The sequence below is a fragment of the Bradyrhizobium sp. USDA 4506 genome (assembly GCF_054058795.1).
In genome coordinates this window covers 115344-573067 of the sequence record NZ_JBSSBM010000001.1, presented here as the reverse complement: position 1 = coordinate 573067, position 457724 = coordinate 115344, and the positions used below count along the sequence as shown (strand labels likewise).

The following is a 457724-nucleotide window of genomic DNA, read 5'->3' as shown; positions in this document are numbered from 1 at the left end:
TCGGCAAGCCGATCAACACAGGTTCGCACCAGGAAATGCGTTCCGACCTCCTCGGCCAGGCAAAACAGCTCATAGATGTCGCTCTCGCGATCACCAATATGAACGCATCGTCCAGGAGCAGCGAGAAGGTCGGTCGATTGCCGTAAATTCTCGAGCCAGCGGATGCTCTCCTTCTGCTCGATCGGCACCCGTGTCGGATTGATCTTTCGCTTCAGCGCCGTCGTCCCCTTGAACTTCTTGCGGGTCCAGAACTTGATTGCCGACAGTCCGAGCGGAAGCCCCTCGGTCGTCACGGCGAGACTAGAATGCATCAGGATGCCGCACTGTGTGCGTCCTGCCGTCTTGCCCGTAAAGCCGATCAGATCCGGCTTCTCGCGCTTGAAGCTGAATTCCGTCGTGTCATGGAGGACGAGGATCGGTCCCTCCGTCGCCGCTACGCGCCCGCGCGTCGCCTCGAAATGACCGCAAAGAATATCCGCCTCATTGACCCGCTCGTTGGAGAAGAAGCGATAGACGGCCTTCGTGTTGGCCCAGTCCTGACAAACCAACGGGATGCTTTGACCCATGTCGCTTCCGACTTGTGCGAGCAATTTGCAGAACCGGCGACCAAGCCGCTCATCCTTAAACTTGCATCCCGCAGTTTCTCGATCAACCCACGTCTCGATACCGGTCGTCAATCGCTGAGCACGCGTCTCCGCGCGTTCCTTCAACAGACCCATCGAGCACCCCACTTCCGAATCAGGTGCTCAACAATGAATCACAACAGATTCTGCCGATTCAAGATTTCGCCCGCCGCGCCTCGCTCAAATCCGACGTCAAATGTGGGTAATTGAAAGCTATTGGGGTGGTGCCACTCATCAAGGTAGATCTACGGACTTTACGTGTTCTGAAGCCCGCGGATCATTGCCGAGGTTGCGACATGCGCACGTTAATGATCGTACTGGGAATATGGCTGTTGCTGAACGTCCTTGTCGTGGTGATCATGACGCCACCCCGCAAACCGCGACGGACTGAACCCGCAAACCGACGCGGCTGAGATCGTCGATCGACAACAACGCACACGTGCGTCGCATCCGTGATGGAGCTGCCGATGCCGTCCTCGGATTGGGTGGCGGTTCAGGACTGCGTACATAGCACATCTCCTCAGGCGCTTCGTAACGAGTATCTCGGCGTCGCTAGCTCCTGGCTTGATAATCGCAACGCCGAACGACTATATCCGATCGAGCAGATCAGTGAGTCTGAAAGACGCGGTATAAGAGAAGATGTGAGATATGCCGCACGCGGTGCTGGTTTCATCTCACCATTCGGGCCCAAGTACGGCCGCCACTTCTGCGAGAAGATTTGTCCGGGCGCCTGCCCCGGTGATCGCAAAACTTGATCTTCCCTTGCCGTACTACCGCCAGGCGGCGATGAACGCGGCGCGAGGGATTGCAGTCGACCGCTCGACGCTGCCCGGTTGGGTTAACTAGACGGCACCGCTGTTCGATCCCATTGTTACCTGCTCATCACGAGGTCACCATAACAGCTACTCGATCGAATAATAACGCTAAAAGCGAAGATCATTTCTCAAGGAGCGGTCGGCACATTCCGAGCGAATGATCGCGGTGCATGGAAGAACGTCTTCGATGAGCGCGTTGGCGCTGGCCGCACAGCTCATGTTGACGATAGGCCGTTCGTGCGCAACGTAGAGACGTCGAGAACGCATTTACCACGCGGATCGAGTAGCGCAAAAACGACCGACTTCAAATGATCCCGGCCGATCATCAAATCAGTCCTGATCGGGATGTACTTCACGTAACGCGATGCAGGATAAATCATCCATAGATCGTTGTTGGTCGAGCGCCCTCTGGCACCATTCGGAAGTACACCTCAACGACGGAACGCCGGGCCCTCTGATCCTTAACGTCAAGAACGTGCAGTCGTCAGAGCTCTCGGCCGTACGCCATCCCGGCAGCTCGGCCGACTGCACAACGCAAGACGACGTGCTGTTCTCGAGTCCTGGACCGGGCAGGGTGTACAAAGCAGCATTATGGATCGCACTTGTGCCGAGCGCGATTGCAGGAGCTCAGCCAATTTGCCGCTGGCCGGTTGATACCCTTGCGCGGTTCTGACGCGTCATGTCTTTAACCAACTTAGCCGGCAGGGTTGGAAGGACGTTCTGCCAACAGGAGAACTCAAGAATGTTCATCGCAATAAACCGCTTTCAGGTGAATAAGGGCTTGGAGCAGGCGTTCGAGACAGTTTGGAAAACAGGCGAATCCCATCTCGGCGACGTCGAGGGCTTCATCGAGTTTCATCTGGTGAAGGGGCCGGAAGCCGAAGACCACACGCTCTACGCCACACATACGGTGTGGGCCGACTACGCCGCGTTTGACGCCTGGACGCGCTCGGAAGCGTTCAGCCGCGCGCATTCCAGTGCTGGCAACGAGACCGGCGGCAGCCTCTTCCTCGACCACCCCAAGTTCGAAGGCTTTGAGGTCCTGATCACCGAGCGCGCTTCCAGTACGGCGGCGTGACGGAAGCGTTTATGCCGCGCCGATTACATCATCCGCTTCAGCATCCTCGCGGACTTGGATTGAGCGAAGGGACGCGGCACGGACAGTGCGTCAACGCCGGGGAGGCGATCATGGGGGACAATTGGTTCAATACCGTCCGTCGGCACCTCGCGGTCACGGGCGATCTGGCTGCAGTAAAGGAGACGAGCCGTGATAGCGACGACGCACTCGCCAGATCATCCAGTTGGCGGCGCGCGGGATCAGCCTTCTCGGCGGCACCATCGAAGACGGCTTCGAGGGGCGCACCGTGTTCTAGTCGCAGCGAGCTTGGGCCACGTATTGCGCAGGATCCAGCTCGCCCGCAACCGCACTGAATGACCAGCGCAAAGCTTGGCCCGCGAGTGGAGCTGCCACCATCCGGGCGGATGGAGAATTAACTTGGTTCGAGTGTCGTGACATACCCTATCACAAGAATTGACGGGCTCGGTGCCTATGTCGCTTCCAAGCTAAAGGCTCAGAAGATTCGAACAACCGCTGCGCTGCTGGAGCACGCTAGGACAGTGAGGGCTCGAAAGGCGCTTTCGGCGAAAACCGGGATCAGCGAACGGCAACTGCTCGAGTGGGCAAATATCGCCGATTGCATGCGCATCAAAGGAATGGGCAGGGCTACGGTGGAACTACTGCGTGCCGCTGGTGTCTTCACCGTCAGGGACTTGGCTCATCGCAACCCCGCACGCCTAGCGCAGGCGATGAAGGAAGCCAATGAAACGCGAAAGGTCGTCATTGTCATGCCCTCGGAGAAGTCCATTGCTCACCTAGTCCAGCGTGCCCGCAACTTGCCCCTGAAGATCACTTACTAGATGCCGTAATGGGCCCTGCTCCGAGCAAGGGTGATGATGGTGGCTGTCCTCCGATAGATGATGAAACGGGGTCACAACGTTGAGTCGGCCCCAAGCATCTGGAGACGGAGGACAGCCGTGGAGAACTATGCCGGAATTGCGTGTCATTGGAACTGTCGAGCGTATGCGTTGTGGATGTCCAGGGTAAGACCCTGAAAGAGGTCGCGAGCGAACCCGACGCCTTCGTCCGCGCTGCCCCACAGCGACCCAGTACGTGGCATCGCAGTATGCCGCCGTCTGCCTTCCGGGCCTTCTGGATGTCCTCCTGGTCCGCCGCGCTGGCTTCAAAATACGCGCGAACGAGTCACGCTTCCTGTGCCCCCTTCTGAGCACATTGCCATCGGCCGGTATGGAGGCTGCCCGCCGAAAGCCCATTCCGTGGACCGTCGGAATGGGCCAGGCCCTCTACCGTGCCGGCCCGCGGATGGACGCCCGCTGGCCCGGCAGCTTCAGCTTCGGACCCGACATCAGGACGTCGCACGCGGGATAGAGCAAGCCCGCCGGGTCGTTCGAAGGACGACAAACAAGAGCGAACATGAACAGCCTGACACCGTCTTTCTCCTCGCCGCGATTCGCGCGTCACAAAAACGATCATTTTTAAAAGATGCAGGTGATTTTCAAGAGTCCAAGGCAGCGGAGCTGCTTGTATCCGGCTTGGCTAAATCGTAGTTCGACACGCTGTTCAGTTTGAATCGTGGGTGCGACGACGGGATGTTTTGGCGGTTGACGAGATCGAAACGGATGTTGTCGGGGCGACGATCGCTCTCGTTTACCTGTTCTGCGTGCTTGCGCCGGGTACAACCCTCGCCGTTGGGGCCGGACCGGCACCTTGCCTGGATGAGTTACAGGTTGTGGACGTCATCCATGTCTATGATCATGCGTAAGAATGTGCGTCCCCTGGACTCGCATCGTTATGCCAGTACTCAACACCAACACGTGGGCAAGAGTGCCGACGCAGCGGCGCGGCACGCCAACCACCATCATCCTCCGAAGAGCGCGCTGGGGCCTTGCTGTCCAATGCCGTGCGTCTCGGCTATTTGGGCGGATTTACCTTCTGTCGCGATCCCCTCCCAATCTCCGTCTACTTGCATCTCCGTTTCTTACCGGGGTCTGCACAGCGAGGCGTTCTCGCGCCTCTATCGTCCGCCCATCGTCTGATCTCGATGTCACCAACTGGCGCGCGTTCGATTTGGCGCGTGCATTCCTGCACAATCGACGCATCGGGAGTACGCATGTATTTGGGAGTTCTGGCGAAGTTCGCCACCATTGGGACGTTGGGCGAACGACGTCGCTTGTCTATCTTCGGCATGACCATTTTGGGCGCCGCTCTCGGCGGATGCCAGACTGTGGCGCCGCTTGTCGCATCCGCGGATCCGGGTGTCCAGGTGCGCCGCGTTGCCTATCGCTCAACCGTAGCGCCCTATTTTAGCTTGCGGCCATCGACACCCGCTCTTTGGCGCGAGCGCAACGAGGCCGTCACTCCGAAACGGAAAGGCGAGGGTGACGAACGATGAAGACATCCAGCACGAAATCGATCGCTCTCATCTGCACAGTCCTGTCGGCGGCGCTCCTCTCCGGATGCGCGTCCTTCTCGTCCGATAGCGGCTTCGCTGTCGTTTCAAACGCCACGGCCTCGATCGAAGGGAAGCAGGCTGCTTTCGTGCGCTCCCCGGACGACGCAGAACGCGCCACGATAGCGGTGCGCGGGTTGCTTGCGCGGACGCTTACGGAAGATTCAGCCGTGCAGGTCGCGCTCCTGAACAACAAGGGTCTTCAAGCGGCTTACAATGAGCTCGCACTCGCAGAGACGGACATGGTCGAGCAGAGCTTGCCGCCGAACCCGACGTTCTCCGTTTCCCGAATATCTGGCAACGGGGCGAGCGAGATCGAACGGCAGGTGGTGGGAGACATCCTGGCACTTGCGACGCTGCCGTTGCGCAGCGAGATCGCACGTGAACGCTTTCGGCAAGCGCAGCTCAGGGCAGCGCTTGCGACACTGCAGCTGGCCGCCGAGGTGCGTCGCGCTTACTTCCGGGCGGTGGTAGCAAACGAGATGGCAGTTCTGTTGAATGACGCCAAGTCTACCGCAGACTCCACGGCGCAGCTCGCCAAGAAGCTCGGCGAGACCGGTGCGATCAACAAGCTCGACCAAGCCAGAGAGCAGGTGTTTTACGCGGAGACCGCGGCGGATTTAGCGACCGTCCGGCAGGAGGCGATCAGTGGGCGCGAGCGGCTGGCGCGCCTTATGGGTCTGTGGGGTGCCGCGCTGTCGTACCGGATTCCAGACAAGCTACCGCCGTTGCCACGCCGTCCCCGGACACTACCGTACATCGAGATGGATGCTGTCGCGCATCGGCTCGACTTGCAGATCGCGCGGATGGAAGTCGTCGCGCTGGCGAAGGCGCTCGATCTCACCGAGGCGACCCGCTTCGTCACGCTGCTCGACGTCGCCGGTATCGACCGGCGCACCCGCGATCCGGAGGGCCCACCGTTCAGGGAGCGCGGGTTCGACGTCCAGTTCCAGATCCCGATCTTCGATGGCGGGGAGGTGCGGGTTCGCCAGGCGGCCGAGAACTATCACCTTGCGTTCAACCGGTTGACCGAGAAGGCGATCAACGTCCGCTCGGAGGCGCGCGACGCCTACCGCGTCTATCGCTCCACCTACGACATCGCCAGCCACTACCAGCGCGAGGTGCTGCCGCTGCGCCAGATCATCACCGAGGAGATGCAGCTTCGCTTTTCGAGCATGCAGGTCGACGTGTTCGCCCTGCTGACCGAGGCACGGCAGCGCATCGCCGCCTTGCGCGCGGCGATCGACGCCAAGCGCGACTTCTGGCTCGCGCAGTCCGACTTGCAGACCGCCGTGAATGGCGGCGGATCGGAGGGCGCCGCGGCGATGACTTCCGCTGTTGCCTCGACCGCGCAGCCGGCGGCCGGCGGCGGCGATTGAACGGAGACGGCAGATGTTTTCACGCAGAGGATTCTTGGGAACCGCCGCACTGGTCACCGCGGGCGCAGTCAGCGGCCGCGTGCAGGCCGCCGCTATTCCGGAGGCGCCGACGATGGACAAGGTGGTGATGCAGCCGCCGCTGCATCCGACCAGCGGGCCCGACTACCGGCCCGTCGTCACGCTGAACGGCTGGTCGCTGCCGTGGCGGATGAACGGCGACTGGAAGGAATTCCATCTCGTCGCCGAACCTGTTGTGCGCGAATTCGCCGACGGCATGAAGGCCAATCTCTGGGGCTATAACGGTCAGGCGCCGGGTCCGACCATCGAGGCGGTCGAGGGCGACAAGGTCCGCATCTTCGTCACCAACCAGCTGCCGGAGCACACCACGGTGCACTGGCACGGTATGATCATCCCAAGCGGCATGGACGGTGTCGGCGGGCTCAACCAGCCGCACATCCCGCCCGGCAAGACCTTCGTCTACGAGTTCGAGATGAAGAAGAGCGGGACGTTCATGTACCACCCGCATTCCGACGAGATGGTGCAGATGGCGATGGGCATGATGGGCATGTTCATCGTGCACCCGCGCGATCCGTCGTTCCGCCCCGTCGACCGCGACTTCGTTTTCTTGATGAGCACCTACCTCATCGACCCCGGCACTTACCTGCCGAAGGTCAACGAGATGACAGACTTTAACATGTGGACGTGGAACAGCCGCGTCTATCCCGGCATCGATCCGCTGGCGGTCAGACTCGGCGACAGGGTGCGCGTACGGATCGGTAACCTCAGCATGACCAACCATCCCATCCACCTGCATGGCCACAGCTTCGCGGTGACCTGCACCGACGGCGGTTGGGTGCCGGAGAGTGCGCAATATCCGGAGACCACGACCGACGTGCCGGTCGGCGCCGTCAGGGCCTTCGACATGCTCGCCGACAATCCCGGCGACTGGGCGTTCCACTGCCACAAGTCGCATCACACCATGAACGCGATGGGCCACGACATGCGCAACTTCATCGGCGTGTCGCGCAAGGACCTGGCGAAGGCGGTCGGCAAGCTCGCGCCAGACGCGATGGTGATGGGATCGACCGGCATGGCGATGGGCAACATGGAGATGCCGGCGCCCAACAACACGCTGCCGATGATGACCGGAACGGGGCAGTTCGGCCCGATCGAGATGGGCGGCATGTTCACGGTGATGAAGATCCGCGAGGGAATGGCGCACGACGACTATCGCGATCCAGGTACTTACAAGTATCCTGCGGGCAGCGTCGCCTACGAAGTCGCCGCACCGTCAGCTCAGCCAGCGCGTAAGGAAGCTCCGGTGACCTTTCCGAATGAGGGCAGCATGAAACAGATGAAAGGCATGCAGGGAATGAAGGGCATGTAGTCTGTCACACACTACTATGCAATAACACCGCAAGCCAACGGACCGACGGGAACGAGAAATATCACCATCACTGCATTTGCGGTCGCGACGGCGACGCTGATCTCCGCCGTCCCATGGCCAGGAGCCGGATCGACCGGCCATAGCCACGACGGCACCTTTACGCAGGTGAGCCCGGAGCTCCTAAGGACCCCTCACGGATGGTCCAGATCACCATGAGCGAGGAGGACGGAAAGATGATGTTTACGCCGACCACGATCGATGTGAAAAGCAAGGGGAACAGATCGCATTCGTTTTGCCCAACAATGGTGGACTGGACCACGAATTCGTTCTCGCTACAACAGCGGAGAACATCAGGCACGCCGAGGCCATGAAGAAGACCCTCGACATAGGGGCATGACGAGCCGATCGACAAGCGGCTTGCACCGAAGACACCCGACGAAATCGTCGCTACGGACAGTCGGATCTTCTCACCGTTTCACGGCTGATCAGACGGTGATCGAAACACTCGCGCAACAGCAGACCCATGGCTGGATCTTCAAACCCAAACACCGAAACGACCGCAAAGGCTCTTGGGCGCGCAACGATCACCCGGCTTATAGCGCTTGACGCTACCATCGTGTCAACAATCAATGCGCGACGCCCGATCGGCGTGGATCGATCACCTCTCGCCGACGTTACGCAGCGTGGAGGGAGATCTCCCTAAGCGATCGATCTCGGGTGCTTGTCCAACGCATTAGGCATAGCAATACAGTCCCGCCAGAAGGCAAGCACGCTCAACTGCGCGAAGCGGTTTCTCGGAGCAGCGCTTAGTGTTTGAGATCGTCGAGAGCGAGCAGATGGTTCTGAGGAATCAAACGCAGATGCGACGCGACGGAGCATAGTATATTGCGCGGATACGCAGCGTACTTCTGAAGGATCTTGCGAAGCTGGTAGGAGTCAGCCGCACGCTTTTTATCAAGCGATTTAGGGCATCGTTTCATCAGACGCCGCATCGATACCTGATGGAGACGCGTATTCGTCGTTGCCAAGAATTGTTGGCAACGACCAGCCTGCCCCTGACGCACATTGCACTGATCTGCGGTTTCGCTGATCAATCGCATTTGAGCATGTCCTTCAGGCGCGCCGTTGGCAAGTCGCCATCACAATATCGAAAACTCGCCTCCTAAGAGAACGCTTTAGAACGGATTACCTGGACGCGTCATCTGTGATCGCGCTATGCTATGCATGTGGACACGAGAGACGCGAGATCGCATTGCGGCGATCGAACAGACGACCTGACGCTATCCGACAGATCTCACGGATGAGACGTGGGAAAGGATTACCTAGTTCTTACCCAGGCCGAGAAGGCGGAGCCGCAAGCCAGGTGCGGACTTGCGCGAGGCGCTGAACGCGATCCTCCACATGACACCCTGGCGGAGGCTGGCGCATGCTGCCAAAGGATCTACCGCCCTCACCGTGTACCGGTGGCTTCGCCGTTTGGTACGAAACCCGCGTCTGGCGGCGGCGGACGCAATGCGGTTGACGCTGTTTCGTACCATCCATGGCGTCGCTTGCGGTTCGTTGGGTGGCGTTTGCAAGCGTAACAGCCTGCCGAACAGCCCTTGCGACGCAAACACCACCACCGCATTGCCTCACGCATCCATACTCCCGAGTACGGTCCGTTGTCTCATTTATTTTGCTCTCGACATTGGTTTTGAAGCCTGCCTCGCAAGCAGGCCCTTGCTCACCCCATCTGGCCTCCTATATTGCCATGTTTGACCATTCTCGATGCTGAGCATTTGTCACTGAGCGTTGAATGGCATCTGGCCTCTGAGTTTGACGGTCCAGGTCTGGAAGTTGGCGCCGATGCCGCCGTATTCGGCGCCTGCACCAACCATCACCCCATTTTCGAATCTGGCGTTGATGCCGGCGGCCGCCCGCGCTGACCAGCCCTGAAGCAGCGGTGTCGAGGCGAGCGGCAGGCCGCCTGCCTGCAGGATCGCGGCAGCATCGTCCAGGTTGAAATAGTAGTCGCCGTAAACACCGGCATAGGGAGCCAGCAGGATGCTGTCGGCCCAGGTGAAGGGATAGACCAACTTGACGCCGCCGGAGGCACGGCCGGTCGAGAAGTCATAGTTCGCCTGGCGGGTGCCGAGCGAGTCGACGTAAGCGCCCTGCTTCTCCCAAAGTGCGTAGACCTTGGCTGACGGTTCGATGGTGAAACCCAGCGCCTGGTAGGTGCCGGTCAGGCCGGTCGAGAGCATCCAGCGGTTGCCGCTGAAATTGCCCTGGGCGGTGCCGGCGACACCGTTGTAGCCGATGCCGGAATAGGCCACGGCTGCATCGTAGCGCAGCGAAGGCGTGATCTTCCAGCCCAGATATGAACCCACGGTCCAGCCGTTGCCGGTCAATTTGCCGTTGATGTCCTGCTCGGTGTAATTGAAGGTCTCATAGCCGCCGACCACACCGACAAGGAAGTTAGGCAACATCCTGTACGTCAGTCCCGCCAGCGCATTGACTTGTAGGCCGTAGAGCGGCGCAGCGGTCGTGGTCATGCCGGCCGCAGTGGTCGTCGAGGTCAGGCGATCTAGACCGGTGCCGCGAACGTCGACCCAGAACAGCCAGTCCTTGTTCTCCCGGATCCTCTTTGGCGACACCTTGCGCGGCGTCTGCGGATCGATCGCGGCGAAGGTGTCATTGATCCGCGACGCGGGATTGCGTCGGCTGCCGCCAGACGCGGGGGCCGCGCCATATGCGTTGCCTGCTCCGCTGTCGAAGATGTTGCTGCGGGGTCCGGTGCCGGACGTGGACGCCGCATCGCCCTGATCGTCGCGGCTCTCGTAAGGGTCCGCGGCGAAATTGAAACGGACGCCCAACTGGCCCGGGGTCGCGAAGATCCAGTCCTGGGCGAATCCCTCGCTGATCGCATCGTCGATCGCACCCGAGATCGCCTGTCCGGAGTTTTGCGCCACGATCCTGGAGAGGTTGACCTGCAGCTGACGCAGCTTGACACTGTCGGCCGGGATATTGACGGTCTGGCTGAGGACGGGTGAGGTGCTCGCGGCGAATACGGTGTTGCCACCATAGCTGGCCGTAATCGAATGAGTTCCGACCGCGAGCGTCGTGGTGGCGAAGGAGGCAATGCCTGCGGACAGCGTGGCGGAGCCGATCACCGCGCCGGCATCCTTGAAGACCACGGTCCCGGCCGGCGTTCCACCGGATCCGGTGACGGTCGCGGTGAGGGTGACGGGCTGACCGTAACTGCTGGGATTGAGCGACGACGCCAGCGTCACGCTCGTAATTGCCTGATAGCTGAATTTGTCGGCCGCGGACGTCGCGCTGGTGCCGCCCGGCGTGGTCACGGTGACGTCAACCGTGCCGGTCCCCGCCGGCGCCGTCGCGCTGATCGACGTCGCCGAATTGACCGTGAAGCTGGTGGCCGCGCTGGCGCCGAACTTCACCGCGCTCGCGCCAGTCAAGCCCGTGCCGGTGATCGTCACCGACGTGCCGCCGGACGCGGGTCCGGAGGCCGGCGACAGCGAGGTCACCGTCGCCGTCGGCGCCGGCGCATAGGTGAAGCGGCCCGGCGACACCGTGCCGCCCGGCGTCGTCACGGTGACATCGACCACACCGCTGCCGGCTGGCGAGGTCACCGTGAGCGACGTCGCCGAGTTCGCCGTGATCCGCGCCGCACTGGTGCCGAACGTCACCGCGCTGGCATTGGCCAGGTTGGTGCCGGCGATCGTCACCACCGTGCCGCCGGCCTCCGGACCGGAGGTCGGCGACAGCGACGTCGCCGTCGGCGCCCCGACATAGCTGAAGCGGCCCGGCGACACCGTGCCGCCCGGCGTCGTCACCGTGACATCGACCACACCGGTCCCCGCCGGCGAGGTCACCGTGAGCGAGGTCGCCGAGTTCGCCGTGATCCGCGCCGCGCTGGCCCCGAACGTCACCGCGCTGGCATTGGCCAGGTTGCTGCCGCTGATCGTCACCACCGTGCCGCCCGCTTCAGGACCCGACGTCGGCGACAGCGACGTCGCCGTCGGCGCCCCGACATAGCTGAAGCGGCCCGGCGACACCCTGCCGCCCGGGTTGTTCACCACCACGTCGACCGTCCCGGTCCCCCTCGGCGTGATCGTGGTGATCGAGGTCGCCGACTTGGCCGTGATCCGCGCCATGTTGGGGCCGAACCACACCGATATCGTATTGGCCAGGTTGGTGCCGGTGATGGTCACGCTGGTGCCGCCCGCCTCGGGGCCCGAGGTCGGCGACAGCGACGTCGCCGTCGGCGCCGGCGCATAGGTGTACTGGTCGGCCGCAGACGTCGCGCTGGTGCCGCCCGGGGTGGTCACCACCACGTCGACCACACCGGTCCCCGCCGGCGCGGTCGCGATGAGCGACGTCGCCGAATTGACCGTGAAGCTGGTGGCCGCACTGGCCCCGAACTTCACCGCGCTGGCATTGGCCAGGTTGGTGCCGCTGATCGTCACCACCGTGCCGCCGGCCTCCGGACCGGACGTCGGCGACAGCGACGTCACCGTCGGCGCCCCGACATAGCTGAAGCGGCCCGGCGACACCGTGCCGCCCGGCGTCGTCACGGTGACATCGACCACACCGCTGCCGGCTGGCGAGGTCACCGTGAGCGACGTCGCCGAGTTCGCCGTGATCCGCGCCGCACTGGTGCCGAACGTCACCGCGCTGGCATTGGCCAGGTTGGTGCCGGCGATCGTCACCACCGTGCCGCCGGCCTCCGGACCGGAGGTCGGCGACAGCGACGTCGCCGTCGGCGCCGCGACATAGCTGAAGCGGCCCGGCGACACCGTGCCGCCCGGCGTCGTCACCGTGACATCGACCACACCGGTCCCCGCCGGCGAGGTCACCGTGAGCGAGGTCGCCGAGTTCGCCGTGATCCGCGCCGCGCTGGCCCCGAACGTCACCGCGCTGGCATTGGCCAGGTTGCTGCCGCTGATCGTCACCACCGTGCCGCCGGCCTCCGGACCGGACGTCGGCGACAGCGACGTCGCCGTCGGCGCCGGCGCATAGGTGAAGCGGCCCGGCGACACCGTGCCGCCCGGCGTCGTCACCGTGACATCGACCACACCGCTGCCGGCTGGCGAGGTCACCGTGAGCGACGTCGCCGAGTTCGCCGTGATCCGCGCCGCACTGGCCCCGAACGTCACCGCGCTGGCATTGGCCAGGTTGGTGCCGGCGATCGTCACCACCGTGCCGCCGGCCTCCGGACCGGAGGTCGGCGACAGCGACGTCGCCGTCGGCGCCGCGACATAGCTGAAGCGGCCCGGCGACACCGTGCCGCCCGGCGTCGTCACCGTGACATCGACCACACCGGTCCCCGCCGGCGAGGTCACCGTGAGCGAGGTCGCCGAGTTCGCCGTGATCCGCGCCGCGCTGGCCCCGAACGTCACCGCGCTGGCATTGGCCAGGTTGCTGCCGCTGATCGTCACCACCGTGCCGCCGGCCTCCGGACCGGACGTCGGCGACAGCGACGTCGCCGTCGGCGCCGGCGCATAGGTGAAGCGGCCCGGCGACACCGTGCCGCCCGGCGTCGTCACCGTGACATCGACCACACCGCTGCCGGCTGGCGAGGTCACCGTGAGCGACGTCGCCGAGTTCGCCGTGATCCGCGCCGCACTGGCCCCGAACGTCACCGCGCTGGCATTGGCCAGGTTGCTGCCGCTGATCGTCACCACCGTGCCGCCGGCCTCCGGACCGGACGTCGGCGACAGCGACGTCACCGTCGGCGCCGGCGCATAGGTGAAGCGGCCCGGCGACACCGTGCCGCCCGGCGTCGTCACCGTGACATCGACCACACCGCTGCCGGCCGGCGAGGTCACCGTGAGCGAGGTCGCCGAGTTCGCCGTGATCCGCGCCGCGCTGGCCCCGAACGTCACCGCGCTGGCATTGGCCAGATTGCTGCCGGTGATCGTCACCACCGTGCCGCCCGCTTCAGGACCAGACGTCGGCGACAGCGACGTCACCGTCGGCGCGCCGACATAGCTGAAGCGATCCGCAGCAGAGGTGGCCGAGGTCCCATAGTTTGTCACCACGGTAATATCTACCGTGCCGGTTCCGGCCGGCGACACCGCCTGGATCCAAATGTGACGATTAAAGGCAGAGCCTCCCTGCTCAGATCTCACTTCGAAGCTTTGCGCATCGGCATTACCGAATTTTACCGCACTCACATGTATGTTTGGTACGCCCGTCGCAAGAAAATATGCGCCCTCAATCTTCACTTTGGTGCCGCCCGCCTCCGAGCCCCATGTTGGCGAGATCGACGTCACCGTGGGCGTCTTGTCATTCCCTAGGGCGCTCGCAGCGGTCATGGAGCCAGCGAGCACGACGGCGGCCAGAAAGATCAAGCGGATTGCACGGCCGAGAACGGCATAAAACGAATAAAGCACCACTTAACCCCCAAACGGCGTACGGATAGCCGTGGGGCGCGCATAAAATGTTTTGAACACCAGTTATCGGAATAACGGTCAGAATATTTGAAAAAAGAAATCTTCTAATCAGATGCCGCGAGCGCCCGCGGCGCTCGACCTGCCAGCTTCGCATGTCATGCCGCGCCCGCGCCGCCTGACGCCGGTTGTGCGCCGCTCGGCGCACTGCAGGATTTTGTGCCTTGCGCGCGCGTGATGGCCTGTCCTGTCTGGTCTCGGCAATCGTCAGAACCAGCCGGCAGGAGGCAGCGCCGCCATGTGCCAACCAGATCGCATCATTCGTCTCAAGATAGTGCTTTCCCGAACCGGTTATCTCGCTGCACCATCTGCATTGATCGGTGCAGACCGCAATCTCCGCCTTGCGAACGACAAGACGCAGGACGTGACGATCAAGAAGCTGACCCGAGGCAATCCGACGATGGCGGCGAAATTTGCTGAGCTCAAGAGCCCGCCCGCTGAAGCTGCGGAGTGAGGCAGGCAGGAGCCAAGCGAAACAAACGGTGATGTGAAACGATTGGCGATTTTGCGGCGCGCATAATGCTACCAACGAAGATAGTCGCCGCGCAAGTTCAAGATTTCCGATAATAGGAATATATTCCATAACGAAGATTATGCGAATTACAACAACAACGTCACGTCCGAACTGCTGTTAGGTTCTGTATCGCAACTGTCCTCTTAGAGTCTTAGGTCCGTCATGGGAATCGACGACCTTAACGGGGCATTTCGGGCAAGGCACACAGGCGTCCGGGTCAAGCGTTCCCGCAGCGTAAGCGAGGACAACGCTTGACCCGGTGGCGACACCACAAACTATTCAATGGGGTGCAGGCGAAGTCCTGCTAGAAACCAGTGCCGATCACTCGCGGGCCAAAATCCTAACGTCGTCTACGATTGCCGGTTTGTGTCGGTGCGGTCGAAGGACAATCGTCGCCCATCTATTGCCTGCGACAATCATGCACGGCATGATCTGCAGCATGCTTGACCCATTCGATCCGGACAGCTTCATTGTGCGCGCCGAGGTTCATATCCTCGGCATCGAGCCCAAGATCAGCCGCACTCTCGAACTGCCAATCACTCTCAACCTAGCCCAACTCCACGAGGTGCTGCAGGCCGCCTTTGGCTGGAGCGACAGCCATCTGCATCAGTTCAATATTGGCGGTCTCATCTACGGAGCTCCAGAGTTCGATGACGACGGTCTGTCCGACAGCAGGATCTTCGAGGCGACCGAGGTCAGGATGATCGACCTTCACTTCCCCCACGATCCCGGCGAAAACTCTCTCACGATCCTCTACGAATACGACTTCGGCGATAATTGGCGTCATCTGCTGCGCTTGGAGCGCGTCGCGCGCGAGGAGAGCGCCCAATATCCTCGCTGTATCGCCGCCGCACGCTCAGGCCCCCCCGAAGACGCTGGTGGGCCTTCAGGCTATGCCGACTTCCTTGAGGCCTGGCTCGACCCCGACCATGAAGAACATAAAGCGATGCACCGATGGGCTGGCCGCAAGTTCCACCCGGAGTCCTGCAATCTCGACGACATCAACGAGGCTATCGCCAAAGCACTGCGCGCATCAAAGGACGACTATCGCTTCCGTCGAGAAAAGCCATCGTGATTGACACCAACTGGCTGCGCTTCAGTGCCAAGGCTGACCAGCATGCCGGGCGCCGGCTTCGGGGCACGCCAGAGACTTGTGCAGTTCTATTGCGTGGAACCGATCTGCGGTTGACGAACCTGCGGTTGACGAAGTTTGACAAAGTTGCCTCCATATCCAGGGGGCGGAGTTGAGATCATGTCCAAGGCACAGTCAAAGGCCACCGGTAACAAGGATCTGTCCTCCGTCCACGAGGACGGAGTGATGATGGTACTTAAGCAGAAGCCCTCCGCTTTGAAGAGCCTGGCTCTTCCCGCAGACGCTCAGGTCGCGATTGTTTCCAAGAGTGCGACGGCGCTGCGGAAGATTCGTGAGCGCAATAAGCAACTGGCGGGTCAAGCGTTTCGGTTCTTCTCTGGAGCAGCGAAGAAGACCCGTGTCGTTAACAAGGAGGCATTTGCGCCCGACGCCCGTGCTCTCGCTGTCCTCGAGGGCGTCCGCATTGCGCAAGAGGATCTTCGGCGATCAGGAGGCGCGTACGATCTGGACCAGGTCAGAACCCTGCTGCGGGGAATCTCCCGGCAGGCTGTCGACAAGCGCGTGCAGGAAGGTAGTCTCCTTGCCGTTCCCGGTCCCAGCAACCACCGGAGCTTTCCGACCCTTCAGTTCAACGCGGACGGCACTGTCGTCGAGGGTCTTAAGTCCGTCCAGGAAGCGCTGCCGACCGACAATCCCTGGACCATTCTGAATTTCCTGGTTCAGCCAGATGATCGGCTGGGTGGCCGCAAGCCCATCGACCTGCTCAAGGAAGGCAAGGTTGAAGTTGTGATCGAGGCCGCTCAGCGAATGGCCCAGCAAGGCGCGTGACCGCTCCGCTGCCGCCGGACGCTTGATCGCCGCCGTCCCCGCCCGGTCCAGCTGCGGCGGGGTACGGTGGTTCATCGGCTCTACACCGCCGAGTACGATCCGATCTTTTTCGACACGTCGCGTCTCGGCCGGCTGAACGCCCCTGATGGAAGCTACGGCGTTCTCTATGCAGCCCGGGAGCCCTTCGGCGCATTTGCAGAGACATTCCTTCGCGTGCCGGGACGGACCCTGATAGATGCCGGCCTGCTGCGTCGCAAAGCCTACGCTCGTCTCGAGATCACCGCAGATCTTTCGCTCATCAGACGGGCTGGCCCCTCGCTCGCTATTCTCGGTGCGACCGCCGAGGTGGTGCATGGCGGACTGCCTTACGACGTGCCGCAGGCCTGGTCGAGGGCGCTATTGGGCCATCCGCTTAGTCCCGACGGCATCGCCTATTACGCTCGCCACGACGACGATGGCCTTTGCTATGCGCTGTTTGATCGCACTCGCAGCTCAATCCGGGAGATCGATCGACAGACCAACCTGGACCAAGACTGGTTCTGGCGGCTTGCGCAACGATATAAGGTCGGACTAGCGCCTGGCTGACTCTCGTTGAAGCCGGCAGCCCGGACACTGCCCGTCGTCGCTGAAGGAGTCGAGGCAAATGAGCAGTTTGACTTCCTGGCCTGCCATGACGTTCAAGGCTCCTTCATGGCCGACCGGGTCCGAGATCGGGGTCGTCGCCCTCCAGGGATTGGTTGATGGCCGCGTCTATACTCCCGTGCCTTGGCCCGCGAGCTCGATCCTTCCGGCGCATTCTGCGGCCTGAGTTCCTGGCTCCGTGCTCCGTGCTGGAGGCAAGATTATCCGCCCAGCGCCGAGACGTGCTCCAGATCCTGCCGTCGCTGCCTGGCGCGGCGTTCGTAGCTGGCCTGGTTCTTGGTAGCGACCAGCGTGTGGGGACTGCCGCGTCTTTCCGTCGCGAGGTCAAGGTCGCACGTCGCGCTCCGGACCCTTTGCTCGACATGGGTCCTCCGGTCCTGGACCGCCTTCAGGCGCCATTGCTGTTGATCCGGCGCAGTCAGGAACGCGCCCAGCCCGCGGCAGTCGCCGCACGTGCATTTGAGCGGGTTGGTCCTGGTCCAGTCCCGTGGCGCCTCCAGCGGCAGGGCGATGCGCCTGTGCAGGTGGTTGAGCGCGGCCTCCCGGAGCCGCGCGACCACCGGCCACGCCCTGCTCTCCTCCAGCTTGGCAATCGCCAGAGCAGCGGGGACCAGCACATCGTCCGGCTTGTATGTCTTCGGCCAGGCCATTAGGTGCTGGATCGCGCGCGCTGCGAGCCCCGCATCGATCCGACTTGTCGCTGTCAGGAGGTCGACGACAAAGCCTGGCTTCACCGGCGCTGGCCGGGTCCAGACATCGACCTGCTGCTGCGTGGTGGGGTCGCCCGGCATCGCATCTATTAAGGCTTGGCCGATCTGTTCGAGGGGCAGACCTGCCGGCGCCGCAACGCAGCGCGACAGCAGATCGCCGCAGGCGCTGAGATGGGCCGAAGCGTTACGGCTGACAATCCGGATCAGCAATTCCGTTGCGCGCGAGGCAGGCAGAAGCGCGACAGCGCGCACGATCGACCCGTTGTCGGGCGCAGCGTAATGGCCTTCGGCGGACAGTTCAGCGAGAAGCGCATCGATGCGCCCGACGTTCCCAAGCCGGATCTGCAAATCGAGCATCCGGCCAGCTGCCACGTCGTCGTCTGCCCGCGAGGTGCGCGGCCAGGAGCGCAGCATGTGCCCCGAGAGCTCATCGGCCTCATGCCACAACGGCGACGAGATCGATGCGTCGCTCGCCTCCCAGCGCGCCGTCAGATCTTCGAGATAGGGCAACGTTGTGCCGAGGCCGGCCTGGTTCAGCACTGCGAGCCTTCGGGCTGCCGGCCACAACACGAGACCAGCGCGGCGATAGGCGCGCTCGAAGGACGCGCCTTCGTTACCCGTGGCTTCGTGAAAATGCTGCTCGTCCGGCATCAGATTCTCGAAAGCATCTGCCGGGCACAACTCGTCCTCGGCGAATGGAAAATCGCCGAACCCGGCCTCGCCGCCGTCTGGGCGCCGCCACTCGGATAGGATCAGCGCCCGGTCGAAGATTTCGGCAACCTCGAACTCCTCATCGTCTCGACTCAAGCGGTTGCGACGGCCGAAATAGGGGCTATGTTCGGCGCTGCCGCCCTCCTCGATCGACACGAGAGCGAGGTGGAGATCGCAATTCGCGTCAGCAGCGGCCTTCGCCAGCACGGACGCCACGCCCGCATCGGCCCCCTTGAGTGCACCGAACGACAACTCGGCTGGCGTGTAAACGTGCTCTAACGGCAGAATCAGCTTGTCAGGCTCGTCCTCAGCGCCCGCCCAGGTCCGCAGCAACTCCACCACTTGCCCGTGTTCCGCCCGATAATCGGGTGCCTTCAGCGCGCGGCTCGTGCCGGCGAAACGCAAATTGTAGACGAGGGTCAGACGCCATCCCGTCTTAACGGGGCGCACCTCATGCACGCAGTCAGCGTAGAAGGCCGCAAATCCGATCTCCGACGGCTCCTCCGGCCGCAGCTCGAGCACCACCTCCCGGCCGAGATGCTTGACAATCAGCTCGCCACCGCTATGGGCCGAGGGCAGTATGAGCACCAACGTCGCGAACATGCCGGCGACCTTTTCGGTATCTCGGTGATCAACGAAAAAGCTGCCGGTGTCGTAGACAAGAAGCTTATAGAAGTCGGCCGCAACCGGCTCGCCCACGCCGAGCCGGCGGGCTATGTCGGCGACAAGGCCGGCCAGGGTCTTGTCCCAGTGACGTCCTGCGATCCGAACGTTGGCCGAATCGACCTGCCAGGTTCTCCGGACTTCGCGATCGACCAATGTCTCCTCGCCGCGCCCAAAGGGAGCAGCCTCTGCGATTGCGACGAGCCGCTCCGCTTGGGCCGGCAGAACCGGAAAGGCGAGCCTGCCCACGCCGTCGACGTCGATCGTTGGCATGAAAATCTCGCGAATTCCACCGACACAGAAGTCACCCGGGCGCTCAACGGATCGCAGACTGTTGAGCAACCTGGTACCGATCGACGACATGCTAATCCTCCGGCAAGTTGGACGGTGTTTCGTGGATGACCGTCAAGTCGACGCGATCCCACACGGTCGGGGGACAGACCTGTCTGGCCACTTGGCTCGACACCCCGAACAGGTGCGTGAAGTTAATTTTTACCTAGACCGATCTCGGTGGAATCCGCGCGAACGACGTCCCCTTTCTATCACGCGTCATTGCAGCACGTGAACCTGTCGCTCTCCCTTCTAAAGGTACCAGCGTCTCGCGGTGCGATCCTTCACCACACGGACTGTACGGATGTCGTCTTGGGGGCACGAGACGGGGCCGCTGCGCCCGGCAAGGCCGCGGGACAATGACAATTCTTAAGCTTGGTCTGATAGCCTTCGAGCGCGCATCGTGCAGCTTCGATCGCGACCGCCTTGCGGTTCTCAGAAACCTCCGATCCAAGACCTCACGTATAGCGCGACAATCTGGGTGGGAAGCCGCTGTCACCCCGATTGCCGCGCGGCACTCGCGACCGAGAAATGCATCTCCGTCATTTCGAAGAAGCCGGGCGCATATCGCTCAAGGCAGGCGTCACATGGCGGTGGCAAGAGAATCGCGTCAGTTGCACGCTGTGGCCGCGACGTGACGTTCGGCCACAAGATTCACGACAGCTTCCACGCGCTGCAGGTGATGCAGATTCAACACCGCGCCTGCATATTCAAAGAGCTGGAGTATGCGCTTAGATACGTCCGCGCTCGGCGGCCATCCGGCGAGCCCCGATCTCGAGATAGAGTCGAGCGGCGCGGGTACGCTTAACATTGTTCGGGTCGCATTCCTTGAGGAGACGCACAAATCTGGTCATGCGCCACATTTCAATGCGCTGCAATCGTTGCAGTAAGGATATGATAGCTCGATGCCAGACTCTACGGCCTTAGCCTGCTCTCTGGTCAATCGCCCCTCCCCTAGCTGTGCGAGCAGGCTAGCACAGCCTCGCGAGATTTGAAGGTTCATTGGCGGTATCTACGTCTAGTCCTCGCAAAAGGATTGACCAATGCGGGAGTCAGATTGGCCACATGGCTAGTATTGTGGCGCCTGCGCAGGCGTCTGTTCCACTTAGGATGCGGATGTTTACCACCATCGGAATGACGAAGGGCCCCCCCCCCGTCATTCAAGCGGCTGGTGTCGACCATCGCTTTTCTTGATCGAGCAGAGCGAAGATGTCGTCGGCCGCGACCGGCCGACCGATGAGGTATCCTTGCACTTCGTCACAATTGGCTTTTCGCAAATAGTCGAGCTGCTCGGCGGTTTCGACGCCTTCGGCGACCACGCCGATCCGCAGGTCCTGCGTCAGTGTGATGATTGATTTCACGATCGCCGCGCTCTCCGGTCGGCTCAACATGTCTCGTATGAAGGACTGATCGATCTTGATGCGAGTGTAAGGCAGTTTCAGCAAATAGGTCAGCGACGAATATCCCGTCCCGAAATCGTCAAGTGCCACCGTCACTCCCAATTGTAGGAGTGAGTTCAGGATCGATGATGCCGGCGCGTACTTCGAGATCAGCATCGACTCGGTTATTTCGATTTCGAGACGGTGAGGAGCAACTCTGGCTTGCGAAAGGGCCTGCACGATGGTCTCAAGGATGCTGACGTTATGGAATTGAGCTGCCGAAAAATTCACCGCGATCCTGAGGTCCGACGGCCAGTTCGATAGGGTCGCGCAGGCGCGTCGCACCACCCACTCACCGATTCCGTGGATCAGTCCGGTTTCTTCGGCGATTGGGATGAACTCGGTCGGGGAAATTACCCCACGGACGGGGTGGCGCCAGCGCAGCAACGCCTCAAAGCCAGTGATTCGGTTCGCGTGAATATCAAAGAACGGTTGGTAGAGGAGGAACAGTTCATCTCTATCGATCGCGAGCTCCAGATCCCGCTGCAACGCCCTGCGCTCGTGCGCAGATTTGTCGTCGTTGATCTCAAAGAAGCAGATCGTTCCCGGCCCCGTTTGCTTGGCACGATAGAGCGCAATGTCGGCATTCCTCAGGAGCTCATGAGGCACGTCGCCGTCGCGCGGGGCCACTGCGATTCCGACGCTGGCCGCCCCCGCGATCTCGCATTTTTCGATGGCGAATGGTTGGGCGAAGGCGCCGACGAACCGCTCGGCGACTTCGAAGGCATCCTCAACCTTTGTCAGATTGGTCATAACAAGCGCAAATTCATCGCCGCCGATGCGCGCAACAGTATCAGTCTGCCGTACGCATCGCTGTAGTCTTGCCGCAGCCTGCACGAGAAATTCATCGCCAGCGGGGTGGCCGAATTTGTCGTTCACGTCCTTGAAGCGATCGAGGTCGAGAAGAAGAACCGCGAACTCCTCGCCCGTGCGAGCGAGCCTGTTGAGGGCACCTTCGAGGCACTCATTGAAGGCGAAACGGTTCGGCAGTTGGGTCAGCGGATCCCGTCGCCCCCTCCTTTCGGCCTCCAGTTGAGCAATGGCGCGTCTGGTAAACGCGAACGAATTGGCGAAAACGCCGCGCAGGAGCACGAAGCCATAGGCCACGACCAGGATAGCGACGAGCAGATAGGCTAAATCGTCGTTTCTGCCGAGGCAAATTGCCGTACCCACAAAGATCGGAGCCGTGAACGCAACTGCCGCCACCGGAATCGTGGCGAAGGCAAACGCACCACCTGCAAGCATCCCAGAGCAGAGACATGTTATGACGAGCTGCCCGCCATTGGAGGCGTTCGCGAAGAAAGCCACCGGCACAATTGCCCAGGCGGTTCCGAGAACCAGCGCATTCCGTACCAACCGGTGCATGGCCTGGCGCGACACGAACTGGGGCTTCGTCAACTGTCGTGATGAACGCGCTCTCAGGCCTATCGATAGCGCGCCGCAGACGACAGTCGCCGCCCAGATCAGGGCAAAGTTTCTGTCTGGCGAATGCCAAAGCGCAATTGCGAGCACGGCCGCATTGCAGGCGTTGGCCAGCATGATGCCCAGCGAATAGCCAAGCACGAGGGAGATCTGCTCGGCACGAATGTATCCTGCAGCCGCTTCATCGGTGGCCGGCCCGCCAAATGCCGCCAAATCTCCGGCTAGGAGCTTCGAGAGCCAGGAGTTCAGATATGCCCTCATTCCGGGACCCTGCAGGACTGGTTATGGCGGTGGCGCCAGCTCTGGAAGGTCGCGGCAAATCTTTGACAAAGGATAAACTCTTGATTGTACCAGCCGCCTCGCGACACCTCACGGCGCGCTGGATTCATTGTTGAGGCGTGGACCGGTTAAAATTGAAGACGAACTCTGTTCGTTTCGTACAGACGACCTATTGCTTTGATAGATCGCAAATTTGAGTTAACTCGCGCGCGGACAGCCTCAGCGCCAACGAGATGAAACGGCGGGGTGCGAGATCGATCGGGCTCGACGAAGGTGTGGCGACGGCGCATTCCGTAGTTGAGTCGCTTGCTCCGACGACTTTCTCTCTTTACGTGGGCCTCATGGTTCGCTTTCTTGCTGCACGGCACGCCAGCCAATAAAACGGCCGGTCTTTCGGTAGAGGTGCCGATTATCCTTTTTGTTCGATCGAGCCAGCCTTCATTGCCGTCGGCGAAACCGTTGTGGCGCGCGAAACCCTCGCGAGTGCGCTAGATAGCGCCACCAACAACCACAAGGACGAAACCATCTTCGTCCGCGCCGACAAGTCGCTGAGCTATGGCGAGCTGATGGAGGTGATGAACACCTCGCGCGACGGCGGCTATCTCAAGCTCGCGCTGGTCGGGCTGGAAGCGCCGGCGGCGAAGCCATGAACGCCCGCGCCCTGCATCTGCCTGACAATCGCGGCGTATCACGTTGGACGCTGGCCGCGCTGTCAATCCTGCTGGCGCATGCCGCAATCGTGGCCGCCATTGCACTGTGGTATTCCCGCAGGCCCGTCGAGCCCAACATCATTCCTGCGATCAGCGTGACGCTCGCCCCAGTCGAAGCCAGCTCGCCCGAAATCCAGAACCAGGACATCAGCGCGCGATAGCTATCTCGCGCCGGTCGCTTTCGCGCGCTGACGTCTGCCGTGAGATCAATAGTTTCGTCGCGATGAGGATTTTCCATGCCGGGGACTGGAGATCTGGAGCAATAGACCGCACGGTCAGAGCAGCAGACCAACCCATTTGCCTCGGTCGAAGCGCTTCACCGGCGCGGCATTTCCATATCGGCCGATCGCCCGGACTTGAACCCTATACCCCATATGGGAGATGAGTGGCGTTGTCGCATTCGCTTTATCTGTGTCAGCCTCACAGTGGAGCAGCTCGATTTGAGCAAGCAGACATACTTCGGTCCTAAATTCGATATTTTCACCTGCAGTCCGCCTTCATTCGCCGCGTTAGGCGCTGTATGCATTCTAGTGGGCGCCGCACTCGCTCTGAGGGTGGACGTGCATAAGTCGCGCGCCGCACTTGTGGAAACCTGTGCAGGGGCGTTCTTTATCCTCGGCCTCGGTTTGCTGGGACACGCATTGCCACACATTCCCTGATTGTTGGCGGTCGGTTAAGTCTAATCAAAAAGAGCCGACCGCCTGACAGATTGAGTCGGATGGGAACGGATTGAGTAGCATTTTCTTGCCTTCCAGTCAGTGATGGCCACACCCGAGTGAATGCCGCCGGCAGGGCCACTTTCGAAAAGTGCTCTCAAGAGCACCAATTCGTCTTCGCGCTTGAGTGCGTCCGTCCTTATCCCGAATGGGAGATGCTCCGGGTCATCGTCTGCGGCTTAAAGAGGAAAGTTAGATTGTCACGCCCTCTGGCATGAGTCATGTCCGATCCGAACAAATATTTCTGTTGCCCCAAGCTTCTTGGTTTGACTGACCGTGAAAGTTCGCGAGTTTGCGCAAATTGATGCACTACCACCCGTGGACACTGAAGGAAAAATCGCGTGGACCTTCGAAGGCGTTCCACTCACTGCGCGAGAGCATCGCTGGCTCACCTGTATGACAAGCACCGGAGGACGGTACGCGCCCAAGGTCATACCGAGGGCGGGTCGAGCTTGACGGCGCTGCCAATTCGGCTGTTAGGCGATTCATCATCTCAATGGCGAAGTTCTGGAGATATACCTGGGAGCGCTCGATGATTACGAAAATGGCGACCCTGCTCTCGTGTTGGTTGGTGATCTTTGCCTCAACATTTGCAGGCGCGCGGGCGCAGAATTTGTCAAGTGCGGAGGCGCGCTTGAGAGAGAAGAACATCACGCTGCCGGCTGATGCCATACCAGCCGGAAACTATGTCAACGCGGTGCAAGTTGGAAATCTCCTGTTCCTGGCCGGCAACGCGTCAGGCGGGGTGAAGGGTAAGGTCGGACGGGATTTGACAGTCGAACAAGGCTATGACGCCGCCCGGCAGGCCGGCTTGATCATGCTGGCAAAAGTGCGGGCGGCGCTGGGTGGTCTCGATCGGGTGAAACGTGTGGTCAAAGTGGTCGGCATGGTGAACTCGGCCGACGACTTCACTGACCAGCCTAAGGTGGTCAATGGATTTTCCGACCTGATGGTCGAGGTATTCGGCGCATCGGTTGGTAAGCACGCTCGCTCCTCGTTGGGCGTGGCGGCACTTCCTAACAATGCCCCGGTCGAAGTGGAAATGATCCTTGAGATCGATCCAGTCGAAGCAGGATGGGTTCTCGAGGTAGAGTAGCCTTGTCGCTGGTCGCAATCAGTTACACACAATGCTCTTGCCGAAGGAGATTCTAATGCGGGCGTTGACGACAATCGCTGCGTCGACATGCTTGACCGGATTTCTCATGGCGGCACAAAGCGCCGAGGCTCGCATTACGCGCATCGAGATAACCAAGATCGAGGCCGCTTTTGCCGGTCAAAGCTTTGGCAAGGTTGGTTCCTATGAGAGAGTGGTCGGCAACGCTTACGGGGAGGTTGATCCGACGGCCGAGAGCAACGTAATCATCCAGGATATCAACCTGGCGCCACGCAATCAGCGGGGCATGGTCGAGTATGTCACGGACATCGACATTCTAAGGCCAGCCGACCTTGGCAAGAGCAACGGCGTGCTGTTCTTCAATATCGTCAACCGCGGCAACAAGGGTGGCCTCTCCCTGTTCAACGTGGACATGCCGTTCGAAACCACCGCCAACAACAACCTCGCCAGTGCAGGGGACGGCTTCCTGCAACGGCAGGGGTACGTTATCGTCTGGTTCGGTTGGCAAGCCGACGTGGCGCCCGGAAGCGATCGGCTGACCATGCACGTGCCGATTGCCCGTAATCCGGATCAATCATCGATCACGGGTCTTGTGCGAAGTGAACTGACGACCAGTCCACTGATCGTTCCGCCAGCGGCAACAACGACGCTAGACCTGTCGAGTGGTTGGTTCACAAAGCTGGCCACTCACCCTTATCCTACTGTCAGTCTCGCGAACCGCACTTCGCTCCCTGATGGTTTTCTGCCTCGGCTCACTGTCCGCCGGCATGAATTCGAGCCGCGGACTCCGATCCCGAACACCGAGTGGGCGTTCGGTGCCTGCGGGTCCGGCGAGCCCGCGACCAGCGACACGCAGATCTGTTATCCTGCGGGATTCAGGCCGGGCTTCCTCTATGAATTGACATATCGCGCAAAGGACCCGCTGGTGCTCGGGCTCGGTTTTGCGGCAGCTTGCAACCCTTTCACCTATCGCTTGCCAAACGCACCAAAGCACCGTGCACCGACGTGACAACGAGAGCGCTGCCCTTCAAAGAATTGATTGCCACCGAACTGGCGCGCATCGAGGCCCGCCTTGCGAATACGCCACACGGGCCGGAGCGCGAACTGCTTGACCGCAAACTGCGTCGGCTCAGGACTGCGTTCAACGTCGATAATTGGGCGTGTCCGACCGAGTCGAAACCTTCTGATTAGGCGACGCCAATGGGAGCCGCCTGGCGCTGACAGAGTTTGCTTCAGATCGGAACGGCCAAGTCCAATTTTTCTGCTACAGACCCTTGCTCCAGAAAAACACTGTCCTATTTCAGCTGCGCCCGCGTTGGCACTCGCGGGCGAGGATTGCTAGCAATCCAGAAATTGTCAACTCATGCAGATGTTTAGGAGGTCCGTATGAATTTCCGTCCGCTTCACGACCGCGTCGTGGTCAGGCGCATCGACGCTGAAGAGAAGACCGCTGGCGGTATCATCATTCCCGACACAGCCAAGGAAAAGCCCTCGCAAGGCGAAGTCATCGCCGTTGGGCCGGGCGGCCGCGATGAGACCGGCAAGCTGATTCCGATCGACGTCCAGGTCGGCGACCGCGTGCTGTTTGGCAAGTGGTCGGGCACCGAGGTCAAGATCGACGGCCAGGAGCTCTTGATCATGAAGGAGAGCGACATCATGGGCGTTCTCACCAACGTGTCTTCCAGCAAGAAGGCCGCCTAATCCACCGCTCGCACCGCTCACCCCTGAGGAGCGCCTGCCGGGCGCCCGCCAAGGGTGAGAAAAAACGAAACTCAGGGAAATCAACTATGTCAGCCAAAGAAGTCAAATTCGGCGTGGACGCACGCGACCGCATGCTGCGCGGTGTCGACATCCTTGCCAACGCGGTGAAGGTCACCCTCGGTCCGAAGGGCCGCAACGTGGTGCTCGACAAGTCGTTCGGCGCGCCCCGCATCACCAAGGACGGCGTCACCGTCGCCAAGGAGATCGAGCTCGACGACAAGTTCGAGAACATGGGCGCCCAGATGGTGCGCGAAGTCGCCTCCAAGTCCGCTGACGCGGCCGGCGACGGCACCACCACGGCGACCGTGCTTGCGGCTGCGATCGTCCGCGAGGGCGCCAAGTCGGTCGCCGCCGGCATGAACCCGATGGATCTGAAGCGCGGTATCGACCTCGCGGTCGAAGCCGTCGTGGCCGACCTCCAGAAGAACTCGAAGAAGGTCACCTCGAACGAGGAGATCGCCCAGGTCGGCACCATTTCGGCCAACGGCGATGCCGAGATCGGCAAGTTCCTCGCCGACGCCATGAAGAAGGTCGGCAACGAGGGCGTGATCACGGTCGAGGAAGCCAAGTCGCTCGAGACCGAACTCGACGTCGTCGAGGGCATGCAGTTCGACCGCGGCTACATCTCGCCCTACTTCGTCACCAACGCCGACAAGATGCGCGTTGAGATGGACGACGCCTACATCCTCATCAACGAGAAGAAGCTCTCCTCGCTGAACGAGCTGCTGCCGCTGCTCGAGGCCGTGGTGCAGAGCGGCAAGCCGCTGGTGATCGTTGCTGAAGACGTCGAAGGCGAAGCGCTCGCCACCCTCGTCGTCAACCGCCTGCGCGGCGGCCTGAAGGTCGCGGCCGTCAAGGCTCCGGGCTTCGGCGATCGCCGCAAGGCCATGCTGCAGGACATCGCGATCCTGACCGGCGGCCAGGCGATCTCGGAAGATCTCGGCATCAAGCTCGAGAACGTCACGCTCAACATGCTCGGTCGCGCCAAGAAGGTGATGATCGACAAGGAGAACACCACGATCGTCAACGGCGCCGGCAAGAAGGCCGACATCGAGGCGCGCGTGAGCCAGATCAAGGCGCAGATCGAGGAGACCACCTCGGACTACGACCGTGAGAAGTTGCAGGAGCGTCTCGCCAAGCTCGCGGGCGGCGTCGCGGTGATCCGCGTCGGCGGCGCGACCGAGGTCGAGGTGAAGGAACGCAAGGATCGCGTGGATGACGCGATGCATGCGACCCGTGCGGCTGTCGAGGAAGGCATCCTGCCGGGCGGCGGCGTCGCCTTGCTCCGAGCCACCGAAGCGCTCAAAGGCCTGCGCACCAAAAACGACGACCAGAAGACCGGCGTCGAGATCGTGCGCAAGGCGCTGTCCTGGCCGGCTCGGCAGATCGCGATCAACGCCGGTGAAGACGGCTCGGTCGTGGTTGGCAAAGTCCTGGAGAAGGATCAGTACTCTTACGGCTTCGATGCGCAGACGGGCGAGTACAGCAACCTGGTCTCCAAGGGCATCATCGACCCCACAAAGGTCGTGCGAGCCGCAGTCCAGAACGCGTCCTCCGTGGCAGCTCTTTTGATCACCACCGAGGCCATGGTCGCCGAGTTGCCGAAGAAGCCGGCTGCCGGGCCTGCAATGCCTCCGGGCGGTGGCATGGGCGGCATGGGTGGAATGGACTTCTGATTGATCCAGCCTCTCTAAAAGACATGCAGAACCTCAGCCGTCGTGCTGAGGTTCTTGCACTCGCTGGTGTTGACAAGGTGTCTTTGGCTATTGGCCCGCTTTTGCCTGTCGATCGGTAGCGAGCTGTGAGCCGGTGTCAAAATATGTTTCGGGTGCCCCCATTAGAACCGCGCCGACTGGGCCGGTCCCGCATGTGCTGTTGCGGCTGTCACATTGGACCGTACTCTAGATCAGGCCCCGCATGGCTTCGGCCCCGTGCATGCAACCCACGTGCGGCGGGGTTGGTCGATCTCTCCCTTCGACACCGCGAAAGGCCCCGACGCCGGGGCTGATTGCGTCGAGTGCCAGACTGGCCTGACCGAACAATGTTGTTCCCCGCAACGGCAGATCCTCGTCGCTAGCAAGCGGCCGAACCCGGGCCCGCGGTTCGCCATTATTAGGAAGCGTGGCGGCCACACTCACATCCTTCGATCCACCCGCACAGCCGCTCCCGATATCCGCCGGTCTGTTCCGTGCATCACCCAGTTCCATGGTAAGGTCCGTTGGCGCCCCGCAAGGTCGAGGCCCGCTATAACCGAGGGTCACTTTCCTCATCAAGGGCCGCTTTCTTCGCCTTGATTGGGGTTTTCTTGAATAGTCCGCAGACAACGTCTGCGGTCCTCCAACGGCAACTGATCGCGCGAACGCTGCGCAGCCAGATCGAAACGGCGCCAGGGCTGGCGGATGGCATCGGCCAAACTAGAGATGCCTCGTTCAACATGTCAGCTGACCTCGGCGCGAGGCATTTCAATTTCTGAGAAATTTTCTAAAGTTACCCGCAACCATCGATTTCGTTGCGCGTCATTATTCTGTCTGCGGAGCGTGTCATGGACGACAACGAGGAACTGCGAAGCCTTCAAGACTGCATCATGCGTTACCGCCTGATGCAGCGCGATGTGACCGATCCGCTCGCCCTCGGCCTACTGCACGATATCGTTGCAGAATTAGAGGCGGCTCTGCCGCAACGAGTGCCCGGTTGCGCCGCCGTGTTCTCCAGCCGTGAGCGCTGAGGCGGACGAGCGTGATGATCATCGGCACCGACACGCAGCGCGTACCATCAGGGGGATCGCATGCCCGGTGCGAACGTCCTCCCGCCAAGCCGCCCCGCAAGAGCCCAGCCTCGAAGTTCATGGGTGAATTCTGCGATAACTCGACTCTACAGTGGCCGAGTTGCTTCCGAATCATCGCGGTGACTTCGACCATCTTCCGAACGAAGGACTATGGCACCACCATACCGCAGCTGCCGTACGGGTTCGTTTGTAGTGCCTTGACGTTCAAAATTGCAGCGCAATGCCCTGGAGCCGGCAGTGATCGTCGCCTTGCGGGGCGCCATGCAAGCAGAAGCGCCGGTCCGCAACAAAAGCAAGAAGCATGACGAACGCCAGCGAATACTTCGATGTCGTGACGTCGCCAACGGCATTGAGTTCAGTGTCGTCAGTGAGGATCAACGACAATGAGCGAAGAGCTTTCCGACGATCGTCACCGGAAAGGATGGCTATTTTCCCTCGTCCATCCGAGTTGAGTTGCGAGGTCGCGGCGAATCGCGGGCCGCACAGTGCATACCCTTGGTGAGCGCTCTACGGCCGATCTTTGCGAGCGTCTCCATTCTTCGGCAATTGTCCCCCAGCGTGCAGCGCGGTCGAGTTGTGTAGGAGCTAGCTAGAACTGTATCGGGCTGATACGTCGGACGCGTCGCCACTTCTCCATAACTGCGTGATGGTACCGTATGGCCAGTTTTGTTGCAGGCATGTGATATGCTTTGGTTTGTAGGCATCTTGTATGCGCGATACCTTTATGGAATATTCGTACGCGACGATTGTGCCACTAACGTGACTCCACCCCACACTCGAAGTTTTGCCCCTTCCGGACGCTGCGGTTCTCCCGCTAATCTCGCTATTGAGAAGCAAGCCTAAGCTAGTCGCCGATCTGTGCCCGAAACCAACGGCCGCTGACTGAAGAAGAAGGGACATAATCTCGATGTTTATTGAATGAGCACGCTAGGCGCAGGTTGCGCGTCAGGTCACCGGGTGGGCCACGATGGCGCACTCGCGTTTCGCCTCGATGAGATGGCTCCGACTTAGTCCGCTACCGAAGCGCGCTTGAACAAGAATCGGCCTGGTGAAATCCGCTGGCAGGCGGCGCTGGATCGCTGGATCTAATCGTCAGAGCGAACGAAATTGAGTAAAATAACAGGCTTGCGGGCAGATAATGTCGGAGATAGACGCATCATCATCGGGGCATTGGCAGGAGCGGGACATGGCCATCCATTTCTACCGAGCCCTCTACCGCTTCCGCATGCGCTTGTATGTATAGACGTTGTTTCGTCGCAGCGGGCGCGAGAGGCAAGAAACGATCTGGCTGACGTGTAGCCTGATGCGGCTCGGGAATGAACTGCGGCAATCTGAGCACTGGTCCTGCGCTGCGGGTCGGCTAGGTCGGCACGAAGATGAGGCGACCAAAGCGCTCGCCAACGTCAGCCTCCGCTGATCGTGGCAAGACAGGCGCGATCGGTATCGCGGAGTAGGGCGGTCGCGGAGATCGTACGCCGCCCGACATAAAATCAGCCAGCCGTGCCGGCAGCAAGTCCAGTCAAGGCGCTACATTCTGTGTCCGCGCCATGAAAGAAGACGCGCGTGCCGGGAGGCCAAATCCGATGTTTTCCGGTCGGGCTTGCTCCAATTTCCCAACCAGCGCCTCCCCATACGGCGTCAACCACACCAAGATCACCGACATCATCACGAATAAAGAATATGTTGGGAGCGGCGTTTGTCTGCAGCGCCCCGCCTTCACCATTGGCTTGGCGGCTTAAGAGGCGCCAGATATCCGCCAGTTTGCTCTCGCCCGGAATGCCTAGTTCTCCGATGATCTCATCGTCATTCGAGAGAGTCTTCAAGATACATGTTTGCAGACATCTATTAACCGCGGTTTCGACTTTGACTGCAAATCGGCGCACAAACGTCGCGCCAAGCCACGAAATCCTGACGGGGGCCGATGACGTGATGTCTTCCTTAAAGTGGTCTCGCGCGGCGAATGTTTCAACCTCTCCCGGCTCGCCAGCACTTCCCTTCAGGGAGCATTCGATTCTGACATTGGTAGCAACGGGGCCATTATCAGGCCTGTTCTCCTCCGCAGTCGCGCTGAAACCAAATATTGCCAGAACAGAGATGAGCGGAATAAGCGCCAAACGGCGCGTTATTAACGTCGCTGGCAACCGGCACAAAATTACTTCCATTGATTAGTCTGCGATCGCTTCTGCGCTGGCTGGCTCGCGACGCTTACCAGGAGTCAGCGGGAGGGCTAATCGTTCAGACGGATCGCGCCCCACCTTTAGCTTCAACTCCGCTAGGTCGATAAACTCATCTGCCTGCCGCCGAAGTTCGTCGGCGATCATCGCCGGCTGGATCGCGAAAGTGGAAACCACTGTGACGCGGACGCCACGACGTTGCACGGCCTCGACCAGGCGACGGAAGTCACCGTCGCCGGAGAACAGAATGATCTGGTCGACGCGCTCAGCGAGTTCCATGGCATCGACGGCGAGCTCGATGTCGATATTACCTTTGACTTTTCGCCGGCCACAGGCATCCACGAATTCCTTGGTCGCCTTAGTGACAACTGCGTAGCCATTGTAGTCGAGCCAATCGAGGAGCGGCCGGACCGATGAATATTCCTGATCCTCAATAATCGGCGTGTAATAGAACGCTCGTAGCAGGGTGCCACGGCGCTGAAACTCCCCGAGCAGGCGCTTGTAGTCGAGCTCAAAACCGAGCGTCCTGGCAGTTGCGTGGAGATTGGGGCCGTCGATAAAGAGCGCAATCTTGTGGTCGGGTGACATGCTTGAATTCACGCTTGGGCGGGTGCTACTGGCAGTCTGCTGTGATCGGCGCGTCTATACCTTGGTTCCGCTGGTTGCGCTCCAACGAATACAGTACGCCGCGAACTAAGAATCTAATTTCTCGCCTTTGTGCCATCTGAGTTTCCCAACCTAGATGTCGGGGTTGGGCAATACTGATTGGATTACCTCGCGTGACGCCGGTTCGGCGCGCCTGACTCTTTGTACGAATCGTTCAAATCTGAGACCGGGATGACACACTCTGCTGAGCGCGAGATTGTCTGTACCTCGCGTACCGTTTTCGTCGAAGCATTGTTCGACGAACAGGCCTTACATGTACCATCGCAGTCGCGTAACGGACTCTCTGCGCGGGCATCGGCAATGACAAACGAGCGCTGTGCGCTGGAGCGTTGTAAGCAAGAGAATGCGCGCCTCAGAGAGCTGGTTGTGCAGCTCTCTGAAATTGTCTTCCGCGACGTTGTAAACCGCGCCGAAGGAGCCCCTCAGAACGGTCACCAGCCTGCAGCATCGAGGCTTACGCTTTCAGGACAGATGGCGGGCGCCGTTCCAGTCTCCTTGGAAACTCCGCACGTATCTTCGTCGGGAACTAAGCAGGGCACAAATAATCGCACTCGAGGAGAGGGACAATGACCGACCGCGTGCCCACCGCACCCGAAGCGCTTGACTGCTCAAAAGATGCAGCTCCCGCACAGCAGATGTTTCAACAGCCTTTTGCGGTGCGCCCTAAGACGCGGTCTTTTATGAAGAACGCGATCCTGGCGGGTCTTTCTCCGCAGGACCTCGCGGCAATAGGGAAGTTCCTTGAGCCGATTGTGCTGAAAAAGCGTATGGCTCTGCAAGAGCCGAATAAGCGTGTCGAGCACGTCTATTTCATAGAATCAGGCCTTGTCTCGCTGAGGCTTGTCGCTGAGGGAAGCATCCTTGAAACAGCGGTGATAGGACATCAGGGCGCGGTCGGCGCTTTGCTGTTGGCGGGAGGGCATCTTTCAACGCATCAAGCTGTTGTGCTCTTTCCCGGAAGCGCGCACAGGATCCGTGTCGAGGAGTTGCGCCGGGTGATGAACGAGCGCCCAGAGATCCGAGAGCATCTCTTTGCATACGTTCAAGCGCTACACTTGCATTGCGCTATGACAGGATTGTGTGGAGTTCGGCGCGATCGCGATCAGCGGCTCGCCAGTTGGCTGTGCCTGGCGAGTGATGCCGCTGACGCTCGCGTGCTGCCCGTTACGCATGATTACCTTTCCTCGGTCCTAGGATTGCGCCGCGCCGGGGTAACCGAGACGCTCATCCAATTCGAAGAACAAGGGCTCATTCGCAAGATGCGTGGCGTCTTGCAGATCGATGAACGCAAGGGCCTCGAGCAAAAGGCATGTTGTTGTTACAGGCTTGTCTCACGCGCCTATGCCTCGGCTCAGTCCGCAGTCCCAGCAAAAGATTCGACGAGTTAGACAAAAATTGCTCAACTATTAGCCGACCTCCGAGATCGCCCATAGGTCGGTTCTTCGGCGGAGCAGTCCGTTCCGTAAGCCGCGCATCCTGCGCAAGACCCTCGCCACCTATTTGCTCCAGATCGTCATGCTCGGCGGCTACTCGCCTACCCGCACCTGCGTAGGGCACTACCGACCCCACACGGTCCACGCTGTTTCATCAGGGCAACGCACAACTTGTTAGGATGAACGTCTGTCTGATCGAGGGTCTGCTGACGCCAATCGGTATGTACGCAACGTACAGAGCGCGCCATGGGTCCCTGCAATCGTAACGCCTTCTCTTCCATATTCATTGGCGCTGTCTAAATCAAACCACTCCTTTCATCAAATAGAACGAGTAGATTTCATCTAGATTTTACAGCTTGCACCCTAATAGGACCTCGCTGCCCTGTGCTGCCCTCGGGGTAGCCTTTGACTGCGACGGCCCTGTCGTACTCCCCGCACGACAGGGCCGTTTGCCTGAGTGCTCGCGGCGCCTGCATGACCTTTAGCGTTGGCCGGAAGCTTGAGAGCCAATAATTTCTCAAAACCTACGCCGGCCGCGGTAAGAAGCGCCCGAAGCAGATGTTTAAGCGGCTCGGCACGACGCCGATGTTCCGGATCGCCGGGCACTTCGATCATCGGTGCCGGCAGTTGATGGGGGATGTTAGTGTCCTGCCGTACGTAACGTATGGTTCGAGTTCAAGATTTCGAAATCAATCTGGATTAGTTGGCGGTCGTCTCCGACGAAGCAGGTCAGCTCTCGTTGAGCGCAATATGGCAATCGCCCATCGGTCCCCGTGCTAATCAGCAGCCGTGCCATGGGGATACAATCATTCAAGGGGAATCATGAGTGACATCACGATCGAGATCGGAGGCCGACCAAGGGTTCACCGGAGCTTTCGCATTGGATTGCGCGGTCAAATAGCGCTGCTCGGACTTTCCGGGGTCCTTGTCACAGGTGCAATCTGCGTCGCCGCTATTAATTACGCGAGCCGGGTCCAGAGCGCTTCGAACGATAGCAAGGGATTCAAAGCCCATGTCACGTCATTGGCGCAAAGCTTCCTAGAGTCGCGACAAATCGCAATCAACTTCCTGCGCAAACCAAGCGAGATGTTGATCAAGACGCATACCGAGAGTTATGAGCGGCAGCTCGCAGACCTAAGTCGCGTCGAAGCATTTGTGACGGGTTTGCCCGAGGATGATCCGCTGAAGCAAGGGAGCGTGTTGCGGCCGGCAGTCAATCTCTATGCAACGCGCTTTCAGAACGTGGTCTCGGCCCAGCGCAACCTTGGCTTTAATGAAGACGACGGATTTCAGGGCAAGCTGCGCAATGCCGTGCACGTGGTCGAACAGCGGCTGTCAGAGCTGAACCAACCACGCCTCATGATCTTGATGCTGATGATGCGCCGGCATGAGAAAGATTTCATCTTGCGCGGCGAAGACAAATATGGCGATCAACTGGCGGATCGGGAGGTGGAATTCGAGACCTCGCTCGCTCAAGCGAACCTACCCGCTGATGTGAAATCCCAGATCCTCGAACTAATCCGGGCGTACAAGGCGACTTTTGTGTCGTTCATGGTGACACAACAGGCGTTGAGCGATCAGGTCGACGACCTCGGACAGATCTACGACCGCATTCGCCCGGCGCTCGTAAAGATCATGGCTGCCGCGGACGCTCATTCGCAGGCTGCCGCAATGCGAGCCGAAGAAATTCGGCGGAATCTTGTCTGGGTGATTGGGCTTGCAACGATGCTCGTTGGCCTGATCGCGTTACTGTTCGGCCGGCGCATTGCCCAGACAGTCGCTTCGATGACGGCGGCCATGCGTCAGCTCGGCGACGGTCGGTTCGACGTCGTTCTGCCGGGACTCGGCCGAAAAGACGAGCTTGGCGAGATGGCAGAAGCTGTCGAACTGTTCAAGTTGAAAGCTCGCGAGAAGGCGCAGGCCGAGCTCGATGCCAAGGCCGTACAGGATCGTACCGTCGCCGAGCTACGTCAGGCCGATATGGCTCGGCTCGCCAGCGAATTCGAAACCGCCGTAGGCAGGGTCATCGAGAGCGTTTCGTCCGCCTCCTCGCAACTTGAAGCCTCCGCACGCAGTCTGACCGGCACGGCCGATCACAGCCGGCAACTCTCCATTGCGGTCGCTTCGTCGTCGGAGGACGCATCCACCAACGTTAGGCGTGTCGCGGCCGCGGCGGGTGAACTGGCGAAAACCATCACCAACATCGGCCGACAAGTCCAAGAAGCGGCCAGTATAGCGGGCGACGCCGTTCTCAAGGCCGAACTCAGTGACCAGCGTATGGCCAGTCTGGCGGCCGCCGCGGAGCGGATCGGCAGCGTGGTCCAGTTGATCGCAACGATCGCACGGCAATCCAATTTGCTCGCTCTCAACGCGACGATTGAAGCCGCGCGCGCCGGCGACCGCGGCAGAGGTTTTGCGATTGTCGCTCAAGAGGTAAAATTGCTCGCAGCGCAAACCGCGGATGCGACCGTTGAGATCAGCCAGCAGATTAGCGGCATTCAGGCGGCGACGACTGAGTCGGTCGGCGCGATTACCGAAATTGGCGTCATCATCGGCCGCATCGCGGAGATTGCCCGGACTGTGGTCGACTCCATTGGAGAGCATGAGGCAACAAGCAAAAGCATCGCGTTCAATGTACAGGAAGCGGCGGTCAGGACTACCCAGGTGGCGGCAAGTGCCGGTGAAGTCACCAGCCACGCGAAAGAAACCGGTGGGGCATCCTTGCAGGTGCTGACGTCTGCTGAACTGCTGTCTGAGGAAAGCTCTCGACTGAAGCACGAACTGGACAGCTTCCTAGTCAGGATTCAAGCGGCTTAGGTTGACGAGTCAAGTCGCTGAGTACCCGCCAAGCGAGCTCAAGAAGATCACTTCTAACCGATTGCTTCCGATTTTCGCGTGAAGTACGGCATGGACGAACGAGCCCCCCTCTGCAAGGAGCGGAACGGTACGTTTCGTACGGGAGCGCTGACACCACTGCCGTATTCATAGTTCCGACGCACCAGGCGCCGTGCCACGAGCGGCGGCGCGCCGCATAGACTTGCCAGTGTCCTTCGAATCCGATGTTCGCTAACGTGCCCACCGCAGAATAACTCGAATTTCGGATAATGGCACACTGGTCCAGTCCAACCATGGCACTCGCACCGCTGATCGCCTACGCTCATATCGGGAAGCGCTTTGCCGACGGTCATGACGGCGAACGCATCACAGCCGTCGACGATGTCTCGCTCGATATTGCCGCGGGCGAATTCCTGGCGATCGTCGGCGCCTCTGGCTCCGGCAAATCCACCTTGCTGCGGCTCGCCAACCGCCTGCTCGACCCCGATAGTGGTCGCGTCACCGTGGAGGGCGAGGACGTGCGCGACGTCGATCCGGTGCGCTTGCGCCGGCGCATGGGCTACGTGTTCCAGAGCGGCGGGCTGTTTCCGCATATGCGCGTCGCCGACAACATAGCCGTCACGCCAAGACTGCTCGGCTGGCCCACCACCGAGATCGCCGCGCGGGTCGATGAGCTGCTCGACCTGGTGCGGCTCGATCGCTCCCTCCATCGCGACCGCTACCCGCATGAACTGTCGGGCGGGCAGCAGCAGCGTGTAGGCGTGGCGCGGGCGCTTGCCGCCCGCCCCCACATCATGCTGATGGATGAACCCTTCGGCGCCCTCGATCCGCTGACCCGCGATACCCTCGGCGAGGAGTACCGCGCCCTGCATCGCAGGCTCGTCTTGACTACAGTAATGGTCACCCACGACATGACAGAGGCCTTGCTGCTTGCCGATCGCATCGCGGTAATGCGGACCGGACGGGTTGTGGCGCAAGGCCAGCCGGCTGAGCTCGCAAACAACAACGACCCCTATGTGGCGGAGCTGTTGAGCACGCCCAGACGGCAGGCTGAGCGGCTGAACGCCCTGCTCCCGGGAGCAAGCGCACAATGAGTTTCCTGACCGACCCTCGCTGGCGTGACGCGGCGGCGCACTTGCCGGACTATCTTGGCAGCCATGTTCAGGTCAGCCTGGCAGCCCTGGCGCTCGGACTCGTGATCAGCCTGCCGCTGGCGATCCTCACGCGCAACCATGCCGTGATCCGCGGTATCCTGCTCGGCCTCGCCAGCGTCGTCCAGACCGTGCCGGGACTGGCGCTGCTCGCGCTGTTTTACCCGCTCCTGCTCGCCATTGCGTCGTTGACGCTTCGCTGGTTCGGCTTCGACTTTTCCGCGTTTGGATTCTTGCCCGCCATGCTGGCGCTGGCGCTCTATTCCATGCTGCCGGTGCTGCGCAACACCATCACAGGGCTGAACGGCGTCGATCCCACGTTGCTTGAGGCGGCGCAAGGGGTCGGTATGACGGGGCGGCAATCGCTGTTCACGGTGGAATTGCCGTTGGCGCTGCCGGTGATCATGGCCGGCATCCGCACCTCGGCGGTATGGGTGATCGGGACCGCGACATTATCGACCCCGATCGGACAGACCAGCCTCGGCAATTACATCTTCGCCGGATTACAGACCCAGAACTGGGTGCTCGTGCTGTTCGGCTGCGCCGCCTCGGCGCTGCTGGCGCTCGCGGTCGATCAACTATTAACGCTCATCGAGCGCGGATTGCGCGAGCGCAAACGCCTCCGCACCATGCTCGGCGGCGTCGGCATCGCCGCACTGGTCGCGGCGACGCTGATCCCTTCGATGGCACGGACCCCATCGACCTACGTCGTCGGCGCCAAAACGTTTGCCGAGCAATATGTGCTCTCCGCGCTAATCGAGCAGCGGCTGCAAGCGGCGGGATTGCAGGCCTCGACGCGCGAGGCCCTCGGCTCCAGCGTGATTTTCCAGGCGCTCGCGGCCAACAACATCGACGTCTATGTGGATTATTCCGGCACGCTGTGGGTCAACCAGTTTCACCGCACCGAGATGCCGTCGCGTGAAGCATTGCTCGCCGAGCTGAAGAAAATCCTGGCAAAGCAGGACATCGCCCTGCTCGGCGCGCTCGGTTTCGAGAACGCCTACGCGCTGGTGATGCCGCGGCAGCGCGCCGAAGCACTCGGTATTCATTCGATCACCGACCTGGCTGCGCACGCGCCGACGCTGTCGATTGCGGGCGATTACGAGTTCTTCTCGCGCCCGGAATGGACTGCCCTGCACAAGGCCTACGGGCTCTCATTCCGTACGCAACGACAGATGCAGCCTGATTTCATGTATGCGGCCGTGGCGAGCGGCAACGTCGACGTCATCGCGGGTTATACCAGCGAGGGGCGGATCAAGGAATACGACCTGGTGACGCTGGCCGATCCCAAGCACGCGATCCCGCCTTATGATGCGGTCCTGCTGCTGGCACCGCGGCGGGCGCATGATGCGGCGTTGCAGGCGGCGCTGAAGCCGCTGCTTGGCCGGATCGACATCGCGACGATGCGCGAAGCTAATTTGCGTGCCAGCGGCAGCGATGCGAGCTCCTCGCCCGCCGCGGTGGCGCGTTGGCTGTGGCAGAGGATTGGCGGGCGGTAGGCGCAGGTCCAGCGTGCAAAACCGGTCAGGGCACAGCACCGTGGATACGGTGCAGTCGCTCTTTGCTCACCCGACCGGCTTACGCACTCATGCCCTGAGCTCCTGCCGCTGAAGCACCACTCGCCAGCAACGAAGAGCACGATAGTGCCGTCGGTCGGGCCGACGGTCCGCGGCCAGGCAATCATGAGGCTTTCGGACAGCGGCAGCGGCGCGCCCATCGAGAAACACCGCGCCAGGCGCGCGTATCGTCGCCACGGCCGCCGCCAGCATCGCCTCCTCGAACGGGCCGTTGGACGATATGGTGACAGGTATTGCGTCCACGAACCGTGTCCCGACGTCTCCAGCCACTATCGACAGAGCCGCAGGCGAATGCCCTGAGGGTGATCATTCCGACGTGCCATGATCGCCAAGCTTCCGAAGAAGCTATCCGCCGCTGTCCGTCTGGCTTTCATTGAGTAGAGCAGGATGTTCGTCGGATTTAATCGCTAATTGGCGCTCATTTGCATAAATCAAGCTTAAATTAAGTCTATACCGCCAATGTTGACGAAGCACTCCGAGTTTGGGGGATTTTCGTCAAGGAAATGCAACTAGAGGCGAACTCGTGCGCCGGTCTGATGCCGAGTAGTCTCGACCGCATTGTGTGCGGGTGTGGCTCTTTAGCCGAAGTCGTGACATCCCAGGTTAGTCGACCGGAGGCGAGGAATGCGCAGAAGCTCGCATAGTTCCCACCGTCATCCAGTAAGGTGCTGCGCGATTTGCGGCGGACGATTCGGGCTAATCCGTCATTACTGCTGGCAAACGGCTCTTTGCTCAAAGAAATGCGTCGACCGTTACAAGGCGCGTCGGGCGGCCTACCATAAATGGCTTCGCTGGTTGCACGCCGTTTAGAAGAGCCCGAGATAATGATCTGCTTTGTCGCAGGCGTCGCCTGCCCAGGATCTCTTCGCTCTGAGAGGCAGCGATGTTACGGCGATGTATTGCAGATCGTCGAAGGCATCGATGAAGCCGCTTGCCATATTCACCGAGGAATTCGTCCCATCCACTCATTTCTTACGGATCGGATAAAGGGGTTGCGTGCGAAAAGAACGAAGCGGTCAAAAGAAGTGAACTATAGCGTTTGGTCGTTACGTGCACCTCGCGCCGGCCATCGCTGTTGACGCCGACCGCGATGATCACCGCGACCGAGACAATGCGCCCATTCTGGCGCACCTTCACGTAGGTGGCGTCGATCCACAGACAGGGCCAGTCGCCCTCGATCGGGCGATTGAGGAAGGCCTTCACCTTGTCGTCGATCTCGCCGCACAGCCGCGACACCTGGCTCTTGGATATCCCCGTCATGCCCATCGCCTGTACCAGATCATCGACCGAGCGGGTGGAGACGCCCTGCACGTAGGCTTCCTGCACCACGGCGGTGAGCGCCTTCTCGGCCATCCGCCGCGGCTCGAGGAAGCACGGGAAGTAGGAGCCCTTGCGCAGTTTGAGGATACGCAGCTCGACCGTGCCGGCGCGGGTCTCCCAGCTCCGATCGCGGTAGCCGTTGCGCTGGACCTGGCGCTCCTGGCTCTTCTCGCCGTAACCGGCCCCGGTAAGGCCCTCGACCTCCAGCTCCATCAGCCGGCGGGCAGCAAAGCCGATCATCTCGCGCAACAGATCGGCATCTGGGGTCTTCTCTGCGAGCGCGCGCAGGTTCATCATGTCGTCGGTCATCGGTGGTTCCTCGAATCAGGTTGGCGTCGCAACCCAAACCTTACCGACGAATCATCGGTGACCACCCGCAAGGCCGCTCGCTCGCTACGGCGCCATGTGGGGCGCGCGTCGCGAGCGGCTTAGCTAATCAGCTACACCACTCCTTGGGACACGACCGACGCCAATGCGCGGCATCATCTGCTCGAAATCCTCGAAGACCGTTACGGCCGTCGATCGACACTCGTCACCAGCCAGCTTCCAATTGCCAAATGGCATGAGCTCATAACTGAACCGATGCCTTCATGATGCCTCCTTCTTCGACCGCTTAGTGCGTCGTACCCGATTGCGAAGCTGACTGATTTGTTCATCTGAGAGCTCGATCTGCCATGGCTGGCCTTTGGTTAACTGATGACCGGCCAGCAATCCGCGCGCGAGATAATCGAACACCGTTTGCGGGGTTACTCCAAGCTCAGCCGCAGCGCCCTGAATCGAGAAGCTACCGTCGGGCCAGCGCATCGGATTCTTGTCCGTGCCGTTGAGTTTGACGGTTGGAATGCCCCAGCGGGTACGCAACAGCCAGACGTTCTCGCCTTTGAAGGCGCAGCCTCGAGCCGCGACGAAGCCTTCCCGATTGAGTGTTGCGGCGATCTCGCCATCCATTTTGTGTTCGGCATTCAGCTCGGCGATCCGTTGCCGTAACCGATCAATGTCGATGTAATCGCGGTAGGTGTGAACGCGCCGCTGCACATGATGCTCGCTGGTTGCGCCGGTGTGCCAGATGATCTTGAGCCACACTTGACCTCGGGTCCGCTTCTGATCAAGAACGACTTCGCTGATGACAAATTGCAGAATGCGCTTGCGATCGGCCGCCGACGTGGTGGCCGCATTCCAAATCCGCGGCAGATTCTCGCCGAGCGCTTGTAGCCCCGCGCGTTCCGCCGAGCCGATCAGAAGCGGCTCTTGCGCGCGCCAGCGCGCATGCTCCTGCTCAACCGCCTCGACAACACGAAGCTTATCTTCCCAAACCCGCTCAAGCGAGCGCGCCACAAGACGGTTCTCGGGCTCGACGGCGTCATACTGACGCCGAGCGCGCTCGGCCTCGTAGCGAGCGCGCTCCACGCGAAGCGCCCACTGGCGCTCGAGCTGACGGCTCTCCTGCTCCAGTTGGCCCGCCGCCGCGAGTGCGATTGCAATCTGATCCGGCATCAGGGCGTCGAGGACCACCCTCTCGACCAGAGCATCAACCGCCAAGGCCCGGACTTCCTGGCACAGTGCACTGCCTTGCTGGTCCCGATCCGAGCGGCAGCAATACACCGGATAGTCGCCATTCGGCCCCGAGTAGCGCAAGCTCATGCGCCGTCCGCAACGGCCGCAGACCGCAATCCCTTGTAGCAGGGCCGCCCCTTTGCGCGGCACGCCAGCGTGCCCTGCCTCAAAGTGGGCGACGTTATCTGCCAGTCGGCGCTGGTTGGCCATGAACTCCTCCCAGCTGATATAACCCGTGTGAGCGGCGCGGAGGCAAACCGGCCAATCGGCGATCGCTACCTTGACCGTTCCCGTCAACGATCCAGGCTGGCATCGGCTCAGATCCTTTTGCCGGCGACCATAAACATACGCCCCAGCATAGGCTGGACAGGATACTAAGGACGCGTCCACTCTCTGACGCACGCCAGACGACCTCGTGTGGAGATGGCCCAAGTAGCGGTCGAACCGGCAAGGACAATCCGTTCCTGCCCAGGTAACGCATCACACGGCGAGCGCTTTGCAGTTCCCGGAATTTGGCAAATACAAGATGAAGACGGGCCTGCACCTCCTCGTCGGGATTGAGAACAATCGTACCCGCCCGATCGTAGGCGAGCCCGGCCGGCAGGGGCAGCCGCAGTTCGCCCCGTGCCGCCTTCTGACGCTCCCCTTGGTGAAGACGCATCCGAAGCTGATGCAACTCCGCCTCGCTCATGATACCGGACAATCCCAACAGCAGGCGGTCGTGGTAGGCTCGCGGATCGTAAAGCCGCTCACCATCCGCAATGAGGACGCCGAACACCGAGCACAGTTCGAGAAGCTGATGCCAGTCCCGGTTATTGCGGGCCAGGCGAGAAGCGTCGAGGCTCACCACAAGACCGGCGTTGCCAAGGCCGATCTCGGCAATGAGCTTCTGGAAACCATGACGATCCATGCCGCCAGCACCGGATTTGCCCAAGTCCTCGTCAATCACCTGGACGCGCTCGGGCGGCCAGCCCAGACCGATGGCACGATCGACAAGGCGGTACTGCAGCTCGGTGCTCTCCTGATGCTGGCGCACCTGGTGCACGGACGATTGCCGCACGTAGACATAGGCCAACTTGGCGCGGTGTGCGGTCGTAAGCCGCTCGTCAGCGATGTTCGATCTGATCAGCACGACCCAGTCCCCTTCCGGGCGTGCCGGGGATCGCTTGCATTCGCCGCATCAGCGCGGCGATGGTTTGAGCAATCTGCGTTTGTGTCGCGGTCGATAGATTCGGCCAGAGACGCGGAATGTCGGCTGTTGGACGGCCGGGTGGATTTGCCAACGTCGGCAGGGGTCGCTACGCAACGCGACCTGGAAGTGGTCGGTGGGTCATCGCGAATCACCTTCTCGTCGAGAAGGCTCAGACTCGCGCTCAAATGTTGCATCAATGGGATCAGCGTCCGTGCACTGATGCGCGGCAGATCGGCTGCGTTCGGGCGGGAAGTGATCGCCGTCTTGGCAAGATTCGTCGATGCGATCCGAACCGCTCGCCGCCGTCCGTCTGCCAGCGCGACGACGACGTAGGCGGAACCGCGCCCCGGCCGCTCCTTCAGGACGGCAAGCCGCTGTCCAAACAGAAAATGATGCGGGTCGGTAATCGTGACATGAGACACGACCCGGTCAAGAATAGGGGTACCCTGCCGTGTTCGGCGAGCCAACCATCGCAGATGCTATCCTCGACCGGATCATCCACAACTCCCACCGTATCGCCCTCGAAGGCGACAGCATGCGAAGGAAAAAAGCCGCGCGCCCCTTGACCGACGTCGAAAACAGCGAAACGAATATCAACTGACTTCAACAACCAGGCAACCAAAAGCCAGCGCCGCCACGCTGTCCGCGATTTAGCGAAACTGCTGTCCGTCAGTTAGCGAAACCGCTGTCCCGTTTTTGCGAAATACGCAAGAATAGGGGTACCCTGCCGTGTTCGGCGACCCAACCTACGCCGATGCCATACTCGATCGCCTGCTTCACAACGCTCACAGGCTCGCACTGAACGGTGACTCCATGCGTCGTCCGCTTCTTCTTCCGCGGCCTTGATTGCATCGTCGGCCCGATGAAGACCGAGACTGCAGCCCGCGAAGCTGACCGGCCGCTACGGCAAAGTTGGGGGTGCGCGTCCGGTCAGCTTCGCTCCGTCGAGCGACACCAGACGTGATCTCTTCGGCCAACGCTTGACCACGGGCTAACGATAGTGCCAATTGCCTTTAACGATCGGGGGCTTCACCTGCGCGCGATCAGATTGGAACGCTGCGCGGCATCAGATTGGAATAGCCGCGCGCGATCATCGGAATCCGCATACCTGAACGCGAGGCGTGAGTTTCTGGTGGTCACGCAGGGATCGCCATTACCGGTGAGCGGCGCGCTCAGGAAATGGCGAAAGCGAAAACGACGGGTTATAAAGGTGAGCGACGAGATCAGGTCGGCTCTTCAGAAGCAGGGCTACTACATCCGAAGGCTCAGCGATTTTCGGAAGCAATCACGCAAGGCCGCTCTCCCATTGGTCGCCAATGCCATTCGGGAGAGCAGTCTCAGGAAACCGGAAGGTCGCCCTTGCCGTCTGTAACGCTCTCTCATCGACCTTCAACGACGGACAATGCCGTAGGTGCTGCCTTGATGTCAGTTCTATCCGGACTCCCTTTGGGCTCTAGTTGACCGCCGATGATCGCGACGGCGATAACGTAGAGCCATCCCTGGTAGAAATCGAACAAATGCGAGTTGAGCACCGAGCTTACGAAATTCTGCGCGACGGCCAGGAGGCCGATCCATGCAAGCAGGCTGCCCTTGCGCCGGCTGAACCCTTCTTTGAACAAGAGAAGATGAGCGCCCCACATGGCGTAGAGAACGATGCATCCGATGGCTCCCCACTGGATCGCTACCGCAAGCGTCTGATTGTGTGGATTGTCAACGATTTTCGCCCTTATGCCGGTTTGGCCGGCCGCTTCGTTTGCAAACAGCTCCTTCGTCGAACCGGTACCGTGACCAACAATCGGCGCCGAGCGAATGACCCCAATAGACTTGCGCCAGAACTCGAGGCGCTCCGCGCCACCGGTCTCCAATCCGCCGACAACCATGGTGTTGGTCTGATAGGCATCAACTTCTCCTAACAGACGCGCCATCTTGAACTGAAGATTGGGAGACACTCCCCACGCGCCGACGCCAAGCACACAAACTGTAGCCAAGACGGCGAGCGACGGCCATCCGCGTGCATAGCGGATGGTGACGAGCGCAAGCATGACCGGCAGGTAAATGAACGCGGTTCGGGCAATATTGACGAAGGCGAGGTTCGCGAAAAATGCGACGGCTATAGCGGCAAGCGCAATCGCCTGGCGTCGCCGTTGGTGGCGAAGGGCTTCGATTGCAAGTGCCACGCAAATGACCGCGATGAACGCGAAGCCCTGGGTCTGGTCCAAATAATTCTTCAGCGGAACCCCTGGTGACTTGGCCCCGATAAAGCTGGAGATGTCCGGAGAACAGAACACGACGAACGAGAGCAGAAGGAGGAGAAGATTCGATATCAGATAAGCCGCGAATATCAATCGTGCGCGAGACGTGTTCTGAAAATGCACGAAGAACGGCAAGAAGCAGACTAGCTTTGATGCTTTTCCGAACGCGTGCAACCGGTCAGTCCAGGGGACCCCATCAGCCCAAGCTGTACCGACGGCCGCTAGTCCGACGAGCAGGACAGGGAGCGCACAGGCCGGGCGCTTGAGCCCGTCGATGATCTCATCCGGCCGATAGGTGAAAACTATAAAGATAAGCGACAGGAGCACCAGACCGGTTGCTACGGTGGTCGACCATGGAAATGCGAGCGCCAGCGCGACGAAGCAAACGTCTGTTCTTCCGACACGGACATCCCTCGGACATCGCTCATTCGGCGCGCCCCACACCGATCGGACCAAGTTGGTCGGCTCAATCACGGCATTCGAGAAGGCACGCCTCCAACTCGAGAGGGAGAGTGCCTGCGCTCGCATTTTCTCCATTTCACGAGTTCCATTGGTTTTGTCATGCCAGGCGCGTTCCCACTATAGGGGCCTGGTTCCTGGCTCGGCTGAAGTATGGGAGGAGTCAAGCGCGAGTTCTGCGCGATCGAATTGCCCGATCGCGCCGCACAGCCTTGTGCACCGGCTAAGCGATTTTCAAGATGTGGCAATTCTCGCATGGCAGGCTTACGGGACAACTTCCGGCGCACCGTCAATGAAGAGGGCCACAACAAGCGACAGTAGCAGACCTGCTTGACTGAACGGCGGCGCAAACATGAATGGACTGCCGCGGCGGAACTCCCAAGGCTCACCATCCCATCAGAGAACGAGCTAAGTAGCAGCGCAGCGGATTCTTCGCTTGTCCCATTTGGGATAGTGTCGACGTTCTGCCCCTCCAAATGGTAGGTGACCTGCATCAGCAGGAGTTGCCCCCGGCGATCATGATAAATCGGGGAAAGCTCGCTTCACCGGGTCGTCAGTCATCCCGTCGGGCCGCCTCCCCTGTCAACGTAAGACCCTCGAAAAAAAAGGTGAGCGACCGACGATCCGAGTCGCCCAGATCACGCGGGCGCATCAGAGGGCGATCGTCGCCTTTAAGGCGGATGGACCAGACTCGGTCGTCCAGGGCGGCCGCGGGGACATTTACCTCGTAGTCGCGACGTGACATATCGATCGCTATCTTACCCGCTTCGAGACCGTTGATGTAGACCGTGACGTTGCGCGGTTCGAAGGCCGAGATCAAGCGAACCCGGAGGGTTTGCGCCGGTTGCTTCGGGCGCACGCGCAACGCTACTTCGTTGGTCCGTGCCCAGCGACCACGCGGTTCTGGAGACCACCATCCAGCTGTGTAGTCGATCTTGGACGAACCTGTGCCGCCTGCGGCGAATTCCTCGAGATCCAAATGAACGATCGTTGGCTCCAGCGCCTCCGCGCGCGTGAGCTCGATTTGAACAATCTCTTTGCTCATCGTGTCGATCAGATTTTCAGGCGGCGCGCCGGCAACCGGCTTCAGTCCTGTGTCCCGAAGAAGGCCTATGAGCCGGCGCGTAATGATCGCACGACCGCGCTGGGTCACATGGTAGAACGAGTTGTCGGCCAGGCTCATCGGCATCCAAAAGTCGGCCGGATTTCCGATGACTTCGAGTCCTGCTTGGGATGCCAGATCACGAACCTGTTCGGCTCGCTGAGCCACGCGCGCTTCATCTGCGTAGCAATCGTCACCAACGACCGTTGGCCATGTGATTATGACTCTGACGCCGTTCTCTTTGGCTGCGCGCAACAGCTTGAATGCCTCCCGAACCCGCCCCGATCGCGTTTCCTTTCGGCTTCCGACTGTGGTCCTGAAGCATTCCGCCCTCAATGGCCTCTTTGGCCACGCCCTGGCTTACTCCGTTGGCCCAACCACCCGTACCGTCCGAATAGAGCATCGCCTCGACATGGCGGAGGGCCATCGCGTGCACTGCCTCGGAGGTCGGGCGCGGAGGTTCCCATGATCCGCGCTTCCTGATGTTGCGCCAAAAGGCGCGCGCGACGATCGGAAAGGGAGTCGTGAGAATCCTGCGCGCTCGCTCAGTTGGCGTCTGCGCCCAGAAATACTCGGTAGTCAGCTCAAGAGAAAGCCGTGCATAGCCCGCGTCCCCGTCGGGGTCGGAATAGCCCTGCCACTCGATGGGCATGATGACAACATCGCCGGGCTTGGCAAATTCAAGAATTCTCCTTGATCGATCGACCAGCGAATAGCCGGCATTGTCGGCCACATTAATGGCCCTGATGTTGAACGCTTTGCTGCGCTCTGCCGCATCAATACCGTGATGACCGTTCGAGCCGGAGTCGATGATGATACGCGGCCCCGGAGCGTGCTCAAGCAGTAGCCATTTGTAGGTGCTCGCGATGCTGTTCTCCGGAATGGTCAGCGTCACCAATCCGACATAAGTAACGCTGACAAGAGCAAAGCTGGCCAGACTGCTCGCAACAAGGGCGACCAGTCTCGTGGGCTTCGGCCGCTGAACGTCAGAAGTTGAAATAAAGAAAGGGCGATTCATGCATACTCGCCTTCGAAACGATTATGATAAGAACGAGTGAACCAAACGCCGCCCCCACCACGCGCGGATCGAGGTGCTCTGCCTGCAGTGCCTCGGTCAGTTGGCGAGCGTTCGGCGCGAACAGGGCGGTGGCGACTGCAAGGGCGAGTAGCGACAGAAATTCGAGATCGAAAAAACTCGGGCCTGTTGCGGTCTCTCCGCCGAAAAACATGGCTTTCAACATCGCCAGCGCGCCGCCAATCGTTGTGGCACGGAAGAATACCCAGCCGCTGATGGTAGCGGCAAACGTCAGGGTCCAGGCGACAGCACGCCAGGGCAGAGCCCGCGAGACGCCGAAGCGCTCCCGAAAGCCATGATTGATCAACAGCAAGGCACCGTGCCAAGCACCCCAGATAATGAAGGTCCATGCTGCGCCGTGCCAGAAGCCCCCGATTGCCATTGTCAGGAAGAGATTGAGATAGTGCCTACGCTTGCCACGCCGATTGCCGCCAAGCGGAATGTAGAGATAGTCTCTCAAAAATTGGGAAAGCGTCATGTGCCATCGGCGCCAGAAATCCACGATCGACAACGACTTGTAGGGAGAGTCGAAGTTCCAGGGAAACTTCAGGCTGAACATACGAGCAAGTCCGACTGCCATGTCGCTGTAGCCGGAGAAGTCAAAATACAGCTGGAATGTATAGGCCAGCGCGCCGAGCCACGCCGCCGTTGTGGTGAGGATTCCTCCGCCCTCCGCTGTGGCGAAGACCGCGTCGGCCACAGGGCCGAGATGGTCGGCAAAAATCGACTTCTTTGCCAAGCCGATCAGAAAAATCACTAGGACCGATCGACATTCATTGCATCCAGATCATTGCGGCAGCGAGATGGATGAAGCCGGTAAAGTTGTCAGATCGCCTGTCATAACGGGTTGCCAAGCGTCGGAAGTGTTTGAGCTGGCAAAAGCAGCGCTCGATGCGGTTGCGCTGTTTGTATGCGTCGGCGTCGTGCGGAATGATGATCCTGCGGGTGCGGTTTGACGGGATCACCGCCGTTGCGCCGATTTCCGCGATGATCGCACGCAGGGCGTTGCCGTCATAGGCCTTGTCGGCGAGCACGGCATCGCAGCTTTGGCCGTGGAGCAGTGCCGGCGCCTGGGTGATGTCATTAACTTGCCCAGCCGTGACGATGAAGCGGAGCGGACGGCCGAGCGCATCAGCCAGCATGTGGATCTTGGTGGTCAGTCCACCTCGGGAACGCCCCAGCGCCTGATCTTTGGCCCCCCTTTTCCGCTCGTCGCCTGCTGGTGGGCGCGAACGATGGTGCTGTCGATCATCAGATACTGGTTGTCGCGATCGGCGGTCAGAGCAGCGAACACGCGCTCCCAGACGCCGGCATGGCACCAGCGGCTGAAGCGCTGATGCACCGTTTTCCACTTGCCGTACCGTTCCGGCAGGTCGCTCCAGTGTGCGCCCGATCGCAAAACCCACAAACATCCGTTGACGAACAGTCGATTGTCCGCAGCCGTACGTCCCGGGTCGCCAGCTTTCCCCGGCAGCAGTGGCGCAATCCTCGCCCATTGCGCCTCCGTCAGCTCATATCGTTTCGCCGCCACCATCTGCTCCGTGTCTCGAATCACGGAACTCTATGAATCAGCGATCAAACCGCTTGGGAATCCTGAATGTCGATCGGTCCTAGGCCGAACACCATGTCGTTGGCGCGCCGCGAAAGGCTCGGCCGTAATTGGAACTGTGGAATCATCGCCGAGTGGTGGACGATGGGGCCGGCGAGCAGGTGTGGAAAGAAGGTTACGAACAGAGCGTACTCGATGAAACCGCGACGGCCCCGCCTCCCTTTGGACGCGTCCACCAGATAGGCGATCTGGACGAAGGTAAAGAACGATATGCCGAGCGGCAACACCAGCTCGAGGAGCGGCATCGACGTGCCGAGGACAGCGTTCGCATTCGTTATGAAGAAGTCGGCATACTTGAAGAGACTGAGCAGCGCCAGATTGACCACAATGCCCGAGTTCGTGAGAACCTTGGCATTTGTAGGCGCGGCAACGATGATGAGGCCGAGCCCATGGTTAAACACGACCGAGCCTAGAAGGACAGGAACGAGGTCCAGGCGCCACCATCCGTAGAAGAAGATCGAGGCACACAGCAAAAGGATAAACGAGAGCCGCGGCAGCCGAATAGCCTGAAGAAGCGTGTAGCTGATCAATGCGATCGGCAAAAAAAGAAAAATGAATTCGCTGGAGTTGAATAGCACCTTGGCGCACCTGCTGGTAAATGATCGCGGCCTAAAAATCATCAATTGCGGGGCCGCTCGAATTCGACGCTGGCAGCGCCAATATATATCTATCTTAGGTTGCAACACGCAGGTGGCAATATCCCATTCGGGACTTGTCGCACTCTCACCAACGAAGCTATCTACGCCTAAAGAGCGGATCGGAACTCGTCCGATCAGTTGAGTTGTAAACGTTGGCAGTTGGCTCCGGAAAGAGCGATTGTCGAATATGACTGATCTGCCGCTGAGTTGGGGCGCCGCCGAGGCCAAGCGACTGAAGGCCTTGGAAGAGGAGAACGCGGAGCTGAAGACGCTTTTCGCTGAGAAGCAGCTCGAGGCGGCTGCCCGTCGCGCGCGTCCTTCACAAAAATGATAGAGCTTGCGGCAAAGCGCGCTACGTGGCGCGTTTTCGAGCCTTCATTTCCTCGTGCTGTTAGCGAGGGAGGGACCTCTTTAGTGACCAAATCGAAATCGAAAGCCGCGGCCGTGAATGATGTGACGCTCTCATACGGCCTGATTGGCGCTGGCGCAGTCTTGGTCGTGATCGGGCTCTTGGGTCTACTTGCTTTGCGGAGGATCGATGCGAAAGCAAAGAAAACGCGAGAGCTGACTTAGTTGGTCTTCAGCAGGCTGGCCAGAATGACCTCGGGCGCGCATCGGAGGAAGCCCTCCGGCTTGTCGATTGGCGAGGCGTCTATATGGATGTTCTTTCAGAAGACTACCGCTCCTTAAACGCTTGAGAGGTTATTTCGACCAGCGGCGAAAAGACATAGTCGAGCACGCGCCGGCTTCCGGTTTTTATTTCAACCTTGACGGCCATGCCGGGCGAGAGCGGCACGGGCGCTCCATCCGCAATCACTCTCGTAACCTCGGGGCGAAGAGTGGCGGGAAAGACGAGGTTCTGCGTACGCTGAGCGCCGGCAAAGCCGCGGTTGTCGAGCGACCGGATCGGATTGCCTTCCGCCTGCGTTGCATCGGGTTCGGGGATCGCGTCGTGCTGAATGCTCAAAAGCGTTGCATCTATCGTGCCGTACCTGGTGAATGGCAGGGACTCGATCTTGATGGCGGCCGCTTGTCCGGGATGAACAAAACCGATATCGCGATTGGCAATGTAACACTCGATTTCCAGGCTGCCGGCGTCCGGGACGATCCGCATGAGTTCTTCGCCGGTACTCACAACTTGGCCGAACGTTGTCACGGACATCGCGCTGACCCGCCCGGCAATTGGGCTCTTCAGCACCATACGTTGCTGCCGCACGCGGGCCTTGGCGATTCTCTGCGTGATGCCATCGATTTCGCGCTCGGCTTCCGCGAGCTTTTGCAGATTATCGGCTGTAAAATCGCTGTATCCGCTCTCAATACGCTGACTTAGAACATGGATAGCGGCCTCGGTTTCAGAGAACTGACCGCGCGCCGTCGCGAGCTTCGCCTTCTGATCCTGCAGCCGCTCCAATGAATCGATGAGATCGGCCTTCGATCCGGAGCCGGTCCGCGCGAGGCTCGCGCGCATATCGACGCGCTCTTGAAGAGTGGCAGCGAGCGTCTCCAAGGCATCGCTGGTTGCGGCGTAAAGATCTCGCTCCAATTGCTTTTGGCGTTTTTCCGCCTCAAGTTCTGCTGTTTTCGCCTTGAGCTGGTTGAGGACTGCCTCCAGAACGAGCGCTTCGCGCTCCCGGACCTCGCGCGGAATAACCTCGTCCCAGTCTATGGCAGGACTTGCCAACCGCCGCGCTTCAACGGCGCGGAGAGCGGCGTTTCGGCGGATCGCCTCCCCGCGGAGCGCTTGCAGGCGAGCTCTGAGTTCGTTCACATCAGCATCGGCCTCACCGCTCTCAAGTCCGATCAGTTCCTGGCCTTCGGTCACAAGCTGCCCGTTCTGGACATGGATTGCGACGATCCGTCCAGGCTCGCTCGGCTGGATGATTTTGACGTGTCCGACGGGCTGGATCTTGCCTTGTGCGGTGGCGATTACGTCGATACGGCTTACATAGGACCAGACCAACACGCAGGTCGCCAATGTGCATATGATCCACATCAGCGCGACTCCAACCGGAGACGGCGCTATTTCGAGAATCTCGAGCGCCGCCGGCAGGAACTCCTGGTCGGACCGGGTCGGCTTCGGCAAGCGAGGCGTGCGTTTTCCTGGCAAAGACATGAGGCGCTTCCTAGGCGGCCGTCTGGTCTTTAGCCGTGTTGTTCTGCAACGCCCATAAACGCGCATAGAGGCCTTGCGGGCGCTGCACGAGGGTGTCGTGCGTTCCCGTCTCAACGAGCCGCCCATCGACGATGCCGAAAATGCGGTCGCAGTGCCGCACCGTCACGAGTCGGTGAGCGATAATGATTACGGTCCTTCCCCTTGCGATATGACGCATATTGGCCTGAATGATCTGCTCGCTCTCATAGTCCAGAGCCGAGGTGGCTTCGTCGAAAACCAGGATCGGCGGGTCCGTCGCCAAGGCCCTCGCGATGGCAAGACGTTGACGCTGGCCTCCCGAGAGATTGGCGCCGCGCTCCTCGATCATGGTGTCGTAGCCCTGACGCAGCTTCGAGATGAACTCGTCGGCGCCCGAAAGGCGGGCCACGGCGATGACCTGGGATCGGGACATCGCCGGGTTGGCGAGCGCGATATTCTCGTGGATCGTGCGGTGAAAGAGCGTGCTTTCCTGAAGCACCACGCCGATATGCCGCCGAAGCCAGACAGGATCGATATGGGTGAGATTGCGCCCGTCGAGGAGCACCTCCCCCTCGCTCGGGACGTAGAGCCGCTGGATGAGCTTGGCCAAGGTTGATTTGCCCGAACCGGAGGGGCCAACGATCCCGATAACTTCCCCGGGATTGATCGTGAACGAAACATCCTTGAGCGCCTCCTGCTCTCCGGGCGCATAGCGGAAGGTCACATGCTTGAACACGACCTGCCCTTTTGGAATCGTCATTCCCTCAAAGGCGGCGGGAGCATGCTCGGGCGATGCATTCAGAATGTCCCCCAGCCGTTCGACAGACACCTGCACCTGCTGGAAATCCTGCCAAAACTGCGAGAGCCGTAAAATCGGCTGTGCGACCTGGCCGGCGATCATGTTGAAGGCGACCAGGCCGCCAATGGTCAGCTCCTCGTTGATGACGGCTTCTGCACCGAAGAGGAGCAGAAGGGCTGAAGAAAGTTTTGAGACGTATTGGATTGTGTTCTGACCGCCGGCGCCGAGCTTGGTCGCCGCGAAGGCGGACTGGACATAGGCGGCCAGTCGTTCTTCCCATTGAGTCCTGATAATTGGCTCGACCGCAGACGTCTTTATGGTCTGGATTCCGACGACGGATTCCACCAGGAACTGCTGGCTCGCAGCGCCCAAATTGAACTTCTGGTTGATCTTCTCTTTGAGCGTAGGCCGCACAGCGAACGCTATCAGCAGGTAGACGGGAATTGCTACGAGAACGGTCCAGGTCAGCTTGACCGAGTACGCCTCGAGCACGGCGATGTAGACGAACGTAAAGAGCAGGTCGATCAGCGAAAACAGCCCTTGGCCGGTCAGGAAGCTCCGAATAGTCTCGAGCTCGCGAACGCGCGCAATCGTCTGTCCCGCCGAACGGCTTTCAAAGTAACTGATCGGCAGTCGCAAGAGATGAGTGAAAAGCCGATGGCTCAATTCGACGTCGATCCGGTTGCTCGTGTGTGCGAGCGCGTAGGTGCGCAAATATTGCAGCACGACGTCGAAAAGCCCGATGGCCGCGATGCCGCCGACCAGCACAAGCAATGTCGAATAGGATTTATGTGGAAGGACCTTGTCGACGACAACCTGAAAGAACAGGGGCGTTACAAGCGCGAATACTTGCACAAATAGAGAGGCGACAAGAACGTGGAGCAGGGGACGGCGATAGCGCCATATCGAGGACAAAAACCATTGAAAGCCGAAGTGCCTTGGATCGACCCCTGAGCCGCCGACCTGGCGCTGAACCAGCAGGATGAATTTATCCATCATTCGATGGATTTCATCGATCGGCAATTCACGGGAGATCCGGGTGATGGGATCGACAATCCGGATGAGACCAGATGGAGTGCGGCCGCCAAGAACGACAAACTTTCCGTCCTGCAGGCGCGTGATAGCCGGAAGTGGCACACTGGCTATCCGGCGGATGGAGGGCTTGCTCACCAGTCGGGCCTTCAGACCGGTAAGCTTGGCCGCCCTGATCACGTCGCGCGGTTCGGCGCGGCCATGTAGCGCCAGCTCCCGTGCAAGGCTCGCTGGGTTGGCGGCGATTCTGTAATAAGCCGCGATTCCGCAAAGCGCGGCCAAGCCGGTATCGACGCGGACGTTATCGTGCAAGAAGCGGCTCCCTCAGACGCCCATGGTCAACAAAGCCCGTAGCGACCGTGCGGGTCTAGTCTGACTGAGTCACAAAACCGCAGGCTCTAGCCGGCCAGAATCAGCGATGGTTGCAGCATGGACCATTAGCCGATGAGGCCGACATGAGCGGGCGTGGCACCAGGACGAGCGAGAAGCGATTTGCGGCGTATTTGGAAGGGCTTGCCAGTGTCATCGGTCATGCTGATCGGAAGGCGCCGCTGCGCGACTATTGCGTCGGCCTGATGGCCTGCGGCGGTCGCAAGAGCGTGGAGCCGATGGCGGCGGTGACGGCTCCGGAGCGGACGGCGGCCCAGCATCAATCGCTGCTGCATTTCGTCGGCAGCGGCGCCTGGTCGGATGAGAAGGTGCTGAGCAAGGTACGCGAGATGGTCCTGCCGGCGATTGAACGCCAGGGCCCCATCGAAGGCTGGATCATCGACGATACCGGATTTCCCAAGCAGGGGCGACATTCGGTTGGAGTTGCGCGGCAATATTGCGGGCAGCTCGGCAAGCAGGATAATTGCCAGGTGGCGGTGTCGCTGTCGATTGCCAACCACCACGCCAGCCTGCCTGTCGCCTACTGCCTTTATCTTCCGAAGGAATGGACTGAGGATTGCGATCGGCGGCGTAAAGTGGGCATTCCCGCCGAAGTCGGCTTCCGGACCAAGCCGGAGATCGCGCTGGAGCAGTTGCGGTGGGCCTGTGCGAGCAACCTTCCACGTGGTGTCGTGCTGATGGACGCGGGCTATGGCAACAACAGCGACCTGCGCACGGAGATCACGGCGCTGGGATTGACCTATGTGGCGGGTCTTCTGTCGAGCACAACGGTATGGGCGCCCGGCACCGGTCCCTTGCCGCCGAAGCCATGGTCGGGCCGCGGCCGTCCACCGAAACTGATGCGCCGCAACCGTCAGCATCAGCCAGCCGCCGTGAAGGCGCTCGCGATCGGCCTGCCGGCCCAAGCTTGGCGCACCATCACGTGGCGGCAAGGAACGAACGAAGAGCTGACCTCGCGCTTTGCCCGCGTGCGGGTTCGTGCCGCGCATCGTGATTATTGGCAAACCACCCGGCGATTGGAGGAATGGTTGCTGATCGAATGGCCGAAAGGCGAGGACGAGCCTACCAAATACTGGCTCTCGACAATGCCGGAGGATGTGGCATTCCGGACGCTCGTTGAGACGGCTAAATTGCGCTGGCGCATCGAACGCGACTATCAGGACCTCAAGCAGGAGGTCGGGCTCGGCCACTTCCAGGGACGCGGCTGGCGCGGCTTTCATCATCACGCAACGATGTGCATTGTGGCCTACGGATTCCTGATCTCCGAGCGGGAGACGATTCCCCCCTCAGGCGCGCGGCGCGCCCAGCCGATCCCGCTCGCTCGCCTTCCCGCAGATTATAGACCCCGCGGATCTGCCGCTGCGGACCCAACGTCACATTCCAAACTCGATCGCGACGATGCGACGGCGGCTCGAGCATGGGCTCGTCCGAACGCTGTCGAGATGTCCTTGTTGTGCGATCAAGTTCGACCACTACACAGATCGTCGTTTGTGACGCAGTAAGACTAGCAGGCTGTTGAAAAAAGGCGGTCGCCGCCGACCGAGGATCATGATTCATTAGCTCCGACGAGATTCGGAGAGGTGCGTGCGCGGCGGCGACAATCGAACGGGCGAGCTGTTCAGCTACGTCGACCTGGAAGCAAGGGTGCGGCGTGATCATCCGCTGCGAGGGATCCGGACGATCGTGAACAAGGCGCTGGCGGCGCTGGAGCACGAGTTCGCCGCCCTTTATTCGCCGATTGGACGGCCGTCGATCCCGCCGGAGAAGCTGCTGCGGGCGATGCTGTTGCAGGCGTTTTATTCGATCCGCTCGGAGCGACTTCTGATGGAGCGGTTGGAATATGATTGCTGTTCCGCTGGTTCGTCGGAATCGGCGTCGACGATGCAGCCTGGGACCATTCGGTATTCTCGAAGAACCGCGACCGGCTGCTGGAAGGCGACATCGCGGCGAAGTTCCTGGCGGCGGTGCTGGCGCAGCCCAGGGTGAAGAAGCTTCTGTCGAGCGATCACTTCTCGGTCGACGGCACGCTGATCGAGGCCTGGGCCTCGATGAAGAGCGTCAAACCGAAGGATAGCTCCGGCGAGCCGCCGGCCCAAGGCGGCGGGCGCAATGCTGAAGCGAACTTCCATGGCCAGAAGCGCTCCAACGACACCCATGCTTCGACCACCGATCCAGAGGCCAGGCTCTACCGCAAGGGGAAAGGCAAGGAGACGAAGCTGTGCTTCATCGGGCACGGGCTGATGGAGAACCGCCACGGCTTGCTGGTCGACGCCTGCCTGACGCAGGCCGGTGGGCATGCCGAACGGGTGGCCGCGCTGCACATGATCGAGCCTCGTGCCGATCGACCGATAGCGATCACGCTTGGTGCCGACAAAGCCTACGATGCAGAAGACTTCGTCAACGAGCTGCGCTAGATGAACGTGACGCCGCATGTTGCGCAGAACACCGGCGGCCGTAGCTCTGCGATCGACGGGCGTACGACCCGGCACGGCGGTTATGCTGTCAGCCAGCGCATCCGCAAGCGGATTGAGGAGGCATTCGGCTGGATCAAGACGGTCGCCGGGCAAGAGAAGACCAGATTCCGTGGCCGTGATCGGGTCGGATGGGCCTTTACCTTCGCTGCGGCCGCCTACAATCTGGTGCGGCTGCCCAAGCTGATCGCGGAGACCGGTTGATGGCCAAGGTGCCCGGCTTTGCCAAGGCCTTTGCCGGCCGCTGGCGCATCGTCGAAATGGACAACTGGGACAGCGACTTCCTCGATCTTGTCGGAGAGGCGCATCTCACCTTCCGTGGCAAGTCCGATGGCGAAATAGCGTTTGGGGCTCTCAAGGGCTTCCTGGATGCTCGCTACGGCACCCGCGACGGATCGGCCTGCGCCGAGTTCTCATGGGAGAGGCACGACGAGAATGATCCGTCCTGTGGTCGCGGATGGGCCATGATCGGCACTGCGGGCAGGCTCGTTGGCCACTTCTACATCCACAATGGCGACGATTCAGCCTTCGTTTGCGAACGCGGCTGAGTTCTTCAACGGCCTGCTAGGGAGGGGACATCTGCATTGAACCCAGCGCTGTCCGCGATGACATCGGAGGATTGCATTCTGCCGTCCCTAACCTTGTGACAAGTGCGGGCCCGTAGGCAGCCCTGAGAGTTAGGGATCATCCCTCGTGGATCATGTCAGGCCCAATTGGTCCCGCCGACGACGGTATAACTGGCAGAGGAGCCGCCGAGCGGTTGCCAAGTCGGATTACCCGTATGATCGAAGAGAGCAGCACCGAAATCACCCGTGCTGTTGTTGCGGAAGAGAACATCGGCAATCCCGTCACCGTTGAAGTCGCCGATCTCGGCGACGCTATATGCCGCCGCGGTGGGATTCAAAGCGTGCCAGGTGCCGCCGCCGGAGCCATTGAGCGCCTCATAGCCCCAATCGCCCGTGCTGTTGTTTCGGAAGAGGATATCGGAGATGCCATCCCCGTTAAAATCGCCGGTTCCAACCACGCTATAAGCGGGCGATGAGCCTCCAAGCGGCTGCCAAGTTGGATTGCCGTTATGATCGAAGAGAGCCGCACCAATATCACCGGTGCCGTTGTTGCGGTACAAGACATCGGAGACTCCATCGCCATTGAAGTCCCCCACGCCGACCACGCTGTAGGCGGTGTTATTTGTGCCGAGTGAATGCCACGTACCCCCGCCGGAGCCATTGAGCGCATCATAGCCCCAATCACCCGTCGCACTGTTTCGGAAAAGAATATCCGAGATGCCGTTGCCGTTGAAATCGCCCGTGCCGACCACGCTGTAGGCCGGCGACGACCCGCCCAGCGGCTGCCAGGTCGTATTGCCACTGTTATTAAACAGAGCCGCGCCAAAATCGCCGGTGCTGTTGTTCCGATAGAGCACGTCGGCGATGCCGTCGCCGTTGAAGTCCCCCACCCCTACGACGCTATAGGCCGTATTGTTGACCCCTAGCCCATGTCAGATGCCGCCGCCGGACCCATTGAGTGCGTCGAAGCCCCAATCGCCTGTCGTATTGTTACGGAAGAGAACGTCCGAAATGCCATCGCCATTGAAGTCCTTCGGGGAGCGGCTTTGCACGCCCCACCCGAGGGCTTGCATGATCTGGATATCCTCGGATGACAGGAGTCCCGGACCACCGACGCCCGGTCCGCCCGGTCCAAATGGGTCGTAGTCGTTCGAATCCGCCAGAACACCGTCCCAGTCGGCGAGATCGAAGCCGTCATTCGTGCCGTTGGAATAGGATGCATGAAATTGCAGCTGAGTGAGGATGTTGAGGCCATCGACCGAAAAGTATGTGTTATTGCCGTCCGAGCCGCCCGTATAGTCATGCTGCCCGCTCGCCGTATAGCGAAAGAAATCCATGGGCGCCCAACTGTTCCCGGACTTTCCGAGGCCACCGACGCGCCCCATGATCCCTTCCGTCAATTCGTGGAGGATCACGGCCTTCGCATCGTTTGGGCTGCTCTGCAGCGCGGAGGCAGTCCAATAAGCGTCATTCAGATAGATCGTGTCGTCGGTGCTGCTTCCAGCGCTGGCCAGTCCGAGGATTCGCGCTTCGCCGATCGAAACGTTAAGTCCGGCTCCGCTCGTGGGATCGGCTAGTTTCGCCAGAGCAGCGGCAGCGGAGCGGCCTGTTGCGGTTTGCGCATGCTGTTGGAGCGCGCTCACAAAGGAGGCATACGAGACGTGAACCGGATTGTAAAAGTTCTCGCCTGAATAGGCCGGGTTTAACGACTGGAGATCGAAGGTGCAGTGGACGGTGCACGCATTGGGAAACAACTGTGAGAGATATTGCTCCGCACCGATGACGATATTCTCGAATTGTGCGCTCGCACCGGATCCCCACGTGTTCACAAAAACAAGGCCGCTCCCCTGAAATGAAACGGTCTGGCTGTCGGAAGTGCCCGACTGGCCACTTTGATCCGGGACCTGACTTGCCTGGGACTGCGGAAAGGGCGTCCCGATGTAATCGAAGCTCGTATCGTCAAACAACTCGCCGAGATTGCGATTTCTACCAACGGCCATGAACGACCCCAGTTTTGTAATGTTTGGACGTAAAGTTCCGCTACTTAAAATAATGAGCGTCCTGCCTCGCAACGTCGCATAACCGCCGCACGCCCTCTCATCGGAGAGTTATCAAGGCAAGACTCTGGATCTCATCCTATCCATGATTGCGACAAATTCGACCAGTCCCATTTGAGATAGATTCAGAGCAAAACAGACACACACTGTTCTTTACGCAACAATCTCGATTGACGATCGCGATCCTCCGCAATTAAGGAGCTTACGGTCCGTTCAGACGGGCAACGGCTCGTGACGATCTTCTCGCCGAAGCACACCTCTTCGTTGATGCTGTCGTCGGTTATGCCCCATCTTCGACAAATCATTCTATGGCTTGTCATCGCAGTCGCGGTCCTATTGGGCTCCTTCTTCGGTACTTTACGCGTGATCGATCGCTTTTTTCCGGGCGTGGGATATGACGTCGCCCGTTTCCCGCGCGTGCAACGTGGGCAGTCCCTGGACTTTCAAAACAATAATCGAGGTGCTCTCATCGACGGCTGGGCGAATTCTGAGCCCTGGGGCGTGTGGTCGGAGGGTGATCGGGCTCAGTTGGGGTTTTTGCTCGTGAGCGTTCTGCCTGAGCGTACAAAACTCCTGATAGGCTGCCGGGCGTTCATTACCCCGGCAAACCCTGAGCAACGGATCGAGTTCTGGGCGCAGAACATCAAGCTGGCCGATGTGACACTCCGAGAGAATATAAGCACCATTGCTGTCCCGCTTGGGGAGCTTCGATTCCGAGCAGGGTCTCCGCTCATTATCGAATTGCGCATGCCATCAGCCAGATCGCCGAAACAGCTCGCTCTCTCCCAAGATCCCCGCAAGCTTGCGATTGGACTCGAAAGAGCTCGATTCGAGGAAGAAGGCGTGTCTCGCTGACCACCTGCCGCACGGAAACACCCCCCTTCAGCTCTGTCGTCTGCAATTGGCTGGGGTGCCAGTCTTAATTTATCGGTTCTGTGCCGCTGGTACGCACCGAAGCAGATCGATCAGCGCCTCGCGCCACTCGCGGTTGCGAGATGACGATGCGGCAGATCTTGGGCTTCAGCTCGGCAAGGTCGATGAAGGCGTCAGCCTGACGCCGCAATCGCCGAGAGACCATGGCCGGCGCCGTAGCTGCAGTCGAGACCACCGTCACATGCACCCCTCGCCGCTGAACGGCCTGCACGAGCCTGCATAAATTGGCGTCACTGGAAAACAGCACGATCCGGTCCACCCGGCCCGCGAACTCCATGGCATCGACGGCAAGATCGACATCCATACTCCATTTCAGTCCGCGTTCTCCGCTCGCACCAATGCACCCTGCCGTCGGTTTGCTGACCACGGTAAAGCCATTATAGCCGAGCCATTCCATGAAAGGACGCGTGGCACCTAGCTCCCGGTTCTCGGTCGTTCTGGTGTAGTAGAAGGCACGAAGCAGCTTCCCGCAGCTCTCGAAGTGTTTGAGCAACCGTCTGTGATCCACTTCGAATCCGAGCGCTTTGGACGTGGTGTAAAGATTTAGGCCATCAATGAAGAGAGCTATCCTGTCGACCGGACATTCTGCCACGAGTGATCCTCCGAAGAAAACAGGCTGTTTCGGGTTTAGCTGCCAATCGGACGTGATCGCTCGGCACAAACAAAGGAGGGCTGGTCTTTGAATGACGCTGGGTGCACAGACAGTTCGCACCACTTGGGCATGGTGCGTCGATTGGACGGATTGCTGCGCGATACGAGACGCCGCTCAGATCGTGCTCCGGAACTCGCGCGTTATAAAGTCTGCATAAGCATTGCGGATACCATCTTTGAGGCTCGTTCGGGCGTACCATCCTATTTCTCGCATGCGATCAACGTTGAGCAGCTTCCGCGGCGTGCCATCCGGCTTGGTCGGATCGAAGACAATAGAGCCCTTGAACCCGATCACGTCGTTGATGGTCGTTGCGAGCTCGCCGATCGTACTGTCTTCACCAGTGCCAACATTAAACAGCCCGTCCCGTATATCGTCGCGCTCCATCAGGAACACGCAGGCGTCAGCCAAATCGTCCACATAGAGAAATTCCCGTCTTGGACGTCCGGATCCCCAGACCGGGTAAGTCGCCTCGTTTCGCTGTTTCGCCTCGTGGGCCTTACGGATGAGAGCTGGCAGCACATGGCTATTGTTCAAGTCATAATTGTCGTTGGGCCCATAGAGATTTGTCGGCATCGCGGAAACATACCGAGTTCCGTACCGCCGATTGTAGCTCTCGCACAGCTTGATTCCGGCGATTTTTGCGATGGCATAAGGTTCATTCGTGGGCTCCAGAGGCCCGCCAAGCAGGTATTCTTCCTTGATGGGTTGGGGACACGCCCGAGGATAAATGCAGCTCGACCCGAGAAACAACATACGCGGCACGCCAGCTAGCCAGGCCGCATGAACGACGTTCGCCTCAATCATGAGATTTTGATAAATGAACTCTGCGCGACACTGGTCATTCGCCTGTATGCCACCGACCTTGGCTGCCGCGAGAAAGATGTACTCGGGCTTTTCTTCCGCAAGAAACTGTGAAACCGCTGCCTGATTGGTCAGATCCAAGGAGGAACGTGCGCGGGTTAGCAGGTTCTCGTAACCGGCTCTTTGCAGCCGTCGGACAATGGCGGAGCCGACCATGCCACGATGGCCGGCGATATAGATCTTGCTGGATTTTTTCATCGCGCTACTCGTGATAATCGAATGCGCTAAACCCGTGCCGTCTGATCAGTGCATCCCGCTGCGCCGCCTTCAAGTCCTGTTCGATCATTTCCTTCACGAGCTCCTTGAAGGTGATCTTTGGCTCCCAGCCCAGCTTTTCTTTTGCCTTCGTGGGGTCGCCCAACAATGTTTCCACTTCGGTGGGCCGGAAATAGCGAGGGTCCACCGCGACAATGCAGTTACCGGCGGCATCGTAGCCTCGCTCATTCACACCTTCACCCTTCCAATGGACCGGCAAGTCGATGTGGTGCGCTGCGGTCTCGACGAACTGACGCACGCTGTATTGAACGCCCGTCGCAATGACGAAGTCTTCCGGCTTGTCCTGCTGAAGCATCATCCACTGCATTTCGACGTAGTCTTTCGCATGCCCCCAATCGCGCTTGGCATCGAGGTTGCCCAGATAGAGGCAATCCTGCAGACCGAGCTTGATGCGAGCCAGACCGCGCGTGATCTTGCGCGTGACGAATGTCTCGCCCCGGATCGGACTCTCATGATTAAAAAGAATGCCGTTGCAGGCATACACCCCATAAGCTTCGCGATAGTTCACCGTAATCCAGTAAGCATAGAGCTTCGCCACGGCATAAGGGCTGCGCGGATAGAAGGGGGTCGTTTCCCGCTGCGGGATCTCCTGAACAAGCCCATAGAGCTCGGAGGTACTGGCCTGATAAAAGCGCGTCTTTTTTTCCAGCCCCAGAATCCGGATGGCCTCGAGCACGCGCAGCGTTCCCAGCGCGTCGGAGTTTGCCGTGTATTCCGGCTCCTCGAAGCTCACGGCGACATGACTTTGGGCGGCCAAATTGTAGATTTCATCGGGCTGCACCTGCTGAACGATACGCACGAGAGAAGACGAGTCGGTCATATCGCCATGGTGGAGAATGAAGTGGCGATTCTTCTCGTGGGGATCCTGATAGAGGTGGTCGATGCGATCAGTGTTGAACAGCGAAGTCCGGCGCTTGATGCCATGGACTTCGTAGCCCTTCGAGAGCAGCAGCTCGGCGAGGTACGCGCCATCCTGGCCAGTGACGCCCGTGATCAGTGCCTTTTTCATGCGGTTAGCAGTCCTTTTTTACTTTAACTTCGACTCTTACGCCCGTGCGGCTTCTACCTGCGCGACGGCCCCGACCTTGCCTCTTCGTTTCCCATAAGACGCGAGCGCCACTCGCGGCCGAGATGCCGCATTACATAAGGGAGCACGGCAAGTCTCAGCTGTCCTTGGGACGGTACATAGCCCAGACAACGCTCGCGAATTCTGTTCATCTCGGCCACGCCAAGATCCTCCTGAGCCGTTGTCTTTTGGGCGGAATGCGCGCGAAAGGCGCCGATAAACCTTGGCAGATGGCAGAAGCGCGCTCCGCATTCGCGGAAACGGACGAGCAAGTCCCAGTCCATCGCAAAGTCAAATGTTTCGTCCAGATGCGAACCAACGCGCTCCCATAAACTTCGCCGCCAGAAGACCGTCTCTTGGGGAATGTAATCGACCCAGGAGAGAATCCGGCCTGAATGACGTGGAAGCATCCAGCGGCCGATCTCTCTGCCGCCAGCGTCGACGACAATGCGGTCGCCATAGATCACGTCTATGTCGGGATGCGCGGCGAAGAAGCGAGCGACGAACCGGAGCGCGCCTGGAAGAAGAAAATCGTCGCCGTTGATCCAGCCCAGGATGTCGCCGGATGTGAGGGCGAATCCTCGATTGAGAGCGTCCGACTGCCCGTTATCCTTTTCGCTTTCGAAATGGCTCAAATACTTGCGATAGAGGGCGACGGTTTCGGTGGTACCGTCCGTCGAGCCTCCATCCATGACGATGTATTCCAGCGGCGTGACATTCTGGCTGAGCACGCTCTCGATGGTCTGGGCGATAAACGACGCCTGGTTCAATACCGGCGTGACGATGGAGATGGAGAGCGGGCTTATATAGTCGAGCCCCGCCTCAGGTGCCGTGATGGGTCGCGGCGGATAGGCGTGGAGCTGACCAAGCCGAAATCCGCTCACCTGACGAAGGATCGTCTTCAACTCTGATACCATGGGCATTGGACTGAAACTCTCGATAGCGCGCGCGAAGCCTCGTGCTAGAGCTCGAGAGTTCCGACAAGCTGACCCGCTTCAAGCAACTCGGAAAAGCGGTAGCCGAGCGACAGATACAATTTGTGGGCTGCAATATTGTCGGGATAGACCTTCAGGCGAATCTGCTTTGCGCCCGAAAGTCGCGCAACCAGTTGGAGATGTTTCATCAAAAGCCTTGATGCTCCGCGCCCTCGGAGTTCGGGCGCGACGTAAATGCCGAGGCTCGGCACGGCGAAGCCTTCGTCCCACCCGCGCAGTAACCCATAGCCCAAGAAGCGGTCGTCAACACGAAGCACAATATACCGGTCGTTCCCGTGATAGCTGCAGATGCGGGCGGCCTCCGCTTGCGTAAACGGATGCGGATGGAAACGTCGGCTGCTCGGATCGGCGGCGATGATCGCGAACAGCTCCGCCAGCAGCGTGACATGGCCCGGGCGCGGATCGAGAATTTCAACGCTTACGCTCATGCCACGACCTTGGACGAGCCGACCGCCTTGCGCAGACCACGCCAGCAATCAGAATATGTCAGCCTGTCTCCAACAAGAGGGCCCGATTTTGCAATCGTCTCCTTGAAGAGGCCACGGAGGCAGTGAGCCGGTTGGCGTATGTTAAACCAGAGCCAAACCGATTTGAAATAAAGCAGGCGATACATCACATGGTGCCTATCGCCGTGCTGATTGCCGTGCAGTGTCTGGTAGAGATTGTCACTGATCGCCTGCACGAAATACGGCGAGACCCGGCCGAAATGCTTGACCTGCACTGCCGCGACTTCCGCCAGAAGTTCGAGCGTCTGCCCCGCTGACTTGGTCGTCGCATACCAGCGGTTTCCGGAAATGTCGACATCGCACGCAGCAAAGCGACAGCCTGCGAGCGCAAAACGCGTCCACAAATCGTAATCCATGCAGAACCGCAGCGCACGGTTTATTCCACCAATCTTCGTGTAAGCCGACTTGCGGAAAAAACTCGAGGGCTGCGCAAGATAGCCCTTCTCGAACATCTGGCGCGCCACATCGACCTTCGGACCGACCTCAATCGTCGGGTAAGGCCGCGGATTGCTGCCGTCCTCGTCCATATAGTGGCCTTGCCCAACCACGACCTCGGCGTCTGGATCGCGCGCCACAACCTCATTGACCGCCCAAAGCGCGCGATTGCTTTGGACATCGTCGGAGTTGAGCCAGGTGATCCAGCCATCGGGCGCTCGCGCAAACCCCTTGGCAATCGCGTCAGACTGACCGAAATCCCGCTCGCTGATCCAGCTGATCCGCTCGCCATAGCGCTTCAGGCGATCGACGGTGTCGTCCGTCGATCCGCCATCCATCACGAGGATAGTCAGATCCGGATATTCCTGATCGAGGAGACTGGCTATTGTCTCATCGATGAAGCGGCCCTGATTGTATGATGGGACAACGACCGTAATGGGGATCTCTGCCTTTGCCATCGCCACATCTCCTTAAGCGGCTATGCGGCGACCCTGCGCCGCCCACGTCCTGAAGCTGCGCAGGGACCGCCACGCAAGGCGGGGGGCCCAGCGCATATTCATGCTCATCCAGTACCAGCGGGCCATCAGCTGAACCTTGCGCCCGGCAGGAGGTGCTGCGCCCCGCGCCCACGCCGCGCCATGTTCGAGGGTGTATGCGTATTTGAACGCCCAGCTAAACGGCACGACGCCGTAATATTGATGGACGGCCTCGCAAATCCCGCTCAAGAGCCTTCGATCTGCATTGGCGGTGATGGCGTCATCATGCAGACGCGACAAAGAAAAGTAGTCGTCGCAAAAGTAGAACGGCACATTCTCCTGCCATCGCATCCAGAGTTCATAGTCGAGAATTTTGGAGTTGAGAGCGCCACAGAGCGTGGTGGCTATTCGTTTGAAGAACAGCGATGGCTGCGGCACGAGGCAAAAATGCATCATGCGCCGGCGTTGCTCGGAGATCAGCGGACTCCAATCGACTGGATAATCGATGACGGGCTTAAGCTCTCGGTCCGCGTACCGATTGCGGCCGTATACGACCATCGCCATTTGATTATAGTGAAAGAAGGTAGCTACCTTCCAGAACGTGTCGGCCAGATAGACATCATCCGAGTTGATCCAGGCGATTATTTCACCTTTCGTATTCGCAATGCCTTTGTTGACCCCGTGGTGATGTCCCCCATCCGGTCGGCTGTCATACCTGAGAACGCCGGGTCGAGATTGCGCGTATTCTTCGAGGATAGCGACGGATCCGTCAGTTGATCCACCATCGGCCACAAAGATTTCGAGATTCGGATAATCTTGCGCGAGCACGGAGTCGATCGTCTCGCGCAGGAAGTTCGCCTGATTGAAGGAGGGGACGACCACCGCAAAGCTCGGCAGCTCGGCGCGCGGCAAGTTCCGGACATGCGCGATCTGTTCTGGTTTCGGGGTGAATGCGAGGCTGCGCTCGAGATCATTCATTGTTGTGGTCCGATATCATACATGTCAGGCCGTGCCGCGCACGACATGCGTGATCGCCGTGCAAATCTCGTCAATCTCGTCGTCGCGAAGCCCGGTGTAGGTCGGAAAATTGATCCCGTGCGCTGCCAGGAATTCCGTATTCGGAAACGACTGTCCGGACGCATACATGGGCAAGCGATGCATGGGCACGAAGAACGGGCGCGTCTCGATGCCGTAATCCCGGGCGAGCTGGCGCATGATGGCCTCCCGGCGCTCTTCGCCGCCGCCCCTCAGCACTGCCGAGAATAGCCAGTATGTCCCCTCATAGCCTTTGAGCTGCGCTGGCAACTGCACCAAGCCATCGGACGCGAGCGGACGAAGCCGTTCCCGGTATCGCCCCGCAATCCGGCGGCGTTCGGCCAGATGAAAGTCGAGCATCTCGATCTGCCCGAGACCGATTGCGCCCGCAATGTTGGTCATGCGATAGTTGTAGCCTATGATGGGGTGCCAGTACCTGCGCTCAAGATCCATGCCTTGGCCGCGCAAGATCCTCGCGTGGCGCCGACGTGCAGGATCGCGGACATAGAGGGCGCCGCCCTCGCCGGTCGAAATGGTCTTGTTGCCATAGAAGCTGAACGTCGAGGCGTCGCCAAAATTGCCGGTCGGTTTTCCGAACACTTTTGCGCCCAGGCTTTCGGCGCAATCCTCAATCAGCCAGACACCGCGGTCGCGGCATAGTTCCGCAATTTGCGCGATGTCTGTCGGCATTCCATACAGATGCACGGCCATGACGCCCACGGAGCGCGGCGTCCATGCTTTCTTGATGAATTCGGCCGTCGCATTCCAGGTTGTCAGATCGCAATCCGCAAATACCGGGGTTGCGCCGCAGTACCGAACAGCGTTTGCCGAAGCGACATAAGTAAGTGAGGGAACGATAACCTCTTCACCGGCGCGCAATCCAAGAGCAAGACAGGCCAGGTGCAGCGCTGTCGTTCCGTTACTGGCCGAAAGGCACTCATCGACCTCCAGCGTTTTTGCGATCGCGTGCTCAAACTTCTGGAGATACGAGCCGGTGCTGGAAATCCAGCCGGAATCGATGGCGTCGATGACGTAACGGCGCTCGTTTCCGCACAACACCGGCTTGGAGACTTGGTATCGTATGTTCATACAATCTGCTTCTAAAGTCATTGTTCAACGAAAAACCGCGCGCACAACTCGCCCAAAACGCCACGAGCTCATCCGGGCATAGCTGCCGCGCTGTTGTTGGTTCGCTTGCTTGGGTCCCGGCGGGCATAGTCGTACGCCTCCGCCAGACCCGTCACATATTGTTGGATGCCATGATCCCGGCCAGCTTTCGCTTGCGCCCGCTCGGCATGAGCCCGGCCATCGTCGGGATCATCGAGCCACTGCAGCATCTTTGCCGCGATATCCTCGACATCGAACGGATCGAACAGTAAGCCCGCGCCGCCCTGCATCAGTTCGGGCAGTGAGGTTACGTTCGAGCACATCGCAGGCACGCCGAGCACCTGAGCCTCGATGACGGGATAGCTCGAGGCTTCGAATGTCGAGGGCATTACGCAATAGAGAGCGCCCTTATAAATCGCGGCAAGATGATCGACAGGGACGTGGTCGAGACACATGACATGCGGGCCAAGGCCGAGCTTTTCGATCGTGGCTTTCACGGCCGGCCAGCCGGAATGCCCGCGGTAGCCCGTGAAGACCAGCTTCAAATCGGCATTCGGGCGCTTGTCACGCACGATGCGCAACGCTTGCACGAGTCTGGCGTGATTTTTGTGCGGCCAGAACTGAGCTGGATAGACCACGTAACGAGATGGCAGCTTATACTGCGCTATAGCATCCTCAACGCTGAAGGCGCTAAGCCCGGCGATCACGCGGGGATCCCAGGTGACGGGCACGGTGAACACCTTGGCGGGCGGCACCTGCATCTGGGTCACGAGATCATTCCGAACGAAGTCGGACGATACAACGATTGCATCCGCTAACGATGCAGACCGCCTATACAGCCTATTGCGGGCTTCAATATCGCTAGGCAGGAAGTTCTCGGGAAAATGCAGGTGCTGAAGATCGTGAAGGTTCAGGACCGATGGAATGCGGAAATCAAGCAGTGAGAAGATCTGAACCGGACTATGGAGCACGTCCACACCGATATCCTCTCGAAGCCGGGAGAACGTTGCCATCGAGGACCCGGCACTCAATCGGCGGCGATGACCGAAAAGGCGATTGGGCACATCGATCGCTAGGCCGACGGCGAGACTTCGGCGCATGACGAAGTAGCTGACTCTGGTCCCAAACAGCTTGCGCAATGCCGGCAACTGATCCGGCAAGCAAATCAAGGTGACCCGCCGGCCGCTCTCCAACAGAGCGCTGGTCAGCATCTTCATGTAGGTCTCGACGCCGCCGGAGACGCCAAAGACAATCTCAAGCGTGTCGACCGCCACATGCAAGCCGCCCCCCGGCGCCTCGGAGGGAAAGTAGTCGCCATAACCTGGAGGACCGGGTTTGCGGCGCAACTGCAGGTCGGCGAGGCCTCTCAGCACCGCCTTTCCTCTGAGTTCCCGAAGAGCCGCGAGTTCGAGCACCTGGTCCTTGGCGACCAGCTTATGGGACTGAATGGCGTTCTCGACGGAGGCAAGCTCGAGATCGGTGCTCAGGCGATCGATAGCTTGCGACTTTTCCGCCCGATCCGCCTCGGCGGCGTCCAGATCGGCCTGGACGGTGTCGCGGGCCTCCAGAAGGGCCTGCCGGTCGGCCGTGACCTCAGCAAGTTCGGCAACAAGGCGCTCGAGGGCGCCTTTCTTTTCGGTCCGGTCCGCGTCAACGACGCGCAACTCACTTGCCAGATGTGCATTGGCGCTCACGAGGTTATCGCGTTCTTGGGCCAGAACCTCTTGCTCGCCCGTCAGTTCGGTAACATGCCGCGCGAGCCTTGCGATCACATCGGCCTTGTTGGCTTGATCCGCCTCGACCGATCGGAGGTTGCTTTCGAGATCCTTGTTGACGTTGAGCACATTCTCGCGCTCTTCAAGCAATTGCTCGCGGCTTTTTCTAAGCTCGGACATTTCTGCAGTGATCGACGCGAGACTGGCAGCCTTAGCGGCGCGGTCTTCTTCAACCGCCCGCAATTCGCGCACCAGCCGTTCATTCACCGCCAAAACGTCTTCACGTTCCTTCGTCAGCGCCAATTCGTTGCTCTTAAGCTCGGCAAGCTCTCCTTCGATCTGCTCAAGAACCCGCGCCTTTTCGGCCCGATCGCCTTCCACGGCACGAAGCTCATCTTCAAGACGTCGATTGGCGCTCAGTACGTCTTCGCGTTCCTTGGTCAGCGCCAGCTGGCTGCTTTTCAGTTCGGCAAGCTCGCGTTCGACTTGTTCAAGAACGCGGGTCTTTGCGGTCCGATCGCTTTCGACCGCATGCAGCTCATGCTCAAGGCGCCGGTTGGCGTCGAGCACGTCCTCCCGCTCCTTCAGCAGCACCTGATGGGTACGTTTGAGATCGTGAACTTCCGCGAGCTCGAACCCGTCGTGAACGCAAGGGGGGAGGAACAGCCGTTTTCGGAGACTTGCATCCTCTTTCCTGACATAGAAGCGGCTGAGTCCGTCATACCAAGCAAGCTCGTAGTCAGCTGCAAGCACAGCTGGCTCCCAGTCGTCCCAGTTCCGAATGCTATCGGCCTCGTCCCAATTCTTGATCTGGACCGACGGCAGCGTCGCTTCAATGACAAGCACTCGAGGCCGACGCTTCCTCAAGTCAATGCCGCGCAGCACCGCTGCTTCAAACCCTTCGACATCGATCTTGAGGAAATCGATAATCCGATCCCCGCAATCGGCGATCACCTCCTGCAGCGTCACCACGGGCACTTCGTAGTCGACGACGGTGTATCCGGAGCGGCGGAGCTCTTCGGCCTGGGTTTCATTTGCGGTCGAGAGAGACGTGAGCTCGCTGCACTCGTAAAACCGCACCCGTCCGGCGGAGTCGGCCACCGCAACGTTGAGATTTTTGTCTCGCGCTCGTTCTCCAACGAACAGTTGGAACTGCCGCTGAACAGGCTCGATGTTTACGCCTGTCCAGCCCTGGTCGTAGAAATGCCTCGTTACCGAATGACGTGTCGGATCCCAGGCTCCCACATCGATGTAGAATCCAATCGACTGCCCCTGGAACAGTCTGGCAAGCAGCACGTCTTCGAAGTTTTGGCTGTAGGAGATCATTCGGTGCGCGCAGCCTCGGGCAGGAGAGACAGCTGCTGTTCGCTCGGAAGGTCGGCAACGCCATAATGGCTGAACAGGCAAGGATCGCCCTGATGGCGATGGATCACAGATATGGCTGCCAGCCGGCTGACATGAGACAGCAGCTGGATGTGAGGCGCTATCTCCGAGGGAGCACTGGTCTGGCGCCTGCTGAACAGCGCCTTCGGCAACTCGGCAAGCCCGGCTTCGAGCGTATATTCGCCGACATCGATATCGAGCTTGATGTCGTGGACGCAGCGAAGGATCGTACCCACACGGTCAATCGCGGGCGGAGGCGCGTCGAACTGCAATGAATTGCGGCCGTGCACCAGGACGCCCTTGACGTTGATCAGCTGCACACCGACCAGAGGAAACTCAACCGGCTGCTGCACGAGAAACTCGATATAGACCCGCAACCACTCGCCTTGTTGAAAGACACGGCGCGCCTTGCCCTCGCGGTCCGCGATAAGCGCCTTGACCGCCTTTGCCGATGGCACTCCGAATTGCTCGGTCAGGCTAAGATCGAGGATTTCCTTCGGATTGGCCTCAAACGGGTCCCACTCTTGCTTGGGACCGGAGGCTGCGACAGGACTGCCCGAAAGGCTCTGCTCGTGCACTTCAGGCGACCGCTCTGTCCCTCGGCCGGTGGGCGTTCCGAATTCGTGATGGAAATAGTACTCGACTGCTTCCTTGCCTCGGCCTTCGAAGACCTTGCGTCCCTGCGAAAGAACCATACCCCGATTGCAGAACTCCGCGGCGTCCGCCATCGAGTGCGTAACCAGCAGAACCGTCATCCCGCGCTTGCGCAGTTCGTTCAGTCGCGCATAGCATTTCTGTTGAAAGAACACGTCCCCAACAGCAAGCGCCTCGTCGACCAGCAGAAGATCCGGCTCTGCATGGATCGCGACGCTAAAGGCCAGGCGCAAGAACATCCCGCTCGAGTAGGTCTTGACCGGCCGATCAATGTAATCGCCGATCTCGGCGAACGTGATGATGTCGTCAATTCGACCGCGAATCTGGCGTTCCGTCAGGCCGAGGATAGCGCCGTTGATGAACACGTTCTCCCGTCCGGAAAATTCCGGATTGAAGCCGCTACCAAGCTCAAGCAAGCCGGCGATACGGCCCGATGTCAGCGCCGAACCGCTGGTCGGCTTGAGCACGCCTGCGAGAATCTGCAGTAGCGTGCTCTTGCCGGCGCCATTGCGTCCGATGACAGCCAACGCATCGCCGGGCAAAAGATCGAAGCTTACATTCTCGAGCGCCACATAGGCTGGCGGCTCCTTCAGCAACGACCCGAACACGGCGTGCGCCAATAGATGTCCGGGCCCGCGATGCAGATGATATCGTTTACCGAGCGCCTGTGCGCGCACGATGGGCAGCCGCGCGCCGTCCTTAGCGGCGCTGACGTCAGCGAGGATGTTCATTCCAGCCCCCCATGCGCTGCCAACAGAGAGCGAAACCTCGGCGCAAGCTCAGCGGCTTCGGCGTCTCGGCAGCGCAGCAAGCAAGCCATCGCCATATCCGAAGCGCCGTAGACCACCTCCATGGTCCAGGCGAGGCGCGCGAGCCCTCGATCCGATAGCTGATCGAGCCGTTGCAGAGACGGGACAAAGACGGCATCTGCCCATAGCGTTTGCGATGGGGCGCGCCCGACGGCGTATCTGCCGTGGGTCATGCGTCGGCCTTCGAGGTTATGGAAATGATGGAACATGAACTCGTGCTGGCGCAGAAAAGTCTCGCATTCGGAGAACAAGGGCTGATCGCGGTAGATCTGGACAAACTCGGTCTCGGCATGCACCACGAGAGCTCGCTCAAGCAGCCGCCCCGCATTTTGGAGCGCGAGAAGCGTTCCGCCCTGGATGTCAATCTTCAGAAAGTCGGCTGACGCGACTTCCTCGATATCGTCGAGGCGGACCGTCGAAATCCACCTTTCCTCCGTCACCTCACACATCTCCGCCAGCCCCTCGAACTGGCCAATCAGTTCGGTATTGGGGAGCAGCAGGGATGATGTGAGGGGGGCCCGGCAGGCATGAAACGTCGCCTGGGCGCCGTCGGCGACCGCATACGGATAAAACCGGCGCTTGCCCGACCAGGCCTCGTTAAGCCGGGCGCACTCCTGACCATCGGGCTCGAAGCCGATAGCCATCGCGCCCTTCCGGGCAAGCAAAGGCGCGTAAACATCCGCCTCTCCGGCTCCGTGCGCGCCGACATCCACGACCGTGTAGTCGTCAATGAAGCGTCCGAACAGCGCGGCGAGCGCAGCCAGATAATCCTGTCTCAGATCGGACACGGCGTTGCTCATAGCAGGTCGGCGAATGAGCGTCGGGTGCGCTGGAAAAAGGCGAAGGTCGCGAGCGCGAACAGGATGCAGCCTGCGGAGTGGATCGCCCACTCGCCCGCCGCCATCATCTCACCATCAAGAACGAGATTTCTGAACGCCGTCACAAACCACGTGACTGGATTAAGCTCGACCGCAGTGGTGAACGCCGCCGGAACTGCGGAAGCTGGATAACAGACTGGCGCCAGAAACATGAGCAGTTGCGCGAGCAGGGGACTTAACTGCGACAGGTCTCTAAAGAACACGCCCAAGGTCGCGAAAAGGAACGCGAGACCCAGTCCGATCGCGGCCAAGGGCAGGAATATCAGCGGCAACGCCAAAGCAGTCGGAGGCACAGCGCCCCAGATCACGCCGACGGCGGCAACGAGAATAAGCGCGTTGATCGCGGCCAGTACGAGCGCGCTGTTGACGGCGACCACTGGAAGCAGGGCAAGAGGAAAGCGAACTCTCTTCACAAAGTTCGTTGCCGATGTGATGCACGACGCAGAGCGAGTCATCACCTCCGCTATAAAGAGGTACGGGACCAGCCCGGCAAAGATCATCAGCGCGCCCTCGTTGGGGCGCCCATCCGTGCCCGCCGACCACCGCACGTTGAGCACGAGCGAAAAGACGAACGTAAACATCGATAGGAGAAGGCCCGCGTAGAGAAACGGCCATAAGGCGCCAAGGACCGTGCCACGATAGCGCTGCGACAGGTCCCGTCGCGTCAGCATGAAGCCAAGCCACAACGTCTGCGCCATATCCCTATTCCTTCGTCTGGATACTGAGCAGGCGCTCCGCGAGCATCGCGGTCGTCAGTGGCGTGCGGGATGCAACGAACACGCTGCGATACAGCCTGGTCGCATTGGCTGGCGCAGGCTCGAGCCAATTAGTCGGGAATTCCTCGTGCCAAGGCTGCGTGCGCGGCACGTACACACAAGGAAAGAGGCGCTTCAGAGAATTGAATATCAAGTCGCGGGTTGGCCGGCAGCCGACGCCGTTCGCGGCCTGAGTTGGATCGTTCTCGTCCTCGACGACCTCGTTGATCGACTCTTCGGTCCCGAAGGAGACGCAGGTTTCGAGCAAAAGCATCTCTTTGGTCAAAGATGCAATTCGCTTCAATGCGGAGAGCGGTTCTGAGAGATGGTATAAGACCCCATAGGCATAGACGATATCGTGCGCGATCAAATCGGCCGGGAAGTCGCGTTCGACATCCACCACGCGGGCCGAAACCGTCGGGAATCGCGTGCGAAGATGAACCAGATTCTCCTCCCGCGCGTCGGTTGCAGTAATTTTGCAACCGCGATCGATAAAGAAGCTCGTGTGATCGCCCACGCCCGCGCCGAGCTCAAGGACCGTCCGGCCGGCAATCGGCAGCAACAGGCTGGCAAGATGCTCTTGCCGCCTCCTGTTGTGCCGCTGATAGGCATCATGAGTAAAGAATTCTATGGACATCAAGAGCGCGCGCGTAACGATCGTCGTTCAGCAGATAATCCTGCCGGCCGTTCGTGTGCCGAAGGTGCTCTTCACCTACCCAAAGAAAATCCGCTCAGCCATATCCCAAATGGGACTGTTCGTTCGTTTCCTTGCCGCTAAAGGTTGGCGCAAGGTTTGCTGTCGGCAGAACGGGTACAGCTGGGGACGTGTGTCTTCTGGCTGCGAGCATTTCAGAACGATATGGTCGCGCGAGCTCCCGTTCGCGACAGCGTCCTTTTGGTTGTGGAAGTCACTTGCTCGGTTCCAGCGCCGACGCGAGGCCTTATCCGTGCGCGAGGCGCGCCTTGGATCTCAGGAGGCGCGTTCGTCCGCGAAGGATTCTGCGGGGAGCAATACATCGTTGCCCTGCCGATCGACGAAACGATCGTGGGCGACACGACCGGCAACGCTAGTGACTGTTGAACGACAAATTGTTTGGACGGAGGCATTGAAGCGGGAAATGAGCGGATTGATTGTGCCCTTGGTTCTGTGCGGTGGTGCAGGAACACGTCTATGGCCCGCATCGCGTGATAGTCGGCCGAAGCAGTTCCTCAACCTTTTCGGTTCGCATTCGTCATTCCAAGAGACGATAAAGCGAGTTGTCGATCCTTCGCTGTTTGATAAGCCTATTATTATCACCAACGCAGCCTATCGGTTCATCGTACGCGAGCAGCTTTCAGCACTTGGCGTTGACGCCGACGTGCTGCTCGAGCCTGCGCGTCGCGATTCCGGGCCGGCCATGCTTGCGGGTTCGGCCTTTGCCCGTATGCGAAATGAGAGGTCCGTCGTTCTGGCGCTTGCCGCCGATCACGCTGTGCAAGATCCTTCCGCTTTCGCCCTCTCCTGCCGCAGCGCGCTTGACGCGGCACGGGACGAGTTTATTCTCACATTCGGCGTTACGCCGGAGGGGCCCTCGACTGAATACGGGTACATCCAGCCCGGCGAGAGGATCGCGGCCGACATCAGAAAAGCCGCCAAGTTCGTGGAGAAACCCGACGCAGAGCTTGCCGCCAAATACGTTTCGGCGGGCTATCTTTGGAACTCTGGAAACTTCATGTTTCGGGCCGATGCACTGCTTACCGAATATGCGCAGTTCGATGCCGACACGGTGGCGGCAGTTACGTCAGCAGTCACGAACGTTACGGCCGATCTCGGTTTCCTTGCTCTTGATGCGGCCTCGTTCAAGGGCGCGCGGGCTATTTCCATCGACTATGCCGTCATGGAGAAGACTTCCCGCGCCGCCGTTGTTGAGGTGGACTGGGGCTGGTCGGATGTCGGTTCGTGGCGAGCGGTCTGGGAGTTATCGTCCAAAGACGGCGACGGCAACGTCGCAAAAGGCAAAGCAATCTTCGAAGACTCAAGGAACTGCACGGTTAGCGCCGAGAACGCCTTGGTGGCCCTCGAAGGGGTTGAAGATCTCGTCGTTGTGGCGACGGAGGACGCCGTTCTGGTGTCGCGCAATCGACAGCCGGGTGCGATGAAACGCCTTGTCGGCTCGGTTCGAAAGGCTGCACCGCAGCTCGCCGAAAACCACCTCAGAGTCGACCGGCCCTGGGGATCATATCAGTCGCTTGATATCGGTGATCGCCATCAGGTCAAGCGCATCGTGGTGACGCCCGGAGGCCGGTTGTCGTTGCAGCAGCATCATCACCGCGCCGAGCATTGGGTTGTTGTGCGGGGCATTGCGCTCGTGACGATCGATGATAGGGAGACGCTCGTTCATGAAAATGAATCGATCTATGTCCCGATGGGCGCCGTCCACCGCATGGCCAACCCGGGCAAGATCCTGCTCGAGCTGATCGAGGTCCAGACCGGAAGCTATCTTGGCGAGGACGACATCATCCGCCTCGAGGACGATTACAAGCGCTCGTGAGATGACGGTCGCACCAGGACATTCCGCCAACCAGATGATGGGAAAGGCACCACCGGAAGTCACGGTGGTGGTTCCCTCGCTCAATCAAGGCTGCTATCTGGAGGACGCCCTGCAATCTATCGCTATTCAGGATGTCCCGACCGAGATCATTGTCATGGATGGCGGTTCGACCGACATCTCACTTGCGATCCTTCGCCGCTGGAGCGGACGTCTGGCATTTTGGCGTAGTGCACCCGACGGCGGCCAAGCCGCAGCAATTAATGAGGGTATGCAACACGGCACGGCGCCATATGTCAGCTGGCTGAACAGTGACGACAAGCTTGAGCCTGGTAGCCTGCGCGCGCTCATCAACGCGTTGGATGAAAATCCCATCGCCCCCGCCGCTTATGGAGAGGCCCTGAACCTCGATGCACGAGGCGCCAAACGCCCCGTATGGGTGCAGCCGTTTAGCGAGCGCTATTTAAGGCTGCGTTGCATTATCTCCCAGCCGGGAACACTCATCCGACGTTCCGCCTGGGACGCGCTGGGAGGGCTCGATCCAACCCTCCACTTCGCGCTGGATTACGATCTCTGGTGGCGGCTCTACCGCCGTTTTGGGCCGCTCGTTCATGTGCCGCGGGTCTTAGCTGTGAACCGTCTTCATGCGGATACCAAGACGCGCAACAACCGCGCGGCTCATTATGCTGAAGCGATGCGCGTTGTCCGCCGGCATCATGGCAGCCTGCCCGTGAAATGGTGGCTCGCACGACCTTATGCGGTGTGGTGGAAGGCGCTGCTGGCGACGTTCGGCAATCGCCGGTAATTCACGCAAGTTGGCGCCGCAGACAGTCTATCCGCTTTACGCCTGAGCGCGGCCTTCGCCTTCATTTCTTTCGCAAAGCATCTCGTCGTAGAGGTCGAGATATCGCTGCACCATGAGATCCGCTGTAAAAAGCGTCTCATATCGCCGACGAGCATTTTGCCCCATACGCTTGCCCGCTAGTGGGTTCTCAGCAAGGTATGTCATCGCCCCCCTTAGGGCATTTGCATCCGATGGGCGGACGACGAGTCCCGTCTGTCGGTCGATATTAACGAAGCTCGTTCCAGTGCCGATCTCTGCCGAGATCATCGGCTTGCCGTACATGGCTCCCTCCAGAAGCGAGATCCCAAACGCTTCCGATCGCAGATGGGACGGGAAAACGAAGGCGTGGCACAGCGTCAGGAGAGCGGCCTTGTCCTCATCCGACACCTCACCGAGCAGTTTGACATTCGAGAGGTCGTGCCTTTTGGCTTGCTCATGCAATCTGCGCTCGACGGGCCCTGTCCCCACGATGACGACTGGAATATCCGTCCCCTTGACGGCTTCCAACAGGATGTGAAGCCCCTTGTAGTATCGCAAACCGCCAACGAAGAGGAAGAATTGATCGCCGACGCGAGCGCGCCATTTCTCAATTACATCGGCAGTCGGCTGCGGATAAGTTGACTGGTCGACCCCGATCGGGATCGAGCGCGTCTTCGAAGCGTAATTCCGCAAGGTTTCGCTTGTAGCACAATAGTTAGGCGATGTGGCAACGATACGATCGACGCTGTCGAGAAAGCGCTTCATCAGCGGACGATAGAGCCATAGCCCCGCACGTTGGCGAACGACATCCGAATGATAGGTAACGATTGAAGGCTTGGATGCGAGGGCCGTCAGATGCACGAGATCCATAAGCGGCCAAGGGAAATGATAGTGAATGATGTCCGCATGGCCAGCTAGTTCCGTGAACTTCTTGAATAGAGAAAGCGAAATCGTGGTCGACGCTAGTTCAAGGTGCAAGGGCACCGGATGGCTCATGTAATTGGCGAGCTTGGAGGCGTGCAATGGTCGCTGGCGGCTTGGAAAAAGAACATCGACGGTGTGACCGCGCCGGGCAACGCCTCGCGCGAGCTGGTCGATGAACTGGGGTATCCCGCCATATGTATCTGGAAGATGGGTCTTATAGAGATGGAGAATCCTCATACTTTTTCATGCTTGCTCGAGCTCGCGCTCGTATAAGAAGAACACACTCGAAATGACAGGCGATCGGTTCGGTCTGCCGTGCTCATGCAGCCCAACGAACAGCCGACGCGCGCACCGATAAGGCGCGCCAAGGTCGCCCGATTGGAAACGGCCTAGACGCACCCGGATTGCAATTGCATGGATGCCGTTGCGAGCCGACGCTCGTGACATTTGCGTGGCGCCGCTTGATGACAATCGATGGGCGGAGTTGTCTATTTCTGGTCAAGTCCGATCAGCAGCGGCTCCTGAAAACGAGCGTCGCCTTGATCGACGAATAGCGAACTCGAGCCAGCCCCAGCTAGTCCCATTTGAGATAGAACACGCAAAATGTGCGTATTTTCCCCACGCACACCATGGCGCGACATGCCGTTCCTGGAGATTGGCATCGGGCGGCATTCACGTAACGCTCGTCAGAGTGCCGCGACGCCTTAAGTGAAGAGGCCGCGCTTGTGACTCTATGCGATCGGTGAACTCTTGGAGTAACCGGCGGAAGGCCCTTTGCGGCCGATAGCACCAGCGAGGACGAACGGGACGCGCACTTTTGAACAGCCGACAGGCGCTTCTTTGGATGCAGCATCCCGTTACGTCGAGAACGGACTGTGGGTGTTCGTTTCTGCGATGTCTGGCGTTGTTGCTGACCCGACCTCTTGCCGTCTTCTTTGTACATGACGTACGAAACTGGTGCGCCTTCAATTGACATTGGGAGATGATTTTGCAGAAGAAATGTCCGTCAGTATGCCGGAACACCTCGGACATACAGCCTGGCGCTCGGTCAACGAGCAGAAATATGACTTTGAATGCCGCGTGACAGAGATGATCGGCGAAACTCTCGCGCCCATGCGCCCCCACCGCAACCGCATTCACCGTTACCGCCGTTTTCTTGAAACACCAATCGTCGGGCTTCAGCGCGAAGATGTCGAAAGACGTCTGTCTGAGGAGGCGTTACGCCATGGATGCGCTCGTTTCGGCTATGTTGTCGTTCGTTTTGAATATGCCGGACGGATCGGCTCCTCCGATCCAAATTTGAGCGGCGTGGCACTGAAGCGCAGCAATCGCGCGGGGGTTCACTTACCTTGAGGGGCTTTACGGCTTGAGCGAGCAGCCTGCCCCATAAATGAACCATACGACGATGAAATTCAGCGCGAAAGCGAGGAACTACGCGTGATGTGTGCAGATGCCAGACTGTAAACTGAATGACTCTCTTCTTGCTGATGAGTTCGGTTTTCACTTGCGTATGAATTGCCATCGCAATGTGCGCTCAAATCGAACGTCAGAGGAAGGGCGTTTTCCATCGCGCCAAAAAAACTCCGTGGCGCAATCATGCAGCCGGACACTTTTAGAAATTGATGTGAAACCTATCCCAAATGGGACTGTCCACTTTGACGCACGCAGCTATAAGTTGATGCATAGTTGGCTGGTTTTTAGCGAGATGCATTTCTTGAACTATTGCCATGCTTGAGATTGACGAGGGAACGGGGGCCGGTCTGAAGGGAGCATTGTTTTGCCCGAGTGAACTGCGCATCGCTCGTGGGGAACCACCCGGTATGTTTGGTGCGCTTGATCTGTTGGGGCGGCCTGCGATTCTAATCGATCGGAACGGCTTTGTGACCGCCGTCAACGACAACGCCTCCAAGCTCTTGGATGACGACCTCTCGGTGAAGGGAACGCGTCTGTTTGCAGCGGACGCTCAGTCGCGGTTGAGGCTGGACCGACTGATCACACAGATCCGGATTCTATCCAGCAAACCGGGCCGCACCACCCTTCAAGCAGTGGTCGCTCGGAGTCAGCGCTGGCCGATCGTCATCGACGCCATCGTGCAAGGCTGGGACGGCGCAAGTGATCTTCCCTTCCAGGATGTGGGTGCTCTTCTGATCTTGACCGATCTGAACGAAATACCCCGTGTCTCGCAGACTTCCGTGATGGCGATCTTTGGATTGACGCCCGCTCAGGCTCGACTCGCATCGCTGTTGGTGGCGGGAAAGTCTCTGGAAGAAATCGCCCTTGATATGAACATTTCGTCCGGGACCGCGCGCAACCATCTCAAGGCGGTCTTTTTACGGACAGGGACCAGGCGGCAGGCTGAGCTGGTCTCTCTGTTGTCTCGATTGTTACCGCCTTGGCAAACTTAAAGCTGCCGCCGCGGTACACTAGAGCATTTTCCACATGATGTGGATCATCTGGTGTATCCAGCATGCCTAAAGTAGTTGGCACACATCTGCGGCGCAAACGACTTGACGAGTTTGCCGATGAGTTTGAGCAGGGCTTGGACCGTGCGGGTGGCGCCTTTGCGCAGCGCAGCTTTCAACCGGGAGAAGGCCTGTTCGATTGGATTGAGGTCGGGCGAGTAGGCCGGCAGATAACGCACGCGGGCGCCGACAGCCTCGATCGCCTCGCGGACACCGGCGATCTTGTGAGTGCGCAAGTTGTCCATGAAGACGATGTCGCCCTTGCGCAAGGTCGGCGCCAGGACTTGCTCGACATAAGCCAGGAACGAGGGCCCATCCATTGCACCGTCGATGACATAGGGCGCCGTGAGGCCATCGATGCGCAGCGCGGCGACAAGCGTCAGCGTCTTCCAGTGACCATGGGGCACGCCAGAGACGAGGCGCTCACCGCGAGGAGAGCGCCCATAGTGCCGGACCATCTTCGTCGTGACCGCAGTCTCGTCGATAAAGATGAGGCGCGGTGCACGCAGCTTGGGCTGCTCGGCTTTCAGCGCGGCACGCTCGGCAGCGACGTCAGGTCGATCCTGCTCGGCGGCGTGCAGTGTTTTTTTTGAAGGTGATGCTGTGACGGTCGAAGAAACGCCAGATCGAACCGATGCCGGCCTTTTGCTTTCTCTGAGAGCGCAGACGCGCGCGGATCTCCTCGAGCGTCAGGTCCGGCTCCGCGGCGATCAGCTCGATCAGCCACTGCTTGTGCTGCTCCAACGGCGAGCGGCTGTGCCCGGTGCCGGGCTTGGCCTCAACGTTTCCGGTCTTCCTCCAACGATCCATCCATCGGATCGTAGTCGAAGCGCCGAGATTGAGAATGCGCGCAGCCTCACGTGCGCTTTCGCCGGACTCAACAAGCTCAACCGCACGCACCCTGAGGTCCTTGGAGTATCCCTTCGCCATCGCATGCCCCGCATGTTGTCGCGGGCAACACCGAATCTGATTTGCGTGCCCGTGGGAATCCCCTTTGACTGTTCCGATTCACCTCAACTGGAAACCGCTCTAGCTCGCCCCACGCGGGATCGTCGGTTTCCACGTTTTTGAAGATGGAAAGCCGCGGGCTGGGCCTATGAAGCTTTATCTTATTACATGATGCTGACGAGCCATCGGGCAAAGCATTCGCAATCACCCCCGGCAATTCTTGGCCTTTAACGAGACCGTCTCAATGTTTCCCAAGCCAAAATCCGTCTTGTTGCCCAACACCTACGGCTTCGAATCCGAGCCGATGGTGAAGCCGACCGGCGTTCGCGAATACGACGCGCGGTGGTTGTTCCAGAAGGAAATCAACCTGATGGGGGTACAGGCGCTCGGCATGGGACTGGGCGCGCTGATCGCCGAGCTCGGCGTCAAGCAAGAGATCGTCACCGGCCATGATTTCCGCGGCTATTCGGCCTCGATCAAATATGCGCTGATCTCCGGCCTGATGGCGGCCGGCTGCAAGGTGCACGACATCGGCCTTGCGGTGACGCCGATGGCCTATTTCGCGCAGTTCGATCTCGACGTGCCCGCTGTTGCCATGGTCACGGCCTCGCACAATGATAATGGCTGGACCGGCGTGAAGATGGGCGCCAACCGTCCGCTGACCTTCGGCCCCGACGAGATGACGCGGCTGAAGGAGATCGTGCTCAATGCCGATTTCAAGAACAAGGCCGGCGGCTCCTACCGGTTCCACGAGAATTATCCGGCGCGCTATATCGCCGACCTCACGAACCGCCCGAAGCTCAAACGCAAGCTCAACGTCGTCGCGGCCTGCGGCAACGGCACGGCCGGCGCTTTCGCGCCGCAGGTGCTGGAGGCGATCGGGTGCGAGGTGATTCCGCTCGACACCGAGCTCGACCACACCTTCCCGAAATGCAATCCGAATCCAGAAGACATGGAGATGCTGCACGCGATCCGCGACGCGGTGCTGCATCACAAGGCCGATGTCGGCCTCGGTTTCGACGGCGACGGCGACCGCTGCGGCGTCGTCGACAACACCGGTGAGGAGATCTTCGCCGACAAGGTCGGCGTGATGCTGGCACGCGACATGTCGGCGATCCACAAGGACGCGCGGTTCATCGTCGATGTGAAGTCCACTGGCCTGTTCATCACCGATCCCGTCTTGCAGAAGCAAGGCGCCAAGACCGCCTATTGGAAGACCGGCCATTCCTACATGAAGCGCCGCACCAACGAGACCGGTGCGCTCGCCGGCTTCGAGAAGTCTGGCCACTTCTTCTTCAACAAGCCCTATGGCCGCGGCTACGACGACGGCCTGGTCTCGGCGATCGCGATTTGCGACATGCTCGATCGCGCCCCCGGCAAGTCGATGGCCGACCTGAAGAACGCGCTGCCCAAGACCTGGTCGTCGCCGACCATGTCGCCGCATTGTGCCGACGAGACCAAGTATGGCGTCATCGACGCCGTGGTGAAGCATTTTGAGGGCTTGCAGGCCAAGGGCGCCAAGATCGGCGGCCAGGCCATCCGGGACCTCGTCACCGTCAACGGCGTGCGCGTCACGGTCGAGGACGGCAGCTGGGGACTGGTGCGCGCATCCTCGAACAAGCCCGAGCTCGTCGTCGTGGTCGAGAGTCCGGTCTCCCAACAGCGCATGCGCGACATGTTCGAGATGGTGGACGGTGTGCTGCGCACGCATCCGGAAGTCGGCGAGTACAATCAGACGATCTAAAGCCCTTCTTCCCGCCGCGCAGGTCTGTCGGCTTATACCTAGGCCTTCGGAGGAAACGCTGCTTCTTTAACGCGACAAAGCTGTCCAAAGCCGCGCCTACTTTGGTTAGAAATCTCCGCACTTCCAGGTTCAGACGATTGCTATCTTCAGATAAGGACTTAGCGGCGGCCTGCGTAGATACCGCGCCAGTCTCGGCCGCACCGCGGCCACTCAGGCTCGCTCAAGTCCTGCGGAGGCCGCCCGACCCGCCGGAACAGAGCCCGCTGCAACGCCGCCTCGCTCGCGTAAATCGGCGGTAACGGCCAGCTTAAGCCCGCCTCGCGTGCTCGCAGCAGGTAGGAGGCAACCGAGCTCTTGCTGATCTGCAGCCGTTCCGAGATCTCCCGAACCGACAGGTCCTGCTCGTACACCGCCAGGAGAATGCGCCGGAGCAATCGTTCGAATGCCAATCGAATTGTGATCCGCACGTCGCTTTCTACCTTCGCTTACTCCCTTCTGATCCCGAATCTCCAAGCATTCTCCGCTGAAATGGGCGGCGTGACCGTGGATGTGGTTAGTTCACTGTCGCAGCCCGCATCCTCGGACGATTTCGACATTCTTGATTACTCGCGACCTCTCCCCGAACGAACCGGCCGACGATTGGGAAATCCATAACGAGCAACTGGTCTGCGTGGGCTCTCCAATTCACGTAGGCGGCAAAGGCCTCTCGATCGTTCGCTCGATGCCAGTTCTGAATGTTATATCCCGGCCAGACATACTGCCTACATGGCTAAGAGCCATGAACTTGACCTCGAACGACATAAAGTCGGGGGCGCGATATGATCACAATTACCTGGCACTGCCAGCGGTCATGACGGGAAAATGCCTTCTCGTGGCGCCCGAGATTGTTGTCAGTGATCTGGTCCGCGGAGGCGCGCTGCATATGATACCGGGATCGCGCGCTCCGAGCGGTATGCGATATCGGGCCTATGCGGTGGATCGCAGTGACAATCCCGAAATCGCTCGCGCCTTTTGCCGGTGGCTGGTTCGGCTCTGTAAGAGGTCCATGATTCCGGGAGTCGCCTAACATCGCCTACGAGAGCGACACAGATCGAAACTTCGCCTATCCGATTGCACACGCCATCGGCAGGACGCGTGGCTTTGTCCGGTTCGTACACACTTTTCGCGCAAATGAGAACGGCAATCTGTCAATATAGAGTTACCTTTGAGCCGCGGCGTACCCGCGCCGCTTTACGTGCTATCGTGATCGTTCGAGCTTTTGCGGCTGGTGAGATTGGCATGGCCGGGGTGCGTATTTCGCGAACCGTTCGATTTGATGCGTAAGCCCCGATATTTGACGCACGAATGTGGAACGATGCCGCTGACGAGTGGAAAGCCCATCGGTTATGACCCGGAATCGATGGTTTATAGATTCACGATGTTCGATGGCAACAGGAGCATCGAGTGCGAGATCAGTAACGCGGCGCTGTGCGCCTTGGGAGGAATGTGGGCGGATCCGAGGCTCACGCACGACTCTGTCTTTAAAACCTGTCGCAAACTGATCGAGAGAGTCGCGTCAAATCAATACAGAGGCGATGTGGGACCGGTCCGGATTTTCGCGAAACATCTTCCTTCGGTGAGGGCGGGAGATGGCCAATCAGCGAAGCGCCCTCGTCGCCCTCGTCTTTCGAGTTCTTGATCGTTTCAAGAAACGCCGATTTAGAGAGCGTGTTGTTGTAGACGTTGACGACCGCCGGCCAAGGCCACTGCCGTCTAATCGGAATCTATGACCTTGTGCAACTCCATCCGAACCTCAAAGATGGCGAGCGAAAGCAATTTCGCAGTCTCATAGCTGCCACGACCAAGCAGAAATGAGTGATACTCTTCCAGGGGTGCAAGCAGCGACAGCAATCGTTCTTCAAGATTAGCGGCCTGCATATGTTCAAAACACACGATCGGGTCGCGCCGAGGCGTTCCATTCCTCTCGCTCCATACGCCGTTCCACCAATAGTGTGCGGATTGTGGTCAGGCGCAGGGATGTTTCCGATGATTCACGGCCTTTCGGCATTTGTCCAGCAACAATGCGAAAGCTCAACCCACACCATCATCGAGGTTTCGCCAACCGACCGGGCGGCGCCAAACAGCCCTGCTTTAACCATCCCACCAACACTAGCACCGGTTGTACTGACGATAACGCACTTAACATGTTGAAGGTCCCGTAGGAATACGGGACATGAAGCTGTGCTGCGCGGTAAGCACGAACATCAAAATCTGCGATGACTAAACTCGTACTAGTTGTGTTGCGGCCATTATTCTGCCAAATGTGGCGGGCGGAGTGTCGACAGGCCCCCTGGCGCGATCGGCTGCACGTAATCGGGCGGCGTCAGTATAAAGGTGCTTTCGATGCTTTAAATGAGTTTGGACACCGATCCGGCGCCCTTATCGGGTTTTCGGAATTCTCACGACCAACTGGGCGATCCAAGCGGATTTGACGCGGTACATCATGGACGGCCCCTTGACCTTGGAGGGCAAGGGATTCTCGATTTGAAGGACGGGTCACTAGAATGAGATCAGCAGCAAAGAAGATGAAGCAGCGCAGTGCCGGCAAGTCGGACATTGAGTTGGGCAAGCGGATTCGCCTGCGACGTGTCGAGCAGAAGATCTCGCAGGCTGAGCTCGGCGACAAACTCGGCGTCAGCTTCCAGCAGGTCCAGAAGTACGAAAAGGGCGTCAACCGCGTCGGCGCCGCTCGCCTTCAGCAGATCGCGACCGCGCTCGATGTCCCGGTCACCTTCTTCTACGACGGTGACAACAAGGCCCGGGAAGTCGAGAGCCTCCTGTTCCTCGACAGTGCCTTCAGCCTTCGGTTGCTGCGCGCCTACAGCAAGATCAAGGATCAGACTGTCCAGCGCCAGCTGGTATCGCTGATGGAATCGATCGCTGCCGAGGAAGACTGAACGGCGGCCCCATATCGCGGGTCGCGATCGACTAGACTAGATCGAGCGGCTCGGCTGGCGGGGTACCGGAACACACAATTTGCTGGTCCGACCGGGAGACCATCGAGGCGCTGTCAATGTGGAAGCCGCGCCTCAGAATTGTCGTCGCAAGCATGCGGGTACGGGGTGCCATACGAATGGTCGTTCCGCTAGACCCACGGTGCGGACGGTTACGATCCAGTGCCACCGCAGTACGCGCCGTTCATTTTGTGCAAAGTTTGCGTGTACGCTTCAACGAACAGCGTGGCGACTTCAAGTGCGGTCAGCACTAAACTCATGCGTCGTTCGTCGCATCGTAGGTTTGCGTTTTGATAAGCCATCAAGGGAGCATGAGCACCACCTCCCGGCCTCTTTCCATCGTCCAACCGAGTCTGCTGACCGGGTTGCTTAGCGGCATCAACAGACTCACAGCCCGAACGAACGTGTTTGAGCTTGGCTATGGGAACAGTCCACGCGTCTCCTTTGCGTCCCGTACCCGCTCCACTCCGATGGCCATGGCGGCGGTTCGGTTCAACACCTTATCCCGCTTACTTCGCAACAATACCTGTTCAAACGCTCGATTCAGAATCTGATACTCGCGCCGCATGACCTCTTCCTCCTCCCAGAACAATCGTTGAAGGTCCTGCACCCATTCGAAGTAGCTAACTACGACACCTCCTGAGTTGCACAGGATGTCCGGGATCAGGAAGATCTCATCCTGACGTTTTTCTAGCACTCGATCAGCCTCTGGCGTAGTCGGTCCATTCGCGCCTTCGGCAAGTATGCGGCAGCGCAGATTACCGGCGATTTTTCCGTTGATGACCCGTTCCACCGCGGCCGGAACAAGTATGTCGCACGGCAACGTCAGCATCTCCATTGAATCCAAAGCGAGCTCGCTGGAATAGCCGTTCAAGCTGCCTCGCGAGGCTGCATGTCTGACCAGCTCGGGGATGTCGAGGCCCGCAGGCCGGTAGAGCGCGCCGGTGTGATCGCTTACCGCGATCACGTTGACTCCCATATTGTGCAGCTCGAGTGCGGCGATCGAACCGACATTGCCGAATCCTTGTACAACTGCGGTTGCGCCATCGAGACGGATATTGCGTTCATCTGCAGAACGACGGACCAAATGAGCGACACCTCGCCCTGTGGCTTCGCGACGTCCCAATGTCCCGCCGGCGCTGACGGGTTTTCCCGTCACGATTTCCGTGACTGTTTGCCCCTGATACATCGAGTACGTGTCCATGAACCAGGCCATGATCTGCTCGTTGGTCCCCATGTCGGGCGCCATCACATCTGTATGCGGACTAACGAATGGAATCATTTCCTGCATGTAACGGCGCGAAAGCGCTTCAAGTTCGTGCTTGGACAGACTTGACGGGTCGACGCTAATTCCTCCCTTCGCGCCGCCATATGGCAATCCGACTAGCGCGCACTTCCAGCTCATCCAGATGGCCAGTGCCGCGACTTCACCGAGATCAACGCTCTTGGCGAACCGCGTGCCACCTTTCGTGGGGCCCAGCGTTAGGTGATGCTGCACACGATAGCCCTCGAAGACCGCCGTCGTGCCGTCGTCGCGATGTATCGGACATGAGACCGTCACCGCTCGCTTCGGCATCAATAGCCGAGCTCTCGCGTCCTGCGGTATAGATAGATAATCTGCGATGACTTCAAATTGCTTCGCGGCCATGTCAAAGACCGGCCCACCGTATACGGTCACGTTCGCTCCTTAGCGTGAAGTTACATACATGTTGGGGGAAGACGCGGCGTCTGCGTTGTAGTTTCCGAACAACCTCATTCGGCGATGCGATGGACCCACTCTCTATTGCGATCGCAGCCGTCGGTCACGCGCGCGACAGCGCGCCAGCTGCAACGCTCCAACAGCCAGCAGATGCGTCTGAGACCACCGGTTGGCGCCTGTGTGTCAACTTGCACCCGCCTTGCGCTTTCAATGGAATTCCTTCGCAGGCCATTCGACGCTCGAGAATTGAGATAGAGGCAAAGCGTTAGCAGACTGACACCAAACTGCTCGATAGGCGACAACAATCTGCGTCAGCGACGCCTCAGACTTGTGTGAGTTTTACATTGTTCACGTTCGTCATTTGGGGGCGCACTGAGAATGCCACCGCGTAGGCTATTCCGCCTCCGCGTTTGCACGTTAGCTTGATCGATTGCGCTCATGCAAACTTCGTACGGAACGGACCAATCTGTGCTCTTCAAGTCTCTGACGGCGCCAATTTTGCCCGTGGACCAAGCTTCGTCAGTCTCAATGGCGAAGTCTTACAATCATACCTAGACGTTTGATGCTCTTGCAATCGACGAGAGATTTTGCAAACAGAGTTTTGTCTTGTCGGGAATGACGATTCTTGATTCTTGCCGTCGCCGTTGTTTTCAGGTTGACGATGCATCTGAAAGCGGTTCCAGCAATTAAATTCGTCGAACGGCTTGAAGCGCAGTTGCCTCGCAACAGAGCTACGCGCGTTGCTGGCTCGAGCCGAGCTTGGTTTGTAGACGACAGAGGCCATAGCCAATCCGGCTCGACGTTTGTCCCCTCGATGCACAACAGGCGTAATAGTATCTCCTCTTGTCTGCGGTGCCGGAACATGATGACGCTTGCTTCGCAGGGAACGAACAAAAAGCCGCCGCTGCTTCAAATGCGAAACATCCCAGTAACGTCTCCCTCGCTACCCTCCCCGGCATTCTCTATGAATCTGGGCGGCGGGTGAATAAGCTTCGCCACGTAAGATGTACGCACACTCAGTGAAATGGCCCACTTCGAGACCTCGGTGTCGACGATGATCTCCGCGCGATTGAGATGCGCGCCGTGGTTCTTGCTACGACGCGCGCTTTGGCTTGCGCTTGTCGCCGGCCTTCGCCAATCCGACGTTACCCGCCCGTCGAATACAAAGGCTGGCGGAGAACGATCATGACTGCAGGGGGCGCTGAGAGCGACAATTGCTGCCTTGCTGTCCGGCTGGCTACCCTGCCAATCTTGAGCGCATTATTCCTGCGGTTTCTTGGGAATGGCGCAGTTTTTGGCAGGTCAGCCGATTACGTAGTCTTGCGGCAAGCCATGTAGCTTGCGAAACTCTGTGAGATTGAGGAGTAGGCCTTCCGCGTTTGCTCGCGGACCGATGCCTTAGAAGAAAACATCCCCCCGGCACGCGAGCCACTTCAAAATTGCAGTACAATTTTTTGGATTGAAATGCGTGGACTCCTAATCCTTTTTGCGACCGTAGTAATTGTGTTGGCGACACGCGGCCAGCACCAATCCGGCTTCGTGCCGCGTCCGACCGCAGCCCTGCCCCCGGTGAACGTGCCATAACGAAGGCTCAGCTCAAGCTGTAGCTGACGCTGTGGATGTTTTTCAAACGTGTGGCAGCTGCCACCGTTTCCCGCGGGGTCAGTTCGCTAAGCGCTGGAGCAGCTCCGCGCCAGCTAATGCCACGGAACGATCAACAGCTATGCCTCCTCCAGCCGTTGAGATGTTGCAGAACTGGGCCGGCTATTCGGAGGATCCTATGCGATAGGAGCGCGCAGAAATCACGTCGGCGATGAGGACCATTTCGTGGTCCGCTCACTGCGACGTCATGACTGCCATGCAGCAGGGTCATCGCTCGGATTAAAGGCGATCGAGGCATCGCAGTTGCCGCCCACGCCGATGTTTGAACGCGATATCGCGCCGGGAACATGCTTGTGATTCGTACCAGACTCGATTTATGGTAGATCACACCGAGCCGATATGATCGATTCAGCTAAAGTCCTGACGCGTAGCGCCGATGGCATCACAACGCCGCTGAGGCACGCGACCTTCCGGCGCATCTGGTTCGCGAGCCTCCTCTCCAATCTCGGCATCTTGATTCAAGGTGTTGGCGCAGCCTGGGCGATGACGCAGATGGCGCCCGCGGCCGACAAAGTTGCGCTGGTGCAGACCGCGCTGTTGCTTCCAGTGATGCTGATTTCGATGCCAGCCGGTGCGATCGCTGATATGTATGATCGCCGGATCGTCGCGCTGTTCTCGCTCGGTATTGCGTTTGCCGGCGCAACCGCCCTCACGGTAGTTGCCTGGCTGGGGCTGGTCACACCAAATCTCCTCCTTGCGCTCTGCTTCGTCGTCGGCAGCGGCATGGCGCTGATGGGGCCGGCCTGGTAATCGTCGGTCAGCGAACAGGTGCCCTCTGACGCCTTGGTGCCTGCAGCCGTCGCGCTAAACAGCGTCAGTTACAATATCGCGCGCAGCGTGGGTCCGGCGATTGGCGGGGTCGTGGTAGCAACCGCGGGCGCAGTCGCAGCATTCTCGCTAAACACGTTGCTTTATCTGCCGCTGATGGTCGCGTTGTTCCTATGGAAACGCATCAGCGCGCCCTCGCGGCTGCCGCCTGAAGGGCTGAACCGCGCCATGGTGTCCGGTGTGCGCTACATCACCAATTCGCCGTCGATCAAGATCGTGCTGGCCCGCGCCATGGTGACCGGCGTCGTCGGCGGCGCGATCACTGCTTTAATGCCGCTCGTAGTGCGCGACCTTTTGCATGGCGACGCCCAAACGTACGGCATCATGCTTGGCGCCTTTGGCGTGGGAGCGGTCGTTGGCGCGCTGAGCATCACCGAACTCCGAAAGCGCATGAGCGGTGAGGCTGCGATCCGCACCTGCGCGCTGTCCATGAGCGCGGCGGTCGCGGCGGTCGCGCTCAGCCGTCAACCGGTGTTGACGGCGGCAGCACTGGTCCTGGCGGGAGCCGTGTGGATGGTGGCGTGGGCCGTATTCAACATTGGCGTGCAGCTGTCGGCACCGCGCTGGGTGGCCGGACGCTCACTTGCCGCCTATCAGGCGGCGGGTTCAGGCGGGATTGCCGTCGGCAGCTGGGGTTGGGGCCATCTGACCGACGCGGCCGGGGTCGAAACCGCGCTGCTGGTGTCGGCCACCATGATGCTCGCCTCACCACTCATCGGCCATTGGCTGCCCATGCCTCGCATCGGCGCGCGGGGCGAGGAGTCTGAGCCGCTCGCCGATCCCGAGGTACGGCTCGCCTTGACCGGTCGCAGCGGGCCGCTCGTCGTTGAGATCGAATACCGGGTTGCACAGGAGAATGCACGGGCGTTTCATCATGTCATGCAGGACGTGCAGTTGTCCCGCCAGCGCAACGGCGCCTATGGCTGGTCGATTGCGCGCGACATTGCCGATCCTGAATTGTGGACCGAGCGCTATCACTGTCCGACCTGGTTCGACTACTTGCGCTGGCGTAACCGCTCGACCCAGTCGGAGCGCGCACTGGATCAGCAGGCCATCCGCTTTCACATCGGCCCCGCCCCGGTTCGTGTCCGCCGCATGCTGGAGAGGCCATTCGGCTCGGTACGCTGGAAGGACGACACGCCAGACAACGCGACCGCCGAAATGCTGCCGGAGGTCCCAAGTACCAAGGGCAGTAGGGAGCCGGCTGCCCAGATGACCCAGCGTGCGGGGACGTACCGGAAAGCCGCAAGCGGTTCGAAATGACAGATGCCCAAATTAGCCGCGGGTTTGACGTCGATCGGTGCACCATACGACAGCTGATTCAACCCTAATGTCGCCGATGCCAATGGCGGGAAGCAGGGACTGACTGATGTCAGTCGTCGGCATGATCTGCTACCGCTATCGCGCTGGCTAATGTTCGACGCGACATGTCATAAGGATTTGCCAACCATGCAGGCTTACCGATCTGGTCGCTAACCAATCGAAAATTGTTCTGGCACACTTTCCCGCCGGGATCGAATGGGGAGATTCGAACATGTCCGGGTTGGCCGTTATGGAAAACGTGCGCCGCTACCGCGCAATAGCTTCGCTGTGCCGTCAGGCGGCGACATTTCGACCGATTCAACGAATCTCGTTGCTAACGCAGGCCGAGGAATGGGAGCGACGAGCGGTTGTCGAGATCGAAGGATATTTTGGCGCTTTAAACGGATGTGGATCTGAGATGGGAGGGCCCAGCCAGCTCTCGTCAGACTTCCCTGGCCCGATTTAGGGTCGCTCGGGATCGCCAATCTCGAGCACGTCCGCGTACGTCCCTAACCAGCGGCCCAAGGCACATGGGTAATGCTTGAGAAATGGCGGAAACACCAGCAATACAAAGCAATGCTTTGGTGTTCCGGAAACCCGAACGCGGCGTCCATCAGGTCGCAAGTGATGCTCATGAAGTCAAGTCGGACCATAAACGAGCAGGTCGTCGGAATCCTGTAGGGAAGCAGGAGGCGGGCCCGAGCACGGCCATCCTGATCAGCTTGGGTGCGCTTGGCCGATCGCGCGAGGCCCACAAGCGGCGCATCGAGTGCCAGTGCAACGGCGAGACGCGTCCGTCATGCGCGGGCCACCTTCGAGCTGAGCGAACGGGGAGATACGAAATTCGCGCGTGAGTTGGCCGGCCATTCAGGCGTCGCTATGAAAAAGGCAAGCCCGCTGCTCAGGTGGGAGCCCCTTGCACAGTCAAACGTTTAGGAAAATCTTTGCTTCGCCGACGCTTCAGCTGCGGCCCTCATGATGCGGTCAAACGCTTCCAACGGTGTGCGACCTTTTTCAAACTCGTCTCGACAATGCTCTGGATGGAGCTCGAATTGCGAATACACTTGCTCGATCTCGAAACGGAGCTGGCGTAGCCATTCTTTGAAGGCTTCTTCAGACATACAGCTTCGGCTCTACGGTATTTCACTGCTCAACCCGGGCTTAGCGCACAGTCTAACTGCTCGCAACCCTTGAAGATAGAACGGTATCCTGATGCAACCGTGCTGGTTTTCAGCAGCGGCGTGCTTAAAGGATCAAGTTGCAGATCGACGAATCGCGACCATCGGACTGCACATGAAGTTCAAGGCACCCACCGATGCGCTGGCTCCGAGTTGCCGGACGGCAGACGTGACATGGATTCAGCGACCGCCTAACGCTGCTTCGATCTCGTCTTGGTTGCCGTCCCATCGAGCCAATTCAATGTGGCGTTTATCCTTATGAGCAGGCGGGCAATTTCGTCTTGCTCATGCAAACCGGGCTCCATTTGCAGCCGCTCCAATAGCTGCTGCTTTTGCGCAAGGAGTTCAGCAAGTGTCCGCGTCATTACGATCTCTCGTTTAGGGACAAATGGCCACTTCTACAACTAGCGGGCTCATTGTCAGTTCCGGCTCCGCACGACCAGATTGACCGCCTCTCGCGTCCGGTGAGGCCAGCGATAAAAGCTGTCCCTTTCGGTGGCTGCGGGCAGCATAATTTTCGCATTCTTCGGCGCTTGCGCTGCGAGTCGCGCGTTGATTCGCCTCCCTTCCCGCCAATTCGCCCAACTGCCTGTTGAAAGGAGGTGTCCATTTATCTGCGGCAACTGCTTATGAAGAACACTTGATCTGCGAGCGGCGCGAATAAGAGATGGCTATTTTATTGACCATCAACACCACCTATCAGATAGTTGAATAGAGGACGGGAATTGCAACAATGAGCACCGACGATACGTTGGCAGCTGCACGTTTCACTATGTGGTGGTTCACGCCCGATAGGCAACGCGCGGGCCGAACGCATCAGACGTTAGGATTGATCAGCGGATCAGCTTGCTTCACCGTCATCTGATGAACGGCATGCTGTGAATACTACGGTAGTTGCCGCTCTGAAGTAGCTTGCGCTAAGGACTTGGATAAAGTTCGCGGCTCTTTTTCTACGTGATCACCATGAGATTCGAATGACTGCTCTTACCCCTTGGTCGAGATGGATTACTGCCACACTGATCGGTGCACTCATTCTCGTGTCGCCGGCCGCGTCTGCCGGTCCAACGCTCGACAGAATCAAATCACATGGCGTCATCAAAGTCGGTGTGGGCACCACGCCCGGCTTTTTTGCACCGGACGACAATGGCAGGTGGCAAGGGTTCTTCATTGACTATGGGCGCGCGTTGGCAATTGCGGTCTTCGGTGATGCCAATAAGGTCGAGTTCACGAGTTCGTCGCCGCAGCAACGGCTTCCGGCGCTTCAATCCGGCGAGTTCGATATCCTGCTATCCGGCGTGACCGTTACGATCACACGCGCATTCAAGCTCGGATTCCATTTCGGGCCGACTATCTTCTATGATGGACAGGGGATTCTGGTTCGCAAGGATAGTGGGGTGACATCGGCATCTCAGCTGGACGGCGCGACCATCGGTATCCAGAGCGGCACGACGGGCGAGTTGAATATTGCCGATTTTTTCCGCAAGAACGGGCACAAGTTTACCCCCGTCACTGTCGAGGATACCAGTGAGTTTGTCGCGGCACTCGAGTCCGGCCGCGTTGACGCCATCACACAGGATTCGTCGGCTCTTGCTGGACAGCTCGCGCAGCTGAAAAAGCCGAACGACTACGTCCTGTTGCCGGAGCGACTTTCGAAGGAGCCGTTGGCGCCAGCAGTAGCAAGTGGCGACGACCGTTGGCTTGAGATCGTCAACTGGACGGTGAATGCGACGATTCAGGCCGAAGAATGGGGGATCACCTCGCAGAATATCGACAGCTTCTTAAAGTCAGAGGATCCTGCGGTCCAGCGCTTCCTCGGCGTCGATCCGTCGCTTGCGCAGGCGATTGGCCTTGATCCGAAATGGGCCTACAACATCATCAAGGCGGTCGGCAATTACGGCGAGATCTTCGATCGTCATCTCAAGCCACTTGGTTGGGAGCGTGGCCACAACAAGCTCTGGACCAACGGAGGCCTGTTGTACTCCCCGCCGTTTCGCTGATATGCGTCCGTGATGATCGTCGCGCCGAAGACCGCGAGCGTGGCGAGGACGCGCTCCCTCCGGCGCCAGGTCTTTGGCTGGCTGGGTCCGAGTCCCTGGTTGCAGCTTGTGATCTTGGTTGGCGTGGCCGCAATCCTGATTGTGCTCGGATCCAACATCGCGACCACCATGGCGCGGACCGGGGTAACGCCGGGCTTCGGATTCCTGGAAAACGCCGCCAATTTTGAGATCGGTGAGGGGATGATCGCCTTCCACGCCGGCGATAGCTATGCGCGGGCGATTTTAGTTGGCCTTTTGAATACGGCCAAGATTGCGTTGCTGGGATGTGGCTTCGCCACGGTCCTTGGTGTCGCGCTCGGGGTGATGCGGCTTTCGGGCAATCTGATGCTGTCTGGTCTCGTACGTTGGTATGTCGAGATCGTTCGCAACACTCCATTGTTATTGCAGCTGTTCTTCTGGATCGCGCTTGCCCATGCCCTGCCCTCGCCGCGTCGCGCTGTCACATTGCTCGACGCGGTCTTCCTGACCAACCGCGGCGTATATGTGCCGGGAATCGTCATACGAGAGTTCTCGCTCTTAGCGATGCTGGTTTTGGCCGCCGTGGCCGGGATCTGGATCTGGCTGGTATGGCGCGGTTGGCGCAACAAGCGCACAGGGCTGCTGGCGCCGCTGCCGGTATCCCTGGTGGGTATTCTTGTGCTTGGCGCAACGTTCACTGCCAGCGGCACGCGGATCGGCCTCGAAGTGCCGGCGATCAGCGGGTTCAACATTCGGGGCGGCGTCAGCCTGACGCCCGAGTTTGCGGCACTCCTGGTTGGATTGACCGTGAAGTTTTCAGCGATCATCGCGGAGATCGTCCGCGCCGGCATCCTGTCGGTGCGTCAAGAACAATGGGACGCCGCGCGTGCGTTGGGACTGCACCGCGGCAAGATCATGCGGCTGGTCGTCCTGCCGCAAGCCCTGCGCGTCATCACGCCATTGGCCACCTCGAGCTATCTGGACCTCATCAAGGATTCCAGCCTTGCCGTTGCGATCGGCTATCCGGATGTCATGAACATCGTCAACACCACCGCCAATACCACCGGGCAGGCATTCGAAGCGCTGCTGATCGTCGTTCTCCTCTATCTCACCTTGAACCTCGCGGTGTCGGCATTGATGAGTGTCTACAACACCAGAGTGGCGTTGCGCGGAGAGACGTCAAAATGACTGCACTCGAGGCTGCCAAAAAGCCTCAGAACTCTCGTCCACGGCTCTGGAGGAGGCTACGAACAGGCTTGTTCGGCACCTGGCTGAACTCGATCATCACGGTCATCGTGACTCTGGGGGTCGTCAGGATTGTCACACCGCTATTGCGCTGGCTGGTGCTTGATGCAACTTGGCACGGGACTTCCGCCGACTGCCTGGCGCAGGACGGCGCCTGCTGGGCATTCATCACAGCTAAGTTCCGCTTCATCGTTTTTGCATTTTATCCGGCTGACCTCGATTGGCGTCCGGGCGTTGCGTGCCTCTTGATCGCGTCCTTGCTAGCCGTCACGGCCGTGCCGCGCTTCTGGCGGCGCGAACTCGCAGTTGGCTGGCCGGCGGTAATCCTACTCTGCTGGCTATTGATGAGCGGTATACCGGGTGAGGCGCGGATTTCCTCCAACCAGTGGGGCGGGCTGCCGGTGACGTTGCTGGTCTGGATGGCCTGCTTTGCCGTATCGCTGCCGTTGGCAATCCTGCTGGCACTCGGCCGGCGATCCAGGCTGCGCGCTCTGCGGCTGCTCACGATCGGCTATATCGAGTTCATGCGGGCTATTCCGATGGTGGCGATACTCTATTTCGCGACGCTGATCTTGCCCATGGCGCTACCAGCTGGTCTTTCGACCGACAAGCTGCCGCGAGCGATGATCATGGTTACGCTATTCTGGACGGCCTATACCGCGGAGGTCATACGCGGCGGTCTGCAGGCCGTTCCGACCGGACAGGAAGAGGCCGCAGCTTCACTCGGACTGAGTTATTGGCGGTCGATGCGGCTGGTGATCTTGCCGCAGGCGTTGCGGATGGTGATCCCCGGGCTGGTCAACCAGGCCATCGGCTTCCTGCTCGCGACGTCCCTTCTTGCCGTTATCGGCATCGTCGACATTCTCAACGCCGCCAAGGCGGCGGCGGCCGACCCCAACTGGCTTGGGTTTTACAAGGAGGCGTTTCTTCTGGTGGCCGTGATCTATTTCGTGATCGGCTATGGCGGCTCGCGCTACAGCCTGTGGCTCGAGCAGCGCCTTGGTCGCGTCCGTTCGCCTTGAAGGCAGCGCGGTTCGGCCTGCCGCCGGTCCGAACGATCTTCTCCGGACAAAAGATCCGCCGATGTCTTTGCCCTGGCGCTGATTGCAGTCGAGCTCGTGCTTGGCGAGCCGCCTCAGTGGGGTGGCCGTGGCCAATCACGTTGCACAGCCGGAATAGACTACCGTGCGGCGCATGCCACGCTCAGCGTCGACGACGTCTTATACAAGGTCTTTCAGCGGAAGCAGCGTCCAAAAACCTCAAAGCGCCGTTCTACCCTCTCCCCTTCCTGACCAGAGCTAGCTAGCCATCCCGAGCGGGCTTAGACGTGGCAGCGACGCGGCGCTGTCCGGGCGCCGTAGGAGATTGAGCACGTGACGCTTCAGATGCACGAACTCGCTCTCGGTAACAAGCTCTGAGTTCCGTGGCCGGCCAAATGGCAAGCGGATATCATCGATCACGCGTCCCGGCCTTGCACTCATGACGATGATCCGATCAGCCAGGAACAGCGCTTCCTCGATATCGTGCGTGACGAACATGGTCGTCGTCGGGATCTTGGTCCAGATGTCCAGCAGCACCTCCTGCATCAGGATGCGCGTTTGGGCATCCAGCGCACCGAATGGCTCATCCATCAGCAGGACTCGCGGCTGATTGATGAGCGCCCGGGCAATCTCGACCCGCTGCTGCATGCCACCGGAAAGCTGTGAGGGATAGAAGCTTTCGAAGCCCTCAAGACCGACCAGTTTCAGAAATTCATCCGCAGTACGCCGCCGCTCGGCCTTGGCGATGCCGCGCATCTTCAGCCCGAACGCGACGTTGTCGCGCACCCGTTTCCAGGGAAACAGCGTGTGCTGCTGGAAGACCATTCCCCGATCGGGACTTGGACCGAGGATCGGCCGCTCGTCGACCGCTAATCGTCCCCGCGTCACCTGCAAATGTCCCGCAAGCGCTCCGAGCAGGGTCGACTTGCCGCAGCCGGACGGACCGAGGACGCAGACGAGTTCGCCCGGTGCAACTGTGATGTCGAGATCGCGGACTGCCTCGAAGGTCTCCGCCCCCTCGCCGAGTGAGATCGAGACTTGGCGGACGTCGATCCGGCCCACCATCTGTGCTGTGATGTCGGACAGGCGCACGTTCATCTCGTCGCCGCCGGACGCCGCCATGGCATCAAATATTGCCCAAGTGTCGTCAGGAGCCAGCTGCTACCCATGCCGAGCAGACCAATGACCAGCATGCCGACGATAATGTCGGCATAATTCTGCAGCGTGTAGGCCTCCCATGTGTAGTAGCCGATTCCAAACTGGCCTGAGATCATCTCCGCGGTGACGAGACAGAACCAGGAGGTGCCCATACCGATGGCAAGGCCAGTCACGATGCTCGGCGCCGCACCCGGCAGCACGATTTCGCACAGGATTGCGGCTGGCGAACCACCGAGACTTTGAGCGGAGGCAATCAACCTGCGATCGATGTTGACGACGCCATGCACGGTGTTCAGGATGATCGGAAACAGCGCGCCGATAAAGGTGATGAAGATCATCGACAATTCGGACGACGGGAAGATCAGGATCGACAGCGGTATCCATGCGACCGCTGGAATCGGCCGCAACAGCTCGAGCGGCGGTAGCAGGAGATCGCTGGCGGCGCGCGACCGGCCGATCGCGAAGCCAAGGGCTATTCCGGTCACCGCCGCGGCCAGATAGCCCGCGAACACCCGCCACAGGCTGCTCGTGACATGCGCCAGGAGTTTTGGCGATTTCAAGAAAACGATCGCCGCCTGTACGACCTCGGTCGGTGGCGGCACGTTGCGAAACGTCACGACGCCAAAATTCACATGCTCCGCCGAGGCAAGCTGCCAAAGCGCGATGCAGGCAAGGATCGAGAAGCTGCCCACGAGCCAGCGCAATGCCTGCCGCCTTTTCGCGCTGCGCCGCGGTACCATGGCTTACCGGCTCGCGACGAGCGAATCGCGCGCGCCGGCGTAATCGACCACCTGGCCGCCGTGCGCTTTCACCCACTTCTCCGCACCTTCCTTGAGCAAGAAAGCGCTGAGTTCCCCCTTGGGGGTACGCACGAACCAGGCCTGATTTGCGAACAGCTTGATGCCGCTCGCGCGGTCCTGCACATAGACGACACGGATCGCCTTACCCTCCTTCTCCAATGCCGCCAGCGCCTGCAGGGCATTCTCCGGCGCGCTATAGTGCCGCACCTGAGGCTCGTCCTTGATCCAGATCTGCGCCACCCGGGTGAAATCGGTGATTTCTGCTCCGGTCGCAGCATCCTTGGCCTTTAGGGGAAGCTGGGCGTAGTTCTTCAACTCAGCATCGTCGTCGCGACCAGCCTGCGCGAGTGCGATGCGGATGAACTTGTCGGTCACGAACTGAGTGATGTCGAGGTCGCTGTCGGCGCGCTTCAGGTGTTTCAGCGTCTTGATCGATGTCGCGACTGCCTGTCGGTATTCGGGCTTCCAGGTCACGTCGCGGGTCTGCAGGCCGAGCGGCCCATGAAACAAATAGACCACCTCCGCTTCGATTCCTGTCACATTCGCGATCAGCTCGCTGTATTTCTCCGGCTCTTGCGCGATCAGCCGATCTGCTTCAAGGGCTGCGAGGAGATAGGCGACGACGATCTCAGGGTACTTTTCCGCATATTCGGCATCGACGAGAGAACCATGGAAGGTCGGCGCATTCGCCTGCGAGCCGTCAAAAATCTTGCGCGCGAAACCGCGCCAAGGAAATAGCTCAGCAAATGGCACAAAGTCCGCGTGGGCCTCGATCTTGTTCGCCTGCAAGGCGGGACCGGCCACTTCCGGCGCTTGGGTGATGATATTGACGTCAGTTTCAGGACTCCACCCTTGGGCCTCGATGGCGCGAAGCAGCATGCCGTGGGAGGTCGATGCGAAGGGAACGGAGATCGTTTTGCCCTTCAGATCAGCAATCGACTGTGCTGACGAGCTTGCCGGCACCACGATGCCATTGCCGCTGCCTTTGGTGCTGCCCGACAAGACGCTGATGAACAGGCTGCGGCGACCGGCCTTCTGGAAGGCGACGCCGTTGAGCGATCCAGGAAAATCCGCCATCGCCCCGAAATCGAGCTTGCCGGCGACCATCTCGTTGGTCAGCGGCGCGCCACTGGTGAAATTCTTCCACTGGATATCGTAGGTGACGTCTTTGTACTTGCCGTCATGGGGCAGGAATTTCTCAAGGAGCTTTAGCTCGCGGATCAGAAGGCCGCCGGTTGCGCAATTGATCGTCGTATCCTGCGTCCCAACCGCAACCCGAATAGTTTCGGCGCGCGATACGCCCATCATGCCAATCGCCGCAACGGCGACAGCAGCGGTCATCCTCAGAGTCTGACTCATAAATCACCCAACCTTAGCTGCAGCCGCGAGTCTGCGGGTCAGGAGCCTGATGTGTGCAATCAGCAGCCAGGCAGCTTCGGTTGCCACCGTCGCCTCGAAGTCCTTGGCGAGGCGGCGGCATCTGCCGAACCAAGCGAATGTGCGTTCAATCACCCACCGCCTCGGCAGAAGCTGGAAGCCTTTGACGCCTTGAGGCCGCTCGACGATCTCGACAGTCCATGGACCGCAGTCTGAGAGCGCGTCGAGGAGTTGATTTCCGCGGTAGATCCGGTCGGCAAAGACGTGGCGCAGCCGGGGGAAGTTCATCCGCACGTTCTTCAGCAGCGGTACGGCGCCATGGCAGTCCTGAACGTTGGCCGGATGAACATGAACCCCAAGGAGGAGGCCATTGGTATCCGTCACAATGTGCCGCTTGCGGCCGTAGATGCGCTTGCCTGCATCGTAGCCGCGCGGTCCACCAGCTTGGGTGGTTGGCGCACTTTGACTGTCGATCACGGCTGCCGTCGGCTTCGGTGTCCGTCCAAGCTTTTTTCGCGCCCGGCGGACAAGCACGCTGACAATCCTCTGCCACCGGCCTGTATCCCGCCATCTATAAAAATAGCCCTGCACCGTCGAATAGGGCGGGAACTCCTGCGGCAACGCCCGCCACTGGCAGCCGGTCGAAACGATATAGAGGATCGCTTCGATCACACGACGCAGCTCCGTCTTACGCGGCCGGCCGCGCCGGTTCGCTCGCGGCAACAGGCGTCTGATCACCGCCCACTCCGCATCGGTCATATCGCTTGCATAACGCAGATCGTCCCGCCGATATTGCTCCCGAGTGATCTTGGTCCAGGGCATCGTGCTCTCCCTCGAATCTTTGCAAATCCGATGGAATCACACCCCACTGAGATCACTCACCCATTTTTCAGTCAGGCTCTCAGGAGTTTGGACGAGATCATTGGCCCTCTCTTTCGATTGCGCGCGGCCGGTAGCCTGCCCCCGGCACCTCAGGAGCGAACCCTGGAACTGATGCGGCGGCCTATGAAGCAATTAGTTGCGTTGCGGCCTGCTCGGCTCGCGATGTCTCTATTTGGTCTCAGTGCGCGAATGGGGTGCGTTGAATTTCTTTCTCGTTGCATCGCGATGGGAAGATGAATCATTTCCTCGGCAACGCATTTTTCGGATCAGTTTGCTAAGTGCATTTCAGCACCATCAAAGATGTGGACTTTGCGTTTTCGTCCGCCTTAGCTACGCGCGCACCGCAGGGCGAACCGATAGCAATGACCGCATTCAAGGACGCTTTTGACTCCAAGACTGAAAACCCGATTGCGCGAAGTCGCGCTACGGCTCAGCTGGACTGGCCCGCCAAGCTGAGCGCTGCCGCGACATCTGCCCCTCGCCTGGCAGACAATGAAATTGCGCTGTTCATGAGCGAAAGCATCGATGGCCTTAACCTGGGAGCGCATTTTCTTGACCGCCTGTCGAGCGAGGAAAAAGCACAGGTGCTGGCCACGGGGCGCGCCGTTTTCGTCCCGCAGGGCGAGATGGTGTTCAGCCAAGGCGAATACCATGATGGGATTTTCATCATCAGGCGCGGGCAGGTCCGGGTCTACTACACGGCCCCTTCAGGCCGGGAGATCACCCTCGCCTACTGGACGGCTGGACATTTTATCGGAGGGCCAGAGATCTCGGGCTTCGGTGCGCACATGTGGTCCGGCGTGGCTATTGAGGACTGCGAGATCACCGCATTGTCCCGCCGCACATTGCAAACGCTCCTTCTGCAGATCCCATCTTTCGCACTGGCCATGATCGATGGGCTGATCGCGAAGGGAAAATGCTACTCCTCAATGGCGCAGATGCTGGGGACGCGCTCCGTGATCGAGAGGCTGGCGCAATATCTGTTGAACCTGGCTGCACTCTACGGAACTGCAGATGGCAATACAGTTCTGATAGCCCGCAAGGTGACGCATGACCAGATCGCCGCAATGGTCGGCTCCACGCGGCAATGGGTCACGATGATGCTCAAGCGCTTTCAGAACAAGAACATCATCTGCATCGACGGCAGCAGCATCCGTATCAATCGGCTCGATCTGCTCAAGAAGATCCTGTTCAAGGATTAAGGCGCGCCTCGATCTGTTGGAGCGCCCAGTTCACCGTTTTCCTCACGTCCGGATCATAATCCCGGGCGCGCGCAACCAGCGCGTCGCGGGCGCAGGGATCGGCGATTTCACCAAGCGCGGCGGCGGCATCCTTGCGGAGCGACGGCAACTCGTCATCGAGGAAGGGAGCGATGGCGCCCACCGCCCCCCGGAACCGGAGCTTGCCCAGGCTTTGCAACGCCTTCTGACGGACCTGCCAATAGCTGTCGTTCAACGCGACGGTGAGCGCGGCCGCGCCCGGGCCCTGACCGATCCGCCCGATCGTCTCGGCGGCGACCGCCCTCACCTGCCATTCGCTATCCGAAAGCGCGGCGGCGGCCGCCGCCTGAGCGGCGGCCTCGTTCCGGGCAAAGGATAGGGCGTCAACCGCGGCAAGCCTTACATCGGGATGTCCGTCCTTGGTCGCATGGATCAGCGAGGGCAGTGCCTCGATGAGTTTGAGATAGCCGATTACGCCGACCGCCTGGACGCGCACCCCAGGATCATGGTCATCGAGTGCCGCAATGGCCGGTCCGAGCGATGCGCCGACCTGGAGCGCTTTCAAAGCGCGAAGAATCGCCGCCCGCACGAAGCTGGACGAATGGTCCAACAGCGGCAGCAGGGTGGCGCTGGCCGCGGGGGTGCGGAGCTCAGCAAGGCTGCCCGCAGCCGCCTTTGCGACTTCGACATCAGCATCGACCAGGACGCGGACCAGAGCCTCGGCGACCTTGACCCCATCGAAGTCTCCCAACGCACGCGCGGCCTGGAGCCTGACCCTCGAATCGGTGTCGGCCGCCGCTCGTGCCAGCAGAGGCACGGTTGCATCCGTGGACGTCTCCACGAGGTCGATGACCGCGAGTCGACGGACCGCCGGGTCAGGGCTTTGCAGTCGGTCCGAGATTTCGTCGAGATCGCCGAAAGACTCGAATGGATCGAATGCCGTCATGTCAGCGCAACAGATAGGGAATGTTGACGGTCACGGCGCCGGTCGGACAATCGGCCTCGCAGGGCATGCAGTACCAGCATTCGTCATACTTCATGTAGGCTTTGCCGGTGAGATCGCTGATCCTGAGCACGTCGAGCGGGCAGACGTCGACGCAAACTGTGCAGCCCTTGTCGGCGATGCACTTGGTCTCATCGATGACAACCGGAACGGTTGTGGGCGTGTAAGCAATCGGCATATGGAATCCATCTTTTAGGCGTGCTGGCGGATGCGCTGGCGGTCGTAAGCCGACCGCTCGGATTCGTCGATCGGGACGATATAAGGTGCAATTGCCCGCTTCTCCGCGGTCATGCGCCCGTTCTGCTTGCGCAGGATCGCATGGCAGAACCATTCGTCGTCGTTCTTCCCGGGATAGTCGACGCGGTGGTGGTAGAGGCCCCAGCGGCTCTCGGTGCGGAACAACGAGGCGAACGCCGCCATCTCGGCGCAATCGAGAATCGAGGCAACCTCCAGCGAGCGCATCAGCTCGTGCGCATCGCGGACCACCATCGCATGTTCCATGTCGTCGCGGATTTCGGCGAAGCGCGCTTGGGCGAGCTTCATCTTCGCGGTCACCTTTGGCGGCTGAAGATAGTCGTTCACGAAGCGGCGCGTCTTGTATTCGAGCTGGTTCGGCGGAATTCCGTCCTCCCGCTTCGTCGGCGCCAGCACACGGTCGCGCTCCTGTGAGACATCGCCGGAATCATAGTCGGGAAGATCGATATTGGCCGCGAATTCGGCAGCGTACTCCCCGGCAACCGCACCGTTGGTAAAGGCGCCGAGCATGTAATTGTGCGGCACACTCGCCATGTCGCCGGCCGCATAGAGGCCAGGCACCGTGGTGCGCGCGAACTCGTCGACATAGACGCCGGATGCGCTATGGCCCGAGCAGAACCCAATTTCGGAGATATGCATTTCGATCATACGCTCGCGGTAATTGGTACCGCGATTGTCATGAAAGCGCCCGCGCGACGGCCGCTCGACATTGTGCAGCACGGCCTCGATCTTGCCGATAGTGTCGCTATGCAGATGATTGAGCTTCAGGAACACTGGGCCCTTGCCGGATTGCAGCTCATTGTAGAACTCCTGCATCATCTGGCCGGACCAGTAGTCGCACTCGATGAAGCGGTTGCCCTCGCTGTTGGTGGTGTAGGCTCCGAACGGACCGGCCACGTAGGCGCAAGCGGGGCCGTTGTAGTCCTTGATCAGTGGATTGATCTGGTAGCATTCGAGATTCGCCAGGCCTGCCCCGGCGTGGTAGGCCATCGCGTAGCCGTCGCCGGAATTGGTGGCATTCTCGTAAGTACCCCAGAGATAGCCTGACTGTGGCAGGCCAAGCCGCCCCGCCGCACCTGCGCAGAGAATCACGGTCTTTGCGCGCAACACGAGGAATTCGGCGCTGCGCGTATTGACCGCGATCGCGCCCGCAATCTCGCCGTCGCGCCCGGTTAGCAGACGCGTTGCCATATAGCGGTTGGAGATCAGTACCTTTTCGCGGCGCAACTGCCGGTACAGTGCTTTCTTGACGGTATCGCCATTCGGCATCGGCAGCACATAGGAGCCGAGATGATGCACCTTCTTGACGTCGAAATCGCCATTCTCGTTCTTCTGGAACTTGATGCCGAAACGATCGAGCTCCTGGATGATGTCGAAGCAGCGTGAGGCGTACTTGTAGACCGGCGCCTGGTCGCAGATGCCGTCGTTGGCGATCGTGATTTCCTTGGTGTATTGCTCGGGCGTGGCGTAACCGGGAATGACCGCATTGTTGAGGCCGTCCATGCCCATCGCGATCGCGCCGGAGCGCTTGACGTTCGCCTTTTCCAACAGGACGACGCGCGCCGCGGGATTTTTTCGCTTGGCCTTGTACGCCGCCATCGGCCCGGCCGTCCCGCCGCCGATCACCAGGACGTCGCAGGCAATTTCCATCAGTCCGTCTTTGATCTCGTCCATGTCGCGACCTCAGGCTGGCTGCTGTTCTGCGAGTTCCCGCAGATAGGACCAGGGGTAGATGCCTCGGTCGTGCCCGTCGGAGAACGACAGCCGCAAGGCGTAATTGCCGACTGGCTCGATGCCGGCGACATGAAGGCCCGGCGCAATCACGAGCTCGATGCCGTCCACCTGCCGGCGGATTTCGCTGGCCGCGCGGCTCGCCCGGCGTAGCGTCTCCACGCCGAGCAGGTGGGTTCCGCGGTCCGGCCAGGTCAACGCCAGCGCAGTTGAATTGTCCCGCAACTCGACCTGAATTGGTTGCACGTTTTACCTCACATTCTCACGCTTACGGCTTTTACGCTGGCTTGGCCGGCCGCCGCCCGCAATAAATTGCTTTCGCCTTCCGTCAGCGCAGGACCCGACCGGCCCTGTTCGACTGATCCACCCTTCGTTCGGCCTCCCCGGCACCGTACCAAGGCAGCAGGCGACGTACGCTGCGTTCGAGCAGGAGATCGGCCGTGAACCCCATCGCGCCGTGCACGATCAAGCCGACGACTATCTGATCGACTCGAAATGGCTGTTGCGACATTTGGGCTCACGAGCGGAAATGAGCCGACGAACCTTCATCCGGCGTTTCGAAGATGGGACGGGCAGTTCACCGGCCATGGTAGGTCGCGCAGGCGCGCGCGGCGATGGCTCGCGGCCTTCTGGAGGTAACGCAGCCGGCGCCGCGCACTACCGGGCGTCCTTGCGTGCATCCGGCACCTAAGGCCGGAGTAGAGTCGCGACATCGCCCCAGCACCTAGAAACCAAAGATATCCAAGATAACGGACATTTATCCGCTATAGCGCCCAATTCGCTGGTTTTGGCTCCCGCCGATTCCAGTTTCTTGGAGAAAAGAGAAGGAGATAAAAGTTTCATTATTTGTGAATTGTACAGATCATTCTATCCCCTAGACCGAAGCAACTAAGTTCTTTCCTACTCTGGAATTGGGAGTCCGAAGATGAATGCCGCGATGCAGATGATGCCGATGCCCATGATGATGGGCGGCATGATGAACCCGATGATGTCCGGCGGCATGATGCCGATGGGCATGTCGATGATGGGTATGCCGATGATGATGGGCTGCCAGGTGAAGTGCACCATGACGCCCGCCGGTATGGCCTGCGAAATGACGCCGACCGACCCATCAATGAAGGACATGTTCATGAAGTGCTGTGAAAGCATGACGAACATGATGCAGATGGGAATGCCCATGATGGTGTGCTGCGGCGGCATGATGATGATGTGCATGCCGATGAAGACAGCGGCCTGACCCGACAGACCTGTTCAGAAGCTCTGGGCCGGACACTGTCCGGCCCTTTTTGTTGCGCCGGCGCAACGGTTTGACACCAAGGCGTCCGCGCGAATTCTTGTAAACGTGCGGAACGTCTGCATCGAACAGGATCGCATCTCCTTCGGTGAGCGTCATTGGCTTGTCGAGGCCGACCGTAATCTCCACCACCCCTTGCGCGACGAAAAGATTTTCGCGCGTGCCCGTAGCGCGGGGCTCTGCTGTCTCACGGTGGAGGGGCGCGATTCGCAGCTCGTAGAACTCGACCTTCCTGTTGTCGTCGAACGGAAACAGCGCCCGCGACGTGAATTGGCCTTGGCTCGAGGAAAGAAGCTTCGCATCGCTCCGCCTGAGAACCACCGGACCACGCGAGATCTCCGCCTGCAAGAGATTGGCAAAGGGAACGCGAAGCGCGTTGGCAACCTTCCATAACAGGGCGATGGTCGGTACGCTCTTTCCGGTCTCAATTTGCCCGAGCATCGCGCGGCTGACGCCGGACTGTTTGGCAAGCCGCTCCAGCGAATGGCCTCGACTGGTTCGCAGGCGCCGCAGATTGCGGCCGACGACGGCCGGCAGATCCATATCGGTCAGCGATGGAGCATCCGCGTCCGACGATGGCGCGACACTGCTACCGGTCACGAAGCGTCCCATTGCGAGGCCGCGCCCGTGGCTGGCCCAACCGGCACCCAGAACCAGATCGGCCAGAACCAGAACTGCTGAAGCGCGATGCCCCCGACGGCGACCGGGCTCGCCGCGGTGTGCCGAGCGAATTCCCTTGGGTCAGCCTGCCGCTCACGACGGCGCGCCCTGTAGGTGTTCAGATCGATAATGTTCGCCGAATTGCCGCTATCCATAACCTATCGCGTCCACTTCCTTGAAATGTCATGCATGGTAGCCGCAGTCCCTGGCCCGGCAAGCTGCCGCGAAATAAAACAACAAATGTTCCGTAGAAACGACCTGACGGAGCAAAGCGTTCTCACATGCCCCGTCGATGCATCCTTTCCAATATCGGTCGTTATCGATCAGGATCTCGGCAGAGCGAGACGGCGCGTGGCTTGCCGCGGATGGCGCCGATATAGATGAACCGGCCCAGTGATTCCGCGGTTACGACCCGCATTATGCACCGCGAGCGCTCCATTGACAGCAGCAAGCAGATAGGTTTGCAGAAGCTGCACCACGCCCTCTGAACCCGCGCCGCGATACCACGCTCATCTCTGATCTCCGGTGCATCCGTCGAAAGCGTACAAACTACATGCCAACGGTTGAGCCAAGCGGACCGGGCCGGTAAGCAGACAATCGCGTGGGACGCACAACCGTAACCGCCATTCGGCCGTGCGCCCACGCGATCATCCGTTCCGAACGTCTGGCCGGCGCTACCCGACTTGCGCGTTCAGCACTCTCCCGCCGCCTCGGGAGTCGGAATTCAAAATCCAACGCTTGGCGCCTCCACCATCAGCGCCTCGCATCTGGCACCTATTTAACGGCCGCTCACCGGTGAACGTAGGGAAACGCATATCGATCGGCCAAGTATCGGAGGATGCGCTCGGACGAGTCGATAAAGCGCCATCCATTGGCGATGCTAGCGTCCTCGGGCACCGGCTGGCTCTGGTCGAAGACCAGAACCGGAAGCGATTGATGCTGCTCTCCCACAATATCGATGATCACGTTCCGTGGCTTCGGAAACGGCAAGCGATGGATTTCAATCTGCGTGGCTAAACCTGGAAACGACGCGAGAAGCCCCTCAATTGCGTTGCAGTGCGGACAGATGAAAAATCGACCAGGCCGCGCCGGATCTGTGAATCCGGGCTTGAGGAGGAAGAGCCGGTCGCCACTCATGTCTGTTCACCTGTGATTGTAAGGCGGCTGCTTAGGCTCTGCTTCATGTCGACGGCTCGATGATTCATCGCTCCAGCGTTAGCATTCTGCATTTTCAACGTCGCACGATCGTAAGGCCGAACACTTGCTAGTCAATGAAATGAAATCTGCGTTGTTGGTCGACAGGCGTAACGTTCGCTTCGGCGGCAATGTTTGCGCTAGAATGAACGCGATTAGACCCGCGGTCCGCCGCCTGCCCTTCGTACGAAGAGGTCGCGTTGGGGCATAATGCGGAGGCGTTGCCGCCGCGGACCCTAACAGGGGGCGAAGCACAACGGGCAGCGTTGACGCGCGCATCCGCGATTGCTTCTGAACGAGTCGTTCGGCGCGCTGCATGCGCTGGGCCGAATTCATGTGCACGGGCCCGTGGGCGTCTTTGCCTTCGCCACTCCGCCGCCGTGCTGCTGGTTACGCACGACGGCGATGAGGCGATCTCCCTCGCCAGTCCGATCATCGTTCTCATCGGACGGATGCGCCGCAACCGGGTTTGACCTCGGTGCATCGTCTGTGAAGAGCATGCCGCTCCGCCGGAATTGAAGTCGCGCCCAGTTTTGTGTCCCGGTTCAGGATGCCGGCAACAGCGCTTGGTGGTCAGCTCTTTTGGATTGGCAAGCCGCCACCGCTGATCGCCGCGGGCACAACCGGGGCGTCAATGTCATGCTCACCTGGAAAGCCCGGCTTGACGATCGCGCAAACACCTGTCGCCAAGATCCGTTCCGCAACCCTCGTTCGTGTAACCGTCTAAAAAGGCAAAGACCTCGCCGAACAGAACACGGCGAGGCCCCTCTTTGCGCGATTGGACCCGGGGAGCTACCGAGCATCCGAATATTAACACGACGCCAGGTCACGTCTAGCAGGCCGTTGAAGAACTCAGCCGCGTTCGCAAACGAAGGCTGAATCGTCGCCATTGTGGATGTAGAAGTGGCCAACGAGCCTGCCCGCAGTGCCGATCATGGCCCATCCGCGACCACAGGACGGATCATTCTCGTCGTGCCTCTCCCATGAGAACTCGGCGCAGGCCGATCCGTCGCGGGTGCCGTAGCGAGCATCCAGGAAGCCCTTGAGAGCCCCAAACGCTATTTCGCCATCGGACTTGCCACGGAAGGTGAGATGCGCCTCTCCGACAAGATCGAGGAAGTCGCTGTCCCAGTTGTCCATTTCGACGATGCGCCAGCGGCCGGCAAAGGCCTTGGCAAAGCCGGGCACCTTGGCCATCAACCGGTCTCCGCGATCAACTTGGGCAGCCGCACCAGATTGTAGGCGGCCGCAGCGAAGGTAAAGGCCCATCCGACCCGATCACGGCCACGGAATCTGGTCTTCTCTTGCCCGGCGACCGTCTTGATCCAGCCGAATGCCTCCTCAATCCGCTTGCGGATGCGCTGGCTGACAGCATAACCGCCGTGCCGGGTCGTACGCCCGTCGATCGCAGAGCTACGGCCGCCGGTATTCTGCGCAACATGCGGCGTCACGTTCATCGAGCGCAGCTCGTTGACGAAGTCTTCTGCATCGTAGGCTTTGTCGGCACCAAGCGTGATCGCTGTCGGTCGATCGGCACGAGGCTCGATCATGTGCAGCGCGGCCACCCGTTCGGCATGCCCACCGGCCTGCGTCAGGCAGGCGTCGACCAGCAAGCCGTGGCGGTTCTCCATCAGCCCGTGCCCGATGAAGCACAGCTTCGTCTCCTTGCCTTTCCCCTTGCGGTAGAGCCTGGCCTCCGGATCGGTGGTCGAAGCATGGGTGTCGTTGGAGCGCTTCTGGCCATGGAAGTTCGCTTCAGCATTGCGCCCGCCGCCTTGGGCCGGCGGCTCGCCGGAGCTATCCTTCGGTTTGACGCTCTTCATCGAGGCCCAGGCCTCGATCAGCGTGCCGTCGACCGAGAAGTGATCGCTCGACAGAAGCTTCTTCACCCTGGGCTGCGCCAGCACCGCCGCCAGGAACTTCGCCGCGATGTCGCCTTCCAGCAGCCGGTCGCGGTTCTTCGAGAATACCGAATGGTCCCAGGCTGCATCGTCGACGCCGATTCCGACGAACCAGCGGAACAGCAAATCATATTCCAACCGCTCCATCAGAAGTCGCTCCGAGCGGATCGAATAAAACGCCTGCAACAGCATCGCCCGCAGCAGCTTCTCCGGCGGGATCGACGGCCGTCCAATCGGCGAATAAAGGGCGGCGAACTCGTGCTCCAGCGCCGCCAGCGCCTCGTTCACGATCGTCCGGATCCCTCGCAGCGGATGATCACGCCGCACCCTTGCTTCCAGGTCGACGTAGCTGAACAGCTCGCCCGTTCGATTGTCGCCGCCGCGCACGCACCATCTCCGAATCTCGTCGGAGCCAATGAATCATGATCCTCGGTCGGCGGCGACCGCCTTTTTTCAACAGCCTGCTAGAAGTCGCACCGGGAGAAGACCGGGTGAAGGAAGAAACGCGCGCGCGCGGGCAATCATCCAGCTTGACCTCTCTGAACGGTCCGCCGATCGCCATTCTCGTTGATGTTCCCCGATCCCGCATTTTGTATAAGTACACTCGATAACCATTGCGGTTCTCCATCAGCGCATGGCCTATGTAGCTCAGCTTGGCCGGCTGGCCGTCAGCCTTCGATACCATCAATGCGCATGCCATCAATGAATTCATGATGCGCTTGCAGTGCGTCGCCAAGGCTCTTGGCAGCGGACACAACCTTGCTAGCACTGCTACATAATCCTTTCGGCGCTGTTCGTTGGCCACTTTGCTGTAGGTGGCACGCTCCTTTTCTATCTCAACCAGCAGCAGCTTGCGCGCGCCTCTATCTGCGCGCCCACTTCGCGCATCTCGGCAGCACCATACCAATTCCCTGGCGGCATAGGCGGGCCGGCTCTTCTGGCGATTGCTCGGGTAACAGCGAACCCAGCAGATCGGCTGCGCCCTGATGGCGCAACTTCGGCTGCGGTTTATGGCGCGGCTGCTGAGCCTGCCACGTTGCGATATGTTTGTTTTGCTCTACGGTCAGTTCTCGGCCGCGTTGACCGATCTCCTCGATCTGCGCAACTAGCTCGCGGTCCTTCCGCAGTCGATCCGCATAGCGCTTGTGAGTCTTGCTAATAACTTCGATAACGTCAGGCAATTGTATTCTCCAATAATACGCGTGGCGCGTTATGCAGCATGAGCCGCGATACGAGTTCCGAGAAGGCGGCCGATTTCCGTGTCGGCCTCCCTCGGCGTGTAGTTCCGAAACTCAAGCGCTATAGCTGCGAGCACAGATCCGGGCACGCTGATAGATTTAGCCGAGGAGTCTTCGGGCATTCGCGCGCCAAACGTCATGTCGTTCATGATTATCCCTCGCGCCGACATCAACCTGACAACTCAACCGCACGACGGGCCAGGGTCTGCAGTCGCTTCCACCAACTCTAAATCAATTAGCGGTACGACGCTGTCATGAGCAACAGAGAGACCGAGAATTCCCCACCAGCGATCCATGCAGGCCTTGGCGCGTGGCTGGTGCGCGGCAACCGGGTGCAGGAGCCCAGTAGATCGCACGAACCGGTGCGAGAATATCTACCGAGCCGGACTTCCGAGCCTCCCCGGCGACCGCTACCTGTTCGCAGTCAAAAGGCCGGTTGAGAGTGAAGTCGTGGCCGCCGTCACGGATTGCGTCCAACAACTGCCGGCTCAATCGTTCCAAATACGATCGCCACAAGACCTCGGTAACGCGCCGACCGCACGCAATGAACCAAACCGCTGCAGAGAAGACACACCCCGGTCGGTAGCTGGCTCTTTGTACGGCTTGTATATTTGCAGCGAGCAAATGCTCGCCGAATCTCATAGCCATCACGCAAGTCGCGTTCGCCTTTTGTTGAAAGGTGTAGGCGGTACAGTATCGGTTCGACTCGAACGTGAACTCGGTATGCCACCCGCCCAGCGTTTTCCGTAGTTAAGCGGCAGAGGGCTCGGACAATCCGAGAGAACGATGGTGGGCGATTCATCTCTTACATTGAGCGCTGATAACCGGCTTTATGTAATCGGCGATATCCACGGTCGCTCGGATCTACTCGATAAGATCGCTGATCTCATCAGACAGGACCTCGCCGATCGCCCGGTCGCCGATGCGTTCACGATAACGCTGGGAGACTACGTTGACCGTGGCCCAGACTCGCGGGGCGTCCTCGACCGGCTTACGCGAAACACGTTTCCTACGCCGTACGTCCCGCTGAAAGGCAACCATGAAGAGATGCTCCAGCTGTTCCTGGTGGACCCGGAGATCGGCGCCGACTGGAGACGCTGGGGTGGGCTCGAGACCATTCAGTCCTATGGCGTGTCAGCCAGCACGCTCATGATCGGAAAGGGATTCGAGCAGACATCCAGGGCGTTTCGCGCCGCGGTACCGGACGAGCATCTTGCGTTTATCTCATCGTTGAAGCTCTCGATCTCCGTTGGCAAATACTTTCTATGCCACGCTGGCGTGCGGCCAGGTATCCCGCTCGACCAACAGCGGCCGACCGATCTGCTCTGGATTCGAGACGAATTCCTGAGCAGTAAGACGGATTTTGGCAAGATCGTCGTTCATGGGCACGCACCTGTCGAGGAGCCTGAGGTACGTCCCAATCGAATCAACGTGGACACAGGTGCATTTACGACCGGTTGCTTGAGCTGCCTTGTGTTGGAACGTGACGCTCAGAGGTATCTGCAGGCGAGGTAGGGAGGAGCGGTACAGGGAGTCCCAATGGTATCTTCCGGAGCAGTGGATGCGTTTGATGACTGGGCCGGACCAGACCACCACTTAGGCAGTATCTGCAGCAATTGACCCCACGGGCACGCGCCCGCCTGCTTGCCGAACTGGAGAGGCTGCATCAGTTGGGCGAAGAAATTCCATATTCGAAGCCGCTGATCGCGGCGCTGCGCGCCGAGTTCGACGACACCGGGGAGCCCTACCGGACTGATAAACGGTCGATGCCGAAATCAACAGCATCGCCACCGACCATCCTTGCCATTGCCGTAAAGTATGCGCTTGGCCCTTGCCGCCCAGAAAGGTGGCGCTGAAAACGTCATTGAGTCCACGAATGCGGCGCAACGTTGCGGCGGTGACGATGCTATCAGTCCCCCGTGGCGGGCCTACCTAGTTGATGCTTGGTACGCATGATGCGAACACTCGCCGTCATCATTCGTAAATCGCAAAGTATCGCCGCGCTAATTGCGATGTCGATTTGGCCGGAATGCTCGTCCTTTTGCGAAATGAAAAGCGGGCTGGCCGCCTAGCGCGACGCCTGCAAGCAATCATCCAGCCGCAATGGTTGCTGCAATCTGTGCTCCAAAGAAATTGTCCGTGCGCAAACAGCGCTGTGAGTACATATCAACCCCACCCGTCAAGTACGAACCTGTGGGCGGCCGCTCGCCGCAATTCTACACTTTCAGCCATGCCGAGCGCCGCAATTTGGTCTTAACGATTTCGGCATCGGTTCCAATCATGATGAGGGCAGCGACGTCATCGCCCTGATCCGCGGACCACAACTTGATACAGCCGAAAGCGCCATGATGAGTGCCGTTATCGATCGCGTAGCCAACCGGGTAAAGGATAGCTACGCCGCGTTTCGATTCGCTACCGGCTGGTTTTCCCGCCTCGCGCTAACGAAGGGTACGATTCGTACGCAAATTCTCATTTTCTGTCTTGCAATGAGCGCCATTGCGGCAGCCCTCGGAGGTTACGCCACACTTAGAGTCCGTCAAGCGGGCACCCTGGTTGAGAGAACCTTCGACGAATCGTTGATGTCGATCAACTATGCGCGTGCAGCGGCGGCGGACTTCGCGGCAATGCGCGTGACGTCTTTGCAGCGCCTCACCACGACGGATCCAGCCGACCGTGCAAGACTTGACGCCCATATCAACGCACTGGCGAAAACGCTCTCAGAAGATCTCGCAATAGCAACTGAGCGGTCGCAATCGGCACAAGCCGCAGGAGCAGCCGCCAAGGTCCAAGCGGCAGCCGACGCCTGGGTCGCGCTGCGTCGACGCGCACTCGAAGCATCCGCCGAGGACGGCGCAAAGTCCGAAACGAGCGCGACGAACGCTCCGCTAGTCGGCGACATCGATCAGTACTCTAAAACCGTGAACCAGCAGGTTGAACTGCTTGTCAACTACACCGCTGGCGACGGCTTTCTCTTCCGGCAGCGGGCCCTCGCCGCGGTCAATCGGGATGTGCAGCTAAACGTGGCGGGGTTGACGATTGCGCTCATCTTGTCTGGGTTATTCGCCTGGCTGTTGATGCGCCGGATCATCGGTCCTGTCGCCGTTGCTTCTAAATCGGCGAGGAGTATCGCCAGCGGTGATTTGAACGCAGTCATTCCCGAGGGCGGAAGCGATGAGCTAGGAACGCTGCTCACCGCGATAAAAGTCATGCGGGATAATATCAAGGCAATGGTTGATCGAGAGGTGGCGCAACGGCGTTCTGCACAGGCGCGGCTTACGGCCGCCCTTGAAAGCTCCCGGGAGGGCGTCGTGCTGTTGGATGGGAATGGTCAGCTCGCCTTGGCCAACTCTCGAGCGAACGAATTTATCCGCAGCTCGCCGGAGCTTCTGCAATCCAATTCCCTACGTCCCCGGATCGTGGCGGGCGGCGGCTCGGCGATGGCCGAATCGATCTCGGAAGCTGAAGATATCAGCCTCGATGGGTCAGCAGGGGAAGCCCAGCTTGCGGATGGACGATGGCTACGTGTCAGCCGCAGTCTCACGCAAGAGGGCGGCGTCATCGTTATCTACAGCGACATTACTGCCCTAAAAAGCCAGGAAGCAGCGCTGCATGCGACGAACCTACGGCTCGATGCGGCGCTGAAGAACATGTCACAGGGCCTGTGCCTTTACGATGGCGAATCCCGGTTGCAAGTCGTCAACCCGCGTTTTTGCGAAATCTATGACATTTCGCCGGAGCTCGTTCAACCGGGGACTACCTTCGAGAACATTCTCGCTTTGAGCGGTGCGGCAGGAACTCAAGGTGACCAAGCCGCTGCCGATTTGGATGCAGAACGCGCACGAGTTTTGGTCCAGCATGAGGCCGGCAAGTGTCTCCAGCAGCTCCGTGATGGACGTATCATCTCTATCGTTCGCCGCCCCACCTCTGACGGAGGCTGGCTCATGACTTGCGAAGATGTGACCGAGCAGCGGAGAGCCGCATCTCAGGTTGCGTTCATGGCGCGCCACGATGCGCTGACTAAGCTGCCCAATCGAATATTGTTCGGCGAACGAATTGAACAGGCTATTGCGCAGGCCGGTCGAGGTTCGAACTTTGCCGTGTTCTGCCTGGATCTCGATGGTTTCAAGCAGGTCAACGATACTTTGGGGCACCCGGTGGGTGACAAACTGCTCTGCGCGGTTGCCGACCGACTAAGTGCCTGCGTCCGGGAGATCGATACCGTTGCGCGTTTGGGCGGCGATGAGTTTGCGATCATACAATGCGGCATCCACGATTCGGGGGACGCCGAACGCCTCGCTCGCCGCGTGATAGATTGTGTCGGTGCGCCTTATGAACTGAGCGGGCATCGAGCCGTCATTGGATGCAGCGCGGGAATTTCGCTGGCGCCGTGTGATGGCGCGAGCGGCGAAAAGCTTTTGAAGAATGCCGATGTGGCGCTGTACCGCGCCAAGGCGGACGGACGGGGCACTTGGCGGTTTTTCGAGCCGGCCATGGACACACATTTGCAAAGACGCAGGGCCCTCGAACTCGATCTTCGCGAGGCAATGAATAACCATGAATTCGAGTTGCACTATCAGCCGCAATATGACTTGCGTCTCGACCGCATCGGCGGCTTCGAGGCATTGCTCCGCTGGCGTCACCCGACGAGGGGCCTCGTGCCACCCGACCAGTTCATTCCCATCGCGGAGGACATTGGCCTCATTACGCCGCTCGGAGAATGGGTCCTTCGTCGCGCCTGCAAGCAAGCATCCACGTGGCCAAAGGAACTCAAGATCGCGGTCAACGTCTCTGCGGCCCAGTTTCGTGGGCAAGGCCTCGTCGAGGTCGTTGCAAACGCACTCGCTGCTTCAAAACTCCCGGCGTACCGGCTTGAACTCGAAATAACCGAATCCGTTCTGCTAGCAAACAACGCCGAGACATTGGCCGCGCTGCACAAGCTCAAGACATTGCGTTTGCGAATCGCGTTGGACGATTTTGGTACCGGATATTCCTCGCTGAGTTATCTGCGCAGCTTCCCTTTTGACAAGCTCAAGATCGATCGGTCATTCATACGGGAAGCGACTACGGCTGAAGAATCGAGGTTGATCGTCCGAGCGGTCATCAGCCTTGGGAAAAGCCTCGGCATGCGGACTATCGCCGAGGGAGTCGAAACGTTCGAGCAGCTCAACCTGGTTAAGGCGGAGGGCTGCAACGAGGCACAAGGGTTCCTGATTAGCCGTCCGGTGCCCGCGATTGAGGTTGCGCCAATGATCATCGGGTGGAGAAACGGCCTCGGGCAAAACGGCCACACCGCAAGAGCCAGCTAGCTGGTCGCGGCATCACAGGCTCTGCCGCCGCTCAATCGTCCCAAATACAAATACGATTGCCGCACGCACTCGAACATGTAAATGATGTTTCCGCTTCACAAGTTCAATGCTGCAACGCGCGCGGACATGCGGCGCAATGGTACCAACGCCATCCAACTTGTGAGACCCCTGTCGTCAGCCCGGGAACCAACTCGAAACTGGAAGAGACATGCGCCCGGAACGGCGCGACTGCCCGAGGACGCGGCGCGGCCGACCGCGCTTGACACCCTCAAAGGGTGGGCGGAACATTTCTCCATGTTTTCATGCCCTTGATCGATTTTCTTCGCATGGAATCGGGCGACGAATTCACGACGAGGCTGGAGCTGCTGTGCAATGCAGTACGATCGGATAGACGCGCGCATCCTCGAGATCGTGCAGAAGAACAACCGTCTGACGTCCGAGGTGATCGGCGAAATCGCGGGGCTTTCTGCTACTGCGTGCCAGCGGCGGTTGAAGAGGCTTCGCGCGGAAAAGATCATAGAGGCCGATATCTCAATCGTCTCGCCGAAAGCCGTGGGAAGACCAATCCAAATGCTCGTGTTGGTTACAATGGAGCGAGAGCGTTCGGACATAATCGATCAATTTAAGAAGGACATCAAATTGTCAGCTGATGTCGTCAACGGCTTCTATGTCACCGGCGAGGCTGATTTTATCTTATACGTCACCGCACCTACCATGGAGGACTATGAGCAGTTCACCAGGTGCTTCTTCTATAAGAACCCTGACATCAAATCTTTCAAGACAATGGTCGTCTTGGATCGGGTAACAGCTGGGTTTGCTATTCCGGTTGAGACTCCTCCCTGCGATAGACCAACCAATCGTTGATCGATTGGCAAACGGCTGCCGCCCTTGAAGTCAGTATCGCTGACATCAATACGATGATCAGCTCCTCTTTTGCCACACGCTACGTCAACGACTTTCTTGATCGCGGCCACGGATCACTTTGCTCTGTAGCGGAGCCTTGCTCGCAGCAGCCGACTGATGCCACAGCTCAATGTCCACGAGGTCCGCTTCGATGCGAAGCGCTGCTTCACTGGATGTCGAATCGGACGCTGCCAAGATAGCGGTCGTCTTACTCGTTTAACTTCACTCGCATGTGACCGAACAGTCGCTTCAAGAGCCGACGCCGCCGGAGAGGATTACGTCCGCGAGTTGATGAAGCGGATGAGTAAGGACGTGCAGATTTCAAGGACGGCCGATTACACACTTTCTTGATTCCGTGTCGGAGCGCCCGTGTTCGTCACCACCGCCTGACGGCGCCGAGGCGTAGGGAAAGGCGCGATGCTTGCCAGAACGCGAGACCGCCGCGGCTGTCACGTTGCGGACGATGGTACAGATAGTTCGAACGTTGCCGCTGAGGAGCACGCAAGAGAAAGTAAATTGCACCTGATCGTGTTCGAGGACAACAGTATCGACCATCTGCTTCCATGCGCCCTCGACAGTTCATTTCGCAACATCCGCGTGTTCGAACGGAGACTGATCAATCAGACGCGCTCGCGTGAGATCAGAAGTAAGTACAATTCGTGGCAGACAATTGCACTATGGTCTTAGTCGTCTCGCATGTCTCCTATGTCGTGCGGCGACTTTCTTGCCCAGCCGACGCGGGTTACCCGCGTCGCTGCTAATGCGAATCGCATGTGCACTATGTCGGTGACGCAGCGGTTTTGGTCGAAAGGCTTTCATGTTGACGAGCAAACGCAATTTGACGGCGCCGTTAGGGACTTCATCTGGGTCACTGTCGCGACTCGAGCCCGACTCTTGTTCGCATGTCTTGTCTGTGATGACACCCGTCCCGCAGATCACGCATCCATCCCGCAGCGCAGCTCATACGAGGGTTCGGTTTCTGCGCGATATCCTGTTCGCTGGCCTTCTGGCCATTACCTCTGTTGTGATGGCGGACCCATGTCTCGCACGTACACACATGGATCATGAAGGCGCAGATGGACAGCCCGCATCGGATCGATATTGCCTGCAAGGACCACCAAGGGGCTGGCCCGGCGAGTGCGAATATTCGACCTATCAGCAATGCAAAGCGAGCGCATCTGGCGTCGGAGGGCTTTGCGCAGAGAACCCGGAATACCTGTTTCGAGAGCAGCGACACAGCTACTAGGTGTCGTCAGTACCTGCTCGCACGCGCCTATTCTGAAACGAGAAAGTGAAAGTCCGTTTCGTACGGATTTCTTCAGCCCATCGTCGTGCCGCGATCGGCTCGGCGGTGGGGTCGCTTAAGAATCGCTACCGCGCGAGGTTCCAGACGGTCGCAACGTCAGTCTCAGAGGAAATGATGAGCGTCAATTTCAAGAACACGTTCCGGGAACGTGTATTCCGCGCCGATCCCAAGCAAGCGCACTCGTCATTGCGGACGCGGCATACAGAGATGCCGCGATCCGTCAATTCAGGCTCGATAGAGATGAAACGCGATGGGAGAGCTAAACTGAGGCGAACCTTACTGCTGGAAAGCGTCCTGATAAATCTAGGCCTCTGCCACGAGATCAGTTATCGTCGTTATGCCGACATACTCGGAGTCTCGCTGAACGACGTCTTGGTCCGGTACACGCGCCCACGTGACCCGAGCAGTTGCTTCGATTTCCGCAAGGGGGTGTGGTCCGGCAACGACCCGATCGAAATGGAGGTAATCCTGGACAGCCCGGCTTCGGAAGCTCAGCTTGCGCGGCTCAATGATATGGTTGATCGCTATTGTCCAGGCTTGGGCGAGCTTCGCAAGCTCGCGCCGATGGTGTCCTCGGTTCGCTTGGGGTCATTGAGCCTCGTTACCGCAGGGGCCATAGCCGAGTTAGAGGGTAAGTTCCGTCACGTGCATTGACCACATGAACGTATATCCGTCGCGCGTCGAGCGCAGACGTTGTAGTTATGTCTGATGTGCAGTTTGCCCTCCGGGCACGAATGATTCGAAGCAGTGGGAGGTTCTTGCAAACTGCGCCTCCGCCATCACAGAATCTGGTCGGCCCCAACGATTTCCGACCTACTCTCCCCTTCATAGAACAGCTCCAGGGACAACCAACCAAAGATTTGCCGATTTAGTCGCGCGCGATCACGTTCGATGGTCCGAATGGCGATGGCGTCGCGGAAGGTACGCTCGATCGGCTCGTTCGGATAGGCGTTTGGGAGATTCCTGCTTCGGTTGCGCGTTGTCGTGAATCTCAGAGCTGCGGTGGCCTTTTCGGCGGACCAATCACGATTCTCCCGCGCGAGCGGTTCACTAGCGTCAAGGCTCGTTTCCGTCCGCGTGGTGGTTCTTTTTAGTGGCGTTCAATAAGGAGCTATTTGCGGAAGACAGCGAAACTCGGAAGCTCGTTAGATCGCAAGAATATGGTACGGCGGGGACCATTGTGTTGTCGCGAGAAGGCATCCGCCAAGCGTGGACCCCGGGATTGTCCGTTCTGTACAAAAGTTGTGCGCCAATTTTGACTGCAATCGCTTATACCTCATCAAGCGATCGGTGCATTCACTCTCCCTGGTTTTTGGCCCCCCGCTTCGGCGGGGGTGTTTTTTTTGCGCCTATACTCCGCAACAATGTAGAGCTGCCAGTTCTTGAGCGAGGTTGATACCCGCTTCCATGGTGTCGACCGCTCCTTCCTTGATCGAGTTGTCGCGCGTGATTTAAGCGATCGACGAGCCCAAATGACCTCCAGCGCGCGTCGACCAAAACGAGCGGCCCCGTCTCGCGGGAGGCTTGGCGGGGTCGCCTGCTCCATGGGCTTCAAAGGGGTCCGCAAGCGAACGTAGTGCTTCTGTAATGGGCCTTTGTTCGTCAGGTCCCTCTCAACAAATATCATCACCAGGATCATGCTTCTGTCCGTGGTCGGCACGAAGACCGCCACACCATGCCATCAGATCCAGAGCCGGCAGGTCAATCTAGGACGCGTGATCTGCCGCAGCATTCACAGCACTACTCACGACCTTGCCAAGCCCTCGTCCCGGCGGCGGGACCTCAGGAGAACGTACCGTTTCCGGCTCGTTCCGAATCTTCTCTATCTCCTACGCAGCCGCAGCGGTTTTGCTCCAGCGGAGCTCGGTCGCGTCCACCCACATGCGATGCAGCACAACGCCCAACTTGCGAGCAAGGGCCACTTTGGCGCGCTTCATGCCGCGCCGTCGCGCAACCTCGAGTGCCCAGCACTTCAGGCTCGAGAAGCGTGTCGCACGCGTCAGCATGATGTGCGCCACTTCAAAGAGCGCGGTCCGCACCATGGCGTCGCCGACCTTGCTGACGCCTCCGTCCCGGTCGGTCTCACCGGACTGACATTTTTTAGGCGTGAGCCCGAACTAGCAGGCTGTTGAAAAAAGGCGGTCGCCGCCGACCGAGGATCATGATTCATTGGCTCCGACGAGATTCGGAGATGGTGCGTGCGCGGCGGCGACAATCGAACGGGCGAGCTGTTCAGCTACGTCGACCTGGAAGCAAGGGTGCGGCGTGATCATCCGCTGCGAGGGATCCGGACGATCGTGAACGAGGCGCTGGCGGCGCTGGAGCACGAGTTCGCCGCCCTTTATTCGCCGATTGGACGGCCGTCGATCCCGCCGGAGAAGCTGCTGCGGGCGATGCTGTTGCAGGCGTTTTATTCGATCCGCTCGGAGCGACTTCTGATGGAGCGGTTGGAATATGATTTGCTGTTCCGCTGGTTCGTCGGAATCGGCGTCGACGATGCAGCCTGGGACCATTCGGTATTCTCGAAGAACCGCGACCGGCTGCTGGAAGGCGACATCGCGGCGAAGTTCCTGGCGGCGGTGCTGGCGCAGCCCAGGGTGAAGAAGCTTCTGTCGAGCGATCACTTCTCGGTCGACGGCACGCTGATCGAGGCCTGGGCCTCGATGAAGAGCGTCAAACCGAAGGATAGCTCCGGCGAGCCGCCGGCCCAAGGCGGCGGGCGCAATGCTGAAGCGAACTTCCATGGCCAGAAGCGCTCCAACGACACCCATGCTTCGACCACCGATCCGGAGGCCAGGCTCTACCGCAAGGGGAAAGGCAAGGAGACGAAGCTGTGCTTCATCGGGCACGGGCTGATGGAGAACCGCCACGGCTTGCTGGTCGACGCCTGCCTGACGCAGGCCGGTGGGCATGCCGAACGGGTGGCCGCGCTGCACATGATCGAGCCTCGTGCCGATCGACCGACAGCGATCACGCTTGGTGCCGACAAAGCCTACGATGCAGAAGACTTCGTCAACGAGCTGCGCTCGATGAACGTGACGCCGCATGTTGCGCAGAATACCGGCGGCCGTAGCTCTGCGATCGACGGGCGTACGACCCGGCACGGCGGTTATGCTGTCAGCCAGCGCATCCGCAAGCGGATTGAGGAGGCATTCGGCTGGATCAAGACGGTCGCCGGGCAAGAGAAGACCAGATTCCGTGGCCGTGATCGGGTCGGATGGGCCTTTACCTTCGCTGCGGCCGCCTACAATCTGGTGCGGCTGCCCAAGTTGATCGCGGAGACCGGTTGATGGCCAAGGTGCCCGGCTTTGCCAAGGCCTTTGCCGGCCGCTGGCGCATCGTCGAAATGGACAACTGGGACAGCGACTTCCTCGATCTTGTCGGAGAGGCGCATCTCACCTTCCGTGGCAAGTCCGATGGCGAAATAGCGTTTGGGGCTCTCAAGGGCTTCCTGGATGCTCGCTACGGCACCCGCGACGGATCGGCCTGCGCCGAGTTCTCATGGGAGAGGCACGACGAGAATGATCCGTCCTGTGGTCGCGGATGGGCCATGATCGGCACTGCGGGCAGGCTCGTTGGCCACTTCTACATCCACAATGGCGACGATTCAGCCTTCGTTTGCGAACGCGGCTGAGTTCTTCAACGGCCTGCTAGGCGCCGATCGTACTGGATTTTCCAAACCGCGTCGGGTCATCCACCGCCGAGCGATATGTCAGGGCGACCAAAGCGCCGACGCCAGGCGTGCTCATCAATCGCCGGCAAACCTTGTCGGCCCGCGCGATCCTCAGCATCTCACGATGCAACCTGGTGAACTCGTTCCACAACGCCGTCCTCGCGGCGAGCATCGCGCCTATCACCATTTCCAGGGTCACATGCTCCGCTGTCAATTCCCGAATGCGCGCTTCAAACCGTCCACGGCTCACTTCGCCGACCTTCAGCCCGTAGCCACGCAAGATACCGCGGATGCTCAGCTCGACGTCGAGAAGCTTGCCCTGCAGAAGTTTTCGTCCAACAAGAAGAGCCCGGGTATCCTTGCAAGGCACCGATTTCGCGTGAACCGGACGATACCAGCCCATCCGCAGCAACTGAGCGATCCCGCGGGCATCCTTCCGGTCGGTCTTGGCGGTCATGGCCGAGAGTGCTGCTTTCAGATGCCGTGTCTCGAGCAACACTGCATCGCGGCCGGCGGCCACAAGTGCGGCATGCAGCCACTGTGACAACGGCCCGGCCTCGAGCCCAATGCGGCTGACAGGTAATCCCAATTCGTCGAAATAGCCAATAAGCACCTCAGGCTCGCTGGCGACCTTGACCTCGCGGACGACCTTGCCAGTCCCGTCAACAACGCAGATGCTGCTCTCTTTCAAAGAAACGTCGATCCCCGCATAATATAGTCCATGGCTGTTCCTCACTTGATGCCTGGAGCCGATCACTTGGAGTCCGTTTCAACATCATCATTCTGAGGGACAGCCACCAACCTGGCTAGGCTCGCGAAGGCCGGCCATTACGGCATCTAGATTGCCACCTGTCGTCCGATCTCCACCACCTGGTCGTTGGGAAGACTGAAGAAATCGCTGACATGTTGCGCGTTCCGCTCCATTGTTGCGAATAGACGCTCCTGCCAGCCGGGCAGGCCCATGCCGTCCTCACGTCGGATCACGGTCTCGTGGCCCACATAGTACGTCACGTCGGCAATCTCGATGGCGCATCCCAGCGATTTGCTTTGGGCGAGCAGCCCCGGGATATGGGGACGCTCCATGAAGCCGAACCGCGCCTCTGCACGCCAGAAGTTATGCGCAACCTCTTCAAGCGTTATCCGATTGTTGGGCTGAACCCACGGCACCGAGAGGATCTCCACGCGTACCACGAAGAGTTGTTCGTGCAGAGCGCGGTTATGCTTGACATGCCAAACCATGACCGGCGGCGTGCCGTGCTCGGTTCGGGTTAGGAATACTGCGGTGCCAGGCACCCGAGGCACGTTCCTTTCGGCAACCTCTGCCATAAATTGCGGGACCGGGATCAGCGCCTCGCGCAGCCGCGCAGAGACGGCGGCCGCCCCGCGATGCCATATCCACATGACACCATAGACTGACACGGCCAGGACGAGCGGCACATATCCCCCCTCTGCCACCTTTGTCAGATTGGCCAGAAAGAAGGCCGCTCAAGGAGCCTAAGCGGCGGATGCACGCAGCTGCCTTCGCTATCCCTCGACGCAGCCTGAAATTGCGCTAATCTCGCAACTCACGGGCAAGGAGCAACGATGCCGAGGAAGCTTCAACAGACCCATGCGGTAAGGCAAGCGGTTCTGCCGCGCCTACGTCGTGTGCAGGCTTGGCGCCAAAAACGACTGCAGCGCCTTCTCGCAGATCCTGATATCGCCGAGAATGATCGGATCGGCACAAGTCCATCAAGGCCGCGCGGCATTACATGGCCGTCTCTATGCGCGCGGAAGCCGTCCTACGCGGACTATCGAAGGTTAAGTCCAGCCGCTCCGCAAGAGGTGCCGGTAACCGTGTCTGCTCATCCACTTGGCGCGGGAGAGATGGCTCTCATAGGCGCGGCGGGCGCGCTCCGGCTCGCGTTTGGAATTGATGTGCAGCACGACCTCCGCGACTTCCCGCCAGTCGGCACCGTCCGCATCCGCATCCAACAGACGCATGTAGGTAACGACGTACTCGCGGTCATACGGGGTCAGGGTCGGATCGCTCGGTGCAGCGTCGAATGGAATAGTAGTCTCCCGGCTTAAGCTCGCAAGGATCGCTGGAGATTGTGGGCTTTTTATAGTGTTCCAGCTTCCCCATCGAGATTCTAACCTCTTTTAAAGCACTTGCTCGATCGCGTTGCGAGCGTTCCGATATGTCGACCATGCGGTGTGCTGATGGATCGTGTGTCGACTCAAATAGTTGGATTATAGCCAGTGGTTTAAATATCCGGGCGCAGACATGATCGGCACATGAAAGCTCGTGCTCTTATGGCCCTAAATGTGCGTCGAATCCGCGTGGAGCGCGGTATTTCGCAACAGAAGCTGGCACATGAGGCTGGGATTGACCGCTCCTACTTGGCGAGCCTCGAGCGGCAATCCAAAAACCCGACAATTGATATCCTTGATCGCATCGCCGACGCGCTGGGTGTTCATCCATTCGAATTAGTTGTTCAGCATTCCAAACGCGCCAAAGCTCCAAATACGTTGCATGAAGGTCGTAAGCGCGCGCCTCTTAAACCACCGAGGAGAGTTAAACCGCCGAGGACAGGATAGTTGATCGACACTTGGTCGCGTTCAGTTTCCGGCGAATGCCGCCTTGCGCGGTGTGATGGAGAATGCCAAAGGTCTCTGGGCCGGAAGTTGTCTCATAGGTTCCGCAGCCGTGCCTTGCTGACATGCTCGGCCGTATCGCCGCTCCTGCGGCTCATCGGATAAGCGCCGCGTGGGTGCGCTTTTGAGTTTGCCGCGCTCTCCCGTTTGGTTGGCCTATATGCAGATCATCCCTTTTTTACATTTTGCAGTCGTCTCAGGCAGGCTCTGGCTCGTGGGTTCGGTTGGCTTTGGCTGGGTTCAACAGCGGAATCACCTCTCTGCCGAACGCCGGCAATTCGTCAGTGAAATTCAGGAAGGCGCAGAGGATCATGTCGACGCCGATCGCCTCATAGGCCCGGATACGCTCCGCGATCAGCTCGGGAGGACCGAACAGACGGGTCTTGAAGCCGTCGTTGGGCTGAACCAGGTTGGCGTGGCTCGAATCTGCCCACATCCCGACCCTCTCCGCTGTCGACGCGCCAGCCTGCTTCACCTGGTCGGCGAAGGCCTGCACGATCTCGGGGTCGGCGCCGGCGATGATCGCTTCGAGCTGCTCGAGCGCTTCCCGCTCGGTCGGCCGCTGGATGATGAAGCCGTTGAGCCCGAACTTGACGGTGCGGCCTTCCGCCTTGGCGAGCGCGCGGACCTCGTCGATCTGGTGCTTGGCGCCCTCCACCGTGGTGCCATTGAGAAAATACCAATCCGAATATTTCGCGGCCATCCGGCGCGCGGCCTTGGAATTGCCGCCCTGGAAAATCTCCGGATGCGGTTGCGAGATCGGCCTCGGCTTCAACCAGGCGTCGTTGATGCTATAGAAGTCGCCCTTGAAGGTGAAACGGTCCTGTGTCCAGAGACCCTTGAGCACCTGGATGAACTCTTCCGAGCGGCGGTACCGTTCGTCATGTTCCAGCCAGGGCTCGCCGAAGGCGCGAAACTCGTCCTTGAACCAGCCAGTGAGGATGTTGATCGCAAACCGCCCCTTGGAATAGACGTCGATCGTGGCCCCCACCTTCGCGATCATGGCCGGGTGCCAGAAGCCGGTGTGAATCGCGCTGATGAGCTTCAGCCGCTCGGTCTGGGCGGAGAGCACTGCCGTGCAGGTGATGGCTTCCTGCTGCAACTCCCAGCCATGGCTCGCGATGAAGCGCGCTGGCGCCAGGCCATATTCGAAGCCGAGCTCTTCGGCCTCGCGCGCGAGGGAAGCATTGTAGTCGAGCGTCCAGTCGGTGCGCTGCGGAACGTCGCTGATGACGAAGCCGCCGCTGCCGAGCGGCATCCAATATCCAAAACGAATCGCCATGGCGCGCAGCCCCTGCTCATACAGTCGTGGTCTGGACCGGTTCCGCCGCCGTTCCGGCCGCTGCGGCACCGAGATAGAATTCGGCAACGTCGTCCCGCTCGGCCAGATCGGCCGCCGTGCCTGACGCAGCGACCTTGCCGTTCTCGAGAACGTAGCCGTGATCGGCAAATTGAAGAACAAGATGGGCGTTCTGCTCGGCCAGCAGAAAGCTGACACCCTCGTTCCTATTGAGATCACGGATGATGTGGAAGATCTCCTCCACGATGATCGGCGCCAAGCCCATCGAGGGCTCGTCAAGCAGCACGAGGGTCGGACGCGTCATCATCGCACGCCCGATCGCAACCATCTGCTGCTCACCGCCCGACGTCAGGCCGCAACGCACGCTGCGGCGCTGCCTGAGCCGCGGAAACCAGGTGTAGACACGCTCGAGATCGTCGGCGAGTTCACGGCGGCTGGGCCGGCGCACAAACCCGCCGCTGAGAAGGTTCTCCTCGACCGTGAGTTGAGGAAAGACGTGACGACCTTCGAGAACCTGGACCACTCCCCTGGCAACGAGGTCGGCCGGGCCGAGCGTTCCGGTGACCTCGCCGCGCCACGTGATTGCGCCGCGGCTCAAGTGACCGCGCTCGGACGCGAGCAGGTTCGAGATTGCCTTCAGCGTGGTGGTCTTCCCGGCGCCATTGGCGCCGAGAAGAGCAACGATTGATCCTTCTTCGACCCTGAGCGATACGCCGCGCAAGGCCAGGATCGCCTGACTGTAGAGGACCTCGATGTTATCGACTTCGAGAAACGGCGACATGGTCATGACGGTCCTTTTGGCGATCCTTCCGGGCAACATCAGTTGGTTGCATCGCGCGGCGTGATGCCCTTTTCCTTGGCGTAGGCGGCAGCGCGCTCATAGATCAGCGGCAGCAGCAGGTCCCGGTCGGATTTCACCCAACCGTTGGACACCACGTTCCACTTCTCACCGTCCCACTGCAGCACCTTGCCCGCACCACCGCCCTCGTGGTCCTTGGCCGAGAGCTTCAGCGGCTGCTGGAGACCGGTGGCGCCGATTTCCGCAAGGCGCTTCTCGGAGAGGTCGAGGTGTTCGAGGCCCCACTGCGCTTCCTCGCCGTTGATCGGCCGCACGCCGAAATGCGCCTGTGCGGTCCGGATCGCCTCCACCGCGACGATCGCCTCGTCCACGCCGGAATTGTAGTAGACCGAGCCGAAGCTCTTCGGGTCCTTGAGATCGCTGAGACCCTTGTCGAGAATGTACTTCTTGAGCTTCTGGTGGATCTCGAAATTCGCGCCGGCGGGGAATGGCGTGATCGCGAGATAGCCTTTGCCTACCGCGCCGGCGGGGCGAACGTCCTCCTCGGAGCCCGACCAGATGCCACCGATGATATGATCGACCGGAAAGCCCACCTTGGCGGCGGTCTTGATCGCAACCGGCGTCATGACGCCCCAACCTCGCAAGAACACCCAGTCAGGCTTGAGCTGGCGAATCTTGGCCCATTGCGCCGATTGTTCATTGCCCGGATGCGGCACCGGAATCTGGATGTCCTCGAAGCCATACGTCTTGGCAAGGTGGGCAAGCGGGACCTGGGTTTCCTTGCCGTAGGGCGAATCGTGATACACGGTCGCGATCTTGAGGCCCTTCAGCTTGTCCTTGCCGCCGACCTTCTCCGCGATGAAATTGACCGCCGAAGAAGCTTCGCTCCAGAAGCTGAAGACAACCGGGAAGCTGTACGGGAACACCCGCCCGTCGATCGCCTCGGTGCGGCCATAGGCGATCGTGACCAGCGGAATCTTGTCAGCCACCGATTTCTCGGTCAGCGCCTTCGAAATCGGATCGCCATGCGGCAGGAAGATCGGCACCGGCGAACCATTCTTGCCTGCCTTCACCCGTTCATAGCACTCGACGCCCTTCTCGACTTCCCAATTGGTCTCGCACTCGTCCCAGACCAGCTTGATGCCGTTGATGCCGCCTTCGACCTCGTTGATATAGCGAAAATAATCGATCTCGCCGGCCCAGACCGGAATGCCGCTCGACGCGTAGGCCCCGACGCGAAATGTCGCGAGCGGGAAGTATTGTGTTTTTGCGTCCTCCGCCGACGCAGTGGCACCGATGGCCGCCGACAGAACGAGGGCTGTCAGCCCGATCGCCCTGCTCATGATCCGCTTCTGCTTCCGTAAAGACATCTGCTTACCCTCCATTTGATGCAGAATTCTCGCTTGGCCGTGCGTGCGGCTCACACCCACGGATGATGTTTCGTTGCTTGCTAGCGGCCCAGCCGAGAAGCCAGCTGCGTCCAGGCTCGCGACAGCAAGGCAGCGAGCCCTCTCGGCTCCTTGATCAGGAACCAGACGATCAGCGCGCCGAACAACGCCTTCTGAAGATTTTCAAGCTGCCCGGGATCGATCGCGCCACCGAACACGGTGCCTCCGACATGATCGAGCAGGATCGGCAGCAAGATCATGAAGGCGGCGCCCAGATAGTTGCCGCTGATGCTGCCCATACCGCCGATGATGATCGCAAACATCACCTGGAACGAACGATCCAGGTTGAAGCTGCGCGCATCGACCGTGCCGAGATAAGCAAAGGCCCAGAGCGCACCTGCGATCCCGATCACCAGCGAGCTCACGAAGAACGCCTTCAGCTTTCCGGCGGATACCGGAATGCCGATCACCGCAGCCGCGGTATCCATGTCGCGGATCGCCATCCAGGTCCGGCCGGTCTGGCTGCGGACCAGCCGTGTTGCGACGGCCGTCACGACGACGACGGTGGCGAGAGTCAGGAAATAGCGACCGGTCGGGCTCGAGAGATCATGACCGAAGATCGCAAGCCGTGGCGCCGAGATCGAGCTTGAGGTCGAATAGTTCGAGAACCAGCCATACTGATTGAACAACCATTCGAGCAGAAACTGCGTCGCCAGCGTCGATGCGACGAGGTAGAAACCCTTGATCCGCAGGCTTGGCAGCCCGGCGACGATGCCCACGAGCCCGGAGATGACGCCCCCGAGCAGCAGGCTGACCGGCAGCGGCAGCTCCGGCAGGCGCAGCAGCAGATTGTATGTCGCATAGGCACCGACCGACATGAACCCGCCGGTGCCGAGCGACGCCTGCCCGGCGTAGCCCATCAGCAGGTTCAGCCCCAGCGCGGTGAGCGACATGATCAGGAACGGAATCAGGACGGCATTGAGCCAGTAATCGTTGGCCACCAAGGGAATACCGACCAGTGCGGCAAGCAGCAGCACCGCCGAGCCGACGCGCAGCCGATCGCGCGTAACCCGGGCGGTGTCACCAGTGGCGCTGAACCCTTCGATGGCATCGGTGCCGATCGCAGACATGCATCAAATCCTTTCGATCGGCGCTTCGCCGAACAGGCCAGCCGGGCGGACCAGAAGGAAAGCGACCGCCAGCACATAGGCGAACCAGGTCGATACGCTGCCTCCCAGCAGGCTTCCGAGATAGATTTCAGCGAGGCTGTCGCCTGCGCCGACGATCAGCCCGCCGATAATCGCGCCCGCGATCGACGTAAATCCGCCGATGATGAGCACCGGCAACGCCTTGAGCACGACGAGGGTGAGTGCGAACTGCACGCCCTGGCGCGCGCCCCACAGCAGACCTGCAACCAGCGAGACGAAGCCCGCGACGCCCCACACGATCTGCCACAGCGTCTGGAGCCGGATCCCGATCGAGAGTGCGGCCTGAGGATCGTCGGCGATCGCACGCAGCGCGATCCCGACGCGCGTCTTGTTGAAGAAGATCGAGAGCGCGACCACGAGAATGCCGGCCGTGCCCGCCGCCGCGAGGTCGAACTGGCTGACCTGGACTCCGCCGATCTCGATCGGGGTATCGACGATGCCGAGATCGAGCTCGTGAACGCTCGCCCCCATCGCGATCTGCGCGACGCCCTCGATCACGAAGGATACGCCCAGCGTCGCCATGAACAGCGTGATCTGCGGCCGGTTGACCAACGGCCGCAACACGACGCGTTCCACCGCGATCCCGAGCACCACCATGACCGAAAGCGTGATCAGCGCGGCCAGCCAGAAATCGAGGCCCTTGTCGCGCAGGGTCACGAAGGTGAGCGCCGCACACAGCACCATCGAGCCTTGTGCGAAATTGAAAACGCCGGACGCCTTGAAGACCAGCACAAAGCCAATCGCAACCAGCGAGTACATGACGCCCGCAAGCAGGCCGCCGACCAGCGTTTCGACGAAGAAGCTCATCTGGACCTCAATGTGCCGTGCCGAGATAGGCGGCGACCACGTCCGGGTTCCGACGCACCTCCTCTGGCGAGCCATCGCCGACCTTGCGGCCATAATCGAGCACGACCACGTGATGCGAGAGCCCCATCACGACGCTCATGTCGTGCTCGATCAGCACGATGCTGGTGCCAAGGCTCGCGTTGGTCTCCAGGATGAAGCGGCTCATCTCGTGCTTTTCGTCCTGGTTCATCCCCGCCATCGGTTCGTCCAGCAGCAGCAGGCTCGGGCCACCGACCAGTGCCCGCGCGAGATCGACCCGCTTCTGAACGCCATAAGGAAGCGTCGCGACCACCCGGTCACGATGCTTGGTCAGGTCGAGAAAGGCGACGATCTCGTCGACCCGACGGTTGAACTCGCGCGACTCGCGCCGGTCGCGGCCTATGCCGAAGGCGTGCTCGACAATGCTGGCGCGGCAATGCCGGATCAGTCCGGCCAGTACGTTGTCGAGGACGCTGAGATGCCGGAACAGGGCATTGTGCTGGAAGGTCCGGCCAATGCCCAAATGCGCGGCTTGTGCCGGGCGAATCCGGACGAACTGCTCACCATTGAAGGTGATGCTGCCACCGTCGGCCCGATAGACCCCGTTAATGATGTTGAGCAGCGAGCTCTTGCCGGCCCCGTTCGGACCGATCAGCGCGCAGATCTCGCCTCGCTCCACATTGAAGCTCAGCGCATTCAGCGCCTTGATCCCCTTGAACGACAGCGAGACGTCATGCAGCTGTAGAATCGGTTCGGCCATTGCCCGTCACGCCTCGACGGGCTGACGCGCGGCCGAACCGGCCGCCTCGCGCTCGCGGCGCTTGACCGCCTGGATGTCGCGATAGCTTGCTGCCGGATGGCTCGCCGGCAGGTACGGGCCGTCTCCGAACAGCTTCTCCCGCAGAGTGCCAGGACGATAGCCGGTCGGATAGACGCCACGCTTCTGCAGCTCCGGAACCAGCAGATTGACGACGTCCTCGAAAGTCTCGGGCGTCACCGCATAGGCGAGATTGAATCCGTCGACGTCGGTCTCCTCCACCCACTGTTGCAGGATATCGGCCACCGTCGACGGCGAACCGACGAACACCGGACCGAGCCCGCCGATGCCGCCCCAGCGCGCCAGTTCCTCGATGGTCCAGGACTTGCTGCCGCTGGCGAGATGGTCGACCACGGAAACGATCGCATTCGTTTCGACCTTCCTGACCAGATCGGTCGGCGCGTACTGTCCGAAATCGATGCCGCTCCATCCCGACATGAACACCAGCGCGCCGTCATAGGAGGCGTATTGCTGATACTCCCTGAACTTTGCCTCCGCCTTCGCGTCGGTCTCGTCGACGATCACCGTGACCAGATTGTAGGTCAGGATCTTGCGCGGATCGCGACCGGCCTCAGCCGCGATCCGGCGCACCTCGGTGACGTAAGATTTCAGAACCGGCTTGATCGGGGCGGCGACGAAGACGCATTCGGCGTGCTGGGCCGCAAACGCTTTGCCGGCTCCCGACGCGCCGGCCTGGTAGAGCACCGGCGTCCGCTGCGGCGACGGCTCACAGAGATGATAGCCAGGCACATCAAAGTATCGTCCCTTGTGCGCGATCTCGTGCACCTTCGAAGGGTCGGTGAATATCCTCTTCCCGGCGTCGCGCAGGACGGCCCCCTCCTCCCAGCTCCCCTCCAGCAACTTGTAGAGCACCTCGGCATACTCGGCCGCCACCTCGTACCGATTATCGTGACGGCGTAGCCCGCCCTGGCCGATATTCTTCGCTCCGCTCTCCAGATACGAAGTCACGATGTTCCAGCCGACGCGGCCCTTGCTGTGATGATCCGCAGTCGAGAGCCTGCGCGCGAAAGTGTAGGGATGCTCAAATGAAGTCGACGCCGTGATGCCGATGCCGAGATGCTCGGTTGCGAGCGCAATGGGCGCGACCAGTTGCAAGGGATCGTTGACGGGAATCTGCGCTGCCTGCTCGAGCGCATGGAACAGAGAATTTTTGTAGACGTCATAGTAGCCGATCACGTCGGCGATGAAGATGCCGTCAAATATCCCTCGCTCCAGCGTTCGCCCGAGATCCTGCCAATAGTCGAGATCCTTGTACTTGTATGAGCGGTCTCGCGGGTGCGCCCAGACACCGGGAGACTGATGGCCGACACAATTCATGTCGAACGCATTGAACCGAATCTGTCGCGCCATTCACACATCTCCGTCGCGTCGCTCAGCACGACACCGTTGGCTCGTTCGCGCGACATCTCGCCACAACACGCGATCAATCGTCCATCGCGTTTATCGATCTTTTTCGACACGCATCTTTCGTCGCATCTCGTTGCGGGATGAAAAACTCGCTCCTGGCTGCTTCCTGCTTGGCGTCACCAGGCTCGGCCCATGCGACGCACTCGATGCAAGACGCGACAACAACTTGCTTCGATTCGATCGCGTTTCGACACGATCTACCGCGCAGATCGCACGGCACGGAGAAGACTCCTTTCGCGCTAGCTGTGCTCGCGAGCATCGCAATCTTTTTCACCGATCCTTGCGTCACTTCAGACGACGTCGATAGACGACATCGATCGGCGGCTCACGCAGCAGATTTTTCTTCGCGCGACGTGCGGCTCCAAACGATCGTGTTGCATCCGAACGGAAATTCAGTCTGGCTCTCGCAAGCGCGTGGATTATTCTTCAAGACAACAAATCCATCCAAGGACCCACGGAACGAGCGGACGCAGCACGATGACCATTCATCCCGGCAGACCGAGCATCAGCGACGATGCCCTTCACGAGCGCTTCGCTCCGATCTTTGAGACGATCGCAGCAGGTGCGGTAGCCCGCGAACGAAGCCGCACGCTGCCGATCGAGGAAATCAGACTGTTGAAAGAGGCCGGCTTCGGCGCATTGCGTGTGCCGATCGAGTTCGGAGGGCTCGGCGCGACGCTCCGCCAGACCTTCGAGCTACTGATCGCGCTCGCGGCCGCCGATTCCAACCTGCCGCAGGCGTTACGGGCACACTTCAACCTGGTCGAGGACCTGCAGCTGAACAAGGATGAGGCCGTCAAGGCACGATGGCTCGGAGCCATCGCGAACGGCGCGCTGGTCGGGGTCGCCGTCACCGAGCCGGGCCTGGGTGCGGTTGATCGCTACCGGACCGCCGTCACATCGGAAGGAACCGCGCTGCGGCTCAACGGACTGAAATATTACACGACCGGCACACTTTACGCCGATCATCTGCTTGTCGCGGCCGACCAGGACGGCAAACGAGTGACCGTCCTGGTCGACACCAGCCAGCCTGGCGTCAGCGTCGAGGACGACTGGGATGGCTTCGGCCAGCGGCTCACGGCAAGCGGCACGGCGGAATTCAAGAATGTCACGGTCAGCCCGGATCGGATCATCGGTCCCGGCTATGGAACGGAAGGCAGGGTGTTTGGAACCGCCCACGTTCAGCTGATCCTGCTCGCCACGCTCGCAGGGATTGCGAAACGCGCCGCGGCGGATACGACCGACTGGATTAAGGCACGAACGCGCACGTTCACCCATGCCGTCGCCGACCTGCCCCGCAATGATCCCCTGGTGCAGCAGGTGATCGGCCAGCTCCTCAGCGCCGCCTTTGGCGCGCGGGCAACGGTCCTCGCCGCGGTCGACGAGCTCGCGCGGACGCTTGATGGCCGCCACCAGGATCCTCAACAGCTCGATGCCTCCGAGCTTGCTGCAGCGCAGGCACAGGTAACCGTCATCAAGCTCGTGCTCGACGCCGTGACCACCCTTTTCGAGGTCGGCGGCGCTTCCCTCAGTTCGGAGAAGCTCGCCATCGACCGGCACTGGCGCAACGCACGGACCATCGCTTCCCACAACCCTGTAATCTTCAAGCTCCGCGCAGTTGGCGGGTACGAGTTGAATGGCGAGACGCTTCCATATGCCTGGAGTGCCGGCGTTCGTTCCACACGACAACAGGGTAACTAGCACCCCGCCTTCTCGCGAGCTTCACGCGTCGAGACGATGACGCACGTCGAGATCCCGCCTTCGGCGCCGAGAACTTTTCCTTCAGGAGAACCACGTGTCCAACACCAACCGCAAAGTCGCGATCATTGGAGCAGGTCTTGCCGGGACGACGGCCGGACTTGGCCTCGTCAACGCGGGATTTGATGTCACCATTTACGGCGACCGAGACCGGTTATCGCTACGCAACGATGTGCCTCCCACGGGGACGGCTGTCTACTTTGGCAAATCCCTCGAATACGATGCCGAGGTCATCGAGGATCTCTATGACATCGGGACCAGCACCGGCATGAGCGTTCGGATCTTCTCCGGCATCGGCGAGGCTCGAACTCCCGTTATCGAGTTCGACCGTCCCTTTAACTATCGGGCGCAGGCCGTTGATACGCGGCTCCGTGCCGACGATCGCCTCGGTCGTTTCCTGGCGCGAGGCGGAAAATTCGTCGTGCGCCCGGTCACGCCCGAAGATCTGGATGCGATTGCGGCGGACGCCGACCTCACCCTCGTGGCGACAGGGAAGGGCGGCTTGTCGTCCCTATTCCCGGTTGATCCGGATCGCACCGTCTACACCGAGCCGCAGCGGCACCTGCTGCTCGCAACATTCAAGGAGCTGGATCGCGCCGATCATCAGTTTGCCTATCGCAGCTCGGACGGCGCCCGGCACAACTGGTTCAACATCCATGCCGATTTTGGCGAGACGTTCTTCGGCCCTTATCTGCACAAGGACCTCGGCGCCACGCGGGCGTTCATTGGGTTCGCCAAGCCCAGTAGCCCGTGGATCGACATCTTCAACACTGTAAAAGACGCTCAGAGCGCGCGTGACGCCGTGGTGAACCTGTTCGCGACCTATTTCCCGGAAGATGCGGGGCTGATCGATCAGCTGAAGCCCTTGCACGAGGATCCACACTCCTGGCTTCTCGGCGCGGTCTCACCGACGGCTCGACGCGCCGTCGCCCGCACCAAAAATGGACACGCTGTTGCAGCAATCGGAGATGCCGCAGTCTCCTTTGATCCGCTCGGCGGTCAGGGCGCGCAAAATGCAGTTGTCCAATCCGTGCTACTGATCCGCGCGCTCAAGGAGCACAAGGACAGGATCACCTACGAATGGCTGCAGGATCAATTCAACAAGCATTGGGACCATCGCGCCGAGGCCGCGACGGAAGTTACCCGGCTGCTTCTTGGCGATGAAAAATACGCAACGCATGCGGAGTTGCTGTTCCCGGCCGCTGCTGTCAACGCGACGGTCGGAAGCGCGTTCTTCGATTTTCTCTCGGAGCCGCAGCCGTTACTCGGTATTCAGAGCCGAGAGCAGATAATCAAGTTCATTTCGGATCTCGCGGGTGAGACAGCGGACAATGTCTTGGCACGGTTCAATCCACCGGAGCAACTTGCGCGCGCGCAAGCGGCCGAGCGTGCGTTCGTCTCATCATAAGCAACGGAGTTCACTACTTCGGCGATGATCGAAGCCTATGCCGAAGCCGAAAAGTCGGCAGCCTGCTTGATGCGTACGGGAGCAGACCGAAGGCCGTGCTCGACATCGAATTCAGCCGTCGGAACGACATTTTCGATAGCGTCAAGGCCCACGTCCTGGCACGGAAATGGACGGCAGCCGAGCTCGATGGACGGTTTCGTGCGTCAGCACTTGCCGAACGACGATCCTGACTGCCGCGCACCGCAATTTCGCAGAGAAATTGTTGCTCCTGATGGTGTAGTTGGCGAAACCGACCGGGCCGAGCGCGTTGTTCAGATTGTGATTGCCGAAGCGTCCGCCGCCCGAACACGCCGACATAGAAGCCGGACCGTCGTAGGCCGGTACCGCGACCGTGGGCGCCTTGGTGTAGACGGGACGATCTGCGCTCACGGCCGGCGCAGCGAGCAGCAACGCTCCGAGCGCCGCGGCAGTGAAGAGAATCTGCTTCATTGCGTGCCCCAAATTCCGATGAGGGAGCCGCGCGATCTTGTCGGCGCGGCGCCGCCTGTGGATCAGAAATGAATGATGATGTCTGCCGAACCGATCAGAGCGTCCTTCTTGGTGGGCGCAATGCCGAGGTTCGCGTTACCGTTGAATGCCGTGGCGTCGAGCCTGGTCGAGCTGGACCGTGTTCGGGTTGTAGTCGTAGGCCGCCGGCGAATTGCCGCCGCGCACGCTGTTGTTGCTGAGGTTGCCGCCGGCATTGATCCAACCGCAGAGGTTGTGGGCATCGTTCGTTCATCCACTGTCCCGCTGGCGTATTGCCGAGCGCCGCCATCAGCGGGCTGTCGACCGAGCCCGACCTCGTCACGCCGAAGCTCGTCGTGCCGCCATAGGGCCATTCGCTGAACGGCATTGGCGGCGTGCTCTGCGGCGTCGCCGGCCAGTCGGCACGCCGCGGCGCCGACGCTTTCGGATCGGACGGCGCGGTGTCGTGTCCCCACTCGAGCCGGTAGTAGTTAATGAAACGACTGAAGAAGTCGCTGGCCAGATAGCTGTCGAGGCAGGAGTAGTTCTTTGTACGCATCGCACATAGAGGTCGGCATCGTCAGCAATGGCGGATCGGCGTCAGCTGCGTGTGCTGCGCACGTGCACAAGGAGTCTGCGGAAGACTCCTCGTTTCGAGACATCGGCGCGTTGCAATACGAGAGATTTGCAGAAGGCAATGTCATTTCCGCCATAGCCGGGCCGGCATCATGCTCACGATCGATGCGCTGCTATCTTATTGCTATGCCGATCGTGGTGAACCGAGTCGACGATTTCTGCAGCTAGTCGTAAGCTTGCTGCATCGGGCGGAATAGTTCGCTTCGATCGAGATGGAGCGCTGCGATTCGTGGTAAGCGGTACGAAACGTACAAATGATATCGCTCTCAACAACACAGTTGACGACATCGACCTGAATTTCCTGCCGGCCGATCTCACGGCACAATGCCGCAATCTGATCGAGAGCTATCACGACATTCACGGCTACGCCTGCCTGCCCGACATGCTGTGGCGTGCCCGGCTCGGTCCGTTCATCGAACGCCATCATGAATTCCGGCAGCGGTTGCGCAAGGCATCGACCACGCGCAGCGCCAAGAAATCCAACCAGGGTTTTGTTGGGATCGCGACCGCGATCCTGTCGCTCGAGATATTAGCGAGCAGCTTCGCCGGCTGGAGCGCCCTCTATCCGGAGGCTGGCGCGAGGGCGCTCGCGGTCCTGAAGCGGCAATCCGGGGCTTCGCTGACCCCACTGATGGACTTCTATCTCTATCCACCCAAATACATCAGCTCAGCGGCCATCACCAAGTTGGCGCCGCCACGGGCCGGCCGGACAAGCGGGTCCGATCCTTACCGAACGTCGGAGCCGGATGTTTCGGGCGAGCAGCTCGCTCTCAGCCATGCCGACATAATGCTGCAGAATTCGGTTGGTGCAGCACTACTGCTTCAACGGCGCTGAACCCGCCTGCCAGCGTGATCCTGCGCCAGCGTCCGGCAAGTACCCGGTGGTCGTGGTCGGGCCGCTGTCGGTCGATCTTGCCAGCCAGACCGTCTCGCTCGACGATACCAGGGTCAAGCTGACGCGAAGGAATACCGACTGCTCCACGTGCTTGCGATGCATGTCGGATGGTGGTGACGCACAATCAGCTGCTGAAAGAGATCTGGACCGGCAACCAGCGCGACAACATCCAGTACCTGCGCATCCTCGTGCGCAAGCTGCGACAGAAGATCAAGGCCGATCCCAACCAGCCGCGCCTGCTGGTAACCGAATCCGGGGTTGGCTACTGGCTGGAGACCAGCGTGGCCGACTGATCGGCTCGGTGCCGGTCCCTCGGGGGCATATATAGAAAAACAATATGTCTCCGGCGTGGATGGCTCTGACTCGCGCACAAAAAGGGGCACGCGGAGGAATTCCTGATACAGCCTTTTCACATCCCGGGCCTTGTGGGTCGGTACTGGATGCTGATCGTTCGCGCTGTAGCCACCTTCGCGCTGATCGCCTGCAGAACCCGGGACCGGGCCTAACCGCCTCCCGCATAGCAGTCCCAGGGGCAAGGGACCTGTGTTCCGGGTTGGAGACCCGGTTTCACCGAGCGGCCTCTCGGTTTCCGCGGCGGTTGCTTGTGTCGGCACTGCTGAGGCGGCCAGCGCCGCCGCGCTTTTGATGACGCTGCGACGATTGAACGCTCGGTTGTGGGAATCGGTCTTCCAAGCGTGTGCGGAGACTGGTGACCTTAATGACGCGTTCGACGCCTGTAGACTAATCAGAACGCGCGCGCTGATATCCATCATGACCCGGAGCACCAACGCACGGCCGGAACCTACATAAGGTCACACGCCTACCACGCGTCGCGCAAGACGGCGCCCGTCGGGCCCGTCGGATGCGTACGATCATTCTGCAATGGACGAGGAACATATGGCGGATCGAAGTGCTATGAGCGCCCCGTCATTCGAACGTTTCCTTTCGAGGGAGCGGGTTCTTTCAGTCCGGTTGCATCACCGTTGCCGGCTCGGTCATGCGGTCGCTCACCGACCGCATCGGTCGGTGGAAAGATGCTGTCATATATCGCGCGAGCTTCGCGAATGAGGCGAAGCCGCTCGAGCTCGGATTTCGGAACGAATCCTGCGATCTCGGTCATTTTCGCTCCCCTTTAGGCGCAGCAAGCCTCAAAGCCTTGCCTGAGCAGGTCCTTTGGCAAGTCGCGCCCGATGAAAACGAGCCGTGTCTGGCGCGCCTCTTGGTCCTTCCAGGGACGCCGACTTCCGCCTTCAATGAGCATGTGCACGCTCTGAACGACAAATTGCCGATCGTCATCCTCGATCGATGCGATGCCCTTCATGCGAAGGATGTCCGGACCAAAGCGCTGTGTGACATCCTGAATCCAGGACACGAACCTGCCGGGCTTCATCGGTCGATCGGCGACCAGGGACAGGCTGCCGATCCCGTCGTCGTGTTCGTGCTTGTGTTCTTCGGTGAGGAATCCGGGCTCGACTTCGAGGATGCGCTCGAGATTGAAGGCGTCTTGCCCCAGTATCTGGGCGAGATCGATACCACAGCGCTCCGTTCTGTGAATCTTCGCATATGGGTTGATGTTTCGGATACGACGTTCGACTATTGCGAGCCCGTCCGCATCGAGAAGATCAACCTTGTTGATGAGAACGACGTCGGCGAACGCGAGTTGCTCCTGCGCTTCTGGTGCGCGGTCGATCTGTTCGAGGAGATGCCTGGCGTCCGCGACAGTGATGATGGCGTCGAGCTTCGTCTTGCGGCGGACGTCCTCGTCGACAAAGAACGTTTGCGCCACCGGCGCCGGATCTGCGAGCCCTGTCGTCTCGACGACAATGCCGTCGAAGGCTCGGCTGCGCCGCATCAGCCCTGCGATGATCCGGATGAGGTCACCGCGCACCGTGCAGCAGATGCAGCCGTTGTTCATCTCGAAAATCTCCTCGTCCGCGTCGACGATGAGATCGTTGTCGATACCGACCTCTCCGAATTCGTTCACGATCACCGCAAACCGCCTGCCGTGCGTCTCGGAGAGGATGCGGTTCAGAAGCGTCGTCTTGCCGGAGCCGAGATAGCCGGTCAGAACCGTGACGGGAATCCGAGGTGCAGCATCGGTCATGGGTTGTTATGTCCTTGCTCCTGTCATATGCAACGTTATAACATTACATCCAATCAGGGCGGATGCAAGGCAAAGATGTGCGGTCAGCCCCCGTCAGATGCGGGCGGTTCGGGGCTGAAGCACAAAAAAGAGAAAAAGACCGTCCGGGTTTCCATGAACTAAGCAATGCGGTGAGGCTCTGTTGTTCCAGCTGTGTCGTGACACCATGATCCATGCCGACGCTCGACGCCGGCTTCGATTCGATTTGGCCGGTCGACCGGCACACGACATCTCCGTGTGGCAGAAGGCCCGCTTTCGACAGCTTCGACGATTGACCTTGGTTGGCGTGGCAATGGCCTCGGCGATCTTGCCGGCTTCCGCGGAACAGCAAGCAACGAAACTAAAGGTGGTGGCGACATTTTCGATCCTCGGCGACTTCGCCAGGAACGTTGGCGGCGATTGGGTCGAGGTCACGACGCTGGTCGGTCCCAACGGCGACGTCCACGTCTATTCGCCCACGACCGCCGATGCGGAGGCGATCAGGAATGCCAGACTGGTGATCGTCAATGACCTCGGCCTGGAGGGCTGGCTACCGAGGCTCGTCAAATCATCCGGCAGCAGTGCGACCATCGTCGCCGCAACCGACGGCATCGTTCCGCGCAAGATGGCTACCGGCGAGATACCGAGTCGTGATCGTGGCGCAGGGTCAACCGACCCGCACGCCTGGCAATCCGTTGCGAACGCTGAGATCTATGTCACCAATATCCGCGATGCCATGGTAGCCGCCGATCCCGCCAATGCTGCAACGTACAGGGCCAATGCATCGACCTATCTGACCAAGCTGGAAGCGCTCGACCGCGACGTTCGCGAGGTGCTCGCGGCGTTCCCTGTCGAGCGGCGCAGGGTGATTTCAACTCACGATGCCTTTGGTTATTTCGCCGACGCCTACGACATCACGTTCGTGGCGCCCCAGGGCGTTTCGACCGAAACCGAGCCGAGCGCACGGGATATCGCAACCATCATCACGCAGATCAAGAAAGAGAAGATTCCAGCGGTCTTCCTGGAAAACATCAGCGATCCCAGACTGATGCGCCAGATTGCCTCCGAGACTGGAGCCGCGATCGGCGGAACGCTTTATTCGGATAGCCTGACGGCGAAGGATGGCGAGGCTCCGAGCTATATCGAGATGGTCAGGCACAATATCAGAACGATTGCGAGCGCCGTTGCGGACTAACGCGCTTGCCTCGCCGCGAGGTCCGGCGCTAACGGCTGAACACGCCGCGACGCTTGAACTAGCATGCAGACGCTTCGGCAGGAGAATTGAACCGGTGCGGTCAAGATCCGTCCTTCTGATCATCAATATCTTCAGCCTCGTCATCATCGTCATCGCCTTACTGGCGTCGCCACGGTCTTTTGCCGCGCAGCAATCATCGGATATTCCGGCTTGGCTGAGGGGACATGTCGGCGAAGGCGAAGGTCAAATCGCACAACTGGTCTTGCAGAGGGCACGCGCGCTTTACCAGCAAAAAGTGAGCCAAGGCGCGGTTAAGAATCCTTGCTATTTCGCGATGGACGCGACGCGTCCCAACGATTTAGGCGACGGCAAATTGGGGCGTCGGTTCTACGTTGTCTGCGAATCCGAGCGATCGTTTCGTGCAATTTCGGCGGGGCATGGCGGCGGTCGCGATTTGAAAGGCGTCGCGGATTTCGCAAACGGAAGACGCTGCGCGAAGAACTTCGGCAATGCGATGGATTCGAATCTAACGGCTGGCGGGGCCTACGTGACCGGCGAGACGAAGACGTCTTTCAAAGGCTACTACCGTGTTTCGGCGAAACAAGACGCGGTTCTGATACGCTCGTTCGTTCAATTTGATGGCGAGGGTGAAACCGCAAATGCCCGACAGCGCGAGATCGGCGGGCATCCGGCCGAGCTGTTGAGGAACGTCTGTCTTCGAAAAGATCCACGCAGTCCGTATGCAAATCACGAGGGGTACGTTCCTTTTGGAACACTGGAGGATTACGCTGGCGGCCGCAGCAACGGGTGTACCAGTTGGTCGCCATCGGACGCCGGCCAGATTATCGCGATGGTGAAGGATAACCCGACGACGCTTTACATTTATCCTGAGTCTGCCGACATCGAGGTCGTCGCGCGAGCAGTGGCGGCCGGCCGGTCGCTATCCGGCGTGGGACTATATTGGAACGCTTCCTGTTTGAACGAAATCCGCGCTCCGAAATTTTGGCGGAAGGAATCCCTCGAGCCTATCCTGGCTCAATACAAGAAGGATCATCCGGCACCGGCGCAACTGCCAACGCCGATATGCAAGGGGCGGTGAACTTGATGACTCGCCTCATCTGTTGGAGCTACCGCTCATCCCTTGCAACTCACCAGCGACATATTGCAACGCGAGCATCTCAGGATCACGGATTTGCAATTGTCGGTCTCAATCCCGATCGGATCATTTTCGACCACGCGCCCCTTCTTCCCTTCTTATTTCTCAATGCTGCCAAGGCGCAGCAATCGCCCCACCAGCGCTTACGGGCACAGGCCGCTTCCGGCTCACACCGCCCGGATGTCGCCTTTCGCGACCTTCAGGTCGACCTCGCGCAGCGCCGCGACACCGCCAAATGCCAGCGAGATTCCCAGCGGGCGCATAGTTTGTTACCGACGGGATAACAAGCGTCGTTCACTCGTCACCCGATAACATCGGGCCTCTTCCGGCGGCGATGTGCGCGATCTTCACATTCCTTGAATGATAGTTGTCTCCGTGGTGCCCCAATAGCATCGCTGGCTCCATCGTGCCGTTACAACGACTTTCTCGACGCTTATTCGGCTGGCGTGTCGCTACATCGCCAATCGTTTGATTTGGAGCACATGCCGCTCCGGGTTCATTCTTTGTTGCAATGTTCATTTAACTTGAATCATGTCGGCAACGCGCAGACCTGACCCAATTCGACCGCCTCGTAACTCCTCCCTCAGACGGCTCACCGCAAACTTCGTCGCGATTAGCGATCTCGATCGCTGTGGCAGCCGTTCGAATGCAGTGGGTTTCCGCTATTCCTTAGCAATGGTGCGGCGGGTTCGCCAAATTGTCAGATCGGAATAGCCTTATCCTATTTGACGAGCTATCCGGACAAGGGACGAACTATCGTGGGCGCGAATTGTGCAACACCAGGCTCGCAGACGCGACGAGCATGCCAATCCAGAAAGTTCCCCACCAGTACTTCACGATAGACCCTGGATGCTCGCCTCGACACAGTGAACGGGCGAGGTCGCATATGTCTGAACGACCAACGAGACAAAGCCCCGCCTCCGGGATCGAAAGATAGGCATACAGGACGACATCCCGGTAGGTGATCCACCACCAGACGATAGCGAACACCAAGACAACGATCCCGACCGACAGGAGATTCGCCGCCCTCCTCGCCACCTTTTGCCTCAGGTCGGAAGGCCGAGGGTTGCGAGAATGCTTCGGCGCAGCGTTACCAAATCCGGATCATCGCGATGTCTTGGATACGGCTTGTCGAACCGAAATTCGGCCTTGATGCGTGCCGGGCGATCACTAAGGACGATGATGCGTGACGAGAGCACCAGCGCCTCTTCGACATCGTGCGTGACCAGGAGTGCGGTGAAGCCGTTGTGCTGCCACAAACCCACTAGCTCCGCCTGCAATGTCAACCGGGTCAGCGAATCGAGCTTGCCTAGCGGTTCGTCAAGCAAGAGCAGCGCCGGGTCGTTGACAAGTGCGCGCGCCAGCGACGCTCGCTGTGCCATGCCGCCAGATAGCTGGTGAGGATAGGCACCGGCGAACCCCTCGAGCCCGACGAGTGCCAGCGCACTGTCGACACGTTTGTGCGCCTGTTTTAGCCGCCCGCGCGCTTCCAACCCGGTCGCCACGTTTTTCCATACGGAAGCCCATGGAAACAGCGTCGGATCCTGAAAGACCAGACCGCGCGATGGATCGGGATGTGTGATCGGGCGGCCATCTGCCAGGATGCTGCCGCTGGTCGGCTTCTCCAAGCCCGCGATCAACCGCAGCAATGTCGACTTTCCGCAGCCTGATGGTCCAAGCAGTGCGACGAAGTCGCCGGGCGCAATATTGAGATCGAGCGCCTCGATTACCGGAAGCTGCGCGCCGGCCAGGCTGAACTGATGGCTGACGGCATGGACGTCGATGGACATGCTGACGGACCTGACAACATCAGCCTGTGGCGAGGCGAGCGCTGCGATGGACATCAGATAAATCCCTCCTGCCAACTCAGCAGACGGTCCCGCACCACAAACAGCAGCCGGATGAGACCGGCGCACAATATCGCCATGATGATCAAGGCGGCATAGACATTCGCATAGCCGGAATAGGCGGTCTGAAACTGGATATACCAGCCGAGCCCGTATTTAGCGCCGAGCATTTCGGCCACGACCAGAACGGCAAATGAATAATACAGCGCCATGAACAGGCCGACAAAAACGTGCGGGGTCGAGGCTGGGATTGCCACCCTGCGGATCAGGTACCAGTCATCCGCACCAAGGATGCGGCCGACGTCGTAGAAGGTACGATTCACGGAATTGACCCCTGAAGCAGTCAGGATTGCGACCGGAATACCGGAAGCCAGCGCAACGATGAAGACGCTCGCGCCAAACGTGGTCGGGAAGAAATAAAAGGTACAGGGTATCCAGGCAGTCGCCGGAACCGGCCCGATCAGCTTCAGGAACGGCATGCCCCAATAACTGAAGCGCTTCGACCAGCCGAGCGCTACACCGGTTGCATAACCAACGAGGATGCCGGAGAGGAAGCCAAGCGTCCACAGGCGCATCGTATAGCCGATGCAGATCAAAAGGCGTTGGCCGTCGGTCACGTAAACGTTGAGCAGCCCGTGCGGCGGGGAGAAGAACGGCTTGGGGAGCCAACCGAACTTCGCGGTGGTCAACTCCCAGAGGGCGAGCCACACACCAACAGCGACAAACCAAGGCCCGTAATGCACGAGCAAGTCACGGGCGCCTCTGAGACGAGGTACAATCGGTGATAGAATGAGGAACATCGCCGCGATCCCACCGGTAATCGCAGCGAACAGGCCCGTGCTGCCCCATGGCACAACATCGGGAATCCCTATGGTGATCACCGCCGCCGTCGCCCATGCCAGCGCCGCCAGAAGACCCTCGCGCCACAGACCTGCAAAAAACGTCGCCGGCGCCAACAATAGTCGGCGGCCTATCTGGATCGTGTCAGTCACCGCAAGCCTCACGCCAACAGGTTGACCGTGACCCGCTCCGCAAAGGCCTTTGGGTCGGTCGTTGAATCTAGCACTTTAACGAGCTTCAGATCCTCTGCGGTGATGCGGATCTGATCGACCAGCGGCTGGCCGATCGGATGATCGTGATACACCAGCGAGCCGAGGATCTCGGTCAAGTCGGCGAGAGACAGACCAGCCGGTTTCAGGGTCTCGAAATACCACTTCGCCACTTCATCGGGATGATTGGCAGTGTATTCGTGCACCTCAATGTTAGCCTCAGCGAGCCGCCGAAGAGCGTCCTTGTTCGCGGCCAGAAATGGCCCGTTGGCACCGAGGACACAGCATGTATGCCCCTCGTATGCGCCGGTCTGAGTGTCCGCGAGCTTGATGAAATTGAACTTCTTCTCGATCGAATACGCCCACGGATCGAGATGCGCGGCAACGTCCGCCTCTCCCCTGTGGACTGCCTCGCCAACCAGATCGAAGGGGACGACCTTCCACGTGACCTCCGTTTCTGGATCGATGCCGGCCTTCGCTAGCGTGACCTGGAACGCGACCTTCGGGGGCGATACAACATCGTAGCTTGCGATGGTTTTCCCCTTGATCCCTGCAATGTCCCTGATGCCGGACGCCTGCGAGGCCAGCAACCGCTGGCATCCGCCGTGCGACCCCACGAACAGCTTGACATCGAAACCCTGCTCCAGCGGCTTGAGCCAGTCTCCAACAAGGCCGGCGCCCGCATCGGCCTTGCCTGTCGCCAGCGCTTGGATCAGAGTCTGGCCACTGGCGCCCTGATAAAACAATTCGACATCAAGATTGTGCTTGGCATACAGGCCCTTTGCTACTCCGAAACCTAGCGGAGAATGACACGCGGCCACCTCGGTCCAAGCGAGCCGAATCTTGGGTGCCGGCCCGGCCACTGCAGGTGAATAGATATTGTTTCCTACGAAGCCAGCCGATGCCGCCAGCCCTGCCATGCCGGTCGCCTTCAGAACTGTTCGGCGCGAAACATTGAGAGTCCTCAATCTGCTCATACCAACACTCCAATGCCTTACGGCCAATGGGCTTGCTCGGACCGAAGCGCTTCTTGCGCTGCGGGCGCAGAGAATGCGATCGATGTGGAATGATGCGTTCTTATCTCTTGAGTGTCGAGCCACGGTCAGAAATAACGATGCACGCTCTGCCGAGCGATGGCTCGGCATTCCGTTTGTTTCCGAGCTATTCTTGATAACAGTCCATTTTTTCCGCTTGCTTCGTGACTGTTCGCATTCAGCCCTGGCTTCGGCTCGCATCTCCCTGACGATGCATGTTTCGGGTCCGCCGAACCGGATAATGGATTTTCCAGGTGGACCAGCGGTCATCAACCCTCTCGGACGGATTGGCTCGCCTACGCGAGTTGGCGCCTCAACTGTCCATCGGCAAACAGCTGGCCCCTAGCCGCCGATATACGTAGAACTCCATTGTCCACGACTTGGAATGCGCTGTGCGATCGTTAGCCGCCACGGTATCGAACCGAACTACACGTACTTATTTTGCGAACGTTCTTGACCCGCGTCCAAGGAGGATGGCTCTATCAGCCGATCTGATTATTCGGCTTCAAGCAGCCTTTGCCTTGCATAAGGCACGCCAGGCCGCAGTCATGCCGCCCGTCAGACGACTTCTGTCCCGCCCGGACACCCCAACAGATCCACCGGATCGAGAGCTGAATGGAGAGTTGCCATGACCGATCAAGCCGAAGCGGGTTCTTCGTTGGACAACGAAATCGGAATTCTTGAACGGCGACAGATTGAGGCGGGCGTTATTGCGCCCATCTACGCCGTCATGTGCGAGCGCTTCGGTGAGGATCAGGCCAAAGCCGTTCTCGAGCTGGCGATCCGGCGCGCCGCCATCGCCGGCGGCAAGCATTTTGCCGCGCGCACCCCCGGCGGCACCAATATGCAGTCGTTTCGGGAGCTCCAGCCTCTCTGGACGAAGGACGATGCTCTGACGATCGAGGTCATCACGGCCACGGACGATCAATTCGACTTCAACGTCCATCGCTGTCGCTACGCCGAGACCTACCGTGAGATGGGCCTCGGTTCCATCGGCCATCTCCTATCGTGCAATCGGGACGGCTCGTTCTGCGAAGGTTACGACACGCGGCTCAAGTTGACGCGTACCCAGACGATCATGGCCGGCGCCGACCACTGCAACTTCCGTTATCGTCTTGAAGAGGACGAAGAGGCACCTGCCCCGGAGCAGCGCTAGTTCAGCACGACGGGCGTGACGCGCGCAAGTCGCGTCAGTCGATGCCCGATCGGAGCGTCTGAGCCAGATCATTCCGTGTAATTGCTAGACCCAGTTGTGAAGTGGAGGGTTCTTGCCATTGAGGCCATAGTTGCCGATCAGATGGTATTTCCAACGTACAGGATCGTGCAGCATGTGGGTACAGGCATTGCGCCGGTGGCGATCGAGGCTGAGGTTCGTACGGGCACTGCTCGCTCCACCGAACTACTGGATTCCGCGTTCGAAAGTGCCACTTTCCAGCTTGGAATATCGAAGTTCCCAAACCTATACTATCCCGAGATTATAGGAATGCCCCTCTGTTGGAGTGGACGGCTCTGAAATTGCATCGCGCTGCGTCAATCCCGGAGAACGTTGGCCTCAGCGCACAATTCCATCGGCTGCATATTGCAATCGACAATGCTGAGGGTGGAGCGGGCCACTCCAGTCTCGCGGAGGGAGCTCGGATTAGCTACGAACTAAAGAGCGGCCGTTCGGGCAAAAGTCTCCGCGGAAGAGCTCCGAGTTGGTAGACTCGTCGGTACGGACTCAATTCAACCAGCGTTGCTTGGGCAAATAGCCAAGAGGTTGCCAGGAGAACGGTGCCAGCGCTCTCCCTTCGTGAGATGAGATAAGATAGACTTCGTCAACAACGTCGAAATTCACAGCTCCATGTGTATGACCTCAATAGGCATGCCGCCGAGACCGTGAGAGAACGAGCCTCGGCCCACGCTTCGAAAGCCGCATTTTCGGTAGAAGCTTTCGGCGTTGATCGTCGCCTCAAGCCTGATTGGCCCACTATGGCCCAAGCGCGCTTGCGCTATACCCATCTCGAGCAACCGTCGGCTGAGTCCGACGCCTGCTAAATCGGGCAATATGAACAATCTGGTTACCTCGCTAGGCTCGACGTCGACAAATGCAACCACGACGTCTCCGCGCTGACACACGGTCATCCGTCCCTTGGCAATAAGGCCTTCGTAAAATACCGGCGTACGCTCACCCATCCAATTCTCGATTTGAGCCCGCGAGTAGGATGCGCCCGCAAGGCCAGCGATCGACGCCTTGGTGATGTTGAAAACCGTTTCCGCATCTTCCCGACGTGCGGGCCGAAAGGAAAAGTTGCCGTCGGCCATCATGAAAACCCGAATTCCGAATCGCTTCGTCTGCCTTTCAATCTGCGAAATCGCCGGGGCGCCAGTCAACAGTGCGCCTTAGCCGGTGGTGATGTTCCGATCCGCTGAGAGCGCGAAGTACCAGAGGCGCTAACGGCCCGACCAGCGAAGTTGAAACGATTGCCGACATCGGAACCGTCCGCCGAAGATCGACGTAAAATTCTTGAACGGCGACGCGTCGACGCGAGCATCATAGCGTCCATTTTTGCCGTTAACCGCGAGGCGTTCCGGCTCCGTCGCAAGATCACTGTGAGCTTCTTGCCTCAGGAAGTTGACATGACCTGATCGATGTAGAAGCTGCGCACGTTGGTGATGCCCTGCCCGCCTTACGCCAACGGCAACCGTGCTCCCACGGCTGTTCCAGTCCCGCCCGCACAATATCCCTGTTCGTTAGCTTGCTGTTCTAGCGCAGATTTTCGTCGTATTATTCTATATTGGGATGATTTTCTGCTTCTTGGCAAGTTTTCAGAGCTAAATCCACCTTAGGCTGGAGCGGATTATGCCCTACGACCGAACAGATGCCCGTATTCTCCAGATCGTGCAAAGGAATAACCGTCTAACCTCCGAGGCGATCGGCGAGATGGCGGGGCTTTCAGCCACCGCGTGTCAACGACGACTGAAGAGACTTCGTTCCGAAGGTATCATCGAGGCAGACGTCTCAATCGTTTCGCCGAAGGCAGCGGGAAGACCTATTCAAATGCTTGTGCTGGTGACCCTTGAGCGCGAGCGTTCAGACATCATCGACAGGTTGAAGAAGGCGATCAAAACGAACGATGAAATCGTCAATGGGTTTTATGTCACCGGCGATGCCGACTTTGTCCTGTACATGACCGCCCGCTCCATGGAAGATTATGAGCAGTTCACCCAGCAATTCTTTTACAAGAACCCAGACATTAAGGGTTTCAAGACGATGGTTATCCTGGACCGCGTAAAGGCCGGCTTTGCCATTCCAATCGAAGCTCCAGCCCAGGATTGATCAACCCCCCCCGCGACCACGAGAGTTGGGCATCTCACTGTCGGACCAATCGCGAGCGACGTCTCGAGACTACGTCCTCGTCGACTGCAACGCTCGTCATCCAGCCGACGGACGTCGGCGTTCGCGGCGAGTTCGAGAGGCCACCGTCGCAAAACAGCCACGGCATGGTTATCTGACGCCGCGAAGTCAGGACCTGTTAGCGAAGCCGACAGCCTTCCCGGTAAACCCAACTCCGACCGGCATCAACATCAGACCAAGATGACCACGGCAACATTTCCGATTGGATCGCCGCACAGCCAGCTCCCTGAAGCGCGCATCCTCGTGCTGCGTTCCAGCTCGCGCAGTTCGTCTGTCGCCGGTGATGCTCCATGCAGACTCGCATTCCGCCGCCATATCCATGTTGAATGTGTTAGCCGATCAGGACCCATAAGGCGGCTGCAGGATGCGGCCATCTTCGGCGGTCATCCGCCATCAGCGCCACCACCGAGACATTCCCCATAGGCTTCTCCTATGACCGACCCAAAAGTGCCTATTTGTCTGTCCGGGCAGCGCGCGTTACTCGTTAACAGTGTTCGGAGATCAGGGTCGGTGCGCGACGAAGAGCTTCAGCACGAAATGGTCGCGTGGTGTTGGCACCCGGCTCGTCTGCACGACGCAAGGCGCTATAGCCTTCACGCCGAGGACCAACGCAGAACTGAGCGTCCGATTCGCGGCAACCGACATTGAACCCTTGGGTTGAGGAGCGCGGTTTCGCCTGCGGCCGGATCGAACGCCTTAGAGGACGCAGGACACACCGATTGGATAGAGATCAATAGGTAAGCAACAGGGAGGTCGAATTCCGTCGAGTCACTCAAAAACGGTCATCAAATCAGAACAATGACAGAACCGTGACGCTCATCCGACGAGCAAGGTCGCCATCGCGCGGACGCTCGGAAGATGAAGACTGGGAGGAACTTAAATTGGATGGACAATTGCAGGCGTTGATGGACGCCATCGATCTCGCACGCGACGAGCGTTCCATTCGCAACGCGATCAAAAAGTTCACTGTCTCATCCGGCTTCGATCGCTATGCCTACATTCATATCAACGCCGATGATGTGGTCGCTTTGAGCGATTATCCCGCGGAATGGCAGAACCTCTATCTTGCAAAGCATTACACGATCATTGACCCTGTCGTAACGACCGCCAAACGCAGCATGCGGATGTTCGCCTGGTCGGCTGAGGAACGCGACGTGCGCAAAAGTTCGCGCGAGGTCAGGCAATTCTATTCCGAGGCGACTGACTTCGGCATTCGCTCCGGCGTTTCAATTCCGATCAAGACAAGCTATGGCCGCACCGCGATGATCACGCTCGCATCAGATCGTCGGCGGGTCGAGGTTCCGCCATGGGACCCGATGCAGGCGGCATTGGCGCTCGCCTACATTCATGTTCATCTCAGCCTGGCGTCTGCGTCGTCGTTCAAAACGGGGGATGTGACGTTGTCGACGCAGGAAGCGATTTCACTCAGCTGGTCATCATATGGCAAGTCGATGAACGTGATCGCCGACTTGCTTGGGATCAAGCCACGAACGGTCCAATTCTATCTGGATAACGCGCGCGACAAACTCGGCGCCAGCAACCTCCAGCACGCCGTCCGCATCGCCATGGAGAAAGAGTTGATCTAGATCCGGCGTGAGCGCCCCGGGGCAGCACTCACTCTCATGTTGGGTAATGCCCCGAGCGAGACAAAGACGGAAACCACGACGCCCACACCGGTGCGCGCTGATTCACGAAGTCTGCGAGTTTGCCGATTATCCGGCCGGTACCTTTGGAACGTAGCCGAGCCGATCGATCAGGTTGTTCAAAATAAGCTGGCGCGCCCGATGGTCGGCTTCCGCGTGTTCATGAATTCGTCGGAGTTCCGCCCGGCGTTCTGGGCCACAGTTTGTGTCAGTCTCTGCGGTTGCCCAGTCCAGTCGGGCCGTCTCGGCGAGCGCGACGCTAACCCGGTATTCGCGAATGGCGCCGACGGTTAAGTGTTCAATCTCCGGTTGCGTCATTCCGCCAAAGATGCGATCGAGATCGCAATTGAGCCCAATGCCGGGCGATTCATCATCCTTGATTGATACCACAACTCTCACACGGGCCTGGTCCGCGGTGCGCCCCCGCCGACGATAATCCTTTGATCCCTAGCCGGGGGTTGGAAACTGTGTCTAGACAGTCCTGCGACCTTTAGCACCGAGGCACCTGGACATACGTCACAGGCCCCCGGCCAATAGGTCAGAGGATCCTGATGCCGTCTCGGCCGGCACCAACCGCTAGACAGAGGTTTCCACACCTCCGGGCAGTGCGTACTGCCCTGTGATTCCTTATAGATCGATCGGGGGCCTGACGCCAGCCGTAGAGAATATGGCGAATTCAATCAAACCGGCTCAGTCTGAGCCGGCCAACAGCCGACCGAGATGAAAGGCGAGCCGGATGATTGACGGCGTGCGACACATGCAGATGAGCATCGGAAAAGAGTCCCCCGCGCCGGAACAGAGTTGGCTGGATCGCCGAGCGCCTGCATCTGAGCATTACGGAGCTGACGGGCGATAACGCTGCTTTGCAGCTCCCCTACACCGGGCCTGGCTGTCCAGCCCCCGATCGTCGCGTCCGGAGGTCGGCCTATTTCGGTTTGCTGACACCAATGCCGCTCAGATCGATCCGGATGCCCGCCTTGTTTGGATTGTCCGGCTCCTGCGGGGTCCCATTGACCGGACCGCTCGCGGACCTCGCCGCGTCATTCCCGTCCACGGGCTCGTCCCCAGAGTCGGGCTGAGGCTTGCGGGCTGGCAGGCTGCCGGGATCGGGCTCGTCGAATATATACCGCCCGTCGAAATAACCGGTCTTCCAGGCGTCGATGGCATCGCCGAACGCCTCGTCGACCGGTCCGCCATACCACTTCGTAACGATGCGATAGACTTTGCCGAAGAGTGCGGTTCCCATCCTGAGATTGGCACAGGCATCGACCAGATCTGGTTTGAGTTCGGCGACATCGTTGATGCCGAGTCCGGCCGGATATTGGGTTACGCCGACCCGGACCATAGCCTGACCGACGTAACGGCGGACCAACTCCATGGCGTCATCTGGCGTCTTGGGCGGTGCCACGAGGATGACGCGGTTTCCGGCGCGGATGGTGACGGCGAGCGGATCGGGCGATCCGACCGCGCCGATGAACTTCTCGATGATCGCAGGCTTCAGACCCGGATCGGCACATTGATGAATGGTGGCGGCATCGATCATGATGAACCCCTTCAGGTGTTGAACGAGAGCACGAGCGGCAGGGCGAACAGGCGCGCCCAGGCCTGTGTGCTCGCTCTCTGAATCGCGAGGACGTTGGTGCCGGCGGTCCACCAATCGTTACCGATCGCGACAAGCAGGTCGGGCGAATGGAGCATCGACTGCAGGACGGGCCAGACGAGTAACTGCTCGTAGCAGATCAGCGGCGCGACGCGCCGGCCGGCCGACTCCACGATGGGGCTGCCGAAGAACGTGGCTCTGGCGCCTCCGCCCTGCCCCGTCCATGCGAGCCAAGGTTGCCACATCGAGACCGGCACCGGCATTCGTTCGCCATAGAGCTGGCGTGCGCGGCCGGCGGCGATCTCCACCATGGCGTTCTCATAGCCTTCACGATCGACGATCGCCGCGCCGGCGATCACCGCGACGTCGGTGCCGCGAAGGCCGTCCGTCCAGAAGCCGCTCGTGGTCGGCGTCCACGGCCCGGCCGCGCTCTCGGGAAGCACGACAACGCGCGCTCCGGCGGCGCCAGCCTCGCGCACGCGCTGGAGAAGCGCCTTGGATTGATCGAGGTCGGGAGCCCGGCCGAGCGCACTCCCAAGCCTCGTATCGAGGCCAGCCCATCCGTCTGGTTGCGACGGCCGGGTCCAGTGCGCGGCCGACCAGGCCCAGAAGCTGGCCGCGACGATCGCCGCGATGGGCCACTTGCCGGTCGTCATGGTGAGCAGGATGGCTGCGGTCGCGCCCAGTCCCCACCATCCCCATCCGGGAAACAAAATGCCGGCCGCCGTGATCGGCTGCGCCCATCCGACGACCCCGAAAGGCGGCAGGCTCATCAAGATCGCCCCGAGCCCGAACCAAAGCGCCCTCTCCCAACCCGGCCGCCTTTGCCACAGCCCGGCGTGGACCAGGGTGAAGATCGCCGCCGCGCCGATCCACAAGGCGATGCCGACACCGAAATCTGTATCGTAGAAATTGACGACGCCGAGCGGCAGCCCGCGCGAAGCCGCAAGGAAATAGGCCGCGCTCACTGCCGCTGAGATCAACCGCGACGGCGCGAGCGCCCAAAGCGTCGGGAAGGCGCAGGCGAGCGGCAGAGCGAGTGGGTGACCGCACCAGGCAGCAGCCCCGACTGCAGCCGCGGCGCCGGCCATCGCCGCGCCGCGCCAGGGGCTATGGGCCGATGGCGAGGACCGGCCGGGCGAGGCCGAGAATGCCCGATGACGGGATCGGGCCAAAGTAGCGGGAATCATAGGAGCCTGCGAAGTCGGAGTGGAGATAGAGCTCGCCGGCGGGAATGACGCCACCGGCAAACGGCGCGAGAGGACGGCCGGCGGCGTCGGTATGCCGGACATCGGAATCGGGGAGCGGACGGCCGTCGATCGAGACGTGATCAGCCACATCGAGGCGTTGGCCGCCGATAGCGGCGACGGTCTTGATGAGGGGGCTTAAGCCCCCGGCGCAAAGTCCGCGCCGGAGGTAGCCGCGCGCAAAGGCGCGCTCGAACTCGGCCGTGTCCGGCGGACAGATGAAGACGAGATCGCCGACGGCGGCCTCACGATCCAGCGGCTCGATCCGCCAGAGCCCCCGCGGATAGCTCGGCGTCATGTTGATGCGCAGTCCGGCGCACCAGCCAGCGCCCGTGAAGGCAGCGACGAGTCCGGCGCCCGCCGCCAGGATCAGCAAGGGGAGGTGCCGAATGCTCATTTCAGGGTCTGCCCCGGGCTTTCGGTCAGACGCTGTGCCTCGGCCTGCTTGAGGGCCTGCGCGGCACGCTCCTGGGCGGCGAGTTGCTGTGCCGCACGCATCGCAGGCCAGGCTTCCGTGAGCTGGTCGCGACGCGCTGGATCCATGCCGGCCGCCGCCTTCTCGAAGGCCTGCCCCTTCGCCTCTCCGGCCGCGTTCGGCAGGAATGTGCGATCGCCAAAACGCTCTGCGACAGCCTTGTTGAAGCCGTCGATTTCCGCTTTCACCATCCGATCTGCGAGCGCGAATTCGAGCGCGCTGGGCAGGTCGTTGCGGTCGATGGCATCGCGCACGCGCTCGAGTACGCGACGCGCGTCGCGTGACAAGGCGGGGATGTCGATCCCAACACGCTGCCGGGTCGCGCGTTCCTCGGCTTCATGCTTGTGCTCGGCCTCGGCCCGAAGACGCAAGTAACGCTCGATGTCGCGCTTGAGCGCCGGCACATTGGCCTCGGCGCGCTGGCGCTCCTGTTTGTCGGCCTTGCCCGCCAGCAGGCCGGTCTTGCCGCGCAGCGCCCCGAATGAGTCCGGGCTCGAGGCGAGCAGGGCGAGCGTCGAAGTCGCCGCGGCGGAGTCCTTCAGCACGGCGTCGAAGTTCGTCGCGCGGAACGCGCGCTCGGGATTGACAAAGACCAGGCGGAAGCGAGTGGAGACTTGCTCCCACTGCTGCTTGATGGCGGGATCGGCGAGGATCCTGTCCTCGACGGTGTCGATGAGGGATTTCGGGAACGTCGTCACGGCGGCGACCATGGGCTTCTCCTCCTTGTGTGCGGTGCTGATGATGGGTTTGCGGCTGTCGATGAGGCCTAGTTTTTCGCCGAGCGCGCGCAATCGACGGCCGACGTCGGCAAGGCGCAGCTTCTGACGAACCGTCCAGCGCAGGCGGTCGTTCAAGAGCGTGCGCGCCACCTTGACGATGTGCAGTCCGCGGTTCGCGGCGAAACGCAGCGCATCGCGATAGAGACTGCCGCGTTCGTAATCGAGCGTAGTTTCCTTCGCCCGGCGCTGCGACAGGATCGGGATCAGGCCGCCTGCCCTCTGGAACGAACGCCGGCCGTAGTAGAGCGCCACATCCTCGCGATGGCGGGTTAGCGCGACATAAGTCAGGTGCTTGTCGAGGGACAGCGTTGCCAGCGCCTTGACCCGGTCGACCGTCGCTCCTTGCGCCTTATGCACGGTCGTCGCATAGCCGTGGTCGACATTGCGATAGAAGCGCTGATCGACCTCGACGCGGCGGCGGCCCTCGCCCTCACCGATCTCGGCGACCAGGCGCTCCGGCTCGGCGTCCACGACCTTGCCGATCATGCCGTTCTTGACGCCGAGCGAGCCCTCGTTCTTCAGGAAGACGATCTGGTCGCCCGGCGCAAACCTGCGCTCGCCATCCTCGGTCCGGAAGGCATATCCTGCTTCGACCAGACCGCGCTCGACGAGTTTAGCCCGCGCCATTTCGTTCAGCCCGCGGACGTCGCGGCGCAGATGCGCCAGGATCAATGTCGACTTGGACGGATCGTAGTCGCGATTCCAATCGGCGATCAGATTGTCGATCGCCTGTGCCTTCAACTCCGAGCCGAACAGACGTCCATGGTGACCATAGGCGGACAAGGCCTGCGCCGTCCGGCCACGGGCAAGATCGAGCGAGGCGTCACGCATCCATTGCTGGCGCTGGCGATAGATCGTTTCGAGTTCGGCATAGCCGATGCGCTCGACGATCGCGCGGAACGCCGCCCCCGCTTCGATCGGCTGGAGCTGCTCGGGATCGCCGACCAGGACGAGCTTCGCTCCTGCCTTTGATGCTGTTTCGACGAACAGCGCCATCTGCCGGGACGCGACCATGCCGGCCTCGTCCAGAACAAAAACCGTTCTATCATCGAGGCCATCGCGCCCGTTCTTCCAACGCAACTCCCACGAGGCCAGCGTGCGGGATTCGATGCCCGCCTCCTTCTCCAATCCCTCGGCCGCCTTGCCGGCCAAGGCGGCGCCAACGACCCGGTAGCCTGCGGCCTCCCACACCTCGCGCGCGCCCCGCATCATCGTGGTCTTGCCCGCCCCAGCACGGCCGACAACCGCCGCGATCCTCCCTCCGGACGCCAGATGCTCGATGGCGGTGCGCTGCTCGGCCGAGAGGTTGGCGTGCCGCGCGGACACGGCGGCGATGATTGGTGCATTCACCGCGAAATCCGCCCTGCCAGAGAGGTGAATCGCGCGCCGCGCCATCTCCGCTTCGAGCCGGATCAGCTCGCGTGTCGCGTATTTCGCCGGTACCCGCGCGCCGGTGGCGAAGTCGATGGTCTCGCTTTCCAGCCGCAGCGCATCCGGGCTTTGCAGCACCCGCGCCATCAACTGCTGGAAGGTTCCAACATCGTCGACATAGCGATGCAGGAGCTTGCCGACATCCCGCTCATCGAACACGCTCTTTTCCCGCGAAATCATGTCGAGCACGATCTCCGGACGGCGCTGGATTCGCCTGAGAGTTTCGGCGCGGTTCTCCTCGAAGACGCGCAGCCGTTCGAGGTCGGGATCGCGCCCCTCGCGCTCCGCCCGGCGCTGGATGGCCTTCGCCGCAACGCCGATATGGGTGGTCGGCGCGATATCGATCCCGCGCTCGGCGTAGGACCGCCCATCGACCCGAATCTCGTGACCGTTCAGGGCGAGATGCTGGTTCTGCAACTCGAGCCAGCCGTTGCGTTGCTCGAGGAACTCCTGTTTCTCGCCGGCCCAAAGCCGGTAGACGATCTTGCCGGACTTCATACGCAGCGGCTGCCCGTCCTCACCGATAACCGCGACCCGCTTTGGCCCGAATCCATCCTCAGTGAGAGGCCGCAGCGTCGTCATGAGGTGGACATGCGGATTGCCCGGCTCGTCATGATAGACCCAGTCCGCGACCTGTCCGCGCGACAGCACCTGTTCCGCCACGAACTGGCGCATCAGCGCGATGTTCTGCTCGGTCGTCAGTTCGACAGGAAGCGCGATGATGAACTCCTTGGCGAACTGCGCATCCGCGCGCTTTTCGAAGGCCTCGACCTTGTTCCAGAAGGCCTCCGACGCACCCGCGATGGAGCGATCGGCGATCATCGTCCGAAGCCAGGCGGGCGCGTTCGGCGGAACCTGAAATTCCTCGTGGATCATCCCGCCCTTGTTGGAATAGTCGACGGTTCGGCCCTCGGCCTCGAATTCCATCTTCGCGCAATGCCGGTAGGCGGCAGCCAGCACGGCGCTGCGGCCATCGCCGCGTCCGATGAGCTGGGGCGTGAAATGGGTGATGGCCACGGCTGGAGCGATCCCGAAACGAGTGAACATGCTGTTCGTCGGAACCGGCCGCCTACTCGAGGCGGGAAGCAGGACGTCGCGTCAGCGACGTATTACTGCGCCCTTGGAAGCCGCTCCTTCGGAACGGCGGGATGATCTTCCAAAGCGTCGGCTTCGCCGACCCCGTTAATTACCCGGGTCGCGCTTCGCGCTCTCCCTGGCTTTCTTGTCACGCGCTTCGCGCAGTTCGATGGGAAAGGTCTTCCGGAATGAAAAAGCCCTCGCGGCAAATCAGGGACGAAATCGCACGGCTCCAGGACCAGCTGAAGCAGGCTGAGACGCGGGAGGCCGAGCGCATCGGCCGCATCGCGCTCAAGGCCGGGATGGGAGAGATCGAAATCGAGGAAGGCGCGTTGCTGTCTGCGTTCGAGGAGATCGCGGGCCGGTTTCGCAAAGGCGGGAGCCGACCCGCCGAGGCGGCCACGGCCGTCCCGCCTGGCGCGTTTTCGGGCTTGGCTGAACAGGGCTGAACGCATGCGCCGCTCCGATGCCAATAACGCCCGCAAGAAGGACACACGGGAGAAGATCGAGCTCGGCGGCCTAATCGTGAAGGCCGGGCTGCGCTACGAGAAGCGCGCGCTGTTGCTCGGCATGCTGGTCGACGCCGCGGGCCGGGTGCGCGCGAGCGACGTCGAGCGAGAGCGCCTGAGCGCGATCGGAGCAAAGGCATTCGGCAATGAACGCAAATAGGGTCGCCCTCGCCATCGTCCCGTTCGCGCTCATGATCGGTGCGCTGATCGCACTGCGCGGGCACGAGCAATGGCTCGCGGATTTCGGTCGGACGCCGGCAGCGACGCTGATGCTGGGCAGGTGCGGGATCGCCCTGCCCTATCTCGGGGCTGCGGCCATCGGCATCATCGTCCTGTTCGCCAGCGCCGGCGCGCTCACCGTGCGGGCCGCCGGCTGGAGTGCCACAACGGCCGCAGCGGCGATTATCGCATTCGCGGTGTGGTTGGAAGCGAGCCGCCTGTTCGTTCTCTCAGCTCGTGTGCGGGACGGGTCGGTCCTTGCCTATGTCGACCCCGCCACGCTCATCGGCGGGCTCGCCGTTGCCGGATGCGGACTGTTCGCCCTGCGTGTGGCTTTGATGGGTAATGCCGCGTTCGCCGCGGCTGCGCCGCGCCGGGTCTTGGGCCAGCGGGCGATCCACGGCGATGCGCAATGGATGACCCTCGTCGAAGCGGCACGATTGTTTCCGGAGGCCGGCGGCATCGTTGTCGGCGAACGTTATCGCGTCGACAATGACGCCGTTGGGGACCAGGCCTTCAGTGCCCCAGCGCGCGCCAGCTGGGGCGCAGGTGGGCGCGCCCCGCTTCTGTGCTTCGAGGCCACCTGGGGCTCGACGCATGGCATCGTCTTCGCCGGATCGGGCGGCTTCAAGACGACCTCGGTGACCATTCCGACCGCGCTGAAATGGGGCGGCGCGCTCGTCGCGCTCGACCCTTCCAACGAGGTGGCGCCAATGGTGATCGAGCATCGCCGGCGGGCCGGGCGCGACGTCTTCGTGCTGGACTCCCATGTGGCTGAGGTCGGGTTCAACGCGCTGGATTGGATCGGCCGGTTCGGCGGCACCAAGGAGGAAGACATCGCGTCAGTCGCGTCGTGGATCACGACCGACGCGCCGCGCGCCCACTCGGTGCGCGACGATTTCTTCCGCGCCTCGGCCTTGCAATTGCTGACGGCGCTGATCGCGGATGTGTGCCTGTCTGGTCATACGGAAAAGAAGGATCAGCATCTGCGCCAGGTGCGCGCAAACCTGTCGGAGCCGGAGCCGAAGCTGCGCGAACGGCTGCAGGCGATCTACGACAACTCGCAGTCGAAATTCGTGAAGGAGAACGTCGCCGCCTTCGTCAACATGACGCCAGAAACCTTCAGCGGCGTCTATGCCAATGCGGTGAAGGAGACGCACTGGCTGTCCTATGAAAACTACGCGGCGCTGGTCTCGGGAAGCAGTTTCTCGACCGACGAGCTCGCGGCGGGAATGATGGATGTGTTCATCAATCTCGACCTGAAGACGCTGGAGAACCATCCCGGCCTGGCGCGGTTGATCATTGGGGCGCTGATGAATGCGATCTACAATCGCGGCGGCGAGGTATCGGGACGGACCCTGTTCCTGCTGGACGAGGTCGCGCGGCTTGGCTTCATGCGCATCCTCGAAACCGCGCGCGACGCCGGACGCAAATACGGCATCACCCTGCTCCTGCTGTTCCAATCGATCGGACAGATGCGGGAAGCCTATGGCGGACGCGATGCCGCCTCGAAATGGTTTGAGTCGGCGTCATGGATGTCGTTCAGTGCGATCAACGATCCGGAGACGGCCGACTACATCTCGCGCCGCTGCGGTGACACCACGGTCGAGGTGAGCCAGATCAGCCACAGTTCGCAAGCGTCGGGGTCGTCGCGCACCCGATCGCGCCAATTGTCACGACGTCCGCTGATCCTGCCGCACGAGATCACGCAAATGCGCAGCGATGAGCAGATCGTCTTCACACCCGGCAATGCGCCGCTGCGCTGCGGCCGGGCAATCTGGTTCCGACGCGCCGACATGAGCGCCTGCGTCGGGACGAACCGCTTCCAGGGTCAACGTGATGCGCGATGACCGACGTCGTGGACAGGTCGGCAAGGTGCGCGAGGACCATTCCTCGAGACGGCCGATCGATCCGGCAAGGCTCGGCCTGCGTGAGGATCGTCACCCGAATGGGCGGAGACCGCCTGCGGGCTCCGGGAGCGCCGCCTTGGCGGCGCGACTAGAGCCGTCCCCCGAAGGGGGCTCGCCCAAGTGTTTTTCCTAGACAGAAGCACCGCGGGCTAGCCAAGCGACCGTGACCCATCGATCGGCATATCCGCTCAAGACGACCGTCAGGGTAGACGTCCGCATTGAACGGAAGCGACAGCTCGCAGCTGAAGCGGTTCCCAAAAAGGAGGCAGAGTCACCGTCGAGGGCGACCCATGAGATCTGTGCTCGCTGGGGCCGTCTCATTCAGGGGGTTGGGTGCGTGCCCGGCTTTTGCCCACAACGGACTATCCGATCGGCTGATGTTCGCGATCACCGTGCTGCACAGGGACATGCTGGCGGAGACATTCCCCGTGTGCGGTAATGGGTGTCGTGTAATCTGCGTGGTCGGGGAGCATTCTCGCTCGTGACTGGCGTCAGGGACGAAGACCGGTACGGTCGCGAGCTGCGCACCGTGACGCGCGAGGGATCCTCTATCGGTGAGACCCGGCGACGGTAGGGTTCACGCGACCATGGGATCGAGCGCGGCGTCCCTTCGAGGTGATTGATGTATTAAGAAAATGAATCGAACCCCTTGATCGATTCATAGAAGTCATTGGACGTCACTTCCGAAGGAAGCCAGAATCCGTCCATGCTGAAACCCGAGCCAGGGCCGGTTCATCTTCGCCGCATCGATGCCGCGCGCAATATGCGGCGGTTCTATGTGCTGTCCATTCAGCCGACCTTGTTCGGGGGAATATCGTTGATCCGGAACTGGGGCCGGATCGGCACGAATGGCCAGACGATGGTGCAGACGTTTGATGGCAGCGACGAAGCGGGAGACGCATTCGAACGGCTGGAGCGCGCCAAGCGCAGGCGCGGATACGCTGCTGTGGAGGAGAAGGTCCGATAGTTCGTCAGTTTTCCGGGGATTGTGGCTCTGCCCGCGATATCGGCCCTACCCGTCCGGCGCCCTTCATGTCAGACGGGAGAAAATCACAGCAAGATGGAGCCGGTTCCATGGCCACCGCGAATGAAATCGCCGATAAAATCGCCGCCGAGAACAGCCTGACAAAGACACAGGGGAAAGCCATCGTCGACAGCGTATTCAAGGCTATCGCCGATGCAGCCGCGGGCGGGGCGGAGACGAGTATCGCCGGCTTTGGCAAGTTCAAGATCAAGGATACCCCTGCCCGCGAGGGCCGTAATCCGTCGACCGGCGCAACGATCGCGATCGCAGCGTCCAGGAAGCTGACCTTCACGCCAGCCAAGGCCATCAAGGACGCGCTCAACGGAGGATCGCGGCCCTAGCGGCGGTTGCACCGTCAGTCGGTAGATGAGGGGGCTTAAGCCCCCTCATCCTCAAGCGCGAGCGCTTCGTTGCGTTGCCGGATGAGGTCGGCCAGTTCGGCTTCGAGCGCCTTGCGCTCAGCGGGAGTGAATAGGCATTGCCGCAACTCGGCGCGCAGTTCCTCGATGACGTCGACGGTCATGAGCATGTCTCCGATTGATAAGGAAGAAGGCCCCGCCTTGCGGCGGAGCCCTCTGGCGTGAGCCTCAGTCCCGGTTCGGCCGGGACCAGATCAGCTGCAGGCCATCCTCGCCCTCCACCTCGATCAGGGTGGCGTAGATCGGAGCGGGGAAGCTCGGGTCGTCCAGCTTGATCGAGAGGTAGTCGCGGCCCTCGTTGGAGACCTTCTGCCAGGCGGCGCCCAGCTCGACATTGCCCGAGTAGATGCGGAAGTGGGGTCCCTTGTCGGAGGGGTTCTCGACGCGGGCCAGCTTGGCCTTGACGTTGAGGTTCAGGGTCTTGATGGCGCCGGAGAAACCGTTGCCCGTGGAGGTGAAGGTGCCGATGGTAGCCATTGTCTCATTCCTTTTGGTGTTCTCGGGCCGCGCCTATCGCGACCTCGATGGCGGTCGTGAGACCGGAGGCGATCGACCTGCACCCGAAGGGCCGAAACAAAGTGGAGGGCGGCCGGGAGCGACTTTCTTGAACCGCGAGGAATGGCGCGCAGCGCCAGGGGAAGAAAGTCGACGACGGACGTTGCGGGGACAAGATCGAGAGCCCGCGAAGCGGGATCGGCCTTCGGTCAGACCAGCCTCTATCGAGGACGCAGATGGGCGTGCCCGTCGTGAACGCACATGGAATGAAGACAGGCGCCTTTGGCCCACCGCATCACGAGGCAACGAGCGCAGCACATCGAGACGCAACCGTTCTCAACCAGGTCGGCGTTATAGCGTGTTCCCCGAGGCAACGAGACCGCTGATCTCTGCAATCTCGGGACTCCTGTCGAGGTCGCCGCCGCAAAGATCGACAACGAGACGCCGACGTTCCCGTGTGCTGGACGCCGCTTTCGCCGCGCCGAATCCATCCGCATGATCGTCGGCGGGTGCGGCAAGGCCGGCAATCAGGTCCGACCGCAAGCGCAAATGACATCCGCCAGAGGGATTCGCCGCAAGGCGGGTCTTCACCTTGGCGATCGGACGGGGCAGAGCGGCGTGCGCACCGCATCATCAGGTGATCAAGCAGGCCGCGGATTGCGGGAGAGAACGTACTGCGCTCCCACTCAACGGGTAGAGCATGGAGCATGAGGCGACGTTTCGTTCCGCGGATGCTGCCGCATGAAAGCGGCGATCGATGCCCGACGGCGTCCTTCCCTGCAAGTATCGTATTTGGGCGAAGGTCGGCGCCCGAAACGCTGTGGGAGGGGAACGGCAGGACGTGCGGGGCCATCGCGCAGAGGCTCGTAAACGGCGCTAGGATCCCAGCGCGCATTGGCGAACACGGGTCGGGGAGGGCTGAGTGCCCTCCCCTCAACGAGTCAAGCGCGCGACATCAGGCTGCATCCTGCTTGCGATCGTTCTGGGGCTGCAAGCTGTGGAGATAGGCAACGGCCCGCTGCGCATGGGCGGCGGCGGTGAAGATAGCTCGCCTGTCGTTGGAAAGAACGGTCAACCAGCTTGCCAAGTAAGCGGCGTGATCGGGCCTTGGCTCAAGCTCGGGAACGATGCCGAGATCGGCGCAGACCAGCGCGGAGCCTATTTCCGCGACGAGTTCTTCCCTCGCCCTGTCGCTGCGATCCTTCGCGTAGCGGTTGAGATCGCGACCAACGCGACGAGAATCCGCAGTCCAGTGAATATGCTCATGACTCAGGACCGCCACGTATGACGCTGCATCGCGGAAGCTCTCGAATATCGGCATCTGCACGTGATCGGTCGACGGCGAATAGAACGCCCGCGATCCGCCATGCCGGACCACGGAGCCGGTGTTGGCAAAGAAGCGATCGGCCTGCTCGATCCGAGCGACTGGATCGAGTACTGGCGTCGGCCGGTGATAATAGTGTTCCGGCAGACCGTCGACCTGCTCGACGTTGAACACGTTGTAGGCCTTGAGAAAAGGGATGTCCCGTTCGACCTCGCCGCCGTGATCGTCCGTCTCAGTTTTGGTGAACCGGCTTGCATAGATCACCGTCGAGCTCGTCTCGCCCTTGCGGACATGGCCGCCGAGTTCGATCGACTGCTTGAACGTCATCCAGATCGGCGACGTGAAGCCGCGCGCCAACCCCTCCGACCACAACAACAGGACGTTCATCCCCGTGTACGGCTCGCCGTTATGGCGCAGCGGACGGGTGATCCTGCCCTTGGCATTGCCGCTGCACCAGGGCTGCACCCAGGGCCGCACACCCTTTTGCAGATCGGCGACGATACGTTCAGTAATTCGCGCATAGACGTCAGCGCGTCCGTTTTCCTTATTCCTATTCATTTTCCAGAGCCTCCGTTTCAGAGGCCGCGCCCTTCGCGGCCGTCACGGCGGTCCGTTGCCGGGGAATTCAGGAGGACGGCGCACCCTCGGGCCGGAACGAAGTGGAGGGCGGCGAAGCCGCTGCGCCGGGCGCCGGCCCCGGCAGGACTGAGAGCCGGGACGGCCGCGAAGGGCGCAGAGACTTCCCTTCCTGTCCGCCTCTGGCCTTGCTTCCTTCCCCCATCAGAGACGGTCTCTATCTTGTTGCGTGTGGAGGACACGAAGCCGGCGGCGCGATGGCTGTTCGATTCGTCGAACGACAACGCAGGAGCTGTTTCCGCTGAGCCTACGTTCCGGGCGGTGCCGATAAACCTTCGCAATTCTGCGATTCGGCTCATCACAAGCGATTCTTTCCGGGGCGCCAAAGATTTGGCGTGTCGCTTCCTGGTGCGAACGACGGGGACAAAAGATAGCCTTGCGCGGCGGCACGCGCGATTCGGATGTGTCGCTGATTTCGATTGGCGCAGGGATCCATGGCTCAAGCGGCACACAGACTCGAACTGGCGGAGATCGAGCAATATCGCGCGATGCCGCACAACATCGAGGCCGAACAGGCGTTGCTCGGAGCAATCCTGATCAACAATGCCGCATTTTATCATGTGTCCGACTTCCTGAGGCCGGACCACTTCTTCGAGCCGCTTCACGGCACGATTTACGAGATCGCAAGCGGGTTGATCAGTGTGAACAAGACGGTCACCCCGATCACTATCAAGACCTTTCTTCCCGCCGATCTGGATATCGCCGGGTTGTCGCCATCCCAATATCTCGCCCGTCTCGCTGCGGAAGCGACCACGATCGTCAACGCAGCCGACTACGGGCGCACGATTTATGATCTCGCGCTACGGCGCGAGATCATAAATGTCGTAGACGACATGCGCAGTGCAGCCTTCGGCGTGGCCATCGATTCCCCGCCGGCGGAGCTCATCGAACGGGCCGAGCAATATGACGTCGCCGAGACCGGACGGTTCGGCGGAGGATTCGAGACCTTCGATTCGGCGCTCTCCCATGCCATCGACCGCGCGGCGCAAGCGTATCAGAGCGCCGGTAAACTCTCGGGCTTGCCGACCGGACTCAGGGACCTCGATGCGAGGATGGGCGGCTTGCAGCCATCCGATCTCATCATCCTCGCTGGTCGCCCGGGTATGGGTAAGACGGCGCTTGCGACCATTGTCACCTACAATGTCGCAAGTTCATATCAGCCTGCTGCGGCAGACGACGGCTCCCGGAAGGCTGCTGCCGGCGGGATCGTGGCGTTTTTCTCGCTCGAGATGTCGTCGGAGCAACTCGCCACGCGCGTCATATCCGAGCAAGCGGAGGTATCGTCATCAAGCATTCGTCGCGGCGTCATCGATGAACGGCAGTTCGAGCGGCTTGTCGACCGCCGCGATGGGATGCGGCGCACCCCGCTCTATATCGACCAGACCGGCGGCTTGAGCATTGGCCAGGTGGCGGCGCGCGCAAGGCGTTTGAAGCGGCAGCGCGGGCTCGATCTGATCGTGATCGACTATCTTCAACTGATGCAAGGCCGGACACAGCGCGCTGCGCAGAACCGCGTCCAAGAGCTCACCGAGATCACGACGGGCCTGAAGGCGCTGGCCAAGGAACTCAACGTGCCTATCATCGCACTCTCGCAACTCTCCCGTCTGGTCGAGAACCGGGAGGAGAAGCGGCCGCAGCTGTCGGACCTGCGAGAATCGGGTTCGATCGAGCAGGATGCGGACGTCGTGTTGTTTGTGTTTCGTGAAGAGTATTACCTGAAGAACAAGGAGCCGAGGCCGGGCACTGAGGAGCATCTGACATGGGAGGCCGATCTAGCGGCGGCACACGGCAAGGCGGAGATCATTATCGGCAAATAGCGTCACGGGCCCACTGGCACGGTGATGTTGTCGTTCCAGGGCGAGTTCACGCGCTTCGCCGATCTGGCGGATGATCGGGGATGAACAATTCGGTGCAAGAGCACGCGACATGACAAAGGCCGCTCGTTCGGAGCGGCCTTTGTCATGTCGGCGACGAGAGATAATTGGCGGGGCCGAAGCCCCGCCTGGGTAGTCAGCCGAACGCTGCCATCTGGAGCGTGGCCGCTTTGCGGTCGACGGTCTGACCGAGGTTCTCAACCGGGCGTTCAAAGGGCTTCCAGGCCTCGCCGACGACCTGCTCGTAGGCTGCAACGGCGCCTTCGGCCGCCATCCGCAGCGCGTGCGACTGCAGCGCCATGTCGGCGGCGAATTCCCGCTTGCGCTGCGCGGTGCTGTCGAAGCCGACCGGACCGTCGAGGTCCTCGTCGCGGGCGTCATTGGCGGCCTTGGCCGTGGCGTCGCGGGCTTCCGTCACCGCGCGGGAATAGAACTGGCCGGCCCCATGTGCGGAGCCGACATAGGCGCCGACGATGCGCTGAAGGTGGATCTGCATCGCCCGCTCGCCGAGGCCTCCGTTGAGGGCATCGGCGGTCTCGACGATCAGGCGCTCGTGGAGATGGCGGATGCCATCGCTGTCGAGGATGGGAAGGCCGAAGCTCTCGGAGATGAGGGTGGCCTGGGTGGCGTCCGGGCAGGCGAGCCGGACCATTTCGAGGTTGGCGCTCTTGCGGAGCTGGACGACCTTGGCGGGCTGGCGGGGAGTGCGAGCGGTCTTGGTCATGGGAACGTCCTTTCCTTCGGTTCTCCCGGAAGGCTTGGGCCGGCTCCTGCCGGTCCTCCCTTCGGGTGCGATCGGAAAAAACCGGCGGGATGACGGGCGCTTCCGGGTCCGGACCGCCAGATCGAGCGGAGCGGGTTTGCGCGCCAGCGGGGCCTTCAGGCCCTCGCGCAGCAAGCGGACCCGCTTTGCCGAGATCGGCGGTGACCCCGGCCGCAACGCGGCGCGACAGCGACCTGGAAGTGACCGGACGCCGGTTTACGAGCGCAACAAACCCGAGGGGAGATCCGGCGGACTGGAACGATGAAGAGGAGAACAGGAGGTAGGGACCTCCATGACCTGGCGCGATCCCATTCGTCGCCCCAGGTCGAGAGCGACGCGCGCGGCCACCTCGATGGACCTTTGCCCAGACCTCCGGCCGTCAGAGCTTGATGAGCTTCGCTATCTCGGCGCGGAAGGCCTTTTGGACATTCCTGACTAAAAATTCGACGAGACCACCGATGATCGTTGCCATGTCGCGGGCGATATCATGATCCACGGCGAAGATTCGGACAGGTCGAATCCGCCGAGTCTCCAGGACCCCCAGGATGAAGTTCGCGACATGACGCAACCGGCCGATGTCGCACCTCGCGATGTGGAGCAGGCGTTCGAACGCCGCGCGCGTGGCGTCATTCATGGTCGCACCACCTACGGCCCGCGCGATCGCAGCACAAGACGGCCGCGATGGCACGGGTCGACAGCATGTCCGCCCAAATCGTCGAGCCGGTCAGTGGAAAGTCCGCTACGTGTGCAGAACGCCGCGATGGCCGCATCCTGCCGCGCGAGCTTGCGGGACAGTGCGTCGATCTCCAGTTGGCGTTCCGCCGTGATTGCCGAAAGATGCGAGCGATACCGCTCGAGGAAGGCACTCGGGTCCGGCGCCCTGCCCGACCGATAACTGGCGCGTGTCGGCTTCAGCTGCGGGATCAGCGCCGTCATCCGCCGCGTGATCTGCCGGTTGATCAAGTCGAGCTGGCGCTGAATCTCCCGCCGCGCCTCCTGCATGCGGTGAAGGGGCGCCAGCCGATCCGCGGATGGGCTCATGTTGCCCTCCCGGGCTGCCAGCCGACGAAGTCCGATGGCCCGCCATAGACCTGGTGCCGGTTCGGATCGATGACGAAGCCAAAGCGTCTGACCTCATATTCGGCGGATGGAACCAGGAAGCGCCGCTCCTCCGTTCCAGCACCGCGCCTGCCGCCGGGCGTTGCAACGCACTCCACGAAGCCTTCGCAGCGACTTGAAGTGACCGCCGAGATCACGATCCAGTCGTTGGCATGTGCCAGCTCGAAGCTGCGGCGATCCTTCTCGTAGGACTCTCCCGGTACGAGCACGGTGCCGAAGATCGTCTCCCAGGCATCAGGCCATGAATCCTTGATCGTGCGTTCGGCGCAGCGGCGCTCGAACGTGGTGAAGAGATGCGGAAAGGTGATCGCGACGATCGCCCATTCTGAATCCTCCTCATACCAACCGCCCGTCGATCGCAGCGCGGGATGGACCTTGCGGTTTTCCTCGGCCGAGAGCTTGAAGCCTCCATGTCCGGCCGTCGAGTGTCGTTCAACGCCTTCGGCATAGACGGTCGCGCCCTGCGAGGCTCCCCAGGGCGTGTGGACACGCGAATACACCTCGACGCGGCCAAGCATCTTGTGCTCGCGCTGATGCTTGGCGTTCTCGAGCACGGCGGCGCGGAATGCCGCCTCGTCGGCGAGCTCGCCGGAATGGCCGTAGAAATCGCTACGCTTCCATTTGTCCATTGATCGAGGAATGCGCCAGGCGGTGGCGAGATAATGCCGGTCGTCGCGGCCGGGCGCCATCGCGAAAGCCGTCTCGCCGACAAGTGCGACGAGAAGGCCGTCAGCGCCGCGGCCGAAAGCGACTTCAGGAAATTCAGGCACGGTTTGGTTCTGGCGTGTGGGAGATGACGCATTCATGCTGCGGTCCTGTCCCTCGGTGACATGCGCGGACATCGTGTCCTCCGGTTTTTCGGATGTGCGGACCGCCGCCGGCTTGGCCGGCGGCGGCAGACGGTTCGGAACAAGGCGGCCGGCTGTTATTCAGCCGCCTCCCTGACCGCCTCGGCGTCATCCTCGGTCGGGTCATCGGCGATGCCCGCATTGTCCTCATGCACCTCGTCAGCGTCATCCGCGACCGTCGTGCTGGACGACAGCCATTCCGAAAGCTTCGTCGGGTCCGGTGCGAAGAGCGCCGCGGAGTGGACGAAGCGTCCGTCCTTGAAGTGCTCGGCGAGCGCGGCGCGGGTGTCCTTCGCACGCTGGCGCGGAAGGACCGGCGTGTCCTTGCACGATGCGTCCAACGCGGGGCGCGACAGGCACGAGAAAAAGTCCTCGGTGCCCATATTCGGCAGGAACTCGTCCGCGCCGATCGTCGCGCCGGCAATACGAGCAACGATGCCGCTGTTGGTGGCGTTCTCGCGGCACGAGAGCACGTCGATGAGCATGGCGCGCGCTGCAACGCGCAGCGTGTCCAGGTCGAAGGCGAGCTTGCCGTCGCTGTCGAACAACACCGCCGTGTGCATCGCCAGACGGCTATGACCGTTATGGAAACCGCCGCCTCCCAACGTGACGGAGACGTTCTGGCCGGCGAAGGCAAGGAGTAGCAGCGCCATCAACGTGTCGTCCTCGATCGGTGCGCGGTCGAGCGCTTCGCGCAGCGCGTCGGTCCGGTAATCGCCGATCATCTCGATACCCTTGCGCGTCACATCGGGACGGGATTTCGGCATCGCACCGGTGTCGTCCGATTCGATGTCCGAACCGGATGCGGCCCTGCTCTTCGGCTTCTTCGCTTCGGGCATGCGGTAATGCACCGTCTGCACACGACCCTCGCGGTCGAGATACATGGCAGCGCAATCGGACTTGGTCGGCTTACCGTGGACCCGCTCGGCCTTCGGCGGGAGCTTCACCTCGCCCCAGTTCGTGGTCTCGGCGATGACGCCCTTCTTTGGCAGGTTATTCGCCATCCACTCGTGCTGCGCGCCGAGAAAGGCTTCGACATCAGTGGTGTAGCGGCTGTCCTCGTCGGCCGGAGCAAACAGGTCCTCGACCCACTGGATTCCGTAAGCTTGCGCGAGCTCGTCGCCGAAGCTGGCGTGGCGGGCATACATGCGCGTCTTCTGCAGGCTCTGGGCGACACTCCACCAAGCCACCTGTGGGTCCGCCTTCGATGGCTTGTGCTTCTTCCAGACCTCCTTCTGTTCGTCGAGCGACGCGGCGGCGATGGTGCGAAGCTGCTGCTCGTTCGGCATATCGCCCTTGGCCATGTGGTCGAGCATGGCCGGCAGGACATTGGCGAGCAGGCGCAACTTCCTGATCTGACGAACCGAAAGCGCCAGCGCGACGCCGATCGCCTCCTCGGTCCAACCAAGCGCGACAAGGCGTTCGATCGAGCGCCATTGGTCAACCGGGTTGAGCGGCTCGACAGCGATGCTCTCGACCATCGAACGCATGGCGCCGTTATCGTTTGCCGGCTCGTCAACGAGCACATCGATTTCGGTGAGTCCCGCCGCGATCGCCTGCTTCACGCGACGATGCCCGGCATTGATGACAAAGCCATTGCCGCCGGCGCCTTCCGGCGTGATGAGGGGCGGCTGCACGATGCCGACGGCCTTGATCGTGGCCAGCAGCAGCGCGTCGGCCTGCGGGGTGGATTTGGTCTGGCGCAGACGGTCGCGGTTCTCCTTCAGCGCGCGCGGATCGATCTTCATGAGCTGCATGGGAATGACTCCTTTTGGGGTTGCGGACCGGCTCGACCGGCCCTTCTCGTCTTCTTTCCGAAGACATCCCCTCGACCCGCGGAGCGGACGGGCCGGTGCAACTGCGGCCGAGCATCCCCGCCCGGCAGGACCAGCAGGGCCAAAGCCCTGCGCAGGACGACGGGCTGGGATCGCGCAGGCGGCGGTTGAGCTTTAGCGCCGGCGGCCCGCCCGATCCGCGAGCGGGCCTTTCCTTTTTTCTCCTCTCAACCCCCTACCAGTTCGGCAGCGCGCACAGGACGATCGTGGGTGCCGGGTGTCTAAGCCGCGACGGCCCTCGCCTCGCCTGCGCCCTCGATGTCCGCGGCGAGCGTCTTCTCGATCTCGGCGAGTTGCTGGCGCTTGTCGGCGAGTTCACCGGCAAAGGCGAAGTTGCCGCCCTCGCGCGACTGATAGGCCGCAAGGCGCCGCTGTGCATCAGAAAGACGCTGCCGAAAGCGCTCCCGCTCCCCCTCGAAATCATCAAGCGCGTGCTCGAGGCGGGCGACCGCGCCAAGCGGCGTCACCGTGACCGGCAGCTCGATCTCGTATTCGGCGGCGGTGCGCAATAGCACGGTGGTGTAGCGATAGCCGTCGCGGCCAAAACGCTCGCCAGCATATACGAGATCAAAGCCCCCGATCGAGGCGATAACGGACTCGCCTTCCTGCTGAAGCTGGACGATGCTCAGAATCTCCTTCATCAGCGCGCGACCGGCCTCCTTACGTTCGGAATAGGGCCTGCCATTCACGCTCATCGCAAAGGCCTCGCCCGCCGTCGGCACAAGGCGCTCAATGTCCTGTCCGATCTCCGTGATGCGCCGGGTCGAGAACTCGATCTCGCACTCGGCGTCGCGAATCTGGCGGCAAACCGCATGCTGATCATCGACATGGGCGGCGCGAAGTCGTTCGAGCCGGGCGATGTCGGCCTCCAGCCCCGCCTTCTGCATCAGGCGCGGATCGCCCGAGGCGATCGCTTTGGCCATGGCAAACTGGTTCGCCTGTCCCTCGCCGAGATCTTCCAGCCGCCGAATCGAGGTGTCGCCCGAGAGCGCGGCCGCGATGAAGCGGGCCTTGCGCTCGTTGTTCTGCCACATCGTGGCATCGAGCGAGCCCTCGGTCGCGTAGGCGAAGATATCCACCTGGTCATGTTGATTGCCCTGCCGGACAATACGGCCCTCGCGCTGTTCGATCTGCGACGGCAACCAGGGCACGTCGAGGTGATGCAGCGCCTTCAGGCGCAACTGCGCATTGACCCCGGTGCCCATCGTGTCGGAGGAGCCGATCAGGAAGCGAACTTTCCCGGCGCGCACGTCGCTGAACAGACGCTGCTTCGCTTCGGACTTCTTATAGTCCTGCATGAAGGCGATTTCCGATGGCGGCACGCCCATGCGGATCAGTTCATCCCTGATCCAGCGATAGGCAGAGAAACCGCGGCTTTTCTCGACGCTGATCGTGCCGAGATCGGAGAAGATCATCTGCGCGGCGCCGGGACGCTCGAACGGCTTGCCGTCCGGGCGTACATAGGTGTTTTCCGCGGTCTCCCTCCAGATGCGGAAGGCGTTTGCGATCAGATTGTTGAGCTTGTTGTCGGGCTCATTATCATTGCCGGGTTCGACAAGCCGCAGGTCGATCGCCGCATGGCGACCGTCGGTGATGACGGAGAGCAGGATGTCGTCGCCGGGCTCCGGCGGCCGATCGCGCATCTCGATCGCCTTGATCCGCTGGTCGAGCAGCACCTGATAGCTCCTGAAGGCCGGCGATGGCTTGGAGGTCAGCATCTGGCGCCGGCCGGTCGAGAGTGCCGGCACCTTCACATATCGACGTAAGTCTTCCGGTACCACCACGTCCGCGAAGGAGCGGAACATGGCGATCAGCTCCGGCACGTTGACGAAGGTGGCGAAACGGGTGACCGGCTTGTATTTGCCGGAGGGCTGGAGCTCGAGCTCGGTCGAGACGTCGCCGAAGGTTGAGGCCCAGGCGTCGAACTCGTGTAGGCCGCGCTCGAGAAGCGCGGCGTAGCCGAGATAGCGCTGCACCGAGAACATCTCGCCCAACGTGTTGGTGATTGGCGTGCCGGAGGCGAGCACCAATGCCCGGCCGGGGTTCTTCGTCTCGATGAAGCGCGCCTTCACATAGAGGTCCCAGGCGCGCTGCGAGCCATTCGGATCGACACCCTTCAAGGTGCTCATATTGGTCGCGAAAGAGAGCTTCCTGAACTCCTGCGCCTCGTCGACGATGATCTGGTCGACGCCGATCTCGGAGATGGTCAGAAGTTCGTCTTTGCTGGTCGACAGCGATTCCAGCCGCTCCTTCAGGCCTTCCTTCAACCGTTCGAGCCGCTTGCGCGAGACACGGTCGTCGCTTTCGACCTTGGTCAGCAAGGTCTCGTACAGCTCCAGCTCGTCCTGGATCATCTGCTGCTCGAACGCCGAGGGTACAGCAATGAAACGGAATGCTGAGTGCGTGATGATGATTGCGTCCCATGTCGCCGTCGCTGCACGCGACAGGAAACGATGCCGCTTGTCCTTGGTAAAATTGGTCTCGTCGGCCACGAGGATGCGCGCGTTCGGATAGAGCGCGAGGAACTCGCGTGCCGCCTGCGCCAGGCAGTGACCCGGCACCACCAGCATCGCCTTGGCGATCAGGCCGAGCCGGCGCTGCTCCACGATAGCGGCTGCCATGGTCATGGTCTTGCCGGCGCCGACGGCGTGGGCGAGATAGGTCGACCCGGCCGACACGATGCGCCAGATGCCGCGCTTCTGATGCCCATAAAGAGTAAAGGCGCCAGAGGCGCCCGGGAGCTTCAGATGGGAGCCGTCGAAGGCTCTGGGCGCGATGTTGTTGAAGCGGTCGTTATAGAGGCGCGCCAGCCTGTTGGTCCGATCGGGATCGGACCAGATCCAGCGCTGGAAAGCGTCCTTGATCTTTTGCAGCTTCGTCTTCGCGGCCTCCGTGTCGACGACATTGAGCACGCGCCGCTCACTGTCGCCGTCCTTGATGATGTCGAAAATCTGCGGAACCCGGCTGTTCAGTGCATCCGCGAGCAGCTCCCCGGCATGCCGGCGATCCGTCCCCCATTCCGACGTGCCGGCCGCCATCCATGCGAGCTGGCGCGCCTCCACCGTCCAGGAGGCCAGTTCCGGCATGTGATGGATCTTGATCTCGGCATCCATCGTCTCCTTGACGAAAGCGACGATGTCGGCGGCCGGAATCCAGGGCGCGCCGAGCCGCGCGGTGATGTCGGAGGGGCTGAGATCTGCAGGCTGCACGGCCCGCAGCGCCGTGACGTTGCGCTCATAGGACGGATCGAGCGCGGTCGCCGCTTCCGCCACCTTCAGCTTGTCGCGGACATGGCCAGACAGATAACCGTCCGCCGTCTGCCACGATCCGTCCGCGGGATCGCGAAAGATGGCGCTGCCGAGTTCGGCGACGACGTCCTGGGCGCCACGATGCAAGAGCTCTGCGATGTGCTCGACGTCGACCCGGCCACGCTCATTGAGCACCACAGCCAGCGCATCCGCCGCGCTGGTGATCACCGGCGGCGCCGGCGGCGAGATCACGCGATCGGTGAAGATCGGGCCGGGTTTTGCGGTATTGGTCTCGAGGTCATAGTCCTCGATTGACGCCACCAGCCAGCAATCGGGATCGTCGAGGAAAGGCTGGATGTTGGGGCGGCGGTGCGTCTCGCGGACTTCGCCGGTCTCCTCGTCCTCGACCATGGAGACCGTGGTGAAATTGATCGGGCCGAAGTCGCGCACGAAGTTCGACCAGGCGATGCGCAGCCTGACCTGGGCCTCCTTCCAGGGCCGGTCGAACTCCTGCGCTTTCAGCACCTCGCGTACGGCATCGCGGATCGGGATCAGCTTCCTGATGATGCGGACATGTTTCTCCGGTACGCCGTCGCTACTGCGGCCCTGGCGGACCTTCACAGCGACAGGTCTGCCGTCAAGGATCTGCATCAGGCCGAGCGCTTTGTCGAAGAAATAGCTGCCCTCGCGCACATGCCGGTCGGACGGCAGATCGGCGCCGGCCGGATCGCCAGCGTCCTCCAGATCCAAGTCGATCAGATCCGGTTCGCCGTCGTAGATCGCTTCCGGAAGGAGAGCGATGACGGCCGTCAGCGCGATGTCGAGGTCCTCGCCATCGCGCTGACGGCATGTGTAGGTCTCGCCAAAGGGGCCGGAGGCGAGAGCGTGGGTGCCGAGCACATAGTCCGGATGGCCAGCGAACCAGCGGTTCACCCGAATGGAGCCTTCATCCTCGGTCGCGGGCCGGACGTCATCGACATCGAGCCAGGACCGGTCACCTTCCGCATCACCGATCTTGCGCTTTCGGAAGAACAGGATGTCGACGACGACGTCGGTACCTGCGCTGGCGCGGAAGCTGCCCTCGGGCAACCGGATCGCGGCGATCAGGTCGGCCGATTTGGCGATATGCTCGCGCGCCGACGCATCCGCCTTGTCCATCGTCCCCGAACTGGTCACGAAGGCGGCGAGCGCGCCGGGCTTCAGCAAATCGATCGCCCGCGCGATGAAGTAGTCGTGCAAGCGAAGGCCGAGAGACCGGTACGCACGATCCGATCGCACGGTGCGATCGGAAAACGGCGGATTGCCGATGGCGAGATCGAAGCTCGCCGGCAGCTCGGTGCGGGCGAAATCGGCGGCGATGATCCAGGCGCGCGGCTGCAACAGACGCACGATGCGGGCGGTGACCGGATCGAGCTCGATCCCGGTGACGTGCGAAATCTCGCGAAGTCCCTCCGGCATCAGCGCCGGAAACAGCCCCGTGCCGATGCCGGGCTCGAGTACGCGGCCGCCGTGCCAGCCGAGGCGCTGCAGTCCCGCCCAGATTGCGCGCACGATGAACTCGGGGGTGAAATGCGCGTACTGGGTGCAACGTGCGAGCGAGGCATGGTCGAGATCGGCGACCGCATCCTGCAGATCCTCGCCGATCGCCTCCCAGCCCTTGCGAAACTCGGCCTCGCCCGGACGTCGGAATACCGAGTTGGCGAGCTCGGACGCGCCGAACCCTGTGAAGCGGATTAGCTGCTCCTGCTCCGCAGGGGTCGCCGGCCGCTCATCGGCCTCGATGGCGGCGGCAAGCCGGATCGCCGCGATATTGTCGCGCGCGCGATCCTTCCAGCCCTTCGCCAGGCCGCGGTCGCTGGCGAGATGGAAGTTCGCGCCGCGTGTGCGGCGAGCAGATGACATAGAGACCGCGGCTGCCGCGACCCGCGTCGCGGGCGCCGGCGTCGATGGATCGGGATCGTCGTCGTCGTCCGGCTCGGCGGTAACGACGCCGGCGAATGCGGTGACGCCGAGGCCAAGGCCGGATGACAGCGCCGTGTTGCCGAAGAGGTCGAGGGTGAAGGGATCGTCTTGCGCCATGAGAATTTCTCCTTGTGATGAGGGCGCGTGCCGTCGTCCCGCCGAGTTGCCTCGGCGGGTGGTGCGGACGGTCACGTTGGATGGGGGACGGGAGGGGCTAGCGCACGATGCGCGACAGCGAGATGTCCGTCTCGCTCAGTTGCATGCGCAGATGCGTGTATCGAAAATCGCGATTGATGAGAGGGATGAGCCGCTCGGCCTCGATGAACTCGATGCCGTCATCGCCGCCGAAATGGCGGCGCTTGTAGTCGAACCAGTCCGGATTGCCGATCGGATGGCATTCCTCGGAATAGACCACAAGCGGGCGAGCGCCCTCACTGAGCTTGCCGTTCGACATAATGTAGACGCCGTTGTCCCCGACAAGCCAGAGGCCGGGCTTCTCGCCCTCACCAGGCTTGAGGCCGTAATAGGGATTGCGGAAACCGCCACTGGCAGCGGCGTCGGATTTTCCGCGCTCGATGACCGTGCGGACGGCGGGGATGGGAAACGTGAACATTACCACCTCCCTCACGCTGCGATCGCGTCAGGCAGGTGGCGCAGATGCACCGGCAGCTTCACGGCGATCTCCGCGTCGGTCAGCTGGTCGAGCAGCTTCAGCACGGTGCGGTGTTCGCCGCCGTAGATCAGTATCGTGCGCTCGCCGCGCAGATGCTCGGCCCAGCGTTCTCCGGCATAGCCGCGATAGTCGTCATGCGTGCTCGACCAGATGTGCTCGAGCCGCTCTTCGCGCGTCATTGCCTTCAGGGGCCGCGCTTCCCGTTCGATGATCGCTGCGCGCATCCGGTCCGGCGAGTTCTTGTCGCTAAGATCGCAATAACCGTGGAAGTAGCGTGGCTGGCCCTCGATCCTCAGCGCGAAGAACACGCCGGTGATGCTGCCGGTGAGGAATTCGCGCAACGCGAACATCTCAGCCTTCATCCAGAGTGGCGGCAGGATCTCGAACATATGGTCATGGTCGGCCTGGCCGATCTCGAACCATTCGCCGCAATAGAGAGCGCTGTCGTCATTCTCGGAGCGGTTCGGCCGCTGCGCGTGGCGATCAAACATGCGGAACATTTGCCGGCGGTCGGCGATGCCCTGATAGATCTTGCGGAACGGTGAGAGGGTCATGAGCGGGCTCCTTTCAGCCTCGTCGGGCTGAAGCGCGGCTCATCCTTCCGATTCCGCCATCGTCTTCAGCCCTTCCTGACCTCTCCTCCGCGGCCGCCTCTCCGACCGGCCGGGTCAAGGGCCGCGGTACGCGGGCGAAGCTTCACCCTTGACGCGGTCGGCGGGCATGCGGCAGCAGGGTTTTCGTTTCCCTCCTCTCCATCTTCATCTTGTTGCCGGGATGTACTTGTTCGTCCCAATCCTCGGCGGCAGGCCGTTGCCCGTCGACATGCACCGCCCACATGCTGCCATGCGTTCCTTCGCAATTCGTCATTACCGGATCACGGCACGGATAATGTCCGGCCGAAGCTTGTGATCACCTGATCAGTTCATCTACCGCTCGACCCCATCCATATCCACTGGCGAGAAACCGCCTGCCTTGTCACCCTCCGCTCTAACCCGATCCTGCGCAGTGCATCTCCTGGATTATCTCGATGTAGCTTCTTGAACTGGCTTGATGGGCCGATGTGTCGGTCGATCAGGCGTCGAAGTTCTTGCCTGAAGACCACGTTCAGCTCCCATCAGCACACCTGACGCGAAGCGTCTGCGGTGAATCGTGATTGTCAACGCGGCAATTTGCAGGCCACGTTTGCGGAACGTGAGTCGCAGGCTGGTCATCACCAGCCCGTATGATATGTGGACGGGCGGCGGCCTTGGCCAAAGCTCAGACACTTCGGGGCCGCTCTTTCGTCCATTCATTAGGGATTCTATGCCAAACTCCAAACAGAAGAAGCCACTCATTTCGACGGGAATACACCAAGGATGATCTGAAGGCGCTCAAGGCTCACTCGAAGGCCAAGACGCCGATCGCCAAGATCTCGAAGCAGATGAAGCGTACGGTGCCGGCGCTTCGGGCCAAGGCCCACCAGCTCGGCATCGGGCTCGGCCACCAGCGCTGAGCCCTCGGCAGCAGGGAGTAGCTGAAGATCGACACGAAGCGCTGGCTACAATTCGCAGGCGTCGACCTCCTCGTCCGGGAACTTCTCGGACTCGAGGTCGAGCCTATCCAGCGCCTCTTCAAGCTCTTCGGTGATCAGGACATAGTCTTCGAACGTGCTCGACGAGCTGATGTGCTTTTCGATCAGCCGCCGCAGCTCGACCCTGAACTGATGTTTACTGAAGGTCATTCGTCGCCTCCGTGCCGCCCAACGCCGGGCCTGGTCCCTTAATAGCGCGAAGCGCTCGTCTCCGGTTGGCGTGGACGGAAGCGGACCGCCACCCACCATATGGCACCGATGAGCACCAGCGGCGGCGCAATCACGATCGCAATAGTGATCTGTCTACGGGTGGTCTCCCTACCGCTTGACTGGCCTTTCTCGCAGCCTATTGAAAAGTGGCAAACGATTCCCCAAACGATTTGCCGGAGAATGGACAAAACCGGTTAAGGAGTGGAGTCCTTGGAAGCAATCCGTTCACAACCATTTTGGGGCCTATTGCACCGACTGGACAAGCCCGCCGCGTCCAAAACAGCCGTAGCGGGCTAATATAGAGGCCCAGCCTCCGGTGTCTCCGAAAGCGCCTATCGAAATGCGGACGTGAGCAGGCACATCGTCGCGATCGATGGTGCGCCAAGCCCACCGGCGTCCTCTCCTGCAGAAGTCCGGGACGGGTGAAAGACCGCAAACGCAGGATTCCGTCATGTATCGCTCTTTAGGCGATATTCGTACAGCGTCGGCTCGCCGTAAATAAAGGTGACTTCGCAGCGCTCGATATAGCGCTTGCACTCACCGCGTTTGCCCATCCGGACGTAGAATCGGCCACCCTTTTCCATCCGCCGAACGAAGTGCCTGCTACGGTTTCCGCGGAAAACGTCGCCGCTGTGCACCATGACCCTGTTGTGAAAGTGGATGTGCTTGTCCACCAGTGGGTGGTCCAAGGCCATCGTCACCGTCCGCATAGCCTTCGCAAGCTCGTCCAGTTCAACCATCGGCGTCCTCATACGACCAAATTTGCCGGATACTCTATTTTTGCAGCTGGTCATTCCAGTCCTCCGTCGCCGGCCGCAGGCGGTCATAGTCGCAGCCCACCTGCTGCGCGATGGCCGCGAGGCGATCGGCATAGACCTCTCCCTGCCGATTGTTATCGGTCGCCGCGACGAGCCGCGCACCAGGCCGCGCGCTCAGCGCTCGAATGGCGGCGGCCGTGGCCGGCGCCCAGCCGCCGCCGGTGCTCAGATAATGAGTATCCGGCCGCTGGTCTTCGATCGCCGCCAGGCTCATGGCGTCGATCGCGGCCTCGGTGATGCAGAGCCGGGTCGTGTCCGCCGGTCCGAAGCGGAACAGCACCTTGTCGCCGCCGCTGGCGAAGCCGCGCCATTGCGGACCGCGCTCTTCCCAGCCGGTGACCATGCCGTCATTGTCGAGATGCGCCGCCCACATGCTGCCGTGAGGGCCTTCGCGCAACCGGTCATGCCTAATTACAGCGTGGATGATGGCTTCCGGAATGCCGCGCTCGTCGCGCAGATATCGCCAGGTCAGCGACCCTCGCCGAGGCTTGCGCCGCGCGCGCCAGCGATCAGCAGCAGCAGCAGGATCGTGCACGCGGGATTCTCGGGACCAAATGGGCTCCGTTGGCACAAAGCCGACCAGGTCGGACACTCGCCGCAGCACTTCGGGAAACGCGATGCGGTCGAGATGCTCCACCAGCGAGAACACGTCGCCTCTGGCGTCGGACAGTGCGTCGAACCAGCCTCTTCCTTCATGGATCACGATGATGATGTCGCCGCCACGACGATATTTGACAGCTTTGCGCGTGCTCTCCTTCAGATCGATCGCAAATCCGGCCTTCTCGAGCACGGCGGCGCAAGCCACGCGATTCTTCAGCTCTTCGATATCCTTCTTTTCCATCTCCGATTCCCGGCGCTGCTGCACTGGGCCTTTCCCGCTTGAATTTCTCATTTCCCGCACTTTGCGGGACCCGCTCGCCCCTGCCGCGAAGAGCGAAGGGGGCAAGGGCGCGGCTGGCAATTGATGAATCTTACGGGGCACACGACGTCGTCGCGGCCGCCAGCCGCGGCGCAGCCTCCCTTGCGGCCGCCCGCTCGCGAGCGGCACCCAAGGGAAAACCCGGCTCAATGAGCCGGGCTGAACTGGTAGGGATCGTATTCGTGCATCACGAGGACATCGGCATCGTCGAGTTCGTCGCTCGGCATCACGCCGTATTCGCCGTCGACCTTGAAGAGCGTGACCGGGACCATCAGGGTGCGGGCGAGCTCGAAGGCGTTGGACTGGGCGAGGGAAAGATCGTGCGACATGTGAGGGCTCCATCGTGAGCGAGGCCGATCCCCGCTCGATGGCGTCCGTCAGTGTCCTCAACCGGCCGCGATCACCGCGCAGCCGAAGGCGCAGCGGCGGCATGCTCGCATAGCCGACCCCTTGCGGGTTGATCGTGGAAGGCCGGACGGAGGACCAGGAAAGCCATCCATGGAGAGCGGGGTCGGGGCTTGCTCCGAATGGTCAGCGCCCTCTCGCGCGTTTTTCCCCGGCCGCAATTCAGCGGCATCGCCCTCGGCTGTTGGTCCCGCATCACGGATCAGGTCAAAGCGAGGAAATGGGTTGGCGACGGCAAGTGATATCGGCGCTGCCGTTCAATTCGCCGGCGCCGCGGACATCCATTCAGCATCGGAAGCAGTAAGCGGCAACGATCGTCACCCGAAAGGCGGAGACGCTTTGCGGCTCCGGCCGCAAGCGCATGCTTGCGGGTAGAGCGTGACCGACCGGCAGGGAGGGGCCGCCCAACAATACTTCCCCGCCCGCTTCATCCGCTGGAATTGGTTTGGCAACGGGTGCTTTCGGGAGGAAATGAGAGCTATCGGACGCCACTGACCAAAGTTTGGATATAAATTTAGGCCAGAGCCGCGACTGGAGATCCTGACGGCCTTCACTCGCTTCCCATCAACGGTGTCCCGCAACGAGGCCCCTGCGTCAGGGACGGACGGCCCGGATGGGGAAGACCCATCAGGGGCTTCGGCGTAGCCAACAGCTCGGCCCGAAAGGGGGACATCTTTCCTAACTTTGAGAGAAATACGTTTCGACAACTAATAATTGACAAATATCGAGATATATAAAGTTTCCACTCACGTAAAATTTGAATTTATGCCATAATGTCCAGCATGAATGGACAAAAAACAAAAAAGCTAAAGTTGCTTCTGCAGGCGGTTCCCCCGGGGTTCCTCGTGGATACGGGCTGGATGAGCCGTCACGCCATCTCGCGGCAGTCCGTCTCCGGTTACGTCAAACAGGGTTGGCTCGAACCCGTGATGACGGGCCTGTACCGCCGTCCATTCATGCCGGACACGCCTCCGGAAGCGAGCATCGGATGGAAGATCCCTCTGCTCTCGGCCCTCTGGCTCATGCGGCACAGATTTCATGTCGGTGGGGCCAGTGCTCTCTCCCTGCGCGGCCATACGCACTATCTTTCGTTCGGCGGCGAATTCGCGCTCTATCTTTATGGCGCCGACGTTCCCGCATGGCTGTCGAAACTGCACACCGACGCACGCGTGGTGGTCAGGAGCAACGCCCTATTTGGTGATGATACCGTCGGCATCGAGAATTCCGATTTCAGCCTCTCGAATGACGATGACCCGGGGCTCGCGCAGAACCCGTGGCGCTGGCCGATACCGATGTCGTCCCCCGAACGTGCAATCCTCGAGATGCTCGACGAGCTCCCGAAAGGCGAGAGCTTCCACACGATCGACATGGTGTTCGAAAGCCTCGCCAATCTGCGCCCAAAACTGCTGAGGACGCTGCTGGCCCAGTGCCGAAGCGTGAAAACCAAGCGCCTCTTCTTCGTCTATGCCGACAAGCACAATCATGCCTGGCGCAGGCACATCGACAGCTCGGCGGTCGATCTCGGCAAGGGTGACCGGGCGTTAAGCCCAGGCGGCCGGCTCCACCCCGTGTACCGCGTCACGATTCCAAACGATCTCATGCCGAAGGAGCCCCCGCATGGCGCGTGAGCAATATATGCGGCAGGTCGAACTGCTGGTGCGGACCCTTCCCTTCATCGCCCGTCACAACGCCTTCGCGCTCAAGGGTGGGACGGCGATCAACCTCTTCTACCGGGACATGCCGCGGCTGTCGGTCGATATCGATCTCGTCTATCTCCCGATCGAGGATCGCGAGACGACGTTGAAAGGCATCGACGCGACGCTCGAACGCATTCGCGAGGATCTGCAGCGCAGTCTCCGCGGCGTCACAGTCCAGAGGATTGCGGGCGGCGGCAACAACGACACGCGTGTCCTCGTCCGGCAAGGCAACGCCGAGATCAAGATCGAGACGTCGCCCGTCGCGCGAGGAACGGTCCACACGCCGGAGATACGGCGTGTCAGTCAGTTGGTCGAAGAGACCTTCGGTTTTGCCGAGATGCAAGTCGTCTCGTTCGAAGATCTGTTCGGCGGAAAGCTGCATGCGGCGGTTGACCGCCAACATCCGCGCGATCTGTTTGACGTGAAGCTGCTCTACGAGAACGAAGGTCTGACTGACGCGCTGTTTCGCACGTTCCTCATTTACGTCGCCAGCTCCGGCCGGCCGCCGCACGAACTGGTCAAGCCTTCCTTAGCGATGCTCGACGAAGCCTTCGTGAAGGAGTTCCAAGGGATGACGATCGAAACCGTCCGCCTGGATGAATTGAAGGCAGTAAGACTGAAGCTGACGGCCAATCTCCTCGCGCGGCTAGACGAGAAGGCGATGCGCTTCTTGCTGTCGTTGCACGATGGCGAGCCGGACTTCGAGGCGATCGGCCTACCTCAGGCCGCAAAGCTCCCGGCCGTTCGCTGGAAGCTGCTCAACATCGCGAAGCTGAAGGAGCAGAACCCGGCGAAACATGTCGACCAGCGGCGAGAGATCGAGGACATACTCTCATAGCCTCGCATCCATTCGCGCCAGCCCATTTCGGACGGGAGTCCCCGATCATCGTTCAGCAAAGATAGTCAGGTCATTTACATGCCCCATCGTTCGGACCTATCGAAGCGAAAAGAGAACATCCCACGAGCGGTTTTGCCCGACATCGAACCGCGACGATGGTTGTTTTGGATGTGGGATAGATATGTGTATTGTGATGGTATTAGCTTTGTTGGCCAGCAACCGGACCGAAAACGACTAAAACCATCAGATGTAGAGATAGGTGACGTTCTGCTCTGTGTGGGGAAGCGTGGACTAATCTCGCACCTAATTCAAACAGCCACTCACGGCCCATTCACTCACGCCGCCATCGTGGGTAACTATAATTTAGCTCATGAGTCTATGCCCAGCGGCATCGGAACGCGTCCAATCCGAAAATACGTCGAGAACTATGAATATGTCGTCGTTCTCAGTCATCATTTTCTTCGAGAGAAAAGCTCACAGAAGAATCTAATCTTGTTCCTCGAAGGTCAGAAGGGCTCGTATGGTCTTCTCGCCGCTCTGCGCGCAACGATACAGGGCGGAATGTTGGCACGCAAAGCCGGCCGGCAACGTTCGTCCTATCGCCCAGTTACTCCTACATGCTCAGGATTTGTCCGCCGAGCGCTTGTCGCTTGTGGTGTTTGGGCCCTTGATCAAAATGCCGACCTCGCGACGCCGACTGATATCGCCAATGCGGCATGTTTTGCTGTGCGCGGTATTCTATCTGATCACTGGCCGATAGTGCCTCATCTCAAGGATTCGACTTTCTCACTCTATGATGTACGAGAGTGCCCAGCCCATAAGATTGACAAGACTACGAAGAGAAAGGGCCAAGTACAGGATGTTAACCCGACGTCCGACACCCTCGACCGCATCCCGTGACCCGGATCTAGCCCCCAAACAGTTCCGGGGCACCGGGTGTTCTCGAGGGAGAAGGCCTATGTCCGAAAATTGCTTCATATTTCGGACATCCTTCGGCTGTGACTGGATCGTACGCACTCATACCGACCGCGGCAATGATCGACGAGCTGGTGCGGAACTATGCGAACGTGACGTCAATGATCTTCGGCAACGCCCCTCGGTTCGAGCACGTCCTGACGTCAATGAAAGAGATCGAACGCACCCCTAATAGGGCACGATGATAGGATCAAGAAATTGTCTATGCGCATTGGGCGCTCGACATTTACGACTACGACGATAACGGCACACATGAGGTCGGGTTCGTGCCGCGTCCGCTGCGTCTGCCGGAAGAAAGGCTCAACGCCGACGAGGCCTCGGTCCATATCCTGAAGGACCGTCGGATCGACGCGATTGCCGTGCGTCATTAGAAAAAACCAGCCGAATGGAAGGCCGACTTCGCGGTCAATCGCAGCGACATTCCCACCTGCCAGCCTCCAATTGACCAAGCCGCGATGGTGAGACTGTAGGCCCATCTCGCATCCGCGCGCATAGGGCCAAACGTGGATTCAGGTTGCCCGCGCTGTAGAGTGAGTCCTTCAGAACCGAGGCGGCGAAGGCTGTCGGCGCGCCACGCTGCATGGGACCAGGCTTTGCCGGAAAGACGAACTTCAGCCCGTAGGTGATGAAGTCGCGCAGGTTCCTGCGATTGGGATCCGGGCGGCCGGTCATCCGGTCCTTGATTGCCATGGCTGATGCAAGGCTGCGCTTGATCGAGGCGGCGATTTCCGTTTTGCTGATTCCGAGGGAGGCCTCGAGGCCCCGCACCGAGTACGGGTCTTCGCCGTCCTTGCGGAAGGGATCTATCCCGGCTGCGCGCTCATAATCCTGCAAGCACACGAGCTTCAGCAGGACGACAATATCTTGGCTCTTCATGGTTCCGTGAGTGTCCTCCGTCCTAGGACTGAGGACAGTAAGCACGCTCATGGGCCCACATGTCAATTTATCCGGGCCATATCAACCCGTTACGACCTCGACGGGTCCAGTTCAAATCATGAGTTCTGCGGAAAGGAACCACACGTCCGAAGAATGCCGCATGGTTCGGACATGGACATCCTTGCTCTGACCGAACTTTGCATCATATTTCGGACATGCTTAATCGAGCGACCACAGACATCCGGCCGCGACTTGTTGCCCGCATCGAGATGACACCGACAGAGTATGGACACCCGGCGACTTCGCGGATCTCGGCAGCCGCGCGGCCGTCGACAAGACGTTGCAGCGCCTGGTCGCGGCTGGTGAGTTGCGCCGCATCGACCGCGGACTTTACGACCGGCCGCGAAGGAGCAACATCACAGGCAAGCTGACGGTCCCCGACTATCGCGCGGTCATCAGAGCTGTGGCGCGCCGCGACCAGGCCCGTGTCGTGGTCGATGGGATGACTGCCGCGAATGATCTCGGCCTCACCACGGCCGTGCCGGCACGCATCGAGGTTCTGGTCGACGCTCGCCTAAAGCCGATCAGGCTTGGAAAGCAGGTGATCCATTTCAAGTCGGCGGCACCCAGCCGTCTTTATTGGGCGGGACGTCCAGGCATGCGCGTCGTTCAGGCGCTCTATTGGATGCAGGACAAGATGGGCGGGGGATGACGATCGACGCGCGATAAAGAACAGCCTCAACAGGCTGTTCACCAACCCGCAGCATGGAAAGAAGATTCGCGACGATCTCCGTGCGGGTCTTTCAGCTATGCCGATCTGGATGCAGGACTTTCTCAGGCCCTTGCTCGAGCCTAACGACGCAGTGGAGGATCACTCGTGAGGAGCGCAACCTACAAGGAGCTCATCGCCGGCGCACCCGGCGAAATCTCGATCTGTTCTTGACGATCGCGAACCGGCTCGGACGAAAAACCAGCAAGACTCGACAGGCCACAATGATAGGATCAAGGCATGGCTGAGGCTCCAGAGAACATCCCGGTGCGACTGCCCGATCCCGCTTCGATCGAGACGGTTCTCGCACGTCTTCCGGCCGGTGCTGACGAAGCGGCGCTGGCCGCCGCGCTAACTGCCGCGTTCCCTGGTTTCTCATTTTCGACGGCGAACATCGACGATCAGTATTGGCGCGACAAGCGCTCGGTGATCGCCGCGGACGGAACACGGATCGCAGAATACCGGCCGTGGATGGAAGCCGAGCTTGCCAAGGACAACGGCGACATTCGCGCACTTTGGACTCGATTGCGCGAGAGCGGCCTTCAGATTTCGGAATGGCACGGCAACACCGTGTACGCCTTCGCGCCGACTGGATCGGGCGCGGCGGACTATGTGCAAATCCGTCTCGGCCGGGAAGTTGAATGGCGCGCCGGGCCGATCGCCAATCCGAAATACTGCCCTTGGAGCAAGGACGAACTACTCGATGCGTCGTGGATCACGCACGACGATATGCCCGACGACAGGGTTATCGCCGGCCCGCTTTTTCGGATGCTGGGGCACGCGGGCAGCAGCGTCGTCCATGTCCGGAGTTTCCTGACGCGGCGCGCGCGCCTCGAGCGCGAGAAGCGCGACGCGCAGCGGACGGAGATGGAGCGCCGCGTGGTGCGGGAAGTGACGCGGGAGGGCACGACCGAGACGCCGTTCCTGGAGTTGGTGCCGGACTGGTTCGACTACGTGCCACGGGAGATTCGTTTCTTCCAGGATTGGGAAGAATCCAGCGCTTCGGCCGAGCGTGTCTACGCGCACTGGGCGCTCGACATTTACGACTACGACGATAAATGCACGCGCGAAATCGGATTCGTGCCGCGCCCGTTGCATCTGCCGGAAGAAAGGTTCATCGCTGGCGACGCCTCGGTCCATATCCTGATGGATCGCGTCGAAGCCATCGACCGTGAGGCCGGGGTCCCATTTGGCTGGTTCTTCCTGATGACCCATGGTAACCGGGTTGAGCCAGAGGTTGGTCAAGCAATCGCCAAGGGCCTGCGTGACCAGCGCGTGGTCTTACCCGATCGGGACGCGCGCGTACTGCTGCGCTGGGCTGAACGATCTTACGGCTTCTGATAGGACCTCGGCACCGGTCAGAACCCGGTCGCACTCCAAGAATTTTCGCTGGTATCGATATCGCCGTGTTCGAGAGAGAATATGGGATGAAGGACGATCGCGCGCGCTTCGCACGGCACGCTAACCGACATCGCGGGGCCGCTTATGCCAAAATCACAATAGGTTAGTTTGCCACAGGCTAGCCGTGCCTCAGCAGTAGCTTGTAACCGCGTTTGCTCATCCACTTGGCTCTTGCAAGGTGCGTTTCGTACGCAAGCCTGGCACGATCAGGTTCGCCTTTGGGGTCGATGCGCAGCACGATTTCCACGACTTCTCGCCAGTCAGCGCCTTCAGCGTCAGCGTCCAGCATGCGCAGGTACGTTACCGCATGGTCGTGGTCATAGGGCGTGAGCATCTCCTCCGCCGGTGCGGTGGCAGCGACTTTTGGATCAGACGGAATCTCGCACATCGTGCTTTCCTCAACGGTTGCACCAACCGTCTATTGCACGGCATTTGGACCGATTGATGTCTCGGTGATCGGTGCTGAGGTACCACGCAATGGGGCATCGATTATTCCGCAGTGGAAACCGCTGTACGAAACGGACAATCGGTTCGACGAACCGCGGAAGAGCGCGGCATGCGCGAGCGCAATTCATTGATTTGGCGATCTTTCGCGTTGCGCCTCGCGGCCCCTTCTGTCCGGCCTGGCGCAGCATCGGTCTTCCATGTACGTTCTTGCTGACGGGCCGAGCCTAAGCTCACTGCTTGCCGCCAGGGATCACGATCGGCTTCCATGGCTGGGTCTCCCTAATCGAAGCAATCATGGCGTCGACGCTGTCAGCGAGCAGGGGAGACAACTTCGCCGTTGCGGCGTCACTGTTGGCGGCTACGTCCTCCAGAAACCGGATGATGAGGTCCTTGCTGACTATTTCCTTGTGATCGAGGAGCTTGATCAATCCTACGAGGGTGAGTTTCTGCACGAGCAGTCGCGCGAATATTTCGCTGTCCATCTTCAACTCCGATCTTGAGCGCGACAGGACAGTATCAGTCAGCACGACGGTTTAGCTATCGGCGTCGTTCGCGAGGACCACTTCCCGCGTCCGTCTCAAATAACGAGAAGAAAAAGGGGCCGTTCGAGCGGCCTTCCTCCTATAACCACGAGTGCGATGGCAATATTGTGAGTCGTTTGGACACGCCCGTTAACCGTACTTATGCTATTGAAAGGGCTTTAGACGCGTACTGGGAGTCGGGAGATCGCTTGCTCTGGCGCTAAAACACCGGAGGCTTGCATTATATGAATGGCTACTGCCTTTTACGATGCAGATGTGCTGGCTTAGGTCGCTTGGGTGATGTCTTCAGAGTGTCCGCATGGTTAGACGGCTCGGCAAAAAGCTCGGACGGCTGGACGCCGAGCTTTTCGGCGATGCTGTCAAGAACATCAATCGTCGGGTTTTTCGATTGCCGCTCAAGACCGGCCAAGTAGGAGCGGTCGATCCCGGCCGCGCGAGCCAATTTCTCTTGCGAAATACCGCGTTTCAGGCGGATCCGACGGACGTTCCAGGCCAGCAGCGCGCGAGGTTTCATGCGTCAGAGCATGCCATTCGTCCGGCCGGTTAAAACACTGGCTATAGTCCACCATTTAAAATCTAAATCCTCGTTGTCGCCGCTCAATGCCGCCGGCAGGACAGCAACCTGCAGAACAAGTTCGATATGGCGTGCCGGAAACATGATCGAACGTTGGGCGGCGAGGACCTCCTGCAACTGCACCCGGGCCGAGCGATCTAACGGAAAAAGACCAACAGCGCTCTTCAAATACGCGGCGGGTCACCCACTCCACATTCGCAAGGTACGCTTCGTACGATCGCCCAGGCGCAGTCAAGTTCGCGCAGCCGATCGATAATCGCAGCACGGCTTCCATCAGGTCGCGCTATTCAGTTTCTTCGTGTCCGCTACGCTGCGCGATCTTCCGAACATCCGGAACGTTTATGGCCCCATCAATTCGCGATGAGAACAGACCGAGCAAGTGCGAACGGAACGACTCCATGGCGTTCAACCCGAACGGTAGCCCGCTTTCTGTGACGGCAACGGCTGCAGTCATCCCATTATATCCTTCCAAAAATATTCTCCCGCAGCTTCCCTTTCGTCAACAAGCGACGGAAAGAACTTTGGGGGGCGGCGATCATCAATCGCCAAGAGCGCAAGATTCTGGCAGGGCGTGTATCGTTACTCTTCCAATACAGCCGTTAGCGCGCCTTGGCGGCGGTATTCACCACTTGCAGGTTATCGAACGCCTGGAAGAGGCGCGTATCCGGCATGAGGAGACCAAGAATGGGAGCATCATCTAGCGAGAAGCCCGAACTATTACGGTCAATGTTCCTGCGGCGCGTCAGGCCGTCATACAGATCCGCTACGTTCTTGACGAATTGGATCGAGAACGCATGCATCGCTTTCAGCGAGCGAAAGGATTCCCAAATATAAGAAGGGTGGTATTTGTCCGTGATATTGATGATTTCCACTCATGTCGTTCCGCACGCTGCTGCTTCGACTCGGTTAGAGACACCCCGACGGCTGTTCGACGACTCTCGAACAAGCCGAGTTGATTGGGGGCCTGAGGGTAAGTCGGCTCACGGCCGACCAGAAAGACGCGCTTCGCTTTTATCTCCGCGACTTCAGCGCGCTTTTCGGCGGCTAGAACTTCGAGGTCGGCGGCAATGGCGAGATAGTCATCCCGGGAGCTTCCGCGGTGGGCTCATCGGCTGTCTTGAGCGCGTCATTCCGCGCCTCCTCCAGTTGCCTAAGCTCGACCTCGAGCGCCAGCAGCTCCGCGTTGAGATCGTCCAGCGACATCAAGAGTGAGGGTTTTCTTTAGATTGCTCAGGAATGCGGTCTGGACGACGGTCACAAGGCGTAGCAAACGTTCTAGCTCCGCACGCTGCGGCGTCGCTGGTCGCGGCAGCGAGGCGAGTCCGGACGCTGTCTTCCTTCGCCGCGTACGTCGCGAATTTCTGCTCGACTTCATTGCGGGTCATTCCCCCGATGAGGCCGATGGCGGGGCAACGTCAACGTCAGCAGCACCTTGATTGCGCACTGCGCAGGCGGCTTCAATAGTCCCTAGAATACTGCAACGAAAGGTTTGCCGGAGCGCAACAGCGCTCGCGAGATAACCCAATACGATATATTCTGACCACCTCTAATCGCCCACCGGAACACGAAATCAACTTCCATGCCACTCATCCTGCTAACAGGCGCCGGCTTTAGCCGCAATTGGGGCGGCTGGCTCGCCAACGAGGTGTTCGAATATTTGCTTGGACAAGACGGCCTCCACCTGCGCACGCGTGAACTGCTTTGGGATCACAAGGAGCGCGGAACCGGATTTGAAGGCGTCTACCAAGCTCTCCCACCCGGATTGTACAGGCCGATCGATGGTTCTTTCTCGGTGACCGACCGCCATCAACCTTATTTCAAACTGCACGGATCGAGCAACTGGACGTTGCCGGATCGATCCGATCTGATGCTGATCATCGGCGGTAACAAGGTTACCGGGATCAACAGTTCTCCTCTGCTGTCGTGGTATCGTGAGCAGTTCAGAAAGCTGTTGCATGGCGCGAGGGTCGTCATCATCGGATACAGCTTCCAAGACGAGCACATCAACGATGACCTTATGAACGCAGCAAAGACCGGCGCGCGTTTCTTCGTTGTCGATCCGTCGGGTGTCGACATCATCGACAAGCGCAAGCTGGCACAAATTCCCCAACCGCGAGAGCCTCTGATGGAGACACTCATGAGGAATATCGATGGCGCCTCGCGACGTCCGCTTCGCTCGACCTTTGACGGCGATGAAATCGAGTGGCGCAAGCTGGATCATTTTATGACGGCGGATTCGCGGGGGTTGAGGCCCTGATCGAGGGTGATTTCTTTCGTGAATCCAAGGAAGCCGCTGCGCGACCTCTTCAAGCCTCTAATCTACTCAGGCAACGCGTCAACCAAGCGAGAAAGCGCCCTCTCCCCGGAAGCGGAAAGGGCTGTCGTGGTTCAGACGGCGGATTGCCGTTGCTTCGCTTCGAACAGTTCAACGATCGCGGTGTTGTCGGCACGCTGCTACGCATCGCCCCAGCACACAAGGTCATATTGCTGATGGTTTCGTGGGTATCGGTCGTCTGGGCTGTCCCCTCGACCAAGAGACCGTGAATCATAATTAGAAGATCTATGCAGTTAATTGAATCTGCGCTCAACGCTCACACGATGCAACAGATTTTTGTCGCTCATGCGGGCACTTGATCGATATCACGATTGGGCTCAAATCAACTGAAGCCGAGCAGGACGGTCCAATCTGAAATCGGATCTCGCCTGGTTCTGAGTGTGTTGATGGGATCTTCGTCTGCAAAGCCCAAGGCCATCCCGCAGAAGACCAATTCCTCGGCGGATAAGTCGAGCAATTCCGTTAGGGTTTTTGGGTAGCGTGACCAGTACTCCTGTGCACAGGTCGCCAGTCCTTCTTCGACCGCCAGGAGCATCATCGTCTGGATAAAGATACCGAGGTCCGCCCACTGCGGTGGGCCGAACCTTCGGTCGAGACAGAAAAACAGCCCGACAGGTGCGCCGAATAGCTGCCCGTTTCGAGCCAGATGCTGCAGCCGACCTGCCCGATCTTCCCTCGGAATGCCGATCACAGCATAGAGATCCTCGCCGTACTCCCAGCGTCGGCGCCGATAGGGGTCCCACAGCGAGTCTGGATAAATTTGATATTCCGGGGGCTCCCCAAGCGGATTTGCGCTCGCGCGCCTCTTGAGTTCATCGAGCGGGCTACCGGTGAGCGCGTAGACGCGCCATGGCTGGAGATTGCCTCCCGAAGGGGAGCGACGGGCCCTCTCCAGCAGCGAGCGCACCCGCTCTTTGGAAACTGGATCGGGCTTGAAGGAGCGGACCGACATGCGCCGCTCGAGGGCCTCGGAGACATTCATACGACCACCCATATTTCGGGCGCAAGAAAACTGTACCAGGCGCGCCACAATTTTCATGAAAGTTGTACCAGGCCTGTCCGCAGGGTCCTTCGTCGATGTAGGGCAACGAAAGGCGAATTTGCCAGCCACTTGACCGTCACGAGGCAGGACTTGCGGCAGTATCGCGCGGATCTTCTGACTTGCGCGAACGGATCATTTTGATCTTCTCTCCTGTGCCTTTCGCTTTTCTCAGAATCACCAGGAGCATTGATGCTGCCAACAGCGCAGCCAATTGGAACGCGCCGACCACGGCTGTCTTTGGGCTGATTTCCAGATGAATATCCTGCCACATCAACATTGCGAGTGGCGTTTTGGACGGCGAGCTCAAGAACATGCTCAAGACGAGATCGTCGAACCCGGCGAGGACGGCGAAGAGGAAAGCGCTGGACAATGCGGGAATGAGAAGTGGCAGCGTAACGGTCAAGAATGCTGCCATCGGGGTGGCTCCCAAACCGACTGCCGCTCGCTCGACATCGATGTCGCTGTTTTGCAGGGCAGCGGTCATGATAATGACCACGTAGGGAAATCCTAGCACGGTAAAGCCGAGCCAGAAACCAACGATGGTGCCGTTGAGATTTAGCGCAACGGCGAGGAAGAACAACCCGATACCAAGCACGATTTGCGGAAGAATCATCGGGACAATCGCAGCCAGCCACATGATCCTGCGTGCACGCAAGGCGCCTCTGGTTACCGAAATGCTATAAGCTGTCCCGACCAGCGATGCCGTGGAAGCGGAAAGTACGGCCATACTGAAGCTGAACACTGCGGCGTCGCGCCAGCGCTGGTCGCCGAGCAGGGAGTTAAACCAACGTGTAGAAAAGCCCGGAGGCGGGAAGACGAGATAGGGCGCATTGCTGAACGCAATCATGACGACGACGATCATTGGTGCCAGCAGGAACAGTAGTACCAAGGCGGAGAGGATCAGAAGACAAGGACTGGCGAGAAAAGCCATCGCGTCGCACAAATCGACGAGCGCCACCGCCACCTGATCGATACCCGTTCGCCGATACCAGGCAGCACCGCGCAGGCCGCTCCCGGTTCCTGCGGACCGCCATCGATCGTTCGCGGCCGGCCCCAGAGGAACGACGTTTCGGCGAAACAGGACCAAAAACCCGCTGACCCCAAAAAACAGTATGCACGCCAGGGCGGCGGCGAAATCGAAATCCGCCAACGTCGAGACGCGGACTTCAATCGCCTGGGCCACCAGGTAGTCGCCGGGGGCCCCGAGCATGGCTGGCGTGATGTAAAAGCCAAGGGCACACAAAAAGACCAGTGCGCAGCCCGCTGCCAATCCCGGACGCGAGAGCGGAAAGACGACCGTCCAGAAGACGGTCGCTGGGCCACCGCCAAGGCTCTGCGCAGCTTTGATCAACGCCGGATCAAGTCTCCGCAGGGCACCGTAGAGCGGCAGGATCATCATCGGCAGAAGGATGTGAACCATGCCGACATAGCTGCCAAAGCTGCTGAAGACCAGCGGCAGCGGCTCGCTCGTCAGCCCGATGGAAATGAGAAGCCGGTTTACAATGCCGGAGCTGCCGAGGATCGCGATCCAGCTATAGGACCGGATCAGGACGCTGGTCAGATAGGGAATCACCACCAGCATCATGATCGGAGCGGCATACCGACGGATCCGGGTCGCGACGAAATAGGCATAGGGATATCCCAACAACGCACACAGCCCGGTGACGGAAAACGCCATCCAGAGGGTCTTGAGGAAAATTCCAAAAAAGACCGGGGCACGAACGATCTGTGCGTATGCTTGAGTGCTCCAATGCCCTTGATGCCGCAGGCTCATCCAGACGACGATTGCCATTGGCAAGGCGTAGCCCGCCGCGAGAAGCGCAACGCCCGGCAGAGGGAGAGCTAGCCGTTTCACTTGTCTGCATCCCCTGCCGGAGAAATTGGCGATGCTAGCCTCCGGCGACCCACCGTTCCCACTCTACGATGGCACGTCGCAGGCCGGTTTCTCCGGTGGCATCCACCGCATTCCAGAAGGCATAATCCTGCACAATCTGCCGCTCTTTGAGCCCAGGCGCGGTAGGCATCAACTCTGCCCGCTGTTTCGAGAGGTGTTCGAAAGCGCGAGCGTTGGTGGGTCCATAGGTGATCAGCTCGGAGAATCTCGCCTGAGGCTCCGGGCGGCTCATATAGGCGATGTATTTCTGTGCGTTCTCGCTGCTCTCGGCTCCTTTTGGAACAGCCCAGGCGGCCCATTGCAGAATGCCCTGGTCCCAGCTCTTGCCAATCCTTGCCCCCTGATCGTTCGCGCCATCGATGCGCCCATTCCAGGCGCTACCAACCGTTGCCTGTCGATCGACCTGGAGCTGCACCGATTCAGCACCACTGGCCCACCACTTGACGACGTTGCTTCGCAGATTGTCGAGGCTGCGGAAGGCTCGCTTCCAGTCCAGCGGATAAAGCTTTTCGGGCGGAACGCCGTCGGCCAGCAGCGCGATCTCATAGGTTGCGCCATCTGCGGCATTGGTCCCGGCGGCAAGTGTCCGCCGTCCGGGAAAATCCCGCGAATTCCATAGATCGGCCCAAGTCGAAGGAGTCCGGCTCCCCAACTTCTCGGCTTCATACGCAATCAGCATCGAGTAGATCATCGCCGGTGCGTAGTTCGTCTCGGCCGCAACGACGTCATAACCCTCTCTGTCCTTGCCCGCCCAGAGGTCGTAGTCAATGGGAAGCAGCAGCTTGTCCTTCTCGAAGTTAGCGATCGCGCCTCCGGAGAGCAGAGCGACGTCGTGTTTTGGGGCCCCCGCCAGGACTGTCGCCAACTGCACGCCGGAGGCAACGCCTGGCTGATGAATGACCTTGATTCCGGTTTCCGCTTGGAAAGGTTCAGAGTAGGCCTTCAGCTGAGCGATCCCCATCGACCCGCCGCCGTCATGGACGACCACGGTGCCGCTGCCTTTCAACGTTGACCCCGCAATGGCTGGTGCCGGAAAGGTGAACCGCCCGCCGCCGGCCAGCGCCGCGCCGCCTAGAAATGTCCGTCGGGAGAGCTTAAGCGGCATGGGACTTCTCCTGATTTGCGACCGGCGATTGGTCAAATAGACGAACGGTGCCCGTACGGAAGCGTAGCGCGGCCACCTCGCCCGGCCGCCAGGCACGCTCGCGCGCGGGCTGTTCGGCGATCAACCGATGTCCGCCCGCCTCCACCAGCACTGTCTGGGTCGAGCCGCTGAAGGCTGTCTCGATGATGCGGCACGCTTGGCCACCCTCGCGCTCGAGGCCGAGCAGGACGTCCTCCGGACGAACTCCGGCCCTTGCGCCTGTTCTCGGACTGTCCGTGGCAAGCGCATGGGCCAGTTCCGTTGCGAATCCATCGACGCGCAGACTGCTGCCGGCAAGCGGCAGGAAATTCGTGCGGCCGATGAAGTCGGCAACAAATGCATCGGCCGGCTGATGATAAAGAGCTGCCGGCGTACCCACCTGACGAAGGCGGCCTTGATCAAGCAGCGCAATCCGATCTGCCATCGACATCGCCTCTTCCTGATCATGGGTGACGAGAATAACGGTGGTCCCGAGCTCTCTTTGAAGCAGCTTGAGTTCGAGCTGCATATGCTGCCGCAGCTTCCTGTCCAACGCACTCATCGGCTCGTCCATCAGAAGCACCGTCGGCCTTGAGATCGTCGCTCGCGCGATCGCGACGCGTTGCTGCTGGCCGCCGGACAGTTCGCCAATCGACCGCGCGCCAAGACCGGTCAGCTTGACGAGATCGAGTGCCGCCGCAACCCGCTGCCGGATTTCGAGGTCGGAACAGCCCCGTCGCCGCAGCGAATAGGCAAGATTCTCTGCGACGGTGAGATGGGGGAATAGCGCATAGCGTTGAAACACCATACCGATGCCGCGCCTGTGGGCCGGCACACGGTCGATGGCTTGTCTGCCGATCAGGATCTGGCCGCGGTCTGCAGATTCGAACCCGGCGATCGTCATCAGAGCGGTGGATTTCCCCGATCCGCTCGGACCAAGAATTGCGAGAAACTCTCCTGCCCGCACGGTAAGGGACAGATCATCGAGCGCGACCGTGGAGCCGTAGGTCTTGCTCAGCGAGCGAACCTCGACGCTTTGCCCATTGATGATGCTCATATCAGGCTCTCACGCGATGAGCGGAAGTGAATGATCAAGCGTCGAAAGACGCTCGGGTGCTTCATCGGTCACGATGAACGTCTCGCCCAGGCTCATCGCAAGGCCAGCTTCGCTGTCGAGAAGGATCATGTGCAGGAAGATCACCATACCCGGCGCAATGGATACTGGATTGCCTGCATAGGCCATTGGCCACTCCTTCCAGGTTGGTGGATAGGAATTTCCGAGGCTATAGCCGCATGCATTGAGTCTCGCGTGCTGGAATCCGTGGCGATCGAGTACCTCGGCGTGAGCATCGAACAAATCACCGAAAGTAGATCCCGGCTTCAGGCGCTGCTGGCAGGCGGAAAGCGCCTCAACCGCTGCGGCATACATGCGATGTTGCGTGGTGCTCGCCTGCCCGACCAACGCTGTTCGCATGAGGGCCACATGGTAGTGACGATATGCCGCCGCGAACTCCACCGTCACCTGATCGATCGCACCGATCGTTCCTTTGCCGGTGAAATAGCGACACTGCAGGGCGTTATCGCCGGCCCCGCAGACGAAACGTCCCGCCGCCGGATCGCCTCCCGCTTTGAGAACCGTGCCGTACAGTTCGGTCAGGATGTCGGACTCGGAATTTCCGGGTGCGCACTTGGCCCGTCCGTTTCGCCATGCCACATCGGCAATGCGGCCGGCCTCGCGAACATAGACTAGTTCGGCGGGAGACTTGATGAGACGCAGAGCCGAGATCAACTCCGACGCATCCTCCAGCTTTGCGTCCTTGGCAAAGGCGGCGTCCACCAACTTGCCGCGCTGCGCATTGAGCGTCGTGGCGCCATATTCAACACCTATCCGGCTGCCGAAGGCGAAGCGATCACGGATCTCGCCAAATAGCGTTTCTGCCGGATTTGCGCCATGCCGATCCACCCAGAGGCGCACATCGTCGATTGTCGACGTCAGCCGGGCCTGTCGGATGTCGGCAGAACGCGTCAGCAACACCATATCGCCGGCAGCACCGAACCATAGACACTGAAACTGAGAGTAACCGGATGTGTCATAGCCGGTGAGCCAATACATGCTCTCCTGTCGGAATATCAAAAGCCCCGACAGGCCAAGTCGGCTCAGCTCATTTTGCAGCCGCCGCTGTCGTGCCTCGTACTCGGAGCGCGTGAAGTGAAGCGCCATTTGATCCCCGCAATATGCCCGCCATTGTGAACTCCTCCCGATTCGTCTTGCCTGTCCGATTTCAGGCAAATCAAATCCGACTACTTACGCCCCGAAGCTCATCCCATCGATGGTATTTGGCCCGGATCGAAATCGACTAGGAGCACGAATGACAATTTTCGTGAACATCATGCCAAGCATGAGCGTCTCGTTTTTGCTTTGGTTGCTCGTATCCCACAAATCCTCCCATCGTCAGACCTACGACGCATCCGACCTCTGGCTGATGGCCCAACCCCGCTGATCATCTCGTGGTCCCCATTCTCAAGCCCAGTTATGAAGGGGCGGATTTCGTTCGTTCAGCACATAATTTCCGATCAAATGGTACTTCCAACGCACCGGATCATGCAGCGTATGCGTGCGCGCGTTGCGCCAATGCCGATCGAGGTTGAGGCTTGTGCGAGCACTGCTTGCGCCGCCAAATTCGAATAGCTTGGATGAAGCAAACAGCGCCGTGTCATTTGCCAGCACCTTTGCCTCGGCAACCGCCACGGAGGCGCGCGCAACATCCGCCTCGTCATGATGCTCCCTCATACTATCCGTGATGCGAGCTGCCCGCTCCACCATCGCGCCGGCCGCGTGCACCCTGATTTGCAGATCCCCGAGCGCGGCGATCGTATGAGGGTCATCCTGCGGTCGCTCCACTCCACTGTCGATCCAGGGACGCGACGCCGCGCGCGCAAGCCGTACCGCCTCCGCAAAGGAAGCGCGCGCAATTCCGAGGTCGATCGCGGCATGCAACAGTTGAGCAAAGGGACCGCTCAAGCTTGGGCTGGAAAACGATTTGTGACGCTCCACGACATGCGCTGGATTGACCGCAACATCCTCGGCAATCACCGTGCCGCTTGCCGACGTTCGTTGTCCGAATCCGTTCCAGTCGTCGACGACGGATAAACCGACGGCATCGCGCTCGACATAGGCATAAACGATATTGCCGTCATCGTCGACGCCGGAGATGGGTATCCAGTCCGCAAACAAGGCGTTGGTGCAATAGACCTTATGGGCGTTCAGCCTGAGGCCCTTCGCCGTTCGGCTGATGCGGCTGCGGATATCCTGCACATCCCTTCCGCCGGCTTCGGCGAATGCATTGCCGATCACCTTACCTCGTAACACTTCAGCGAAGAAAAAGCGCTTCTGCTCCTCGGTGCCGATGCGATTGAGGTTCTCGAGCAACAGGTAGTTGTTCTGCGGAAGCTGCCCAATCGACGGATCAGCCTCCGAAATGGTCACCACCACCTCGACGATGGTTTCGAACGAAACCCCGGCTCCCCCGAATTCGGGCCGGATGCCGATGCCCCACAATCCGCTTTGTACAAATTGCCTGACCTCCTCGTGCGGCAGGCGGCGTTCACTGTCGCGTTCGGACGCGCCGGCGGCCAACGCCGGGGCAAGCTCCCGCGCAACGGTCAGCGCTTCCTCGGACGTACGGATTACGCGAGCCGCAGCGTACGAGGAGGCACGATCCAAATGCATGACGGAAGACGCTATATTCATGGCGGTTGCTACCTTTCAAACGGCCGCGCCGACGTCGCCAGGCCAACGAGAAACTCAAAGATCACGTGAGCGCAGAGAAACGCGGCAAGACCTGCGGCGTCGTGGGGCGGGCTGACGCAATTGATGTCGATTGCGACAATGTTCAGGCGGCGGAGCAGCCGTACGATCTGCAAGCCCTCACGCACAGTCACGCCATCCCAACTGGGTGTGATGACGCCAGGCGCCGCCGACGGATCGAAGAAATCCATATCCCAGCAAACATAGACGGGACGACCGGCGAGCCGACGGCTCACTTCGTCGAATACCGCCGTAATACCCCGATCCAGGAGCTCCGCGACCGTTATGAGCTGATAGCCAAGTTGGCGAGCATGCGCATAAAGCCCCTTTGAGGAGACCGGACCGCGCAGCCCGATATGGAACGATGCCGTCGGGTCAAGCAGCCGCGCCTCAACGGCCCGATGGAAGGCTGCCGGTCCAATATTTCCGGTCAGCGGATAGGCATCAGTGTGTGCATCCAAATGCACGACCGCGAGCTCCGGATAGCGGCGTGACACCGCGCGGAGCAGAGGCAGCGTGACGCTGCCGTCCCCTCCAATCATCACTGGAACCGCATTCGTGTTGACGAGAGTGCCGGCGAACACGGCGATAGCCCGCTGGGAGGCGTCGAGGTCACCGTGCTGCACGCGTACGTCCCCGACGTCGACCAGTCCGAGCGCGGCCACGACGTCACAATCGGTGTCGGGATCTACCGCGCGCAACTGGATCGACTGTTCGCGAACGCTCTGGGGGCCAAGCCGCGAGCCCAGGCGCGAGGCGTGCTGTCCGGCATCGAACGGAAGTCCGGCGATGACGGCTCGCGATGACCGCGGTACGCGAGTGACGAACGGCGCGCCCATGAAGGTGAGCGGCGCTGCGGCGTCAATTGGAGCCTCGTCCGCCATGCTCATGACGCGAGCGCGTCGAGATAGCGGTTCTGGACTTCGAAATAGTTTCTGGCGTACCACTCGGCATCGGTCGCCACCTGACGTGCGAGGTTTTCGGGCGAACCGGGATTTTGCTGCTGCAGTTCGGCTGGAACAAGCTTGTTCGCGGCCGGATTGATCGGTCCCCAGCCCAGCCGCGCGAGCAGCGCCACCTGAAGCGCCGGATCTTGCGACAGCGCCACCCAGCGCCATGCATCCTTGGCGTTCTTCGTCCCTTTCAGAACGTTCCACGCAGCAATCAAGAGAATGGCCTCATTGAAGTGATAATTAACCCGCCCCTTCGTGTCCTCCTTCACGCCTTGCGCCCGCGTATTCCAGAGGCTGCCGACCGAGACCTCGCCCGATCGGAGCAACTGCTGGGCCTCGGACGTGTTGCTGTAGAAGATCGTGTCCTTCTTGATCGCGCGGATCTTCTCCAGTCCGCGATCGACATCCAGCGGGTACAGCTTGTCCCGTTCAACGCCGTCCGCCAGCAGGGCCGATTCCAGCACACCCTCGACATTGTTGCGCAACGCACGCCGTCCCTTGAACTTCTGGATGTCCCAGAAATCTTTCCAGGTTCGCGGCGGTGCCGAACTACACTGCGCGCTATCGTAAGTGATGACGAAAGAGAAGAAGTACGAGCCGACGCCCCATTCGGTACGAAACTGGCTTGGCACCGCGTTGAGGTCCACAATGGAATCATCGACTTTTTCCAACAGGCCTTGGCGACCGAGCTCAAGCGCGGACAGGAGGTTGCGGTCGGCCACGTCCCAGGCAATATTGCCTGACTCGACCATTGCCTTGATCTTTCCAGGCGTGGGGCCCGTCGTGTCAAATGCGACACGGTTGCCCGGATAGCGCTTGACGAACTCTGCCGCGAGGACGTCGCGCTGGGCGGGCAGCGCGTCGCCACCCCAATTGGCAACCACAAGCTCGTTCTGCTGCGCAATCGCAGAAGATGAGAAGGTCAGCGAGCCTGCACCGATGCCCAGTGCTGACAAGAGCTGGAGAAAGTGGCGGCGATGGACAGTCTTGCCTTGTGTCACCATCCGGAGCGACCGTTCGAGGTTCTGCATATAATCGGCATCTTGCGAAAAATCAGGCATCACATCTCCTTTCAATTCAAGCGGACCTCTTGGCATCTGACAGCAAAAGGACGGGCGCGGCGTAACGACAGGGCTAAAAGCACCAGCAATGTTGCGGCCAACGCCAGAGTGCCCAACGCTGCAACGATGGGACCAACATTGAGGAAGAGGCTCTGCCAGATTTGCTTCGGCAACGTGTTGACGTTGCGGCTCGTGATAAACAGCGTCACAACGATCTCGTCCCAGGACGTAACAAACGCGAGCACAAAGCCTGCCGCAGTGCCATAACGAATCTGCGGCAACAGCGCCTTCAAGAGCGCTTGGATCGGCGAAGCCCCAAAGCTGCGGGCGAGTTGCATCGTTGCCGGATTCACCGAGGATAACGCGGCGGAAATCGAGAGTATGGCAAACGGCAGGCCCTTGATCGCATGAACGAGTATCGTTCCCGTGAAGCTGTCGAACAGCCCCACGATCGACAGGGCGCGATGGTAGGCAACGGCGTGAACGATCCCGGGCACGATCAGTGGTCCGAGCATCAGTACCCGCAGGAAGCGAACCGCCCCGCCCTGTCGCTGCCATGCACCGAGGCAGAATGCGAGACCGAGCAGGACGGCAAGGCTTGCAGCCGGAAACGCAATGCTGAGGCTATGCAGTAGGCTATCGCGCCATGTCGGGTCGCCGAATAGGCGCTGATAGTGCAGCGTGGACAAGCCATTGTGCGGTAGCGACAGGAAGCGCGTGGCGCTGAACGACATCGGCACGATCGCGAGCAGCGGTAGCACGAGGAATGCTGCCACCAGAAGGGCCATGTACCGCGCGGGCCCGAACGGAACCGCGATTACGGGTGATCGCGCGCTCATGTCTTCGGCTTGGCCGTGGCCAGGTCTAGCAGGTAGCTAAAACGCCATACCAGCCCGCCTGTGACGAGGAGGAGCAATGTGCTCAGCGTCGTTGCGATATCCCAGCGCAGTGTTTCCGTCACCTGGACGGATATGAATTCCGCCACCATGACGGTCTTGCCACCGCCCAGAATGGCGGGCGTCAAATAGAAGCCCAGCGACATGATCGAAGTAATGAACGCCGCGGCTGCCAGCCCGGGACGCGAAAGTGGCAAAAAGATGCGAACGAAAGCTTGGAGGCGACTTGCACCCAGCGACCGCGCCACTCCCGGCAGAGCTCCCTCGATCTGCGCCATCTGGGCGTAGATCGGCAGGATCGCGTAAGGCAACATGTAGTGCACCATGCCCAGCACGACGCCGAATGTATTGCGCACCATCGACAAGGGGTGATGCAGCCAGCCCCAGTGCAGCAGGATGTTGTTGGCGATTCCGCCGGGCGCAAGCAAGGCTATCCATGCGTAGTTTCGGACAAGCACGGAGATCCATAAAGGCAGCAGCACACTGGTAAGCATGAGTCTTCGCGCCGCCGGACTGGCCTGTACCAACCCGTAGGCAGTCACGTATGCCAGGAGCAGCGTAATGCCGACAGTCAGGCAACTGATCCAAAGAGTGTTTCCGACGACCGAACGAACCGTTGGGTTCGCAAGGACAGCCAGATAATTTCCAAATCCAGGCTTCGGCACCAGAAGGCTCAAGCCGACCACCCACGCCAACGGAACGAGGTAAGACACCACAAGCACACAAGCGGAGCCGACCAGCATCCAATCTTGGATGGACCGATCGCGCACGGATGCCACCGGAAGGCAGGGGCGCGGCAGCCCCTTCAGTACCGTCAGCGCAGAGCTCATGCCGCCAGCTCCGACGAAATCGCGGCGAGTTGGGACGGACGCGCATCGCCGTTAGGCAAACACCAGAGCCGTTCGCTGTCGAAGACCAGCCAAACGTCTTCGCCGGCCCCTGTGGGCAATGTGGCGGTAGCAGGCAACGTGACCGACAAGGTGTCATCACCGACAGCAACGACAACGTCAGTCGACGATCCCAGAAAAGTCCGGCTGACGACTTTCCCACGAATTCGGTCGTCGGAATGCGAGGCTCCGCTTCGAACCGCGTCAAGGGTGATGTTCTCGGGACGAACCGCAAGAATGCAGGGACCGGCGGGCGGCGGAACCGCTCCAGGCCTCGCCGCAATCCTGTGGCCGTGCCAGTAAAACTGGATCCGGCCGTCGGCCCCGACGAGCACGGTCGCTTTCAGCAAATTATTCTTGCCGAGAAAGCTCGCAACAAAACGGCTGGCTGGGCGGTCGTAAATCGCGCGGGGCGAACCAATCTGCTCGGCCCGGCCTCGATTCAAAACAACGATGCGGTCGGACAGGGCGAGCGCTTCCTGCTGGTCGTGCGTGACATGGATGAACGTTGTCCCCACCTGCCGATGAAGCCGAACAAGTTCAGCTTGTAAGTCGCGCCGCAACGACGCGTCGAGCGCGCTCATCGGCTCGTCCAGCAACAACAGATCTGGCTCGAAGGACAGTGCGCGTGCCAACGCGACGCGTTGCTGCTGCCCGCCGGAAAGATGCATTGGAAGGCGGTTGCCCACGCCTTCAATTTGCAGGAGCTCCATTACCTCCTGAACACGGTTGTCGATGCGTGTTCCGAGGGTACGGCGGACCCGCAATGGGAAGGCGATGTTTTCATAGGCCGTCAAATGAGGAAAAAGGCCGTAGCCTTGTGGCACGACGCCAAACTTGCGCTTTTCCGGCGGGAGACGCGTGATATCGGCCCCGTTCAGATGGACACAGCCGCGGTCCGGCGCGGTGAAGCCAGCGAGAACTGCAAGCAGCGTCGACTTGCCTGATCCGGATGGTCCCAGCAATGTCAAGAACTCGCCCCGAGCAACGTCGAGCGAAATCGCCTCCAACGCATTCAGCTCGCCGTAGCGCTTGCTGACGCCATCAAGTTTGAGGCAATTCGGTGACATCACGACTCGCTCGCCTTCGTGCGCGGGTCCGACCGAAAGCATGACCGAGGCGACATTCGGATGATCTCGAAATGAATAGGGTTGGCTCAAGAAGCGCCAATGATGTTGTCGCCGATGCGTAATGTCGAGGGCTGCAAGGAAAAAGCGATGAACCCACCACGCTCAGGCTGCGAACACGTTTTCTGTTTCGCGTTTAATCCATTCTTGGAAATGCCGTTGCGTATCGTGCCGCGACAAATGCTGAGTTCAGCGGACCCGACGTAGCAATCGTGTCGACGGAAGGCTGCTCTCGCCGCCACGTGCACGACTACGTTCACGAGCTCGGTCGTTGCATGCCGCCCGTTATGATGACGCCTCATCGCGATCAGCCAAACAGAATGGCATGATATTCACGACAAATGTCATCCCTGCCACTGGCCAGCGCGTATGCGCGCGAACGATCATTCATTACTGTAGGCACACCATTGTCTTTCGATGCTGGCGTCGCCTGAGCCGCAACCTCGAAATCAAGCTCACGAGGAGTACATCTATGAAACTGAGGCTTTTGCGCAATGCCACCCTAAAACTAGAAGTGGCCGGTCGCACGGTCTTGATCGATCCTTTCTTTGCGCCGAGGCACAGTCGGCCTGCAAATGCTGGGCGATCGCGGAATCCGCTGGTCGATCTCCCGACCAGCACCGATGACATTCTCGACGGCGTCGAGCTTGTTATCGTTTCCCATCTACACTCGGATCATTTCGATTCCGTCGCTCAGTCCCTGGTGCCGAAGCAACTGCCGCTGATCAGCCAGCCGGGCGACGAGGACAAGATTCGCTCCTTCGGCTTCGAGAACGTGACGCCACTGACCGACACTATTGATTGGCAAGGCATCAGGCTGACGCGGCGCGACGGACAGCACGGTTTCGGCCCCGTTATCAAGAAGATGGGCCCCGTGATTGGCTTCAGCATCGAAGCTTCGCGCGAACCGACGCTCTACTGGTCGGGCGATACGGTTTTTTATCCGCCCGTCGAAGCGACGATACGCGACACCCGGCCCGACATCATTGTCATCCATCCCTGTGGCGCTCTGTGGGAGGGCGAGCAGATCGCAATGGACGCCGAGCAGGCTGTTGCGGTGTGTAACGCCGCGCCTGAAGCCATTGTCGTCGCAACTCATCTCGATTCGCTGGACCATGCAACGGTCGGCCGCGCCGATCTGCGACAGCATGCGCTCACCCGCGGAATATCTGCCGCGCAACTCCGTATCCCCGACGACGGGCAGACCCTGGAATTCGGCGCCACCATCGGGGCCCGCCATGCCGCAGCAAGCTAACTGGAGCTTGCGGTCGCGCCGATAGTTTCGCAGGCGTACTGCGGGCGTCGGCTTTTGCGGGGAGCCGCCGTACTTCAAACCGCTTCGAGAGGCCCACGTTCTTCGAGCGAAGGTTCAAATGCCTCCCATGCCTTTATGGCCGCATCGCGCTTGCCGCACACATAGGCCATCGCGGTAGCTCCCTCGACAAGAAGCATGATCTGGGTTGCCAATCGCTTGGATGACGCAATTCCCTGGTCGGTCAGGACAGACGCAATATATCGTTCCATGTCACGCTTGTAACGAAGCACGACGCGACGGACTGCAGAATTCCCGTCGTGAATTTCGCCCGCAACGTTGTTGAACACGCAACCTTCAAAATTGGCACGGCGAAACCATTGATCATGCCAAAGGAATATCGCCCTCACCTTGCCGCGCGGGGAGCGGCTCTTGTCAACAAACGCCTTTAGGGACTGCATCGAGCGTCGAGCGCACTCCTCGAGCGCTTCAACGATCAGAGACTCCTTGGATCCGAACTGATTGTACATCGTCATCTTCGTGACGCCGGATTCCGCGATGATGCGCTCGATGCCGATGGCTTGAATGCCTTCGAGCTCGAACAGGCGGATGGCCGTCTCCAGGATTTTTTGTCTCTTCGACTGCATTAGACAAGAACGGATGAGTTTCACTAGCTCAAGACTAGAGTAAGAATGCGCCGGACGCCATAGCAGGCCAGGTCCGTCTTTTAGTATCCTGCGTCGGGGTTTCGCATGCGCCCCGCAGGCAGCGGGACACGCTAGGGCGAGGCACTCTTAAGGCTATGCGGTTCTCGCGGTCGGTAGCTACGGCGCTTTTCCGGGACGGCCTTCTGAAAGCAGGCCCGATAGCGCGTTGGGCTCGTCGCAAGGTGCGCACGAAAATGGTGGCGCAGCGTATCGACCGAGCCAAATCCTGACATCTCGGCAACCTGTTCGATAGAGACCCGCGTATCCTCGAGCAGCGTCTTCGCATGGTTCATCCGCTCGAGCGTGATCCACTCTCCCGGCATAGTGCCTGTTGCATCCATGAACCGCCGGATGAAAGTCCGGCGCGACATGCGCGCCCGCTCTGCCAGCCTCTCGATCGTCAGGTCTTCTTCGAGATTCTGCGTGATCCAGACCAGAAGCTCACCCATAGCATTGCGCACCGGCCGGGTGCGACGCGGAATGTACTGGGCCTGGCCTCCCTCCCGATGCGCCGGAACGACCAATCGGCGCGCAACATCGTTGGCGACGCGGGTCCCGAAATCACGCTCGACGATGTGAATACAAAGATCCAATCCGGCGGCACGGCCCGCAGAACTCAGGATGTCCCCATCGTCCACGTATAGGACGCGGGAATCGACTTCAATATCCGGATACTTTCGCTTGAGCGCTTCGGCCTGAGCCCAATGCACCGCTGCGCGACGTCCCGACAACAGGCCCGTTGCCGCCAGCACGAACACACCCGCACAGATCGTCGCAATCCTCGTGCCGCGGGCATGCGCCGCCTTCAGGCGCTGAAGAATGTTGCGCGGAGGCAGCGCGTCGATATCCTGCCATCCGGGCACGATCACGGTCCCTGCGTCGTTCAGCGCGTCCAGCCCTCTGCTGGCTTTGATTTGAACGCTGCACGAACTCGATGTCGCGCCGCGCTTTTGATCGCCGCAGACCGCCACATCGTACCAGCCGGGCCCCATGTTGGGCAGACCAAACACCTCCATGGCGATTCCTAACTCGAAGGTATTGACCCCGTCATAGGTCAGAATGGCAATCTTCGGAGAGTTCATGCCCGGCACTCCGGTTGACACGATGTTCATGATATTCGGCATTTGTGCCAGTGGTCAACCAAGCAACGCCGCGTCAGGATCGTCCGCAGATGTGTTGCTCAACGCTGAACGCGTAGCGCCGTGATGCGGCGCACATTTACGCGTGACCAACGCTCGGCGCTACGCATAACGCCCGCTGATGAACTGCAAAATCCGCCACACATCCGGCGTCGTCCCTAATCGAAAGTATTCGCAGACGCCATACGAGCAGCAATCTGACGAACACCGCATCCAGGGGAGCTCCCAATGACACTCGCGTCGACCGACCAGAATGCAGCCCAGGGACAGCTCGTCGCTGTTGGGCTTGTCGAAGCTCAAGGCGAGCCTCGACGTGACCGCTGGTTCTCGCTGGCAGTGCTGGTGTCAGGGATATTCATGACGACCCTCGACCTGTTCATCGTCAACGTCGCGCTGGAGCGCATCCGGCAGAACCTGCATGCGAGTCCCGCTGATTTGCAGTTGGTGATGGTTGCTTACAGCGCGGCCTACGGCGTGTTTCTCATGAACTGCGCACGCCTCGGCGATCTGTTTGGCCGAAAGCGGCTGTTTCTGATCGGAACTTGCGTATTCACGGTCGCATCGGCCCTGTGCGGCGCGGCACCATCAGCTGCATTCCTCGTCACAGCGAGGGTCCTGCAAGGGATCGGCGCAGCGCTCCTGATGCCGCAGGTCCTGGCGACCATCCGCGTGTTGTTCGAGGGCGAAGCGCGGCCAAAAGCCTTTAGCATCATGGGTATCGTCCAGGGCCTCGCTTCGCCGATCGCCCAGATCGGCGGAGGCCTGCTCGTCACCTACGATCTGTTTGGCCTCGGCTGGCGCCTGGTCTTCCTGATCAACGTGCCAGTTGGTCTCGCAATGCTCCTGCTCGGCTCGATGTGGATCATCGAAACCCGTGCCCCGGTTCCTGCTCGATTGGACATCAAGGGAGCAATCATCCTTGCCTCGGGTCTGCTAGCCCTGTTCGTGCCGTTCCTCGAAGGCCAGGATCGCGGCTGGCCATGGTGGTCGATCGTCCTTCCCCTCAGTTCGGTGGCCATCTTCTATCTGTTTGCACGCTTCGAGGCCGCACTCGTCCGTCGGGGTCAAGTACCGATATTCGATATCACCATGCTGTCCAATCACCGGCTGCTCGCCGGCGTGATCGGAGTATTCTTGTTCTTTGCTTCTATCAGCTCGTTTTTCCTGTCGCTGACGCTGCTCTTGCAAGCAGGTCTCGGCTACACCCCGCTTGTCGCTGGACTGATCTTCACTCCGACCGCGCTCGCATTCATCACCGCCGCGCGTCTCAGTCCCGCTATCGTGCGGCAAATGGGCGGCCGATCCCTGCTACTCGGTGTCGGCGCCTTTTTCATCGGTCTCACTCTATCCGTGCTCGTCGCTTTCTTCGTTCCGACCAGCGCGCCGTTGTTGGTGGCTTCATTGATCTTCAATGGCTTCGGCCAAGGCCTGACCATTCCACTCGCGCTCAACGCCAATCTCTCCACGGTTCCCGACGCGCAGGCCGGCATGGCCTCCGGTATGGTCGGTACCATGCAGACACTGGGAGCAGCATTTGGCGTAGCGATCGTCGGCGTGATTTTCTTCGCCGATTTGTCGGAACCGCTTGCGCTCACGCTGGAGGCAAGGGCCCACCACTACGGACACGCTCTGGGCACGGCGACCTATTTCAATTTATTCGCCACGGCGCTGAGCGCGCTTTGCTTTCTCTATCTCATCCGTACGAAGCGTACCTAAGCGCAAGCCAGCGGCAAGCGCGCAAGAGCCGTTGTCATCGCAATCGGCGATGTGAGCGCGCGACCTATGTGACATTCATCATTTGAAATTGCGTCACCTACTTTTGTCGCGCAGCTGATTCACGACAATGCAGCAATACGCTGTCCGATTGGACCTCGGCGCTGTTCACCCGCGTGAGCGACAAAGAACATTCATGCTCTACCAGCATAGGCTTGCAGCATTAGAGGCGCAGCGAAGCACGGCATGATTGAAGCAATATTGCAATCTTCCTTTGATTGACTATCGTGCCTTGACTCTGAGCATCGCTCTCAGCAGATTAGACTGACCGGTCTATCTAGATCACTTCAGAACGGCCGAGCGGGGCCGCAAACATATCTCTCATCAACTCGAACTACGGATGGGCCGGCGGCACCGCTTTGGCCGCCGCCCGGCTTGCTATGCAACGATAGGATGGCCGATGCAAAGTTGGTTGGCTCAAACAATCCAAGCCCGACGCCCGGCGCGCGGTGCGCAACGCCGAGCAATCAGGCTCATGCCCGCCGGATGATCGGCGAAACCTTCTGCCGCGCCGTCCACTAGCACCGGACATCTCACCACAATCACGTTCGACTCCCCTGGAAACAGCGAAAGGGACTATTAATGAATCGTCTCAATGACGCCTTCCCTGCCGTCGACAATGTCGCGACCGCGCCTCCGATTCTCGAGGCAGACCGGCTGGATGCGATTGACAGGCTTCGGGACTATCTGCGCTCCGAGCGAACCGCGGTCCTGGACATCTTGACCGAAACGGCAACGTTCCAAGCGGCTGAAGCCGAGATCCAGGCCTCTGAACGCGCGTTGTCGGGCGCTGCGGATGAAGTGATCAACAATCGCCCGAAGACTCTGAATCATCTCGCCGCGTTTATGCCGTCCAATGTTCTGCTCTACTCCTACGTGCTGTACGCTGTCGTGCCATCACTCTACATCCGCAAGATCTCGCTGCGGCCGTCGAGCTATGTAAAAGAGCCGATGGAGCGTCTGCACCGACTGCTCGCGCCGCGGCACCGACTGCCGATTGATGTTGTGAACTACGAGCAGAAAGTCTTCGTCGAACGGGTTGCGCGGGACGCGGATGTCGTGGTGTTCACCGGAACGTTCGGAAATTCGGAGAAACTGCGAAAGTCGCTGCCACGCGAGCAGCTCTTCGTCTTCTTTGGCCAAGGAGTTAACCCATTCATCGTTGGCCCCAAGGCGGACTTCGACAAGGCGATCCGCGATCTGATCCAAGTCCGGCTGTTCAACTCGGGGCAGGACTGCATGGGTCCCGACGCGATTTTCGTGCCGAGAACCCACAGCACCCTCTTTCTTGAACGGCTTCAACTTGCCCTGGAGAAGCTGAAATTCGGATCGCGCAAACATGCCGATGCCGATTATGGGCCGCTGTTCTACGGTTCGGCGCTGGACGAAATCTCCAAATACCTGCTGGAGAACGAGCGGCGGATCGTCCACGGCGGTGCCGTGAGATACTCCACGCGGCACGTGGAGCCCACGGTTATTTTCAGTTCGTTGCACAATCGTGCCGACATTGTCGAGTTCTTTGGGCCGATCTTCAACGTCATCGCATACGACACCCCCGAGGACCTCGTTCGCGAGCTATCGCTCGACATCTATACTGAACGCGCGCTGGGCGCGAGCGTTTACGCCGTGCCGGAAATAGAGGATTTCCTGCGCAAGCGGCACATGGTGTCCGTCGACTGCACGCTTTTCGACATCGAAGACGGCAATACGCCGTTCGGTGGTTACGGCCGGATGGCCAACTACGCATGGCGCAACGGCGACCTTCGTATCGAGCCGATTCTGCTGTCCCAGACCATCGCCCGCATGGTGGGGCAACGACCATGAGTCAGGCGCTAACGGCGTGGACCGAGGTCGCCCGGTTCATCGAAGCTTCCGGCACCAATCCGGTGTTCGGAATTCCGGGCGATGACCTGAGCATTCTGAGGGCACTGGAGGGGCGCAACATCACCTTCGTCGTCGCCAAGGACCAGCGCAATGCGATGTTCATGGCGACAGGCTATGCGCTGGCTGCGCGCAAGCTCGGCATCTGCATCGTAGGTAAAGGACCGGCTGTCACCAACACGTTGACCGGTGTGCTGGAAAGCCGTGCTTCGTGCGCGCCTGTGGTGCTGCTCGCCGTCGGCACGGCGCGCCATCGCCTCGGCGCGCGCGCGTTCCAGGAGTTCGATCAGATCGCGGTGGTCAGGCCGCTGGTAAAGTGGGCGTACCGAGTCGAGCACGCGAGCCAGCTTCAGTGGGCGATCCAGCGGGCGGCCTTCATTGCCACGAACGATAGCCCCGGGCCGACCTATGTCGAAATTCCGGAAGACCTCGCCGACGTCCCGGCGACGGACGTCGCCTACGATCCGCCGATCCGGCATCATCCCTATCTGTCTGCCTCGGCTGCCGCGGAGGTCCAGAGGTTCATCCGACGCTTGGCACGACCGCTCTTCCTGCTCGGTGGCGGCGCACTCGATGGAAGCAGGACGGTCGGCTACGACGAATTGGCGGCCAGAGTCGGCGCTGCGGTGTTCACCACCGCGTCGGGCCGCGGCGCGGTCAACGAGCAGCATCCGCTGTTCTGCGGCCTGGCCGGCCTCTATACGGCAAAGCCGCTGCGCGAGCTGTGGGAGCACTGTGACGGCCTGGTGAGCTTCGGTAGTCGTCTGGAGGAGACAGCCACGCTGCTGCTGGATTCCAAGCGCCTCCACGGACGCGTACTCCAGATCAATATCACCAGCGAGGAGATGTCGACGGCATATTCCGGCCCGAAGATCGTCGCGTCGTGCGATGGCATCACCGACCGGCTGTTGCAGGATGATGATTTCGGCAGTCGGCCAGCTTGGCTGGAGCAGATCCGGCGCAGCAAGGCCATCAGCTTCGAGACACGAACGGCCTCCCTCAAAGAAGTCAGGCAGACTGACGCCGTTTCCCTGCCGGCGGTGATGGATCAACTCGAAGCCGCACTGCCGCACGATAGCATTCTGGTGCAGGAGAATGGTCTGCTCGACATGTGGTCGTATTTCTATCCCTCGTTCGCGCTCGGCTGCGACCAGCGATCCATCGTCCCGAGCGAACAGACCAGCCTTGGCTTCGGGGTCGCCGCGGCGATCGGCGCAAAGGCTGCGAGGCCCGATCGGCCGGTCGTCGCGCTGGTGGGCGACGGGGCCTTCAATATCGCTCGCGCCGATCTGTTCACATCGATCCATTACGGCCTGCCCGTCACCTACATCGTTCTCAACAACCAGGGTTTCGGCTGGCTGGAATATCAGTGGCGCAAGCATGGCTTCGAGAACACGAGATTCGGGCTGGAGAGCAGCTTCGCCACGATCGCGCGAGGCGTCGCGCACCTGCCCGTGGAGAATATCGAAAGGTTTCGCGGCCAACTCGCCGCGGCGCTCGAGCGCAACAGCCAAGGACAGACCGCGATCGTGGACGTGCGTGTGACCAGCCTCCAGCCCGCGCCGGGTGTGGAGGACTTTGAAAGCACCTAACCCGGTCTGAGGAGCAAGGATATGGCAAGGACAGCGAACACCGATTACCCGTTCTCTAATGTCCATAGCTGCCGGATTCATCCGGGCATCGGGATCGCGCACGTAGGTAACAGCCCAGACAGCTTCTACGTCGCCGCGGATACTCCCGAGGGGACCAGAGATGCCCCCGCCGGCGGCTACAAGGATACGAACGGTCGCGTCCGGCGGCAGGCTGCTCTTTTCAGGCTCTACGGCTACGACAAAGATGGCAACAATCTCGGCGAGCTACCGTTAAGGTCAGCCAACGGCGAACCCGCCGTCGAAGTCGAATGGAGCGCTCATCTCGTCAACAAGAAAGGCGCTGCACATCGGTTTCAAGACGGCCTTGTAAGCAACGCGCCGACGCGGCTGCGCAACAGTAACGGCGCTTCCCATCACTATCCCGACACGCGCAGCCCCGACGAGCGCGCGGAGCTGATCATCGACCCTGGCGTACGGGCCATCTCTTCCTCGGGTGCATCTGACAATCCACGATTCGACACCGGCGCGTTTCTCGGCGTGCCCGTTTACCTTGGCGAGCTCCAGGTGGACGATGGTGGGCGGCTGCTCGTGCTTGGCGGGCTCGGGCGGGCGGGATCTACGATTCCGGATAATCCGATTGGCGCAGACGCGCGAAGCACCGACTACTGGGCTAACAACGATTACTGGTATGATGACGTCTCTGACGGTCCGGTGTCGGCGGCCGTCATGCTGCCTGACGGACGTCGGATCGACGTATCCGATCCCAAGGATGCGGCTTGGGTGGTGGTGGGGCCACCGAACTTTGCTCCTCCTATTGATGCACTGGTCACCCTCCACGATGTGGCAGAGGAGATCGCCATCAACGCCGGATGGCTGAGCGAAAGGGCCGAAGCCGACAACGAGCGTCTGCAGTCGTTGCTCTCCCGCATGGACAGCATCGGTTGGGTCAGTAATGACGCCCGCAGAGGCCATCGATTCTCGTTCGCACATTGTCAGCCCGGCACTGAGCGCGCCCGCATTTTCGCCATGCTGCGCGATCCGACGGCAGAAGGCGGTGTGGCCATCAAGCAAGCGACCGCGCGGTATATGCCGCCGCTCTATGGCGATCGAGGGCCCGGCCAACCCGGCGTCCCTGCGAGTTGGTTCTCGCTGCTACCGCGGCAATATCGTCTGCTAGAGAAATGGAAGCAGGCGACTGCCGCCACTTCGGAAGCCGCGGATCAGCCGCCACGGACTTCCGCTGGCCAGACGCCGGACGAGCGCGTGAGCGAGTTGCAGCGTATCGTGTTGGACCGGGCAGTCGGCGGTCCTTTTGCCCCTGGGGTCGAAGTCGGCCAGCGGGCAAAGGATCCCGCCACCTATGCCGGCGCCTTTCGGATCAACCGCGGCCCGATCAAGGCCGGTGATCTGACGTCCAGCCTGAGCTTACCCTGGCAAGCCGGGCTCTTTCTGCGCCGCGAAAACTGGTGGCCTTCCGCGCGGCCTGACGACGTCATTCCGCAGGACGTCTTCGACGAGGTCAATTCATTGTGGCAGCCGGGAGGCAAAAGCGTCCGCGAAGGCCTGGAAGGGCGCGTGAAGTGGGACCGGGGCCTGGGTGTTAGCACGCTGTTGCGCCGACCCTGGCAGAATCCCGCTGCGACACGCGATGATCCGCGAGACGCGGCGCGCCGCGGCGCCGACGACATGGTGCGCTATTGGCACGAGCTCGGTTTCGTGCAGCGGATCCGAGCCGCCAGCGGCGAGGATGTCTATGTCGAGACGGAGCGCCTGCCTTACGCGGGCATGGACATCCGTTACCTGTTCCATGCACTGCTCAATCTGGAGAACCACCGCGGCTGCGTCGGCAAGGCGCAGGAGTATGTGGAGAGCGTCCTGCAAGCGGCACGCGACGTGCAGAAGTTGCCGAGCGCGTTCAACTTCATGAACAACGTGCGGCCCTTCCGGTACTCAGAAGAAGTGTTCGAAGCGCGCATGAAGGACATCTATGACGACTGTATGGAGTTCGGCCTGACCCAGAACGGAAGGCCCTACAACGCTGCGAACGAAGAGCACAACCCCTACTTTGCGACCCGTGAAAACGTCATCGAGCGGATCAAGCAGCTTACGCCATTCAATTTCCTTGATGGCGCCTGGCTGCGCAATGTGCACCGCATGGGACCGATGGATGAGGTGAATTCGACGCTGTTCTCGATCTTCAACGAAGAGCTTGGCGACGGCGAGGTCTCGCAGAATCACGCAAACGTCTACCGCGACCTCTGCCACTCCTTCGGCTTCTATCCGGCACCCGTTGCAAGTACTGCGTTCGCCTTCGATCCTCAATTTCTCGACGCCGCCTTCGAGAGCGCCACATTTCAACTTGGAATCTCGGAGTTTCCGAGCCTGTACTATCCCGAGATCATTGGCATGACGCTCTGGCTCGAGTGGACGGCACTCGAACTGCACCGTGCCGCATCAATCATCGAGAATGTTGGCCTCAGCTCTAAGTTCCACCGTCTCCATATCGCCATCGACAACGCCGAGGATGGACACGCGGGACAAATCCTCCGAGCGGTGAAGATCTATCTCCACAATGTCAAGCTGCATGGCGGAGAGGAAGCGGTGCAAGAGCAATGGTCCCGCATCTGGGACGGTTACGTTGCTTACGCACTTACCTTCGCCATCCTCATGCAGCAGATCATCCATATCCTCAGAGAACCGCGTACCGTCGAGGATCAGCTCCTCCAGCTGATTGGCGCGAAGAAGCTCTACGGACAATATAACCACGGCACCAAGAAGCTGGGCAGCGTACCGATCAACCAGTTCTTCAACGATCCGAAAGCATTCCTCGATGGCCTGATCGAACATGGGTACATCGTACCCGGCAATCCCGACGCGAGCCGCTTCTTCAAACTGCTCGAGTTCGACGGGGCTATGTTCCGCGTATTCAACGATGCCGAAATCAAGCTGTGGCGCGACTGGGTGCAGGATGAAGCGCCATCGTTCAAGCGGCGAGACCGACAGCGGCCAAAATCCTTGGACGAACGCCGCCTTGATGAGGCGTGCCGAACCAAATTCAAATTCGTGGAGCAGATCGCCGATGAGCGGTTTAGCGGCCTGCGGCAGACCGCGTCGCCGCGTCGGGTATTTCTCTGGCTTGACGCTATCGACAAGACTCGCGCAAGAACCGGAAATGGGGCCTCGCCCCACAGCGAGGTGGATCAGGCCCGCGCAGTCGTCACGAAATACGATAACTGGCTTGCCTGGGCGATGGTGCGCTCCGTCTATCACATGACGACTCAACTGCGCGTCACTGATCGGCAGGCCGGGCAGGACGCTCTCGTGAGCGGTCTATTGAGCATCCGGGACGCGTCCGACTTTTCGACGGCCGCGGCGCGCTTTCTCCAATCGCTCAAGGGAAAGCTCGCTAGTTCAACGAATGGAGAAGTGCTGTCCGAGCTGGAAGCCAGCCCGTTCGGTCAACTTTTAGATGCGATCCCGCCGGGCGGCGATGGCAACACCATTCGCGCGTTGTTGTCGGCCTGGATCGGACAAGGCATGCCGCTGCCGAACGTCGCCGACAAGAACCCTAAAGCTCTACGGCTGGAAGCAACCGTTGAGGAGGAGGAGTTTCATCCAACAGGTATAGCTCTCGGATACGGTGCAGTGCATTAGGACCAAACGCAACCTAGTCGCGAACGGCAGCGCGGCTCATTGCCGCCGGGCACCTTCCATGACGTTCGCGCCGCCAGTTTCGACCGCCCATTCGTAGATGAGTACCAGGACTGTTCGATCCGCCAGCACGCACCTCGTCCGGTCGGGTGCGGCTGCCGCGCCGCTAATCTTGGGCGGCCCCTCTCCCTTATCGAGAAAGCGGCCGTCAGATTTGAAGCGCGGTCACTTCCCCATTCGACATGCGCTGGACGCCAAGGCATGCTTCTGCCGGCCGTCCGTACAGCTCTGGCGCGGCCCATCAGACCGATGATGCTGATCGCTATTGTCGAGCTGCGCCGCTGTCTTGGCTTCACGGTTAGATCGCCAGCGCGCCACCTCACCGCGTTCACGCACTGTGCCATCGAGTGGTGTGATACGGGGGCGCTTTTTAGCCCCGACGTCGGCGCAGCGCATTTGCGTAAGTTTGGGTCGCCGCGATGAGCGCCTCGACGCCGCGCTTTGAACGAGCGCGATTGGGCTTGGCGAGCTCCTGCAGAAGGAGGCCGTCCATTCCCGCCAGCATGAAACGGGCAATCGTCCTGCATTCCTCAAGTGAGAGCCCGCCTTCGCGCTCAGGAATCTTTCTGAGAAACTCGACATAAGGCTGCACATAAGCATCATATTGCCGCTCGGCCAACCAGTCGGCATCCTCACGAAGCGCGTAGAGCGTTAGTTCGTATTGAATGAGTTGCAACGGACGTGTGCTCATCAACATTCGCCATACGACCTGCAACAATTGGTCGATGCACTCGTTGATATCTGTGACGCTCTCCAGGTGAGCTCGCTGCCAGGAAACCATTTCTTCGATCAGCGCTTCGAGGACTGCGAATAGTAACGCGCTCTTGCTGTCGAAATGATAGTGCAACGTCGATAGTTCAACCCCGGATTCTGCCGCGATTTTTCGCGTTGTGATTCCGGCGACGCCCGCTTCTGACAACGCTCGAATCGCGCCCTCGATGATCTGCGTGCGCGTTCTATCGCTTTTCGTTCGCGCCATTTACTTAGCTTCTTCTGTTGGGATAACTTTGGATCAGGTAGGTGTCATAAGCTTTCAGGAGCGAATGTCCTGCTTCCAGACGGTAAGGCGCCGTTCCAGCGCGACGAGACCCCAATTGCTGAGGATGCCCAGCAACGCGACAAGAATGACACCGACGTAGAGAAGATGAATGCTCAGCAAGTACTGCGCGTTGACAATGAGGTAGCCGAGGCCGCTGGTCGCGCCCACCATCTCGGAAACAACGAGCATCAGGAAAGAATAAGTCGCCGCAAGCCGCGCTCCCGTGATGATCGAGGGGACGGCCGAGGGCAGCACAACTTTGAGAAAGATTTGCCAATCCGGCAGACCAACCGAGCGAGCATATTTGACCAACGCCGGATCAGCCTCACGAACACCGTTGACCGTCGCAAGCAGGATCGGCCACACTACCACCCAATAGATGATGACAACGTTGGTCGCGTAGCCAATGCCGAAGAACAGGATGAAGGCCGGAAACAGCGAGACGGGATTTGTCTGTCGCAGAAGTTGCAGCAGCGGGTTCAGATAGGCTTCCAGTGACCGGTACCAACCCAGCAGGAGGCCAAGTGGTATGGCAGTGACAACACCGAGCGCGAAGCCACCCGCGGCTCTCTCGACGCTCACGAGGATTTGCGGCAGCAGCTTACCGGCCCACGCGTATTCAGCACCTCGCACGATGACTTCGGAAAACGGCGGCAGGAAGGTCCGATTGATCAGACCGAAGCGAGGAGCCAGCTCCCATAGGGCCAGAAAGATCAAGATGGCGATCGAGTTTCTGATGGCAGGCTCGATGGCGCGCCAAGCCGATTGAGTGATCGATGTCCAAACGAAACCACCAGGGGAAGCCATAACGCCCGGCTCCTTACGATGAACTAGCATTTTTCCTCCACTGCCCTTCCCTCCTACCCGCGGCCATTGAAGCTTAGCAGATGATCCATTTACGTCTATAATTCCATCGAGCGGCCCTTCGATCGGAGCGCTGGCTCGTGTCGCAAGAGGTACGATGCCGACATCAGCTCACCTGCCTCGGGAATCGCGACTCCCGATGTGCTTGCGGGACTGAGCCCTGCCTCAGATCGGCAACTTACGTGATCCGCTCACGGCAGCTTGCCCTGCTAACGGATCATCACACATTCACCCGAGGAGCAAGACGTTGGCCGCGCAGACCATCGGCCAGCAATGTGTCCCTCGCGAGAGGAGGCGAAAATGTCAGTCCCGCGTTGCCGACGTCCAGCGTAGTCGCGGGCCGGGCAAACTCTCCCAACCCAACCAAACAATCCGCCGCCCCGCCATTCAATCGGTGCAGCACCGGCAGGGCTGGGCTACACATACACCGGCGGGGTTGCTCCGAACCATTCTGGCTTTGAGCTCTCCAATTGTGTTGCGATCTGCAACAGCAGATCTTCCCGGCCCCATTTGGCATGCAGCAGAACGCCGATGGGAAGTCCTTCGTGGTCGAGCCCGGCCGGTACGGAGATGCTTGGCATTCCCGTTTCATTTCCTGGCATCAAATAGCGGCAGGCGTCGCAAAGCCGGGCGACCCAGGGCTCAAGCTCTTGATCTCTGAGAAGCGAATAGGGCCCGTTCGCTTTCTGAGGTCGAATTGCAAAGGTGGGGGTTAGGAGCAGATCAAACCCGCTCATGAACCGCCCGAACTCGCGGGTGACTTGATTGTTGCGCTCCATGATTCGCCAAATATCGAATTTGTCGTATCGCTCTGCCGCCAAATAGTGCCGATAGACCATCGGAGTCAGATATCGCTCGAGGTCCTTCTCGTTGATGCCGCGTTTCTCGGCGTGTTTGCGAAGCTGTGCGCGGCTCGAGATCCACGTCGCAACATGCCCCTCCCACAAGGCCTCCCAATCGCAAATCAGGGCATCGTCGATCTCTTCAACGGCGTGGCCGAACTTATCCAGTACCGTCCCAACTGCTCGAACACGTTCCGATACTTCGCTATCCGTATCCGTACCGCGGCCCCAGCGGCCAGTCGAAAGGCCAATCCGGAGCTTGCCGGGCTCGCGAGAAGCCAATTCCAGGTAAGAGCCAACGGGCGGCGCGATCGGTATGAACGTCCCGCCTTCGGGTATGCGTGTGATCAAGTCGTAGGTGACAGCCGTATCGCGGACGGTGCGGGTGATCACACCATCGATGGTAAGCCTGCTGATATATTCGCTTTCTGCAAGCGGCCGCGCCACTCGCCCGCGGGACGCCTTGAGCCCCACCAACCCCGAGAACGACGCTGGAATGCGGGTGGATCCCCCGCCATCCGACGACGTCCCGATAGGAACGATGCCAGCAGCCACGGCGGCGGCAGACCCTCCCGATGAGCCGCCTGGTGTGCGCTCCAAATTCCAGGGGTTTCGGGTCACCATGACCTTGCCCAAATAATCAGTCGTGGTGTCAAACGACATCCCGAATTCCGGCGTGGTCGAGCGCCCGATCGGGATCAATCCGGCGCTCAGGAAGTTCTCAACTACCGGATCAGTCGCCGTTACCACGTTGTCCCGGTAGAGCTTCGATCCGTACTCTTGTGTGCGTCCCTTGAGTCCCAAGCCGATATCTTTCAGGAGCATGGGCACGCCATAGAGCTTGCCGGCTCTATCGGGGCCATCGACATCGGCGTTTTCAAGGCTATTTTCATAGACTTCAATAACCGCGCCGAGCTGCGGATTAAGGCGCTCAATCGCCGCAGCCGCCTGCGCCACAATCTCGCGAACGGACACCTCTTTCGCTCTGATCAGCTCGGCAAGGGCGATGGCATCGTGCTTGCCCCACTCTGCCCAACTCATTGCAAGCCTGTTTGACGCCGCCATTCATCGCCTCCGCGGGACATCTGCAATCGGAATTGTGGTTTCCAGTGCTTGCATCGCCAAGCTCGTTCCAGTTCGTCGGGGATTGAAGCGAGGTGCGCTCATCGCCAGCGAGTGGCAGCACAACAGCGCTCCCGGCACGAGCAATGTCAGCGAGTTCTCGTGCCATTATCACTTTCCTTGCGACCACCTCTCGGGCAAGCGCGTCGAATGAGAAGCGCCTAGTAAACGCGACGAGAACAATCGATTCAATCGTACATCCTGTCACCCGACCGACGAAATGGCTTGATCAAAGACGTCAACCATCACGTCGACGTGCTCCTTCTTTAAAGTAAGTGGCGGCGAGATGATGAAGGTGTCGGCGACATTGCGCAAGAGCACGCCGTTTTCGACGCAGCGCTCCCAGATTCTTGCTCCGAAGCGTTCGCTGAGATCAAACGAGCGCTTGCTCTCCTTGTCGGCGACCAATTCGATGCCGATCATCAACCCCTTGCCGCGAACGTCGCCGATGTGAGGATGACGTGTCGCCATCTCCTTTAGGCGATCGAGAAAATAGGCGCCAACCTCTTTGGCGTTGCTCGCAAGGTCCTCCTGTTCGACGATCCGCAAGTTGGCAATCGCGGCGGCACAGGCAAGCGGGTGGCCAGCATAGGTGTTGCCATGCATGAAGGCGCGCGGCGTGTATTCGCTGTCATCTTCCGTTTCAAACGCCTGAGCAACCCGTTCATTAATCATGGTGGCGCCCAGAGGAACATAGCCGCTATTGATCCCCTTGGCGAAGGTCATGACGTCAGGCGCTACGCCGAAGGCTCGACAGCCAAACATACTGCCCGAGCGCCCGAAGCCTGTGACCACCTCATCGGAGATGAGAAGCACACCGTGCCTGTCGCAGACTTGCCGTACCAGCGGCCAGAAATTCGGCGGCGGCACAACGACGCCGCCCGCCCCCTGGATCGGCTCTGCGATGAATGCGGCGACGCTGCCGGCCCCTTGATAGATGATCTCTCGCTCCAGAAGGTCCGCACAGCGCCGACCCAACTCGGCCGTATCCGAGGTGAACGGATTGCGGTAAAGATGCGGACTCTCGACCTGATAAAAACCGGGCAGCAACGGCTCGTATTGCTCCCGATGAGCCGCTCGGCCGTTCAGTGACAAGGCGCCGAGCGTGACACCATGATAGGCGAGCCGCAGAGAGATGAATTTGAACCGCTCGGGATGGCCAGAGAGGCGCCAATACTGCCGAGCGAGCTTGATTGCCGCCTCGACGGCCTCGGATCCGCCGGACGAGAAGAACACGCGCCGCATGCCCTCCTTCTCGGCGAGCCGGCACATAAGCTCGGCAAGCTCGACGGGCGGCAATGTGGTGGTGCCGCCAAACATCGAATAGTAGCTTAGCTTTTCGAGCTGGTCGACGATGGCTTGCTTTATCTCAGGCCGCCCGTGTCCGACGTTGACGTTCCAGAGTCCTCCTTGCCCGTCGAGATAGCTCTTTCCGCGTTCATCGAAGACGTAGACGCCGTCACCTCGCTCGAGGCAGAGTGGCGGATTTTTTGCCATGAAAGAAGCATTGGCGAACGGATAGACGAGATTGCTTGTGAGCCGATCATTGGAGAGGGGTCTAGCGCTGCCCATTGGTGACACTCCGTCTGTGGCCGACTGCCGTTGCTTCAGGACTCCTTTGAAAATAGCCAGCGAGACGATACTCGGTCAATCGACCGAATTTGGTCGATCGACCTTTTTTCGCTTGTGTCTGCAAGCGGAGATGTTACGATCTTTGGTCGACGCGGAAGGATGCGCAAAAGTGTTCTACGATTCCGCGACACGGCAGCAGCCTTCTGTCTCTATCGTGGAGAAAACCATGCGCCTGTCCTTGGTCTCATTATCCTTGAAGCATTTCGTATCCGTCGCCGCGCTCGTGATCGTCGCCGCAGCGGGAATGGAGGCAATGACGCCCGCGAGCGCCGCTGAGGAGTTGAAGACCGTCAAGGTCTTCTTTCCGCCCCTGAACGTCGGTTGGACGCGTGGCTTTGAGCTGATCGAAGTGGCCCGCGCGCAGGGCTATTTCAAGAAGTACGGTCTGGACGCTCAACTCGCCGCCGTGCCCTGGGCCCAGTTTTCGGTTGCGCTCGACAGCGGCTCGGTCGATTTTGCGCCCTTCGCTGACTATGCTTATTTGGTCAATGCCCGCGACAAGGGACTGAAGGCAAAGGTGATTGTGTCATCGTCCCTGCCGTTTAATCCCGAAGCGGCGGGCGGCCAGGCTCTTGTTGTGCGCGCAGACGGTCCGATCAGGAAGGCGCAAGACTTGAAGGGCAAGAAGATCGGCACAGAGTATCCAAGCTTTTCAGGCGCTTGGTACGCGCTCGACTGGCTCGCGAAAAACGGCGTGGCCAAGGACGAGGTTCAGATCGTTCCGGTGCCGGATCCGCAACTGCAACAGGTGCTCGATCAGGGCGGGGTTGATGCAATCATCGCCTATGCACCCCTTTATATCTCGCTCGAGCGAAGCGGCTACCGATCTCTGTTTTCTGTTGCCGATATCGCCGGGCGGTTGATCGCCCGGGGCGGCACGATGGCATCCGACAAATTTGTCAGTGAGCATCCCGACCTCGTCCGCGCCTATGTCTCCGCCATCGCGGACGCTGCCGAATGGGCGAATGCCCATCCCGGCGACGTGATCAAGCTCGGCCTCGACAATGGGCGGCTTGAGCAGCAATACTTACCCGATCTCTACACCAAGAACGGCAGCAAGGATTACAGCGCCCTGCGCTGGTCGAAGTATGCACTAAATGATGATACGGACGTCGCCTTCTGGCTAAAACTCGTTGAAGACGCTGGAATTGTGCCGCCCGGCAAATACAAGCCGAGCGACTTTTATACAAACGAGTTCAACCCGCACGTCAAGGAAAGCGCCACGGCCAAGTAAGCTTTTCATTGCCGGTCCTCTTCGGGGTCGTCAGCGGAAGTCGCGCCAATTGTTCGACCTCCGCTGATCGTCACTGCAAACGGCTGACAAGGACAACCGCATGAGCGGCGCCATCGAGCTCCAGAGCGTGGGCAAGATTTTTGAACCCAGGTCAGCGTCTCGCTGCTCCGGGGACACGGCTTTCGTTGCGCTAGAGGACGTCAATCTGCAGATCAAGGCAGGCGAGTTTTTCGTAATCGTCGGCCCGAGCGGCTGTGGAAAATCGACGTTGCTTGACCTGCTCAGCGGGCTGACTTTGCCGACGAGCGGCCGCATTCTCATCGGCGGCGCGCCCGTCACAGGCCCAGCGTTAGATCGGGGGGTTGTTTTTCAGCAATACGCGCTTTTCCCGTGGCGTACCGCGCTCAAGAACGTCGAGTTCGGGCTGGAAGCCAAAGGGATCGCCCAACGCAAACGCGCTGACATTGCTATGCGCTTCCTCGCCATGGTGGGTCTTGCAGAGTTCGCGGAGCGATATCCGCATGAGCTTTCGGGCGGTATGAAGCAGCGCGTGGCGATCGCGCGCAGCCTCGCTTACGATCCCGATGTGCTTCTAATGGATGAGCCGTTCGCCGCACTTGATGCGCAGACCCGCGAAACGCTTCAGGGCGAACTCGTTCGCATTTGGGAGGAATCCGGCAAGACCATCGTTTTCATCACGCACGGGATCGATGAAGCGATCTATCTCGGCCAGCGCGTTGCGGTTATGACGTCCCGTCCGGGGCGGATCAAGAAGGTGATCGACACGTCCTTGCAATCGCGTTCCTGCGAGAACGACGTTCGCGGCACGCCTGAATTCGCCCGCTTGCGTCAGGAAATCTGGACCCTGCTGCGAGACGAGGTTCACCAGGCCGAAGTTTCCGAGCGCTTTCGTCTTTCGGCCAGTAGCGCTCCTGCCTAGGAGGAACTGTTTCTTTCGGCAGCGCCAAGCAGGTCCGCAAATTGCCGCCAAGCCGCTGATGCTTGTCAGCGTTGGCCATACAGTTCAACCACTAAGGGGCCGCGCGCGTTCGACCGCGCTGGTCTTGCTCGAAAGCTCAATATGTCCATCATCGGAGTTGTTCCTTGACCATCGCTACGAAAGCCGACGTGGGGACCGGATCCTTGTCCCAATCTGGCCGGATCATAAAGGCTGAGTGCATACTCGTTGCTGTGCCGTTTCAGTTGGACGCAAAGCCAGTTTGGGCGTTCACAAGCGCGCCCGCGAATACTTTCGATACGTTGTTTGTGCGACTGGAAACAGACACCGGTCTCGTCGGCTGGGGCGAGGCCTTCTCACGTACAGAGGACCGCTCGCTCAAGAATCTTATCGAAACCCGCATCTTGCCGCTGGTTATTGGTGAAGAGGCACGCCGTATCGGCAAAATCAAACACAAGCTCGAGTACGGCTTGCAGAATTTCGGACGTGTCGGACCAACCATGTACGCGATCTCGGCGATCGATATTGCGCTGTGGGATATCGCAGGCAAGGCCGCCGGCGCGCCCTTGGTTGATTTGCTTGGCGGGCCTTTCGGGAATGAAGTTGAGGTCTACGCCAGCCTTTTGCGCTACGACAGCGAGGAGGGTGTCGCTGCCGCCGTCCGGCGAGCTATTGCGGAGGGATATAGCTACATCAAGCTGCACGAGATCAGGTATCGGGAGATCGCGGCGGCATGCGCGGCCGCGGCCGGCCACGCAACTGTCATGCTCGACGTGAACTGCCCCTGGTCGGTGGCCGAGGCGCTGGCGATGGATGCGCGGCTCGCCGGACTTGACCTTCTCTGGCTTGAGGAGCCGGTCTGGCCCCCGGACAATTATCGTGGCCTTGCGAGAGTACGCGCTGCGAGGCACCACCGCATTGCGGCGGGCGAGAATGCCGGCTCGCTGCAGGATTTCGTCGCGATGGCAGACGCTGGCGCTATCGACATAGCTCAGCCCGACGTCGCGAAGACTGGTGGCGTTACCGAGCTGATGAAGATTGCAGCCTTTTGCGAGGCAAGCGCGATCGAATTTGTGCCCCATTGTGCGCTATTCGGCCCCGGACAGATTGCCACCCTTCACATCAACGCCGCTCAGCGCACCATACCATTTCTTGAGCGACTTTACTGTCAGTTCGAGGCCGAACTCTATAATGGCGCAACACTACCAGTCCACGGCAAGCTCACCGTCCCAACCGCACCTGGTCTTGGTATAGAGCCGGACCCAACCGTGATCGACCGCTACCGCGTCATCTGACGAGAGTCGTCTCCTGGTCTTCGGCACTAGGGTTTCGGCATTTTTCTTGCTGTCGACGCGTAGAATAGCAAGAGGCGAATCGGCCCCTCCTTGTTGAGCGCCGTTCCGCCGCGGAAGCGAAGCTCTTTGCGCAGGAATGGGTCGTTGAGGAGCTCGACCGGCGCCCGCGCGATGATAAGGTCCTGCTCGATTTGCCGCTGCTCTGCCCACGGGGCATGCTTTGACCAAGCGATGATGTTCTGAGCGGGGATCATTCATCGATGTCCAGATAACGCCGCACAATCACGCGCCAACGCTCGTTGCGCTCGACAGGCGTGCGGCGCGCCGTCCCATCCTTTCGACGCTCCGGTTCGAGCGTGACCCAGGGCATCGCTCCTTCTTCCAAGAGCCGATCGTGAAGCGGGTTGGCGCGCTCGGCGTGACCGAGCCGATCAAGCAGATAGCCGAGCCTCTGGCCGCAAGCGCGCTCGAAATGCGCCGACATGGCCGCCAGCTTTTGACCATCAATGCTTTCCGCGAGGTCCGTCATGACGGTCGCGACAGCATCGATGCCGCCCGCCGCGTGCATGTAACGGAAGAGGTCAAGCGCCGTCAGTTCGGGCCCTGAAATTTTCATGCTGCCCGTATCCGTCTTTCGATCGACGACACCCTCACGGACGCTTTCCAGGTCTTTGCGGAAATAGAACGCGACCCAAGAGCGCCCCGCCCGGATCATGCGGAGTTGCTTGTCAGTCACGACTTGGAATTCCATGACGGCATGATGCGTAGCGCCGTGCAGCTCAGCCGCCTTGAGCAGACCTACATAGTAGGAACGCTGCTCGTGCCGCATCAGCGCGTCGATGTACCAGGGGGGCGGTGGTGCCTCCCAGTTCATGAATTGCGGCGGGACGGCCACATAGAAACCGTGCCGGGGATTGAACAGCATGTGGCGTTTTTGAAGCCGCGCGGCGGCTTTGAGGAAGGCACCCTCCGTGACGCCGAGGGCTGCGATGGCCTCGGCGCGCGTGAATGTGATGCGCCCCTCCGACTGGAGGGACGTAACGAAATTTGGGAGGCTGGAACTGCCTTGTAGCATCATATTCAAAAATAGGTTATAAACGTCCATTTTTCAATATGAGACTCCATTGATCCATACGATGTATGCAAATTTCGCCCAAAAATGTCCATTTTACAATATAATACTAATAAGCGAGGACCTCGCCTATGACGGCCGCCCCCGTCACGCGCCGATTTGCCTTCGGCGCCGTGCTCTACGACAGCGCTGATTTCGTCCCCACCGGCGCTAAGCTGGTCGCGGCGACCTTGTCCTCTTTGTGGAGCTGAGCGGCATGGGCCAACCCACAAGATCATCCCGCACGCGAATCGGCTCCCCGGTCGAGTCCGCTTTGGGATGGAGCTATCTATCGCGAGAGGCGCTCGCCCGCGCCAAGGCGCAGATGGATGAAGAATCCATGGGCGTGCGCGATGAGATCGGCTTTCTGACGATCCATCAGCGTTATGCCGATCGCTTTTTTCCGGGCACATCGGTGCTGCATACCCGCGCCCGCTATGCCATCTTCGTGCCCTGGCTGTTCGAGGATCTGGCGGGACTTACGGGGCTGGCCGCTGTAAGGGCTTTGCGCGAACGCGAACGGGAGCTTGCTGGACGGCTGAAAGACGCAAAGGAATCCCAGGTGATCGGCAGCCGTGTCTATCCCAAACCGTCAAGCCAGCCGCCATCGACCGTGTATTGGAATGCGCTCGCGGCGTGGGGGATATTGCGTCCGCGTCCGGACGGACGGACGATTTCGCGAGCGCAAGCGCATCGGTTGCTGAAGAGCGCGGGCGCAGCGACTGATGACGATGGGCAGCCGCTCCTCAGGTCAGAGCCGCCATTCGCGTCTCTGCCCGACAGGCCGGACAGTTGGCATGGCGGTCCCATCACCCTACGGCTTACGGCCGCGGAAGCGGCATTTCTTCGCGAGCGGCTCGCTCAGTTGCGCCGGAATGGCGGCCATGAGCTGTCTCTCCTTGCGCGGCTGGTCCGGACCGAGGTTGCGGCACCATCAGCTATGTGGGCCGACGAGACTCGTGCGATCGCCAACTCTGATCAAGCATCGCTTGTTCGGGCGCAGCAGGCCGCAAGCCTCGCCGCCGTCGGCCGCGCCGTCTACGACGCGGTTCTCGAACAAATCGTCGAGGCGAACGACAAGCGGGAGACCTCGACCCGACATCGCGACCACTTGGCCACCATTGTCGAAGAGCACGGGTCCATTTCAGCCAAGCTCGATGTCGACGCGCTCGAGGCGGACATTGGCGTGCTACCATCCAGATTGCGCGCAGTCCTAACTGCCACAAAGGCGTGGATCGCGGCCAAATCGGAAAATCCCGGCTCGCTCTTCGATGTATATGCTGCGGCCGAAGCTCGTAAAGGGCCGCGCGCCCGGCTTGCGCCGACGCCCAACGGCCGCGCGCGGCGCCTTGAATGGTCGAGCGACGAACACGGTCTTGCAGGGCCTCTCCACTATCGATGGGAGCAGGTCAGCACGCTCCTCAATGATCTGGCGGACGCAAGATGAGCGGACCTGTCGATAGTTGGCCGGCGCTCTCGTTCCTCGAAGGCTTGCGCCCACGGCCGGATGAGAGCGTCGAGCTGGCGCTGCTGGCCTCCTATTCGGCGGATCTGGGATCGATTGGTGCTACCCTGCTCGCCCTGGTGGGGAAGGACACCGACGCCGGCCGAGGCAGCCCGTCCGATTTCGCCGACGCGGTCGAGCGACTACGTGGGAAGGTGCGCATTATCATCCAGCGCGGCCGCCTCGCGAAGGTGCGCAAGACACCGCGTATCGCGGCGGTGCTGGATCAGTTCGTGCGCGAAGTCGATTTCGATGAGGCGACGCACAGCTGGCAGCCCAAGGCCGCGCTGGTCCGAACGCGCGGAGCCGATGGCGAAATCGGCTGGCGGCTCTGGATTGGGAGCCGAAATCTAACTGAATGCGTGAATCGTGACATCGGGCTTTTGCTTGTTTCTGGCGCGAAAGGCGGCGCTCCGGTTCTCGGTGCGGAGGAGCTGGCGCGGGCCCTGGCTGAACGGGCCGCACTCAAGGCGCAACGCCCCGCCTCGCTGGCGGCGGCCGTTGCAAAGGTGGCTTGGCGGCCACCGTCGGGTGTGCGCGTGGAGCGGATTCTCTGGTCGGCCGGATCGGGCGGTCAGACCGTTCCCGTCCCGCCGGCAGAAACGGATGAAGTCGTGGTGGTGAGCCCCTTCGTCGACAAGAATTTCCTTTCGCGACAGGCGCCGCCGCAGGCGACGAAGTCAACGCGGCGGCGGCTCCTGACGACAATGCGCGAGATCGAGCGGATCGGTCCGTCTCTGGCGGTATTCGACGATCTGTTGGCGTTGGACGCGCCTGACTATCCAATTGGCGATCCCGAGCCTGATCCGCAGAGCGCGTTGCCCACTCCTGACAGCGGCGGCGCCGAAGACGAGGAAGAAGAGGTCGGCCGCGGTCTACATGCGAAGTTGCTGTTTATGCGATCCGGGCAGAAGCGTCGGCTCTGGCTTGGAAGTGCGAACGCCACCATGCGCGCCTGGACCGGGCGCAATGCCGAGGTAACGGTCGAACTACTCGTGACTGAGCAGGTCGAGAAAGGACTGAGAGCGCTTCTCGATTCAGCCCGGCTGGTTAAAGCGCCCAGCATCGAACATTCGCCGGATGCGGTAGCCCTGGAAGAGGAAGCGCTCGAACGAGCACGTGCCCAGGTCGCCGCGCGATGGGCGGCGCAGCTCAGCATCGACGATACGGGAGCGCGGCTCACCCATCGTTCCAGTGTCCATCCCGGGGGCCCTCATCCTGATGAGTCAGACATCGTACTTGAGGTGGGCACGCTTCACGGCGAGCTCATAGCCTGGCCCGCCCAACAAGTCGTGGTGGAGCTGGGGCCCGTCGCTCCCGCCGAGCGGAGCGAGTTCGTTCGCTTGCGCGTCAGCCGCGGTGGGAAAGGCCTGTCGTGGCTGCAGCGCGCGCCAGCGGAGCCGCCTTTCGGAGAGGATCGCGACCGCACAGCGTTCGTGCACTTTCTAGGCGCAAGAGGCTTCCTCATGTGGCTGGCCGGATTGTTGGCGGACGACGGGCGCGAGGGTGAAGGCGACTGGACGAATGACGAGCCGCAGCAACGAGCGGGCACGGTAACGAATCCCACGCTCGATTCCTCATTGCCAACGCTCGAAGAAATGTTGGCGGCATGGGCGCGCGACCCGAACAAGTTCCTGGAGATCGAGCGGCGGGTTTCTCAATATCTGCCAGCCGTACTTGAGCAGGCTAAACAGGAGGAGCCGCAAACCGCGGAGATGCTGGAGCGCTTTGATGATCTGTGGCGCAAGCTCCGGAGCGGGCTCGGCCTCGCTGAGATCAAGGACAAGCGTCGGTGAGTGCGCCAAAACCATTCCAAGAGGCCGCCGTCGATGCGGCGCTTGCGATCTTCGCAGCACCCGGAGGCCGTCGGCGCTTTCTGGTTGCCGATGAGGTCGGTCTCGGAAAAACGGTCGTGGCGAAGGAGCTTGCTCGCCGCATGTCCGATGATGGCTGCCGGCCCTTCGTCATCTGCTATATAGCCAATGGTCACGCGGTTTCGCATCAGAACAAGGGACGTGTCGTCGGGTTTCTTGGCGATGCACAGCGCAAGGCCGCAACCGCCACACCGGATCGGCTTTCGCTGATTGCGGTTGCAAAGCGGCCGGACAATCCGGTTCTGATTTACGCGTTGACCCCGGCAACGTCCTTTCCGGGTGCACGAGCACGCCTGACCGGAGGACGCAAAGAAGAGCGGGCATTCCTTAAGGTCTTGCTCGAGCAAGCATACCCCGCTTTCGCCCGCGATCTTGATCCCGACATATTGCGGCTGAGCGCACGTGGGTCGTGGGATTGGGCGGTGGCGGACGCGGAGACGAAATTCGCAACCTCGCCACCTCATCTGCGACAGCAGTTCCGCGACGCGCTGGCGGCGGAATTTGGTGAGCCGGTACGCACGATGCTCGATCTAGCCGTGCACGGCGACGCCGAGCGGTGTTAATGGCTGCGACGAACCGCGCATAAACGGCGCAGTCTCGGTGGGGCGCGTATGCGCGTTGCCGGCCAGCCCCGGGCGAGCCGAGTGGGTTGCCGTCAAGGTGGGTGGTCAAAACGGCGCCGGCGGCGACCAACATGGCGACGCGGCAGGACCGAGAGGCGCACAAGCGCCGACGCCGATCGCGAACAACGATGACAGAGTTCGAGGTGAGGTGCGTTACCGCGAGGTGGATCGCTCGAAGCAGTGTTGACTATGGACAAACGGCGCTCTGACCTGGTCACCAAAGGACCATGGTCCGTCACGTATCGCCGTCGAGCGCGATACCGGCGGTTCCGATCGGCGTGCATAGCCCGGCCACGGTCAGTTGCCTGATAGCGCCGCCGGGCCTCCCTACGCCGCTCACGCCGTGCTTCCTGTGCGCAGGCCCCGAAGCAGTAAATCTGACCGCGATCGCATCGGCGGCAGACAAGAACCTGAACCCGGCAACGGGAGCACAAAAATAACCTGCAGATGCCATCAGAGCATTCCGAGTGGCACGCTTTGCGTGCTCGTACTGTCGCTGCGTTTTGCAACATCCGCACCGCGACCTGCTCAAGAACCTCTTGCATGGAAGCCATCGACCCTCGGTGGGAGGATGGCTGGGCCGGTCGCCGCTGTAAAGGCTGGCCTACGGCCACCGCCTTCGGCGGCTGGCGGCCTTGACAACGGCGGCCAGCCCAGCCGTCGTTGGCCACCATCGGTTCGACGACTTAGACCGCCCGGATGCTCTGCCCGCGCACGATGTCGCCAGATTTACGCGGTTCTCGAAAGCCATCGACAAGCGGAAAATCAAAGCCCTCAAGCCCACGACCTTCGTTGGCCGCCTTCGACGCGCGCTGGCGCTGGCGACGCTGCGCCAGCAACCGCCCAATCTCGTTATTCTGGATGAGTTTCAACGTTACCGGCAGCTTCTGGACGAGAAAGACGCTGATCCGCTTCTCAAGGCGCTGCTGGATCCCGAAGGCTCGACCACCCCGCCGGCGATCCTGCTACTCAGCGCGACACCCTATCCGCATCTGACCACTCGGTGGGAGGAAGCACGCGGCGCGCTCGCTCACGCCGAACTTCTGAAATTGATCGATTTCCTCGGCGGTCCTGATGTGCGCGACCGTGCGAGGAAGCTCTTCTCGGATTTCGGCGACAAGCTACGTGACATTGCGGCGCATGCTGATGCGAGCCATCCGGAGCTGAAGAATGAGGTGGCCGAAGCCGGCCGGCTCAGAGACGAGCTGCGCAAGCTGCTGAATCCCGTGATGTCGCGCACCGAACGAGACAGCGTGGCCTCAATAGATCCGCTGGCAGGAACTCAATTCCTCCATGCCGATCCGTCGCCCGAGGACTTTCAGGTGTACCGCCATTTGGCTGACAGTTTCGCCGAACGGGTGCGCTATGAGGCGCTGCCGTACTGGTCGTCGGTTCCGCTGCCGGCCCAATCTCTGGGTCCCCGGTACGCGGCCTGGAAGGGCGCCAATATCAAGGCTGCGCCGAAGCTCATCCGGATCACGCGCGAGCGCCGCAACAAGCTCGATGCGCCGGCCGCGTGGCCTGACGCAAAGCTTCGCGCTCTGAGCAGCGTAGCTCCACCCAAACTGCTGGCGTTGCCGTGGGTTGCCCCGTCGCTTCCCTGGTGGCCGCTCGGCGGAGACTGGAAAAACGCGGCGGCCGAGCCCAAGCTCCTGATGTTCAGCCGCTTCCGCGCAACGCCGCCCAGTGTCGCCGCACCGCTCAGCTTTGGCGTCGAGGCCCACTGCCTCCCCCGAAAACATGGCGGCTATGAAAAGGCCTATAGGCGCCGGCGCTTCAAGCTGGCCGCCGTTCCCGGACCTGTGATGGCGGCCTTCCATCCTTCGCCATGGCTGATCCGTAACACGGACCCACTCGCGAAAGCCGGGGCGACGCTCGGCGCCGTCCGTAAAGAGGCCCGTCGGCAGATTCTCGCCGCATTGCCAAAAGGGATCGTCGAACGAGACACCGTCAAAGCCCGGCGAAGGCACAGATCGATTGCACCGATCTTGGCCTCGATTGAACGCTTCGCCGGTGTCGCGGAGCTGTCCGCCTCAGCGTGGACGAGCGCAATCGGCGACGATCGTGCTGCGCAGGCCGCTGTCCAGAAATGGCGGCAAGGGCAGCCGGTCGATCGACTCTCTCCAGCCGAGCTTTCGGACCTCGTGGACTATGCGATCGGAGCGCCGGGTGTCGCGCTGGGCCGGGCCCTGCTGCGGCATGACCCGACAATGCTCGATCCCGCGCGCTACTCCGAACTGGTGCAACTTAGTTGGCAGGGGCTTCGCGCCTATCTCGACAATCCGGTGATCCTGTCATCGTTGCCGGGAAAGAGTGCGGTCGACCAGGTCATGGGTGCGGTCGTCGATGGCGGTTTCGAAAGCGTTCTCGACGAGCACTTCTGGCTCCGCGCGCAGAACCTGCAAGAGGGGGCGATTGGACTTGCCAAGGACTTGCAATCATCTCTCGGACTTCGCGCCGGCGGCTTCAGCTTCCATGGCATCGGCGGACCTCCGCATAAGATTCCCGTGCGCTGCCATGTTGCCGTGCCCTTTGGAGACGCCGAAACCGAACCCGTCATCAAAGTGGATGGTGGCGTGGCGGAAGCCACTCCGGTTCGCCCCGACGAAGTGCGCCGAAGCTTCAACACACCTTTTTGGCCGCATGTCCTTGCCACGACGTCGGTTGGGCAGGAGGGACTGGATTTTCACCCATGGTGCTCACATGTTGTTCATTGGGATCTCTCCTCCAATCCGCTCGACCTCGAGCAACGTGAAGGTCGCGTCCAGCGCTACGCGGGACTGTCGGTTAGGCGAAGGTTATCCGCGGAATTGCGCGACGAAATATTGAAAGATCCCGCCTTGGGCGACGCCTCACCGTGGCGATGCGTACAAAGACATGCGGAGCGTTTCGTCGATGCCAGCGGCCTCCGTCCTTGGTGGGTGCTCGACGGAGCCGAAATCCGCCGCCACGTCTTCGAGCGCCCCTTTGGACGGGACATTGCTCGATTCGCCCAACTTCGCGAGCAGCGCATGATCTATCGGCTGGCCCTTGGACAGCCCAATCAGGAGGATTTCATCGACGTGTTGTCGCGCGGGGGCGAGGCAACCCGCACGCTGTTGCAGCCACTCATCCTTGATTTGTCTGCGATGGGTCTTCGAACGAAGGCAATCCATGCCTCGGGTGTTGGTCAGAGCCCGATATCGATCGCCTCTCCTCCGGTCAGGGTGGGCGAAGATATGTCTGCGCGGCCGCCGCCGGCCGAGGAGACGACCATCGATCGAGCGATGCCTGACCGCACCGCTCAAACGTTTTAATGTTCCCGCGATGCGGCGATCGCCAGCGGGCTACCGCCGCCATAAGCGGAAGCCTGTCTTTATCAGTAGGCCGCGGCAAAAATTAATCCACTGCTTCGAGGCGTCTTACAACGCTGTTTCCCGAACTTGGATGGAGTGCTGGCGTGAAGCGGAAGTTTGAAAGATTAGCCGCAGGTAGGACAGGGCATAGATCAAAGCTCCGACGCCGAAAAGTAACCACAAAATGGGCTGCCAAAACGGTACGTAGGTGAGATTTCCGTCGTAACGATAGGCCGTCTTGAGAACGTCCGGAAGGCCATTCGCGGGCCAGAAATGCGCCCATACGCCAATCTTCTGCTTGCAATTCTCAGGACAGCTGAAGTTGCCATCGGCCGCGAAGTAGAAATTGCCGTGCAGAAATGTCCCTTCGAGGATGCCAAGACCGATAAGGGGCAGCGCGACGAATTAGATCAGAGACCAGATCGCGACCATGCGGGCCTTATCCGATATCAGTCCGAGATCGGATTTGGTGACCACCCTATCGAACCAGGCCCCGCCCGTATGCCGCCTCGCAAAGGCCTTGGCCCACCACAAGGACCAGACACAGAGCGTAGCAACGACGGGAACACCGAGAAGAGCGACAGCATGAGCGTTGAGCGAAGACCAATCCAGACCAAGGATTTCGAGAATCTTGCCCGCTCCGGACTTCGCGCCGCGTGTCAGAAGAAATAGCGCAACGGTGCCTGAAAGCGTAAGCCGCGACGCCTTGCTCCACTGTTCGCGAAGCATTGCGTCCGGGCTTTTTTTATCGGCCATGTAATCAAGCCCCCCTAGACTAGAAGCCCAGAGCTTTCCCGAGCTTCCTTATTTCATTGTTCGGGCCTGGCCCGTGCACAATATCGTGTGCGGCATTGTCGAGGGTTTTCCTAATTTCGTTGTTCGGTCCGGGCCCATGTTCAAGATCGTGGAGCGCATTCGTAAAGGCCTTGACGATCTCATTGTTCTTGCCGAACTCCGCGCCTCCGAACAGAACTTTCATATCCGGATCGACCGATGGGCATGCTGAGGCTGCGCGTGCTGCTGCCTTGACGCTGTCAGCCAATGCGCGACGTTGAGCTATGATTTCCGGCGGCAGCTCTGCCTCGTCGACTGAATTCATGTCGAGCTTGGCGCTCACGATGTAGCCGTTTTGGGTGGCCATCGCGTCCGTTATATGGACCACATATTCGATCGCCTCGTGGGCCGGAGTGACCGTGATGCCATGGTGGTCCGGCTTCGGACTTCTGAGACCGGCACGGCGAGGGAGATCGTCCATAACGAGATTGGGTTCGCCGAGTGTCGGCGGGACCGGCATGGTCCATCGCACCCCGACTTTGACGAGATCGACTTTGACAGGCCCCATCTCGAGCCGTCCATCCGTGGTCACGTCCGCAGTCAACGTATCGCAAGGCATCGTAGCGCCGAGTGACAGAACTGGATGCCCGTCCACGTTCTTGGTAGTCAGCTCGACCGTGCCCGCTACATGCTTTCCGGTTTCTCCCTCCAACCCGAGGACGGTCCCCATGTTCACCACTGGTTTGACATGCGCGTGAACCTTGGCGTGCAAGTCCATGCGCAAATCGGTAGCAAGCGCCACTCCCTTGCCTGGCATCCACACCGCACTCGGCGGCCCAACGTTCATGGTCGCATTGATATCGGTGGCATCGGGCAGTTCGAGCAGGATGGTCTCATTGTCCACGAGGTGCCCCGTTACGCTGGTTGAGTGGACAACGACAGTCCGGTTCACTTGCGGGAGCGTGCTCAGTTTACTGATAAAGCCAACCAAAGCCTTTCCGCTAAGGAAAAAGGCGAAGTCGCTTTTTTGCTCCCAGTCTTTGGTTGCGCCTGAGATGTGCTCCCGCAACGTAGCGATCCGTGTTTCAAGTTCTGCAGGCTGTAGATCAGGAACGGCAGGCGGGCTCACGGGAGCCTGACCGGGGGCTGAGGTCGCGGCCAGAAGCCATACACCCGAGTGTAGAAACACGGGCGCAGAAAACGAGAAGCGCTGCTCCAGGACCTCGCCGGGCAAGCTCACACTCAGCACAACGGTACCGTCGGGGGCCTTGATGGTTGTATCGCTTTTGAACCCTGTGTTGAAGCTGATGCGGTCTTCGAACGGGACCGCGACGGTAAGATGATTGTCGAGAGCGATCATCAGGCCGGAAGAGATCGCCTCCGATAGAAAATTCCGGCCGCGAATATCGAGGAAACCCCAATCGAACTGCGGCTCCGCCTTCGTGACGCCAACTGCGAATTCAGCCGTCGCAGTCGGCCTGTCGTCGGCTTGGGGTACAATGCCGCGAAACGAAATATTACCTTCCAGTTTCAGATTCACCGCGCGACCGCGCCGTGGGCTTGCGACATTTATGTCGACGATAGCTCCCGTGAGCCCAAGGCCGGGCTGGACTCGCGCATTTTCCACCGTAACCACCAGATCGCCGAGTGTGGATTTGATTGGACTGATCGTCGTGCCGGCGAGTTGCATGAGCGCCTTGTCGATGACTGCATTTGAGAAAAATACCGCTGCGTCGGCATCTTGCGGCTGATGCGTCTGGGCGAGCGTTTGATCGGTAAGCGTCAGAGCTACCCAGTCCGCCGCCGCTCGCTCGTGAATGACGTAGTCGTGCCTGTAGGTCCCCCAGCTGGCAGCGACAGCGACAAGCGCGACGATAAGCAGGCCTACAAGCAGACGTCCGGCACGCATCATTTCTCTCCGCGGACTGTTTATCGTTCCTCACCGTCCAGCACCAAGCTAACCGCTCATTGCGACATCACAATATCGGAAGTTGCGGAGGAACGCCTGACGATTTCAATGAAGTACTGAAAGCGCGCCGACCGACCTGCCCACTGATCAAACCCGCGTGGGGTGGGCGTCCAAGCGATGATGGTTGTCAGCGCGTTGAGTCCGTTTGGGGGTCATTCGCGACAGAGCCGGACCAGCAGCAAGTCCGGCGATGTCCGTTATGCCGCCGGAAGCGGAAGTAAATTCAGAGCATTAGGTAGTGGTCGCCGCCGACGAAGATGGGCACACCAACGAAGGCGTCCCATGCGAATGAGCCTGCCCGCGCGCAAATTCATGCTGATATCGGATTGACCGCCCAAATCGTCAGCGTCATCGAGGGTCGCCGACCTCTGCCCAATAGAGGCGGTCCTGCTCGGCCTTCAGCTCTTCGAGAGATACCGGGATCGGATGGAGGTCGACATTGTACATCGGCAACGGCCAATGCCGGTACAGTACATTGACATGATCCTGGTTCGCGGATTCGCCCGGCAAACCTTCGGCAATCAGTCGAGCCACAAGTTGCTCGGTTAGGCGTTCGGCGTCTTGCAGACTCTCCTTTTCCTGAAACTCAAGCTGCCCCCAAACCTCTGATGTGGCTTGCAGCCCCGCTACCGTGAACATTCCGCAGGCGGCCATCGCGTCGACAACCCGCACAACGGACGGCATGCGCGACCGGAAGGCGCTTGGGTGGACGACGGGTGCATTCCAGACCGGCGTGCCATCCTCGTAGGCCTCGACGTCCGCGTAGAGCTTGCTCTCTCGCTGATAGATGGCGGAGTTCGGCATGATGAACTCGCCCATCGTCCCTTCGAGATCATGGGCCTTGCGCAGCGGCTCGACGGCTTTACGGAGGTCCGCGACATCAATGGACCACCAGTCGGACAGCTGGGCGTAAATCAGCCGTTCGAGGTGTCCATAAAACCTGCCAACCAATTTGTTCACCTTGCCTGCGATCCGCTTCTCAGGGCAGCGGATGATATCGAGCAGGATGAGAATCTTCGCCGCCTCCTCTTTAGCGAATCCCGCAAGTACCTCGGCTTCTCGCGGCTTTTCTCGCAGTTCAGCAGACGCGGACCAAAATCCCTTCGCGCTGGCGTGAATAATCGGAAGCCCCTCTGCGATGAAAGCAAGCCGATCGGTGGCCGACATTTGGCAAATGCGGCTAGCCTGTCTCTGTCCAATCTGCAGCTTTTTCATCATCGTCCTGGTCTTCGTCCTGTGCCGGCAAGGAATCCGGAAACTCACCTGCCAACATCTTATCTTTACTGAGCAGGCCGGCGTCCTCCAGCGCTTCCATATCCGGAAGATCGCGCAGCGTCTCCAGGCCGAAGTGCGACAGGAAGCCCTTGGTCGTCACGTAGGTGTAGGGCGCGCCAAGTTGCGGGCTGCGCGGGCCACTCGCGATAAACCCTAATCCGCGCAGACGGGCGATAGTATCGCGGCTGACCTCCTTGCCGAAGAAGGATGACAATTCGCTGCGATTGATCGGCTGGTAATAGGCGATGCAGGCGAGTATCAGCGCTTCGGTCTGTGACAACGCCTTGTCGCCGCCGGCAGTGCCGCTCGCCGAGCGGATCGCCTCGGCGAAGTTTTTCCGGGTGCGGTGCTGCCAGCCGCCCGCGACGGAGACGAGCTCGTAGGGCCGGCCGCGGAGCTCCTCGCGGATATCGCCGATGATGAGATCGAGGTTGCAGTCGCGGCCGACGACGCGCGTCAGGACCTCGCGCGTCACGGGCTCGGGCGAGGCGAAGATCACGGCCTCGACCCGGCCCATCCATTCGCGCCAGCGCAGCTCCGGCGGCAGGTCGGCCAATTCGGTGTCGAGATCCGCTTTCGATCGCGCGCGCCGTCCCATGTCAGAGCCCGTAGAGTCGGAAGGTCGGACGGCCGGTGAGCTCGCGCACCGCGCCGAGCGACACCAGTCGCTCGAATAGCCGTCGCGTGCTGCGATCGCTCGACGTCTTGCCGGCGCCAGCGGGCTGGGCATCTTCCATCATGAGGATCCCCACCATCCTGTCGGCGTCGCGACCGCGCAGCTTCGGCGCTGCGGCCAGCAGCCGGTTGGCGCGTCGCACGAGGTCGGCATAGAGCTCCGATGCGGCTGCGGCAGCGCGTGCATAGGCCTCGGCGCAGGCCGCCAGCCAGGCGTCGTCGATGCCGCCCGGTCTGCCCGCAGCGCGCAGATCGGCCCGGCTGACCTGGCCGGCGATCAGCGGCACCGCCATCGGCCATTTCAGGCGATGGGCGAGGACGACGTCGGCCAGCCACAGCGCCAGCGGCTCGCTGTGCGGGATGAAGCGCATGCTCGCTGCAGCAATTTCCGCCGCCGCCGCGACGGCGTTCCCGTTACCTGCCGCCAGCTTCGCCGCGGCGGTGACGACGTCCTCGAGCGCGTCGTTGAAGCCCAGCTCGAACATGATTGAGCAGGAAATCATCCAATCATCAGGCGCCATGGCAGCGCGCTCGCCGAGATACCGCCAGGCCTTGAGGAGGCGCCCGCCCGGACCGAGCTCATCGATCTCGCGGCGCAGATACCAGGCGTCGCGCAACGCCGCCTCGTCTTCGGTGCGCCCGCCATGGCGGGCGAGGACAGCGGCGTTGGCCAGCGATAGGCGATGCCGCCAGAGCAGGCCGAGCGGGTGCTCGCTGCGCGCGATCGGATGGATCCCAGCAAGCGCGGCGCCGGCAAAAAACATCGCATCATCAACCACTTCGGCTGGTCCGATCTGCCGGGCCCATCCCGGAAAGGGCGGGAAGGTCGGCGGGGGCTCAGGGATGATTCGCGCACGCGAGGGCATGGCTGAATCTAACCCGGCGCGGCGCTTACAACCAGCTATCCGCCCAAAACCGCCGCGGTTGTCGACAATTTAAAACGAATGATAATGTTGCCTTATCGTTCGTTTTTGCCATTATTAGAGGATGCCCGTTTTCAGCGCTCAGACGATCGAAAATCACCCGCAATCGGGCTCCTGGCCGCCTCTTGGCTTGGCCTCCGAAACTACAGGCAGCGTTTCGTGGGCGTCGGCAGACGGCCCCCGTCTAGAGACGTCCGGCCGCCCGCAACGCATCGGCGAAGGTCGTAAGCGGCGCAACGAGTGTAAGCGGCTGATCCGCCAGCGGCTCTGCGCCAAAGCCGCGGTACCATTGTGCCGCCCGCTCGTTCTTGGCCTCAATGACCATCAGGACGCCGCCGATCTCGTCCGTCACCCGCAGGCAGCGCAAAGCGGCCGCCAGCAGGAGCTGGCCGCCCAGCCCCCCGCCCGCGACCGTCTTGTCGACCGCGAGCCTCGCCAGCAGAAATCCGGGCACCTTATGGCGCGCCAGGCCCTTGGTCATGGCGGGCGGCACGGCGTCATGCGCGACCGACGCCGGCGCAAGGCTGTAGAAGCCGAGGACCTTGTTCGGCGTATCATTGGCGATCGCGCAATACGTCTTGACCGCGTTCTGCTCATGCCCCTGTCGGGCATAGCGCAGCAGGAAGGTGTTCAGCGCGTCATCGCCGCAGTCGAAGGCTTTCCGATCATGGCTCTTGGCGATCGGCTCCTCGTGCCAGGCGGGAAACGTCACAGGTCTTTGGGCAGACTGGATGCGGCCGCGCGCAGCTTGGCGTTCGCCTTGGGCGGATTGTCCAGGAGGTCGAGGATGCGCGCAAAATCGCGTTCCGACACCTTGACCACATCGGCGTCGGCAATGACGGCGTCCGCTTCGCGGAGCGCCGACTGCGTCACAAAACTGGTCAGATCGGTATGGCGTAGCGCAGCCGCGCGCATCAGCCGGGCTTTCACCTCTGGCTTGATCCGCAGATTCATGCGGTTGGTGTCATCGACGGCAACGCGCGCCATGGCTCAAATCCATTCCTTGTGCAGCCAGAATATGTACATGAGGCAGCAGGACAAATCAATACCGTACACACACAATATGTACGGAGAGGAAGCATGACTATGACCGACACCGAAAACGAGGATCTTCCCGACATCGTCGCCCCCGTTCGGGACATCGTCGAGGCCCCCTCCCCTGCCCTGCCAGCGCATCTGGAACGGCTCGCCGATCGCGCCCGCGATTATGTCGACGCCGCAAGCTCGGCCAACACGCGTCGGGCCTACACCTCCGACTGGAAGCATTTTTCCACCTGGTGCCGGCGCCAGGGCCTGGAGGTGCTTCTGCCCTCCCCGCAGACGGTCGGGCTTTACATCACCGCCTGCGCTTCGGGCGCCGCGACGGCCGATCGCCAGGCGAATTCGGTCGCCACGATCGAGCGCCGGCTCTCGGCGCTGAGCTGGAATTATGCGCAGCGCGGGACGCCGCTGGACCGCACGGACCGGCACATCGCGACCGTGCTCGCCGGCATCCGCAACACCCATGGCGCCCCGCCCCGGCAGAAGGAAGCGGTCTTGCCGGAAGACGTCATCGCCATGCTCGAGACCCTCAATCGCGGCACGCTGCGGGGCTTAAGGGATCGCGCCATGCTGCTGGTCGGCTTCGCCGGCGGCCTGCGGCGCTCGGAAATCGTAGGCTTAGATTGCGGCCGCGACCAGACCGAGGACGGCCGTGGCTGGGTCGAAATCTTCAAAAAGGGCATGCTCGTCACCCTGCGGGGGAAAACCGGCTGGCGCGAAGTCGAGATCGGACGCGGCTCGTCGGACGCGACCTGCCCCGTCGTCGCCCTGCAGACCTGGCTGAAACTGGCCCGAATCGGCCACGGGCCACTGTTTCGCCGGGTCACCGGCCAGGGCAAGGATGTTGGTCCGGACCGGCTGGCCGATCAGCAGGTCGCCCGGCTGGTCAAACGCGCGGCGCTCGCCGCTGGTGTGCGCGCCGACCTGCCCGAAGGCGAACGGGAGGAGAAATTCGCCGGACATTCGCTGCGCGCTGGCCTCGCCACCTCGGCCGAGGTCGACGAGCGCTATGTGCAGAAGCAGCTTGGCCACGCCAGCGCGGAGCGAACCCGCGGCTACCAACGGCGGCGCGACCGGTTCCGGGTCAATCTCACCAGGGCCGCGGGCCTCTGACGCCCCGTCCCTGCCCTCGCCTTAGAAATCCCACGGCAAAATCAATTCGAGCCCTGTCGAGCCAAAATCAGGGAGATTCCGCGTGGCCAATCGACCGCCCTTGACGCCGGCGATGGCTGCAATCATTCCGTCGGGCGCCGCATGGGTTGTCCGCGGCGCGTGGCCTCCCCCATAATGTCGCCATACGCCAACGCGGCCTCTTCCGTCAGGCCGAAGATCCGATCAGCGAAGCGTTGGCGCCAATCCAACAAGCCACGTTCCAGGTCGCTCTGCGCGTTGATCGGGCCTGATTTTTTGGATTCCGAACGCGATCTCGGCGATTGTGACCGTGGGAAGTGCAAGCTCTGCATCGTGCCGGACGAGCCAAGCGATAACGGCGTCGTCGGGCGACTTCCTCAAAGTCTCAGAGATCACATTGGTGTCGAGGAAGATCAAAGTTCGGGTCCAGTACAGGGTCGTCGGCCCTCGCGGATGATCGCTTCAAGGTCGATATCCACATCGGCGCTGGACTTAAGACGGGCGTAGAACGCCGCCGGTGGTTCGCGCCCGGCCGCACGTTCCTCGTAAGCTTCGAGCGCACGCTCGACGACATCCGCGATCGAACGGTTTTCCCGACGCGCAAGGCGATGGGCAAGATCTCGTGCCTTGGCACTGCGGACTGAGAGTTGCGGTTCGGCCATGTACGACTCCTTCTTGAAGTATCTAGGCAGGAAGGGCTTGCCATCAAGCTGGCAGCTGGTGGCTAGCCAGCTTAGCTTGCACCTACGAATTCAGGCTCGGTCGACGCGGCAACTCGGGCGACGCACGCATATTTCTCATCACCTCACCCATCGCCATTCCGAGCTCGTCCTGGGCGTCGTTCAGTCCGACATGGCCTGTGTAAGCCGCGAGCGCCGCGAATTTCAGTGCGGCTAACATCGCCGCTTCGCTGCCCAGCTCCCGCGAGACCTGCTTTGCCGGATGCTTCTCCAGGACGGAAACAGCCGACTGTGTGATCGCTTGCCTGAGCTCGTCGATCAGATCGTCGAACGCAGCAAGCTCAAGCTCGTCTGCCGTGCGGCTCGGCCGCGGCACAAGCGGGGCGTTTCGGACGGCTAGCGTCACTTCGCCGACCACCTCGTCCACCAAGTCAACGATCTCGCCGGCGCGCGCATCGAGCTCGTGCCATGGGATACATCGTGTCCCGAGGCCCTCCTGCGCGCGATGCTCGGCCGGGGTCCGTGCCGCGATGCGGGCATTGATCGTGAGACCGGAGCGATCATCGCCAAAGATCGTCATGATCCGCACCCGAGCCGGGCGATCACTGAGGCCGCGCAGCTCCTCGGCCCGTTCGAGCGCGGCCGCGATTGCGTCGCCGACGGATGTCGTGTCTCCAGTCAAATCGCCCTCCCCGATCTCTGCCCGAAAACCGTAGCCGAGTCGTCTCCGGCGACGGAGTCATTCCTGGCGCTATCTAGTCATTTCGGCCGCCTGGCCAGCGAGGCGCGCAATTCGGCGCTGGCTTGGAAGGCGCCGGCTTGCGTGGGGCTCCCGGGCTCGAAGCTGGCGGGACCGCTACCCGTCGGCGGAGGGGTTGGCTTCGATCCGTCGAGTTTGGCGCGCAACAAGGCCATGATCATCGGCCAGACCGAGAATTTCCCAGCCTTGGCGCGGTCGGTCAGGCTGCGCAGATAGCCGCCGGCGCTGCTGATCTGATCCGCTTTCTGATGGATCGCGGCCAGTGTAATCGCGGCTTGCTGGTCGCCGAGCACCTCCCGCGCGTCGTGCCAGGCGCTCGGGCTGATCCCCAGCATCGGCCGGGCAAGCTCGGCGGCGGCCAGCAAATCCCTCCAGTGCCGGATCTCGCCGCCTTTGATCAGCCAGCGCATGTTCGGGCAGGCATCCAGCACGATCCCTAAGGGGAGCTCACGCTTCGGCAGGCTCCGGAGGTTATGGTTAACGGCAGTGCTGCCGCCCGCTTCATCTTCGTTTGCTAGGCTACTTTCAGATTCAGATGGAAGATCTGGGTTTGAATTCTGTATGTGGCAACCAGAATGGGACTCATTGGCGTCCGGATTCTGTGTTTTTGCGAAAGTTTCCAACAGGTCGCGGATCTCGCGCCAGAGTGTTTCCATCTCGCCACCGATGCTCTCCAGGAGCTGCCGTGGTGCAGTCCGAGGAATCCGCCCGGCGATCCCTTGGTAAGCCTGCAGAAACCGCTTCCAGTTTCCCGGCACGCCCTCCTGAACGCCGGCTTCGATCATCTTCACGATGTCCCGGCGCAGGATCGTCAGGCGCTCTTTAGCTACGCGGAACGCCTTCTTCTCAGCCTGGACGGTTTCCGCGAGCGTCTTGTACTCCTCGGCGCGGGTCACGATCGGCGCCAGGTCAAATCCATAGGCCTGCTCGATTTCTCCGCCATGCCCTTTGCGCGCAAAGCGCTTGCCGTTCGGGCTGTCCCTTCGAATGATCAGACCGCAGCCGACCAGGACGGCGAGATGCCGGCGTAGCGTCGTCGGCGGCATCCCGTTGGCCCGTGCCATCAACTGCTCGTTGGAGGGCCAGACGATCAACTCGCTGTCGGCCTCGAGCGCGGTCTCGGGATGGAATGACAACAGCGCGTGCAGAATCGTCAGCGCGCGGTCGGTCGCGCCGAGAACCTGACGCGCCTCCTTGATGTGCTGAAAGACATGCCATTTGTGAACAATGGCCGTCTCCGGCTTTGCCTTCGCGGCCAGCTGGCTTGAAATCATTCCAAGCGTCATCGGCCGCCGCCCAAAGGGCGTCGTTGATATGGATTGCGTCATGGTTGTGTCTTTCAGCTTTTAGGCAAAGCGAAAGTGCTCACCAAAAACGGTGCCCAACGCCTCGAAGAGGCTCTTGACTGTGATTCGCGGAAGTGAGATTCTCGTTGTCGCCAAACACACGAGAGGGGCTTCCGGGACACTGTTTCGGGGGCCTTTCTTTTTACCGCATGCTACCTCTGTGGTTGTTGCGCCATCGTCCGGCTTCGGCCGAGGCCTCCGCCCTTCCCGCCACCCAACCAAACCTTGTCAGCTGACAAGGTAGGGCCGAGTGCCGAAAATCACTCAGTGCCCTCTCGGGCAAAAAATCTCTCCACCAGTCCCGGCAGCTCTTCCTCCAGGAAAGTGCCAAATCCAGATGCATGCTCCTCGACGACCATGAGCTTGATGTCTCCTTTTGCGAAGGTCGCCTTCCCCAGCACCTCACCCCCAAGGCTCCGAAGCTCGAGCTCGCTTCGCGAGCGCGCTGCTGGCTGTTTTAGAGCGGCAAGGACAAGCTTGAATCGATCGTCCGAGGTCAGCCCCGAAACCTTGTCAGCTGACAAGGTTTTGCGTACCCGACCCAACGCCGCTGGGTCTTCGCCAATTGCAGCCGCGAACGCAACCCAGCGGGGGCGGCCCGCTTTCGGCGCCCGGCCTATCGCCTCGATCACCTCGATCGGGACGGCTCGGCAGACCGCCCTGAGGCGAGCGAGTTCCGGATCGTCGATCGAAAGAGCGGCTCGGATGTCGCGTGGCTTGATCCCGGCCTGATCCATTCGCCACGTGAAAAGGGCGCGCTCGATCCAGCTCAGATCCTGACGCGCCGCGTTCTCGATTCCCTGAGCGACGACAAGTTCGCTGTCCGACAGCGCGACAACCGTGGCCTTGACTTTGATTCCAAGATCCAAAGCCGCCCGCCAGCGCCGATGGCCATAGACGACTTGGTACCGGCCATCGGCAGTCGGATGCCGGCGGACCTGGATCGGCACCTTCTGGCCTTCTTCGGCGATGAGTTTCTTGAGCGCCTCGAAATCGACTTGGCTGTCGTCGGGCAACCGGTCCGGGAAAGGCGAGGGGTCGATCAAGGAGGGGTCAAGCTCCGAGCCGCCGCCGGCGTCGACCAGCGCCTGGAGCCGGTCACGGTCTCCTCGCAACTCGGCCAAAGAACGCTGTGTTGCTCCAATCACCCCGGCTCCAACACGGGCCGGAGGCTGGATCGGCGTATCTGCGCGAGGGGAGGGAGAAGGGCTGCTCGGCGCCGTCTCGGGCTTGGAGAAGGAGCCGAAGTTGGCGAGGATCGATCGACCTGAAGTACGCTTATTGTTCATGCGCGCCCCCAAGCCTGAGTGATCAGTGCAAGGATCTGATCATTGACCGCATCAATGGACTCCCGTGCGCGCTTGGTGGTCGCGGCCGAGATGTTGCCCGGTTCCAGTTCATAGAGAGTACGCTTCGCCAAACCAGCGGTCTCGATGGCCGAGCTGGCGATCGCGGTTGCTGTCAGCACGTCTTCGGCGAACAGGTGCCGAAGCATGGTCACGACCCGGACTTGAGATTGGTCGAAGGGATCGTGTCGGGTCACGACGTAGCGAAGGAAATCCTGCTTCATCGTCGCGCCAGCTTCGCGGATCACCGATATGAGGTCTCCCATCATCAGCAGGAACTGGCTCATCGACATGACATCGAGCATTGCTGGGTGGACCGTCACGAGGAGCCCTGTGGCCGCGTAGATGGCCCCCAACGTCAGGAAACCGAGCGAGGGCGGGGTGTCGAGGATGATGACATCGTAGACGTCTTCGACCTCCGCCAATGCGAGGCGCAATCGTTCGAAAAAGATACTCTCGGAGTCCGCCTGTTGCTTCGACAAATACCGCGGCGTCTCGTGCTCGTACTCCATGACCTCGATATTTCCGGGGATGAGGTCGATCCCTGTGAAATAGGTCGGCCGGATGATGTCAGCTATGGGTCGACGCTCGTCGTCATACCGCAGGGCCGCATAGATGGTTTCGTTCTGCCGGACGTCGATCTCCGGCTGCGCACCGAACATGGCCGACAATGACGCTTGGGGATCGAGATCGATGGCAAGGACGCGGTAGCCTTGCAGGGCCAGGTAGTGCGCAAGGTGCGCGCTCGTTGTTGTCTTGGCACTGCCGCCTTTGAAATTCGCAACCGCCAGAACCTGCAGATGTTCGCCGACCCCGCGGTGAGGCAAGAACCTCAAAGCGTCCGCAGGACGCTGAGAGGCAAACAGTTCACGTAGTTCATTGATCTGCGCGAGCGTGTAGGCGCGATGGTTGTTCTCCAGCCGAGCAGGGAGGGGGCCTTTCCCTTCGTTCGACATCAACTTGAGCGTTGATTCCGGAATCGAGGTCAGCTTCGAGACCTCGTGGGTCATAAAATGCCGTAGGCTTTTCTGAGCGTCCGGGGGATACATCTGCTGGCGCCTGGCCTGCAGGTGTTCAGAAAGCATTCCCGCGTGCCGAATAATCCTGTCTGCGGGATCTTCAATTTGGGTGCTGATCTGGGCCTGTGCTGCCATTGCCGATTCATTCCTTCGTTGTCGGCCAGTAGGCGATTTATCGCCCTTTGCCCGCTAAAACTAGGTCACGATTCTCGGCTTTCGTCCAGTCCCTTAAGGTTAACAGATACTTAACGGAGGCTTCGCATCGCGTCGCTCAAACCGCTGCTTCGTCGGGATTCGTTCAATGTTATTGTGGGCTTATCTTGCATACCCAAGCCGGTACGAAGGCGTTTTGTCTCCCGTTAATCTTACAGACAGGCATGCTCGTTTGCCCCGTGGTTTGGATGGATGACAGAAGAGGTTCGACACTCAAAGTGCGACTCACCACGATTCGCGACCGCGTCCTCTGACCAACCTCCGTGCCCAGCGAGCGTGACCCAATGAGCTTCGGGCCGGGCCGGAATCGCTTATATGCGGGTCGATGTCCGGACGGACGACGAGTGGCATCGATCATATCGACAAGGAGTAACCATCGGTGTGAGTGATCTATGCAGAAACCTGCGTCGCTGTGGCAGAATCTAAATGCGTGTTAGCTTCCGACTCGGCGAATCTTGTTAAGGCTATCAAGATCTTGCAGCCCCTCTATCTGATTCCCGATCCGCTGCCCTGGGACCAGCTCGCCAGCCCGCTCACCACTGCTGAGGATGCGCTCGCGCGGCTAGACGAGCGGCTCGCCAAAAGTCCGATCCGCGACGGCTGGATCGCACGGACTCACTTCACAGACGCTTGTGCGAGTTTGTGGCTGGAAGGCGAGCTCGTCCATCTCGAGGATCTCGTTCTCCACGACGCGCATATGGACGTGCGCGCACCAACCCATGAGCTCACCCGCGCGCGCGCCGTGCTGCAAACGCGCCGGCGTATCGCCGCGGCCAAGCCCGACTGGGCACTGTCGACGGCCGGTGTTGCCAGTCTCTGCGGACGAGGAGGAAACGGCGACCGGGAAGAAGCGATCGACATAGAGGGCCGTGAGCCCGGCTCTGGTCAGGATGAATCAGCAGACATTGAGGTTATCTCGTTCGTCGGTGCCAGCGAGGCCGATGAGAGGCTCGCGGCCACCTTTGCCGCGGTTGATGCCGCGATCACGAACGCCGACCGGACTCTCGCGCGCGAAACGCGCAATCCGCACCTCACCCGCCTGGACAGCGATCCGCTCGTCTACGATCTGGACTGGGACGAGGGCGCCCGTTTCAACGAGTGGCGCGCGATCGTCGAGGCCTGCCGCTCCCGGCCGCCGACCTTGGCGGCGGCCATCGCGCTGGACGCCTGGGGCGCAATTCAACCGCTGCAGCATATGCCCTGGCTCGGCCAGCTGCTGGCCGCAGCGCTGTTGCGGGACCGTGGCAAGGCGCAATGCCATCTGCCCTGTCTGCACAACGGCCTCAAAGCCATCCCGCGCGAGCGGCGGCGACCGCGCGATGCGGCAGGCCGACTCGCCGTCCAGCTCGAGGCGATCGCGGCCGCGGCCAGGGCAGGGCTGAAAGACCACGACCGCTGGCTGACGGCTCGCACCCTGCTCGTCCGCAAGCTCGCCGGTCGCCGGTCCACCTCCCGGTTGCCGGCGCTTCTTGATTACGTGCTGACGCGACCGATCGTTTCGACAGCTATGATCGCACAGGAACTCGGCGTCACACCCCGCGCCGCTCAGAACCTCGTTGCGGAACTCGGCCTGCGCGAGGCGACCGGGCGCGGGACGTATCGGGCGTGGGGGATTCTATAGGGCGGTCGGCTCAGTGCGGCGTGGCCAGGTGGTGTTTATGATAGCTGGTCCGGACCGGTCGGCACCAGATCCCTGACATCGGGAGATAGAGCGGAGCTTTCTGCAAGGCCGCGAAGATCAACGCGATGGCCAAAATTCAGCTATCCAAACTTGCCCCGCCCTGTGGCATTGTTGTCACGATCGGAGGGAACGCAATGCCAAACCGGATTCCGCTCGACCCCAAGCTGCGGAAGGCCTTCAACGCGACGCCGAATGAGGCACGAAGCAAGGCGGAGCTCGATGCATGGTGGGATCGTCCTTACGGTCTCACTTTGTCGGACGGCCGCATCGAGGTGCGGTGCCTGAATGGCGGGGCGTGGGACCGTTCGACCCATCTCGGCGTCGCGGACGATTACGATGCGGCCTGCGCTTTGGCCGAAGCGAAACAAGCCGAATGGCTGAGGTTCCGTGAGCGCCCCTGCGTCCAATTTGATGTAGATCAGGTCGTGGTGATACGGCAGGCACAGCGGCCAGACGAAGCGCCGCAGCAGTTGGCAGCGTTCCCCACGGCGGACGCGGCAAATGACTACCTGCGAGCCAACTACCCCAAAGCGTAGCCGCCGTGATAGCCCGGTCTCGACCGGAATGGCGCGAGCGTCGGCGCCTTGGTCCGGAGCTCGGACGGCGCGAGGCGACAGGGCGAGGAAGCAACCTTCGATTTTTCAGTGCCGCGCGAAAATCCGTAGAGGGCTCGCCGGCGTCCCTCAGGAGTGAGATCATCCTTATTGGAGAATAGCCGTGCGGTGTGGTGAATGTCGCGCGAGCGGCCGGCGGTTCCGACACCGAAGACTGCATCGAGAAAATGCGGGCGGAAGATCGCTGAGGCTGCCCTCACGACAGGCGGCTTCGAGAACCTGGAACTGGTTTCCCTGAGCGCTCGCCGCGGGAGCGTTAAGCATCTGAGTTAGCAGGCGCCTCTGCATCAGTCGGATTCTGCGACGGCAAGGGTGCCGCGCAAAGGCAGGGGGGCGTCGCCAGTTTCGGCGATAGCCAACATCAGCCCCCGTTAATTCTACAGGGGACATGAACCCGCGCTCGATGCTGACTTGCCTCCGTTCACCAGAACGCGACGGAGGATTCGGCGAATGCAGGCAATTGCGATTGATGCCAACGAACACGGCGGATTGGGGTCTCTGCTCGATGAGATGCATCAGTTGCGCGCCCGGGTGTTTGCCGATCGGCTCGGTTGGCGCGTAAAGATCGAGTACGGCCGCGAGCGCGACGAATACGACAAGCTCAACCCGACCTACATCCTGGCCCTAACGGACCGCGGCGACGTCGCCGGCTGTGCCCGTCTGCTTCCGACCACGGGCCCCACCATGTTGTCGCAGACCTTCCCGCAACTGCTCCCGGGCGGCCAGCTACGGGGCAAATCTACCGCCGTTGAGAGTTCGCGCTTTTGCGTCGACACGCGAGGCGAGGGCAGGGGAGGCCGATTCCTGCACGAGGCGACGCTGACGATGTTCGCGGGGATCATCGAGTGGTCGATGTCGAACGGCTTCGACGAGATCGCCACGGCAACGGATGTGCGGCTCGAACGCATCCTGCAACGGGCGGGCTGGCCGATGACGCGCCTTGGCGGCGTGGAGCTCATCGGCGAGACCATGAGCGTCGCTGGGATCCTGCCGGCCGACCAGGTAAGCCTCGAACGGGTCTGCCCGCCTGGCTATCGGTCCGACCTGCGGCGCCCTCAGCGCGCCGCTGCGTGAGCGATGGCGGGCGATTGCCATGACCGAACTTCGTTCGCACCCGCGGCTTGTCCGCAAACTCCAGGACGCCCTCGGCGACCAGATCTGCGCCGCGCTCGAGGATCCGGCGGTCGTCGAGGTGATGCTTAATCCGGATGGGCAGCTGTTCATCGAACGACTCGCCCACGGGATGACCGCGGCCGGCAGCATGCCGGCCGCGACCGCCGAAATCATTATCGGCAGCGTCGCACACGCGCTGCAATCGGAAGCTGACGACGAGCGCCCGATCATTTCAGGGGAACTGCCGATCGGCGGCCATCGCTTCGAAGGATTGCTGCCGCCCGTCGTCGGCGCCCCCACCTTCACGATCCGAAAGCGCGCTTCGCGTCTCTTCGACCTCGAGGATTACGTGACGCAGGGCATAATGACGGCCGACCAGCTCGCGGTCATCCGCAACGCCATCGCCTCGCGCCTGAACATCGTCGTGTCTGGGGGCACCGGCTCGGGCAAGACCACACTCGCCAATGCGGTGATCGCGGCGATCGTCGCGCACGCACCTGAGCACCGCCTGGTCATTCTCGAAGACACGGCCGAGATCCAGTGCGCCGCTGAAAACGCCGTATCGCTTCACACGAGCGACACAGTCGATATGGCGCGCTTGCTCAAGAGCACGATGCGCCTACGACCCGATCGCATCATCGTCGGAGAGGTGCGCGACGGCGCGGCGCTCACGCTGCTCAAGGCGTGGAACACCGGCCACCCGGGCGGCATCACCACGATCCACGCCAACAGCGCTCTGTCCGCGTTGCGCCGTCTCGAGCAGCTCACGGCCGAGGTCAGTCAACAGCCCATGCGCGAGGTCATCGGGGAGGCGGTCGATCTGATCGTCTCGATCGAGCGAACGGATCGCGGCCGACAAGTCCGCGACGTGCTGCATGTCGAGAGCTTCTCGGCGGGCCAATACCAAACTCAATCCTACGTCCCAAAGGAGGAGCCCGATGTCGCGTAAACACATAGTGATTGTAGGCGCCGGCAGCCTGCTGCTCGCACTCGTGATGTCGGACGCCTGCTTTGCCTCCACCAGCGGCGGCGGCAATCTTCCTTGGGAGAGTCCGCTCCAGCAGATTCAACAATCGATCACCGGCCCGGTGGCCGGATTCATCGCGCTTGCCGCCGTAGCCGTTGCCGGCGGCATGTTGATTTTCGGCGGCGAGCTCAACGATTTCGCACGGCGCCTCATGTACGTGGTGCTCGTCGCCGGCATCCTTCTTGGCGCCACACAGATCGTCGCCTTGTTCGGGGCAAGCGGCGCCTCGATCGGCGATGTCGCACGTACGGCGCCGAGCACAGATAGGGCAGGGAACCCCAATCATGGCTGAGGTCGGTGCCAATCTCAGACGTAGTCGCATCCATCGCGCGCTGTCGCGGCCGAACCTGCTGTTCGGCGCTGACCGCGAACTCGTGCTGTTGACAGGCCTTGCCGCCGTCATCCTGATCTTCGTCGTGCTCACCTGGTACGCCGCAATCCTGGGCGTGGCGATCTGGATCGTTGTCGTGGCGGCGCTACGGATGATGGCGAAGGCCGACCCGATGATGCGGCGGGTCTATGCCCGTCACATCTCCTACCGGCCTCACTACCGGGCGACCTCGACGCCCTGGCGCCGTTACTGAGGTCCGCTCATGGTCGCGCTACGCTCCTTCCGTCACTCTGGCCCATCCTTCGCCGATCTCGTGCCTTATGCCGGGCTCGTTGCGAACGGGATCGTGCTGTTGAAAGACGGCTCGCTGATGGCGGGCTGGTATTTTGCCGGGCCTGACTCGGAGAGTTCGACGGATGCCGAACGCAATGAGGTCTCGCGCCAGATCAACACGATCCTTGCGCGCCTTGGTTCCGGCTGGATGATCCAGGTCGAGGCGGTGCGGGTGCCGACCACAGATTATCCGGCGCGGGAGGACTGCCATTTTCCCGATCCGGTGACGCGGGCGATCGATGACGAACGCCGCAGCCGGTTCGAGCAGGAGAGGGGACATTTCGAGAGCCGCCACGCGATCATCCTGTCCTGGCGGCCGCCCGAGCGGCGGCGCGCGGGCTTGGCCCGCTACATCTATTCCGATGCCGAGAGCCGATCGGCCTCCTATGCTGATACGGCGATCGAAAGCTTCCGCACTTCGATCCGCGAAGTCGAGCAGTATCTCGCAAGCGTCCTGTCCATCCGGCGCATGGAAACGCGCGAGATCGATGAGCGCGATGGCACGCGCATGGCGCGCTACGATGAACTGTTCCAGTTCATCCGCTTCTGCATCACCGGTGAGAATCACCCGATCCGCTTGCCGGATATCCCGATGTATCTCGACTGGCTGGCCACGGCGGAGCTCCAGCACGGCCTGTCGCTGATGGTCGAGAACCGCTTTCTCGGCGTGGTCGCGATCGACGGATTCCCAGCGGAGAGCTGGCCGGGAATCCTCAATTCCCTTGATCTGATGCCGCTGACCTACCGGTGGTCGTCGCGCTTCATGTTCCTCGACGACCAGGACGCGCGGCAGAAGCTCGAGCGCACCCGGAAGAAGTGGCAGCAGAAGGTCCGCCCCTTCATCGACCAGCTGTTCCAGACGCAAAGCCGATCGATCGATCAGGATGCGGCCGCCATGGTGGCCGAGGCCGAGGATGCGATCGCGGAAGCCTCTTCGCAACTCGTCGCCTATGGCTATTACACGCCGGTCATCGTGCTGTTCGACGAGAGCAGCGCGCGCCTGCAGGAGAAGGCGGAAGCCGTCCGTCGTCTGATCCAGGCCGAAGGCTTTGGCGCGCGCATCGAAACGCTGAACGCGACGGAGGCTTTCCTCGGCAGCCTGCCCGGCAATTGGTACGCCAACATCCGCGAGCCGCTCATCAACACGCGCAACCTCGCTGACCTGATCCCGCTCAACTCGGTATGGTCGGGCAATCCGATCGCGCCTTGCCCGTTCTATCCACCTAGCTCGCCGCCATTGATGCAGGTCGCATCCGGCTCCACACCCTTCCGGCTGAACCTTCACGTCGATGACGTCGGCCACACCTTGGTGTTCGGACCGACAGGCTCCGGCAAGTCGACATTGCTCGCGCTGATCGCAGCGCAGTTTCGGCGTTATGCCGGCGCGCAGATCTTCGCCTTCGACAAGGGCCGTTCAATGATGCCGCTGACGCTGGCTGCCGGCGGCGACCACTACGAGATCGGCGGTGATGAGGTGGACGGCGCGGCCGCGCTCGCGTTTTGTCCGTTGTCAGACTTGTCGACGGACACCGATCGCGCCTGGGCAGCGGAATGGGTCGAGACGCTGGTCGCCGTGCAGGGCGTCGTGATCACGCCCGATCATCGCAACGCCATCTCGCGGCAGGTCGGCCTGATGGCCGAGGCGCGCGGACGATCGCTCTCGGATTTTGTGTCGGGCGTGCAGATGCGCGAGATCAAGGACGCGCTGCATCACTACACCGTCGACGGTCCGATGGGTCAATTGCTCGATGCCGAGAGGGACGGCCTGCAACTCGGGTCGTTCCAGACCTTCGAGATCGAGCAGCTGATGAACATGGGCGAGCGCAACCTCGTCCCGGTCCTGACCTACCTGTTCCGGCGAATCGAGAAACGGCTGTCTGGCGCGCCGAGCCTGATCATCCTCGACGAGGCCTGGCTGATGCTCGGCCATCCCGTCTTCCGCGACAAGATCCGCGAATGGCTGAAGGTCCTGCGCAAGGCCAATTGCGCGGTGCTGCTCGCCACCCAATCGATCTCGGATGCCGAGCGCTCCGGCATCATCGACGTGCTGAAGGAAAGCTGCCCGACGAAGATTTGCCTGCCGAACGGCGGGGCGCGCGAGCCCGGCACGCGCGAGTTCTACGAGCGTATCGGCTTTAACGAACGGCAGATCGAGATCGTCGCGACGGCGGTTCCCAAGCGCGAATACTACGTCGCTTCGCCGGAGGGCCGTCGCCTCTTCAACATGGCGCTCGGCCCTGTCGCGCTCTCCTTCGTCGGTGCGTCCGGCAAGGAAGACCTGAAGCGCATCCTGGCGCTGAAGAAGACCGCGGCCAATTGGCCCGTTCACTGGCTCAAGGAAAGGGGTATCGGCCATGCCGAGACGCTTCTCGCCGATTTGTAAGGCGGCCATCATCGCCACGACGATCGGATCGATAGCAACCAGTCCGTCGTTCGCTGGCTCCTCTGTAGGAGGAGTTGGCGGTGCGACCGAGTTCACGCAGCTTCTTAACAACGGACAGTTGATCCAGCTCGCTGGTCAATCCGCTCAACAGATCAACAACCAGATTCAACAGATTTCGCAGCTCGCCCAGCAGATCCAGAACCAGCTGAGGATCTACGAGAACATGCTGCAGAACACAGCCCAGTTGCCCTCGCATGTCTGGGGGCAGGTGGAGGGCGATCTCAAGCAGCTCCAGAACATCGTCAACCAGGGCCAGGGAATGGCCTTCTCGATGGGCAACATCGATGATGTCCTCAAGCAGCGCTTCCAGAGCTATTCGCAGTTCAAGACCAATCTCCCGAATGGGGCGAGCTTCACCTCCACGTACCAGAACTGGTCGGCGACGAACCGCGACACGATTTCGAGCACGTTGCAGGCGGCGGGCCTCACCTCCCAGCAATTCGCGACCGAGAACTCGACGATGGCGCAACTCAAGATGGCCTCGGAGAGCTCGGATGGTCAGATGAAGGCGCTGCAAGTCGGCCATGAGATCGCCGCGCAAGAAGTCGCCCAGATGCAGAAGCTGCGCGGTCTCATCGCACAGCAGACCACGATGATGGGGACATGGTTTCAGTCCTCGCAGGCAAGCAAGGACCTGTCGCAGGCGCGCCGGGAGCAATTCTTCAACGCGACCGCGCCGGCCACCTCCGGCGGCCAGACCATGGAGCCGCGTTGGTGAGATCGTCCACAATCATCATCGTCGTCATCGCGATCGGCGCCTGCGCCGCAGGGGCCTGGGTATTCTTCGCGCGGCGGGGTCCGGTGGCGGGACAAGGGACCGAGTCGCGCGCCAGCGACTTCTTCAAGCCTACGCAGGACTACAAGACGTCGGGCGGCCAACAGATGAAACCGCGTTGGTAGGGGAAGGGGGCAGGGGGTGCGTGGGATCAAATCGGGGCTCGTTCTGATCGTTGCGATCGGCATCGTCGTTGCTGCGCATCCTGCCTTGGCGCAGCAGGACGGCAGTGTTCTCACGACGGTGGAAAATTCGGTGACGACGGCCGCCAAGGGCTGGCAGACGACCGTCATGCAGGCGGCGAAGTCGCTGTTTTGGATCCTCGCCGGCATCGAGGTCGGAATTGCCGCGGTCTGGCTCGCCATTCAGACCGCAACCCTCGATGCCTGGTTCGCCGAGATGGTGCGGCGGATCATGTTCATCGGCTTCTTCGCCTTCGTGCTCGACCAAGGGTTCACCTTCGCGAAAGCGGTCGTCGACAGTCTCTATCAGATCGGTGCTGGCGGCGGCTCGGCCTCGCCCGCGGATGTGTTCAACGCGGGTCTCAAGGTCGCCTCTGCAATGTCGCAGAACGCGCAGTTTGGCCTCTTCCAGGACAATGCGCTCGCGATCGCCTCGGTATTCGCCATGGTAATCGTGGTGATCGCCTTCTCGCTGGTCGCGGCGATCTTCGTCGCGGTGATGGTCGAGATGTATGTCGGCTTGCTCGCCGGCATGATCATGCTCGGTCTCGGCGGCTCGTCCTTCACCAAGGACTTTGCCATCCGCTATCTCGTCTACGCCTTCTCCGTCGGCATGAAGCTGATGGCGCTGGTGATGATCGCCAAGATTGGTTCCGACGCCTTGCTGAACCTCGCCAACCAGACCGGCACCGGCAACGATGCCTTCGTCGGGACGCTGGCGATCGGCGGCATCTCCGTCGTCGTCTTCATCATCTCGATGTACGTGCCGAGCATCGTGCAAGGCGTCGTGCAGGGCGTCTCCGTCGGCAGCGGCATGGAAGTGGTGAAGCATGCGGGGCAGGCGGCGAGCTTCGCGGCCGGCAGCGCTGCGCTCGCCATGGGAGGTGCGCGGGCAGGGGCGGCCGGGTTCAGTTCCGCACGCGCCGACGGCGCCTCGTTTGGCGCGGCCGCCCTCAAGGCGATGACGCAAGGCATCGGCACAGCGGGCGGCGCGCTCGCCTCCGCCGCACGCGACCAGGCCATCGGTGCGCCGGGCTCGTTCGGCACGTCGACGCTCGGCCTCGCCAACGCCAAGCTCGATCAACGGGTCGCCCAGAAGAAATCAACCGGAAAGACCTGAACGGGGCGACCGACAGATGATGAATGGAGATGCTTTCCCGAATGCCCACGCGTAATCCGTCCGATAATCTCTATCTCGCCGCCCGTCAGGAATGGAACGAGCGCTACGGCTCCTATGTGAAGGCGGCAGCGGCCTGGCGCACCGTCGGCATCGTCGCCATGGTCATGGCCGTGATCGGCTTCGCCTATGCGTTGTTCCAGAGCACGCAGGTCAAGCTCGTCCCATACATCGTCGAGGTCGACAAGCTTGGGACCGCCTTGAGCGCCGGCTATCCGCAGCAGATCGAATATGCGGATCCGCGCGTAGTGCGCGCGACGCTCGGAAGCTTCGTGTCGAACTTCCGATCGGTGACACCAGATGCGGTCGTCCAGAAGCAATATATCGATCGGACGTATGCGCTGCTGCGGACCTCCGATCCCGCCACGCAAAAGATCAATGACTGGTTCCGGAGCAACTCGCCCTTCGAGAAGGCGAAGACGACGACGGTCGCGGTCGAGGTCAACAACATCGTCGCCCTGTCGAACCAGTCCTATCAGGTCGACTGGACCGAATTTGAACGCGACAGGAAGGGAAAGGAAACCGGCGAGCACCGCTTTCGCGGCGTCGCCACTGTCACGCTGACTCCACCCCAGGACGAGCAGACCATCCGGCTGAATCCGATCGGCCTTTACCTCCGTGATTTCGACTGGACGGCGCAACTATGAAAGGGGCGGGGACACCGATGCACCCAAATATGACCAGAGTTCATCCATGCATTGTTTTGGGGGCATCCGCCTTCGGCTTGCTTCTTGCCAATGTCAGTGCGCACGCGCAGGCGATGAACGCCAAGGAACGAAAGGGCACGAGTATCTCGAGCCAGTGGCGCGCATCGACCGGCCTTGTGACGCGCGGAACGGACGGCAAGGTCGTCTTCCTGTACGGCGAGGTCCAGCCCTCCGTCGTCTGCTCGCCGCTCGAGGTCTGCGACATCGAGCTCGAGGCCGGCGAGGTCGTGCGCGATGTGCTGGTTGGCGACACCGTACGCTGGAAGGTCGAACCGGCGACCTCTGGAGCGGTCGGCGGGCAAGCCATCCACCTGATCGTCAAACCGTCGGAGCCGGGACTCGCCACCTCGATGGTGGTGACGACCTCGCGGCGGACCTATCACATCCAGCTCAAGTCGAATGCGACCCAATACATGGCGCGCGTCGGCTTCGAGTATCCGGAGGATGTCGGCAGGCGGCTCGCGGACGTCAACGCGCGCATTGGCGCCGACACAATTCCGGGCGCCGGCGTTCCCGCCGAGCAGTTGAGCTTCGCCTACAGCGTGAGCGGCAGCGCGTCTTGGCGGCCGACGCGCGTCTACAGCGACGGCGTGAAGACCTACATCCAGTTTCCGTCCTCGCTATCGGGTCAGGATGCGCCGGTCCTCTTCGTAGTTTCGGGCGGTCAGAACCGCATCGTCAACTACCGGTTGAAGGACGACATGATGGTGGTCGACTATCAGATCGACACCGCCATTCTGGTCTCCGGCGTTGGCTTCTGGAACCAGGACAAGGTGACAATCCGGAGGGGAGGCTGATGATGCGCTCGATCTCCTCGATGCGTCGGCTCGTCCTTATCTCCCTGCTCGACCTGCCGCTCGCAGGATGTGCGTCGTTCAGCGGCGGCACCCTGGTTTCGAGTTCGGCGCCGCCCGAGCTGTCCGGCGCCGCGGCTTCTGCAATCGCCGGCGACATGGTGACGAAATTCGCCGAGCAGGTCGGTCCTGGCACAGGCACGATCATCCTGAAGCGAGACGGTTCGCCCTTCGGCCAGGCTCTGGAAACATCGCTCAAGAGCTGGGGATATGCGGTTGCCACCGATCAAAAGACCAGTGCCAAGAAGACCATTCCACTCGCCTATGTGATCGAAGCCTACAATGGTCAGGTCCTGGCGCGCTTGTCGACGGGCGACGTCGAACTCGGCCGCGCCTATGCCGCGACGGCCGCTGGAGCGTCGCCGGCCAGCCCTCTCTCCGTCATGCAGCGCGGTTAGGAGAGGGCGGTCATGGCGCAATCCCTGAAGCTTGGCGGTGCTCCGGAGGACGCGGAGGGCAGAGGGATCCGGCGCCTCAACCGGCTGCCGATCATCGTCGCCATCGTGCTGGTGATCGTGTTCTTCGCCGTCATTTTTTACGGCCTGACGTCGCGCGGACTGTATTTCCGTCGCGAGGCCGGCATCGACAGCGCCTCTTCCAACCCGGCCTCGACCTATGCCGATCAACTCAAGAAAGGCGTCTCCAACGGCATCATTGGCGACCAACAGGAGGCACAGACGTTCCAGCCATCGCCGGCGCAGCCTGAAACCCAAAAGCCGGCAAAGAATCCCTTCGGCCGCCAGCCGACGGAGGCACCGGCCGGCTCGCAACTCGAGCCGGAAGCGCTGTGGCGGGCGCGCCTCGAGCGGGAGGCCCATGAACAATATTTGAGGGAGCAGCAGCGCCAGCGCATGGCCCGCGTGCAGGCCAACGGCGCGGCCTACGATTCTCCGCTCGCCATCAATGTCAGCAAGCTGCAGACATCAAGCGCACCCGTGAGCAATGCATCGCCATCGACGACGACACCACGCGGTTCTACAGGCGGAGCGGCAGACCTTTATGCGGCAGCGCTTCGCGCAGGCTTCGGCACGCAGAACATCGATCCGAACGGGCAAACGGCGAAAGAGGATTTCTTCAACGCAGACCTCAAGAAGCTCGGTTACCTCCCCAACAAGGTGGTCGCGCCGACATCCGCCTACGAATTGAAACGTGGCTCCGTCATTCCAGCGACGCTGATCACCGGCATCAATTCCGATCTTCCCGGTCGCATCACGGCCCAGGTCAGCCAGAACGTCTATGACAGCGCCACAGGCCATCAGTTGCTGATCCCGCAGGGCGCCAAACTCCTGGGACGGTACGATTCCAAGATTTCGTTCGGGCAAAGCCGCATCCTTGTCGTCTGGACTGACATCATCTTCCCGAACGGCTCGACGCTCCAGATCGGAGGCATGGCGGGCACGGACTCGGAAGGCTATGGTGGCTTCAATGATCAAGTCGACAATCATTATTTCCAGGTATTCGGCTCCGCGATCCTGATTGCCGCGATCGGCGCTGGCATCGATATGTCGGTGCCGGCGAGTTCGCCGTACGGATATCGGCAAACGCCTTCAGATGCCGCACGAAACAGCTTTGCCGAGACGTTTGGCCGCGTCGCCGAACAGACCATCAGCAAGAACCTGAACGTCCAGCCCACATTAGAGATTCGTCCCGGTTATGTGTTCAACGTCCTCGTCGACCAGGATATGGTCTTTCCCGGCGCCTATCGCAGATAAACGATGAACGACAAAACCGGCTGACGAGTTAGCACTGACTGATCGCGTTTGGGTGATCGAGCAACTTGTCGCCGAGAAAAGCGATGCCTGTAGCACTTGTCAGCAGGATATCTGACCGTCATCGCTAACGCATCACGTCCCGCGATGCCGATCATTGCCGAACTCAACCGGCGCTCTCTCGCAGTCTATCCGAGATCAGCCTTCCGGAGCGCTGCGACGAGAGAACAGTGACAGCGACCTGCTCCTGAATTTTCATCCAGCGGCAGTTAGAGTCTCTGTGGTTTTGCAGCGAGACCGAACTTTGGACCATCCAGAATTAGAGGTTTGCGCCTGTCACGTTGGCGGGCTGGTTGCGCCGACGTTGTTTTGCAGCAAAATCGGCGGTCGATTGCCAATCGCCCCGTGGGCCTTTCTTCATTATAATATCTGCGCCAATCCTCCACTTTTTGCTGGGCGTTTGCGTAAGTACTGAGAAATCGTGCTGGCAATTGTTGTTAGTGGAAGTGGATCACACATTTCGAGGTGTTTGCATGGGATAGTGGTCTGCTCAATTTTGCCGCGAACGTAAGGCTCCCAAGTGCTTATAGCGGCTTGGCTGTGGTCATTCTCGCCCGATGCGGTGAAAATGAGAACATCGCCGACGTAGTCTTTAGGTACAAACTGATCGGCTAGAAGTCCGTTATTTTTCCATACTGCGATCAAGCGATTCAATTGATCATCGGTTAGGTGAGCAAAATGAGTACTGGCTCTCATTTGAAGCACGGCAGCCTTCTCGTAGTCTGGATGCAATTTTGCTATGCGATCGTGGTTGCTGTCTTCCACACGATAGGTGTCTAATAGGGCAATTAGTCCTACCTCTTTTCCTAGGCTTTGAAGGGTAACTGCGACCTCGTAGGCAACTATGCCACCAAATGACCACCCAAGCAGATGGTAGGGGCCGTCTGTTTGGATACGAAGAATTTCGCGGGCGTGAAGCTCGACCATTTCGGTAAGAGAGTTGGCTAGGATATCATCGGGATCCAAGCCGGGAGATTGCAGTCCAAAGATGGAGTAGTCCGACAGTGAACTGCCCGCAAGACCTGCATAACATCGGCTTATTCCAGCCGAGGGAGGAAAGCAGAAGATCGATTTGTTTCGTGGACGCTTGCAGATCGTAAGCGTGCCTCCCATTTGGCTATTGAAGCGCTTGTCGAATAGCTGCTCGGATAGGCGGGCAACGCTCGGAGCATCGAATAGGGTGCGGACACCAATCTCGATACCGAGGGTCGAGCGGATATGGTTAGTTAGCCGGGCTGCTAACATGGAGTGACCGCCAAGATCAAAGAAGCTATCGTCAATGCTGACCCGCTCGAGGCCGAGCACTTCGGCGAACAGCCCGGCCAGGATCTTTTCTTGCGGCGTCCGCGGCGGCCGGATGTTCTCCGGCACGAACTCCGGTGCCGGCAGCGCCTGTCGATCAAGTTTTCCGCTTAGAGTTGTTGGTAGGTCGTCCAGCACCACGATGGCTGACGGCACCATGTAGTCCGGCAACGCCTCGGAGAGACCCCGCCGCAGTGCGACCGGGTCAACTGTCGCCTCCGGTCTCGGCACCACATAGGCGACCAGCTGCTTCTGGCCGGGCCGGTCCTCACGGACGATGACCTTGGCGTTGGCCACGTCGGGATCGCGCGCCAGAAGCGCCTCGATCTCCCCAGGCTCGATCCGGTAGCCGCGGATCTTCACCTGGTCGTCCGATCGGCCAATAAACTCAACAAGGCCATCGGGGCGCTGGCGGCAGAGATCGCCGGTGCGATACAAACGTTTGCCCGGCGTCCCATAGGGATCGGGGACAAACTGTTCGGCCGTCAGGGCCGGACGGTTGAGGTAGCCTCTAGCTACGCTGTCCCCGCCGATACAAAGCTCGCCTACGGCGCCGACTGGAACGAGATTGCAATCCTCATCCATCAGATAGGCGGTCCGCCCGGGATAGGGGCGGCCGATTGGCACGATCGAGGAGTAGCTGATCGCGTTGATGACGAGTGCCCGCTCGCAGGCCGCTTCGAGCCGATCGCGCTCGTAGCGCCGTGCCAGGGCGATGATCCCCATGGCGGAGCGATAACCCTGCTCGGGATGCGGGCGCTCACGCATCATCCGCTCGACCAGAGTGGCGGTGTTGACGCCGATCCGCGCTGCCATCTTGATCAAGCTCGCCGGCGTCATATTGGCATAACGCTGATGGGCCTTGGGCATGTGCTCGTTCACGGTGACATGGCCGCTGCGCTGAGAGCGGCGCACATGGCTGGCGACACGCGTGTGATCCTGGAAGATCTCGACGGCTCGATAGGTGAGCCGGACGTCCACCCGACGGCCGATCAGCCGGTGCGAGACCGAGTAAAAGGTCTTGTCGACTTCGACGTGATAATCGGGGTGGACCTTCGCCGTTTTCCACTCGGCGTATTCGAACGGCTCGCCCGGCAGCGGCGTCAACGCAGCGCGCTCGATCTCCTCGAACAGCTGCCGGCGGGATTTGCCGATATGGCGCATCGGCCGATGGTTCAACTCCTCCAGCAGACCGGCGATCGCAGTATTGAGATCGGTCAGGTTGAAGAACCGCCGATGGCGCAGCCGTGCCAGAATCCAGCGCTCGACAATCAGCACCGCGCCTTCAACCTTGCCCTTGTCGCGCGGCTTGCGGCTGCGGGTCGGCAAAATCGTCGTGTCGTAGTGCTCGGCCATGGCGGCAAAGGTTTGGTTGAGCGTCGGCTCGAACCACAACGCCTTGACGACCCCGGCCTTCAGATTGTCGCAGACGATCGCCTTGGGAACTCCGCCGAAGTACGACAAGGCTCGGGTCTGGCCTTCGATCCAATCTGGTAGTCGCTGACCGAAGCTCCCCATAGCGAAGATCAGCGACGAGGCCCCGAGCACCGCGACAAATATCTGCGCCTGACGGATCTCGCCGGTTTGCGGATCGATCACCTCCACCGTCGGACCGGCATAGTCGGTCTGCATCACTGCACCCGCCGCGTGGCGATGACGGAAGGTCGGGTTCGCCCAGCGCCGATAGGCGTCAAACTTCTCGCAGAACCACATGTAACCATAGGCCGTCGGGATGCGCCGTCCGGTATTCCTGCCACAGCAGCGTCAGCGTCACGCCCTTGCGCTTGAGCTCCTGCGCCACCCGTGGCCACTCAGGCTCGCTCAAATCCTGCGGGGGGCGCCCGACCCGCCGGAACAAGGCTCGCTGCAAGGCCGCCTCGCTCTCGTAAATCGGCGGCAGCGGCCAGCTCAAACCCGCTTCACGCGCTCGCAGCAGGTAGGTGGCAACCGAACTCTTGCTGATCTGCAGCCGTTCCGAGATCTCCCGAACCGACAGGTCCTGCTCGTACGTCAGCCTCAGGATCGATCGTAGGTCCTTCACAGTGGTTCGTTTCGCTTGCTTCCGTCTCGGCATTGCCCCTCTCAAACTCAGCTTGAGAGAGAACATTGCCTGAACGGCGCTCCCGAAAACCAACCTCCCGCAACTGTCCGCGATTTAGCGGAATCCCTGTCCCGGAATTACTGAAATCGCTGTCCGCGAATTAGCGAAATTGCTGTCCGGAAATTGCCGAAACACGCAGAAATCTTGTGTTCACCATTCGCTTGAGACAACATGGGAGAAGGCGGGCACGAGTAATTCCAGGATTGCAAGTCGATGGTCATGAATCTCCGGCAGATGGAGATTTTCCGTGCTGTTATGAGAGAAGGCTCGATTACGGGAGCGGCGAAGGCACTGAATATCTCGCAACCGTCAATCAGCGAAATCATTCGCAATGCCGAGGCTCGTTGTGGTCTACAATTTTTCGTGCGCGAAAAGGGCCGATTGAGACCGACGCCAAATGCATCACGTCTCATAGACGACATCGATGCGGTGTTTCATCAGGTTACGAAGGTGAATCGGGTCATAGAATCCCTTCGATCTGACCGCGACGTCACCCTTATTTTGGGATGCACCTACTCATTATCGCTATCACTCGCGCCAAAAATAATCTCGTTTCTCCATTCGCTCGAGCCCAAGCTGAAGCTGCACATTATGGTGGAGCGCCGGGTGGAGAGCGCGAATAAAGTGGGCTCTGGATCGATTGATGCTGCCATCAGCTTTCTCGCAGAGACTTATTCAAACGTGGAAATCATTACGCTGACAACGGCAGCAGCGCGTTTCATTTGCCCGAAGTCACACCCACTCGCGCAAAGAAAGTCCGTATCCGTGAAAGATTTGCGAAAGGAGCGCTTCGTCGGCTATTTTCCGTTTCTTCAGCTGCGCAAGCGGATCGATGCTTTTTTTGGGGCGCATGGCTTTCCATTCAACCCGGCAATCGAAGTCGAACAAATTGCGCAGGCTTGGCATCTGGTCCGATCGGGCGAGGGAGTTGCGATCGTCGATCCCTTCTGTGATCTTCAAGTGTTTTTTCCGGAGATCGTTTCTCTTGCGCTGCGTGACGCGCCTCGCATTCCCCTACAGCTGCTCGTCAAGAAAGGAAGAAACCTCACTCCGACATTGTCTTTGCTGGCCTCGAAATTCACAGAACTTGCCCAGACGTCCTCCGGTGAAATGCCATAGAAGCACCGTCGAGTGGTCGGTAGACACCAACATCGAGGCGGTTGGTCGGACGTTTAACCGAGTTTCCCTTAAGAAGCAGGCGAGCGCGGTTTGAGCGTGGCCTACCGAAATTAGGCAGCGAGAAGCGCCTTCAGACCGAGCGCCAAATCCTCTTTGAGGTCGTCCGGATCTTCAAGACCAACATGAAGCCGAACGGTCATATCACGGCGATTTGCAGGGGCGCATCTGCGCGTATATCGGGCGGGCAACACCAGGCTTTCAAATCCGCCCCAGCTTGCTCCGATGCCGAACAACCGCAGACCATTGATGAATCTCTCGACCGCCTGCTTGTTGTCGATATCAAACGCGACGCCAAACACGCTAGACGCACCGGTGAAATCACGCTGCCATAAAGAATAACCACGGTCGCCAGGCAAAGCGGGATAGACGACTTCCCGGACGCCGGGCTGCTTTTGCAGCCAGCTCGCGACGTTCAAACAACTGGCTTGCTGATGTCGCAGCCGCAAGGTCAGCGTGCGACGTCCGCGCAATGCGAGATAGCAGTCGTCAGGGCTTGTGCTGAAGCCGAAATCGGCAACCCGCTCGCGGACCGGAGACCACCACTTCTCTGAGGTTGCGATAACGCCCATTAGAATATCGCTGTGGCCGTTCAGGTATTTAGTTGCTGCTTGAATTGAGATGTCGACGCCGTGCCCCATCGCATCAAAAAATACGGGCGTTGCCCACGTATTATCCAGGATCAGCGGGACGCCATTGCCTTGCCCAACTTTCACTAAGGCAGGGATATCCATGACTTCGAATGTCATGGAGCCAGGACTTTCACAAACGATGGCCTGTGTATTGGATCGGACAAGATGCTGCAGCTCAGAACCTGTCATGGGGTCAAAGTACTCGACCTCTACGCCCCCTTTAACCAAAGGACCGTCGCAAAACGAGCGAGGGGGCCCGTAGACGGAGTCGGCAACCAGCAAGTGACCACCGGGACTTACCACTGCGCCGAGCGAGGCAGTCACCGCCGCAAGGCCCGACGGGACTACGATGGCTCTGAAACACTGTTCAAGGGAGGTCAGTGCCTTTTCCAATTGGAAGAGCGTTTCCGTACCATAGACGCCATATCGAAGCCGGCTGACGCGGTCTGTTGACGCCAAATCGTAGCTGGCCATGTCTTCAAACAGGATGGTCGAGGCACGCATCACGGGTGGACTTACTGGGCCCGCTGCGGGGCGCCCTGCGTGGGCGAGCCGTGTGTCGAGCTTCATTCGCTACCGAACCTTCATCTAGATTGGATCTATCAGGAAATGCCACACTCGAGGGGCAAATGTCTCTGCAGGTGATGTTCTCGTGCACATTCCGCGTTGTTCCGCTTCTCATCCTTGGGAACGGCCGGCGACGCCCGATTGATGGTGTGCATGCGACCTCAATCGCTCCTCACCTGGTGATCGGTGCGCGGCGGCGATCAGGGTGAGACTTCAGCGACAATCAAGGTGAGACTGCGCCGATGGGGGCGGACCGAAGGGAGGGCGTAGCCCGACCGGAGGACCGTCCCCATCGGCGTCGCGCGTTTTTGGACCCGTCTGGCGGCCGGGTGCGGCTGGTGCAAGCTGTTGATTCGTCTCGACAAGAGGGAATCGATGCCTTGCCTGGCCTCCACATCACCGACCACCAGATGAGGCTGTACATGACCTACCGACAGACACTGTCCCCCGAGGCCGCCGCGGCCAAGGCGGGGTTCTCGAAGGCAAGCGCGTATCGAATCGAGGGCGATTGTCGCCCGCCATCGCAGAAGAAGACGCCGAGGGGCCGGCGCCGGTCCGATCCGCTCGCGCAGTATTGGGAGGCCGAGATCGTTCCGATCCTGAAGGCTGCGCCCGGCATCCGCGTGATCGGCGTGCTGGACGAGCTGCGCCGACGGCATCATGACCTGAACCCGAACATCCGCCGCACGCTGGAGCGGCGCATCAACGCCTGGCGGGCGCTCAACGGCCCCGAACAGGACGTGATCTTCCGCCAGCAGCACGAGCCCGGCCGCCTGGGTCTGTCCGACTTCACCGACGTGAGCGCGCTCGGTATTACCATCGCGGGTGAGCCGCTCGGTCACCGGCTCTATCACTTCCGGTTGGCGTTCTCCGGCTTCGAGCATGCCCATGTCGTGCTCGGCGGCGAAAGCTTCGTCGCCCTGGCGGAGGGCTTGCAGAACGCGCTGTGGGCGCTTGGCGGCGTGCCGCGGGAGCATCGCAGCGACAGCCTGTCGGCAGCGTTCCGCAATCTGGCCGCCGACGCACGGGAGGATCTGACGCAGCGCTACGCCGGGCTGATGGGCCACTATGGCATGGCGCCAACGCGCAACAATGCGGGCATCGCACATGAGAACGGCTCGATCGAGAGCGCGCACGGCCATCTCAAGCGGGCACTGGAAGATGCGCTGTTGCTGCGGGGGACGCGCGACTTCGCCAGTCTCGATGCGTACCGGGCTTTTGTCGACGAGATTGTCGGCCGGCGCAACGCCAACCTCGCCAAGCCGATCGCGCTCGAGAAGGAGGCATTGGCGCCGCTGCCAAAAGGCCGCACGACCGACTTCGAGGAGAAAGTGATCCCGGTGACGTCGTCAGGCGGCTTCATCCTGCGGCGCGTGTTCTACACCGTGCCTTCAAGATTGATCGGCCATCGCCTGCGTGTGCGCATCTTCGACGACCGGCTCGAATGCTTCCTTGGCGTCACACCGGTCGTGACGCTGCGGCGCGGTCGGCCTGTGTCCGAGAGCCAGGGCGGTCATGTCGTGGATTACCGGCATGTCATCCATGCCCTGCGGCGCAAGCCGATGGCGCTCCTCAATCTCGTTTATCGCGACCAACTCTTCCCGCGTGCAGCTTACAAACGTCTGTTCGAGACCTTGCGGGAGCATGGTGATGACCGGCGCGCCTGCAAGGTGACGGTCGAGCTTCTGGCGCTGGCTCACGAGCGCGCCTGCGAAGCAGACCTCGCCGAGGCGATCGCGATGGATCTGGACGCCGGACAGTTACCCGATCTTGCCGCGCTGCGCGACCGCTTCCGGCCCGAGGCGGCCTCGATCCCGCGTGTCGCCGTCAAGCTGGCGCCGCTCGACGTCTACGATGAACTCGCCTCCGTCAGCGTCATGTCGGGCCGCTCGAACCTGGGAGAGGCAGCATGACCGGTATCGCTACCTCCGTCGATGCTGCCCGTGTCGAGCTGCTTCTCAATGAGCTCCGCCTGCCGGGCGTCAAGGCGATCTGGCCGAAGCTCGCCGCACAGTCGGACAAGGAAGGGTGGCCTGCCGCCCGCTTCCTCGCCGCCCTTGCCGAGCACGAGGCCGCCGATCGCACCCGCCGTCGGATCGAGCGACACATGGTGGAAGCGCGTTTGCCCGCCGGCAAGACGCTCGCAACCTTCGACTTCGAAAGCGTGCCGATGCTATCAAAGGCACAGGCGATGGCGCTCGCCGCCGGCGACGCCTGGTTGAAGGCCGGCGCCAATTTGCTCTTGTTCGGTCCACCGGGCGGCGGCAAGACCCATCTCGGCGCGGCGATCGGCCTGGCTCTCGTCGAGAACGGTTGGCGCGTTCTCTTCGCGCGAACCACTGATCTGGTGCAACGGTTGCAGGTCGCGCGGCGCGAGCTGGCGCTGGAGTCCGCGATCGCCAAACTCGATCGCTATGACCTCCTGATCCTCGACGACATCACATATGTGAGCAAGGATCAGGCGGAAACCAGTGTGTTGTTCGAGTTGATCGCCGCCCGCTACGAACGACGCTCGCTGCTGATCACGGCCAATCAGCCATTTGGCGAATGGGGGCGTATCTTCCCGGACCACGCAATGACGTTGGCTGCCATCGATCGTTTGGTCCACCACGCCACGATCCTCGAGATGAACGTCGAAAGTTACCGTCGAAAAGTTGCCCTCGATCGCAAGCGCGGTCCAGGCCGGCCGCCTGTTCACACTACCCCAAACGAACTCGACAAGACTTTAATTGACGCTGGCAGCGCCGCTTGATTGTCGCGCAGCGTCAATCAACGCTTGCCAAGTCGACGGCCAGCGTCAATTATCTCCTGACTCGGCCGCCTCGTCTCATCTTGATTGACGGGCCGCTCTCATCCTGATTGTCGCGCTATAGTGATCGGGACCAACTGTTCGGAATTGCCTGACCGGCGGCGTGTAATCCAGTGGGAAGAACGTGCTTCTGGGCTCTTTGTCCGTGAGCGATACCGAACGGCGAGGCACAGTCGGATTGGCAACGGGAACGGCCGAAAGGAGACGGCGGGTATAGGGATGACCTGGCGTCGAGAAGACAGCGCTTCTGCTCCCTATCTCAACGATCTCTCCAAGATACATGACCGCGACGCGGTGGCTGATGCGCTCAACGATCGCCATGTCATGAGAAATGAAACGCATCGATAAGTTGCGTCGCGCCTGCAGCTCAAGCAAGAGGTTCACAATCTGAGCTTTGATTGACACATCGAGGGCAGACACCGATTCGTCGGCAATGATGACTTTCGGACGGGACGGCTATGGCGCGGGCGATGCAAATGCGTTGACGCTGTCCGCCGGAAAACTCGTGCGGATACCGGCTTGCCGCGGCGCGATCCAGCCCAACCTCCTCAAGTAGTTCTCCAACGCTGTGACGGATCTCTGCGCCGCTACCGGTTCCGTTGACAATGAGCGGTTCCGCAATCGACTCGCCCACCTTTAGTCGTGGATTTAAGCTCGCAAACGGGTCTTGGAATACCATCTGAATGACCCGCCGCCGCTCACGCAACTCGGACGCGTTGACGCCCATCAACTCTTGACCGCATAATTTTATTGATCCGGAGTCCGGCTCGACGAGACGCATAATTGAGCGGCTTGTGCTCGATTTGCCGCATCCCGACTCGCCGACCAATGAAAGCGTTTCACCAGATCTGATGGAAAAGGAGACGTCCTCAACCGCGTGCACGCGCCCGACAGCGCATGACAACAAGCCCTTGCGAACGACGAAGCGCGTGGTTAGATCGCGCACCTCCAGAACCGGGGGCCCATCGTCCTCAGCTAGCAGGGCGCTCGGATTCAGACACGGCCGTTCGGCGCCGGTTACGTCAAAAGGCTCAGGAAACGGCTTGCCGGTCATCGCGCCAAGCTTTGGCACAGACGAGATTAGCGCTCGTGTATAGTCGTGCTTCGGTTCTGCAAAAATCTTTGTTGTTGGCCCCACTTCAACGCCGTTACCGCGAAACATGACGAGCGTACGGTCCGCGACCTCTGCAATAACACCCATGTCGTGCGTGATGAAGATAACGGCCATACCTTCTTCGCGCTGAATGGCACGAATAAGGTCAATGATCTCGGCTTGAACCGTAACGTCCAGAGCAGTCGTCGGCTCGTCAGCGATCAGCAGCTTCGGCCCGCAAGCCAGAGCCATGGCGATCATGACTCTCTGACGCATACCGCCGGAGAATTTATGCGGATAGTCTGTCAGGCGGCTTCGCGCCGCTGGAATCCTCACTCGCTCAAGCAGCTCCACCGCCTGGTGCCTGGCCTTCCGACCACTGATGCCTCTGTGGATGCGCAAAGCTTCCGATATCTGATAACCGATACTAGAGCATTTTCCACATGATGTGGATCATTTGGTGTATCCAGCATGCCTAAAGTAGTTGGCACACATCTGCGGCGCAAACGACTTGACGAGTTTGCCGATGAGTTTGAGCAGGGCTTGGACCGTGCGGGTGGCGCCTTTGCGCAGCGCAGCTTTCAACCGGGAGAAGGCCTGTTCGATTGGATTGAGGTCGGGCGAGTAGGCCGGCAGATAACGCACGCGGGCGCCGACAGCCTCGATCGCCTCGCGGACACCGGCGATCTTGTGAGTGCGCAAGTTGTCCATGAAGACGATGTCGCCCTTGCGCAAGGTCGGCGCCAGGACTTGCTCGACATAAGCCAGGAACGAGGGCCCATCCATTGCACCGTCGATGACATAGGGCGCCGTGAGGCCATCGATGCGCAGCGCGGCGACAAGCGTCAGCGTCTTCCAGTGACCATGGGGCACGCCAGAGACGAGGCGCTCACCGCGAGGAGAGCGCCCATAGTGCCGGACCATCTTCGTCGTGACCGCAGTCTCGTCGATAAAGATGAGGCGCGGTGCACGCAGCTTGGGCTGCTCGGCTTTCAGCGCGGCACGCTCGGCAGCGACGTCAGGTCGATCCTGCTCGGCGGCGTGCAGTGTTTTTTTTGAAGGTGATGCTGTGACGGTCGAAGAAACGCCAGATCGAACCGATGCCGGCCTTTTGCTTTCTCTGAGAGCGCAGACGCGCGCGGATCTCCTCGAGCGTCAGGTCCGGCTCCGCGGCGATCAGCTCGATCAGCCACTGCTTGTGCTGCTCCAACGGCGAGCGGCTGTGCCCGGTGCCGGGCTTGGCCTCAACGTTTCCGGTCTTCCTCCAACGATCCATCCATCGGATCGTAGTCGAAGCGCCGAGATTGAGAATGCGCGCAGCCTCACGTGCGCTTTCGCCGGACCTCAACAAGCTCAACCGCACGCACCCTGAGGTCCTTGGAGTATCCCTTCGCCATCGCATGCCCCGCATGTTGTCGCGGGCAACACCGAATCTGATTTGCGTGCCCGTGGGAATCCCCTTTGACTGTTCCGATTCACCTCAACTGGAAACCGCTCTAAGGACAGGGTTTAAGGACGTCATCGGCTCTTGGAACATCATGGCGATCTCGTCGCCACGTACTTTAGCCATCTCCTTCTCTGGTAGAGCCAGCAGGTCCCGCTGACCGAAGAGTGCTTTTCCTTTGATAGTCGCCGTCCTCGGCGAGACGAGCCGCATGATCGAGAGCGACGTTACGCTCTTGCCACTCCCGGATTCTCCCACGAGCCCGAGTGTTTCCCCAGCTTGCAGATCAAAGGACAGATCACGGATGACGGTACGCCAACCGTCTGTTGTTTTGACGCTTACCGTCAGGCCTTGAACTGAAAGCAGCGGAGACCGATCAGTGGTGTCTTCGTGGGAGCGGACCAAAAGGCTCATTCTTTTTCGATCGTTTGAGGAAGCGGTCGCCGGTTTTGTTTGAGGCGGCGAGGGTTCTTTATTGACACATCAGTGTGTCCCAGCACGTGGATCAAGCAGGTCACGAACGCCATCGCCGAGCAGATTCACCGCCAGAACTGTGACCGACAGGAACGCGGCGGGAAAAAAGATAATCAGAGGTTGAACAAGCCAAAGCGTCCGACCGCCAGCCATTATATTGCCCCAAGACGGAATGGTCGGGGGAACGCCGGCTCCGATGAACGACAGAATGGATTCGACAACCATGGCGCTGGCGCAGACATAGGACGATTGAACCATAAGTGCCGGAAGTGCATTTGGGACGATATGTTTGAGGACAATTCGAAGGTGGAACACGCCGATCGACATCGATGCCTCGATGTAAGGTTGTTCGCGTAACGATAGAATCGTGCCGCGTACGAGACGCGCCGTTCGTGGTATCTCGGCTAGGCTGATAGCCAGCACCACGCTGCCCAACGAGCGGTTCCAGAGTGCCATGAGGGCGATCGCCAACAGCACGGACGGAATCGCCATCATGGCATCAACGAAGCGCATGATCAGACCGTCCAGCCGCGGGACAGAGCCGGACAGAAGGCCCAGAGCGAGTCCAAGAATACCGCTGATGGCAGCAACCGACATGCCCACGACCAGCGAAACCCGGGCGCCGTAGATCACACGAGAATAGACGTCCCGGCCGACCATATCCGTTCCGAACCAGTGCACAGCGCTCGGGGGCTTTAGGCGGTCCATTGGGGCGAAGACGGTGGGATCCGTTGTTCCCAAGACAGGTGCCAAGAGCGCGCAAGCGATCGTTAGCGAGAGGAGGCCGCCCCCTATGACGATCAGCTTATGCCGTCGCCATGAACGCATTGGCCTGCTTTCAAGTTGAATCATCTTGGAGGACACTGTCATCGATAACGGATCCGCGGGTCGACCAACACATACGAGATATCGATGATCAGATTGACGATCACATACGCGAACGAGAAGACCAGGACCACTCCTTGGATGATCGGGTAGTCGCGCATGGCGATTGCATCGAGAGTCAGGCGACCAAGGCCTGGAATGGCGAACACGGTCTCGGTCACCACGGCACCTCCAATCAAGAGAGCCACGCCAATTCCAATGACGGTGATGATCGGAACGCCAGCATTCTTCAAGGCATGAACGAACAGAATCGCGGATCGACTTGCGCCTTTGGCGCGCGCAGTTCGGATATAATCCTGCCCCAAGACCTCAAGCATAGACGCACGTGTTACGCGAGCGATAAGGGCAATGTATACAGTTGAGAGAGTGAGCGAAGGGAGGATGAGGTTGCGAAGCCAGGGCCACACGCCCTCCGTTATGTCCTTGTACCCTTGAACAGGAAGCCACTGTAGCTGCCGCGAAAATATGTACGCGAGAATATAGCCGAAAACAAAGACCGGAACTGAAAAGCCGATCACGGACAAGCCGACGACCATCCGATCGATCCAACCTCCCGCGCGCCATGCGGCGGCGACGCCGAGAGGAACAGCGATCAGCACTGAAATTATCATTGTTATCAGCATCAACGACATTGTCGCTCCAAGCCGGTCCAGAATTAGGCCGGTGACGGACGCTCCGTTGAACACGGAATGACCAAGGTCGCCGTGAAGAATGTGCCAGAACCACTCTGCAAATCGAACCAAGAACGGTCGGTCAAGGCCCAGCATCTCTCGGACGTGTCGGATTTCCTCAGGGCTCGCACGATCGCCGGCAATGACAACCGCAGGATCACCTGGCGCCACATAGAGGATCGAAAAGACGATGAATCCCACGAGAACGAGGACCGGAACAGCAGAGACCAGTCGACGCACGATTTGACTGATCATATCAGGCTCCCCTTGTATGAGGCCTTGAGACTGTCGGCTATCTTCTCTGCCATCATCAGGACCGGAACGTTGATATTGGCGCAGGGGATCGTCGGCATGAGCGACGCGTCGCAAACGATTAGTCCATCCACGCCGTATACGCGGCCATCGGAAGCGGTCACCGCCATCCGGTCGTCCGGTGATCCCATTCGAGCCGTTCCGCAGGGATGCCAGACACCGCCAACGTTATGCTTGAGGAATTCGTCCAGCTCGTGATCATCGTTCAAGAGCCGGGCCAGTGATGGCGTATCCCCTTGGATGACGCACACCAGCTGCCGACGAACAAGATCGCTGCGATCGATAAGAGGCGCTGCGAAATCGGTGATCATGCGATTTCGGAGGCTCGGAGCCAGCAGCTTCTTTATTCGTGCCGAGAAAGTTGATGGCACGGCAGCCCAGACGACGTTCGCAAGCCTTGGGTGCGTCACAGCTCTGGCGGACAGCCGAAAGGCGTCGGCCAGACGGCGCAGATCTCGGACGTCCGAAAGCATTTTAAACTCAATCTGAGCCGGCGTTCGGCCGTCGGCGGAGCGCAGCCGCACGTGGCCAGTGGAATATGACTTGTTGACCCATGAGAACAGGTTGGCAAGCTGGCCGCCGACGGCATGCCAGCCTGCGCGGGCGACGATGCCGGTGTGCATGTCGCCGGCGGGCGTGCCTTCAAGAGCGGACGTCCATCGAAGCAGACTTTGAATGTGATAATTCTCGCCGGCCGGCAGACGCGCTTCCGGAGCGATGAGCGCGGTCACACCGATGGAGGGATGTTCCATCAGGTTTCTGCCAACACCGGGCCGATCGGCCGCGACTTTAAGGCCCAGATTAACGAGATCTGCCCCTGGACCAATCCCCGAACGCAACAGGAGTGTCGGCGTTTGGAGCGCACCGGCACAGACGATGGTCTCGTGCGCGCGTATGATCTGAAGGTTTCCGCCTTCATCCATAAATTCGACTCCGGTCACCGCGCCGTGGGAGGCGATGAGTCGGGTCGCGAGCGTATTGCAACGGATCTCGAGCTGCGGCCTTCGTCTCACTTCGTCGCGCAGATAGGTCGTTGCGGTCGTGGCGCGGTGCCCGGCACTATCGAGGTTGACGGCGGTCGGGTAGATACCGTCCTGCCAGATCCCGTTCTGATCTTGTCTTCTCTGGTATCCAAATGATGAAAAAGCGTCATGGATGGCCTGGGTAAAGCCAGAGAAGCTTGCAGGATCGATATGAGTGATAGGCCATGGACCGTCGGTCCCGTGCAGGGCACCATCGCTCGAATATATCGCCTCCGTTTCGAGTTTACGAAAATAGGGTAGGACGTCGTCCCAGCCCCACCCGCTGGCGCCGGCGTCCCGCCATTGATTGTAGTCGTCCGGTGATCCGCGGTTCGATCCGATGCCGTTGATCAGCGAGCCGCCACCCAAGCCTCGAGCCTGTTCATAGGGGGTTTCTGATCGATTCGAGCGCCGAGCCTCTCCCGTAAGCCTGACCGTCAAACCTTCCCAGGTGAGATGTCTGTCGAAGTACGCGCGGCCCGGGTAGGGTGACCTCACGTGCGGAGGAAGTGTCTCCTCATCGAAACTAGATCCAGCTTCGATGAGGAGAATACGAAGGCCGTGGACCTCGCTCAGCCGCGACGCGATGACCGCGCCTGCCGAGCCGCCGCCAATGACCAGATAATCGTAAATGGGACCGTTCCCTGCCATGGTCTTCCTGTCCGAACGAACGGTCTGCGTTCGTCGCAATCATTTCTCGACGTTCCAGAACACCGGCATCGGGGTATTGAGGAAACCCTTCAGGCTCTTCTTGAAGGCGATCGGCGAAAAGAACTTGCCAAGCGGCACAACTGGAAGGTTCGCCGCTGAAAGCTTCTGAAGTGTGTCAATCGAGCTTTTAGCGGCCTCTACCATCAGGGTGGATCGCGTTGTTATCAGGAAGACATCGATGTCGATACTACATTTCAGGCGACCGCTGACAAGGCTGAGCCAGGACGAGGTCGCGGCCGAAGCGGACCTGACCAGGCAAACTATTGTCCGGCTGGAACAAGACACATCTTCGGCTCAAGAGCGCACGCTCCGCAACGTGCGACCAGTGTTCGAGGCGCGGGGCGTTCAGTTCTTGTTCCGCGATGGTCTGGGGGTAGGCATCTTTCAATTACCCACATTTGACGTCGGATTTGAGCGAGGCGCGGCGGGCGAAACCTTGAATCGGTAGAATCTGTTGTGATTCCTTGTTGAGCACCTGATTCGGAAGCGCGGGGTGCTCGATGGGCTTGGTGAAGGGACGCACGGGGGCGCGTGCTCAGCGATTGACGACTGGTATCGAGACGTGGGTTGATCAGGAAGTTGCGGGATGCGAGTTTAAGGATGAGCGGCTTGGTCGCCGGTTCTGCAAATTGCTCGCACAAATCGGGAGCGACATGGGTCAAAGCATCCCGTTGGTTTGTCAGGATTGGGCCAACACGAAGGCCGCCTATCGCTTCCTCTCCAACGAACGGGTCAACGAGGCGGATATTCTTTGCGGTCATTTCGAGGCGACGCGCGGGCGCGTAGCGGCGACGGAGGGACCGATCCTCGTCCTCCATGACACGACGGACTTCAGCTTCAAGCGCGAGAAGCCGGACCTGATCGGCTTTACGGGCAAGACGGCAGGACGCACACAGTGCGGCATCCTGATGCATTCGAGTCTCGCCGTAACGACCGAGGGGCTTCCGCTCGGACTGTCGGCAATCAAGTTCTGGACCCGCAAGAAGTTCAAGGGGACGACGGCGCTGAAGCGAAAGATCAATCCGACACGAGTGCCGATCGAGCAGAAGGAGAGCATCCGCTGGCTCGAGAATTTACGGCAATCGACCGACCTTCTCGCTGCCCCTGAACGACGCGTTCATATTGGTGATCGCGAGAGCGACATCTATGAGCTGTTTTGCCTGGCCGAGGAGGTTGGAACGCATTTTTTGGTGCGAACCTGTGTTGATCGGCTTGCCGGGGACGGCAATCATACAATTGCCGACGAAATGGACGAGGTTACGATCAAGGGTCTGCATCGGATCAAGGTCAAGGACGACAAAGGCGATCCCGACGACGCCGTTCTTGAGATCAGGTACCGCAAGATATGCGTCCTGCCGCCGATCGGCAAACAGACGAAATATCCCGCACTCACTCTGACCGTGATCCATGCTCAAGAGCGGGGAAGGCCGAAGCGGCGAAAGAAAATCGAGTGGAAGCTCCTCACCGATCTCCCGGTCCGATCGCGCAAGGATGCCATCAAGAAGATCGAATGGTACGCGTTGAGGTGGAAGATCGAAGTCTTCCATAAGATCCTCAAATCTGGCTGCAAAGCAGAGGACTCAAAATTGCGAACTGCTGAGCGTCTGGTCAATCTGGTCGCGGTCTTCTGCATTGTGAGTTGGCGCGTCTTCTGGATGACGATGCTCAATCGCTCCTCACCGAATGCCGTACCGCAACGGCGCTGACGGATCCCGAAATCAGGCTTCTTGATCATTTTGTGAAAGACGGATTGCTCTCGACGAAGCACGCTCTCGCACTATGTCGTCAAGATCGCGCGGCTCGGAGGATATTTAGGCCGAGCCACCGATCCGCCTCCAGGAAATACCGTGATCTGGCGCGGACTATCGCGGCTGACCGACATCGAACTGGGAGCTGCGATCGAGGCAACAATTATGGGTAATTGAAAGCAAGCTGAGGCCGTCAGGCGGCGTGGTTCCATGGCATAAGCGCGTCGATTTGGCTGCTCGGCCAGCCGTTGGCTATTCGCGAGTCATCGAGGGCACGCGGCAATCGCTCGCGATCGGCTTCGGCGGCGCCGGCCGCGACACCACCCGTTGACGCCGGATCCGCCCAGAACATGTAGGACCGCAAGACAGCCTTCCTCAACGCCTCGACGGACAAGCGCACGGTCAGTCCGGACCGGCTCGAGGCCAAGGTCTCGCCTTATGTTGTGCAGGCGGGCACCGTGATCCCGGCGGCGCTCATCACGGGCTTCCGCTCCGATCTGCCCGGGCTGATCAGCGCGCAGATTACCGAAGCGGTCTATGATCGCCCGTCCGGCAAATATCTTCTGATCCCGCAAGGTGCGAAGCTGATCGGCCAGTATGATAGTTCCGTCGCGTTCGGCCAGAGCCGAATTCTCCTGGTCTGGACCCGCATCATCATGCCCGACGGCAACTCGATCGTGCTGGAGCGCCAGCCCGGCGCCGACACCGGTGGTTATGCTGGACTCGAGGACAAGGTCGACAACCATTGGGGCATGCCGTTCAAGGCCGCCGTTCTCTCGACGCTGCTCAGCGTCGGAGCCGAGGCGGGCACGAACCAGAATGAGAACAACCTTGTTCAGGCGATCCGCAGCGGCGCGTCCAACAGCGTCAGCCAGACCAGGCCGCAGATCGTGCAGCGCCAGCTCAACATCCAGCCGACGCTGACCATCCGGCCAGGTTTCCCGGTGCGTGTCATTATCACGCGCGACTTGGTGCTGGCGCCCTACGCGAAGGGAGGAGGGCCGTGACGAAGCTTGAGCTTGGACCACTCGAAGACGACAAGCCGGTAAAGCTCACGATCGAGCTGCCGGCGGCAGTCGTCAGGGATCTCAAAAGCTATGCCGAGATCCTGACGCGTAGCGGAGCAGCGACGACACCGACCGAACCCGCTAAATTGATCGCGCCGATGATCGAGCGTTTCATGGCAACCGATCGCGCCTTTGCCAAGGCATGGCGAAATGCTGCTCAGCCCGCACCTGGATCAGCCGAGAGGTCCGGATAGCGCTCGCGAAGCAGGTCGAGGAGCGGACGCAGCGATGGATTGCAGTTTGTCCGCTGCCAGTAGGCGCGGAAGCTCAACCGGGTCGGACCGTCGCCATCATGCACCTCGCGGAAGGTGACGCCCGGATAGGCCGCACCGGTCGCACCCTCGAATGCCAGCAGGATACCCCAGCCCGCGCCGACCAAGGTGAGGAGGCGGTCGAGCGCCACATCATGCCGAAGCAGCCGGCAAGGATCGGACCCTCCCATTTTGCTGATGAAGAGCTCGTGGAATTCCGATGCCGGGCCGCGCTGTGACAATAGAAGCGCTTCCTCCCTCAGTTCGCCCCAGTGCACCACATCACGTTCTGTCAGCGGACGGTTTTTGGGGAGAGCGACGACAACACGTTCGCTCCAGAGCAATAATGACTTGTCGCTCCAGCTTGGGATAGGTTCGGCCACGAAGGCGATGTCAATCGCCGAGCTGGCGAGGTCAGAGATCAGGTGGTCTCTCGAGCCGTCGACCAGATGCGTCTCGACATCGGGGAAGCGGTGCCGGTGGTCGAGGAGGGTGGCCCGGAGATTGCCGGTTGAAAATGAAACGTTGACTCCGATGGTCAATCGACCGCATTCGCCGCGCGAACGGCTCTTGACACGAACCGTGATCGCTTCCGTCTCATCCACGATGCGCCGGGCGGCATCGAGGAATTGCTGTCCCTCGATGGTCGGTCGCGTGCCGCCGTTGGTGCACTCGAAGAGAATGACGCCCAGTTTGTATTCGAGATTGCGCAGGCGGCGACTAAGCGTCGACTGCTTGATTCTGAGCGTCTCTGCCGCTTGGCGCAAGCTCCGGTGTTGGGACGCGATAATTGCCCAGCGCAGTTCTCGCAATTCCACTGGCACGGTTGAAACCTGGTGAGTTGCCGACGACTAGAGTCTTCCCTATCGTAGAGATTGGCCACGGAGGCACCAGTCATAGACTTGCCACGAGCGCCGGTGTGGGGCTGTTCGATCAGCGTCAGGACCTCGGCGTCGAGGAGCTCGCCGCCGCGGCCATTCGCCAGGCCTTCCTTTCTCGGCAGATCGTTCCAGGAAACTGTTTATCGAGCGACGATCAATCGATCTTGTCGGACTGGGGTAGATGCAGTCCATGCAAAAGTCGTGATCGTTGGAATCACAGCAAGAGCAGTCTAACTGCATTTTTGGTACAACACAGTGCGATAAAATTCGTCGTGGCGCTTTATGACTTCCTCGATAGTAAATTTGAGGACTCTCCCTTTGCGTCAAGGACGACGCTGTCGCATTGAACACGCAGAATTTAGGTAGGTGCGTCCGCCAGTCGTCGGGGTCTTGAGAACTGCGCTGTTTCCCGACTTCGATCCGCCGCCGCTCGCTGCCTTGAATTTTTAAACCAGATGGGTGCACTTAAACGCTCCGCGAGCATATAGATCAAGATCGTGATGCTATCGATGCTCTGACAACTCTCCGACACTGCTGTGCGCATGCCGTCACTAGCTTGATAGCAGACTTATTCCACCTCTTTGATGATTTTTGGCGTATCGGGGAGCGGGCTGCACGTGCACTTGGATTTCGACGGTTCGCGTATTTTGGATGGCGCTCCTTCGCACCTCTTCTGATTTCGTCATACCCAAAGTAACTGGACCGACTATTATTTCGGTGAAGGCTACCAAGATGTTGATCCGGTCCTACATCGCGCGCCTGGCGCCAGTGCCTCGCATGGGCATCTCGCGGCGGGACGATGGAAGAGCTAGGCGTAATTCTCGATATCAGGTCAGGAGCCGTAAAGTTTCATCTGGATAGTGCGCAGAAGATTCTGGCTGCTTCACGCTGTCGCGCTGCCCGTTCGTCTCGGCCTGTTGCCATAGCGGCGGGATCCGTGTGACGCAATTGTTAGCCGCGATCAAAATTCCAAAGAGTTGTGACGCCCTCCGGGACACGGATGAGTGCCGCTGCACGCGGCTGCATCGACTCGTGCTTATGCCGCCCAGTGTGTGAACTTGATTGTTAAAAATGCAAAGCCAAGGATGTACGCGAATGCCGTCGACCGGTCGAAATTTGGGCAAACAGATATAGTTGAACGCGTACTCCTGCTGAAGTTCGAGGAGTAGCACTGCGCAGCGCGACGTACGGAGCGGGTCTACGTAGTGGACTCTCAATCATGAACGGATACCGAGCCGATCAGGCAGGGGGATAGGTTCCTCTTGTCACGTTGGATTGACTGCATTGGCTTGCAAAATCGAACAGCTGACCGCGAAAAAATGAACGAATCTACGAACACCCAACGTTGATCTGTGCGAGAGACTATGCGTTGAATGAGTGCGGGCATTGGCCGAAGAAACGTTGGGCGGGTTCATGTCTGGAAATGCCGCTGGTTTGGTGGCCGATAATCGGTATGTCGCTTCGTCTAGCCTGAAATTCGACTATGCAGGTGTATCACCCTCCGTTGAGACGTTCTTGCGTAGTCAGGCCAATCGTATTCGTAGGCAATGTGCCAGCTCGATAATTCAAATCGGCAAAGCGCTTCTCGAAGTACACGCGCGACAAACCGTTGATCGCGGCCGTCGAAGGCTGCGCCTATGGTGGAGGCTTTGGCCTGGCTCTGCTGGCAGATCTGATCGTTGCAGGCGATACCGCGCGCTTCTGCATGTCCTTTGCCCGGGTAGGCCTTGTCCCCGACTCCGCGTCGCTTTACACATTGCCGCGCGTCGACGGCGCGCAGCGCGCCAAGGAGTCATCGTGACAGAGGTTGTCGCCGCAGGCCACGCCCTGGCCTCGTGCACTGTACTTGGCCGCGACCCTATCGCAAGCCTCCTCGACGGCGACGGCGCTCACCAAGACCGCGATCAACAACTCACTCTCATCGGACCTGCGTTCGTTGCTGGAGTTCGAGGCTGCAGCGCAGTGCGTGGCCTTCTGCTCCGACTTCCACCGCCAAGCCGTCGCACGGTTCCTCGCCAAACAGCCCAGTCAATTCCGCTGGCCGCCGTCAAAGGAGACGGCCAAGTGAATGGATGTTCCGGGCCTCTGTCGGGCATCGAGGTGCGCGATCTCGCGACCGTGTTCATGGGGCCCTTGACCAAGCAGATGATGGGCGACGTTGGCGCCAACCTCATCAAGGTGGAGGCGCCCAGTGCAGAGGCAACGCAGGGCGCGAACGGGGCCGTTCGGGATGGGAGGCTTCCTTAATGCGCACAATCAGGATCGGATCGGGTGCGGGTTATTCCGGCGATCGTATTGAGCCCGCGGTCGAACTCGCCGAAAAGGGCGAGCTCGACTACCTGGTTTTCGAGTGCCTCGCCGAGCGGACCATCGCCCTGGCGCAACAGGTCCGGATGAAGGATCCACAAAGTGGCTTCGACCCCTTGCTGGTCGCTCGCATGCAAGCCGTTCTGCCGATCTGCCACGCGAATAGGATTCGGGTTGTCACCAATATGGGCGCGGCCAATCCCGTCGGTGCGGCGGAGGCGACGCGGGAGGTCGCCCGCCAGCTCGGCCTGCATGGGCTGAAGATCGCCGCGGTGACCGGAGACGATGTCCTGGCGACAGCACGCGCAAGCGATCTGACGCTGGAAGATGGGAGCAAGCTCTCTGCGCTCGGGAACCGGATCGTGTCGGTCAACGCCTATACCGGCGCAAGGCCGATCGCCGAAGCTTTGGCGAGCGGCGCGGATGTCGTGATCACGGGTCGGGCGGCCGATCCCGCCCTGTTTCTGGGGCCGCTCGTCCACGAGTTCGGCTGGACCCTGGACGATTGGGACCTGCTCGGCAAGGGCACGGTGGCAGGTCACTTGCTGGAATGCGCGGGCCAGATCACCGGCGGTTATTTCGCCGATCCCGGGCCGAAGGATATTCCGGGCCTCGCGCGACTCGGATTTCCGATCGGCGAGGTGCGCGAGGACGGCGAACTGGTCGTCACCAAGGTGGAAGGCTCGGGTGGCCGCGTGACGCCCGCCACGGTGAAAGAGCAACTCCTCTACGAGATTCATGATCCGGCCTTGTACTATCAGCCGGACGTCATCGCGGATTTTTCTCAAGTGCGCGTCGAGGAGATCGGGCTTGATCGCGTCCGCGTGACGGGCGGCCGCGGCAAACCGAAAACGGGATTCCTCAAGGCATCAGTTGGTTACATCGACAGCTATATCGGCGAGGGGCAGATGTCTTATGCAGGTCCAGGCGCTGTCGAGCGCGGCCGCCTGGCGCTCGAGATTGTGCGCGAGCGGCTCGACATCATCGGCGTTCAGTCCACCGAACGGCGCTTCGACCTGATCGGCGTCAATGCGATGCACGGCGACGAACTTTCACAGAGCCGCGAGCCCTACGAGGTGCGCGCACGCGTCGTCGGCCGCACCGGAAGCCTGGCCGAAGCGATCAAGATTGGCAATGAGGTCGAGACGCTTGGCACGAACGGGCCCGCCGCTGGCGGAGGCGCCTGGAAATCGGCGCGCGAAGTCGTCGCGGTTGCCGCGACGCTGGTGCCCGAAGGCGCGGCGCAGCCGAACATTTCCATCCTGGAGGCTTGAGCGATGAAACTGCGCGCACTCGCCCATTCGCGCACCGGCGACAAGGGCGATACCTCCAACATTTCCGTCATCGCGTTCCGGGACGAGGACTACCCCTTCCTGTGCGCGCACGTCACGGCAGAGCGGGTGAAAGAGCACTTTCGCGAGATCGTGAAGGGTGAGGTGATCCGCTACGAACTGCCGGCAATCTCGGCGCTGAACTTCGTACTCAGAGGGGCGCTGGGCGGCGGCGTGACGCGCTCCCTTGCCCTCGACGGTCACGGAAAGGGCCTTAGCTCCGCCTTGCTTGACCTCGAATTGCCGAAGCGAGGCACAAGGGAGGGCGCATGAAAAGCCAAAAACTGGTTTTGGGGTGTATGACCCGCGTCCTGCGGGCCGGCAAGTCCTTGCAGGCAGCCGGCGCACCTTAAGGCTGAAGAGTGGCTCGTACGACACACGAAACCTCCATTGACCCAATGAATGACAAAGACACGGATGGCAAGACATGAGGAAAGATGAGACTGCCGGCCCGCTGGCCGGTGTGAAGGTTGTGGACATCACAGCGGTATTCATGGGGCCCTCGGCCACGCAGATGCTGGCCGACCTCGGCGCCGACGTGATCAAGGTGGAGTCGAAAGGGGGGGACAGCACACGTGGCATCGGCCCGTGCGGCGGCCAGAAAATGGGGCCGCTCTTCCTGGGGTTGAACCGCAATAAGCGCAGCATTGTGCTGGACCTGAAGGCGCCGGCGGGGCTCGAGGCTCTGCTGCGCCTTGTAAAGGATGCAGACCTGCTGGCGTACAACGTGCGTCCCCGGGCCATGAAGCGCCTCGGGCTGGACTATGAGTCGCTGGCGAAGATCAATCCGCGCCTGGTCTACGTCGGCATGTTCGGCTTCTCCCAGCGTGGCCGCTATGCACCGCAGGCAGCGTTCGACGACCTGATCCAGGCCGCGACCGCACTGCCGCTCGCCGTCTCGATGGGGAGCGGCGACATTCCGCGCTATCTACCCCTCACTATCGCCGACCGGTCGGTTGGTCTCTATGCGTTCGGCGTGATTTGCGCCGCGCTCTATTCCCAGGCGCGCACCGGGAAGGGGCAGCGCGTGGATGTGCCAATGTTCGAGACCATGGTGCCCTATGTGATGGGCGACCATCTCTATGGTGAGACCTTCATTCCGGCCAAGGACGGTTTCGGTTACCCGCGCCTGCTTTCGCGGGAGCGCCGCCCGTACAAGACAAAGGACGGGCATGTGTGCTGCCTGATCTATCACGATCACCATTGGCGCGCCTTCCTCAAGGTGATCGGCAAGCCTGACCTGTATGACGCCGATCCGCGCTTTGCCACCATCACCACCCGCACCGCGCATATCACCGATCTATATTCCATGGTCAGCGACGAACTGGCCAAGCGCACCACGGACGAGTGGCGTACGGCGCTGAGGGACGCGGACATACCGGTCTTCCCGATGCACACCTTCGAGTCCCTGCTCGAAGATCCGCATCTGAAGGACGTCGGCTTCTTCACCGAGTCCGATCATCCCGCCGTCGGCCGTATCCGCGAGATGGCGGTGCCGAGCGAATGGCACGGCACACCGCCGCAGATGCGCCGCCATGCGCCCCGCCTGGGCGAACATAGCCGGGATGTGCTGCGCGAAGCTGGCTACGATGATGCCGCCATCGATGTGATGATGGCGTCGGGTGTGTCGACGGAAGCTGGCGCGGCATAACAACCAGAGATCGACGCGAGAGGCCAATATGGATGAAGAACTCCTGAGCGACGTGCGCGGCGCGGTCCTCTATCTGACCATCAATCGACCAGAGCGCCGCAACGCGGTGAATCCGACAGTGCTCGCGGGGCTGCGTGATGGCATCGAGAGCGCCAATAGCGACGGCAACATACGCGCCGTGGTTATCACTGGTGCGGGAGACCGGGCCTTCTGCGCCGGTGCCGATTTACAAACGGGAAAGTCGTTCGCATTCGACTATTCCGAGCCCTATCAGGGCTTGGCTGATCTATTCCGCTGTGCCCGCAGGTCGACAGTGCCGCTGATCGCCCGTGTTAACGGCGCCTGCATGGCTGGGGGCATGGGACTGATGGCTATGTGCGATATGGCGGTGGCCAGCGAGCACGCAATTTTTGGACTGCCTGAAGTCAAGGTAGGCGTGTTCCCGGCACAAGTGCTCAGCGTGCTGCAGTGCCTGGTACCGCGCCGGGTGCTTAACGAGCTGTGCCTGTGTGGCGAGCCGCTCTCCGCCCGGGATGCCTTGTCCGCTGGGCTAATCAATCACGTCAGCGACGATCTCGACGCCAACCTCGACTGGTTGTTGGGCCGTTTGCTGAACAAGTCGCCTGCGGCTGTTCGACGTGGTCTCTACACCCTCAAGCATTCGGAGGACATGCCTTTTGAACAGTCGATGGCCTTCAACGAAAGCCAGATCGGACTGCTCGCGGTGACAGAAGATGCACGCGAAGGTCAATTGGCCTTCCGCGAGAAACGCCAGCCCAATTGGACGGGCAAATAAGGAGGATACATCGATGAGCGGGAAAACGGTACGCATCGGCGGTGCCTCAGGCTTCTGGGGTGACAGCAGCGTCGGTGCGCCGCAACTGGTCCGCCATGGCGACATCAATTATCTGGTGTTTGACTACCTGGCGGAGCTGACCATGTCGATTCTCGCGGCAGCCCGGCTGCGCAAGCCAGAACTTGGCTATGCCACCGACTTCGTGACGGTCACGATGAAGAGTCTGCTTCCGGAGATCGCCGCGCGCGGCATCCGCGTTATCAGCAACGCAGGTGGCATGAACCCGCAAGGCTGCGCGCAGGCCGTCGCGGAGCTGGCTAAAGAATACGGCCTGAGCTTGCGAATCGCCGTGGTGGAAGGCGACGATGTAATGCCGCTGCTACCCACGTTGCGAGAAGCCGGCGTGCGCGACCTGCAGAAGGGCCGCCCGCTGCCGGACAAGGTAGTCAGCGCCAACGCCTATTTGGGCGCGCTGCCGATCAAGCAGGCGCTCGACCAGGGCGCACAGATCGTCATTACGGGGCGTTGCGTGGACAGCGCCGTCACGATCGGCGCGCTGATGCACGAGTTTGGCTGGCAACGAGATGACTACGACCGCTTGGCGCAGGGTACCCTGGCCGGTCACATCATCGAGTGCGGCTGCCAGGCCACGGGCGGCCTGCATACCGACTGGGAAAGCGTGCCAGACTGGCCCAACATCGGCTATCCGGTGGTGGAATGCCGGGCCGACGGGACTTTCCTGGTGGGCAAACCGCCAGCGACAGGTGGATTGGTCAATACTGCAACTGTCGGCGAGCAGGTGCTCTATGAGATCCACGACCCTTCTGCTTATCTGCTGCCGGACGTGACGTGCGACTTCACGCAGGTCAGGCTGCGGCAAGCTGGCCCGAACCTGGTGGAAGTGAGCGGCGCACGGGGGCGTGCGCCTGGCGGCGCCTACAAGGTCAGCGCCACCTTCGTCGAGGGCTATCGCTGCGACGCGCAGCTTACCATCGTCGGCATTGATGCGGCGGCCAAGGCGGAGCGTACGGCTGCGGCGATACTAGAGCGTACGCGCAAGCTCTTCGAAGAAAATGGCTGGGGCGACTACACGCGCACTCGGATCGAAGCGCTCGGTGCAGAGTCTTGTTTTGGGCCGCACGCTGCCACGCGTCACACCCGCGAAGCAGTGATGCGCTTGGCCGTGATGCATTCCCAAAAGGCGGCGTTGGAATTGTTTGCCCGCGAAATTGCAGCGACGGGAACGAGCTGGTCGCCCGGCACGACCGGAATGGGTGGTCGCTCCCGCCCGTCGCCATCGATCCGGCAGTATGCCCTTCTGCTCGACAAGGGCGCGCTGGCCCCAACAGTTGTCATGGACGGCGTGCGCACGGCAGTGTCGATTCCGACGGGCGGGCCGGCGATTCCTGAGCCGGCATCTACGCCGGCGCAGGTTACGCACGAAAGCGCCAGCCAGCCCACGCAAGACACCGTTGAAGTTCCCCTAATCCGCCTCGCCTACGGTCGCAGCGGCGACAAGGGCGATACCTCCAACATCGGGCTCATCGCACGCCGGCCGGAATATTTGCCTCTTCTCCGCGCTGAGGTAACCGCGGCGCGCGTCGCCGAATGGCTGGGTCATCTGGTGGAAGGGCCTGTGACCCGCTACGACCTGCCCGGCTTCGATGCAATGAACTTTGTTTGTGAGTCAGCCCTCGATGGCGGCGGCATGGCATCGCTGCGCAATGACTCACTCGGCAAAGGCATGGCACAGATTCTGTTGACGATGCCGGTGCGGGTACCGCGAGGCGTATTGTCATGACCACGGGGTCCGGCGAATGCGGCCAGGCAACGACGGTGGCGCGCTTCCCGACGTCGCCTCCAGCGTCGTCACCCGCTGTCGCCAACCGGCGAGCATACAGAAGATCGCTTCGGGCGCACCGCTGGCCGTTCAGGACAAGCGTCGGACTCTTAGCGGTGGCCTTGCCGATGAAGTGCGCGGCGCTCGAGCGTGAACTGAACTGTCAGTTAGCGCACATAGGCAGCGCCGACTTCCGGGAGGGCATCAAGGCCGCGGCCGAACGCCGCGAGCCGGCGCTTGCCGGCCAGTGAGCTCCACCCAAAGGACAGGAAACACCCGATGACCGACGCCACAACCGTTACTGCCACTGCGTCCGTTCCAGAGGGGCCGCTTACGGCGTTATCGACCTGAGCCGCGTCTTTGCGGGACTGTGGTGCGCGCAGATCCTGGCCGAACATCGCGCTGACGTGATCAAGGTCGAAGTGCCTGCAGGCGACGAAACCCGCGATTTGGGCGCCAAGCTGCCTGGTGACCGGTCGAGCTACCGCGGGAGCCCAGGTATGACGGCGGGCGAGCAGGAAATTCTGTGCGACCTGCGCGCGGCGACGCCCCGCGCGGCATAGACCCAATACAGGGAGACGAGTATGTCACCGCATCGACGTTCACAGGCTGGCCGACGAGGCCAAGTTCAACCAGTTTCACGCCACCGTCCTGGCTTGGATCTTCTTGATCGTCGTGCTGGATGGCTACGACCTCGCCGTTTCGGGGATCGCCTTGCCGGGCATCATGAAGGAGATGGGTGTCGAAGCCACCAAGGCAGGGTTCATGGTGAGCTCCGCGTTGTTCGGCATGATGTTCGGCGCGATGGGCCTCGGCGTGCTCGGCGACAAGCTTGGCCGCCGCTGGGGCATTGCGCTCTGCGCTCTGCGTGCTGCTGTTCAGCGCCTTTACCGCAGCTGCGGGATTCGCCCGTGATCCAATCACCTTCAGCGTGCTGCGGTTCATCGCGGGCCTCGGTATCGGTGGTGTATTGCCGCTGTGTGTCGCGCACCTGACCGAATACGCGCCGGCCGGCGTCCGTGCGCGCCTCGTCACGATCGCGGCGGTCGGCTATTCGGTCGGCGGCGACATTTCGGCGCTGCTCGGCAAGGCGCTCCTGGGATCCTATGGCTGGCAAGCGGTGTTCTTCGCTGCCGGTGCGCCGATCGTGCTGATCCCGTTCATTTTGAGATTCGTTCCTGAGTTGCTGCAGTTCCTGCTCAAGAAAAAGCGCGATGCCGAGGTGCGCCGGATCGTCGGCAAACTTGCGCCCGGCCTGCAGTTGCAGGCGCAGGAGCAGGAGCAGGAGCAGTTTGTTGTCCCGCACGAAGACGAGGCGGCGCCGATCGGCAGGCTGTTCGAGGGCGGCCGCGCATTTAGCACGCTGATGGATTCTGCAGTCCAACAAGAACAGGAGATAGCGTGACGTCATCCTACGTACGACGGGCCGCCGATGCAGTCGTCTATTCGCCGGCGAACCATACGGGCATCGCCAATCAGCGCATCATCAGCAGGGAAACCGTCGGTGCATCCAGGATCGAAGTACTGATCGGCACCATCGCACCAGGGCACGGGGCGCTGCCGCATGCCCATCCCAATCTGGAGCAAGCTAGTTACGTGTTTTCTGGAAAAGGCCTTGCCCAGACGCCGGGCAAGCAGCAGATGCTGGACGCGGGTGGCTGGAGCTTCAGCCCCTTGGGCGTCTTTCATCGCTTTGAAGTCACGAGCGACGTGCCGGTGCGGCTCATGGTGATCTATGCGCCGCCATACAGCGAGAACCCGAATGCCGCCGTCGTCGTAACCGGCCTGGACGATCAACGTTGGCAGGCCGGTGCGAGCGGAGACGATATCAAGGACATCGAAGCCGCCGCTCTGCCTTACTACCGGCACGCACTCGCAAAGCCGATTGTGACAGGCCGAACCGTCAACGCCCGTTTTCTTGAGATTCATGACGTGGAAATCGCAGCCGATGGCGGTGTTGCGCCGCACTCGCTGCCGGAAATAGAGCAGGTTCTTTTTGTGAAGAACGGAGCCATCCGAGGACGGATCAACGGACAGGAGTTCGCTGCGGTCGCACAGGAATGGGTCTTCGTACCCGAAGGCGCGGAGTTCAGTTTCGATGCCGACCGCGCATCCTGCGGGATTTTCGTCATCCGTGCAGGCGACCCTCTGCAGGGCCAAGAGCTTGGCGCAGGTCGCTCAGGCCTTGGCCGATCATAACTCGGGGCGTGTCATTGCCGGTCACTCACCGGTTGAGACCGCACGCACGCCGGCACCGTTACCGGCGCCGCTGTACTTCGAGCGGGTCGCCCCATTCGTTGGAAGTGACCAGAGCAAAAACAACCACCAGGGAATCAGGAGACATTCATGGAGCAAGGACCAATGTTGGAGGTTGCGGCAACACATCGTTCGCAGGCGTTGCCCGCGGAGACTGCCGGACTGACTGGATCGCAGATCAAGATGCTCGGCATCGCGATGCTGGGAGGTGCGTTTGAATACTACGAGTTCATCGTCTTCGGATTCATGGTTCCAACGCTCAGCCAGGTGTTTTTCTCCGATTCAACCGAGCGATGGCTGAGCATCCTGCAGACGCTCGCGGTCTTCGCCGTGGGCTACCTCGTCAGACCCATCGGAGGGATCATCCTTTCGTCGCTGGGCGATCGATTGGGCCGCAAGCGCATGTTCATGGTCACCTTGGTTCTGATGGCCACACCCACGTTGTTTGTCGGCCTGCTCCCCACCTATGCGCAGATCGGCGCGTTTGCGCCGTTGCTGCTGCTTGTATGCCGGCTGTGCCAAGGTCTGGCAATGGGCGCGGAAATCCCTTCGGCACTGACGTTCGTCGTTGAGCATGTGCCCGAGCGTCGCAGCGGATTGGCCATCGGGCTCATGGGTTCCGGGTTGTCAGCCGGCCTGCTGCTCGGGATCATGGTGGTGTCCGTGGTCAGTCACGCGTTCTCCAAAGATGAGATCCTGGCTTATGCATGGCGGGCACCGTTTGTGCTGGGCGGCGTATGCGGCCTGCTATCGGTCGCGTTGCGGAGATTCGCACACGAAACACCGGTTTTTGCCGAGATGGCCGCTCGCAAAAGCTTGAATAAGGCCATGCCGCTACGAGGAATCTTGACGACGGCCCGCTGGGAACTGCTGATCGGCCTGCTCGCGAGCCTAATCGGCAACGGGATTGTCCAAACAGCAATTCTGTTCCCTACCACATACTTTCAGACGGAGATGCATTTTTCCGCAGCGACCGTGCATACAGCCCAAGCGGCATTGATTGCGGTGAGCATTTTTTCGCTACCGTTGAGTGGCTGGATGATGGATCGATTCAGCTGGACCACATGTATCGCCGTCACGGCAACCGTGCTTGTTGCAGCCCTGGTCAACGTCTATGCCGCGCCGACGGAGCATAACATTCTCGTCAATATGGCGCTGATGGGCATTCCCGGCGCGCTGCCGATCATGTTGAACAATCACACGGTCGGCGTGTTTCCTGCCCAGATCCGGATCACGGGGATTGCGGCCGCACACAATATCGCCACTGCGGTCGCAGGCGGAACGCTGCCGATCCTGATGGGATTGCTGGCTCACTTCGATCCACGCGCCTTGATCTATGTTCCTGCCGCCTTTGCCATCATCGCGCTCGCAATCACGCCAGTCGCGACTCGATATCGCAAGCCGCTGGCGTTCCAAGCGTGAAAGGCCATCGCCAACTTGAGCTAAGGGCCATTTGCCGCGCCGCAAATCCAGAGAGAGAGGACATGATACCCGTTACCGTAAATAGGCTTGTGATTGTCTCGGCGGCACCACTTTCGCTCATTGCCGCAACCACGGGCGGCGCCCTTGCACAGAAGAAATACGACACCGGCGCCAGCGACACCGAGATCAAGATCGGCAATATCATGCCCTATAATCCTTCACACGGTTGCCTATGATGGACGCCCGTTACATCTTTGAGCGTGGGTGGCGTATCGGACGTGGAACCTTTCGCGTTGAAGCAGGCCATTACCATCCTGTTCGGACCGGCCGCCATTAGCATTGCATCGCCGCTGCCTCGCGCGGCCTCGCCGTTCGGCCTGGAATACCCGTCCTATCGACTGTTCATCATGGCGATCTCGACCGCGCTCGTGGTCGCTACCTTACCTCTTGCTCTATGCCACTTCGATTGGTCTCCAAATCAGGGGCGTGATCGCCAATCGTGCAATGGCGGCTTCACTCGGGATCAATACCCGCCTGATGGACCGTGCGATCTTCGCCATCGGTGCCGGCCTCGCGGCGATCTCAGGCGCCGTCATGGCGCCGATCATGAGTGTCGATCCTCAAATGGGTGTTGGCTTTCTAATCCCGGCGTTCCTCGCCATTCTAGAGCATTTTCCACATGATGTGGATCATCTGGTGTATCCAGCATGCCTAAAGTAGTTGGCACACATCTGCGGCGCAAACGACTTGACGAGTTTGCCGATGAGTTTGAGCAGGGCTTGGACCGTGCGGGTGGCGCCTTTGCGCAGCGCAGCTTTCAACCGGGAGAAGGCCTGTTCGATTGGATTGAGGTCGGGCGAGTAGGCCGGCAGATAACGCACGCGGGCGCCGACAGCCTCGATCGCCTCGCGGACACCGGCGATCTTGTGAGTGCGCAAGTTGTCCATGAAGACGATGTCGCCCTTGCGCAAGGTCGGCGCCAGGACTTGCTCGACATAAGCCAGGAACGAGGGCCCATCCATTGCACCGTCGATGACATAGGGCGCCGTGAGGCCATCGATGCGCAGCGCGGCGACAAGCGTCAGCGTCTTCCAGTGACCATGGGGCACGCCAGAGACGAGGCGCTCACCGCGAGGAGAGCGCCCATAGTGCCGGACCATCTTCGTCGTGACCGCAGTCTCGTCGATAAAGATGAGGCGCGGTGCACGCAGCTTGGGCTGCTCGGCTTTCAGCGCGGCACGCTCGGCAGCGACGTCAGGTCGATCCTGCTCGGCGGCGTGCAGTGTTTTTTTTGAAGGTGATGCTGTGACGGTCGAAGAAACGCCAGATCGAACCGATGCCGGCCTTTTGCTTTCTCTGAGAGCGCAGACGCGCGCGGATCTCCTCGAGCGTCAGGTCCGGCTCCGCGGCGATCAGCTCGATCAGCCACTGCTTGTGCTGCTCCAACGGCGAGCGGCTGTGCCCGGTGCCGGGCTTGGCCTCAACGTTTCCGGTCTTCCTCCAACGATCCATCCATCGGATCGTAGTCGAAGCGCCGAGATTGAGAATGCGCGCAGCCTCACGTGCGCTTTCGCCGGACTCAACAAGCTCAACCGCACGCACCCTGAGGTCCTTGGAGTATCCCTTCGCCATCGCATGCCCCGCATGTTGTCGCGGGCAACACCGAATCTGATTTGCGTGCCCGTGGGAATCCCCTTTGACTGTTCCGATTCACCTCAACTGGAAACCGCTCTAGTTGGAGGTCTCAATTCTCTGGTGGGCACCATTCTCGGTGCGGGCGTTATCGGAGGGGCGACGACCGTCGTCTCGAGTTTCATGTCGCAGGCGTTTGCGCAAATCGCGGTGTTCGGTCTTGCGATCGCAATTATACGGCTGTTTTCCAATGGCCTTTCGAAAAGGAATCGCTGAATGGCCGCACGCCGATCGCTGCTCCTGACGGCAGCCGTCTGGCTCGCATTCCTGCTGGCACCCGCGTTGCTGGATGAGTGGCGGATCAGTCAGATGGCTCAGCTCGTGACCTACGGGCTCTTCGCAATGAGCCTCGCCCTGATCTGGGGGCAAGCGGGCATTCTCTGTTTCGGACAAGCGATCTTTTTCGGTGTCGGAGCTTACATTGTGGCGCTGGTAACACTGGGTAAGATGCCCGCCGTCGGCGACAGTCAATGGACCGACCTCTTGTTGGCCGTCGCCGGCGGTGGAATCGTGGCGCTGTTGCTCGGATTGTTCATGTTCGGCGGCCAGGGCCTGACAGGCGCGCATTTCGCTGTCGTGACGTTATGCGCCTCCGTCATCGCCGAGGTGGGTGCCAGACGATGGGACTTCATCGGCGGCTTCAATGGTCTGTTGGCGTGCCGCCACTCGTTTGGCCAGTCCCATGGCAGGACATGTATTTGCGCGGGGGCGAAACTTACTTGCTAATTCTCGTGCTGACCTTCGGCGCGTATCTGTTCCTTCAGTGGCCGAGCCGGACCCCACTAGGCACGTTGACGATGGCGATCCGGAGCAATGAGAACCGCACGCGGTTCTTCGGTTCCAATGTGACCAGCCTGAAGTTGTTCCTCTTCGTCGTATCGGCGATGCTGGCATCACTCGTTCGGTTTTGTGTCGCCACCGCTGGTCGGTTTTGCGCTATCGACCGAAGTGTTGATCTGGGTTGCCGTGGGCGGGCGCGACGTCTTATTGGGGGCGCTGATAGGAGCGATGCTGGCGCGCTCGGTCGAAAACGCGCTTTCCGATACACTCGGCAGCTACTGGTTACTGTGCACGGGACTCTTGTTTGTCGTTGTGGTGGTGTTTGCGCCGCAAGGGTTGTTCGGCAGGCTGCTATGCTTGCAAACGCCACCGAACGAACCGCACTAAACTGGAGCTGCGGCGTGCCGGACAATCTGGGCCGGAGCTGCGCTGTCCATTGCCTCCCTCTTCGCGTCTCGCGTGGTCGCATTCTTGGACTCTCTGGCGCGATCTCTGCGACGGTAACGAGTGATACCCGCTGCTGCACTACCGTGCTCGGGAAGTCCCCAACACATGGTGCAGAATTGCCAGTGCGCGGATGGGGCGCTGAATATTCGACATCGCCGTCGTTGAAGACGATCCCGCATTCGAGGTGACCATGGCGCGGCGTGCCGGCGCTTTTGCGGTCGGCGTCTCGACGGGCGTCGCAGGTCGCGACGCGTTCTGCCATTGCGCACGGGTCCGGCTGCCGAAAATCTCCGCGAACAGCGCCCGCCTCTCCTCGGGCGGGGCCATGCTGGTCAGCCAAGACCGTGGCCAGATAAAGCCAGCCCTGGTCGATCTCGACGTAGGTGATGTCGGCGAGCCAGATCTGGTTGGGCGCGGTGGCGATGAAGTTGCGCTTGAGCAGGTTCGGGGCGATCGGGAAGTCGTGACAGCTGTCGGTGGTCCGCACCCGTCGTGGCGTCGCCATGAGGGCCCTGATACCGTGGCGGCGCATCAACCGCTCGATGCGACCACGGCTCGCCCCGCGGCCCCGAGCCTTCAACTCGACATGGATACGCGGGCTGCCATAACGCCCGCGGGTGTCACGGTAGACCCGCCTGATGTCGTCGACGAGGTCACGATTGGCGGCAGATCGTCGGCTCTCCGGGCGCGAGCGCCAAGCATAATAGCCGGCCGGCGAGACGCCGAGCACGTCGCACAGGAGCGCCACCGGATAATCGGCGCGGCGATCTTCGATGAAGGGGAATCTCATGTCCGTGTTCCAGCAAAGATCGCGATCGGTTTAAAATGTCGCGCTCCATGCGCAACCGCTCTTTCTTTTGCTGCAAGCGCGCGCTCTCTGCCGCGTGGTCCACCGACGGCAGCGTCGCCTGCATTGTGGGGCGCCGCGTCGCCGCCGTCAGCTCCAGCCGCGCCCCGCGCTGCTCCACCCACCGCCGCAGCACGGAATCGCGCAGGCCAAGCTCCTTGGCAACAGATCCGATCGAGCGCCCGCTCGACGCTACAAGATCAACCGCTTGCCGCTTGTACGGGATTGCGTTAGCTGGCCCGGGCGATGGCGAAGGACACCAAGCCTAGCAACGTCGCTGTGGACCAGCTCATAGGGACGATTTACGCACTTTACTCAAAAAATGCCGGCCGATTCTAAAAGTCACTGACACTCGACCTTGCTAGCGGTTTTCGGCAAGCGTATTTGATCTCATGTTGGCGCGACATGCATGACTCGCTGCGGCGCCAAGTGCACCTTGCCGCCTTTTTCGAAGAGGGTTGCTTGCCATGACCGGATATGTCGCTCGCCATTGATTTTCTCCCCCAGCTTTTGGCCGGCCTTGCATTCGCCGGCGCCGTAGTCTGGTTGATAACCCGAAATGCGAGCAGTCGCTCCGTCCGAAATGCTGAGTGCCGGCAGGTCGCCGGGCTGACCATTGTCGACGTTGCGATGGTCGACAGTCGGCGTAGCCTCGTTCTGATACGTCGCGATAGTACTGAGCATCTACTGTTGATCGGAGGCCCAAACGACATCGTAATCGAGTCTAGCATCGCACGCCTTACGTTGTCTGGCGAGAGCCGACCAAGTGAAGTACAACGATTATCGGAAGCTACGCCACTTCCCAACGTCTTCTATTGGGATGATGTTGCCGCTATTGGTTCCGAAAGCGAACCGGCATCGTCAGCGTTGCAATCAGGTAAGACCGAGTTGCACGGCCAGTCGCGGGCTGTCGCCGAGAGCGGTGCCGCTGATCCGCAGGTGAGCGACGGACTTGCAAGCCTTGCCCAGGAGCCGATGGTGCATTCCAAGCCTCCCGGGTCAGGACACGAACCTCTAACCGACCACAGTGCCGCAGGGGCGCGAACCTCCCACACCCCGATCGCTCAGTTCCGCTGCATATCTTCCGATATTGCTGTCCCTCCGTCGCAGAGCAAGGATCAGATACCGCCAGTCAGCTTAGATGATGCGGTTCTCGACGAGCTCGAAAGCGGAATCATCAAGTTGGTCAAGCGCCTTAGCGCGATGCGGTGAGCCTCCGAACGCTGTATACATGCTTTGCCGTCGGAAGAACGTCGGGCTTCCATCGGGTTGAGGCAAGCGCTTTGGCTTGCCTGACCTATCAAAGAGATGTGCTGACCGGACCGAACGCCGAAACGCAATGCCAGATTCGTGCGGAGCTCTCCCGAGGCGCAACACCGCAGAAGTAGCTGATGATACTGCGTCGATCCGCCGCCAAGGCCGGGTCCCTCGCGGGAACGATCGTAAGCGTAGCTCTGCGGCCCTTTTGAATGGCGCTTGACGCCTATTTTGTTCGCGTGGCGCGTCGCCGCGGTTTCCATGTGTCGGACAACGCGTTGACGGCGGCTTCGAGCGCCTTCCGATCGACGACGTTGGGATCGAACCGCTCCGGGCCCCAGAGGCGCATATGTTCGTGCTCTGGATGGTGGGGTCGCCGATGGCTTCGAGGTATTCGGCATAGCCTGGCGCACCGCCGACGTCTTCCGGAGGACAACGACCGGCGGCCTCGAGCAGGAAGGGAAGCCCCTCCGTCGTGGTGTTCTCGAACCATTTTTCGAGCTTGATCACATGGTCCCAGCTGTCGCCGAAGTCATAGAGATATGGATCGTCTTGGCGCCGGTCTCTCGAACGATATCGCAAAGCCGCGCTTTGCGGGCGTCCATGGGCTGGTGGCCGTAATCGTTGTGGGGATCAGGAATCCCCCAACGGACCTCACCAGCGAAGAACTCGAAGAGGTGACTGTTCGTCCAGCCGAATGCCTCCTGAAGCGTCAGGTGCAACCGATCAAGGCGCAGGGTGAGCGGCACGACAAGGCGACGCATCACCTCCGGCTTCACATCCTTGAGGGTCACCTTGATCCGGACCGCGGTGTGTTCAGGCTCATGCCGCCAGCCTCGGATCGTGTGCATGCATCGTGTAGATCGACGCCCAGGGAAGCAGTTCGTCCAATCGCGCCGCAGGCCAACCATTGACGAGCTTGGCGAGAACGTCAGCGAGCCAGTGCTCGGCACTGACGCCATTGAGCTTACAGGTCTCAATGAGCGAAGCCAGCAATGCCCAATTCTCGGCACCTTCGTCGCAACCGGCAAAGAGGGAGTTCTTGGCATTGAGCTTGATCGGCCGCATCGCTCGCTCGACCGCATTGGTGTGTGCCTTGCAAGGCGCACTGTTCTCCCTGGTGTAAACCCAGGCCGGCAAACTCTCGCTCCAGCCGGAAGTATTCGGGGCGGGTCAGGAGGCGACGAATGACCTGAAGCACTCCGAAAATGTGCCCTTTCGAGGGTCGACGGTCCGCGCGGGCCGCAACGTGAGTGAACATTGAGCAGGCCTCGAAATGTCGTTGTGGGAGCCGACCCGCCATTCTAACGGGGAAAGCCGATGCCGTGGGGGAAGCGAGCGAGAAACGCACCCCAAGGTCCCACCGGGGTAGTGATGGCAGCACGCGCGGGACATGGACAGTGAGCAACAAGGGAAGTCTGCCGCCGTGGATGGGCGCAAGCCTGTATCCAACGGCAAACCCGTGAGGGGCAGTGCCGGCGATGGCAGATGGCGGATGGGTTCGTATTACCGGTGATGTCGGGTAACGCCGACGGAGGAAAGGGACCCTGACTCGATCCATGCGAGAACGACAGTTGAGAACACGGCGATTGGTGATGAACCTAGCAACACCGGAAATATCTGTTCAGAAACTTCAAACCTCGCTGCAGGCGAAAGCTAAGGCTGAACTATCGATTTTACTCTCTTTGGGACAAAGTCTGCAGACTGGATGTGCTGGAAGAAGCCTACAGGCGCTGCCGCGGAAATCGGGGCGCTCCTGGGGTGGACGACGTCACATTTGCTCAGATCGAAACCGAGGGACGCGAGCGATGGCTGGAAAATGTCAGAGAGGAGCTGATGTCGGGCAACTACCGACCACAGCCCCTGCTGAGGGTATGGATACCGAAGAGTAATGGCGGACGTCGACCGCTTAGCATTCCAACCGTAAAAGACCGGACGGTCATGACGGCAGCGATGCTGGTGATCGGCGCCATCTTCGAAGCGGACCTGCTGGACAACCAGTATGGCTTCCGTCCGAAACTGGACGCCAAGATGGCGGTGCGCCGCGTGTTCTGGCACATCAGAGACCATCGACGATCGGAGATCGTCGACGCGGATTTGAGGGATTACTTCACCTCGATTCCGCATGCACCACTGGTGAAATGCCTCACACGCAGGATCGCCGACGGTCGGCTCCTCTCAATGATCAAAGACTGGCTGACAGTCGCGGTCATCGAGAGAGACGGTCGGCGAACCACAAGGACGGCGGAGGCCCGTACGAAGAAAAGAGGAACCCCACAAGGCTCACCTTTGAGCCCGCTGTTGGCGAATCTCTACTTTCGTCGGTTCCTGCTGGCTTGGCGCAAACACGGACACCAAGACCAACTCGATGCGCATATCGTGAATTACGCGGATGACTTCGTGATTTGCTGCCGCCCAGGTTCGTCCGAGATGGCAATGACGCGAATGGAGACGCTAATGAGCAGGCTCGGGCTGGAGGTGAACGAGACCAAGACGCGTCTCGCCCGTATCCCGGAGGATAGCGTAACATTCCTCGGGTATACGATCGGACGCTTCTATGGAAAGGGAGGTCAAGCGTTCCTTGGTACAAGACCTTCCAAGAAAGCCGTTCGACGATTGCTCAGACAGATCCATGAGCGCACGACACGTCAGTGGTATCCGGACACACCGGAGAACACAGTCGCTGTCATCAACCGCTTTCTACGCGGTTGGTGCGGCTACTTCGACCAAGGGCCAGTGGTGGAAACTTACAACCTCATTCGGCAATACGTCGATCGCCGTCTGCGACATTGGTTGGTTCAGCGCACCGGGGCGCGCGGACGGGGCTTCAACCGTTACTCGCAGGAGTTCCTGCATGAAACGCTTGGCCTCTACCGCCTCCCCAGAGCACGTGCCGACATGCCGAGAGCGAAGGCTTGATAGATCGAGAGAAAGCCGGGTGCGGGAAATCCGCACGCCCGGTTTGACGAGCGGCGACTGGAAACGGAGCCATGGTCCGAAATGAGGCACCGGCGCATCAGCGAAAGCTGCCGGCCAACCGCAACTCCTCGGAACCTGTAGCCACCGCGCCAGTCGTCGACTCTACCCATCTCGATGCGCCCGTCATCAAGGTAGAACGTCAGGCCGTCCCAATGACGCAGCGCGTAACGCAGGGCCTTCGCCGTGTCGCTCTTCTGCGCAAGGTGAGCAAGCTTGGCCTCAAACCACTGCTTCAAGGCTGCAGCCAGAGGCCGGGCATGCGCTTGTCGCCCCGCGCGGCGCTCGTCCGCAGATCGGCCGCGGGGTGCCTTCTCGACCGCGTAAAGCTGGGCGATGCGCTCAAGGGCCTCGCGGGCAACCGGAGCTGGCGCCGGCGCAGCCTCCCGCTCGATCTTCACAAACTGGCGCCGCAGATGCGACCAGCAGAAGGCGAGCGTCCCGGACAGGGCGTCCGCACGCGTCTCTCGGGTCATGGTCTTGTAAGCCTGATAGCCGTCGCAGTGGATGATGCCGCGATAGCCCTCAAGCAGCCGCAAGCCATGAACGGCGCCACGGCCCGGTGCATAGGCATAGATCACCCCAGGCGGATCAGGTCCGGCCCAAGGCCTGTCATCGCGTGACAGCGCCCAGAAGTAGCCGGTTTTTGTTCTGCCGCGCCCCGGATCCAGCACCGGCGCCGGGGTCTCATCGACACAGAGCTTCGAAGAGGCCAGCAGAAGCTGGCGCAGACGATGCCACAAGGGCTTCAATTCCTGGGCGGCGTAGCCGACCCAAAAGGCGAGCGTGGAACGGTCGATGGCGATACCGTGCGTCGCCAGCATCTGCACCTGGCGGTAAAGCGGCAAATGCCAATGATACTTGGCATCGATGACATGCGCGACCAGTCGCTCGGTAGGCAATCCTCCCCTGATCAGTCGCTCGGGCGCGGCGTGCTGGAGGACGACGCCATGACAGGCGCGGCAGGCCAGCTTGGGCCGGCGGGTGACGATGACGCGATACCGCGCCGGCACGACGTCCAGCCTCTGGCTCTCATCGTGGCCGATCTCAAAGAGATCGCCTTTGCAGGACGGACAGCAGGTTGCAGCCGGCATCAGCGTTTCGACAATGCGTGGCAAATGCTCCGGAAGCTGACCACGGTTGGCTCTGCGCTTGGCAGTTCTCTTCTCGCGGGCTCTGGGATTGGCGCGATCCTCAGCGGCTTCGAGAGCCGCGACGGCCTCTTCGATGTCCTCCAGAACAAGCTGTAGCTGATCAGCGTCCAGCTTTTCCGAGGACCGACCGAACTGCGCATCCTTCGCAAGCTTGAGCAACCGCTCGAGCCTGGCGCAGCGATCCAGCAGAGCCGCGGCAAAGGCACGCAACTCGGCGGGATCGCTCGGCAGCTCATCAGGCAAATCACTCACGGGCCCGAGTCTGCCATGCTTCGCGCCCCGATGCAGCGAAGATTTTATGTCCTACGCAAGCGCTTTCGGCTGCAGGATCCGAGGCGCGTGCATCCGCGTCCAATCCATGCCGGCCAGAAGCGCGGACAGCTGGGCGGCATTCATCCGCATCACGCCGGTCACGATGGGAGGCCATTTGAAGCCGCTGCCATCGAGCCGCTTCCAATACATCACAAGGCCGCTGCCATCCCAGACGACAATCTTCACTCGATCGGCGCGCTTCGCACGGAACACCACCGCCACGCCCTTCATCGGGTCATGGCCCAGCGTCTCCTTCGCCAACAGCGCCAAGCCCTCCGCACCTTTTCTGAAGTCCACAGGTTGCGTCGCCACGTAAATCATCAGGCTCGCGGGCGGCGTCAGCATGAACGTGTCCGTCGAAGCGCCAAGAACACATCACTCAACACAGCAAGGCCAGGCGTCCCTCGCACCTCCACTCGTGCCCCCTGCAGTTCAACCGTCAGAACGGCTGCTTCCGGTTCCGGCGACCCGGTGGGCTCTGCGGCCGCCGGTAGCGCCAATTCCGACACCACCGGCACGAACGACAGCGTGTCCGCCGAAGCCGGCAGCACCAACTGGCCCAAACGCGCCCGGCGCCGCCAGTCATGCACCTGCTGGGGCCGGCACCTATGGCGACGGGCGACGTCTGTGACAACCGCCCCCGGCTCGAGGCTTTCTGCGGCAATCTGTGCCTTCAAATCATCCGGCCAGCGCTTTCGACCTGCGCCTGCGTACACTTCGATACGCGGTGACAACGGTCGTCTTATGTCGTCAGAATGGTCGTCCATTGTGAGCCCCCTTCCAGAAGATGACTCTTCTAGCGGTGCTCTCAAGACTCCGCACAAACAATCCAAAGGGCCTCGACGCCACGCTTACGAACGATCACCGCTGCTTTGGAGATTAACTGTCGGAGGGCACCGCCCTCAGGTCGGTATCCGTCCGGTGGACACTTCGCCGGATGCGTACTCAGGTCGGCGAAGAACTCGAGAAAAGTTTGAGCTTTCGATGAAGGGTTTCAGCACCGCACTGGCGTCTTGCCACACTCGCCGCTCGACCCGCGGTGGCGCGCTGGGCCACTAGGTCGTGCGGAACTCGATGTTCATTCCTGCAGGAGGTGAGCTTCAGAGACGCGAGTCCAACAGCAGACCCATGGCCGGCTCTTCAAACCCAAACACCGAAACGACTGCAAAGGGGGGATGTCCCGCTCGCTGTTGAACTACGTCGGGCCGACGTTGCCGGAATGAATGTTACGCGGCGAACGTGACGTGGGCAACGGGCTTGATCGTCAGTCATGCGATCGTGGTGAGCTTGAAGGGCCGCCCGCAGAATCGACAATTGCTTATGCGCCTTCAATCGTCGGAAGCCTTTGTTGGCCTCGATCATGCCGGCACCTCTATCTTACCGCCGTGGAAACCGATCCGACCTCGCGTTCGGCCCCAACGATGCGCCCGCCTTCGTCGACAAGATGAGTGGCCTCCACATCAAGGTCCAGGAGTGCGTCGAAGCGTGGCAAGGACGGGATCGGTACAGAGAACACAGGAGAATGTGAATCCGCTTCGCTCTTCTTCTGGCGTCAGTGTCGATATCCCCCAGGCACATTGAAGGAGGGACCACGTTGGTTAAATCGTGAGAATTTGATCTAAACTTGAGTGAATTGAACAACGAGTTATCAGCTACGACAAGTGGGTACAGGACGAACGCACAAACTTCCGCTCCGATCTCAAAGCGTCCCTCCCAGTCTTGCTTTGAATGCGTCACACGGCGATGAACGCAGGGAATACATGGAAGCTCTATTGTTGAGTTGCATCGATTGTGACAACAGTGTCTTGGTGAGGGGAACGAATCTGGGCCCCGACACTTGGAGAAAGTTCTACTGTCGGACATGCCGATCCGTCGGCGCACGCGGCCGGAATATCATGATAGAGCGGGTCGACATCCTACGACAGCGATCGCTATCAGCCACGCAAAACGACATGGCCGTGCGGATCCGACCATGACAACCGGTTTCACGAATGGATGATCGGCCGTCCAGTCAAACCCCAGCTTGGGGTCGGGGGACAATGTATCTTGGAACTGTTGCAACGATAGCGGACAACGATGAGAACGCGTGGTGAGCAGGCGACGATTTCACAAGCTGCAAACACCGCTTCCCTTGGGGTATATCATTGCCCTGGGTCACAGCCTCGGGCGTACAGAAGCTCCCGAACGGCGAAGGTGATCTCCCACTCCTCAGTGTCGCTGTGTAGTGATCTGAGGCCGGCAAACTGAACCATTTTTGGCTAACGTTTTCGCTGCCGAATCCCCTCAGCTGGGAGGAGCGAAAGACGATGAGGGCCTCGACGTTTTCGGACGCCCAGAAGGCGTTCATCCTGAAGCAGGGCAACGATGGGGTTCCTGTTGCGGAGATCTGCCGCAAGGTCGGGATCAGCCAGGCTGACCTACTTCAGTTGGAAGAAGAAGTGTAACGGACTGCTGCCGAGCTGCCGACAGAGATGCTGCGGTTGAAGCAACTCGAGGGTAAGCGGCAAGGAGACCTTTCAATTACCCATAATTGTTGCCTCGATCGCAGCTCCAAGTTCGATGTCGGTCAGCCGCGATAGTCCGCGCCAGATCACGGTATTTCCTGGAGGCGGATCGTTGGCTCGGGCCAAATATCCTCCGAGCCGCGCGATCTTGACGACATAGTGCGAGAGCGTGCTTCGTCGAGAGCAATCCGTCTTTCACAAAATGATCAAGAAGCCTGATTTCGGGATCCGTCAGCGCCGTTTGCGGTACGGCATTCGGTGAGGAGCGATTGAGCATCGTCATCCAGAAGACGCGCCAACTCACAATGCAGAAGACCGCGACCAGATTGACCAGACGCTCAGCAGTTCGCAATTTTGAGTCCTCTGCTTTGCAGCCAGATTTGAGGATCTTATGGAAGACTTCGATCTTCCACCTCAACGCGTACCATTCGATCTTCTTGATGGCATCCTTGCGCGATCGGACCGGGAGATCGGTGAGGAGCTTCCACTCGATTTTCTTTCGCCGCTTCGGCCTTCCCCGCTCTTGAGCATGGATCACGGTCAGAGTGAGTGCGGGATATTTCGTCTGTTTGCCGATCGGCGGCAGGACGCATATCTTGCGGTACCTGATCTCAAGAACGGCGTCGTCGGGATCGCCTTTGTCGTCCTTGACCTTGATCCGATGCAGACCCTTGATCGTAACCTCGTCCATTTCGTCGGCAATTGTATGATTGCCGTCCCCGGCAAGCCGATCAACACAGGTTCGCACCAAAAAATGCGTTCCAACCTCCTCGGCCAGGCAAAACAGCTCATAGATGTCGCTCTCGCGATCACCAATATGAACGCGTCGTTCAGGGGCAGCGAGAAGGTCGGTCGATTGCCGTAAATTCTCGAGCCAGCGGATGCTCTCCTTCTGCTCGATCGGCACTCGTGTCGGATTGATCTTTCGCTTCAGCGCCGTCGTCCCCTTGAACTTCTTGCGGGTCCAGAACTTGATTGCCGACAGTCCGAGCGGAAGCCCCTCGGTCGTTACGGCGAGACTCGAATGCATCAGGATGCCGCACTGTGTGCGTCCTGCCGTCTTGCCCGTAAAGCCGATCAGGTCCGGCTTCTCGCGCTTGAAGCTGAAGTCCGTCGTGTCATGGAGGACGAGGATCGGTCCCTCCGTCGCCGCTACGCGCCCGCGCGTCGCCTCGAAATGACCGCAAAGAATATCCGCCTCGTTGACCCGTTCGTTGGAGAGGAAGCGATAGGCGGCCTTCGTGTTGGCCCAATCCTGACAAACCAACGGGATGCTTTGACCCATGTCGCTCCCGATTTGTGCGAGCAATTTGCAGAACCGGCGACCAAGCCGCTCATCCTTAAACTCGCATCCCGCAACTTCCTGATCAACCCACGTCTCGATACCAGTCGTCAATCGCTGAGCACGCGCCCCCGTGCGTCCCTTCACCAAGCCCATCGAGCACCCCGCGCTTCCGAATCAGGTGCTCAACAAGGAATCACAACAGATTCTACCGATTCAAGGTTTCGCCCGCGGCGCCTCGCTCAAATCCAACGTCAAATGTGGGTAATCGAAAGCTCAGCTTGCCGCTTACACTCGAGGAGGAACCCGCTTGCGTGATATCGAAGCGATCGTTCCGGTCGTCGGCAAGGCTTGCCAAGATCTTGAGTTCGCAGCTGTCTGCTCGCAGACACTTTCGTGGTTCAACCTAGATTAATAGATGCAACTCGTTCCACGAGCATGCACCTCGCCATGTTGCGTCAATCTTAGGCTTAGGTAATATCCGGTCAGATTGCTGTAGGCGATTTCAGGCAACGGCTAGTCCGAACATCCACCGGCAACGATCCCCAGATTGCGAATGTCCGCCCTAACCGACTCCAGGAATTTGCTGACCCGGGACTTCAGGCAAGCGCATTTTCTGAACAGTGCACGTGCAGAATTGGGCACCTGGCGACGAGGCGGGATGACTCGTTGGCACTGCTGCTCGTCGGCGATGTTCCAGGCAACTTCCTGCGTTCCTTGGGACGCCTCGGTCACTTTTTTCTGGTTCTCACCAGCTGTTTTTGCCCTCCTATTACCGCTGAACCTGCGCGCCAACTTCCTGAATGGCAAGCACAGAGTAGCGAGTCTCCTCGCCGCCTTTCCATAGGCTGATATCGGCACTGGGCGTCTCCCGTCGTGCTATCTCACCGTGCTGGCGATGGCCTATATTCTGGCCGCAATTCCGTGCCTGCACTTCAAGCCGCCCGTGTCTCTGAGCGTGATGGTGGTGAGGCGACAATTGCCGATGCGGCGTCTCCCGCCATATGTCGCCGCTCGGGCATCTTCGGTGTCGTTCTGATCATTGCGCTGGGCTCGACGGCCATCCGCACTACAATTCGGTTCGCGTGCTCTCGATCGGAGCTGTGCTGACAGGCCGTGGCGTTGATTCCACTGACGAACACGTCGCTCAATTCCGTCCCTTCAGTTTATCCGGTGTTCCTGATGGCAGACAGCGAGTTTGAGCGACTTGCTCAGACCGCTGGTTAGCAGCGCTGTCGTGCGATTGCGGAGGCATCGTGCGACCTGAGAAGGAGGACCAACGATCCTGACAGTTGCACTGGCGCAACAGCAGGCCGCGCTTCAGGGCCTTGATGTCCCTTGGACAAGAAATGTTCGAATTCGAAATATGCGGACCGATGATTCAAGTATATTATAGCACTTTCATTGAAATTCACTAATGCACGCCTTGCACGGCATTTGCTTCTTGCAGGCGCGGACATGTAAGAGCACGACATGTCAGCAAATTTCACCAAGTGAGTTTATGCAGGAGGGTTGTTGAAATTACTTTGACTCAAGTTTTCGGTCGCCATGGCAGTGTGGCGGTTTCCTTGAACTAAGGCACGTTCGCGGCTCCCGCAGGACAGGTCAATCTTCTGATCCCGTAAACACCGATTATTGGCGCGCGGTCCGCCCTCGCTCCGCTAAAATCGCGAGAAACCCGTGAGACCACTTTGATGCCGTCATCTGTTTCCAACAAGATCGCGCTCTTCATCGACGGAGCCAATCTTTTCGCTACTGCGAAGACGCTCGGCTTCGACATCGATTACAAACGTCTTCTCAAGGAATTCCAAGGTCGCGGCATTTTGCTCCGCGCCTTCTATTACACGGCGATCATCGAGGATCAGGAGTATTCGTCGATCCGCCCGTTGATCGACTGGCTCGACTACAACGGCTATACGGTCGTCACGAAGGCGACCAAGGAGTTCATCGACGCCAGCGGCCGTCGCAAGGTGAAGGGCAACATGGACATCGAGCTCGCGGTCGATGCCATGGAACTTGCCGAGCACATTGATCAGATGATTCTATTCTCCGGCGACGGCGACTTCCGCTCACTGGTCGAGGCGGTGCAGAGCCGAGGCGTCCGCGTCACCGTGATCTCCACCATCGCCAGCCAGCCGCCGATGATCGCCGACGAACTGCGCCGTCAGGCCGACGTCTTCACCGACCTCGTCGAGCTGCAATCCAAACTTGGCCGCGATCCGTCCGAACGTCCGGCCCCGCGCGAACCCCGCGAACCGCGTCACCACTCCCCGCAATTCCTGCAGCGCGCGACCACTACGATGGCCCCATAGGCATCCGGTAACCATCTCGGCGAGTAGTCTCGCGGTCCTTAATCAGCTGCTCGCTCTGCCCACGGCTCGTCACCCTTCGCATGACGGCCCGCGCGTGCGAGCCGGGCTGGTTCAATTCGTGGATTCGCTTGGATTGCCGGATCAGCGACTGTGAGCTGTGCGCCGCCGCAGATGCCGCGGAGATCAACACCTGTCCGCAGTTTCTGCTCAGATCGCACTTAGTTGCAGCTTCTCCGACTGCGCCCATTTATCGACGGTCTTGGAGCTGGCTCTGGAAGCGACACCCTCAACCTACAGGCGGCGACGCAGATAACACGTTGAATGGCAGAGCTTGGATGAAGCGCCGTTCTACTGAGGCCGGCATCGCCGATCTGTGCGCCCGACGGAGGGGGCCGGGACGCGCCGCCAGAACCGCGTGGTCCGAAATGGTGACCGATTTCAAACAAGACTGACCGATTATCAAGGCATCCTGAATGAGGGTGTGCTCGACGTTACAGCAGTCGCATCTCCACGACAGCGGTCACATGAGGATGCTGCCTCCACGAGCCTCCGCAGCAGCCTGCGGCTATCGGGCGTCGCTGGAGCCAGGTACAGATGGTGACGGCGCACAGTACCTCCCGCGCCAGTAACTCGAATGAAATTGGTAGAGGCGCGGATGCGTAAAGTGACATGTAACGACGGGAAAATGCGGGAGTGGCTCGTTCGGGCCGCGACAGGAATGGTCGGCGGCGCCTTACTGTCCGCAATCAGCGGGCCGGCACTGGCAAATAACGAATGCGGCACACCGTCGGGAAGTTCAATCACTTGCCGTGGGACAAGCTATTCATCGGGCATTTGGTATGGCGTGGCTTGGCAGTTTCCAATTTATTATCCGTCTGGCGCAACGCCGCCAGCGCCGACGCCGTCCTGGAGGGTACGTCCACAGTTCCCGAATGGATTCACGCTCGTTCTCGACAACCCCCAAATGGTGGTGGGACCTGACGCTCCGAGGGATTTTCATTATAAAATGCCTGAGATATTTCTCATGGATTCTACGCCGGCCCCTTTAGTGGTCGATGTCAGGAACGTGCAGTCGATCGGCGGTACCGGGCCTGGCGTCGGGCGTGGGATTCATGTGGCCAACGACGGCACGGGCGCGGCAACGATCTATTTCCGAAACGGCACGCTCATCTCGAACAACCCCTACCAACCGGAGCTGGGATTGTGGGCCACGAATGATGCAGGTCTCCAACTCAACCCAGCGAATCATAGCGATACGTCAATTTATATTCTGGGTGGAACAATCACAAGCTTGAGTCATGGCGCATTGTCCGAGAATTGGGGGCGGGGCGGGGATGCTATTATCGACATGTCCGCTGGAACGGTGGCCACGCAGAACGCCGGGGCCAACGGCCTTTACGCTCTTATCCTGGATTCCCAATCGACAGGCGCGGCGCGGGTGACGCTGTCGGGAGGCAGCGTGACGTCCAGGGGCGGCAGCGGCCTTGTTGCTCAGACGCCCGGCCTCGGCGCGGCGCTGGTGACGATCTCGGGCGGGACCGTCAGCGCGCAGGGAAGCAACGGCCACGGCGCCTTCGCCACCATCACCAATGCGGCGAACGCGAAGGACGCCACCATCACCCTGACGGTCGGCTCCGTGACGGCCACGGGCACGGGCGGCAACGGCCTCAACGCCACCACCGCCGGCACCGGCAATGCCGTGGTCACGGCAGGCGCCGGGACAACGATCGTCTCGCAACGGGGTGTCGGCATCAACGCCGTCTCGAACCGCGGCAACGTCGTCGTCACATCCAACGGCACCGTCACCGGTGCCACCGGCATTCGCGGCAGCGCCCCCGCCGGCACCGTGACCATCACCACCGCCGGCGCCACCACGGGCACCGCCGGCAGCGCCATTCAGGTCGACGGCGCGTTACGGGCGACCGTCAACAATTCCGGCAACGCGACGACCTCGAGCCTGACCGCCGCCGTGGTCGATGTGCGCGCCACCAACGGGACAATCATCAACAACCAGGCGGGCGGGCAGATCAGCGGTGCCAGCGACCTGGCCATCCTCAGCCATTCCGGCACCACCGTCATCAACAATAACGGCACCATCATCGGCTACGTCACGCTGCTGGGCAGCAACAACGTCTTCAACAACAACTCGCCCAATTCCTTCGACACGCGCGACTATGTCAACGGCGTGCAGCATGTCGCCGTCTCGCAGATCAATGGCGACTTCAACAACAACGCCAATGGCGTCCTGCGGCTGCTCTATGTCGACCGGCCGCAGAGCGTCGACAATACCGGGGCCTACCAGCCGGCCGGCAGCCTGCTGCCGACGCCCACCAACGGCGTTGCCCAGGGGCAGCTGCTGGGCGTCAGGACGTTCGACAACCGCGGGATCATCACGCTCCAGGGGGCCGACACCGGGGCGGGGCGCCCGATCGCCGGCGACGCGCTCGTGATTACCGGCGGCACACGTCCCGGTACTGACGGCGGCGGCGTCTTCATCTCCGACGGCGGCGGTCTGAGACTAGACACCGTCCTGAACGCCGGTGGCCCTCAGAGCCTGAGCGACGTGCTCGTTGTGGACTCGACGCGCCTTGGCTCCGGCGGCGCGACCCGGATCAGCGTCGCCAACGCCGGCGGCGCGGGCGCGCCGACGCTAGGCAACGGCATCATGCTCGTCGATGTCCTGAACAAAAACGCGTCCGCGCCCGACGTCTTTGTGCTCAACGGGCAGTACACGACCAAGGACGGCCGGCCGGCCGTGGTCGCCGGGGCCTATGGCTACACGCTTTTCCACGGTGGCGTCGGCGGCAGTGCGGCGGATGGCAACTGGTACCTGCGCTCGCAACTCGTTCCGCCCAATCCAGTCCCGCCCCCCCCAGCCAGTCCCGCCTCCCACGCCGCCGACAGTGCCTCCCGCGCCGACAGTGCCTCCCGCGCCGACAGTGCCTCCAGCAGCGGCGTACCAGCCCCTCTACCAGCCGACAGTGCCGGTGGCTGAGGCCTATCCGCAGGTGCTGCTCGGCCTGATTGGCCTGCCAACGCTGCAGCAGCGGGTGGGCAATCGTTACTGGTGCGACGACCGGGAAAGAAGAGACGCGGCCGACGCCTCCGATCGGACGGCCCGTCCGTTCGGTTGCGAGAAGGATCCCACCATCGAGGGGGGTGGCTTCTGGCTCCGCACGGAGGGACGCCATGATCATGTCCAGCCAGCCCTCTCGACGGCGAGCGTGAACCGCGACGTGGACCAATGGCAGGTTCAGGCAGGCGTCGATGGGCTTCTTTATGAATCCACCTTTGGCGATCGCCTGATCCTCGGCGTGACTGGCCAGTACGGCAATGCCAGCGCCAGGCTGGTCTCGCCGCACGCCGACGGCTCCATCAATGCCGATGCCTATGGCATCGGTCCGACCCTGACCTGGTATGGCCGCCATGGCTTCTATGTCGATGCCCAGGGACGGGCGACCTGGTTCAACAGCAATCTGTGGTCCGATCAGGCCGGCCTCATCGCCCACAACAACACCGGCTTCGGTTACGCGTTCTCGCTCGAGATGGGCCAAGACCTGCACATCGCCAGGAGCTGGACGGTCACGCCGCAGGCGCAGCTGATCTATTCCTCCGTGACATTCGATGGCTTTACCGACCGGTTCGGGGCGAGGGTCTCGCCCGACAAGGGCGACAGCCTCCGTGCCCGGTTCGGCATCTCGGCCGGCTGGGAGAAGGCGTGGAAGGACACGCATGGCAACGCCGAACGCCTCAAGCTCTATGGCATCGCCAATCTCTATGCCGAGTTCCTGGGGGGGACCCGGGTGAGCGTGGCCGAGACGTGGTTTGTCAGCCGCAACGCCTCCTCGACCGGGGAGCTCGGGTTGGGCGGGACCTATGATTGGGGGGACAACAAATACTCCCTCTATGGCGAGGTCGCCGCCTCCACGAGCCTCGGCAACTTCGGCAGCAGCTACGGCAATCGCGGCATTGCTGGGGCCAGGTACAGATGGTGACTGCACACAGGATCGCCCGCGCGAGTCGGACGCGTCCGCTCCGTCAGTGCGCGCGTCAACTCCACCGCTCACCTCGATGGTGGTGACGCTGTCGTGGGATGCCGCCCTTGGGCTTTGTCACCGGCCAGACCATTCCGGTCAACGGCGGCCACTCTTTCGCACTGTGATCGCTGTGACCAACCTCATCCGCTGATTTGCTAGATAAGGACGCCTTTGGATGACGATGACCGACCAACTCAAAGACTTCAAGCCCGCTGCAATCGACAAGGAGCGGCTGCGCCTGAAGTATCAGGAGGAGCGCAACAAGCGGCTGCGTCCTGACGGCAACGACCAGTATCTCCAGATCAGGGACCAGCTCGCGCATTATCTCGACGATCCCTACACGCCGGTCGTTGAGCGCGCGCCGAAGACTGATCACGTCACCTTCGCCTTCATCGGCGGCGGCTTTGCCGGGCTCGCCACCGCGGCGCGGCTGACCGAGGCCGGCGTCAAGGATGTCCGCATTGTCGAGAAGGGCGGCGATTTCGGCGGCACATGGTACTGGAACCGATATCCCGGCGCGCAATGCGACACCGCGTCGATGGTCTACATGCCGCTGCTCGAAGAGACCGGCCACATGCCGACGGAGAAATACGCGCATGCGCCCGAAATCCTGGCGCATTGCCAGCGGATCGGCCGGCAGTTCAATCTCTACGACAATGCGCTGTTCCACACCGAGGTGACGAGCCTCGATTGGGACGCCGCGCAATCGCGCTGGATCATCCGCACCACGCGAGGCGACGCCTTCACCGCGCAATATGTCGGCATCGGCACCGGTCCGCTGCACGTGCCGAAGCTGCCCGGCATTCCCGGCATCGAGCGCTTCAAGGGCCACTCGTTCCACACCAGCCGTTGGGATTACGACTACACCGGCGGCGATCCCAGGGGCGCCTTGATGAATAAGCTTGCCGACAAGCGCGTCGGTATCATCGGCACCGGCGCGACGTCGGTGCAGTGCATCCCGCATCTCGCGCGCGCCTGCAAGGAGCTCTACGTGTTCCAGCGCACGCCGTCGTCGGTCGACGTGCGCGGCAACGGCCCGATCGATCCCGACTGGTTTGCCGAGATCGCGACGCCGGGCTGGCAACAGCGCTGGCTGGAGAATTTCACCGCCAACCAGGCCGGTGGATCGGCCGAGGAGGATCTGGTGCAGGACGGCTGGACCGACCTGTCGAAGCGGATTCGCGCCAAGGTCATGCTGCTGCCGCGCGAGCAGCGGACCCTGGAAAACATGCGGGCCGCCTTCGAGGATTCCGACTTCGAGAAGATGGAGGAAATCCGCAACCGGGTCGACGCCATCGTAGCCGATCCCGAGACGGCGAAAAACCTCAAGGCCTGGTACGGCCAGCTCTGCAAGCGGCCATGCTTCCACGACGCCTATCTCCAGGCCTTCAACACGCCGGGCACGCATCTGGTCGATACCGACGGCAAGGGCGTCCAGGAGATTACTGAGAACGGGATCGTCGTTGCGGGCAAGGAATACACGCTCGACTGCATCATCTATGCGTCGGGATTCGAGGTCGGTACCGAATACAAGCGGCGCGCGGGCTTCGATCTGACCGGCCGCGATGGCGTCAAGCTGTCGGAGCATTGGGCCGAGGGCATGCGCACCAAGCACGGCATCCACGTGCACGGTTTCCCCAACGTGTTCTTCGTGCAGCCGACCCAGGGCGCCAATCTGATCTCCAACGTGCCGCACAATCTGACCGAAGCGGCGCGGACCATCGCCCTGATGGTCGGCCACGCGCAGGACAACGGCTTCAAGGAAATCGAGGTCAGCAGGGAAGCCGAGGATCGCTGGGTCGAGCTGCTGCTGACCGGCGTCGGCCGGATGATCGGCGGGCCCGATTGTACGCCCGGCTACTACAACAACGAGGGCCGCGAGCCGGGCCCGGCCGCGAGGCTCAATGTCGGCCATCCCGCCGGTGCGCTGGCCTACTTCGAATATATCGACGGCTGGCGCAGCAATGGCCAGTTCGAAGGCGTGCAGTTCCGCTGAGTGAAACGCGAACAGGACGTGATGTCCGCCAAGTGAGGGGGAGCTGAGTATGACAGAGACGACCGCAGGTGAAAACGTGACAGTAAATCCCGAAGACCGCATGGATAGGACAGCGAATGGCGATCTCGACATTCCCGCCGACATCGCGGCCACCCTCGTCGATCCCGTCGCCTATGCGGACGACCGCATCCACGACAGCTATCGCTGGCTGCGCGCCAACAACCCGCTCGGCATCGCGCGGCCGGACCAGTTCGATCCGTTCTGAGTGGTGACCAAGCATGCTCACATCCAGGCGATCAGCCGGCAGAACGAGTTGTTCCACAACGCCGACCGCTCGACCACGCTGACGAACCAGGCGCTCGACGAGCGGGTGCGCAAGATCACCGGCGGCCCCAATCTTGTGCGCTCGCTGGTGCAGATGGACGCGCCAGACCACCCGAAATATCGCGCGCTGACGCAAGGCTGGTTCATGCCGGCCAACCTCGGCAAGTTCGAAGGCCGCATTCGCGAGATCGCGCGCGCCACGGTGCAGCGCATGCTCGCGAGGGGCGGCGCCTGCGACTTCGTCGAGGACGTCGCGCTCGGCTATCCGCTGCACGTCATCATGGAGATCCTCGGCGTGCCCGAGGCGGACGAGCCGCGCATGCTCAAGCTGACGCAGGAGCTGTTCGGCCCGCAGGATCCCGACACCGCGCGCGTCCGCGACGCGCTGAGCGCAGAGCAGGTCTCGGCGATGCTGCAGGCGATCATCGCCGACTTCTCCGCCTACTTCCGCAAGATCACCGAGGATCGCCGCCAGCACCCGCGCGACGATCTCGCCACCGTCATCGCCAACGCGAAGATCGGCGGCGAGTACATGCCGGAGCACGATCAGACCAGCTATTACATGATCGTCGCGACGGCGGGCCACGACACCACCTCATCCTCGACCGCCGGCGCGATCTGGGCGCTGGCCAGGGACCCCGCGGAATTCGCCAAGGTGAAGGCCAACCCGGAGTTGATCCCGGGCCTGGTCGACGAGTCGATCCGCTGGATGACGCCGGTCAAGCATTTCATGCGCTCGGCCACCGCGGATACCGAGCTCGGCGGCCGCAAGATCGCCAAGGGCGATTGGCTGATGCTGTGCTACGCCTCCGGCAATCGCGACGAGGAGGTGTTCGAGGACCCCGATCGCTTCCGCAGCGATCGCAAACCCAATCGCCATGTCGCGTTCGGCTATGGCGCGCATCTCTGCCTCGGCCAGTACCTCGCCAAGCTCGAGATGCGCATCCTGTTCGAGGAACTGCTGCCGCACCTGAAGTCGCTGTCGCTCGACGGCGAGGTGAAGATGACGCAGGCCTATTTTGTCAACGGCCCGAAGAAGCTGCCGATCCGGTTCGAGGTGAATTGAGTACTTGTCATTCTGGGACGATACGAAGCATCGAACCTCAGGCGCGCAATTGCGCCAGCGTGCGCGAGCGCCGATCTTCGCGAAAATCGTGTATCGTCGCGCGATGCGATCGTAGAGATAACGCCTCTTGCGCGCGCAACATTCGAAATTCCATTTCATTGACGATGGTGATATCGCGCCGCATTCTATTTTGCCGAGCTGCGCAAGCGGATCCTCAGCCTGCTCGAGCTGGAGGCGACATACGGCTGCAAGGGAGGTCTCTCACCCAAGTGCGCCTGAGCACGTTGTGCGCGCCTTGCGGCTTGCCGAGGTGTTTGCCGCGCGTGCTCCGTCTCACGACCGCGATGCCAGCTTTCCGTTTAAGATTTTTGCCGACCTTTCGCGTGAAGGCCTGCTGGCCCTCACCGTGCCGGCGGCGCTCGGCGGGGTGGGGGCGGGCGCCCGCGATACCGCGCGCGTGCTTGGCATCATCGGCCGAGCCGATCCCTCGACGGCGCTCGTGCTGTCGATGCATTACATCCAGCATCTGGTGATGGTGCGGAGCACGCGTTGGCCTGCACGTCTCTCGCGCAAGCTCGCCAAGGAGACGGTCGAGGGCGTGGCGCTGATCAACGCGTTGCGCGTCGAGCCCGAACTCGGCTCGCCGTCGCGCGGCAGTCTGCCGGCAACGATCGCGCGTCGCACTGAGACCGGCTGGCGGGTACGAAGATTTATTCGACCGGAGTGCCGATCCTGAAATGGTATGTGGTGTGGGCCAGGGCAGATGAGGCGGAGACGCGGGTCGCACTGTTCGTGGTTCCGGCCGGCTTGCCGGGAACGCGGACTCGCCTTCCAGTTGGCGACGCCGAATGCGATTAGGCCAAGCGCGCCGAGCTCGCGGATTTCGTGCGACGACTGGTTGCGGCCCGTGCCTGGTCGCTCGCTCCTTCTCAGACGCGATCGTCAAGGGAGCGGGTTTGTAGAGCGAGATCGTGATCAAGAAATGACTCTGGTGAGCCGCCCGATTTCGGCGCCTAGGACCTACAGCCGGCGGCACTTCAGACCAGACGCGAAATTCCCTCGCTCCGATGCGCACTACCACATGCCAGCCGTCGGCGGCGCGGCGGCCCCACCGTTCCCGGTCGAAAGCGTCCCTCAAAGCCATGGCCGTGGAACCGCAGATGCGGCGGCGCTGGGAGGAATTTGATCTAGGGCAACGTGCCTCCCGGCCGGCCGCGCTACCTTGATCCCCGGAAAGTCACAATCAGTTTCCTGACAGCGATTTTGCTCACGGCAACTTAGCTATGAAGACGGTGTCCAGAGTGACTACCATAAACCGGTACTACTATGGGCCCCGGTAACGAAGAGCGATGCGACCAATGAATACGTCTTACCGGACAGACCAAACGGTGCTTAACGTCGGCTCGGAACTATCTATTTTGAGGACAAGCGAAACCTTGGGGTGGCCGAACATCAACGCTAGTTTCGCGAGAGGGCTGCCACATGGTTACGAAATAGCCCATCGGGCCACACCCGATGTTTGGATCGCCATGTCGCACAGTTTGGTGGACGTGTCTTTGAGTTTGGGCCGGCAGAAGCAGCGGCTTGTCTGTCCGAGCCGACGGGTCCTGCTGCTCGCGCCGGAGACCCCCATTGGAGTGAGAAGACAGAATGAGATCTACGGACTTCATGTATTTCTGAAGGCCGAGATCTTGGCCGAGGTTGCAAGCGAAGTATTTGATCGCGACCCCAAGAGCTTTGAAGTCGTTTCGGCGTTCGGGTTTGAGGATCCGTCCATGAGTCTGCTGTTGGACTCACTGAATTACGCACTCTCTGAACCGAGGGAGCATTCGAGCCTAAAAATCGAGTATCTTTCACGCGCGCTGGCGATCGATGTGCTTTCGAAGCATGGAGCTACAAAGCTAACCACCGGCATACAAGCAAGCGAGCGCCTGACAACGAAGCAGGCTCGATTGGTGACCGAATACATCCATGATCACCTCTCTTCGGAAATACTGCTGAACGATCTTGCGAAGCTGGCCGGACTCAGTCGCACCGTCTTTATTAAGCGGTTCAAGGCATCATTTCAGCTCACGCCGCATCGATATTTGATGGAAACACGCATTCGTCGCAGCCAGGAGTTGTTGGCGACGACCAACTTGTCATTGACGCACATCGCAATGATCTGCGGCTTCGCCGATCAATCACATTTTAGTATGGCTTTCAAACGTGCGGTTGGCTGGTCCCCATCGGTATATCGAAGGAACGCCTAGGTGTTTAGTCCTGGCATTTGCTGGAGCGGATTGAGTTTGAATCGTTCTGGCTGGGAAGTCCAGCATTTGCAGATGTATTCGTAGGGTGTGAGGCCCTTCAGGGTCTTCAGCCGCCGAGCGTAATTGTAGGCGGTGATGAAGTCGGCAAGGTGAGCTTCGAGCTGATCGTGTCGATCCTAATGGTAGCGTTGGACGGTCGCTTCCTTGATCGTGCGGTTCATGCGTAAGGCCGTATGTCCGTGTCTGCCGATGAGGTGGCTCGCCCTACACTGCGCGTCCGAGGGTTGCTCGGGCGTACCGAGCCGATCCTCATTACAGGAGGACGAGCCGTGGCAGATTGAGCTATGGGGGATTTTGGGTGACGAGGTGATCAGGCGGCGTGGCTTGCCGGCATTTGGATGACCTCGATGCCGTCGTTGAATCTGACACCTGCGATGACCTTCGGCAACTGATTTGTGCCTCTGAGCCGTCGCCAGGTCTTTGATGCGGCGATCACCAGCTTGAACACCATCAGCCTGGCGGTGGTCGGCGACAACGAGCCCTTGGTGCGCACCGTCCGGTGCCGCACGGTGGCGAACACGCTTTCGATGGGATTGGTGGTGCGCAAGTGATCCCAATGCTCGGCAGGAAGGTCGTAGAAGGCCAGCAGCGCGTCGCGATCCTTGACCAGGCATTCGACCGCCCGGCCGTACTTGGCGCGGTAGTTCTCGGCGAAGACGTCGATCGCCGCTTCGGCGGACGCCCGGTTCGGCGCCCAGTAGACCTCGCGCAGATCCTTCTTCATTGTGGCCTGTACCGAGAGCGGGACCTTGTCCAGGACGTTCACGGTCTTGTGCACCCAGCATCGCTGGTGCCGCGTGCCGGGAAAGATCTCGTCGAGCGCCTTCCAGAAGCCGAGCGCGCCGTCGCCGACGGCAATTTCCGGGGCGATCTGCAACCCGCGCTGCTTGACGTCGATCAGGAGCTCGCGCCAGCTCTGCGCGCTCTCCCGCACGCCGACCTGAAAGCCGACCAGTTCCTTCTTGCCTTCCGGCGTCGCGCCGATCAGCACCAGCATGCATGGTCTTCCATGCGGGCCTGCAGGAAGACGCCATCGGCCCACACGTACACGTATCGCCGCGCCGACAGATCGCGCCTCTGCCAGCGTTCGTACTCGCCTTGCCACTCGGCCGTCAGCCGGGAAATCACCGCGGGCGACAGGTTCGGCGCGTCCTTGCCCAGCAAGGCCGTCAGCGCCTCCTGGAAATCGCCGGTCGAGATGCCGCGCAGGTACAGAACCGGCAACAGCGCATCCAGACTTCTGGTCCGCCGTGCCCACAGCGGCAGGATCGCCGAGCTGAACCGGATCCGCTCGCCATCGCCGGCCGCCCCGCGGTCGCGAATCTTCGCCCGCGCGACATCGACAGGGCCGATGCCGGTCTGGATCGTTCGCGCCGGGCCGTAACCATGCCGCACGACACGGGCGCGCCCGTCGGCAAGCTTCAAGTCCTTCACCGTGGCAAGAAATGTCTCGACTTCGGCCTCGACAGCCTGCGCCAGAAGCTGCCGCGCACCAGCGCGCAGGACATTGGTCAGTGGATCATCGATCTCGTCGGGTGTCGATCTCGTCGGGCTGACGAAGCGGGACAATGTTGCTAGTCTCATTCATGGCGTATCGCTCTCCTTGAGAGGTTCTGGCAGGCTCGACACCCGCCTCGATACGCCGCCTATCTCAGGTCATCACCCACTTTCCCGCATAGCTCTGGCAGATTATAGGGAAGCATTTGTCGGAATCGACGTCGCAAAGCTGAAAAACGCCATCGCGATCGCGGAAACAGGCCGGGAAGGAGAGGTTCGCTTCTTCGGTGAGGTCGACGCGTCGGCGATCGGCATGCGCCGGGTCGTTGAACGGATCGCCAGCCGGTTTGGTGGTGTGCATTTCTGTTACGAGGCCGGTCCGACTGGCTATGGCCTTTATCGCCTGATCCGGTCGCTCGGCCATGAATGCACTGTGGTTGCGCCGTCGCTTATCCCGAGGAAGCCGGGCGATCGCGTGAAGACGGTACGCATCCGACGGGGCTTACGATTACCTACATTTTTCGGGGTGCACTGAGCCGAAAAACTTGAGTCGCCAGAATCGCTTGTGATTCTTTGATGGGCACCTGATTCGAGAAGAGGTGCTCTATGGGACTGGCTTCACGCGCCCGGGATGAAAAGGCGCATCGGTTGACGTCTGACGCGGTGACCTGGTTTGACCGTGAAGCTGCGCTGTGCGAGTTTCAAGATGCCCGACTTGGCGAGAGATTTCGCATGCTGCTGAAGCAGATTGGTCCGATGGTTTGCCAAGACTGGGCGAACACCAAGGCGGCCTATCGTTTCTTCTCCAATGAACGAGTAAGCGAGGCCGACATCCTGTCTGGTCATTTTAAATCGACGCGGGAACGTATCGCGGCCGCGAAAGGACCTGTTCTTGTCCTGCATGATACGACCGAATTCACCTACCAACGGGAGCGTCCGGATCTGATCGGGATGATTAAGCGCATCCCCAAAAGCAACTCCCGAAGACTGGACGGAACCCCCCCAAACGTACACGACGTGCGGAATATTGATGCATTCGAGCCTTGCGGTGACCCTCGAGGGGCTTCCACTGGGGCTCAGCGCCGTGAAGTTTTGGACCAGAAAGAAATTCAGAGGGGTCGCTGCGCTCAGGCGCGAGGTCAACCTGACACGGATCCCCATTGAAACCAAGGAGAGCATTCGGTGGCTGGAGAACCTCAAGCAATCCACGGAGCTGTTCGAGGAGCCATCCCAGTGCATCCATATCGGTGATCGTGAGGCCGATATTTATGAATTGTTCTGCGCCGCCCAAGAGGTTGGAACGCATTTCTTGGTAAGGACCTGTGTCAATCGCCTCGCAGGTGATGGCGATCATACCGTTGCAACGATAATGGACGAGGTCGTGGTCAAAGGTCTCCACCGGATCGAAGTCCAGGATAGCAAGGGCAATCCAGACCAGGCTGTTCTTGAAATCCGATATCGTAAAATCCGTATTCTGCCACCGATAGGCAAGCAGTCGCGGTATCCAGCTTTGACATTGACAGTGATCCACGCTGATGAAAGAGGAGCGCCAAAACCAGCGATGCTGGGTGCACAAGACCGTGAACGTCCTGGACAAGGTCCCGCTCTCGGTACAGGCCACAATGAAGAAGGATCTGCGCGAGGTCTACTGGGCGCCGAACCGGGCGTCCGCCGAAGCGGCGATCGACGTCTTCGCCGAGAACTACCGCGCCAAGTACGGCCGGGCGGTCGAATGCCTGGTCAAGGATCGCGACGCGCTGCTGGCCTTCTACGACCTTCCTGCCGAGCATTGGGATCACTTGCGCACCACCAATCCCATCGAAAGCGTGTTCGCCACCGTGCGGCACCGGACGGTGCGCACCAAGGGCTCGTTGTCGCCGACCACCGCCAGGCTGATGGTGTTCAAGCTGGTGATCGCCGCATCAAAGACCTGGCGACGGCTCAGAGGCACAAATCAGTTGCCGAAGGTCATCGCAGGTGTCAGATTCAACGACGGCATCGAGGTCATCCAAATGCCGGCAAGCCACGCCGCCTGATCACCTCGTCACCCAAAATCCCCCATAGCTCCCTGTTTGGAGTACTATTTGCGATCCCATTGCTCTGGATCAAGGGCTATCTGTTACGGACGCTGTTGGGCACGGTCTTGCCGTTACTGGTAGCGTGGTGGTCATGTGGCTCCTCTCGGATCCCGTACTCTTTCGTACAAACGCCCACACCCACCTTGCTTCGTTAGGTAGGTTTTGCGCGGCGCATCTGAGACTGCTCTGGTCTTTTGTCAGTTCTCGATTGCAGTCGCGAGATAAATAGCAGACAGCGCGTTTGGGCTGACTGCTCGACTTGTCAGGTGACCGGGAATTTTCAGCCTCTGATACGGCTATCCAGGCATCAAAGCCTGAAGGCTCAAGCTTCACCGCAAGTGAGTGGTAATCGCCTGTTCTCGCTTGCAGCTACTGTCTGCTCGCAGTTCTCGTGACGTGGTCTTCGTACCAGTTCAGCCCGAGCTGATCTGGGGAACCCCTTGATCCTGTGAAGCGCTGCTTGCTCCCCAGTTATCGACGGACTGTCCGTCGTCAGATGATTTGAGACTGATCAGGCGTTAGGCGAAGGGAGGCTCTGGCTCATCTGGGGTTAGAGTTTAAGCGGCCTGCAGTCGATGCTGCAAGCGACGGTTTGCAATGGTCTGGCGTTTGATGCGCCGACGCTCAGTCAGATCGTCTCGGCTCTGCCGAAGTAGACGTCGGCGGGCGTCAGATTGTCGATGCTCTCATGATAGCGGACGTGGTTGTAGTGTTCGATGAAGGCGCCGATCTGCCGTTCGAGATCGCCAGGCAGGTAGTCGTTGTCGAGCAGGATGCGTGTTTCGGCAATTTCCGGACAGCAATTTCGCTAATTCGCGGACAGCGATTTCAGTAATTCCGGGACAGGGATTCCGCTAAATCGCGGACAGTTGCGGGAGGTTGGTTTTCGGGAGCGCCGTACTCCTTTCCTGTATCGAACTTTCATCGACTATCCTTCGCCAGTTTCACTGGCGCACTACGCATCCGACGGGGGCCGTTTTGCGTGACGGGTGGCAATTCGCGAAGCGTGTGGCCTTAAGTCTAGCTTTAAGGTCATCAGGCGATGCGGGTCGAGGTTTTGGGCGGGCTAGAGCGGCGGCAGCGCTGGTCGCAGGACGACAAGGCGCGGATTATCGAGGAGACGTTGGTGCCGGGCGCGAAGGTGACTGAGGTTGCGCGCCGCAACGGAGTAGCGGCCAGCCTGGTGTTTACCTGGCGTCGACAAGCACGGACATCAGAGCAGGTTGTACCATCTTTTGCGCCGGTGCAGATCGTTGCTACGGGGGTGAAGGAAGCTCCGTAGCTTTTGCCTGCGAGTGACGGCCGGGTGCGCTCCGTAGCGTCCGCGCGTGTCCAACGCCATCTCGCCAGAGACTTCTTCACAGCCTGTTAAAGCGGCGCACCTATCGGAACGTCCTGCTCGCATGACCCGCGCGTGCGATAAGAATACACCATCACAGTCTAGGACTAATCATCTAGTGTCGAAGCCACCAGAACAGTGAGCTGAAAGCCAAGCAGAATACCGTTATGCTAAGAATCAATCGAGCTATTCCGCCAACGCTGTTATTGCCGATCAGCAGCCCATACTTCTCTCTTAAATCTGGCATCTTGATCAACTCCAGTGGCTGCCGCACGAGCCGTCTCTTGTTAGGCCAGCGTAGTCCAGGTCCACAGAACAACGGTCATTGTGAGCGAGAATGCAAAGGTCGCGATGGCCGACCGGCGCGACGTCCGATTCTCGAATCCAAATCCGAGATCCAGGATCAGGTGACGCAATCCCGACGCGAGATGTTGGCACACACACCACGTCAGGCTGAACAGCACGAACGTGCCAAACCAGCTGCCGGCAAAGGACTCGAATTGTCGGTAGCTATTCGGTCCCATCGCGACAGAAAGCAAATACCAAGTCAGAAGCGGCATGCCGCCGAAGTACATTACGATTGCCGTTAGACGATGGGTAATCGACGCCTTCATCGCCGTCGGCGGACGATAGATCGTCGTATACGGCGACAACGGCCGTTCAATCTTGGGATTCATTGATGCCCCTTGTACATCAAAATCGAGAATATCCAGTTATGCTGAGCCTAGGACGATGCTTTCCGTTGACGAGCGCACGAACGTCATTGGACATCGGGCGGTTCTAGGCGCTTCAGCGTACATCGAGAACCAGCATTAACCCTCCGCCCCCCTCCTGCTCCACGTTGTTGTTCGCCGTGTGGTGAGGAATATGGCAATGGACCAGCCATTTCCCTGGCTTTCGCGCGGTCCAGATCACGTCATACCGCTGTCCGGGTCCCACGTTGACGGTGTCAGTCTGATAGCGCACCCCCTGCGCAAGAGTGACGCCGTCAACGGCAACGACTTCGAAGGGCCCGCCATGGATGTGCATCGGATGAACGAAGTTATTATTGGTACCAATAAAGCGGATCTTGATGGACTGACCGACTTTCATCGGTACCCTGTCCGTGGCAGGATAGGCCTTACCGTTGATCGTGAAGTAGTTCGGCATGCCGCCTTCCATCAACATGGCCGGATAAGTCAACCGTTCCCGTTTGAGCCACTCCTGGAGCTGGATCGTGTAATCGAAGTCGGACTTCACCTCCTGGGTTGGGTCCTTGGGGGCGATGATGAGGGCACCGTATAGGCCCAGCGCCTGTTGCCGGTCTGGATGATCGTGGCTGTGATAGAAGTACGTCCCTGACTGTCCGACCGTGTATTCATAGGTATAGAAGCCACCGGGCGGGATCGGCGGCTGCGTGACCTTGGCCGGCCCATCCATTTCGTTGGGTACGATCAATCCGTGCCAGTGCACGGTGGTGCTCTCGGGGAGGGCATTGTGGAAATTGATCCGAACGTGGTCGCCTTCGGTCAGCTCGAGCCGCGGCCCGGGTACCTGGCGGTTGTAAGCGTAGGCATCCACGGCGACCTCCGGCAGGATGTTCCAGCGGATGATTGATGCTTCGATGTCGAATATCTTGATGCCGTTTTCGATCCGCGGCTGCAGCACCCGATCTCCGCGGGCATCTGCGGCGGCCCGGTAACTCACATCGCGGGGCATCACCGCGGCCATGTCCTTCATCGCCTCGGCCGGCAGATCGTAGGTGTTGAGCATACCGGGCGGCATGATGGAGGCCCCGACGTCGCGTGTGCTCAGGTGCAAGTTAACCCAAAAGCCGGGGAACACCATGCCGGTGAGCAGAAGGAACGACGTGACGAGACCGAGTGCGGTGATCTGTGCCCTCGTCGCCTCACTGTTCATCGGATGTCCGGCGCGGTGCCCGGGGTCGTCATGCTCGCTCTGACGCCCGTGCTCGGCATGCTTTTGTTGTTCATGAGAGTGTGGCGGCTCGGTCATCAAACCGTGCTTGATACCCTTCTTCACCATCCAGACATTGCACGGATAAGCCGTGGCGAAGCCGACCATCACGCCGAGCGACATTACGCCCCAGAAGACGAACTCAAATGGATCCATGGCGCGCATGTCGCGCCCCATCATCAAGAGGCTCATGGTTGGCGCCATGCCCGCCATCATGGCGTTCATGCTGATGAACTCGGGCATGAAGCTCTTCTTGACGTTGTCCCAGTAGGAGCCTCCCATCATCCGCTTCATGAAAAGTGACTGGAAGATCAGCAGGCCGAACGAGAAGCCTGCGACATACTCCACCAACAGGTCGATCCACATTGGGAGCCCAAGAGAAGCAGTGACAACCGCGGCAAGAATGATGCCTGTGGCGTCGCCAGCGACGCAATGAATCGTACTGCCGACGCCCTGCTTCCAGAGCGGAGAGGTGAACCTCTCATGTTCGCCCGGACGCGGCTCCTTGTCAGCGAGCACATATAGAAGTAGTCCGAATGGTCCCATGTACAGGGTGACAAGAATAAAGCCCCACTTCATTACCGTCGGCTCGGGGTTGCCAGTGAACTGATCGTAGGCGACATAGGTCGTCGACCCGAGAGCGAGTACAAACCATGCGATCAAATAGTAGTCGTAGGGCATGACGATCATGGCCGATCCTTCCTGACGTGGTCAACCGCGCGTCTAAGCTATATCGGCGGATTCCCCATCCGTCGCGATCTCGTCCCAACCCCCGTCATCGGACAGCAAGGCCCCGGCCGCTCTTCCGAGGAAGATCGTCGTTGGCGTGCCTAGCCACAGCGTCCGCACTCTTGGCCACGTGTCGGTGTTGAGTATCGGCATAAAGACGCGAGTCCATGGGACGTGTCCTCGTCGACGCATGATCATAGACATGGATGACGTCCACAACTTGTAACTCATCCAAGCAAGGCGCCGGTCCGGTCCGAACGGCGAGGCTGTACCGGGCACAAGCACGCAGAACAGGTAAAGGAGAGCGATCACTCGCCCCGCAAACTTCCGTTTCGATCTCGTCCACCAAGCCATCCCGCCGTCGCACCTACGATCCAACCCGAATAGCGCGTCGAACTACGATTTAGCAAAGTCGGATGCAAGCAGCGCCGTTGCCTCGGCACCTTGAAAAAAGACCTGCAGCTTTTGAAAACGATCGTTTTTTGCTACGACGGAAAGCTTCGGTCGATCAGGGACTGGCGGGGACGCCTCGCACGGCGGCAACATGCGTAGCGGTCGAAACCGCCGTAGCCAATCGTAGATCTGCCAGCGTGTCGCAGCGTGCTTGCGCGCCACCTCGGACACCTGCGCACCGGGTAACAGACTCTCGGCGACGATCCGAGCTCTCTCAGCTTCCGAACGCACGTGGCGCCTTCCAGCCGACTCACCGACCCCGCCGATGAGCCGTTTAAATGGACGTCCTTTTTGCTGTCCAATCCCATCCCAAACCTCCGTCCAAGCCGGAGGCTTCTTCGCACAGCTATCCAGATCCCGAAGCAAGGGTTGTCTGATGTCCTTTTGCAAGACCTAATCGCGCGTCAATTTACCCGCGCCGATTTCCCGGTCGGTTCTCATCACTGAAGTGCCTATCGGAGGAGACGTGGCCTGGGACGTAGGTGAACAAGCTCTGATGCGCGGATTGGGTACCGCAAGTCCATGTATTCGTCCGGGGCTGGTCCTCTCTTACAACGGGCGTCGGCATTGCCGGCCACAAAGCGTTGCCGGGAATTCCCCATTCAACGCCACGTCCCCACCGATAGACACGATAACGATAACCATAGGTCAGGTCGCCGCCAGCTGATCGTCTATTCTCGCGATGGCCCACATGAAGGCAGCAAGCTCGCGAGCGACCGCGGTCACCGCCACGGTGCTGCGCTTGCCGCGAGCAACGAGGGCACGGTAACGCTTGGTCAAACGTGCTTGGGCCTTCCATGCAATCTCTCGCACGACCTCAGGCATGTGCTGGCTTGCGAAGTACTTTCGTTTTCCCAACTTGGCCGGATAGCGGTAAGTCCATGCGGTCTCAGCCAAAACCCGGCGCACTCTGGCGTTTCCGGTCTTGGTGATGCCAACCCGGCGTACGGCATCACCGGTCGAGCGTTCCGAAGGTACAAGGCCGAGATAGGCCATTAACTGCCGCGGGTTCGTAAAGCGACGGACGTCACCGACCTCAACCATGAAGGTCGCTGCGCAAATGAGCCGGACCCCGCGCAAAGCCTGCAAACGTTCGACCACCGGTGTAAGTGGCCAATCGAGCATGCTGTCTTCGATCGCCTTTTCCAAACGCAATACTCTTTCCCGGCACTGCGACTCCGCGACGATCAACTCCTGCAGGACAGTTTGCTGGCCCGAATACGCTAAGCTGAGCCCGTGCATCCACTTAAAGTACTTCGTTCCCCAGGCTTTCAAGCCGGGAAAAATCTTGCCGTGTCGCAACAGAAAGGATCGGATCTCCTGTCGTTTGCGGTTCCGACCCTTCACCGCCGCCTCCCGCGCACGGATCAAGTCACGCATTGCCTCATGCGCTGCGTCCGGGGTCCAGATCTCCGTCAGTTCACCGGCGCGGAACAACCGGGCAAGCTTCTCGGCATCCCGGCGGTTTGTTTTGATCCGATCGCCAGGCTTGTGTGGAATCAGGGACGGGGCAATGACAGCACATTCATGGCCAAGCGCTTCGATCTCTCGCTCAGTCCATATCCCGTCGGCCCAGCCTCATAGCAAAATCTTAAACGTAAACCTGGCCGCGCGAGCTTGCGGACGAGCCGGCCTACCGACGCGTTGTCAGAGGATATTTCACCCAGATAGCGAACCTCACCGTCGCGCCCGTTCTCGGCAATCGCAACTGCATGCCGATCTTTGGCCGCATCCAAACCTACGAAATTCTCGCTATAATCTTTCACGGTTCGTCCTCCTGGCGTGAGGATAGGCTCCTTGAGCAACCCTCGTTTCAATACCGCCAGTGTAGGGCGACCCACCCCACCGCCGGCATCAGAAAGGACATACGGTCTTACGTTGAAGCCGTGGTTCGAGAAACAGCTGTCGACGATCTCCAGCGGTTCGACGCTCGCCGAGGACATCCGCTACGCGCTCAATCACTGGCAGGGGCTGACCCGCTTCCTCGAAGACGGGCGCCGGTTATGGCCGCCTTTCTACACCACGCTCAGGGACAAGATCGGTTTGCGGGGCCTCGAGCGATTGCGACTACAGATTCGAGCCCATTTGGCGCAAGGCGCCGGGGCGAATACCGAAGCGGCGCTGAAATGCCCGGCTCAATGATGTTTCCGACTGATAACCGACGTCCGCTGCAATCCTGTGGAGCGCTTCAGAAGTATGCGAGATTCGATTGCGGGCCAAGCCTAACCGAAGCTCTGTCAAAAAGACTTGCGGCGGCATTCCGCAGATTCGTCGGAATGCTCGCACCAGTGTTGCTCTGGATACCGCTGCGATGGAGGCCAATTCGTTCAGCTCCCAATGTCTGGCAGGATCGGCGAGAATTGCGGCCGCTGCTCGCGACGTCTCTCGTGCGCTCAGTAGGCCCAGCAATCCTTGTATGGAGGGAGCGAGCTCGAGATGCTGGCGCAGCAGCATTACAAACAATGCGCTTGACAGATCATTGGCAATGGCTGTGGCACCGCAACGACCGTTTTCCAGTTCGTCACGGATCAAGCGTACCACGGCCGCGCACTGCAGCATACCTCCTAGCTTGAGCACGATCACATGAGGGAGCGCTCGCAGCAGAAGGTTTTCGGTAGCGCTCTCCAGATGCAGGCGACCGCAGATCAGCTCGGTTTCCGCTGCCGAACCTTGCGTCTGTCTCACGCGAATGTGGTCGTGATAGGTGGCGGTGATGTTCCGGGATTCTTCCCTTCCGTCGCCGGCATAGACAACATGCCCGTCCCCATGCGGAAGCAGCAGGACGTCCCCGGCCTCAAGCTGGACCGGCAGTTGCCCGGCTCGCTCGATGCAGCAGGCGCCCTTGGTGACGATGTGGAAGGCAGCCCAGCCTGGTCCTTCAGGTTCGTGCACAGTGCGCCACGTGCCACCAAACCGACAGAAATCCTGCAACTCGGGCCGGACGCGAAGCATCGGCGCTAGATTGCTTAAGCCGTCCTGCGGTCCAGACACCGATCGGCGCTCCCTTTGATCCTTGCGGTCATTGAGTAGCGCCGCCCGGACATCGACAGGAAGGCCTCTCTTCATCACCTTATGGTTATCTGATCACATTGCCGGCCGCCCCCGGCGAACAGCGCCCCGTCGAGACGAGCAGGCTGGGCTATGGGTTTCGAGGTATCGAAGAAAATGACCGATCGTAGAGACCATTCCCCCGAGAGTATCGAGGGTCGACTGTCGCGAAGAAACTTCCTAGCAGCGTCCACGGGGCTTGCGGGAAGCATCGTGGCGGGTCGGGCCGCGGCGGCGGACTCTCTCGCCGATGTGCCGCCGCGAGAGGACGGTGCCGACCTCTCGGGCCACAGCGAGCGATCGAAGTACGTGAAGATCGCACGTATTCCAGAAGCTGGTCCCGGCAAGCGCAACATCGATCCGGGCGACGCGATCAATTCGAAGGCGCCGCTCGACAAGCTCTTCGGCAGCATCACGCCGACCGACCTGCACTACGAGCGAAGCCATTCCGGCGTGCCCGACATCGATCCGGCCAAACACCGGTTGCTGGTGCACGGTATGGTCCAAAAGCCGCTGGTGTTCAACGTCGAAGATCTGAAGGCAATGCCGTCGATCTCGCGGATGATCTTCCTCGAATGCACCGGAAACGGCTGGGAAAATTGGAAGAAGGCCGATCCCAACCTTACCGTGCAGAACACGCACGGATTGGTCAGCACCAACGAATGGACGGGCGTTCCTCTCAAGTTCATCGTCGATCTCGTCGGGAAGGATCGCAATTCCACCTGGATGCTCGCCGAGGGCGGCGACGCGGCAGGCGTTGCCCGCAGCATTCCGCTCACCGACGAGATTCTGAACGAGGCATTCGTTGCCTATGGGCAGAATGGCGAGCCGTTACGGCCCGCGCACGGCTTTCCGATGCGGCTGGTGATGCCGGGCTTCGAGGGCAACCTCAACATCAAGTGGTTGCGCCGCCTGAAGTTCGGCGACCAGCCCTGGATGACCCGCTGGGAGACAGCCCGCTACACGCAACTCCAGGCCAACGGCAAAGCCATTCAATTCCAACTCCGGATGGAGACCAATTCGGTGATCACCGCGCCCTCCGGCACCATGATGATTAAGCCCGGCTACCAGCGCATCACGGGGCTGGCCTGGAGCGGTCATGGCAAGGTCGCGAAGGTCGAGATATCGACCGACGGCGCAAACACCTGGAAGGAGGCGCAGCTCTATTTCCCGGCGCTGCCGAAAGCGCAGACCCGATTTCAGATGGATTGGGTCTGGGATGGCAAGCCGACCAAAATCGCAAGCCGTTCGACCGACGACAAGGGCAATATCCAACCCGATCGCAAGTCCTTCATCGCGGCAATGGGGACCAACGCCTTGTTTCACTACAACGCACAACAAACCTGGAGCATCGACGAGACCGGGAGGGTCAGCAATGTTCTCGACTAACAAAGCTCTTCTCGTCGGGGCGTTCGCGCTCATGCTCGTCTCGCCAGTCCTTGCATATGACTTCGGCCGTCCAGCAACGCCCGCCGAGATAGCGTTGTGGGACATCGACGTCAGGCCGGATGGAACGGGGCTGCCGCCAGGAAGCGGAACAGCGGCGCGCGGCAAGGAGGTCTTCGCCGACAACTGCGCAGCGTGCCACGGGGACAAGGGCGTCGGCGGCATCAAAGACCGCTTGGTGGGCGGGCAGGGCACGCTGACCTCGAATGCACCCGTGAAAACTGTCGGCAGCTACTGGCCCTACGCCACGACGCTGTTCGACTATATCCATCGGGCGATGCCCTATCAGGCGCCGGGCTCACTGAGCGTCGACGACACTTACGCCGTTGCCGCTTACATCCTAAGCCTGAATGGCATTCTGCCTGCCGACGGCAAGCTCGATCGTGACAGCCTGCCGAAGATCAAGATGCCAAACCGCGACGGGTTCGTGCCGGAAGCGGAATTCGATCCGGCGAAGCTGTTCAGGAAGCAATGACATGAGGTTTGCTTGGACTGTCGCTGCTGTATTGATCGCAACTCTGATACTGGGAGAGCCGGCAATGTCCACCGATGGATTAACTACTGTGCGCAGTAGCTTCGGCCCGCAAGAGACCATGAAGCGATTGGAGGCCGAGGTCCGTGCCAAGGGCATGACGGTCTTCGCTCACATCGATCATGCCGCTGGCGCCGCCGCGGTCGGTCTACCGCTGCGACCCACAGACCTTCTGATCTTCGGCGCCGCCAAGGGAGGCACGCCGCTGATGCAAGCATCGCAGACGATTGGCATAGACCTGCCGCTGAAGGCGCTGGTCTGGCAGGACGAGGCGGGCTCGACGTTTCTGTCCTACAACGATCCAGCGTTTCTTACGCATCGGCATGGGCTCGACGAATCCGTCAAGCCAGTCGTCGAAGCGATGTCGGACGCGCTGAAGGCAATTGCGGCCAAGGCAACCGAGACACCCTGAGATCGGCGCGAGTCAGTCTCTCACCAAACGAGAAGCGCGTTCGGCTAGGGGGCTACGCAACCGTGGCAACGTAAAGGTGGGTTCCGCGTAAGCGCGCGCGGTTCCTGTTCCTGGCGGAAACCTGGCGGCTGCATCCGGATGCGGCTGCGATCGCTCGCTGGACTCGAAAAGCAGGCCGCGTCAAACGAAGGGGAGCGACGCACGGAACATCACGATGTAGCGTCGCACGTTCGCTCCAGAGCAGTAATGATCAGTCGTTCCAGCTTGGGTTGGGGTCGGCGACGAAGGCGATGTCAATCGCCGAACTGGTCGGAGATCAGATGGTCTCTCGAGCCATCAACCAGATGCGTCTCGACATCGGGGAAGCGTTGCCGGTGGTCGAGAAGGGTGGCCCGGAGATTGCCGGCTGAAAATGAAACGTGGACTCCGATGGTCAATCGACCGCTTTCGCCGCGCGAACGGCTTTTTGACACGAACCGTGATCGCTTCCGTCTCATCTACGATGCGCTGGGCAGCATCGAGGAATTGCTGTCCCACTGAAGCCGCCACCACACGATCGAGCCGTGTCGCGCCACGCGACCTTGCTTGTGATCCAAGGCTGCCGTGCCGCCAGCCTGGAACTTGCGGACGACATATCGGATTTGCTCGTCATTCTTCATCAGGCCAGCGCTGCGGAGTTCATCTGTCCGGGCTCGGTCGATCTTCCGCCAGCGGATCAGCTGAGGGCGCAGACGGCTGGCGATCTTCGCTGGAGGGCGGCGCTTCTTGGTTGATCGCTCCAAGGACCCCTTGCCTTGATAGGGCCGCAACGCTACCCGATGGGCATCGTAGATCTTTTGCAGCATCGTTCCGGGCGCGGTCATGGCTCCCTCTCTGGGTCTCCAATATGGTCAATTGGCTTGACATTAAAGGGGGCTCGCCCGACAGATGATGGCGAGGAGAGGCCATGATCGACCAACGACAGAAGGCGCTTCAGGTGGCGCTGGCGGCAAGTGCTCGCGCCGGAGGGCAGGGGGAGGGCCGCATCGAGGCGCTCCGTCAGCTTGGCGGTGGCGCGAGCAAGGAGAGCTGGTCCTTCGATTTCGTGACCGCCGAACGATCTGTACCCATGGTGCTGCGGGTGGCGCCCTTGTCCGAGCGTTTCAGCGGCAATGGCGTTCTGCCGATCGCAACCGAGGCGGCCTTGATCCGCGAGGCGTATCGTGACGGGCTGTCAGTCCCGGAGTTTTTCTTCGAGCTGACACCCGATGCCGAGGTCGGCGAGGGCTATGCCATGGCGCGTCTGACCGGTGAGAGCGTGGGGCCGCGGATCCTCAAGTCGCAGACCCTCCACGGCGCGCGCGCGGGTCTGGCGCGACAATGCGGGATGGCGCTGGCACAACTTCATGCGCTCAGCCGCGATCATCTTCCGGCACTTCCAACCGCCCACCCCGCTGTCGCATCGCAGGTGCTGGAAGACCGCTTTCGCGCGACGGGCCAGTCCCGCCCGGTCTTCGAACTGGCTTTCGGCTGGTTGAGCAGGAATCGTCCCGAGCCGCGGCCCCTTGCCCTGGTTCATGGCGATTTCCGGAACGGCAATCTCATGGTCGGCCCGAACGGCCTCGTCGGAATTCTCGATTGGGAGCAAGCCCATATCGGGGATCCGATCGAAGACCTTGGATGGTTGTGTGTGGAGAGTTGGCGCTTCCAGAATCCCTCGCAGCCCGTGGGCGGCTTTGGTGGCTATCAGGATCTGATCGACGGCTATGCGGAGGCTGGAGGGCGAGCACCGAGCCTGGGCGAAATCCGCTACTGGGAGATCTACGGATCACTCCGCGGGGCGTGATGTGCGCGGAAGTCGCCGAGCGCTTCAGGGAGGGCGTACGAAGCATCGAGGGCGCGATGATCGCACGGCGCGCGTCGGAGACCGAATATAGTCTCATTCGCCTAATCGGAGGCTGATCAGCCTGCAGCTTCAAGCTCGACCGCAAGAGGCTCCAACGCCGGGCGTACGACCTTGCCTGCGGGGTTGCGCGGAAGTCGCTCGACGAAGAACACCGTCTTGGGAGTTTTGTAGCCCGCGATCTGCTTGCGGCAGCGCTCGATCACCTCTGCCGCGCTCATCTCCGCCTCCGGGCGAAGTGCGACCATGGCGCAAATGGCCTGGCCCCAGCGCTGGTCGCGCCGTCCGAACACGGCGACCTCTGCAACCTCGGGAAAAGTTGCGATGACATTCTCGACCTCCGACGGATACACATTCTCGCCGCCGGTGATGATCATGTCGCCCCATCGTCCGATGACGCGAACATAGCCGTCCGTGTCCATCGCGCCCATGTCACTGGTCGCGATCCATCCATCGCTTCGGGCGATCGGAATGCGCCTGCCCTGCCGGAGATAGGATGGAGCGGGGTAGGACAGCTGAACCTCGATTTCGCCGACCTCTCCCGGCGCAACTTCACGACCATCTTTATCGACGACGCGAAGCGAGATGCCGGGGTTGATCGAAACTGTGGGCGGCCCTCCCGAGCCCCAATCGATCCGGTGCGCAGCGGGCGCGAGATGGCCGACGGGGCCGACGGTCTCGGTGAGGCCATAAACCTGAGAAAATTCGCAGTTGAAGGTCTGGTAGCAGCGCTCGAGCATCTCCGGCGCGATCGGTGCTGCCCCGTAGGCGATCATGCGCAGGGCCGAGAGATCGCGCGGATTGCGGGCCTGCTGTTCCAACACAGTGTCCAGCATCGTGGGGTGCCATTGCACATGACTCGCACCGAGATCGGCGACTGCGGAGGTCATGCGATCTGGCGAGGCTTGGGGCAGCAGAATGATTGTCATGCCACCGGTTAGCCCGTAGCAACACCAAACCCATCCAGCTGTATGGAAAAGCGGAGCCACGATCTGCAGCCGCGACTGCGCGTTAAAACCAAGAGTAGTCGGCGCCGCAATGGCGCGTTCGGCGGACTCGAACGAGAATTCGACTGCCTTGGGAAGCCCGGAGCTTCCGGAGGTGAAGAAGATCGAGCAGGGATCGCCCGCCTTGATGGCGACATTGTCGAACTGCGGCACCGCTTTCGACAACCTGTGAAGCGCCTCGCCGGCCTCAAGGGATGGCGTAGACGGCGGCAGCTTTGCCTGGAAGTCGCGGTCGGCAAATACGACGGAAACGGGCAGATCATTCATACACTGGCGAAGGCGGCCATCGTTCGTCCGGGTCGTCTTGTATCTCATAGTCATGCGGCAGCTGCCGATGGTTTTACACGCCCGCCGTTCGCTCAACCGGTGGGCATCCATGAGATGGGCGACAGCTTTCCGTTCAGCTGCGGGCGTCACCACTTCTTCTCCAGCAAGTCCTTCAGGGCGACATTGTCGAGCATGACATTCGCCAGCAACCGCTTCAGCCGTGTGTTCTCATCCTCCAGTTCTTTCAGTTGCTTGGCATCTGACACCTCCATGCCGCCGAACTTCGCCTTCCATTTGTTGATGCTGGCGTCGCTGACGCCATGCTTGCTGCACAGGTCGGCGACGGAAACGCCGGCCTCGTGCTCCTTTAAAATCCCAATGATCTGCTCTTCCGAAAAGCGGCTGCGCTTCATACTCCGGTCCTTGTCGTGGGCCAGGAAGAACTTCAAGCAGGATAAAGCCCGTGGGGCAAGGTCAACGCCATCGGCTTGTCGCGTTCCTTGCCGTTGTTTCGACGATCGTCATCGCTGATCTGTCACGGCTGCGCTGATTTCCAGGGAAAGCGGCCTCTGCTGAACGGTCTGCGTCTCGTCTCCGCAGCAAACGAGGTCCCTGCTCATGGCTGCCGTCCCGCCGCACGACACTTTCACACGCTTCCTCTGTCTTCCGTCGGCAAGTCGGCACCTCGCTGCCGCATCCTCACGGCAGACAGAACGTTTGAGAAATGTCTGAACTAGCGAGTACGGAGGCATCGTGGTTAGCTGAGAGGGAGGACCATTGGTCATGGACGTCACACTGGTGCGACGGCAGGCCGCGCCTAACCGCGTCGCTTGAAGCAAGAAATGTTCGAATTCAAAATATGCGGACCGATGATCCAAGATTACTGCGGAGGTATCCTTGATGCTTAATGGCGCGCTCCTTGCGCGGTATTTGTTCTTGAGCAAGCGCGGACACGCAGCCGCTGCCGACATAAAACGGCCAGCCCTTTGATTTCCCGTAACATTCGCGAAATCAAGGATGCCCATCAGCTCGCCGCGTAGCTCGGCATGGACCTCGCCGCGTTTCTCGCCGGGGGGCAGCACGATTTCGCCGATGAGCGAGCGGAGCGCCTGGGCTGCTTCCCGGCCTCCGTCCGGATCGTCCAGAGCCTCGGTGAACCGGACTACGTTCTTGCGGTAGATGTTGGCGACGTTCGGGTGAACGTCCGGGATATCGGCGGGAGCCTGGGTAAGACGCTCGGTGATCTCCGCCCTCTGCCGTTCAAGCTCGTCCATCCGGGCCTTCATCGACGGCTGGTAGAGGCCATCTTCGATGGCTGCCATGATGCCGGCCATGGCACTTTCAAGGACGGGCGCGGCGATCGACGTCGGCAAATGGCCGTGACGCGGGCGGCCCTGCGGCGCAACCGGACCGAGCGCAACCGCCATCAGGCGGCACAAGCGCGTCATGATATGCGCACATGGCAGGTCGAGCGCCGCAAGCGCACGCGGCATCTCATTGAGCTCGGCGGTCTCGTCGTCAAGGCCGGGATCGTCGAGCTGACCAACGATGATCGTGTCACCATCCTCGGCGCGCTGCTCTGGGTGGCGGACAAGCTCAAAAGCGATCAGCAAGAACAGGCACGGGCGCTTTGGGCCGAAAGGGGGATTATGGCGTTCAAGGCAGACCTGGCAACCCACAAGAGAGCAGATCGAACTGCTCCAACCGTCATCCGTTGACACACGACAGGGCACGTCAGGCGAGCGCGATTGTAAGCTACATGCCGCTGGCGAGCGTGGACAAGTTTCGAGCCGACGCGTTGTGGTCATACGCTGACCAGATCGCCGAAGATACCGATGCTCCAGTTCGTCTGCTCGTCCGGAACTATCTCAGCAGCAGGGTGGTTGTAGCCCTCCCGAGAGCTATGTGGCCCTGTTTGCTGATATGGCCAGAACTGATGTCCGTACCAGACTACTGTTGCGACGGCGTGTGTCCGAAATACTCCGCCGACCGTCTGTATCGCCGGGATTTTGTCAGACGTTGATTTTGAACAATCTGCCGACAATGGACCTAACACTACACACCGTCATCAGCCCAACAGACCGGATGCTGGACGACTCGTCGGCCGCAAGCGGTTGCGCCGGTTCGGCGAAGTACAATCCGCCGACGCAGCGGTAGCCCCCGCCGTTCCTTCTTAGACACCATCGGTTTGGAGAGCGAGCCGAACGGTAGCGTCTGGCGGTCATCGGACGATGCACAGCGAAGACCGTATGGGGTTGTTTTTAATTGCAATCGTGTGCTTAAAAGCCGGAACGTTGCCTCACAGCGCGAGTACAACCTTGTCTCAGGCCTCAAATCATCGAATCCTTATTGAAAAGTTCACTGGCGAACTAGACGGAGTAGTCGTCGTTCCCGGCAGCAAGAGCATCACCAATAGGGCCATCATGATGGCCCTCTGCAGCAGGGGTGGGTCGACCATTCGAAACCCGCTCGACAGCGATGACACCAAGGCCGGGCTCGCCGCCGCCGAAGCTCTCGGATGCAAAATTGAGAAGGTGGCTGACGGATTCACTGTCTATGGAATTGGACGAGACCGTCCCGTTACTGGGACTGCCCTCAATGTCCACTCGGCGGGCACGGTCGCGCGCTTTTTGCCGTGCGTGCTGGCTATGGGTGGCGCTGGGGAGTGGCAAATCGTAGCCAGCAAGCAGATGACCATGCGGCCCATGAAGGGTTTGTTCGATGCCTTGGCTATGCTCGGGGAGTGCATCCAGCCTTTAGAACGTCCCGGATTTCTCCCCGCTTTGGTTCGTGGCGGTGCCATTACCAATACCGAAGCTTTCGTCGATGGCGGCGTATCCAGCCAGTATCTCAGCGGACTCCTTATTGCTGCCCCTCAGGCCGAGCATCCCATGGTCTTCCGCACAGACGGTCATGTCGTTCAGCGTCAATATGTCGACATCACGCTCGATTGCATGCGCGCCTTTGGAGCGGAGGTCGATGCCACGAGCGATCTATCCAAAATCCGCGTGCAACCGACCGGCTATTTCGCCACCGATTTTCAGGTCGAAGCGGATGCCTCAACGGCGTCCTATTTCGCAGCGCTGCCAGCTGCTCTCAAGGGTACGCTGGTGATCCCCAATGCCATCCGACATAGTCGTCAGCCCGACACCAGATTTATCGACCTCATTGCGCAACTTGGTTGTGAAGTAGCCTGGCTCGGTTCGAAGGGCGTGCGGATTTCACGCCCCGCAACTCTCTTGAAACTGAAGGGCGGATTCACCCTCGATCTCAATGATTGTTCGGACATCGCCCTGACGGTCGCCGCGCTGGCCCCTTATGCTGATGCTCCCATCGAGATCCAAGGAGTTGCCCATATCCGCAACCATGAGTGCGACCGCGTCGATGCGATGACGCAAGCACTTCTCGAGGTGGGCGTTCCGGTCGAAGAAAGGGCGGATGGGTGGAAAGTTTTCCCGGGAATTCCCCGCTACGCCGAGCTTCGAACCCGCGACGATCATCGAATGGCGATGTCTCTTGCCGTTCTCGGAGCGGCCGGCGGTGGCGTGAGCCTAGATCATCCCGAATGTGTCGCCAAGACCTGCCCTGAGTTCTATCGCTTGATTTCTCAAGTCGGGCTTGCCGTTCGAGACATACCTCCGCTTTGACCGTCAAGTTCACCACCGCAAGCAGCCGTTGCGTACGCCGCTACTACGGGGCCCCATCTGAGCGTTGTACGCAGGATAGTGGTCGACCTTCGCGGCGCGGAGCTCCAAATTCAGTTTGCCCTCGCTAATGGAAAAGTGACGCGGCTTTTGAAGAATCGTGGTTCCTGCATTGCGGCGGTCAGCGGGAGCGATCGTTATGTCGTGTGAATGCCCCCGATGATCTCGTGGTAAACCTTGCGGTCGGGATCGAACGATCCTCTACAAATCACCTCGCAACAATACGTGATCTGAGGCCCCGAGCAAGCTTCGCCGGCATGACTTTTGTCGTTGACTAAAGACGCTAGCAAATCCTCCCTTACTGGATCTGGTGCTAGACGAATATTCTTGCCTAGCAGGCTGTTGAAAAAAGGCGGTCGCCGCCGACCGAGGATCATGATTCATTGGCTCCGACGAGATTCGGAGATGGTGCGTGCGCGGCGGCGACAATCGAACGGGCGAGCTGTTCAGCTACGTCGACCTGGAAGCAAGGGTGCGGCGTGATCATCCGCTGCGAGGGATCCGGACGATCGTGAACGAGGCGCTGGCGGCGCTGGAGCACGAGTTCGCCGCCCTTTATTCGCCGATTGGACGGCCGTCGATCCCGCCGGAGAAGCTGCTGCGGGCGATGCTGTTGCAGGCGTTTTATTCGATCCGCTCGGAGCGACTTCTGATGGAGCGGTTGGAATATGATTTGCTGTTCCGCTGGTTCGTCGGAATCGGCGTCGACGATGCAGCCTGGGACCATTCGGTATTCTCGAAGAACCGCGACCGGCTGCTGGAAGGCGACATCGCGGCGAAGTTCCTGGCGGCGGTGCTGGCGCAGCCCAGGGTGAAGAAGCTTCTGTCGAGCGATCACTTCTCGGTCGACGGCACGCTGATCGAGGCCTGGGCCTCGATGAAGAGCGTCAAACCGAAGGATAGCTCCGGCGAGCCGCCGGCCCAAGGCGGCGGGCGCAATGCTGAAGCGAACTTCCATGGCCAGAAGCGCTCCAACGACACCCATGCTTCGACCACCGATCCGGAGGCCAGGCTCTACCGCAAGGGGAAAGGCAAGGAGACGAAGCTGTGCTTCATCGGGCACGGGCTGATGGAGAACCGCCACGGCTTGCTGGTCGACGCCTGCCTGACGCAGGCCGGTGGGCATGCCGAACGGGTGGCCGCGCTGCACATGATCGAGCCTCGTGCCGATCGACCGACAGCGATCACGCTTGGTGCCGACAAAGCCTACGATGCAGAAGACTTCGTCAACGAGCTGCGCTCGATGAACGTGACGCCGCATGTTGCGCAGAATACCGGCGGCCGTAGCTCTGCGATCGACGGGCGTACGACCCGGCACGGCGGTTATGCTGTCAGCCAGCGCATCCGCAAGCGGATTGAGGAGGCATTCGGCTGGATCAAGACGGTCGCCGGGCAAGAGAAGACCAGATTCCGTGGCCGTGATCGGGTCGGATGGGCCTTTACCTTCGCTGCGGCCGCCTACAATCTGGTGCGGCTGCCCAAGTTGATCGCGGAGACCGGTTGATGGCCAAGGTGCCCGGCTTTGCCAAGGCCTTTGCCGGCCGCTGGCGCATCGTCGAAATGGACAACTGGGACAGCGACTTCCTCGATCTTGTCGGAGAGGCGCATCTCACCTTCCGTGGCAAGTCCGATGGCGAAATAGCGTTTGGGGCTCTCAAGGGCTTCCTGGATGCTCGCTACGGCACCCGCGACGGATCGGCCTGCGCCGAGTTCTCATGGGAGAGGCACGACGAGAATGATCCGTCCTGTGGTCGCGGATGGGCCATGATCGGCACTGCGGGCAGGCTCGTTGGCCACTTCTACATCCACAATGGCGACGATTCAGCCTTCGTTTGCGAACGCGGCTGAGTTCTTCAACGGCCTGCTAGTCTGACTGAGTCACAAAACCGCAGGCTCTAGCCGGCCAGAATCAGCGATGGTTGCAGCATGGACCATTAGCCGATGAGGCCGACATGAGCGGGCGTGGCACCAGGACGAGCGAGAAGCGATTTGCGGCGTATTTGGAAGGGCTTGCCAGTGTCATCGGTCATGCTGATCGGAAGGCGCCGCTGCGCGACTATTGCGTCGGCCTGATGGCCTGCGGCGGTCGCAAGAGCGTGGAGCCGATGGCGGCGGTGACGGCTCCGGAGCGGACGGCGGCCCAGCATCAATCGCTGCTGCATTTCGTCGGCAGCGGCGCCTGGTCGGATGAGAAGGTGCTGAGCAAGGTACGCGAGATGGTCCTGCCGGCGATTGAACGCCAGGGCCCCATCGAAGGCTGGATCATCGACGATACCGGATTTCCCAAGCAGGGGCGACATTCGGTTGGAGTTGCGCGGCAATATTGCGGGCAGCTCGGCAAGCAGGATAATTGCCAGGTGGCGGTGTCGCTGTCGATTGCCAACCACCACGCCAGCCTGCCTGTCGCCTACTGCCTTTATCTTCCGAAGGAATGGACTGAGGATTGCGATCGGCGGCGTAAAGTGGGCATTCCCGCCGAAGTCGGCTTCCGGACCAAGCCGGAGATCGCGCTGGAGCAGTTGCGGTGGGCCTGTGCGAGCAACCTTCCACGTGGTGTCGTGCTGATGGACGCGGGCTATGGCAACAACAGCGACCTGCGCACGGAGATCACGGCGCTGGGATTGACCTATGTGGCGGGTCTTCTGTCGAGCACAACGGTATGGGCGCCCGGCACCGGTCCCTTGCCGCCGAAGCCATGGTCGGGCCGCGGCCGTCCACCGAAACTGATGCGCCGCAACCGTCAGCATCAGCCAGCCGCCGTGAAGGCGCTCGCGATCGGCCTGCCGGCCCAAGCTTGGCGCACCATCACGTGGCGGCAAGGAACGAACGAAGAGCTGACCTCGCGCTTTGCCCGCGTGCGGGTTCGTGCCGCGCATCGTGATTATTGGCAAACCACCCGGCGATTGGAGGAATGGTTGCTGATCGAATGGCCGAAAGGCGAGGACGAGCCTACCAAATACTGGCTCTCGACAATGCCGGAGGATGTGGCATTCCGGACGCTCGTTGAGACGGCTAAATTGCGCTGGCGCATCGAACGCGACTATCAGGACCTCAAGCAGGAGGTCGGGCTCGGCCACTTCCAGGGACGCGGCTGGCGCGGCTTTCATCATCACGCAACGATGTGCATTGCGGCCTACGGATTCCTGATCTCCGAGCGGGAGACGATTCCCCCCTCAGGCGCGCGGCGCGCCCAGCCGATCCCGCTCGCTCGCCTTCCCGCAGATTATAGACCCCGCGGATCTGCCGCTGCGGACCCAACGTCACATTCCAAACTCGATCGCGACGATGCGACGGCGGCTCGAGCATGGGCTCGTCCGAACGCTGTCGAGATGTCCTTGTTGTGCGATCAAGTTCGACCACTACACAGATCGTCGTTTGTGACGCAGTAAGACTAGGTCCGCACTTGAAAGTCCCGAGCAGCTTTCTTGCGTTATGCGAAGCTGAATACAACGATCATTCATCATCGCGCGACGACTCACTTTGTCTATTTTGGGCCCTGTTTCGAGACGAAGAAAACGTTCGGTCTGTTTTTCGAGCCGCGACGGAATTTTCTTCTCGCAATGCTGCGGTAATGTTCCGGCTGCAAGTCAGATTGCACTCTTCTAAAAACGCAACTCTTGACTCACATCCACGAGATGCATAACACTTTGATGACAATTCAAAGTAAAGGCGCTCTAAAGTTGAACACCAAGTATGATGTAATTGTGGCTGGTGGTGGAGTCATCGCCCGAGCTACAGCTCTCGAACTTTCAGCGCGTCGCCTCTCCGTCGCGCTCATTGCCCCAAACTCAGGCTTAGAGAAAAGTGCAAGTCACGCGGCCGGCGCCATGCTCGGGTCATTCGCCGAGTTCTGCAAAGACAAGTGGACGCTTGCTGATCAAGAGGAGGCAAAGCTCCGCATCGAATCAGGGAGGGTCTGGGAAGCATGGTATCGCTCGGTCGCCGAGCGTGCTTCCAGCGACGGGCGCGTGGGACGCGGCACATTCATTGTTGCCACGAATCACGGCAGTCAGGATGTCGAGAATATTCGTTTTATCAAGGCTCAGGCTGATGCCTGGGAGGAACCCAGTGAGTGGGTCGAACCGAAAGACGTCCAAGGGCTCGCGCCCCACAAGCTTTCACGGCCGCAGCTCGTGCTTTCGCTGCCCAAAGAAGGCTACATCGAAAGCCGAGTGTTGCTTGACACGCTCGGCAAGGCAATTTCGCTGGACCGTTCCATCACCGTGATTGATGAGACGGTCGTCTCAATCGAAGCCGACACACGCCGCGTTCAGGTGAAGACGGATCGTGGAGCCGTCCTCGATGCCAAAGAAATCGTCGTTGCCGCCGGCGTTAATACATTGCGGTTGCTACCCTGGCTCGACGTTGGCGTCGGTCAAAAGCTCGTCATGTTGGGCGGACGCGGTTCGAGCGCAATCGTCGAAGCGCCTCTTGCATTCGCGGGCGTAATGCGGACCCCCAATCGCGACTTCGCGTGTGGCAGTCACTTGGTCCCGCTCTCGGGGCGACGAATATATCTGGGAGCCACGAACCGCCTTGAGACGGCTGAATTCGATGATCCCAAGCCCACCGTGGGCGAACTTTATGCGCTTTGCCACTCGCTAGCCAATGAATTGAATGTGCATCTTCGGCTTGGGGCGGTTCGTGAAACACGAGCGGGATTCCGCCCGATTACTTCCGACGGATGTCCACTTTTCGGGCGAACGGCCCACGACCGTGTTCTAGTGGCGACCGGCACCTACCGGAACGGAATCCTGATGGCGCCCGTTATCGCGCGATCCATAGCCGATGAGCTCACATCTTCGTCCGGTGCCGCGAACAATCCGTTTTCGCCCGGCAACCGAGCTCGCATGCGAGAGGACAGGGATCCGGTCAAAGAGCTGTTGGCGAGCGTCGCTCAGATGGTGTCCTTCATGCAGGAGCCAGACGGGAATCTGCCCTTCGACCGCGCCGCCGAACTCGAAGGATTAATTCGAAGCCTCCTGGGCGGTGTCGTGAGGGAGGCCGATCGAAGCGCGGTCAAGGAAACGATCGAGCAGACTCTCGCGCGCTATCCGATTCAGGAGGCGATGCCGTTGATCCTCTACGCGATCAACTCTCGATAATTCCTCCAATTCTGGTGGTACTTCGTATGGCCCACATGCGCGCCCAGTTTGCTGTGCCTGAACTCGTCGTATTCGACCTTGATGGAACATTGCTGGACAGCAGCCTGTCCATGCGTTCGGCCTTCGAGCGTGCGTTCCGGCGAGCGAGCCCAGCTAGCGATGTTATCCCATTTCACGAGCTTCTCGCGCGCCAAGGCATTCCATTCAAGGACATCACGCGTGAACTCCAATGGCCGGCGTCGCTTCCGGCGCTGTTCGAGGAAGAGAGCATCGCGAGCTTGTCCCTCAATCGGCTCTTTCCCGCAGTGGGGTCGCTCCTGACCGGGCTCGCGGCCAACGGAACGAAGTTAGGTCTATTCACGGGCAAGGCGCGGGCTCGCACCTTGTTACTGCTTGAGCATTTCGGGCTGGAACGCGCGTTCTCAGGCATTGTATGCGGCGACGATCCGTTGCCTGGGAAGCCGTCGGCCGATGGCTTGCATCACATCATCGCGACGACCGGAAGCCATGCGGGTCGTTGCGTGTTCGTCGGCGATTCCATGAACGACCTCAAGGCCGCTCAGGGGGCCAGCGTGAGGTTCTTGCCCGTGCGCTGGCCCGGCCAGCCGGAGTTGTTTCCACGAGGCTGCGTTCGCCGCATCATTGCGGACATCGAGCTTCTCCTGGATTGCTGCGGAGGCGGTCGGTATGTCTGACGTCATCCTGATCAACGGTCCCAATCTTGCGCGGCTAGAGCATTTTCCACATGATGTGGATCATCTGGTGTATCCAGCATGCCTAAAGTAGTTGGCACACATCTGCGGCGCAAACGACTTGACGAGTTTGCCGATGAGTTTGAGCAGGGCTTGGACCGTGCGGGTGGCGCCTTTGCGCAGCGCAGCTTTCAACCGGGAGAAGGCCTGTTCGATTGGATTGAGGTCGGGCGAGTAGGCCGGCAGATAACGCACGCGGGCGCCGACAGCCTCGATCGCCTCGCGGACACCGGCGATCTTGTGAGTGCGCAAGTTGTCCATGAAGACGATGTCGCCCTTGCGCAAGGTCGGCGCCAGGACTTGCTCGACATAAGCCAGGAACGAGGGCCCATCCATTGCACCGTCGATGACATAGGGCGCCGTGAGGCCATCGATGCGCAGCGCGGCGACAAGCGTCAGCGTCTTCCAGTGACCATGGGGCACGCCAGAGACGAGGCGCTCACCGCGAGGAGAGCGCCCATAGTGCCGGACCATCTTCGTCGTGACCGCAGTCTCGTCGATAAAGATGAGGCGCGGTGCACGCAGCTTGGGCTGCTCGGCTTTCAGCGCGGCACGCTCGGCAGCGACGTCAGGTCGATCCTGCTCGGCGGCGTGCAGTGTTTTTTTTGAAGGTGATGCTGTGACGGTCGAAGAAACGCCAGATCGAACCGATGCCGGCCTTTTGCTTTCTCTGAGAGCGCAGACGCGCGCGGATCTCCTCGAGCGTCAGGTCCGGCTCCGCGGCGATCAGCTCGATCAGCCACTGCTTGTGCTGCTCCAACGGCGAGCGGCTGTGCCCGGTGCCGGGCTTGGCCTCAACGTTTCCGGTCTTCCTCCAACGATCCATCCATCGGATCGTAGTCGAAGCGCCGAGATTGAGAATGCGCGCAGCCTCACGTGCGCTTTCGCCGGACTCAACAAGCTCAACCGCACGCACCCTGAGGTCCTTGGAGTATCCCTTCGCCATCGCATGCCCCGCATGTTGTCGCGGGCAACACCGAATCTGATTTGCGTGCCCGTGGGAATCCCCTTTGACTGTTCCGATTCACCTCAACTGGAAACCGCTCTAGGCCAACGCGCGCCCGCGATCTATGGTTATGTCACCTTGCGGCAGATCGAAGAGAAGGTCCATCGGCGAGCTGAAGCGAGTGGACTATCTCTAAAGACCTTTCAAAGCGACATCGAAGGAGAGATCATTCGGTTTGTCGACGCGCACCGCGACGCGCGCGGATTGATTATCAATCCCGGTGCCCTGATGATGAGCGGTTGGGCCTTACGAGACTGCCTCGAGGACTTCGCGGGCTACAAGATCGAGATTCACATCTCCAACATCTTCGCGCGCGAAGCGTTCAGGACCCGCTCCGTCCTGGCGGACGTGATGAACGGCATGATCGCCGGCTTGGGCGTAGCCGCCTATACGCTCGCGGTCTCCGCGATCGAGCAAGCCATTCGTCCAGAAGCGGACGACGCTCGATGACAAGAGCCGACTCAAGATACCTCGCCCTCGATCTTGGCGCGACCAAGTTTGCGTATTGCCTGTCGAATGACGTGTCGTTGCCCAAACCCACTCGGATCGAAATCCCATTGCTGGGAGATCCGAACCGCGAATTCGCTATTATCGCTGATGTGCTCGCGCGTCGCGCGATATCCTTCCAGGGAACTGCCGTCGTCTGCGTGGCACCCAGCGTCGATGACGCCGGCATCGTCACATCGTGGCCAAATAGACCGTATTGGCGGGATTTTCCGCTCGTCGTCCAGTTTGAACAGCTCTTGGGATGCGCCGTACGATGTATCGGCGACGGCGAAGCAGCGGCTCTGGCGGACGCCGGCGAGGATCGCGGGCGAGCCTATGTGTCCCTTCATTTTGGCACGGGCGTGGGCGGGGCGATCGTCGTCGACGGCGAAATCGTGCGCCTCGGCCCCTTAAATGCCGAACTCGGTCACATCATCGTCGATCCATCGGGGGCGCCCTGCAAATGCGGCAAACGGGGTTGCCTGCAGGCCGAGTGGCAAGCCTCCCGCACCACGGACGAGGCGCTCGACGGCCTTTTAAGTAAGCTGGCACTGATGATTTCAAATTTAGCGCAGATTCTCCCGGCTTGCCAAATAACCCTTGGCGGCCGTTTGTTGGAAACTCGCCAAGACGCTACTGATTGCGTTCGCCGCGAGGTGAACGCGATCCTCGACCGCTCCGCATGGACGCCCGCTATCCGAAGTTCTGCATTCGGCAGCAACGCGCCTTTGGCGGGAGCGTTGAGGGAAGCTGTCAAGTTGGGGGCGTTCGGTGCTTAACGAACGAACCGGACCGTTCCGTATCGCCTTCGAGGGTATCGACGGCGTCGGCAAGAGCTCTGTCATTGCGCGTGTGCGTGAGACGCTTGGTAGGGATTATGGCGTGCTCTCGGAGGCGTTTGCACCGGTCACGCTGGACCTGCTCAAGCGGTTTGGCGAACATGTCGGCGAAGGCCCCCAAGCATATTGGACACGGGTATCTCGGCGAACGAAGACACAATGCTTTCTCACCGAGGGTGTTGTTCGTCCTCACTATCTCCGCTCTGACTACCAGTCCTACGATGTCGTCCTCCACGACCGATGGTGGCAGACCTTCAAGGCATACAGCAACGGTCCGGTGGAATTCGATGCACGATGCGAGTTTCTCAAGGACAAACTGCCACCTATCGATCTTACGCTGTTCCTACGAGGCGATCCGGATATCTGTGCATCAAGGCTGGTTGCGGCCGATGACTGGTTGGTTAAGCAGCTGGGGCCCGACCAAACCCGATCATTCCTTCGGCACCTCGATGCGAAATACGTTGATCTCTTTCAACGTGACCGGACGTGCGTTGAGGTGGATACTCGAGGAAAATCCCTCGACCAAATCGTCCAAATCGTTCTCGACCTCGTTGGCCAGCACGTGAACCTGTCGGATCGGCGGTCCGATCCGCACCGCCCTGTCGCGAACATCTCACCGGCCCGGTTCCGGCTACCGGATGCTGAGATATTCGCGATCGAGGGCGTGGACGGCTCGGGCAAAACGAGCATCTGCACGGCGCTTTCGGCACAACAAAGCCGCGCGGTCCGGTGCTGCCGCTTGAGTGCGGCAAGTCTCGCCGCGTTCAAGAGCGCGAACCCGCCAAGCGCTCAGGGTGACGCGTCGTCCTTCATCCGCACAACGTTCGAAGACGAATTTAGGCACCAAACGTACATCGTCGATGGATTGGTTCAGCTTGCCTGCATGGCGACGAGCGCAGCACCGCCTCAGAAGCTGCTGTTCGACAGATGGTTTCCTGCGTTTGCCATCTACCAGAACGACATCTGCTCGGATCGCGAGTTGTTCGACTTCTTGCTCGCACAGTATCCTGTGCCGGAAACGCTATTCTATTTGAACGTTGAGCCCTCTGTTGCAGTGGATCGCCTGCGTGATCGTGCCGACTGGATGATCGCCTCCCTCGGTGCGCAGGCCACGGAGGAGAAGTTATCTTGGATGCAGTCGGTCCATCGAACGAAGATGGAAGAGATCCACGGCATTATTCAGCTCGACGGGCATAAGCCACTCGCTGACATTGTTCAGCAAGTCAACGCGAGACTGTCAGCATGATCGTGCTGGTAGGAATGCCTGGTTGCGGAAAGTCAGCGCTGGCACGTGCATATGCTGGCGCAAAAGGCCTGCCGAGATACGATACCGACGAGATCCTTCGCGAGCGCCATGGCGATATCCTTGGGCCTGCTCCGTCTGAGCGGCGTTGGCAAGAATTCCGCTGGCGTGAGGCTGCGCTCGTTGATGAACTTTCTTCTAGGCAGGAAGGTATTCTCGCTCTTGGCGGCGGCGCATGGGAAGCTGGCAGGCATCTCCTCCTTTCGAAGCATCTATGCGTCTACCTCGAATGCGAGCACAAGATCCTGATCGAGCGGCTAATGAGTGGCGATCGCGTGATGTTCTCAGCAACCTCCCTTGAGCAACAGGCGCGCGAGTTGCTGAAGCGGCGGGAGGCCATCTACCGCCTAGCCCATAGAACTATCGACGCAAGCGAGCCGCTTATGGGGCTCGTTTTCCAACTGTCCATCCTACAACAAGATGGCCTTCCAGCCGCAGTGAGGATCGCATGAAATTCGACAATATCGAATGGCCACGCTTCGGTTCGGATGAGAAGAGCGCCCTCAACGAGGTATTGAGTAGTGGGAAGTGGTGGCGCAACGAAGGGCGATTTGTTGTTGAGGTCGAAAAACAGCTTGCCGCACTCGAGGGCGCGCGGAATGTTGTTGCTGTCTCCAGCGGCACGCATGCCCTTGAACTCGCGTTGACAGCGACGGGGGTGCCGCGCGGCTGCGGCGTAGTCGTACCAGCGCTAACCTTTAATTCGTCCATGTCAAGCATCCAAAGGCATGGGGCTTATCCCGTTGTGGCGGATGTGGACCCCGACACATGGACGCTTTCAACGGAATGGCGAGACATCCCCGCAGAAATTCCAATCGGCGCGGTGATGCCAGTCCACTATGCGGGAATTCCTGCGGACCTTGAGGCGCACGGCAAGAGCGCCCGGGATCTTGGTGCTGTCACGATTCAGGACTCGGCGCATGGACCGGGCATTCGCTTTGGTGGCTCGTCAGTCTCCGCGTATGGCGAGGCGGTTTGTTACAGCTTCCAGAACTCAAAGCTGCTGCCGGCAGGTGAAGGCGGCGCGGTAATTTTTGCCTCCGACGAGGCCTACAAACGCGCGCAGCTCGTACACAATTGCGGTCGCGGACTGGGGGAGACTGGCTACGATCATCGTGAGATCGGATCGAACTACCCGCATGAATGAATTTTCTGCCGCCGTGCTCGCCGGGCAATTCAAGCGCTTCCAAGAGCAAAGCCGCATCCGGCGCGATAACGCTGCGCGATTTCGCAAGCGCCTTGAACGATGCGAGCCGCTCGTATTCCAGAAATCCGCTGGCGAAGGCAGCGAATGCTCCGAGTATCTCGTCCAGGCGCGGCTCCAAACGGATCTGCCGGGGGCGGAATTGAGAGACAGGGTGGTTCACGATCTCCAGGCGCTCGGTATCCCCGCCAACCGGCTCTATCCTCCCCTCTTCACCTTGAAGTCGTATTGGCAGCAGGCGGAGCCGGGCGCGTCGCCAGAGGGTTTAGCAAAACGTTGCCAGAATGCCATTCGGATCGCCGAAACCGGCTTCTGTCTCCATCACCGGATGTTCCTGGCCTCGCCGGATCTGATCGAGCGCTTTGCCGATACCGTCGCAATTGTCGTCCGGGAAGCGCTGGTTTCAACATGACGCGCAGCGTGGTCTTCATAGGTCGAGGGTGGGTGGTAACCGACATCTGGTTACCCAACCTTCAGCGTGCGGGAGTATCACGCTTCTGCTGCATTGATCCGTTCGCAGCCAATCAAGGCGAGCGTTCCGCTTCGCTCCGGACCGTCCACGGCCTGGATGAACTCGAGCCAGACGATGTCGACATCGCGATCGTCGCCTCCCCCAACGCCATGCATGTTGAACACGCGCACGCTCTCTTGAGCAGGGGTGTGTCCACAGTCATCGAAAAGCCCGTTTGCTTTTCATGCGACGAGGCATCGCGGCTTGGAGTGACCTCAACGGCGTCACGTTCCCAGCTTCTGCGTAGCTGCGCGTCAATTTTTGATCCCCACTTTGAGGAATTCAAGCGCTTGGTCCATGGCCACGGCGCCGCTCGCATCCAGTCAGTCGCGGCGCACTGGATTCGTGGTAACGGCATTCCCTCCTCGCGTTGGCTGACAGAATCGCAGCATGCCGTAGCAGGGTCTTCCGTAGATCTCGGCTGGCACTTGCTGGAATGCATCCTGGCGCTACTCGACTATCCCAAGATGACGCTCACGAACGCGAAATTCTCCTTCCTTGCGTCGGCCGACGGTGCCCAAGGCAAGTTTGCGTCCTGGTACGGGAGCCAGTTGGGGCATTCGTCGGGTTTGGTCGACGTCGATGTTGCTGCCGAGCTGAAGTTCAGGACGGCGGCAGGCGCAGATGTTGCGATGAAGACAGCTTGGCAGGCCAATGTTGCGCACGACGAGGTTCGTTTGGCGGTCGCAGGTCAGGGTTTTGAGTTGGATTTGCGCACCATCTTTGGGATGTCGCGAAACGGCCCCGCTCGCCCGCACATCTACGGAATAGTTGACGGCAAGGCGTTGGAGTTCGAGCTACCCAAGAAGGAGCCGGGTGAAGCTCACGCGAGGATGATACAGACCTTTGTCTCCGCAGGCTTCGATTCAGGGCGCGTCAATCAGAATATTCGTCAGTTGGAAGCCTTGGCGAGCGCTTCCGCGCAGATTGTGGATCACCACCGGCTCTGGCGAGCAAGGGTTTCTTAAAGGAGAGGCCATGGAAGATCGCGGCGGAACTCTTGGTGGGCTCGTGCGGAAGTACGGCGATTTTTCGCTTGCGTGCTCGTTGGCCCAGCCCCGGCTCAGGTTCTATGGGGATGAACACGGCGGCCTTTGTTACGACGAACATAAATCTTACGGTAGCTCGACCCGCTTAGTTTTGGGGGAGCCACTAGCTGATGTCGAATGCTGGGAGCGTATCCTCATTGAATTTCTGAATCAGTCAGAGGATGTGATCTTCCTCAACGTGGGGGAGGTGTTCGCGAAGGTTCTGAAGGCTCACGGCTTCTATACCAACTGTATCGGATGGGAGGCCCTTGTTGACCTCACCACCTACGAACTCGCCGGGCCCAAAAAACAGAATATCCGCAATGCCATCCGGAGATGCGAGACCAACGGCTATTCCATTGAAGAAGTCGATCCGGCTTCCGGCGCGTGGCTGGAAGTCGACAGCGTCTCGCAAGACTGGCTCTCACGTAAGTCATTATCGCGGCCCGAAAATCGGCTGATTACCCAACCGCTATTACGAGCCAATATGGGGCAGCGGGTCTTTGCGATGCGCGACAGCCGCTCTGAGATGGTACATTTCATCACGATAGATGAAATGTGGAAGGATGGCGCCCTTCTTGGTTACCATTCCAATATTAACCGCGGCGTCGCAACCTCTCCGAAGAACGCCGACTACGCAATTCATGCGCATATCATCGCCCAGCTCAAGCGGGAGAAAGTCGACTTGTTCTCGCTGGGCTTATGCCCGGACATGGGTTCGATGAGAGATGGCAAGTCAGAGAATATTTACCTCGCCATTGCGCTCCTTGCTGGAGCCAAGCTAGGCAGCCACATCTACAATCTTTCGGGAATATCAGCGCACAAAGCCGCGTTTCGGCCCGACATGAAACGGTCTGTCTTTGTTGCGACATCGCGGCCATGGCCAATTCCAAGCCTTGCGAGAACGCTTAGTGCCATGAACCTGATCTAGTCCATTTCGTAAGGCGCGGGCGGCCGACCAAGTCGTCTCTTCACAGAACGAAGCCTAGAGGTGACATGCGGGATTGGTCGAGCCCGGCGCGCTTGGTGAACCCCGAAGGAGTTGCAGCAATGAAAGACACAGCGCGGACCGAAAGCTTCATCAATGAGCTTCGGCATTCGGATAACCTTCTTGAGCTATTCCAGAAGAAGGGCTTCAGCCTAGAGAAAGTCTCCCGCCAATTGACGGGTTCGATAGACGACGTCGGCATCTTGTTGGTGGGATCCGTGGCCGAGGGTTACGCCACTACGTCGTCCGATATTGACCTGTTGGTCTTGAGCTACGTCTCTCGAGATGAGGTCGATCTGAGCGACAACCTTCGGATTGAATCCGGAAAATCGTTGGAAACGCTGGTCTATCTCGACGGCGTTGAGATCAACGTCGAAGTGGTCTTGCGAGAAGACTACGACCACGTCGCCAAGTCTCTGGACAAGATTGCCGCGGATGCTGCCTTAGGGCGAGGCATGACGAAGATGCCGATGATCGACAATTACAGCCTGCGGTTCCTACATCGGCTGCGGACAGGGATCGTCGTCGAAGGCGAGGCCGTGATCGATGAATTCCGGAACGATTTCCGCGTCCAATCCCTTCCGCTCTACCTGGCGATCAAGCGCATCATCCTCGCGAGGGAATCGCTCGAGGACGCTAAATCGTCCGATCCTGCCGTTTATGGGTTGGTTGAATTTATCTGCCGCGACATCATCGAGCATGCATGCCTCGCCCTGGCCGCCGCACGAGGTTTCACCTCGCAAAGCCGCCGCTTCGTTCTGAATTGGATTAATCAGCGCTCGGGTGAAGAACAACAGCTCGCGCTGCTTCACGCGCTTCGCCGGCAACTGGTCGAGACTCGCGCCTTGGAGCCGGCCGCCAAATCAGAACTGGTGCGCCGTACCGAGGGGCTCTATGTCGAGGTCCTGAAGGTTCTGCAAGAAGACTATACGATGCGGCGCATCCTCGATCAGATCTTCGCGAACATCTCCTACGCCGAGTAGATCAAATGAAGCGTGTGTTTGTGGTCACGGGAGCGTCTGGTTTTCTCGGGAAGCAGCTTTTGCTCGAGCTGGCGTGCCGCACCCCTGCGCGGCATATCTTTGCGCTTGTTGGCAACTCGGAGCCGGAATCTGTGCTAGCGTGGCTGCGTTCCCGGAATGTGGTGCCCGCGCATCTCACGGTTCTCTCCACGCAGTTGCAAGCGGACCATTGTGGTGTCCCGATGGAGGCGTTTCGGGAGTTTCGTGATTGTGAGATTCACGTCATTCACTGTGCCGCGCACTACGACCTCGACCAGGATGATTGGAACAAGTGCTTCGACACAAACGTCACCGGTACGGCCAATGCCATTGCGTTGGCGCGGCGCATAGGCGCGGCGTCCTTCAATCTCATCAGCACAATCGCTGTGGCGGGGGAGTATCCCGGCGTCTGGACAGAATCGCACTTCCGGGAAGCCAAGAAGTGGAGCAACAACTACGGAAGGACGAAGCATCAGGCGGAAGGCTTGATCCGCGAAGCGCAATTCCCTGCGGCGAATATCTTTCGTCTGGGTGTGCTGGTTGGAGATACGCAGACCGGCAGCTACTTCAAGGCCGACGGCATCTATAAGTTCTTTCCGGCCCTGAATGGTGCACTCAGGTACTTGCCATCAGGAATGCCCCTTCCGTCAATCGGTTGGGCAAACATACCCATCTGCCCAGTGGACCACGCCGCCCGGGTGATCGCCTCGCTGGTTGCGCAAGCCAATACGGGCCTGGCCGTGCATCATGTTTTTGAAGACACGAGCTACAGCGTAGATGACATCCTAGAAATTTTTATCAAGTCCGCCGACCATGATGGATTCGTGGTGCCGACTGGCTCTTCCCACATTCTGACGTGGCTTAGCGAGTTCACGCGGCACGACCGAGTATTGGATAGGCTTAAGAACGAGCTCCTGGACGCGTTGGGTGAACTGGATGTCCCGACGAACCTGCTCAAGGAGCTGAGGCAGCCCACTCAGTTTGTCAACAAAGAGACCTCCCGGCGTCTCTGCTCTATGGGGATCGCCTCGCCGGAGCTGCCTGATTACGCGCCGAGGCTGTGGCGGGCATGGCAAGCGGGCCGCACCATTCAACGCCGGCACCAGACGACCACGCATTTTGAGAACAAAAATGTCCTCCTCACGGGAGGTACTTCGGGAATCGGAAAGGCCATCGCTCGAAAGTTGGTTCGGCGGAAGGCCAACATCGTCGTGCTGGCGAGGAACCGCGATGCGTTCGAGAAACTTCGCGCGAGCCTCGGGAGTCCGGGAGCCGAAAGGTTGCGTTTCATTGAATGCGATCTCCTGAACGATGTCGCGATCTCGGAGGCGCTGACGGAGCTCTCCCGCGGCAAGTGGATTCCCGACGTCTTCATTCACGCCGCGGGCCTTTCAGTAGCCAGGGAATTCCTCAAGATGTCCGCACAAGCCGAAGAGACCAAGCGAATGACGCAAGTCAATTTTCTGTCGGCCGTAACTCTCCTGCGATCGCTATTGCCCGGCATGATCGAGCGAGGCGGTGGCCATGTTGTCGCGCTTTCCTCGATTTCTTCCGAGATGGATGTAGCAGAATACGCGAGCTATTCCGCGAGCAAGACGGCTCTCGATCAGTTTTTTACGGCGTTGCGGGCGGAGTTGCTCGGGAAAGGTATTCTCTTTGGGATTCTCCATCTTCCTTTGGTCAAGTCGCCAATGACTAGCCGGAATATCAAGCTGCGCAATTTTCCGATGATGTCGGAAGACGCCGCGGCCTCACGGGTCATCGAAGCCATCCTCGCCGGACGCTTCCGAACGAGCATGCCCTACGGAAAGGTCTTCGCGGTCATCAAATCGATGTTCCCGAAGGGGTCGCTGGTGCTGTCGACCATCACGTGGCGGATCGTTGCAAGATTCCCGTATTTTGCGAAACTTCTGGACGCGACGTTCGACGCACCGGCGCGGTGACGTATGGGCATGCCCTATCAAGTCAATCCTGCGCACATACCTGATGAAAAGACCATCGTAGCGAAGTTACCCCGCACATCGACGTCCTACGGCTGGATACTCGGTTGCTCGGTATTCTTCGCCTCGTTTTCTCAGTTGGCTGCGTACATATGCGTGCCGGCCGTCCCGCTCTTTTCGTATCTGTTCCCATCCGACCAGGGCGCTGTGGCCATATCCACGTATCTGCTGTTCTCGGCAGTTGGGCAATTAACTTGGGGAGCCGCAAGCGATCGCTCGGGCCGCTTTCAGACCGTGTTATGGGGAGCTCTTCTCGGTACGGCTGGAACATTACTCTGCATCTTCGCCACGACCTGGCAAGTGCTGGTGTGCGGACGAGCCCTTCAGGCGCTCGGCTTTTCAGCATGCTTGATCAATTCGCGGTCGATCCTGCGGGACTGGTTTGACGGCGATGAGTTGACCAGAGCGGTAGCTTTGTGTTCGGTCTGGATCTCAGTCGCGCCCATACTGACCCCGCTTGCCGGCGGAGCACTCGCCAGCGCCTGGGGATGGCGGGCTCCCTTTGTCCTTACACTTCTGGTCACCCTGTTTTTGCTTGCACTCTCCTACTCCGGGATTCGCCGCGACCGCGTTATTCCAAGTTCGATTCGTGTCAGGGATGCGTTTGCGACTTGTTTCAAGACGCACACCGTGGTCTGGGGCGCGGCGCTGGGCGGCGTCTATTGCATGGCTTTTGGCGCCTACATGGCAAATGCTCCGGACTTGGCCAAGAGGCTCGATCTTTATGAGCCAATCAGGTTTGGCATCGCTCTCAGTCTTCTAACCCCCTTCTTCATTCTCGGAGCGCTCGTGGTCAGAAGATGGCCGAGGATGGTGCAAGGTAGCAGGATTCTGCTTCCGCTCACGGCCCAAATGCTGTGCGCCTTGTTCTCGCTGTGGTGGCTCGCCAATGGGCAAGTCCTCTCCCCCGGCAACGTGATCTGCATGGCAGCTTATGCGGTGCTTCAAGGTGTGGTCCTGCCGGTGATCATCGCGCGCACAATGAGCGACTCCGCAGAGCTCAGTGGCACTGCTTCGTCGCTATTCAGCGCGATGCAGATGGCAGGTGGTGCATTGGGAGCCTGGTGGGCTCATACGATGCTGTTCTACTACGACGGCGGAATCCATGTAGTGGCAATATCAAGCTTGGCTCTAGCTAGCCTCCTCGCAGCACGCATGGAACTTAAGGCCGTTTGATCGTGGTTGCAGCAGGTATTTGCCTGCCGAATTCGGCTTCTGCCGGGCGGGAGGGGACGAAGTGTTGAGCCGAGGAACAGCTGTAACTCGAATGGCGGGGCGCGCCTCAAACCTCTAAAATAGGCCTGCCCAGGTCTTGACTGAACTCAGGTTCAGCGGGGGTGCAGCCATGACCGCCCTGGTGGTCTCTAGGCATTCAAGCCGGCGCAAACGCAAACACCGCCCCGATGGTTAGACCGGGACGGTGAGTGAGTTATGACAGAAGTGGTTGCGGGGACCTGCAAGAGCAGGAGATGGCAGAAAATGCCACAAGCGCGGTTTTGCAGGAGGGGTTGTTGAAATTGCTTTGGCTCAAGGCCTAGTCGCCGTGGCAATGTAGCTGTTTCTCTGAGCGAAGGCGTGTTCGTGGCGCCCTAGGAAAGGTTGATCTTCTTATCCCGCTAACACGGATTATTGGCGCGTGGCCCGCCAAAATCGCGATGAACCCGTGCGTGAGATCACTTGAATGTTTCAACAAAATCGCGCTCTTCACGAGCCAATCTTTTCGCTACGGCGAAGGCGCTCGGCTTCGCGTCTTGACGCGGGAGCGCGATGCCGACACTGGTGCTGGGGCTACTAATGCTTACCGTCTGCGCCGGTAGCACCACGACGGCGCCCTTGGCGATCTTGCGGCCGCCGAGCTCGGTATCCGCGGTGGCCGAGCGCATGAAATGCTTCACCGGCGTCATCCAGCGGATCGCTTCGTCGACCAGGCTGGGGATCAGCTCCGGGTTGGCCTTCACCTTGGCGAACTCGCCCTCGTCCTGCGCCAGCTGGGTCCATCGCGTCCGAGATGACGGCGTCCGGGCGTTCACCGTCTTCGGTATCGAAAACCTGATCAAAATCGTCCGCATGTACAAAGAAAGTCCGGAACTGCTCAAGCGCTGGCCGCCCAAATAATCCAACCAGCCCGCGACCTACGCCGGACGCGTATGTCAGATCGCAATTTGTTGCGGGTTTTTCGAGTACGCCCATTTAACGACGGTCTTCAAGCGCCCTTGACGCGACACCCTCGGTCTACAAGCGGCGGCGCAAATAAGACGTTGACTGACAGAGCTCGGATGAAGCGCCGTTCTGTTGAGGCCGGCCTTGCCAATCTTTGCGCCCCGACAGAGGAGGCCGGGACGCGGCCGCTGCCAGCGGCGCCCGATCAAAAATCTTGACCGATTTCAACAAGGACTGACCGATTATAAGCATCATTTTGAATGAGGGCGTGCTCATCTTTATTGATGCGGAACAAATTATCGATTCATCGCCCCTTCTCGATCGCACTGTTGCAGTTCTGCCATCGGTCTGTCGGCGCAGCCTTGCCTGCTGCGCTGGCCACCATGTTGCTGGCTATAAGCAGCGGCGAGACGTTGGCACAGTACGAGTGCGGTCATCCGACCTCGAACCCGGCCACGATCACCTGTGGAGGCGCCTCCTATCCTGGTGGCATCTACTATGGCGGTCTGGGTTGGGGATTCTGGCCTCTCGCCAATAACCTGACGCTCGTCATCGTCAACCCGGGCATGGTCGTCGGGCCTTCATCTCAGCCGAACGGCGTGGTCCAGAATGACGGATACGACAATATCGTCGTCGACATCAAAACCGTCGGGACGATTACCAATCCGTACAACAGTGATGTCATTGCCTTCGACTTCGGCAACGGCAATTCAACGGTGATCCTCGACAACGGTACGATCGTTGCCGGCAAGCACGGTCTGTGGGCGGGCAATCAATTGGCGGGAGCGGGAAAGGGGGACATGTCGGTCATCATGACGGGTGGCTCGGTCAGGGCGGGGCAGGTGGGTTTGCTCGCTTGGCAGGCGGGTAGTGGCGCTGCCACAGTAACGATGAACGGTGGGACGGTAACTGCGGGACAAAGAGGGCTTCTAGCCTGGATTACCAACGGTGCGAATGCGCGCGATGCACGAGTGACGATGACGGGCGGCACAGTCACCGCCGGTGCAATTGGCCTCTTTGCGCTCAACCAAGGCAGAGGTGCTGCGACCGTTGCCGTCTCGGGCAATAGCCGCGTCGACACGACAGCGGCCGGGTCACACGGTGCGCTCGCCCAAGTCTTTAATACCGCAAGCTCAGCTGACGCGACGGTCACTCTGGCGGACCACGCGACGGTCACGACAGGGGGCGCCGACGCCGTCGGCCTCTATGCTTACAACGCCGGCCTCGGCGGGGCGCTGGTGACGATCTCGGGAGGGAGCGTCACCGCGCAGGGAAGCAACGGCCACGGCGCCTTCGCCACCATCACCAATGCGGCGAACGGGCAAAACGCCACCATCAGCATGACGGGCGGCTCCGTGACGACAACGGGCACGGGCGGCAACGGTCTCAACGCCACCACCGCCGGCACCGGCAATGCCGTGGTCACGGCAGGCGCCGGGACAACGATCGTCTCGCAACGGGGTGTCGGCATCAACGCCGTCTCGAACCGCGGCAACGTCGTCGTCACATCCAACGGCACCGTCACCGGTGCCACCGGCATTCGCGGCAGCGCCCCCGCCGGCACCGTGACCATCACCACCGCCGGCGCCACCACGGGCACCGCCGGCAGCGCCATGCAGGTCGACGGTGCGTTACGGGCGACCGTCAACAATTCCGGCAACGCGACGACCTCGAGCCTGACCGCCGCCGTGGTCGATGTGCGCGCCACCAACGGGACAATCATCAACAACCAGGCGGGCGGCCGGATCAGCGGCGCCAGCGACCTGGCCATCCTCAGCCGCTCCGGCACCACCACCATCAACAACGATGGCACCATCATCGGCTACGTCACGCTGCTGGGCAGCAACAACGTCTTCAACAACAACTCGCCCAATTCCTTCGACACGCGCGACTATGTCAACGGCGTGCAGCATGTCGCCGTCTCGCAGATCAATGGCGACTTCAACAACAACGCCAATGGCGTCCTGCGGCTGCTCTATGTCGACCGGCCGCAGAGCGTCGACAATACCGGGGCCTACCAGCCGGCCGGCAGCCTGCTGCCGACGACGCAAAACGGCGTCGCCCAGGGCCAGCTGCTGGGCGTCAGGGCGTTCGACAACCGCGGGATCATCACGCTCCAGGGGGCCGACACCGGAGCGGGGCGCCCGATCGCCGGCGACGTGCTCGTGATCACCGGCGGCACCCATCCCGGTACTGACGGGGGCGGCGTCTTCATCTCCGACGGCGGTGGTCTGAGACTAGACACCGTCCTGAACGCCGGCGGCCCTCAGAGCCTGAGCGACGTGCTCGTCGTGGATTCGACGCGCCTTGGCTCCGGTGGCGCGACTCGGATCAGCGTCGCCAACGCCGGCGGCGCGGGCGCGCCCACGCTAGGCAATGGCATCATGCTCGTCGATGTCCTGAACAAAACCGCGTCCGCGCCCGACGTCTTTGTGCTCAACGGGCAGTACACGACCAAGGACGGCCGGCCGGCCGTGGTCGCCGGGGCCTATGGCTACACGCTTTTCCACGGTGGCGTCGGCGGCAGTGCGGCGGATGGCAACTGGTACCTGCGCTCGCAACTCGTTCCGCCCAATCCAGTCCCGCCCCCCCAGCCAGTCCCGCCTCCCACGCCGCCGACAGTGCCTCCCGCGCCAACAGTGCCTCCAGCAGCGGCGTACCAGCCCCTCTACCAGCCGACAGTGCCGGTGGCTGAGGCCTATCCGCAGGTGCTGCTCGGCCTGATTGGCCTGCCAACGCTGCAGCAGCGGGTGGGCAATCGTTACTGGTGCGACGACCGGGAAAGAAGAGACGCGGCCGACGCCTCCGATCGGACGGCCCGTCCGTTCGGTTGCGAGAAGGACCCCACCATCGAGGGGGGTGGCTTCTGGCTCCGCACGGAGGGACGCCATGATCATGTCCAGCCAGCCCTCTCGACGGCGAGCGTGAACCGCGACGTGGACCAATGGCAGGTTCAGGCAGGCGTCGATGGGCTTCTTTATGAATCCACCTTTGGCGATCGCCTGATCCTCGGCGTGACTGGCCAGTACGGCAATGCCAGCGCCAGGCTGGTCTCGCCGCACGCCGACGGCTCCATCAATGCCGATGCCTATGGCATCGGTCCGACCCTGACCTGGTATGGCCGCCATGGCTTCTATGTCGATGCCCAGGGACGGGCGACCTGGTTCAACAGCAATCTGTGGTCCGATCAGGCCGGCCTCATCGCCCACAACAACACCGGCTTCGGTTACGCGTTCTCGCTCGAGATGGGCCAAGACCTGCACATCGCCAGGAGCTGGACGGTCACGCCGCAGGCGCAGCTGATCTATTCCTCCGTGACATTCGATGGCTTTACCGACCGGTTCGGGGCGAGGGTCTCGCCCGACAAGGGCGACAGCCTCCGTGCCCGGTTCGGCATCTCGGCCGGCTGGGAGAAGGCGTGGAAGGACGCGCATGGCAACGCCGAACGCCTCAAGCTCTATGGCATCGCCAATCTCTATGCCGAGTTCCTGGGGGGGACCCGGGTGAGCGTGGCCGAGACGTGGTTTGTCAGCCGCAACGCCTCCTCGACCGGGGAGCTCGGGTTGGGCGGAACCTATGATTGGGGGGACAACAAATACTCCCTCTATGGCGAGGTCGCCGCCTCCACGAGCCTCGGCAACTTCGGCAGCAGCTACGGCAATCGCGGCATTGCTGGGGCCAGGTACAGATGGTGACTGCACACAGGATCGCCCGCGCGAGTCGGACGCGTCCGCTCCGTCAGTGCGCGCGTCAACTTCTCCCCTCACGAAAGTACTCCGTGGTCCGAACTTCCGTTTTGCTCCTGGCAGCTTTGTTCGCCGGGATCCTTTTCATCGGCGCATCGCCTTCGAACCAGATCTTGGCCCAGGAGACGACCAGCCAGCCTACGACGATCATGGAAACCTACGATGCCTGGGCCTTCCGCTGTGATGCGCGCAATGCCGACAGGCAATGCCAGATCAGTGCGGAGCTCTTCCAAGACGCGACGAACCAGAAGGTATTGTCGATACTGCTTCGTCCCGCTGCCAAGGCCGGGTCTCTGGCGGGAACGATCACCGCAGCCTTCGGGATCAAGTTGTCGGAGGGTGTTACCCTCAAGGTCGGCAACAAAGACTTCAGAAAGATCGAGCTGCTGACCTGCCTGCCGAACGGGTGCTTAGCGACTACAGAATTCAACGCCGATGAGGTCAAGGTCCTCGGCACTCAGCAGAAGGTTGTGGTTCGCATGGTTACTTACGATGGCGGCAATCCGGTCGACTTTGAGCTTTCGATGAAGGGTTTCGGTGCCGCGCTGGCGCGCCTTGCCAAACTCGCCGCTCGACCCGTGCCCTGACGTTCCTTGCGGAAGTCATCGCTCATTCCTGCTGGAGATGCGCTGCAGAGACGTGGATATTTTCTGTCAGCTCGGATCGTTGAGATTCGGATCTATGCTCCGGTGTGTCATGCTTAGCTCGCCCTTCTGATCGGCTTCGATCTAATGCATGAGGCATCTGCGTGACATCGAAACGGGAGCACAGAATTCGTAACTGCACTTCTCAGACGACAAAAAGCTCGAATGTGAAAGTGCCGGAACGATCATCAAAGTTTTTGACCGGACCACGTTCTACCGGTCGTCGTCGTGCCGGATGTCAATGACTTCCGTTTGCTGCCTGCGGGCGGCCAACTTTTGCCGCGGGGTGGCGCTTGCCATTTGCAGGCTACAAGCCGGACGTGAGATCCATTGCTGGCTTAATGCGGCGTTGGCAAGCTATACGGCGTCTCTTCCCAGTCGACGTTATCTCCACGACGACACTTGCTCCGGCATTTGTCTGCCGTCTCGCAACGCCCATTAGCGCGGCGCAAGGTTCCTTTGGTGCCGCGCTACGATTCCTGGTCCGGTCGCCGGGGCGGCCAGCGCGAGGCGGACGAGGGTTGCGTATTGGTTTTGCCGTCGCAGCGATCGTCTCCTGCTCGCTGAGCGGGTCGGCTCACGCGTTCGACTTCTTTGGCCTGCTCGGTTCAGACGACCCACCGCCGGTCAGCACCACCACATTGTCCTATCGTCTGGTGATCGAGGCCAGGACGGAGGACGGCAAGGAGGATAGCGATGCCGAACAGGCCTTGCGTGACGCCTCCGCTACCTATCGGCTCCGACAGGAACCGCCACCGGACGGAGACGGTCTCGCGCGTCGCCTTCAGGCCGACATCAACCCGCTGCTCGACACGCTTTGGGGCCTTGGTCGCTACAACGCGGAAGTCGATGTGGCCATCGACGGAGTTCCCGTCTCGCCGCTGGACGAGGCCGGATTTGCCGCCGCGGCCGATCGGGCCGACGCACTTCGCAACAAGGCCGTCGTTCCGATCAAGGTCACCGCGCGGCTCGGTCGGCTGTTCAAGCTGCGCACCATTGACGTCGACTATCCGCACGACCAGACGCCGCAGGGGCTGCCGCGCCGCGCCTTCGGGCTGAAGCCGGGAGATCCGGCTGTTTCGGCTGATCTCCGCACCGCGCAGCTTAAACTCGTCGACTGGTTCCGCAGCAGCGGACATCCGTTGGCGAAGATCGCCGACGTCAAGGCAACGGTCGATCACGCAGCTGGCGCGATGGATCTTCGTATGCGGGTCGAACCCGGGCCCAAGGCCGGCATCGGCGCCGTCACCATCTCGGGCGACGGTGCTGTCGACCCGCGGGTGGTGGCGACCCATGTTTATCTCAAGGAAGGCGAGCCTTATTCTCCCGAGCGGCTGGCGCTGACCAAGACCTCCATCGCCAAGATGCCCGCCATCGGTGGCATTCGCATCCGCGAGGCCGACAAGCTCGACGCCAACGGCAACCTGCCGGTCTTCATCGATGTGACGGATCGCCCCCGGCACGCGGTCGGTCTCTCGGCGAAGTATTCGACGGTCGATGGTCCCGGCATTTCGGGCTACTACGAGGATCGGAACATATTCGGCGGCGGCGAGCGCTTGCGGCTCGAGGCGTCCGCCTCCCTCTTGCAGCGGGTCGATGGAACGTCCTTCAACGGTTTCAGCAATCTCCACGCTTCAGACTTCGGCGCGCGATTCACGGGAACGTTCATCAAGCCGGGCCTGTTCGGCACCCCCAACGACCTCTTGATCGAAGCCACCGCCTTCCGCGAGCGCGTCGGCAACAACGAGCTCGGTGGTTATACCGACGACACGGTGCGCGGCACGATCGGCGTGGTGCATCGCTTTTCGGAGACCGCTTCGCTGCAAGGCGGCTTTCAGGTCGAGCAATCGAAATCGCAGGACGTGCTGGGCCGAGTCGATGCGACGCTCGTCGGCTTCACCGCGACCGGCCGTTACGACACGACAGACAATCCGCTCGATCCCACGCGCGGTGTGCGGCTTGCTGCGACCGTCAATGCCTATCCGAAGCTGATGGGCTCCACGATCGATCTGTTCGAGGGCCGCGTCTCGGCTTCGGCCTATTACGCACTCGACGAGCAGGCCGACTACGTGCTCGCGGGCCGGCTGGCCGCGGGCTCGCTCGCGGGCGCGCCGCTGGCCGACATTCCGGATTCGCATCGTTTCTTCGCTGGCGGCGGCGGATCCGTGCGCGGCTACGGCTTCAATACCATCTCGCCGATGATGTTCGGTCAGATCACCGGTGGCAGCAGCCTGATCGAAGGTTCTGCAGAAGTGCGCGTCAGGATCACGCCGACCATCGGCCTCGTGCCGTTCCTGGACTTCGGCTCGGTGTCGCACTCGTCGCTGCCGGGCTTCAGCGACTATGTCGGCTACGGGGCGGGGCTCGGCCTGCGTTATCTCACGCCGGTGGGCCCGATCCGTCTCGATGTCGCGACCCCGCTCAATCCGCGACCGGGCGACAGCCGGTACGCGATCTATGTCAGCATAGGGCAAGCCTTCTGATGCGCGCGCGCCGTGCGCTGGTCATCGGTTTTGCCATCGCGGCGCTCGGGGTCGTCTCTGTCGCTGTGCTCGGCATCGTCTTCTACGGAATGGCCGGCATGTCCGACGCGAACCAGCAGGACATGCTCGCGGGCCTCGTCTCGCGAACGCTTTCAACCCCCGCGACCCAGGTCCATATCGGCGCCGTCGACGGCGTGCTGTCATCGGATGCCACGGTGCGCGACGTCAGCATCACCGACAAGGACGGAGTTTGGCTGACCCTCGACAAGGCCCGTTTCGTCTGGCGCCGCACCGCGCTGCTGATGGGGCGGCTGGAGATCGATCGGCTCGAGATCGGCACGCTCGATATCAAGCGAAAGCCGCTGCCATCAGACGAGCCCGCCGCGGCGTCCGACCAGCCGATTCTGCCGGACATTCCCGTGAAGGTGCAGGTGAAGGCTTTCGACCTGCATGCGCTGGTGCTGGGCCAGTCCATTCTCGGCGAAGCGCTCAGCGTGAAGGCGACCGGCAACACCGAACTGGGCTCGCCCTCGGAGGGCCTCGTTTTCAATCTCGATGCGACCCGCAACGATTTCCCGGGCCGCTTCAAGGCCGCGCTCGCCTTTGTGCCGCATGGAAACGCGTTGACCCTCGACGTCATGCTCGACGAGCCCGCCCACGGACTGATGTCCAAAATCGGTCATCTGCCGGGCGAGCCGCCCGTCACGTTCGCGCTGGGTGGCAAGGGCACGCTCGACAGCTTCGGCGGTGCTCTGAAGTTTCAGGCCGGTCCCACCATCGATGCGACCGGTGCGATCACGCTCGACCGCAACGGGGCAGGCCGGGTCCTTGCAACCCGTCTGTCGAGCCATCTCGGGCCGCTGCTGCCGTCGGTTGCCGCGCCCGTCTTTGCCGGCGAGACAAATCTCGACAGCACGACGCATTTCGGCGACGACGGCAGCGTCGTGCTGGATGGGCTGGCGCTCACGAGTCGCCTCGCCCGGCTCGATGTGAAGGGCCTGCTCGGTGCCGACAAAGTCATGGATTTCTCGGCCTCGATCCGCGCCCTGCCGAGCAATGGCGATGTCACGGAAACAGACCAGGGTTCGATCCGCAGCCTGGTTTTCGACAGTCGGGCCAACGGACCGATCAAGGCCCCGACGCTCAGGGCCAAGCTGGCGCTGTCAGGCGCCCGCCTGCCGGATGGAGATATCGATTCGCTCGACGCCTCGCTCACGGCGATTCCTCACTCAGAGGCGAGCGACCTGGCAACGCATATCGTGCTAGATGCGAATTTGCGGGCCTCCGGCATCGCGCCGCGCGATCCCGGTCTCGCAGCAGCCATCGGCAACGCCGCTTCGCTCTTGCTCCGCGGCAGCACCGATCTGGGCGGCCACGCCACCATCGAGCGGTTGGAGATCGGCACGCCCACGGTCCACGCCACCTATGCCGGCGATGTCAGCCCCGATCGGCTGCATGGCCGTGCGACCGGAAACCTGCCTGACCTCGGCCGCTTCAGCGATCTCGCCGGGTTGAAACTCAAGGGCGCGGTGGCGCTCGGTCTCGATCTCGACGCCGACCGCGAGCACGGTCGCTTCGGCGCCAAATTGTCCGGCACCGGCGAGCAGATCGCGACGGGACTCGCCGCATTGGATGGGCTCACGGGACCGCGCGTTTCGCTTGCGGCGGATGTCGGCGCAGATACCGGCCGCGACATCTATATGGTCCGGGACGTTTCGCTCGACGGTGCCCATGTCGCGGTTCGCGCCAAGGGAACGGTGACCCGCGAGACGAGCGATCTGTCGGCGCGTATCAGTCTGCCCGATCTTGCCGCGGCCGATGCGCGCCTCACCGGTGTGGCAGCTGTCGACGTCGGCCTCACCGGAGGGCTCGCGCGTCCCGGCGTGTCGTTCTCGGCTTCGGTCGATCGCGCCACCGCGATGCGCCGTCCCATTCCGCATCTGGAACTCGCCGCGACCGTCAATGACGTCAAGGGACCCTGCACGATCGATGCCAGGCTCGACGGCTCGGTCAACGGCAAGCCGGCCCGCGGGATTGTGCAAGTGAGCCGTCAAGGCGGCGACGCAGCGGCATCGGCTGTTGCCGGATGGGACGCCAAGACCGTCGACATCGCGATCGGCTCGGTATCACTGAAGGGGGCAGGGACGGTCGACGCGCAAAGCCTCGCGCGCGGGGAACTCCATTTCGCAGCCGGCTCGCTCGCCGACCTCTCGCCGCTAGCCCTCATGGACCTTGCCGGCTCCGCTTCGCTCGATCTTGCCGCAACCGCCGATGGCGGTCAGCAATCCGTGCGTCTCGCCGGCAAGGGTGCGGCAGTCCGCGCCGCCGGCGCCGCGATCCGCAGTTTCGATCTGCGCGCCGATGCGGCCGATCTTTACCGCCATCCGTTGCTCAACGCGGACGCCAAGGTCACCGGCGCCGAGATTGCCGGCCAGGCTGTCTCGAGCGTCGCCCTGACCGCGCGCGGAAACGCTGGCACGAGCATCATTGGTCTGTCGGCCAAGGCGGCTGGCTTCGATCTCGATGCTGGAGGCGTGCTGACGGCCAGGGATCGCACGCGGTTCGAGCTCAACCGCTTCACCGCGCGGCGCGGCGCCAGGGCGATCGTGTTGCAGGGGCCGGCGAGCTTCACGCTCGACGACGGAAGCGTGCTGATCGAGCATCTGGCGCTCGGCGTCGGCAACGGTCGGTTCACGGTCGACGGCAGCGTAGGCAAGACGCTGAACGTCAAGGCCATCGCGAGCGCAATCCCGCTTCCCGAGGCCGATGTCGTGATGCCGGGCCTGGGCCTTGCCGGGACGCTAGACGCCTCGGCTGTGATCGCCGGCTCGACGAGCGCCCCGACAGGCCAGTACAAGGTATCTGTCAAACAGCTAAGCGCGCCGCAGAGCCGCAGCGCCGGCCTGCCGCCGATCGACGTCGCGGCGGATGGGCGCCTCGAGGGAAGCCGCGCCAGTCTCGCCACCACGATCGCGGCGGGAAAAGCCGGCACGATCACCGCCTCGGGTACGGTACCACTCGATGCCACGGGCCCGATCGCGCTGACCGCGAAAGGCCGTCTCGATGCAGCCGTCGCCAATGCGGCGCTATCGGCGTCCGGCCGCACCGTTGCGGGCACCGTCGTGCTCGATGCCCGTTTGGGCGGCACGCGCGCCAGGCCCCAGATCGGCGGTGCCGCCACCTTGAGCGCGGGCACGTTCCGCGACAGCCTGCTCGGCACACGCTTCGACGACATCGAGGCGAAAGTCTCCGCCGAAGGCGACCGTATCGTCGTCGAGCGACTGACCGCAGCGACGCCCAACGGCGGCACATTGTCGGGCTCCGGCCAGGTGCGGGTCGCCCCGGATGCAGGCTTCCCGGGGACGGTCTCGATCCGTGGGCAACGGGCGACCCTCGCGGCCAGTGCGCTTGCGACCGCGCAGGCCAATCTCGCGATCGACGTCAGCGGTGCCCTGGCGCGCGATCCACGGATCAGTGGCCGGATCGACCTCACCCACGTCGCCGTCGATATTCCCGATCGCCTGCCGTCGACGCTGAAGCCAATCGACGGCATCAACCACGTGAACGCCGCGGGTCAGGCGGCCGCGCGCCTTGCGGCGGCGCGCAAGGCCGAAGCCTTGAAAGGCAGCAAGGGGCGTGCGGCTTTGTTCAATGCCGCGCTTGACGTTTCGGTCTCGGCGCCGAACCACGTCTTCATTCACGGCCGTGGGGTGACTGCGGAGCTCGGCGGCTCCGTGCATGTGGGCGGTACGACCAACGCTCCAGTGCCGAAGGGCGCCTTCTCGCTATATCAGGGCAAGCTGGCGGTGCTCGGAAAGACGTTGACCTTCACCAAGGGCATCCTCTCCTTCAACGGCGATCTTGCCCCCGAGCTCGACTTCGCGGCGGAGATCGCAGCCTCCGACATCACCGCGCAGGTCGGCATCTCCGGGCCGGCGGCCGCGCCGGTGTTCGCCTTCACGTCACAGCCGGAATTGCCGCAGGACGAGATTCTGTCGCGCATCCTATTCCAGAAGGCGTCCGGCAGCCTGACGACGTCGCAGGCGCTGCAACTCGCAGAGGCGGCGGCACAGTTCGCGAGCGGCGGCGAGGGGACGATGGACCGCATGCGCCGCTCGCTCGGCGTCGACAGCCTGGACGTGGGTGCCGGGGCTGGCGGCCCGATGGTCGGTGCGTCGCGCGCCATCGGCGACAGGCTGAGCGTGGGTGTGCGGACAGGTGCGAGCGCCAGCCAGTCCGGCGTGTCGGCCAATGTGGACGTTACGCGCCACATTCGGGTCGAATCGGATGTCGACGCGAAAGGTTCGACATCCGTCGGGGTTGGAGCGCGATACGAATGGTAGCACGGGCGATTTCTGCAGTGACACTGACAGCTTGTCCGATAGGCCAAGCCGGCCGCCGCAAAGGGCGCGATGTCTAGATTGCTATAGTAAGGTCGCTCTTGCAGAACGGTCGGTGGGATCAACGAGATCAGCGCTGTGTCTTCTGCCTAATGGGCAAAAGCTGTTGGAACACGGGAGGAGGGGCGGCATCGAAGGTCTCGGGCGGTGCTTCGAGGGGTAGGGACGATGCTTCCTGTCTCTCTGACGCGGTCGACATCACTGCTCCATGTGGTCCAACGTACACTAGGAAAGTTCAGGTAATGGCGTCTACAGCAAGGAAAAGATCTAGTAGCTCGTCACAGTGATTTTGACTCTTTGGGTATGCCTGGATAGGCGCGCCCCAGTTTGGTGCGAGCTTTGTCCGTTGTGAACATCCAGTTGATACGGGCGCGAGTTTTGTTTCGCTGCCGCTCCCATGCTGCGATCTCGTTTCTAAGGCGTTTTGGATCGTCGATCCGGCGGCCGAGACACTGCCCTTGGAGCACGCCGATCTCGATCTCGACCATATTGAGCCAACTGGCGTGTTTCGGGGTGTAGTGGAACTCGAGGCGGCGCAGGATGCGGCGGGCCTCGGCGGGGGCAAAGGCCTGGTAGAGGGCGCCGGGGGCATGGATCGACAGATTGTCCTGCACGACACGGATGCAGGCGGCCTTGGGGTAATGGACATCGACGAGTTCGCGCATGCAGTGAGCATAATCCACGGCGGTGCGCCGTTCGGTGACTTTGACGTTACGCCAGGCCCGATGCGGATCGAGGGCGACAAAGAGATTGACGGTGCCGTTGCGGCGGTACTCGTAATCGTAACGCTCGCGCTTTCCCGGCTCGGGTGGGATCGGCTGGCGCACTTCGCCGATGAGCTGGACGGGGGTTTCGTCGAAGCAGACCAGCGGCCGCTCGGGATCAGGCGCTTCAGCGTAGAGATCGAGCACATCTTCCATGCGGGCGACGTATTCGCCATCGACATGGGGAATGCACCACATGTCCCTGCGCCACGGCTTGAGGTCATTATCGGCCAGCCGGCGGCGCACGGTCTCGCCCGACAGGCTGTCATGATCGGTGAGCTTGACCATCACGTCGGCCAGCAGCGCCAGCGTCCAGCGCCTCCGGCCAGCGGGCGGCTTGGCGCATGCGGTCGCCACCAGCAGGGCTTCCTCCTTGCCGGTCAGCTTGCGCTCCGCACCGGGACGCGGCTCCTCACTCAAGGCCCGATCGAGATTGCCTTCCACCAAGCGGCGTTTGGTCCGATAGACGGTGGAGGCGCTTACTCTGACGGTCCGGACAATCTCCTCGTCGCGGCTGCCGATGTCGGCCGCCAGCAAAATCTGGGCCCGCTTGAGTTTGCGAGCGGCATGCTTGCCGCCGCTCAGCATCGCCGTCAGTTCCTCTCGCTCGGCTTGGCTCAATTCAACCCGGTACCGTACATTCATCGTTCGCCTCCCTGTCGGAGGCTCCGGACGAATCGATCCATGAGTCAAAAATCAGGCGCACGCTTTACCGAGAAGCAGGGCCATTATCTGGCTTTCATCTATACCTACTCGCACATGTTCGGACGGCCCCCCGCCGAAGCCGACATGCAGCGTCACTTCGGTGTTAGCCCGCCCTCAGTCCATCAGATGATCGTCACGCTCGAACGTAACGGCCTCATTCGCCGTCGAGCCGATATCCCCAGAAGCATCGAAATCCTCGTGCCGCCAGAGAGCTTGCCGATCCTAAGCTGGCTCGGTATCAAACCGTCAAAATCACTGTGACGAGCCACTAGCTTACAAATTTGCGTCCAACTTTCCTATCGCTGGGCATCTTCTTAGGTCTATTCAGTAACATCGTTCCAGACGCCGAACCAGAAGCCGCCCTTGTTTAGCAAAACGCAACCTTCGAAGCTACACTCCTCGCGGGAGGAGTGCCCGACGTATGGAATGAGGAGTAAGACTCTAGGCGTGCAAGACAGTGTTGAGCAAGCCCTCTCAAATGTGGGGCCGGCGTTTACGATCTGGTTTCAGCCAATCATGAACATGGGGCACGGCGACACGATATTCTCGCACGAAGCGTTGCTGCGCGGTCCGTCCGGCGAAGGTGCGGCATTCGTTCTCAGTCAAATTCCGAGATCTCAGATAATTGAGTTCGATGCATTCTGTAGGGAGTGGGCTGTCCAATTGGCCCAAGCGAGCGGGCTTCCCGCGCGGCTAAATCTTAACATTGTTCCTAATGCAATTTGTGATTCACAATTTGGACTGGATAGCACGGTTAGTGCAGCCCGCGAGATTGGCTTCTCAGAGCAACGTTTGGTGTTTGAAATCGTTGAGAACGAGCGGATAGCAGACACCAAGCAGGTGCGTGATAAGCTTGGCGCACTTAGAGATAGCAAGATATTGATTGCACTCGACGATGTTGGTGCGGGATACAACGGCCTGAATTCGCTAGTCGAATTGATGCCGGACATTGTCAAATTGGATATGGCATTGATCCGGGGAATCGACGCAAGCGCCAGGCGACGGTGCGTAGTTCAGGGTATTGTGGCGATGTGCAAAGACCTCGGCAGTCGGCTCATAGCAGAAGGGGTGGAGACAGAGAAGGAAGCGAATACGCTCCATGCGCTTGGGATTGATCTCATGCAGGGATTTTTGTTCGGTGGTCCGTGTGCGGGCGGTTCACCGGTAGTTTTCCGATATCCCCTGCGCAGAAACGAATCGCACCGCGCTATCGAGTGAGCGCGCTGCCTTCGACCGCTGCATTATCCGCCCGAACAGGCGAAAGGGGCGTTTAACCGTTTGTGATCAAGCGCGAGATACCAGCTCCTGTAGCACGCTCAGATTGGAGAGGCTGGTCTAATTCAGTTTAGCTGGAATTGGACACGTTGTGTCTTTCCGACTGGTTACGCGCGCTCTTGAGTGCGCTTGGGCATTTAACGAAACGATCGCCCTATCAGCGAGCTGTTGCTGAGACACCAGCCAGCAGCGCTCGAGTGGCCCGTATGTGTCACGCATTGATCATTTTCGTTCATGATTCGATCATTTCGAGAGTGATCCCAATATGCAGCGTGATGGAGGTGCTAGAGTAGTGTTTGGTAATAGAAATGATGAGAACTAAGTATGACGGACGAAATACCCCCTCAGTTCGATCACTCTGCCGACCTTAACGATCCTAAAGTTGATCAGTTGAGAGGCATCACAGGCCTGTCGGTGGCAGGCGTTCAATACCTTCTTTTTCAATGGGAGGAGCCTCCACATTCTGTCTTCGCAGAGCTGGAAAAATTGCTGACGATATTCAAAAGCAAGGCGGCGGGTGACAAGACGACTCTGCGCGCGAGCGGCGTGCTCAGACTTGTCAGAAGTTAGTATGAAGGCGCTCAAGCCGGGTCGACTGAGGACATGCAGGACATCCGCGGGCGCCTCGACGCCTGCCAGCGCGGTGCGTCGCCCCGTCAAAAGCACGCGCCATACAATAATTTCGTCGCCGAGATCAAAAACATCGCGGCGAACGCCGGCTGCAGGAGCGAAAGATCGAAGGATGTCATTCGCTACAGGGCGGCGAGGTTATCTGGATCGCTACGTCGCCCCCTCGATTAGCATGTATCGCGCGCGTCTGACGGGGGACCCATTCGCACGGTGCTGACGGTCAATAGGTGACGACGATCGATCTGCCGCCGGCGCCGACGTTACGACCGCCGAGGCGCCTAACGCCGGCGGACGCACCGGCGCTGAGCGGCGATGCCCCGGTGACGCGCCGCTGATTGGCTTCATCGACAGCGGGGCCTCGGCTACTAGTCGGGCTTGACGCTGAGGAGGTATTTGATCGCCTCGCGCGGGTCGAAGCCAATGGCTTCGGCAAAAGCAAGAAGCTCAACGACGTCGACCTTTCTTTGTCCCACTTCAACTGTGCGACAAAGGATTGATACCGGCGGAGCTTCTTCGCGACCTCCGCCTGAGTTAGGCCCGCCTTTTTCCTTTTCATGATCAGGAAGGTCTTCAAGGCTTGATGTCTTGAAGAGTGCAGTGTGCGAGACATGACCGACCGCTCGGAATCGAGGGTCGTCCAAATAATGCGATTTACAGATTATCTCAAAACCAGATAATTTAATCACGATCATCAGCGCATCGTCGCAGCCCTTGGGGCGGTAATTGGCATCGACTGCCGGAAGCAATCCATTCGATCTGTCGCGGCTGTCTGATGATGTCCGGAGTACGGCGGCCGCGATCCGGCGACATCCAGCGTTTCGCGCGACGCTGCGTTCGTTTTGCAGCGAGTATGCCGGGATCTTTCAAGGAAATCGCCTTCTCACCACAATCGCAACGGGCGAGGCCCGCCAGCTGATCTGTGCCTTCATGGTAGCGCTGCATTATCGGCGAGATGTCAATGACCCGATATCCGGAATTGTGGTTTCACGCGTCGAGGCGTTTGCCCGCCAGCATCGGCTCGCAAGCCACAATCGTGTCATCGATCTCGTTGACCTAATGAAGGCGGCCGGGTATTTCCGTTCGGTCCGCAGCATGTTCGACCGACGTGTGGTTGTCCTGGAACCGACGGATACGTTGGCGGACCTGGTGCGGAGCTTCGTGCGGCCGTTTCTGAGGGCCTTCGACAGGATGAACGGTGACGGCAGTTTTGAGCTGCGGCTGGCCCGTAACGACATCTTCAAGGACGCGATTTTGACGCGTGCGCTCGAACTTTATGTCGACGGCTGCGCGCTTTGCGATGCCGTCCCGGCGATTCGCCTCTTTGATGGGCGCATTGCAGGCTACGAGATGATGCTATGGATTTGGACGACTTCCCAATCAGGGAACGGGAGTGATGTGCCTGTTCATCTCCGCTACACAGCCAGGAGCTTTGGCGTGTCGGACACGCATTTACGCCGGTTGGTGCAAGAGGCGGAACGGCAGGGCTATCTCCGCCTGGCAACGCGCCATGGAGTATCTCTCGTTGAGGTGCGTTCGTCGCTTTCCGATCTAGTTGAACTCTTCGTCTCTCTCAAGCTCGCTCTTTTCCGGTGCGCGATCGCCCGAGTTGACACCGAAGCCCCGCCAGCCAATCCGCCTCTCAGCCGCGGTTGATCCGCGTTGGCCAGCCGACGCCGGTCGCTCGATACGTGGCCGGCGAGAGTGGGCGACTCCGACATTCTTTTCCGCCGGAGCTCGAGGAGGGCAGTCGCGATCATGAATTGACGGGCCGCGCTCTTCCGGATCAGAGAGCGGAACAGGCCGCCAAAATTGGCCCGCCTGGATCCTCGAATCGGTGGACCGTTTGCCGCGGCATCATCGGACGCGAGCTGATGGACATAGATCGCGAGCAGGGCAGTTTGCAGCGAACCTATGGTATTCTCGCCTTCCGCCCAGGCATCAGGGCTAGCCCCGAAACCAGGCCGCAGGATTCGCCCCGCGGCAACAAAATCCGCGGCCGAACGGCAATTTATGCCGGCATCAGAGAGCGCCGGACAGGCCTCCACGACGAGAGCTAGCGGAAAGGCTTGATCTGACGCTGCAATTGCGGGTTGCGGCGGTTCGGATGATCCGCGGTCGGCGTCCCCATCATTCTCGCAAGCCGCTTTGGAAATCTCGTTAGAGTTTTCAGGGTCCTTTTCTAAATGGCGGGCATTGTGCCCGGCTGAGCCGGGCATTTTCTTGTCATTGGATCGATCGTCCAACGACTTAGTGAGTTCGTAGAACAGTCCCTCAGCTCGATCGCGCAATTCGACCAATGAGGCCAGGATGGGCTCACGCGGGGCGATCCGATCACGGCGCGGGATTCTGCGCTCGAGCTCCGTGAGCTCCGCAAGCAGTGGCTCGGTCTTGCGCTGCTGGTCATAAGAAACGGCGGCGGTGAGGGCGGCGCGGGTAGCGATCCTGTGTCGCGAGATGTCGTCGTCGAGGGCGGCGCGAGCTTGGCGATCGCGCTCTTTCTGAAGGACGATGCCGGCGAACTCGGCATGGAGGTGGATCAGGGGCGAGAGGATAAACCCGAACGCGTCCTCGATTTCGCCGCCGGCGCCTTTACTCGCGTAGCGATAACGGCGCGGGGAATCCTTGGGGATGATAAGGCCGAGGCCGATCAGTTGCTGTATTGCTCGGCGAATGGTGCGCTCATCAAGACCAGTGGCCGCGACGAGCCACTTGCTCGCCGGCCAAACGATGATCTCATTCTTGATCGGTTTGCCTCCGTAACAGGCACAGAGTTTTTCCAGCACGTGGCGCGGGGCACCCCGCAGGCCCAGGGCCTGAGCAGCATCCTTTTGAGCGAGAATGAGTCGATCCCGGCTTGGTGATCCAAGCCGGTCTCTGATGGCTTCGGTCGCCAAGGATGCTGCGATCTGCACGGGAGTGATCCCGCGCAAACCGGGCTGGGGGAGATGTGTTCGCATGCGGTTTTCCATTGGAAAACGCAAAGCAATCCCGTTCGCCGAATCGGCGTTGCCGTATTGACAGTGGTGACGGGAAAAGGCAGGTTCGACCCGTCTTCTGTTTGTCGAACGATCGACTGATCAACGATCGAATGATGCCTTCCCGGATCACCGGGTGCACGTAAACGAAAACGGAATCAGCCTCACCAATTGCTGTTGGTGGGGCTTTTTCTTTGCGTGATTGCTACTCCAGGTTTTGGCGCGACTCACGCTGCCGCTCGTTGCCGAGTCGTGTAAAGCGACGCAGAAGCATGGCCCCCCAAATGATCAGTATGCGACCCAAATTGATCAGCAGATTCGCTCCGCACGAGCGCTAGGTTGCTAGACAACAATCAGACGCGCTCCGATTGTGCGATACGTCATGACCGCGCGAGCCCGTAAGGCCCATCGGTAAGCGACGTGGAGCGTTGTGGCCGCAGGAGAAGGGCTTTGGATGACTCAGCGCTGAAAGATGTGAGGGCACAGATCTTGACGCCAGCGTATGGCGACCAGGTCACAGTTGCATATACGCAGAGCATGATGGCGCTTGTGAATGCCTGCTGGTCTCGCGGCATGATCATGAAGATCGCCGTCGAGAATGGTCAGAGTCTTATCACGCGCGCCCGCAATGAGATGTTGGTAAAATTTCTGGACACGCCAGAACTGACGCATGTTTTCTGGATCGACGCTGATGTCGGCTTCCGCTCAGAGGACGTGTTCAGGTTTCTGTCGTCGGACCTGGATGTCGTCGCGGGAGCCTATCCGATCAAGCAGTATGATTGGCCAATCGAGATTCCCGCCGGGACACAGACGCTTTCGCAGGAGCAATTCGAGAGTCTCGCCTTGGTTTACCCGGTAAACGCGAATGAGGATGCCGGACTGTCCTTCATTCCCGACGACGATGGGTATCTCGAAGTAACTGACGCCCCGACCGGGTTCATGTGCATCAAACGGCGTGTGTTTGACCGGATGATGGAGGCCTATCCCGACCTACAATATTATCCGGACTTCGATTTGCAGCCAGGTCGGGAAGCCAAAGCAAAGTACTGTTATCGTTTTTTCGACGTGATGTTCGACGCATCTTCAAAGCGATATTTGTCGGAAGACTACGCCTTTTGCCGCCGCTGGCGCGATATCGGCGGCAAGGTTCACGTCTGCACCCGCACACGGCTCACGCACGCCGGAACACATCGCTTCAACGGAGACATCCAAGGCGCGCTTGCGGTGCGGCCGCTCGAAGCGATTGGGGGAAGGAGGGGTCGTCGCACTCCGGAGGAACGCGGGAGATAAACGAAACGGGGTGCAGAGACCGGTCTCCGCGCCCGACAGCGGAAGCTATCGGGCCTCACTGCGGAGCGAGGCCTGCAGGATATGTGAGCTTGATATGGCCCGCCAGGCGAGCCGCGTCACGCAGTTGGCTCAGAACTCGGACCCGCTACGCCGGAGATATCCATGTATTCTGATTAATAACGGACGTGGGAGTGCAAGCCCCGCGCTGCCTCACGCTACATGGTCACGCCGGGCCAGGCTCCTGATTGTTGCAAGGATCGTTCGTGGATGAGATGCGCGGCTGTGGAGAAACAGCCGACTTGGTGCGAGGGTGAGACCGGGTGAGCCGTCCCGAGAATTTTTATTCGAGGGCGCGCCTATACGTCGTTCCGACTGTCGCCTTCATGTGCCAAGGTTCAAACAGCGAAAGAGGCCCACTCGTTCTTTACTTCGACGTGGCGAGGTGCGCGCAGATGAACTGTGTGCCGGATCGCATTAACCGCGATCTGCAAGACCTTGACCGCCGTGTTCAACCACGAGCGGATTGCGGAGTTACGCCAAATCATTTGGCGATGCCGCCATTCCACAATATTCTTGACATCGACCAAACCATGTGGGCGCGCCCTCCCTCGAAAAAATCTCGCGATGGACCGCGCCGTGCCACACCGTCCCGACAACATAGAAGCAATCAGCAAGGCGCTCAACTGTCATCGTGTCATCGCCGCATTGACAACGAACGAAGACGATGGAGGCAACAATGTGCAAGCTGCGGGACTTCGACACGGAGCTGAAAGCGCTTGAGGACAAGGCGCGAGACCTCCGAAGCCGCGAGGTGCTCGGGCTTGGCGAACTGGTCATCGCCACCGGAGCCGACGCGCTCAGCGCCGACGACTGCCGGGTGCGCTGGTCGCCATCGCGGAAACGAAAGATACCGTAAAGACGGAGGCGTGGGTGAAGCGCGGGCCCGCGTTTTTCGAGGCGCGAACACCGCGATCTACGTCAGCGCCGTGACACCGAGCGCTCTCGGTCACATTCGAGCGGCGCGCAACCGGCGTCAGGCGGCGCGGGCGCGCATGACATGCGAAGCTGGCAGATCGAGCGCCGCAGGCGCTCGCGGCATCTGATCGAACTCGGCAGGCTCGTCGTTAAACCCGGCGTCGGGGACCTCACCGACGACGACCGCGCTACCATCTACGGCACGCTCATCTGGATCTAGACAAGCTCAAAAGCGAGCAAGGCGAACAGGCGCGCGAGCTCTGGGCCGAGAAGGGAAAGCATTTGTGGACCGACGCAAAGGAGCGAATCTCAGCGCCTCGGAAGACCGGTACGATAGGGTTTCCTGATCTGAACCCTTTTTGCAATATTCTGACCGTTATTCCGATAATTGGTGTTCAAAACTTATTATTAGAGCCCCACGGCTATACGTGCGCCGTTAGGGGTTTAAGTGGTGCTTTATTCGTCTTATGCTGTTCTCGGCCGTGCAATCCGCTTGATCTTTCTGGCCGCCGTCGTGCTCGCCTGCTCTCTGACGGTATCAAACACTGCCCAAGCGTCGCCCCAGATATATTCGGTTTCGCCGTCATCAGGTCCCGAGGCTGGCGACAACTGGATACACGTCAGGACGAACGTAGAGGCTTGGCACGATGTCGTAGCCGGCTGGCTGTTACACGTCTGTGAAACGTCTCAAGAGCTGACTATTCGTAGCTTGGTTAATAACAATGGTGTCGTAACCATGGGCGCGAAGATGGTGCCGGGGACTGGCAAAGTGCACCTTGCAATACACGATTCGCCGTGCACGTCGGATAACGAATACACCTATATCCCGCCGGCGCCAACGGCGACGTCGCTGTCGCCAACGTCCGGTCCGGAGGCCGGCGGCACGGTGGTGACGATCAGCGGCAGCAACCTGGCCAATGCCAGCGCGGTGACGTTCGGCACCAGCATGGCGCGGATCACGGCCAACTCGGCGACCTCGCTCACGGTGACCTCGCCGGCGGGGACCGGCACGGTCGATGTCACCGTGACGACGCCGGGCGGCACGGTGTCGCCGGGCCGCTTCAGCTATGTCGGGGCGCCGACGGCGGCGTCGCTGTCGCCAACGTCCGGTCCGGAGGCCGGCGGCACGGTGGTGACGATCAGCGGCAGCAACCTGGCCAATGCCAGCGCGGTGACGTTCGGCACCAGCATGGCGCGGATCACGGCCAACTCGGCGACCTCGCTCACGGTGACCTCGCCGGCGGGGACCGGCACGGTCGATGTCACCGTGACGACGCCGGGCGGCACGGTGTCGCCGGGCCGCTTCAGCTATGTCGGGGCGCCGACGGCGGCGTCGCTGTCGCCAACGTCCGGTCCGGAGGCCGGCGGCACGGTGGTGACGATCAGCGGCAGCAACCTGGCCAATGCCAGCGCGGTGACGTTCGGCACCAGCGCGGCGCGGATCACGGCCAACACCGCGACGTCGCTCACGGTGACCTCGCCGGCCGGCAAGGGCGCGGTGACGGTGACGATGACGACGCCGGGCGGCAACGTCTCGCCGGGCACCTTCACCTATATTCCACCGGCGCCTTCCGAGACGAAGACGACGATAATGTCGTCGCAAAATCCGAGCAGTTTTGGTCAAGCCGTCACGTTCACGGTCACCGTCACCGCAATCGGCGCCGGAACGCCCGCGGGCACGGTGACGTTCAGGGACGGTGATGTGCAGATAGGAGCCTCCTTCCTGTCTGCGGCGGGTGTCGCGACGCTGATGACAAAGACACTCTCTGTCGGTAATCACAGCATCACAGCGGCTTATGCTGGCGGCCCTGCGTTCAATGCCTCGATTTCGTCGCCCCTGACCCAGTCGGTGAACATTCCGGCCGATAGCACCAAGCTGCGTCAACTGCAGGTCGACGTTACCAAGGTCGTGGCGCAAAACTCCGGCCAGGCGATTTCGAGCGCAATAGATACCGCAATCTCCGAAGGGTTCAGTGATGGCGGACGATGCATAACACCTGGACCAACGGGTCTGCGGCTTAACCTGACCGTCCCCTGTGAGGACGAACTGCAATCCGCGCGCCCCAGCGCCAGTGCTTACGCGAGAGAGGGGGCTCCCGGCAGAGCCAGCCGCGATAATTCTAGCATCGACGACGTTTTTGCAGCGGTCGAGTCGGCGAAGGTGGCTTCGGCGAAGGTTCGGGCACAAAATAACTGGCTGTTCTGGATCGACACCCGCGGGACCAGCATCGACCGCTGGGCATCGCCGGGCAATTTCGGCGCCGGAGCGACCCAGGCAGCACTCTACGGTACCCAGTTCAATACGCTCGCCGGCCTGACCTACAAGATCGCTCCTGACTTTCTGGTGGGAGCGGTGGGCGGCTATGAGAGCTTCCAGTACACAATGGATAGCATCAGCGGAAGACTCAAAGGGGACGGCTGGACGGCCGGCTCCTATCTCGGTTGGAGGATTACGCCGGCATTGCGGTATGATGCGGCCGCTACCTTTTCCAACATCAGCTACAACGGCACCGCAGGTGCCGCGCAAGGAAGTTTCAGTGGTCAACGCTGGCTGCTGACGACCGGCCTCACCGGCTCCCATCAATGGGCCAACTTCCATCTGGAGCCGTCGACCAGGCTCTACATCCTCCGGGAGCGGGAGGGGGCCTATATCGATACGCTTGGAACCAAACAGGCCGCGTACAACTTTTTCGCAGGACGTGCCTCAGCCGGGACCAAGCTGACCTATCCGGTGTCCTGGAGCGATGGCCTGCTGCTGTCGCCCTACGTCGGGGGATATGCTGACTACTACTTCACGCGGGACAATGCTGCGGCCGTCATCATCGGCACGTCCGTGCCGCAAATTCCGATCCAGTTGCAGGGGTGGTCTGCGCGTTTCACCGGCGGCGTCGACCTCAGATCCGCCGGCGGCGCCACACTCGGCGTTGGCGCCGAGCTTGGCGGGATTGGTGGCAATACCCGGATCTGGACGTTTTCCGGACGCGCTCAAGTGCCATTTTGACGATGAGGCTAAATTCAATCTGGTAAGGCAGCGCCCGCCCAATCGGGAAGGAGATTCTGGTGGCTGAGCAAACGTTACAGTCCGAGAAGAAAACAACCCAAGGGAATGATTTTCCGAGTGTTTGGTGCGAGCGGAAATGGCTATGGCTGTCCGACGTCAGCCTGGCGACCCTGGCTTCTTTTGTTTCCCCCCTGCCACTGCGGAGACGGTCGTCCTGCGGACGGGCGCCCCCACGCGCGTCATGAGTGATGTAACGATCCACGGATCGCCTTATAAGAACGCTAATAGTGATTACGACCCTGACGGCAAAGGGGTCTATTTGGAAAAGGGTACTCGGTTCAAAGGTAGCAACCTCACCATCAACGCGGACCTGACGGGGATCCAGTTGCTCGGCGGGAATAACTCCGTCAGCCTCCAATCCTCCCTGCTGCTTCCAGCCGGAGAATTGGCCCAACGATCGGGCTTCACACCATCCGAAACTGCGCGCGATCAAATCGGAATACTGGAGGGTTCAAATAGGTCCCGCGTTAAAGATCTCGCCGCAAGTCGAGCGCGGGACCTATTTGAACCCGGATTGAACGAAGACGCGTCTTGTGGGCACGGAGCTATGGGCGCTCGATCCGAGCGTCGGCTGGCGCGGCGGAGCCGATGTTGGGCCCGCGGGCGAGCGAGGTGGCAGATTGCCGCTGATATTGGCAGCGAAGGCAGTCGCCGACAATAGCGGCAAGCCGCGCGTTGTGCGTGAGAGGCCGATTCCGGCTCGTTCGCCGGGCGTTGTGAGCGTGCTTGATTGCTCCGACGGAGAAGGTCGGCATGGCGCGATGCACCTAACGGGAGCGATTAAGTCGACGTGGTTGGTCATGATGTGTCGCAGCGAGGTGTTTGCGAGCGCGGCACAAGCCCAATCTCGGCCATGCGGCCTCCGCAGACGGGACACAAGTCGAGGCGGTGACCAGTGAGGACGGTATAGCGCTCACGATAGTCGACAGGTTCGGCACGCGGAGGCGGCTCCGGCGCCTCAAGCGCCGCTCGGATGCGCGCGAGTTTGGCCGCGCGGCAGGCGTTCGCCAGGAAGCTAAAATGACGGATGCGGCGGAACCCCTTCGGCAAAACGTGGAGCAGAAAGCGACGAATGAACTCCTCAGTGTCGAGCGTCATCACTTTGGCTTTGTTGCCGGCGCGATAATCCTTCCACCGGAAGCGGACGTGGCCCTGCTCACAGGTAAGGAGCCGGCCGTTGGCGATCGCAACGCGATGGGTGTAGCGCCCGAGATAGGCCAGAACCTGCTCTGGCCCGCCGAAGGGACGCTTGGCGTAGACGACCCATTCGACCTTGCGGAGAGCGTTCAGATAGCGGCCGAATGCGGCTGGCTCGACGAGGTGCGTGAGGTGGCCGAAGAACTGGAGCTTGGTATTATCGAACGCCGCCTGCAGGCGCTCCAGGAATAGCCGACGATACAATCGTGACAGGACGCGGACGGGAAGGAAGAAGCCAGGACGACAAGGAACCCAGCTTCCGTCAGGGGCAATCCCGCCGCCCGGCACGAGGCAACGGGCATGCGGATGATGCGTAAGGGTTTGGCCCCAGGTATGGAGAATGGCAATCATCCCGGTCTCGGCACCGAGATGCTTTGGGTCGGCACTGATGAGACGGATCGTCTCGGCTGCCGTCTTGAGCAAGATGTCGTAGACCACCGCCTTGTTCTGTAGCGCGATGGCGGCCACGGGCGCCGGCACGGTGAAGACGACGTGAAAATAGGGCACCGGCAGCAGGTCGGCCTGGCGATCGGCGAGCCATTGGGCGCGCGCGCGAGCGCTTGGCACTTTGGACAGTGCCGATCGCGACAGCTGTTATAGGCGACGCGAACCAGGCCGCAGTCGTCGCACCGCTCGACATGGCCGCCGAGCGTCGCTGTGCGGCACGCCTCGATGGCCACCATCACACGGCGCTGGTCGGATGAAAGCCGAGAGCTCTGTGCGGCACGGAATGCGGCGCCGTGGCGGCGGAAGATGTCCGCCACCTCGAGCACGGGGCGCATCTGCGCAGCTCAGTCGGGTGGGATCACCGTGATGGAGAGCCGGTCGAATGGGCTGGTCGACCGAGGCCGTGCAACTGTTCAACTCGGCGTTGGAGCAGTGCCCGAAGTCGTCTATCGAATATGATGCGGCGGCGGCGGAACTAAATCGGATCGCGCATTAGCGAACTGCCTGACGTTTGCTTCGAATCCCTTTTGACCATGTCCGCGGCCCGTTTCCGCGATCATGATCAGCGGCGCGTTCGTGTTGCCGAAACGATAGTTGGCATGATCGAGGCCTCGATCATCTGCAACCCCTGGACTCCGTGGACACTAAATCTGTCATCGACCACGGCCATCGCGTTTGCCCCATCTTAGCCGTACCGACCGGTAATGGATCGTCCCGCCCTTGCCACGCGCAAAGTCTAGTAGCTCGTCGTCGGCCTGTTCCCGCCGGGATCAACCTCTTCCGCGATGGAGCGGGCGAGCGGCGGCGCCTCCTTTAGGGATTGCGCAACAAAAGATCGAGAATGACCTTCGCAGCCGTCTCGCTCGGCGGAGCGGGTACTTGCAGCCGCTGCCAGGTTAATCTGAAGCCTTCCATCATTGCGCGGCGCTGCAGAGTGTCTGCTGAGAGGCGTTCCGCCCAGCGGCAGAGGCTTCCCGCTCGCACAACTTCATTGATGTATTCCGGGACAATGGGATAGTCCGCGATCAGGTTCGGCAGTGCGGCCGACCAAATCTTTATCCTTTTGGACATTAACCTGATCAGCCAATCGCTTTTGTAGGCGGACACCGCCGGAATGTTTGAGAGGGCAAGCTCGAGAATGACGGTTCCAGAGGCTGCTATTGCTGCATCAGCTTCCGCAAAGGCCGTCCATTTGGCTTCCGTGTCTGAGGTGACCTCTACTGGAAACGGAAGCGTTAGTGCCTTCTCACGAACAAGGCTTTCTTGGTGCGGCACAGTAGGCAAAATGAAGCGCGTAGGACCATTGCGTGCGATGAATTCTCGAGCCGCCTCGCCAAAGACAGGCAAGAGTGTTCTTATCTCTGCGGCCCGTGAGCCAGGCAAGAGCAAAATTGTTCTCTCTTCGGGAGCCCCCAGGGGGCGGCAAGCGCGAATGTTCCGGACCTTCAAAAGTGCCGGATCGTGGGTAAGGCGATGGCCTACGTACGTTGTTTCGGGGCCACCGAGCCGGCGCATAGCCTCTTCCTCAAAAGGCAGCAAAGCAAGTACATGATCCACATAGCCACGCATTACAGTGGCGCGATGTTCCTTCCAGGCCCAAACGCTCGGGCAAACGTAGTGTACAATGAGCAGTTCGGGTAATGCTGCGCGAACCTTCTTCGCCACCCGGTGCGTGAAATCGGGGCTGTCGATTAGAATGAGCACATTCGGTTTTGCTGCGACGATCGCCGCCGCCGTCTGCCTTATGCGCCTAGCGAAATTCGGTAAACGCAAAAGAGCCTGCGTGAACCCCATAATGGACAGCTCGGTGAAATCGAAAAGCGAGCAAAGCCCGTGCGCTTGGAGCGCCTCACCTCCCACGCCCACTAGCGCTATTGGAGCATCATGGGCAGCTTTCAGAGCCGCGATCAGATCACCGCCTAGAAGATCACCGGACACTTCTCCAGCGACAACGGCTATCTTTAGACCTCTTTCATGAGCGAACATACACTGCACCACGCTTTCTTCTTTCTACTGCTTAAGCCTGGACCAAAAAGTGGCGCAGTAGTCGACAGGAGTCTCGACGCTTAGCCCCGATCTCAAAGCCGAATTGCGACGAATCGTCGATCTTGACCAGTTCCGACGTTATCCGGTTCCGCGTTTGTTGGCGACCTGCGGTCAGAACTACCGAACTCAGCCTATCCCGCGCTTTTTTGTTCGTTGTGCCGAAAGTCGGTGCTCCTCGGTCAAGCGCAGCCATTGCGCGCGGTTGTGTCGGCTCTCGGCTTGGTCTTGGCCGTGTCGGGCCTTCATCACCCGTAGCAGTCTGGCGTGCTCTTGTCGCAGTCTGCTCGGCTCGCTCCAATGCCCATGTAACTCGCGCCGAGATCTTTCACGGGCTTGTATCCGCGCGCGGTCGCCCGCAGCCGCTTGCAGCAATCCCTCTGCCGCGTGCAGAGCTTGTCCCACAACCTGACCCACCCGATATCGGCCTCCAGGTTCTGCTCGGAGTCGTCAGGTGCGCGAACCAATCGCTTTTGCTCGTTGCGCTTCGACTCAAGTCGATCGAGCCGGGTATCGATCTGTTCCAACTTGATTTGCGCAAGACGCTCTTCTTTGGCGGCGGTCGCTGCTGTTTCCTGGGCGTCAAGGCGACGACGCGTGGACCGGCCCGTCGGGCGAAATCAGCAAGTTCCCGTTCGATGACCTGCGGTGCCGCGGTAGCACGTTGGCCATCGGTCACCGTGCCGACTTCGGCCAGGATCTCTTCGAGGTTCGACGGGCACCTTGGCTGAGTGTATCAAGCACGGAGACTGGCCTTGCTCTACTCATAGCAACCCTAACGCTCCACGGCTATCCTCGTCGGCGGCGCGAGTGCCAGCGCGGGCGAACCCAAGAAGGGTTTGCAGGCGTTCTTCCGCCTCATCGCCAGTCGAGCGCCCATCGGGGCCTTCAGGATTTACCGAATCATATAGCAGGAAGCGCTTACGGAGCTTCCATACATTACCGCCAAACTCGAGGGACGGATCGATGGTGGGTGTTACATCATCGCCACGTGGTCGAAATGAGCGGACGCGATCACTTCGTGATCCATGCCGCTCGACTAGTACGGCCCACAACGCCTTCAGCACCAGTTCCTCCGCCGGTCAGAAATGCCCTTCTTCAGCAGCCTGGGAAACCGTCGATTATCGACGTCGACGCCGCACTCGATCTATTAAGAGGTAAATTACGGGAATCGTATAGAGGGTGAGTGCCTGGGATACGAAAAGACCGCCGATAACCGTGATACCAAGAGGTCGGCGCAGGTCGGTACCGACCCCCGTAGCAACGATGAGAGGAATGCTGGCAAATACAGTCGCCAAGGTCGTCATCAAGATCGGACGGAAGCGAGCTCTGCAGGCCTCTAGAATCGCATCGATCGACGACATCCCGGTCTGACGCTCTGCGTCCAGCGCAAAATCCACGATCATAATGCCGTTCTTCTTTGCGATGCCCATCACAAGAATAATCCCGACAAGCGCGATCACGCTCAACGGTGTATTGGTGAGTTGCAGGGCCAGAAGCGCACCAAGTCCGGCGGATGGCAGGGTTGAGATGATGGTCAGCGGATGAGCGAGGCTCTCGTAAAGGATTCCCAGCACGATGTACATGGCCGCTACAGCGGCCAAGAATAGGAGCGGCAGGCGGCTGCTCGCCTTACTGGAATCACCTGCGATGCCATCAAAGCTCCCGCGGATATCTTGGGGCATATGCAACTCCTCGACCGCACGCTGGATATTGGAGGCCGCGACCGGCAGCGACACACCTGGCAGAAGATTGAATGATACGGTGGTCGAGGGAAACGATTGCGAATGGTAGACCGCCAGCGGCGCCAGCCCTCGCTGCACGCGCGCCACCGCCGACAGCGGCACCTGCACGTCGTTGGTGCCCGCGACGTAGATGCGGTCGAGATTGGCGGGATCGACCTGGAATCTCGGGTCGATCTCCAGCACCACCGTGTACTGGTTTCGCTGGGTATAGATGATCGAGATTTGCCGCTGCGAAAACGCGTTATTAAGCGCATTGTCGATGTCCTGCACCTGCACTCCGAGTCTTGAGGCTGCCTGACGATCAATCGAGAGCATCAACTGTAGTCCACCAGTAGCATCCTGATCGCTGGAAATGTCGGTAACGCCATCGACAGTCTCCATGCGTTTGGAGACGATCGGTGTCCATTGCTGCAGGAGATTGAGGTCCGTGCTATGAAGTGTGTATTGGTATTGGGAATCGCTCTGCCGTCCGCTGGTGGGAAGGTCCTGCACTGAAACCATGAACAGGCGGATGTTTGGTACCCTCGAGAGGTTGCGTCGTAAGCGATCAATCACGAGCTGTGTCTGAACATGCTCCCGCTCCTCGGGCGGCTTCAAGGTAATGAACATATTACCTCTGTTGACGCTCTGACCGCCGCCATTGATGATCGAGCCGATGGAGGCAACTGCTGGATCCGACAGCACTATGCCGGCGAGTTGTTGCTGCGATGATGCCATGGCTTGAAACGAAACATCGGAGGACGCCCGCGTTGCGCCGAAAATGAATCCGCTATCGTCGCTGGGAAAAAATGCCTTGGGGACTCTGACGTAGAGCACCGCCGTTGACGCAATGGTCGCCAGGAATACGATCATGATTAGAAGTGGATGCTCAAGCGTACACTTCAGAGTTCGCTGATAGAATTCCACCATGCGCACCAGCGTTTCCTCGATGAGATGGTCGAACCAAGTCACGCGATTGGGTGGGATTTCCTTGACAAAATGCGCGTAAATCATGGGTGTTGTCGTGAGCGAGACGAACAAGGAGATGAGAATGGCAAAGGTCAACGTCAGGGAGAACTCACGCAACAGCCGACCCACGAAACCATCCATGAAGATCAGCGGCGTGAAAACGGCAATGAGCGACAGGCTGATTGACAGCACGGTAAAACCGACCTGTTTAGCTCCTCGTAGCGCCGCATAATACGGTGGCATGCCAGATTCGAGATTGCGAGATATGTTTTCAATCATGACGATGGCATCGTCAACGACGAAGCCGATTGAGATCGTGAGCGCCATGAGAGAGAGGTTATTGATGGAATAACCGGTGGCCCACATGCCAACGCAGGGGCCGGCCAGTGTCAACGGCACGGTAACGCCAGCAGCAATAGTCGACGCCAATCGTCTCAGAAAGACCAGCACGAGCAGCATCATCAAGATCACTGCCGCCACTAATGTATGCTGCATATCTCGCATGCTCGCGCGTATGCTTTTGGTCAAGTCAACCAAGGTCGAGACTTCGATTGCCGTCGGAATCGACTGCTCTAGTTCGGAAATTGCAGCCTTAATGCGTTCGACTGTATCTATGATGTTGGCATCGCTTTGTTTAGCGATTTGGATTATGATGGCCGGTTGTTTATTGAACCAAGCTATAGATCGGACGTTCCGAACGGAATCTTCGATGTAGGCGACGTCAGACAACCGCACGAAATTGCCGTGCGAGCTTTTGACGAGGATGTCGCGGAACTCTTTCGCCGTGCGCATCTGCTTGTTCAGCGACAGCGTCTCGCTCTGGCGCTCGCCGTTGAAGATGCCGACCGGGCCGAGTGGATTGGCATTGACGATCGCGGTGCGCACGTCGTCGGTGGCGATGCCGGCGTTCGACAGGGCTACTGGGTTAAGCGCGATACGCACCGCCGGCTGGTCGCTGCCGGTCAGGGTCACGTTGCCAACGCCCGGCACTTGCGATAGCCGTTGCGTAAGCACGGTGTCAGCAAGGTCGTAGATCGCGCTGGTTGAAATCGTTTTGGATGTCAGCGCCAGCACATAGACCGGCATCGCCGCAGTGTTGGCCTTGCGGAAGCGCGGCAGCGCTGGCAGATCGCTCGGCAGATCGACGAGCGCGGCGTTGATCGCGGCCTGCACATCACGTGCGGCGTGATCAATGTCGCGACCCATCGAAAACTGTAACTGGATGGTGCTCGTGCCGAGTGTGCTGGTTGAGATGATCTGGTCGATGCCCGCGATCTTACCCAGTCGCCGCTCCAGCGGCGCCGCAACGGTCGCTGCCATCACCGACGGATCGGCGCCCGGCCGGCTTGCGGAGACGAAGATGGCGGGGAAATCCACGTTCGGAAGCGCGGCCACGGGCAGGAACTCGTAGGCCACGACGCCCAGCAGGAACAGCCCGATCGAGAGCAGCGTGGTGGCGACGGGCCTGCGGATGAAGAGCTCCGAGATCGATGCCATCACTGCATCCCCTCGGTCGCCCCGGCCGCGGGCGGCCCTTCAGGCTCGGGCGGCGGCACCGCTTGCTCGAGCCGGCGGTTGATGCGGTCGAGCGCGAGATAGATCACCGGCGTCGTGTAGAGCGTCAGCAACTGGCTGAGCAGCAGGCCGCCGATGATCGAGATGCCCAGCGGAAAGCGCAGCTCCGAGCCGGTGCCGCTCTCGACCGCAAGTGGCAAGGCGCCGAACAGCGCAGCCAGCGTCGTCATCATGATCGGGCGGAAGCGCAGCAGGCAGGCCTGCACGATCGCATCGGTGGCCGACATCCCCTGCCCGCGCTCGGCCTCGAGCGCGAAGTCGATCATCATGATCGCGTTCTTCTTGACGATGCCCATCAGGAGGATGATGCCGATCAGGCCGATCACCGAGAGGTCCTGACCGAACAGCATCAGGGCCAGGATCGCGCCGACGCCGGCCGACGGCAGCGTCGAGAGGATGGTGATCGGATGGATGTAGCTCTCATAGAGCACGCCGAGCACGATGTAGATGGTGATGATGGCGGCGAGCAGCAGCCAGGGCTGCCCGGCGAGCGCCTTGGCGAACTCGGCGGCATCACCGGCATAGACGCCGACGATGCTGCCGGGCATGCCGATGCGGGTCTCGATCGCTTTCACCGCCTCGACCGCGTCGCCGAGAGCGGCCCCCGGCGCGAGGTTGAAGCTGAGCGAGACCGCCGGGAATTGCGCCTGGTGCGAGATCGCCAGCGGTGCCGTCGTCCGTGTGAGCGTCGCCACGGCCGACAGCGGCACTTGGGCGTTGGGCGCGCCCACGGTGGCGCTCGCGGCACCCGGTAGATAGAGCTTCGACAGGATCGACGGATCGCGCTGATACATCGGCAGCGCCTCCAGCACCACGCGGTACTGGTTGGCCTGGCCGTAGATGGTGGAAATCTGCCGCTGCGCGAAGGCATCGTTCAGGGTGTCGGTGATGCCTTGCAGGTTGACGCCGAGCTGGCCGGCGCGGGTCCGGTCGACGTCGAGCTGGGCGCGCAAGCCGCCCTCCTGCGCCTCCGAGGACACGTCGCGGAATAGCGGATCCCGCCGCATCTCGGCGACCAGCTTGCGCGACCATTCCGAGACGGATGCCGCGTCGGTGCCGGTGAGCGTGTACTGATATTGCGAACGGCTCGACTGGGTCGAGATCTGCACGTCCTGGACTGGCTGGAAGTACACGGTCATGCCGGGGATCGCGGCAACCCTGTTCTTCAGCCTGTCGACGACCACGCTGACATCGTCGCGCCGCTCGCCACGCGGCTTGAGCGTCATGACGAGGCGCCCGACATTGGTGGTCGGATTGACGGAGCCTGCCCCGATCACCGAGACGACGCCGACCACGTCAGGATCGGCCTTGATGGCATCGGCGGCCTCGGCCTGCCGCTTCTGCATCCCGGCGAAGGAGACGTCGGGGCCGGCCTCCGTCACTGCCGTGATCGAGGCCGTGTCCTGGAGCGGCAGAAAGCCCTTGGGCGCGACGACGTAGAGAGCCAGGGTCGCGATCAGCGTGGCGAAGGTCACGACCAGGGTCGCGCGCTGGCGCTCCAGCACCCACAACAGGCTCCGGTGATAGAAGCCGACGGTCCAGTCGATAAAGCGGCTGACGGCGGCAAGTCCCGGCACCGCCAATTGCTCATGGGCGTGCTTGAGGAGGCGCGAGCACATCATCGGCGTCAGCGTCAGCGAGACCACCGCCGAGGTCACGACCGCGATCGTCAGCGTCAGCGCGAATTCGCGGAACATCCGGCCCACGAGGCCCGACATGAACAGAAGCGGGATGAAGACGGCGATCAGCGACACCGTCAGCGAGATCACGGTGAAGCCGATCTCGCTCGCGCCCCTGAGCGAGGCCTGCATCGCGCTCTCGCCATTCTCCATGTGGCGGACGATATTCTCGATCATCACGATGGCATCGTCGACCACGAAGCCTGTGCCGATGGTCAGCGCCATCAGCGACAGGTTGTCGAGGCTGAAGCCGGCGAAATACATGATGCCGAAGCTCGTGATCAGCGACAGCGGCAGCGCGACGCCGGCGATCAACGTGGCCCGCAGCGAGCGCAGGAAGAGCAGCACCACCAGCGTCACCAGCACCACGCTCAAGATCAGCGTGAACTGCACGTCGTGGACGGAGGCACGGATGGTGACGGTGCGGTCGGAGACCACGGTCAGCTTCACGCCGGCGGGAATTGCGCGCTGGACCTTCGGGATCTCCGCCCGGATCTGGCTGACCACGTCGATCACGTTGGCGCCGGGCTGACGCTGGATGTCGATGATGACGGCCGGCGTCCCCTGGTACCAGCCGCCGGTGCGGTCGTTCTCCAGGCCGTCGATGATCTGTGCGACGTCGCCGATCGTGACCGGCGAGCCGTTGCGGTAGGCCACGATGACTGGCCGGTAGGCATCGGCGGCGGCGATCTGGTCGTTGGCCGCAATCAGGTAGGACTGCTGCGCGCCGTCGAGCGAGCCCTTCGGCCCCGAGACGTTGGCGCCCGCGATCGCGCTACGCAGGTCCTCCATGGCGATACCGTAGGCAGCCAGGCGCGCCAGGTCGGCCTGGATGCGCACAGCGGGCTTCAGGCCCCCCAGCACCGTCACGCGGCCGACACCGGAAATCTGGCTCAGCCGCTGTGCCAGGATCGTATCGGCGATGTCGCTCATCGCGCGCAGCGAAATGGTCTCGGAGCGCAGCGCAAGCGTCATGACCGGCGCATCCGCCGGGTTCACCTTGGCATAGGTCGGCGGGTAAGGCAGCGTCCTCGGCAACACGCCGGCGGCCGCGTTGATCGCGGCCTGGACGTCCTGCGTCGCGCCGTCGATGTCGCGGTTGAGATCGAATTGCAGCGAGATCTGGCTGACGCCGAACGAGCTCGTCGAATTCATCGCCGACAGCGACGGGATCTGGCCAAGCTGCCGCTCCAGCGGCGCGGTAATGAGCGAGGCGATGACGTCGGGGCTCGCGCCGGGCAGTTGCGTCGTCACCTGCACGGTCGGGAAGTCGACCTGTGGCAGCGCGGAGACCGGAAGCGAGAAATAGCCGAGCGCGCCGCCGATCAGCAGCGCGATGCCGAGCAGCGAGGTCGCGATCGGCCGGCGAATGAAGGGTTCGGAGACGCCCATGACGCGATCAGTTGGTCGAAATCGGGATCATGGCTGCTTCGCTCCACTGCCCGATGAATCTGCCCCCTGCGCCGGTCCGGTCTGGCCCTTCTGGTCGCCCTCGCCGCTCTGCCGTTTGCCGCGACGCTCGCCGTCCTTGCCTTGTCTGTCCTTGCCTTGCCCGTCCTTGGCCTGACCGTCTTTCTGACCATCCTTCTGGCCGGGCTGGGGTGCGCGGGTGCGCTTGCGCGGCGCGAGATCGGCCGACGGCGTCTGGTCGTCGCGGCCGACGATCACCTTGGAGCCGTCGGAGAGATTGGCAAAGCCTGTGGTGACGACACGATCGCTCGGTGACAGGCCGCTCGCGATCACGGCGTCGTGCTCGTTCTGCTGCGTCACCGTCACGGGTTTTGCCGAAACGATATCGCCCTCGCCGATCACATAGCTGAAGGTTCCGACCGGGCCGCGCTGCACGGCTGATGTCGGCACCACCAGCGCTTTCGGTAGCGTCTCGACCTTGAGGCGGACATTGACGAATTGGCCCGGCCAGAGCTGGTAGTTGGCGTTGGGGAATTCCGCCTTGAGCTTGAGCGTGCCGGTGGTCGGATCGACCTGGTTGTCAAGCCCGGTCAGCTTGCCGGTGTCGATCACCGTGATGCCGTCATTGCCGAACACGTCGACCTGCAACGCGCTCTTCGCCGCCGCCGCGTTGACCCGCATGATCTGCTGCTGCGGCAGGCTGAACCACACCGCGATCGGCTGCAATTGCGTGATGACGACGAGGCCCGTGGTGTCGGCGGCATGGATGATGTTGCCCTGGTCGACCTGGCGACGGCCCGCGCGGCCCGAGAGCGGCGCCACGATCTTGGTGTAGCTGAGCGTCGCCGCCGCATTGTCGATCGCAGCCTGGTCGGCCTTGACCAGCGCCTCGGTCTGCGCGACCAGCGCGCGCTGGGTATCGGCCTGTTGCTTGGAGCCGGCGTTGGAGGCGGCGAGCTGCTCGTAGCGCGTGAGGTCGATGCGCTGGTTGGCGAGCTGGGCCTGGTCCTGCGCCTTTTTGGCCACGGCCTGTTCGTATTGCGCCTGGTAGATCGCGGGATCGATCTCCGCGAGCACGTCGCCCTTCTTGACGTCCTGGCCTTCGGTATAGTTCACCGCGATCAGCTTGCCATCGACCTGCGAGCGCACGGTCACGGTGTTGAGCGCGCGGATCGCGCCGACGCCGTCGAGATAGACCGGCACGTCCTGGATGCGCGGGATCGCCGCCAGCACCGGCACCGGCAGATCGGGCCGCGCATTGCGGTCATTCGCCGGCTTCTGGTGCCATGCGATCCAGCCGAGATAGCCGAGCCCGCCGGGGATCGCGAGCGTGATCAGCGTGGCAACAAAGCGGCGGCCGCGCCGGGACCTGCCGCGCTTGCCCGCCTTGTCCTTCGCGCCTTCCTTGGTATCCGGCTTAAAGAGCATTGACCGGTTTCTCCATCCTCGGCTCCCAGCCGCCGCCCAAAGCCTGGTACAGGCTGACGATCGCCAGCAGCCGCGCAAGCTGCGCCTGCCATAGCGCGTCTTCCGCCTGAAACAGCGTTTGCTGGACGTTCAGCACGGCCACGATGTCGGCCGTGCCGGCGCGCAATTGCTGCTCGGCGAGCTCGAAGGCACGACGCGACGAGGCAAGCACATCGCGCTGCAACTGCAGCCTGATCGTGGTCTGCTTGATCGAATACAGCGCATTGTCGACATCCGCGAAGGCTTGAACGATTGTCTTGCGGTAGGCTTGGAGCAACTCGTCCTGGCGTGCCTGGGTATACTGGAAATTGCCGAGGATCCTGCCGCCGTCGAAGATCGGCTGCGTCGCGCTGCCGACGAGCTGGAAGAAGGCCGCATGCGGCTGGAACAGCGACACCAGCGCCGAGCTCTGATAGCCGCCGTTCCCGGTGAGCTGGATGGTCGGAAAGAACTGGGCGCGGGCATTGCCGATATTGGCGGTGGCGGACGCAAGCTGCGCTTCCTGCCGGCGAATATCAGGCCGCTGCGTCAACAGCTCGGACGGCAACCCCGGTGTGACGCGCGGAATCGCGATTTGGTTCAGGGAGCCGCCCGTGACGCGCACGCTCTCCCGCGGCCGCGACACCAGCACGGCCAGTGCGTTGATGTTCTGGTCGAGCGTCTGCCGGAGCGACGGCACCAGCGCCTTCTGGTTCGCCACCACGCTCTCCTGCTGCGCAACGTCGAGGTCCGTGCCCGTGCCCGCCTTGCGCCGCTCCTTGATGGCATCGAGGATCCGCTGGGCGCTGGCGATGTTGCTTTGCGAGGTGCGCAAGCGGTCCTGCGAGGCCAGCACCTGGAAATAGGCGTTGGCGACGCTGGACAGCGTCGTCAGCGCGACGACGTCGCGATCGAACCGATTGGCGGTGGCGGTCTCTTCCGCGGCCTGCAGCGCGTCGCGATTCTGGCCCCAGAAGTCGAGCTGGTAGCTCGCGCTCAGCGACACCGAATAGTTGACGACCTCGCGGCCGCCGATGGACAGGCCCGAGGCGCTCGAACCCGAGGTGCGTGAGTAGGTTTCTGAGCCGCTGCCCGATAGGCTCGGCAGCAGTGCTGCGCCCGCCTGCCGCGCCTGGGCGTCGGCCTCGACTATGCGTGAGACGGCGGCTGCAATATCTAGGTTGACGGTCTCAGCTTCCTCCATCAATTGCGTCAGCTCCGTCGAACGAAAACCGCGCCACCAGTCGAGCGGCGGTGGCGCATCGGGCTTGCCGGCGTATTTGTATTGGCTGGGCACGTCGAGCGCCGGATCGGGCAGATCCTGCGTCAGCACGCAGCCGGCTGAACTCATCGCAATGGAAACGGCCGTCAACAACCTGGCTGCAGGTAGTACCCGGGGAGCGCGGCCGCAACACCGCCTCAGGGCGGCCATGGGGACTTCCTGCATCACCTCCACCCCCTGCGGGGCAACTCTAGAGACCACGACGCGGATGAAGCAGCGGATGCGCGATGAAGTGATTTACAGACCTTCTGCGGCTGACCGACGGGAGCGATTTGCGCGGCAAGAAAGTCTACGTCTCTCCGCTTCGGCGGGCGATTTCGTCCCAGGTGCTGTCTCGGATAAATTGGAAGCCACCTACCAATCCTGGAAGCGAAGATCCAAAAATTGGTAGAAACGACAAAATGCAGGGAAACTACGCGTCGAATAAATCCGACGTTATGATCGAACCTCAAATTTGATCCCATCACTAGCTGACTCGTCCTGAGCATCTCGGTCCGCACAAGCGCTTGAGGACGGCAATTCGAACTAGCAGGCCGGCACATCATCACAATTCACGGGGGCACTGCTGCAGATCTGGTCTACGGCGGTTCAGTCGTTACAGCTTTCAACTTTGGGCGCAAGCAGTTGGGCTAGATCTGGACATCTGGCAGCCTTTAAGTGCGGTCATATGAGATTGCTAGCCCCTCTGATATCGCGCTTTGGCTGCCGAGCGGCGCAAGTCGGTGGTGATCCGCTCGAGTTGATGCTTCTGTATTCACGATGAAGTCTCGAACCTGCACGCGAGATCAAATGCGTCATTTTCGATCGATAACTGGTTCGCAGTGTCGCAGCAATTGTTCCGGTCGTTCCCGCAAAGACATCGGGCGTTGTCTGTAGAAGCACGAGCCGGACGCGCAGCGCGCGCTCATGTAATAGAGGAAGCTCGTCTACAGGCTTGAGCAACTCGAGAGCTTCGCCGCTAATGTCGGAGAGCATTCCGCTGTCATTCCTCAAATTTCTACCGGCTTCATGAGAACGTCTGCGCGCGCGATTTTTGCGACCGTGACCATTCATCGTGCGGACCTTTGATCGCCGCGAGCGATAGCGGACCTGCGGGCGAGCCACTCTCTGCGCATCCATTCGGCCTCCTCTTTAGTCGGCGAGACGCGCACGAAATAGTCTATTGAGAGATCGTGACGACATCATGAAGTAGTGTACCCGCATCTCCCACTGAAATTTACACCACATGCGTACACCTACTTCCGCTGCTATTTGACTCGATGCGCAGCAACATCAATTGACATGCGATGGAATTACCGCCATATCGGATGCACGTCAAGATTGCGTTTTGTGCGACATGGCATGGTGCAACGTTGAGTAGATCAAGGTCACAAGCTTCTTCCGACAAGATCGCTGTGGTTGGTATGGCTTGTCGCTTTCCGGGTGACTGCAATTCCCCAGAGGAGTTCTGGCGCTTTCTTGCTGAAGAGCGAAGTGCGGTGTCGCGCATTCCGGAGACTCGATTCGATCCGGAAAAATATCGGGATCAAGATGCTTCGCGAAGCAGTCTAATCTACACGGATAGAGGGGCGTTTCTGAATGGTATCGAATTTTTCGATGCGTCCTTCTTTAATATATCCCCCCGAGAGGCCCACGGCATAGATCCGCAGCAACGTCTGTTGCTCGAGGTTGCGTGGGAGGCGTTGCAGCGAGCTAATCAAGTCGTTACTAGCGGCGCGAACAGCTGCGGGCTGTTTGTCGGACTGAGTAACGATGACTACTCACATCTAAATTTGAGCAGCGATGCGTTGGACCACATCACGGTTTACAATGCGCTCGGCACTGCACGCAGTATCGCTGCAGGTCGCGTTGCCTACCATCTCGGCTTTCGCGGGCCGGTAATTCAACTCGATACCGCATGTTCGTCGGCATTGTCGGCAATACATTTGGCGTGCCAGAGCCTCGCACTTTTTGAGTGCGACGTGGCATTGGCGGCCGGTGTGAATGCGATTATTTCACCCCATAAGTACGTGGCTCTCTGCAGGCTTAATGCCCTCTCTGCGCGAGGGGTGCAAAGCGCTTTCGACGATGGCGCGGACGGTTACGTTCGCGGTGAAGGATGTGGCGTCATCGTGTTGAAGCGTCTGAAAGACGCGGAGCTGGCGAATGACAATATTATAGCGACGATTGTCTCGTCCGCGATGAACCATGATGGTGCAAGCAATGGGCTCACAGCACCAAACGGGCGCGCTCAAGTTGGCTTACTTAATGCGGCACTGAGCCGAAGTGGCGTGGATCCAGGCGAGGTGGGATACATCGAAGCGCATGGTTCTGGCACGCAGCTTGGAGATCCGATTGAAATACGCGCGCTCGGGGAAGCTTTTAGTCGTCGTTCTCTTCCCTTGATGGTTGGTTCGGTTAAGAACAATATTGGTCATCTTGAGGCGGCAGCTGGCGTCGCCGGCTTTCAGAAGCTCGTAATGTGTTTGGTCAACGGAGCGGTTCCGGCGCATATCAACTGCCCTAATCCAAACAAACTCGTCGACTGGCAGGCGCTTAAGTTGAACCTGCCTCAAACTATGAGTGGCTGGGAGCCGAGGGGTGGTCGGTTGTGTGGTGGGGTGAGCTCCTTTGGCCTGAGCGGCACCAACGTGCACATTCTCGTCGAGCGATACACTCCGCCGATGCGTCAGAGTTCAAGCGCGAAGCATCAGCTTCACATGGAACGACCGCTCCATCTATGGGCATTTTCCGATCGTTCTCTTGATCGACTACAGCGGCGCATCGAGCGCTTCGCGGCGGAATCCAGCACGGAAGATTGTGCTGATATCGGTTACACGTTGAATACGAGACGTGAACACGGCCGGGTAAGAACAATCGTTGCCGCCGCCACGACGGCGGACGGCTTGAAGATGATGGAACAGAAGCGTTTTGAGTTTAGGGATTCTTCGAAAGAAGCGCGAAGGCCGAGGATTGTCTTCTTGTTCACTGGCCAAGGTGCGCAGTATCGGGGAATGGGAAAGGAGCTCTATCAAAGTAGCCCATACTTTAAGGACCTGATCGATGAATGTGCGGAGCTCTTGAAGCCGCACATGTCTCGCCCGGTTCTAAGCGTTTTGTTTGAGGGTGAATCAGATTCCTTAATAAATCAAACAGAATACTCTCAACCTTGCCTATTCGTTCTTGAATACTGTCTCGCGAAGCTTTGGGAACGATGGGGCATTTCGCCAGATGTCGTTCTAGGCCACAGCGTGGGGGAGCTAGTGGCGGCGACTGTTGCGGGGGTCATGTCACTATCAGATGGCCTTAAGCTAGTGGCGGCTCGTGGCAGGCTCATGCAATCAACGAGCGCCGAAGGCGGAATGCTGGTCGTGGAGGGCCCCGTCGATCAGGTGTTGGCTGAGATTCGTCAGATGGACCGGGGTATTGATGTGGCAGCGATCAACAGTCCTGCGCAGATCGTGGTCTCGGGCCGCAAATCTGAACTTGTAGCTTATCAGGCCTCGCTGCAGAGAAAGGGTGTCGGCACGAGCTTCCTTGAAGTCTCGCATGCCTTTCATTCTCGCTTGCTGGATCCGATGATCGATCCATTCCGCGCGGTGGCCGAGGGAATTTCCTTCCGCAAGCCGAAAATTCCGTTGGTGTCGAATGTCACTGGTTCGTTCACGGATGGCATTATGGATGCGCGGTATTGGGCCCGTCATGTCAGAGCATCTGTACGCTTTTCTGATTCAATTCGCCTGCTGCTCTCAGAGGAGGCTAACGCTTTCATCGAGATCGGGCCACAACCAATTCTCACCAATCTCGGGTCGCAGCAAGATGAGGTGCGAAGGAATGAGTGGCTCCTTTCGATGCGTCGAACGCAAAGCCCTTGGAAAACGCTGCTCGGGAGTCTCGCCAACCTCTACCTCGCGGGTGTCAAGGTCGATTGGCTCGGCTTCGACATAGACTATGTCCGCAATCTGGTCGTGCTGCCGACCTATCCCCTGGCCAAGCAAAAATTCTGGACTGAGATCGGCTTGCCTTTCGGTGCCGAACGAAACCTCTAGTACTCGGATTGTGACCACGCCATGTCCAATGAACGCTTTGTAACGATCGCTTCGCTAGTCCGAAAGCATTTGGCAGACATCCTGTTTGTCGAACCGGAACAGCTTGATGACGACACGAACTTTTTTGAGTTTGGCCTAGATTCTCTGATGGGCGTTGAGATGATCAAGCGACTAAAGCATGATCTAGGATCGACGCTTGAACTCACCAGCACCTCAGTCTTCGAGAACCCCAGCATCAAGGCTCTCACGCTTCATCTTGCCAATCAGGTAGGCGCACAAGCTGACGCGAAGCCGAGTTCAGCTGTCAGTTCCAGCGCGCCACTCGAAGATCAACGCCCAGCGCTAGAATCGGAACAATCCGAAGTAGCCAATGACAACGTCGTGTCAATTCTTGCCGTAGTCAGAAGACATCTCGCCGAGATATGCGGACTAACCCCGTCTGATGTCGATGACGACTTCATTACGTTCAACGAACTCGGCATGGACGCTGCGATGCGAGTCGATCTCATTCGACGACTCAACTCTGAAGGGTTGACGGATAGATCTCTGTCGAGTGGCGATACCTACCAGTATGTCTCGGTAGTCGAATTCTGCCGATATATTTCGAGGCATGGTCGGTCATTCGATGATGCAGACGGTGTGCGCGAACTTGACTCCGAACGTTCCACCGAAGTCAACGGTCAAGACTTCGGTCAGATCGTTCCTGTACCCGCTCTCCCGAGTTCGATTACGGTCACCGTCGATCGAACTCTCGGACGCAGTGCAATCGAGATGGAATTGCGGAACGTAGCTGTGGCAGCCGCTCGCCAAGTGATGCCGCTCGCCGACAGCGTTCTGAACGAGTTCAGCTATTTTCCAAGGGTCCTCGAGAGCAGCTGCTCTGACGAAATCACACTTTCTACCCATGTGGTTTGCCGAACCAATGGAGAGTGGCAGGTCAACATAGTGGAAGCGACAGAAGAAGCTCAACAGACTGGCTTGGTGCCACTGCTGGTCGCGGTAGCAACACTGAGAAAGTCGTCGTCGCTCAAAGCTATTGCCTAGGGACAAACCAGTGAAATTTGGATTGATGTTTTTTGGCGGCAATGCAGATACCGCCGTGGACCGATACGAGCTAGTGCACCATTGTGCACGCTATGCCGACGACAATGGGCTCGCCGCGGTATGGCTTCCTGAGCGCCACTTCTCGCGCCTTGGTGGATTGTTTTCCAATCCGTCTGTCGTGCTAGCTTCGCTTGCTGCAATCACCAAGCGTGTTTCTTTGAGGACAGGGTCGATCGTGCTTCCTCTTCACGACCCGGCACACGTGGTCGAGACGTTCTCCGCGATAGACAATCTTTCGAATGGACGAGTTGGCCTTGGGTTCGCATCTGGATGGAATCCGGACGACTTTGCGTTCAAGCGCGATCGGTTTGCTGGACGTGCCGATCTCTTGTTTACATCGCTTGAAACTGTTCGGCAGATCTGGGCGACGGGTGCAGCCGCCGTCATCAATGGCTTAGGCAGTGCCACCAAAGTGAACGTGTACCCACCGCCTGTACAATCGATGCCGCCAATGTGGATTGCGGTCGGTCGCTCGCCCTCAACGTTCCAACGTGCTGGAGCGGCAGGAGTCAATCTGCTTACGCATATGCTTGACGTCGATATCGATCAACTTGGTGAAAGGATAGCGCTTTATCGGGACGCGCGCCGCAGTGCCGGACTGGACCCTAAGGGGGGCACCGTCACTGTTATGTTGCATACGTATATTGCGGAAAGCGAAGCCGCAGCGATTTCCGCTGCGAAAGGCCCGTATTGTGAATTTCTCAAATCTAATATTGATCTTTTCGGGAAGCTTGCTGAAAGCCGCGGGATCGCGCGTGGTGTAAATGCTCGCGAGACTATCCACGCAAGCGTTGACGAATTCGCGGAGATTCTTTTCGATCGGTTTTACGCAAGCCGTTCCCTGATTGGCACTCTAGATAGTTGCCAGGCATTTGTTCGAAGACTGGAGTCCGCTGGCGTTGACGAGATTGCCTGTCTTCTGGACTTTGGTCCTAGCAGTGACCTGGTCAAAGAAGGCCTGCTGCGTATTTCTTTGCTGCAGGGTCGCCTTGACGGGGGTGCAACGTGTGAACCCGGGATCGCGGTCCAAACCCCGTACAATCGGCTTGAAAGCGACTCAACTAATACCGGCGAAGAGCCGCATGCCTTAGTTGAAGCGGTCGATGGACGTCCGCTCGCGAAGGTAAACGACTCTCCATCCATAAGCGGGGGCCCGCGCGCTGGAATCTATTTTGATGTCGAGTGGCTTCCGGTTGCCTCTCCGTTATTGGAGGTTCGGCACGCGCGATGCGATGACGTGGCCATATTGTTCGCGGTCGATCGACCCTTAGCTGACGCGGTGGCTCAAAAGTTACGTGAGGGAGGCGGTACGGTTTACGTCGTTCAATTTGGAACGGAATTCAGGCAGACGAACGACGACTTCGTGATCGATCGCACGCGAGAAGATCATTACAACTGGGTCCTCGGCCTCGTTTTCGATCGACACGAGCGTGAAACGATCCGCGTGCTGAACCTCATACCGTTGGGCGTGGGACCGGCGGTCGGAATAGATGAGGCGGCTTCGCGGCTAGCAATAGATCTTTGCTACGACTGTTCAATATTGATCGCTAAGGTCTGTTCCGTATTTAATAAGCGAAAGGCGCACACGTTACATATCGCTACGGAAAACGCCGTAAATATCCCTGACGTGGATCAATCGATTAATGTCTACAACTCGCTCGCACTCGGTATTGGTCGGGTTCTCGAATACGAAGCTAACTCACCTGAGACGAGAGTAATCGATTTCGGCCAAAATATTGCAATGCCGGGGGTGGCAGCAAAGCTTGCTGCCCTGGTAATGAGGGAAACCACTGCGAACGCTCCGAGACAGGTCGCGCTCCGGGGAGAACAAATATTCGCACCGGTGTTAGTCGAGCAGTCGCGGCGTCTGCGAGAGCAGCCCAAGAGAAATGTCGTTGTAAGACCAGGCGCCAGCTATCTCATTTCCGGCGGACTCGGGGCGCTGGGATTGCTCTTCGCAGCTCGGCTCGTCGAACAGGGTGCCAAGACGTTGATCCTGTGCCATCGCCGCGAGTTACCGCCGAGGCAAGCCTGGCCCGACGAAGTAAAGCGAAAAACCCCTCATGCAGATTGCATCCGCCAGCTGCTGAAGCTTGAGGCGAGCGGAGCGGTCGTGCACGCGGTGCGAGTGGACGTGACAGATTTCGCGGAGGTGTCGACCAAGATCAACGAGTTGTATCGCCAGGGTGTCCCGCGAGTTGCAGGTGTGTTGCATGCGGCGGGAGTTGCTCCTGATTTCGGGCCCTTCGAGGAGATCAGCTTGGAGCGATCCAGGGCTGTGATGGATCCGAAGATCCGCGGGGCCCTGAATCTCCATCGATTGTTTCTTGATACCACGCTTGATTTTTTCACTCTGTTCTCTTCGTGGGCGGGCCTGCTGGGGGCGCTTGGGAAGAATTTGCTTCCGTACTCGGTCGCCAATGGATTTCTCGACGCGCTTTCTCGACACCGTCGCCAGGCTGGACTTGCTTCACTCAGTATCGCGTGGGGTGATTGGACAGGGATAGGAATGAGAGCGGCCGCGGAGGCCCGCGGTGGATCGGGGCTACTGCCGCTTGACTGGGCAATTTCGCCGTCGACCGGGATTAGCGCGTTTGGCGATTTGGTGGGATCGCCGATTGCAGTTGCCTCCGTCACCCCGGTTAACTGGCGCGATTTTGGGGTGCTGTTTCCAGATGCGACAGCAAGAGGACTTCTGAGAAGAGTTGTTGCCGCAGAGCACAAATCTCTCGAAGCGCCGAGAGCAATGGCCCAACTAACCTTGCCTGGGGAAGGGGACGTCGAACGCTGGCTGCTCGGTACGTTGTCTGAGGGACGGCAGGCTATTGGCGATCTGGATTACGATAAGACACTCGCTGGCCTTGGCCTGGATTCTCTCGAAATCTTGGAACTTAGACGGCGGATAATGGGCGCGTTTGGCTGCAGCTTGCCGCTCAAGCTGCTGATGGGCGCGGGTACTTCACTACGCGATATCGTAAAACGAATCGCAACAGAAGGCGATCGGACGATCTCACAAGAGCCGGATCAAGCAGCTCTCAACGCCGCTCCAGCGGAGAGAACTGTCCTGCCATTGTCGTCTTCGCAGGAGCGCATGTGGGTTCTGAACCAGATGGATCCTTCCGGGACGGCCTACAACATGTCGGCGGTGTTCCATGTTAGAGGACAGCTGGATGTATCCGCCTTAACGTCTGCAGCTCGGGCGATTGTGGCCCGACATGAAGCGCTGCGGACGTCCTTCGGGAACGATGACGGTATCCCCTACCAGTGTATTGAACCAGAGATCCCGTTTGAAATCATCCAGATCGAGTGCGCGCGTATGGACAAGGCGGCGATCGAGGATCTGATCGATGCGCAGCTCAGCAAACCGTTTGATCTGGGTCGTGCACCTCTAATGAGAATTCATGTCTATAGGTGTAATCCCGAAGAACGCTATGTCGCTCTTGAGATGCACCACATTATCGCTGACGGATGGTCGAACGGAATATTGCTTGCCGAGTTCGAGGCTCTTTATGCTCATCATGCATTTCGTGCACCGCTGACATTGCCGAATGCAAAGGCTCAGTACCGCGAGTTCGCTACAGCGCAACTTGATAATGGTACCGCCGAAAAAATCGCCGCAGGACTAGAGTATTGGAAGCATGAGCTTGCGGGCGCGGGAGAGTTCTGTGTTCCGACCGATTATCACCTCGGCCACAGTCGCGCGGTTGGCGTGCACCGCATTCCCTTGGCTCTATCGAGTCTAGATTGCGCAGCTCTCTCGCAACTGGCCCGTGATCGCGGGACTACGGGATACACTCTTCTTCTCGCTCTATTCATGCTTATGCTGCACGAGTTTTCTGACAGTAGCGATATTGTTGTGGGGATGCCCGTGGCAAACCGGGATGACTCACGCTTTCGAAATACAATTGGTCTGTTTGCGAACACAATGCCGATCAAAATGCGGATACCTGACGATGTGGACCTGACGGCATTTCTGAGCCAACTTCATGCCAAAGTCGTCAATGGCATGGAGCACTCGCACGCACCATTTGAGAAGATTGTATCCGCTGTGGCGGTTACGCGTAATGCAGACCGGAATCCTCTGTACCAAGTTTTGTTCGCGCCTCAAATCGTCCTCAACGACAATCTTCGACTGCGCGGACTAGACGTCAGTCCGGTGCACTATACTCCAAAGCATAGCGTTGTAGATATCACTGCGTCGGTTACCTTGAGTGAGGAAGGGACGTCCGGCTATATCGAGTTCGACAAGAGATTGTTCGCCCAGGAGACGGCAGCCAGCATGGTCCAGTGCTTCCACGAGCTGGCAGGGCGGGCCGCTCGCGGCTCCTTGTCATGATGCTAGACCTGTAAGGTGCAGGCGATGCCGCGATACAGGCTGCTCGGTGGTTGTGAGACCTTTTGCGCTGATGATGGAGAGATGCGAGCCCTCTGCAGGGAGACCTTCGGGCGGCGATACGACTTGCAGCAAGGGATCGATCTAGACTGGGTTCGCTGCATCGTCCGCATGGGTAACATCAGATCGGTTGGTCTTTCCTTCTATTGGCGCCAACTGGGAGTTCGATCGCTTGCATCGGCGTCGATCCCCGAAGCGCGCGAGATCTTGCGTGCAATATTGTCTTACGCGATGGGGAGGGTCAGGCTCGCCAATGTTGGCTTGTCGAGCATGCCCGGTTTGGCGAGCTTTGCGTTCTATCCAAGCAACAGAGCTTTGTCCGATCAGAAGGCGGATCAGGCAAAAGGTGCGGCTCTTGCGAGCGTGTGTCTCAGAAATCGTCAATGAGCGCGCGCGACATCTGCGTGTTGCTCGAGTCAAAGTTCGTGAGCCGGCAAGTCAGGTGTGGGACGTCGTGCAGAGGAATGAGCTCTCAAGACTAGAAAGTGGGACAGATTTCGGCAGAAGCCGCGAGGATGCTCTTCGGTCTTTCTGTCAATGGCCTCTATGACGCCAAGGTAAGGGACGATTCGCGTGATAACGCCGAGTTATGGGCGGTCGACGATCGACGCTAACGCAAGAAAGAATGGTACGGAGATTTGTGAGATGAACAAATTGGTAGATGTTCTCCGACCTGCGGCTGCTACAGAACAAAGTGGTCGCGGCGATCTTAAAGGCTGGCTCGATTGTTGTGCGCAACAGGTGCCGGAAGCCATCGCATTACGTTTGGTGTCGTCTGGCTCGAAGCGTCAGATATCGTATGCCGATCTCCGGCGTGACGCTCGTCAACGAACCGCTCACCTCAACGAGGTGAACCACGATGTGCGTGCGATAAGTGTTGGCGCATGCGCCGAGATCGAAACTCTCCTCGAAATTGTCGCCTGCTTTTACGCTAACATAGAGGTTCGCATTACCAATCTCGCGGAAGGCGAGGCGCGTAACTGCGTTCTGCGGTCCTGGGTGAATGGATATACGTCGGACACTGTGTGCCAGCTAAGTGACCAGCTTGCCGAAATCTTGCAGCTGCATCGCGGATCCGAGATTCTCTTCGTCGGCACACTGGATGATCCGTTCTTGATAAAGTGTCTTTTGGCAACCATCCGGAACGGAGGCACTTTGACGGTTGTCGACGATATTGATGGGGCTCGCGCCGCATCATTGGGCGCAAATGTAGAGGAGCGAATTCTGTGCGTTCCGACGCTCCGAGATCTATTGAAAGCCGCTTCGCTCATGCCTGGCGTGGCTCAAGTGCTTTCCAATTGGAGAGCGTTGGCCGTAGCGCCGCGTGAAGCTTTCACACACTTGCGAAAGGCGTGTATCGCATTCGCTGGTGTCAACGGCGACGGACAGACGCAGTTCAGTCGCTGGGAGGAGGCTCCAGATGAGAAGTACGTTCGTATTCCAAGAGGCAACCAGCCATATCAGGTGCTACGCCGAAATGGCGCCGAAGCATGGGTAGGCGCTGTCGGAGAATTGCACGCCTTTAATCCTGGATCGCCGCCGATTAGCCTTTCAATGCGAGGTAAGCGCTTGAAAGACGGTTCGGTAGCAGTGTTGAAAGAGGACCTTGCGAATCAAACGTTCGCCGATGGCTTAACAGCTTCGTCCTTACTACGGGGCGCTCTCTCCATGCCGGAGGTGCGTGATGCGGCCGTGGTGAAAAGCAGACCAAACCACGATCCCGTTCTTTTCGTCGTGCCGGCCGATGATCGCATCGATACTAAACGCTTCCAACGCGCACTCGCTCGCCTTCTCTTCAGGCAGCATTCTGTTTCAGTCTGCTTTGTTGAGCGGTTTGTCCACGATTCCACCGGTAAGCTCGATGAGCTTTGTCTCTTGGAGGCAGACAGGGCACCATTAGCGCCAGCATCTGAAACGATACCCTCGCTCGCCGTCGACAGACCTACTGAGGCTAAAACAGCGCGCAAACCATCCTTGCTGACCGGGGAGCCGTTCGAGCTTGATCGTAGAATGCCAACGACTTTGGTGGAGGCTCTGCGGGTTGCGTCGAAGCTTCCAGATCATCGAGGGCTTTGGCTCATTGATGCTGACGGTGATGCAAGCTTCCTTAGTTATTCGCAACTGTATTCGGAGGCAAAAGGGAAGGCAGCTTTATTGCAATCATTGGGCCTTAACAAAGGCGATGTCGCTATATTTCAGATCGAGGATCAGCGCGTATTCTTTATCAATTGGTGGGGATGCATACTAAGCGGAATTCGCCCGATTGTGGTTGATGTATCGGCGACCTACAGCGGCAATAGTCGTGGTAGCGAAAAGTTAATGAGCGTTTGCCGCTTATTTCCCGGCGCCGCTGTCGTCGCATCGACCAGCTTAGCTCCGAAGCTCGCGACCTTACTCGGTGAAAACAAACTTCAGAACCGGATGCATAACGCAGAAGTAAGGGCAGATCTGGATGATCCAAGCCTTCCACAACTGGCGCCCACAGATGTCGCATTCGTACAATTGACTTCGGGTAGCACTGGAACACCAAAATGCGTTATCGAAACACACCAGAATATCATCTGCCACATCCAATCAACAACGGTGTTCAATAAATATGGACCTGACGATGTTACGCTAAATTGGCTGCCACTGGATCATGTGGCGCCACTATTGATGTGTCACCTGAAGGACCTCTACAACGGTTGTGTACAGATACACGTCGATACGGCCAGAATCACCGCAGAGCCTCTGGCTTGGTGCGATTATATTGAGCGATTTAAGGTGACGCATACTTGGTCACCAAATTTCGGATACCGATTATTAGCAGAGCACTTGAAGAATAGCCTGGATCGGACTTGGGATCTTAGGTCCGTGCGGCATTTTGTGAATGCCGGGGAGCAGGCAACACACTCGACTATCGAAGATTTCATTGCGTCTGCTGGCCGTTTCGGGGTTACAGCGGCGGCAATCCGGCCAGCATATGGGATGGCAGAGCTAAGCACAGCCATCACCTATGGAAGCGATTGCGAGAATGTGCATTTCGTGAACGAGCGTAGTTCGCGATCGCACCTTGAGCTCGTTAGTCGCTCCGAGAGTACGGCCACCTTCGTACCGGTTGGATCCCCAATTCCGGGGGTCAGTGTGAGAATCGCAAACGACGCAGATGAAATTGTGCCTGAATGGTCGGTTGGGCAGGTTCAGGTGTCAGGGGAGGTCGTTGTTCCAGGCTATTGGAGTAACGGAGCGGTCGACCGGTCGGCTTTCACCCCTGATGGTTGGTTTCGCACCGGTGACCTCGGTTACGTGGGGCGCGGTGAGTTGGTGATCACGGGAAGACAGAAAGAAATCATCATCATACGCGGCGTGCACTATCATTGTTATGAGATGGAGGAAGCGGTCGGTAAACTGGAGTCGGTGAAGGCTGGCTTTGTCTGTTGCACGGCCGCAACGGATTCGGTTCGCGGTACAGAGGGGGTGGCTGTATTCTTCGTGCCGGAAGGGCCGCGCGAGGAGGACGAAAGAAGGGGGCGGGCGGACGTCCAGCGACTCCTTGCGAAACGGTATCATCTGAATGCTTGTCGTGTTGTAGCGCTTAGAGAACAAGACTTTCCGAAGACGACCAGTGGCAAGGTTCAGCGAGAGAGGCTGCGCAGTTCGCTAGACGTGAGCACGTTTGCAAATGCGCAAGAAGAATTACAGAGCGCGGAGAAAGCGGCTGCGTCGGCGCGCGATGTCTATGCACCTGTACTTGTACCCAAGCAGCGCACGTCATTGCCCTTTGAAATGCAATCCGTTAACGCCCTTGTTGTTGGACCTCAGGGGCTGCTCTGTCACCAGCTTATCGAGAGCTTAAGATATACAAACGCGGATGTATCGTTTGTCGAGATTCCGGATCGGCCAAAATCGCTGTCAATTCACGACTTCGAATCGCAGTTGGTCGAATTAAGTGCGACCGGACGCAAGTATTCAACAGTCTATTTCGTGGCGCCGACGCAGGCATTTTGTAGCAAGGAGCATGAAGCGAACCTATCTGCGAATTTTGCAGAAGTGTTCTCGACTCTCCTATCATTGTTTCAAGCGCTTTCCAGTCGGTCGGGCCGTGAGCTTTTTCAAAGCATTGCGACTTTGATAATTTGCTCCCACGTTCCAACTGACGATAGGGGCACTCAATTTGAGTCGCATACCGAGTGGATGTCAGGTTTCCTTCGGACCCTCACGGCTGAACTCGGCTGGTTGCAAGTCAGATCGGTCGAGGTTCGCGGGACGACAGTCGATGATGCTGCAAAGTTGAGCATCGCAGAGGCTTATGCACTTAGCAAGGACGAGCTCGTCGTCTACCGTGGGCGGCAGCGGCTCGTCCCGCTCTTGAAGCCAGTTGACCTCGACATGGAGAGTGCGACAACGCCTCTTCGAACCGGAGGAAACTATCTAATAACGGGCGGATGCTCAGGTATTGCGCGAGTCCTTGCTCGGCATCTCGCACAATCTTATCGCATCAACGTTGTTTTTGTGGGGCGGCGGCCTTTGAACGCGGCCATCACCACGGAACTGGAGTGGCTAAAGCGCATCGGCGTTCGCGCTTGTTACGCCGCGGCCGATGTCGGTAACCGCGCGTCGCTGGAAAGCGCCTTAGAAAGTGCAAAGCAGGCAGGAATTGCCTCGTTAGACGGTGCGTTTCACCTTGCTAGCGTATTCGAGCAAAAGTCATTTCAGGAGGAATCATGGGACGCGGCTCAAGGAGCGTATGCTTCGAAGGTGCTGGGAACTGTGACCATTGCGCAATTCTTGCGCTCGAAGAATCCGCAGGCGCTATTGGTGCTTTTCTCCTCAGTTAACAGTTACTTTGGAGGCCTTGATGCAGCGGTCTACTCTGCGGTTTGCGGGTTCCAGGCAGAATATGCCCGAAAGCGGTCGCAACATGGGAGCCTTGATGTTCGGTGTTTGGCATGGACGCCATGGCACGGCATCGGATCGGCGAAGGGGTTCACTGCAGATCAACTGTCACTGATTGAAGGTAAGGGATTTGATGTCCTAGGCGCTGCTGAGGCGCTGGTTTCGCTCGAAGAAGCTCTTTGCGGCTCCGCGCCGACGCTATTCGTCGGGTTAAACAAATCCAAACAGACCATCGCACAGCATGTGTATGGTACGGATACGGTTCTCCTGGATGCGGCTAGCGCGCCTGCAATTGAGATCGTACGCAGCGAAGCTGCTCAGAGCCGGGACGAGATGCAAACGGGCATTGGTCCCGATGCCGCTATCTTACGAACCCTGCGCGACACTTGGGAGAGCATTTTAGGGGCGACGGACCTCGCGGCTGAGGACAATTTTTTCGAACGAGGGGGCAATTCGCTCCTAGCGAGCAGGCTCGTCGCCGAGGTGAGCAAGCAGTTTGGTGTAAAGGTGCCGCTGAGGCAGCTTTTCGCGACGCCGACTATAACCTCTCTGGCCGCACATTTGACCGAGTGTACTCGATCCACCGATCGGGAAAGTGCCGCGGAAACAGGTCAAGCTTGGCCGAGCATAATCCATGAGCCAGGAAAGCGCTTTGAACCGTTTGCGCTCAACGAAATTCAACAAATCTATTGGATCGGTCGGGATAGTGCGTTCGAACTGGGCAATACGAGTGCCCATGTGTACCTGGAGTTAGCTGTCGGGCAACTAGACGTAGGGCGCCTATCGCGCGCCATTGCTCAAATAGTAGAACGGCACGACATGTTGCGTGCTGTCGTTCTTGAGACAGGCCAACAGCAGGTGCTCCGTGACGTTCCCCCGTTCCGAGTGTCCGAAAGAGATCTTCGGTGGATGTCACCTTCGCAAGTTGAGAGCGCACTCGGCGCGGTGCGAAGGGAAATGTCACATCATGTCTTTGATACGGGGAAATGGCCCCTTTTTGATGTTCGCTTGAGTATTTGCAGCGCATCGCGCGGTATTCTGCATTTTGGCTTTGACGTGATCATCGCAGATGCAGCCAGTCTGCTAATTTTTGCGCGGGAGCTTGTGACGCTCTATGCCACGCCCGAAGCGAAATTGCCGACTATTGGTTTGTCCTTCAAGGACTACCTGTCGACGCTTGACGCTTTCCGACGCGGCCAGCAGTATGCAAAGGCCTGGGAATACTGGAGCAATCGTCTTCCGAATTTACCAACCGCTCCACAATTGCCGCTCGCCAAAGATCCGCAAAATATTGGCGCTCCGAAGTTCACTCGACTGACCGAGTCGTTGACGGAGAAGGAGACCGAGAACTGGCAGGAATGGTGCGGTCGCCGGAATCTTACGCTGTCGGCCGGCTTTCTAACGGCTTTTGCAGAAGTCCTTCAGCTTTGGTGTAAAAGTGAGTCGTTCTGCCTGAACTTGACCACCTTCAATCGTCTTCCGCTTCACCCGGACGTCGATAAGCTCGTAGGTGACTTCACCACGTTGACGCCAACGCAGATTGCTCCGAGAGGTGACCGCACTTTTAGCGACCATGCATCCGAAGTTCAGGCGCAACTGTGGAGTGACCTGGACAACTCAATTGTTGGCACGCGTGTGCTGAGAGAGATAGCTGCGAAGCGTGCGAATAAAACATCGGCTCCGTTGCCCGTGGTGTTTACGAGCACATTACCGATGACCACAAATGCGCAGGGCATTTTGGGTGAATTCGGTGCCATCGAATATATGATCACCCAGACGCCCCAAGTGTGGCTCGATCACCAGGTATTTTGGGACGAGAAGCGGATTGGCTTTAATTGGGACTTCGTCGAGGAGTTGTTCCCAATCGGGATGATTGAGACGATCTTTAGCGCATATCTCGAGTATGTTCGATCACTCGCCGCGGACGAAGGATCGTGGTCCAAGGCCAAGCCGTTTGAGGCCCTCTCATGCATAAGACAGCGCGATAATTTGCTAAGGGGCACTTGTTTGCCTTCGTCGCCGCCAAAAGAGTGTTTGCACTCGCGTTTCCTACAGTGGGCAGCCTCTAGGCCCGATCGGGAAGCGGTTGTCACCTCCAGCCATACCATTTCCTACGGCGTGCTTGAGTACGCCTCGCGCATCTTGAGTCGCAGGCTACAGGCAATCGGGATCGGTTCTGGAGGTCTCGTTGCAATAGCGATGGAGAAGGGATGGGAGCAGGTTGTTGCAGCACTCGCGGTACTGCGAGCGGGCGCCGCATACGTTCCGATAGACGCCGCTGCTCCCGTGAAACGCGCACGTAAAATGCTAGAGATCTCCGGCGCGAGCTGTGTGCTGAAGACCGCAACTGATATGGGGATCGGTGATGTTATGATCCCCGCTCTCGCGGTGACGGAAGAGTTACTAAACCTGTCCGAGGCCGGTACTCTGGTTCATGCGCACGAAACGCTGAACGGTTCAACGAATTTGGCCTATGTCATCTTCACATCGGGCTCAACGGGGGAGCCAAAAGGCGTAGCGATTAGCCATGGTGCGGCGCTTAACACTATAGACGACATCAATCGACGGTTCGGAGTGAACTGCGACGACGCTCTATTTGGATTGTCATCACTGACGTTCGACCTATCAGTGTACGACATCTTTGGTGCTCTGTCGGCGGGAGCCAAGCTCGTGCTGCCAGACGCTCAAGGGCTCATGGACCCAGGGCATTGGATGTCCATGATGAAAACGCACAGCGTAACCGTATGGAACTCCGTACCAGCCCTGATGCATTTGATGGTCGACTTTAGCGAGCGCACAGGCGTTGGCAGAGGCGACTTTGATACACTTCGGTTGGCGCTCATCAGTGGCGACTGGATCCCGCTCAATCTTGCGGAACGTATCCGGCGCCAGTACGGCCAACGAACGAGAGTTATCGGCCTGGGCGGAGCCACAGAAGCGTCAATTTGGTCTAATTTTCACGAAATCGAAGAAGTAGATCCAAGATGGGCGAGCATCCCATACGGCAAGGCATTAGCGAACCAAAGTATCTTCGTGCTTGATGAAGCTCTTCAGCCCGGCCTTATTGGACAGCAAGGAAACATCTACATCGGCGGAGTCGGGCTGGCGGACGGGTATTGGAAGGATCCACAGCGCACCGCAGCCAGTTTTACTGAACACCCAAGCACTGGAGCTCGTCTCTACGCAACCGGTGACCTTGGGAGATTCATGCCGGACGGGAGCATCGAGTTTCTCGGTCGTCAAGACAACCAGGTGAAGATCCGCGGATACCGCGTGGAGCTCGGAGAGATCGAAGCAGCCATCGTAAGCGTCTCAGGTGCTGCGGCGGCCGTCGTAAACTTGGCGGAGTACAATGGTAAGACGGCGCTAGCCGGTTACCTTACTACTCCGTCAAAAATGACCGATAAAGCGAAGATACTGGAAGGGCTCAGGGCGCTACTGCCGGCGTACATGGTGCCGGACGTATTGATATGGATTGAGAGCGTGCCACTTACTGCAAACGGAAAAGTGGACCGTCGAGCGTTGCCCGTGATCGATATGGAGAGAGACGCTCGATCTGTGAGCGGGCTGCCTTCGATCGATTCGTTCTCACAAGAGGTTACTCACCTCGTCTCCCAGGCAATCGGCGTAGCTAATCTTGCAGCGCGCGATAATCTTCTAGAGGTTGGAGCAAACTCAATAGACTTGGTTCGAGCGCTTACAGCACTTCAGGCTCGCTTTGGTTTTCGAATTTCGATAGGCGAGGTTTATCGTAACCCAACTATCGACCACATCGTTGCGCTCATCAGGACCCGCGCTGTCGCAACGAAGGCCGGTAGCATGAGCTCCCGCGGCGGAGATATTCAGTTGGTCTCACGTGAATCGCTGATGCCGCTTTCATTTGGGCAGGAGCGGATCTGGTACATGCAACACAAAGCGCCGGATATCGTCGCTTACAACGAGGCGGGAGGCGTAAGACTCAAAGGCCACATCGATCCTACACTGCTTCGTGACTCGCTCAGCTACGTGTTTCAACGACATGAAGCGTTTCGTACTCTGTTCGTAGTCGATGGCGATGATGTCTATCAGAAAATTCTATTGGCCGCGCGAGTGGACCTCAGTATTACCGATCTTTCGCATGTCGAAGCAACGCAGCGCTCCTTGCATCTTCGTGAGTTCGTAAGGTCTGCCGTCCGACAAAAGTTCGACTTAACAAAGAGCCCGCCAATAAAGGTTCACCTTATAAAGGTGCAATCGAATGAGCATATTCTATTGGCGGTGATCCATCATATCATCGCGGACGGGTGGTCAGTTGGAATACTAGTGAAAGACTTGGTTCACGTTTACACCAAGTATGCTCGAAATGAGCAACCAACACTCACTGTCCTGCCGTTACAGTATTGCGACTACGCGACCTGGCAACGGAAGTATTTTGGGGAAAATGCCCATCAAGAGTCGCTTTCCCATTGGGAGCGGACGCTGAGAGGAATGCCGATCCTCAAGCTGCCGCTGGATTCGCCGCGTCCGCGAACTCGTAGCTACAACGGGGACAAAATCGACTTTGCGATTGATGAGGAGACGACTGCGCTTTTGCGTAAAGCCTCCGCCAGGCACGGAGTGTCTCTATTCGTCAGCTTGATCACAGTCTATGCAACGCTGCTAGCAAGGTTCTCTGGTCAAGAAGACTTCGGCATTGGAACCATCGTCGCCGGAAGGGATCGTCCAGAATTCATGGACGTAGTTGGCTGCTTTGTTAACGCTTTGACATTGCGCGCGGACTTCGCTGGCGCGCCTACGCTTGGGCAGATGCTCTCGCGAATGAAGCAAGTCTGCGTCGATGCGTTTGCAAATCAGGAAGTGCCTTTTGAAAAGGTCGTTGAAGTGTGTGCCGGTAATCGCGACGCCGGTATTGATCCGCTTTGGCAAGCGATGTTCATATTGCATGTGCCGCAGGAGACGTTGTCCCTGCCCGGTCTAGAGGTCGAGCCATTCGATCTGGAGGTGGTGAATGCGAAGTTCGACCTCAAACTAGACATATATGAGGACGGTAAGGCGTTACGCGGATCGTTCATATCGAATAAGGATATTTTGCGCCGCGAGAGCCTCGAGCAGTTCGTCGAGGCCTGGCTTGCTCTCATAAACCACTGGCCTCATACATCGGATGATGCGCCCGTGGCCCAGATTCCACTTGTCTCGGTCAAAAGCCCGGCCAGTGCCGACCCGGCGACTGATACCGAGACGGTCGTTGATAACGTCTATAGCCGGTTCGAGTCGTGCGCACGCAAGTACCCTGAACGTATAGCGGTTTTGACCGGTGCCACCCGTTGGAAATATTCTCAATTGAACCGGCGCGTGGATGCTATTGCCGGTGCATTGGCGCGCTTAGCCGTGACGGACGGCGACATTGTCGCGATTTGTATGGAGAACCCAGTCGACTTCGTCGCTACTATACTCGCTGCAATGAAGCTCGGATGTGCCTATCTGCCGCTCGATGCCAAATGCCCACCCGTCAGAGTTTTGGATCAATTGAAGAGATCGCGTGCCGCCTTACTCGTCGGGGACAGTCGCATAATCTCCAGCTTGGTCGATGTCCCGGTTCGCACGGTTGCACTTGAGGATGTGGAACGTGGCGCAACGACAGCCAATGACAAGGTGCATCTGCCCCGCCTGACCGCTGACGCAACAGCTTATGTCGTATTCACGTCTGGCTCCACAGGAAACCCAAAGGGCGTCGCAATTAGTCATGCGCAGCTTCTAAACTACGTCGATGGCGTGATGCCGCGGCTCGGGTTGCCGGATGGAGCTTCGATGGCTCTGGCGTCAACTTTGGCCGCGGACTTGGGGCATACTTGCACATTTGGTGCATTAACGACCGGCCGCTGCCTTAACATTGTACCCGCTCACACCGCACTCGATCCGAATGCTATGGCGGCATACATGCGGCACACGCAGCCTGAGTTTTTCAAGGTAGTACCGTCGCACCTGGCGATGCTACTGGAGGCTGAGGTTTCAGCGGACGTTCTGCCGACGTCCTGCCTCATGCTCGCGGGCGAGCAGCTTACAACGTCGTTAGCCCAACGAGTGCACGAACTCTCAGCAGGACTACGAATTATCAATTCTTACGGTCCGTCAGAAACGACCTGCGGGCCCTTCATCCATGAATTCGATCCAAGCCGTGCATACTCCGCTGCTTCTGTGCCTATCGGTCTGCCGCTCCCCAACATGGACGGGGTGGTCTGCGACGAGGACGGTCGCCGCGTGCCAGACAACGTTGTGGGTGAATTGCACATTGGCGGCGTTGGAGTGTGTAGCGGATATCTTGAGGACGAAGAAGCTACATCGGCTGCTTTTATTCGTCATGCGGTTCGAGGATTTGTATACCGAACTGGAGATCGAGTCCGGCGTCGAACGAATGGTGAGCTCGAGTTCATTGGCCGTGTCGATAATCAGATTAAAGTCAGGGGTTATCGAGTCGAACTCGAAGAAATCGAGCGGGTGGCCGCCACCTATTTGCGCGATCGGCCTTGCGCGGCGTGCTACGACCACGAAAGAAGCGAGCTGGGAATTTTCATCGCGTGCAGTCCTGAGGATCTTAATACTGCCGAGTTCGCTGAATACTTGGAGCGATCTCTTCCAAGCTATATGCAGCCATCCCTGCTGGGTTATACGTCTCGGCTACCCGCGACGCTGGGAGGGAAGTTGGATCGCCAAGCATTGAGCCGGTCTATGGGTCGGCTTTCGTCGTGGCGAAATGATATTGCATCGACGGAAGCCCGTCCCCAATCTGCATTGCAGCGAACAGTGCACGACGTCTTCTGCGAAGTTCTAAAGGTCCCTCAGGTTGATGTGAACGCGACGTTCTTCTCTCTCGGGGGGCACTCGCTGCTTGCCGTAAAGGTCGTTAACGCTCTTAGGGAGCGTCTCCGTGTACAGCTTCCCCTTAGTGAACTCTTCGAACATCCGACAGTTCTCGGACTGTCCACTGCTTTGGAGCGTCAACAGGCGGATCAAGAAGCAAGCCGCGGTTTAGAACTTAGATCGATACCAAGGAACGGGAATATTCCGCTGTCGTTGGCGCAAGAAAGGTTGTGGCGCATCAATCAGTCCCCACATCAAGCAGCCATCCTAAACACTGCTGGAGGGCTGCGAATTCGAGGGGCGCTGAATGTCGATGCCCTACAAGAGAGTTTCCGCCTTCTGATCGACCGACATGAGGCGTTTCGCACATCGTTTGTTCGAGCCGACAAGGCGCCCGTTGCAAATCTTGTGACGCGTGTCGCTTGGTCGATGATATCGCGCGACCTGTCGCAGCTAAGCAAACTAGAGCAGGCGTCAGAGGTCGAAAAGACGTGGTTGGAGCAGGTGAATTTCTCCTTCGATCTACGGCAGGCGCCTCTACTACGAGCCGTGCTTCTAAGGGCTGCAGCAACCGAGCACGTCTTAATCTTATCGATGAATCACATCATAACAGATGCCGTATCGATGGACATTTTTCTGCGCGAGTTGGCCGTAGTCTATAGTGCTTTGCGCGACAAGCGCTCACCGAGCCTGCCGACCTTGCGTTTTCAGTATGCAGACTTCGCTGCGGCGCAGCGCAGCGAGACTGCGCAGCAGCGGCTAGCGAAACAGCGCGCGTACTGGCTGAGAGAGCTCAAGGGTTGGGAGTACATCGATCTCTTTGCCGACCGAAAGCAACCTGATCGCCTGAATCATGCAGGCGCGCATGTTAGGAGTTTCATTGATGGCTCGACGACGGCCTTGATTAGGATGTTTGCCCAAAATGAAGGATTGACGGAGGCTATGGTACTGCTGGCAGCTTTCGTTGTACTGTTGTATCGGCACAGCGGGCAGGCGGATATCGTCACCGGCGTGCCGTACAGCGTGCGAGGCAGCGACGAGCTCGATAATATCGTCGGCTATTTTATTAATCCGCTGTCAATTCGCATCGCGCTGGGGGAGACGCTGACGTGTGGCGAGCTTCTCCATCAGGTGAAGCGAAAAGTCTTGGCGGCGCAGGCGCACGCGGAGCTACCCTTCGACAGCGTTGTCGAGGCGGTGACAGAACAGAGGCTTCCAGACAGGCAGCCGGTCTTCCAAGTTGTGTTTAACTATCTGAAACGTCATCGCCTATTGGAGTTGCCGGACCTGGAGATCGAGCTTCTCGATTTCCAGCGCGGTGTATCGCCGTACGAGCTAACTCTGCATCTGGTAAGCGGCGCTAGTGAGATCGATTGTCGCTTGGAGTACAGCGCCGAGTTGTTTTTTGGTACCACAGCTGAGGCGATGATGACCGACTATGTCGACGGACTTCGACGTATCATGTCAAATCCGGAGGCGGAGCTGATGGACGTAATTTCGCCGAGCGATCGGCTGTTACGTGGCGAGCTAGCCGGTATCGAGCAGGCTGCTGTTTGAGGGCTGGATGGTGACATCGTGTCGGTCGACGATACGATGTCACCATTGGCAAGTGCTGGGTTGCGTACGTATAGCTGGGGAGAATTCACTATGTCGATCGAGACCCTTTCAGTGCGGGAAAGGAACAACCTTGTTCGACGCTTGCGGAGACAATCCACTGTACCAGCTGGCGATTCCGGGCAACGCACCGCGTCGGTGAATGGTAATATCACCCGCGCTCAATCTGACATATGGCTTGCCAGCAAGATCAATCCCGATGTGCCCTTGTGGTGGCTTCCGACGATTTGCAATATATTCGTCCCGATAGACGTGGGGATGTTTCGGATCTGTCTCCGGACGCTTGCGCAGTCGCGGGAAGCGCTACGTAGTCACGTGCAAGAGAAGCACGGCGCAACGCGACTGGAGTGCTCAGACACGTTGGCGCCCGAAATCGATTTCATAGATTTTTCTACCGCTGCCGATGCAACTCGCGAATTCCAAGCGTGGTTGCAGGCCCGCAAAAGCGGGCCGCCAGAGCCAACGGTACGTTTGTTCGACACTGCGCTGCTTAAGCTCAGTGATGCGCACTACGTGTGGTTTCTCAACGTGCACCACCTCGTGGCGGATGGATGGTCATTGCAGCTATTGATCGCGGACATGGCGGATGCGTATGGCCAGGCAGCTGGAGGTGTAGAGCAGATCGTTGTGCGTCCTCGCCCACGTTATGATGATCTCGCCGGTTTGACCAAATCCGATTCAGAACGTCGCAACATGGCATATTGGGAGCGAGTGGGTCGGGACGAATATACGGCGTTCAACTTCTTCGGCGGCGAATCTCCGACTTTCTCTCGAGCTGCTGCTGTTCGGCGTGTCAGCCAAGACCTTCCTCATGACGTAGTGCAACTCGCGCGGCGTTGGATCGACGATCGTTCGACTGAGTGTCGTGTTCGATTCTCCATTCTTGACGCCGCTTTGAGTGCGTTGGGCATTTATCTAAGCAAAGCTGGAGGATGCGAGAGAGTATCCGTCGGAGTGCCCTTGCACAACCGAACAGCGCGCGGGATGCGTGAGGTAATCGGTCCTTTTGCGGACGTCTATCCAGTTCGATTCTCTTTGACGCCAGATGATAATGCAGAGGCAGTACTGCAACGCGTGCGCCTAGCTCTCGAAGAAACCTATGCTCACGTGCCATCTCCAATCCCCCGCACGCCTGACAGTCGCCTATACGATTGTGAGCTGAACTACATCTCGTACGAGCCTGTCTCGTTTTGCGGCAAACCGGCGCAACTCGAGACCGTTCATCCCGGTCATTCAGTTCAGCCGCTGGTAATCCAAATAATTGCGCATCGGAGTATCGGGCAGTTCACGCTAAATCTTGATTGTCGTGTGGATTATTTTAGCGAAAGCCAGCAAATGGAGATACTTCAGTGTCTCACCCGCATTGTCGCTTCGTTACTAGAGAGTCCTAAGGCACCTATTGGATCTTACGACATCGTCAGCTCCTCTCAGCAAGCGCAAATTCGCGCCTGGAACGATACTCAGCGTTCTTCTGAATCGTATCGCCCAGTGACGGCCGATATCGATGTTTGGTCGGAGACCTCTCCGCAGAACGTCGCGCTGCAGACCGATGGCGAGGCGGTCACCTATTTTGAGCTGCGCCGCCGGAGTGACGCGATTGTGGAGGCGCTAAAACGAGAAGGCGTAGCACCCCAGGAGATCGTTGGGGTGTGTTTCGAACGATCCGTCGAAATGGTGATTAGCATCGTTGCGGTTCTTAAGGCCGGTGCCGCCTATCTGCCACTGGATCCGAGCCTGCCGACTGACCGCCTCAAGTACATGGTGGAGGATGCTGGCGCGCGAATTGTGCTAACGACGCGAACGCTGCGCGAGGCTGTAGGGGAAATTGCGCCAGAGCAGATCCGGGTGGTGGATCATTGGTGGGCGGGAGAGGAATGCTCGACGCCGTCGCAGGCGATTGATCCGAAGCAGGGTGCTTATCTTATCTACACGTCAGGCTCCACGGGACAGCCCAAAGGCGTGCTCGTAGAACATGCAGGACTCTTCAACCGGCTGGACTGGATGCGAAGACAATATTCGCTGGGGCCCGAGGATTGCTTTCTGCAAAAGACGCCGTTTGGGTTCGATGTCTCGGTGTGGGAGCTGCTACTGCCGTTAATGTGCGGCGCCCGGATGGTGATTGCGAAGCCAGGTGGGCACCGCGATCCCCAGTATCTCGCGCAGACGATTGAACAGTATGGTGTCACGGCCCTGCATTTTGTGCCTCCAATGCTGCGTGAGTTCCTCAAGTCGAATGGCGTCCATGCATTTCCGGCGCTTAGGCACGTGTTCTGCAGCGGAGATGTGCTCGCAGCAGAGACGATGGCGCATTTTCAAGCCGCGTTCGGCTCTTCGGTTCGCTTACATAACCTCTATGGCCCGACAGAGGCGAGCATTGATGTAACGGCTTGGGAGTGCACTCCTTTAGGCGGCGGAACCTCCGTTCCCATCGGAAGGCCAATTGACAACACGTGCACGTACATTCTCGATCAATCGATGAGCCTACTCCCGGTCGGTATTATCGGGGAGCTTTATCTGGGGGGGATCGGTTTGGCGCGTGGTTACCTTAGGAAACCCGCGCTCACCGCTGCCAGTTTTCTGCCGAACCCGTTTAGTGGCAACGGTGATCGGCTCTATCGCACCGGGGATCTAGCGCGCTACCTTCCGGACGGAAACATCGAATTTGTCGGTAGGAGAGATCATCAAGTTAAGGTGCGTGGCAATCGCATCGAACTAAGTGAAATCGAGCAAGCGCTTGTTGCACATCCGTCGGTCCGGCAGGTCGTTGTTCTAGCGCGCCGGGACGAAGTGCAGGATCAATGCATCTGGGCCTATGTCGTCAAGGATGAGGGTAACGATACGTCCGCTGCGACACTCAAGCACTACATACGGACGAGGCTGCCAGACTACATGTTGCCGGCACAATATGCATTTCTATCTGAGATTCCTTTGACGCATAATGGGAAAGTCGACAGGAAGGCGCTACTTGGTCTTTCCGCATCGGGCACACCTGAGGAAAAGGCAGCCTATGAAGCGCCCGTAACGGCGACAGAGACCTTTCTATGTTATGCATGGGAGCAGGTTCTCGGCCGTCGGCCAATTGGGATAACAGAGAACTTCTTCGACATTGGAGGGCATTCTCTACTAGTTAATGATGTGTTTGCGCGAATCCAGGACAGGTATGGATCGGCGCTTTCATTCGCAGAATTGTTTCAGAATCCAAGGATTGCGCAACTTGCGGCGCTCATTGAACAGCGATCAGGTCCATCTGATCCAAGCGAAGCGTTCGAGATTCGGCCTGTCTCCAGACAGCTGCCGATGCCGCTTTCCCAAACGCAGGAGCGCTTCTGGTATCTGAGCCAATTTGAAGACGTGCGTGCGCTCTACAACATGACCAGCACGATTCTGCTGCGCGGAAAGGTAGACGCGAGCGCATTGCGCGAGGCCGTTCGCTTTATTCAAGTTAAGCACGAGATTCTTCGGGCCAATTTTCTTATGGAGGATGGTCGCCAAAGAGTCGCTATTAGCGAGAAGCCGCGCTGCGACCTGGAAGTGATCGCACGTTCTCTCGAAAATAATGAGGCGCTGGAGGAAAACGCTGCGAGGAACCTTGCGCAAAGCTTATCCGAACGAGCGTTCGATCTGGCGACGGATCCGCTCCTTCGCTGCGTCTTGATCCATACCATCGACGGAAAGTCGCTCCTGGTGATTTCCACCCATCACATCGTCGCGGATGGCTGGTCGATGATGATACTCTTTCGAGATTTGGTGGAGGCCTACAACTCAATCGTCCGACAAAGCGTACCAACCGCACCCGCAAAGCCGTCTTTGCAGTACCTCGACTTCGCTCACTGGCAGGCTCGTTGGATGGGCTCATCAGAGGCGGTTGCCGAGCGAGACTACTGGAAGAAGCGGCTCGCCGGTGTCGAGATCGCCGAGTTCCCGCGTGATAAACCGCGGCCGCCGATTCAGACGCATCGTGGGGCGATCCTCGAGTTTTCGATCCCGGCAGACGTTATCGACGGACTACGGCAGACTGCGGAAATCTGCGGAGCCAGCCTTTTCACTGTCTTCGTGACGGCGCTAATCGTTCTGCTGTCAAAATATACCGGAAAGCGGGACGTAACCCTCGGAACGGTTGTTTCGGGCAGGCACTCTAAGACCTTAGAGTCAATGGTTGGCCCCCTTGTTAACACCCTGGTTGTTCGCAGCACGTGGAGTTTCGGCACCAATGTTGGCGAACTAGTGCGTTCAGTTAAACGGGATGTGCTCGAAGCCTTTGCCAGTCAGTCATTGCCATTTGAGAAAGTAGTTGAGGCGTGTGGGATACGGCCGGACAGCGCACGCACTCCGCTTTTCCAGACCATGTTTGCTTATCAGGACATACAAAATGAACTGATACAGGTCGACAATGTAAGCGCTGAGTTCTTGCACCCCGAGCAGCGAATTGCATTATTCGACATGACTTTCCAAATATTCCCGGACGAGCGGCACTTCTCGGGAAACATGATCTACAATTCCGATTTATTTGATGAGGCTACAGCTCTCCAAATAAGGAATAGTTGGCTGAATATTCTGGACGCGCTGGGAGCGTCGAGCGAATCAAGCGTTGATCAAATAGACATTGTTGAGAAGCCATTCGTCGAGGCTGCCACCATTAATGGCAGCAATGTAGAGCAGGGCCGGGCGGATTATCGCGATCCTGTAGCTATGTTCCGTGAGGCGACAGCCCTCTATCCGCGTGCGCTTTCAATTGTGCACGGTGAGGAGAAGCTTACATATTCAGATCTGAATGAGCGCTCGGACCGATTAGCGTCACATCTGTTGGCAGTGCTGGGTACTCGCCCCGGTGACAGGGTCGCAATATGTTGCGAGCGATCCATCGGATTCATGGTGGCTGTTCTAGGTGTTCTCAAAGCGGGCGCTGTGTATGTGCCTGTCGATCCGTCTCTTCCCGAAGAGCGCATTAGCTATATCTTGTCTGATTCAAGCTCGGCCGCTGTGATTGCTGTCTCCAAATACGAACAAAGAGTGAGCAGCGGAGGAGTGCCTATCGTAAATTTGGATGCACTTGATTTGGAGTCGTCAATTGTCGATTGTAAGATGCTGCCATTGCCAGCTTCACCCGACGACCTTTGCTATATCGTTTACACGTCTGGATCGACGGGGTATCCGAAGGGAGTGATGGTCTCGCATGGTGGACTCGCGAATCTTATCGCGTGGTTTCAAGGTGCGTTCGACATTACGCAGGCTGACATTGCAACCCAGGTTCTCTCGGCTTCGTTTGATGGCTTCGTTTTGGAGACATGGCCGTACCTCACAAAGGGAGGTTGCATTCACATCGTTGGTCGTGAAGTTCTTCTCGATCGGGAAAACTTTAGGGACTATTTGTCGGCCAATCGAGTATCTATCGCGTTCCTGCCGACAGCACTCGTTAGCCATTTTATGGCGCTTCCATGGAAGCAGCCGCATTTCCTGCGTGCGATTCTCACGGGAGGAGACCGACTCATCCTTACAGGTGCGGAGAGAGCCGATATCCCGCTCTTTAATCTCTATGGTCCCACCGAAGGTACAGTTGTTGCCACCTACGGGCGTGTTGCGCCCGGCCGAGGGTCGCCTTCGATAGGCCGCCCGATTGCCAACACTGAAATCTATATTCTCGACGAAGAGCTAAGGCGAGTTCCTGCCGGGGCTCTCGGAGAGATTTATATCGGCGGTGCAGGCGTAGCTAGAGGTTACGCTGGTAGAGCCGCATTGACTGCCGCGTCGTTCATTCCAAATCCCTTTGTTACAACTCCCGGAGCAAGGATTTACAGAACTGGAGATATTGCTCGACACGCTGAGGATGGTTCGATCGCCTTCGTCTCTCGGCGAGACGACCAGATCAGCATTAACGGATACAGGGTCGAGATTCAGGAAATTGAGAGTCGCATAGCGATGTTGCGCGAGGTGCGACAGATCCTGGTGTTGTACCGCCACGCGGGTTCCTCCCAGGGGCAATTGGTCGGATTCTATAGTTGCCACGATGGCGAGCAAATAGCTCCGTCGTCCGTCATATCCTTTGCTGCTGAATTCCTTCCCGACTACATGGTACCACGTAAGCTCGTTTGCCTGCCTGAGTTGCCGCTTACTGCGAGCGGCAAGTACGACGTAACCTCGCTTATGAAGCAATTGGACGAAATTCGAAACGAATCGAGTTCAGTGCAACCTCCGTTCACCGATGACGAGCTGTTACTCGCGACAATGTGGGAAGAGGTACTTAGTGTCAGCCATGTCGGCGTTCATGACGACTTCTACCTCCTTGGCGGAACGTCGATGTCGCTCATCGCTTTGCAGAACAAAGTCAAGAGCCGTACGGGGCTGCACCTGCCCCTTCCGGCTTTGATGAGAGCAACCACGATTAGGCAGCAAGCGCTGTTGTGGAAGGATTCTAGAGCGAAAAGCAGCGCGGCCTCATCTCTCGTTCTTCTCAGTGATGAAGGTGACCGTGGAACGCCAATCGTCCTCGTACATCCACCCGGGGGTGACGTTGCCTGCTATCGGGAATTAGCCGCGCTGTTAGGTGTGGACCGGAAAATCTGGGCAATCCAGGACGTTAGGCAATACAGCACAAACATCGTCGCGCTCCGAACTGAGGAGTGGATCGATATGTACGCGTCCGAAGTTGCGCGTCAGTTTAATGGCCCGATCGTACTTGCGGGTTGGTCGGGCGGAGGTCTGCTGTGCTGTGAATTAGCGTCAAAGCTAAGAGCGATGGGGCGAATCGTTCGCGCCATAGTCCTGCTGGATAGCCGCATCCCCATCGGACTCGCTACCGGTGACAAGATTGAAACAGAGATTCATTATGGGACGGCATTGGCTCTCAGCATTCTCTCTGGACGCGAAGTCGAAGTGCGCTCGAAAGATGTTGTCGCCGCGATGTCAGCTTCCAAAAGACTTGAGTACGTCGCGATGCAACTGCAAAAGGCGAAGCTCACAGTAGCCGACAGCGCCGATGATATGGCACGAAAACTGATCGACCTTTTGCGAGAGCATGTTGTCGCGATTTATGGGTTGTCCCACGGGCCGATCGAGGGGCCTGTTATTCACCTCAAAACGCTCGATCTATTGGACCCGGATATCAGCGATGACGGCCAGCAAGAGCTTTGGATACGTCGAGTGTCGGGTAACTATCGTGAAATACCAGTTTCCGGCAACCATCTGACGATGTTGCGACGGCCGAATGTAGGTCAGGTAGCGGAGAGCATCTTAACGGCGCTCGCCACCGCGGAAAATCAACCGTGAGTCAGCTTTGTCAATGCCGAGTATCATTGCGTGAGCGATCCACAACAGCGGCCGTATTTAATTGGGCTTTGATGAGAGTTAGAACAATGACGTGCAAGGTTACAGAGAAGGTTTCTGAAAGGGGCGAGTTCGACTCCAGCGAACGTCCGTCAGCGGACGTCCAATCAGTGGTGGCCCATGCGATATGATGATGAACAGGCTGATGCGCGCATTTACACTGTTGTGGTCAACGGGGAGGACCAGTATTCGATCTGGACATCGGATAGGCCGATCCCTGCGGGTTGGAAGGAAGTCGGACGGCAAGGTACAAAAAAGGCCTGTCTTGAGTTTATCGAGCAAGTGTGGACCGATATGCGACCGCTCAGCTTGCGCCGCTCCTCAGAAATGTCCCTAGCTTCAAAGAGCTCTGGTTAGCTGTGTCGAGCAAAAGCGTTTCACCGCGGGGCGACTTCTCAGTGTTGGACCGACGCAAGTCAGAGTCGAGCGCTCACCTCGCGCGACTGCACCTGTCCTGAGATAATGGAGAAGCAAACCTAATGCCTGTTGGTATCGAAGCAATAAGCTCGTACGCGGGGTGCGCTTACGTTGACATTGAAGAACTGTTTGTTCATCGCGGGTTAAATGTCGCCCGAATGCAAAACCTGATGATGAGCCGGAAGTCGATCCAGCTTCCGTTCGAAGACGCAATAACCAACGGTGTTAATGCGGCATGGCCGATACTCGAACAGCTTAGCCCCACTGAGCGGTCGTCAATAAACTTGGTAATTGCCGCAACCGAGTCGGGAGTGGATTTCGGCAAGTCCATCAGCAGTTATATCCATGCTGCTTTGGAGTTGAGTTCTGAGTGCCGCTACTTTGAGGTGAAGCAGGCATGTTATGGCGGTACCGCAGGTCTTCAAATGGCGATAAATGCGATCGCAGCAGATCCGTCTCCTACTTCGAAGGCGCTCGTAATTGCAACGGACGCGGCGCGCCCTCAGGAGAAAGCGAGCTACGCAGAGCCAACACAGGGGACCGGCGCGGTCGCCCTGCTCGTGAGCCGGTCGCCAAAGGTCATGACGTTTGATTGCGGCGCCAGTGGATACTGCAGCTATGAGGTAATGGATGCGTTTCGACCTACGGCTGAAATTGAGACTGGCGACCCTGATCTGTCGCTAATGTCCTATATGGACTGTTTAACCCGCTCAGTTTCCAGCTATGGACGAAAGGTTCCAGACTGCGATTATCGTAGGTCCTTCGATAGCCTCGTGTTTCACACGCCCTATGCTGGAATGGTGGCTGCATGTCACAGAACTCTGATGAGAGCTTTATACCGCTGCGAGATGAACACTATAGCGGATGACTTTGGGCGACGAGTTAGGCCGTCGGTTGAATACGCTATACAGGTCGGAAATACATATTCCGCTTCGTTGTACATGGCACTGCTAAGCTTGCTCGAAAACTCTCCCACAAGCGGTCCCCATCGCGTCGGCATGTTCTCCTATGGCTCTGGTTGTTCTTCTGAATTTTTTAGCGGTACCCTCACGATTCCTGATCGAGACTCTTCACGTCCCAGATTAGGTGCACTCATCGAAAGTCGTCACAAGTTTTCGATGCAACAATACGATGAAGTCTTGAAAGACTGCCGGGGTCTGCGCTTTGGTTCAGAGAACGTCGACGTACCAGACAAGGGGTACATCGACATGTTTCGTTCGGGCACTCCACGGCCGCGGCGTTTGCGACTGGCATCTGTGCGCAATTTCCATCGCAAGTATACCTGGGACTAGTTGGCTGGACGAAGACGGCGTACGTGGGAGGTTGGGATGCTCGGAAGCGGATCGTGGATTCAGTCAGTCGGGCGTAGCGGGACGCCCGACATGAGACTTGTTTGTTTTCCGTATGCGGGCGGCAGTTCGGGTGCATTTAAAGGATGGGCTGCGCACTTAGACAATGTCGAAGTGCTTGCAGTGCAGCTCCCTGGACGAAGTGAGCGGATCGGTGAGCCAGCGTGCACTCGCATGGACGTCGTGCTCCAGCAACTCAAGTCGGAACTAGCGTACTCACACAGCTTACCTACTGTATACTATGGTCATAGTATGGGGGCCGTCATCGCATTCGAACTCGCGCTGATCGTTGATGCTAGCGTGCGACCGACTGCACTTGTCCTTTCTGGACGTACGGCGCCGTCGTCCGAGCGCCCCCGACAGATGCATGATCTACCGCAACACGAGCTTTTCAGCTCGGTAAGAAAGTTTGGAGGCATGCCGGACGCTGTGTTCGAGTCAGCCGATCTTATGCAGATGTTAGAGACGGTTTTGCGAGCTGACTTCAAACTACTGGAGACGTGGAAGGAGTCAGCAGGGCGACGTATTGATATCCCGCTCCTTTGCGCAGCCGGATCAGCGGATTTGGTCGCGTGTGTCAATGATGTAGGCCGCTGGCGGCAGCATGCAGCGGCGGACTTTCAGTTGCGTGTCTTCGACGGCGATCACTTCTTTATCCAAAAATCAGAAATCGAGTTCGTACGTCACTTGAATCGCGACCTTCAATACCTACGAGAGCGTCGCCAGCGCGAAATGAAAGCAGGCGAACAGCGTCACGTCGCCATCCAAGCGAACCATATCTACCAGGGGAGCTGAGATCGTGAGTGACGGCTGGAAGGACTTAGACCGGACAAGGCAGACTGTTCAACTTCTGGGAAAGGCCGGTCGTACGAAGCGTTATCGACTCTAATGCAACATCAGCTGAACTCCCTGTATTGGGGCAACCGATTAACGCGCACGGAGCACCCTTGTTTTGCGGTCTCGACCTCCTCGACGGATCTTCCTTACGCAACGCGTTCGCGGCGCGGGTAGCTTGGCTTGATCACTTGGCACTCTTCCATCCATCGAGCCTTGAGCTAGATGTGTACGAATTGCCTGCCCAAGCATTAGGGGCGGAAAGCGTTTCTCACACTACGTTCCACGCGGATGGAGCGTCTTTAGCGCGAACCGTCGGGCGCGCCCTTGCGAACGGCGTTTTGTGGCCTGCGACGAAAATGCCGCCGCGCGTCACGCAGAGCCTCGCTGACCACCTGTCCTGACGAGCTACAAAGGAGCACACCAATCATGTACGAAAATTCTGGCGCAACAACCGCATTTTCAAACTTCATTGAAGTAGTTGCGCATCAGGCCTCAAAAAATCCCGACAAAGTCGCGTTCCGCTTTTTGAGCGAGAGATTGGAAGTTGCCGGCGGCCTCACCTTTGCCGAGTTAGATGCGCGGGCTCGAGCGATCGCCGCTTCGTTGCAACAGCAGTTCATGCCGGGTGATCGGGTGCTTATCGCGTTTCCTTCCAGCCTAGAGTTCCTGTGCGCCTTGTGCGGCTGCTTCTATGCCGGGATGATCGGCGTGCCGATCAACTTACCTGGCAAACGACAGAGTCGAGCCAGCCAAGCGGCGCGCGTCGTCGAAGATTCGGAATGCGTCTGCGTATTGACTCGAAGCGACAAGCTCCAACTGCTTAAAGAGTGGTGTCTCTCGATAAGTGTCAGGCCAATGCCGCTCATTGCCACGGATTTGATTGAGGCGGCTGCGTGCGCAGAGTTCAACTCATACTACGCGAGCCCGGATACGGTGGCGTTCCTGCAATACACGTCCGGGTCGACCGGTACACCGAGGGGTGTTGTAATCAGCCATAATAACTTAGTTCACAATCAAGAACTAATGCGGAAGGCGTTTGCACATGACGAGACAACTCGAATCGCATCGTGGTTGCCCGTTTACCACGACATGGGACTAGTCGCGTCGTTGCTTCACACGGTATATATCGGTGGGGATCTTATCCTGATGGCTCCGCCGACGTTCCTGCAGAAGCCATTAACCTGGTTGCAGTCGATCTCAACGTTTAAGGCGACTACTACGTTCGCGCCAAACTTTGCCTACGAGCTATGTTGTGATCGGATCTCTCCCGAGCAGGTTCGTACGCTCGATCTAAGCAGCCTTACCCTTGCTGTTAACGGCGCGGAGCCAGTGAGACCCAGTACACTGGCAAGGTTTACGCGCCACTTTGAACAGGCGGGGTTCAGATCAAAAGCGCATTGTCCAGCCTATGGTTTGGCCGAATCTACGGTTTGGGTTTCGTCCGCGGTTAGCGGGCAGGAACCAAAAATGGCCTGCGTCAATGCGGCCGCCCTCAAGAATCATCGCGTTCAAGTTGAGGACAACCGCACGGTTGCCACCGATATTGTGAGTGTAGGGCCGTTGAACACCGATCAATGTGTCCGCATTGTTGATCCGCAGACGCAGCGCACGTGCGCACACGATCGCGTCGGCGAGATCTGGATCAGAGGCGGGAGCGTTACAAAAGGGTATTGGAAAGCATCGCCTGCGTCGGAGAAGGAGGGTGACTTTCTTCGAACAGGCGATTTAGGATTTGTGCTCGATAACGAGCTCTATATTACCGGCCGTATAAAAGACGTCATCATCATCAATGGGCTCAATTACTACCCCCAAGATATCGAACGGACCGTACAGGACGCACACCCGGCTCTGAGCCTAGGTCGAGGTGCGGCATTCACCATTGAAACCGGCGCCGGCGAGCGACTTGTGGTCGCTCAGGAGGTTAAGCGCTCGTCGATGGCAAGCCTAGATTTTGCAGAGATACGCCGTGCGGTATCCCTGGCTGTGGCCGAGAATGAACAACCACCGATATTCGGGTTCTTTCTCCTTGAGCCGCTCACGCTTCCAGTCACGACCAGCGGAAAAATCAGGCGTCGAAATACGCGCGACGCCTTGTTGAGTGGGTCTCTGACGTCTCTGTTCAGCTGGTGCTTGCCTGCGCTAGAAGCCGCTTTTGCGAGGCCGGACGCGACCGATCTCTCTCAGCCAACTCGCCCACTGCCAAACCGGACCATTGAAGCGGCGCCGGTAGCCGAATGGATCATTGGTTGGATCACTGAGAATCTACAAGTTCGCGCAGAAGAGGTCGATACGCACACCGCATTTGCCGAGCTGGGAATGGACTCTGTGAGGACGATCGAATTCGTGACGGCGATGAGCGAACATTTTGGCGTTAAATTTGAACCCACACTGCCCTGGAGCGCGCCAACCATCGAACAACTCGCTTCCGAGGCCTGCAAATATTCTCTCCTCGAGCGCTTGTCCGGAACATGACCCTATCGCATAGCATGGAGTTCGGAAGTCCTAGTCAATCTGCGATCCGCGCCGAGGCGCTTGGAAGCGCGCAGTTTCGTGCAGACTATGGCCTCAAGTACGCGTACCTCGCGGGGGCGATGTACAAGGGGATCGCGTCCGTCGATCTCGTGGTTGCGTTGGGACGTGCTGGCTTTATGGGCTATCTAGGAACCGGAGGCTTATCGTTAGTCGAGGTCGAGGCGGCTCTTCGGAACATACAATCCATACTTAAGGTTGGAGAGCCCTACGGCGCAAACCTGCTATTCAATCCGGACGTCCCCGCCTTGTTAGAGCGCACGGTAGATCTATATCTGGACTGTCAGGTGCGCCACATTGAGGCGGCAGCTTTCGTCGAAATTGTGCCTGCACTAGTCCGTTATCGTTTGCATGAAATTTCGCGGGAGCGGGATGGCGCGGTTCGCACGCCTAATCGCGTACTGGCCAAGGTCTCGCGCCCAGAAGTTGCCGCTCAGTTTATGAAACCAGCACCAGAACCGTTCGTACGTCAATTGCTAGAAGCGGGCATACTCAACACCACGCAGGCTGAACTCAGCCAACGTGTCCCGATGGCGGACGACGTCTGCGTCGAAGCGGATTCTGGTGGCCACACGGATCAAGGGATGGCGTACGCACTACTGCCCGCCATCTTGTTTCTCCGCGATAAGATCATGCAAGGCACAAACTACGAAAGGATGGTCCGTGTGGGGGCTGCTGGGGGCATTGGTACGCCGCACGCGGCCGCCGCGGCCTTTGCGATGGGTGCAGAGTTTGTCCTCACAGGCTCGATAAATCAATGCACGGTCGAAGCCCGCACGAGCGAGGTCGTGAAGCAACTGCTGCAAGGGATGAACGTGCAGGATACAACCTATGCTCCTGCCGGAGACATGTTTGAAGCTGGATCAAAGGTACAAGTTCTGCGTAAGGGCCGCTTCTTTGCGGCACGCGCCAACAAGCTATATGAGCTTTATCAGCGCTACGATTGTCTTGAGGATATTGATGCTGAAATGCGGCAACACATCGAGACGAAAATATTTGGTCGATCATTCGACGCCGTCTGGTGCGAGACCGCTGCCTATTATGCAACGGCTAATCCCGCGAAGCTTCTAGACGCGGAGCGCCATCCGAAACGGAAGATGGCATTGATTTTCAAATGGTATTTCATACACAGCATGCGCTTGGCATTGCGCGGCGCGACGGAGCAGTCGGCGGACTTTCAAATTCACTGTAGTCCCGCACTCGGTGCATTCAATCAATGGGTTAAGGGGACGCACTTGGAAAGTTGGCGCAATCGTTATGTCGCGGAAGTCGCGGCTGTCCTTATGAACGAAGCGGCTGCATTGCTCACTCATCGTCTGTGCAACTGGGTAGGGCGATAATGTGCAAAGCGTCCGCAGCAAACGTGAAACCCCACACCCGCGTCAGAGCCGTGGCTACCGAGAATAGCGACGACTCTATATCGAGCATACATGGAGAGGAGCTAATCTGTGACAAGTGAAGAGATCTTCAATATCATCACACGTAGCACCTATGAAGTTCTTCCAGAGTTGCGCAGTCATACGTTGTCGCGCAACGACAGTTTTGCAAATCTCGGCGCCAATTCGATGGATCGCGCCGAAATCATTGCAATTGTACTTGAAGAATTGGCCTTGCGCATCCAGCGATCTGAACTGTTTGGGCCACAGAATATTGGCGAACTCGCGGATTTGCTGAATGCAAAACTTGGTCAATCCTGAGTTCATAATCAGCGGCGTTGGTGTTTTGACGCCAATCGGCGTAGGACGAACGCAATTCGCTGATGGCTTAATCAGTGGTCGTAGTTCCTTCGGTGTGATGCGGAGGTCCGGACGGCAACGAGGCACGGAATTTCTAGGAGCCGAGCTTCCCGATCTAGCTTGCCCTAAAGTTTTGCCGGAGAAGCTTTGGAGGAGCGCCACGCTCTCGGCTCAAGCCGCGCTGGTGGCGCTATGCGAGGCTTGGCAGGATGCTAATTTAGCTGCGGTAGATAGCCAGCGAATAGGACTAGTTGTCGGAGGTTCAAACTTCCAACAACGTCAGATCGTACAACTTCAAGATGCGTATCGAGAGCGTTTTGATTTTGTCAGGCCAAACTATGCCCTGAATTTCATGGATACCGACTTATGTGGAGTCTGCACCGAAGGGCTCAACATTCGAGGGCTTGCTTATACCATCGGCGGCGCGTCGGCGAGCGGCCATCTTGCGATTATACAAGCACTGCAGGCAGTGCAAACCGGTCAGGTAGACGTCTGCATTGCGGTCGGCGCGCTTATGGATCTCTCATACTGGGAGCTCCAGGCGCTTCGCTTCAGTGGCGCCATGGGCTCGGATCGCTTTGCAAAGAATCCGTCGCTGGCTTGCCGACCGTTCGACAGCGAACGTGATGGTTTCATCTTCAGTGAGTGCTGTGCGGCCGTTGTGGTCGAACGCGCCGACGGCATCAAGCGAGAGAATGTAAATCCTTATGCTGCGTTTCGCGCTTGGGCTACAGCATTCGACGGAAATCGCAACCCGGATCCTTCGTTGGATGGTGAGATCGCAGCGCTTCAGCGAGTGCTCGCGGATGGCGGCTTGACACCAAGGGACATAGACTATGTCAATCCGCACGGCAGCGGATCGATAGTTGGCGACGCGATCGAACTTGACGCCATCCGCGCATGTGGGCTCGACCATGCGTACATCAACACGACCAAATCGCTTACGGGGCATGGATTAAGCGCCGCCGGGGCGACCGAAATCGTTGCCACAGTGCTGCAAATGCGGGCGGGTATGCTGCACCCATCGCGCAATCTCTCGCAGCCGATTGACCCAACCTTGAACTGGGTCGGTGAAAATGCGGTTCCTCATCCTATAAATCGCGCCGTGAACATTAGTCTTGGCTTCGGCGGCATAAACACAGCGATATGTCTACAGCGTTGCAGTTCCAAGAATGAGCAATAACTACAAAAACGCAAGTGTAGCGCAGAGTATTGGGTATCGCTGTCTGGATGGCATATCTGGCTGGAGCAACTGGAGCATCTTCGCCAGCTCACCCGCTTACCCCGGTACGTGAAAAAGAGAGCCAGGTGTAGAATGAACTTCGAAAGCGTGCGCATCCGTTTGGACGACAATGTCTGCTTTATTCAACTTGACCGCCCTCAGGCGAACAACGCGATTAATCGCCAGCTTATCGAAGAGTGCCATCGAGCACTCGATGAGCTCCAGGGGGCGGCAGTTGTTGTTGTGTTGGAGGGGTTGCCGCACGTGTTTTGCTTTGGTGCAGACCTTCGTGAGTTAAGCGCTGGAGGCGCTTACGAGAAGTCGTCGCCGCCGGATCTTGCAGCCCTATATGACTTGTGGCTTCGGCTCGCATCTGGGCCTTTCGTAAGTGTCGCACATGTACGTGGCCGGGCTATTGCCGGCGGAATCGGCTTCGTTGCCGCTTGCGACATCGTAATCGCCGACTGTACAGCTACGTTTAGTCTTTCTGAGATGCAGTTCGGGATCATACCGTCGTGCGCGTCGCAATTCTTGATTCGGAGAATTGGTCAGCAGAGGGCGCGCTATATGACGCTCTCAACACATCCTATCGATGCAAAGCAAGCGTTCGCTTGGGGGCTAGTGGATGCGCTTGAAACTGACAGCAAGCCCCTTCTTGGCCGTCATTTGCTGCGCCTCAGCCGATTATCGAAATCAGCCATCCGGCGCTATAAAGATCACGTCAAGATTACGAATGATGCCCTCTGGCAGAACCGGGACGCCGCGCTTGGCGCCAGCGCCGAGTCGTTCGCAGACGCAGAGGTTCAGAGTTTGATCAGAGGCTTCGTCGAAAATAGCCGACACCCCTGGGAGCGATAAACGTGACGAACCAAACAACAGTGGACCTGAGAGAGATAGAACCAGGCATCATGCTGCTCAGAATGCAAGAGCGCGACGGAAAAAACACGTTTACTAGTACCTTCATTGACGGTCTTTTGAGCGCATTCGACGAGATCGACAAGAATATGTCGTGCAAGGCCGTTATCCTCACTGGGTATGATACGTACTTCGCTTGTGGGGCAACAAAGGAGTTGTTGCTGGCCCTACACAAGGGGGCTGCCAAATTTTCCGATGTTAATCTTTACAGTCGGCCGCTTGAATGTGCAGTTCCCGTTATCGCAGCAATGCAAGGTCACGGTATCGGGGGGGGCTTCGTTTTCGGATTGTTCGCCGACATCATAATTCTCGGCAAAGAAAGCCTCTACACGGCGAACTTTATGAAATACGGCTTTACCCCAGGTATGGGCGCAAGTTGTGTAGTGCCAGCCAAACTTGGAACTGCCCTGAGCGCGGAATTACTTCTCGGCGCGGGTACTTACTCTGGAGCCGAGCTTGCCCGCCGTGGTGTTCCTTTCGCCGTTCTTCCTCGATCGGAAGTAGTTGATCACGCCATAAAGATCGCCCGCGAGCTTGCTTTGATGCCACGGACGTCGCTTATGCTCCTCAAGAAGCATCTTGCTGCACCTCTTCGCGCAGAACTGCCGCGCTTCATAGCAATAGAGGAGAGTCTGCACAAGGAAACGATTTGCGAGCCTGAAGTCAGGGATAGGATTGAAGCTTTGTTTGAAGGATTGCAAAGGTAACGAGCAGAAGCGATGTTCATTGCAAGCGCAGGACCCAGTCGCTCAGTCGTTTGTTCGCGGCGAATGTTCAAGAAGCCCGTATTCCGTACTCAAGGAAGGCTTCCGTGCACTAAAGTCACCCCAATGAAACCAAGGTTGTCCTTTCCACGAACTTATCGGGCTTGAGGGCTCTAATGTCGAGTGTGGGGCAATGTGCTCTTGACTTCGGACAGGTTGACGTATGGCTGACATCGCTGTCTGACATCGGCGGAAAGGAACAACTCACCTACCAGCGATTATTGAGTGACTCTGAGCGTGTGAGGTGGCAGCGATTTGCGGTGCCGGGCGCGAAACTGCAGTTTCTGGTTGCTCGCATACTTCTTCGCTCGATACTTTCTCAGTATACGGGTGTGCCCTTCGAATCTTGGGAATTTGAAGTTAATGAATATGGGCGGCCCCGCGTGTTGCACCCGAGCGAGTTTCGCGACATTCAGTTCAATTTGTCTCATACGGAGGGGCTTGTCGTTTGCGCAGTGGCTAGAGAATGCGAAATTGGGATTGATGTCGAGTGTACCCGGCGAGCTTTAGATGTCATGTCGTTGGCGCAAACGATTTTGTCGCCGCGAGAACTTTCGGCGTTGACCGGCGCACCTCCGGCGTATCAGCAAAGGCGTTTTTTCCAGTATTGGACGTTGAAAGAAGCGTTCGTAAAGGCACGGGGGATCGGTTTGACCCTCCCCCTTGACGAGTTCTGGTTCGACCTGAATGAAGCGTTTCCGCGGGTGCATTTTTCACCAAACTTTCCTTGTAAGGCAGAACGTTGGCAGTTTCGTCAGTATTCTCCCACTCTCCAACACATGCTTGCAGTAGCTGTTTCTCTGGCTAAGAGCGATTTGGATATCCGTTTGCAGTGGGTGGTCCCGGCAGCACGCTTGTAGCGCCCACTATCACGCGTTTATCCGCACGCGCTGTTCAGCGGCTCCGTTCAGATGTAACGTAAGCGGCAAGGAGACCTTTCAATTACCCATAATTTTTGCCTCGATCGCAGCTCCCAGTTCGATGTCGGTCAGCCGCGATAGTCCGCGCCAGATCACGGTATTTCCTGGAGGCGGATCGTTGGCTCGGGCTAAATATCCTCCGAGCCGCGCGATCTTGACGACATAGTGCGAGAGCGTGCTTCGTCGAGAGCAATCGCCACCCCTGTCTTTCACAAAATGATCAAGAAGCCTGATTTCGGGATCTGTCAGCGCGGTTTGCGGTAGGGTATTCGGCGAGGAGCGATTGAGCATCGTCATCCAGAAGACGCGCCAACTCACAATGCAGAAGACCGCGATCAGATTGACCGTACGCACACGACGAGGGCCGCCCGATTGACGCATGCGCGCGGGTCTCGAGAGCGCTATGATGGCGTTGGGTGAAGATCAGGCGGCCCGCTGATCGGAGGGCTCTGCAGCCTGGCGCAGAAGCTTCCAATCCCAGGGCAGCAGTTCGTGCAGACGCGAAGTGGGAAGATCGGCGATACGGGTGAGGACGTCGGCAAGCCAGACCTTTGGATCGACGTCATTGAGACGACACGTCGTGATCATCGTCAGCATGATGGCGGCACGGTTGGCCCCACGCTGGCTGCCGGCGAAGGTCCAGTTGCGCCGTCCCAAGGCGATGCCTCTCAATGCGCGTTCAGCGCAATTGTTAAAGGGCATGATGTTTTCAGCGCTCAAACCCGGTGGAGAGGACTGGTCGTCCGGATTAGTCTGTCGAAGCCGGGATAGGGGCGCTGGAGCACGAAACGGTGGCAGGCCGCCATGACCATGAGCTGTGAGCTCGCTTTGTTACTTGGCCGCCCCCTACGACTTGCCCGGCTGCGCTGCGAGCGCGGATCCGTAGATGTCGTGCAAGCCACTGGCTCCTAAGACAAAGGAGAACCAAGCATGCAAATCGTTGGCATGGATATCCACCGATCGTTCGCCCAGGTGGCGATCCTGGAGGACGGAACAATAATCCGACAGCTCCGCGTAGAGCTCGTTCACGATAGGCTTGTCGCCTTCGCCAAGACACTCAGCCTCGAGGATGAGGTGGTCATCGAGGTGACGGGCAACAGCGCCGCGGTCGAACGTCTTCTGCGCCCGCACGTTAAGCGCATCGCGGTCGCCAATCCGAGGCTCGTTCGGGCGATCGCCTATGCGCGAGTCAAAACGGACAAGGTCGATGCTGGGACCCTGGCAAAGTTGCATGCTGCCGGCTTCTTGCCGGAGGTCTGGGTTGCTGACGAGGACACCTACAGCCGCCGGCGCCAGATGGCCGAGCGCGCTGGCGTCTTGGCGCAGATCATCCGGATCAAAGGACGCATGAAGGCTATCCTGCATGCCAACCTTATCCCGCCCTACAAAGGCTATCTGTTCGGCAAGCGCGGACAGCATTGGCTGGACAGTCTGCCTCTTCCACCGGAGGAGCGTGCAATGCTCTGGCGTCTGATCGCGGAACTCGAACGCGTGACGAAGCAACTGTCGGAGATCGACAAAGTCGTGGCCGAGCAGGCTCTGGGCGATCCACGGGCCCTCAAGCTGATGACGATCCCCGGCGTGAGTTCGGTTGTCGCATCGAGTGTACTGGCCTCCATCGGCGACATTGCACGCTTCCCGTCGCCGGATAAGCTCAGCAGCTATTTCGGGTTGACTCCGCGGGTTCGGCAGTCAGGCGAGCACCCGGCACGGCATGGCCGGATCTCGAAGCAGGGCAACCGTGACGCCCGCAAGATGCTGGTTGAGGCGGCGTGGTCAGCCAAGACGGCGCCGGGTCCGTTGCGAGCATTCTTCAACCGCACGCAGAAAAAGCACGGGGCCGGGGTCGCAGCCGTTGCGACGGCGCGCAAGCTCGCAGTCATGATCTGGCACGTCCTGACGACCGGGAAGGACTACGCTTACGCGCGGCCAGCGTTCACGGCAATGAAACTCCGGAAGGTGGCTCTAAAGGCTGGGGCTCCCCGTGCCTACGGCAAGGCTGGCCCGGGCCGGGACTATTGGATCAAGGAAATCCGCGAACGGGAAGCTGGTTACGTCGCACGCGTCGAACAGGCCTACGAACGCATGGTGGCTGCCTGGAAGGAAAAACCAAAAAAAGTTGCCACGAACTGAAGGTAAGGACTTCTCAACACCATCCGTGGTCAAGCAGATCCTGCCGTCGTCGAGGAAGCGGGCGAAGCCCTCCCAGCGCCTGAGCATGTAGTTGATCGGCTTCAGGACCTCGGACGAGCGCGAGAGGGTTTCGCGCTCACGCAGCAACCAGGCGTGCATGTCGTCGAGGAGTGGCTTGCTCTGTTCCTGTCGCACGGCGCGACGCTCGTCGGCGCCGCGGCCGTTGGATGTCGCGCTCGATCTCGAACAACGCATCGAGGCGCCTGACCGCCTCCAGCGCAATCGGAGAGGCCGGCTTGCCCTTCTTACCTTCCCGAGCATTTTTCTCGATGTCAGCCAGCTCGAAGAAGCCCCGTCGTGCATGGGCAAAGCAAAATGCCGGCGTAATCGGCCGCACCTTCTTCTGCGGGTCGAACAGCGGTTCGAACCCGCTGTAGCAATCGGCTTGCAGGATGCCAGCGAAGGCGGCCAGATGCTTCTGGGGATGCTCGCCTCGTCGGTCGCTCGAGGCGTAATAGACCGCCGCCGGCGGCGCAGGCCCGGTCATCCCGCACATAAGTCCAGATCCGCCCGGTCGTGCACTTGCCCTTCGCCAGGATACGGATGGTGGTGTCATCGCCATGAAGGCGCTCGGCAGCGAGCACATGGCGTTCGATCAAGTGGAAGAGCGGCATGACGGCGAAGGTCCCGTGGCCGACCTGGTCGGCCAGCGTCGACAACGGCAGGTCGATCCCCTCGCACTTGAAGCGCGCACTCTGGCGGTTGAGCGGGATATGCATGCCGAACTGTGCGTCCAGCGAAGGCTGGCATGTTCAGCAGGAGTTAGTCCTGCCGGGGAAAAAGTTAGCTCCCCGTAGTGTGGATAGCAGAAAGGAGAGAAACCGAATTTCTGAAGCCTATCGACAAAGACTCCCTTGGGGAGCTCACGAGTCACCGGGCCGTATCAAAAGAGAACGCGCTGTGGCCTCGAAAATGCTCAGAACCGAAAGCCGAGCCCGCAGTTTAGGGGCGAAGGCAGCATGATCCGACGAATGCTAACTGATGCGACGGATCATTTCGGCGGGGTGAAAGCGACAGCACGGTGACAAGGACATGCAAAGCAACTGGAGAAGCCTTCCTCATCCCGGAGAGAAATCGCCGGAAGAAGGTAGGCCGTATAACCGGCGCCCCCGGGAAATCGGCCGAAGATGAGAAGGTGGCGGCCGGGTCCGCAGTAGCGCTGAAGCGGGGTAACACCCGTGGAGCGAAGGGACCCTGCCATTTGTGATGTCTCCAACGTAAGGAAGGCAAGGACGAGATGACAAAGGCGTCCATCGATTTGCAGGACCTGAGGCGGAGGCTATACGTCAAGGCGAAGGCTGAACCGTCTTGGCGTTTCTGGGGTCTATACGTCCACGTGTGTAAGATGGAGACGCTGCGCGTAGCGTATGAGATGGCGAAAGAAAACGACGGCGCTCCGGGAATAGACGGAGTGACGTTCGAAGCCATCGAAGCGCGAGGCGTGGAGTCGCTACTCGAACAATTACGGGACGAACTGATCGGGCGCAGCTATCAGCCACTCCCATCAAGGAAGCGGGAAATACCGAAGGACGGGGGCTCCAAGGTCCGCGTTCTGTCGATTCCGGCTATCCGCGACAGAGTGGTGCAAGGCGCGCTCAAGCTCGTACTCGAACCTGTATTCGAGGCGGATTTCCAACCGGGATCGTTTGGATATCGGCCCAAGCGTACGGCACATGAAGCGATCAAGCGAGTTGCCCAGGCAGTAGCCGAGCGGAAGACGCGGATTCTCGACGTTGATTTGCGCGCCTATTTCGACAACATCCGGCACGATCGGATGCTAGAGAAGGTGGCTCTGCGAATCGACGACAAGGAAATTCTGCATCTGCTGCGGCTGATGCTGAAAGCATCTAGCAAGAAGGGCGTTCCACAGGGCGGGGTAATTTCACCCTTGCTCAGTAATCTCTACCTCAACGAGGTGGATAAGATGCTGGAGCGAGCGCGTGAGGTAACTCGTCGCGGCAAGTACACCAACGTCGAATATGCACGATTCGCTGACGATCTGGTGGTCTTGATCGACGCCCACAAGCGGCATGACTGGCTGCTCGGTGCCATAGACAAGCGATTGCGGGAAGAGTTCACCAAACTGCAGGTTGAAGTGAATGATGAGAAGAGCCGCATAGTCGACCTGGAACGAGGCGAGAGCTTCGGCTTTCTGGGATTCGACTTCCGCTACCTCCGCAGTCTGCGCGGAGTGATGCGGCCGTATTACACGCCCAAGCTCAAAAAGCGGACGGCGCTTCTGCGGGGGCTCAAGGAAGTGTTTCGCCGCCACCGGTCGCAACCGATTGGCCGGGTGATAAGCCTGATCAATCCGAAGCTCCGAGGGTGGGTAAACTACTTCGCGATGGGCGATTCCGGTAAATGTTTCGCCTACATCAGAAACTGGGTAGAGAAGAAGGTCAGACGCCATCTGGCGAAGGCTCGGAAACGAAAAGGCTTCGGCTGGAAGCAGTGGAGTAGGTCGTGGCTGTACGACACCTTGAAGCTGTTCAATGGCTACCGGGCGAGTACTGGCAAGGCGAAAGCCGCTCCAGCACGATAGGTCAAATAAGCCTTGGTGCGAAGCAAATGGGAGCGCGTAGTGCGGGAAATCCGCATGCTGCGTGCGATGTGGCGGGGGCTGGAAACGTGCGCGATCGAAAATTTGGTCGAGCGGCGCGCCAGTCCTCGACCCTACGTGCGTCCAGCGAAGGCTGGCATGTTCAGCAGGAGTTAGTCCTGCCGGGGAAAAAGTTAGCTCCCCGTAGTGTGGATAGCAGAAAGGAGAGAAACCGAATTTCTGAAGCCTATCGACAAAGACTCCCTTGGGGAGCTCACGAGTCACCGGGCCGTATCAAAAGAGAACGCGCTGTGGCCTGGAAAATGCTCAGAACCGAAAGCCGAGCCCGCAGTTTAGGGGCGAAGGCAGCATGATCCGACGAATGCTAACTGATGCGACGGATCATTTCGGCGGGGTGAAAGCGACAGCACGGTGACAAGGACATGCAAAGCAACTGGAGAAGCCTTCCTCTTCCCGGAGAGAAATCGCCGGAAGAAGGTAGGCCTGGCGCCTGAAAGCTCGCTGCCGTCGCGCACTTGCGCCGCCACACCGTCAGCAGCCCACGGACAACGCCGTGGCGCCGAGCGACCTCGGAAATATTGGCCCCTTCCTCGAAGCTCTCCGCCACGATCCGGCCTTCTCTTCCGCCGTCCAATGCCGTCGCCGACGCTGCCCCGTGATCACCTCGATCCGACGATAGGAGCCGCCTTCCTGCCTGGCATCAAGCATGGCTTCATGCATGGCATCTGCCATAGCCCACCTCCAAAAGACAGTTCATACCCGGCTGTATCGCATCTCATTCGCGCGATGCCCAGGTGGGGGGCTCATACTTTCAATTACCCATAATTTTTGCCTCGATCGCAGCTCCCAGTTCGATGTCGGTCAGCCGCGATAGTCCGCGCCAGATCACGGTATTTCCTGGAGGCGGATCGTTGGCTCGGGCTAAATATCCTCCGAGCCGCGCGATCTTGACGACATAGTGCGGGAGCGTGCTTCGTCGAGAGCAATCGCCACCCCTGTCTTTCACAAAATGATCAAGAAGCCTGATTTCGGGATCTGTCAGCGCGGTTTGCGGTAGGGTATTCGGCGAGGAGCGATTGAGCATCGTCATCCAGAAGACGCGCCAACTCACAATGCAGAAGACCGCGATCAGATTGACCAGACGCTCAGCAGTTCGCAATTTTGAGTCCTCTGCTTTGCAGCCCGATTTGAGGATCTTATGGAAGACTTCGATCTTCCACCTCAAGGCATACCATTCGATCTTATTGATGGCGTCCTTGCGCGATTGGACCGGGAGATCGGTGAGGAGCTTCCACTCGATTTTCTTTCGCCGCTTCGGCCTTCCCCGCTCCTGAGCGTGGATCACGGTCAGAGTGAGTGCGGGATATTTCGTCTGTTTGCCGATCGGCGGCAGGACGCGTATCTTGCGGTACCTGATCTCAAGAACGGCGTCGTCGGGATCGCCTTTGTCGTCCTTGACCTTGATCCGATGCAGACCCTTGATCGTCACCTCGTCCATTTCGTCGGCAATTGTATGATTGCCGTCCCCGGCAAGCCGATCAACACAGGTTCGCACCAAAAAATGCGTTCCAACCTCCTCGGCCAGGCAAAACAGCTCATAGATGTCGCTCTCGCGATCACCAATATGAACGCATCGTTCAGGGGCAGCGAGAAGGTCGGTCGATTGCCGTAAATTCTCGAGCCAGCGGATGCTTGCGCGGCGGCGATCAGGGTGAGACTTCAGCGACAATCAAGGTGAGACTGCGCCGATGGGGGCGGACCGAAGGGAGGGCGTAGCCCGACCGGAGGACCGTCCCCATCGGCGTCGCGCGTTTTTGGACCCGTCTGGCGGCCGGGTGCGGCTGGTGCAAGCTGTTGATTCGTCTCGACAAGAGGGAATCGATGCCTTGCCTGGCCTCCACATCACCGACCACCAGATGAGGCTGTACATGACCTACCGACAGACACTGTCCCCCGAGGCCGCCGCGGCCAAGGCGGGGTTCTCGAAGGCAAGCGCGTATCGAATCGAGGGCGATTGTCGCCCGCCATCGCAGAAGAAGACGCCGAGGGGCCGGCGCCGGTCCGATCCGCTCGCGCAGTATTGGGAGGCCGAGATCGTTCCGATCCTGAAGGCTGCGCCCGGCATCCGCGTGATCGGCGTGCTGGACGAGCTGCGCCGACGGCATCATGACCTGAACCCGAACATCCGCCGCACGCTGGAGCGGCGCATCAACGCCTGGCGGGCGCTCAACGGCCCCGAACAGGACGTGATCTTCCGCCAGCAGCACGAGCCCGGCCGCCTGGGTCTGTCCGACTTCACCGACGTGAGCGCGCTCGGTATTACCATCGCGGGTGAGCCGCTCGGTCACCGGCTCTATCACTTCCGGTTGGCGTTCTCCGGCTTCGAGCATGCCCATGTCGTGCTCGGCGGCGAAAGCTTCGTCGCCCTGGCGGAGGGCTTGCAGAACGCGCTGTGGGCGCTTGGCGGCGTGCCGCGGGAGCATCGCAGCGACAGCCTGTCGGCAGCGTTCCGCAATCTGGCCGCCGACGCACGGGAGGATCTGACGCAGCGCTACGCCGGGCTGATGGGCCACTATGGCATGGCGCCAACGCGCAACAATGCGGGCATCGCACATGAGAACGGCTCGATCGAGAGCGCGCACGGCCATCTCAAGCGGGCACTGGAAGATGCGCTGTTGCTGCGGGGGACGCGCGACTTCGCCAGTCTCGATGCGTACCGGGCTTTTGTCGACGAGATTGTCGGCCGGCGCAACGCCAACCTCGCCAAGCCGATCGCGCTCGAGAAGGAGGCATTGGCGCCGCTGCCAAAAGGCCGCACGACCGACTTCGAGGAGAAAGTGATCCCGGTGACGTCGTCAGGCGGCTTCATCCTGCGGCGCGTGTTCTACACCGTGCCTTCAAGATTGATCGGCCATCGCCTGCGTGTGCGCATCTTCGACGACCGGCTCGAATGCTTCCTTGGCGTCACACCGGTCGTGACGCTGCGGCGCGGTCGGCCTGTGTCCGAGAGCCAGGGCGGTCATGTCGTGGATTACCGGCATGTCATCCATGCCCTGCGGCGCAAGCCGATGGCGCTCCTCAATCTCGTTTATCGCGACCAACTCTTCCCGCGCGCAGCTTACAAACGTCTGTTCGAGACCTTGCGGGAGCATGGTGATGACCGGCGCGCCTGCAAGGTGACGGTCGAGCTTCTGGCGCTGGCTCACGAGCGCGCCTGCGAAGCAGAACTCGCCGAGGCGATCGCGATGGATCTGGACGCCGGACAGTTACCCGATCTTGCCGCGCTGCGCGACCGCTTCCGGCCCGAGGCGGCCTCGATCCCGCGTGTCGCCGTCAAGCTGGCGCCGCTCGACGTCTACGATGAACTCGCCTCCGTCAGCGTCATGTCGGGCCGCTCGAACCTGGGAGAGGCAGCATGACCGGTATCGCTACCTCCGTCGATGCTGCCCGTGTCGAGCTGCTTCTCAATGAGCTCCGCCTGCCGGGCGTCAAGGCGATCTGGCCGAAGCTCGCCGCACAGTCGGACAAGGAAGGGTGGCCTGCCGCCCGCTTCCTCGCCGCCCTTGCCGAGCACGAGGCCGCCGATCGCACCCGCCGTCGGATCGAGCGGCACATGGTGGAAGCGCGTTTGCCCGCCGGCAAGACGCTCGCAACCTTCGACTTCGAAAGCGTGCCGATGCTATCAAAGGCACAGGCGATGGCGCTCGCCGCCGGCGACGCCTGGTTGAAGGCCGGCGCCAATTTGCTCTTGTTCGGTCCACCGGGCGGCGGCAAGACCCATCTCGGCGCGGCGATCGGCCTGGCTCTCGTCGAGAACGGTTGGCGCGTTCTCTTCGCGCGAACCACTGATCTGGTGCAACGGTTGCAGGTCGCGCGGCGCGAGCTGGCGCTGGAGTCCGCGATCGCCAAACTCGATCGCTATGACCTCCTGATCCTCGACGACATCACATATGTGAGCAAGGATCAGGCGGAAACCAGTGTGTTGTTCGAGTTGATCGCCGCCCGCTACGAACGACGCTCGCTGCTGATCACGGCCAATCAGCCATTTGGCGAATGGGGGCGTATCTTCCCGGACCAAGCAATGACGTTGGCTGCCATCGATCGTTTGGTCCACCACGCCACGATCCTCGAGATGAACGTCGAAAGTTACCGTCGAAAAGTTGCCCTCGATCGCAAGCGCGGTCCAGGCCGGCCGCCTGCTCACACTACCCCAAACGAACTCGACAAGACTTTGATTGACGCTGGCAGCGCCGCTTGATTGTCGCGCAGCGTCAATCAACGCTTGCCAAGTCGACGGCCAGCGTCAATTATCTCCTGACTCGGCCGCCTCGTCTCATCTTGATTGACGCGCCGCTCTCATCCTGATTGTCGCGCTATAGGATGCTCTCCTTCTGCTCGATCGGCACCCGTGTCGGATTGATCTTTCGCTTCAGCGCCGTCGTCCCCTTGAACTTCTTGCGGGTCCAGAACTTGATTGCCGACAGTCCGAGCGGAAGCCCCTCGGTCGTCACGGCGAGACTAGAATGCATCAGGATGCCGCACTGTATGCGTCCTGCCGTCTTGCCCGTAAAGCCGATCAGATCCGGCTTCTCGCGCTTGAAGCTGAATTCCGTCGTGTCATGGAGGACGAGGATCGGTCCCTCCGTCGCCGCTACGCGCCCGCGCGTCGCCTCGAAATGACCGCAAAGAATATCCGCCTCATTGACCCGCTCGTTGGAGAAGAAGCGATAGGCGGCCTTCGTGTTGGCCCAGTCCTGACAAACCAACGGGATGCTTTGACCCATGTCGCTCCCGACTTGTGCGAGCAATTTGCAGAACCGGCGACCAAGCCGCTCATCCTTAAACTCGCATCCCGCAGTTTCTCGATCAACCCACGTCTCGATACCGGTCGTCAATCGCTGAGCACGCGTCTCCGCGCGTTCCTTCAACAGACCCATCGAGCACCCCACTTCCGAATCAGGTGCTCAACAATGAATCACAACAGATTCTGCCGATTCAAGATTTCGCCCGCCGCGCCTCGCTCAAATCCGACGTCAAATGTGGGTAATTGAAAGGGGCTCATACCGGTTACAAACGATGGACATCGCTGACAACGATGAAGGAGACACCAAGCAGTACCTGATAGGCCGCAACCACCGGCGCTATCGGCCAGTTCGACACCAACCCGGCGAGCTCAGCATTGAGCCGCTCCAGCCGGTGAGCACCCCCGGTTTGCTTACAGCTGCAAAGAATACGGGGGGCCACCCAGCTCAGACCACGGGTCATAACGTCGAACTACAAACAGGCAACGTCGAACGACTACCGATGCGGGTTGACGTGCGCAGGAAGGTATACAATGTCGCCGGGGTCGTCCAACCCGGGCATAAGCGAGTTGCCGATAGCTGCGAAAACGCGGGCGACCCTGCTGATTCCGCTTCTCGGAGTTTCTAAGGGAGGGGGCGCTTCTGACTCCCTCTCCGCATCTGCTGCTAGCTCCCTCAGCGCTTCCTCGTACGTAGGGGGTGCTTTTGACTTCCACTCAGCCTCTGCTTTTGACGCCCTCTTCGCTTCCTTAAACGTAGGGGGCGCTTCCGACTCCTTCTCCGCTTCAACCTCGTCTTCATACACTTCAAACAGTTCTGCCTTGCTAGCTTGTCAAGGTTCAACGAAGGACGCCCTGGACGAGGTGGCCCAAACTTGGCAAGTTCAGCCAACTCTTTACGTGTTAGCGGCACAGTCCTGAGATCGTCTGTCTCCGCCGCATTTCGCGGTACGAGATCGCTCCGATCGGTCAGTTGCTTCAGAGCTCATGGCGCCCCGTAAGTGATGACGAACGCTGACTGTTGTCGTCGCCGAAGTGCGCACCCTGCCAAGGGCATCGGCAAAAACATCGCTAGCTCGAACCACTTCGACACCACCCACTGCACCTTCCGGTTCACGCGCAAGATGGTGATCACGCGATGCAGCGCTGTGTTCGACGGGTGTCGGCGAGGGCCTGCTTGGTGGCGCAGTCTGCGCCTGCACGACCGCGCTGAATTCGCCAGAACTGAGTGAATGAGCAACGGTTGGACGTAGCATCAGCATGGACCTCTGTGGCTGGGCTGTTATCGGGCCTGTTTTGGTGAATAACATCCTTGTTCAGAATATCGCAATTTGATCATCCGATAGTCTGCTGGAGACACCGAGCAGCGATCCCAAGATTCTCTGCCGCCTCCGCCGGTACGTGGGGCAAAGTTCCAGGCAGGAGAGTCTAGATCAGCGGGTGGGTGCCGTCACAAGCTGGGGTCGGAATAAGATTTGTTCCCGCAGACACGCTAAGGCCGTAAGCGGCGTTTACGTCCCATTCGCAAAGATTTGGAGGGACGGATTGCAACGGGTTGGCGCAACGGACTGCAAATCCGTTGATTAACACGTTGCAAATCGTTGAAGTCGCGACTGTGGCGGCAGCTGCGGAGAATTAGGAGGTGCGGGCGAACGACCGTAAGCGTAGCCCTGCAGCCCTTTTGAATGACGCTTGACGCCTATTTTGTTCGCGTGGCGCGTCGCCGCGGTATCCATGTGTCGGACAACGCGTTGACGGCGGCTTCGAGCGCCCTCCGGTCGACGACGTTGGGATCGAACCGCTCCGGGCCCCAGAGGCGCATGTCTTCGTGCTCTGGATGGGTGGGGTCGCCGATGGCGGCGAGGTATTCGGCATAGCCTGCCGCACCGCCGACGTCTTCCGGAGGACAACGACCGGCGGCCTCGAGCAGGAAGGGAAGCCCCTCCGTCGTGGTGTTCTCGAACCATTTTTCGAGCTTGATCACATGGTCCCAGCTGTCGCCGAAGTCATAGAGATAGTGGATCGTCTTGGCGCCGGTCTCGCGAACGATATCGCAAAGCCGCGCTTTGCGGGCATCCATGGGCTGGTGGCCGTAATCGTTGTGGGGATCAGGAATCCCCCAACGGACCTCACCAGCGAACAACTCGAAGAGGTGACTGTTCGTCCAGCCGAATGCCTCCTGAAGCGTCAGATGCAACCGATCAAGGCGCAGGGTGACGGGTACGACAAGGCGACGCATCACCTCCGGCTTCACATCCTTGAGGGTCACCTTGATCCGGACCGCGGTCGTGTTCAGGCTCATGCCGCCAGCCTCGGATCGTGTGTATGCATCGTATAGGTCGACGCCCAGGGAAGCAGTTCGTCCAGTCGCGCCGCAGGCCAACCATTGACGAGCTTGGCGAGAACGTCAGCGAGCCAGTGCTCGGCACTGACGCCATTGAGCTTACAGGTTTATGCCGCCCGCCGAACTATGCCGAACGGGTTGGTACAGCGCAACAAAAATGGCCGGATCAATAAATTTTCGACCGATCATCAGCGCACGAATTGTCAAGAAATTGGATTTGTCCGCGCGTGTGCGATGGGAACTATGAGGATGAAAAACAGTTCACGCTGTGGTCTTAGCTTACCTCAGACAGCGATCGATATCGGCAACGGCATTTCATTTCTAAGGACGAGCGACCGACTGGGGTGGCCTAATCTGCATGCGGCCCTAACCGAAGAACAGCCGCATGAGGCGAGACATGATGGTATCCCAAGCTTATGGTTAGCAATGGTCCTCTCGCAGGCTGATATATGCCGGAATCTTGGTTGTCGTGAGGAGCATATGATCATGCAGCCGGGGAGGATATCGATTGTGGGCCCAAAGACGCCACTCGCGGTGCGGCTCAAATCGACGATCCGCGCTTTGCACATAACTCTGAAGGACGAGCTCTTCAATGAGGTGGCCAGCGAACTCTTCGATGGCGCTTCCACAGTTGAGGTCGTCCCCACGTTCGGCGCTGAAAATCGATGCATGGAGTTCCTGTTACGTTCGGTGGTGGAGACCCTCCATGAGCCGGCGCACCATTCTGGCCTCAAAATCGAATATCTGTCTCGAGCATTGGCATCCGCAATACTCGGAAAGTACGCTGTTCTGAGGCGCCCCGGTATACGTGCGGATAGTCGGCTTAGCGCCCATCAGACCCAGCGTGTCCAGGAATACATTCGAGAACATCTGTCCTCGAATATATCGCTCAATGAACTCGCAGCGGTTGCTGGGGTCAATCGTGCAGCATTTATCCGACGTTTTACAGGGACCTTGAACACGACGCCGCACCAATATCTCACGAGGGTTCGCTTAAAGCGCGGCCAAGACCTGTTGTCCGAGTCTGATCTGCCGCTTGCGCAGATTGCGTCCGTTTGCGGTTTCGCGGATCATGCGCACTTCACAACGGTTTTCAAGCGAGCGCTTGGCATCGTACCATCTGCATACAGGCGACAATGTAGCTAAAGCTCGATGGCAAAGCGCTTGAAATGAGGTTCTGCTGTACGGGAACTTACTTAAGCGGTGTCATGACAAACATGATCCGGGTCAGGCAAACTGGAGCATTCTTTAGACTAGAATGTTCGTTGCCAAATCCACCGGCTGGGAGGGAGCAAAGGATAATGAAGGCGTCGAAGTTTCGGACACCCAGAAGGTGCAGTAGGCCTTCAGCGTCTCGTTCATAAACACGGTGTCGTTGTCCGTATCGAGACCGAGCAGCGCGAAGGGCAATTGTTTGCGCAATTCCATCAGCACAGTGCTCAGCAGTGTCTGTTCGCACAATCAATCAATGGAGCGCACTCTAGTCCAACCGGTCACGACGTCGGTGAGCACGAGGGGCTGGATGAAGCTGCCGCGCGCTGACCGCTGTGCGGATCAATTTTTCAGCCTTGTCGGCGTCATCGAACTCCCAGGCCTGACGCAGCACGCGACGGGGTGGCCGTCTGATGCTTTTTCGGCAGGCGTCCCATGATGTTGCGCGCCTTGTGAATATGATTCCATTGCCAGCTTCGTCGTGACGACCGGCTTTGCGCTTCTCCATGAAGGCGACGAAGTCGGCGAGCCGACGGAGGCTTTCCGCGACAATCTGCTCCTTCAGATCGGCACCACGCTTATCTTATTCGATAGTTTTCTTTTTTAAAAAAGAAACGATTTTAAGATACCTGAGCGCGAAAAACCCTTAGCCGGCACCTCACAATAGCGTGGTCCGCTGCGGGTTCTTGGGTCGTCCGTGAAGAATGCGGATTGACCTGAGAAATAAGTAGAATTGATCTTGATGTAGTATTCGATTTTGCAGGAAAGCAATGGGGTGTTGGACCTCGCTTTCTTGCGTTTTAAGGTTTTGCTTTTGGGCGATTCGTGATTCCCTGACGGCGTCGTCGACATTGGGGGATGCGATGAGCAAGCCGCGGGATGATCGCCAGAAAGACCTGTTGCTTCCGGCGCTTGATCAGATCATCGACATGGGTCATCCGTTGGTGCGGTTGGCAGCGCTGATCGACTGGAACATCCTGAATGAGCGCTTCAGTTCGGTGTGCCAAGCAGGGTCGGGACAGCCGGGCTTGCCGACGCGGCTAGTCGCTGGCCTGTTCATTTTGAAGCACATGCACAACCTGGCAGATGAGGTGCTGTGCGCTCGCTGGATCGAGAACCCCTCACATAAGTAAATTGCTGTCAAGGTGATTGTTTCCTCACAACGCCATGGGATTTTAATGAAGCGCCGCCGTGAGCGATTGCCCGGGCGAAGCTGGTCGGGTTGCGTAGCCGGGGCAATCGCGGGAGGTCCACCCCGATTATCACGTCGAAGTCGACAAGACCTTTTACTCGGTCCCGCACCGGCTGATCGGCCGTCGGATGGACGTCCGGCTCACCTATCGAGCCGTCGAGATCTTCCAGGATCACACGCGTGTCGCCAGCCATGTGCGCCGCTCTCAGCGCAGCGGCCATGTCACCGTGAACGAGCACATGCCCAAGGCCCATCAGCGTTATGCCAATATGACGCCGGCGAGCTTGATCAAGATGGCAGCGCGGATCGGCGTCAACACCGCCACTCTGGTCGAGCGGATGATGCGTGAGCGCCCGCATCCCGAGCAGGGTTATCGCTCCGCCATGGGATCATCGCCCTGGCACGGCGCTACGAGCGCGATCGGCTCGAAGCGGCCTGCGAGCGGGCACTCGTCATCAACGCGATCAGCTACTCCTCGGTGAGCGCGATCCTCAAATCCGGGCTCGACCGCGCGAGCCCTGCTGCCGCACCCGTCAAAGCCACCCCCTCGCACGCCAACATCCGTGGTGGGGGCTATTATCAATGAAGGAAAGGAACATCGCGATGCTGACCACCGTACGTATCCGAACAAGGCCGCCTTGTGAAAAGATTGGGAGCGTAGCTGACCGTCCTTATGGATGTGCATAAGGACAGTGCGGTGCTGAGCCGCATAGAGGTGGTTGAGACCGGTCGGCGGCGCCGCTGGACGAGTGCGGAGAAGCTCAGGATCGTAGAAGAGAGCTTCGCGGGGCCACGACTGGTTTCGGCGACCGCTCGCCGGTACGGGATCTCACGCCAGCTTCTGCTGAATTGGCGCAAGGCTTTGGCCTCCAATTATGGGGCTGGAGAGAGTTCGATCCGCCCGACGTTTGTCCCTGCGATAGTTGTGGCGAGTACGTCCCCAACGACGGAAGCTGTTGAGGCAGGTCAGATCGAAATCGTAAGCCCGAAAGGGCTGCGCGTGGTCTTCGGTCCCGGCGCGGATGTCGAGGTGGTGGTTCGAATTGTTCGCGGACTGGAGCGCCGATGATCCCGATCCCGACGGGCGTGCGGGTGTGGCTGGCGACGGGCCACACGGATATGCGCAGAGGCTTCCCCTCCTTGGCGCTGCAGGTTCAGGAAGTGCTTGGTCAGGACCCACTGGGCGGCCACTTATTCTGCTTCCGCGGTCGCAGAGGTGACCTGCTGAAGGTGATTTGGCACGACTCCCAGGGAGCCTGCCTATTTACGAAACGTTTGGAGCGGGGGCGATTTATTTGCCTTTGGCGGCGGATGGCGCGGTATCGATCTCACCGGCGCAGTTGTGTCTTACTTGCTGTCCGGCATCGACTGGAGGCATCCTCAAGAAACTCAACGTCCAACGCGGGTCGGCTAGTCGTTTTACGGTTTGAATTTGCGGCTTGATCGTAAGCGTGGCGTCGAGGCCCTTTGGATTGTTTGTGCGGAGTCTTGAGAGCACCGCTAGAAGAGTCATCTTCTGGAAGGGGGCTCACAATGGACGACCATTCTGACGACATAAGACGACCGTTGTCACCGCGTATCGAAGTGTACGCAGGCGCAGGTCGAAAGCGCTGGCCGGATGATTTGAAGGCACAGATTGCCGCAGAAAGCCTCGAGCCGGGGGCGGTTGTCACAGACGTCGCCCGTCGCCATAGGTGCCGGCCCCAGCAGGTGCATGACTGGCGGCGCCGGGCGCGTTTGGGCCAGTTGGTGCTGCCGGCTTCGACGGACACGCTGTCGTTCGTGCCGGTGGTGTCGGAATTGGCGCTACCGGCGGCCGCAGAGCCCACCGGGTCGCCGGAACCGGAAGCAGCCGTTCTGACGGTTGAACTGCAGGGGGCACGAGTGGAGGTGCGAGGGACGCCTGGCCTTGCTGTGTTGAGTGATGTGTTCTTGGCGCTTCGACGGACACGTTCATGCTGACGCCGCCCGCGAGCCTGATGATTTACGTGGCGACGCAACCTGTGGACTTCAGAAAAGGTGCGGAGGGCTTGGCGCTGTTGGCGAAGGAGACGCTGGGCCATGACCCGATGAAGGGCGTGGCGGTGGTGTTCCGTGCGAAGCGCGCCGATCGAGTGAAGATTGTCGTCTGGGATGGCAGCGGCCTTGTGATGTATTGGAAGCGGCTCGATGGCAGCGGCTTCAAATGGCCTCCCATCGTGACCGGCGTGATGCGGATGAATGCCGCCCAGCTGTCCGCGCTTCTGGCCGGCATGGATTGGACGCGGATGCACGCGCCTCGGATCCTGCAGCCGAAAGCGCTTGCGTAGGACATAAAATCTTCGCTGCATCGAGGCGCGAAGCATGGCAGACTTGGGCCAATGAGTGATTTGCCTGATGAGCTGCCGAGCGATCCAGCCGAGCTGCGTGTCTTTGCCGCGGCTCTGCTGGATCGCTGCGCCAGGCTCGAGCGGTTGCTCAAGCTTGCGAAGGATGCGCAGTTCGGTCGATCGTCGGAAAAGCTGGACGCTGATCAGCTACAGCTTGTTCTGGAGGACATCGAAGAGGCCGTCGCGGCTCTCGAAGCCGCTGAGGATCGCGCCAATCCCAGAGCCCGCGAGAAGAGAACTGCCAAGCGCAGAGCCAACCGTGGTCAGCTTCCGGAGCATTTGCCACGCATTGTCGAAACGCTGATGCCGGCTGCAACCTGCTGCCCGTGCTGCAAAGGCGATCTCTTTGAGATCGGCCACGATGAGAGCCAGAGGCTGGACGTCGTGCCGGCGCGGTATCGCGTCATCGTCACCCGCCGGCCCAAGCTGGCCTGCCGCGCCTGTCATGGCGTCGTCCTCCAGCACGCCGCGCCCGAGCGACTGATCAGGGGAGGATTGCCTACCGAGCGACTGGTCGCGCATGTCATCGATGCCAAGTATCATTGGCATTTGCCGCTTTACCGCCAGGTGCAGATGCTGGCGACGCACGGTATCGCCATCGACCGTTCCACGCTCGCCTTTTGGGTCGGCTACGCCGCCCAGGAATTGAAGCCCTTGTGGCATCGTCTGCGCCAGCTTCTGCTGGCCTCTTCGAAGCTCTGTGTCGATGAGACCCCGGCGCCGGTGCTGGATCCGGGGCGCGGCAGAACAAAAACCGGCTACTTCTGGGCGCTGTCACGCGATGACAGGCCTTGGGCCGGACCTGATCCGCCTGGGGTGATCTATGCCTATGCACCGGGCCGTGGCGCCGTTCATGGCTTGCGGCTGCTTGAGGGCTATCGCGGCATCATCCACTGCGACGGCTATCAGGCTTACAAGACCATGACCCGAGAGACGCGTGCGGACGCCCTGTCCGGGACGCTCGCCTTCTGCTGGTCGCATCTGCGGCGCCAGTTTGTGAAGATCGAGCGCGAGGCTGCGCCGGCGCCAGCTCCGGTTGCCCGCGAGGCCCTTGAGCGCATCGCCCAGCTTTACGCGGTCGAGAAGGCACCCCGCGGCCGATCTGCGGACGAGCGCCGCGCGGGGCGACAAGCGCATGCCCGGCCTCTGGCTGCAGCCTTGAAGCAGTGGTTTGAGGCCAAGCTTGCTCACCTTGCGCAGAAGAGCGACACGGCGAAGGCCCTGCGTTACGCGCTGCGTCATTGGGACGGCCTGACGTTCTACCTTGATGACGGGCGCATCGAGATGGACACCAATGCGGTCGAGCGAGCGATGCGGCCGATCAAGCTCAATGCCAAGAACTCCCTCTTTGCCGGTTGCGACGAAGGTGCCGAGAATTGGGCATTGCTGGCTTCGCTCATTGAGACCTGTAAGCTCAATGGCGTCAGTGCCGAGCACTGGCTCGCTGACGTTCTCGCCAAGCTCGTCAATGGTTGGCCTGCGGCGCGATTGGACGAACTGCTTCCCTGGGCGTCGATCTACACGATGCATGCACACGATCCGAGGCTGGCGGCATGAGCCTGAACACACCGCGGTCCGGATCAAGGTGACCCTCAAGGATGTGAAGCCGGAGGTGATGCGTCGCCTTGTCGTGCCGCTCACCCTGCGCCTTGATCGGTTGCACCTGACGCTTCAGGAGGCATTCGGCTGGACGAACAGTCACCTCTTCGAGTTCTTCGCTGGTGAGGTCCGTTGGGGGATTCCTGATCCCCACAACGATTACGGCCACCAGCCCATGGACGCCCGCAAAGCGCGGCTTTGCGATATCGTTCGAGAGACCGGCGCCAAGACGATCCATTATCTCTATGACTTCGGCGGTAAGCGGCAAGCTGAGGCCGTCAGGCTGCGTGGTTCCATGGCATAAGCGCGTCGATTTGGCTGCTCGGCCAGCCGTTGGCGATACGCTGAAGTGTTAAGGCGAGCCAGGCGAACGGATCGACGTTGTTCATTTTCGCCGTCTGCAGCAGCGTTGCGATGGTCGCCCAGGTTCGTCCGCCGCCGTCGCTGCCAGCGAAGAGGCTATTCTTTCTCGTGATTGTTTGTGGCCGGATGGCGCGTTCGACGACGTTGGAGTCGAGCTCGATACGTCCATCGGTCAGGAAGCGTTCGAAGATGGCACGGCGCGAGACGGCATAGCGGATCGCCTCGGCCAATTTTGATTTGCCGGAGATCCGCCGCAAGGTCTGCTGCCAGAGATCGAAGAGATCTGCGACGATCGCCGCGGAGGTTTGCTGGCGCGCGGCAACGCGAGCGTCGGGGCTTTGACCGCGCACGGTTTTCTCGACCTGCCAGAGCCTTGCCATCCGCTCGACCGTCGCCGTTGCCACTTCTGAGCTCCCTGCAACATGCAGCTCGTAGAACTTGCGTCTGCAGTGTGACCAGCTTGCGTCAGGACAAGTCCTGGAAAGGAGGAAGAATGTAATCTGAAACCTTTCAACGTGACCCAGAGGGTTCGACGCCCTCCCGGCAAAGGCGGAGCCCGCCAGCCGGAAGCGAGTCTTGCATGGGTGACGGCAACGTCACTCGTGAAGCGTAGACAGCGGGTACTGAAGCCCTGTGACCAGCCTCGAAATCACGGTCGTGCTGAAGCCTTCGTCGTGTTGGATCCGGGGGCAGCACTGGGAAAGCCGCTATGGCCAGGCTGACCGGTTCGGCCGGGGTCTCTGAGCAGGGCAAAGGTACGGGATGGGACACCAGGAAACCTGAGAGGTCCCGGTTGTGCCCACATGGGAAAGCCGGCACGGAGCACCGGCCATAGCAACGCTCCAGGCCTGATGACCGACTTGGCGAGCATCGGGAGCGCGCACGCGAACACGAAAACACCAAGGCATGTGGAATCCCGAGGTGAAGACATAAGCCGACGGACGCGCGCGGCGGGAAGTCGTAGCGGCTTCGTAGTACCGAGGAAGGCGGGGAACTGGGCTCACCGGGACCCGCTCGAGGGAAGGGAGCCGCCACGCGTTAAGACCCATTGACGAGAAACACGGGAGGGAACGCTGAGTCCCACGAACCTGTCCACGAAACGACAATGGATAGCCGATCTGGCGAGGAAGAATCCCAAGCGGGTGCTGACCTCGCTGCATCACCTGATCGACCGTGAATGGATGCTCGAGGCCTATCGCCTGACGCGCAAGGATGGCGCGCCCGGTATCGACGGCATGATGGCGACGGACTATGAAGCGAACCTGGAGGCCAATCTTTGTGATCTTCTGGCGCGCATCAAATCCGGACGTTACATCGCGCCGCCGGTGTGACGGCACTACATCCCGAAGGCGGATGGGACCGAACGGCCACTCGGCATCCCGACATTGGAAGACAAGGTGGCACAGCGGGCGATTCTCCTGCTGCTGGAGCCGATCTACGAGACCGACTTCTTGTCGTGCTCATATGGCTTCCGACCGGGACGATCGGCCCATGATGCCCTACACGCTCTGCGCAATGGGTTCATGGAGCAAGGGCTGCGTTGGGTGGTGGACGTCGATATCTCGAAATACTTCGACACCATCAACCACACGCACCTGCGCCGATTCCTCGATCAGCGAGTCGCGGACGGCATCGTCCGGAGGATGATTGATAAATGGCTGAAGGCGGGGGTGTTCGAAAAGGGCGTCCTGCGCCGCACGACTGGTGGAACGCCCCAAGGCGGCGTGATCTCGCCACTGCTTGCAAACATCTACCTGCATTATGTGCTGGATGAATGGTTCGAGCAGGTGGCGCGACCGCGGCTCAAAGGGGCGATGCCAACTGGTCCGATACGCTGATGACGGTGCGCCACGACGGCGCGGAGGAGGTGTGATGTAGAGCACCTTTGAGCAGCCTTGCTGCACAGAAGATGGGGGGCGGCCCCTCGAACTCGGGTTGCAGGATCAGGGTTCAAACCACCGGCTGCTGCTTCGGCCCAATGGTCGAGGTGGTGAGCGAGACCGGAAAAGGCAGAGCAAGACTCTGTCAGGTAAGGATCGAGGAGACGAGCGCAAGCGAACCACCGATGAACTGTCGAAAGCGTAGGGAAGACGTCAAAACCAAGGGGTAGTCGTTATCTTGGGATCAGTCTGAGCGATACCTGTTTACGGCTCAGGCGGCGTCCGGCAGGCGAGGTGGCGTGACCTCGGTTCAGGCTTCTGTGCGGAACGTGGGAACCTGTATCGCGATGCCAAGGGAATGGTTCAAGTGGAAGCCCCACAAGAGTCTGAGTACCAATGCGCGATGCAGGGACGGAGCCGTGTGTAGTAGTGACGAAGGCACTGTAATGGTGGCGGAGCGAAGGCACGGCACTGTCCCGCTTGATTGGAAGAACAACCGGAAACGGGAGGACTCTTTTGGGTCAAGCAAAGCCGTATGACATCCCCAAGCGCTGGGTTTGGGAGGCGTACAAACGGGTTAAAGCAAATCGGGGCGCAGCCGGTGTGGACGAGCAGTCGATCGAGGTGTTCGAGGCAGACTTGCAGAGCAATCTGTACAAGCTCTGGAATCGAATGTCTTCGGGTAGCTACTTTCCACCGCCGGTCAAGCGTGTGCAGATCGACAAGCGCGACGGCGGGAAGAGGCCGCTAGGAATTCCTACGGTGTCGGATCGCGTTGCTCAGGCGGTCGTCAAAGGATATCTGGAGCCGGATTTGGAGAAACACTTTCATCCAGACTCGTTCGGATATCGACCCGGAAAATCGGCGCTCGATGCCGTTGGGGTTGCTCGCCAGCGATGCTGGCGGCATCCCTTCGTGCTCGATCTCGACATTCGGGCCTATTTTGACTCGATATCGCATGAACTTTTGCTCAAGGCGATTCGGAAGCACACGGACTGCGCCTGGGTGTTGTTGTACATTGAACGGTGGCTTAAAGCTCCCGTTCAACTGGAAGACGGCACCCTTGAACCCCGAGAGAAGGGCACGCCGCAGGGCTCGGTGGTATCACCGCTGATGGCGAATCTCTTTCTCCACTATACGTTCGACATGTGGATGCGAAGAAATCATCCGAGCATCCCGTTCGAGCGTTATGCCGATGATATTCTCTGCCATTGCGACAGTGAGCGGCAGGCACAAGAACTGAAGGAGGCGCTTGCGAAGCGCTTTGCCGAATGCGGACTGGAGCTTCATCCGAACAAGACGAAGGTAGTCTATTGTAAGGATGACGACCGGCGAGGTGATTATCCTGAACAGAAATTCGACTTTTTGGGCTACACGTTCCGTGCCCGTCGGTCGAAGAATCGTTGGGGAAAGCACTTCGTCAACTTCAGCCCCGGTGTCAGCAATGCCGCGACGAAGGCAATCCGACAGGAAATCCGTGCCTGGCAACTACGCTGCCGGGTGGATAAGAGGATCGACGACCTGGCGAGGATGTTCAACCCGATCATTCGAGGCTGGATGAACTACTATGGTCGGTACTACAAGTCGGCGCTTTATCCGACACTACGCCATCTCGACCGATGTCTCGCGCGATGGGCGATGTCGAAATACAAACGTCTGCGGCGACATCGAAGACGGGCAGAGCACTGGGTACGGGACATTGCGTGCCGCACCCCCACGCTGTTGGCCCATTGGCCGATGCTGCACAAGACGGCGGCTGGACGGTAAGAGCCGGATGAGCGGAGACGTTCACGTCCGGATCTGTGAGCGCCTGGGGGTGAAACTCCCCCGGGCGACTCGACCGGTGATCGCCTTCGAGGACCATCTGTCCGGCAAGCGATTGCTGAATGTGCTGGGTAAGCGGCTCGGTCGGTACGGGCTTCAACTCCATCCGACCAAGACCCGCTTCGTAGACTTCCGGTTCAAACGCCCCGGTGGGCGTTATCCCGCGACGGCGGGGACCACATTCAACTTCCTTGGCTTCACCCATGTGTGGGGTCAATCGAGGAAGGGTAAGAATGTCGTCCGACAAATAACGGCAAAAGACCGTTATGCCCGCGCGCTGGCTTCCGTGACGGAATGGTGTCGGCTCAACCTGCATCGTCCGTTCCGGGAACAGCACGCGCACTTGTCGCGGGTGATCCGGGGGCATTGCGCCTACTACGGCATCTCCGGCAACGGCCGACGGATCAGATGGTATCACCACCAGATCACGCGGATATGGAAGAAATGGCTTGCACGGCGTTGGCCGCCACAGCAATCTGCCGTGGTCGCGCTTCCGGGCCATGCTCGCGCGACACCCGCTGCCGACAGCCAAGATCGTCCACCAATATGCCGTCCCGTAAGCGAAGCTTACGCGTGAAGAACCGGATGCGGGTAATCCGCTCGTCCGGGTCTGTGAGGGGCGGGGATGGCAACATCCCCGCCTACTCGGCAGCCAGCCAATGTGATGCCATCATTGCCGCGATCGGATCGCGCGAGCTTGTTATAGGCGGCATAGCCATCCACCTGCAGGATGCCGCGATAACCATTGAGGTGCCGGACCGCGCATTCGCCGGCGCGGCTGTCTTCGAAGCGATAAGCCACCATCGGCGGACCGTTGCGGCCAAAGGTTCGGTCATCTCGGGCATAGGCCCATAAGTAGGCCATCTTGGTCGATCCGGAGCCCGGAGCGAGCGTCGGCAAAGTGGTTTCGTCGGCAAAGACCCGTTCGGCCTTCTTGACCTCGCTGAAGATGTAGTCCGCCATGATCTCGAGCTCGAAGCCGAGCTTGCCCATCCATTGCGCCATCAACTGGCGGTCGAGTTCGACATGATCGCGGGCGTAGATGGCCTCCTGCCGGTAGAGCGGCAGGCCGTCGGCATATTTGGCGACAGCGATCTGGGCCAGAAGCGCTTCCGTTGGAATGCCTCCTTCGATGATATGGGCCGGGGCCGGCGCCTGGATCACGCCGTCCGCGTTCTTGAACGCATACTTGGGACGGCGCGTGACGATCACACGGAACTTGATCGGCACCACATCCAGACGCTCCGACACGTCCTCGCCGATCAGCACTTTCTGCTTGCCGGCATGCTCAGCCAGCTCTTCCGGCTCAATGACGGTTTCGATCCGTTCCAGATGGGGCGCAAAGCCCTTGCGCCGACGCGGTGCACGCTTGCTATCCGGTTGCGCACGGCCCTTGCTGACCTGGGCCTTGATCGCAGCGATGCCGGTCTCGATCTCCTCGAAGACAAAGGCTTGCTGTTCGACGTCGCCATTCGCCTAGCCGA

The 457724-nt window shown here is 60.0% G+C and carries 343 protein-coding genes and 51 pseudogenes (1 of these 394 only partly in view); 201 read left to right on the top strand and 193 right to left on the bottom strand.

Annotated features, from left to right (window positions below; translation table 11 throughout):
- A partial coding sequence (locus ACVIHF_RS02525; RefSeq protein WP_456791498.1) for an IS4/Tn5 family transposase DNA-binding protein occupies nucleotides 1-719 on the bottom strand: 719 nt, incomplete at its 3' end.
- Nucleotides 720-2180: 1461 nt separating this feature from the next.
- Here ACVIHF_RS02525 and ACVIHF_RS02520 point away from each other — a divergent pair.
- The 5 genes from ACVIHF_RS02520 to ACVIHF_RS02500 all read left to right on the top strand — a co-directional run bounded on the left by ACVIHF_RS02520 (nucleotide 2181) and on the right by ACVIHF_RS02500 (nucleotide 8897).
- A complete protein-coding gene (locus ACVIHF_RS02520) occupies nucleotides 2181-2516 on the top strand; it encodes an antibiotic biosynthesis monooxygenase family protein (RefSeq protein ID WP_253610394.1) in 336 nt (111 codons plus the stop codon).
- A 431-nt stretch (nucleotides 2517-2947) separates the two neighbouring features.
- Nucleotides 2948-3355: a DUF4332 domain-containing protein gene (locus ACVIHF_RS02515; RefSeq protein ID WP_253610393.1), complete on the top strand. Its 408-nt coding sequence runs from the start codon at nucleotides 2948-2950 to the stop codon at nucleotides 3353-3355.
- Between the two features lie 1549 nt (nucleotides 3356-4904).
- The gene (locus tag ACVIHF_RS02510) at nucleotides 4905-6344 is read left to right on the top strand and encodes a TolC family protein (protein ID WP_253610391.1); all 1440 of its coding nucleotides are present in this window, start codon (nucleotides 4905-4907) and stop codon (nucleotides 6342-6344) included.
- A gap of 13 nt (nucleotides 6345-6357) precedes the next feature.
- Nucleotides 6358-7731: a multicopper oxidase family protein gene (locus tag ACVIHF_RS02505; RefSeq protein WP_253610390.1), complete on the top strand. Its 1374-nt coding sequence runs from the start codon at nucleotides 6358-6360 to the stop codon at nucleotides 7729-7731.
- An 884-nt stretch (nucleotides 7732-8615) separates the two neighbouring features.
- Entirely contained in the window at nucleotides 8616-8897 is a 282-nt protein-coding gene (locus ACVIHF_RS02500) for a helix-turn-helix transcriptional regulator (RefSeq protein ID WP_375167289.1), read from the top strand.
- Nucleotides 8898-9512: 615 nt separating this feature from the next.
- Here the strand turns inward: ACVIHF_RS02500 and ACVIHF_RS02495 are convergent.
- Complete coding sequence (locus ACVIHF_RS02495) at nucleotides 9513-14051, bottom strand: IPT/TIG domain-containing protein (RefSeq protein WP_456791506.1); 4539 nt, start codon at nucleotides 14049-14051, stop codon at nucleotides 9513-9515.
- A 445-nt stretch (nucleotides 14052-14496) separates the two neighbouring features.
- Between ACVIHF_RS02495 and ACVIHF_RS02490 the strand changes: the two are divergent.
- From ACVIHF_RS02490 to ACVIHF_RS02475, 4 genes and pseudogenes are all read left to right on the top strand, one after another.
- Nucleotides 14497-14640: pseudogene (locus tag ACVIHF_RS02490) on the top strand (DUF2130 domain-containing protein); the annotation flags it as partial.
- Nucleotides 14641-15127: 487 nt separating this feature from the next.
- Nucleotides 15128-15779, top strand: a pseudogene (locus tag ACVIHF_RS02485) (plasmid pRiA4b ORF-3 family protein).
- 173 nt (nucleotides 15780-15952) lie between these two features.
- Complete coding sequence (locus ACVIHF_RS02480) at nucleotides 15953-16621, top strand: hypothetical protein (RefSeq protein ID WP_253610389.1); 669 nt, start codon at nucleotides 15953-15955, stop codon at nucleotides 16619-16621.
- A 66-nt stretch (nucleotides 16622-16687) separates the two neighbouring features.
- Nucleotides 16688-17206 (top strand): RES family NAD+ phosphorylase, encoded by a 519-nt coding sequence (locus ACVIHF_RS02475; protein WP_253610388.1) that lies wholly within the window; start codon nucleotides 16688-16690, stop codon nucleotides 17204-17206.
- Nucleotides 17207-17463: 257 nt separating this feature from the next.
- Here the strand turns inward: ACVIHF_RS02475 and ACVIHF_RS02470 are convergent, their stop codons facing one another.
- Nucleotides 17464-19710, bottom strand: a complete 2247-nt coding sequence (locus ACVIHF_RS02470) for a 2OG-Fe(II) oxygenase (RefSeq protein ID WP_253610387.1) — start codon at nucleotides 19708-19710, stop codon at nucleotides 17464-17466.
- Between the two features lie 1127 nt (nucleotides 19711-20837).
- Nucleotides 20838-22799 carry a putative bifunctional diguanylate cyclase/phosphodiesterase gene (locus ACVIHF_RS02465; RefSeq protein ID WP_253610386.1) on the bottom strand — a complete coding sequence of 654 codons (1962 nt, stop codon included), beginning with the start codon at nucleotides 22797-22799 and terminating at the stop codon, nucleotides 20838-20840.
- Between the two features lie 458 nt (nucleotides 22800-23257).
- Between ACVIHF_RS02465 and ACVIHF_RS02460 the strand changes: the two are divergent.
- The 7 genes and pseudogenes from ACVIHF_RS02460 to ACVIHF_RS02430 all read left to right on the top strand — a co-directional run.
- A pseudogene (locus ACVIHF_RS02460) lies at nucleotides 23258-23467 on the top strand (biopolymer transporter ExbD); the annotation flags it as partial.
- Nucleotides 23464-23688 (top strand): hypothetical protein, encoded by a 225-nt coding sequence (locus ACVIHF_RS02455; RefSeq protein WP_253610384.1) that lies wholly within the window; start codon nucleotides 23464-23466, stop codon nucleotides 23686-23688. The pseudogene ACVIHF_RS02460 and the gene ACVIHF_RS02455, both read left to right, overlap by 4 nt.
- Before the next feature lie 1087 nt (nucleotides 23689-24775).
- A complete protein-coding gene (locus tag ACVIHF_RS02450; RefSeq protein ID WP_253610383.1) occupies nucleotides 24776-25339 on the top strand; it encodes a RidA family protein in 564 nt (187 codons plus the stop codon).
- A 55-nt stretch (nucleotides 25340-25394) separates the two neighbouring features.
- Entirely contained in the window at nucleotides 25395-26366 is a 972-nt protein-coding gene (locus ACVIHF_RS02445; RefSeq protein ID WP_253610382.1) for a hypothetical protein, read from the top strand.
- Between the two features lie 377 nt (nucleotides 26367-26743).
- The gene (gene groES / locus ACVIHF_RS02440) at nucleotides 26744-27058 is read left to right on the top strand and encodes a co-chaperone GroES (protein ID WP_253610381.1); all 315 of its coding nucleotides are present in this window, start codon (nucleotides 26744-26746) and stop codon (nucleotides 27056-27058) included.
- A gap of 86 nt (nucleotides 27059-27144) precedes the next feature.
- Entirely contained in the window at nucleotides 27145-28794 is a 1650-nt protein-coding gene (groL, locus tag ACVIHF_RS02435; protein ID WP_253610380.1) for a chaperonin GroEL, read from the top strand.
- A gap of 866 nt (nucleotides 28795-29660) precedes the next feature.
- On the top strand, nucleotides 29661-29843 hold the full coding sequence (locus ACVIHF_RS02430; protein ID WP_253610379.1) for a hypothetical protein: 183 nt from the start codon (nucleotides 29661-29663) through the stop codon (nucleotides 29841-29843).
- Nucleotides 29844-30107: 264 nt separating this feature from the next.
- On the opposite strand, the gene ACVIHF_RS02425 is transcribed toward ACVIHF_RS02430, so the two are convergent.
- The 3 genes from ACVIHF_RS02425 to ACVIHF_RS02415 all read right to left on the bottom strand — a co-directional run bounded on the left by ACVIHF_RS02425 (nucleotide 30108) and on the right by ACVIHF_RS02415 (nucleotide 32665).
- Complete coding sequence (locus ACVIHF_RS02425; RefSeq protein ID WP_253610378.1) at nucleotides 30108-30287, bottom strand: hypothetical protein; 180 nt, start codon at nucleotides 30285-30287, stop codon at nucleotides 30108-30110.
- A 1106-nt stretch (nucleotides 30288-31393) separates the two neighbouring features.
- Nucleotides 31394-32065 (bottom strand): hypothetical protein, encoded by a 672-nt coding sequence (locus ACVIHF_RS02420; protein ID WP_253610377.1) that lies wholly within the window; start codon nucleotides 32063-32065, stop codon nucleotides 31394-31396.
- Nucleotides 32066-32068: 3 nt separating this feature from the next.
- On the bottom strand, nucleotides 32069-32665 hold the full coding sequence (locus ACVIHF_RS02415; RefSeq protein WP_253610376.1) for a LabA-like NYN domain-containing protein: 597 nt from the start codon (nucleotides 32663-32665) through the stop codon (nucleotides 32069-32071).
- A gap of 644 nt (nucleotides 32666-33309) precedes the next feature.
- Between ACVIHF_RS02415 and ACVIHF_RS02410 the strand changes: the two genes are divergently transcribed.
- From ACVIHF_RS02410 to ACVIHF_RS02395, 4 genes are all read left to right on the top strand, one after another.
- Nucleotides 33310-34131: a Crp/Fnr family transcriptional regulator gene (locus ACVIHF_RS02410; RefSeq protein ID WP_253610375.1), complete on the top strand. Its 822-nt coding sequence runs from the start codon at nucleotides 33310-33312 to the stop codon at nucleotides 34129-34131.
- An 867-nt stretch (nucleotides 34132-34998) separates the two neighbouring features.
- On the top strand, nucleotides 34999-36993 hold the full coding sequence (locus tag ACVIHF_RS02405; RefSeq protein WP_456791497.1) for a methyl-accepting chemotaxis protein: 1995 nt from the start codon (nucleotides 34999-35001) through the stop codon (nucleotides 36991-36993).
- Between the two features lie 311 nt (nucleotides 36994-37304).
- Nucleotides 37305-38105, top strand: coding sequence for an ATP-binding cassette domain-containing protein (locus tag ACVIHF_RS02400; RefSeq protein ID WP_253610373.1), 801 nt, complete (start codon nucleotides 37305-37307; stop codon nucleotides 38103-38105).
- Entirely contained in the window at nucleotides 38102-39661 is a 1560-nt protein-coding gene (locus ACVIHF_RS02395; RefSeq protein WP_253610372.1) for an ABC transporter permease/substrate-binding protein, read from the top strand. Before ACVIHF_RS02400 ends, ACVIHF_RS02395 begins: the two co-directional genes overlap by 4 nt.
- 1131 nt (nucleotides 39662-40792) lie before the next feature.
- On the opposite strand, the pseudogene ACVIHF_RS02390 reads toward ACVIHF_RS02395, so the two are convergent.
- Nucleotides 40793-41368 (bottom strand): annotated as a pseudogene (locus ACVIHF_RS02390) (IS256 family transposase); the annotation flags it as partial.
- 165 nt (nucleotides 41369-41533) lie between these two features.
- Between ACVIHF_RS02390 and ACVIHF_RS02385 the strand changes: the two are divergent.
- Nucleotides 41534-41641: pseudogene (locus ACVIHF_RS02385) on the top strand (ATP-binding protein); the annotation flags it as partial.
- Nucleotides 41642-41647: 6 nt separating this feature from the next.
- Here the strand turns inward: ACVIHF_RS02385 and ACVIHF_RS02380 are convergent.
- Nucleotides 41648-42823, bottom strand: coding sequence for a zinc ribbon domain-containing protein (locus tag ACVIHF_RS02380; RefSeq protein ID WP_456791496.1), 1176 nt, complete (start codon nucleotides 42821-42823; stop codon nucleotides 41648-41650).
- The gene (locus ACVIHF_RS02375; protein ID WP_253610632.1) at nucleotides 42795-43649 is read right to left on the bottom strand and encodes a recombinase family protein; all 855 of its coding nucleotides are present in this window, start codon (nucleotides 43647-43649) and stop codon (nucleotides 42795-42797) included. Before ACVIHF_RS02375 ends, ACVIHF_RS02380 begins: the two co-directional genes overlap by 29 nt.
- Before the next feature lie 607 nt (nucleotides 43650-44256).
- Between ACVIHF_RS02375 and ACVIHF_RS02370 the strand changes: the two genes are divergently transcribed.
- Nucleotides 44257-44406, top strand: coding sequence for an ATP-binding protein (locus tag ACVIHF_RS02370; protein WP_375167148.1), 150 nt, complete (start codon nucleotides 44257-44259; stop codon nucleotides 44404-44406).
- 128 nt (nucleotides 44407-44534) lie between these two features.
- Nucleotides 44535-44651, top strand: a pseudogene (locus ACVIHF_RS02365) (ATP-binding protein); the annotation flags it as partial.
- A gap of 533 nt (nucleotides 44652-45184) precedes the next feature.
- Here the strand turns inward: ACVIHF_RS02365 and ACVIHF_RS02360 are convergent.
- The 6 genes and pseudogenes from ACVIHF_RS02360 to ACVIHF_RS02335 all read right to left on the bottom strand — a co-directional run bounded on the left by ACVIHF_RS02360 (nucleotide 45185) and on the right by ACVIHF_RS02335 (nucleotide 50880).
- Nucleotides 45185-46594, bottom strand: coding sequence for an O-antigen ligase family protein (locus ACVIHF_RS02360; RefSeq protein WP_456791495.1), 1410 nt, complete (start codon nucleotides 46592-46594; stop codon nucleotides 45185-45187).
- A gap of 475 nt (nucleotides 46595-47069) precedes the next feature.
- Nucleotides 47070-47786, bottom strand: a complete 717-nt coding sequence (locus ACVIHF_RS02355; RefSeq protein WP_456791494.1) for a hypothetical protein — start codon at nucleotides 47784-47786, stop codon at nucleotides 47070-47072.
- Between the two features lie 25 nt (nucleotides 47787-47811).
- A complete protein-coding gene (locus tag ACVIHF_RS02350) occupies nucleotides 47812-48636 on the bottom strand; it encodes a hypothetical protein (protein WP_253610367.1) in 825 nt (274 codons plus the stop codon).
- Complete coding sequence (locus tag ACVIHF_RS02345; protein ID WP_253610366.1) at nucleotides 48605-49450, bottom strand: MBOAT family O-acyltransferase; 846 nt, start codon at nucleotides 49448-49450, stop codon at nucleotides 48605-48607. The genes ACVIHF_RS02350 and ACVIHF_RS02345 overlap by 32 nt, the downstream gene beginning before the upstream one ends.
- Before the next feature lie 16 nt (nucleotides 49451-49466).
- Nucleotides 49467-50227, bottom strand: a pseudogene (locus ACVIHF_RS02340) (IS5 family transposase).
- Between the two features lie 41 nt (nucleotides 50228-50268).
- A complete protein-coding gene (locus ACVIHF_RS02335) occupies nucleotides 50269-50880 on the bottom strand; it encodes an MBOAT family O-acyltransferase (RefSeq protein WP_253610365.1) in 612 nt (203 codons plus the stop codon).
- A gap of 247 nt (nucleotides 50881-51127) precedes the next feature.
- Between ACVIHF_RS02335 and ACVIHF_RS02330 the strand changes: the two genes are divergently transcribed.
- Complete coding sequence (locus ACVIHF_RS02330; protein WP_456791493.1) at nucleotides 51128-51271, top strand: hypothetical protein; 144 nt, start codon at nucleotides 51128-51130, stop codon at nucleotides 51269-51271.
- Between the two features lie 345 nt (nucleotides 51272-51616).
- On the opposite strand, the gene ACVIHF_RS02325 is transcribed toward ACVIHF_RS02330, so the two are convergent.
- Together ACVIHF_RS02325 and ACVIHF_RS02320 are read right to left on the bottom strand one after the other, a co-directional pair.
- Nucleotides 51617-53053: an HlyD family type I secretion periplasmic adaptor subunit gene (locus ACVIHF_RS02325; protein WP_456791492.1), complete on the bottom strand. Its 1437-nt coding sequence runs from the start codon at nucleotides 53051-53053 to the stop codon at nucleotides 51617-51619.
- 10 nt (nucleotides 53054-53063) lie between these two features.
- Nucleotides 53064-55214, bottom strand: coding sequence for a peptidase domain-containing ABC transporter (locus ACVIHF_RS02320; protein WP_456791491.1), 2151 nt, complete (start codon nucleotides 55212-55214; stop codon nucleotides 53064-53066).
- A 143-nt stretch (nucleotides 55215-55357) separates the two neighbouring features.
- Here ACVIHF_RS02320 and ACVIHF_RS02315 point away from each other — a divergent pair, with 143 nt between their 5' ends.
- The 3 genes and pseudogenes from ACVIHF_RS02315 to ACVIHF_RS02305 all read left to right on the top strand — a co-directional run bounded on the left by ACVIHF_RS02315 (nucleotide 55358) and on the right by ACVIHF_RS02305 (nucleotide 58311).
- Complete coding sequence (locus ACVIHF_RS02315) at nucleotides 55358-56794, top strand: IS701 family transposase (protein WP_253610175.1); 1437 nt, start codon at nucleotides 55358-55360, stop codon at nucleotides 56792-56794.
- 82 nt (nucleotides 56795-56876) lie between these two features.
- Nucleotides 56877-57967 (top strand): annotated as a pseudogene (locus tag ACVIHF_RS02310) (IS5 family transposase).
- Nucleotides 57967-58311, top strand: a complete 345-nt coding sequence (locus ACVIHF_RS02305; protein ID WP_253610246.1) for a hypothetical protein — start codon at nucleotides 57967-57969, stop codon at nucleotides 58309-58311. Before ACVIHF_RS02310 ends, ACVIHF_RS02305 begins: the two are co-directional and overlap by 1 nt.
- 155 nt (nucleotides 58312-58466) lie before the next feature.
- Here the strand turns inward: ACVIHF_RS02305 and ACVIHF_RS02300 are convergent, their stop codons facing one another.
- The gene (locus ACVIHF_RS02300) at nucleotides 58467-59219 is read right to left on the bottom strand and encodes an FG-GAP repeat domain-containing protein (protein ID WP_253610361.1); all 753 of its coding nucleotides are present in this window, start codon (nucleotides 59217-59219) and stop codon (nucleotides 58467-58469) included.
- A gap of 42 nt (nucleotides 59220-59261) precedes the next feature.
- Nucleotides 59262-60329 (bottom strand): NF038122 family metalloprotease, encoded by a 1068-nt coding sequence (locus ACVIHF_RS02295; RefSeq protein WP_456791490.1) that lies wholly within the window; start codon nucleotides 60327-60329, stop codon nucleotides 59262-59264.
- 288 nt (nucleotides 60330-60617) lie between these two features.
- Between ACVIHF_RS02295 and ACVIHF_RS02290 the strand changes: the two genes are divergently transcribed.
- Nucleotides 60618-61241 (top strand): DUF7024 domain-containing protein, encoded by a 624-nt coding sequence (locus tag ACVIHF_RS02290; RefSeq protein WP_253610359.1) that lies wholly within the window; start codon nucleotides 60618-60620, stop codon nucleotides 61239-61241.
- A 64-nt stretch (nucleotides 61242-61305) separates the two neighbouring features.
- Here the strand turns inward: ACVIHF_RS02290 and ACVIHF_RS02285 are convergent, their stop codons facing one another.
- The 13 genes from ACVIHF_RS02285 to ACVIHF_RS02225 all read right to left on the bottom strand — a co-directional run bounded on the left by ACVIHF_RS02285 (nucleotide 61306) and on the right by ACVIHF_RS02225 (nucleotide 75559).
- Nucleotides 61306-61911: an NYN domain-containing protein gene (locus ACVIHF_RS02285; RefSeq protein WP_253610358.1), complete on the bottom strand. Its 606-nt coding sequence runs from the start codon at nucleotides 61909-61911 to the stop codon at nucleotides 61306-61308.
- A gap of 174 nt (nucleotides 61912-62085) precedes the next feature.
- Nucleotides 62086-63030: a GDP-L-fucose synthase family protein gene (locus ACVIHF_RS02280; RefSeq protein WP_253610357.1), complete on the bottom strand. Its 945-nt coding sequence runs from the start codon at nucleotides 63028-63030 to the stop codon at nucleotides 62086-62088.
- Between the two features lie 4 nt (nucleotides 63031-63034).
- Nucleotides 63035-64117 (bottom strand): GDP-mannose 4,6-dehydratase, encoded by a 1083-nt coding sequence (gmd, locus tag ACVIHF_RS02275; protein WP_253610356.1) that lies wholly within the window; start codon nucleotides 64115-64117, stop codon nucleotides 63035-63037.
- A gap of 53 nt (nucleotides 64118-64170) precedes the next feature.
- Entirely contained in the window at nucleotides 64171-65079 is a 909-nt protein-coding gene (locus ACVIHF_RS02270) for a glycosyltransferase family 2 protein (protein WP_253610355.1), read from the bottom strand.
- Nucleotides 65080-65135: 56 nt separating this feature from the next.
- Nucleotides 65136-65597 (bottom strand): GNAT family N-acetyltransferase, encoded by a 462-nt coding sequence (locus ACVIHF_RS02265; protein WP_253610354.1) that lies wholly within the window; start codon nucleotides 65595-65597, stop codon nucleotides 65136-65138.
- Nucleotides 65594-66568 carry a glycosyltransferase family 2 protein gene (locus ACVIHF_RS02260; protein WP_253610353.1) on the bottom strand — a complete coding sequence of 325 codons (975 nt, stop codon included), beginning with the start codon at nucleotides 66566-66568 and terminating at the stop codon, nucleotides 65594-65596. The genes ACVIHF_RS02265 and ACVIHF_RS02260 overlap by 4 nt, the downstream gene beginning before the upstream one ends.
- Nucleotides 66569-66580: 12 nt before the next feature.
- Complete coding sequence (locus tag ACVIHF_RS02255; protein ID WP_253610352.1) at nucleotides 66581-67564, bottom strand: glycosyltransferase; 984 nt, start codon at nucleotides 67562-67564, stop codon at nucleotides 66581-66583.
- A 24-nt stretch (nucleotides 67565-67588) separates the two neighbouring features.
- Nucleotides 67589-68710 carry a DegT/DnrJ/EryC1/StrS family aminotransferase gene (locus ACVIHF_RS02250; RefSeq protein WP_253610351.1) on the bottom strand — a complete coding sequence of 374 codons (1122 nt, stop codon included), beginning with the start codon at nucleotides 68708-68710 and terminating at the stop codon, nucleotides 67589-67591.
- A 68-nt stretch (nucleotides 68711-68778) separates the two neighbouring features.
- The gene (locus ACVIHF_RS02245; RefSeq protein WP_456791489.1) at nucleotides 68779-71769 is read right to left on the bottom strand and encodes an FkbM family methyltransferase; all 2991 of its coding nucleotides are present in this window, start codon (nucleotides 71767-71769) and stop codon (nucleotides 68779-68781) included.
- Nucleotides 71766-73211, bottom strand: a complete 1446-nt coding sequence (locus ACVIHF_RS02240) for an ABC transporter ATP-binding protein (protein WP_253610349.1) — start codon at nucleotides 73209-73211, stop codon at nucleotides 71766-71768. Before ACVIHF_RS02240 ends, ACVIHF_RS02245 begins: the two co-directional genes overlap by 4 nt.
- The gene (locus ACVIHF_RS02235; protein ID WP_253610348.1) at nucleotides 73208-74077 is read right to left on the bottom strand and encodes an FkbM family methyltransferase; all 870 of its coding nucleotides are present in this window, start codon (nucleotides 74075-74077) and stop codon (nucleotides 73208-73210) included. The genes ACVIHF_RS02240 and ACVIHF_RS02235 overlap by 4 nt, the downstream gene beginning before the upstream one ends.
- Nucleotides 74078-74085: 8 nt before the next feature.
- Nucleotides 74086-74865, bottom strand: a complete 780-nt coding sequence (locus ACVIHF_RS02230; RefSeq protein ID WP_253610347.1) for an ABC transporter permease — start codon at nucleotides 74863-74865, stop codon at nucleotides 74086-74088.
- Between the two features lie 4 nt (nucleotides 74866-74869).
- Entirely contained in the window at nucleotides 74870-75559 is a 690-nt protein-coding gene (locus ACVIHF_RS02225) for a class I SAM-dependent methyltransferase (protein WP_253610346.1), read from the bottom strand.
- A gap of 481 nt (nucleotides 75560-76040) precedes the next feature.
- Here ACVIHF_RS02225 and ACVIHF_RS02220 point away from each other — a divergent pair, with 481 nt between their 5' ends.
- Both ACVIHF_RS02220 and ACVIHF_RS02215 read left to right on the top strand, forming a co-directional pair.
- Nucleotides 76041-77453 (top strand): mannose-1-phosphate guanylyltransferase/mannose-6-phosphate isomerase, encoded by a 1413-nt coding sequence (locus tag ACVIHF_RS02220; RefSeq protein ID WP_456791505.1) that lies wholly within the window; start codon nucleotides 76041-76043, stop codon nucleotides 77451-77453.
- A 1-nt stretch (nucleotide 77454) separates the two neighbouring features.
- Nucleotides 77455-78255: a glycosyltransferase family 2 protein gene (locus ACVIHF_RS02215; protein WP_253610345.1), complete on the top strand. Its 801-nt coding sequence runs from the start codon at nucleotides 77455-77457 to the stop codon at nucleotides 78253-78255.
- Between the two features lie 36 nt (nucleotides 78256-78291).
- On the opposite strand, the gene ACVIHF_RS02210 is transcribed toward ACVIHF_RS02215, so the two are convergent.
- Nucleotides 78292-79434: a glycosyltransferase family 4 protein gene (locus ACVIHF_RS02210; protein WP_253610344.1), complete on the bottom strand. Its 1143-nt coding sequence runs from the start codon at nucleotides 79432-79434 to the stop codon at nucleotides 78292-78294.
- Nucleotides 79435-80154: 720 nt separating this feature from the next.
- Between ACVIHF_RS02210 and ACVIHF_RS02205 the strand changes: the two genes are divergently transcribed.
- Both ACVIHF_RS02205 and ACVIHF_RS02200 read left to right on the top strand, forming a co-directional pair.
- Nucleotides 80155-80550 carry a hypothetical protein gene (locus tag ACVIHF_RS02205; protein ID WP_253610343.1) on the top strand — a complete coding sequence of 132 codons (396 nt, stop codon included), beginning with the start codon at nucleotides 80155-80157 and terminating at the stop codon, nucleotides 80548-80550.
- Between the two features lie 374 nt (nucleotides 80551-80924).
- On the top strand, nucleotides 80925-81602 hold the full coding sequence (locus ACVIHF_RS02200; RefSeq protein ID WP_456791488.1) for a helix-turn-helix transcriptional regulator: 678 nt from the start codon (nucleotides 80925-80927) through the stop codon (nucleotides 81600-81602).
- 44 nt (nucleotides 81603-81646) lie between these two features.
- On the opposite strand, the gene ACVIHF_RS02195 is transcribed toward ACVIHF_RS02200, so the two are convergent.
- Nucleotides 81647-82589, bottom strand: a protein-coding gene (locus ACVIHF_RS02195) for an IS630 family transposase (RefSeq protein ID WP_141343507.1) whose coding sequence is annotated in 2 segments (ribosomal slippage) — nucleotides 81647-82249 and nucleotides 82251-82589 — 942 coding nt in all. Because the reading frame shifts where the segments join, the coding sequence is not laid out codon by codon here.
- A 262-nt stretch (nucleotides 82590-82851) separates the two neighbouring features.
- On the opposite strand from ACVIHF_RS02195, the gene ACVIHF_RS02190 reads away from it, so the two are divergent.
- Entirely contained in the window at nucleotides 82852-84351 is a 1500-nt protein-coding gene (locus tag ACVIHF_RS02190; RefSeq protein ID WP_456791487.1) for a phosphomannomutase/phosphoglucomutase, read from the top strand.
- A gap of 206 nt (nucleotides 84352-84557) precedes the next feature.
- Here ACVIHF_RS02190 and ACVIHF_RS02185 read toward each other — a convergent pair.
- Nucleotides 84558-84818 (bottom strand): annotated as a pseudogene (locus ACVIHF_RS02185) (sigma-70 region 4 domain-containing protein); the annotation flags it as partial.
- On the opposite strand from ACVIHF_RS02185, the pseudogene ACVIHF_RS02180 reads away from it, so the two are divergent.
- Together ACVIHF_RS02180 and ACVIHF_RS02175 are read left to right on the top strand one after the other, a co-directional pair.
- Nucleotides 84757-85417: pseudogene (locus tag ACVIHF_RS02180) on the top strand (LysR substrate-binding domain-containing protein); the annotation flags it as partial. The pseudogenes ACVIHF_RS02185 and ACVIHF_RS02180 overlap by 62 nt on opposite strands.
- Before the next feature lie 1498 nt (nucleotides 85418-86915).
- A complete protein-coding gene (locus ACVIHF_RS02175; protein WP_253610628.1) occupies nucleotides 86916-87287 on the top strand; it encodes a helix-turn-helix domain-containing protein in 372 nt (123 codons plus the stop codon).
- 475 nt (nucleotides 87288-87762) lie between these two features.
- Here the strand turns inward: ACVIHF_RS02175 and ACVIHF_RS02170 are convergent, their stop codons facing one another.
- Nucleotides 87763-89022, bottom strand: a complete 1260-nt coding sequence (locus tag ACVIHF_RS02170; RefSeq protein ID WP_253610340.1) for a Glu/Leu/Phe/Val family dehydrogenase — start codon at nucleotides 89020-89022, stop codon at nucleotides 87763-87765.
- 2022 nt (nucleotides 89023-91044) lie between these two features.
- Between ACVIHF_RS02170 and ACVIHF_RS02165 the strand changes: the two are divergent.
- Nucleotides 91045-92796 (top strand): annotated as a pseudogene (locus ACVIHF_RS02165) (MFS transporter).
- Nucleotides 92797-93067: 271 nt separating this feature from the next.
- Nucleotides 93068-93301 carry a hypothetical protein gene (locus tag ACVIHF_RS02160; RefSeq protein WP_253610338.1) on the top strand — a complete coding sequence of 78 codons (234 nt, stop codon included), beginning with the start codon at nucleotides 93068-93070 and terminating at the stop codon, nucleotides 93299-93301.
- Nucleotides 93302-93767: 466 nt separating this feature from the next.
- On the opposite strand, the gene ACVIHF_RS02155 is transcribed toward ACVIHF_RS02160, so the two are convergent.
- Both ACVIHF_RS02155 and ACVIHF_RS02150 read right to left on the bottom strand, forming a co-directional pair.
- A complete protein-coding gene (locus tag ACVIHF_RS02155; RefSeq protein ID WP_253610337.1) occupies nucleotides 93768-93956 on the bottom strand; it encodes a hypothetical protein in 189 nt (62 codons plus the stop codon).
- A gap of 248 nt (nucleotides 93957-94204) precedes the next feature.
- The gene (locus tag ACVIHF_RS02150; protein WP_253610336.1) at nucleotides 94205-94378 is read right to left on the bottom strand and encodes a hypothetical protein; all 174 of its coding nucleotides are present in this window, start codon (nucleotides 94376-94378) and stop codon (nucleotides 94205-94207) included.
- Nucleotides 94379-94987: 609 nt separating this feature from the next.
- Here ACVIHF_RS02150 and ACVIHF_RS02145 point away from each other — a divergent pair.
- The 3 genes from ACVIHF_RS02145 (at nucleotide 94988) to ACVIHF_RS02135 (ending at nucleotide 98295) form a co-directional block, all read left to right on the top strand.
- Entirely contained in the window at nucleotides 94988-96010 is a 1023-nt protein-coding gene (locus tag ACVIHF_RS02145) for an amino acid ABC transporter substrate-binding protein (protein WP_253610335.1), read from the top strand.
- Nucleotides 96011-96022: 12 nt separating this feature from the next.
- The gene (locus ACVIHF_RS02140; protein WP_253610334.1) at nucleotides 96023-97216 is read left to right on the top strand and encodes an amino acid ABC transporter permease; all 1194 of its coding nucleotides are present in this window, start codon (nucleotides 96023-96025) and stop codon (nucleotides 97214-97216) included.
- Nucleotides 97217-97284: 68 nt separating this feature from the next.
- Nucleotides 97285-98295: an amino acid ABC transporter permease gene (locus ACVIHF_RS02135; RefSeq protein ID WP_253610333.1), complete on the top strand. Its 1011-nt coding sequence runs from the start codon at nucleotides 97285-97287 to the stop codon at nucleotides 98293-98295.
- A gap of 276 nt (nucleotides 98296-98571) precedes the next feature.
- Here ACVIHF_RS02135 and ACVIHF_RS02130 read toward each other — a convergent pair whose 3' ends face one another.
- The 4 genes from ACVIHF_RS02130 to ACVIHF_RS02115 are packed head-to-tail and all read right to left on the bottom strand — an operon-like array spanning nucleotide 98572 to nucleotide 102470.
- Nucleotides 98572-99411 (bottom strand): ABC transporter ATP-binding protein, encoded by an 840-nt coding sequence (locus ACVIHF_RS02130; RefSeq protein ID WP_253610627.1) that lies wholly within the window; start codon nucleotides 99409-99411, stop codon nucleotides 98572-98574.
- Nucleotides 99408-100211: an ABC transporter permease gene (locus tag ACVIHF_RS02125; RefSeq protein ID WP_253610332.1), complete on the bottom strand. Its 804-nt coding sequence runs from the start codon at nucleotides 100209-100211 to the stop codon at nucleotides 99408-99410. Before ACVIHF_RS02125 ends, ACVIHF_RS02130 begins: the two co-directional genes overlap by 4 nt.
- 3 nt (nucleotides 100212-100214) lie before the next feature.
- Entirely contained in the window at nucleotides 100215-101612 is a 1398-nt protein-coding gene (locus ACVIHF_RS02120; protein WP_253610331.1) for an ABC transporter substrate-binding protein, read from the bottom strand.
- Nucleotides 101613-101633: 21 nt separating this feature from the next.
- Entirely contained in the window at nucleotides 101634-102470 is an 837-nt protein-coding gene (locus ACVIHF_RS02115; protein WP_456791486.1) for an IS5 family transposase, read from the bottom strand.
- A 569-nt stretch (nucleotides 102471-103039) separates the two neighbouring features.
- Between ACVIHF_RS02115 and ACVIHF_RS02110 the strand changes: the two genes are divergently transcribed.
- Nucleotides 103040-103732: a Crp/Fnr family transcriptional regulator gene (locus ACVIHF_RS02110; protein ID WP_456791504.1), complete on the top strand. Its 693-nt coding sequence runs from the start codon at nucleotides 103040-103042 to the stop codon at nucleotides 103730-103732.
- On the opposite strand, the gene ACVIHF_RS02105 is transcribed toward ACVIHF_RS02110, so the two are convergent.
- From ACVIHF_RS02105 to ACVIHF_RS02055, 11 genes are all read right to left on the bottom strand, one after another.
- Nucleotides 103722-104696, bottom strand: coding sequence for a HEAT repeat domain-containing protein (locus ACVIHF_RS02105; RefSeq protein ID WP_253610330.1), 975 nt, complete (start codon nucleotides 104694-104696; stop codon nucleotides 103722-103724). The genes ACVIHF_RS02110 and ACVIHF_RS02105 overlap by 11 nt on opposite strands.
- A 1-nt stretch (nucleotide 104697) precedes the next feature.
- Nucleotides 104698-104931, bottom strand: a complete 234-nt coding sequence (locus ACVIHF_RS02100) for a 4Fe-4S dicluster domain-containing protein (protein ID WP_253610329.1) — start codon at nucleotides 104929-104931, stop codon at nucleotides 104698-104700.
- A gap of 14 nt (nucleotides 104932-104945) precedes the next feature.
- A complete protein-coding gene (locus tag ACVIHF_RS02095; RefSeq protein ID WP_456791485.1) occupies nucleotides 104946-106682 on the bottom strand; it encodes a fumarate reductase/succinate dehydrogenase flavoprotein subunit in 1737 nt (578 codons plus the stop codon).
- Between the two features lie 9 nt (nucleotides 106683-106691).
- The gene (locus ACVIHF_RS02090) at nucleotides 106692-106985 is read right to left on the bottom strand and encodes a gamma-butyrobetaine hydroxylase-like domain-containing protein (RefSeq protein ID WP_253610327.1); all 294 of its coding nucleotides are present in this window, start codon (nucleotides 106983-106985) and stop codon (nucleotides 106692-106694) included.
- Between the two features lie 654 nt (nucleotides 106986-107639).
- Nucleotides 107640-107870, bottom strand: a complete 231-nt coding sequence (locus ACVIHF_RS02085; RefSeq protein ID WP_253610326.1) for a hypothetical protein — start codon at nucleotides 107868-107870, stop codon at nucleotides 107640-107642.
- Nucleotides 107851-108645, bottom strand: coding sequence for a helix-turn-helix domain-containing protein (locus tag ACVIHF_RS02080; RefSeq protein WP_253610325.1), 795 nt, complete (start codon nucleotides 108643-108645; stop codon nucleotides 107851-107853). The genes ACVIHF_RS02085 and ACVIHF_RS02080 overlap by 20 nt, the downstream gene beginning before the upstream one ends.
- Nucleotides 108630-108848: a hypothetical protein gene (locus ACVIHF_RS02075; RefSeq protein ID WP_456791484.1), complete on the bottom strand. Its 219-nt coding sequence runs from the start codon at nucleotides 108846-108848 to the stop codon at nucleotides 108630-108632. Before ACVIHF_RS02075 ends, ACVIHF_RS02080 begins: the two co-directional genes overlap by 16 nt.
- A gap of 634 nt (nucleotides 108849-109482) precedes the next feature.
- Nucleotides 109483-109830 (bottom strand): DUF3088 domain-containing protein, encoded by a 348-nt coding sequence (locus ACVIHF_RS02070; protein WP_253610323.1) that lies wholly within the window; start codon nucleotides 109828-109830, stop codon nucleotides 109483-109485.
- A gap of 909 nt (nucleotides 109831-110739) precedes the next feature.
- Nucleotides 110740-111084, bottom strand: coding sequence for a hypothetical protein (locus ACVIHF_RS02065; protein ID WP_253610246.1), 345 nt, complete (start codon nucleotides 111082-111084; stop codon nucleotides 110740-110742).
- The gene (locus ACVIHF_RS02060; protein WP_069276043.1) at nucleotides 111084-112175 is read right to left on the bottom strand and encodes an IS5 family transposase; all 1092 of its coding nucleotides are present in this window, start codon (nucleotides 112173-112175) and stop codon (nucleotides 111084-111086) included. Before ACVIHF_RS02060 ends, ACVIHF_RS02065 begins: the two co-directional genes overlap by 1 nt.
- Nucleotides 112176-112651: 476 nt before the next feature.
- Nucleotides 112652-112969: a hypothetical protein gene (locus ACVIHF_RS02055; RefSeq protein ID WP_253610303.1), complete on the bottom strand. Its 318-nt coding sequence runs from the start codon at nucleotides 112967-112969 to the stop codon at nucleotides 112652-112654.
- An 843-nt stretch (nucleotides 112970-113812) separates the two neighbouring features.
- On the opposite strand from ACVIHF_RS02055, the gene ACVIHF_RS02050 reads away from it, so the two are divergent.
- From ACVIHF_RS02050 to ACVIHF_RS02030, 5 genes are all read left to right on the top strand, one after another.
- A complete protein-coding gene (locus tag ACVIHF_RS02050) occupies nucleotides 113813-114541 on the top strand; it encodes a metallophosphoesterase family protein (protein ID WP_253610302.1) in 729 nt (242 codons plus the stop codon).
- A gap of 830 nt (nucleotides 114542-115371) precedes the next feature.
- Nucleotides 115372-118332 (top strand): EAL domain-containing protein, encoded by a 2961-nt coding sequence (locus ACVIHF_RS02045; RefSeq protein WP_456791483.1) that lies wholly within the window; start codon nucleotides 115372-115374, stop codon nucleotides 118330-118332.
- A gap of 372 nt (nucleotides 118333-118704) precedes the next feature.
- Complete coding sequence (locus ACVIHF_RS02040) at nucleotides 118705-119196, top strand: Lrp/AsnC family transcriptional regulator (RefSeq protein ID WP_456791482.1); 492 nt, start codon at nucleotides 118705-118707, stop codon at nucleotides 119194-119196.
- Nucleotides 119197-120052: 856 nt separating this feature from the next.
- The gene (locus ACVIHF_RS02035) at nucleotides 120053-120481 is read left to right on the top strand and encodes a DUF3551 domain-containing protein (RefSeq protein WP_375167285.1); all 429 of its coding nucleotides are present in this window, start codon (nucleotides 120053-120055) and stop codon (nucleotides 120479-120481) included.
- A gap of 174 nt (nucleotides 120482-120655) precedes the next feature.
- On the top strand, nucleotides 120656-121195 hold the full coding sequence (locus tag ACVIHF_RS02030; RefSeq protein WP_253636049.1) for a hypothetical protein: 540 nt from the start codon (nucleotides 120656-120658) through the stop codon (nucleotides 121193-121195).
- Between the two features lie 1175 nt (nucleotides 121196-122370).
- Here ACVIHF_RS02030 and ACVIHF_RS02025 read toward each other — a convergent pair.
- Nucleotides 122371-122658, bottom strand: a pseudogene (locus ACVIHF_RS02025) (transposase); the annotation flags it as partial.
- An 81-nt stretch (nucleotides 122659-122739) separates the two neighbouring features.
- Here ACVIHF_RS02025 and ACVIHF_RS02020 point away from each other — a divergent pair.
- Together ACVIHF_RS02020 and ACVIHF_RS02015 are read left to right on the top strand one after the other, a co-directional pair.
- On the top strand, nucleotides 122740-123831 hold the full coding sequence (locus ACVIHF_RS02020) for an IS5 family transposase (protein WP_069276043.1): 1092 nt from the start codon (nucleotides 122740-122742) through the stop codon (nucleotides 123829-123831).
- Nucleotides 123831-124175, top strand: coding sequence for a hypothetical protein (locus ACVIHF_RS02015; protein WP_253610246.1), 345 nt, complete (start codon nucleotides 123831-123833; stop codon nucleotides 124173-124175). The genes ACVIHF_RS02020 and ACVIHF_RS02015 overlap by 1 nt, the downstream gene beginning before the upstream one ends.
- Nucleotides 124176-124194: 19 nt before the next feature.
- Here ACVIHF_RS02015 and ACVIHF_RS02010 read toward each other — a convergent pair.
- From ACVIHF_RS02010 to ACVIHF_RS02000, 3 genes and pseudogenes are all read right to left on the bottom strand, one after another.
- Nucleotides 124195-124950 (bottom strand): annotated as a pseudogene (locus ACVIHF_RS02010) (IS110 family transposase); the annotation flags it as partial.
- Between the two features lie 101 nt (nucleotides 124951-125051).
- Nucleotides 125052-125687: a KUP/HAK/KT family potassium transporter gene (locus tag ACVIHF_RS02005; RefSeq protein ID WP_256559112.1), complete on the bottom strand. Its 636-nt coding sequence runs from the start codon at nucleotides 125685-125687 to the stop codon at nucleotides 125052-125054.
- 327 nt (nucleotides 125688-126014) lie between these two features.
- Complete coding sequence (locus ACVIHF_RS02000) at nucleotides 126015-126266, bottom strand: DNA -binding domain-containing protein (protein ID WP_253610623.1); 252 nt, start codon at nucleotides 126264-126266, stop codon at nucleotides 126015-126017.
- A gap of 225 nt (nucleotides 126267-126491) precedes the next feature.
- On the opposite strand from ACVIHF_RS02000, the gene ACVIHF_RS01995 reads away from it, so the two are divergent.
- Nucleotides 126492-126794 carry a helix-turn-helix domain-containing protein gene (locus ACVIHF_RS01995; protein WP_253610290.1) on the top strand — a complete coding sequence of 101 codons (303 nt, stop codon included), beginning with the start codon at nucleotides 126492-126494 and terminating at the stop codon, nucleotides 126792-126794.
- A gap of 253 nt (nucleotides 126795-127047) precedes the next feature.
- On the opposite strand, the gene sfnG is transcribed toward ACVIHF_RS01995, so the two are convergent.
- The 7 genes from sfnG to ACVIHF_RS01960 all read right to left on the bottom strand — a co-directional run bounded on the left by sfnG (nucleotide 127048) and on the right by ACVIHF_RS01960 (nucleotide 134559).
- The gene (sfnG, locus tag ACVIHF_RS01990) at nucleotides 127048-128133 is read right to left on the bottom strand and encodes a dimethylsulfone monooxygenase SfnG (protein ID WP_253610288.1); all 1086 of its coding nucleotides are present in this window, start codon (nucleotides 128131-128133) and stop codon (nucleotides 127048-127050) included.
- A gap of 16 nt (nucleotides 128134-128149) precedes the next feature.
- Complete coding sequence (locus ACVIHF_RS01985; RefSeq protein ID WP_253610283.1) at nucleotides 128150-128938, bottom strand: ABC transporter ATP-binding protein; 789 nt, start codon at nucleotides 128936-128938, stop codon at nucleotides 128150-128152.
- A gap of 32 nt (nucleotides 128939-128970) precedes the next feature.
- Nucleotides 128971-130320, bottom strand: coding sequence for an ABC transporter substrate-binding protein (locus tag ACVIHF_RS01980; RefSeq protein WP_375167149.1), 1350 nt, complete (start codon nucleotides 130318-130320; stop codon nucleotides 128971-128973).
- Between the two features lie 80 nt (nucleotides 130321-130400).
- Nucleotides 130401-131468, bottom strand: coding sequence for a branched-chain amino acid ABC transporter permease (locus tag ACVIHF_RS01975; RefSeq protein WP_253610282.1), 1068 nt, complete (start codon nucleotides 131466-131468; stop codon nucleotides 130401-130403).
- A gap of 3 nt (nucleotides 131469-131471) precedes the next feature.
- Nucleotides 131472-132353: a branched-chain amino acid ABC transporter permease gene (locus ACVIHF_RS01970; protein ID WP_253610281.1), complete on the bottom strand. Its 882-nt coding sequence runs from the start codon at nucleotides 132351-132353 to the stop codon at nucleotides 131472-131474.
- 7 nt (nucleotides 132354-132360) lie between these two features.
- The gene (locus ACVIHF_RS01965) at nucleotides 132361-133131 is read right to left on the bottom strand and encodes an ABC transporter ATP-binding protein (RefSeq protein ID WP_253610279.1); all 771 of its coding nucleotides are present in this window, start codon (nucleotides 133129-133131) and stop codon (nucleotides 132361-132363) included.
- Between the two features lie 6 nt (nucleotides 133132-133137).
- The gene (locus ACVIHF_RS01960) at nucleotides 133138-134559 is read right to left on the bottom strand and encodes an LLM class flavin-dependent oxidoreductase (protein ID WP_253610277.1); all 1422 of its coding nucleotides are present in this window, start codon (nucleotides 134557-134559) and stop codon (nucleotides 133138-133140) included.
- Nucleotides 134560-135093: 534 nt separating this feature from the next.
- Between ACVIHF_RS01960 and ACVIHF_RS01955 the strand changes: the two genes are divergently transcribed.
- Complete coding sequence (locus tag ACVIHF_RS01955) at nucleotides 135094-136317, top strand: acyl-CoA dehydrogenase family protein (protein WP_253610275.1); 1224 nt, start codon at nucleotides 135094-135096, stop codon at nucleotides 136315-136317.
- A gap of 94 nt (nucleotides 136318-136411) precedes the next feature.
- The gene (locus ACVIHF_RS01950; protein ID WP_253610274.1) at nucleotides 136412-137782 is read left to right on the top strand and encodes a styrene monooxygenase/indole monooxygenase family protein; all 1371 of its coding nucleotides are present in this window, start codon (nucleotides 136412-136414) and stop codon (nucleotides 137780-137782) included.
- Nucleotides 137783-137923: 141 nt separating this feature from the next.
- Here the strand turns inward: ACVIHF_RS01950 and ACVIHF_RS01945 are convergent, their stop codons facing one another.
- Together ACVIHF_RS01945 and ACVIHF_RS01940 are read right to left on the bottom strand one after the other, a co-directional pair.
- A complete protein-coding gene (locus ACVIHF_RS01945) occupies nucleotides 137924-138271 on the bottom strand; it encodes a hypothetical protein (RefSeq protein ID WP_253610273.1) in 348 nt (115 codons plus the stop codon).
- A gap of 94 nt (nucleotides 138272-138365) precedes the next feature.
- Entirely contained in the window at nucleotides 138366-138848 is a 483-nt protein-coding gene (locus ACVIHF_RS01940; RefSeq protein ID WP_456791481.1) for a hypothetical protein, read from the bottom strand.
- A 306-nt stretch (nucleotides 138849-139154) separates the two neighbouring features.
- Between ACVIHF_RS01940 and ACVIHF_RS01935 the strand changes: the two genes are divergently transcribed.
- Nucleotides 139155-139760, top strand: a complete 606-nt coding sequence (locus tag ACVIHF_RS01935) for a hypothetical protein (RefSeq protein WP_253610271.1) — start codon at nucleotides 139155-139157, stop codon at nucleotides 139758-139760.
- Between the two features lie 167 nt (nucleotides 139761-139927).
- A complete protein-coding gene (locus tag ACVIHF_RS01930; RefSeq protein WP_253610269.1) occupies nucleotides 139928-140113 on the top strand; it encodes a winged helix-turn-helix domain-containing protein in 186 nt (61 codons plus the stop codon).
- 620 nt (nucleotides 140114-140733) lie between these two features.
- Here the strand turns inward: ACVIHF_RS01930 and ACVIHF_RS01925 are convergent.
- Nucleotides 140734-140940: a hypothetical protein gene (locus ACVIHF_RS01925; protein WP_253610267.1), complete on the bottom strand. Its 207-nt coding sequence runs from the start codon at nucleotides 140938-140940 to the stop codon at nucleotides 140734-140736.
- A 12-nt stretch (nucleotides 140941-140952) separates the two neighbouring features.
- Nucleotides 140953-141924, bottom strand: coding sequence for a CobW family GTP-binding protein (locus tag ACVIHF_RS01920; protein WP_253610266.1), 972 nt, complete (start codon nucleotides 141922-141924; stop codon nucleotides 140953-140955).
- Between the two features lie 331 nt (nucleotides 141925-142255).
- On the opposite strand from ACVIHF_RS01920, the gene ACVIHF_RS01915 reads away from it, so the two are divergent.
- Both ACVIHF_RS01915 and ACVIHF_RS01910 read left to right on the top strand, forming a co-directional pair.
- Nucleotides 142256-143137, top strand: coding sequence for a metal ABC transporter substrate-binding protein (locus ACVIHF_RS01915; RefSeq protein WP_253610264.1), 882 nt, complete (start codon nucleotides 142256-142258; stop codon nucleotides 143135-143137).
- Nucleotides 143138-143231: 94 nt separating this feature from the next.
- Nucleotides 143232-144236: a murein L,D-transpeptidase catalytic domain family protein gene (locus ACVIHF_RS01910; RefSeq protein ID WP_253610263.1), complete on the top strand. Its 1005-nt coding sequence runs from the start codon at nucleotides 143232-143234 to the stop codon at nucleotides 144234-144236.
- 1103 nt (nucleotides 144237-145339) lie between these two features.
- Here the strand turns inward: ACVIHF_RS01910 and ACVIHF_RS01905 are convergent.
- From ACVIHF_RS01905 to ACVIHF_RS01895, 3 genes are read right to left on the bottom strand one after another with little or no spacing between them, the layout of a single operon-like run.
- Nucleotides 145340-146137, bottom strand: a complete 798-nt coding sequence (locus ACVIHF_RS01905) for an ABC transporter ATP-binding protein (protein ID WP_456791480.1) — start codon at nucleotides 146135-146137, stop codon at nucleotides 145340-145342.
- The gene (locus ACVIHF_RS01900; RefSeq protein WP_456791479.1) at nucleotides 146137-147132 is read right to left on the bottom strand and encodes an ABC transporter permease; all 996 of its coding nucleotides are present in this window, start codon (nucleotides 147130-147132) and stop codon (nucleotides 146137-146139) included. The genes ACVIHF_RS01905 and ACVIHF_RS01900 overlap by 1 nt, the downstream gene beginning before the upstream one ends.
- Nucleotides 147133-147140: 8 nt before the next feature.
- The gene (locus ACVIHF_RS01895; protein ID WP_253610259.1) at nucleotides 147141-148166 is read right to left on the bottom strand and encodes an ABC transporter substrate-binding protein; all 1026 of its coding nucleotides are present in this window, start codon (nucleotides 148164-148166) and stop codon (nucleotides 147141-147143) included.
- A gap of 685 nt (nucleotides 148167-148851) precedes the next feature.
- Here ACVIHF_RS01895 and ACVIHF_RS01890 point away from each other — a divergent pair.
- Nucleotides 148852-149379: an L-2-amino-thiazoline-4-carboxylic acid hydrolase gene (locus ACVIHF_RS01890; protein WP_253610258.1), complete on the top strand. Its 528-nt coding sequence runs from the start codon at nucleotides 148852-148854 to the stop codon at nucleotides 149377-149379.
- Between the two features lie 677 nt (nucleotides 149380-150056).
- Here the strand turns inward: ACVIHF_RS01890 and ACVIHF_RS01885 are convergent.
- Nucleotides 150057-150530, bottom strand: coding sequence for a GNAT family N-acetyltransferase (locus ACVIHF_RS01885; RefSeq protein WP_253610256.1), 474 nt, complete (start codon nucleotides 150528-150530; stop codon nucleotides 150057-150059).
- Between the two features lie 535 nt (nucleotides 150531-151065).
- Here ACVIHF_RS01885 and ACVIHF_RS01880 point away from each other — a divergent pair.
- A complete protein-coding gene (locus tag ACVIHF_RS01880) occupies nucleotides 151066-151542 on the top strand; it encodes an Lrp/AsnC family transcriptional regulator (protein ID WP_253610255.1) in 477 nt (158 codons plus the stop codon).
- Nucleotides 151543-152429: 887 nt separating this feature from the next.
- Nucleotides 152430-153206 (top strand): autoinducer binding domain-containing protein, encoded by a 777-nt coding sequence (locus tag ACVIHF_RS01875; RefSeq protein ID WP_253610253.1) that lies wholly within the window; start codon nucleotides 152430-152432, stop codon nucleotides 153204-153206.
- Between the two features lie 126 nt (nucleotides 153207-153332).
- Here the strand turns inward: ACVIHF_RS01875 and ACVIHF_RS01870 are convergent, their stop codons facing one another.
- The 5 genes from ACVIHF_RS01870 to traA form a co-directional block, all read right to left on the bottom strand.
- Nucleotides 153333-153653, bottom strand: a complete 321-nt coding sequence (locus tag ACVIHF_RS01870; RefSeq protein WP_253610252.1) for a transcriptional repressor TraM — start codon at nucleotides 153651-153653, stop codon at nucleotides 153333-153335.
- A gap of 535 nt (nucleotides 153654-154188) precedes the next feature.
- Nucleotides 154189-154806, bottom strand: a complete 618-nt coding sequence (locus ACVIHF_RS01865) for a TraH family protein (protein WP_253610167.1) — start codon at nucleotides 154804-154806, stop codon at nucleotides 154189-154191.
- Between the two features lie 11 nt (nucleotides 154807-154817).
- Nucleotides 154818-156053: a conjugal transfer protein TraB gene (locus tag ACVIHF_RS01860; protein ID WP_256559075.1), complete on the bottom strand. Its 1236-nt coding sequence runs from the start codon at nucleotides 156051-156053 to the stop codon at nucleotides 154818-154820.
- Nucleotides 155974-156507 (bottom strand): conjugative transfer signal peptidase TraF, encoded by a 534-nt coding sequence (gene traF, locus ACVIHF_RS01855; protein ID WP_375167155.1) that lies wholly within the window; start codon nucleotides 156505-156507, stop codon nucleotides 155974-155976. Before traF ends, ACVIHF_RS01860 begins: the two co-directional genes overlap by 80 nt.
- Entirely contained in the window at nucleotides 156504-159812 is a 3309-nt protein-coding gene (gene traA, locus ACVIHF_RS01850) for a Ti-type conjugative transfer relaxase TraA (RefSeq protein ID WP_253610164.1), read from the bottom strand. Before traA ends, traF begins: the two co-directional genes overlap by 4 nt.
- A gap of 248 nt (nucleotides 159813-160060) precedes the next feature.
- Here traA and traC point away from each other — a divergent pair, with 248 nt between their 5' ends.
- The 5 genes from traC (at nucleotide 160061) to ACVIHF_RS01825 (ending at nucleotide 163875) form a co-directional block, all read left to right on the top strand.
- On the top strand, nucleotides 160061-160321 hold the full coding sequence (gene traC / locus ACVIHF_RS01845; RefSeq protein WP_253610163.1) for a conjugal transfer protein TraC: 261 nt from the start codon (nucleotides 160061-160063) through the stop codon (nucleotides 160319-160321).
- Between the two features lie 4 nt (nucleotides 160322-160325).
- Nucleotides 160326-160541, top strand: coding sequence for a type IV conjugative transfer system coupling protein TraD (gene traD / locus ACVIHF_RS01840; protein WP_253610162.1), 216 nt, complete (start codon nucleotides 160326-160328; stop codon nucleotides 160539-160541).
- Nucleotides 160528-162450 carry a Ti-type conjugative transfer system protein TraG gene (gene traG, locus ACVIHF_RS01835; protein WP_253610161.1) on the top strand — a complete coding sequence of 641 codons (1923 nt, stop codon included), beginning with the start codon at nucleotides 160528-160530 and terminating at the stop codon, nucleotides 162448-162450. Before traD ends, traG begins: the two co-directional genes overlap by 14 nt.
- Before the next feature lie 766 nt (nucleotides 162451-163216).
- Nucleotides 163217-163477 (top strand): WGR domain-containing protein, encoded by a 261-nt coding sequence (locus ACVIHF_RS01830; protein WP_253610160.1) that lies wholly within the window; start codon nucleotides 163217-163219, stop codon nucleotides 163475-163477.
- A gap of 107 nt (nucleotides 163478-163584) precedes the next feature.
- Nucleotides 163585-163875 (top strand): HU family DNA-binding protein, encoded by a 291-nt coding sequence (locus ACVIHF_RS01825; protein WP_253610159.1) that lies wholly within the window; start codon nucleotides 163585-163587, stop codon nucleotides 163873-163875.
- 35 nt (nucleotides 163876-163910) lie between these two features.
- Here the strand turns inward: ACVIHF_RS01825 and ACVIHF_RS01820 are convergent, their stop codons facing one another.
- From ACVIHF_RS01820 to ACVIHF_RS01810, 3 genes are all read right to left on the bottom strand, one after another.
- Entirely contained in the window at nucleotides 163911-164057 is a 147-nt protein-coding gene (locus ACVIHF_RS01820; protein WP_253610158.1) for a hypothetical protein, read from the bottom strand.
- 64 nt (nucleotides 164058-164121) lie between these two features.
- Nucleotides 164122-164430 (bottom strand): DUF736 domain-containing protein, encoded by a 309-nt coding sequence (locus tag ACVIHF_RS01815; RefSeq protein WP_253610157.1) that lies wholly within the window; start codon nucleotides 164428-164430, stop codon nucleotides 164122-164124.
- Nucleotides 164431-165403: 973 nt separating this feature from the next.
- The gene (locus tag ACVIHF_RS01810; protein WP_253610156.1) at nucleotides 165404-166330 is read right to left on the bottom strand and encodes an ArdC family protein; all 927 of its coding nucleotides are present in this window, start codon (nucleotides 166328-166330) and stop codon (nucleotides 165404-165406) included.
- A 512-nt stretch (nucleotides 166331-166842) separates the two neighbouring features.
- Here ACVIHF_RS01810 and ACVIHF_RS01805 point away from each other — a divergent pair.
- Nucleotides 166843-168309, top strand: a pseudogene (locus tag ACVIHF_RS01805) (replicative DNA helicase).
- Between the two features lie 109 nt (nucleotides 168310-168418).
- Here the strand turns inward: ACVIHF_RS01805 and ACVIHF_RS01800 are convergent.
- The 8 genes from ACVIHF_RS01800 to ACVIHF_RS01765 all read right to left on the bottom strand — a co-directional run bounded on the left by ACVIHF_RS01800 (nucleotide 168419) and on the right by ACVIHF_RS01765 (nucleotide 179284).
- The gene (locus ACVIHF_RS01800; RefSeq protein WP_253610155.1) at nucleotides 168419-169006 is read right to left on the bottom strand and encodes a hypothetical protein; all 588 of its coding nucleotides are present in this window, start codon (nucleotides 169004-169006) and stop codon (nucleotides 168419-168421) included.
- A 418-nt stretch (nucleotides 169007-169424) separates the two neighbouring features.
- Nucleotides 169425-169679 (bottom strand): DUF7673 family protein, encoded by a 255-nt coding sequence (locus ACVIHF_RS01795; protein ID WP_253610154.1) that lies wholly within the window; start codon nucleotides 169677-169679, stop codon nucleotides 169425-169427.
- An 11-nt stretch (nucleotides 169680-169690) separates the two neighbouring features.
- On the bottom strand, nucleotides 169691-170086 hold the full coding sequence (locus ACVIHF_RS01790; RefSeq protein ID WP_253610153.1) for a hypothetical protein: 396 nt from the start codon (nucleotides 170084-170086) through the stop codon (nucleotides 169691-169693).
- Nucleotides 170083-170970 carry a DUF7007 domain-containing protein gene (locus ACVIHF_RS01785; protein ID WP_253610611.1) on the bottom strand — a complete coding sequence of 296 codons (888 nt, stop codon included), beginning with the start codon at nucleotides 170968-170970 and terminating at the stop codon, nucleotides 170083-170085. The genes ACVIHF_RS01790 and ACVIHF_RS01785 overlap by 4 nt, the downstream gene beginning before the upstream one ends.
- 119 nt (nucleotides 170971-171089) lie before the next feature.
- The gene (locus ACVIHF_RS01780) at nucleotides 171090-172769 is read right to left on the bottom strand and encodes a ParB N-terminal domain-containing protein (protein ID WP_253610152.1); all 1680 of its coding nucleotides are present in this window, start codon (nucleotides 172767-172769) and stop codon (nucleotides 171090-171092) included.
- A gap of 299 nt (nucleotides 172770-173068) precedes the next feature.
- Entirely contained in the window at nucleotides 173069-178174 is a 5106-nt protein-coding gene (locus ACVIHF_RS01775; RefSeq protein WP_253610151.1) for an Eco57I restriction-modification methylase domain-containing protein, read from the bottom strand.
- A 97-nt stretch (nucleotides 178175-178271) separates the two neighbouring features.
- Nucleotides 178272-178670 carry a DUF3085 domain-containing protein gene (locus tag ACVIHF_RS01770; protein ID WP_253610150.1) on the bottom strand — a complete coding sequence of 133 codons (399 nt, stop codon included), beginning with the start codon at nucleotides 178668-178670 and terminating at the stop codon, nucleotides 178272-178274.
- A gap of 11 nt (nucleotides 178671-178681) precedes the next feature.
- A complete protein-coding gene (locus tag ACVIHF_RS01765) occupies nucleotides 178682-179284 on the bottom strand; it encodes a DUF1419 domain-containing protein (protein ID WP_253610149.1) in 603 nt (200 codons plus the stop codon).
- Nucleotides 179285-180027: 743 nt separating this feature from the next.
- Between ACVIHF_RS01765 and ACVIHF_RS01760 the strand changes: the two genes are divergently transcribed.
- The gene (locus ACVIHF_RS01760) at nucleotides 180028-180222 is read left to right on the top strand and encodes a hypothetical protein (protein WP_456791503.1); all 195 of its coding nucleotides are present in this window, start codon (nucleotides 180028-180030) and stop codon (nucleotides 180220-180222) included.
- 45 nt (nucleotides 180223-180267) lie between these two features.
- Here the strand turns inward: ACVIHF_RS01760 and ACVIHF_RS01755 are convergent, their stop codons facing one another.
- From ACVIHF_RS01755 to ACVIHF_RS01740, 4 genes are all read right to left on the bottom strand, one after another.
- On the bottom strand, nucleotides 180268-180450 hold the full coding sequence (locus ACVIHF_RS01755; protein ID WP_253610147.1) for a hypothetical protein: 183 nt from the start codon (nucleotides 180448-180450) through the stop codon (nucleotides 180268-180270).
- A 509-nt stretch (nucleotides 180451-180959) separates the two neighbouring features.
- Nucleotides 180960-181250, bottom strand: coding sequence for a hypothetical protein (locus ACVIHF_RS01750; protein WP_253610146.1), 291 nt, complete (start codon nucleotides 181248-181250; stop codon nucleotides 180960-180962).
- A 34-nt stretch (nucleotides 181251-181284) separates the two neighbouring features.
- Entirely contained in the window at nucleotides 181285-182169 is an 885-nt protein-coding gene (locus ACVIHF_RS01745; RefSeq protein WP_253610610.1) for a DUF3991 and TOPRIM domain-containing protein, read from the bottom strand.
- A 224-nt stretch (nucleotides 182170-182393) separates the two neighbouring features.
- Nucleotides 182394-182576: a hypothetical protein gene (locus tag ACVIHF_RS01740; protein WP_253610145.1), complete on the bottom strand. Its 183-nt coding sequence runs from the start codon at nucleotides 182574-182576 to the stop codon at nucleotides 182394-182396.
- Nucleotides 182577-183425: 849 nt separating this feature from the next.
- Between ACVIHF_RS01740 and ACVIHF_RS01735 the strand changes: the two genes are divergently transcribed.
- Nucleotides 183426-184280: a type IV toxin-antitoxin system AbiEi family antitoxin domain-containing protein gene (locus ACVIHF_RS01735; protein ID WP_309145183.1), complete on the top strand. Its 855-nt coding sequence runs from the start codon at nucleotides 183426-183428 to the stop codon at nucleotides 184278-184280.
- Nucleotides 184270-185187 (top strand): nucleotidyl transferase AbiEii/AbiGii toxin family protein, encoded by a 918-nt coding sequence (locus ACVIHF_RS01730; protein WP_456791478.1) that lies wholly within the window; start codon nucleotides 184270-184272, stop codon nucleotides 185185-185187. The genes ACVIHF_RS01735 and ACVIHF_RS01730 overlap by 11 nt, the downstream gene beginning before the upstream one ends.
- Nucleotides 185188-186567: 1380 nt before the next feature.
- Here ACVIHF_RS01730 and ACVIHF_RS01725 read toward each other — a convergent pair.
- Nucleotides 186568-187038: a hypothetical protein gene (locus ACVIHF_RS01725; protein WP_253610142.1), complete on the bottom strand. Its 471-nt coding sequence runs from the start codon at nucleotides 187036-187038 to the stop codon at nucleotides 186568-186570.
- A 340-nt stretch (nucleotides 187039-187378) separates the two neighbouring features.
- Here ACVIHF_RS01725 and ACVIHF_RS01720 point away from each other — a divergent pair, with 340 nt between their 5' ends.
- Together ACVIHF_RS01720 and ACVIHF_RS01715 are read left to right on the top strand one after the other, a co-directional pair.
- Nucleotides 187379-187750, top strand: coding sequence for a DUF6088 family protein (locus ACVIHF_RS01720; RefSeq protein ID WP_253610141.1), 372 nt, complete (start codon nucleotides 187379-187381; stop codon nucleotides 187748-187750).
- Nucleotides 187751-188047: 297 nt separating this feature from the next.
- Nucleotides 188048-189148, top strand: a complete 1101-nt coding sequence (locus tag ACVIHF_RS01715; protein WP_253610140.1) for a hypothetical protein — start codon at nucleotides 188048-188050, stop codon at nucleotides 189146-189148.
- 178 nt (nucleotides 189149-189326) lie between these two features.
- Here the strand turns inward: ACVIHF_RS01715 and ACVIHF_RS01710 are convergent, their stop codons facing one another.
- The 6 genes from ACVIHF_RS01710 to ACVIHF_RS01685 all read right to left on the bottom strand — a co-directional run bounded on the left by ACVIHF_RS01710 (nucleotide 189327) and on the right by ACVIHF_RS01685 (nucleotide 191974).
- Nucleotides 189327-189596 carry a DNA -binding domain-containing protein gene (locus tag ACVIHF_RS01710; RefSeq protein ID WP_253610139.1) on the bottom strand — a complete coding sequence of 90 codons (270 nt, stop codon included), beginning with the start codon at nucleotides 189594-189596 and terminating at the stop codon, nucleotides 189327-189329.
- A 289-nt stretch (nucleotides 189597-189885) separates the two neighbouring features.
- On the bottom strand, nucleotides 189886-190137 hold the full coding sequence (locus tag ACVIHF_RS01705) for a hypothetical protein (RefSeq protein ID WP_253610138.1): 252 nt from the start codon (nucleotides 190135-190137) through the stop codon (nucleotides 189886-189888).
- Between the two features lie 292 nt (nucleotides 190138-190429).
- Nucleotides 190430-190711, bottom strand: a complete 282-nt coding sequence (locus ACVIHF_RS01700; RefSeq protein WP_253610137.1) for a helix-turn-helix domain-containing protein — start codon at nucleotides 190709-190711, stop codon at nucleotides 190430-190432.
- A gap of 3 nt (nucleotides 190712-190714) precedes the next feature.
- Nucleotides 190715-190939, bottom strand: coding sequence for a hypothetical protein (locus ACVIHF_RS01695; protein ID WP_253610136.1), 225 nt, complete (start codon nucleotides 190937-190939; stop codon nucleotides 190715-190717).
- Nucleotides 190940-191370: 431 nt separating this feature from the next.
- Nucleotides 191371-191643: a hypothetical protein gene (locus ACVIHF_RS01690; protein ID WP_253610135.1), complete on the bottom strand. Its 273-nt coding sequence runs from the start codon at nucleotides 191641-191643 to the stop codon at nucleotides 191371-191373.
- Nucleotides 191644-191815: 172 nt separating this feature from the next.
- Nucleotides 191816-191974: a hypothetical protein gene (locus ACVIHF_RS01685; protein ID WP_253610134.1), complete on the bottom strand. Its 159-nt coding sequence runs from the start codon at nucleotides 191972-191974 to the stop codon at nucleotides 191816-191818.
- 376 nt (nucleotides 191975-192350) lie between these two features.
- Between ACVIHF_RS01685 and ACVIHF_RS01680 the strand changes: the two genes are divergently transcribed.
- A complete protein-coding gene (locus tag ACVIHF_RS01680; RefSeq protein ID WP_253610133.1) occupies nucleotides 192351-193028 on the top strand; it encodes an SIR2 family protein in 678 nt (225 codons plus the stop codon).
- Nucleotides 193029-193428: 400 nt separating this feature from the next.
- Here ACVIHF_RS01680 and ACVIHF_RS01675 read toward each other — a convergent pair whose 3' ends face one another.
- From ACVIHF_RS01675 to ACVIHF_RS01625, 11 genes are all read right to left on the bottom strand, one after another.
- A complete protein-coding gene (locus ACVIHF_RS01675; protein ID WP_253610132.1) occupies nucleotides 193429-194145 on the bottom strand; it encodes a nitroreductase in 717 nt (238 codons plus the stop codon).
- 79 nt (nucleotides 194146-194224) lie between these two features.
- Nucleotides 194225-196003, bottom strand: coding sequence for an ABC transporter permease subunit (locus tag ACVIHF_RS01670; RefSeq protein WP_456791477.1), 1779 nt, complete (start codon nucleotides 196001-196003; stop codon nucleotides 194225-194227).
- 34 nt (nucleotides 196004-196037) lie between these two features.
- Entirely contained in the window at nucleotides 196038-197147 is a 1110-nt protein-coding gene (locus tag ACVIHF_RS01665) for a polyamine ABC transporter substrate-binding protein (RefSeq protein ID WP_456791476.1), read from the bottom strand.
- Nucleotides 197137-198222: an ABC transporter ATP-binding protein gene (locus ACVIHF_RS01660; protein ID WP_253610129.1), complete on the bottom strand. Its 1086-nt coding sequence runs from the start codon at nucleotides 198220-198222 to the stop codon at nucleotides 197137-197139. Before ACVIHF_RS01660 ends, ACVIHF_RS01665 begins: the two co-directional genes overlap by 11 nt.
- A 9-nt stretch (nucleotides 198223-198231) precedes the next feature.
- Nucleotides 198232-199386, bottom strand: a complete 1155-nt coding sequence (locus ACVIHF_RS01655) for a M24 family metallopeptidase (protein ID WP_456791475.1) — start codon at nucleotides 199384-199386, stop codon at nucleotides 198232-198234.
- Between the two features lie 300 nt (nucleotides 199387-199686).
- Nucleotides 199687-200916, bottom strand: coding sequence for an SfnB family sulfur acquisition oxidoreductase (locus ACVIHF_RS01650; RefSeq protein ID WP_253610127.1), 1230 nt, complete (start codon nucleotides 200914-200916; stop codon nucleotides 199687-199689).
- Between the two features lie 8 nt (nucleotides 200917-200924).
- Entirely contained in the window at nucleotides 200925-201863 is a 939-nt protein-coding gene (locus tag ACVIHF_RS01645) for an arginase family protein (protein WP_253610126.1), read from the bottom strand.
- The gene (locus ACVIHF_RS01640; RefSeq protein WP_253610125.1) at nucleotides 201860-202987 is read right to left on the bottom strand and encodes an ABC transporter substrate-binding protein; all 1128 of its coding nucleotides are present in this window, start codon (nucleotides 202985-202987) and stop codon (nucleotides 201860-201862) included. The genes ACVIHF_RS01645 and ACVIHF_RS01640 overlap by 4 nt, the downstream gene beginning before the upstream one ends.
- Nucleotides 202988-202998: 11 nt before the next feature.
- Complete coding sequence (locus ACVIHF_RS01635) at nucleotides 202999-203775, bottom strand: ABC transporter permease (RefSeq protein WP_253610124.1); 777 nt, start codon at nucleotides 203773-203775, stop codon at nucleotides 202999-203001.
- A 47-nt stretch (nucleotides 203776-203822) separates the two neighbouring features.
- Complete coding sequence (locus tag ACVIHF_RS01630) at nucleotides 203823-204713, bottom strand: ABC transporter permease (RefSeq protein WP_253610123.1); 891 nt, start codon at nucleotides 204711-204713, stop codon at nucleotides 203823-203825.
- A complete protein-coding gene (locus ACVIHF_RS01625; RefSeq protein ID WP_253610122.1) occupies nucleotides 204710-205930 on the bottom strand; it encodes an ABC transporter ATP-binding protein in 1221 nt (406 codons plus the stop codon). Before ACVIHF_RS01625 ends, ACVIHF_RS01630 begins: the two co-directional genes overlap by 4 nt.
- Before the next feature lie 439 nt (nucleotides 205931-206369).
- On the opposite strand from ACVIHF_RS01625, the gene ACVIHF_RS01620 reads away from it, so the two are divergent.
- The gene (locus ACVIHF_RS01620; RefSeq protein WP_253610121.1) at nucleotides 206370-207152 is read left to right on the top strand and encodes an MBL fold metallo-hydrolase; all 783 of its coding nucleotides are present in this window, start codon (nucleotides 206370-206372) and stop codon (nucleotides 207150-207152) included.
- A gap of 74 nt (nucleotides 207153-207226) precedes the next feature.
- Here ACVIHF_RS01620 and ACVIHF_RS01615 read toward each other — a convergent pair whose 3' ends face one another.
- Nucleotides 207227-207796 (bottom strand): TetR/AcrR family transcriptional regulator, encoded by a 570-nt coding sequence (locus tag ACVIHF_RS01615; RefSeq protein WP_253610120.1) that lies wholly within the window; start codon nucleotides 207794-207796, stop codon nucleotides 207227-207229.
- 131 nt (nucleotides 207797-207927) lie between these two features.
- Entirely contained in the window at nucleotides 207928-208938 is a 1011-nt protein-coding gene (locus ACVIHF_RS01610; RefSeq protein WP_253610119.1) for a helix-turn-helix domain-containing protein, read from the bottom strand.
- 285 nt (nucleotides 208939-209223) lie between these two features.
- Between ACVIHF_RS01610 and ACVIHF_RS01605 the strand changes: the two genes are divergently transcribed.
- From ACVIHF_RS01605 to ACVIHF_RS01590, 4 genes are all read left to right on the top strand, one after another.
- Nucleotides 209224-210711, top strand: a complete 1488-nt coding sequence (locus tag ACVIHF_RS01605; RefSeq protein ID WP_253610118.1) for an MFS transporter — start codon at nucleotides 209224-209226, stop codon at nucleotides 210709-210711.
- Nucleotides 210712-211350: 639 nt separating this feature from the next.
- Nucleotides 211351-212592, top strand: coding sequence for an aldehyde dehydrogenase family protein (locus tag ACVIHF_RS01600; protein ID WP_253610117.1), 1242 nt, complete (start codon nucleotides 211351-211353; stop codon nucleotides 212590-212592).
- Nucleotides 212589-214241: a thiamine pyrophosphate-binding protein gene (locus tag ACVIHF_RS01595; RefSeq protein ID WP_253610116.1), complete on the top strand. Its 1653-nt coding sequence runs from the start codon at nucleotides 212589-212591 to the stop codon at nucleotides 214239-214241. Before ACVIHF_RS01600 ends, ACVIHF_RS01595 begins: the two co-directional genes overlap by 4 nt.
- Before the next feature lie 21 nt (nucleotides 214242-214262).
- Nucleotides 214263-217895 (top strand): LodA/GoxA family CTQ-dependent oxidase, encoded by a 3633-nt coding sequence (locus tag ACVIHF_RS01590; protein ID WP_456791474.1) that lies wholly within the window; start codon nucleotides 214263-214265, stop codon nucleotides 217893-217895.
- Between the two features lie 427 nt (nucleotides 217896-218322).
- Here the strand turns inward: ACVIHF_RS01590 and ACVIHF_RS01585 are convergent, their stop codons facing one another.
- From ACVIHF_RS01585 to ACVIHF_RS01570, 4 genes are all read right to left on the bottom strand, one after another.
- On the bottom strand, nucleotides 218323-218931 hold the full coding sequence (locus ACVIHF_RS01585) for a TetR/AcrR family transcriptional regulator (protein ID WP_253610114.1): 609 nt from the start codon (nucleotides 218929-218931) through the stop codon (nucleotides 218323-218325).
- 54 nt (nucleotides 218932-218985) lie between these two features.
- Nucleotides 218986-219798, bottom strand: coding sequence for an ABC transporter permease (locus ACVIHF_RS01580; protein ID WP_253610113.1), 813 nt, complete (start codon nucleotides 219796-219798; stop codon nucleotides 218986-218988).
- A gap of 473 nt (nucleotides 219799-220271) precedes the next feature.
- A complete protein-coding gene (locus tag ACVIHF_RS01575) occupies nucleotides 220272-221762 on the bottom strand; it encodes an amidase (protein WP_253610112.1) in 1491 nt (496 codons plus the stop codon).
- A 261-nt stretch (nucleotides 221763-222023) separates the two neighbouring features.
- The gene (locus ACVIHF_RS01570; protein ID WP_253610111.1) at nucleotides 222024-223391 is read right to left on the bottom strand and encodes an aminotransferase class III-fold pyridoxal phosphate-dependent enzyme; all 1368 of its coding nucleotides are present in this window, start codon (nucleotides 223389-223391) and stop codon (nucleotides 222024-222026) included.
- Between the two features lie 169 nt (nucleotides 223392-223560).
- Between ACVIHF_RS01570 and ACVIHF_RS01565 the strand changes: the two genes are divergently transcribed.
- The 3 genes from ACVIHF_RS01565 to ACVIHF_RS01555 all read left to right on the top strand — a co-directional run bounded on the left by ACVIHF_RS01565 (nucleotide 223561) and on the right by ACVIHF_RS01555 (nucleotide 226938).
- Entirely contained in the window at nucleotides 223561-224685 is a 1125-nt protein-coding gene (locus ACVIHF_RS01565; RefSeq protein WP_253610110.1) for an ABC transporter substrate-binding protein, read from the top strand.
- A 100-nt stretch (nucleotides 224686-224785) separates the two neighbouring features.
- Complete coding sequence (locus ACVIHF_RS01560; RefSeq protein ID WP_253610109.1) at nucleotides 224786-225625, top strand: ABC transporter ATP-binding protein; 840 nt, start codon at nucleotides 224786-224788, stop codon at nucleotides 225623-225625.
- Nucleotides 225626-225789: 164 nt separating this feature from the next.
- Nucleotides 225790-226938, top strand: a complete 1149-nt coding sequence (locus ACVIHF_RS01555; RefSeq protein WP_253610108.1) for a mandelate racemase/muconate lactonizing enzyme family protein — start codon at nucleotides 225790-225792, stop codon at nucleotides 226936-226938.
- A gap of 26 nt (nucleotides 226939-226964) precedes the next feature.
- Here the strand turns inward: ACVIHF_RS01555 and ACVIHF_RS01550 are convergent, their stop codons facing one another.
- Nucleotides 226965-227192: a nucleotidyl transferase AbiEii/AbiGii toxin family protein gene (locus tag ACVIHF_RS01550; protein ID WP_253610107.1), complete on the bottom strand. Its 228-nt coding sequence runs from the start codon at nucleotides 227190-227192 to the stop codon at nucleotides 226965-226967.
- Entirely contained in the window at nucleotides 227189-228043 is an 855-nt protein-coding gene (locus ACVIHF_RS01545; protein WP_253610106.1) for a type IV toxin-antitoxin system AbiEi family antitoxin domain-containing protein, read from the bottom strand. The genes ACVIHF_RS01550 and ACVIHF_RS01545 overlap by 4 nt, the downstream gene beginning before the upstream one ends.
- Nucleotides 228044-228266: 223 nt before the next feature.
- Here ACVIHF_RS01545 and ACVIHF_RS01540 point away from each other — a divergent pair, with 223 nt between their 5' ends.
- From ACVIHF_RS01540 to ACVIHF_RS01525, 4 genes are all read left to right on the top strand, one after another.
- Nucleotides 228267-229496, top strand: a complete 1230-nt coding sequence (locus tag ACVIHF_RS01540; RefSeq protein ID WP_253610105.1) for a DUF6361 family protein — start codon at nucleotides 228267-228269, stop codon at nucleotides 229494-229496.
- Nucleotides 229493-231349 carry a hypothetical protein gene (locus ACVIHF_RS01535; protein ID WP_456791473.1) on the top strand — a complete coding sequence of 619 codons (1857 nt, stop codon included), beginning with the start codon at nucleotides 229493-229495 and terminating at the stop codon, nucleotides 231347-231349. The genes ACVIHF_RS01540 and ACVIHF_RS01535 overlap by 4 nt, the downstream gene beginning before the upstream one ends.
- A complete protein-coding gene (locus ACVIHF_RS01530) occupies nucleotides 231346-231990 on the top strand; it encodes a DEAD/DEAH box helicase family protein (RefSeq protein WP_253610103.1) in 645 nt (214 codons plus the stop codon). Before ACVIHF_RS01535 ends, ACVIHF_RS01530 begins: the two co-directional genes overlap by 4 nt.
- 695 nt (nucleotides 231991-232685) lie before the next feature.
- Complete coding sequence (locus ACVIHF_RS01525) at nucleotides 232686-235346, top strand: C-terminal helicase domain-containing protein (RefSeq protein ID WP_253610102.1); 2661 nt, start codon at nucleotides 232686-232688, stop codon at nucleotides 235344-235346.
- A 444-nt stretch (nucleotides 235347-235790) separates the two neighbouring features.
- Here ACVIHF_RS01525 and ACVIHF_RS01520 read toward each other — a convergent pair whose 3' ends face one another.
- The 7 genes from ACVIHF_RS01520 to ACVIHF_RS01490 all read right to left on the bottom strand — a co-directional run bounded on the left by ACVIHF_RS01520 (nucleotide 235791) and on the right by ACVIHF_RS01490 (nucleotide 241988).
- Entirely contained in the window at nucleotides 235791-236141 is a 351-nt protein-coding gene (locus ACVIHF_RS01520) for a hypothetical protein (RefSeq protein ID WP_456791472.1), read from the bottom strand.
- Between the two features lie 19 nt (nucleotides 236142-236160).
- Nucleotides 236161-238068 carry a hypothetical protein gene (locus tag ACVIHF_RS01515; RefSeq protein WP_253636053.1) on the bottom strand — a complete coding sequence of 636 codons (1908 nt, stop codon included), beginning with the start codon at nucleotides 238066-238068 and terminating at the stop codon, nucleotides 236161-236163.
- A gap of 408 nt (nucleotides 238069-238476) precedes the next feature.
- On the bottom strand, nucleotides 238477-239346 hold the full coding sequence (locus ACVIHF_RS01510; protein WP_456791471.1) for a hypothetical protein: 870 nt from the start codon (nucleotides 239344-239346) through the stop codon (nucleotides 238477-238479).
- On the bottom strand, nucleotides 239309-240001 hold the full coding sequence (gene scpB / locus ACVIHF_RS01505) for an SMC-Scp complex subunit ScpB (RefSeq protein ID WP_253610098.1): 693 nt from the start codon (nucleotides 239999-240001) through the stop codon (nucleotides 239309-239311). The genes ACVIHF_RS01510 and scpB overlap by 38 nt, the downstream gene beginning before the upstream one ends.
- Nucleotide 240002: 1 nt before the next feature.
- Complete coding sequence (locus ACVIHF_RS01500; protein WP_253610097.1) at nucleotides 240003-240944, bottom strand: DUF1403 family protein; 942 nt, start codon at nucleotides 240942-240944, stop codon at nucleotides 240003-240005.
- Between the two features lie 241 nt (nucleotides 240945-241185).
- The gene (locus ACVIHF_RS01495) at nucleotides 241186-241713 is read right to left on the bottom strand and encodes a GNAT family N-acetyltransferase (protein WP_253610096.1); all 528 of its coding nucleotides are present in this window, start codon (nucleotides 241711-241713) and stop codon (nucleotides 241186-241188) included.
- Nucleotides 241710-241988 (bottom strand): type II toxin-antitoxin system TacA family antitoxin, encoded by a 279-nt coding sequence (locus tag ACVIHF_RS01490; protein WP_253610095.1) that lies wholly within the window; start codon nucleotides 241986-241988, stop codon nucleotides 241710-241712. The genes ACVIHF_RS01495 and ACVIHF_RS01490 overlap by 4 nt, the downstream gene beginning before the upstream one ends.
- A gap of 99 nt (nucleotides 241989-242087) precedes the next feature.
- Between ACVIHF_RS01490 and ACVIHF_RS01485 the strand changes: the two genes are divergently transcribed.
- Nucleotides 242088-243155, top strand: coding sequence for a site-specific integrase (locus tag ACVIHF_RS01485; protein WP_253610094.1), 1068 nt, complete (start codon nucleotides 242088-242090; stop codon nucleotides 243153-243155).
- A gap of 21 nt (nucleotides 243156-243176) precedes the next feature.
- Here ACVIHF_RS01485 and ACVIHF_RS01480 read toward each other — a convergent pair.
- The 6 genes and pseudogenes from ACVIHF_RS01480 to repA all read right to left on the bottom strand — a co-directional run bounded on the left by ACVIHF_RS01480 (nucleotide 243177) and on the right by repA (nucleotide 248459).
- A pseudogene (locus tag ACVIHF_RS01480) lies at nucleotides 243177-243590 on the bottom strand (PIN domain-containing protein).
- On the bottom strand, nucleotides 243587-243835 hold the full coding sequence (locus tag ACVIHF_RS01475) for a type II toxin-antitoxin system VapB family antitoxin (RefSeq protein WP_253610093.1): 249 nt from the start codon (nucleotides 243833-243835) through the stop codon (nucleotides 243587-243589). Before ACVIHF_RS01475 ends, ACVIHF_RS01480 begins: the two are co-directional and overlap by 4 nt.
- An 82-nt stretch (nucleotides 243836-243917) precedes the next feature.
- On the bottom strand, nucleotides 243918-244535 hold the full coding sequence (locus tag ACVIHF_RS01470) for a hypothetical protein (RefSeq protein WP_253636054.1): 618 nt from the start codon (nucleotides 244533-244535) through the stop codon (nucleotides 243918-243920).
- Between the two features lie 77 nt (nucleotides 244536-244612).
- The gene (gene repC / locus ACVIHF_RS01465; RefSeq protein ID WP_253610091.1) at nucleotides 244613-245941 is read right to left on the bottom strand and encodes a plasmid replication protein RepC; all 1329 of its coding nucleotides are present in this window, start codon (nucleotides 245939-245941) and stop codon (nucleotides 244613-244615) included.
- A gap of 278 nt (nucleotides 245942-246219) precedes the next feature.
- Nucleotides 246220-247248, bottom strand: a complete 1029-nt coding sequence (repB, locus tag ACVIHF_RS01460; protein ID WP_253610090.1) for a plasmid partitioning protein RepB — start codon at nucleotides 247246-247248, stop codon at nucleotides 246220-246222.
- Nucleotides 247245-248459: a plasmid partitioning protein RepA gene (gene repA, locus ACVIHF_RS01455; RefSeq protein WP_253610089.1), complete on the bottom strand. Its 1215-nt coding sequence runs from the start codon at nucleotides 248457-248459 to the stop codon at nucleotides 247245-247247. Before repA ends, repB begins: the two co-directional genes overlap by 4 nt.
- A gap of 553 nt (nucleotides 248460-249012) precedes the next feature.
- On the opposite strand from repA, the gene ACVIHF_RS01450 reads away from it, so the two are divergent.
- The 14 genes from ACVIHF_RS01450 to trbI all read left to right on the top strand — a co-directional run bounded on the left by ACVIHF_RS01450 (nucleotide 249013) and on the right by trbI (nucleotide 261486).
- Complete coding sequence (locus ACVIHF_RS01450; RefSeq protein WP_256559093.1) at nucleotides 249013-250158, top strand: RHE_PE00001 family protein; 1146 nt, start codon at nucleotides 249013-249015, stop codon at nucleotides 250156-250158.
- A 125-nt stretch (nucleotides 250159-250283) separates the two neighbouring features.
- Nucleotides 250284-250754 carry a hypothetical protein gene (locus tag ACVIHF_RS01445; protein WP_253610609.1) on the top strand — a complete coding sequence of 157 codons (471 nt, stop codon included), beginning with the start codon at nucleotides 250284-250286 and terminating at the stop codon, nucleotides 250752-250754.
- A gap of 528 nt (nucleotides 250755-251282) precedes the next feature.
- Nucleotides 251283-251906 carry an acyl-homoserine-lactone synthase gene (traI, locus tag ACVIHF_RS01440; protein WP_253610608.1) on the top strand — a complete coding sequence of 208 codons (624 nt, stop codon included), beginning with the start codon at nucleotides 251283-251285 and terminating at the stop codon, nucleotides 251904-251906.
- Nucleotides 251907-251925: 19 nt separating this feature from the next.
- Complete coding sequence (trbB, locus tag ACVIHF_RS01435; protein ID WP_253610606.1) at nucleotides 251926-252894, top strand: P-type conjugative transfer ATPase TrbB; 969 nt, start codon at nucleotides 251926-251928, stop codon at nucleotides 252892-252894.
- Nucleotides 252884-253264: a TrbC/VirB2 family protein gene (locus ACVIHF_RS01430; protein ID WP_253610605.1), complete on the top strand. Its 381-nt coding sequence runs from the start codon at nucleotides 252884-252886 to the stop codon at nucleotides 253262-253264. Before trbB ends, ACVIHF_RS01430 begins: the two co-directional genes overlap by 11 nt.
- Nucleotides 253257-253556: a conjugal transfer protein TrbD gene (locus ACVIHF_RS01425; RefSeq protein WP_253610604.1), complete on the top strand. Its 300-nt coding sequence runs from the start codon at nucleotides 253257-253259 to the stop codon at nucleotides 253554-253556. The genes ACVIHF_RS01430 and ACVIHF_RS01425 overlap by 8 nt, the downstream gene beginning before the upstream one ends.
- 9 nt (nucleotides 253557-253565) lie before the next feature.
- Nucleotides 253566-256019 (top strand): conjugal transfer protein TrbE, encoded by a 2454-nt coding sequence (locus ACVIHF_RS01420; protein ID WP_253610603.1) that lies wholly within the window; start codon nucleotides 253566-253568, stop codon nucleotides 256017-256019.
- A complete protein-coding gene (gene trbJ, locus ACVIHF_RS01415) occupies nucleotides 255991-256797 on the top strand; it encodes a P-type conjugative transfer protein TrbJ (RefSeq protein ID WP_253610602.1) in 807 nt (268 codons plus the stop codon). The genes ACVIHF_RS01420 and trbJ overlap by 29 nt, the downstream gene beginning before the upstream one ends.
- Nucleotides 256794-256979: an entry exclusion protein TrbK gene (gene trbK, locus ACVIHF_RS01410; RefSeq protein WP_253610601.1), complete on the top strand. Its 186-nt coding sequence runs from the start codon at nucleotides 256794-256796 to the stop codon at nucleotides 256977-256979. Before trbJ ends, trbK begins: the two co-directional genes overlap by 4 nt.
- Before the next feature lie 16 nt (nucleotides 256980-256995).
- Complete coding sequence (trbL, locus tag ACVIHF_RS01405) at nucleotides 256996-258156, top strand: P-type conjugative transfer protein TrbL (RefSeq protein WP_253610600.1); 1161 nt, start codon at nucleotides 256996-256998, stop codon at nucleotides 258154-258156.
- Nucleotides 258157-258197: 41 nt separating this feature from the next.
- A complete protein-coding gene (locus tag ACVIHF_RS01400) occupies nucleotides 258198-258860 on the top strand; it encodes a conjugal transfer protein TrbF (protein WP_253610599.1) in 663 nt (220 codons plus the stop codon).
- 29 nt (nucleotides 258861-258889) lie between these two features.
- Nucleotides 258890-259717: a P-type conjugative transfer protein TrbG gene (gene trbG, locus ACVIHF_RS01395; protein ID WP_375167156.1), complete on the top strand. Its 828-nt coding sequence runs from the start codon at nucleotides 258890-258892 to the stop codon at nucleotides 259715-259717.
- A gap of 2 nt (nucleotides 259718-259719) precedes the next feature.
- The gene (trbH, locus tag ACVIHF_RS01390; RefSeq protein ID WP_253610666.1) at nucleotides 259720-260172 is read left to right on the top strand and encodes a conjugal transfer protein TrbH; all 453 of its coding nucleotides are present in this window, start codon (nucleotides 259720-259722) and stop codon (nucleotides 260170-260172) included.
- A gap of 12 nt (nucleotides 260173-260184) precedes the next feature.
- On the top strand, nucleotides 260185-261486 hold the full coding sequence (trbI, locus tag ACVIHF_RS01385) for an IncP-type conjugal transfer protein TrbI (RefSeq protein ID WP_253610597.1): 1302 nt from the start codon (nucleotides 260185-260187) through the stop codon (nucleotides 261484-261486).
- Between the two features lie 333 nt (nucleotides 261487-261819).
- Here the strand turns inward: trbI and ACVIHF_RS01380 are convergent.
- The 3 pseudogenes from ACVIHF_RS01380 to istA (ACVIHF_RS01370) all read right to left on the bottom strand — a co-directional run.
- A pseudogene (locus ACVIHF_RS01380) lies at nucleotides 261820-261953 on the bottom strand (integrase core domain-containing protein); the annotation flags it as partial.
- Nucleotides 261904-263412 (bottom strand): annotated as a pseudogene (locus tag ACVIHF_RS01375) (thioesterase domain-containing protein); the annotation flags it as partial. The pseudogenes ACVIHF_RS01380 and ACVIHF_RS01375, both read right to left, overlap by 50 nt.
- 51 nt (nucleotides 263413-263463) lie before the next feature.
- Nucleotides 263464-264919 (bottom strand): annotated as a pseudogene (gene istA / locus ACVIHF_RS01370) (IS21 family transposase); the annotation flags it as partial.
- A gap of 240 nt (nucleotides 264920-265159) precedes the next feature.
- Here istA (ACVIHF_RS01370) and ACVIHF_RS01365 point away from each other — a divergent pair.
- Entirely contained in the window at nucleotides 265160-266065 is a 906-nt protein-coding gene (locus ACVIHF_RS01365) for a LysR family transcriptional regulator (RefSeq protein ID WP_253610576.1), read from the top strand.
- Nucleotides 266066-266175: 110 nt separating this feature from the next.
- On the opposite strand, the gene metC is transcribed toward ACVIHF_RS01365, so the two are convergent.
- A complete protein-coding gene (metC, locus tag ACVIHF_RS01360; RefSeq protein ID WP_253610575.1) occupies nucleotides 266176-267324 on the bottom strand; it encodes a cystathionine beta-lyase in 1149 nt (382 codons plus the stop codon).
- Between the two features lie 377 nt (nucleotides 267325-267701).
- Between metC and istA (ACVIHF_RS01355) the strand changes: the two genes are divergently transcribed.
- The gene (gene istA / locus ACVIHF_RS01355; protein ID WP_092090428.1) at nucleotides 267702-269234 is read left to right on the top strand and encodes an IS21 family transposase; all 1533 of its coding nucleotides are present in this window, start codon (nucleotides 267702-267704) and stop codon (nucleotides 269232-269234) included.
- The gene (istB, locus tag ACVIHF_RS01350) at nucleotides 269231-270073 is read left to right on the top strand and encodes an IS21-like element helper ATPase IstB (protein ID WP_456791470.1); all 843 of its coding nucleotides are present in this window, start codon (nucleotides 269231-269233) and stop codon (nucleotides 270071-270073) included. The genes istA (ACVIHF_RS01355) and istB (ACVIHF_RS01350) overlap by 4 nt, the downstream gene beginning before the upstream one ends.
- A gap of 75 nt (nucleotides 270074-270148) precedes the next feature.
- Here the strand turns inward: istB (ACVIHF_RS01350) and ACVIHF_RS01345 are convergent.
- From ACVIHF_RS01345 to ACVIHF_RS01315, 7 genes and pseudogenes are all read right to left on the bottom strand, one after another.
- Nucleotides 270149-271652, bottom strand: a pseudogene (locus tag ACVIHF_RS01345) (dipeptide ABC transporter ATP-binding protein); the annotation flags it as partial.
- 24 nt (nucleotides 271653-271676) lie between these two features.
- A pseudogene (locus tag ACVIHF_RS01340) lies at nucleotides 271677-272620 on the bottom strand (IS630 family transposase).
- A gap of 104 nt (nucleotides 272621-272724) precedes the next feature.
- Nucleotides 272725-273081 (bottom strand): annotated as a pseudogene (locus tag ACVIHF_RS01335) (ATP-binding cassette domain-containing protein); the annotation flags it as partial.
- Between the two features lie 69 nt (nucleotides 273082-273150).
- Entirely contained in the window at nucleotides 273151-274011 is an 861-nt protein-coding gene (locus tag ACVIHF_RS01330) for an ABC transporter permease (RefSeq protein WP_456791469.1), read from the bottom strand.
- A complete protein-coding gene (locus ACVIHF_RS01325) occupies nucleotides 274008-274952 on the bottom strand; it encodes an ABC transporter permease (RefSeq protein WP_253610573.1) in 945 nt (314 codons plus the stop codon). Before ACVIHF_RS01325 ends, ACVIHF_RS01330 begins: the two co-directional genes overlap by 4 nt.
- Nucleotides 274949-276682 carry a GMC family oxidoreductase gene (locus ACVIHF_RS01320; RefSeq protein ID WP_253610572.1) on the bottom strand — a complete coding sequence of 578 codons (1734 nt, stop codon included), beginning with the start codon at nucleotides 276680-276682 and terminating at the stop codon, nucleotides 274949-274951. The genes ACVIHF_RS01325 and ACVIHF_RS01320 overlap by 4 nt, the downstream gene beginning before the upstream one ends.
- A gap of 39 nt (nucleotides 276683-276721) precedes the next feature.
- Nucleotides 276722-276886 (bottom strand): hypothetical protein, encoded by a 165-nt coding sequence (locus ACVIHF_RS01315; RefSeq protein WP_253610571.1) that lies wholly within the window; start codon nucleotides 276884-276886, stop codon nucleotides 276722-276724.
- A 356-nt stretch (nucleotides 276887-277242) separates the two neighbouring features.
- On the opposite strand from ACVIHF_RS01315, the gene ACVIHF_RS01310 reads away from it, so the two are divergent.
- The 3 genes and pseudogenes from ACVIHF_RS01310 to ACVIHF_RS01300 all read left to right on the top strand — a co-directional run bounded on the left by ACVIHF_RS01310 (nucleotide 277243) and on the right by ACVIHF_RS01300 (nucleotide 279751).
- On the top strand, nucleotides 277243-278448 hold the full coding sequence (locus ACVIHF_RS01310) for an IS4 family transposase (protein WP_253610570.1): 1206 nt from the start codon (nucleotides 277243-277245) through the stop codon (nucleotides 278446-278448).
- 347 nt (nucleotides 278449-278795) lie between these two features.
- Nucleotides 278796-279497, top strand: a pseudogene (locus ACVIHF_RS01305) (TrbI/VirB10 family protein); the annotation flags it as partial.
- Entirely contained in the window at nucleotides 279494-279751 is a 258-nt protein-coding gene (locus tag ACVIHF_RS01300) for a DUF2274 domain-containing protein (RefSeq protein ID WP_253610568.1), read from the top strand. The pseudogene ACVIHF_RS01305 and the gene ACVIHF_RS01300, both read left to right, overlap by 4 nt.
- Here ACVIHF_RS01300 and ACVIHF_RS01295 read toward each other — a convergent pair.
- Nucleotides 279715-280632, bottom strand: coding sequence for a LysR family transcriptional regulator (locus ACVIHF_RS01295; protein ID WP_253610567.1), 918 nt, complete (start codon nucleotides 280630-280632; stop codon nucleotides 279715-279717). The genes ACVIHF_RS01300 and ACVIHF_RS01295 overlap by 37 nt on opposite strands.
- Before the next feature lie 1660 nt (nucleotides 280633-282292).
- Here ACVIHF_RS01295 and ACVIHF_RS01290 point away from each other — a divergent pair.
- The 15 genes and pseudogenes from ACVIHF_RS01290 to ACVIHF_RS01220 form a co-directional block, all read left to right on the top strand.
- Nucleotides 282293-282490: pseudogene (locus tag ACVIHF_RS01290) on the top strand (enoyl-CoA hydratase/isomerase family protein); the annotation flags it as partial.
- Nucleotides 282491-282813: 323 nt separating this feature from the next.
- The gene (locus tag ACVIHF_RS01285; protein WP_375167196.1) at nucleotides 282814-282936 is read left to right on the top strand and encodes a hypothetical protein; all 123 of its coding nucleotides are present in this window, start codon (nucleotides 282814-282816) and stop codon (nucleotides 282934-282936) included.
- Nucleotides 282936-284270, top strand: a complete 1335-nt coding sequence (locus ACVIHF_RS01280) for an acyclic terpene utilization AtuA family protein (RefSeq protein ID WP_253610662.1) — start codon at nucleotides 282936-282938, stop codon at nucleotides 284268-284270. The genes ACVIHF_RS01285 and ACVIHF_RS01280 overlap by 1 nt, the downstream gene beginning before the upstream one ends.
- Nucleotides 284271-284273: 3 nt before the next feature.
- A complete protein-coding gene (locus ACVIHF_RS01275; protein ID WP_253610564.1) occupies nucleotides 284274-284600 on the top strand; it encodes an AtuA-related protein in 327 nt (108 codons plus the stop codon).
- A 154-nt stretch (nucleotides 284601-284754) separates the two neighbouring features.
- Nucleotides 284755-285978 (top strand): CaiB/BaiF CoA transferase family protein, encoded by a 1224-nt coding sequence (locus ACVIHF_RS01270; RefSeq protein WP_253610563.1) that lies wholly within the window; start codon nucleotides 284755-284757, stop codon nucleotides 285976-285978.
- 28 nt (nucleotides 285979-286006) lie between these two features.
- Nucleotides 286007-286774, top strand: a complete 768-nt coding sequence (locus tag ACVIHF_RS01265) for an enoyl-CoA hydratase/isomerase family protein (protein ID WP_253610562.1) — start codon at nucleotides 286007-286009, stop codon at nucleotides 286772-286774.
- 13 nt (nucleotides 286775-286787) lie between these two features.
- Nucleotides 286788-288575 (top strand): acyclic terpene utilization AtuA family protein, encoded by a 1788-nt coding sequence (locus ACVIHF_RS01260; RefSeq protein ID WP_253610560.1) that lies wholly within the window; start codon nucleotides 286788-286790, stop codon nucleotides 288573-288575.
- Nucleotides 288576-288730: 155 nt separating this feature from the next.
- The gene (locus ACVIHF_RS01255; protein ID WP_256559089.1) at nucleotides 288731-288865 is read left to right on the top strand and encodes a hypothetical protein; all 135 of its coding nucleotides are present in this window, start codon (nucleotides 288731-288733) and stop codon (nucleotides 288863-288865) included.
- A gap of 90 nt (nucleotides 288866-288955) precedes the next feature.
- The gene (locus ACVIHF_RS01250; protein ID WP_253610660.1) at nucleotides 288956-289177 is read left to right on the top strand and encodes a CoA transferase; all 222 of its coding nucleotides are present in this window, start codon (nucleotides 288956-288958) and stop codon (nucleotides 289175-289177) included.
- Between the two features lie 103 nt (nucleotides 289178-289280).
- Nucleotides 289281-289529 (top strand): MFS transporter, encoded by a 249-nt coding sequence (locus ACVIHF_RS01245; protein ID WP_256559088.1) that lies wholly within the window; start codon nucleotides 289281-289283, stop codon nucleotides 289527-289529.
- On the top strand, nucleotides 289483-290019 hold the full coding sequence (locus ACVIHF_RS01240) for an MFS transporter (RefSeq protein WP_375167162.1): 537 nt from the start codon (nucleotides 289483-289485) through the stop codon (nucleotides 290017-290019). Before ACVIHF_RS01245 ends, ACVIHF_RS01240 begins: the two co-directional genes overlap by 47 nt.
- Nucleotides 290016-290813 (top strand): cupin domain-containing protein, encoded by a 798-nt coding sequence (locus tag ACVIHF_RS01235; RefSeq protein WP_253610559.1) that lies wholly within the window; start codon nucleotides 290016-290018, stop codon nucleotides 290811-290813. Before ACVIHF_RS01240 ends, ACVIHF_RS01235 begins: the two co-directional genes overlap by 4 nt.
- 147 nt (nucleotides 290814-290960) lie before the next feature.
- Entirely contained in the window at nucleotides 290961-292292 is a 1332-nt protein-coding gene (locus tag ACVIHF_RS01230; protein ID WP_253610558.1) for an MFS transporter, read from the top strand.
- Between the two features lie 62 nt (nucleotides 292293-292354).
- Nucleotides 292355-292507 (top strand): annotated as a pseudogene (locus tag ACVIHF_RS01225) (ABC transporter substrate-binding protein); the annotation flags it as partial.
- Between the two features lie 124 nt (nucleotides 292508-292631).
- A complete protein-coding gene (locus ACVIHF_RS01220; RefSeq protein WP_456791468.1) occupies nucleotides 292632-293012 on the top strand; it encodes an ABC transporter permease subunit in 381 nt (126 codons plus the stop codon).
- Here the strand turns inward: ACVIHF_RS01220 and ACVIHF_RS01215 are convergent.
- Nucleotides 292982-293924 (bottom strand): IS630 family transposase gene (locus ACVIHF_RS01215; RefSeq protein WP_141343507.1). Its coding sequence is split into 2 segments (ribosomal slippage): nucleotides 292982-293584 and nucleotides 293586-293924, totalling 942 coding nucleotides; the frame shifts between segments, so codons are not numbered across the junction. The genes ACVIHF_RS01220 and ACVIHF_RS01215 overlap by 31 nt on opposite strands.
- A 276-nt stretch (nucleotides 293925-294200) precedes the next feature.
- Between ACVIHF_RS01215 and ACVIHF_RS01210 the strand changes: the two genes are divergently transcribed.
- Nucleotides 294201-294710, top strand: coding sequence for an ABC transporter permease subunit (locus ACVIHF_RS01210; protein ID WP_456791467.1), 510 nt, complete (start codon nucleotides 294201-294203; stop codon nucleotides 294708-294710).
- Nucleotides 294605-295399 carry an ABC transporter permease subunit gene (locus ACVIHF_RS01205; RefSeq protein ID WP_375167288.1) on the top strand — a complete coding sequence of 265 codons (795 nt, stop codon included), beginning with the start codon at nucleotides 294605-294607 and terminating at the stop codon, nucleotides 295397-295399. The genes ACVIHF_RS01210 and ACVIHF_RS01205 overlap by 106 nt, the downstream gene beginning before the upstream one ends.
- Nucleotides 295400-295725: 326 nt before the next feature.
- On the opposite strand, the pseudogene ACVIHF_RS01200 reads toward ACVIHF_RS01205, so the two are convergent.
- The 5 genes and pseudogenes from ACVIHF_RS01200 to ACVIHF_RS01180 all read right to left on the bottom strand — a co-directional run.
- Nucleotides 295726-295941 (bottom strand): annotated as a pseudogene (locus ACVIHF_RS01200) (IS3 family transposase); the annotation flags it as partial.
- Entirely contained in the window at nucleotides 295865-296284 is a 420-nt protein-coding gene (locus ACVIHF_RS01195; RefSeq protein ID WP_375167199.1) for a transposase, read from the bottom strand. The pseudogene ACVIHF_RS01200 and the gene ACVIHF_RS01195, both read right to left, overlap by 77 nt.
- A gap of 164 nt (nucleotides 296285-296448) precedes the next feature.
- Nucleotides 296449-296742 carry a hypothetical protein gene (locus tag ACVIHF_RS01190; RefSeq protein ID WP_253610554.1) on the bottom strand — a complete coding sequence of 98 codons (294 nt, stop codon included), beginning with the start codon at nucleotides 296740-296742 and terminating at the stop codon, nucleotides 296449-296451.
- A gap of 799 nt (nucleotides 296743-297541) precedes the next feature.
- Nucleotides 297542-298141, bottom strand: a pseudogene (locus tag ACVIHF_RS01185) (plasmid pRiA4b ORF-3 family protein).
- Nucleotides 298138-298404, bottom strand: a pseudogene (locus ACVIHF_RS01180) (transposase domain-containing protein); the annotation flags it as partial. The pseudogenes ACVIHF_RS01180 and ACVIHF_RS01185, both read right to left, overlap by 4 nt.
- A 672-nt stretch (nucleotides 298405-299076) precedes the next feature.
- Between ACVIHF_RS01180 and ACVIHF_RS01175 the strand changes: the two are divergent.
- Nucleotides 299077-300234, top strand: coding sequence for a reverse transcriptase domain-containing protein (locus ACVIHF_RS01175; RefSeq protein WP_253610550.1), 1158 nt, complete (start codon nucleotides 299077-299079; stop codon nucleotides 300232-300234).
- Nucleotides 300235-300401: 167 nt separating this feature from the next.
- Here ACVIHF_RS01175 and tnpC (ACVIHF_RS01170) read toward each other — a convergent pair.
- The 4 genes and pseudogenes from tnpC (ACVIHF_RS01170) to ACVIHF_RS01155 form a co-directional block, all read right to left on the bottom strand.
- Nucleotides 300402-301697, bottom strand: a pseudogene (tnpC, locus tag ACVIHF_RS01170) (IS66 family transposase); the annotation flags it as partial.
- Nucleotides 301698-301748: 51 nt separating this feature from the next.
- The gene (gene tnpB, locus ACVIHF_RS01165; RefSeq protein WP_253610445.1) at nucleotides 301749-302102 is read right to left on the bottom strand and encodes an IS66 family insertion sequence element accessory protein TnpB; all 354 of its coding nucleotides are present in this window, start codon (nucleotides 302100-302102) and stop codon (nucleotides 301749-301751) included.
- On the bottom strand, nucleotides 302096-302524 hold the full coding sequence (gene tnpA, locus ACVIHF_RS01160; protein WP_253610548.1) for an IS66-like element accessory protein TnpA: 429 nt from the start codon (nucleotides 302522-302524) through the stop codon (nucleotides 302096-302098). The genes tnpB (ACVIHF_RS01165) and tnpA (ACVIHF_RS01160) overlap by 7 nt, the downstream gene beginning before the upstream one ends.
- A 459-nt stretch (nucleotides 302525-302983) precedes the next feature.
- Nucleotides 302984-303125: pseudogene (locus ACVIHF_RS01155) on the bottom strand (IS256 family transposase); the annotation flags it as partial.
- 938 nt (nucleotides 303126-304063) lie between these two features.
- On the opposite strand from ACVIHF_RS01155, the pseudogene ACVIHF_RS01150 reads away from it, so the two are divergent.
- A pseudogene (locus ACVIHF_RS01150) lies at nucleotides 304064-304321 on the top strand (transposase); the annotation flags it as partial.
- Here the strand turns inward: ACVIHF_RS01150 and ACVIHF_RS01145 are convergent.
- Nucleotides 304278-305699: an IS4 family transposase gene (locus tag ACVIHF_RS01145; protein ID WP_253610547.1), complete on the bottom strand. Its 1422-nt coding sequence runs from the start codon at nucleotides 305697-305699 to the stop codon at nucleotides 304278-304280. The pseudogene ACVIHF_RS01150 and the gene ACVIHF_RS01145 overlap by 44 nt on opposite strands.
- A 1538-nt stretch (nucleotides 305700-307237) precedes the next feature.
- On the opposite strand from ACVIHF_RS01145, the gene ACVIHF_RS01140 reads away from it, so the two are divergent.
- The 6 genes from ACVIHF_RS01140 to ACVIHF_RS01115 all read left to right on the top strand — a co-directional run bounded on the left by ACVIHF_RS01140 (nucleotide 307238) and on the right by ACVIHF_RS01115 (nucleotide 315278).
- Nucleotides 307238-307855, top strand: a complete 618-nt coding sequence (locus ACVIHF_RS01140) for a LabA-like NYN domain-containing protein (protein ID WP_253610546.1) — start codon at nucleotides 307238-307240, stop codon at nucleotides 307853-307855.
- Nucleotides 307856-308879: 1024 nt separating this feature from the next.
- Nucleotides 308880-310850 (top strand): hypothetical protein, encoded by a 1971-nt coding sequence (locus ACVIHF_RS01135; protein WP_456791466.1) that lies wholly within the window; start codon nucleotides 308880-308882, stop codon nucleotides 310848-310850.
- Nucleotides 310759-311850, top strand: coding sequence for an autotransporter family protein (locus tag ACVIHF_RS01130; RefSeq protein WP_456791465.1), 1092 nt, complete (start codon nucleotides 310759-310761; stop codon nucleotides 311848-311850). Before ACVIHF_RS01135 ends, ACVIHF_RS01130 begins: the two co-directional genes overlap by 92 nt.
- 217 nt (nucleotides 311851-312067) lie before the next feature.
- Nucleotides 312068-313888, top strand: coding sequence for a flavin-containing monooxygenase (locus ACVIHF_RS01125; RefSeq protein ID WP_253610543.1), 1821 nt, complete (start codon nucleotides 312068-312070; stop codon nucleotides 313886-313888).
- A 100-nt stretch (nucleotides 313889-313988) separates the two neighbouring features.
- The gene (locus ACVIHF_RS01120; protein WP_253610542.1) at nucleotides 313989-314153 is read left to right on the top strand and encodes a hypothetical protein; all 165 of its coding nucleotides are present in this window, start codon (nucleotides 313989-313991) and stop codon (nucleotides 314151-314153) included.
- A 78-nt stretch (nucleotides 314154-314231) separates the two neighbouring features.
- Nucleotides 314232-315278: a cytochrome P450 gene (locus tag ACVIHF_RS01115; protein ID WP_375167200.1), complete on the top strand. Its 1047-nt coding sequence runs from the start codon at nucleotides 314232-314234 to the stop codon at nucleotides 315276-315278.
- 37 nt (nucleotides 315279-315315) lie between these two features.
- On the opposite strand, the gene ACVIHF_RS01110 is transcribed toward ACVIHF_RS01115, so the two are convergent.
- On the bottom strand, nucleotides 315316-315462 hold the full coding sequence (locus tag ACVIHF_RS01110) for a hypothetical protein (RefSeq protein WP_253610538.1): 147 nt from the start codon (nucleotides 315460-315462) through the stop codon (nucleotides 315316-315318).
- Between the two features lie 102 nt (nucleotides 315463-315564).
- On the opposite strand from ACVIHF_RS01110, the pseudogene ACVIHF_RS01105 reads away from it, so the two are divergent.
- A pseudogene (locus tag ACVIHF_RS01105) lies at nucleotides 315565-316100 on the top strand (acyl-CoA dehydrogenase family protein); the annotation flags it as partial.
- A gap of 536 nt (nucleotides 316101-316636) precedes the next feature.
- Complete coding sequence (locus ACVIHF_RS01100) at nucleotides 316637-317530, top strand: helix-turn-helix transcriptional regulator (protein ID WP_253610536.1); 894 nt, start codon at nucleotides 316637-316639, stop codon at nucleotides 317528-317530.
- On the opposite strand, the pseudogene ACVIHF_RS01095 reads toward ACVIHF_RS01100, so the two are convergent.
- A pseudogene (locus tag ACVIHF_RS01095) lies at nucleotides 317527-317754 on the bottom strand (IS3 family transposase); the annotation flags it as partial. The gene ACVIHF_RS01100 and the pseudogene ACVIHF_RS01095 overlap by 4 nt on opposite strands.
- 146 nt (nucleotides 317755-317900) lie before the next feature.
- A pseudogene (locus tag ACVIHF_RS01090) lies at nucleotides 317901-319174 on the bottom strand (IS256 family transposase).
- A 97-nt stretch (nucleotides 319175-319271) separates the two neighbouring features.
- Between ACVIHF_RS01090 and ACVIHF_RS01085 the strand changes: the two are divergent.
- The 3 genes and pseudogenes from ACVIHF_RS01085 to ACVIHF_RS01075 all read left to right on the top strand — a co-directional run.
- Nucleotides 319272-319571 (top strand): annotated as a pseudogene (locus ACVIHF_RS01085) (IS110 family transposase); the annotation flags it as partial.
- A 122-nt stretch (nucleotides 319572-319693) separates the two neighbouring features.
- Nucleotides 319694-320251 carry an IS4/Tn5 family transposase DNA-binding protein gene (locus ACVIHF_RS01080; RefSeq protein WP_456791464.1) on the top strand — a complete coding sequence of 186 codons (558 nt, stop codon included), beginning with the start codon at nucleotides 319694-319696 and terminating at the stop codon, nucleotides 320249-320251.
- Between the two features lie 389 nt (nucleotides 320252-320640).
- Nucleotides 320641-321123: pseudogene (locus ACVIHF_RS01075) on the top strand (transposase); the annotation flags it as partial.
- Nucleotides 321124-321722: 599 nt separating this feature from the next.
- Here the strand turns inward: ACVIHF_RS01075 and ACVIHF_RS01070 are convergent.
- Nucleotides 321723-321949 (bottom strand): annotated as a pseudogene (locus ACVIHF_RS01070) (integrase core domain-containing protein); the annotation flags it as partial.
- A gap of 258 nt (nucleotides 321950-322207) precedes the next feature.
- Here ACVIHF_RS01070 and tnpA (ACVIHF_RS01065) point away from each other — a divergent pair.
- Complete coding sequence (gene tnpA, locus ACVIHF_RS01065; RefSeq protein WP_253610534.1) at nucleotides 322208-322447, top strand: IS66-like element accessory protein TnpA; 240 nt, start codon at nucleotides 322208-322210, stop codon at nucleotides 322445-322447.
- 344 nt (nucleotides 322448-322791) lie between these two features.
- On the opposite strand, the gene sdhC is transcribed toward tnpA (ACVIHF_RS01065), so the two are convergent.
- The 4 genes and pseudogenes from sdhC to ACVIHF_RS01045 form a co-directional block, all read right to left on the bottom strand.
- Nucleotides 322792-323181, bottom strand: a complete 390-nt coding sequence (gene sdhC, locus ACVIHF_RS01060; RefSeq protein ID WP_253610533.1) for a succinate dehydrogenase, cytochrome b556 subunit — start codon at nucleotides 323179-323181, stop codon at nucleotides 322792-322794.
- Nucleotides 323182-323293: 112 nt separating this feature from the next.
- Complete coding sequence (locus ACVIHF_RS01055) at nucleotides 323294-325150, bottom strand: DUF4396 domain-containing protein (protein WP_253610532.1); 1857 nt, start codon at nucleotides 325148-325150, stop codon at nucleotides 323294-323296.
- 435 nt (nucleotides 325151-325585) lie between these two features.
- Entirely contained in the window at nucleotides 325586-325813 is a 228-nt protein-coding gene (locus tag ACVIHF_RS01050) for a hypothetical protein (RefSeq protein WP_253610655.1), read from the bottom strand.
- Nucleotides 325814-326290: 477 nt separating this feature from the next.
- A pseudogene (locus tag ACVIHF_RS01045) lies at nucleotides 326291-327408 on the bottom strand (IS110 family RNA-guided transposase).
- 112 nt (nucleotides 327409-327520) lie between these two features.
- On the opposite strand from ACVIHF_RS01045, the pseudogene ACVIHF_RS01040 reads away from it, so the two are divergent.
- Nucleotides 327521-327640, top strand: a pseudogene (locus ACVIHF_RS01040) (IS66 family transposase); the annotation flags it as partial.
- A 69-nt stretch (nucleotides 327641-327709) separates the two neighbouring features.
- On the opposite strand, the gene ACVIHF_RS01035 reads toward ACVIHF_RS01040, so the two are convergent.
- Nucleotides 327710-328633: an AraC family transcriptional regulator gene (locus ACVIHF_RS01035; RefSeq protein ID WP_253610531.1), complete on the bottom strand. Its 924-nt coding sequence runs from the start codon at nucleotides 328631-328633 to the stop codon at nucleotides 327710-327712.
- 270 nt (nucleotides 328634-328903) lie between these two features.
- Here ACVIHF_RS01035 and soxC point away from each other — a divergent pair, with 270 nt between their 5' ends.
- The 3 genes from soxC (at nucleotide 328904) to ACVIHF_RS01020 (ending at nucleotide 331080) form a co-directional block, all read left to right on the top strand.
- Nucleotides 328904-330079 carry a sulfite dehydrogenase gene (gene soxC, locus ACVIHF_RS01030; RefSeq protein WP_253610530.1) on the top strand — a complete coding sequence of 392 codons (1176 nt, stop codon included), beginning with the start codon at nucleotides 328904-328906 and terminating at the stop codon, nucleotides 330077-330079.
- Nucleotides 330066-330611, top strand: coding sequence for a c-type cytochrome (locus tag ACVIHF_RS01025; RefSeq protein WP_253610528.1), 546 nt, complete (start codon nucleotides 330066-330068; stop codon nucleotides 330609-330611). Before soxC ends, ACVIHF_RS01025 begins: the two co-directional genes overlap by 14 nt.
- A 64-nt stretch (nucleotides 330612-330675) precedes the next feature.
- Complete coding sequence (locus tag ACVIHF_RS01020) at nucleotides 330676-331080, top strand: DUF302 domain-containing protein (RefSeq protein WP_375167165.1); 405 nt, start codon at nucleotides 330676-330678, stop codon at nucleotides 331078-331080.
- Between the two features lie 497 nt (nucleotides 331081-331577).
- Here the strand turns inward: ACVIHF_RS01020 and ACVIHF_RS01015 are convergent, their stop codons facing one another.
- The gene (locus ACVIHF_RS01015) at nucleotides 331578-331943 is read right to left on the bottom strand and encodes a hypothetical protein (protein ID WP_253610525.1); all 366 of its coding nucleotides are present in this window, start codon (nucleotides 331941-331943) and stop codon (nucleotides 331578-331580) included.
- Between the two features lie 83 nt (nucleotides 331944-332026).
- On the opposite strand from ACVIHF_RS01015, the gene ACVIHF_RS01010 reads away from it, so the two are divergent.
- The gene (locus ACVIHF_RS01010) at nucleotides 332027-332905 is read left to right on the top strand and encodes a phosphotransferase family protein (protein WP_253610524.1); all 879 of its coding nucleotides are present in this window, start codon (nucleotides 332027-332029) and stop codon (nucleotides 332903-332905) included.
- 116 nt (nucleotides 332906-333021) lie between these two features.
- On the opposite strand, the gene ACVIHF_RS01005 is transcribed toward ACVIHF_RS01010, so the two are convergent.
- From ACVIHF_RS01005 to ACVIHF_RS00995, 3 genes and pseudogenes are all read right to left on the bottom strand, one after another.
- A complete protein-coding gene (locus ACVIHF_RS01005; protein ID WP_253610653.1) occupies nucleotides 333022-334236 on the bottom strand; it encodes a class I adenylate-forming enzyme family protein in 1215 nt (404 codons plus the stop codon).
- A pseudogene (locus ACVIHF_RS01000) lies at nucleotides 334234-334649 on the bottom strand (transposase); the annotation flags it as partial. The pseudogene ACVIHF_RS01000 and the gene ACVIHF_RS01005, both read right to left, overlap by 3 nt.
- 108 nt (nucleotides 334650-334757) lie before the next feature.
- Nucleotides 334758-335570 carry a hypothetical protein gene (locus ACVIHF_RS00995; RefSeq protein WP_253610523.1) on the bottom strand — a complete coding sequence of 271 codons (813 nt, stop codon included), beginning with the start codon at nucleotides 335568-335570 and terminating at the stop codon, nucleotides 334758-334760.
- Between the two features lie 117 nt (nucleotides 335571-335687).
- Here ACVIHF_RS00995 and ACVIHF_RS00990 point away from each other — a divergent pair, with 117 nt between their 5' ends.
- The 7 genes from ACVIHF_RS00990 to ACVIHF_RS00960 all read left to right on the top strand — a co-directional run bounded on the left by ACVIHF_RS00990 (nucleotide 335688) and on the right by ACVIHF_RS00960 (nucleotide 343740).
- The gene (locus ACVIHF_RS00990; protein ID WP_253610651.1) at nucleotides 335688-335954 is read left to right on the top strand and encodes a conjugal transfer protein TraD; all 267 of its coding nucleotides are present in this window, start codon (nucleotides 335688-335690) and stop codon (nucleotides 335952-335954) included.
- A gap of 513 nt (nucleotides 335955-336467) precedes the next feature.
- Entirely contained in the window at nucleotides 336468-337883 is a 1416-nt protein-coding gene (gene aroA, locus ACVIHF_RS00985) for a 3-phosphoshikimate 1-carboxyvinyltransferase (protein ID WP_253610522.1), read from the top strand.
- Nucleotides 337884-338352: 469 nt separating this feature from the next.
- A complete protein-coding gene (locus ACVIHF_RS00980) occupies nucleotides 338353-339444 on the top strand; it encodes an IS5 family transposase (RefSeq protein WP_069276043.1) in 1092 nt (363 codons plus the stop codon).
- Nucleotides 339444-339788 (top strand): hypothetical protein, encoded by a 345-nt coding sequence (locus ACVIHF_RS00975; RefSeq protein WP_253610246.1) that lies wholly within the window; start codon nucleotides 339444-339446, stop codon nucleotides 339786-339788. Before ACVIHF_RS00980 ends, ACVIHF_RS00975 begins: the two co-directional genes overlap by 1 nt.
- Before the next feature lie 104 nt (nucleotides 339789-339892).
- A complete protein-coding gene (locus ACVIHF_RS00970; protein WP_253610521.1) occupies nucleotides 339893-341329 on the top strand; it encodes an IS701 family transposase in 1437 nt (478 codons plus the stop codon).
- A 261-nt stretch (nucleotides 341330-341590) separates the two neighbouring features.
- Nucleotides 341591-343045, top strand: a complete 1455-nt coding sequence (locus ACVIHF_RS00965; RefSeq protein ID WP_253610520.1) for an FAD-dependent oxidoreductase — start codon at nucleotides 341591-341593, stop codon at nucleotides 343043-343045.
- A gap of 26 nt (nucleotides 343046-343071) precedes the next feature.
- Nucleotides 343072-343740 carry an HAD family hydrolase gene (locus ACVIHF_RS00960; RefSeq protein ID WP_253610519.1) on the top strand — a complete coding sequence of 223 codons (669 nt, stop codon included), beginning with the start codon at nucleotides 343072-343074 and terminating at the stop codon, nucleotides 343738-343740.
- 60 nt (nucleotides 343741-343800) lie between these two features.
- Here ACVIHF_RS00960 and ACVIHF_RS00955 read toward each other — a convergent pair.
- Nucleotides 343801-344743, bottom strand: a protein-coding gene (locus ACVIHF_RS00955) for an IS630 family transposase (RefSeq protein WP_141343507.1) whose coding sequence is annotated in 2 segments (ribosomal slippage) — nucleotides 343801-344403 and nucleotides 344405-344743 — 942 coding nt in all. Because the reading frame shifts where the segments join, the coding sequence is not laid out codon by codon here.
- A 12-nt stretch (nucleotides 344744-344755) separates the two neighbouring features.
- Here ACVIHF_RS00955 and ACVIHF_RS00950 point away from each other — a divergent pair.
- The 11 genes from ACVIHF_RS00950 to ACVIHF_RS00900 all read left to right on the top strand — a co-directional run bounded on the left by ACVIHF_RS00950 (nucleotide 344756) and on the right by ACVIHF_RS00900 (nucleotide 355339).
- Entirely contained in the window at nucleotides 344756-345253 is a 498-nt protein-coding gene (locus ACVIHF_RS00950; RefSeq protein WP_456791463.1) for a type II 3-dehydroquinate dehydratase, read from the top strand.
- Nucleotides 345250-346068: an ROK family protein gene (locus ACVIHF_RS00945; RefSeq protein WP_253610517.1), complete on the top strand. Its 819-nt coding sequence runs from the start codon at nucleotides 345250-345252 to the stop codon at nucleotides 346066-346068. The genes ACVIHF_RS00950 and ACVIHF_RS00945 overlap by 4 nt, the downstream gene beginning before the upstream one ends.
- Nucleotides 346061-347374 (top strand): hypothetical protein, encoded by a 1314-nt coding sequence (locus tag ACVIHF_RS00940; protein WP_253610516.1) that lies wholly within the window; start codon nucleotides 346061-346063, stop codon nucleotides 347372-347374. Before ACVIHF_RS00945 ends, ACVIHF_RS00940 begins: the two co-directional genes overlap by 8 nt.
- The gene (locus tag ACVIHF_RS00935; protein WP_253610515.1) at nucleotides 347371-347883 is read left to right on the top strand and encodes a shikimate kinase; all 513 of its coding nucleotides are present in this window, start codon (nucleotides 347371-347373) and stop codon (nucleotides 347881-347883) included. The genes ACVIHF_RS00940 and ACVIHF_RS00935 overlap by 4 nt, the downstream gene beginning before the upstream one ends.
- A complete protein-coding gene (locus ACVIHF_RS00930; protein WP_456791462.1) occupies nucleotides 347880-348578 on the top strand; it encodes a DegT/DnrJ/EryC1/StrS family aminotransferase in 699 nt (232 codons plus the stop codon). The genes ACVIHF_RS00935 and ACVIHF_RS00930 overlap by 4 nt, the downstream gene beginning before the upstream one ends.
- On the top strand, nucleotides 348571-349047 hold the full coding sequence (locus tag ACVIHF_RS00925) for a DegT/DnrJ/EryC1/StrS family aminotransferase (protein ID WP_456791461.1): 477 nt from the start codon (nucleotides 348571-348573) through the stop codon (nucleotides 349045-349047). The genes ACVIHF_RS00930 and ACVIHF_RS00925 overlap by 8 nt, the downstream gene beginning before the upstream one ends.
- A complete protein-coding gene (locus tag ACVIHF_RS00920) occupies nucleotides 349044-350114 on the top strand; it encodes a Gfo/Idh/MocA family protein (protein ID WP_256559080.1) in 1071 nt (356 codons plus the stop codon). The genes ACVIHF_RS00925 and ACVIHF_RS00920 overlap by 4 nt, the downstream gene beginning before the upstream one ends.
- Before the next feature lie 10 nt (nucleotides 350115-350124).
- On the top strand, nucleotides 350125-351105 hold the full coding sequence (locus ACVIHF_RS00915) for a DUF2156 domain-containing protein (RefSeq protein WP_253610512.1): 981 nt from the start codon (nucleotides 350125-350127) through the stop codon (nucleotides 351103-351105).
- 119 nt (nucleotides 351106-351224) lie between these two features.
- On the top strand, nucleotides 351225-352145 hold the full coding sequence (locus ACVIHF_RS00910; RefSeq protein ID WP_456791460.1) for a nucleotidyltransferase domain-containing protein: 921 nt from the start codon (nucleotides 351225-351227) through the stop codon (nucleotides 352143-352145).
- 5 nt (nucleotides 352146-352150) lie between these two features.
- Nucleotides 352151-354106 carry an SDR family NAD(P)-dependent oxidoreductase gene (locus ACVIHF_RS00905; RefSeq protein WP_253610510.1) on the top strand — a complete coding sequence of 652 codons (1956 nt, stop codon included), beginning with the start codon at nucleotides 352151-352153 and terminating at the stop codon, nucleotides 354104-354106.
- A gap of 9 nt (nucleotides 354107-354115) precedes the next feature.
- A complete protein-coding gene (locus ACVIHF_RS00900) occupies nucleotides 354116-355339 on the top strand; it encodes an MFS transporter (RefSeq protein WP_253610509.1) in 1224 nt (407 codons plus the stop codon).
- A gap of 497 nt (nucleotides 355340-355836) precedes the next feature.
- Here ACVIHF_RS00900 and ACVIHF_RS00895 read toward each other — a convergent pair whose 3' ends face one another.
- Nucleotides 355837-356283, bottom strand: a complete 447-nt coding sequence (locus ACVIHF_RS00895; protein ID WP_253610508.1) for a hypothetical protein — start codon at nucleotides 356281-356283, stop codon at nucleotides 355837-355839.
- Nucleotides 356284-356607: 324 nt separating this feature from the next.
- On the opposite strand from ACVIHF_RS00895, the gene ACVIHF_RS00890 reads away from it, so the two are divergent.
- The 4 genes from ACVIHF_RS00890 to ACVIHF_RS00875 all read left to right on the top strand — a co-directional run bounded on the left by ACVIHF_RS00890 (nucleotide 356608) and on the right by ACVIHF_RS00875 (nucleotide 367539).
- Nucleotides 356608-360018, top strand: a complete 3411-nt coding sequence (locus ACVIHF_RS00890; protein ID WP_253610507.1) for an autotransporter family protein — start codon at nucleotides 356608-356610, stop codon at nucleotides 360016-360018.
- Between the two features lie 83 nt (nucleotides 360019-360101).
- Nucleotides 360102-360656: an invasion associated locus B family protein gene (locus ACVIHF_RS00885; protein ID WP_253610506.1), complete on the top strand. Its 555-nt coding sequence runs from the start codon at nucleotides 360102-360104 to the stop codon at nucleotides 360654-360656.
- A 578-nt stretch (nucleotides 360657-361234) separates the two neighbouring features.
- Nucleotides 361235-363196, top strand: coding sequence for an autotransporter assembly complex protein TamA (locus ACVIHF_RS00880; RefSeq protein ID WP_253610505.1), 1962 nt, complete (start codon nucleotides 361235-361237; stop codon nucleotides 363194-363196).
- Nucleotides 363196-367539, top strand: a complete 4344-nt coding sequence (locus ACVIHF_RS00875; protein WP_253610504.1) for a translocation/assembly module TamB domain-containing protein — start codon at nucleotides 363196-363198, stop codon at nucleotides 367537-367539. The genes ACVIHF_RS00880 and ACVIHF_RS00875 overlap by 1 nt, the downstream gene beginning before the upstream one ends.
- A gap of 335 nt (nucleotides 367540-367874) precedes the next feature.
- Here ACVIHF_RS00875 and ACVIHF_RS00870 read toward each other — a convergent pair whose 3' ends face one another.
- Nucleotides 367875-369005, bottom strand: a complete 1131-nt coding sequence (locus ACVIHF_RS00870) for an IS630 family transposase (protein WP_076829362.1) — start codon at nucleotides 369003-369005, stop codon at nucleotides 367875-367877.
- A 39-nt stretch (nucleotides 369006-369044) separates the two neighbouring features.
- Here ACVIHF_RS00870 and ACVIHF_RS00865 point away from each other — a divergent pair, with 39 nt between their 5' ends.
- The 3 genes from ACVIHF_RS00865 (at nucleotide 369045) to ACVIHF_RS00855 (ending at nucleotide 370910) form a co-directional block, all read left to right on the top strand.
- Nucleotides 369045-369326 carry a LexA family protein gene (locus tag ACVIHF_RS00865; RefSeq protein ID WP_310885818.1) on the top strand — a complete coding sequence of 94 codons (282 nt, stop codon included), beginning with the start codon at nucleotides 369045-369047 and terminating at the stop codon, nucleotides 369324-369326.
- A 186-nt stretch (nucleotides 369327-369512) separates the two neighbouring features.
- Nucleotides 369513-370283, top strand: coding sequence for an EAL domain-containing protein (locus tag ACVIHF_RS00860; RefSeq protein WP_253610503.1), 771 nt, complete (start codon nucleotides 369513-369515; stop codon nucleotides 370281-370283).
- A 381-nt stretch (nucleotides 370284-370664) separates the two neighbouring features.
- Nucleotides 370665-370910, top strand: a complete 246-nt coding sequence (locus ACVIHF_RS00855; RefSeq protein ID WP_253610502.1) for a hypothetical protein — start codon at nucleotides 370665-370667, stop codon at nucleotides 370908-370910.
- 425 nt (nucleotides 370911-371335) lie between these two features.
- Here ACVIHF_RS00855 and ACVIHF_RS00850 read toward each other — a convergent pair whose 3' ends face one another.
- Nucleotides 371336-371662, bottom strand: coding sequence for a hypothetical protein (locus tag ACVIHF_RS00850; protein WP_456791458.1), 327 nt, complete (start codon nucleotides 371660-371662; stop codon nucleotides 371336-371338).
- Between the two features lie 31 nt (nucleotides 371663-371693).
- On the opposite strand from ACVIHF_RS00850, the gene ACVIHF_RS00845 reads away from it, so the two are divergent.
- A complete protein-coding gene (locus ACVIHF_RS00845) occupies nucleotides 371694-372623 on the top strand; it encodes a hypothetical protein (RefSeq protein WP_253610500.1) in 930 nt (309 codons plus the stop codon).
- Between the two features lie 83 nt (nucleotides 372624-372706).
- Here the strand turns inward: ACVIHF_RS00845 and repC (ACVIHF_RS00840) are convergent.
- Nucleotides 372707-373927: pseudogene (gene repC, locus ACVIHF_RS00840) on the bottom strand (plasmid replication protein RepC); the annotation flags it as partial.
- A 468-nt stretch (nucleotides 373928-374395) separates the two neighbouring features.
- On the opposite strand from repC (ACVIHF_RS00840), the gene ACVIHF_RS00835 reads away from it, so the two are divergent.
- From ACVIHF_RS00835 to ACVIHF_RS00820, 4 genes and pseudogenes are all read left to right on the top strand, one after another.
- Nucleotides 374396-375235 (top strand): hypothetical protein, encoded by an 840-nt coding sequence (locus ACVIHF_RS00835; protein WP_253610498.1) that lies wholly within the window; start codon nucleotides 374396-374398, stop codon nucleotides 375233-375235.
- Nucleotides 375236-375971: 736 nt separating this feature from the next.
- Nucleotides 375972-376286 (top strand): annotated as a pseudogene (locus ACVIHF_RS00830) (conjugal transfer protein TraD); the annotation flags it as partial.
- A 6-nt stretch (nucleotides 376287-376292) separates the two neighbouring features.
- Complete coding sequence (locus ACVIHF_RS00825; RefSeq protein WP_309145064.1) at nucleotides 376293-376430, top strand: conjugal transfer protein TraD; 138 nt, start codon at nucleotides 376293-376295, stop codon at nucleotides 376428-376430.
- Nucleotides 376431-376658: 228 nt separating this feature from the next.
- Nucleotides 376659-379211 (top strand): IPT/TIG domain-containing protein, encoded by a 2553-nt coding sequence (locus ACVIHF_RS00820; RefSeq protein ID WP_456791457.1) that lies wholly within the window; start codon nucleotides 376659-376661, stop codon nucleotides 379209-379211.
- An 858-nt stretch (nucleotides 379212-380069) separates the two neighbouring features.
- On the opposite strand, the pseudogene ACVIHF_RS00815 reads toward ACVIHF_RS00820, so the two are convergent.
- The 8 genes and pseudogenes from ACVIHF_RS00815 to ACVIHF_RS00780 all read right to left on the bottom strand — a co-directional run bounded on the left by ACVIHF_RS00815 (nucleotide 380070) and on the right by ACVIHF_RS00780 (nucleotide 393208).
- Nucleotides 380070-381250, bottom strand: a pseudogene (locus ACVIHF_RS00815) (IS91 family transposase).
- Between the two features lie 227 nt (nucleotides 381251-381477).
- Nucleotides 381478-381585, bottom strand: coding sequence for a GMC oxidoreductase (locus ACVIHF_RS00810; RefSeq protein ID WP_253610496.1), 108 nt, complete (start codon nucleotides 381583-381585; stop codon nucleotides 381478-381480).
- Nucleotides 381586-381728: 143 nt separating this feature from the next.
- Nucleotides 381729-382901, bottom strand: a complete 1173-nt coding sequence (lpxB, locus tag ACVIHF_RS00805; RefSeq protein ID WP_253610495.1) for a lipid-A-disaccharide synthase — start codon at nucleotides 382899-382901, stop codon at nucleotides 381729-381731.
- A 305-nt stretch (nucleotides 382902-383206) separates the two neighbouring features.
- Complete coding sequence (locus ACVIHF_RS00800) at nucleotides 383207-383485, bottom strand: hypothetical protein (protein WP_253610494.1); 279 nt, start codon at nucleotides 383483-383485, stop codon at nucleotides 383207-383209.
- Between the two features lie 594 nt (nucleotides 383486-384079).
- The gene (locus ACVIHF_RS00795) at nucleotides 384080-387148 is read right to left on the bottom strand and encodes an efflux RND transporter permease subunit (protein ID WP_456791456.1); all 3069 of its coding nucleotides are present in this window, start codon (nucleotides 387146-387148) and stop codon (nucleotides 384080-384082) included.
- Nucleotides 387148-390297 (bottom strand): efflux RND transporter permease subunit, encoded by a 3150-nt coding sequence (locus tag ACVIHF_RS00790; protein ID WP_253610492.1) that lies wholly within the window; start codon nucleotides 390295-390297, stop codon nucleotides 387148-387150. Before ACVIHF_RS00790 ends, ACVIHF_RS00795 begins: the two co-directional genes overlap by 1 nt.
- A gap of 27 nt (nucleotides 390298-390324) precedes the next feature.
- On the bottom strand, nucleotides 390325-391743 hold the full coding sequence (locus tag ACVIHF_RS00785; RefSeq protein ID WP_456791455.1) for an efflux RND transporter periplasmic adaptor subunit: 1419 nt from the start codon (nucleotides 391741-391743) through the stop codon (nucleotides 390325-390327).
- The gene (locus ACVIHF_RS00780; RefSeq protein ID WP_375167171.1) at nucleotides 391733-393208 is read right to left on the bottom strand and encodes an efflux transporter outer membrane subunit; all 1476 of its coding nucleotides are present in this window, start codon (nucleotides 393206-393208) and stop codon (nucleotides 391733-391735) included. The genes ACVIHF_RS00785 and ACVIHF_RS00780 overlap by 11 nt, the downstream gene beginning before the upstream one ends.
- Nucleotides 393209-394329: 1121 nt before the next feature.
- Between ACVIHF_RS00780 and ACVIHF_RS00775 the strand changes: the two genes are divergently transcribed.
- From ACVIHF_RS00775 to ACVIHF_RS00705, 15 genes are all read left to right on the top strand, one after another.
- Entirely contained in the window at nucleotides 394330-397071 is a 2742-nt protein-coding gene (locus tag ACVIHF_RS00775; RefSeq protein WP_253610489.1) for a type I polyketide synthase, read from the top strand.
- A gap of 21 nt (nucleotides 397072-397092) precedes the next feature.
- Nucleotides 397093-398115 (top strand): acyl carrier protein, encoded by a 1023-nt coding sequence (locus tag ACVIHF_RS00770; RefSeq protein ID WP_456791454.1) that lies wholly within the window; start codon nucleotides 397093-397095, stop codon nucleotides 398113-398115.
- A gap of 10 nt (nucleotides 398116-398125) precedes the next feature.
- Nucleotides 398126-402511 (top strand): MupA/Atu3671 family FMN-dependent luciferase-like monooxygenase, encoded by a 4386-nt coding sequence (locus ACVIHF_RS00765; protein WP_456791453.1) that lies wholly within the window; start codon nucleotides 398126-398128, stop codon nucleotides 402509-402511.
- 702 nt (nucleotides 402512-403213) lie between these two features.
- Entirely contained in the window at nucleotides 403214-415837 is a 12624-nt protein-coding gene (locus ACVIHF_RS00760; RefSeq protein ID WP_456791452.1) for an amino acid adenylation domain-containing protein, read from the top strand.
- Between the two features lie 36 nt (nucleotides 415838-415873).
- A complete protein-coding gene (locus ACVIHF_RS00755) occupies nucleotides 415874-423157 on the top strand; it encodes an amino acid adenylation domain-containing protein (RefSeq protein WP_456791451.1) in 7284 nt (2427 codons plus the stop codon).
- Nucleotides 423158-423334: 177 nt separating this feature from the next.
- Nucleotides 423335-423571, top strand: a complete 237-nt coding sequence (locus ACVIHF_RS00750) for an MbtH family protein (RefSeq protein ID WP_253610485.1) — start codon at nucleotides 423335-423337, stop codon at nucleotides 423569-423571.
- Between the two features lie 122 nt (nucleotides 423572-423693).
- Nucleotides 423694-424923 (top strand): hydroxymethylglutaryl-CoA synthase family protein, encoded by a 1230-nt coding sequence (locus tag ACVIHF_RS00745; RefSeq protein WP_456791450.1) that lies wholly within the window; start codon nucleotides 423694-423696, stop codon nucleotides 424921-424923.
- Nucleotides 424924-424959: 36 nt separating this feature from the next.
- Nucleotides 424960-425775, top strand: a complete 816-nt coding sequence (locus ACVIHF_RS00740; protein WP_456791449.1) for a thioesterase II family protein — start codon at nucleotides 424960-424962, stop codon at nucleotides 425773-425775.
- 468 nt (nucleotides 425776-426243) lie between these two features.
- On the top strand, nucleotides 426244-428289 hold the full coding sequence (locus tag ACVIHF_RS00735) for an AMP-binding protein (RefSeq protein WP_253610482.1): 2046 nt from the start codon (nucleotides 426244-426246) through the stop codon (nucleotides 428287-428289).
- Nucleotides 428286-429686 (top strand): PfaD family polyunsaturated fatty acid/polyketide biosynthesis protein, encoded by a 1401-nt coding sequence (locus ACVIHF_RS00730; protein ID WP_456791448.1) that lies wholly within the window; start codon nucleotides 428286-428288, stop codon nucleotides 429684-429686. Before ACVIHF_RS00735 ends, ACVIHF_RS00730 begins: the two co-directional genes overlap by 4 nt.
- A 108-nt stretch (nucleotides 429687-429794) precedes the next feature.
- Nucleotides 429795-430043, top strand: coding sequence for an acyl carrier protein (locus tag ACVIHF_RS00725; protein WP_253610480.1), 249 nt, complete (start codon nucleotides 429795-429797; stop codon nucleotides 430041-430043).
- A complete protein-coding gene (locus ACVIHF_RS00720) occupies nucleotides 430021-431265 on the top strand; it encodes a beta-ketoacyl synthase N-terminal-like domain-containing protein (RefSeq protein ID WP_253610479.1) in 1245 nt (414 codons plus the stop codon). The genes ACVIHF_RS00725 and ACVIHF_RS00720 overlap by 23 nt, the downstream gene beginning before the upstream one ends.
- 132 nt (nucleotides 431266-431397) lie before the next feature.
- Nucleotides 431398-432162, top strand: coding sequence for an enoyl-CoA hydratase/isomerase (locus tag ACVIHF_RS00715; protein ID WP_253610478.1), 765 nt, complete (start codon nucleotides 431398-431400; stop codon nucleotides 432160-432162).
- Nucleotides 432163-432164: 2 nt separating this feature from the next.
- Entirely contained in the window at nucleotides 432165-432926 is a 762-nt protein-coding gene (locus tag ACVIHF_RS00710) for a polyketide synthase (protein ID WP_253610477.1), read from the top strand.
- A 173-nt stretch (nucleotides 432927-433099) separates the two neighbouring features.
- Nucleotides 433100-433843 carry a 4'-phosphopantetheinyl transferase family protein gene (locus ACVIHF_RS00705; RefSeq protein WP_253610476.1) on the top strand — a complete coding sequence of 248 codons (744 nt, stop codon included), beginning with the start codon at nucleotides 433100-433102 and terminating at the stop codon, nucleotides 433841-433843.
- A 78-nt stretch (nucleotides 433844-433921) separates the two neighbouring features.
- On the opposite strand, the gene ACVIHF_RS00700 is transcribed toward ACVIHF_RS00705, so the two are convergent.
- Together ACVIHF_RS00700 and ACVIHF_RS00695 are read right to left on the bottom strand one after the other, a co-directional pair.
- On the bottom strand, nucleotides 433922-434284 hold the full coding sequence (locus ACVIHF_RS00700) for a hypothetical protein (RefSeq protein ID WP_456791447.1): 363 nt from the start codon (nucleotides 434282-434284) through the stop codon (nucleotides 433922-433924).
- Between the two features lie 42 nt (nucleotides 434285-434326).
- Nucleotides 434327-434596 (bottom strand): annotated as a pseudogene (locus ACVIHF_RS00695) (transposase domain-containing protein); the annotation flags it as partial.
- Between the two features lie 252 nt (nucleotides 434597-434848).
- On the opposite strand from ACVIHF_RS00695, the gene ACVIHF_RS00690 reads away from it, so the two are divergent.
- A complete protein-coding gene (locus ACVIHF_RS00690; protein WP_253610619.1) occupies nucleotides 434849-436036 on the top strand; it encodes an IS110 family RNA-guided transposase in 1188 nt (395 codons plus the stop codon).
- Here ACVIHF_RS00690 and tnpC (ACVIHF_RS00685) read toward each other — a convergent pair.
- Nucleotides 436007-436824 (bottom strand): annotated as a pseudogene (tnpC, locus tag ACVIHF_RS00685) (IS66 family transposase); the annotation flags it as partial. The gene ACVIHF_RS00690 and the pseudogene tnpC (ACVIHF_RS00685) overlap by 30 nt on opposite strands.
- A 617-nt stretch (nucleotides 436825-437441) precedes the next feature.
- Between tnpC (ACVIHF_RS00685) and ltrA (ACVIHF_RS00680) the strand changes: the two are divergent.
- Nucleotides 437442-438638, top strand: coding sequence for a group II intron reverse transcriptase/maturase (gene ltrA, locus ACVIHF_RS00680; RefSeq protein WP_253610453.1), 1197 nt, complete (start codon nucleotides 437442-437444; stop codon nucleotides 438636-438638).
- Between the two features lie 382 nt (nucleotides 438639-439020).
- Here ltrA (ACVIHF_RS00680) and ACVIHF_RS00675 read toward each other — a convergent pair whose 3' ends face one another.
- Together ACVIHF_RS00675 and ACVIHF_RS00670 are read right to left on the bottom strand one after the other, a co-directional pair.
- On the bottom strand, nucleotides 439021-439263 hold the full coding sequence (locus ACVIHF_RS00675; RefSeq protein ID WP_375167176.1) for a transposase: 243 nt from the start codon (nucleotides 439261-439263) through the stop codon (nucleotides 439021-439023).
- A 204-nt stretch (nucleotides 439264-439467) separates the two neighbouring features.
- Nucleotides 439468-440385, bottom strand: a complete 918-nt coding sequence (locus ACVIHF_RS00670) for an IS4 family transposase (protein ID WP_456791446.1) — start codon at nucleotides 440383-440385, stop codon at nucleotides 439468-439470.
- A 157-nt stretch (nucleotides 440386-440542) separates the two neighbouring features.
- Between ACVIHF_RS00670 and istA (ACVIHF_RS00665) the strand changes: the two genes are divergently transcribed.
- A complete protein-coding gene (gene istA, locus ACVIHF_RS00665; RefSeq protein WP_456791445.1) occupies nucleotides 440543-442075 on the top strand; it encodes an IS21 family transposase in 1533 nt (510 codons plus the stop codon).
- Nucleotides 442072-442914 (top strand): IS21-like element helper ATPase IstB, encoded by an 843-nt coding sequence (istB, locus tag ACVIHF_RS00660; RefSeq protein ID WP_253610451.1) that lies wholly within the window; start codon nucleotides 442072-442074, stop codon nucleotides 442912-442914. The genes istA (ACVIHF_RS00665) and istB (ACVIHF_RS00660) overlap by 4 nt, the downstream gene beginning before the upstream one ends.
- 115 nt (nucleotides 442915-443029) lie before the next feature.
- On the opposite strand, the gene ACVIHF_RS00655 is transcribed toward istB (ACVIHF_RS00660), so the two are convergent.
- The 3 genes and pseudogenes from ACVIHF_RS00655 to ACVIHF_RS00645 form a co-directional block, all read right to left on the bottom strand.
- On the bottom strand, nucleotides 443030-443593 hold the full coding sequence (locus tag ACVIHF_RS00655) for an IS4/Tn5 family transposase DNA-binding protein (RefSeq protein ID WP_456791444.1): 564 nt from the start codon (nucleotides 443591-443593) through the stop codon (nucleotides 443030-443032).
- 1563 nt (nucleotides 443594-445156) lie between these two features.
- On the bottom strand, nucleotides 445157-445759 hold the full coding sequence (locus tag ACVIHF_RS00650; protein WP_253610449.1) for a plasmid pRiA4b ORF-3 family protein: 603 nt from the start codon (nucleotides 445757-445759) through the stop codon (nucleotides 445157-445159).
- Nucleotides 445756-445908, bottom strand: a pseudogene (locus tag ACVIHF_RS00645) (transposase domain-containing protein); the annotation flags it as partial. The gene ACVIHF_RS00650 and the pseudogene ACVIHF_RS00645, both read right to left, overlap by 4 nt.
- A 142-nt stretch (nucleotides 445909-446050) precedes the next feature.
- On the opposite strand from ACVIHF_RS00645, the gene ACVIHF_RS00640 reads away from it, so the two are divergent.
- A complete protein-coding gene (locus ACVIHF_RS00640; RefSeq protein WP_456791443.1) occupies nucleotides 446051-446947 on the top strand; it encodes a helix-turn-helix domain-containing protein in 897 nt (298 codons plus the stop codon).
- Nucleotides 446948-447136: 189 nt separating this feature from the next.
- Here ACVIHF_RS00640 and ACVIHF_RS00635 read toward each other — a convergent pair.
- Together ACVIHF_RS00635 and ACVIHF_RS00630 are read right to left on the bottom strand one after the other, a co-directional pair.
- Nucleotides 447137-447343: pseudogene (locus tag ACVIHF_RS00635) on the bottom strand (ISNCY family transposase); the annotation flags it as partial.
- 7 nt (nucleotides 447344-447350) lie between these two features.
- Nucleotides 447351-447561, bottom strand: a pseudogene (locus ACVIHF_RS00630) (IS256 family transposase); the annotation flags it as partial.
- A 315-nt stretch (nucleotides 447562-447876) separates the two neighbouring features.
- On the opposite strand from ACVIHF_RS00630, the pseudogene ACVIHF_RS00625 reads away from it, so the two are divergent.
- The 8 genes and pseudogenes from ACVIHF_RS00625 to ACVIHF_RS00590 form a co-directional block, all read left to right on the top strand.
- Nucleotides 447877-448134, top strand: a pseudogene (locus ACVIHF_RS00625) (IS5/IS1182 family transposase); the annotation flags it as partial.
- Between the two features lie 115 nt (nucleotides 448135-448249).
- Nucleotides 448250-448791: pseudogene (locus tag ACVIHF_RS00620) on the top strand (Mu transposase domain-containing protein); the annotation flags it as partial.
- Between the two features lie 87 nt (nucleotides 448792-448878).
- Nucleotides 448879-449274, top strand: coding sequence for an IS66-like element accessory protein TnpA (gene tnpA, locus ACVIHF_RS00615; protein ID WP_253610447.1), 396 nt, complete (start codon nucleotides 448879-448881; stop codon nucleotides 449272-449274).
- Nucleotides 449271-449648, top strand: a complete 378-nt coding sequence (gene tnpB, locus ACVIHF_RS00610; RefSeq protein ID WP_375167287.1) for an IS66 family insertion sequence element accessory protein TnpB — start codon at nucleotides 449271-449273, stop codon at nucleotides 449646-449648. Before tnpA (ACVIHF_RS00615) ends, tnpB (ACVIHF_RS00610) begins: the two co-directional genes overlap by 4 nt.
- Nucleotides 449649-449738: 90 nt before the next feature.
- Nucleotides 449739-450167 carry an IS66-like element accessory protein TnpA gene (tnpA, locus tag ACVIHF_RS00605; protein WP_253610446.1) on the top strand — a complete coding sequence of 143 codons (429 nt, stop codon included), beginning with the start codon at nucleotides 449739-449741 and terminating at the stop codon, nucleotides 450165-450167.
- Nucleotides 450161-450514 carry an IS66 family insertion sequence element accessory protein TnpB gene (gene tnpB, locus ACVIHF_RS00600; protein WP_253610445.1) on the top strand — a complete coding sequence of 118 codons (354 nt, stop codon included), beginning with the start codon at nucleotides 450161-450163 and terminating at the stop codon, nucleotides 450512-450514. Before tnpA (ACVIHF_RS00605) ends, tnpB (ACVIHF_RS00600) begins: the two co-directional genes overlap by 7 nt.
- 51 nt (nucleotides 450515-450565) lie before the next feature.
- A complete protein-coding gene (gene tnpC / locus ACVIHF_RS00595) occupies nucleotides 450566-452131 on the top strand; it encodes an IS66 family transposase (RefSeq protein ID WP_456791442.1) in 1566 nt (521 codons plus the stop codon).
- Nucleotides 452103-452477 (top strand): plasmid pRiA4b ORF-3 family protein, encoded by a 375-nt coding sequence (locus tag ACVIHF_RS00590; RefSeq protein ID WP_456791441.1) that lies wholly within the window; start codon nucleotides 452103-452105, stop codon nucleotides 452475-452477. Before tnpC (ACVIHF_RS00595) ends, ACVIHF_RS00590 begins: the two co-directional genes overlap by 29 nt.
- On the opposite strand, the pseudogene ACVIHF_RS00585 reads toward ACVIHF_RS00590, so the two are convergent.
- A pseudogene (locus ACVIHF_RS00585) lies at nucleotides 452452-452994 on the bottom strand (IS66 family transposase); the annotation flags it as partial. The gene ACVIHF_RS00590 and the pseudogene ACVIHF_RS00585 overlap by 26 nt on opposite strands.
- A gap of 684 nt (nucleotides 452995-453678) precedes the next feature.
- Between ACVIHF_RS00585 and ACVIHF_RS00580 the strand changes: the two are divergent.
- From ACVIHF_RS00580 to ACVIHF_RS00565, 4 genes are all read left to right on the top strand, one after another.
- On the top strand, nucleotides 453679-453867 hold the full coding sequence (locus tag ACVIHF_RS00580; RefSeq protein WP_456791440.1) for a hypothetical protein: 189 nt from the start codon (nucleotides 453679-453681) through the stop codon (nucleotides 453865-453867).
- A 54-nt stretch (nucleotides 453868-453921) separates the two neighbouring features.
- Nucleotides 453922-454374, top strand: a complete 453-nt coding sequence (locus ACVIHF_RS00575) for a reverse transcriptase domain-containing protein (protein WP_456791439.1) — start codon at nucleotides 453922-453924, stop codon at nucleotides 454372-454374.
- Nucleotides 454375-454932: 558 nt separating this feature from the next.
- Nucleotides 454933-456183, top strand: a complete 1251-nt coding sequence (gene ltrA, locus ACVIHF_RS00570; RefSeq protein ID WP_456791438.1) for a group II intron reverse transcriptase/maturase — start codon at nucleotides 454933-454935, stop codon at nucleotides 456181-456183.
- Nucleotides 456184-456259: 76 nt separating this feature from the next.
- Nucleotides 456260-456817 carry a reverse transcriptase domain-containing protein gene (locus tag ACVIHF_RS00565; RefSeq protein WP_456791437.1) on the top strand — a complete coding sequence of 186 codons (558 nt, stop codon included), beginning with the start codon at nucleotides 456260-456262 and terminating at the stop codon, nucleotides 456815-456817.
- Between the two features lie 71 nt (nucleotides 456818-456888).
- Here ACVIHF_RS00565 and tnpC (ACVIHF_RS00560) read toward each other — a convergent pair.
- Nucleotides 456889-457724: pseudogene (gene tnpC / locus ACVIHF_RS00560) on the bottom strand (IS66 family transposase) (its annotated part continues 214 nt past the right edge of the window); the annotation flags it as partial.

Coding starts and splice junctions, on each gene's coding strand:
- ACVIHF_RS01140 (WP_253610546.1), top strand. CDS start 307,238: ATGCCGTCATCTGTTTCCAACAAGATCGCGCTCTTCATCGACGGAGCC.
- ACVIHF_RS01500 (WP_253610097.1), bottom strand. CDS start 240,944: ATGCCCTCGCGTGCGCGAATCATCCCTGAGCCCCCGCCGACCTTCCCG.
- repB (WP_253610090.1), bottom strand. CDS start 247,248: ATGAACAATAAGCGTACTTCAGGTCGATCGATCCTCGCCAACTTCGGC.
- ACVIHF_RS01120 (WP_253610542.1), top strand. CDS start 313,989: ATGGATAGGACAGCGAATGGCGATCTCGACATTCCCGCCGACATCGCG.
- ACVIHF_RS02245 (WP_456791489.1), bottom strand. CDS start 71,769: ATGATCTCCTACAGCCAAAACTTCGAAGACGTGCTGCTTGCCAGACTG.
- ACVIHF_RS00865 (WP_310885818.1), top strand. CDS start 369,045: ATGAGTCAAAAATCAGGCGCACGCTTTACCGAGAAGCAGGGCCATTAT.
- ACVIHF_RS01310 (WP_253610570.1), top strand. CDS start 277,243: ATGGGCTTGGTGAAGGGACGCACGGGGGCGCGTGCTCAGCGATTGACG.
- ACVIHF_RS01885 (WP_253610256.1), bottom strand. CDS start 150,530: ATGATGGCCGACGGCAACTTTTCCTTTCGGCCCGCACGTCGGGAAGAT.
- ACVIHF_RS02305 (WP_253610246.1), top strand. CDS start 57,967: ATGGCCAAGGTGCCCGGCTTTGCCAAGGCCTTTGCCGGCCGCTGGCGC.
- tnpA (WP_253610446.1), top strand. CDS start 449,739: ATGGACGACCATTCTGACGACATAAGACGACCGTTGTCACCGCGTATC.
- ACVIHF_RS01600 (WP_253610117.1), top strand. CDS start 211,351: ATGAATCGTCTCAATGACGCCTTCCCTGCCGTCGACAATGTCGCGACC.
- traD (WP_253610162.1), top strand. CDS start 160,326: ATGCGCCGCTCCGATGCCAATAACGCCCGCAAGAAGGACACACGGGAG.
- ACVIHF_RS02480 (WP_253610389.1), top strand. CDS start 15,953: ATGTCCAAGGCACAGTCAAAGGCCACCGGTAACAAGGATCTGTCCTCC.
- ACVIHF_RS01025 (WP_253610528.1), top strand. CDS start 330,066: ATGTTCTCGACTAACAAAGCTCTTCTCGTCGGGGCGTTCGCGCTCATG.
- ACVIHF_RS01905 (WP_456791480.1), bottom strand. CDS start 146,137: ATGTCCATCGCAGCGCTCGCCTCGCCACAGGCTGATGTTGTCAGGTCC.
- repC (WP_253610091.1), bottom strand. CDS start 245,941: ATGACGCAATCCATATCAACGACGCCCTTTGGGCGGCGGCCGATGACG.
- tnpB (WP_375167287.1), top strand. CDS start 449,271: ATGATCCCGATCCCGACGGGCGTGCGGGTGTGGCTGGCGACGGGCCAC.
- ACVIHF_RS00850 (WP_456791458.1), bottom strand. CDS start 371,662: ATGATCGTGATTAAATTATCTGGTTTTGAGATAATCTGTAAATCGCAT.
- ACVIHF_RS01830 (WP_253610160.1), top strand. CDS start 163,217: ATGCTGAAACCCGAGCCAGGGCCGGTTCATCTTCGCCGCATCGATGCC.
- ACVIHF_RS01275 (WP_253610564.1), top strand. CDS start 284,274: ATGAAACTGCGCGCACTCGCCCATTCGCGCACCGGCGACAAGGGCGAT.
- ACVIHF_RS00775 (WP_253610489.1), top strand. CDS start 394,330: ATGGAATTACCGCCATATCGGATGCACGTCAAGATTGCGTTTTGTGCG.
- ACVIHF_RS00810 (WP_253610496.1), bottom strand. CDS start 381,585: ATGGCCGTGGTCGATGACAGATTTAGTGTCCACGGAGTCCAGGGGTTG.
- ACVIHF_RS01655 (WP_456791475.1), bottom strand. CDS start 199,386: ATGGCGCTTCACTTCACGCGCTCCGAGTACGAGGCACGACAGCGGCGG.
- ACVIHF_RS02190 (WP_456791487.1), top strand. CDS start 82,852: ATGTTTCCCAAGCCAAAATCCGTCTTGTTGCCCAACACCTACGGCTTC.
- ACVIHF_RS01865 (WP_253610167.1), bottom strand. CDS start 154,806: ATGATCGATGCCGCCACCATTCATCAATGTGCCGATCCGGGTCTGAAG.
- ACVIHF_RS01715 (WP_253610140.1), top strand. CDS start 188,048: ATGGCTGAGGCTCCAGAGAACATCCCGGTGCGACTGCCCGATCCCGCT.
- ACVIHF_RS01755 (WP_253610147.1), bottom strand. CDS start 180,450: ATGACCTTCAGTAAACATCAGTTCAGGGTCGAGCTGCGGCGGCTGATC.
- ACVIHF_RS01445 (WP_253610609.1), top strand. CDS start 250,284: ATGGCCAAAATTCAGCTATCCAAACTTGCCCCGCCCTGTGGCATTGTT.
- metC (WP_253610575.1), bottom strand. CDS start 267,324: ATGAAGCTCGACACACGGCTCGCCCACGCAGGGCGCCCCGCAGCGGGC.
- tnpC (WP_456791442.1), top strand. CDS start 450,566: ATGAGTGATTTGCCTGATGAGCTGCCGAGCGATCCAGCCGAGCTGCGT.
- ACVIHF_RS01675 (WP_253610132.1), bottom strand. CDS start 194,145: ATGAAAATTGTGGCGCGCCTGGTACAGTTTTCTTGCGCCCGAAATATG.
- trbG (WP_375167156.1), top strand. CDS start 258,890: ATGACCAGAGTTCATCCATGCATTGTTTTGGGGGCATCCGCCTTCGGC.
- ACVIHF_RS02120 (WP_253610331.1), bottom strand. CDS start 101,612: ATGACCGCTGCTGTCGCCGTTGCGGCGATTGGCATGATGGGCGTATCG.
- traG (WP_253610161.1), top strand. CDS start 160,528: ATGAACGCAAATAGGGTCGCCCTCGCCATCGTCCCGTTCGCGCTCATG.
- ACVIHF_RS01750 (WP_253610146.1), bottom strand. CDS start 181,250: ATGGTTGAACTGGACGAGCTTGCGAAGGCTATGCGGACGGTGACGATG.
- ACVIHF_RS02280 (WP_253610357.1), bottom strand. CDS start 63,030: ATGAAAAAATCCAGCAAGATCTATATCGCCGGCCATCGTGGCATGGTC.
- ACVIHF_RS02220 (WP_456791505.1), top strand. CDS start 76,041: ATGAGCGGATTGATTGTGCCCTTGGTTCTGTGCGGTGGTGCAGGAACA.
- tnpA (WP_253610447.1), top strand. CDS start 448,879: ATGGATGTGCATAAGGACAGTGCGGTGCTGAGCCGCATAGAGGTGGTT.
- ACVIHF_RS01785 (WP_253610611.1), bottom strand. CDS start 170,970: ATGAATGCGTCATCTCCCACACGCCAGAACCAAACCGTGCCTGAATTT.
- ACVIHF_RS00855 (WP_253610502.1), top strand. CDS start 370,665: ATGACGGACGAAATACCCCCTCAGTTCGATCACTCTGCCGACCTTAAC.
- ACVIHF_RS01740 (WP_253610145.1), bottom strand. CDS start 182,576: ATGTCGCACGATCTTTCCCTCGCCCAGTCCAACGCCTTCGAGCTCGCC.
- ACVIHF_RS01795 (WP_253610154.1), bottom strand. CDS start 169,679: ATGAATGACGCCACGCGCGCGGCGTTCGAACGCCTGCTCCACATCGCG.
- ACVIHF_RS02145 (WP_253610335.1), top strand. CDS start 94,988: ATGACTGCTCTTACCCCTTGGTCGAGATGGATTACTGCCACACTGATC.
- ACVIHF_RS00900 (WP_253610509.1), top strand. CDS start 354,116: ATGCCCTATCAAGTCAATCCTGCGCACATACCTGATGAAAAGACCATC.
- ACVIHF_RS01985 (WP_253610283.1), bottom strand. CDS start 128,938: ATGACCATGTCGCCGTTTCTCGAAGTCGATAACATCGAGGTCCTCTAC.
- ACVIHF_RS01420 (WP_253610603.1), top strand. CDS start 253,566: ATGGTCGCGCTACGCTCCTTCCGTCACTCTGGCCCATCCTTCGCCGAT.
- ACVIHF_RS01995 (WP_253610290.1), top strand. CDS start 126,492: ATGAAAGCTCGTGCTCTTATGGCCCTAAATGTGCGTCGAATCCGCGTG.
- ACVIHF_RS00780 (WP_375167171.1), bottom strand. CDS start 393,208: ATGCAGGAAGTCCCCATGGCCGCCCTGAGGCGGTGTTGCGGCCGCGCT.
- ACVIHF_RS01595 (WP_253610116.1), top strand. CDS start 212,589: ATGAGTCAGGCGCTAACGGCGTGGACCGAGGTCGCCCGGTTCATCGAA.
- ACVIHF_RS01205 (WP_375167288.1), top strand. CDS start 294,605: ATGGGACTTCATCGGCGGCTTCAATGGTCTGTTGGCGTGCCGCCACTC.
- tnpB (WP_253610445.1), bottom strand. CDS start 302,102: ATGCTGACGCCGCCCGCGAGCCTGATGATTTACGTGGCGACGCAACCT.
- ACVIHF_RS01515 (WP_253636053.1), bottom strand. CDS start 238,068: ATGCGTGCCGGACGTCTGCTTGTAGGCCTGCTTATCGTCGCGCTTGTC.
- ACVIHF_RS01920 (WP_253610266.1), bottom strand. CDS start 141,924: ATGACCGATGCTGCACCTCGGATTCCCGTCACGGTTCTGACCGGCTAT.
- ACVIHF_RS02250 (WP_253610351.1), bottom strand. CDS start 68,710: ATGAACATACGATACCAAGTCTCCAAGCCGGTGTTGTGCGGAAACGAG.
- sfnG (WP_253610288.1), bottom strand. CDS start 128,133: ATGGCGATTCGTTTTGGATATTGGATGCCGCTCGGCAGCGGCGGCTTC.
- ACVIHF_RS01645 (WP_253610126.1), bottom strand. CDS start 201,863: ATGAGCATGGCGGACGAGGCTCCAATTGACGCCGCAGCGCCGCTCACC.
- ACVIHF_RS00650 (WP_253610449.1), bottom strand. CDS start 445,759: ATGAGCCTGAACACGACCGCGGTCCGGATCAAGGTGACCCTCAAGGAT.
- ACVIHF_RS00930 (WP_456791462.1), top strand. CDS start 347,880: ATGAAATTCGACAATATCGAATGGCCACGCTTCGGTTCGGATGAGAAG.
- ACVIHF_RS02430 (WP_253610379.1), top strand. CDS start 29,661: ATGGACGACAACGAGGAACTGCGAAGCCTTCAAGACTGCATCATGCGT.
- ACVIHF_RS02095 (WP_456791485.1), bottom strand. CDS start 106,682: ATGGACGAGATCAAAGACGGACTGATGGAAATTGCCTGCGACGTCCTG.
- ACVIHF_RS02450 (WP_253610383.1), top strand. CDS start 24,776: ATGATTACGAAAATGGCGACCCTGCTCTCGTGTTGGTTGGTGATCTTT.
- ACVIHF_RS01475 (WP_253610093.1), bottom strand. CDS start 243,835: ATGGCCGAACCGCAACTCTCAGTCCGCAGTGCCAAGGCACGAGATCTT.
- ACVIHF_RS00925 (WP_456791461.1), top strand. CDS start 348,571: ATGAATGAATTTTCTGCCGCCGTGCTCGCCGGGCAATTCAAGCGCTTC.
- ACVIHF_RS01665 (WP_456791476.1), bottom strand. CDS start 197,147: ATGCCGCTTAAGCTCTCCCGACGGACATTTCTAGGCGGCGCGGCGCTG.
- ACVIHF_RS01510 (WP_456791471.1), bottom strand. CDS start 239,346: ATGATGAAAAAGCTGCAGATTGGACAGAGACAGGCTAGCCGCATTTGC.
- ACVIHF_RS01535 (WP_456791473.1), top strand. CDS start 229,493: ATGAGCGGACCTGTCGATAGTTGGCCGGCGCTCTCGTTCCTCGAAGGC.
- ACVIHF_RS01815 (WP_253610157.1), bottom strand. CDS start 164,430: ATGGCTACCATCGGCACCTTCACCTCCACGGGCAACGGTTTCTCCGGC.
- ACVIHF_RS01775 (WP_253610151.1), bottom strand. CDS start 178,174: ATGGCGCAAGACGATCCCTTCACCCTCGACCTCTTCGGCAACACGGCG.
- ACVIHF_RS00715 (WP_253610478.1), top strand. CDS start 431,398: ATGAACTTCGAAAGCGTGCGCATCCGTTTGGACGACAATGTCTGCTTT.
- ACVIHF_RS02210 (WP_253610344.1), bottom strand. CDS start 79,434: ATGAGGATTCTCCATCTCTATAAGACCCATCTTCCAGATACATATGGC.
- ACVIHF_RS00965 (WP_253610520.1), top strand. CDS start 341,591: ATGACAATTCAAAGTAAAGGCGCTCTAAAGTTGAACACCAAGTATGAT.
- sdhC (WP_253610533.1), bottom strand. CDS start 323,181: ATGAATCCCAAGATTGAACGGCCGTTGTCGCCGTATACGACGATCTAT.
- ACVIHF_RS01825 (WP_253610159.1), top strand. CDS start 163,585: ATGGCCACCGCGAATGAAATCGCCGATAAAATCGCCGCCGAGAACAGC.
- ACVIHF_RS02065 (WP_253610246.1), bottom strand. CDS start 111,084: ATGGCCAAGGTGCCCGGCTTTGCCAAGGCCTTTGCCGGCCGCTGGCGC.
- ACVIHF_RS00970 (WP_253610521.1), top strand. CDS start 339,893: ATGAGCGGGCGTGGCACCAGGACGAGCGAGAAGCGATTTGCGGCGTAT.
- ACVIHF_RS00640 (WP_456791443.1), top strand. CDS start 446,051: ATGAAAAACAGTTCACGCTGTGGTCTTAGCTTACCTCAGACAGCGATC.
- ACVIHF_RS02470 (WP_253610387.1), bottom strand. CDS start 19,710: ATGTCGTCGATCGGTACCAGGTTGCTCAACAGTCTGCGATCCGTTGAG.
- ACVIHF_RS01610 (WP_253610119.1), bottom strand. CDS start 208,938: ATGAACTCTCCGAAGATTGCCATTCTGACCTATGACGGGGTCAATACC.
- ACVIHF_RS02505 (WP_253610390.1), top strand. CDS start 6,358: ATGTTTTCACGCAGAGGATTCTTGGGAACCGCCGCACTGGTCACCGCG.
- ACVIHF_RS02160 (WP_253610338.1), top strand. CDS start 93,068: ATGTCCGGGTTGGCCGTTATGGAAAACGTGCGCCGCTACCGCGCAATA.
- ACVIHF_RS00790 (WP_253610492.1), bottom strand. CDS start 390,297: ATGGGCGTCTCCGAACCCTTCATTCGCCGGCCGATCGCGACCTCGCTG.
- ACVIHF_RS01780 (WP_253610152.1), bottom strand. CDS start 172,769: ATGCAGCTCATGAAGATCGATCCGCGCGCGCTGAAGGAGAACCGCGAC.
- ACVIHF_RS01430 (WP_253610605.1), top strand. CDS start 252,884: ATGTCGCGTAAACACATAGTGATTGTAGGCGCCGGCAGCCTGCTGCTC.
- ACVIHF_RS00700 (WP_456791447.1), bottom strand. CDS start 434,284: ATGCGTCAATCGGGCGGCCCTCGTCGTGTGCGTACGGTCAATCTGATC.
- ACVIHF_RS00690 (WP_253610619.1), top strand. CDS start 434,849: ATGGATATCCACCGATCGTTCGCCCAGGTGGCGATCCTGGAGGACGGA.
- trbJ (WP_253610602.1), top strand. CDS start 255,991: ATGCCGAGACGCTTCTCGCCGATTTGTAAGGCGGCCATCATCGCCACG.
- ACVIHF_RS01700 (WP_253610137.1), bottom strand. CDS start 190,711: ATGAAACCTCGCGCGCTGCTGGCCTGGAACGTCCGTCGGATCCGCCTG.
- ACVIHF_RS02075 (WP_456791484.1), bottom strand. CDS start 108,848: ATGGATAGCGGCAATTCGGCGAACATTATCGATCTGAACACCTACAGG.
- ACVIHF_RS01080 (WP_456791464.1), top strand. CDS start 319,694: ATGGGACTGGCTTCACGCGCCCGGGATGAAAAGGCGCATCGGTTGACG.
- ACVIHF_RS00655 (WP_456791444.1), bottom strand. CDS start 443,593: ATGGGTCTGTTGAAGGAACGCGCGGAGACGCGTGCTCAGCGATTGACG.
- ACVIHF_RS01575 (WP_253610112.1), bottom strand. CDS start 221,762: ATGGCGGCGTCAAACAGGCTTGCAATGAGTTGGGCAGAGTGGGGCAAG.
- ACVIHF_RS00945 (WP_253610517.1), top strand. CDS start 345,250: ATGACAAGAGCCGACTCAAGATACCTCGCCCTCGATCTTGGCGCGACC.
- ACVIHF_RS01735 (WP_309145183.1), top strand. CDS start 183,426: ATGTCCAGCATGAATGGACAAAAAACAAAAAAGCTAAAGTTGCTTCTG.
- ACVIHF_RS01315 (WP_253610571.1), bottom strand. CDS start 276,886: ATGGTAGAGGCCGCTAAAAGCTCGATTGACACACTTCAGAAGCTTTCA.
- ACVIHF_RS00915 (WP_253610512.1), top strand. CDS start 350,125: ATGGAAGATCGCGGCGGAACTCTTGGTGGGCTCGTGCGGAAGTACGGC.
- traF (WP_375167155.1), bottom strand. CDS start 156,507: ATGAGCATTCGGCACCTCCCCTTGCTGATCCTGGCGGCGGGCGCCGGA.
- ACVIHF_RS00975 (WP_253610246.1), top strand. CDS start 339,444: ATGGCCAAGGTGCCCGGCTTTGCCAAGGCCTTTGCCGGCCGCTGGCGC.
- ACVIHF_RS01685 (WP_253610134.1), bottom strand. CDS start 191,974: ATGTCGCTGGACGATCTCAACGCGGAGCTGCTGGCGCTCGAGGTCGAG.
- ACVIHF_RS02520 (WP_253610394.1), top strand. CDS start 2,181: ATGTTCATCGCAATAAACCGCTTTCAGGTGAATAAGGGCTTGGAGCAG.
- ACVIHF_RS01930 (WP_253610269.1), top strand. CDS start 139,928: ATGGTGGTGACGCACAATCAGCTGCTGAAAGAGATCTGGACCGGCAAC.
- repA (WP_253610089.1), bottom strand. CDS start 248,459: ATGGCAGCACAGGCCCAGATCAGCACCCAAATTGAAGATCCCGCAGAC.
- ACVIHF_RS02410 (WP_253610375.1), top strand. CDS start 33,310: ATGACCGACCGCGTGCCCACCGCACCCGAAGCGCTTGACTGCTCAAAA.
- ACVIHF_RS01325 (WP_253610573.1), bottom strand. CDS start 274,952: ATGATCAGTCAAATCGTGCGTCGACTGGTCTCTGCTGTTCCGGTCCTC.
- gmd (WP_253610356.1), bottom strand. CDS start 64,117: ATGAAAAAGGCACTGATCACGGGCGTCACTGGCCAGGATGGCGCGTAC.
- ACVIHF_RS01100 (WP_253610536.1), top strand. CDS start 316,637: ATGAATACGTCTTACCGGACAGACCAAACGGTGCTTAACGTCGGCTCG.
- ACVIHF_RS00905 (WP_253610510.1), top strand. CDS start 352,151: ATGAAGCGTGTGTTTGTGGTCACGGGAGCGTCTGGTTTTCTCGGGAAG.
- ACVIHF_RS02035 (WP_375167285.1), top strand. CDS start 120,053: ATGTTGACGAGCAAACGCAATTTGACGGCGCCGTTAGGGACTTCATCT.
- ACVIHF_RS01955 (WP_253610275.1), top strand. CDS start 135,094: ATGACCATTCATCCCGGCAGACCGAGCATCAGCGACGATGCCCTTCAC.
- ACVIHF_RS01590 (WP_456791474.1), top strand. CDS start 214,263: ATGGCAAGGACAGCGAACACCGATTACCCGTTCTCTAATGTCCATAGC.
- ACVIHF_RS02405 (WP_456791497.1), top strand. CDS start 34,999: ATGAGTGACATCACGATCGAGATCGGAGGCCGACCAAGGGTTCACCGG.
- ACVIHF_RS02140 (WP_253610334.1), top strand. CDS start 96,023: ATGATCGTCGCGCCGAAGACCGCGAGCGTGGCGAGGACGCGCTCCCTC.
- ACVIHF_RS01365 (WP_253610576.1), top strand. CDS start 265,160: ATGGTCATGAATCTCCGGCAGATGGAGATTTTCCGTGCTGTTATGAGA.
- ACVIHF_RS01330 (WP_456791469.1), bottom strand. CDS start 274,011: ATGACAGTGTCCTCCAAGATGATTCAACTTGAAAGCAGGCCAATGCGT.
- tnpA (WP_253610534.1), top strand. CDS start 322,208: ATGCGGGTCGAGGTTTTGGGCGGGCTAGAGCGGCGGCAGCGCTGGTCG.
- ACVIHF_RS01550 (WP_253610107.1), bottom strand. CDS start 227,192: ATGATCCCCGCTCAGAACATCATCGCTTGGTCAAAGCATGCCCCGTGG.
- ACVIHF_RS00795 (WP_456791456.1), bottom strand. CDS start 387,148: ATGGCATCGATCTCGGAGCTCTTCATCCGCAGGCCCGTCGCCACCACG.
- ACVIHF_RS02155 (WP_253610337.1), bottom strand. CDS start 93,956: ATGTCTGAAGAAGCCTTCAAAGAATGGCTACGCCAGCTCCGTTTCGAG.
- trbI (WP_253610597.1), top strand. CDS start 260,185: ATGGCGCAATCCCTGAAGCTTGGCGGTGCTCCGGAGGACGCGGAGGGC.
- ACVIHF_RS00960 (WP_253610519.1), top strand. CDS start 343,072: ATGGCCCACATGCGCGCCCAGTTTGCTGTGCCTGAACTCGTCGTATTC.
- ACVIHF_RS02315 (WP_253610175.1), top strand. CDS start 55,358: ATGAGCGGGCGTGGCACCAGGACGAGCGAGAAGCGATTTGCGGCGTAT.
- ACVIHF_RS02175 (WP_253610628.1), top strand. CDS start 86,916: ATGAAGCAGCGCAGTGCCGGCAAGTCGGACATTGAGTTGGGCAAGCGG.
- ACVIHF_RS01860 (WP_256559075.1), bottom strand. CDS start 156,053: ATGATTCCCGCTACTTTGGCCCGATCCCGTCATCGGGCATTCTCGGCC.
- ACVIHF_RS01765 (WP_253610149.1), bottom strand. CDS start 179,284: ATGACCCTCTCACCGTTCCGCAAGATCTATCAGGGCATCGCCGACCGC.
- ACVIHF_RS02085 (WP_253610326.1), bottom strand. CDS start 107,870: ATGAACATGTCCTTCATTGATGGGTCGGTCGGCGTCATTTCGCAGGCC.
- ACVIHF_RS01800 (WP_253610155.1), bottom strand. CDS start 169,006: ATGACCAAGACCGCTCGCACTCCCCGCCAGCCCGCCAAGGTCGTCCAG.
- ACVIHF_RS01770 (WP_253610150.1), bottom strand. CDS start 178,670: ATGTTCACGTTTCCCATCCCCGCCGTCCGCACGGTCATCGAGCGCGGA.
- ACVIHF_RS01620 (WP_253610121.1), top strand. CDS start 206,370: ATGAAACTGAGGCTTTTGCGCAATGCCACCCTAAAACTAGAAGTGGCC.
- ACVIHF_RS01880 (WP_253610255.1), top strand. CDS start 151,066: ATGCCCTACGACCGAACAGATGCCCGTATTCTCCAGATCGTGCAAAGG.
- ACVIHF_RS02110 (WP_456791504.1), top strand. CDS start 103,040: ATGAGCGAAAGCATCGATGGCCTTAACCTGGGAGCGCATTTTCTTGAC.
- ACVIHF_RS01145 (WP_253610547.1), bottom strand. CDS start 305,699: ATGGGCTTGGTGAAGGGACGCACGGGGGCGCGTGCTCAGCGATTGACG.
- ACVIHF_RS02510 (WP_253610391.1), top strand. CDS start 4,905: ATGAAGACATCCAGCACGAAATCGATCGCTCTCATCTGCACAGTCCTG.
- ACVIHF_RS01705 (WP_253610138.1), bottom strand. CDS start 190,137: ATGGACAGCGAAATATTCGCGCGACTGCTCGTGCAGAAACTCACCCTC.
- ACVIHF_RS02465 (WP_253610386.1), bottom strand. CDS start 22,799: ATGAGGGCATATCTGAACTCCTGGCTCTCGAAGCTCCTAGCCGGAGAT.
- ACVIHF_RS00910 (WP_456791460.1), top strand. CDS start 351,225: ATGAAAGACACAGCGCGGACCGAAAGCTTCATCAATGAGCTTCGGCAT.
- ACVIHF_RS01020 (WP_375167165.1), top strand. CDS start 330,676: ATGTCCACCGATGGATTAACTACTGTGCGCAGTAGCTTCGGCCCGCAA.
- ACVIHF_RS01975 (WP_253610282.1), bottom strand. CDS start 131,468: ATGTCTGCGATCGGCACCGATGCCATCGAAGGGTTCAGCGCCACTGGT.
- ACVIHF_RS02115 (WP_456791486.1), bottom strand. CDS start 102,470: ATGCCCTGGACCAAGATCACTCGGGAGCAATATCGGCGGGACGATCTG.
- traI (WP_253610608.1), top strand. CDS start 251,283: ATGCAGGCAATTGCGATTGATGCCAACGAACACGGCGGATTGGGGTCT.
- ACVIHF_RS01925 (WP_253610267.1), bottom strand. CDS start 140,940: ATGACCGAGATCGCAGGATTCGTTCCGAAATCCGAGCTCGAGCGGCTT.
- ACVIHF_RS02130 (WP_253610627.1), bottom strand. CDS start 99,411: ATGAACGTGCGCCTGTCCGACATCACAGCACAGATGGTGGGCCGGATC.
- ACVIHF_RS01630 (WP_253610123.1), bottom strand. CDS start 204,713: ATGAGCTCTGCGCTGACGGTACTGAAGGGGCTGCCGCGCCCCTGCCTT.
- ACVIHF_RS02360 (WP_456791495.1), bottom strand. CDS start 46,594: ATGGAGAAAATGCGAGCGCAGGCACTCTCCCTCTCGAGTTGGAGGCGT.
- groES (WP_253610381.1), top strand. CDS start 26,744: ATGAATTTCCGTCCGCTTCACGACCGCGTCGTGGTCAGGCGCATCGAC.
- ACVIHF_RS00730 (WP_456791448.1), top strand. CDS start 428,286: ATGACCCTATCGCATAGCATGGAGTTCGGAAGTCCTAGTCAATCTGCG.
- ACVIHF_RS01560 (WP_253610109.1), top strand. CDS start 224,786: ATGAGCGGCGCCATCGAGCTCCAGAGCGTGGGCAAGATTTTTGAACCC.
- ACVIHF_RS01585 (WP_253610114.1), bottom strand. CDS start 218,931: ATGGCGCGAACGAAAAGCGATAGAACGCGCACGCAGATCATCGAGGGC.
- ACVIHF_RS02040 (WP_456791482.1), top strand. CDS start 118,705: ATGCAGTACGATCGGATAGACGCGCGCATCCTCGAGATCGTGCAGAAG.
- trbB (WP_253610606.1), top strand. CDS start 251,926: ATGACCGAACTTCGTTCGCACCCGCGGCTTGTCCGCAAACTCCAGGAC.
- ACVIHF_RS01400 (WP_253610599.1), top strand. CDS start 258,198: ATGCCCACGCGTAATCCGTCCGATAATCTCTATCTCGCCGCCCGTCAG.
- tnpB (WP_253610445.1), top strand. CDS start 450,161: ATGCTGACGCCGCCCGCGAGCCTGATGATTTACGTGGCGACGCAACCT.
- ACVIHF_RS00735 (WP_253610482.1), top strand. CDS start 426,244: ATGTACGAAAATTCTGGCGCAACAACCGCATTTTCAAACTTCATTGAA.
- istB (WP_456791470.1), top strand. CDS start 269,231: ATGACCGGTATCGCTACCTCCGTCGATGCTGCCCGTGTCGAGCTGCTT.
- tnpA (WP_253610548.1), bottom strand. CDS start 302,524: ATGGACGACCATTCTGACGACATAAGACGACCGTTGTCACCGCGTATC.
- ACVIHF_RS01640 (WP_253610125.1), bottom strand. CDS start 202,987: ATGCCTGATTTTTCGCAAGATGCCGATTATATGCAGAACCTCGAACGG.
- ACVIHF_RS02230 (WP_253610347.1), bottom strand. CDS start 74,865: ATGGCGCAGACGTTGTGGCTTGGCTTCATGCTGACGCGACGGGACCTG.
- ACVIHF_RS01190 (WP_253610554.1), bottom strand. CDS start 296,742: ATGCTCAGTACTATCGCGACGTATCAGAACGAGGCTACGCCGACTGTC.
- ACVIHF_RS00745 (WP_456791450.1), top strand. CDS start 423,694: ATGCCTGTTGGTATCGAAGCAATAAGCTCGTACGCGGGGTGCGCTTAC.
- ACVIHF_RS01945 (WP_253610273.1), bottom strand. CDS start 138,271: ATGAAGCAGATTCTCTTCACTGCCGCGGCGCTCGGAGCGTTGCTGCTC.
- ACVIHF_RS00785 (WP_456791455.1), bottom strand. CDS start 391,743: ATGCTCTTTAAGCCGGATACCAAGGAAGGCGCGAAGGACAAGGCGGGC.
- groL (WP_253610380.1), top strand. CDS start 27,145: ATGTCAGCCAAAGAAGTCAAATTCGGCGTGGACGCACGCGACCGCATG.
- ACVIHF_RS01230 (WP_253610558.1), top strand. CDS start 290,961: ATGGAGCAAGGACCAATGTTGGAGGTTGCGGCAACACATCGTTCGCAG.
- ACVIHF_RS01280 (WP_253610662.1), top strand. CDS start 282,936: ATGCGCACAATCAGGATCGGATCGGGTGCGGGTTATTCCGGCGATCGT.
- ACVIHF_RS00825 (WP_309145064.1), top strand. CDS start 376,293: ATGCGAAGCTGGCAGATCGAGCGCCGCAGGCGCTCGCGGCATCTGATC.
- ACVIHF_RS02420 (WP_253610377.1), bottom strand. CDS start 32,065: ATGGAAGTAATTTTGTGCCGGTTGCCAGCGACGTTAATAACGCGCCGT.
- ACVIHF_RS00875 (WP_253610504.1), top strand. CDS start 363,196: ATGCGCGCGCGCCGTGCGCTGGTCATCGGTTTTGCCATCGCGGCGCTC.
- scpB (WP_253610098.1), bottom strand. CDS start 240,001: ATGGGACGGCGCGCGCGATCGAAAGCGGATCTCGACACCGAATTGGCC.
- ACVIHF_RS00760 (WP_456791452.1), top strand. CDS start 403,214: ATGAACAAATTGGTAGATGTTCTCCGACCTGCGGCTGCTACAGAACAA.
- ACVIHF_RS01055 (WP_253610532.1), bottom strand. CDS start 325,150: ATGATCGTCATGCCCTACGACTACTATTTGATCGCATGGTTTGTACTC.
- ACVIHF_RS01605 (WP_253610118.1), top strand. CDS start 209,224: ATGACACTCGCGTCGACCGACCAGAATGCAGCCCAGGGACAGCTCGTC.
- ACVIHF_RS02215 (WP_253610345.1), top strand. CDS start 77,455: ATGACGGTCGCACCAGGACATTCCGCCAACCAGATGATGGGAAAGGCA.
- ACVIHF_RS01320 (WP_253610572.1), bottom strand. CDS start 276,682: ATGGCAGGGAACGGTCCCATTTACGATTATCTGGTCATTGGCGGCGGC.
- ACVIHF_RS02445 (WP_253610382.1), top strand. CDS start 25,395: ATGCGGGCGTTGACGACAATCGCTGCGTCGACATGCTTGACCGGATTT.
- ACVIHF_RS01210 (WP_456791467.1), top strand. CDS start 294,201: ATGGCCGCACGCCGATCGCTGCTCCTGACGGCAGCCGTCTGGCTCGCA.
- ACVIHF_RS02495 (WP_456791506.1), bottom strand. CDS start 14,051: ATGACCGCTGCGAGCGCCCTAGGGAATGACAAGACGCCCACGGTGACG.
- ACVIHF_RS01710 (WP_253610139.1), bottom strand. CDS start 189,596: ATGTGCGAGATTCCGTCTGATCCAAAAGTCGCTGCCACCGCACCGGCG.
- ACVIHF_RS01540 (WP_253610105.1), top strand. CDS start 228,267: ATGGGCCAACCCACAAGATCATCCCGCACGCGAATCGGCTCCCCGGTC.
- ACVIHF_RS02350 (WP_253610367.1), bottom strand. CDS start 48,636: ATGAATCGCCCTTTCTTTATTTCAACTTCTGACGTTCAGCGGCCGAAG.
- ACVIHF_RS01125 (WP_253610543.1), top strand. CDS start 312,068: ATGACGATGACCGACCAACTCAAAGACTTCAAGCCCGCTGCAATCGAC.
- ACVIHF_RS01980 (WP_375167149.1), bottom strand. CDS start 130,320: ATGTCTTTACGGAAGCAGAAGCGGATCATGAGCAGGGCGATCGGGCTG.
- ACVIHF_RS02400 (WP_253610373.1), top strand. CDS start 37,305: ATGGCACTCGCACCGCTGATCGCCTACGCTCATATCGGGAAGCGCTTT.
- ACVIHF_RS01635 (WP_253610124.1), bottom strand. CDS start 203,775: ATGGCCCTTCTGGTGGCAGCATTCCTCGTGCTACCGCTGCTCGCGATC.
- ACVIHF_RS01520 (WP_456791472.1), bottom strand. CDS start 236,141: ATGGCCGATAAAAAAAGCCCGGACGCAATGCTTCGCGAACAGTGGAGC.
- ACVIHF_RS01810 (WP_253610156.1), bottom strand. CDS start 166,330: ATGAATAGGAATAAGGAAAACGGACGCGCTGACGTCTATGCGCGAATT.
- lpxB (WP_253610495.1), bottom strand. CDS start 382,901: ATGTTCGCTCATGAAAGAGGTCTAAAGATAGCCGTTGTCGCTGGAGAA.
- ACVIHF_RS01270 (WP_253610563.1), top strand. CDS start 284,755: ATGAGGAAAGATGAGACTGCCGGCCCGCTGGCCGGTGTGAAGGTTGTG.
- ACVIHF_RS01010 (WP_253610524.1), top strand. CDS start 332,027: ATGATCGACCAACGACAGAAGGCGCTTCAGGTGGCGCTGGCGGCAAGT.
- ACVIHF_RS00590 (WP_456791441.1), top strand. CDS start 452,103: ATGCACACGATCCGAGGCTGGCGGCATGAGCCTGAACACACCGCGGTC.
- ACVIHF_RS01820 (WP_253610158.1), bottom strand. CDS start 164,057: ATGACCGTCGACGTCATCGAGGAACTGCGCGCCGAGTTGCGGCAATGC.
- ltrA (WP_253610453.1), top strand. CDS start 437,442: ATGGAGACGCTGCGCGTAGCGTATGAGATGGCGAAAGAAAACGACGGC.
- ACVIHF_RS00750 (WP_253610485.1), top strand. CDS start 423,335: ATGCGATATGATGATGAACAGGCTGATGCGCGCATTTACACTGTTGTG.
- traC (WP_253610163.1), top strand. CDS start 160,061: ATGAAAAAGCCCTCGCGGCAAATCAGGGACGAAATCGCACGGCTCCAG.
- ACVIHF_RS01730 (WP_456791478.1), top strand. CDS start 184,270: ATGGCGCGTGAGCAATATATGCGGCAGGTCGAACTGCTGGTGCGGACC.
- ACVIHF_RS01260 (WP_253610560.1), top strand. CDS start 286,788: ATGAGCGGGAAAACGGTACGCATCGGCGGTGCCTCAGGCTTCTGGGGT.
- ACVIHF_RS02240 (WP_253610349.1), bottom strand. CDS start 73,211: ATGAACATCCTCGCTGACGTCAGCGCCGCTAAGGACGGCGCGCGGCTG.
- ACVIHF_RS02045 (WP_456791483.1), top strand. CDS start 115,372: ATGATGAGTGCCGTTATCGATCGCGTAGCCAACCGGGTAAAGGATAGC.
- ACVIHF_RS02325 (WP_456791492.1), bottom strand. CDS start 53,053: ATGTCTTTGCCAGGAAAACGCACGCCTCGCTTGCCGAAGCCGACCCGG.
- ACVIHF_RS02260 (WP_253610353.1), bottom strand. CDS start 66,568: ATGGCAAAGGCAGAGATCCCCATTACGGTCGTTGTCCCATCATACAAT.
- ACVIHF_RS00870 (WP_076829362.1), bottom strand. CDS start 369,005: ATGAATGTACGGTACCGGGTTGAATTGAGCCAAGCCGAGCGAGAGGAA.
- ACVIHF_RS01615 (WP_253610120.1), bottom strand. CDS start 207,796: ATGCAGTCGAAGAGACAAAAAATCCTGGAGACGGCCATCCGCCTGTTC.
- ACVIHF_RS00920 (WP_256559080.1), top strand. CDS start 349,044: ATGACGCGCAGCGTGGTCTTCATAGGTCGAGGGTGGGTGGTAACCGAC.
- ACVIHF_RS00740 (WP_456791449.1), top strand. CDS start 424,960: ATGCTCGGAAGCGGATCGTGGATTCAGTCAGTCGGGCGTAGCGGGACG.
- ACVIHF_RS00995 (WP_253610523.1), bottom strand. CDS start 335,570: ATGGCCGGCATCATGGCAGCCATCGAAGATGGCCTCTACCAGCCGTCG.
- ACVIHF_RS00770 (WP_456791454.1), top strand. CDS start 397,093: ATGTCCAATGAACGCTTTGTAACGATCGCTTCGCTAGTCCGAAAGCAT.
- ACVIHF_RS00705 (WP_253610476.1), top strand. CDS start 433,100: ATGTCGAGTGTGGGGCAATGTGCTCTTGACTTCGGACAGGTTGACGTA.
- ACVIHF_RS01895 (WP_253610259.1), bottom strand. CDS start 148,166: ATGAGCAGATTGAGGACTCTCAATGTTTCGCGCCGAACAGTTCTGAAG.
- ACVIHF_RS00755 (WP_456791451.1), top strand. CDS start 415,874: ATGTCACCATTGGCAAGTGCTGGGTTGCGTACGTATAGCTGGGGAGAA.
- ACVIHF_RS01745 (WP_253610610.1), bottom strand. CDS start 182,169: ATGGAAAAGAAGGATATCGAAGAGCTGAAGAATCGCGTGGCTTGCGCC.
- ACVIHF_RS00935 (WP_253610515.1), top strand. CDS start 347,371: ATGATCGTGCTGGTAGGAATGCCTGGTTGCGGAAAGTCAGCGCTGGCA.
- ACVIHF_RS01660 (WP_253610129.1), bottom strand. CDS start 198,222: ATGAGCATCATCAATGGGCAAAGCGTCGAGGTTCGCTCGCTGAGCAAG.
- ACVIHF_RS02295 (WP_456791490.1), bottom strand. CDS start 60,329: ATGGCCGTTGGTAGAAATCGCAATCTCGGCGAGTTGTTTGACGATACG.
- ACVIHF_RS02015 (WP_253610246.1), top strand. CDS start 123,831: ATGGCCAAGGTGCCCGGCTTTGCCAAGGCCTTTGCCGGCCGCTGGCGC.
- ACVIHF_RS01015 (WP_253610525.1), bottom strand. CDS start 331,943: ATGACCGCGCCCGGAACGATGCTGCAAAAGATCTACGATGCCCATCGG.
- ACVIHF_RS01580 (WP_253610113.1), bottom strand. CDS start 219,798: ATGGCTTCCCCTGGTGGTTTCGTTTGGACATCGATCACTCAATCGGCT.
- ACVIHF_RS02125 (WP_253610332.1), bottom strand. CDS start 100,211: ATGGTACCGCGGCGCAGCGCGAAAAGGCGGCAGGCATTGCGCTGGCTC.
- ACVIHF_RS02455 (WP_253610384.1), top strand. CDS start 23,464: ATGAACGCCCGCGCCCTGCATCTGCCTGACAATCGCGGCGTATCACGT.
- ACVIHF_RS02395 (WP_253610372.1), top strand. CDS start 38,102: ATGAGTTTCCTGACCGACCCTCGCTGGCGTGACGCGGCGGCGCACTTG.
- ACVIHF_RS01650 (WP_253610127.1), bottom strand. CDS start 200,916: ATGAATATAGCGTCTTCCGTCATGCATTTGGATCGTGCCTCCTCGTAC.
- ACVIHF_RS01265 (WP_253610562.1), top strand. CDS start 286,007: ATGGATGAAGAACTCCTGAGCGACGTGCGCGGCGCGGTCCTCTATCTG.
- ACVIHF_RS02030 (WP_253636049.1), top strand. CDS start 120,656: ATGAGCGTCAATTTCAAGAACACGTTCCGGGAACGTGTATTCCGCGCC.
- ACVIHF_RS01965 (WP_253610279.1), bottom strand. CDS start 133,131: ATGGCCGAACCGATTCTACAGCTGCATGACGTCTCGCTGTCGTTCAAG.
- ACVIHF_RS01915 (WP_253610264.1), top strand. CDS start 142,256: ATGGCCTCGGCGATCTTGCCGGCTTCCGCGGAACAGCAAGCAACGAAA.
- ACVIHF_RS02080 (WP_253610325.1), bottom strand. CDS start 108,645: ATGGGACGCTTCGTGACCGGTAGCAGTGTCGCGCCATCGTCGGACGCG.
- ACVIHF_RS01110 (WP_253610538.1), bottom strand. CDS start 315,462: ATGCGGCGCGATATCACCATCGTCAATGAAATGGAATTTCGAATGTTG.
- ACVIHF_RS02265 (WP_253610354.1), bottom strand. CDS start 65,597: ATGAGCGTAAGCGTTGAAATTCTCGATCCGCGCCCGGGCCATGTCACG.
- ACVIHF_RS00890 (WP_253610507.1), top strand. CDS start 356,608: ATGCGGAACAAATTATCGATTCATCGCCCCTTCTCGATCGCACTGTTG.
- ACVIHF_RS01970 (WP_253610281.1), bottom strand. CDS start 132,353: ATGAGCTTCTTCGTCGAAACGCTGGTCGGCGGCCTGCTTGCGGGCGTC.
- ACVIHF_RS01725 (WP_253610142.1), bottom strand. CDS start 187,038: ATGAAGAGCCAAGATATTGTCGTCCTGCTGAAGCTCGTGTGCTTGCAG.
- ACVIHF_RS01790 (WP_253610153.1), bottom strand. CDS start 170,086: ATGAGCCCATCCGCGGATCGGCTGGCGCCCCTTCACCGCATGCAGGAG.
- ACVIHF_RS01545 (WP_253610106.1), bottom strand. CDS start 228,043: ATGGACGTTTATAACCTATTTTTGAATATGATGCTACAAGGCAGTTCC.
- ACVIHF_RS02070 (WP_253610323.1), bottom strand. CDS start 109,830: ATGAGTGGCGACCGGCTCTTCCTCCTCAAGCCCGGATTCACAGATCCG.
- trbH (WP_253610666.1), top strand. CDS start 259,720: ATGCGCTCGATCTCCTCGATGCGTCGGCTCGTCCTTATCTCCCTGCTC.
- ACVIHF_RS01425 (WP_253610604.1), top strand. CDS start 253,257: ATGGCTGAGGTCGGTGCCAATCTCAGACGTAGTCGCATCCATCGCGCG.
- ACVIHF_RS01680 (WP_253610133.1), top strand. CDS start 192,351: ATGCCACTCATCCTGCTAACAGGCGCCGGCTTTAGCCGCAATTGGGGC.
- ACVIHF_RS02105 (WP_253610330.1), bottom strand. CDS start 104,696: ATGACGGCATTCGATCCATTCGAGTCTTTCGGCGATCTCGACGAAATC.
- ACVIHF_RS00720 (WP_253610479.1), top strand. CDS start 430,021: ATGCAAAACTTGGTCAATCCTGAGTTCATAATCAGCGGCGTTGGTGTT.
- ACVIHF_RS02330 (WP_456791493.1), top strand. CDS start 51,128: ATGACTGATCTGCCGCTGAGTTGGGGCGCCGCCGAGGCCAAGCGACTG.
- ACVIHF_RS01570 (WP_253610111.1), bottom strand. CDS start 223,391: ATGGGCAGCGCTAGACCCCTCTCCAATGATCGGCTCACAAGCAATCTC.
- ACVIHF_RS01890 (WP_253610258.1), top strand. CDS start 148,852: ATGACCGATCAAGCCGAAGCGGGTTCTTCGTTGGACAACGAAATCGGA.
- ACVIHF_RS01485 (WP_253610094.1), top strand. CDS start 242,088: ATGACCGACACCGAAAACGAGGATCTTCCCGACATCGTCGCCCCCGTT.
- ACVIHF_RS02150 (WP_253610336.1), bottom strand. CDS start 94,378: ATGACGCGGACACTTGCTGAACTCCTTGCGCAAAAGCAGCAGCTATTG.
- ACVIHF_RS02050 (WP_253610302.1), top strand. CDS start 113,813: ATGGTGGGCGATTCATCTCTTACATTGAGCGCTGATAACCGGCTTTAT.
- ACVIHF_RS02380 (WP_456791496.1), bottom strand. CDS start 42,823: ATGGCCAACCAGCGCCGACTGGCAGATAACGTCGCCCACTTTGAGGCA.
- ACVIHF_RS01005 (WP_253610653.1), bottom strand. CDS start 334,236: ATGAATGATCTGCCCGTTTCCGTCGTATTTGCCGACCGCGACTTCCAG.
- ACVIHF_RS02100 (WP_253610329.1), bottom strand. CDS start 104,931: ATGCCGATTGCTTACACGCCCACAACCGTTCCGGTTGTCATCGATGAG.
- ACVIHF_RS02255 (WP_253610352.1), bottom strand. CDS start 67,564: ATGAATGATCTCGAGCGCAGCCTCGCATTCACCCCGAAACCAGAACAG.
- ACVIHF_RS02200 (WP_456791488.1), top strand. CDS start 80,925: ATGCTTGAGATTGACGAGGGAACGGGGGCCGGTCTGAAGGGAGCATTG.
- ACVIHF_RS02225 (WP_253610346.1), bottom strand. CDS start 75,559: ATGTCCATAGAATTCTTTACTCATGATGCCTATCAGCGGCACAACAGG.
- ACVIHF_RS01940 (WP_456791481.1), bottom strand. CDS start 138,848: ATGCGTACAAAGAACTACTCCTGCCTCGACAGCTATCTGGCCAGCGAC.
- ACVIHF_RS01960 (WP_253610277.1), bottom strand. CDS start 134,559: ATGGCGCGACAGATTCGGTTCAATGCGTTCGACATGAATTGTGTCGGC.
- ACVIHF_RS00990 (WP_253610651.1), top strand. CDS start 335,688: ATGCGCACATGGCAGGTCGAGCGCCGCAAGCGCACGCGGCATCTCATT.
- istB (WP_253610451.1), top strand. CDS start 442,072: ATGACCGGTATCGCTACCTCCGTCGATGCTGCCCGTGTCGAGCTGCTT.
- ACVIHF_RS01490 (WP_253610095.1), bottom strand. CDS start 241,988: ATGGCGCGCGTTGCCGTCGATGACACCAACCGCATGAATCTGCGGATC.
- aroA (WP_253610522.1), top strand. CDS start 336,468: ATGCACAGCGAAGACCGTATGGGGTTGTTTTTAATTGCAATCGTGTGC.
- ACVIHF_RS00950 (WP_456791463.1), top strand. CDS start 344,756: ATGTTGTCGCGGGCAACACCGAATCTGATTTGCGTGCCCGTGGGAATC.
- ACVIHF_RS02415 (WP_253610376.1), bottom strand. CDS start 32,665: ATGTCACCCGACCACAAGATTGCGCTCTTTATCGACGGCCCCAATCTC.
- ACVIHF_RS01135 (WP_456791466.1), top strand. CDS start 308,880: ATGGATTCTACGCCGGCCCCTTTAGTGGTCGATGTCAGGAACGTGCAG.
- ACVIHF_RS01285 (WP_375167196.1), top strand. CDS start 282,814: ATGGGGCCCTTGACCAAGCAGATGATGGGCGACGTTGGCGCCAACCTC.